The organism is Pseudomonas sp. S2_C11, assembly GCF_054668395.1.
Window position 1 is genome coordinate 3,776,304 of record NZ_CP162765.1, and the last position, 458,805, is coordinate 4,235,108.

Annotated in this window: 425 protein-coding genes, 4 tRNA genes, 5 pseudogenes and 1 riboswitch (2 of these 435 running past the window's edge); of the genes and pseudogenes, 184 read left to right on the forward strand and 250 right to left on the reverse strand. The window is 59.7% G+C overall.

The genetic code is table 11. From position 1 onward, the window contains the following. The 3 genes from AB4N48_RS17085 to AB4N48_RS17095 all read left to right on the forward strand — a co-directional run. Positions 1–345: the 3' portion of a response regulator transcription factor gene (locus AB4N48_RS17085; RefSeq protein WP_016771129.1), read on the forward strand. Its footprint begins 333 nt before the window's first position; the window shows 345 of its 678 coding nt (coding positions 334–678); the start codon falls outside the window, past its left edge; the stop codon is at positions 343–345. A 259-nt stretch (positions 346–604) separates the two neighbouring features. After that, positions 605–1,057 (forward strand): Spy/CpxP family protein refolding chaperone, encoded by a 453-nt coding sequence (locus AB4N48_RS17090; RefSeq protein WP_042607494.1) that lies wholly within the window; start codon positions 605–607, stop codon positions 1,055–1,057. A 176-nt stretch (positions 1,058–1,233) separates the two neighbouring features. Next, positions 1,234–2,574 carry a sensor histidine kinase gene (locus AB4N48_RS17095; protein ID WP_460094025.1) on the forward strand — a complete coding sequence of 447 codons (1,341 nt, stop codon included), beginning with the start codon at positions 1,234–1,236 and terminating at the stop codon, positions 2,572–2,574. Positions 2,575–2,788: 214 nt separating this feature from the next. Here the strand turns inward: AB4N48_RS17095 and AB4N48_RS17100 are convergent, their stop codons facing one another. Beyond that, positions 2,789–3,355 carry a nitroreductase family protein gene (locus AB4N48_RS17100; RefSeq protein WP_056783730.1) on the reverse strand — a complete coding sequence of 189 codons (567 nt, stop codon included), beginning with the start codon at positions 3,353–3,355 and terminating at the stop codon, positions 2,789–2,791. Positions 3,356–3,476: 121 nt separating this feature from the next. Here AB4N48_RS17100 and AB4N48_RS17105 point away from each other — a divergent pair, with 121 nt between their 5' ends. Further along, positions 3,477–4,931: a TrkH family potassium uptake protein gene (locus tag AB4N48_RS17105; protein ID WP_024012066.1), complete on the forward strand. Its 1,455-nt coding sequence runs from the start codon at positions 3,477–3,479 to the stop codon at positions 4,929–4,931. On the opposite strand, the gene AB4N48_RS17110 is transcribed toward AB4N48_RS17105, so the two are convergent. Then, positions 4,888–5,949 carry an AraC family transcriptional regulator gene (locus AB4N48_RS17110; protein ID WP_202947690.1) on the reverse strand — a complete coding sequence of 354 codons (1,062 nt, stop codon included), beginning with the start codon at positions 5,947–5,949 and terminating at the stop codon, positions 4,888–4,890. The genes AB4N48_RS17105 and AB4N48_RS17110 overlap by 44 nt on opposite strands. A 165-nt stretch (positions 5,950–6,114) precedes the next feature. Here AB4N48_RS17110 and AB4N48_RS17115 point away from each other — a divergent pair, with 165 nt between their 5' ends. Both AB4N48_RS17115 and AB4N48_RS17120 read left to right on the forward strand, forming a co-directional pair. After that, the gene (locus tag AB4N48_RS17115; protein ID WP_041478979.1) at positions 6,115–6,426 is read left to right on the forward strand and encodes an Mpo1-like protein; all 312 of its coding nucleotides are present in this window, start codon (positions 6,115–6,117) and stop codon (positions 6,424–6,426) included. A gap of 14 nt (positions 6,427–6,440) precedes the next feature. Next, a complete protein-coding gene (locus AB4N48_RS17120; RefSeq protein WP_056783723.1) occupies positions 6,441–7,031 on the forward strand; it encodes an HD domain-containing protein in 591 nt (196 codons plus the stop codon). A gap of 110 nt (positions 7,032–7,141) precedes the next feature. Here AB4N48_RS17120 and AB4N48_RS17125 read toward each other — a convergent pair whose 3' ends face one another. Then, a complete protein-coding gene (locus AB4N48_RS17125) occupies positions 7,142–7,957 on the reverse strand; it encodes a UDP-2,3-diacylglucosamine diphosphatase (RefSeq protein WP_460094028.1) in 816 nt (271 codons plus the stop codon). Positions 7,958–8,092: 135 nt separating this feature from the next. On the opposite strand from AB4N48_RS17125, the gene AB4N48_RS17130 reads away from it, so the two are divergent. Beyond that, positions 8,093–8,857, forward strand: a complete 765-nt coding sequence (locus AB4N48_RS17130) for an AraC family transcriptional regulator (RefSeq protein WP_076566529.1) — start codon at positions 8,093–8,095, stop codon at positions 8,855–8,857. Between the two features lie 72 nt (positions 8,858–8,929). Continuing rightward, positions 8,930–9,823, forward strand: a complete 894-nt coding sequence (locus AB4N48_RS17135) for a DMT family transporter (RefSeq protein WP_252887485.1) — start codon at positions 8,930–8,932, stop codon at positions 9,821–9,823. Here AB4N48_RS17135 and AB4N48_RS17140 read toward each other — a convergent pair. After that, positions 9,817–10,104 carry an Rdx family protein gene (locus tag AB4N48_RS17140; RefSeq protein ID WP_076566525.1) on the reverse strand — a complete coding sequence of 96 codons (288 nt, stop codon included), beginning with the start codon at positions 10,102–10,104 and terminating at the stop codon, positions 9,817–9,819. The genes AB4N48_RS17135 and AB4N48_RS17140 overlap by 7 nt on opposite strands. 71 nt (positions 10,105–10,175) lie before the next feature. Here AB4N48_RS17140 and AB4N48_RS17145 point away from each other — a divergent pair, with 71 nt between their 5' ends. Then, on the forward strand, positions 10,176–12,365 hold the full coding sequence (locus tag AB4N48_RS17145) for a patatin-like phospholipase family protein (RefSeq protein WP_460094030.1): 2,190 nt from the start codon (positions 10,176–10,178) through the stop codon (positions 12,363–12,365). Between the two features lie 105 nt (positions 12,366–12,470). Here the strand turns inward: AB4N48_RS17145 and AB4N48_RS17150 are convergent, their stop codons facing one another. From AB4N48_RS17150 to recQ, 3 genes are all read right to left on the reverse strand, one after another. After that, positions 12,471–14,273, reverse strand: coding sequence for a FimV/HubP family polar landmark protein (locus tag AB4N48_RS17150; protein ID WP_460094031.1), 1,803 nt, complete (start codon positions 14,271–14,273; stop codon positions 12,471–12,473). 127 nt (positions 14,274–14,400) lie between these two features. Further along, positions 14,401–14,835, reverse strand: coding sequence for a MarR family transcriptional regulator (locus tag AB4N48_RS17155; protein ID WP_016771142.1), 435 nt, complete (start codon positions 14,833–14,835; stop codon positions 14,401–14,403). 307 nt (positions 14,836–15,142) lie between these two features. Further along, positions 15,143–17,272: a DNA helicase RecQ gene (gene recQ / locus AB4N48_RS17160; RefSeq protein ID WP_024012058.1), complete on the reverse strand. Its 2,130-nt coding sequence runs from the start codon at positions 17,270–17,272 to the stop codon at positions 15,143–15,145. A gap of 397 nt (positions 17,273–17,669) precedes the next feature. Here recQ and AB4N48_RS17165 point away from each other — a divergent pair, with 397 nt between their 5' ends. The 3 genes from AB4N48_RS17165 to AB4N48_RS17175 all read left to right on the forward strand — a co-directional run bounded on the left by AB4N48_RS17165 (position 17,670) and on the right by AB4N48_RS17175 (position 21,833). Then, positions 17,670–18,257: a UPF0149 family protein gene (locus AB4N48_RS17165; RefSeq protein ID WP_056783701.1), complete on the forward strand. Its 588-nt coding sequence runs from the start codon at positions 17,670–17,672 to the stop codon at positions 18,255–18,257. A 10-nt stretch (positions 18,258–18,267) separates the two neighbouring features. Further along, the gene (locus tag AB4N48_RS17170; protein ID WP_056783699.1) at positions 18,268–18,663 is read left to right on the forward strand and encodes a YbaN family protein; all 396 of its coding nucleotides are present in this window, start codon (positions 18,268–18,270) and stop codon (positions 18,661–18,663) included. A gap of 149 nt (positions 18,664–18,812) precedes the next feature. After that, positions 18,813–21,833, forward strand: coding sequence for an Ig-like domain-containing protein (locus AB4N48_RS17175; RefSeq protein ID WP_460094035.1), 3,021 nt, complete (start codon positions 18,813–18,815; stop codon positions 21,831–21,833). Between the two features lie 167 nt (positions 21,834–22,000). Here the strand turns inward: AB4N48_RS17175 and AB4N48_RS17180 are convergent, their stop codons facing one another. After that, the gene (locus AB4N48_RS17180; protein ID WP_460094037.1) at positions 22,001–29,848 is read right to left on the reverse strand and encodes a retention module-containing protein; all 7,848 of its coding nucleotides are present in this window, start codon (positions 29,846–29,848) and stop codon (positions 22,001–22,003) included. A 532-nt stretch (positions 29,849–30,380) separates the two neighbouring features. On the opposite strand from AB4N48_RS17180, the gene AB4N48_RS17185 reads away from it, so the two are divergent. From AB4N48_RS17185 to AB4N48_RS17195, 3 genes are all read left to right on the forward strand, one after another. Beyond that, entirely contained in the window at positions 30,381–31,739 is a 1,359-nt protein-coding gene (locus AB4N48_RS17185) for a TolC family outer membrane protein (RefSeq protein WP_016771146.1), read from the forward strand. 169 nt (positions 31,740–31,908) lie between these two features. After that, positions 31,909–34,068, forward strand: a complete 2,160-nt coding sequence (locus AB4N48_RS17190) for a type I secretion system permease/ATPase (protein WP_460094039.1) — start codon at positions 31,909–31,911, stop codon at positions 34,066–34,068. A 10-nt stretch (positions 34,069–34,078) separates the two neighbouring features. After that, positions 34,079–35,440 carry an HlyD family type I secretion periplasmic adaptor subunit gene (locus AB4N48_RS17195; protein WP_039761043.1) on the forward strand — a complete coding sequence of 454 codons (1,362 nt, stop codon included), beginning with the start codon at positions 34,079–34,081 and terminating at the stop codon, positions 35,438–35,440. Positions 35,441–35,558: 118 nt separating this feature from the next. Here AB4N48_RS17195 and AB4N48_RS17200 read toward each other — a convergent pair whose 3' ends face one another. Both AB4N48_RS17200 and AB4N48_RS17205 read right to left on the reverse strand, forming a co-directional pair. Continuing rightward, positions 35,559–36,155, reverse strand: coding sequence for a tRNA-uridine aminocarboxypropyltransferase (locus AB4N48_RS17200; RefSeq protein ID WP_460094041.1), 597 nt, complete (start codon positions 36,153–36,155; stop codon positions 35,559–35,561). A gap of 7 nt (positions 36,156–36,162) precedes the next feature. After that, entirely contained in the window at positions 36,163–37,056 is an 894-nt protein-coding gene (locus AB4N48_RS17205; protein WP_007956593.1) for a LysR family transcriptional regulator, read from the reverse strand. Between the two features lie 293 nt (positions 37,057–37,349). On the opposite strand from AB4N48_RS17205, the gene speB reads away from it, so the two are divergent. From speB to AB4N48_RS17225, 4 genes are all read left to right on the forward strand, one after another. Further along, entirely contained in the window at positions 37,350–38,300 is a 951-nt protein-coding gene (gene speB, locus AB4N48_RS17210) for an agmatinase (protein ID WP_003222717.1), read from the forward strand. A gap of 10 nt (positions 38,301–38,310) precedes the next feature. After that, positions 38,311–38,733, forward strand: a complete 423-nt coding sequence (locus AB4N48_RS17215) for a YybH family protein (RefSeq protein ID WP_460094043.1) — start codon at positions 38,311–38,313, stop codon at positions 38,731–38,733. Positions 38,734–38,784: 51 nt separating this feature from the next. Continuing rightward, entirely contained in the window at positions 38,785–40,296 is a 1,512-nt protein-coding gene (locus tag AB4N48_RS17220) for a purine-cytosine permease family protein (RefSeq protein ID WP_460094045.1), read from the forward strand. 163 nt (positions 40,297–40,459) lie between these two features. Then, on the forward strand, positions 40,460–41,839 hold the full coding sequence (locus tag AB4N48_RS17225; protein ID WP_150636591.1) for a sodium:solute symporter family protein: 1,380 nt from the start codon (positions 40,460–40,462) through the stop codon (positions 41,837–41,839). Between the two features lie 161 nt (positions 41,840–42,000). On the opposite strand, the gene AB4N48_RS17230 is transcribed toward AB4N48_RS17225, so the two are convergent. Both AB4N48_RS17230 and ptrR read right to left on the reverse strand, forming a co-directional pair. Continuing rightward, positions 42,001–42,129, reverse strand: coding sequence for a PA1414 family protein (locus AB4N48_RS17230; RefSeq protein ID WP_003184145.1), 129 nt, complete (start codon positions 42,127–42,129; stop codon positions 42,001–42,003). Positions 42,130–42,271: 142 nt separating this feature from the next. Next, complete coding sequence (ptrR, locus tag AB4N48_RS17235; RefSeq protein ID WP_056783676.1) at positions 42,272–43,165, reverse strand: putrescine utilization regulator PtrR; 894 nt, start codon at positions 43,163–43,165, stop codon at positions 42,272–42,274. Between the two features lie 103 nt (positions 43,166–43,268). On the opposite strand from ptrR, the gene AB4N48_RS17240 reads away from it, so the two are divergent. After that, complete coding sequence (locus tag AB4N48_RS17240) at positions 43,269–44,441, forward strand: MFS transporter (protein ID WP_460094048.1); 1,173 nt, start codon at positions 43,269–43,271, stop codon at positions 44,439–44,441. Here the strand turns inward: AB4N48_RS17240 and AB4N48_RS17245 are convergent. The 3 genes from AB4N48_RS17245 to AB4N48_RS17255 form a co-directional block, all read right to left on the reverse strand. Next, positions 44,389–45,318: a DMT family transporter gene (locus AB4N48_RS17245; protein WP_041478962.1), complete on the reverse strand. Its 930-nt coding sequence runs from the start codon at positions 45,316–45,318 to the stop codon at positions 44,389–44,391. The genes AB4N48_RS17240 and AB4N48_RS17245 overlap by 53 nt on opposite strands. 253 nt (positions 45,319–45,571) lie before the next feature. Then, the gene (locus AB4N48_RS17250; protein WP_056783671.1) at positions 45,572–45,964 is read right to left on the reverse strand and encodes a DUF2177 family protein; all 393 of its coding nucleotides are present in this window, start codon (positions 45,962–45,964) and stop codon (positions 45,572–45,574) included. Positions 45,965–46,058: 94 nt separating this feature from the next. After that, positions 46,059–46,895 (reverse strand): CvfB family protein, encoded by an 837-nt coding sequence (locus AB4N48_RS17255; protein ID WP_016771157.1) that lies wholly within the window; start codon positions 46,893–46,895, stop codon positions 46,059–46,061. A gap of 339 nt (positions 46,896–47,234) precedes the next feature. Here AB4N48_RS17255 and AB4N48_RS17260 point away from each other — a divergent pair, with 339 nt between their 5' ends. From AB4N48_RS17260 to AB4N48_RS17270, 3 genes are all read left to right on the forward strand, one after another. Beyond that, positions 47,235–47,423: a hypothetical protein gene (locus AB4N48_RS17260; RefSeq protein WP_016985943.1), complete on the forward strand. Its 189-nt coding sequence runs from the start codon at positions 47,235–47,237 to the stop codon at positions 47,421–47,423. Between the two features lie 203 nt (positions 47,424–47,626). Beyond that, positions 47,627–48,343, forward strand: coding sequence for a TorF family putative porin (locus AB4N48_RS17265; protein WP_150742422.1), 717 nt, complete (start codon positions 47,627–47,629; stop codon positions 48,341–48,343). Between the two features lie 77 nt (positions 48,344–48,420). After that, the gene (locus AB4N48_RS17270; protein WP_460094049.1) at positions 48,421–49,290 is read left to right on the forward strand and encodes a DUF6279 family lipoprotein; all 870 of its coding nucleotides are present in this window, start codon (positions 48,421–48,423) and stop codon (positions 49,288–49,290) included. Positions 49,291–49,410: 120 nt separating this feature from the next. Here AB4N48_RS17270 and AB4N48_RS17275 read toward each other — a convergent pair whose 3' ends face one another. Continuing rightward, positions 49,411–49,803, reverse strand: coding sequence for a transcriptional regulator (locus tag AB4N48_RS17275; protein ID WP_095180673.1), 393 nt, complete (start codon positions 49,801–49,803; stop codon positions 49,411–49,413). Between the two features lie 174 nt (positions 49,804–49,977). On the opposite strand from AB4N48_RS17275, the gene AB4N48_RS17280 reads away from it, so the two are divergent. The 4 genes from AB4N48_RS17280 to AB4N48_RS17295 all read left to right on the forward strand — a co-directional run bounded on the left by AB4N48_RS17280 (position 49,978) and on the right by AB4N48_RS17295 (position 52,020). Next, positions 49,978–50,721 carry a DUF899 domain-containing protein gene (locus AB4N48_RS17280; protein ID WP_460094050.1) on the forward strand — a complete coding sequence of 248 codons (744 nt, stop codon included), beginning with the start codon at positions 49,978–49,980 and terminating at the stop codon, positions 50,719–50,721. A 154-nt stretch (positions 50,722–50,875) separates the two neighbouring features. Further along, on the forward strand, positions 50,876–51,046 hold the full coding sequence (locus tag AB4N48_RS17285; RefSeq protein WP_143979047.1) for a YhfG family protein: 171 nt from the start codon (positions 50,876–50,878) through the stop codon (positions 51,044–51,046). Further along, the gene (locus AB4N48_RS17290; RefSeq protein WP_460094052.1) at positions 51,043–51,654 is read left to right on the forward strand and encodes a Fic/DOC family protein; all 612 of its coding nucleotides are present in this window, start codon (positions 51,043–51,045) and stop codon (positions 51,652–51,654) included. Before AB4N48_RS17285 ends, AB4N48_RS17290 begins: the two co-directional genes overlap by 4 nt. Positions 51,655–51,744: 90 nt before the next feature. Further along, complete coding sequence (locus AB4N48_RS17295) at positions 51,745–52,020, forward strand: hypothetical protein (protein ID WP_041478956.1); 276 nt, start codon at positions 51,745–51,747, stop codon at positions 52,018–52,020. A 51-nt stretch (positions 52,021–52,071) separates the two neighbouring features. Here the strand turns inward: AB4N48_RS17295 and AB4N48_RS17300 are convergent, their stop codons facing one another. After that, complete coding sequence (locus AB4N48_RS17300) at positions 52,072–53,412, reverse strand: DEAD/DEAH box helicase (protein ID WP_024012040.1); 1,341 nt, start codon at positions 53,410–53,412, stop codon at positions 52,072–52,074. A 191-nt stretch (positions 53,413–53,603) separates the two neighbouring features. Here AB4N48_RS17300 and AB4N48_RS17305 point away from each other — a divergent pair, with 191 nt between their 5' ends. After that, complete coding sequence (locus AB4N48_RS17305; RefSeq protein ID WP_460094054.1) at positions 53,604–54,902, forward strand: mechanosensitive ion channel family protein; 1,299 nt, start codon at positions 53,604–53,606, stop codon at positions 54,900–54,902. Between the two features lie 106 nt (positions 54,903–55,008). On the opposite strand, the gene AB4N48_RS17310 is transcribed toward AB4N48_RS17305, so the two are convergent. From AB4N48_RS17310 to AB4N48_RS17320, 3 genes are all read right to left on the reverse strand, one after another. Further along, entirely contained in the window at positions 55,009–55,875 is an 867-nt protein-coding gene (locus tag AB4N48_RS17310; protein ID WP_460094056.1) for a carboxylate/amino acid/amine transporter, read from the reverse strand. Positions 55,876–56,588: 713 nt separating this feature from the next. Continuing rightward, positions 56,589–57,188, reverse strand: coding sequence for an FMN-dependent NADH-azoreductase (locus tag AB4N48_RS17315; protein ID WP_041478822.1), 600 nt, complete (start codon positions 57,186–57,188; stop codon positions 56,589–56,591). Between the two features lie 232 nt (positions 57,189–57,420). Further along, positions 57,421–57,735, reverse strand: coding sequence for a hypothetical protein (locus AB4N48_RS17320; RefSeq protein WP_016771198.1), 315 nt, complete (start codon positions 57,733–57,735; stop codon positions 57,421–57,423). A gap of 49 nt (positions 57,736–57,784) precedes the next feature. Here AB4N48_RS17320 and AB4N48_RS17325 point away from each other — a divergent pair, with 49 nt between their 5' ends. From AB4N48_RS17325 to AB4N48_RS17340, 4 genes are all read left to right on the forward strand, one after another. Next, positions 57,785–58,708: a LysR family transcriptional regulator gene (locus AB4N48_RS17325; RefSeq protein WP_016771199.1), complete on the forward strand. Its 924-nt coding sequence runs from the start codon at positions 57,785–57,787 to the stop codon at positions 58,706–58,708. 14 nt (positions 58,709–58,722) lie between these two features. After that, positions 58,723–59,526 carry an alpha/beta fold hydrolase gene (locus tag AB4N48_RS17330; RefSeq protein WP_252885531.1) on the forward strand — a complete coding sequence of 268 codons (804 nt, stop codon included), beginning with the start codon at positions 58,723–58,725 and terminating at the stop codon, positions 59,524–59,526. 3 nt (positions 59,527–59,529) lie between these two features. Then, positions 59,530–60,093, forward strand: a complete 564-nt coding sequence (locus AB4N48_RS17335) for a peptidylprolyl isomerase (RefSeq protein WP_460094057.1) — start codon at positions 59,530–59,532, stop codon at positions 60,091–60,093. Between the two features lie 88 nt (positions 60,094–60,181). After that, on the forward strand, positions 60,182–62,014 hold the full coding sequence (locus tag AB4N48_RS17340) for an ABC transporter ATP-binding protein (RefSeq protein ID WP_056783633.1): 1,833 nt from the start codon (positions 60,182–60,184) through the stop codon (positions 62,012–62,014). A gap of 118 nt (positions 62,015–62,132) precedes the next feature. Here AB4N48_RS17340 and AB4N48_RS17345 read toward each other — a convergent pair whose 3' ends face one another. After that, entirely contained in the window at positions 62,133–63,257 is a 1,125-nt protein-coding gene (locus AB4N48_RS17345) for a GNAT family N-acetyltransferase (RefSeq protein ID WP_460094059.1), read from the reverse strand. A 280-nt stretch (positions 63,258–63,537) separates the two neighbouring features. Between AB4N48_RS17345 and AB4N48_RS17350 the strand changes: the two genes are divergently transcribed. Beyond that, entirely contained in the window at positions 63,538–64,860 is a 1,323-nt protein-coding gene (locus AB4N48_RS17350) for a putative porin (protein WP_041478827.1), read from the forward strand. A 286-nt stretch (positions 64,861–65,146) separates the two neighbouring features. Here AB4N48_RS17350 and AB4N48_RS17355 read toward each other — a convergent pair whose 3' ends face one another. From AB4N48_RS17355 to aceK, 5 genes are all read right to left on the reverse strand, one after another. Then, positions 65,147–65,386: an anti-sigma factor family protein gene (locus tag AB4N48_RS17355; protein ID WP_056783624.1), complete on the reverse strand. Its 240-nt coding sequence runs from the start codon at positions 65,384–65,386 to the stop codon at positions 65,147–65,149. Further along, on the reverse strand, positions 65,380–65,991 hold the full coding sequence (locus tag AB4N48_RS17360; RefSeq protein WP_375123257.1) for an RNA polymerase sigma factor: 612 nt from the start codon (positions 65,989–65,991) through the stop codon (positions 65,380–65,382). Before AB4N48_RS17360 ends, AB4N48_RS17355 begins: the two co-directional genes overlap by 7 nt. Positions 65,992–66,126: 135 nt before the next feature. Continuing rightward, positions 66,127–67,248, reverse strand: a complete 1,122-nt coding sequence (locus tag AB4N48_RS17365; RefSeq protein WP_016771207.1) for a beta-ketoacyl-ACP synthase III — start codon at positions 67,246–67,248, stop codon at positions 66,127–66,129. A 400-nt stretch (positions 67,249–67,648) separates the two neighbouring features. Next, positions 67,649–71,560: an ATP-dependent RNA helicase HrpA gene (gene hrpA, locus AB4N48_RS17370; RefSeq protein WP_460094061.1), complete on the reverse strand. Its 3,912-nt coding sequence runs from the start codon at positions 71,558–71,560 to the stop codon at positions 67,649–67,651. A 275-nt stretch (positions 71,561–71,835) separates the two neighbouring features. Beyond that, positions 71,836–73,557: a bifunctional isocitrate dehydrogenase kinase/phosphatase gene (aceK, locus tag AB4N48_RS17375; protein WP_305382410.1), complete on the reverse strand. Its 1,722-nt coding sequence runs from the start codon at positions 73,555–73,557 to the stop codon at positions 71,836–71,838. Positions 73,558–73,771: 214 nt separating this feature from the next. Between aceK and AB4N48_RS17380 the strand changes: the two genes are divergently transcribed. Continuing rightward, on the forward strand, positions 73,772–74,680 hold the full coding sequence (locus AB4N48_RS17380; protein ID WP_236167958.1) for a DMT family transporter: 909 nt from the start codon (positions 73,772–73,774) through the stop codon (positions 74,678–74,680). A 113-nt stretch (positions 74,681–74,793) separates the two neighbouring features. Here the strand turns inward: AB4N48_RS17380 and AB4N48_RS17385 are convergent, their stop codons facing one another. Further along, on the reverse strand, positions 74,794–75,657 hold the full coding sequence (locus AB4N48_RS17385; protein WP_236167959.1) for a DMT family transporter: 864 nt from the start codon (positions 75,655–75,657) through the stop codon (positions 74,794–74,796). A 446-nt stretch (positions 75,658–76,103) separates the two neighbouring features. On the opposite strand from AB4N48_RS17385, the gene AB4N48_RS17390 reads away from it, so the two are divergent. Beyond that, positions 76,104–76,640, forward strand: a complete 537-nt coding sequence (locus AB4N48_RS17390; RefSeq protein ID WP_056783608.1) for a hypothetical protein — start codon at positions 76,104–76,106, stop codon at positions 76,638–76,640. Positions 76,641–76,683: 43 nt separating this feature from the next. After that, positions 76,684–76,860 carry a hypothetical protein gene (locus AB4N48_RS17395; RefSeq protein WP_191622380.1) on the forward strand — a complete coding sequence of 59 codons (177 nt, stop codon included), beginning with the start codon at positions 76,684–76,686 and terminating at the stop codon, positions 76,858–76,860. A gap of 46 nt (positions 76,861–76,906) precedes the next feature. On the opposite strand, the gene AB4N48_RS17400 is transcribed toward AB4N48_RS17395, so the two are convergent. Further along, on the reverse strand, positions 76,907–77,845 hold the full coding sequence (locus AB4N48_RS17400; protein ID WP_041478836.1) for an aspartyl/asparaginyl beta-hydroxylase domain-containing protein: 939 nt from the start codon (positions 77,843–77,845) through the stop codon (positions 76,907–76,909). A gap of 184 nt (positions 77,846–78,029) precedes the next feature. Further along, positions 78,030–79,004, reverse strand: coding sequence for a cysteine synthase A (gene cysK / locus AB4N48_RS17405; protein ID WP_095180659.1), 975 nt, complete (start codon positions 79,002–79,004; stop codon positions 78,030–78,032). Between the two features lie 141 nt (positions 79,005–79,145). On the opposite strand from cysK, the gene AB4N48_RS17410 reads away from it, so the two are divergent. Then, entirely contained in the window at positions 79,146–80,222 is a 1,077-nt protein-coding gene (locus tag AB4N48_RS17410; RefSeq protein ID WP_056783605.1) for a DUF748 domain-containing protein, read from the forward strand. On the opposite strand, the gene AB4N48_RS17415 is transcribed toward AB4N48_RS17410, so the two are convergent. Continuing rightward, the gene (locus AB4N48_RS17415; protein ID WP_056783602.1) at positions 80,219–80,716 is read right to left on the reverse strand and encodes a helix-turn-helix domain-containing protein; all 498 of its coding nucleotides are present in this window, start codon (positions 80,714–80,716) and stop codon (positions 80,219–80,221) included. The two genes, AB4N48_RS17410 and AB4N48_RS17415, sit on opposite strands and share 4 nt — an antisense overlap. A gap of 225 nt (positions 80,717–80,941) precedes the next feature. Here AB4N48_RS17415 and AB4N48_RS17420 point away from each other — a divergent pair, with 225 nt between their 5' ends. Together AB4N48_RS17420 and AB4N48_RS17425 are read left to right on the forward strand one after the other, a co-directional pair. Continuing rightward, on the forward strand, positions 80,942–81,787 hold the full coding sequence (locus AB4N48_RS17420; RefSeq protein WP_007911294.1) for an AAA family ATPase: 846 nt from the start codon (positions 80,942–80,944) through the stop codon (positions 81,785–81,787). 12 nt (positions 81,788–81,799) lie between these two features. Further along, the gene (locus tag AB4N48_RS17425) at positions 81,800–82,978 is read left to right on the forward strand and encodes a vWA domain-containing protein (RefSeq protein ID WP_016771218.1); all 1,179 of its coding nucleotides are present in this window, start codon (positions 81,800–81,802) and stop codon (positions 82,976–82,978) included. 43 nt (positions 82,979–83,021) lie between these two features. Here the strand turns inward: AB4N48_RS17425 and AB4N48_RS17430 are convergent, their stop codons facing one another. The 5 genes from AB4N48_RS17430 to AB4N48_RS17450 all read right to left on the reverse strand — a co-directional run bounded on the left by AB4N48_RS17430 (position 83,022) and on the right by AB4N48_RS17450 (position 87,360). Next, positions 83,022–83,552, reverse strand: coding sequence for a hypothetical protein (locus AB4N48_RS17430; RefSeq protein ID WP_460094063.1), 531 nt, complete (start codon positions 83,550–83,552; stop codon positions 83,022–83,024). A gap of 118 nt (positions 83,553–83,670) precedes the next feature. Further along, a complete protein-coding gene (locus tag AB4N48_RS17435; protein ID WP_056783597.1) occupies positions 83,671–84,588 on the reverse strand; it encodes a 5-oxoprolinase subunit C family protein in 918 nt (305 codons plus the stop codon). Further along, entirely contained in the window at positions 84,585–85,289 is a 705-nt protein-coding gene (locus AB4N48_RS17440) for a 5-oxoprolinase subunit B family protein (protein WP_460094064.1), read from the reverse strand. Before AB4N48_RS17440 ends, AB4N48_RS17435 begins: the two co-directional genes overlap by 4 nt. Continuing rightward, a complete protein-coding gene (locus AB4N48_RS17445; RefSeq protein WP_460094066.1) occupies positions 85,286–86,038 on the reverse strand; it encodes a 5-oxoprolinase subunit PxpA in 753 nt (250 codons plus the stop codon). The genes AB4N48_RS17440 and AB4N48_RS17445 overlap by 4 nt, the downstream gene beginning before the upstream one ends. Positions 86,039–86,100: 62 nt before the next feature. Beyond that, positions 86,101–87,360, reverse strand: coding sequence for an MFS transporter (locus AB4N48_RS17450; protein WP_460143642.1), 1,260 nt, complete (start codon positions 87,358–87,360; stop codon positions 86,101–86,103). Between the two features lie 185 nt (positions 87,361–87,545). Here AB4N48_RS17450 and AB4N48_RS17455 point away from each other — a divergent pair, with 185 nt between their 5' ends. Further along, on the forward strand, positions 87,546–88,460 hold the full coding sequence (locus tag AB4N48_RS17455; RefSeq protein ID WP_460094067.1) for a LysR family transcriptional regulator: 915 nt from the start codon (positions 87,546–87,548) through the stop codon (positions 88,458–88,460). Between the two features lie 253 nt (positions 88,461–88,713). Here the strand turns inward: AB4N48_RS17455 and AB4N48_RS17460 are convergent, their stop codons facing one another. The 3 genes from AB4N48_RS17460 to AB4N48_RS17470 are packed head-to-tail and all read right to left on the reverse strand — an operon-like array spanning position 88,714 to position 90,558. Then, positions 88,714–89,256: a DUF2937 family protein gene (locus AB4N48_RS17460; protein ID WP_016771223.1), complete on the reverse strand. Its 543-nt coding sequence runs from the start codon at positions 89,254–89,256 to the stop codon at positions 88,714–88,716. A gap of 12 nt (positions 89,257–89,268) precedes the next feature. Further along, a complete protein-coding gene (locus tag AB4N48_RS17465; RefSeq protein ID WP_252887460.1) occupies positions 89,269–90,045 on the reverse strand; it encodes a class II glutamine amidotransferase in 777 nt (258 codons plus the stop codon). A gap of 15 nt (positions 90,046–90,060) precedes the next feature. Beyond that, the gene (locus AB4N48_RS17470; protein ID WP_041478845.1) at positions 90,061–90,558 is read right to left on the reverse strand and encodes a hypothetical protein; all 498 of its coding nucleotides are present in this window, start codon (positions 90,556–90,558) and stop codon (positions 90,061–90,063) included. A 236-nt stretch (positions 90,559–90,794) separates the two neighbouring features. On the opposite strand from AB4N48_RS17470, the gene AB4N48_RS17475 reads away from it, so the two are divergent. Together AB4N48_RS17475 and AB4N48_RS17480 are read left to right on the forward strand one after the other, a co-directional pair. Continuing rightward, positions 90,795–92,849: a S9 family peptidase gene (locus AB4N48_RS17475; protein ID WP_460094069.1), complete on the forward strand. Its 2,055-nt coding sequence runs from the start codon at positions 90,795–90,797 to the stop codon at positions 92,847–92,849. Positions 92,850–93,084: 235 nt separating this feature from the next. Continuing rightward, complete coding sequence (locus AB4N48_RS17480) at positions 93,085–93,558, forward strand: cyclic nucleotide-binding domain-containing protein (RefSeq protein ID WP_016771227.1); 474 nt, start codon at positions 93,085–93,087, stop codon at positions 93,556–93,558. On the opposite strand, the gene AB4N48_RS17485 is transcribed toward AB4N48_RS17480, so the two are convergent. After that, entirely contained in the window at positions 93,555–93,839 is a 285-nt protein-coding gene (locus tag AB4N48_RS17485) for a hypothetical protein (protein ID WP_016771228.1), read from the reverse strand. The genes AB4N48_RS17480 and AB4N48_RS17485 overlap by 4 nt on opposite strands. Positions 93,840–93,919: 80 nt before the next feature. Between AB4N48_RS17485 and AB4N48_RS17490 the strand changes: the two genes are divergently transcribed. From AB4N48_RS17490 to AB4N48_RS17505, 4 genes are all read left to right on the forward strand, one after another. After that, entirely contained in the window at positions 93,920–94,606 is a 687-nt protein-coding gene (locus tag AB4N48_RS17490) for a spermidine synthase (protein WP_056783581.1), read from the forward strand. A 47-nt stretch (positions 94,607–94,653) separates the two neighbouring features. Then, positions 94,654–95,079, forward strand: a complete 426-nt coding sequence (locus tag AB4N48_RS17495) for a YajD family HNH nuclease (RefSeq protein WP_460060184.1) — start codon at positions 94,654–94,656, stop codon at positions 95,077–95,079. A gap of 127 nt (positions 95,080–95,206) precedes the next feature. Further along, complete coding sequence (locus AB4N48_RS17500) at positions 95,207–95,677, forward strand: RNA methyltransferase (protein WP_007911337.1); 471 nt, start codon at positions 95,207–95,209, stop codon at positions 95,675–95,677. Positions 95,678–95,758: 81 nt separating this feature from the next. After that, positions 95,759–96,136: a YgaP family membrane protein gene (locus tag AB4N48_RS17505; RefSeq protein WP_110645006.1), complete on the forward strand. Its 378-nt coding sequence runs from the start codon at positions 95,759–95,761 to the stop codon at positions 96,134–96,136. A gap of 121 nt (positions 96,137–96,257) precedes the next feature. Here the strand turns inward: AB4N48_RS17505 and AB4N48_RS17510 are convergent, their stop codons facing one another. The 5 genes from AB4N48_RS17510 to AB4N48_RS17530 form a co-directional block, all read right to left on the reverse strand. Continuing rightward, entirely contained in the window at positions 96,258–96,707 is a 450-nt protein-coding gene (locus AB4N48_RS17510) for a YcgN family cysteine cluster protein (protein ID WP_016771232.1), read from the reverse strand. Positions 96,708–96,961: 254 nt separating this feature from the next. Next, a complete protein-coding gene (locus tag AB4N48_RS17515; protein WP_041478849.1) occupies positions 96,962–97,894 on the reverse strand; it encodes a D-2-hydroxyacid dehydrogenase in 933 nt (310 codons plus the stop codon). A 105-nt stretch (positions 97,895–97,999) separates the two neighbouring features. After that, the gene (locus tag AB4N48_RS17520) at positions 98,000–98,293 is read right to left on the reverse strand and encodes a YcgL domain-containing protein (protein WP_041478850.1); all 294 of its coding nucleotides are present in this window, start codon (positions 98,291–98,293) and stop codon (positions 98,000–98,002) included. Then, entirely contained in the window at positions 98,290–99,423 is a 1,134-nt protein-coding gene (rnd, locus tag AB4N48_RS17525; RefSeq protein WP_056783576.1) for a ribonuclease D, read from the reverse strand. The genes AB4N48_RS17520 and rnd overlap by 4 nt, the downstream gene beginning before the upstream one ends. Positions 99,424–99,586: 163 nt before the next feature. Next, the gene (locus AB4N48_RS17530; RefSeq protein ID WP_460094070.1) at positions 99,587–101,236 is read right to left on the reverse strand and encodes a phosphoethanolamine transferase; all 1,650 of its coding nucleotides are present in this window, start codon (positions 101,234–101,236) and stop codon (positions 99,587–99,589) included. Between the two features lie 403 nt (positions 101,237–101,639). On the opposite strand from AB4N48_RS17530, the gene AB4N48_RS17535 reads away from it, so the two are divergent. Together AB4N48_RS17535 and AB4N48_RS17540 are read left to right on the forward strand one after the other, a co-directional pair. Beyond that, the gene (locus AB4N48_RS17535; RefSeq protein ID WP_460094071.1) at positions 101,640–102,812 is read left to right on the forward strand and encodes a cyanate transporter; all 1,173 of its coding nucleotides are present in this window, start codon (positions 101,640–101,642) and stop codon (positions 102,810–102,812) included. A gap of 176 nt (positions 102,813–102,988) precedes the next feature. Further along, positions 102,989–103,924 carry a LysR family transcriptional regulator gene (locus tag AB4N48_RS17540; protein WP_150742405.1) on the forward strand — a complete coding sequence of 312 codons (936 nt, stop codon included), beginning with the start codon at positions 102,989–102,991 and terminating at the stop codon, positions 103,922–103,924. Positions 103,925–103,927: 3 nt separating this feature from the next. Here AB4N48_RS17540 and AB4N48_RS17545 read toward each other — a convergent pair whose 3' ends face one another. The 6 genes from AB4N48_RS17545 to AB4N48_RS17570 all read right to left on the reverse strand — a co-directional run bounded on the left by AB4N48_RS17545 (position 103,928) and on the right by AB4N48_RS17570 (position 109,634). Further along, a complete protein-coding gene (locus tag AB4N48_RS17545) occupies positions 103,928–104,293 on the reverse strand; it encodes a 5-carboxymethyl-2-hydroxymuconate Delta-isomerase (protein WP_041478855.1) in 366 nt (121 codons plus the stop codon). 166 nt (positions 104,294–104,459) lie between these two features. After that, on the reverse strand, positions 104,460–105,380 hold the full coding sequence (locus AB4N48_RS17550; protein WP_460094072.1) for a LysR substrate-binding domain-containing protein: 921 nt from the start codon (positions 105,378–105,380) through the stop codon (positions 104,460–104,462). Positions 105,381–105,469: 89 nt separating this feature from the next. Continuing rightward, positions 105,470–107,575 (reverse strand): DUF6311 domain-containing protein, encoded by a 2,106-nt coding sequence (locus AB4N48_RS17555; protein ID WP_460094073.1) that lies wholly within the window; start codon positions 107,573–107,575, stop codon positions 105,470–105,472. After that, a complete protein-coding gene (locus tag AB4N48_RS17560) occupies positions 107,572–107,958 on the reverse strand; it encodes a GtrA family protein (protein ID WP_252877648.1) in 387 nt (128 codons plus the stop codon). The genes AB4N48_RS17555 and AB4N48_RS17560 overlap by 4 nt, the downstream gene beginning before the upstream one ends. Further along, a complete protein-coding gene (locus AB4N48_RS17565; protein WP_095180646.1) occupies positions 107,955–108,665 on the reverse strand; it encodes a class I SAM-dependent methyltransferase in 711 nt (236 codons plus the stop codon). Before AB4N48_RS17565 ends, AB4N48_RS17560 begins: the two co-directional genes overlap by 4 nt. A 3-nt stretch (positions 108,666–108,668) precedes the next feature. After that, positions 108,669–109,634, reverse strand: coding sequence for a glycosyltransferase family 2 protein (locus AB4N48_RS17570; RefSeq protein ID WP_256809426.1), 966 nt, complete (start codon positions 109,632–109,634; stop codon positions 108,669–108,671). 275 nt (positions 109,635–109,909) lie between these two features. Between AB4N48_RS17570 and AB4N48_RS17575 the strand changes: the two genes are divergently transcribed. Continuing rightward, complete coding sequence (locus AB4N48_RS17575; RefSeq protein WP_016771242.1) at positions 109,910–110,101, forward strand: YegP family protein; 192 nt, start codon at positions 109,910–109,912, stop codon at positions 110,099–110,101. A 113-nt stretch (positions 110,102–110,214) separates the two neighbouring features. On the opposite strand, the gene AB4N48_RS17580 is transcribed toward AB4N48_RS17575, so the two are convergent. After that, the gene (locus AB4N48_RS17580) at positions 110,215–111,192 is read right to left on the reverse strand and encodes an SDR family oxidoreductase (protein ID WP_460094074.1); all 978 of its coding nucleotides are present in this window, start codon (positions 111,190–111,192) and stop codon (positions 110,215–110,217) included. 152 nt (positions 111,193–111,344) lie between these two features. Then, positions 111,345–112,922 carry a histidine kinase famiy protein gene (locus AB4N48_RS17585; RefSeq protein WP_315434943.1) on the reverse strand — a complete coding sequence of 526 codons (1,578 nt, stop codon included), beginning with the start codon at positions 112,920–112,922 and terminating at the stop codon, positions 111,345–111,347. A 196-nt stretch (positions 112,923–113,118) separates the two neighbouring features. Here AB4N48_RS17585 and AB4N48_RS17590 point away from each other — a divergent pair, with 196 nt between their 5' ends. Then, positions 113,119–114,117 (forward strand): ribonuclease Z, encoded by a 999-nt coding sequence (locus AB4N48_RS17590; RefSeq protein WP_460094075.1) that lies wholly within the window; start codon positions 113,119–113,121, stop codon positions 114,115–114,117. A gap of 23 nt (positions 114,118–114,140) precedes the next feature. On the opposite strand, the pseudogene AB4N48_RS17595 reads toward AB4N48_RS17590, so the two are convergent. Together AB4N48_RS17595 and chrA are read right to left on the reverse strand one after the other, a co-directional pair. Further along, positions 114,141–114,272 (reverse strand): annotated as a pseudogene (locus tag AB4N48_RS17595) (manganese catalase family protein); the annotation flags it as partial. Positions 114,273–114,315: 43 nt separating this feature from the next. Then, the gene (gene chrA, locus AB4N48_RS17600; RefSeq protein ID WP_460094076.1) at positions 114,316–115,671 is read right to left on the reverse strand and encodes a chromate efflux transporter; all 1,356 of its coding nucleotides are present in this window, start codon (positions 115,669–115,671) and stop codon (positions 114,316–114,318) included. Between the two features lie 238 nt (positions 115,672–115,909). On the opposite strand from chrA, the gene AB4N48_RS17605 reads away from it, so the two are divergent. Next, positions 115,910–117,403 (forward strand): tyrosine-type recombinase/integrase, encoded by a 1,494-nt coding sequence (locus AB4N48_RS17605; RefSeq protein ID WP_460094077.1) that lies wholly within the window; start codon positions 115,910–115,912, stop codon positions 117,401–117,403. Between the two features lie 49 nt (positions 117,404–117,452). Here the strand turns inward: AB4N48_RS17605 and AB4N48_RS17610 are convergent, their stop codons facing one another. Next, a complete protein-coding gene (locus AB4N48_RS17610; RefSeq protein ID WP_460094078.1) occupies positions 117,453–118,076 on the reverse strand; it encodes a hypothetical protein in 624 nt (207 codons plus the stop codon). Between the two features lie 132 nt (positions 118,077–118,208). Here AB4N48_RS17610 and AB4N48_RS17615 point away from each other — a divergent pair. Further along, positions 118,209–118,358, forward strand: a pseudogene (locus AB4N48_RS17615) (S-type pyocin domain-containing protein); the annotation flags it as partial. 768 nt (positions 118,359–119,126) lie between these two features. Here the strand turns inward: AB4N48_RS17615 and AB4N48_RS17620 are convergent. The 6 genes from AB4N48_RS17620 to AB4N48_RS17645 all read right to left on the reverse strand — a co-directional run bounded on the left by AB4N48_RS17620 (position 119,127) and on the right by AB4N48_RS17645 (position 123,363). After that, the gene (locus AB4N48_RS17620; RefSeq protein WP_460094079.1) at positions 119,127–119,402 is read right to left on the reverse strand and encodes a Rho-binding antiterminator; all 276 of its coding nucleotides are present in this window, start codon (positions 119,400–119,402) and stop codon (positions 119,127–119,129) included. 1 nt (position 119,403) lies between these two features. After that, complete coding sequence (locus AB4N48_RS17625) at positions 119,404–119,952, reverse strand: YkgB family protein (RefSeq protein ID WP_460094080.1); 549 nt, start codon at positions 119,950–119,952, stop codon at positions 119,404–119,406. Positions 119,953–120,064: 112 nt separating this feature from the next. Then, entirely contained in the window at positions 120,065–120,601 is a 537-nt protein-coding gene (locus AB4N48_RS17630; protein ID WP_460094081.1) for a carboxymuconolactone decarboxylase family protein, read from the reverse strand. Between the two features lie 164 nt (positions 120,602–120,765). Next, the gene (locus AB4N48_RS17635) at positions 120,766–121,707 is read right to left on the reverse strand and encodes an alpha/beta fold hydrolase (protein WP_460094082.1); all 942 of its coding nucleotides are present in this window, start codon (positions 121,705–121,707) and stop codon (positions 120,766–120,768) included. A 101-nt stretch (positions 121,708–121,808) separates the two neighbouring features. Further along, on the reverse strand, positions 121,809–122,324 hold the full coding sequence (locus AB4N48_RS17640) for a RidA family protein (RefSeq protein ID WP_460094083.1): 516 nt from the start codon (positions 122,322–122,324) through the stop codon (positions 121,809–121,811). A gap of 13 nt (positions 122,325–122,337) precedes the next feature. Further along, on the reverse strand, positions 122,338–123,363 hold the full coding sequence (locus AB4N48_RS17645; protein WP_460094084.1) for a quinone oxidoreductase family protein: 1,026 nt from the start codon (positions 123,361–123,363) through the stop codon (positions 122,338–122,340). 141 nt (positions 123,364–123,504) lie between these two features. Between AB4N48_RS17645 and AB4N48_RS17650 the strand changes: the two genes are divergently transcribed. After that, a complete protein-coding gene (locus tag AB4N48_RS17650) occupies positions 123,505–124,443 on the forward strand; it encodes a LysR substrate-binding domain-containing protein (RefSeq protein ID WP_460094086.1) in 939 nt (312 codons plus the stop codon). Between the two features lie 382 nt (positions 124,444–124,825). On the opposite strand, the gene grxC is transcribed toward AB4N48_RS17650, so the two are convergent. The 3 genes from grxC to AB4N48_RS17665 all read right to left on the reverse strand — a co-directional run bounded on the left by grxC (position 124,826) and on the right by AB4N48_RS17665 (position 126,656). Continuing rightward, a complete protein-coding gene (gene grxC / locus AB4N48_RS17655) occupies positions 124,826–125,080 on the reverse strand; it encodes a glutaredoxin 3 (RefSeq protein ID WP_460095568.1) in 255 nt (84 codons plus the stop codon). Between the two features lie 276 nt (positions 125,081–125,356). Continuing rightward, positions 125,357–125,845 (reverse strand): YkgB family protein, encoded by a 489-nt coding sequence (locus AB4N48_RS17660; RefSeq protein WP_460094087.1) that lies wholly within the window; start codon positions 125,843–125,845, stop codon positions 125,357–125,359. Positions 125,846–126,107: 262 nt separating this feature from the next. After that, the gene (locus tag AB4N48_RS17665; RefSeq protein ID WP_460094088.1) at positions 126,108–126,656 is read right to left on the reverse strand and encodes a carboxymuconolactone decarboxylase family protein; all 549 of its coding nucleotides are present in this window, start codon (positions 126,654–126,656) and stop codon (positions 126,108–126,110) included. A 126-nt stretch (positions 126,657–126,782) separates the two neighbouring features. On the opposite strand from AB4N48_RS17665, the gene AB4N48_RS17670 reads away from it, so the two are divergent. The 4 genes and pseudogenes from AB4N48_RS17670 to AB4N48_RS17685 all read left to right on the forward strand — a co-directional run bounded on the left by AB4N48_RS17670 (position 126,783) and on the right by AB4N48_RS17685 (position 129,669). Beyond that, positions 126,783–127,697 carry an AraC family transcriptional regulator gene (locus AB4N48_RS17670; protein WP_460094089.1) on the forward strand — a complete coding sequence of 305 codons (915 nt, stop codon included), beginning with the start codon at positions 126,783–126,785 and terminating at the stop codon, positions 127,695–127,697. A 263-nt stretch (positions 127,698–127,960) separates the two neighbouring features. Beyond that, a pseudogene (locus AB4N48_RS17675) lies at positions 127,961–129,018 on the forward strand (S-type pyocin domain-containing protein); the annotation flags it as partial. A gap of 19 nt (positions 129,019–129,037) precedes the next feature. Further along, positions 129,038–129,391: a DUF6572 domain-containing protein gene (locus tag AB4N48_RS17680; RefSeq protein ID WP_460094090.1), complete on the forward strand. Its 354-nt coding sequence runs from the start codon at positions 129,038–129,040 to the stop codon at positions 129,389–129,391. A 143-nt stretch (positions 129,392–129,534) separates the two neighbouring features. Continuing rightward, positions 129,535–129,669, forward strand: coding sequence for a bacteriocin immunity protein (locus AB4N48_RS17685; RefSeq protein ID WP_460094091.1), 135 nt, complete (start codon positions 129,535–129,537; stop codon positions 129,667–129,669). 182 nt (positions 129,670–129,851) lie between these two features. On the opposite strand, the gene AB4N48_RS17690 is transcribed toward AB4N48_RS17685, so the two are convergent. Next, positions 129,852–130,061 (reverse strand): hypothetical protein, encoded by a 210-nt coding sequence (locus AB4N48_RS17690; protein ID WP_460094092.1) that lies wholly within the window; start codon positions 130,059–130,061, stop codon positions 129,852–129,854. A gap of 28 nt (positions 130,062–130,089) precedes the next feature. Beyond that, the gene (locus AB4N48_RS17695) at positions 130,090–130,341 is read right to left on the reverse strand and encodes a helix-turn-helix domain-containing protein (RefSeq protein WP_460094093.1); all 252 of its coding nucleotides are present in this window, start codon (positions 130,339–130,341) and stop codon (positions 130,090–130,092) included. A 126-nt stretch (positions 130,342–130,467) separates the two neighbouring features. Between AB4N48_RS17695 and AB4N48_RS17700 the strand changes: the two genes are divergently transcribed. Then, a complete protein-coding gene (locus tag AB4N48_RS17700) occupies positions 130,468–130,704 on the forward strand; it encodes a hypothetical protein (RefSeq protein ID WP_460094094.1) in 237 nt (78 codons plus the stop codon). Further along, positions 130,701–131,558: a TonB family protein gene (locus AB4N48_RS17705; RefSeq protein ID WP_460094095.1), complete on the forward strand. Its 858-nt coding sequence runs from the start codon at positions 130,701–130,703 to the stop codon at positions 131,556–131,558. The genes AB4N48_RS17700 and AB4N48_RS17705 overlap by 4 nt, the downstream gene beginning before the upstream one ends. 316 nt (positions 131,559–131,874) lie before the next feature. Here the strand turns inward: AB4N48_RS17705 and AB4N48_RS17710 are convergent, their stop codons facing one another. Continuing rightward, a complete protein-coding gene (locus AB4N48_RS17710; protein ID WP_460094096.1) occupies positions 131,875–133,410 on the reverse strand; it encodes a DEAD/DEAH box helicase family protein in 1,536 nt (511 codons plus the stop codon). A gap of 637 nt (positions 133,411–134,047) precedes the next feature. Between AB4N48_RS17710 and AB4N48_RS17715 the strand changes: the two genes are divergently transcribed. Then, the gene (locus AB4N48_RS17715) at positions 134,048–134,770 is read left to right on the forward strand and encodes a recombinase family protein (protein ID WP_460094097.1); all 723 of its coding nucleotides are present in this window, start codon (positions 134,048–134,050) and stop codon (positions 134,768–134,770) included. Positions 134,771–134,986: 216 nt separating this feature from the next. Here the strand turns inward: AB4N48_RS17715 and AB4N48_RS17720 are convergent, their stop codons facing one another. Next, the gene (locus AB4N48_RS17720; RefSeq protein ID WP_460094098.1) at positions 134,987–137,602 is read right to left on the reverse strand and encodes a DEAD/DEAH box helicase; all 2,616 of its coding nucleotides are present in this window, start codon (positions 137,600–137,602) and stop codon (positions 134,987–134,989) included. Positions 137,603–137,613: 11 nt separating this feature from the next. Beyond that, positions 137,614–139,200 (reverse strand): site-specific DNA-methyltransferase, encoded by a 1,587-nt coding sequence (locus AB4N48_RS17725; RefSeq protein ID WP_460094099.1) that lies wholly within the window; start codon positions 139,198–139,200, stop codon positions 137,614–137,616. Positions 139,201–139,409: 209 nt separating this feature from the next. Here AB4N48_RS17725 and AB4N48_RS17730 point away from each other — a divergent pair, with 209 nt between their 5' ends. The 4 genes from AB4N48_RS17730 (at position 139,410) to AB4N48_RS17745 (ending at position 142,769) form a co-directional block, all read left to right on the forward strand. Beyond that, positions 139,410–140,153 (forward strand): abortive infection family protein, encoded by a 744-nt coding sequence (locus tag AB4N48_RS17730; protein ID WP_460094100.1) that lies wholly within the window; start codon positions 139,410–139,412, stop codon positions 140,151–140,153. 72 nt (positions 140,154–140,225) lie between these two features. Next, entirely contained in the window at positions 140,226–141,065 is an 840-nt protein-coding gene (locus AB4N48_RS17735) for a GIY-YIG nuclease family protein (RefSeq protein ID WP_460094101.1), read from the forward strand. Positions 141,066–141,486: 421 nt separating this feature from the next. Continuing rightward, on the forward strand, positions 141,487–142,002 hold the full coding sequence (locus AB4N48_RS17740) for a hypothetical protein (RefSeq protein WP_460094103.1): 516 nt from the start codon (positions 141,487–141,489) through the stop codon (positions 142,000–142,002). Next, positions 142,002–142,769, forward strand: a complete 768-nt coding sequence (locus tag AB4N48_RS17745) for a hypothetical protein (protein WP_460094104.1) — start codon at positions 142,002–142,004, stop codon at positions 142,767–142,769. The genes AB4N48_RS17740 and AB4N48_RS17745 overlap by 1 nt, the downstream gene beginning before the upstream one ends. A 227-nt stretch (positions 142,770–142,996) precedes the next feature. Here the strand turns inward: AB4N48_RS17745 and AB4N48_RS17750 are convergent. The 5 genes from AB4N48_RS17750 to dapA form a co-directional block, all read right to left on the reverse strand. Then, positions 142,997–143,086: transfer RNA gene (locus AB4N48_RS17750), tRNA-Ser, on the reverse strand. Between the two features lie 85 nt (positions 143,087–143,171). Further along, positions 143,172–143,885 carry a phosphoribosylaminoimidazolesuccinocarboxamide synthase gene (purC, locus tag AB4N48_RS17755; protein WP_016771262.1) on the reverse strand — a complete coding sequence of 238 codons (714 nt, stop codon included), beginning with the start codon at positions 143,883–143,885 and terminating at the stop codon, positions 143,172–143,174. Between the two features lie 28 nt (positions 143,886–143,913). After that, complete coding sequence (locus AB4N48_RS17760; protein ID WP_024012002.1) at positions 143,914–144,675, reverse strand: MBL fold metallo-hydrolase; 762 nt, start codon at positions 144,673–144,675, stop codon at positions 143,914–143,916. A 6-nt stretch (positions 144,676–144,681) separates the two neighbouring features. Then, on the reverse strand, positions 144,682–145,797 hold the full coding sequence (gene bamC, locus AB4N48_RS17765) for an outer membrane protein assembly factor BamC (protein ID WP_016771264.1): 1,116 nt from the start codon (positions 145,795–145,797) through the stop codon (positions 144,682–144,684). Positions 145,798–145,814: 17 nt separating this feature from the next. Then, positions 145,815–146,693: a 4-hydroxy-tetrahydrodipicolinate synthase gene (gene dapA / locus AB4N48_RS17770; protein WP_016771265.1), complete on the reverse strand. Its 879-nt coding sequence runs from the start codon at positions 146,691–146,693 to the stop codon at positions 145,815–145,817. Positions 146,694–147,021: 328 nt separating this feature from the next. On the opposite strand from dapA, the gene AB4N48_RS17775 reads away from it, so the two are divergent. Together AB4N48_RS17775 and AB4N48_RS17780 are read left to right on the forward strand one after the other, a co-directional pair. Continuing rightward, positions 147,022–147,582, forward strand: a complete 561-nt coding sequence (locus AB4N48_RS17775) for a glycine cleavage system transcriptional repressor (protein ID WP_024012001.1) — start codon at positions 147,022–147,024, stop codon at positions 147,580–147,582. Between the two features lie 10 nt (positions 147,583–147,592). Then, on the forward strand, positions 147,593–148,066 hold the full coding sequence (locus tag AB4N48_RS17780; RefSeq protein ID WP_041478861.1) for a peroxiredoxin: 474 nt from the start codon (positions 147,593–147,595) through the stop codon (positions 148,064–148,066). 119 nt (positions 148,067–148,185) lie between these two features. Here the strand turns inward: AB4N48_RS17780 and AB4N48_RS17785 are convergent, their stop codons facing one another. Further along, positions 148,186–149,256 (reverse strand): AI-2E family transporter, encoded by a 1,071-nt coding sequence (locus tag AB4N48_RS17785; protein ID WP_041478862.1) that lies wholly within the window; start codon positions 149,254–149,256, stop codon positions 148,186–148,188. 32 nt (positions 149,257–149,288) lie between these two features. Continuing rightward, positions 149,289–149,528, reverse strand: a complete 240-nt coding sequence (locus AB4N48_RS17790) for a sulfurtransferase TusA family protein (RefSeq protein ID WP_041478863.1) — start codon at positions 149,526–149,528, stop codon at positions 149,289–149,291. 96 nt (positions 149,529–149,624) lie between these two features. Between AB4N48_RS17790 and AB4N48_RS17795 the strand changes: the two genes are divergently transcribed. After that, positions 149,625–151,058: a M48 family metalloprotease gene (locus AB4N48_RS17795; protein WP_460094105.1), complete on the forward strand. Its 1,434-nt coding sequence runs from the start codon at positions 149,625–149,627 to the stop codon at positions 151,056–151,058. Positions 151,059–151,138: 80 nt separating this feature from the next. Here AB4N48_RS17795 and AB4N48_RS17800 read toward each other — a convergent pair whose 3' ends face one another. From AB4N48_RS17800 to rpoE, 4 genes are all read right to left on the reverse strand, one after another. Further along, positions 151,139–152,572 (reverse strand): DegQ family serine endoprotease, encoded by a 1,434-nt coding sequence (locus AB4N48_RS17800; protein ID WP_039760902.1) that lies wholly within the window; start codon positions 152,570–152,572, stop codon positions 151,139–151,141. A 208-nt stretch (positions 152,573–152,780) separates the two neighbouring features. Beyond that, positions 152,781–153,746, reverse strand: coding sequence for a MucB/RseB C-terminal domain-containing protein (locus AB4N48_RS17805; RefSeq protein ID WP_150742397.1), 966 nt, complete (start codon positions 153,744–153,746; stop codon positions 152,781–152,783). Positions 153,747–153,754: 8 nt separating this feature from the next. Further along, entirely contained in the window at positions 153,755–154,342 is a 588-nt protein-coding gene (locus tag AB4N48_RS17810; protein WP_008077804.1) for a sigma-E factor negative regulatory protein, read from the reverse strand. A 30-nt stretch (positions 154,343–154,372) separates the two neighbouring features. Next, a complete protein-coding gene (gene rpoE / locus AB4N48_RS17815) occupies positions 154,373–154,954 on the reverse strand; it encodes an RNA polymerase sigma factor RpoE (RefSeq protein ID WP_003172477.1) in 582 nt (193 codons plus the stop codon). Positions 154,955–155,510: 556 nt separating this feature from the next. On the opposite strand from rpoE, the gene nadB reads away from it, so the two are divergent. After that, positions 155,511–157,127, forward strand: coding sequence for an L-aspartate oxidase (nadB, locus tag AB4N48_RS17820; RefSeq protein ID WP_460094106.1), 1,617 nt, complete (start codon positions 155,511–155,513; stop codon positions 157,125–157,127). Here nadB and AB4N48_RS17825 read toward each other — a convergent pair. Together AB4N48_RS17825 and AB4N48_RS17830 are read right to left on the reverse strand one after the other, a co-directional pair. Continuing rightward, complete coding sequence (locus AB4N48_RS17825) at positions 157,096–157,548, reverse strand: protein YgfX (RefSeq protein WP_460094107.1); 453 nt, start codon at positions 157,546–157,548, stop codon at positions 157,096–157,098. The two genes, nadB and AB4N48_RS17825, sit on opposite strands and share 32 nt — an antisense overlap. Next, positions 157,532–157,786, reverse strand: coding sequence for an FAD assembly factor SdhE (locus tag AB4N48_RS17830; RefSeq protein ID WP_007911418.1), 255 nt, complete (start codon positions 157,784–157,786; stop codon positions 157,532–157,534). The genes AB4N48_RS17825 and AB4N48_RS17830 overlap by 17 nt, the downstream gene beginning before the upstream one ends. A gap of 150 nt (positions 157,787–157,936) precedes the next feature. On the opposite strand from AB4N48_RS17830, the gene ygfZ reads away from it, so the two are divergent. Both ygfZ and AB4N48_RS17840 read left to right on the forward strand, forming a co-directional pair. Further along, positions 157,937–158,878, forward strand: coding sequence for a CAF17-like 4Fe-4S cluster assembly/insertion protein YgfZ (ygfZ, locus tag AB4N48_RS17835; protein ID WP_258707733.1), 942 nt, complete (start codon positions 157,937–157,939; stop codon positions 158,876–158,878). Positions 158,879–158,912: 34 nt separating this feature from the next. Further along, entirely contained in the window at positions 158,913–159,734 is an 822-nt protein-coding gene (locus tag AB4N48_RS17840; protein ID WP_016770675.1) for an HDOD domain-containing protein, read from the forward strand. Between the two features lie 129 nt (positions 159,735–159,863). On the opposite strand, the gene AB4N48_RS17845 is transcribed toward AB4N48_RS17840, so the two are convergent. Both AB4N48_RS17845 and AB4N48_RS17850 read right to left on the reverse strand, forming a co-directional pair. Continuing rightward, complete coding sequence (locus tag AB4N48_RS17845; protein WP_039760888.1) at positions 159,864–161,249, reverse strand: sensor histidine kinase; 1,386 nt, start codon at positions 161,247–161,249, stop codon at positions 159,864–159,866. Next, positions 161,242–161,913, reverse strand: coding sequence for a response regulator (locus AB4N48_RS17850; RefSeq protein ID WP_024011992.1), 672 nt, complete (start codon positions 161,911–161,913; stop codon positions 161,242–161,244). Before AB4N48_RS17850 ends, AB4N48_RS17845 begins: the two co-directional genes overlap by 8 nt. A 445-nt stretch (positions 161,914–162,358) precedes the next feature. Between AB4N48_RS17850 and AB4N48_RS17855 the strand changes: the two genes are divergently transcribed. The 4 genes from AB4N48_RS17855 to AB4N48_RS17870 are packed head-to-tail and all read left to right on the forward strand — an operon-like array spanning position 162,359 to position 166,393. Beyond that, entirely contained in the window at positions 162,359–163,336 is a 978-nt protein-coding gene (locus tag AB4N48_RS17855; RefSeq protein WP_024011991.1) for a Bug family tripartite tricarboxylate transporter substrate binding protein, read from the forward strand. A gap of 55 nt (positions 163,337–163,391) precedes the next feature. After that, a complete protein-coding gene (locus AB4N48_RS17860) occupies positions 163,392–163,850 on the forward strand; it encodes a tripartite tricarboxylate transporter TctB family protein (protein WP_095180598.1) in 459 nt (152 codons plus the stop codon). A gap of 1 nt (position 163,851) precedes the next feature. Beyond that, entirely contained in the window at positions 163,852–165,366 is a 1,515-nt protein-coding gene (locus tag AB4N48_RS17865; protein WP_016771277.1) for a tripartite tricarboxylate transporter permease, read from the forward strand. Further along, positions 165,359–166,393, forward strand: coding sequence for an AbrB family transcriptional regulator (locus AB4N48_RS17870; protein WP_460094108.1), 1,035 nt, complete (start codon positions 165,359–165,361; stop codon positions 166,391–166,393). Before AB4N48_RS17865 ends, AB4N48_RS17870 begins: the two co-directional genes overlap by 8 nt. Positions 166,394–166,512: 119 nt before the next feature. On the opposite strand, the gene ung is transcribed toward AB4N48_RS17870, so the two are convergent. Continuing rightward, positions 166,513–167,205, reverse strand: a complete 693-nt coding sequence (ung, locus tag AB4N48_RS17875) for a uracil-DNA glycosylase (RefSeq protein WP_150636503.1) — start codon at positions 167,203–167,205, stop codon at positions 166,513–166,515. A 132-nt stretch (positions 167,206–167,337) separates the two neighbouring features. Here ung and AB4N48_RS17880 point away from each other — a divergent pair, with 132 nt between their 5' ends. Beyond that, positions 167,338–168,450: an enoyl-CoA hydratase/isomerase family protein gene (locus AB4N48_RS17880; protein WP_460094109.1), complete on the forward strand. Its 1,113-nt coding sequence runs from the start codon at positions 167,338–167,340 to the stop codon at positions 168,448–168,450. Positions 168,451–168,514: 64 nt separating this feature from the next. Here AB4N48_RS17880 and AB4N48_RS17885 read toward each other — a convergent pair whose 3' ends face one another. From AB4N48_RS17885 to AB4N48_RS17900, 4 genes are all read right to left on the reverse strand, one after another. Then, on the reverse strand, positions 168,515–174,046 hold the full coding sequence (locus AB4N48_RS17885) for a calcium-binding protein (RefSeq protein ID WP_460094110.1): 5,532 nt from the start codon (positions 174,044–174,046) through the stop codon (positions 168,515–168,517). Positions 174,047–174,048: 2 nt separating this feature from the next. Beyond that, positions 174,049–174,903 (reverse strand): hypothetical protein, encoded by an 855-nt coding sequence (locus AB4N48_RS17890; RefSeq protein ID WP_460094111.1) that lies wholly within the window; start codon positions 174,901–174,903, stop codon positions 174,049–174,051. Between the two features lies 1 nt (position 174,904). Continuing rightward, positions 174,905–176,149: a glycosyltransferase family 4 protein gene (locus tag AB4N48_RS17895; protein ID WP_460094112.1), complete on the reverse strand. Its 1,245-nt coding sequence runs from the start codon at positions 176,147–176,149 to the stop codon at positions 174,905–174,907. 195 nt (positions 176,150–176,344) lie between these two features. After that, complete coding sequence (locus AB4N48_RS17900) at positions 176,345–176,749, reverse strand: hypothetical protein (RefSeq protein ID WP_039760873.1); 405 nt, start codon at positions 176,747–176,749, stop codon at positions 176,345–176,347. A 350-nt stretch (positions 176,750–177,099) separates the two neighbouring features. Beyond that, a riboswitch (guanidine-I (ykkC/yxkD leader) is annotated at positions 177,100–177,200 on the forward strand. Positions 177,201–177,263: 63 nt separating this feature from the next. On the opposite strand from AB4N48_RS17900, the gene AB4N48_RS17905 reads away from it, so the two are divergent. From AB4N48_RS17905 to AB4N48_RS17975, 15 genes are all read left to right on the forward strand, one after another. Continuing rightward, a complete protein-coding gene (locus tag AB4N48_RS17905; protein ID WP_460094113.1) occupies positions 177,264–178,331 on the forward strand; it encodes a putative urea ABC transporter substrate-binding protein in 1,068 nt (355 codons plus the stop codon). An 18-nt stretch (positions 178,332–178,349) separates the two neighbouring features. Then, a complete protein-coding gene (locus tag AB4N48_RS17910) occupies positions 178,350–179,165 on the forward strand; it encodes an ABC transporter permease (protein WP_024011982.1) in 816 nt (271 codons plus the stop codon). Then, the gene (locus AB4N48_RS17915; RefSeq protein WP_460094114.1) at positions 179,162–179,950 is read left to right on the forward strand and encodes an ABC transporter ATP-binding protein; all 789 of its coding nucleotides are present in this window, start codon (positions 179,162–179,164) and stop codon (positions 179,948–179,950) included. Before AB4N48_RS17910 ends, AB4N48_RS17915 begins: the two co-directional genes overlap by 4 nt. A gap of 13 nt (positions 179,951–179,963) precedes the next feature. Continuing rightward, positions 179,964–180,689, forward strand: coding sequence for an urea amidolyase associated protein UAAP1 (locus tag AB4N48_RS17920; RefSeq protein ID WP_423663900.1), 726 nt, complete (start codon positions 179,964–179,966; stop codon positions 180,687–180,689). 11 nt (positions 180,690–180,700) lie between these two features. Continuing rightward, positions 180,701–181,342, forward strand: coding sequence for an urea amidolyase associated protein UAAP2 (locus tag AB4N48_RS17925; protein ID WP_406228461.1), 642 nt, complete (start codon positions 180,701–180,703; stop codon positions 181,340–181,342). 278 nt (positions 181,343–181,620) lie between these two features. Then, on the forward strand, positions 181,621–185,256 hold the full coding sequence (gene uca / locus AB4N48_RS17930; protein WP_460094115.1) for an urea carboxylase: 3,636 nt from the start codon (positions 181,621–181,623) through the stop codon (positions 185,254–185,256). A 24-nt stretch (positions 185,257–185,280) separates the two neighbouring features. Then, on the forward strand, positions 185,281–187,053 hold the full coding sequence (gene atzF / locus AB4N48_RS17935) for an allophanate hydrolase (RefSeq protein ID WP_460094116.1): 1,773 nt from the start codon (positions 185,281–185,283) through the stop codon (positions 187,051–187,053). 281 nt (positions 187,054–187,334) lie between these two features. Further along, the gene (locus AB4N48_RS17940; RefSeq protein ID WP_236167983.1) at positions 187,335–188,822 is read left to right on the forward strand and encodes a sensor domain-containing diguanylate cyclase; all 1,488 of its coding nucleotides are present in this window, start codon (positions 187,335–187,337) and stop codon (positions 188,820–188,822) included. Continuing rightward, positions 188,815–189,045: a cysteine-rich CWC family protein gene (locus AB4N48_RS17945; RefSeq protein WP_236167984.1), complete on the forward strand. Its 231-nt coding sequence runs from the start codon at positions 188,815–188,817 to the stop codon at positions 189,043–189,045. The genes AB4N48_RS17940 and AB4N48_RS17945 overlap by 8 nt, the downstream gene beginning before the upstream one ends. Positions 189,046–189,078: 33 nt before the next feature. Then, positions 189,079–189,771 carry a pseudouridine synthase gene (locus AB4N48_RS17950; protein WP_252868936.1) on the forward strand — a complete coding sequence of 231 codons (693 nt, stop codon included), beginning with the start codon at positions 189,079–189,081 and terminating at the stop codon, positions 189,769–189,771. A 316-nt stretch (positions 189,772–190,087) separates the two neighbouring features. Then, positions 190,088–190,972, forward strand: a complete 885-nt coding sequence (locus tag AB4N48_RS17955) for an alpha/beta fold hydrolase (protein WP_236167986.1) — start codon at positions 190,088–190,090, stop codon at positions 190,970–190,972. A gap of 157 nt (positions 190,973–191,129) precedes the next feature. Continuing rightward, positions 191,130–191,203, forward strand: a tRNA-Gly gene (locus tag AB4N48_RS17960). A 331-nt stretch (positions 191,204–191,534) separates the two neighbouring features. Continuing rightward, positions 191,535–192,284, forward strand: coding sequence for a zeta toxin family protein (locus tag AB4N48_RS17965; protein ID WP_150742383.1), 750 nt, complete (start codon positions 191,535–191,537; stop codon positions 192,282–192,284). Next, a complete protein-coding gene (locus tag AB4N48_RS17970; protein WP_164488340.1) occupies positions 192,281–192,439 on the forward strand; it encodes a hypothetical protein in 159 nt (52 codons plus the stop codon). The genes AB4N48_RS17965 and AB4N48_RS17970 overlap by 4 nt, the downstream gene beginning before the upstream one ends. A 334-nt stretch (positions 192,440–192,773) precedes the next feature. Next, positions 192,774–193,079 carry a helix-turn-helix domain-containing protein gene (locus tag AB4N48_RS17975; protein WP_224787260.1) on the forward strand — a complete coding sequence of 102 codons (306 nt, stop codon included), beginning with the start codon at positions 192,774–192,776 and terminating at the stop codon, positions 193,077–193,079. A gap of 66 nt (positions 193,080–193,145) precedes the next feature. On the opposite strand, the pseudogene AB4N48_RS17980 reads toward AB4N48_RS17975, so the two are convergent. After that, a pseudogene (locus AB4N48_RS17980) lies at positions 193,146–193,505 on the reverse strand (DUF6124 family protein). A gap of 355 nt (positions 193,506–193,860) precedes the next feature. Continuing rightward, entirely contained in the window at positions 193,861–194,631 is a 771-nt protein-coding gene (gene tam / locus AB4N48_RS17985) for a trans-aconitate 2-methyltransferase (protein WP_375123232.1), read from the reverse strand. Positions 194,632–194,807: 176 nt separating this feature from the next. Here tam and AB4N48_RS17990 point away from each other — a divergent pair, with 176 nt between their 5' ends. Then, entirely contained in the window at positions 194,808–195,218 is a 411-nt protein-coding gene (locus AB4N48_RS17990; protein WP_016771301.1) for a low affinity iron permease family protein, read from the forward strand. A gap of 158 nt (positions 195,219–195,376) precedes the next feature. Here AB4N48_RS17990 and AB4N48_RS17995 read toward each other — a convergent pair whose 3' ends face one another. The 10 genes and pseudogenes from AB4N48_RS17995 to AB4N48_RS18040 all read right to left on the reverse strand — a co-directional run bounded on the left by AB4N48_RS17995 (position 195,377) and on the right by AB4N48_RS18040 (position 205,372). Then, positions 195,377–195,880, reverse strand: a complete 504-nt coding sequence (locus tag AB4N48_RS17995; RefSeq protein WP_375123231.1) for a DUF4142 domain-containing protein — start codon at positions 195,878–195,880, stop codon at positions 195,377–195,379. Between the two features lie 152 nt (positions 195,881–196,032). Beyond that, a complete protein-coding gene (locus tag AB4N48_RS18000) occupies positions 196,033–197,382 on the reverse strand; it encodes a sensor domain-containing protein (RefSeq protein ID WP_460094117.1) in 1,350 nt (449 codons plus the stop codon). A 75-nt stretch (positions 197,383–197,457) separates the two neighbouring features. Continuing rightward, positions 197,458–198,096: a LysE family translocator gene (locus tag AB4N48_RS18005; protein WP_041478891.1), complete on the reverse strand. Its 639-nt coding sequence runs from the start codon at positions 198,094–198,096 to the stop codon at positions 197,458–197,460. Between the two features lie 61 nt (positions 198,097–198,157). After that, positions 198,158–198,289 (reverse strand): annotated as a pseudogene (locus AB4N48_RS18010) (glutathione transferase); the annotation flags it as partial. After that, complete coding sequence (locus AB4N48_RS18015) at positions 198,288–199,019, reverse strand: PA3715 family protein (RefSeq protein ID WP_150636484.1); 732 nt, start codon at positions 199,017–199,019, stop codon at positions 198,288–198,290. The gene AB4N48_RS18015 and the pseudogene AB4N48_RS18010, both read right to left, overlap by 2 nt. Before the next feature lie 192 nt (positions 199,020–199,211). Continuing rightward, positions 199,212–200,543, reverse strand: coding sequence for an MFS transporter (locus AB4N48_RS18020; protein ID WP_150636483.1), 1,332 nt, complete (start codon positions 200,541–200,543; stop codon positions 199,212–199,214). 187 nt (positions 200,544–200,730) lie between these two features. Continuing rightward, complete coding sequence (locus tag AB4N48_RS18025; RefSeq protein WP_056783466.1) at positions 200,731–201,657, reverse strand: hydroxymethylglutaryl-CoA lyase; 927 nt, start codon at positions 201,655–201,657, stop codon at positions 200,731–200,733. After that, positions 201,654–202,847 carry a CaiB/BaiF CoA transferase family protein gene (locus tag AB4N48_RS18030; protein WP_460094118.1) on the reverse strand — a complete coding sequence of 398 codons (1,194 nt, stop codon included), beginning with the start codon at positions 202,845–202,847 and terminating at the stop codon, positions 201,654–201,656. The genes AB4N48_RS18025 and AB4N48_RS18030 overlap by 4 nt, the downstream gene beginning before the upstream one ends. A gap of 252 nt (positions 202,848–203,099) precedes the next feature. Further along, positions 203,100–204,005: a LysR family transcriptional regulator gene (locus AB4N48_RS18035; RefSeq protein WP_056783458.1), complete on the reverse strand. Its 906-nt coding sequence runs from the start codon at positions 204,003–204,005 to the stop codon at positions 203,100–203,102. Between the two features lie 62 nt (positions 204,006–204,067). Next, the gene (locus tag AB4N48_RS18040; protein WP_460094119.1) at positions 204,068–205,372 is read right to left on the reverse strand and encodes an NHL repeat-containing protein; all 1,305 of its coding nucleotides are present in this window, start codon (positions 205,370–205,372) and stop codon (positions 204,068–204,070) included. Between the two features lie 215 nt (positions 205,373–205,587). On the opposite strand from AB4N48_RS18040, the gene AB4N48_RS18045 reads away from it, so the two are divergent. Further along, positions 205,588–206,262 (forward strand): hypothetical protein, encoded by a 675-nt coding sequence (locus AB4N48_RS18045; RefSeq protein WP_460094120.1) that lies wholly within the window; start codon positions 205,588–205,590, stop codon positions 206,260–206,262. On the opposite strand, the gene yiaY is transcribed toward AB4N48_RS18045, so the two are convergent. Continuing rightward, positions 206,223–207,371 (reverse strand): L-threonine dehydrogenase, encoded by a 1,149-nt coding sequence (gene yiaY, locus AB4N48_RS18050; RefSeq protein ID WP_041478894.1) that lies wholly within the window; start codon positions 207,369–207,371, stop codon positions 206,223–206,225. The two genes, AB4N48_RS18045 and yiaY, sit on opposite strands and share 40 nt — an antisense overlap. A gap of 154 nt (positions 207,372–207,525) precedes the next feature. Here yiaY and AB4N48_RS18055 point away from each other — a divergent pair, with 154 nt between their 5' ends. Further along, a complete protein-coding gene (locus tag AB4N48_RS18055) occupies positions 207,526–208,545 on the forward strand; it encodes a DUF4917 family protein (RefSeq protein ID WP_460094121.1) in 1,020 nt (339 codons plus the stop codon). Positions 208,546–208,709: 164 nt separating this feature from the next. Here AB4N48_RS18055 and AB4N48_RS18060 read toward each other — a convergent pair whose 3' ends face one another. The 6 genes from AB4N48_RS18060 to AB4N48_RS18085 all read right to left on the reverse strand — a co-directional run bounded on the left by AB4N48_RS18060 (position 208,710) and on the right by AB4N48_RS18085 (position 213,339). After that, positions 208,710–209,054 carry a YegP family protein gene (locus tag AB4N48_RS18060; RefSeq protein ID WP_056783446.1) on the reverse strand — a complete coding sequence of 115 codons (345 nt, stop codon included), beginning with the start codon at positions 209,052–209,054 and terminating at the stop codon, positions 208,710–208,712. Between the two features lie 80 nt (positions 209,055–209,134). Next, positions 209,135–209,716 carry a DJ-1/PfpI family protein gene (locus tag AB4N48_RS18065; protein ID WP_460094122.1) on the reverse strand — a complete coding sequence of 194 codons (582 nt, stop codon included), beginning with the start codon at positions 209,714–209,716 and terminating at the stop codon, positions 209,135–209,137. A gap of 199 nt (positions 209,717–209,915) precedes the next feature. Then, positions 209,916–211,142, reverse strand: a complete 1,227-nt coding sequence (locus AB4N48_RS18070; protein WP_460094123.1) for a class I SAM-dependent methyltransferase — start codon at positions 211,140–211,142, stop codon at positions 209,916–209,918. A 177-nt stretch (positions 211,143–211,319) separates the two neighbouring features. Further along, entirely contained in the window at positions 211,320–211,937 is a 618-nt protein-coding gene (locus AB4N48_RS18075) for a TPM domain-containing protein (RefSeq protein ID WP_016771315.1), read from the reverse strand. A gap of 33 nt (positions 211,938–211,970) precedes the next feature. Next, positions 211,971–212,717 carry a TPM domain-containing protein gene (locus tag AB4N48_RS18080; RefSeq protein WP_460094124.1) on the reverse strand — a complete coding sequence of 249 codons (747 nt, stop codon included), beginning with the start codon at positions 212,715–212,717 and terminating at the stop codon, positions 211,971–211,973. Between the two features lie 13 nt (positions 212,718–212,730). Next, the gene (locus AB4N48_RS18085) at positions 212,731–213,339 is read right to left on the reverse strand and encodes a LemA family protein (protein WP_024011957.1); all 609 of its coding nucleotides are present in this window, start codon (positions 213,337–213,339) and stop codon (positions 212,731–212,733) included. 258 nt (positions 213,340–213,597) lie between these two features. On the opposite strand from AB4N48_RS18085, the gene bglX reads away from it, so the two are divergent. Beyond that, positions 213,598–215,889, forward strand: a complete 2,292-nt coding sequence (gene bglX, locus AB4N48_RS18090) for a beta-glucosidase BglX (RefSeq protein ID WP_263217843.1) — start codon at positions 213,598–213,600, stop codon at positions 215,887–215,889. Positions 215,890–216,029: 140 nt separating this feature from the next. On the opposite strand, the gene AB4N48_RS18095 is transcribed toward bglX, so the two are convergent. The 5 genes from AB4N48_RS18095 to AB4N48_RS18115 form a co-directional block, all read right to left on the reverse strand. After that, positions 216,030–217,187 (reverse strand): phospholipase D-like domain-containing protein, encoded by a 1,158-nt coding sequence (locus AB4N48_RS18095; RefSeq protein WP_056783426.1) that lies wholly within the window; start codon positions 217,185–217,187, stop codon positions 216,030–216,032. Position 217,188: 1 nt separating this feature from the next. After that, positions 217,189–217,779: a YceI family protein gene (locus AB4N48_RS18100; RefSeq protein ID WP_016771320.1), complete on the reverse strand. Its 591-nt coding sequence runs from the start codon at positions 217,777–217,779 to the stop codon at positions 217,189–217,191. A 170-nt stretch (positions 217,780–217,949) separates the two neighbouring features. Then, positions 217,950–218,246: an amidase gene (locus tag AB4N48_RS18105; protein WP_375123222.1), complete on the reverse strand. Its 297-nt coding sequence runs from the start codon at positions 218,244–218,246 to the stop codon at positions 217,950–217,952. Further along, complete coding sequence (locus tag AB4N48_RS18110) at positions 218,243–219,322, reverse strand: serine hydrolase domain-containing protein (protein ID WP_375123221.1); 1,080 nt, start codon at positions 219,320–219,322, stop codon at positions 218,243–218,245. Before AB4N48_RS18110 ends, AB4N48_RS18105 begins: the two co-directional genes overlap by 4 nt. 164 nt (positions 219,323–219,486) lie before the next feature. Beyond that, the gene (locus AB4N48_RS18115; RefSeq protein ID WP_460094125.1) at positions 219,487–220,365 is read right to left on the reverse strand and encodes an acyl-CoA dehydrogenase middle domain-containing protein; all 879 of its coding nucleotides are present in this window, start codon (positions 220,363–220,365) and stop codon (positions 219,487–219,489) included. A 153-nt stretch (positions 220,366–220,518) separates the two neighbouring features. Here AB4N48_RS18115 and olsB point away from each other — a divergent pair, with 153 nt between their 5' ends. Continuing rightward, positions 220,519–221,274 (forward strand): L-ornithine N(alpha)-acyltransferase, encoded by a 756-nt coding sequence (olsB, locus tag AB4N48_RS18120; RefSeq protein ID WP_016771324.1) that lies wholly within the window; start codon positions 220,519–220,521, stop codon positions 221,272–221,274. After that, positions 221,274–222,068, forward strand: coding sequence for a lysophospholipid acyltransferase family protein (locus tag AB4N48_RS18125; protein WP_423663858.1), 795 nt, complete (start codon positions 221,274–221,276; stop codon positions 222,066–222,068). Before olsB ends, AB4N48_RS18125 begins: the two co-directional genes overlap by 1 nt. Before the next feature lie 105 nt (positions 222,069–222,173). On the opposite strand, the gene AB4N48_RS18130 is transcribed toward AB4N48_RS18125, so the two are convergent. Continuing rightward, positions 222,174–222,758, reverse strand: a complete 585-nt coding sequence (locus AB4N48_RS18130; RefSeq protein WP_150636452.1) for an acyl carrier protein phosphodiesterase — start codon at positions 222,756–222,758, stop codon at positions 222,174–222,176. A 168-nt stretch (positions 222,759–222,926) separates the two neighbouring features. On the opposite strand from AB4N48_RS18130, the gene AB4N48_RS18135 reads away from it, so the two are divergent. From AB4N48_RS18135 to AB4N48_RS18145, 3 genes are read left to right on the forward strand one after another with little or no spacing between them, the layout of a single operon-like run. Further along, positions 222,927–223,229 carry an ArsR/SmtB family transcription factor gene (locus tag AB4N48_RS18135; protein ID WP_016771327.1) on the forward strand — a complete coding sequence of 101 codons (303 nt, stop codon included), beginning with the start codon at positions 222,927–222,929 and terminating at the stop codon, positions 223,227–223,229. A 34-nt stretch (positions 223,230–223,263) separates the two neighbouring features. Continuing rightward, the gene (locus AB4N48_RS18140) at positions 223,264–224,430 is read left to right on the forward strand and encodes an MFS transporter (RefSeq protein WP_460094128.1); all 1,167 of its coding nucleotides are present in this window, start codon (positions 223,264–223,266) and stop codon (positions 224,428–224,430) included. A 33-nt stretch (positions 224,431–224,463) separates the two neighbouring features. Next, entirely contained in the window at positions 224,464–225,513 is a 1,050-nt protein-coding gene (locus AB4N48_RS18145) for an alkene reductase (RefSeq protein ID WP_016771329.1), read from the forward strand. A 211-nt stretch (positions 225,514–225,724) separates the two neighbouring features. On the opposite strand, the gene emhR is transcribed toward AB4N48_RS18145, so the two are convergent. Continuing rightward, positions 225,725–226,357, reverse strand: a complete 633-nt coding sequence (gene emhR / locus AB4N48_RS18150) for an efflux system transcriptional repressor EmhR (protein ID WP_016771330.1) — start codon at positions 226,355–226,357, stop codon at positions 225,725–225,727. Between the two features lie 266 nt (positions 226,358–226,623). On the opposite strand from emhR, the gene emhA reads away from it, so the two are divergent. The 5 genes from emhA to AB4N48_RS18175 all read left to right on the forward strand — a co-directional run bounded on the left by emhA (position 226,624) and on the right by AB4N48_RS18175 (position 235,143). Next, positions 226,624–227,781: an efflux RND transporter periplasmic adaptor subunit EmhA gene (gene emhA / locus AB4N48_RS18155; protein WP_460094129.1), complete on the forward strand. Its 1,158-nt coding sequence runs from the start codon at positions 226,624–226,626 to the stop codon at positions 227,779–227,781. Between the two features lie 3 nt (positions 227,782–227,784). Further along, positions 227,785–230,949 (forward strand): efflux RND transporter permease subunit EmhB, encoded by a 3,165-nt coding sequence (emhB, locus tag AB4N48_RS18160; protein ID WP_460094130.1) that lies wholly within the window; start codon positions 227,785–227,787, stop codon positions 230,947–230,949. Beyond that, on the forward strand, positions 230,946–232,406 hold the full coding sequence (gene emhC / locus AB4N48_RS18165) for an efflux RND transporter outer membrane subunit EmhC (RefSeq protein WP_252885491.1): 1,461 nt from the start codon (positions 230,946–230,948) through the stop codon (positions 232,404–232,406). Before emhB ends, emhC begins: the two co-directional genes overlap by 4 nt. A 378-nt stretch (positions 232,407–232,784) precedes the next feature. Beyond that, positions 232,785–234,044 (forward strand): OprD family porin, encoded by a 1,260-nt coding sequence (locus AB4N48_RS18170; RefSeq protein WP_460094131.1) that lies wholly within the window; start codon positions 232,785–232,787, stop codon positions 234,042–234,044. A 292-nt stretch (positions 234,045–234,336) separates the two neighbouring features. Further along, entirely contained in the window at positions 234,337–235,143 is an 807-nt protein-coding gene (locus tag AB4N48_RS18175; protein WP_460094132.1) for a methyltransferase domain-containing protein, read from the forward strand. Positions 235,144–235,246: 103 nt separating this feature from the next. Here the strand turns inward: AB4N48_RS18175 and pcaC are convergent, their stop codons facing one another. The 11 genes from pcaC to pcaR all read right to left on the reverse strand — a co-directional run bounded on the left by pcaC (position 235,247) and on the right by pcaR (position 246,258). After that, a complete protein-coding gene (pcaC, locus tag AB4N48_RS18180) occupies positions 235,247–235,639 on the reverse strand; it encodes a 4-carboxymuconolactone decarboxylase (RefSeq protein ID WP_007917093.1) in 393 nt (130 codons plus the stop codon). 10 nt (positions 235,640–235,649) lie between these two features. Then, a complete protein-coding gene (gene pcaD, locus AB4N48_RS18185; RefSeq protein ID WP_310214661.1) occupies positions 235,650–236,441 on the reverse strand; it encodes a 3-oxoadipate enol-lactonase in 792 nt (263 codons plus the stop codon). Between the two features lie 11 nt (positions 236,442–236,452). Then, entirely contained in the window at positions 236,453–237,817 is a 1,365-nt protein-coding gene (locus tag AB4N48_RS18190) for a 3-carboxy-cis,cis-muconate cycloisomerase (protein WP_460094133.1), read from the reverse strand. A gap of 45 nt (positions 237,818–237,862) precedes the next feature. After that, positions 237,863–239,158 carry an MFS family transporter gene (locus tag AB4N48_RS18195; protein ID WP_041478914.1) on the reverse strand — a complete coding sequence of 432 codons (1,296 nt, stop codon included), beginning with the start codon at positions 239,156–239,158 and terminating at the stop codon, positions 237,863–237,865. 195 nt (positions 239,159–239,353) lie between these two features. Next, positions 239,354–239,920: a protocatechuate 3,4-dioxygenase subunit alpha gene (gene pcaG / locus AB4N48_RS18200; protein ID WP_076566302.1), complete on the reverse strand. Its 567-nt coding sequence runs from the start codon at positions 239,918–239,920 to the stop codon at positions 239,354–239,356. Between the two features lies 1 nt (position 239,921). Further along, positions 239,922–240,626, reverse strand: a complete 705-nt coding sequence (gene pcaH / locus AB4N48_RS18205; protein ID WP_129998851.1) for a protocatechuate 3,4-dioxygenase subunit beta — start codon at positions 240,624–240,626, stop codon at positions 239,922–239,924. A gap of 36 nt (positions 240,627–240,662) precedes the next feature. Next, on the reverse strand, positions 240,663–241,868 hold the full coding sequence (gene pcaF / locus AB4N48_RS18210; protein ID WP_460094134.1) for a 3-oxoadipyl-CoA thiolase: 1,206 nt from the start codon (positions 241,866–241,868) through the stop codon (positions 240,663–240,665). Next, positions 241,865–242,644, reverse strand: coding sequence for a CoA-transferase subunit beta (locus AB4N48_RS18215; protein ID WP_016771341.1), 780 nt, complete (start codon positions 242,642–242,644; stop codon positions 241,865–241,867). Before AB4N48_RS18215 ends, pcaF begins: the two co-directional genes overlap by 4 nt. After that, positions 242,644–243,501: a CoA transferase subunit A gene (locus tag AB4N48_RS18220; RefSeq protein WP_073475850.1), complete on the reverse strand. Its 858-nt coding sequence runs from the start codon at positions 243,499–243,501 to the stop codon at positions 242,644–242,646. The genes AB4N48_RS18215 and AB4N48_RS18220 overlap by 1 nt, the downstream gene beginning before the upstream one ends. 274 nt (positions 243,502–243,775) lie before the next feature. Then, a complete protein-coding gene (locus AB4N48_RS18225) occupies positions 243,776–245,122 on the reverse strand; it encodes a 4-hydroxybenzoate transporter PcaK (RefSeq protein WP_041478919.1) in 1,347 nt (448 codons plus the stop codon). Positions 245,123–245,415: 293 nt separating this feature from the next. Then, complete coding sequence (gene pcaR / locus AB4N48_RS18230; RefSeq protein WP_016771343.1) at positions 245,416–246,258, reverse strand: pca regulon transcriptional regulator PcaR; 843 nt, start codon at positions 246,256–246,258, stop codon at positions 245,416–245,418. A 630-nt stretch (positions 246,259–246,888) separates the two neighbouring features. Here pcaR and AB4N48_RS18235 point away from each other — a divergent pair. After that, on the forward strand, positions 246,889–247,089 hold the full coding sequence (locus AB4N48_RS18235) for a hypothetical protein (RefSeq protein ID WP_008080067.1): 201 nt from the start codon (positions 246,889–246,891) through the stop codon (positions 247,087–247,089). Positions 247,090–247,459: 370 nt separating this feature from the next. Continuing rightward, on the forward strand, positions 247,460–248,935 hold the full coding sequence (locus AB4N48_RS18240) for an inorganic phosphate transporter (protein ID WP_016771345.1): 1,476 nt from the start codon (positions 247,460–247,462) through the stop codon (positions 248,933–248,935). A 984-nt stretch (positions 248,936–249,919) separates the two neighbouring features. Here AB4N48_RS18240 and ccoM read toward each other — a convergent pair. The 3 genes from ccoM to AB4N48_RS18255 form a co-directional block, all read right to left on the reverse strand. Then, positions 249,920–250,033 (reverse strand): cytochrome c oxidase subunit CcoM, encoded by a 114-nt coding sequence (ccoM, locus tag AB4N48_RS18245; RefSeq protein WP_016771346.1) that lies wholly within the window; start codon positions 250,031–250,033, stop codon positions 249,920–249,922. Positions 250,034–250,182: 149 nt separating this feature from the next. Beyond that, positions 250,183–250,344: a hypothetical protein gene (locus AB4N48_RS18250; RefSeq protein ID WP_016771347.1), complete on the reverse strand. Its 162-nt coding sequence runs from the start codon at positions 250,342–250,344 to the stop codon at positions 250,183–250,185. A gap of 94 nt (positions 250,345–250,438) precedes the next feature. Continuing rightward, positions 250,439–250,780 (reverse strand): hypothetical protein, encoded by a 342-nt coding sequence (locus AB4N48_RS18255; RefSeq protein ID WP_024011931.1) that lies wholly within the window; start codon positions 250,778–250,780, stop codon positions 250,439–250,441. 252 nt (positions 250,781–251,032) lie between these two features. On the opposite strand from AB4N48_RS18255, the gene rapA reads away from it, so the two are divergent. Further along, entirely contained in the window at positions 251,033–253,879 is a 2,847-nt protein-coding gene (gene rapA / locus AB4N48_RS18260; RefSeq protein ID WP_041478023.1) for an RNA polymerase-associated protein RapA, read from the forward strand. A 191-nt stretch (positions 253,880–254,070) separates the two neighbouring features. On the opposite strand, the gene AB4N48_RS18265 is transcribed toward rapA, so the two are convergent. Further along, on the reverse strand, positions 254,071–255,420 hold the full coding sequence (locus tag AB4N48_RS18265) for a spinster family MFS transporter (RefSeq protein WP_460094135.1): 1,350 nt from the start codon (positions 255,418–255,420) through the stop codon (positions 254,071–254,073). A gap of 301 nt (positions 255,421–255,721) precedes the next feature. Here AB4N48_RS18265 and AB4N48_RS18270 point away from each other — a divergent pair, with 301 nt between their 5' ends. Together AB4N48_RS18270 and AB4N48_RS18275 are read left to right on the forward strand one after the other, a co-directional pair. Then, on the forward strand, positions 255,722–256,090 hold the full coding sequence (locus AB4N48_RS18270; RefSeq protein ID WP_252877612.1) for a YkgJ family cysteine cluster protein: 369 nt from the start codon (positions 255,722–255,724) through the stop codon (positions 256,088–256,090). A 150-nt stretch (positions 256,091–256,240) separates the two neighbouring features. After that, positions 256,241–258,523: a putative bifunctional diguanylate cyclase/phosphodiesterase gene (locus AB4N48_RS18275; RefSeq protein ID WP_460094137.1), complete on the forward strand. Its 2,283-nt coding sequence runs from the start codon at positions 256,241–256,243 to the stop codon at positions 258,521–258,523. Here the strand turns inward: AB4N48_RS18275 and AB4N48_RS18280 are convergent. Further along, positions 258,414–259,310, reverse strand: a complete 897-nt coding sequence (locus AB4N48_RS18280) for an NAD(P)-dependent oxidoreductase (RefSeq protein ID WP_252887421.1) — start codon at positions 259,308–259,310, stop codon at positions 258,414–258,416. The genes AB4N48_RS18275 and AB4N48_RS18280 overlap by 110 nt on opposite strands. Positions 259,311–259,506: 196 nt before the next feature. Between AB4N48_RS18280 and AB4N48_RS18285 the strand changes: the two genes are divergently transcribed. Beyond that, positions 259,507–261,705 carry a hypothetical protein gene (locus AB4N48_RS18285; RefSeq protein ID WP_150636431.1) on the forward strand — a complete coding sequence of 733 codons (2,199 nt, stop codon included), beginning with the start codon at positions 259,507–259,509 and terminating at the stop codon, positions 261,703–261,705. A 282-nt stretch (positions 261,706–261,987) separates the two neighbouring features. Here the strand turns inward: AB4N48_RS18285 and AB4N48_RS18290 are convergent, their stop codons facing one another. After that, positions 261,988–262,293: a DUF2288 domain-containing protein gene (locus AB4N48_RS18290; RefSeq protein ID WP_016771353.1), complete on the reverse strand. Its 306-nt coding sequence runs from the start codon at positions 262,291–262,293 to the stop codon at positions 261,988–261,990. Between the two features lie 351 nt (positions 262,294–262,644). On the opposite strand from AB4N48_RS18290, the gene AB4N48_RS18295 reads away from it, so the two are divergent. The 9 genes from AB4N48_RS18295 (at position 262,645) to AB4N48_RS18335 (ending at position 270,382) form a co-directional block, all read left to right on the forward strand. Next, complete coding sequence (locus tag AB4N48_RS18295) at positions 262,645–263,772, forward strand: branched-chain amino acid ABC transporter substrate-binding protein (RefSeq protein WP_016771354.1); 1,128 nt, start codon at positions 262,645–262,647, stop codon at positions 263,770–263,772. Positions 263,773–264,001: 229 nt separating this feature from the next. Continuing rightward, positions 264,002–264,925 (forward strand): high-affinity branched-chain amino acid ABC transporter permease LivH, encoded by a 924-nt coding sequence (gene livH / locus AB4N48_RS18300; protein ID WP_016771355.1) that lies wholly within the window; start codon positions 264,002–264,004, stop codon positions 264,923–264,925. Continuing rightward, a complete protein-coding gene (locus AB4N48_RS18305) occupies positions 264,922–266,178 on the forward strand; it encodes a high-affinity branched-chain amino acid ABC transporter permease LivM (protein ID WP_016771356.1) in 1,257 nt (418 codons plus the stop codon). Before livH ends, AB4N48_RS18305 begins: the two co-directional genes overlap by 4 nt. Then, on the forward strand, positions 266,175–266,942 hold the full coding sequence (gene livG, locus AB4N48_RS18310) for a high-affinity branched-chain amino acid ABC transporter ATP-binding protein LivG (RefSeq protein ID WP_016771357.1): 768 nt from the start codon (positions 266,175–266,177) through the stop codon (positions 266,940–266,942). The genes AB4N48_RS18305 and livG overlap by 4 nt, the downstream gene beginning before the upstream one ends. Then, complete coding sequence (locus AB4N48_RS18315; protein ID WP_003222380.1) at positions 266,943–267,644, forward strand: ABC transporter ATP-binding protein; 702 nt, start codon at positions 266,943–266,945, stop codon at positions 267,642–267,644. A gap of 291 nt (positions 267,645–267,935) precedes the next feature. Then, complete coding sequence (locus tag AB4N48_RS18320) at positions 267,936–268,241, forward strand: BufA1 family periplasmic bufferin-type metallophore (RefSeq protein WP_041478029.1); 306 nt, start codon at positions 267,936–267,938, stop codon at positions 268,239–268,241. Positions 268,242–268,266: 25 nt separating this feature from the next. Continuing rightward, positions 268,267–269,154: an MNIO family bufferin maturase gene (gene bufB / locus AB4N48_RS18325; RefSeq protein WP_460094139.1), complete on the forward strand. Its 888-nt coding sequence runs from the start codon at positions 268,267–268,269 to the stop codon at positions 269,152–269,154. Beyond that, positions 269,151–269,909, forward strand: coding sequence for an HvfC/BufC N-terminal domain-containing protein (locus AB4N48_RS18330; RefSeq protein ID WP_460094140.1), 759 nt, complete (start codon positions 269,151–269,153; stop codon positions 269,907–269,909). Before bufB ends, AB4N48_RS18330 begins: the two co-directional genes overlap by 4 nt. Next, entirely contained in the window at positions 269,906–270,382 is a 477-nt protein-coding gene (locus tag AB4N48_RS18335; protein WP_423663507.1) for a DoxX family protein, read from the forward strand. The genes AB4N48_RS18330 and AB4N48_RS18335 overlap by 4 nt, the downstream gene beginning before the upstream one ends. Positions 270,383–270,480: 98 nt before the next feature. Here the strand turns inward: AB4N48_RS18335 and AB4N48_RS18340 are convergent, their stop codons facing one another. Further along, entirely contained in the window at positions 270,481–271,395 is a 915-nt protein-coding gene (locus tag AB4N48_RS18340; protein ID WP_136492099.1) for a LysR family transcriptional regulator, read from the reverse strand. 104 nt (positions 271,396–271,499) lie between these two features. Between AB4N48_RS18340 and AB4N48_RS18345 the strand changes: the two genes are divergently transcribed. Continuing rightward, positions 271,500–272,099 (forward strand): short chain dehydrogenase, encoded by a 600-nt coding sequence (locus AB4N48_RS18345; RefSeq protein WP_252868912.1) that lies wholly within the window; start codon positions 271,500–271,502, stop codon positions 272,097–272,099. A gap of 4 nt (positions 272,100–272,103) precedes the next feature. On the opposite strand, the gene AB4N48_RS18350 is transcribed toward AB4N48_RS18345, so the two are convergent. Beyond that, the gene (locus tag AB4N48_RS18350) at positions 272,104–272,451 is read right to left on the reverse strand and encodes a hypothetical protein (RefSeq protein ID WP_056783383.1); all 348 of its coding nucleotides are present in this window, start codon (positions 272,449–272,451) and stop codon (positions 272,104–272,106) included. 137 nt (positions 272,452–272,588) lie between these two features. On the opposite strand from AB4N48_RS18350, the gene AB4N48_RS18355 reads away from it, so the two are divergent. Further along, positions 272,589–273,242 (forward strand): COG3650 family protein, encoded by a 654-nt coding sequence (locus AB4N48_RS18355; protein WP_460094141.1) that lies wholly within the window; start codon positions 272,589–272,591, stop codon positions 273,240–273,242. A gap of 96 nt (positions 273,243–273,338) precedes the next feature. Next, positions 273,339–274,952, forward strand: a complete 1,614-nt coding sequence (locus tag AB4N48_RS18360; protein ID WP_095180551.1) for an NAD(P)/FAD-dependent oxidoreductase — start codon at positions 273,339–273,341, stop codon at positions 274,950–274,952. 136 nt (positions 274,953–275,088) lie between these two features. Here the strand turns inward: AB4N48_RS18360 and AB4N48_RS18365 are convergent, their stop codons facing one another. Continuing rightward, positions 275,089–276,183 (reverse strand): PLP-dependent cysteine synthase family protein, encoded by a 1,095-nt coding sequence (locus tag AB4N48_RS18365; RefSeq protein WP_236168019.1) that lies wholly within the window; start codon positions 276,181–276,183, stop codon positions 275,089–275,091. Positions 276,184–276,434: 251 nt separating this feature from the next. Between AB4N48_RS18365 and nhaA the strand changes: the two genes are divergently transcribed. The 5 genes from nhaA (at position 276,435) to AB4N48_RS18390 (ending at position 279,784) form a co-directional block, all read left to right on the forward strand. After that, complete coding sequence (gene nhaA, locus AB4N48_RS18370) at positions 276,435–277,619, forward strand: Na+/H+ antiporter NhaA (protein ID WP_041478038.1); 1,185 nt, start codon at positions 276,435–276,437, stop codon at positions 277,617–277,619. Positions 277,620–277,790: 171 nt separating this feature from the next. Beyond that, entirely contained in the window at positions 277,791–279,005 is a 1,215-nt protein-coding gene (locus AB4N48_RS18375) for an S-type pyocin domain-containing protein (RefSeq protein WP_460094142.1), read from the forward strand. Positions 279,006–279,012: 7 nt separating this feature from the next. Continuing rightward, positions 279,013–279,264, forward strand: a complete 252-nt coding sequence (locus tag AB4N48_RS18380; protein WP_095180548.1) for a colicin E3-like toxin immunity protein — start codon at positions 279,013–279,015, stop codon at positions 279,262–279,264. Continuing rightward, positions 279,265–279,510: a colicin E3-like toxin immunity protein gene (locus AB4N48_RS18385; protein WP_252868908.1), complete on the forward strand. Its 246-nt coding sequence runs from the start codon at positions 279,265–279,267 to the stop codon at positions 279,508–279,510. It begins immediately after the preceding gene. A gap of 22 nt (positions 279,511–279,532) precedes the next feature. Then, a complete protein-coding gene (locus AB4N48_RS18390; protein ID WP_252868907.1) occupies positions 279,533–279,784 on the forward strand; it encodes a pyocin S6 family toxin immunity protein in 252 nt (83 codons plus the stop codon). Between the two features lie 73 nt (positions 279,785–279,857). Here AB4N48_RS18390 and AB4N48_RS18395 read toward each other — a convergent pair whose 3' ends face one another. The 6 genes from AB4N48_RS18395 to dinG form a co-directional block, all read right to left on the reverse strand. Beyond that, positions 279,858–280,322, reverse strand: a complete 465-nt coding sequence (locus AB4N48_RS18395) for an outer membrane lipoprotein (RefSeq protein WP_016771369.1) — start codon at positions 280,320–280,322, stop codon at positions 279,858–279,860. Between the two features lie 180 nt (positions 280,323–280,502). Beyond that, positions 280,503–281,150 carry a pyridoxamine 5'-phosphate oxidase gene (pdxH, locus tag AB4N48_RS18400; protein WP_024011915.1) on the reverse strand — a complete coding sequence of 216 codons (648 nt, stop codon included), beginning with the start codon at positions 281,148–281,150 and terminating at the stop codon, positions 280,503–280,505. A gap of 24 nt (positions 281,151–281,174) precedes the next feature. After that, complete coding sequence (locus tag AB4N48_RS18405; RefSeq protein ID WP_150636406.1) at positions 281,175–282,278, reverse strand: OmpA family protein; 1,104 nt, start codon at positions 282,276–282,278, stop codon at positions 281,175–281,177. A 113-nt stretch (positions 282,279–282,391) separates the two neighbouring features. Beyond that, a complete protein-coding gene (locus tag AB4N48_RS18410) occupies positions 282,392–283,537 on the reverse strand; it encodes a serine hydrolase domain-containing protein (protein WP_150636404.1) in 1,146 nt (381 codons plus the stop codon). Positions 283,538–283,747: 210 nt separating this feature from the next. Next, on the reverse strand, positions 283,748–286,216 hold the full coding sequence (locus AB4N48_RS18415) for a beta-galactosidase (protein WP_460094143.1): 2,469 nt from the start codon (positions 286,214–286,216) through the stop codon (positions 283,748–283,750). A 95-nt stretch (positions 286,217–286,311) separates the two neighbouring features. Beyond that, positions 286,312–288,456, reverse strand: coding sequence for an ATP-dependent DNA helicase DinG (gene dinG, locus AB4N48_RS18420; protein WP_150636400.1), 2,145 nt, complete (start codon positions 288,454–288,456; stop codon positions 286,312–286,314). Between the two features lie 97 nt (positions 288,457–288,553). On the opposite strand from dinG, the gene AB4N48_RS18425 reads away from it, so the two are divergent. Continuing rightward, a complete protein-coding gene (locus AB4N48_RS18425) occupies positions 288,554–289,018 on the forward strand; it encodes a CopD family protein (RefSeq protein ID WP_016771373.1) in 465 nt (154 codons plus the stop codon). 200 nt (positions 289,019–289,218) lie between these two features. On the opposite strand, the gene AB4N48_RS18430 is transcribed toward AB4N48_RS18425, so the two are convergent. From AB4N48_RS18430 to AB4N48_RS18445, 4 genes are all read right to left on the reverse strand, one after another. After that, positions 289,219–289,977, reverse strand: a complete 759-nt coding sequence (locus AB4N48_RS18430) for a collagen-like triple helix repeat-containing protein (RefSeq protein WP_073475903.1) — start codon at positions 289,975–289,977, stop codon at positions 289,219–289,221. Then, a complete protein-coding gene (locus AB4N48_RS18435; RefSeq protein ID WP_016771375.1) occupies positions 289,970–290,251 on the reverse strand; it encodes a DUF1145 domain-containing protein in 282 nt (93 codons plus the stop codon). The genes AB4N48_RS18430 and AB4N48_RS18435 overlap by 8 nt, the downstream gene beginning before the upstream one ends. A gap of 160 nt (positions 290,252–290,411) precedes the next feature. Further along, positions 290,412–291,134, reverse strand: a complete 723-nt coding sequence (locus AB4N48_RS18440; RefSeq protein WP_056783354.1) for an OmpA family protein — start codon at positions 291,132–291,134, stop codon at positions 290,412–290,414. Positions 291,135–291,224: 90 nt separating this feature from the next. After that, entirely contained in the window at positions 291,225–291,920 is a 696-nt protein-coding gene (locus tag AB4N48_RS18445; RefSeq protein ID WP_016770616.1) for an OmpA family protein, read from the reverse strand. Positions 291,921–292,119: 199 nt separating this feature from the next. Between AB4N48_RS18445 and AB4N48_RS18450 the strand changes: the two genes are divergently transcribed. The 4 genes from AB4N48_RS18450 to AB4N48_RS18465 all read left to right on the forward strand — a co-directional run bounded on the left by AB4N48_RS18450 (position 292,120) and on the right by AB4N48_RS18465 (position 293,893). Continuing rightward, positions 292,120–292,617, forward strand: coding sequence for a DUF6231 family protein (locus AB4N48_RS18450; protein WP_252868904.1), 498 nt, complete (start codon positions 292,120–292,122; stop codon positions 292,615–292,617). Between the two features lie 4 nt (positions 292,618–292,621). Further along, a complete protein-coding gene (locus AB4N48_RS18455) occupies positions 292,622–293,098 on the forward strand; it encodes a YchJ family protein (protein ID WP_041478058.1) in 477 nt (158 codons plus the stop codon). Between the two features lie 100 nt (positions 293,099–293,198). Beyond that, on the forward strand, positions 293,199–293,684 hold the full coding sequence (locus AB4N48_RS18460; RefSeq protein WP_024011906.1) for an LEA/WHy family protein: 486 nt from the start codon (positions 293,199–293,201) through the stop codon (positions 293,682–293,684). A 5-nt stretch (positions 293,685–293,689) separates the two neighbouring features. Next, entirely contained in the window at positions 293,690–293,893 is a 204-nt protein-coding gene (locus AB4N48_RS18465) for an SEC-C metal-binding domain-containing protein (protein WP_003198420.1), read from the forward strand. Positions 293,894–294,092: 199 nt separating this feature from the next. Here the strand turns inward: AB4N48_RS18465 and AB4N48_RS18470 are convergent, their stop codons facing one another. Then, complete coding sequence (locus tag AB4N48_RS18470; RefSeq protein ID WP_252868902.1) at positions 294,093–294,650, reverse strand: cysteine hydrolase family protein; 558 nt, start codon at positions 294,648–294,650, stop codon at positions 294,093–294,095. Between the two features lie 201 nt (positions 294,651–294,851). On the opposite strand from AB4N48_RS18470, the gene AB4N48_RS18475 reads away from it, so the two are divergent. The 10 genes from AB4N48_RS18475 to pdeM all read left to right on the forward strand — a co-directional run bounded on the left by AB4N48_RS18475 (position 294,852) and on the right by pdeM (position 308,340). Further along, complete coding sequence (locus tag AB4N48_RS18475) at positions 294,852–297,302, forward strand: penicillin acylase family protein (RefSeq protein WP_460094145.1); 2,451 nt, start codon at positions 294,852–294,854, stop codon at positions 297,300–297,302. Positions 297,303–297,716: 414 nt separating this feature from the next. Beyond that, on the forward strand, positions 297,717–298,751 hold the full coding sequence (locus AB4N48_RS18480) for a ligase-associated DNA damage response exonuclease (RefSeq protein ID WP_041478061.1): 1,035 nt from the start codon (positions 297,717–297,719) through the stop codon (positions 298,749–298,751). Beyond that, a complete protein-coding gene (locus tag AB4N48_RS18485) occupies positions 298,748–300,436 on the forward strand; it encodes an ATP-dependent DNA ligase (protein WP_460094146.1) in 1,689 nt (562 codons plus the stop codon). Before AB4N48_RS18480 ends, AB4N48_RS18485 begins: the two co-directional genes overlap by 4 nt. A gap of 371 nt (positions 300,437–300,807) precedes the next feature. Continuing rightward, a complete protein-coding gene (locus tag AB4N48_RS18490; RefSeq protein WP_041478063.1) occupies positions 300,808–301,590 on the forward strand; it encodes a transporter substrate-binding domain-containing protein in 783 nt (260 codons plus the stop codon). Positions 301,591–301,646: 56 nt separating this feature from the next. After that, entirely contained in the window at positions 301,647–302,375 is a 729-nt protein-coding gene (locus AB4N48_RS18495; protein ID WP_016771383.1) for an ABC transporter permease, read from the forward strand. Beyond that, positions 302,372–303,082: an ABC transporter permease gene (locus AB4N48_RS18500; protein ID WP_150743349.1), complete on the forward strand. Its 711-nt coding sequence runs from the start codon at positions 302,372–302,374 to the stop codon at positions 303,080–303,082. The genes AB4N48_RS18495 and AB4N48_RS18500 overlap by 4 nt, the downstream gene beginning before the upstream one ends. A 27-nt stretch (positions 303,083–303,109) precedes the next feature. Beyond that, positions 303,110–304,228 carry a succinylglutamate desuccinylase/aspartoacylase family protein gene (locus tag AB4N48_RS18505; RefSeq protein WP_457264172.1) on the forward strand — a complete coding sequence of 373 codons (1,119 nt, stop codon included), beginning with the start codon at positions 303,110–303,112 and terminating at the stop codon, positions 304,226–304,228. Positions 304,229–304,240: 12 nt separating this feature from the next. Beyond that, positions 304,241–305,005: an ABC transporter ATP-binding protein gene (locus tag AB4N48_RS18510; protein ID WP_056783337.1), complete on the forward strand. Its 765-nt coding sequence runs from the start codon at positions 304,241–304,243 to the stop codon at positions 305,003–305,005. 195 nt (positions 305,006–305,200) lie between these two features. After that, positions 305,201–307,690 (forward strand): ligase-associated DNA damage response DEXH box helicase, encoded by a 2,490-nt coding sequence (locus tag AB4N48_RS18515; protein ID WP_460094147.1) that lies wholly within the window; start codon positions 305,201–305,203, stop codon positions 307,688–307,690. Next, positions 307,687–308,340 (forward strand): ligase-associated DNA damage response endonuclease PdeM, encoded by a 654-nt coding sequence (gene pdeM / locus AB4N48_RS18520; RefSeq protein WP_412070916.1) that lies wholly within the window; start codon positions 307,687–307,689, stop codon positions 308,338–308,340. The genes AB4N48_RS18515 and pdeM overlap by 4 nt, the downstream gene beginning before the upstream one ends. A 44-nt stretch (positions 308,341–308,384) precedes the next feature. Here the strand turns inward: pdeM and AB4N48_RS18525 are convergent, their stop codons facing one another. Both AB4N48_RS18525 and dcd read right to left on the reverse strand, forming a co-directional pair. Further along, complete coding sequence (locus tag AB4N48_RS18525; RefSeq protein WP_016771389.1) at positions 308,385–308,594, reverse strand: hypothetical protein; 210 nt, start codon at positions 308,592–308,594, stop codon at positions 308,385–308,387. A gap of 107 nt (positions 308,595–308,701) precedes the next feature. Continuing rightward, positions 308,702–309,268: a dCTP deaminase gene (dcd, locus tag AB4N48_RS18530; RefSeq protein WP_007940589.1), complete on the reverse strand. Its 567-nt coding sequence runs from the start codon at positions 309,266–309,268 to the stop codon at positions 308,702–308,704. A gap of 355 nt (positions 309,269–309,623) precedes the next feature. Here dcd and AB4N48_RS18535 point away from each other — a divergent pair, with 355 nt between their 5' ends. Then, positions 309,624–309,833 (forward strand): cold-shock protein, encoded by a 210-nt coding sequence (locus AB4N48_RS18535; protein WP_002554837.1) that lies wholly within the window; start codon positions 309,624–309,626, stop codon positions 309,831–309,833. A gap of 118 nt (positions 309,834–309,951) precedes the next feature. Here the strand turns inward: AB4N48_RS18535 and AB4N48_RS18540 are convergent, their stop codons facing one another. Beyond that, entirely contained in the window at positions 309,952–310,959 is a 1,008-nt protein-coding gene (locus AB4N48_RS18540; RefSeq protein ID WP_460094148.1) for a DUF481 domain-containing protein, read from the reverse strand. Positions 310,960–311,124: 165 nt separating this feature from the next. Between AB4N48_RS18540 and AB4N48_RS18545 the strand changes: the two genes are divergently transcribed. From AB4N48_RS18545 to AB4N48_RS18560, 4 genes are all read left to right on the forward strand, one after another. Then, on the forward strand, positions 311,125–311,478 hold the full coding sequence (locus AB4N48_RS18545; protein ID WP_071174585.1) for an MGMT family protein: 354 nt from the start codon (positions 311,125–311,127) through the stop codon (positions 311,476–311,478). Positions 311,479–311,521: 43 nt separating this feature from the next. Continuing rightward, a complete protein-coding gene (locus AB4N48_RS18550; RefSeq protein WP_024011895.1) occupies positions 311,522–313,081 on the forward strand; it encodes an AmpG family muropeptide MFS transporter in 1,560 nt (519 codons plus the stop codon). A gap of 129 nt (positions 313,082–313,210) precedes the next feature. Further along, positions 313,211–314,926, forward strand: a complete 1,716-nt coding sequence (locus tag AB4N48_RS18555) for a proline--tRNA ligase (RefSeq protein WP_041478071.1) — start codon at positions 313,211–313,213, stop codon at positions 314,924–314,926. 17 nt (positions 314,927–314,943) lie between these two features. Further along, positions 314,944–315,897 carry a hypothetical protein gene (locus AB4N48_RS18560; RefSeq protein WP_056783330.1) on the forward strand — a complete coding sequence of 318 codons (954 nt, stop codon included), beginning with the start codon at positions 314,944–314,946 and terminating at the stop codon, positions 315,895–315,897. 126 nt (positions 315,898–316,023) lie between these two features. Here AB4N48_RS18560 and dinB read toward each other — a convergent pair whose 3' ends face one another. Further along, a complete protein-coding gene (dinB, locus tag AB4N48_RS18565; protein ID WP_150743346.1) occupies positions 316,024–317,085 on the reverse strand; it encodes a DNA polymerase IV in 1,062 nt (353 codons plus the stop codon). Between the two features lie 279 nt (positions 317,086–317,364). Here dinB and AB4N48_RS18570 point away from each other — a divergent pair. The 5 genes from AB4N48_RS18570 (at position 317,365) to AB4N48_RS18590 (ending at position 322,814) form a co-directional block, all read left to right on the forward strand. Continuing rightward, positions 317,365–317,441, forward strand: a tRNA-Met gene (locus tag AB4N48_RS18570). 217 nt (positions 317,442–317,658) lie between these two features. Then, positions 317,659–317,735: transfer RNA gene (locus AB4N48_RS18575), tRNA-Met, on the forward strand. Positions 317,736–318,014: 279 nt separating this feature from the next. Next, positions 318,015–320,654, forward strand: a complete 2,640-nt coding sequence (gene mprF, locus AB4N48_RS18580) for a bifunctional lysylphosphatidylglycerol flippase/synthetase MprF (RefSeq protein ID WP_460094149.1) — start codon at positions 318,015–318,017, stop codon at positions 320,652–320,654. Next, entirely contained in the window at positions 320,654–321,949 is a 1,296-nt protein-coding gene (locus tag AB4N48_RS18585) for a virulence factor family protein (RefSeq protein WP_056783327.1), read from the forward strand. Before mprF ends, AB4N48_RS18585 begins: the two co-directional genes overlap by 1 nt. A 550-nt stretch (positions 321,950–322,499) precedes the next feature. Next, positions 322,500–322,814: a DUF3077 domain-containing protein gene (locus tag AB4N48_RS18590; protein ID WP_460094150.1), complete on the forward strand. Its 315-nt coding sequence runs from the start codon at positions 322,500–322,502 to the stop codon at positions 322,812–322,814. A gap of 198 nt (positions 322,815–323,012) precedes the next feature. Here AB4N48_RS18590 and AB4N48_RS18595 read toward each other — a convergent pair whose 3' ends face one another. Further along, complete coding sequence (locus tag AB4N48_RS18595) at positions 323,013–324,854, reverse strand: potassium transporter Kup (RefSeq protein ID WP_370695135.1); 1,842 nt, start codon at positions 324,852–324,854, stop codon at positions 323,013–323,015. A 349-nt stretch (positions 324,855–325,203) separates the two neighbouring features. Between AB4N48_RS18595 and rimO the strand changes: the two genes are divergently transcribed. The 6 genes from rimO to tsaA all read left to right on the forward strand — a co-directional run bounded on the left by rimO (position 325,204) and on the right by tsaA (position 330,672). After that, the gene (gene rimO / locus AB4N48_RS18600; RefSeq protein WP_460094151.1) at positions 325,204–326,541 is read left to right on the forward strand and encodes a 30S ribosomal protein S12 methylthiotransferase RimO; all 1,338 of its coding nucleotides are present in this window, start codon (positions 325,204–325,206) and stop codon (positions 326,539–326,541) included. 435 nt (positions 326,542–326,976) lie between these two features. After that, the gene (locus AB4N48_RS18605) at positions 326,977–327,450 is read left to right on the forward strand and encodes a GNAT family N-acetyltransferase (RefSeq protein ID WP_095180524.1); all 474 of its coding nucleotides are present in this window, start codon (positions 326,977–326,979) and stop codon (positions 327,448–327,450) included. A 189-nt stretch (positions 327,451–327,639) separates the two neighbouring features. Then, the gene (locus tag AB4N48_RS18610) at positions 327,640–328,350 is read left to right on the forward strand and encodes an rRNA pseudouridine synthase (RefSeq protein ID WP_375123202.1); all 711 of its coding nucleotides are present in this window, start codon (positions 327,640–327,642) and stop codon (positions 328,348–328,350) included. A 70-nt stretch (positions 328,351–328,420) separates the two neighbouring features. Continuing rightward, the gene (locus AB4N48_RS18615) at positions 328,421–328,891 is read left to right on the forward strand and encodes a YehS family protein (RefSeq protein ID WP_056783315.1); all 471 of its coding nucleotides are present in this window, start codon (positions 328,421–328,423) and stop codon (positions 328,889–328,891) included. A gap of 129 nt (positions 328,892–329,020) precedes the next feature. Further along, entirely contained in the window at positions 329,021–329,791 is a 771-nt protein-coding gene (locus tag AB4N48_RS18620) for an SDR family oxidoreductase (RefSeq protein ID WP_236168037.1), read from the forward strand. Between the two features lie 182 nt (positions 329,792–329,973). Further along, the gene (gene tsaA / locus AB4N48_RS18625; protein ID WP_095180522.1) at positions 329,974–330,672 is read left to right on the forward strand and encodes a tRNA (N6-threonylcarbamoyladenosine(37)-N6)-methyltransferase TrmO; all 699 of its coding nucleotides are present in this window, start codon (positions 329,974–329,976) and stop codon (positions 330,670–330,672) included. Between the two features lie 179 nt (positions 330,673–330,851). On the opposite strand, the gene fpr is transcribed toward tsaA, so the two are convergent. Next, positions 330,852–331,631 carry a ferredoxin-NADP reductase gene (gene fpr, locus AB4N48_RS18630; protein WP_007908723.1) on the reverse strand — a complete coding sequence of 260 codons (780 nt, stop codon included), beginning with the start codon at positions 331,629–331,631 and terminating at the stop codon, positions 330,852–330,854. Between the two features lie 132 nt (positions 331,632–331,763). Between fpr and AB4N48_RS18635 the strand changes: the two genes are divergently transcribed. Further along, the gene (locus AB4N48_RS18635; protein ID WP_024011881.1) at positions 331,764–332,690 is read left to right on the forward strand and encodes a LysR family transcriptional regulator; all 927 of its coding nucleotides are present in this window, start codon (positions 331,764–331,766) and stop codon (positions 332,688–332,690) included. On the opposite strand, the gene AB4N48_RS18640 is transcribed toward AB4N48_RS18635, so the two are convergent. From AB4N48_RS18640 to AB4N48_RS18650, 3 genes are all read right to left on the reverse strand, one after another. Next, entirely contained in the window at positions 332,687–333,049 is a 363-nt protein-coding gene (locus AB4N48_RS18640) for a diacylglycerol kinase (protein WP_003222276.1), read from the reverse strand. The genes AB4N48_RS18635 and AB4N48_RS18640 overlap by 4 nt on opposite strands. Before the next feature lie 74 nt (positions 333,050–333,123). Then, complete coding sequence (gene erdR, locus AB4N48_RS18645; protein WP_016771412.1) at positions 333,124–333,774, reverse strand: response regulator transcription factor ErdR; 651 nt, start codon at positions 333,772–333,774, stop codon at positions 333,124–333,126. Positions 333,775–333,997: 223 nt separating this feature from the next. After that, a complete protein-coding gene (locus tag AB4N48_RS18650; protein WP_460060068.1) occupies positions 333,998–334,744 on the reverse strand; it encodes a tRNA-uridine aminocarboxypropyltransferase in 747 nt (248 codons plus the stop codon). Between the two features lie 189 nt (positions 334,745–334,933). On the opposite strand from AB4N48_RS18650, the gene AB4N48_RS18655 reads away from it, so the two are divergent. Beyond that, positions 334,934–335,359 carry a PA3611 family quorum-sensing-regulated virulence factor gene (locus AB4N48_RS18655; RefSeq protein WP_007908738.1) on the forward strand — a complete coding sequence of 142 codons (426 nt, stop codon included), beginning with the start codon at positions 334,934–334,936 and terminating at the stop codon, positions 335,357–335,359. Here AB4N48_RS18655 and AB4N48_RS18660 read toward each other — a convergent pair whose 3' ends face one another. Continuing rightward, positions 335,360–335,557 carry a hypothetical protein gene (locus tag AB4N48_RS18660; RefSeq protein ID WP_016770569.1) on the reverse strand — a complete coding sequence of 66 codons (198 nt, stop codon included), beginning with the start codon at positions 335,555–335,557 and terminating at the stop codon, positions 335,360–335,362. Between the two features lie 341 nt (positions 335,558–335,898). Here AB4N48_RS18660 and AB4N48_RS18665 point away from each other — a divergent pair, with 341 nt between their 5' ends. Beyond that, on the forward strand, positions 335,899–337,014 hold the full coding sequence (locus AB4N48_RS18665; protein ID WP_305382333.1) for an LOG family protein: 1,116 nt from the start codon (positions 335,899–335,901) through the stop codon (positions 337,012–337,014). A 59-nt stretch (positions 337,015–337,073) separates the two neighbouring features. Here the strand turns inward: AB4N48_RS18665 and recX are convergent, their stop codons facing one another. From recX to AB4N48_RS18865, 40 genes are all read right to left on the reverse strand, one after another. Next, complete coding sequence (recX, locus tag AB4N48_RS18670) at positions 337,074–337,544, reverse strand: recombination regulator RecX (protein ID WP_252877589.1); 471 nt, start codon at positions 337,542–337,544, stop codon at positions 337,074–337,076. Between the two features lie 8 nt (positions 337,545–337,552). Further along, the gene (recA, locus tag AB4N48_RS18675; protein ID WP_024011876.1) at positions 337,553–338,611 is read right to left on the reverse strand and encodes a recombinase RecA; all 1,059 of its coding nucleotides are present in this window, start codon (positions 338,609–338,611) and stop codon (positions 337,553–337,555) included. 83 nt (positions 338,612–338,694) lie between these two features. Further along, on the reverse strand, positions 338,695–339,195 hold the full coding sequence (locus tag AB4N48_RS18680; RefSeq protein ID WP_256810425.1) for a CinA family protein: 501 nt from the start codon (positions 339,193–339,195) through the stop codon (positions 338,695–338,697). Positions 339,196–339,262: 67 nt separating this feature from the next. Beyond that, complete coding sequence (locus tag AB4N48_RS18685) at positions 339,263–339,781, reverse strand: lysis system i-spanin subunit Rz (RefSeq protein ID WP_310214541.1); 519 nt, start codon at positions 339,779–339,781, stop codon at positions 339,263–339,265. Continuing rightward, positions 339,760–340,326 carry a glycoside hydrolase family 19 protein gene (locus AB4N48_RS18690; protein ID WP_460094153.1) on the reverse strand — a complete coding sequence of 189 codons (567 nt, stop codon included), beginning with the start codon at positions 340,324–340,326 and terminating at the stop codon, positions 339,760–339,762. The genes AB4N48_RS18685 and AB4N48_RS18690 overlap by 22 nt, the downstream gene beginning before the upstream one ends. Positions 340,327–340,362: 36 nt before the next feature. Then, positions 340,363–340,581, reverse strand: coding sequence for a hypothetical protein (locus tag AB4N48_RS18695; protein WP_095180517.1), 219 nt, complete (start codon positions 340,579–340,581; stop codon positions 340,363–340,365). Between the two features lie 11 nt (positions 340,582–340,592). Next, positions 340,593–341,795 carry a carbohydrate-binding protein CenC gene (locus AB4N48_RS18700; RefSeq protein ID WP_095180516.1) on the reverse strand — a complete coding sequence of 401 codons (1,203 nt, stop codon included), beginning with the start codon at positions 341,793–341,795 and terminating at the stop codon, positions 340,593–340,595. 17 nt (positions 341,796–341,812) lie between these two features. Beyond that, complete coding sequence (locus AB4N48_RS18705) at positions 341,813–342,259, reverse strand: phage tail assembly chaperone (RefSeq protein WP_095180515.1); 447 nt, start codon at positions 342,257–342,259, stop codon at positions 341,813–341,815. Continuing rightward, positions 342,260–343,153 (reverse strand): gp53-like domain-containing protein, encoded by an 894-nt coding sequence (locus AB4N48_RS18710; protein ID WP_460094154.1) that lies wholly within the window; start codon positions 343,151–343,153, stop codon positions 342,260–342,262. Positions 343,154–343,277: 124 nt separating this feature from the next. Next, on the reverse strand, positions 343,278–343,793 hold the full coding sequence (locus tag AB4N48_RS18715) for a phage tail protein (RefSeq protein WP_095180513.1): 516 nt from the start codon (positions 343,791–343,793) through the stop codon (positions 343,278–343,280). After that, on the reverse strand, positions 343,790–344,941 hold the full coding sequence (locus tag AB4N48_RS18720; protein ID WP_460094155.1) for a phage tail protein: 1,152 nt from the start codon (positions 344,939–344,941) through the stop codon (positions 343,790–343,792). The genes AB4N48_RS18715 and AB4N48_RS18720 overlap by 4 nt, the downstream gene beginning before the upstream one ends. Before the next feature lie 13 nt (positions 344,942–344,954). Then, on the reverse strand, positions 344,955–345,554 hold the full coding sequence (locus AB4N48_RS18725) for a YmfQ family protein (RefSeq protein ID WP_041478090.1): 600 nt from the start codon (positions 345,552–345,554) through the stop codon (positions 344,955–344,957). Further along, entirely contained in the window at positions 345,542–346,588 is a 1,047-nt protein-coding gene (locus tag AB4N48_RS18730; RefSeq protein WP_056783281.1) for a baseplate J/gp47 family protein, read from the reverse strand. The genes AB4N48_RS18725 and AB4N48_RS18730 overlap by 13 nt, the downstream gene beginning before the upstream one ends. Continuing rightward, complete coding sequence (locus tag AB4N48_RS18735) at positions 346,578–346,976, reverse strand: phage GP46 family protein (protein ID WP_016771422.1); 399 nt, start codon at positions 346,974–346,976, stop codon at positions 346,578–346,580. The genes AB4N48_RS18730 and AB4N48_RS18735 overlap by 11 nt, the downstream gene beginning before the upstream one ends. Continuing rightward, positions 346,976–347,485, reverse strand: a complete 510-nt coding sequence (locus AB4N48_RS18740) for a phage baseplate assembly protein V (protein ID WP_056783277.1) — start codon at positions 347,483–347,485, stop codon at positions 346,976–346,978. The genes AB4N48_RS18735 and AB4N48_RS18740 overlap by 1 nt, the downstream gene beginning before the upstream one ends. 151 nt (positions 347,486–347,636) lie before the next feature. Further along, on the reverse strand, positions 347,637–348,686 hold the full coding sequence (locus AB4N48_RS18745) for a phage baseplate assembly protein (RefSeq protein ID WP_460094156.1): 1,050 nt from the start codon (positions 348,684–348,686) through the stop codon (positions 347,637–347,639). Between the two features lie 3 nt (positions 348,687–348,689). Continuing rightward, a complete protein-coding gene (locus AB4N48_RS18750; RefSeq protein ID WP_460094157.1) occupies positions 348,690–349,928 on the reverse strand; it encodes a DNA circularization protein in 1,239 nt (412 codons plus the stop codon). After that, positions 349,925–351,691, reverse strand: a complete 1,767-nt coding sequence (locus tag AB4N48_RS18755; protein ID WP_460094158.1) for a phage tail protein — start codon at positions 351,689–351,691, stop codon at positions 349,925–349,927. Before AB4N48_RS18755 ends, AB4N48_RS18750 begins: the two co-directional genes overlap by 4 nt. Positions 351,692–351,821: 130 nt before the next feature. After that, on the reverse strand, positions 351,822–352,118 hold the full coding sequence (locus AB4N48_RS18760) for a phage tail assembly protein (protein ID WP_024011858.1): 297 nt from the start codon (positions 352,116–352,118) through the stop codon (positions 351,822–351,824). Next, positions 352,115–352,462: a phage tail tube protein gene (locus AB4N48_RS18765; RefSeq protein WP_460094159.1), complete on the reverse strand. Its 348-nt coding sequence runs from the start codon at positions 352,460–352,462 to the stop codon at positions 352,115–352,117. Before AB4N48_RS18765 ends, AB4N48_RS18760 begins: the two co-directional genes overlap by 4 nt. A gap of 67 nt (positions 352,463–352,529) precedes the next feature. Continuing rightward, the gene (locus AB4N48_RS18770; RefSeq protein ID WP_460094160.1) at positions 352,530–354,026 is read right to left on the reverse strand and encodes a phage tail sheath subtilisin-like domain-containing protein; all 1,497 of its coding nucleotides are present in this window, start codon (positions 354,024–354,026) and stop codon (positions 352,530–352,532) included. After that, entirely contained in the window at positions 354,026–354,208 is a 183-nt protein-coding gene (locus AB4N48_RS18775) for a DUF2635 domain-containing protein (protein ID WP_024011856.1), read from the reverse strand. Before AB4N48_RS18775 ends, AB4N48_RS18770 begins: the two co-directional genes overlap by 1 nt. Next, entirely contained in the window at positions 354,205–354,789 is a 585-nt protein-coding gene (locus tag AB4N48_RS18780) for a phage tail terminator protein (protein ID WP_041478098.1), read from the reverse strand. The genes AB4N48_RS18775 and AB4N48_RS18780 overlap by 4 nt, the downstream gene beginning before the upstream one ends. Before the next feature lie 157 nt (positions 354,790–354,946). Then, positions 354,947–355,969 carry a phage tail protein gene (locus tag AB4N48_RS18785; RefSeq protein ID WP_095180505.1) on the reverse strand — a complete coding sequence of 341 codons (1,023 nt, stop codon included), beginning with the start codon at positions 355,967–355,969 and terminating at the stop codon, positions 354,947–354,949. 9 nt (positions 355,970–355,978) lie between these two features. Next, positions 355,979–356,191, reverse strand: a complete 213-nt coding sequence (locus AB4N48_RS18790; protein ID WP_095180504.1) for a tail protein X — start codon at positions 356,189–356,191, stop codon at positions 355,979–355,981. Next, entirely contained in the window at positions 356,184–356,567 is a 384-nt protein-coding gene (locus tag AB4N48_RS18795) for a phage tail protein (protein WP_041478101.1), read from the reverse strand. Before AB4N48_RS18795 ends, AB4N48_RS18790 begins: the two co-directional genes overlap by 8 nt. Continuing rightward, positions 356,567–358,540 (reverse strand): phage tail tape measure protein, encoded by a 1,974-nt coding sequence (locus tag AB4N48_RS18800; RefSeq protein WP_460094161.1) that lies wholly within the window; start codon positions 358,538–358,540, stop codon positions 356,567–356,569. The genes AB4N48_RS18795 and AB4N48_RS18800 overlap by 1 nt, the downstream gene beginning before the upstream one ends. Before the next feature lie 128 nt (positions 358,541–358,668). Next, positions 358,669–359,250 (reverse strand): phage tail assembly protein, encoded by a 582-nt coding sequence (locus tag AB4N48_RS18805; RefSeq protein WP_460094162.1) that lies wholly within the window; start codon positions 359,248–359,250, stop codon positions 358,669–358,671. Between the two features lie 152 nt (positions 359,251–359,402). Further along, on the reverse strand, positions 359,403–359,909 hold the full coding sequence (locus AB4N48_RS18810) for a phage major tail tube protein (RefSeq protein WP_039762530.1): 507 nt from the start codon (positions 359,907–359,909) through the stop codon (positions 359,403–359,405). Next, on the reverse strand, positions 359,909–361,075 hold the full coding sequence (locus AB4N48_RS18815) for a phage tail sheath protein (protein ID WP_110645911.1): 1,167 nt from the start codon (positions 361,073–361,075) through the stop codon (positions 359,909–359,911). The genes AB4N48_RS18810 and AB4N48_RS18815 overlap by 1 nt, the downstream gene beginning before the upstream one ends. A 2-nt stretch (positions 361,076–361,077) precedes the next feature. After that, complete coding sequence (locus AB4N48_RS18820) at positions 361,078–361,263, reverse strand: hypothetical protein (protein WP_041478104.1); 186 nt, start codon at positions 361,261–361,263, stop codon at positions 361,078–361,080. A gap of 102 nt (positions 361,264–361,365) precedes the next feature. Continuing rightward, positions 361,366–361,794, reverse strand: a complete 429-nt coding sequence (locus AB4N48_RS18825; RefSeq protein WP_236168054.1) for a phage tail assembly chaperone — start codon at positions 361,792–361,794, stop codon at positions 361,366–361,368. Positions 361,795–361,797: 3 nt separating this feature from the next. Next, positions 361,798–364,236, reverse strand: coding sequence for a phage tail-collar fiber domain-containing protein (locus AB4N48_RS18830; RefSeq protein ID WP_460094164.1), 2,439 nt, complete (start codon positions 364,234–364,236; stop codon positions 361,798–361,800). After that, positions 364,237–364,872 carry a phage tail protein I gene (locus tag AB4N48_RS18835; protein WP_460094165.1) on the reverse strand — a complete coding sequence of 212 codons (636 nt, stop codon included), beginning with the start codon at positions 364,870–364,872 and terminating at the stop codon, positions 364,237–364,239. Continuing rightward, complete coding sequence (locus AB4N48_RS18840; RefSeq protein WP_460094166.1) at positions 364,869–365,864, reverse strand: baseplate J/gp47 family protein; 996 nt, start codon at positions 365,862–365,864, stop codon at positions 364,869–364,871. Before AB4N48_RS18840 ends, AB4N48_RS18835 begins: the two co-directional genes overlap by 4 nt. Then, entirely contained in the window at positions 365,861–366,193 is a 333-nt protein-coding gene (locus AB4N48_RS18845; RefSeq protein ID WP_460094167.1) for a phage baseplate protein, read from the reverse strand. Before AB4N48_RS18845 ends, AB4N48_RS18840 begins: the two co-directional genes overlap by 4 nt. 14 nt (positions 366,194–366,207) lie before the next feature. Next, complete coding sequence (locus AB4N48_RS18850; protein ID WP_460094168.1) at positions 366,208–366,816, reverse strand: phage baseplate assembly protein V; 609 nt, start codon at positions 366,814–366,816, stop codon at positions 366,208–366,210. Between the two features lie 3 nt (positions 366,817–366,819). Then, the gene (locus AB4N48_RS18855; RefSeq protein ID WP_460094169.1) at positions 366,820–367,341 is read right to left on the reverse strand and encodes a hypothetical protein; all 522 of its coding nucleotides are present in this window, start codon (positions 367,339–367,341) and stop codon (positions 366,820–366,822) included. A gap of 71 nt (positions 367,342–367,412) precedes the next feature. Then, positions 367,413–367,751, reverse strand: a complete 339-nt coding sequence (locus AB4N48_RS18860) for a phage holin family protein (protein WP_056783240.1) — start codon at positions 367,749–367,751, stop codon at positions 367,413–367,415. A 526-nt stretch (positions 367,752–368,277) separates the two neighbouring features. Next, positions 368,278–369,021, reverse strand: a complete 744-nt coding sequence (locus AB4N48_RS18865) for a LexA family transcriptional regulator (RefSeq protein ID WP_056783238.1) — start codon at positions 369,019–369,021, stop codon at positions 368,278–368,280. 202 nt (positions 369,022–369,223) lie between these two features. Here AB4N48_RS18865 and mutS point away from each other — a divergent pair, with 202 nt between their 5' ends. Both mutS and fdxA read left to right on the forward strand, forming a co-directional pair. After that, positions 369,224–371,806 (forward strand): DNA mismatch repair protein MutS, encoded by a 2,583-nt coding sequence (gene mutS / locus AB4N48_RS18870; RefSeq protein WP_041478113.1) that lies wholly within the window; start codon positions 369,224–369,226, stop codon positions 371,804–371,806. A 163-nt stretch (positions 371,807–371,969) separates the two neighbouring features. Beyond that, positions 371,970–372,293 carry a ferredoxin FdxA gene (gene fdxA, locus AB4N48_RS18875; protein WP_150636333.1) on the forward strand — a complete coding sequence of 108 codons (324 nt, stop codon included), beginning with the start codon at positions 371,970–371,972 and terminating at the stop codon, positions 372,291–372,293. Positions 372,294–372,820: 527 nt separating this feature from the next. On the opposite strand, the gene rpoS is transcribed toward fdxA, so the two are convergent. From rpoS to AB4N48_RS18915, 8 genes are all read right to left on the reverse strand, one after another. Then, complete coding sequence (rpoS, locus tag AB4N48_RS18880) at positions 372,821–373,828, reverse strand: RNA polymerase sigma factor RpoS (RefSeq protein WP_016771451.1); 1,008 nt, start codon at positions 373,826–373,828, stop codon at positions 372,821–372,823. Positions 373,829–373,934: 106 nt separating this feature from the next. Next, positions 373,935–374,804 carry a peptidoglycan DD-metalloendopeptidase family protein gene (locus AB4N48_RS18885; RefSeq protein ID WP_016771452.1) on the reverse strand — a complete coding sequence of 290 codons (870 nt, stop codon included), beginning with the start codon at positions 374,802–374,804 and terminating at the stop codon, positions 373,935–373,937. 212 nt (positions 374,805–375,016) lie between these two features. Further along, entirely contained in the window at positions 375,017–375,652 is a 636-nt protein-coding gene (locus AB4N48_RS18890) for a protein-L-isoaspartate(D-aspartate) O-methyltransferase (protein WP_160768345.1), read from the reverse strand. A gap of 38 nt (positions 375,653–375,690) precedes the next feature. Continuing rightward, positions 375,691–376,440 carry a 5'/3'-nucleotidase SurE gene (gene surE, locus AB4N48_RS18895; RefSeq protein ID WP_024011837.1) on the reverse strand — a complete coding sequence of 250 codons (750 nt, stop codon included), beginning with the start codon at positions 376,438–376,440 and terminating at the stop codon, positions 375,691–375,693. Next, a complete protein-coding gene (truD, locus tag AB4N48_RS18900; protein WP_460094170.1) occupies positions 376,428–377,486 on the reverse strand; it encodes a tRNA pseudouridine(13) synthase TruD in 1,059 nt (352 codons plus the stop codon). Before truD ends, surE begins: the two co-directional genes overlap by 13 nt. Beyond that, complete coding sequence (ispF, locus tag AB4N48_RS18905; RefSeq protein WP_016771456.1) at positions 377,483–377,956, reverse strand: 2-C-methyl-D-erythritol 2,4-cyclodiphosphate synthase; 474 nt, start codon at positions 377,954–377,956, stop codon at positions 377,483–377,485. The genes truD and ispF overlap by 4 nt, the downstream gene beginning before the upstream one ends. A gap of 43 nt (positions 377,957–377,999) precedes the next feature. Next, a complete protein-coding gene (gene fghA, locus AB4N48_RS18910) occupies positions 378,000–378,845 on the reverse strand; it encodes an S-formylglutathione hydrolase (protein WP_150743274.1) in 846 nt (281 codons plus the stop codon). 88 nt (positions 378,846–378,933) lie between these two features. Continuing rightward, entirely contained in the window at positions 378,934–380,046 is a 1,113-nt protein-coding gene (locus tag AB4N48_RS18915; RefSeq protein WP_007908835.1) for an S-(hydroxymethyl)glutathione dehydrogenase/class III alcohol dehydrogenase, read from the reverse strand. A 116-nt stretch (positions 380,047–380,162) separates the two neighbouring features. On the opposite strand from AB4N48_RS18915, the gene AB4N48_RS18920 reads away from it, so the two are divergent. Then, positions 380,163–381,059, forward strand: a complete 897-nt coding sequence (locus tag AB4N48_RS18920; protein WP_056783227.1) for a LysR family transcriptional regulator — start codon at positions 380,163–380,165, stop codon at positions 381,057–381,059. A gap of 132 nt (positions 381,060–381,191) precedes the next feature. Here AB4N48_RS18920 and ispD read toward each other — a convergent pair whose 3' ends face one another. The 23 genes from ispD to rpsB all read right to left on the reverse strand — a co-directional run bounded on the left by ispD (position 381,192) and on the right by rpsB (position 407,308). Continuing rightward, positions 381,192–381,899, reverse strand: coding sequence for a 2-C-methyl-D-erythritol 4-phosphate cytidylyltransferase (gene ispD / locus AB4N48_RS18925; protein ID WP_150636327.1), 708 nt, complete (start codon positions 381,897–381,899; stop codon positions 381,192–381,194). Continuing rightward, the gene (ftsB, locus tag AB4N48_RS18930) at positions 381,896–382,174 is read right to left on the reverse strand and encodes a cell division protein FtsB (protein ID WP_016771460.1); all 279 of its coding nucleotides are present in this window, start codon (positions 382,172–382,174) and stop codon (positions 381,896–381,898) included. Before ftsB ends, ispD begins: the two co-directional genes overlap by 4 nt. 169 nt (positions 382,175–382,343) lie before the next feature. Next, on the reverse strand, positions 382,344–383,633 hold the full coding sequence (gene eno, locus AB4N48_RS18935) for a phosphopyruvate hydratase (RefSeq protein WP_056783223.1): 1,290 nt from the start codon (positions 383,631–383,633) through the stop codon (positions 382,344–382,346). Positions 383,634–383,788: 155 nt separating this feature from the next. Continuing rightward, positions 383,789–384,634, reverse strand: coding sequence for a 3-deoxy-8-phosphooctulonate synthase (gene kdsA, locus AB4N48_RS18940; protein ID WP_041478122.1), 846 nt, complete (start codon positions 384,632–384,634; stop codon positions 383,789–383,791). 4 nt (positions 384,635–384,638) lie between these two features. Then, entirely contained in the window at positions 384,639–386,270 is a 1,632-nt protein-coding gene (locus AB4N48_RS18945; RefSeq protein WP_076566135.1) for a CTP synthase, read from the reverse strand. Between the two features lie 274 nt (positions 386,271–386,544). Continuing rightward, positions 386,545–387,873 carry a tRNA lysidine(34) synthetase TilS gene (gene tilS / locus AB4N48_RS18950; protein WP_460094171.1) on the reverse strand — a complete coding sequence of 443 codons (1,329 nt, stop codon included), beginning with the start codon at positions 387,871–387,873 and terminating at the stop codon, positions 386,545–386,547. A gap of 131 nt (positions 387,874–388,004) precedes the next feature. Next, positions 388,005–388,952, reverse strand: coding sequence for an acetyl-CoA carboxylase carboxyltransferase subunit alpha (locus AB4N48_RS18955; protein WP_016771465.1), 948 nt, complete (start codon positions 388,950–388,952; stop codon positions 388,005–388,007). A gap of 139 nt (positions 388,953–389,091) precedes the next feature. Next, the gene (gene dnaE, locus AB4N48_RS18960) at positions 389,092–392,613 is read right to left on the reverse strand and encodes a DNA polymerase III subunit alpha (RefSeq protein ID WP_056783220.1); all 3,522 of its coding nucleotides are present in this window, start codon (positions 392,611–392,613) and stop codon (positions 389,092–389,094) included. Between the two features lie 76 nt (positions 392,614–392,689). Beyond that, entirely contained in the window at positions 392,690–393,316 is a 627-nt protein-coding gene (rnhB, locus tag AB4N48_RS18965) for a ribonuclease HII (protein ID WP_016771466.1), read from the reverse strand. A gap of 11 nt (positions 393,317–393,327) precedes the next feature. Continuing rightward, on the reverse strand, positions 393,328–394,458 hold the full coding sequence (gene lpxB / locus AB4N48_RS18970) for a lipid-A-disaccharide synthase (RefSeq protein ID WP_460094172.1): 1,131 nt from the start codon (positions 394,456–394,458) through the stop codon (positions 393,328–393,330). Between the two features lie 2 nt (positions 394,459–394,460). Next, positions 394,461–395,237 (reverse strand): acyl-ACP--UDP-N-acetylglucosamine O-acyltransferase, encoded by a 777-nt coding sequence (gene lpxA, locus AB4N48_RS18975; RefSeq protein WP_460094173.1) that lies wholly within the window; start codon positions 395,235–395,237, stop codon positions 394,461–394,463. After that, positions 395,234–395,674 carry a 3-hydroxyacyl-ACP dehydratase FabZ gene (fabZ, locus tag AB4N48_RS18980; RefSeq protein WP_016771469.1) on the reverse strand — a complete coding sequence of 147 codons (441 nt, stop codon included), beginning with the start codon at positions 395,672–395,674 and terminating at the stop codon, positions 395,234–395,236. The genes lpxA and fabZ overlap by 4 nt, the downstream gene beginning before the upstream one ends. Before the next feature lie 106 nt (positions 395,675–395,780). Next, the gene (gene lpxD, locus AB4N48_RS18985; protein ID WP_056783213.1) at positions 395,781–396,836 is read right to left on the reverse strand and encodes a UDP-3-O-(3-hydroxymyristoyl)glucosamine N-acyltransferase; all 1,056 of its coding nucleotides are present in this window, start codon (positions 396,834–396,836) and stop codon (positions 395,781–395,783) included. A 3-nt stretch (positions 396,837–396,839) separates the two neighbouring features. Then, on the reverse strand, positions 396,840–397,343 hold the full coding sequence (locus AB4N48_RS18990) for an OmpH/Skp family outer membrane protein (RefSeq protein WP_003222140.1): 504 nt from the start codon (positions 397,341–397,343) through the stop codon (positions 396,840–396,842). Positions 397,344–397,388: 45 nt separating this feature from the next. After that, positions 397,389–399,764, reverse strand: a complete 2,376-nt coding sequence (bamA, locus tag AB4N48_RS18995) for an outer membrane protein assembly factor BamA (RefSeq protein WP_041478127.1) — start codon at positions 399,762–399,764, stop codon at positions 397,389–397,391. 74 nt (positions 399,765–399,838) lie between these two features. Further along, on the reverse strand, positions 399,839–401,191 hold the full coding sequence (rseP, locus tag AB4N48_RS19000; protein ID WP_460094174.1) for a sigma E protease regulator RseP: 1,353 nt from the start codon (positions 401,189–401,191) through the stop codon (positions 399,839–399,841). Between the two features lie 54 nt (positions 401,192–401,245). Continuing rightward, positions 401,246–402,436 (reverse strand): 1-deoxy-D-xylulose-5-phosphate reductoisomerase, encoded by a 1,191-nt coding sequence (gene ispC, locus AB4N48_RS19005; protein WP_217852627.1) that lies wholly within the window; start codon positions 402,434–402,436, stop codon positions 401,246–401,248. Beyond that, positions 402,433–403,239 carry a phosphatidate cytidylyltransferase gene (locus AB4N48_RS19010; RefSeq protein WP_016771474.1) on the reverse strand — a complete coding sequence of 269 codons (807 nt, stop codon included), beginning with the start codon at positions 403,237–403,239 and terminating at the stop codon, positions 402,433–402,435. The genes ispC and AB4N48_RS19010 overlap by 4 nt, the downstream gene beginning before the upstream one ends. Then, positions 403,239–403,994, reverse strand: a complete 756-nt coding sequence (uppS, locus tag AB4N48_RS19015) for a polyprenyl diphosphate synthase (protein ID WP_016771475.1) — start codon at positions 403,992–403,994, stop codon at positions 403,239–403,241. Before uppS ends, AB4N48_RS19010 begins: the two co-directional genes overlap by 1 nt. A gap of 14 nt (positions 403,995–404,008) precedes the next feature. Continuing rightward, on the reverse strand, positions 404,009–404,566 hold the full coding sequence (gene frr, locus AB4N48_RS19020; RefSeq protein ID WP_007954771.1) for a ribosome recycling factor: 558 nt from the start codon (positions 404,564–404,566) through the stop codon (positions 404,009–404,011). After that, on the reverse strand, positions 404,563–405,306 hold the full coding sequence (gene pyrH / locus AB4N48_RS19025; RefSeq protein ID WP_003222124.1) for a UMP kinase: 744 nt from the start codon (positions 405,304–405,306) through the stop codon (positions 404,563–404,565). Before pyrH ends, frr begins: the two co-directional genes overlap by 4 nt. 209 nt (positions 405,307–405,515) lie before the next feature. Then, the gene (tsf, locus tag AB4N48_RS19030) at positions 405,516–406,379 is read right to left on the reverse strand and encodes a translation elongation factor Ts (protein WP_095180487.1); all 864 of its coding nucleotides are present in this window, start codon (positions 406,377–406,379) and stop codon (positions 405,516–405,518) included. A 191-nt stretch (positions 406,380–406,570) separates the two neighbouring features. Next, positions 406,571–407,308, reverse strand: coding sequence for a 30S ribosomal protein S2 (gene rpsB, locus AB4N48_RS19035; RefSeq protein WP_003222119.1), 738 nt, complete (start codon positions 407,306–407,308; stop codon positions 406,571–406,573). 373 nt (positions 407,309–407,681) lie between these two features. On the opposite strand from rpsB, the gene map reads away from it, so the two are divergent. From map to dapC, 3 genes are all read left to right on the forward strand, one after another. Next, positions 407,682–408,464, forward strand: coding sequence for a type I methionyl aminopeptidase (gene map / locus AB4N48_RS19040; RefSeq protein WP_056783207.1), 783 nt, complete (start codon positions 407,682–407,684; stop codon positions 408,462–408,464). 40 nt (positions 408,465–408,504) lie between these two features. After that, the gene (locus AB4N48_RS19045) at positions 408,505–411,207 is read left to right on the forward strand and encodes a [protein-PII] uridylyltransferase (RefSeq protein WP_016771478.1); all 2,703 of its coding nucleotides are present in this window, start codon (positions 408,505–408,507) and stop codon (positions 411,205–411,207) included. Between the two features lie 221 nt (positions 411,208–411,428). Next, entirely contained in the window at positions 411,429–412,628 is a 1,200-nt protein-coding gene (gene dapC / locus AB4N48_RS19050) for a succinyldiaminopimelate transaminase (protein WP_056783203.1), read from the forward strand. Between the two features lie 45 nt (positions 412,629–412,673). Here the strand turns inward: dapC and AB4N48_RS19055 are convergent, their stop codons facing one another. Then, positions 412,674–414,305: a Na+/H+ antiporter gene (locus AB4N48_RS19055; RefSeq protein WP_016771480.1), complete on the reverse strand. Its 1,632-nt coding sequence runs from the start codon at positions 414,303–414,305 to the stop codon at positions 412,674–412,676. 346 nt (positions 414,306–414,651) lie between these two features. Between AB4N48_RS19055 and AB4N48_RS19060 the strand changes: the two genes are divergently transcribed. From AB4N48_RS19060 to AB4N48_RS19075, 4 genes are all read left to right on the forward strand, one after another. Then, the gene (locus AB4N48_RS19060) at positions 414,652–414,960 is read left to right on the forward strand and encodes an arsenate reductase (RefSeq protein WP_050977860.1); all 309 of its coding nucleotides are present in this window, start codon (positions 414,652–414,654) and stop codon (positions 414,958–414,960) included. Between the two features lie 31 nt (positions 414,961–414,991). Continuing rightward, positions 414,992–416,026: a 2,3,4,5-tetrahydropyridine-2,6-dicarboxylate N-succinyltransferase gene (dapD, locus tag AB4N48_RS19065; protein ID WP_041478134.1), complete on the forward strand. Its 1,035-nt coding sequence runs from the start codon at positions 414,992–414,994 to the stop codon at positions 416,024–416,026. Positions 416,027–416,157: 131 nt separating this feature from the next. Next, on the forward strand, positions 416,158–417,363 hold the full coding sequence (locus AB4N48_RS19070; protein WP_150743267.1) for an aminotransferase class V-fold PLP-dependent enzyme: 1,206 nt from the start codon (positions 416,158–416,160) through the stop codon (positions 417,361–417,363). After that, positions 417,360–417,764, forward strand: coding sequence for a SufE family protein (locus AB4N48_RS19075; protein WP_252868867.1), 405 nt, complete (start codon positions 417,360–417,362; stop codon positions 417,762–417,764). Before AB4N48_RS19070 ends, AB4N48_RS19075 begins: the two co-directional genes overlap by 4 nt. An 88-nt stretch (positions 417,765–417,852) precedes the next feature. Here the strand turns inward: AB4N48_RS19075 and tcdA are convergent, their stop codons facing one another. Next, on the reverse strand, positions 417,853–418,671 hold the full coding sequence (gene tcdA / locus AB4N48_RS19080) for a tRNA cyclic N6-threonylcarbamoyladenosine(37) synthase TcdA (protein ID WP_039762445.1): 819 nt from the start codon (positions 418,669–418,671) through the stop codon (positions 417,853–417,855). Between the two features lie 214 nt (positions 418,672–418,885). Here tcdA and AB4N48_RS19085 point away from each other — a divergent pair, with 214 nt between their 5' ends. The 4 genes from AB4N48_RS19085 to AB4N48_RS19100 all read left to right on the forward strand — a co-directional run bounded on the left by AB4N48_RS19085 (position 418,886) and on the right by AB4N48_RS19100 (position 424,133). After that, the gene (locus AB4N48_RS19085; protein WP_110645889.1) at positions 418,886–421,477 is read left to right on the forward strand and encodes a glycosyltransferase; all 2,592 of its coding nucleotides are present in this window, start codon (positions 418,886–418,888) and stop codon (positions 421,475–421,477) included. A gap of 242 nt (positions 421,478–421,719) precedes the next feature. Beyond that, positions 421,720–422,871 (forward strand): succinyl-diaminopimelate desuccinylase, encoded by a 1,152-nt coding sequence (gene dapE / locus AB4N48_RS19090; protein ID WP_236168067.1) that lies wholly within the window; start codon positions 421,720–421,722, stop codon positions 422,869–422,871. Next, on the forward strand, positions 422,871–423,680 hold the full coding sequence (locus AB4N48_RS19095) for a putative RNA methyltransferase (protein ID WP_252868866.1): 810 nt from the start codon (positions 422,871–422,873) through the stop codon (positions 423,678–423,680). Before dapE ends, AB4N48_RS19095 begins: the two co-directional genes overlap by 1 nt. A 75-nt stretch (positions 423,681–423,755) precedes the next feature. Continuing rightward, on the forward strand, positions 423,756–424,133 hold the full coding sequence (locus AB4N48_RS19100; RefSeq protein WP_056783189.1) for a hypothetical protein: 378 nt from the start codon (positions 423,756–423,758) through the stop codon (positions 424,131–424,133). A gap of 137 nt (positions 424,134–424,270) precedes the next feature. Here AB4N48_RS19100 and AB4N48_RS19105 read toward each other — a convergent pair whose 3' ends face one another. Next, positions 424,271–424,480, reverse strand: coding sequence for a cold-shock protein (locus AB4N48_RS19105; RefSeq protein ID WP_016771489.1), 210 nt, complete (start codon positions 424,478–424,480; stop codon positions 424,271–424,273). 236 nt (positions 424,481–424,716) lie between these two features. Here AB4N48_RS19105 and plsB point away from each other — a divergent pair, with 236 nt between their 5' ends. The 3 genes from plsB to AB4N48_RS19120 all read left to right on the forward strand — a co-directional run bounded on the left by plsB (position 424,717) and on the right by AB4N48_RS19120 (position 428,449). Then, positions 424,717–427,218, forward strand: coding sequence for a glycerol-3-phosphate 1-O-acyltransferase PlsB (gene plsB / locus AB4N48_RS19110; protein ID WP_122610711.1), 2,502 nt, complete (start codon positions 424,717–424,719; stop codon positions 427,216–427,218). Between the two features lie 119 nt (positions 427,219–427,337). Then, positions 427,338–427,736, forward strand: coding sequence for a YbaY family lipoprotein (locus AB4N48_RS19115; RefSeq protein ID WP_056783186.1), 399 nt, complete (start codon positions 427,338–427,340; stop codon positions 427,734–427,736). A gap of 23 nt (positions 427,737–427,759) precedes the next feature. Then, positions 427,760–428,449: a DUF4197 domain-containing protein gene (locus AB4N48_RS19120; protein WP_122747638.1), complete on the forward strand. Its 690-nt coding sequence runs from the start codon at positions 427,760–427,762 to the stop codon at positions 428,447–428,449. Here the strand turns inward: AB4N48_RS19120 and AB4N48_RS19125 are convergent. From AB4N48_RS19125 to AB4N48_RS19135, 3 genes are all read right to left on the reverse strand, one after another. Further along, complete coding sequence (locus AB4N48_RS19125; RefSeq protein ID WP_460094175.1) at positions 428,446–429,837, reverse strand: Fic family protein; 1,392 nt, start codon at positions 429,835–429,837, stop codon at positions 428,446–428,448. The genes AB4N48_RS19120 and AB4N48_RS19125 overlap by 4 nt on opposite strands. A gap of 567 nt (positions 429,838–430,404) precedes the next feature. Continuing rightward, positions 430,405–433,473: an efflux RND transporter permease subunit gene (locus AB4N48_RS19130; RefSeq protein WP_252879516.1), complete on the reverse strand. Its 3,069-nt coding sequence runs from the start codon at positions 433,471–433,473 to the stop codon at positions 430,405–430,407. Positions 433,474–433,479: 6 nt separating this feature from the next. Continuing rightward, a complete protein-coding gene (locus tag AB4N48_RS19135; protein WP_150636298.1) occupies positions 433,480–434,580 on the reverse strand; it encodes an efflux RND transporter periplasmic adaptor subunit in 1,101 nt (366 codons plus the stop codon). Positions 434,581–434,674: 94 nt separating this feature from the next. Between AB4N48_RS19135 and AB4N48_RS19140 the strand changes: the two genes are divergently transcribed. Next, on the forward strand, positions 434,675–435,310 hold the full coding sequence (locus AB4N48_RS19140; protein WP_056783182.1) for a TetR/AcrR family transcriptional regulator: 636 nt from the start codon (positions 434,675–434,677) through the stop codon (positions 435,308–435,310). A gap of 108 nt (positions 435,311–435,418) precedes the next feature. Here AB4N48_RS19140 and AB4N48_RS19145 read toward each other — a convergent pair whose 3' ends face one another. Then, complete coding sequence (locus tag AB4N48_RS19145; RefSeq protein WP_375123184.1) at positions 435,419–436,201, reverse strand: class I SAM-dependent methyltransferase; 783 nt, start codon at positions 436,199–436,201, stop codon at positions 435,419–435,421. Positions 436,202–436,293: 92 nt separating this feature from the next. Between AB4N48_RS19145 and AB4N48_RS19150 the strand changes: the two genes are divergently transcribed. Beyond that, entirely contained in the window at positions 436,294–436,914 is a 621-nt protein-coding gene (locus tag AB4N48_RS19150) for a hypothetical protein (RefSeq protein ID WP_056783179.1), read from the forward strand. Positions 436,915–436,917: 3 nt separating this feature from the next. Here AB4N48_RS19150 and AB4N48_RS19155 read toward each other — a convergent pair whose 3' ends face one another. From AB4N48_RS19155 to ppc, 7 genes are all read right to left on the reverse strand, one after another. After that, positions 436,918–437,610 carry an extensin-like domain-containing protein gene (locus AB4N48_RS19155; protein ID WP_460094176.1) on the reverse strand — a complete coding sequence of 231 codons (693 nt, stop codon included), beginning with the start codon at positions 437,608–437,610 and terminating at the stop codon, positions 436,918–436,920. Between the two features lie 2 nt (positions 437,611–437,612). Next, positions 437,613–438,449: an isocitrate lyase/PEP mutase family protein gene (locus AB4N48_RS19160; RefSeq protein ID WP_460094177.1), complete on the reverse strand. Its 837-nt coding sequence runs from the start codon at positions 438,447–438,449 to the stop codon at positions 437,613–437,615. 31 nt (positions 438,450–438,480) lie between these two features. Then, positions 438,481–439,341: a DUF72 domain-containing protein gene (locus tag AB4N48_RS19165; protein WP_236168075.1), complete on the reverse strand. Its 861-nt coding sequence runs from the start codon at positions 439,339–439,341 to the stop codon at positions 438,481–438,483. Beyond that, positions 439,341–439,649, reverse strand: coding sequence for a hypothetical protein (locus AB4N48_RS19170; protein ID WP_016771497.1), 309 nt, complete (start codon positions 439,647–439,649; stop codon positions 439,341–439,343). The genes AB4N48_RS19165 and AB4N48_RS19170 overlap by 1 nt, the downstream gene beginning before the upstream one ends. Positions 439,650–439,906: 257 nt before the next feature. Then, positions 439,907–440,581 carry a tRNA (adenosine(37)-N6)-threonylcarbamoyltransferase complex dimerization subunit type 1 TsaB gene (tsaB, locus tag AB4N48_RS19175; RefSeq protein WP_095180471.1) on the reverse strand — a complete coding sequence of 225 codons (675 nt, stop codon included), beginning with the start codon at positions 440,579–440,581 and terminating at the stop codon, positions 439,907–439,909. A gap of 93 nt (positions 440,582–440,674) precedes the next feature. After that, positions 440,675–441,325 carry an adenylate kinase gene (adk, locus tag AB4N48_RS19180; RefSeq protein ID WP_056783171.1) on the reverse strand — a complete coding sequence of 217 codons (651 nt, stop codon included), beginning with the start codon at positions 441,323–441,325 and terminating at the stop codon, positions 440,675–440,677. A 300-nt stretch (positions 441,326–441,625) separates the two neighbouring features. Continuing rightward, complete coding sequence (gene ppc, locus AB4N48_RS19185; protein ID WP_460094178.1) at positions 441,626–444,256, reverse strand: phosphoenolpyruvate carboxylase; 2,631 nt, start codon at positions 444,254–444,256, stop codon at positions 441,626–441,628. 212 nt (positions 444,257–444,468) lie between these two features. Between ppc and AB4N48_RS19190 the strand changes: the two genes are divergently transcribed. The 4 genes from AB4N48_RS19190 (at position 444,469) to AB4N48_RS19205 (ending at position 448,874) form a co-directional block, all read left to right on the forward strand. Next, positions 444,469–444,813 (forward strand): hypothetical protein, encoded by a 345-nt coding sequence (locus AB4N48_RS19190; RefSeq protein WP_016771500.1) that lies wholly within the window; start codon positions 444,469–444,471, stop codon positions 444,811–444,813. A gap of 366 nt (positions 444,814–445,179) precedes the next feature. Further along, complete coding sequence (locus AB4N48_RS19195) at positions 445,180–445,584, forward strand: DUF4398 domain-containing protein (protein WP_024011747.1); 405 nt, start codon at positions 445,180–445,182, stop codon at positions 445,582–445,584. A 55-nt stretch (positions 445,585–445,639) separates the two neighbouring features. After that, complete coding sequence (locus AB4N48_RS19200; protein WP_024011746.1) at positions 445,640–446,428, forward strand: OmpA family protein; 789 nt, start codon at positions 445,640–445,642, stop codon at positions 446,426–446,428. A gap of 202 nt (positions 446,429–446,630) precedes the next feature. Continuing rightward, positions 446,631–448,874, forward strand: coding sequence for a metallopeptidase domain-containing protein (locus AB4N48_RS19205; protein WP_460094179.1), 2,244 nt, complete (start codon positions 446,631–446,633; stop codon positions 448,872–448,874). A 239-nt stretch (positions 448,875–449,113) separates the two neighbouring features. Here the strand turns inward: AB4N48_RS19205 and AB4N48_RS19210 are convergent, their stop codons facing one another. From AB4N48_RS19210 to AB4N48_RS19250, 9 genes are all read right to left on the reverse strand, one after another. Then, the gene (locus tag AB4N48_RS19210) at positions 449,114–449,443 is read right to left on the reverse strand and encodes a hypothetical protein (RefSeq protein WP_041478159.1); all 330 of its coding nucleotides are present in this window, start codon (positions 449,441–449,443) and stop codon (positions 449,114–449,116) included. Beyond that, positions 449,440–450,345, reverse strand: a complete 906-nt coding sequence (locus AB4N48_RS19215; protein WP_460094180.1) for an alpha/beta hydrolase — start codon at positions 450,343–450,345, stop codon at positions 449,440–449,442. Before AB4N48_RS19215 ends, AB4N48_RS19210 begins: the two co-directional genes overlap by 4 nt. A gap of 152 nt (positions 450,346–450,497) precedes the next feature. Continuing rightward, positions 450,498–451,748: a flavohemoglobin expression-modulating QEGLA motif protein gene (locus AB4N48_RS19220; RefSeq protein ID WP_166554750.1), complete on the reverse strand. Its 1,251-nt coding sequence runs from the start codon at positions 451,746–451,748 to the stop codon at positions 450,498–450,500. Positions 451,749–451,933: 185 nt separating this feature from the next. Beyond that, positions 451,934–452,647: a TetR/AcrR family transcriptional regulator gene (locus AB4N48_RS19225; protein ID WP_016771505.1), complete on the reverse strand. Its 714-nt coding sequence runs from the start codon at positions 452,645–452,647 to the stop codon at positions 451,934–451,936. Between the two features lie 105 nt (positions 452,648–452,752). After that, entirely contained in the window at positions 452,753–454,255 is a 1,503-nt protein-coding gene (gene lysS, locus AB4N48_RS19230; RefSeq protein WP_076566067.1) for a lysine--tRNA ligase, read from the reverse strand. A 79-nt stretch (positions 454,256–454,334) separates the two neighbouring features. Beyond that, a protein-coding gene (gene prfB, locus AB4N48_RS19235; protein WP_099758102.1) for a peptide chain release factor 2 occupies positions 454,335–455,430 on the reverse strand; the annotation gives its coding sequence in 2 pieces (ribosomal slippage) (positions 454,335–455,357 and positions 455,359–455,430; 1,095 coding nt in all). Positions 455,431–455,737: 307 nt separating this feature from the next. Continuing rightward, positions 455,738–456,739 carry a response regulator gene (locus AB4N48_RS19240; protein ID WP_024011741.1) on the reverse strand — a complete coding sequence of 334 codons (1,002 nt, stop codon included), beginning with the start codon at positions 456,737–456,739 and terminating at the stop codon, positions 455,738–455,740. Between the two features lie 48 nt (positions 456,740–456,787). Further along, entirely contained in the window at positions 456,788–457,798 is a 1,011-nt protein-coding gene (gene cheB, locus AB4N48_RS19245; protein ID WP_095180462.1) for a chemotaxis response regulator protein-glutamate methylesterase, read from the reverse strand. Beyond that, a protein-coding gene (locus tag AB4N48_RS19250; protein WP_457264244.1) for a hybrid sensor histidine kinase/response regulator crosses the window boundary here: on the reverse strand, positions 457,795–458,805 show its 3' end. It continues 1,260 nt past the right edge of the window; only the last 1,011 of its 2,271 coding nucleotides appear in the window; its start codon lies off the right edge, out of view; it ends in the stop codon at positions 457,795–457,797. Before AB4N48_RS19250 ends, cheB begins: the two co-directional genes overlap by 4 nt.

The window sequence follows — 458,805 nt, forward strand, 5'->3', positions numbered from 1 at the left end:
CGCCTGCGTGCCGTGTTGCGCCGCAGCCACCCGGCAGCCGTTTCGACGCAGCTCGAGCTGGGCGACCTGAGTTTCAGCCCGGTGCGCGGCGTGGTCAGCATCGACGAAAAAGAACTGACCCTGACCGTCTCCGAAAGCCGCCTGCTCGAAGCCCTGCTCAAACAGCCGGGCGAGCCGCTGGACAAACAGGAACTGGCGCAACTGGCCCTCGGCCGCAAGCTGACGCTGTACGACCGCAGCCTCGACATGCACGTCAGCAACCTGCGCAAAAAAATCGGCCCCCACCCCGACGGCCGCCCGCGCATCGTCGCGCTGCGTAGCCGTGGTTACTACTACAGCCTGTAAAACCATCTTGTTCCATGTACGAGCTGCCCAAGGCGGCGATCTTCAGGCTGCAGGACGCAGAGCGTCCTCGGCTGCATTCCTACGCAGAGCGTGGGAACGATCAGATCGCAGCCTTCAGCACCTCCTGCACTGGATATGTGTAAGGCCGGGCACGAAACGTCTTTACCGAAGCTTTACGCTGCGCTGACCGCCGCTGACCTTGATCTGCGTAATCTGAACTCATCCGGAACGTACCGGGAACGAGACAAGGAGATACACCATGCGCAAGACTCTTATCGCTCTGATGTTCGCTGCCGCTCTGCCAACCGTGGCCATGGCCATGCCGCAGGATGGCGGTCCGCTGGGTGGTCCGCTGGATGGCCCGCGCCACGGTGGTCAGATGCACGGCGGCATGCACGGCAAAGGCCCGTACAGCCAGCTCGACCTGACCCGCGAACAGCGCGAGCAGATTCGCAAGATCATGGGCGAGCAGATGCACGAGCGTAAGCAGGTGGTCGACAAGTACCTGGAAAAACTCTCGCCGGCCGACCAGAAAGCCATGAAGGACGAGATCGCGGCCAACCACAAGAAAGCCGAGTCCGATGTCCGCGCACTGCTCAAACCCGAGCAACAGAAGCAGTTCGACGAAATCCAGAAGAAACGCGCCGAACGCCGCGCCGAGTGGGCCGAGTTCAAGGCCTGGAAAGCGCAGCAGGCACAAAAGGCGCAATAATGGCTTGACCCTGGGCCCGACGACTTACCTCGTCGGGCCTGTTCCATTCAAATCGAATGTGGGAGCGAGCCTGCTCGCGAAGGCGGTGTATCAGCCAGCGATGGATTGACTGACACTACGCCTTCGCGAGCAGGCTCGCTCCCACATTTGAACGGTGTGTTTTTTGAGGATTTTCTGTGCGTTCACTGTTCTGGCGGATTCTTGCGAGCTTCTGGCTGGCCATCGCTCTGGTAGCCGGGCTGTCGATTCTGCTCGGGCACATGCTCAATCAGGACGCGTGGATTCTCAGCCGCCATCCCGGCCTCAACACGCTGGCGGCAGAATGGACGCAGACTTACGAAACCCAAGGCGAAGAAGCCGCGCAGGACATTCTCGAACAACGCAAACGTCAGTATCACATCGACGTTCAAGTGCTCAACGAAACCGGCGATCCGGTGGTGCGCGGCACCTTCCCGCGCCGCGCCGCAGCATTCGAAGCGCGGCAGAACAACGACGATCGCCGCCTGCCGTGGCGGCGCCTGACCGACGAAATCACCAGCGAAAAAACCGGTGACACCTACCTGTTCATCTACCGCATCCCGCACCCGGAACTCGACGCCTGGCACCGCGAAAGTCTGCTCTGGCCACTGAGTGCGCTGGGTATTGCGCTGGTGGTGCTGACCCTGTTCAGTTTGCTCGTGACTTTCTCCATCACCCGCCCGCTCAGTCGCTTGCGCGGCGCGGTGCATGATCTGGGGCAGACGACTTATCAGCAGAACAGTCTGGCGAAACTGGCCAACCGCCGCGACGAATTCGGCGTGCTGGCCACCGATTTCAACCGGATGGGCGCGCGCCTGCAAAGCCTGATCGGCAGTCAGCGCCAGTTGCTGCGCGATGTCTCCCATGAACTGCGCTCACCACTGGCGCGCCTGCGCATCGCGTTGGCTTTGGCCGAGCGCGCCAACCCGCAAGAGCGCGAGAAACTGTGGCCACGCCTGACCCGCGAATGCGACCGGCTGGAGGCCTTGATCAGTGAAATTCTGGTGCTGGCGCGAGTCGATGCCGACAACGCCAGCGCTGAAGAAGTGGACCTGAATGCGTTGCTCGCCACGCTGCAAAAGGATGCGCAGCTCAGCTCCCCCGAGCAGACCGTGCGCCTGCAAGCTGAGTCACAACTGAATCTCAAAGGCTGGCCGACGATGATCGAGCGCGCCGTGGATAATCTGCTGCGCAACGCCCAGCGCTTCAACCCGAGCGATCAGCCGATCGACTTGCAGGCTGCGCGGCAGGGAGAGCGGATTGTCATCAGCGTGCGCGACCATGGGCCGGGGGTACAGGCGGAACATCTGAGCCAGTTGGGCGAGCCGTTCTACCGGGCGCCGGGGCAGACCGCTGCCGGGCATGGCCTGGGGCTGGCGATCGCCAAACGCGCGGCAGAACGGCATGGCGGCACGCTGACGCTGGCCAATCATCCGCAGGGCGGCTTTGTGGCGAGTCTGGAATTGCCGCTGGTACCGGGAGTCGTGGTCCAGCCCTGAAAAAGCCCCTCACCCCAACCCTCTCCCGGAGGGAGAGGGGGCCGAGCGAGTTGTCTGCCGTTGTGCATCGACCTTATGGATTCGCAGAAACCAGACGTCCGGTATCCCGACGCTGGATTCAGCGAAGGACGCTCAGGTCGGTGTAATTCCAAAGCATCCCCCAATCAGTCCCCTCTTCCTCTGGGAGAGGGTTAGGGTGAGGGGCTTTTGATCTTCAGACCTTACCTGGCCAGGCGCTGACGAACTCAGCCAGATCAACCTTCTCCGCCACGCGCGGCTCTTTCTGCGGCGTGCCGAGATAGAGGAACGCGATCACCTCCTCGCCTTCCACCAGCCCCAAACCTTCGGCCACATGCTTGGAGTACGCCAGATCCCCGGTGCGCCACACCGCGCCAATCCCCTGCGCATACGCCGCGAGCAAAATCCCGTGGGCCGCACAGCCGGCCGTGAGCAGTTGCTCGGCCTTCGGGTATTTCACGTGTTCCTGCAATTTCGCGATGACCACAACCACCAGCGGCGCGCGCAGTGGGCCGTTGCGCGCCTTGTCGATCATCGCGTCGGTGACTTCACCGCCCTGCTGGCGGGCCGCCTCGGCCAGCAACTCGCCCATTTGCTCACGCGCTGCGCCTTCGACGGTCAAAAAGCGGTACGGCTGCAAGTGCCCGTGATCCGGGGCACGCAAGGCCGCGCCGAACAGGGCTTCGCGCTGCTCGGCAGTAGGGGCCGGTTCGACCAGGCGGGGAACGGAAACACGGTTGAGCAACGCGTCGAGAGCCTGCATCGGCCACCTCCTTTGAAAAATGTGCAGCTATTCTAGCTGCAACTGCGCAGCGCCTGCCGGTTTACATGCCTTGCCCCGCAGGTAGAATGGCGCCCTTGTTCAATCAGCCCGAGCGGATTTCATGGCGTTGCCGACCTTACGGATCATTGGTTTTATCATCGGCATCTTCCTGATAACCCTGGCTGTGGCCATGGTCGTGCCGATGGCCACGCTGGTGATTTTCGAGCGCACCAGCGATCTGCCGTCGTTCCTCTGGGCGAGCATGATCACCTTTGTCGCCGGCCTCGCTCTGGTCATACCCGGCAGACCGGAACACATTCACCTGCGCCCGCGCGACATGTATCTGCTGACGGTCAGCAGCTGGCTGGTAGTGTGCATTTTCGCCGCGCTGCCGTTTCTGCTGACCCAGCACATCAGCTACACCGACTCGTTCTTCGAAAGCATGTCCGGCATCACCGCCACCGGTTCCACGGTGCTCAACGGCCTGGACAACATGTCGCCGGGGATTCTGATGTGGCGGTCGCTGCTGCACTGGATCGGCGGCATCGGCTTTATCGGCATGGCGGTGGCGATTCTGCCGCTGCTGCGCATCGGTGGCATGCGCCTGTTCCAGACCGAATCCTCCGACCGTTCGGAGAAGGTCATGCCGCGTTCGCACATGGTGGCGCGGTTGATTGTGGCGGCCTACGTCGGTATCACCATTCTCGGCAGCCTGGCGTTCTGGTGGGCGGGGATGAGCCCGTTCGATGCGATCAATCATGCGATGTCGGCGATTTCCACCGGCGGCTTTTCGACCTCCGACCAGTCTCTGGCCAAGTGGACGCAACCGGCAGTTCATTGGGTGGCGATTGTCATCATGATCCTCGGCAGCCTGCCGTTCACCCTCTACGTGGCGACGCTGCGCGGCAACCGCCGTGCGTTGATCAGGGATCAACAGGTGCAGGGTTTGCTGGCGATGTTGCTGGTGACCTGGCTGGTGCTCGGCACCTGGTATTGGTGGACGACCAAGCTGCATTGGCTGGAAGCGCTGCGGCATGTGGCGCTGAACGTGACCTCGGTGGTCACCACAACCGGTTTCGCCCTCGGTGACTACAGCCTGTGGGGCAACTTCTCGCTGATGCTGTTTTTCTATCTGGGCTTTGTCGGCGGCTGCTCAGGTTCGACGGCGGGCGGGATCAAGATTTTCCGTTTTCAGGTCGCCTACATCCTGCTCAAGGCCAACCTCAATCAGCTGATCCACCCGCGCGCGGTGATCAAGCAGAAGTACAACGGTCACCGTCTCGACGAAGAGATCGTCCGTTCGATCCTGACTTTCTCGTTCTTCTTCGCCATCACCATCTGCGTGATCGCGCTGCTGCTGTCGCTGCTCGGGGTCGACTGGATGACCGCGCTGACCGGCGCCGCCAGCACCGTGTCCGGCGTCGGCCCGGGTCTGGGCGAAACCATCGGCCCGGCCGGCAACTTCGCGACCCTGCCGGATGCGGCGAAATGGATTCTGTCGTTCGGCATGCTGCTCGGCCGACTGGAGATCATTACGGTGTTTGTGCTGTGTATTCCGGCGTTCTGGCGTCATTGACCGCGTCCGGCACCTGCGTCAGGCGCAAGCGGTACTCGCCGGGCGTGGTGTCGAACCAGCGGCGGAACGCGCGGAAGAAGTTGCTCGGGTCGGCAAAGCCCAACAGGTAGGCGATTTCCAGCAAGGTCATGCTCGGTTGCGCCAGATATTGCTCAGCCAGCTCGCGCCGGGTGTCGTCGAGCAACTGCTGAAAACTGGTGCCCTCCTCCTGCAAGCGCCGCTGCAAAGTGCGCTGCGACAGGTGCAGCGTCTGCGCCACGGTGTCGCGCTTGGGCTCGCCCTGGGGCAGCAAACGGCACAGCACCTGGCGTGCCCGGTGCGTCACGCGACTTTCGGAAAACCGCGCCAGATATTCCCCGGCAAAGCGATCATGCAACAGCGCCATGGCTTCATTGGCGGTCGGCAGCGGCGCCTCCATATCGGCCCGTTCGAAGATCAACGCATCGTAAGGCGCGTTGAACACCAGCGGTGCGTGAAAGGCTTCTTTATAGGGTTGCAGATTTGTCGGCTGATCGCCCTGAACCAACACTTTGACCGGGTGCAGCGGACGCCCGGTCAACCAGCCGCACAGCGCCAGTGCACAGGCCAGTGATGCTTCGGCGCTCTGCCGGGTCGGCGGCAAATGATCGCCGTGCACGGTGAGAATAAGCGCGTAACCTTCGTCGAGCAGGCGAAAACTCAGGTCAGCGCTTTCGGCAATGATGCGTTGATAGCGCACCAGACGCTGGAAGCCTTCAGCCAGGGTATTGCTCGACATCAGCGCGTAGCCGGCGACATGAAACGAGGCCGGGCGCACCACTTTGCCCATGTTCAGGCCGATCGCCGGGTTGCCGGACACCTCGACCGCGCGCTGCCAGAGCCGGGTCATGGAGTCCTGCGGGAAACGCGCATCCGGATCTTCCAGGGCACTGAAATCAAGCCCCAGCTGCCTGAACAGTACCCGGCAATCCAGGCCGTCCATCTCCAGTGCTTTGACAATCCCCATCGCCCAGCTTGCAGAAGTCGTTCGTTCGCTCATGGTTGTTATTCTTTTACATGACGGGCTGCAGATAACCGCCCTATTTGCGAAGGATACTAAAGTGGCGCCGATTGTCACTGGCCCACGCCAATGATCACTCTAGACTCAAATAAGCTCCCCGCCGAACAACTTGTCGCCAGAACAATCACCACAGAGAGCGCGGTCGTGGAAAACATCAAGCAGTTCAACAGCTTCGCCGAGTTCTATCCGTATTACCTGGCCGAACACAGCAACAGCACCTGCCGTCGTTTGCATTTCATCGGCACTTCTCTGGTCATATTCATTCTCGCCCTGAGCATCGCCAAAAGCGCCTGGCTGCTGTTGCTGGCCCTGCCTGTGGCGGGTTACAGCTTTGCCTGGATCGGCCATTTCTTTTTCGAGAAAAACCGCCCGGCGACGTTTCAGCATCCGCTGTACAGCCTGCTCGGCGATTTCGTCATGTACCGCGACATGATTCTCGGTCGCGTGGCGTTCTGAATGAGGGTCTGCCCATGAATGCCCATGCTCGCTTCACCCATATGAAGGATGGCACCGAGGAAGACTGGGCGATCATCGCCGCCGACTTCAGTGCCTATGCCAGACAACTGCCGTCGAGGATCCTCGCGCATCTGAAGCTGCTTGAGGGCGACTTCGGCGGTTTCCCGGTGGATCGCCTGACCCACTCGTTGCAAACTGCGACCCGCGCCTTTCGCGACGGGCGTGACGAGGAATACGTGGTCTGCGCGCTGTTGCACGACATTGGCGACACCCTCGGTTCGTACAACCATCCGGACATCGCCGCAGCGATTCTCAAGCCGTTCGTGAGTGCGGAAAATCTGTGGATGGTGGAGAAGCACGGCATCTTTCAGGGCTATTACTTCTTTCATCACCTGGGCATGGACCGGCACTTGCGCGAGCAATTCAAGGATCATCCGCAGTTCCACGCCACGGCCGAATTCTGCGCCAAATACGACGCGGCGGCGTTTGATCCGGCGTACGACACGCTGCCGCTGAGTTTCTTCGAGCCAATGATGGAAAGGCTGTTTGCGCAGCCGAAGAACTCGATCTACAAAGCCGCGATGCAAGAACACAGCCCGGCCTGAGAACACATGTGGGAGCGAGCCTGCTCGCGAAAGCGCTGTATCAGGCACATAAGCTTTGTCTGACACTACGCCTTCGCGAGCAGGCTCGCTCCCACAGGGTGATCTTTCGCTCAGGCGAGCTCGGCAACTTTGGCAGCTTTCAATTGCGCCTCCCGCGCCTGGGCATCCGCCAGCCGATACAACTCGATCGTGCCGTCCCAATGCTCGATCAGCGCCGTGCACGACTCGACCCAATCGCCGCAGTTGAGATAGTCCACCCCGCAGACCTTACGAATCTCGGCATGGTGTATATGCCCGCAAACCACGCCATGCAGTTCGCGCTTCACGCATTCGTGGGCGATGGCTTCTTCAAAGTCGCTGATGAAACTCACCGCTGTCTTGACCTTGTGTTTCAGGTACGCCGACAGCGACCAGTAACCGTAGCCATAACGGGCACGCCAGTGATTGAGCCAGCGGTTGAGGGTCAGGGTGAATTCGTAGGCGGAGTCGCCGAGAAACGCCAGCCAGCGGTGATAGCGAGTAATCACATCGAACTGATCGCCGTGAATCACCAGCAAATGCCGGCCGTCCGCGGTAACGTGCACCGCTTCGTCGACCAACTGGATATTGCCCAGGATCAGTTTCGAATAGCGCCGCAGGAATTCGTCATGGTTGCCGGTGACGTAGATCACCTCGGTGCCGCGCTTGCTCATGGTCAGCAGGCGGCGGATGACGTTGGTGTGGGCTTGCGGCCAGTACATGCCGCTGCGCAGTTTCCAGCCGTCGATGATGTCGCCGACCAGATAGACCTTGTCGGCGTGGTAGCCCTTGAGAAATTGCGACAAGTGCTCGGCCTGGCAATCCCGGGTGCCCAGGTGCACATCGGAGATCCACAGGGTTCGCACCCGTTGTTTGCGGCTGGGTCGGGCGAGCTCGGCGCTGGTCATGGGCAACCCTCTGCGATGTTTTCGCCAGCTTGCGCGCGCCGGGTTAATCGACCGTGACAGGCGTGAGTCAGTCGTGTGACAACGCATCCGGCGTACGGCGGTGTAGACTGACGGCCACTTCGGAGACAACCTGCCATGCGACCGATCCTCACCCTGCGCCAGTACACCCATGACCTGATTGTGCACAGCCACGAGCACGCGCAGTTGGTGTTCGGGCTGTCCGGTGCGCTGGATTTCGAGGTCGAGGGCTGTGGCAGCCAAGTGCGCCAGCAGAGTGTTGTGGTGGTTCCGTCCGGCGCTCATCATGCCTGCGACAGTCCCCAAGGCAGCAGCTGCCTGGTGCTCGACATCCCTGAAGGGCAATGGGTGCAGGAGTCGCTGGGCGCGCATGCCGAGGCCAGTCGGCGCTTGCTCGATCATCCGGGGCGGCTGTCGCTGGACTCGGGGCAGAGCCAATTGGTCAACTGGCTGGCGAACAGTCCGGTCAGCGATCCGTTGATAGCGCAGCAAGGCGCAGTGTTGCTGCTGGCCAGTCTCAATCACGCGCAACCTGCCGAACTCGGCGCGCGTCGCCTGCCCTACGCCGCGCTGGATGCGCACATCGAGCAATACGCCGGCTATCCGCTGCAAGTGGCCGACCTGGCGCGCGTGGCCGGGTTGTCCAGTGCGCGCCTGCACGCTCGGTTCATGGCCGAATGCGGACAGACGCCGATGGATTACATCCGCAGTCGACGCCTGCATCTCGCGGTGCAACTGCTGCGCGACACTGCATTACCGATTGGCGAAGTAGCCAGTCGCGTCGGTTACAGCTCGCAAAGTGCGTTCTCGGCCGCAGTCCTACGTGAGTTCGGCTCGTCGCCCGGACATCTCCGGCGCGATTCCTACGACAAAAGACGATAGCCTGCCGACAGACTTGCAGGCCGAGACGCGGTTCAATGGCCCCATGAAGTTGAACCTGAAAAAAGGAATGCAATGACTCCGCGTACCGCCCTCGGCGCTCTGCATATCGGCGCTTTGATGTTTGGCCTGACCGGTGTGTTCGGCAAACTCGCTGCCGCATCCCCTGCTGTGATCGTATTTGGACGTGCGGCTTTCGCCGTGCTCGCCCTGGCATTTTTCGCCCGTTTCGCCAGCCAGCACGGTTGGCAGAAACTTCAGGCCGTGGACTGGCGGCGCCTCGCCCTCAGCGGCGTGTTGCTGGCCGGGCACTGGGTGAGTTTTTTCGTATCGGTGAAGATCGCCGGGGTGGCCATCGCCACCTTGGGCTTTGCCAGTTTCCCGGCGTTCACGGTGATTCTCGAAGGACTGATCTTCCGCGAACGCATCCGTGCCAATGAAATCGTCCTGGTGGTATTGGTCAGCATCGGTCTGGTGCTGGTGACGCCCGCATTCGATCTGGGCAGTGGCGCGACCGTCGGCTTGCTATGGGCAGTGTTGTCCGGCCTGCTGTTTTCCCTGCTGTCGCTGACCAACCGCGCCAGTTCCGGGCGCATCCCGGCGGTGCAGGCAGCGTTGTGCCAGAACGTCGTCGTGGCGTTGTGTCTGTTGCCGGTCGCGGCGCCGCAGTTGAGTCAGGTCCGAGCGCTGGACTGGTTGTGGATCGCGCTGCTCGGAGTGTTCTGCACGGGCGTGGCGCACAGCCTGTTCGTCGCCAGTCTGGCGGTGATCAAGGCACGCACGGCGGCAGTGGTGTTCGCCATGGAGCCGGTCTACGGCATCACCCTCGCCTGGCTGCTGTTCAGTGAAACCCCGACCCTGCGGATGCTCATCGGTGGCGCGTTGATCATCGTCGCGATTGTGGTGTCGGCGCGGATGTCAGGCGGCAGCGACAAGACAACCGTCGCCGCCGAGGCCGCCTCTCACTGAGTGCGGTCGTTGTGGCCGAGGTCGCGGTCAGGATCGATCTGATCGCGCACTCGCTGCTTCAATACCTTGGCCTCAGGGAAACCACCGTCGGTCTTGCGCTCCCAGATCTGCACACCCGCACAAGTGATATGAAACACCCCACCGGTGCCCGGCACCAACGACACTTTGCCCAAGTCGTCAGCGAAGGTGCTGAGCAGTTCCTGAGCCAGCCACGCCGCGCGCAGCAGCCACTGGCATTGAGTGCAATAAGTGATGACAACTTCGGCTTTGGCGACGGTCATGATCGCTGAAACTCCTGAGGCAGAGGGCGCCGCTATAATAGCCGGCTTTACCGCTTGCCCCGAGACTCACAATGCGCCGTTTGCTGTTCTGCCTGCTGCTTGGTTTCCTTCCCCTGCTGGTTCACGCCAGTGAAGCGCCACGACCGAAAGTCGGCCTGGTGCTGTCCGGCGGCGCTGCGCGCGGGCTGGCGCACATCGGCGTGCTCAAGGCGCTGGAAGAACAAGGCATCAGAATCGACGCGATTGCCGGCACCAGCATGGGCGCGGTGGTCGGCGGCCTGTACGCCTCGGGCTACAAGATCGACGAACTGGAAAAACTCGCCCTGAGCATCGACTGGCAAGCGGCGCTGTCCGACGCGCCGCCGCGTGAGGACGTGCCATTTCGACGCAAGCAGGACGACCGCGATTTTCTGGTGAAGCAGAAACTCAGCTTCCGCGACGACGGCAGTCTCGGCCTGCCATTGGGGGTAATTCAGGGCCAGAACCTCGCACTGTTGCTGGAAAGCCTGTTGGCGCACACCAGCGACACCCGCGACTTCGACAAACTGCCGATCCCGTTTCGGGCCGTGACCACCGACATCGCCAATGGTGAAAAAGTGGTGTTTCGCAAAGGCCACCTGCCGCAAGTGATCCGCGCGAGCATGTCGATCCCGGCGGTGTTCGCCCCGGTCGAGCTCGATGGGCGCCTGCTGGTGGACGGCGGCATGACCGACAACATCCCGCTGGATGTCGCGCGGGAAATGGGCGTCGACATCGCCATCGTCGTCGACATCGGCACGCCGCTGCGCAATCGCAAGCAACTGACCACGGTGGTCGATGTGCTCAATCAGTCGATCACCCTGATGACCCGGCGCAACTCCGAAGAACAACTGGCGACTCTGCATGCCAATGACGTGTTGATCCAGCCTGCGCTGGCCGCGTTCGGCGTGACCGATTTCGGCAAGGCTCAGGAGATGATCGACGCCGGTTACCGCGCCACGCGGATCCTCGATGCGCGGCTGGCGCAACTCAAGCCGACTCAAACCCAGGACGCGGAACTGAACGCCGCTCGTCAGCCGGGCCAGCGCACGCCGATCATCACCGCGATCCGCGTCGAAAATGACTCGAAGGTCGACGATGACGTGATTCGCTATTACATCCGCCAACCGATCGGCGCGCCGCTGGACCTGGGCCGCCTGCATTCGGACATGGGCACGCTGTACGGCCTGGATTACTTCGATCAAGTGCGTTACCGCGTGGTGCACAAAGGCCAGGATCACACCTTGGTCATCAGTGCCAGCGGCAAGCGCAGCGGCACCGATTACTTGCGGGTAGGCCTCAATCTGTCGGACGACATGCGTGGCGACAGTGCTTTCAACCTTGGTGCCAGTTATCGCGTCAACGGCATCAACCGCCTCGGTGCGGAATGGCTGACCCGCGCGCAGATCGGCGACAAGCAGGAGCTGTACAGCGAGTTCTATCAGCCGCTGGACGTCGGCTCGCGTTACTTCGTCGCGCCCTACGGGTCGTTCGAGGCGCAGAACGTTGACTCGGTGCTGGATAACGATCCGATCGCCCAGTATCGCGTCGAGCGTTACGGCTTCGGCCTCAACCTCGGCCGGCAGATCGGCAACAACGGTGAAGTGCGACTCGGCGTCGGGCAGGCCTGGGGCAAGGCTGACGTACGCATCGGCGATCAGGATCTGCCGAGCGAGAGTTTCAACGAAGGCTTCTATACCGTGAAGTATTCCTACGACTCGCTGGACAACGTCTACTTTCCGCACGCGGGCAAGGACGTCAGCCTGACGTTTGCCCAGTTCGAACCGGGCCTGGGTTCAGACAATCGCTATCGCCAGTGGGAATTGAATTTCGACAAGGCCATGAGCCACGGGCCGGATACGCTGATACTCGGCGGGCGCTACGGCCGGACGCTGGACGATGCCAATGTGGTGACCTCAAGCTTCCTGCTCGGCGGCGCGCGGCAGTTGTCAGGATTCCGTGAGGATGCGCTGTCCGGGCAGAATGTCAGCCTGATGCGCGCCGTGTACTACCGCCGCCTGACGCCGCGCTCGTACCTGCCGCTGGACTTCCCGCTGTACGCCGGCGCCTCGCTGGAGCGCGGTCGGGCGTGGAACAATGACAATGAGTTCGACAGCGGCTACATCAACGCCGCGAGTGTGTTTATCGGCTTCGACACGCCGCTGGGGCCGTTGAACTTCACGTATGGGTTGAATGATGCGGACGAGCAGGCGGTTTACCTGAATCTGGGGCAGACGTTCTGACGCCTTCGCGAGCAGGCTCGCTCCCACAATGGAATGCGCTCTATCCTGTGGGAGCGAGCCTGCTCGCGAAGGCGGTCTCGGGTGAACCCAAAAATCCGTTGGCGCTCAGCGAATCCCCGCCAACAACGTCCTTGCCGTCTGCTTCAACGGCTCATCCCCTTCCTTGAGCAATTCATTGAGCAGCGCGATCGCGCTGTCGATGTCGCCATCGTCGATGCAGGTTTGTGCCTGTTCGAGCTTGCCGGCGGACTCGATGTCGGTGGACTCGGGCGGTTGCAGATCCAAAGGTTCCAGCACCAGCGACGGCTCGGGATCGCCGAACTCATTGAGAAAGTCATCGTCGAGGGGTTGGGCGTCGGGTTCGGGGATCCATTCGAGTTCGGCTTCTTCGGCAGATGCAGCCTGTGGCAGTTCGAAATCGACAGGCAGCACCGACAGGCTGGTGCCCAGCTCCGGATCATCGATCGGCGGTGCGGCGGCATCGGTGCGGCTGTCGTTCAAATCCCAATTTGAATCCATCGACAGTTCGCCCAGATTCAATTCGAAATCATCCTCCGCAGGGCTGAGCGTCGATGCGAGCGGCGCAGCTGCGGTCGCTGCCGTGGCCACGGGCAGCTCAGGCGCGATTGGCGTTGCTGCAAATGCCGCCGGTGCGGCGCCTGCCAGTTTGGGATGGCGAGCGCGGGTTTCAATCAGTTCGCGCTCATCGACGCCAAGCGCACGCAGGCGGTTTTCCTGCTGTTCGTAAGCGGCGCTGTCACCCTGGCGCCCAAGAACCTCCAGCAACTGCAAACCGAGATCGGTGCGTTCAGGCTCCTTGTGCAAGGCATCGCGCAGCAGCCCGGCGGCTTCGCTGAGCCGGCCGTAGGCCAGATAGATGCCCACAGCCTCCAGCACGTCGCCGGCACCGGGTTCGTCGCGATGATCGGCGGCCGCGTGCGCACCGACAGATTGTTGAGGTTCAGGCTCATCAACGTTGTCTTCGGCGCTCACAGGCAATAGCGGCATCGGCGTGCCATCTGCGGTCGAACCTTGCTGACGGCGACGTATGAGCAACGCAGCCAGCACGCCCAGCAGCAATAGAAGTCCGCCGAGCAGCGGCCAGTTCACGCCATCGTCTGCCGCCTCGACCGGGGCTGAAACAGCGGCCGGAACCGGAGCGACCACGGGCGGTGGCGGTGCTTTCTGCACTTCGGCCAAGCGGGTTTGCAAATCTTCAATCTGCTTCTTGCCGTCGGCTATTTGCACTTGCTGCTCTTGCAGCCTGAGGTTCTGTTCGTCGAGGGTCTTTTGCAGTTGCTGGGTGAGCAGCACGCTGGCGGCCAGTTGCTCGGCCTGCGCGTCATTGGCAGGCGGCGCCGGCGTTGGCGGCACAGGCGTCGCAGGGCGTTTGCCTTGGGCCGCCTGGGGCGGTGCGGTAACCGGTTCGACGGTTGGAAATTCGGAGGATTGCGGGCGCGGATCCGGCTCGTCAGTAGCGGGCACGATGCCCGGCGAACCCGGTGGATCGATCAACACCGTGTACTCGCGCAACAGACGTCCGTTGGGTTGATCCAGCTGCACGAGAAAATTCAGGAAAGGTTCGTTGACCGGTTTACCCGAGGTCACCCGGATCATCTGGCGGCTGCCGCGCAGGATCGGAGTGAACTTGAGGTCATTGAGAAAGAACACCCGCTCGACGCCCGCCCGGCCGAATTCATCCGCCGAAGCCAGGCTGGCCGAGAGATCGTTTTGCGTCAACGTACCGACATCGACCAGCGCGATGTCGGCCTTGAACGGCTGATTGAGGGCTGAGTGAACAGTGATTTCGCCCAACCCCAACGCCATCGACCAGGTCGAATAGCTGAAAACGCCAGCGAGCAGCAGCCATTTGGCGCCCCCGCGCAGCACGTGCCGACTTGCGAGCATGAGCATCCCTTAAATAAGCAAAACCGGTTTCTATGCGTTCGCACATCCGGTACGAACACGATATTGCCCAGTAGTTCTTATAGTCGGCTCAGCGCGATCTCTCAAAAAATCGCCACCGGGATGTGCCTCAAGATTTTTCCAGGTTGGCCAGAATGTGCCCGTGCACGCGCATGCACACCTTCAGATCCGCCTCGTCGACACCTTCGAACAGTTCGTGACGCAGTTGCGTGGCAATGGTTTCGATTTGTTCGATCAGGGGCAAGGCAGGTGCGCAGAGCACGATTTTTTTCGCCCGGCGGTCTTCCATCACGGACTGGCGTTGCACCAGTCCCTGGTTCTCCAGACTATCGAGCAAGCGTGCCAGGGTCGGGCCTTCGACGCCGACACTCTGGGCCAGTTCGCGTTGGGTCGGCGCCTCTTCAAAACGCGCCAGATGCAGCAGCACCAGCCAGCGCGCCTGCGACAGGCCCAGCCCGGCGAGGCGACGATCCAGTTCGGCACGCCAGCCACGGGACATCTGGGCCAGTTGCATACCAAAGCGATGTTGATCGGTTAACGGCATAAAACACTCACGGTTAGACTGAAAATACGGAAAATCTAATTATTAGTCAGCTAAGCATGGGCGGCAGTTATAGGCAAGAGTGGCTCTGTACTGAATCGTTACAACTGCGCGAAGATCAAAAGCCCCTCACCCTAGCCCTCTCCCAGAGGGAGAGGGAACTGAGCGGGGGATGCTTTGAAAATTCGCCGACCCGACAGCGCTCGCTGAATCCATAATCGACTCGGTTTTGCAGGTCGAGTCTGCCGCCAGACACCGCGGTCGGCTCCCTCTCCCTGTGGGAGAGGGCTGGGGTTAGGGAACGGCCAGATTACATCTCGAATTCAGACTGCAACGCCGCCCGCACACAATAAAGCACGCCTTCAGGAACACGTCCGGCGAACAACTCGGCGACTTCGGCGACGGACGGCAACTCGCCCTCGCCATCGAGAAACGCGTCCTGCACTTCACCCATCAGCTCTTCTGGCAAATCCAGCGCCTGCTCCAGCGACAACTGTTGCTTGCCGATGGCTTCGGCGAGCATGGCGTAGACGTTCTTCTCCGAACACTGCAACTGCCCGGCGATCTGCAGCGGCGTCATGCCGGCGCGGGCCAGGGTGATCAGCTCGTGACGGACATCGGCGACCACCTTCGGCGCCTCCGCCTCGCCGCCGAGCACTTCCAGGAAGGCTTCGCCATAACGTTCCAGCTTGCGTGCGCCGACGCCGCTGACCCGGGCCATTTCCGCCAGAGACGTCGGCTGGCTGCGGAGCATTTCCAACAACGTCGAGTCGGGGAAGATGACGTACGGCGGCACGCCGTGTTCTTCGGCCAATTTGCGCCGCAGTGCGCGCAAGGCTTCCCACTGTTCGCGTTCCTCGCCGCGCACCAGTTGGCTGGCCTGGCTCTTGCTGCCCGTTTTCGCGGTGACTTGCGGTTTCAGGTCGCGGCGCAGTTCCAGCTTCACTTCGCCTTTGAGCAGCGGCCGGCAACTGTCATTAAGACGCAGACCGCCATAACCCTCGTGATCGACATCGGCCAATCCACGCGCCACCAACTGGCGGAACAGCGAGCGCCACTCGCTCTCGCTCAGCGCCTTGCCAACACCGAACACCGACAAATGCTGATGGCCGAAGCTGCGCACCTTTTCGTTGTCCTTGCCCAGCAACACGTCGACCAGATGACCGACGCCATAGCGCTGGCCGGTGCGGAAAATCGCCGACAAGGCCTGACGAGCAGGCTCGGTGGCGTCCCAGGTCTGCACGCCGTCGACACAGTTGTCGCAGTGCCCGCACGGTTCTGGCATGTCTTCATCGAAATAGGCCAGCAACGCCTGGCGGCGGCAGCGGGTTTCTTCGCACAGCGAGAGCATCGCGTCGAGCTTGTGCTGCTCCAGACGCTTGTGCCGCTCGTCGCCTTCGGAGTTCTGCAGCATCTGCTTGAGCATCACCACGTCTTGCAGACCGTAGGCCATCCACGCATCCGCCGGCAGCCCGTCACGGCCGCCGCGCCCGGTTTCCTGGTAATACGCCTCGAGAGATTTCGGCAGATCGAGGTGCGCGACAAAACGTACGTTGGGCTTGTCGATGCCCATGCCGAACGCCACGGTGGCGACCATGATCAGGCCTTCCTCGTTGAGGAAGCGCTTCTGGTGATAGGCGCGCAGATCGTTGGGCAGACCGGCGTGATACGGCAGCGCCGGGAAGCCCTGCTCGCTGAGGAACGCCGCAACTTCTTCGACCTTCTTGCGCGACAGGCAGTAAACGATGCCGGCATCGCTGCGCCGCTCGGCGAGGAACGCCAGCAACTGTTTGCGCGGCTGCTCCTTGGGCACGATGCGATAGAAGATGTTCGGGCGGTCGAAACTCGACAGAAAGCGCTCGGCGTTCTGCAGGTGCAGGCGATCGACAATTTCTTCGCGGGTGCGCTTGTCGGCGGTCGCGGTGAGGGCAATGCGCGGAACGTTGGGGAACAGCTCGGCCAATTGACCCAGTTGCAGGTATTCGCGACGGAAATCGTGGCCCCATTGCGATACGCAATGCGCTTCGTCGATGGCGAACAGGGCGATTTCCAGGCTTTGCAGGAACGCCAGCATGCGTGGCTGCACCAGACGCTCGGGCGCGAGATAGAGCATTTTCACTTCGCCGCGCTTGATCCGCAGGGCGAGATCACGCTGCTGCTCGGCACTCAGCGTGGAGTTCAGCGCAGCGGCGGCGACGCCCAGTTCTTCAAGGGTGGCGACCTGATCGTCCATCAGCGCGATCAACGGCGAAACGACCACCGCCAGGCCCTCGCGCAACAGTGCCGGCACCTGGAAGCACAACGACTTGCCGCCACCGGTAGGCATCAGCACCAGCGCATCACCGCCGCTGGCCACGCGCTCAATGATCGCACCCTGACGGCCACGGAAACTGTCGTAGCCGAAGATGTCCTTGAGGACGCGTTGAGCCTGTTCGAGCATAAAAACTCCAAAAATCTACCGATACATCCCTGCTCAGGCTGGTTCAGAGCAGCCTCGGCTGCTTAAACAAAACGTAAGAACACATTGCATGACCAGCGCAGCGCCGGCAGGGATCGCAAAACGCGGCAGTATACCCGAGGCCTTCGCCGCACAGGGTGCCGCTGAGAAGACACCGCCCGACCGACACACAAAAAGCCCTTGTGGGAGCGAGCCTGTTCGCGAAAGCAATCGGTCAGTCAATGCAACAGTGCCTGACATGCCGCCTTCGCGAGCAGGCTCGCTCCCACATGGCTTTGTATACCGTCCGGCATTTACGGCAAATCTGCCAAGCGGCTGGCTAGAGCGCGCAAGAAAGCCTAGAATTCCCGCATTGTTTATTCCCCAAGGTAGCCCCGTAATGTCCTTCGCTGAGCAACTGACCCGCCTGCAAGTCTTCCTCGATGCCGACGAGCTGCACGACGAGGCGCTGGATTACGTCGCCGCCCACGGTTACCTGACCGCGCTGTCTATCTGCTCCGAAGACGTTCCGGAGCGCGAGTGGATCGACGCGCTGTTCGCCGAAGAGCCGCATTACGCCGACGAAGCCCAGCGTGCCGAAATCGAAGCCACACTGATCGGCCTCAAAGCACACATCGCTCGCCAACTGGCCTCGGATGAAGAATTCGAATTGCCGTGCGAACTGGATCTGGGCGAAGAGCCGGACGATTCCGAATTGCGCGGCTGGTGCATCGGTTTCATGGAAGGCGTGTTCCTGCGCGAAGCGGCCTGGTTCGAAACCGCCGAAGAAGAAGTCAGCGAAATGCTCCTGCCGATCATGGTCGGTTCCGGCCTGTTCGACGAGCAGCCTGAGTTCGAAGACATCGCCAAGGACGCCAACCTGATGGACGACATGATCGTTCAGATCCCGGAAGCCCTGACCGCGCTGTACCTGCTGTGCCAGGCCCCCGAAGAAAAACCGGCGATCCTCAAGCCTCGTCATCACTAAGAACCGGCCTATGGACAACCCCATAGGCAACCGCCCCCTGATGTTGCGCTACGTCCTGCTGGCCATCGGCTGGCTCAGCGTCGCATTGGGGGTGATCGGCATCTTCCTGCCGGTCCTGCCCACCACCCCCTTCCTCCTGCTCGCCGCGGCCTGCTTCGCGCGCAGCTCTCCGCGGTTCTATCGCTGGCTGGTCGAACACCCACGCCTGGGGCCATGGATTCGCGACTACCTCGAAGGCAACGGCATCCCGCTCAAAGGCAAGGTCTACGCGATAGGCCTGATGTGGGTGAGCATTCTGTTCTCGTGTTATCTGGTGCCGTTGGTTTGGGCGCGTGGGTTCATGCTGACCAGTGCGGTGTTGGTGACGGTTTATATTGTGCGGCAGAAGACCTTGAAAAAACGCTGATTGCTCCACCGTCGGCGGCACAACCGTTCATCCGATATCCGTCCGCACCTGTCAGAGTTGACAGGTGCGCGCTTTAACGTCGCATGCTTAATTCTTCCGTATCGGCGCTGACAGCCCAGGTAAGCGCCCCGTATGGAAGGCGAAAATTCATGACCAGCTCACAATACCTGATATTCCCTCCTGCGCCGCGTTCCGGTATCGGTGTGCTGGCCCTCTATCCGCCGCAACCACTTCTGCACAAGCTGCAAACTGACCAGAGCTACGGTATCAACATCGCCATGATTGCTCAGAACATTAACGGATTGGGCTTCAGTCTCCCGGCGTATCTGTCTCAAGCCCTCGGTGACCGTATCGAAGTCTTCCTCGATAGACCCGATGTCACCACCCCTTCGTCCGTGATTGATTTCGCCCTTACAGAGGACGATTTTGAGGCCGATGGAAAGACCCCTAAAACCGTACTTTTTGACATTACAGCTGAAACCCTCGAGGAGAAATTCCTGCCGTTTACCGACGTCAGGCTGGATTGCTGGATTAAAGTCACGAGACTGAGCGGCAACCCGGGGGAATCGCCACACTCACAACTCTGGTTCAAACATCCCGCTCCGGGCGAAGCGGACATTGACGGCGGCAAGCCTTCCAATCAGGGCCTCAAGCTGCCAATCGCATCGGAAAGTATCGTCGATCAGAACGTCATCAAAGAGGGCATGGAAGTCACGGTCAAGCATTACTTCAATCAGCAGATCGGCGATACGGTCGTGCTGACATTTGGTTCGCTGCGGCTGGACTTCGTCGTGACCGACGACTCGGCCGACATCGTTTTCAAGCTGACGCCTGACTTGCTCGGCAAATTGCAACAAACCAGCAATCTGGTGGTGCGCTGGAGCGTTTATGACATTGTCGAGAACTCCAGTGGTTTTTCGGAACCGCTCATTCTGCCGTTCAAGCCCGTAATAACTCTGCTGACCGCGCCGATTTTCGAGCAGTCCGATGCCGACGACGTAATACACCATGACTGGCTTGCAGGCGGCCCGACGAACATTCTCCTGACGGGCAGTTTTGCGATCAACGATGTGATCGCCCTGACACTGGAAGGATTCACCCGAACCAACGTGCCAGTCACTCATACCTATTCTTTAACGGTGACCGTAGACAGCAAGACACTGAACTTTCCCGTGGAAAATTTCCGTATTCAAAATGTGATAGGTGGAAGTTTACGGGCAACTTATATTCTGACCAGAGCAGGTCAGTCCAAACTTTCCAAACCTGCTGACGTCACCGTTGCGGGTAAATCCTTGCCACTGGGAGCACCGGAGGTCACCCCACTGGTGGAAGGTGAGCTGGCAGTCGACACTGCCAAAGCCTTTATAAATGTCGCCAGTTTCTGGCCCTTGAAACAAGGGGCAGAGGTCAAGCTGCATTGGCAGACCACAGACATCAACGGCAAGTTGGTACGGTTTACTTGGGGACAGCTTGTAACGGATCCTTCGAAGCCCATCGTTTTCGAGGCCGAGAACGAGTACATCAAGCCCTACGCCAGCGCGAGACTGGCCGTGCAGGCCACCATCACCAATCCCGGCGAAAGTGAAGTCTTTTCCGATATCGCGCAGTTGAAGATCGGCGATCCCAAGGAGCTTGTCCTCACGCCGCCCTCACTGGTATCGCCTTTCACTAATCCGCTTGATCCCTTGGCAGCGCTGCCGAGCATGCTGGTGGAATATCTCGATGCCAAGACCGAGAAGGTTCGCCTGGTGTGCACACCACTGCCCTTGGGATTTGATCGCTTCCCGCTGGTAGATCTGGATTCGGCCAAACAAGCCCGCTTTCCGTTCGACAGGCGCCTCATTGTGGCGCTTCACGGTGAAACCGTGCGATTCAAATTCAACCTGAATCAGGACGGCAAGAAAATCGGATCTTCTCCGGAAACTGAGATTTCTTTCAAACTGATCGCTGATCAGGATCCCAGGTTTCCGAGACCGCGAATCATTGGCATTGATAACGCAATCCTGGACGTAAAAAAACTGACCAGCGCAGACAAATTGGCGGTCAACCTCTGGCACGGACAACGGCCGGGCCAGAGCATGACGCTGGTGCTGATCGGCATCGACAGCAAAGACATCCCTGTTCGCCACGTCATCATGAACGCGGAGGCGAGCGTCACCAGCGCCGGGCTGATACGGGAACTGTCAACGCCGACGCTGGAAGTGTTGAAAAATCTCAAAAGCGGCAGTACGGCGACATTGATATTTTCCGTGCGCCTGGGGTTGCGCGGCAATCCAGTGGAATTTCCCCACCAGACCTATCAGATCGAATCTCTGGTTGAGTTGCAGCCGGTCATCACACTGATTAAGGACTCGCAGAACAGGGAGATTCCGCATAGCGACCTGACGGTTGATCCGAATGTCACGGTCGAGGGAACTGCGAGCGTAGAACAGCAGGTTGAAGTTCTGGTGAATGGCAAGTCGATAGAGACATTGACCACAGACAAGGACGGGAAATTTTCAACGCTATTGAAGGGGCTCGTTGTCGATGTACTGACAGTCGTGCAGATTCGAGCACTCTATGGCGACGGTCTTCTCTCTCCTTTACGCTCGTTTACGCTGCGCAAAGCGCTGCAAGTCAACAACAGCGCCATGGCCCTGTCAGGACTGAGAGTTTATGCATGGCGCCACACTCACAGTGCAGATTTTCCAAACAATACCCAAATCCGCGCCGCCGTCCCGTCTACAGGCGTCCACCCGATCACCTACAGAAGCAGTAATCCGAACGTGGCTTATGTCGACGGCAACGGGAAAGTCACGGGCATACGTAACGGCAATACGTACATTACCGTACAGGACCGATTCAGCTCATTTTCCTATTACGTCAGTGTGACGAATGTTTATCAGTTGGCTATCGGCGGCTACGGCATGACACACCAAGAGGCGCTCAACTGGCGATACAGCATTCCGGGCGCAGAACCGATGAGCAGAGCACTGCACGCCATGCAAGTTGTATATGGTCCCGATCCTTATTGGCCAATAGCCGCTGGAGGGATCTACAGGATGTGTGATGAAAGCGGTTGTCCTGGCAACCTGCGAGCGATATATGGACATGCCAACGGCGGAATTTATTGCCATTCGGACCTGAACGCCCGATGGGCTCCATGGTGTATCTATCCCATTTACGGATAAACCGGCCTCTTCGCGAGCAGGCTCGCTCCCACAGTTTCACCGCTCTCCCCTGTGGGAGCGAGCCTGCTCGCGAAGGCTGACTTAAAGACAACACGTCTCTACAGACAGACAAAACCCACCGTCCCGAATCAACCGGGGCGGCGGGTTTTGTCATTTCAGACCTCAGCTCAAACCGTATCCACCTTCAACGAATGATCATTGAGCATGCCGCTGATGATCGTCGCTGTGTCGTGACCGCTGGCAATCATGCCGCCTGCGCCCGGTGTCACGCCGTAGTGGCTAGCGAGGTTGACGCCGGCCAGGTCGATGGTCTGGCTCGGCGCGGCGCCGGCCATGGCGCTGACGTCGATGCTGGTCATCACCGAGGCGCCGCTGCCGCTGACGGTGAAGTGCAGATAGTCGTCCAGCGACGCGGTACTGGCGTTTTCGCCTTGCAGCAGTTGCGACAGATCGAGCCTGTCGGTACCGGGGGTGAAGTCGGTGATCAGGTCGTGGCCGCTGTTGCCCTTGAGCCACTGGAAGGTGTCCGCCCCTGCCCCGCCCGTCAGCGTATTGTTGCCCATGCCACCGATCAGCAAGTCATCGCCAGCGCCGCCATTGAGGAAGTCGTTGCCGAGGCCACCGTTGATCACGTTGTTGTTGCCGTCGCCGGTGAGGCTGTCGTTGAAGTTCGAGCCGAGCAGGTTTTCGATGCCGGTCAACGTGTCAGTACCGGCGCCGAGGGTGTTCTGCGCACCCAGCAGGCCGAGGTCGACGGTGACGGCGGCTGTGGCGTGGGCGTAGCTGGCGGTGTCGCTGCCAGTGCCGCCGTCGAGCAGATCGTTGCCCGCGCCGCTATAGAGCAAGTCGTTGCCAGCGTCGCCGTGCATTTCGTTATTGCCGGAGCCTGCCGTGAGTACGTCGTTGCCGTCGCCGGCATTGATCACGTTGTTGCCGCTGCCCGCCACCAACACATCGTCGCCAGCAGTGCCGGTCAGGGTGTGGCCGTCCTGATAGCTGATGCTGACGTTGGCCGTGTCGCTGCCGCCGTGGTTGTCGTTGGCGGCGTAAGTGCCGTGGTAGTCCGGCGTGATGTCGTGGGCCGCGGCGTAGTTGAGGGTCATGGTCAGTTGGTAGTTTTCCGCCGCGTTCGGGTTGCCGCCACCATTACCAATGTTGGTGATGTGAATCTGGTAGACGCCGTCCGCCGAGGCGCTGAGGGTCTGGCCGTCCGCCAGCGCCATCCAGGCACCGCCATTGAGCGAATACTCCATGCTGATCTTACCGGCACCCAGATTGTGATCCAGATTGAGGGTTTCGCCCTGACGCAGATTGACGGTAATGCGGTCTTCATCGTTGGCATTGCTGTTGCTCACCATGCCCAGATAACCGCTGACCACCAGCACGGCGGTCATGGTCGCGGCATTGGCGCTGAAGGCGCTGCGCACATTGGCCAGATTCTGGTTGGCTGCGTTATTGGTCTGCCCAGTGAAGCCGATCAGGCCGCTGCCGGTGAAGTCCGCCGCTTTCGACACCCAACCGGTATTGAAACTGGTGGGTGTGGCGTTGAGGGTGTCGCCGTTCGGATCGGTGTCATTGGCCAGCAACAGCTCGCCCGGCACCACGATGTTGCCTGACAGCACGTTGGTGATGACGTGGTCGTCCATCGCTACCGGTGGCGCGTTGGGGATCACTTTCACCGTCAGGGTGGAGCTGGCCAGATCGCCGTCGTTGTCGCTGACGGTGAAGCCGATGTTTTCGGTGATCACCACTGCGGTGGTTTTCTGCGAGGTGTAGCTGTATTCGCCGGTATCAAGATTGACCACCAGCGTGCCGCTGTTGTTGGTGGCAATGCTGACGCTGTTGTTGGCGGTATTGAAGGTGCCGTGATTGGCGCCGCCGCTCGCGGTCAACGAACCCTGGCCACTGAGGGCTTTCGGATCGTAGGTGTAGGTGGTGCCGTCGACCACGATCGACTTGATGAAACCGCCATCGGCGCCGAACGAACCGCCCTCGCCCAGCAGCGAACCGGTGACCGGCGCGCCCTGCACGGTGCCGGACAATACCGAGTTGAGCTGATTGAGATCGGTGACCACCACCGCATTGGTATTGGTGTGGTTGATGCCATCGTAGGCCAGCGGATCGAGGTTGGCGTTGCTCACGCCACTGCCCAGACCAATGGCGTAGTTCTTGATGTTGTTGGCGTCGAGGAAGTTTTTCAGCGCGGCTTCGTCAGCCGTGCCGATGTCGCCCTCGTTGGGCTTGCCGTCAGAGAAGAAGTAGCCGACGTTCTGTGCCCCGGTGAGTTTGCCGGAGGTGTTGAACGCGGTCTGCATCGCTGCTACGGCAGCATCGTAGTTGGTGCCGCCGCCAGCGTTGAGACCGGCGAGGAGTGTCTTGGCGGTGGCGACATCCACCCACACGGTGGTGCGGTCGGCGGCATTGCTGCTGAACGTCACCAGCTGCACTTTCACATCGCCCAGATCATCGTACTTGTCGAGCAAGGCACCAATGGCCTGCTTGGCCAGTGCCAGCCGCGACAGGCCCGGCACGCCAGAGGCATCAGCCATACTGCCGGAGATGTCGAGGACGATGAGAATGTTCGAATCGATCTCCACTGCGGTTACCGAGCGATCCGAGGCAACGGCTTTCGGTATGTCGTCGACGATGTTGACCACGAGGGTGCTGGTGGTGCTGTTGCCCAGTGCATCGGTGGCTTTGTAGGTGAACGTTTCGCTGAGGGTGTTCGGCCCGTCGTTGGCGTTCGGCGCGGTTTTCGGCGCCGAGGTCAGCGTGTAGGTGTAGGTGCCGTCAGCGTTGAGCAGCAGTTGCCCGTAGCTACCGGTGGCGTTGCCGACCAGGGTGTAAGTGATCGCGCCGCTGCCGCCACTGACCGAACCGACCAGCGTGCCGCTGGCGGTTTCACCGGTATTGCCCGGTTCGCTGCCGGTGACTGTGCCGGGGGCGAGATCCTGGCCATCCTTGTTCAGGTCGAGGGCTTTTTCATAGACCGTCACATCCTGATCCACCGAGGCGACCAGTTTGCTGTCGGCCACGTTGATGGTCAGCGTTGTGGTGCTTTCGTCGCCATCGCTGTCACGGATGGTGTAGGTGAACGTGTCGGTCGAGCCCGGCGGGCTCACCGAGTTCGGGTTGCTGTGGTAAACCGCGTTGCCCGCCGCGTCGAGGGTCAGATAGCCGTAGTTGCCGTTGATGTTGCTGTTGAGCCCGCCGCTGGCTGACGTCGCGGTGTTGCTGCCGGCCCGCACGCCGACCACCGTGGCGGCGCCGTCGGCACCGCTGAGGTCATTGCCGAGCACACTGACATTGACCGTGCCGCCCTCCGCTACCGAGCCGGTATCGGCGTTGGCAGTCGGCAAATCGTCGACGATGTTGACGTTGATCTGACCGCTGGCGGTACTGCCATCGGTATCAGTGGCGACCACGTCGAAGCTCTCACTGAGGCTGTTGGCGCCGTTGGCGTTCGGATGGGCTTCGTTGTCGACCAGGGTGTAGCTGTAGCTGACCAGTCCGGTGGCCGGGTCGTAACCGGTGATGGTGAACGTACTGCCCAATGGCGAGACCACCGATTGCGGCAAACCGGCGGCGACGCCATTGCTGATCACCGCAATGCCGCCGACCGTGAGGGTTTGCAGGCCATCAAGGGCGGTCACGGTGAAGCTGCCGCTCCGGGTCAGCGCCGAGGTGTCGGGGTTGCTGCCGTCGCTGAGATTTTTCTCGTAAACAGTGATTTCGCCGCCCTTCACGTTGAGGCCGTCGAGGCACACCGGATCGTCATTGTTGTGGATGTTCAGCACCAGGTTGGCGGTGCTGGTGTCGCCGTCGGCATCGGTGATGGTGTAGGCGAAGTTTTCCGTGCCGTTGCCGCCGCCATGGAGGTTTTTGAAGTCGGCGTCGTTGGCGTCAAGCGTGTAGGTATAAGTGCCGTTTGCATTGAGCACCAGGGTGCCGTAAGTGCCGGTGAAAGTACCGGCGGTTACCGGGCCGCTGGCGACGCGGTCGGCGCCCTGCACGTCGTTGTCGAGGACGTTGCCGGTCAGGGTCAACTGGGCTTCGGTCGCGTTGTCGGCATTGCTGTCATTCAGCGCCTTCGGCACGTCATCGACGATGCTCACAACGATCGTGCTGGTGACGACATTGCCCAGCGAATCGGTGGCCTGATAGGTGAATGTTTCGCTCAGGCTGTTGGCGCCATCGTCGGCGTGCGGCGTGGTGGTCGCAGGCGAAGTCAGGGTGTAGGTGTAAGTGCCATTGGCATTGAGGACGATCTGCCCGTAATTACCGGTGGCGCTGCCGACCAGTGCATAGCTGATCGCTCCGACCGCACCAGTGACCGAGCCGACCAGGGTGCCGGAAGCGGTTTCGCCAGTGCTGTTCGGATCGCTGCCGACCACACTGCCCGCCGCCAGATCCTGGCCATCCCTGTTCAGGTCGAGGGCTTTTTCGTAGACGGTGACGTCAGTGTCGCTGACCGCTTTCAGGCAGCTGTTATAGACGTCGATGGTGATCGTCGTGGTGCTTTCATCACCATCGGAATCGCGCACGGTGTAGGTGAACACATCCACCGCACCCGGACCGTTCACCGCGTTGGGATTGCTGTGATAAACGGCGTTACCGTTGGCATCAAGCGTGAGGTAGCCGTAGGTGCCGTTGATCTGCGAATTGAGTCCGCCGATGGCCGAAGTCGAGGTGTCGGCACCGGCACGCACGCCGACGACTGCGCCGGTAATCGCCGGACCATCCGCGCCGCCGATATCGTTATCCAGCACATTGCCGCTGACGGTGCCGCCCTCCGCCACCGAAGCCGCGTCCGCATGCGCGGTCGGCAAATCATCGACGATATTGACGTTGATCTGGCCGCTGGCGGTACTGCCATCGGTGTCAGTCGCCACCACGTCGAAGTTCTCGGTGAGGCTGTTGGCGCCGTTAGCGGTTGGATGAGCTTCGTTGTCGGCCAGGGTGTAGCTGTAGCTGACCACGCCGGTCGCCGGGTCATAACCGCTGATGGTCAAGGTGCTGCCCAGCGGGGTGACGATTGATTGCGGGAAACCTGCGGCCACGCCGTTGGTGATCACCGCGATGCCGCCAACCGTGAGGGTCTGCAGACCATCGAGAGCACTGACGGTGAAAGTGCCGTTCTGGGTCAGCGCTGGGGTGTTGGGGCTGGTGCCGTCGCTGAGATTTTTTTCGTAGACGGTAAGTTCGCCACCGTTGACGTCGAGGCCATTGAGCAGCACCGGATCATCGTTGTTGTGAATCTGCAGAACGAGGTTGGCAGTGCTGGTATCGCCGTCGGCATCGGTGATGGTGTAGGCGAAGGTTTCCGTGCCGTTACCGCCGCCGGTCAAGGCTTTGAAGTCAGCGTCGCTGGTGTTCAGCGTGTAGGTGTAGGTGCCGTCGGCGTTCAGCATCAACGTGCCATAAGTACCGGTGAAAGTACCCGGCGTGACTGGGCCGGTCGGTACGCGATCGGCGCCTTGTATGTCGTTGGTGAGGACATTGCCAGTCAGCGTCAGTTGGCTTTCTGAGGCAGTGCCATTGCTGTCATCGTTGGCTTTCGGCAGGTCGTCGACGATGTTGACGTCGAGGGTGCCGGTGGCCGTCGTGCCGTTGTCGTCGACCACCGTGACTGCGAACTGCTCAGGCAGATTATTCGCGCCGTTGGCGTTCGGATGCGCTTCGTTGTCGGCCAGGGTGTAGCTGTAACTGACTACGCCGGTTGCAGCGTTGAAACCGGTGATGGTCAGCGTGCTGCCCAGTGGTGTGGTGATCGATTGCGGGAAGCCTGCGGCGACGCCATTGGTGACCACGGCGATGCCGCCGACGGTCAGCGTGGTGACGCCGTCCAGTGCAGTGATGGTGAACGTGCCGTTTTGCGTCAGTGCGCCAGCGTCAGGGGCGCTGCCGTCGCTGAGGTTTTTTTCGTAGATCGTCAGCTCGCCACCGGCGACGTTCAGGCCGTCGATGGTGACTGGATCGTCGTTGTTGTGGATCTGCAGAACCAGATTGGCAGTGCTGGAATCGCCGTCGGCATCAGTGATGGTGTAGGCGAAGGTCTCTGTGCCGTTGCCGCCACCGGTCAAGGCTTTGAAATCGGCATCGCTGGTGTTCAGCGTGTAGGTGTAGGTGCCGTCGGCGTTCAGAACCAAGGTGCCGTAAGTACCGGTGAATGTACCGGGCGTGACTGGACCGGTGGGTACGCGGTCAGCGCCTTGGATGTCGTTGGTGAGGACGTTTCCGGTCAGGGTCAGCAAGGTTTCCGAGGCAATGCCGTTGGCGTCGTCAAACGCTTTTGGCACGTCGTCGGTGATGTTCACGTCGAGGGTGCCGGTGGCCGTCGTGCCGTTGTCATCGACCACCGTGACTGCGAACTGCTCAGGCAGATTATTCGCGCCGTTGGCGTTCGGATGCGCTTCGTTGTCGGCCAGGGTGTAGCTGTAACTGACTACACCGGTTGCTGCGTTGAAACCAGTAATCGTCAGCGTGCTGCCCAGTGGCGTGGTGATCGATTGCGGGAAGCCTGCGGCGACGCCGTTGGTCACTACGGCGATGCCGCCGACGGTCAGCGTGGTGACGCCGTCCAGTGCAGTGATGGTGAACGTGCCGTTTTGCGTCAGTGCGCCAGCGTCAGGGGCGCTGCCGTCGCTGAGGTTTTTTTCGTAGATCGTCAGCTCGCCACCGGCGACGTTCAGGCCGTCGATGGTGACTGGATCGTCGTTGTTGTGGATCTGCAGAACCAGATTGGCGCTGCTGCTATCGCCGTCGGCATCGGTGATGGTGTAGGCGAAGGTTTCAGTGCCGTTACCGCCGCCGGTCAAGGCTTTGAAATCGGCATCGCTGGTGTTCAGGGTATAGGTGTAGGTGCCGTCGGCGTTCAGAACCAAGGTGCCGTAAGTACCGGTGAAAGTACCCGGCGTGACCGGTCCGGTGGGTACGCGGTCAGCGCCTTGGATATCGTTGGTGAGGACGTTGCCGGTCAGGGTCAGCAAGGTTTCCGAGGCAATGCCGTTGGCGTCGTCAAACGCTTTGGGCACGTCGTCGGTGATATTCACGTCCAGCGTGCCAGTGGCGCTGTCGCCATTGCTGTCGGTGGCGATCACGGTGAACTGTTCGCTGAGATTGTTCACGCCGTCGCCGGCCGCGTGGGTTTCGTTGCCGTTGAGGGTGTAGCTGTAGCTGACCGTGCCGGTCGCCGCGTTGTAACCGGTGATGGTCAGGGTGTTGCCCAGTTGCGTGGTGATCGACTGGGGAAAGCCGATCGGCACGCCGCCAACAATCACGTTGATGCCGCCGATGCTCAGGCTGTTCAAACCATCCGCTGCCGAGACCGTGAAGCTGCCACTTTGCGTCAGCGCGCCTGGATTGGCCGCTGTACCGTCAGGCAGATTGGCTTCATTGAGGTTCAGCTCGCCGCCCGCCGCGTCGAGGCCGTTGAGGATGACCGGATTGTTCACCGGTGGCGGTGGCACCACGACCGGCGCTGGCGTGTCGTCGCCATTATCGATGTCCGCGTCGCGACGATACTCGGGAAATTCGGGAATGCCATTGAAGCCGGCAGTGGGGAAACCGATGATCGGATCGACCCGGCCACCGACTTCGGTCAGTAGAACGAAACTGTGCCCGCCGCCCAGTTCACCGGTATTGCCGGTGGGTGCGTTGGGGCCGGCCGCGGTGGCTTCGGCGGTTTTGCTTGGGTCTTCACCGGCGGCGATGGCTTGCTGGATCTGCTCGACATCGGTCAGTTGCGCCTGGCTTGGGGTCTGCGCTTCGTCGACGTTCACCGGCACAGCCTGGTCGGCCAGCAATTGCCCGGTCATGGTGATGCTGCTGCCCCGGCCGAGGGTCAATTCCTCGCCGTTTTGCAGTTTCACTGCCACCGCGCCTTCCGCGCCGGTGATCAGTTGATCGCCAGCGTACAAACGATCGCCTTCGAACAACGGACGCTTGATGCCGTCGCTCGCCTGAGCGAACACCTGACCAATGACTTTTGTGACCGTACCGATGAGCGCTGCCATGTGAAATCCTCCGCTGCCGACCACCGTCGGCACAGGTTCGCGAAGCAGCCCATGGCTCAATCGGGTTGCCGGGGGCGACGCTCGCACCCTCGACAGTTCGTTTCGCAGGCCCGGTTTGAGGTGAATTGTCAGCGCTATCAAGCACTTGCCAACCCTGTTCAATCCGCCGACCCACTAGCGCTACGTAACGGTGGTGAATCACCTGAGTGACAAAAATCTGTCGCTCATTCGCCGTTACGCGTCCCTCCCCTTCAGCAGTACTTCGCAGTGTCTCGCAAAGTGAATGGAACTTTCCTCAAGCCTTTTCGAGCTCCCTAAAGCGCATAAAACAAAGGCTTTCGAGCTGAACAATGTGCTGCTTTTGAAAAACCGCATAAGTTTTTTTTGGAATAAACCTTATGAAAATTTTTTCTTAGCTACGCTCTAGGATGTTCTTAGCTCTGTTGTTACAAGAGTGAAACGCTTACACCCTAAAATTACGTCAAATATTTGGCGACGGTAGCACAACATTGAGATCCAGGGAGATGCACCCATGCGCGTTTTAACCCCCCTCTGCAGCGCGGTTTTGCTGGCCATGGCTTGCACTTCCCAAGCCCAGGCGATGAACCTCACCGAGGCGATTCAAAGCACCATCGCCACTCACCCGGAACTGGCGTCGCGCGTGGACGCCCGCCTGTCAGCGGATGAACAAGTGAAAGTGGCCAAGGGCGGGTTTTATCCGTCGGTCGATCTGAACGCTGCCTACGGTCGCGGTTACAGCGACAACACCAATACCCGCGCTTTCGGTAACCACAACACCGAAATCCTCAATTACACCCAGTCGGAGCTGCGCTTGCGGCAGATGATCTTCGACGGCTTCAACACCGCCAACGAGGTCGAGCGCACCAAGGGCGTGTCCAACTCGCGCGCCTACTACGCGCAAGGCACCGCGCAGGATCTGGCCCTGCGCACCATCGAGGTCTACCTCGAAGTGCTCAAGCGTCGGGAACTGGTGACGCTGGCCAAGAACAATTTGCAGGCGCACTTGCGCGTCAACGATCAGATCGGCCTGCGCACCGAGCGCGGCATCGGCAGCACTGCAGACTCGGATCAATCGGTTGCCCGTCGTGCACTGGCGCAGAACAACCTCGACACCGCCGAAGTCGATCTGGCTGACGCCGAATCGAATTTCTACAGCGTGGTCGGACGCATGCCCGATGAGCTGGAAACCCCGGCCTCGACTCGCGGTGAGATGCCACCGGACCTGCGTGAAGCGCAGCAAAGCATGGTCGACAACAACCCGTACCTGAAATCGGCCCAGGCTGACGTGCAGTCCGCCGAGAGCCAGTACGAAGTGGCCAAGTCGCCGTTCTACCCGCGCTTCGACGCGGAAGCGGCAGTGGGCGCGAACAACAACGTGCAGGGCGACGAAGGCCACGACAACGAATGGCGTGTCGGTGTGGTGATGAACTACAACCTGTTCCGTGGCGGCAGCGATAAGGCACGTCTGGCCGCGAATGCCCACGACATCAACCAGGCGATGGACATCCGCAACAACGCCCTGCGTCAGCTCAACGAGAACATTCGCCTGGCCTGGAACGCCATGGAGAACGCCAAGAAGCAGACGCCGACGGCCCGCGAATACGCCGAAACCACCAAACGCGTGCGCGCCGCTTATCAGGACCAGTTCGGCCTCGGCCAACGCACCCTGCTCGACCTGCTCGACAGCGAAAACGAGCTGTACAACGCCAACCGTCGCTACACCGAAATCCGCTACACCGAGGAATACTCGATGTATCGCGTGCTGGCGAACATGGGCCAGTTGCTGAGCAAGCAACGCGTGGTGCTGCCGGCTGATGCGATTGCCACGACCGAAGTGAAAAACCAGGCGCGCCTGCCCGAGTTGAAATAGCCCCTCCGGGACGCGCCGACGGCTGCGATCTCTGATCGTTCCCACGCTCTGCGTGGGAATGCAGCCCGTGACGCTCCGCGTCACTGGACGCAGAGCGTCCCTAGAGGCATTCCCACGCAGAGCGTGGGAACGATCCGATAACCGAGCCCGTTCAACAGAGGCAATCACTATGACCAGCATGGAACCCGGCGCCACCGGGGTCGATCCGCGCCTGAGCTTCGACGACCCGTTACTCGACGGCCTGCTGATCCTCTGCAAACTGCATGGCGCCACGGTCAGTCGTGCCAGCCTGAGCGCCGGGCTGCCCCTGAACAAACAACGCCTGAGCCTCGATCTGCTGCCCCGTGCAGCAGCGCGGGCCGGATTGCAGGCGCGGTTGTTGCGCCGTGAATTGAAAGACATTTCGCCGCTGAACCTGCCGATCCTGCTGCTGCTCAACGACGGCCGCACTGCCGTGCTGCGGCGCTTTGGCGAGGATGGCAAAGCCCTGCTGCTGCCCAGCGAAGCCGACGGCGGCGAGCAATGGGTGAGCCGCGAAGAGCTTGGCGAACACTACAGCGGCCAGGCCTTGTTCGCCCGTCCGCGTCACGAACTCGAAGACCTGCGCGCGCCGCTGGTGCCACGGGTAAATGCGTGGTTTCGCGACACTCTCAAACTGTCGAAATGGCTGTACAGCGATGCGATCCTCGCCAGTTTCCTGATCAATTTGCTCGGCCTGATGGTGCCGCTGTTCGTCATGCAGACCTATGATCGCGTCGTGCCGAATCAGGCGACCTCGACGCTGTGGGTGCTGTCGATCGGCCTGTTGATCGGCACCGGTTTTGAACTGGTGCTGCGCGTGGTCCGTGCGCACCTGCTCGACACCGCCGGCAAGAAAACCGACGTGATCCTCTCGGCGACGTTGTTCGAGCGCATCACCGGGATGTCGATGAAAGCGCGGCCGGCGACCATCGGCGGCTTTGCCCAGAGCATTCACGATTTCCAGGGCCTGCGTGAATTTCTCACTGCCGTGACCCTGACCAGCCTGATCGACTTGCCCTTTGTGGTGTTGATGCTGGTGGTGATCGGCCTGCTCGGCGGCTGGCTGGTGGTGATTCCACTGTTGGCGTTTCCGATCACGATCATTTTCGCCATGGTGATTCAGGTGCGCCTGCGTGACACCGTGCAAAAAAGCCTGAGCCTCGGCGCGGAGCGTCAGGCGGTGCTGATCGAAACCCTCGGAGGCCTGGAAACCCTCAAGGCCTGCGGCGCCGAAAGCGAGCGTCAGCACAAATGGGAAAGCACCCACGGCGCCCTCACCCGCCTCGACAGTCATGCGCGCAACCTGTCGGCGCTGGCCACCAACGGCACGCTGTTCATCCAGCAGTTTTCCGGGATGGCGACGATTGTTGCCGGGGTCTACAGCATCATTGCCGGCAACCTCAGCGTCGGCGCGCTGGTTGCCACTTACATGCTCGGCAGCCGCGTGCTCGCCCCGCTCGGCCAGATCGCCGGGCTGATCACCCGCTACCAGCAAGCGCAACTGACGATGAAAAGCACCGACGCGCTGATGGCCCTGCCGCAGGAGCGCGACGGCAAACAACGACCACTGGAACGTACGCAGCTGCAAGGTGCCCTCGACGTCAGCGGCGTGACATTCCAGTACAACGGCCAGAATGCGCCGGCGCTGAGCGAAGTCAGCTTCAGCCTGAAAGCCGGCGAGCGGGTCGGCATCATCGGCCGCAGCGGTTCGGGCAAAAGCACGTTGGCGCGGCTGGTCATGGGCTTTTATGAAGCGGAGGAAGGCCAACTGCTGCTCGACGGCCTCGACCTGCGCCAACTGGACGTGGCTGACCTGCGCCAGCAGATAGGTTATGTCGCCCACGACCTGCCGCTGCTGGCTGGCAGCCTGCGCGACAACCTGACCCTGGGCGCGCGTTACATCAGCGACTCACGCATGCTCGAAGTCGCCGAACTCACCGGCGTCACTGAACTGGCCCGGCAACACCCGCAAGGTTTCGACCGACCGGTGGGCGAACGCGGGCAATTGCTTTCCGGCGGCCAGCGCCAGGCGGTGTTGCTGGCGCGCGCGTTACTGCTCGATCCACCGATCATGCTGCTCGACGAACCCACCAGCGCCATGGACAACAGCAGCGAAGATGCGCTGCGGCAGAAACTGCATGGCTGGGTGCAAGGCAAAACCCTGCTGCTGGTCACCCACCGCACCTCAATGCTGAGCCTGGTGGACCGGTTGCTGGTGCTGGACAACGGCCGGGTCGTCGCTGACGGCCCGAAAGAAGCAGTCATCGAAGCGCTGCGCAAGGGCCGTGTCGGCTCGGCGGCGGTCTAGGAGTTACGCCATGCCTGCTTCTTCCGATAGCAACAAGCGCGGCTACTTCGACAGCTTCGGCAAAAGCGCCGAAGCCGAGTTCATGCCGGAAACCGCCGGCGCGGCGTTGCAGGATTCGCCGCGCAAATCGCGGATCACCGTGTGGCTGGCGGCAGCGCTGCTGATCGCCGCCTTGGTCTGGGCCAAATTTGCCGTGCTCGAAGAAGTGACCATGGGCGAAGGCAAAGCGATTCCGTCGAGCAAGGTCCAGGTGATCCAGAACCTTGAGGGCGGTATCGTCACCGAGATTTTCGTTCGCGAAGGCCAGATGGTCGGCAAGGGCGACACCCTGCTGCGTCTGGATGACACGCGCTTTCGCTCGAACAAGGGCGAGAGCGAGGCCGACCGTTACGCGCTGACCGCACAGGTTGAACGGCTGTCAGCCGAGGCCGAGGGACGCCCCTTCAAACTCTCCGCTGAAGTCATCGCCAAGGCGCCGCAAGTCGCCGAGGACGAGCGCTCGCTGTACGAGCAACGCCAACGCCGCTTGGCCAGCGAACAGCGCACCCTCAGCGAACAATTGCGGCAGAAAACCCAGGAACTGGCCGAGTTTCGTTCCAAGCAAGGCCAGTTCAGCTCGAGCCTGGCGCTGCTGCAACAAGAGATGAACATGTCCGAACCGCTGGTAAAAACCGGCGCCGTGTCACCAGTGGAAATCCTCCGGCTCAGGCGCAGCGCTGTGGAGATCCGTGGTTCGCTGAACGCCACCACGCTGGCGATTCCCCGGGCCGAATCGGCGATCGCCGAGATCCGCAGCAAGATCGACGAATCCGAGCAGACCTTCCGTTCCGAGGCCGCCAAAGAGCTGAATGAGAAACGCACCGACCTGTCGAAAATCACCGCGTCGAGCATCGCCATCGACGATCGCGTCAGCCGCACTACGGTGACGTCGCCGGTGCGTGGCGTGATCAAGCAGATGAAGGTCAACACCATCGGCGGCGTGGTCCAGCCGGGCAGCGACATGGTCGAAATCGTGCCGCTGGAAGACAACCTGCTGATCGAAGCCAAGGTCCGCCCGCAAGACGTCGCGTTCCTGCATCCGGGCCAGAAAGCCATGGTCAAGTTCAGCGCCTACGACTACACGATTTACGGCGGGCTGAGCGCCAAACTGGAGTTGATCGGCGCCGATACGATCACCGATGATAAGGGCAACAGCTTCTATCTGATTCAGGTGCGCACCGACAAGAATCACCTGGGCGGCGATGTCAAACCGCTGCTGATCATCCCGGGGATGGTGGCGACGGTGGACATCATTACCGGCGAGAAAAGCGTTTTGGATTACCTGCTCAAACCGGTGCTGAAAGCGCGGACCGAGGCGATGCGTGAGCGCTAGTGATCTTTGAATTGCGGTGATTGATCTGGCGCTTTCGCGAGCAGGCTCGCTCCCACAATTGGTATGCATTCCCCTGTGGGAGCGAGCCTGCTCGCGAAGAGGCCCGCACAGACAATGATCATTTGTCGCCATGGTTACGCTGAAAGGTCTCCTCCCCCATCGCCGCAATCTGCCCTTCGATCAGCGCTTCAAACGGTTTCAGTAACGGCGCAAACGTCGTCGGTGCTTCGAGGGTTTCCAGCGCCTGGACGATCGCCTCGATCGTCGATAACGCTCCCGGCCCCGGCGCCTTGCGCAAGCGATAGCGCGACACGCCGCCCTCGGTCAGGGTCACCCGTGGCAGTGCTGCCAGCAGCGGATTGAGGTGCAACATCTTGCGCGCCTTGCGCCATGTTCCATCCGGGACGACCAGCAACATTGGCTGATCATTTGGCGCGTAAACCTGCAACGACTGCGCATCGTCAGCCGGGAACAGCAAGCGCGCCTGATAACCCGGCCGGTTCAACAGTTTCGGCAAATCTTCGAATACCTCGCCGACAATCAGCTCGGCATTGCTCAGTCCCAGCACCGCCAGCCGCGCGGTATTGAGCGCGTGACTGACCTCGCTCGGATGCTGCAGCAGCAATACTCGGGTGCGGCTATCGAGGTGCGGAATCAATGGGCACAGGCAATGGGTCTGGGGGCGCAGGCAGCGCGGGCATTGGGGTCGGGACATTTTTTTCTCAAGCCTGATTGAGCTGCGCTTTGAGCAAATCGCGGAAGGTCTGGATCAGCGGCTCGCGGCTGCGGCCCCTGCGCATGATCATCGAAAACGGCGCCTGATAACCGAAGGTCGCTGGCAGCAGAACGCGCAGGTCGCCCTTGTCGGCCCAGGCCTGCGCGTAGTGCTCCGGCAGATAACCGATGTAGGCGCCGGAGAGCACCAGAATCAGCTGCGCTTCCATACTTTCCACGGTCGCGGCGCTGTGTTTGAAACCGTGGCGGGCAAGTTCCGCCTGACTCCAGTAACCGCGCCCGACCATCCGTTGCTGGGTGATGACCTGCTCGGGGATGCGCCGCTCGTTGAACAACGGGTGACGACTGCTGCAATACAGCCAGTGCTGCTCGCGGTACAGCGGCATGTAGACCAGACCGCTCATGCGCGTGGAAAACGCACCGATGGCCAGATCGAGGCGATTGTCCTGCACGCCGAGCTGCAATTCGTAAGGGCTCATCACCGACAGGTGCAGATGCACCGCCGGGTGTTCCTGACTGTAGGCGCCGATGGCTTCGGCAAACGGCAGGGCCTTGTCGCTGACCGTGGAATCGATCACGCCAAGGTTGAGCGTGCCGCGCAGTTCGCCCTTCAGCGCGGCGGCGTATTGCTCGAAGCCTTCAAGCTCGGCGAGCAGGCGCAGGGTTTCCTGATGGAACAGCTCGCCCTTGCTGGTCAGGCTGAAGCCACCGCGCCCGCGATGGCACAGCACCAGACCGAGCGCGGCTTCGAGCTGGCTCATGTAAGTGCTGATCGCCGAGGTCGACAGGTTGAGTTCCTGCTGCGCATTGGCAAAACCCTGATGGCGCACGACGCTGACGAAGATGCGCAGGAGTTTCAGGTCGGGTAAAGCGTTGGCCATGTCTACTCCGGGCTTTGCAACTGTGTGTATGTGGGAAAAGCCCCTCACCCCAGCCCTCTCCCCGAGGGAGAGGGATGGGGTGAGGGCAACAATCTTCAGCCCTACACTTCATTCGAACCCACCAAAGTCTAATCCCACCTCTCCCATTAGTTTAGAAAAATCTGAACTAAGTTTTTGCCCGTAGCGATTCTTCCCCGTCACTACATTTCGCATGATCGGCCCCACAGCGGCGTCCGAACCTGTGCTCAACGGCGCGCCGGCATAAATAAAACAAAGACGATGAGGCCCTACCCGTGGACAAGATTCTTCACCAACCACTGGGCGGCAATGAAATGCCGCGCTTCGGCGGCATCGCCACCATGCTCCGACTTCCCCATGTACCGACCGCTGCCGGCCTTGACGCTGCCTTCGTTGGCGTGCCGCTGGACATCGGCACTTCGCTGCGCCCCGGCACCCGCTTCGGGCCACGCGACATCCGCACCGAATCGGTGATGATCCGCCCGTACAACATGGCCACCGGCGCCGCGCCGTTCGACTCGCTGTCGGTGGCCGACATCGGTGACGTGGCGATCAACACCTTCAACCTGCTCGACGCCGTGCGCATCATCGAAGAAGCCTACGACAACATCCTCGAGCACAACGTCATCCCGATGACGCTGGGTGGCGACCACACCATCACCCTGCCGATCCTGCGCGCGATTCATAAAAAGCACGGCAAGGTTGGCCTGGTGCACATCGATGCCCACGCTGACGTCAACGATCACATGTTCGGCGAGAAGATCGCCCACGGCACCACGTTCCGTCGTGCCGTCGAAGAAGGTCTGCTCGATTGCGATCGCGTGGTGCAGATAGGTTTGCGTGCCCAGGGTTACACCGCCGACGACTTCAACTGGAGCCGCGATCAGGGCTTCCGCGTCGTTCAAGCCGAAGAGTGCTGGCACAAGTCGCTGGCGCCGTTGATGGCCGAAGTGCGCGAGAAGGTCGGTGGCGGTCCGGTGTATCTGAGTTTCGACATCGACGGCATCGACCCGGCCTGGGCGCCCGGCACCGGCACCCCGGAAATCGGCGGCCTGACCACCATTCAAGCGATTGAAATCGTCCGTGGCTGTCAGGGCCTCGACCTGATCGGCTGCGATCTGGTAGAAGTCTCGCCCGCTTACGACACCACCGGCAACACCTCGCTGCTGGCCGCCAACCTGCTGTACGAAATGCTCTGCGTACTGCCTGGCGTGGTTCATCGCTGAGGGTCGGGTCATGCACGCACGTGATCAGGTTCTGCACGCGGCCGCCAAGTTGGTCGCCGCGTTTGCGCGTAACGATCGCGAAGCTTACTTCGGCGCATTCAGCACCGATGCCAGCTTCGTTTTCTACACCCTCGACCAGCCGTTGCTGTCGCGCGATGCCTATCAGGCGTTGTGGGACCGCTGGCGCGCCGAGGAGGGTCTCGAGGTGCTGTCGTGCACCTCGAGCAACGCCTTTGTCAGCCTGCAGGGTGACGTGGCGGTTTTCATCCATGACGTGGCCACCGAGCTGCGCATGCAAGGGGAGCAACATTTCAGCCAGGAGCGCGAGACGATTGTTTTCAGAAGACAAGCGTCGAGCCTAGAACAACAAGGCCTATGGCTGGCCTGTCACGAACATTTGTCCGCAATGCCGGAAGGGCTGCCACCCCCTTAGCCAATGGTGACGCTCACGCACGATGAGCGCGCCTGATGATCGGAGCAGATCATGAATAACAACAACAACGAAAAAAGCCTTAGCAGCATCGAAACAAACGGGGTCGAACAGATCCCGGATCATGAGCGCGACGCCCGGCCCAGCGACCTGTTTCGCTTGATCTTCGGCGGCGCCAATACGTTTGCCACCGCTGTGCTCGGCAGTTTCCCGGTGCTCTTCGGCCTGTCGTTTCAGGCCGGTGTCTGGGCGATTGTCCTGGGTGTGGTGGTCGGTGCGCTGATCCTCGCGCCGATGGGCCTGTTCGGCCCGCTCAACGGTACCAACAACGCCGTGTCTTCCGGTGCGCACTTCGGCGTGCACGGGCGGATTGTCGGGTCGTTCCTGTCGTTGCTGACGGCGATCGCGTTCTTCTCGCTGTCAGTGTGGAGCTCGGGTGATGCGCTGGTCGGCGGCGCCAAACGCCTCGTCGATTTGCCGGAAACCGACCTGACCCTGGGCCTGGCCTACGGTCTGTTCGCGCTGCTGGTGCTGACCGTGTGCATCTACGGTTTCCGCATCATGCTGTGGGTCAACCGCATCGCCGTGTGGGCCGCGAGCCTGTTGTTCCTGCTCGGCATCTTCGCCTTCGCCCCCGCTTTCGACAGCCAGTACGCCGGCAGCGTGGCGCTGGGTCAGGCCGGGTTCTGGGCGGCATTCATCGGCGCGGCGCTGGTGGCCATGAGCAACCCGATTTCCTTCGGGGCGTTCCTCGGCGACTGGTCGCGCTACATCCCGCGTGAGACGCCGAAGGGCCGGATCATGCTGGCGGTGATCGCCGCACAACTGGCGACGTTGATCCCATTCCTGTTCGGCCTCGCCACCGCCACCATCGTCGCGATCAAAGCGCCGGACTACATCGCCGCGAACAACTATGTCGGCGGCTTGCTGGCCGTGTCGCCGAGCTGGTTCTTCCTGCCGGTGTGCCTGATTGCGGTGATCGGTGGCATGTCCACCGGCACCACGTCGCTGTATGGCACCGGGCTGGACATGTCCAGCGTGTTCCCGCGCGTGCTTTCCCGGGTCAAGGCGACCTTGCTGATCGGCGTGCTGTCGATCGCCTTCATCTTTATCGGCCGTTTTGCGGCGAACCTGGTGCAGAGCGTGTCGACCTTCGCCGTGCTGATCATCACCTGCACCACCCCGTGGATGGTGATCATGATCATCGGTCTGCTGGTGCGGCGCGGCTTCTACTGCCCGGATGACCTGCAAGTGTTCACTCGCGGCGAACAGGGCGGACGCTACTGGTTCAACCACGGCTGGAACTGGCGCGGTCTGGGGGCGTGGATTCCGAGTGCGCTGGTCGGCCTGTGCTTCGTCAACCTGCCGGGGCAGTTCGTCGGCCCGCTGGGCGAACTGGCCGGCGGCATCGACATCAGTTTGCCGGTGACATTGGGCCTGGCGTCGGTGGTGTATCTGACGCTGCTGCGCCTGTTCCCCGAACCTCGGGAGGTGTTTGGGCCGACGGATGTGCGCAGCCAAAGCAACGATGCCCCGGCTAAACCCGCCATGCGCCAGGCCGCCTGAATAAACGCAAAACCCTGTGGGAGCGAGCCTGCTCGCGAAAGCGATCTGTCAGTCACATCTTTATTGAATGTGCGTGCGAATTCGCGAGCAGGCTCGCTCCCACAGGAAGCCTTGCAGACCCCATTTGCTTCACCATAAAAAAGACAATCGGAGACACGCCATCATGGCTTTGGATTTATTCGTCGTCCTCATCTACGCCGCCGGCATGCTCTTGCTCGGCTATTTCGGCATGCGCAAGGCCAAGACCAACGAGGACTTTCTCGTCGCCGGTCGCAACCTCGGCCCGAGCCTGTACATGGGCACCATGGCCGCTACCGTGCTTGGCGGTGCGTCGACCGTCGGCACCGTGCGCCTGGGCTACGTGCATGGCATTTCCGGTTTCTGGCTATGTGCGGCACTGGGTTGCGGCATCGTTGCGCTGAACCTGTTCCTCGCCAAGCCGCTGCTGAAACTGAAGATCTACACCGTTACCCAGGTCCTGGAAAAACGCTACAACCCGATGGCCCGCTCGGCGAGCGCGGCAATCATGCTGGCTTATGCGCTGATGATCGGCGTGACCTCGATCCTCGCCATCGGCACCGTGCTGCAAGTGCTGTTCGGCCTGCCGTTCTGGATTTCGGTATTGCTCGGCGGTGGCGTGGTGGTGATCTATTCGGCGATCGGCGGCATGTGGTCGCTGACCCTGACCGACATCGTCCAGTTCATCATCAAGACCGTCGGCCTGATGTTCATCCTCTTGCCGATCTGCCTGTACCGTGTCGGCGGCTGGGATGAGCTGGTACTGAAACTGCCGGCCACTGCGTTCAACTTCACCACGATCGGCTGGGACACGATCATCACCTACTTCATGATCTACTTTTTCGGCATCCTCATCGGCCAGGACATCTGGCAACGGGTGTTCACCGTCAAGACCGCCAAGGTCGCGCAATACGCCGGCAGCATCGCTGGCATCTACTGCATCGTTTACGGCCTGGCGTGCGCGCTGATCGGCATGGCCGCGCACGTGCTGATTCCGGATCTGGACAACGTCAACAATGCCTTCGCGGCCATCGTCAAACTGTCGCTGCCCGATGGCATCCGTGGTCTGGTGATCGCGGCTGCACTGGCAGCGATGATGTCCACCGCCAGCGCCGGCCTGCTCGCCGCTGCCACCACGCTGACCGAAGACCTGCTGCCGAAGCTGCGTGGCGGCAAGCAGTCGAGCCTGCGCGTGAACCGCCTGTTCACGCTGCTGACCGGTGTCGTGGTGCTGGGTATCGCGCTGGTGGTGAATGACGTGATCAGCGCCCTCACCCTCGCCTACAACTTGTTGGTTGGCGGCATGCTGATTCCGTTGATCGGAGCGATCTTCTGGAAACGCGCAACCACTGCCGGCGCGATCGCCAGCATGGGCCTGGGCTTCGCCACAGCTCTGCTGTTCATGTTCAAGGATGGTCTGGATGCCAACACGCCGATCTACTACAGCCTGGCCGTTGGCCTGGTGAGTTTTGTCGTGGTCAGCCTGTTGTCCCGTCGCCCGGCGACCGTGGCAACGGCGGTATGAATCGGCTGTAACGACTTGATGTTTTCTTCAGCGGGTGTGGCGTCGGTGGCCACACCCGTTTTTTTCACCTGGAGAAAAGCAAAAGATCGCAGCCTTCGGCAGCTCCTACCATTTGTAGAAACTGCCGACGGCTGCGATCCTGAAATCTCTGATCGGAGGTATTAACGGCGACGTGGCTGGCGCCGACGCTGTTCGTCGTCCGTGCGAATCGGTACCGGTTGCAGAGGCGGTTCGATCAAACCGAGGGCAACTCCCAAATCGTGCAGCCAGTTCTGGATTTTCTCTTTCATCGTCATGCCCCCTTCAGGGTGGTGCTGAGCGGCCGGAATTCTGAGGCCGCTTCGCACTGATAATAGTCCGAAGTCCTACGCAATGCTCGGCCAAATCCGCAATGATCTGTTACTGAATTGAACAGAATCTGTTGCGATTGGTTCACGCGGTTTCCCGCACTTCATGCAAAGCCACGGGATAGACCGCTTGCTGCACGTCGATCCAGGCATTCAGGTTGGCCCCGGCCATACCCTTGCGCCACATGAGCCATGTTGTCGCACCCGCGAACGGCTCGGCCAACGGATGCACCGCGACGCTTTCGCGACCCGGCAGGCTGGCCAGCATCGACTCGGCCATCAACGCCACACCACTGCCGGCAATCACACAGGCGAGCATGCCCTGATACGACTCGATCTCCATCGGCCGGCCCATTGCTGCATGGTAGTGAGAGAACCATGCCTCCAGGCGCATGCGATATGAACAACCCTGGCGAAAAGTGAACACCGAGCGCCCTTCCACGTCCCGCGCGGTGCGTACTGGCGGATGGTCGATTTCAGTGATCAGCACCAGCCGTTCCTCGCACAACGGCACGCCATCGAGCCCGGCCAGTTGCAGCGGTCCGTCGACCAATGCCGCGTCAAGGCGACCGGTGAGCAAACCTTCGAGCAGTTCGCCGGTCGGCGCCGATTGCACCTGCAAATTCACTGTCGGGTATTGCTTGTGATAACGCGCCAGCAACGCCGGCAGATGAATCGCCGCCGTGCTGTACATGGTGCCCAGCACGAAGTCGCCGGCCGGTTGCCCGCCCATCACCGCCGCACTGGCCTGATCGCGCAGAGCGAAGAGTTTGCCGGTGTAGTCGAGCAGCACCTTGCCCGCCGGCGACAACTGCAAACGCTGCCGTTCGCGCACGAACAATTCGACACCCAGCTGCTCCTCGAGCTGTTTCAGGCGCGTCGACAGATTCGACGGCACACGATGCAGGCGCTCGGCGGCGCGGGTGATCGAGCCTTCCTCGGCGACCGCCTGAAATATCCGCAGTTGGCTGAATTCCACTGCTTTCTCCTGAACAGAACAAGTTACTCACTATTATTCAATTTTAAAGAAAGTCAATCGATCCTAGCCTGACGGTCATTGCTGCCTTGAAGGAAGCCCGACCATGTCGCCGCTGATACGTTTATCCGCCTGTTTCATTGCCCTGATGATGGCCATGGGCATCGGCCGTTTCGCCCTGACGCCACAGATGCCGCACCTGCTCAGCGAAGGGCAGATCGACCTCACCGCTGCCGGGCTGATCGCGGCGGCCAACTACTTTGGCTATCTGCTTGGTGCTGTGGATGCGATGTTCGCCCAGCGGCCGCAGCAGGTGCAGCGGCGATTGCATGGCGGGCTGTGGCTGTGCGTGCTGCTGACCCTGGCGTCGTTCTGGGCCAACGGTTTCTGGTCGCACTTGCTGTTGCGTTTTGGTACCGGGGTGGCGAGCGCCTGGGTGCTGGTGATGATTACTTCGCTCAGTCAGCCGCTGGCGGCGGCAGCGGGTCGCCCGCGCTGGGGTGCTCTGGTTTTTGCCGGGCCGGGGCTGGGGATTTTTCTCACAGGCTTGCTGGCGCTGGTCTCACATCGCTTGCAGCAGACATCGGCAACCCTTTGGCTGATTTACGCGGCGGCTGCGTTGCTGATGATGCTCGGCGTTTGGCGGTTGTTGCCGGAGCCCACGGCGGTTGCGAGGCCAGCGACAATGCATATGAACACAGCGAATCGAGGCATTGGCCGGCTGGCGCTGGTGTATGCGCTGTACGGCATCGGCTACATCATTCCGGCAACGTTCCTGTCGCAGATGGCCAACGCACAGTTTCATGGCCAGTGGCAGGCGGATCTGTTCTGGCCGTGCTTTGGCCTCGGCGCGGCGATCGGTGTGTGGCTGGTGAGCTTGCGTCGGCATGATCCCGAGACCACGCGGCACTGGCTGATGGCGACGTTGTGGCTGCAAGCGGCCGGAGTGTTCGCCTGTCTGCTGGGCAGCGGCCTCGGCCTGGCGTTGGGGGTGATCCTCTGCGGCACGCCGTTTCTAGCCTGCATGCAATTGGTCATGCAGCGCTCGCGAGAGCTGGCGCCCCACGCCACTCAGCGCAACGCCGGGATGCTCACGGCGTGCTTCGCTGTCGGCCAGCTCAGCGGCCCGCTGCTGGCGGCGCTGAGCAGCCATTTCAGCGGCGGCTTGCAGCCGGCGCTGCTGATCGCCGGTGCCGGCCTGTTGCTGGCCGGCGCGCTGGCGAAGGCTACTGGCCCAGCGCCTTGCGCAAACGCCGACGCAGCCACTGCTCGGCGCTGACGAAAGTGATGCCGAGCAGCACCAGCACGGCGCCGATGACGAAGTTCAGACTCAACTGTTCGCCGAGCAGCAGCACGCCGAAGGTCACGCCGAACAACGGCGTCATGAACGAAAACACCGCAAGGTTGGCCGCCAGATAACGGCGCAGCAGCCAGAACCACACCAGGTAACTGAAGAACGACACCACCAGGCCCTGGAACAGCACACTGGCCACCGCCACGGTGGTCAGGCTGACGTGGGTGATCTGGCCGCTGAACAGCGCGATCAACAGCAGGCCGATGAAACCGACCAGCAACTGATAGAACAGGGTCAATGTCACCGGCGCTTCCGACAGTCGCGAGGCCCGCACCACTACGGTGGTCGCGCCCCAACAAGCGCCGGCCAATACGCCGAAGGCATCGCCCAGCAGCATGCGCCGATCAAGGTTGTCCCACGACACACCGCCAGCGAAGGCAATCGCAATGCCGATGAACGCCAGCAGAATCCCCAGCCATTGCAGCGGGCGCAACCGCTCGCTGGCCAGCAGGAAATGCACGCCGAGTGCGGTGAAGATCGGCGCGGTATAGAGGAACACCGACATGTGCGCGGCGGTGGTCAGTTGCAGGCCTTCGGCGATGAACAGGAATTCCAGACCAAACAGCGCACCGGCCAGCAAACCGCCGCGCCAGGTGCTGCCGACCTGATCCCAGCCGCCCTTCCAGCAGATCAGCAAACCGACCAACAAAGCCGAGATTCCTGAACGCCCTGCCGCTTGCATGACCGGCGCGATGTCAGTCGCCGCCCATTTGATCAGGACTTGCTGCACACCCCAGATCAGGCACAGGCCGATCATCACTTGCAGGGCAAAACCGTCGGCATTGCGCCGCTCGGCACTCACCGCAACACCTCGAACACACACAACATGGCAGGCCATCCAATGGTCAGAAAACAGTGTCGGGGATTATCAATCAGATGCGCGGAAAAAGCCGTCTGGAAAAGACCTTTATTTGGTCAGTGGCGTCAGCGCTGAATGGTTGACGGCTGCGCCGTCATTCGCGGGCAAGCCCGCTCCCACAGAGGGTTCGGTGAACACGTGGGAACGAGCCCGCTCGCGAAGAGGCCAGCATTGCCAACACAACTGCCGGAGCAGCTCAGGCAAACCGCTGCGCCACCAAATAACCCACCGTGCAAGCAACGGCCGTCGCCACTGTCCCCCACGCCCAGTCCATCAAACTCACCTGCACCGACCAGTCGCGCAATGTCGCCCAATTGGTCAGGTCATAAGTGCCGTACGCCACCAGCCCCAACAGCGCACCCAGCTTCGCCGCTCGCTGCCAGCTCAGCGCCGGCAAGACCACGAATACCACGCAGCCAATAACGTACAGGCAATAAAAAACCGCTGCGGGCAACAGCAGCGGTTTATCCAGCATCAGCGAACCGAGCAGTTCGCGATAGGTCGGCGCCATCAGCAGCCCGAGCCAGATCCCATCGAGCAGCAGAAACGTCAGTAGCGTCGAGACGTATGCGATCAGCGCCTTTTTCATTGGCTCACCCCTTTAGATGTGGGAGCCGCCGACTTTCAAGATCAAGATCAAAAGATCGCAGCCTTCGGCAGCTTCTACATGGGCCTGCGGTGAGTCAGGTTAGTTCAATGCGATCGGCGTGAATGACGATCTTGCCTTCCTTGTACAGCGAGCCGATGGCTTTCTTGAAGTTGCCCTTGCTGACGCCGAACAGGCTGCTGATCAACGCCGGATCACTCTTGTCGCTGACCGCCAGGGTGCCGTCGTTTTCGCGCAACTTGCCGAGGATCTTCGAACTCAGGCTGCTCGCCGCTTCCTGGCCAACCGGTTGCAGGCTCAGGCTGATCTTGCCGTCGGCGCGCACTTCCTTGATGAAGCCTTTCTCGCGCATGCCCGAACGCATGAACTTGAAGATTTCGTTCTTGTGGATCAAGCCCCAATGCTTGTTATTGATGATCGCCTTGAAGCCCATGTCAGTGGCTTCGGCCACCAGCAGATCAACTTCCTGGCCCGGGCTGTAGGTGGCCGGGGTTTTGTCGAGGTAACGATCAAGACGCGCGGTGGCGGTGATGCGGCGCGTGTGTTTGTCGAGGTAGACGTGCACCACGCAGTATTCGCCAGCGGTCATCTGGCGCTTTTCTTCCGAGTACGGCAGCAACAGATCTTTCGGCAGGCCCCAGTCGAGGAACACGCCGATGCTGTTGACTTCAACCACTTTCAGGCTGGCAAACTCGCCGACCTGAACTTTGGGTTTTTCCGTGGTGGCGAGAAGTTTGTCTTCGCTGTCCAGATAGATGAATACGTTGAGCCAGTCTTCATCTTCGCTGGGAATATCTTTGGGGATATAACGGTTGGGCAAAAGAATTTCGCCATCGGCACCGCCGTCCAGATATAAACCGAAGTTAGTGTGTTTAACCACTTGCAAACTGTTGTAACGCCCGACTAAAGCCATTTCCGAAACCCTCAATACGTCGGCGGCATTCTACCCGTTTTTGCCGCAGACGTCGGGCGACAGATCCACGCAGCGGAAAATCTGCTTCAACGTGTTGATTTTGCTTGATCACTGCCCGGTGAGGTGCCGCTCGTCAGTCCGGCCGGGCGGCTTGCGGCTGTGCGCAATCGCCTCACACTCGCGCGATGTTCTTATTTAAAACAGGGAGTTAGCGAAACATTAATAGTGTCGAACCGGCAATAATGCAGCGCTGCGGTTGGTTATTCCGGGGGATATTTACCAAGCTATTGTCAAGTTATTCCTGTACGATGCCTGGCCGAGTTACTTTTCTAAAGGTTAATGGCCGCCATGCGTGTAAAAGCATCCACCAGCAAAGCAAAGCCAGCTCCAGCCGTTGAAACCAGCGAATCGATCAACGATCAGATCGCAGCATTCCTCAAGTCCGGCGGCGAGATCCAGCAAATTGCCAAAGGCGTCAGTGGCCAGACATTCGGCCCGTCCAAGCAGATCAGCCTGGGCAAGAAGTAACACCGGTTTTACCCCGTCCAGAGGCGCTTTGAGCTTCGAAGCGCCTGGACTGGCACCGCGCAACACCCCTTCGCTTTAAACAAAAATTCCCGAAAATCGACGAACGGCCATCAATGCCGGGCATTCGCCGGTATCCTTGCACGCGTCTAGATCAAGCGTTTCAGCAGGCCTTCGCCCTGCGCTCGCGGTTCATGGAGTGACGCATGCGCCCATTTCCCTGTTTATTGTTCGTCAGCCTGCTGTCAGGCGCGACCGCGCACGCGCAGGTTTTTCAGGGCGAACTGGGTGACTTCGATCTCAAGCTCGGCACCACGCCCAGCCGCAGCATGGCCCAGGGCCTGGTCAAGCCGGCGGCGGTCGGCTCGTTCCACGGTGGCCTTGATCTGAGCCACGACAGCGGCGTGTATTTCGGCCAGTACGCGCCGAGCATGGGCATCAGCCCGGGCAAGAACCTCGAGATCGATTCCTACGTCGGCTTCAAGCAACCTTTCGATCAGGTGCTCGGCTATGAAGTCGGGATGATCCATTACAGCTATCCCCGCGTGGACACCCTCGACAGCCAGGAGCTGTTCGGCGGTCTGACTCTGCTCGGCAGTCGCTTCGGCATTGCCCTGAGCAACGACCCGGATAAACAGAACAACACCTTGTTTGCCGACCTCACTGGCAATCAGCCGTTCGGCATCGGCGTGAGCATGAAATACACCACGCACCAATTGAACACACCGGTGGCGGTGGACGGTGGTTATGTCAGCAGTTTCACCGATTGGTCGGTGAAGCTGTCGCGACCATTCATGGGTGTCGATCTCGATCTGATCTACAGCAATTCCAGCCTCAGCGGCAGCGATTGCTCGGCCTATTCCGGGCACAACAGCGAGTGCGACGGCCTCGTCACCCTCAAGGCTGTACGCACGTTCTATTGATCGGCTGAACTGCCGCGCGCATCCTGCATCACATAAGAATCAGATTTCCGACGCCAGGCTTTCGCAAGGATTTGCCCATGTCTCGCTGGTTCAAACAGATTGCCGCCCTGCTCATCTTCACCCTCGCCCTCGGCGCTTGCAGCCGCGTGGGCCTTGCCTACCGCAACCTCGACGTGATTATTCCATGGTCGCTGAGTGACTACGTGGACATGAACGGCGAGCAGAAAGACTGGTTCAACGAACGGCTCAAGGAACATCTGAGCTGGCACTGCACCACGCAGTTACCCGGTTACCTCGACTGGCTGGACCGTTTGCAGGCCATGGTCGAGAGCAATCAGGTCAGCGACGCCGCGCTACAGGAGCGCACCGCCGAAGCCAAGCAGGCCATTGCCGAAACCGCCCGGGAAATCACCCCTTCGGCCATCGAGCTGTTGCAAGGCCTGGACGATAAACAGGTCGCAGAAATGAACGACGCGTTTGCCAAGGATTTGCGCAAACGTCAGCAGGAATACGTGAAACCGCCGTTGGCCCAACAGATCAAGGAACGCGGCGAGCGCATGGAAAAACGCCTGAACGATTGGCTAGGACCGCTCAGTGATTCACAGAAACAACGCGTCGTGGCCTGGACCAATGCCTTGGGCGACCAGAACACCCAATGGATCGCCAACCGCGCGCACTGGCAGCAACAGTTCAGTGCCGCCGTTGCGCAACGCCAAAGCCCCGAATTCCCACAACGCATCGAGACGCTTCTGGTCAACCGCGAGCGCTTATGGACAGCAGATTACCGCAAGGCCTACGCCAACACCGAAGCCCAGGCGCGCTCGCTGTTTGTCGATCTGATGGCGCAGAGCACGCCGCAACAGCGTGAGCGGTTGTTGAAGAAAATCGAGAGAGTGCGTAAAGACTTCAATGACCTGAAATGTCTCAAGGCCGCTCAGAAACCTTGAGATTACTGGAATCCAATGTGGGAGCGAGCCTGCTCGCGAAAGCGGTGTATCAGACAGTTCAATGTCACTGACAAACCGTATTCGCGAGCAGGCTCGCTCCCACAGGGGGATTTCGCTGGCTCAGGCGATTTGAGCCTTTGAAGCGACTTCATCAAACGTCACCTCATCCAGCGCATCCTCCTGCTCATCCAGCACCTGACGCGGGTGGTCGTTGCCGGGGATGCTGCTGTCGATCAGGCTCAGCAGGCTGGAACCGCGCTGCGTCAGAATGAAATTGTTGCCGGTACTGCCTTCATGATCCGGACGCGGCTCGATATAACCACGGTCAAGCAGCAGACTTTCATACTCACAGGCCAGCGTTTTCAAATGGTCGAGATTCTCGATCGGCTCGCCGGCGCTGGCTTTCTCGGCCGCGTAGGCTTCGGCATAAGCGCGGGGAGCGAAGCTCTGTCCAGCGCTGTTCTGCACTTCATGCAGCAAACGTTCAATCAAATCCCAGTTATAAGTTGTCATCCTGGTTCAACCTCCGGTGCGGGTGATTTGTGCCGCTTTCAAAGGTTGTGACCCAAGCGCTGCGCAGCCGTTCAGCCGCATATCTTCGCGGCGACCGACCGGCGGTCTGTCGATTCTCTTCCGGGTTAAACGACTAGGCTGAAACAGCCGGTTCAACCCGCAGGAGACATGGTCATGAACGTTGCAAACCATCCGGTGGTATCACGCGAAGAATGGCTCGCTGCCCGTCAACAGCATCTGGCCCACGAAAAAGCCTTCACCCGAGAACGCGATCGCCTCAGCGCCGAGCGCCGCGCCCTGCCGTGGGTGAAAGTCGACAAGGACTATCACTTCCAAAGTCCGAACGGCGAACTGAAGCTCAATGACCTGTTCGGCAACAACAGCCAGTTGGTCATCTATCACTTCATGTTTGCCAAAGACTGGGAGCAAGGCTGCCAGGGCTGCTCGTTCCTCAGTGACCACATTGATGGCGCCAACCAGCACCTGGCCCACCACGACGTCGCGGTGGTTGCAGTTTCCCACGCGCCGTTCAACGAGTTTCAGGCGTTCAAACAACGCATGGGCTGGAAATTCGACTGGGTTTCGTCAGAAGGTTGCGATTTCAATTACGACTTCGGCGTCTGCGCCCGGGCTGAAGATGTCGCCGAGGGCAAGGCTACCTACAATTACGAAAAAACCGACAGCGCCGAGGAAGAAATGCCGGGGCTGAGCGTGTTTTATCGCAATGACGAAGGCGAGATTTTTCACACCTATTCAACGTACGCACGCGGTCTGGACATGCTGGTCGGCGCTTACCACTACCTTGATCTGACGCCCAAGGGCAGGAATGAAGACGAGATCATGGAATGGGTGCGACATCATGATCGGTATGACGGTGTGCCGAAGTCGGGTTGCTGTCATGGTGAGCAGCGATCTTGAGCGCAATCCGTGCATGGACTCGTCCGGTGCACTTCTACCCAGAGAGGCCCGACGAGCGGATTCTACAGCCCTTGCGAATGTGCGATGCTAAGTCATCGGGGCCCTTCGGACATTCCTCCGCTACAATAGGCGCACCTGACATTGAGGGGGCAAGATGGAAAAGCTGAGTTTAGAAACCAAGAAAATCTGGTTCGCCAAGCATCGCAGAGCCAACTTCGCAGCCAGCTTGCGCCTGGAAGGCTTCGCTCCTTCACCTTGCGATGGCGAAATCAAACTCCCTACTCGGGAGGCTGCCCTGAAAGCCGTCAGGCACGTAAAAGTTTGAGTAATGACAAATACGGTGCTGACCAAGCCCCGGATTGCTATCCGGACTCAGACGTACTCATCAATCTGCTCGATTTGCGCACCGCAGAGGATTTGGACGAAGCGGAGCGCTATATCAACGAATTAGCTGCTGCGAAACTGGAGTTCATTCCACCCCCATACAGTCTTGCTACGTTGAAAAACGTTCACCGCACCTTGTTCGACAAAGTCTATTCTTGGGCGGGTGAAATCCGCACGCTGGCAATCAGCAAGGGCAACACCCGTTTTTGCAGCCCGGAATTCATTGAGCGCGAGGTCGCAAAAGAGTTTTCGAAAATGGCCAATGCAGGCTGGTTCGAGGACTACTCACGTGATCACCTCATCCACTCAGTGGCCGAAATGTATGGAAATATCAACGTTGCCCACCCGTTCAGAGAGGGTAACGGACGAACCCAGCGTATTGTCTTTGAATACATCATTTACAACGCAGGTTATTCGATCGATTGGCATTCGGTGGATCGCCAAGGGTGGATTGACGCATGCATTCACTCCTTTTACGGAGTTGAGCAACCTCTTGTCGATATCTTTGATCACTGCATCGGCACGTCGATAGCTGAAGCGAACTTTTGATCCGCATTCCTCCTGCGAAGCTTACTGAACTTTTGCCACGCTTCAGCCCTCAACCGGTTAACCCGCCTTAACCGGAACTGAGGCCTGCCCATGAAAATCCTGATCAAGCTCTCCCTCGCCGCCACTCTCGCCTGCGCCCTGCCCGTCTGGGCTTGCACGCCGGAAGAGGCGACGATCAAACGCGAACAACTGGCCAAGGAAGTCTCAAAGCTCACCGAGCAGAATCCGGAAAAAGCCAAGGAGATTAACGCCGAGTTGCAGAAAATGGATCTGGGCACGGCCAGCGCCGATCTGCCGGACAAGTGCCAGTTGATCGATCAGCGTTTGAAGGAACTGGGATCGGCGGAGAAAAAAGCCGACAGTTGAGGACGAAAAAAAACCGGACATTGTCCGGTTTTTTTATGCGCGTTCTAAAGCTTACTCAGCCGCAGGTTCTGCTGGCTTGCGACGCTTGAGCGGGGCCATGCCGTCGCTGCTGACCAAGGAATCCGGCTTTGGACGGTTGACGCTCTTGCGCTTGGTCGGCGTCTTGGCGGCGGTTTTCTTCTTGTCGCCCTTGGCGTCGGTCTTTTTCTTCTTCACGCCGACGGCTTTGCCCGAGGCCTTGACCTTTTTCGGCCCGCCGTAGGTGCCTTTGACTTCCTTGATGGTGCGGCGCTCGAAGCTTTGCTTCAGGTAGCGCTCGATGCTCGACATCAGGTTCCAGTCGCCGTGGCAGATCAGCGAGATCGCCAGGCCATCGTTGCCGGCGCGGCCGGTACGACCGATGCGGTGCACGTACTCGTCGCCGCTGCGTGGCATGTCGAAGTTGATCACCAGATCCAGACCGTCGACGTCCAGACCACGGGCCGCAACGTCAGTCGCGACGAGGATCTTTACGCCGCCCTGTTTCAGTCGATCGATCGCCAGTTTGCGATCCTTCTGGTCTTTCTCGCCGTGCAGCACGAACGCCTTGTATTCCTGGGCCACGAGGCGGCCGTAGATGCGGTCGGCCATGGCGCGAGTGTTGGTGAAGACGATGGCCTTCTGGTAGGTCTCGTTGGCCAGCAGCCAGTTCACAATCTGCTCTTTGTGCTGATTGTGGTCGGCGGTGATGATTTGCTGACGAGTCGTCGAGTTGAGCTGGCTGACGGCGTTGAGCTGCAGGTGCTCAGGGTTGTTCAGGACCTTGGCGATCATTTCGCGCAGGCCGGAACCGCCGGTGGTCGCGGAGAACAGCATGGTCTGCTGACGGTTCGGGCACTCATCGACCAGACGCTGCACGTCTTCGGCGAAACCCATGTCGAGCATGCGGTCGGCTTCGTCGAGCACCAGCACTTCGACTTCTTTCAGGTCGAGGTTGCCGGCGTTGAGCTGCTCGATCATCCGCCCCGGGGTGCCGATGAGGATGTCCGGCACTTTGCGCAGCATGGCGGCCTGCACCTTGAAGTCTTCGCCGCCAGTGATCAGGCCGGACTTGATGAAGGTGAACTGCGAGAAGCGTTCGACTTCCTTCAAAGTCTGCTGGGCCAGCTCACGGGTTGGCAGCAGGATCAGCGTCTTGATGCTGACGCGGATCTTCGCCGGGCCGATCAGGCGATTGAGGATCGGCAGGACGAAAGCGGCGGTTTTGCCGCTACCGGTTTGCGCCGTCACCCGCAGATCACGCCCCTGGAGCGCCAGCGGGATGGCCGCGGCTTGCACTGGCGTTGGCTCGACAAATTTCAGCTCGGCCACGGCTTTGAGCAGGCGTTCGTGCAGGGCGAATTGGGAAAACACGGGTGCTACCTCGAAGATATGCAAAAAAACAGCTGCATAGGTTACCGGTTTCGAGCGCTCAGGCCGAGTTTCTTTGTGCAAACGGCGACAATCAGTGATTTTTTTGTTGCCCGATTTGTCACTCGCTGCAATACACAGCGTCTTAAATGCTCTAATCGGCCCTCGCGTCTTACAGAAGAAACGTTTCGCTCATGGATATCAAACAGCTCTGGCTCAAAGCCCAAGGCCTCTGGGGCACGCTCGAAGAGCACCCACTTCTGCAATCGGGACTGGCGCTGCTGGTGCTGCTGGTCATCGCGCTGGTGCTCGGGCGAGTGGCGCGTTACCTGATCCTGCACGCCAGTCGCATGCTCGGCCGCCAACCGGCGCTGCACTGGATCAACGACTTTCGCCACAACAAGGTGTATCAACGACTGGCGCAGATGACGCCGTCGCTGGTGATCCAGTTCGGCCTGCACCTAGTGCCGGAGCTGAGCAAAACCGCGATGAATTTCCTCGGCAACGTCGCGCTGGCCTTCACCATTCTGTTCCTGCTGCTGGCGGTCAGCGCCCTGCTCAACGCCCTGCTCGACATCTACGCGCGCACCGAGCATGCGCGTACACGCTCGATCAAAGGCTACGTGCAACTGGCGAAAATGGTTTTGTACGTGTTCGGCGCGATCATCATCGTCGCCACCCTGATCGACCGCTCGCCGCTGTTGCTGTTGTCGGGCCTGGGTGCGATGTCGGCGGTGATTCTGTTGGTCTACAAGGACACGCTGCTGTCGTTCGTCGCCAGCGTGCAGCTGACCAGCAACGACATGCTGCGGGTCGGCGACTGGATCGAGATGCCACAAGTCGGCGCCGATGGCGACGTGGTCGACATCACGTTGCACACGGTCAAAGTGCAGAACTTCGACAAGACGATCGTCTCGATCCCGACCTGGCGGCTGATGTCCGAGTCGTTCAAGAACTGGCGCGGCATGCAGCAGTCCGGCGGTCGGCGGATCAAGCGCAGCCTGTTCATCGATGCCAGCGGCGTGCGCTTCATCCGCGACGACGAGGAAGAAAAGCTTTCGCAGGTGCACCTGCTGACCGACTACATGGGCCGCAAGAAAGCCGAGCTCAAGGCTTGGAACGAAGCGCAGGGCAATGTCGCAGCCATGTCAGCCAACCGCCGCCGCATGACCAATATCGGCACCTTCCGCGCGTATGCGCTGGCGTATCTGAAGAGTCATCCGGAGATTCAGCCGAACATGACCTGCATGGTCCGGCAGATGCAGACCACCGCGCAGGGCATTCCGCTGGAAATCTACTGCTTCACCCGCACCACGGTGTGGGCCGATTACGAGCGGATTCAGGGGGATATTTTCGATTACCTGCTGGCTGTGTTGCCGGAGTTCGGGTTGAGCCTGTATCAACAGCCGAGTGGCGGGGATTTGCGCGCAGGCTTGCTGCCAGCGGTGTTGGGCTCGGCGAGTATTCCCGAGCCGGAAAAACACCTGATGTAACCCAAAGATCAAATGTAGGAGCGAGCCTGCTCGCGAATGCAATGTGTCAGTCGCCCCATACTTATCTGACCCAACGCCTTCGCGAGCAGGCTCGCTCCCACAGGGGTTATGCGGCGGCCGGGGATTTGCGGATGCCCAACCGACTGATCCACACCGCTGCCAGAATCACACCCCCGCCAAGGAACAACCGCCCCAGTTCCTCATGCTGATTCCAGATCAGCAGATTCAACAGCAACCCCACCGGCACGTGCAGGTTGTTCATCACCGCCAGTGTTCCGCCGTTGACCATGCACGCGCCCTTGTTCCACCAGTACAGACCCAACGCAGTCGAGACCAGACCGAGAAACAGCAACACCGCCCATTGCAGCGGCGCTTCCGGTAGAAAGTTCGACTTGCCGAACAACAGGAACGCTGGCAGCACAACCGCCAATGCACCGAGGTAGAAATAACCGAAACGGCGGTAATGCGGCAGGTCACTCGGATGCTTCGCCACCAGATGCTTGTAGAGGACCTGCCCGGCGGCATAAGTGAAGTTGGCCAGTTGCAGCAGCAGAAAGCCCATGAAGAAGTCGGGACTGATGCTGTCGAAGCGAATCACTGCCGCACCCCCGACTGCTACCAGCGCAGCAATCAATGCCCACGGGTTGAAGCGGCGGTTCAGCGCGTCTTCGATCAACGTCACGTGCAGCGGCGTGAGAATCGTGAACAGCAACACCTCCGGCACCGTCAGCACACGGAAGCTCAGGTACAGGCAGACGTAAGTCACCCCGAACTGCAACGCGCCGATCAGCAACATGCCACGCATGAACGCCGGCTCCACCGAACGCCAGCGCGTCAACGGAATAAACACCAGCCCGGCCAGCAACACACGGACCAGCACCGCAAAGTAACTGTCGACATGCCCAGCCAGGTATTCGCCGATCAGACTGAAGGAAAACGCCTGGATCAGCGTGACAAAAAGTAGATAGCCCATGCTCGCCTCGAAAATCGAATGGCGGCGACGATAGCGGTTTTTCGGATGGGCTCCAACAGCAAACGGCGCCGGAATCAAAAGCCCCTCACCCTAGCCCTCTCCCGGAGGGGAGAGGGGACTGACCGAGGTGGTTGGGCAAGCTACGCCGACATGAAATACCGCATCGAATCCAAAGAAGCCAAAAACCGGCCCTCCACCGCTCAACACAATGAGCGCAAGCTCGAGTACCGCTCTTGATCTTGATCCACCCGCCCCGTCGGCAGGCTGAGCGGAGGGATTGATCCGGGCGTGGGAGCGCAGCGACCGTCTGGCGCAGCCAGACACAGCGGAAGGAGGTGCAGCGAAGCAAACCGGAGCCGCTGCGCCCGGATCGATCCCGCAGCGAAGGAACCCCGAGCCCCAGCGAGCGGGCCGAACGTTGGGGCACAGACCTTTGGTTACTTTGGGGCGTTTGCCAAAGTGACCCGCTGTAAGAGCGGAACCGCCAGCCGCAACACCGCAGTAACGGATATTCACCCAAAACCCCAAGAGCCTGGTCGGCCCAAAGGCCGCCAAGAAAACCCAGACAAAAAAAAGCCCGATCTCGCTAAAGCGTTCAATCGGGCTACAGCACTCAGGAGCAAAAGTGCAAAGGGAGGTTCGATGCGCGTGGAACCTTGAAGGGGTTGCGCCAGGTCACTTAAACAATCGGCGATTATCTGGCGATTAACCGATCAAGCGACCTGAGACAATTTGGCGTTGGCCTGATTCAGGCCCTTCTCCTGGAAGTCACCGCCCAGGTTCATGCCCTCGGCATGGATAAAGGTCACGTCGTTGATCCCGATGAAACCCATCACCTGCCGCAAGTACGGTTCCTGATGATCCGCAGGACCACCGGCATACACACCACCGCGAGCAGTCAGAACAAAGGCGCGCTTGCCGCTGAGCAGACCTTGCGGGCCGGTTTCGGTGTACTTGAAGGTCACCCCGGCACGCAGCACATGATCAAGCCAGGCCTTGAGCGTGCTCGGGATCGCAAAGTTGTACATCGGTGCAGCCATCACCAGCACGTCGGCGGCGAGCAGCTCATCAGTCAATTGGTTGGAGCGATCCAACGACGCCTGTTCGCTGTCGTTGCGCTGTTCGGCGGGCTTCATCCAGCCGCCCAGCAAGTTGGCGTCCAGGTGCGGCACCGGGTTGGCGGCGAGGTCACGCACGGTGATCTGATCGGCAGGGTGCGCGGCTTTCCACTGAGCGATGAAGGTCTGGGTCAGTTGACGGGAAACCGAATCTTGCTGGCGGGCACTGCTTTCGATGATCAGAACGCGGGACATGGTGTGTAGCCTCCATCCGAGAATGTTGTAAGTCGATGGAGTGAAGGTTAAACAGAGTCGAATCGATGAAAAAGCGCAAATATCCGCTGTAATCCATCGATAAATTCGTTTATAAGCTAAACCCATATCCCCTGTGGGAGCGAGCCTGCTCGCGAAAGCGGAATGTCAGTCACATCATCTCTGGATGACACTCCGTCTTCGCGAGCAGGCTCGCTCCCACAGGGTAATAGCGTTATTTCGGGGTGCAGGTCAGTTTGATGCGCAGCTTGATGATCTCGCGGGTGAACTTGGCCGTGGCGTTTTTATGCTTGCCGGCCGGGACATCGATGCTGCGGGTGCGCGGTGCTTCCGGGCCGTTGCTGAACACCGCACGGCAGGTCGCATCGACGTCACCGTAATTGGCCACGCGGATCGAGCCGATGTCGTTGTCCGTGTCGTAAGTCTCGTAGTCGATCTTCATGCCGTTGAGATCCTTTTGCACATCGATCGGATAGGCAAACGCGGTCAACGGCAGCAGCGCCAGCACCACACAACAGAATTTTTTCATTCGGCAGTCTCCATGAGGGACGGCCAGCTTAGGACAAGAGGAGCTATTGATGAAAGCGCCCCGCGTGACCCTTGATCAATGGCGAACATTGCAGGCCGTGGTCGACCACGGCGGATTCGCCCAGGCCGCCGAGGCCCTGCACCGTTCGCAATCGTCGGTCAGCTACACCGTCGCCCGCATGCAGGATCAGCTCGGCGTGCCGTTGCTGCGCATCGACGGGCGCAAAGCCGTGCTCACCGAGGCCGGCGGCGTGTTGTTGCGCCGTTCGCGGCAATTGGTCAAACAGGCCAGCCAACTCGAAGACCTCGCCCATCACATGGAGCAAGGCTGGGAAGCGGAAGTGCGGCTGGTGGTGGATGCGGCCTACCCGAGCGCGCGGATCGTCCGCGCGCTGACCGCGTTCATGCCGCAGAGTCGCGGCTGCCGCGTTCGTCTGCGCGAGGAAGTGTTGTCGGGGGTCGAGGAAGTGCTGCTCGAAGGCGTCGCGGATCTGGCGATCACCGGCCTGAGCATTCCGGGCTACCTCGGCGCGGAGTTGAGCGACGTCGAATTCGTCGCCGTCGCCCATCCTGATCATCCGCTGCATCGGCTCAATCGCGAGCTGAGCTTTCAGGATCTGGAAACCCAGATGCAAGTGGTGATCCGCGACTCCGGCCGCCAGCAGCCGCGCGATGTCGGCTGGCTCGGCGCCGAGCAGCGCTGGACCGTCGGCAGCCTTGCCACCGCCGCGACCTTTGTCAGCAGCGGCCTGGGTTTTGCCTGGCTACCGCGACACATGATCGACCGCGAATTGAAGGATGGTTCGCTCAAGCTGCTACCGTTGGATCGAGGCGGCAGCCGCAATTCGAGCTTCTATCTGTATTCGAACAAGGACAAACCCCTGGGCCCGGCCACGCAGATCCTCATCGAACTGCTGCGCACCTTCGACACCTTGCCGCTGGACGCACCGTTCGCCGCACCTGAACAAGCCTGACACGGAGTTCACCGATGGCGTATTTCGAGCACGAAGGTTGCAACCTGCACTACGAGGAATATGGCCACGGTGCGCCGTTGCTGCTGGTTCACGGGCTCGGCTCGAGCACCCTGGACTGGGAAATGCAGATCCCGGCGCTGGCCGCCCACTACCGGGTGATCGTCCCGGACATTCGCGGCCACGGGCGCTCGGACAAACCCCGCGAGCGCTACAGCATTGCCGGGTTCAGCGCCGACCTGCTGGCCTTGATCGAGCACCTGCGCCTCGGCCCGGTGCACTACGTCGGGCTGTCGATGGGCGGGATGATCGGTTTTCAGCTGGCCGTCGATCAGCCGCAGGTGCTCAAGAGCCTGACCATCGTCAACAGCGCGCCACAAGTCAAATTGCGCACCCGCGACGACTACTGGCAGTGGTTCAAACGCTGGAGCCTGATGCGCCTGCTCAGCCTGGAAACCATCGGCAAAGCCCTCGGCAGCAAACTTTTCCCCAAGCCGGAACAGGCCGATCTGCGACGGAAAATGGCCGAACGCTGGGCAAAAAACGACAAACGTGCTTATCTCGCCAGCTTCGATGCGATCGTGGGCTGGGGCGTTCAGGAACGACTTTCCCGGGTGTCCTGTCCAACGCTCGTCATCAGCGCCGACCGTGATTACACACCGGTGGCGTTAAAAGAAACCTATGTAAAACTGCTGCCGGATGCGCGGCTGGTGGTCATTGACGACTCGCGCCATGCCACCCCGCTCGATCAACCCGAACGCTTCAATCACACGCTGCTGGATTTTCTCGCCACAGCCGACCTTCACTCTCAGGATCACTGACCCATGCTGAAAAAACTCGCCCTCGCCGCCGGCTCCGTACTGTTTGCCGCCAACCTGATGGCTGCTACCCCGGCCAAGGCGCCCCACGTGCTGCTGGACACCACCAACGGCCAGATCGAAATCGAACTGGACCCGGTCAAGGCACCGATCAGCACGAAGAACTTCCTTGAATACGTCGACAGCGGTTTCTACAACAACACCATTTTCCACCGCGTGATCCCGGGCTTCATGGCTCAGGGCGGCGGCTTCACCCAGCAGATGCAACAGAAAGACACCAAGGCGCCGATCAAGAACGAAGCCAGCAATGGCCTGCACAACGTTCGTGGCACCCTGTCGATGGCGCGTACTTCCATTCCTGACTCGGCGACCAGCCAGTTCTTTATCAACGTTGCCGACAATGCATTCCTCGATCCGGGCCGTGACGCCGGTTACGCGGTGTTCGCCAAAGTGGTCAAGGGCATGGACGTCGTAGACGTCATCGTCAACTCGCAGACCACCACCAAAAGCGGCATGCAAAACGTGCCTGTCGACCCTGTGATCATCAAGTCGGCCAAGCGCATCGACTGAGTTTCGCCGGGCATATCGAGCGGCGCCGGGCTGAGCCTGCGCCGCTCGCACTGATAAAAGGAGAGCCCGGATTCCGGGCGGTTATCTGATGCTCTATCGCCGTTTCGAACAACTTATCGATATCTTCCGCGACGCCCCGACGGCGTCCCCGCCGGACCGCGTCTGGCCCTTCTACGTCTATTACCTGAAGCAGGTCTGGCCGAGTTTCGCTGCCCTGCTTGTTATCGGCCTGTTTGCCTCATTGATTGAGGTTGCGCTGTTCAGTTACCTGAGCCGCATCATCGATCTGGCGCAAGGCACGCCCAACCCGAATTTCTTCAGCGACCACGCCCTCGAATTGACCTGGATGCTGGTGGTCGCTCTGGTGCTGCGACCGATCTTCTTTGCTCTGCACGACCTGCTGGTGCATCAGACCCTGAGCCCGGGCATGACCAGCATGATCCGCTGGCAGAACCACAGTTACGTGCTCAAGCAGAGCCTGAATTTCTTCCAGAACGACTTCGCCGGGCGCATCGCCCAGCGCATCATGCAGACCGGCAACTCGCTGCGCGATTCCGCCGTGCAAGCGGTGGACGCGCTGTGGCACGTGGTGATCTATGCGATCAGCTCGCTGGTGCTGTTCGCCGAGGCCGACTGGCGCCTGATGATCCCGTTGCTGACCTGGATCGTCGCCTACATCGGCGCGCTGTATTACTTCGTGCCGCGCGTGAAAGAGCGTTCGGTGGAAGCCTCTGACGCGCGCTCGAAATTGATGGGCCGTATCGTCGACGGCTACACCAACATCGCCACGCTGAAACTGTTCGCTCACACCAACTTCGAACAGCACTACGCCAAGGAAGCGATCGAGGAACAGACCGTCAAAGCGCAGATGGCCGGTCGCGTGGTGACCAGCATGGACGTGGCGATTACCACCATGAACGGCCTGCTGATCGTCGGCACCACCGCGCTGGCATTGTGGCTGTGGACGCAGTCGCTGATCACCGTCGGCGCGATTGCCCTGGCCACCGGCCTGGTGATTCGCATCGTCAACATGTCCGGCTGGATCATGTGGGTGGTCACCGGCATTTTCGAAAACATCGGCATGGTCCAGGACGGTCTGCGCACCATTTCGCAACCGGTCAGCGTCACCGACCGCGAGCAGGCCAAACCGCTGGCCGTGGCCTCGGGCGAAGTGCGTTTCGAGCACGTGGATTTTCACTACGGCAAGAAGAAAGGCATCATCGGCGACCTCAATCTGACGATAAAACCGGGGGAGAAAATCGGCTTGATCGGCCCGTCCGGCGCCGGCAAATCAACCTTGGTCAACCTGTTGCTGCGCCTGTACGACGTCGAGGGCGGGCGCATCCTGATCGATGGGCAGAACATTGCCGAAGTCGGCCAGGAAAGCCTGCGTGCGCGGATCGGCATGATCACTCAGGACACCTCGCTGTTGCACCGCTCGATCCGCGACAACTTGCTTTACGGCAAACCCGACGCCACCGACGCTGAACTGTGGGAGGCGGTGCACAAGGCTCGCGCCGATGAGTTCATTCCACTGCTGTCCGACGCTGAAGGCCGCACCGGTTTCGACGCGCATGTCGGTGAGCGCGGGGTGAAACTGTCGGGTGGTCAGCGCCAGCGCATCGCGATTGCGCGGGTACTGCTCAAGGACGCGCCGATCCTGATCATGGACGAAGCCACCTCAGCACTGGATTCGGAAGTCGAAGCAGCGATTCAGGAAAGCCTCGAGACCTTGATGCAGGGCAAAACCGTGATCGCCATCGCCCACCGTCTCTCGACCATCGCGCGCATGGATCGCCTCGTGGTGCTGGAAAACGGCAAGATCGCCGAGAGCGGCACCCACGCCGAACTGCTCGCCCATCGCGGCTTGTATGCGCGCTTGTGGGCGCACCAGACCGGCGGGTTTGTCGGCATCGACTGATGCCTGGCGGTGCGGTGAAAAAACTGTGGGAGCGAGCCTGCTCGCGAATGCGGTGGATCAGCGACAAATTCGTCAACTGACCCGACGCTTTCGCGAGCAGGCTCGCTCCCACAGGGATCTATGCTTGGCGATAGGGCAAGGCGGTTTTCGCTTCTTCGGCATAGGCGAGGATGCCGGCGCGTTCCTGTTGCAGGAAATCTTTTACCGCTGCCTTCAACCCCGGATGGCGCAGGTAATGCCAGGAATGGGTGATCACCGGTTCGAAGCCGCGAATCAACTTGTGCTCGCCCTGCGCCCCGGCATCGAAACGCTGGATGCCATGGGCAATCGCGTAATCCATGCCCTGATAAAAACACGTCTCGAAATGCAGCCGATCAAACTCGGCCAGGCAGCCCCAATAACGCCCGTAGAAACTGTCGCCACCGACCACACTGAACGCCATCGCCACCGGCCGGGAGCCCTGTTTGGCCAAGACCACGCGAATCGCTTCGGGCATACGTTCGGCCAGCAGGCTGAAGAACTCGCGCGTCAGGTACGGCGCCTGACGCCGCACCGCATAAGTGTTGGCATAGCAGGCGTACACGAAATCCCACTGCGCCTCGCCCAGCTCTCGCCCCTCCAGCCACTCGAACTCGAAGCCCTGCCCCGCCACCTGCTCGCGTTCCTTGCGCATCTGCTTGCGCTTGCGCGAACTGAGGGCGTCGAGAAAATCCTGAAAGTCGCGGTAACCACGGTTCTGCCAGTGATATTGACAGCCGATGCGCTGCAGCCAGCCCGGCTGCTCGGCCATCGCCGCATCGGTAAACGGATCGGTGAAATTGATGTGCGCGCTGGACAGTTCTTCGATCTGCAAATAGCCCGGCAGGCTTTTCAGCAGTTCGAAACCGTCCTCGACCTTCGCCGCCAGCAAGCGCGGACCGCTGACCGGGCTGAAGGGCACAGCAGTCAGGAGTTTGGGGTAGTAATCGATGCCGGCACGCGCGCAGGCATCGGCCCAGCCGTGATCGAAGACGTACTCGCCGTAGGAATGCCACTTGCGATAACTGGGCAGTGCGGCGATCAGTCGATCATCTTCGATGTGCAGTAAATGTTCGGGCTGCCAGCCCGAATGCGGGCCGACACTGCCGCTGTCTTCCAGCGCGCTGAGAAAGGCGTGACGCAGGAACGGCTGGTTGTCCGGCACCAGCGCATCCCAGCTTGCCGGGGCGATTTCTGACAGGTCTTGCAGGCGTTGCAACGGCATTCACTGGCACTCCACAGCTTGGCGACAAAGCCCGGCGAGTATCGCTGATCGCGACCCGGTTGCACACGCTCAATCGGCCGACAGCGCTCTAACTCGATAGTTCACGCCTGATACGCATCGTCATCAACCTGCCATCACTGTGCCACCGCTCTGTCATAAACCATCGCGATACTGGCGCCTGTTTTTAGAGCGCCGGGTTCTAACCCGGACACAGTTTTCCGGCCTTCAGCCGGTTGTGCCCAGGATGGTTCAGCCATCCCCTTCATCTTCGGAGATTGCTATGCGTCTTGCTTCCACGAAAACTGCAGCGGCCCTGTGCGGCGGCTTGTTGCTGGCCATGAGCGTTCCGGCCAGTGCTGCAGTCGACGCCAAACTGCTCGACATGCTCAAGGCCAACGGGTCGATTTCCCAGGCGCAGTACATCGAGCTGCAAACAGAACTGGCCAAGGATCAGAAGGCTCAGCAAATCGCCCAACAGGCGCAGCAGGAAACCAACGAACAAGTGGCGGCGGTCGCGAAGAAGACCAACGAACAGAGCCTGTTCGACCAGAAACTGGCTTGGGCGGCGAAGACCCAGTTCAAGGGCGACGTACGTATCCGCCAGGAAACCATCAAGATCGACGGCGAGCCGAACAACGGCGGCCGCGACAAGGATCGCCAGCGCATCCGTGCGCGTCTGGGCGCCTATACCGAGATCAACCCGCAAGTCGACACCGGCATCCGTATCGCCACCGGGGGCGGTGACGACGCGCGTTCGACCAACCAGGATCAGGACAACTACTTCGACAAGAAGCAGATCTGGCTCGACCTCGGCTACATCGACTACCACCCTGATCAGATCAAGAACCTGCACGTGATCGGCGGCAAGATGCTGCAACCGTGGGTGAGCATGGGCGACGTGATCTGGGACAGCGATATCAACCCGGAAGGTCTGGCCGTTACCTACAAGTATCCACTGGGCGGCAGCGCCGAACTGTTCGGCAGCCTGGGTAACTACAACCTCAAGGACAACGTTGACGGCGACGGCGTGCAATTCCGCCACGACCTGCGTCTGACCGCTGGCCAATTGGGCAGCCGCTTCAACATCACCGACAACCTGAAAATGACCGTCGGCGGCAGCGTCTACGCCTACCAGAACGACGAAGACAGCCGCTGCACCGGGACCTCGACGCCGTGCGCCCTGGCGGTCAACGGCAACTCGGCGAACAACGAATTCCGTCTGTATGAAGGGTTCAGCCAGATCGACATCGGCGGCCTGCCAATGCCACTGTCGTTCTACGGCCAGTACGTGAAGAACAACGATGCCGTGACCGATCAGGACACCGCATGGTTGCTCGGCGCCAAGTCGAAAGTGTTCGGCTTCAACCTCGACTACAACTATCGCGACGTGCAGCGCAACGCCGTGGTCGGCGCCTTCACCGACTCCGACTTCGCCAACGGCACCACCGGTTCGCGCGGGCACAAGTTCAAGGTCGGTTACGACATCGACAAGAACTTCGCCGTCGGCGCCACGTACTTCCTGACCAAGGCCGACTTCGCCAGCCGCAGCCAGCGCGATGCAGACGCCAACACCCTGCAGCTGGATGCTGAAGCGAAGTTCTAAAACGGTAGCTGCAAGCTACAAGCTACAAGCTACAAGCTACAAGCTACAAGCTACAAGCTACAAGCCAAGAGCTTCGAGTGAATGCCTTTACTTGCAGCTTGAGGCTTGAAGCTGCCTTACTCCGGTGCGGGCGGGACGATCCCCATCATCCGTTCGTTTCACCCGCACCGGGTTATTTCTGCAGGATGCAAAAACCCCCTGTAGGAGCTGCCGAAGGCTGCGATCTTTTGATCTTGATCCTGAAAACAAGATCAAAAGATCGCAGCCTCGTTTCACTCGACAGCTCCTACAGGGGGTTGTCTTTTCGTCGTTGCTCGGCCAGGCGTTCGGCCAAGGCATCGACGTTCTCGTCCGGTTTGTCCGGCAGCGCCTTCAGGGTTGCCTGCATCACGCGCATCTGCCGCATGAAGCGCCGGCAGTTCGGGCAGAACAACAGGTGATGACGCACCATCAGCGTCTCGCGAAAGCTCAGTTGGCCGTCGAGATAATCGCTGGATCGTGCCACTTGCTCCTTGCAGGTCAACATTCTCCTGTCTCCTCAAAATGTTCCACGGTCGCAAAGACCTTCAAGCGTGCCCGGTGCAGCAGCACGCGGACATTGGAGAGCGAGATCTCCAGAAGATTACAGATCTCTTCCAGCTCCAGGCCCTGGCGTTCGCGCAACAGTAGGACACTGCTCTGCAACTCGGACAGACTCAGCAACGTATGTTCGAGGCATTCGCGCAGTTCGTTTTCGGTGAGTAGCGCTTCGGGGGTGTCCTGGTGCCAGGCGAACGGCGCGACCAGCCAGTGGCCATCGCTGGAAGAGAAGCGATCGTCACCGATGGTGCCGTGGGGCGATGGCAGGTCGTCGAGCAGGACCTCCCGGCGATTGAGCTTGTAGCGACTCTTGGCCGAATTGGCGGTGATGGTCAGCAACCAGGTCTTGAGGCTGGAACGGCCTTCGAAGCTGGCCAGATGGCGCACCACCGACAGCCAGGCATCCTGCACCACTTCCTCGACATGACGCTGGCCGACAATCGCGTAAGCCACAGCGCGCATGGCGCTCTGATGCGTGGTGACCAGTTCCTTGAAAGCCTTTTGCTCCCCCGCCAGCAGGCGCGTGAGCAGTTGGGTGTCGTCAGCCGCCATCCATCAATCCCCTTGTCCGGACTTCGAAAATGAACGCGGCAGGTGTTCACCTGCCGCGACGTCCGAAAAATTACAGCGTTTCAATCGCTTCGGATGTAGGAAAGATCGACGCGATTAAGGGGAAATTAACCTGTTTCAGCGCTTGCGCAGCAACACGCTACCGATCGAATAACCGGCACCGAACGAACTGAGCACCGCCAGCGAACCCGAGGCCAGATCATCCTGATATTTATGGAAAGCAATGACCGAACCGGCCGAGCTGGTGTTGGCGTAGCTGTCGAGAATCACCGGAGCTTCTTCTTCGGTAGCTTCGCGGCCGAGCAGCTTACGCACGATCAAGTGGTTCATGCTCAGGTTGGCCTGGTGCAGCCAGAAACGCTTCACATCGCCAACGTTGAGCTGGTTCTCTTCCAGGTGCTCGCCAATCAGCTCGGCGACCATCGGGCAGACATCCTTGAACACCTTGCGGCCTTCCTGCACGAACAGCTTGTCGCGGGCACCGATGCCCTCTTCCGCCGCGCGGTTGAGGAAGCCGAAGTTGTTGCGGATGTTGTTGGAGAACTTGGTCAGCAATTTGGTGCTGACCACGTCGAACTGGTACGGGGAGGTCGCCAGATCCGCGCGTTCGATGATCACCGCAGTCGCGGCATCGCCGAAGATGAAATGGCTGTCGCGATCACGGAAGTTCAGGTGCCCGGTGCAGACCTCCGGGTTGACCATCAGGATCGCCCGCGCCTGGCCCAGTTGCACGCTGTTGGCGGCGGCCTGGATGCCGAAGGTGGCGGAAGAACACGCCACGTTCATGTCGAAACCGAAACCTTCAATGCCCAGCGCTTCCTGGACTTCGATGGCGATGGCCGGGTAAGCGCGTTGCAGGTTGGAGCAGGCGACGATCACGCCGTCGATGTCGGCTGCGGTTTTGCCGGCTCGTTGCAGGGCTTGTTCAGCCGCGCCGACGGCCATCTGGCAGAGCACCGACCATTCGTCGTTGGAGCGCTCGGGCAAGCGCGGGGCCATGCGTTGCGGATCGAGGATGCCGTCCTTGTCCATGACAAAGCGGCTCTTGATGCCCGAGGCTTTTTCGATGAACGCAGCGCTGGATTCGGTCAGGGCCTGGACTTCACCGCTGGCAATGGCCTCGGCGTTATCGGCGTTGAACTGGGCGACATAGGTATTGAAAGACTGCACCAGCTCTTCGTTGGAGATGCTGTTGGCCGGTGTGTACAGGCCGGTGCCGCTGATGACGACGTTATGCATGGTCGTTTCTCTAATCTGTTCAGGCAGAAAGTGCTGGAACCGTCGTACCAACACGCAAAGGGTCTATTCCCATCCGGGGGACGCAAACCTGGCATCGTTTTATTCCGCAGCGCGACACGGCCGAAGGCTCTGGGTCGCGAAACGGCGGGTTATGGTGGCGAAGTTTGCCATAAACCCGAGGTTTTGGCGCCGTTCTCAAGCACAACTGCCATTCACTCCATGAACTCAACTCTGTGGCGAGGGGATTTATCTCCGTTCGACTGCGAAGCAGTCGCCAACCCACCACGCTCGGTATCTGATGAACCGAGGCGTAGGTCTTGGGGCGGCTTCGCCACCCAACGGGGATAAATCCCCTCGCCACAAAGCCCGCTTCCACAGGGGGATTGTGTATGGCTGCAGGTCAGGGCTCGACCTGGCTCCACTGTTTGCTCAGGCGCTTGTCGGAGATCGGCACTTTCGTCCCCAACTGCTGAGCAAACAACGACACGCGGTATTCCTCCAGCCACCAGCGGTACAACTCCAGCTGCGGATCACGCTTGCCTTCCTGCGCATGCTTGGCCGCGCGGGTCTGGTATTGCGCCCACAGGCCAGCGAGTTCGCCACTCCAGACGCGGTCCTTCTGCACCTGTGCACCGAGCTTCTCGAAACGCTGCTCGACCGCTTTCAGGTAACGCGGCAACTCTTTGAGCCACTGCATCGGCGTTTCGCGGACGAAACCCGGATAGACCAGATTGCCGATCTGCTGCTTGATGTCGTTCAATGCCACCGCTTGCGCCAGATCGATCTTGCCCTTGAAGCGTTTTTGCAGTCCGTGCCAGATCTTGAGGATTTCCAGCGTCAGCCGCGCAACCCGCTCGGCGTGCTCGGTCCAGTTGCCGCGTTTGCGTTCGGCCAGTGCCGCCAATCCGGCGCCATCACGGGGCAACGGGTCTTCACCTTCGAGGATGCAGCTGTCGAGGCTGGCCAGCAGAATGTCTTCGACCAACGCATCGACCCGGCCCAGCTCACGATAAAGCAAGCCCAGTTCAGTCTGCCCCGGCAACTTGCCCCGCAAGAATTTCGCCGGCTCGGCCAGTTGCTGCATCAACAAACGCTGCAAGGCCCGACGATGCTGGAACTCGGCTTCGGCCGGAGTCGAGAAGCGCCCTTCCTTGACCGCGCCGCCCTCTTCCACCAGCGCCGGGTACACCGTCATCGACAGCCCGGCGATCTTCTGCTGGGTCTTTTCCGCCACCGGGGCAAAGACTTTCGCCTCCACCGGCTGCTGACTTTTCGCACTCTGCGGCACCGCCAGCGCGGCCTGGCTGGCTTCGGCGAAGCGTGCGGTCAGCTCAGCCAGATCGCGGCCTTCGCCAAGGAACTTGCCCTCGCCGTCGACGATTTCCAGGTTCATGCGCAGATGGCTTTCAACCTGCTGCGCCGCTTCCCCCCACGCTTCATCGCTGACCCGCGCGCCGGTCATGCGCAGCAGCTCGCGACCGAGCGCTTGCGGCAGCGAACCTTCGGCGAAAGTCATGCGCTGCAACGCGGCCTTGATGAAGTCCGGCACTGGCACGAAGTTCTTGCGCAGGGCTTTCGGCAGGTTGCGCACCAGGGCAATGCACTTGGCCTCGATCAGGCCCGGTACCAGCCATTCCAGACGCTCCGGCGGCAACATCGGCAGCAACGGCGCCGGCACGCGCAAGGTCACGCCGTCGCGCGGGTGATTGGGTTCGAAATGGTAGGTCAGCGCCAGTTCCAGATCGCCGATGTGCAGGGTGTCCGGGTAATCACGGGCGGTGACTTCACTGGCCTCGCGGGCCAGCACGTCTTCTTCGCGCATGATCAGCAGCTGCGGATCTTTCTGGCTGTTGACCTTGTACCAACTGTCGAAGGTCGCGGTCTGGTGGATCTCCGCCGGCAGACGCGCATCGTAGAAGGCGTACAAGGTTTCTTCGTCGGCGAGAATGTCGCGACGGCGAGCCTTGGCTTCCAGTTCGTCGAGCTGTTCGAGCAGTTTCTGATTGGCGCTCAGGCACTTGGCCCGCGACTGAATCTCGCCGCGCACCAGACCTTCGCGGATAAACAGCTCACGCGACACCACCGGATCGACCGGGCCGTAATGCACCGGGCGGCGACCGACCACGATCAGGCCGAACAGGGTGATCTGCTCATAGGCTACGACCTGACCGCGCTTCTTCTCCCAATGCGGCTCGAAATGGTTTTTCTTGATCAGGTGCCCGGCCAGCGGTTCGATCCAGTCGGCATCGATCTTGGCGACCATCCGCGCGTAGAGTTTGGTGGTTTCGACCAGCTCAGCAGTCATCAGCCACTGCGGACGCTTCTTGCCGATGCCCGACGACGGATGAATCCAGAAGCGCCGTTGCCGCGCGCCGAGGTAATCGCCGTCTTCGGTTTTCTGGCCAATCTGGCTGAGCAAGCCGACCAGCACCGCTTTGTGCAGCTTCGGATAATCCGCCGGCTCTTTGTTCAGGCTCAGCTGCATGTCGCGGCAGATCAGGCTCAACTGACGGTGAGAATCACGCCACTCGCGCAAGCGCAGGTAATTGAGGAAATTCTTCCGGCACCAGTTGCGCAGCGGATTGGCGGTCAGCGCCTGACGTTGCTCTTCGAAACCACGCCAAAGATTGACCAGCCCGGCGAAGTCCGAATCCGGGTCCTTCCATTGTGCATGGGCCTGATCCGCCGCTTGCTGACGCTCCGGTGGACGCTCGCGCGGGTCCTGAATCGACATGGCGCTGGCGACGATCAGCACTTCCTGCAGACTGCCAAGCCTGGCCGCTTCCAGGAGCATGCGGCCCATGCGCGGGTCGACCGGCAAGCGCGCCAACTGGCGACCGAGCGGCGTCAGCTGACTGTTGCGATCTACTGCCGAAAGCTCTTGCAGCAGGTTGAAACCGTCGCTGATCGCCTTGCCGTCCGGCGGTTCGATAAACGGGAACGCTGTGATTTCGCCGAGGCGCAGATGGAGCATCTGCAAAATAACGGCGGCGAGGTTGGTGCGCAGAATTTCCGGATCGGTAAATTCCGGGCGGCCGAGGAAATCCTCTTCGCTGTACAAACGCACGCAGATACCCGGCTCGACCCGCCCGCAGCGACCTTTACGTTGATTGGCGCTGGCCTGGGAAATCGCTTCGATCGGCAAACGCTGGACCTTGGCCCGATAGCTGTAGCGGCTGATACGCGCGGTACCGCTGTCGATCACATAGCGAATGCCCGGCACGGTCAGCGAGGTTTCGGCGACGTTGGTCGCCAGCACCACACGGCGGCCCGGGTGCGACTGGAAGATTCGCTGCTGCTCGGCCGGCGACAGACGCGCGTACAGCGGGAGGATTTCGGTGTGCTTGAGCTGGGCCTTGCGCAGCATGTCGGCAGCATCGCGAATCTCCCGCTCGCCGGGCAGGAACACCAGCACATCCCCCGGACTGCGCCGTTCGCTGCGCTCATACGCGGCGATTTCGTCGAGGGTGGCGAGAATCGCCTGATCGACGGTCAGGTCATCCTCGACCCGGTTGCCCTCTTCGTCCTGCTCCAGGGTCAGCGGCCGATACCAGGTTTCCACCGGGAAAGTACGACCCGACACTTCGACGATCGGCGCGTCATCGAAGTGCTTGGAGAAGCGCTCCAGATCGATGGTCGCCGACGTGATGATGACCTTCAGGTCGGGACGGCGTGGCAGCAGGGTTTTCAGGTAACCGAGGAGGAAATCGATGTTGAGGCTGCGTTCGTGGGCTTCGTCGACGATGATCGTGTCGTAGCGTTCGAGGTAGCGGTCGTTCTGGGTTTCCGCCAGCAGAATGCCGTCGGTCATCAGCTTGATCAGGGTGTTGGCATCGCTTTGATCCTCGAAGCGCACCTGATAGCCGACCAGCGCTCCAAGCGGCGTGCCGAGTTCTTCGGCGACGCGACTGGCCACACTGCGCGCGGCGATCCGACGCGGCTGGGTATGGCCGATCAGACCGTGCTGGCCACGACCGATTTCCAGACAGATTTTCGGCAACTGGGTGGTTTTGCCCGAACCGGTTTCGCCGGCGATGATCAGCACCTGATGTTGCTCCAGGGCCTTTTTGATTTCGTCGCGCTTGGCCGCGATCGGCAAACTGTCGTCGTAACGAATCACCGGCAGGCTCGCGCGACGCGCCAGTACCTGATCACAGGACGCCTGCATGCGCGTCACCCACTGGGCCAGTTTGGCCTCGTCGGGTTTCTTGCGCAGCTCAAGCAACTGCCGCCGCAGCCGGTGACGGTCGGCGAGCATAGCGTGATCGAGGTTTTTCAGCAGTTTGTCGATGGAGGGCGATTCGTCGGTCATCGGGTAGGCAATTCGGTCGTCTATTTATGCAGGGGGCGGATTGTCGCAGATTTGGGGGGGTTGTGGCGTGTCAGGGGGATTGCGACCCTCACCCTAGCCCTCTCCCAAAGGGAGAGGGGACCGATTGGGGGATGCTTCAAAGGTACATCGACCTGAAAGAGCTTTGCCGAATCCATAATCGCCGAGTTCTTTCAGGTCGGCGTTTGACCCAAGACACCTCGGTCAGCTCCCTCTCCCTCTGGGAGAGGGCTTGGGGTGAGGGGCTTTTAAAAGAGCTACTCGTTGTCGAGGCCTTTGCGCCGATATGGGAAGACGTCGATCACCTTCCCCGCCCGAATCGCCTCCTGCAAGCCCTTCCAGTAATCGGCGTTGTACAACTCGCCATGCAACTGATCGAACAGCTTGCGCTGTCCGGCATCGGCAAACAGGAACGGCGGAAACTCTTCGGGAAAAACGTCCAGCGGGCCGATGGAGTACCACGGCTCAGAGGCCATTTCATCCTCCGGCGTGCGCGGTGCCGGGATGTGGCGGAAGTTGGCTTCGGTCAGGAAGCAGATTTCGTCGTAGTCGTAGAACACCACCCGGCCGTGTCGAGTGACGCCGAAGTTCTTCAGCAGCATATCCCCGGGAAAAATATTCGCCGCCGCCAGCTGCTTGATCGCCAGGCCGTAATCCTCAAGCGCTTCACGTACCTGGGCGTCGTTGGCATTTTCCAGATACAGGTTGAGCGGGGTCATCCGGCGTTCGGTCCAGCAGTGGCGGATCAGCACGGTTTCGCCTTCGACCGAAACCGTGGACGGCGCGACCTCTAGCAATTCTTCCAGACACGCCGGATCGAACTTGCTCAGGGGAAAACGGAAGTCGGCAAACTCCTGGGTATCGGCCATGCGCCCGACCCGATCGACGCTTTTCACCAGTCGATATTTTTCAATCACCGTGGCGCGGTCGACGTTTTTCGACGGTGAGAAACGGTCCTTGATTATTTTGAATACGGTGTTGAAACCCGGCAGGGTAAACACGCTCATGACCATGCCGCGCACGCCCGGGGCCATGATGAACTGGTCGTCAGTGTTGGCCAGGTGATTGATCAGCGCGCGGTAAAATTCCGACTTACCGTGCTTGTAGAAACCGATCGAGGTGTACAGCTCGGCGATGTGCTTGCCCGGCAGGATGCGCCGCAGAAATCCGATGAACTCCGCCGGCACCGGGACATCGACCATGAAATACGAACGGGTGAAAGAGAAGATGATCGACACATCGGCTTCGTCGGTGATCAACGCGTCGATCTGAATGCCCCGACCTTCGCGGTGCAACAAGGGAATCACCAGCGGCCATTGCTCGTCGCGGGTGTAGATGCGTCCGACCAGATACGCGCCCTTGTTGCGGTAGAGTACCGAGGAAAATAGCTCGACGCTCAGCTCCGGGTCCTTGCACACCCAGTCCGGCAGGTTCTCGCGCAATTGCGCTTCGAGCCGCAGCAAGTCGCCGGGCAAATCAGCGTAATCCTCGCTGAAGCGGTAATCGGCGAAGATGCTGGCGAGCATCCCGGACAACTGGCCCTGCGGCTTGTACGTACGGGTTTGCGCGGCGCGGGCACGGCGCAGGCTAGGACGCGTGGTGTGGATGAACATGCAGCCGTCGCTGATCAGGTCGTGGCTGAACAGCCCGCAGAAAATCGAGTTGTACCAGGTTTCGGACAGCTCATCGTCGAAGCGCAGGTCGATGACACTGATATAGGCGCTTTTCACCAGCGGCCAGCAGTTGACGTTCATCAGGGTCTCTTCGTCGAAATACTCGCGCAGGCGAGCGACGGTTTCGCCGACCTTTTCCTCATACAGACTGATCCGCGCCGCCGACGCGGCCTGCGCCTCCTGCCAGCGCGCCTGTTCGAAGCGCTCCCGCGCGCCATCGGTGATGCGGCGGAAATGCTCGCGGTAATCGTCGAAGCCGGCGAGGATCATCCGGGCGATCTCGGTGGCTGGCCATTGCTGCGACATAAATGAAACCTCGGCGGGAATTCGGTTGGTCTGAGCTTAGTCACGGAAGCGCTCGCAGGAAAAGCGCAATTTCTGCCAAAACCGATACAGCGCTGACCGTTGACGGTGTTTCTCGCGCAGGTTAATCCCAAGGCAGAATTAAAAGCCCGAATAGCGGTTGCCATGATCCGGACGCTCGGCAACACTCTCGTCCCGATCAAGCAAGGAGCCCGCCGTGAGCCCTGTCGATATTTTCCGCATGTTGTCGCTGGCCGCTATCTGGGGCGCGAGTTTTCTGTTCATGCGCATCATTGCCCCGGTGATCGGCACGATCCCGACCGGGTTCTTTCGCGTGTCGATCGCGGCTGCCGGGCTGCTGGTGATCCTTGGGCTGATGCGCATCAGTTGGGACTTCAAGGGCAAGCTGAAGACCGTGATGCTACTGGGCGTGATCAACTCGGGGATTCCGGCGACGCTGTATTCGGTTGCCGCCCAGGTATTGCCGGCCGGCTATTCGGCGATCTTCAACGCCACGACGCCGCTGATGGGCGTGTTGATTGGCGGTTTGTTCTTCAGCGAGAAACTGACGATTGCCAAGCTGGGCGGTGTGTTCCTCGGCCTGTTCGGCGTCGGCGTGCTGACACGCGCCGGTCCCGTGGCCTTCGACCTGCAACTGCTGATGGGCGCGGTCGCGTGCCTGCTGGCGACCACTTGTTATGGCTTTGCCGGTTTCCTCGCGCGGCGCTGGCTGGATCAGGCCGGTGGGCTGGACAGCCGTTTGTCGGCACTGGGCAGCATGCTCGGGGCGACGTTGTTTTTGCTGCCGCTGTTCGCCTACAGCGTGATCACTGCGCCGCCGGTCAGCTGGGGCGGCTGGCAGGTCTGGCTGTCGCTGCTCGGCCTGGGCCTGGGTTGCACGGCGTTTGCCTACATCATCTATTTCCGCCTGCTCAGCTCGATCGGCCCGGTGAAATCGATGACCGTGACCTTCATGATCCCGCCGTTCGGCGTGTTGTGGGGGGCGTTGTTGCTGGATGAGCCGTTGTCGATGGCGCACATTTATGGCGGGGTGCTGATTGCGGCGGCGTTGTGGCTGGTGTTGAAGCCGGCGGTGGTGAGGCCTGCAAAAGTGTCAGTCCGTTAGATTTTCTGCCGCAGATATTCGCGAGCAGGCTCGCTCCCACAGAAAAATACATTCCAATGTGGGAGCGAGCCTGCTCGCGAAAGGCGGCGCAACAAGCGCCACCTGCCTATCGGCTATCCGGTTTTACGGAACACAAATACCAATCCAACAATGATCAGCAGCATCCCCAGCACACTCAACGCCGCCAGACGATTACCGAAAATCAGGTAATCCATCACTGCCGTCACCGCCGGCACCAGATAGAACAGGCTGGTGACATTCACCAGATTGCCCCGCGCGATCAGTCGATACAGCAACAGCGTCGCCAGCGCCGACACCACCAGGCCCATCCATAACACCGGGACAATAAAGCCTGCGCTGTGCTCGAAGTGAAACGGCTGGAACGGTACGAACACCGCGCACAGCAACAGGCCGGCCAGGTACTGCACTGGCAGCGTACCGAGCGGATTGTCGGTGATGCGTTTTTGCATGATCGAGCCGAGCGTCATGCTCGCCAGCGCCAGCAAACCGAACAACATGCCAGCCCAGGACATTCCGGCCAGACCGATGCCCTGATAAACCACCATGATCAGCCCTGTCAGCCCCAGCGTCAGGCCGAACAGGCGGCTCGCCGAACGCTGGCGCTCCATCAGCACCACGGTGAGAATCGGCTGAACGCCCATCAGAGTGGCCATCACCCCCGGCGTGACTTTGCAGTCCAGCGCCAGCAGATAAAAGATCTGATAGGCGCCCAACAGCACCACGCCGGTGGCGATCGCAAACAGCATCGGTTTGCCGCCCTTGGGCAACTTGAGTTTGAGCAGCGGCGCCAGCAACACCAGCCCGCACAGGGCGATGGCGAAGCGAATCAGCAGAAAGGCAAAGGGCGAAGCATGGGCCAGGCCCCATTTAGAGAAAATCGCCCCGCTGCTCCACAGCAGAACGAACAGGCTCGTGGACGTCGCCGCGAGCGCGGACTGTTTCGAAAGGACAAACATGAATACCACCTGTAGTCAGGCAAGAAGCCAACTCAGCCGAAGCTGAAATTCAGTAGGTTTTTCTGGCGGGCGCGGGGTTCAGCAGAAACTGCCGATCAGCCCCGAACACCAACGCCCGGCGGCGAAACGACTGCGCACACCGGCGTGCTACTGACAGGTGGAGGGTAATGACTGATCTGCACAGGCTGCCGATTCCCGCACGGCACGACGCCAGCGTTGACCGCTGAATCGACTACCGCGTTGATGAGGGATGCAGGCATGGATGCTGATCTTTATTGAGGAAATGAAGGCGTGAGCATGGCGCTCAAGCGGGCTGACTATAACCAGCCCGGGACACAGATTGCAATGACTTGGGCAATGGGCCGGTAGCGACAGTGCGGCGCCGGGTGGTTAGGGTTATTGGCGTGGCAACGGATTGTCAGGAGACATGGAATGCAAGAGATCATATGCCAAGGAAACGGACGTATTTGCGGTATCAGGTTTATCGGTCGGAGGCGAGGAAGCGGGCGGCAGTTACATTTGCGAAGCTACACAGCGAACTCGAGGCGCGCGCAATTGTTGACGTTGATTATTCCAAGGTTCGCTTCGAGGCTATTGATGCGTCCGCCATGAAAGCTTATGAGCAATGGCTCGATCCGCATTTCTGCTGGGAGGAAATTGTCCGATGGAAAGCCAAAGAACCAATGAGCTTCGATCTGGCAATCTGGTTTGATCGTGAACTGTGCGGACTTTGTTTCGCCAATCCGAACCAAAGCCGACTGAGAGTCAAGATTGTGCGTCTTGAGGGGCACCCAAACGAACACCCGCTCAAGGGCCGCATAGCGACCTTCGCCCTGACTGCCGTCACTCATTTCGCACGTATCATCGGCAGCCAGCAAATCGAAATTCAGGAGCCTCTTTCGGGAGCTATACCTCTATACCGTCAACTGGGTTTCGAATTCGACTCTGAGGGCCGTCTTGTGAAGCGTATTGACCAAGTCTAGTATCTGAGCACCTGCTCATTTAGTGATCAACGTGGGAGATCCCATGAAAGCTGTCGTTGAAAAGAAAGCATCAAACTTCAAATCCAGAAAGATGGAGAAAAAGCAGCCATCTGTTGAATTATCTGAAACCGAGATGCATCGCATCAGGAATGCACTGGTCAATCCAGCCGTTGAAGAGCCAAGCGGCGCATTAGCCGGGTCGTCCTTTTCCTTCCGCTAATGAAAAACCGCTCCCAAACAGCGGTTTTCTATTGTCTGATCCAGCCTCAACCAAACAACCAGTACCCCAGCAACGTCAGCACCAGCACCGCCAGCACCGGGCGCATTACCCTGTAGGCCTTGGGATGGCGGCGCTTCCACTGCTTGACCACGCCGCTGAAACGGTCGCTGAAGTTCTTGCTCCAGGCATAAGCCTGGTTGATGCCGCCAACGCGTTCGTCATCAAGATTCTGCGGCGCGGTGGCGCGGCCGAGCCAGCCGCTGATGAAGCGGTTGATCCGGGTCATCAGGCGGTTGCTCAGCGGGCGTTCGATGTCACAGAACAGAATCACTCGAGTCTGAGCAGTTTCATTCTTGACCCAGTGCACGTAGGTCTCGTCGAACATCACGTCATCGCCGTCGCGCCAGGCATAGACCTGACCGTCGACGAAGATCCGGCAATCATCGGAGTTGGGCGTCGACAAACCGAGGTGATAGCGCAGCGAGCCGGCGAACGGATCGCGGTGCGGGTTGAGGTGACTGCCGCCCGGCAGCAGCGCAAACATCGCGCCCTTGACGTTGGGAATGGCGCTGACCAGCGCCACGGTTTTCGGGCACAGTGCTTCGGCCGATGGCAACGGTTTGTCGTACCACTTCAGATAGAAACGCTTCCAGCCTTTCTTGAAAAACGAACCGAAACCGGCATCGTTATTCTTTTCGGCAGCGCGAATGTAGCCTTCGTCGAACAGGTGCATGGCTTCGTCGCGGATGGTTTCCCAGTTGTCGCGCAGAACATCCAGTTCCGGAAACTTGCTGCGATCCAGATACGGTCTGGATGGCACTGCGGAAAACAGGTACATCAACGCGTTGTAGGGCGCGAACAGCGCGGAGTGGTTGACGAACTGGCGCAATACCGGCAAACGCGCCTTGCCGCGCAAATGCACATAGAGCGTGCTGCCCAGAAACAGCAACAGCACAAACGCCTTGGCGGCAAACGAAACGGTCATCAACAACTCCTTGAATAAAGACAACGCTGCGCAATGCCCTTTACCCGGCATGGCAGCCGGCCATGATAAACACTACCGGCTCCGGGAAAAACCCGCCTGACGCAAGATTCAGTGTTAAGCATTACGCAACAAAGCCTTTATTAACATGCAGCACCTGAACCTCGGCTGACCTGAATCAACAGGCTTACTGCTGGTTCTCCTGCTCGGTAAACAGGTCACTGAACAGCATGCTCGACAGGTAACGCTCACCCGAATCCGGCAGCACCACGACGATGGTTTTACCCTGCATCTCTGGTTTCTCCGCCAGACGCACCGCCACCGCCATGGCAGCACCGCAGGAAATGCCACACAAAATCCCCTCTTCCTGCATCAGGCGCAGAGCCATGGCCTTGGATTCTTCATCGGTCACCTGTTCGACACGATCGACCATCGACAGATCAAGGTTCTTCGGCACAAAACCGGCACCGATGCCTTGAATCTTGTGCGGGCTCGGCTTGATCTCGGCGCCGGCCAGAGCCTGGGTGATGACGGGCGAAGATGCCGGCTCGACAGCCACGGACAGAATCGGTTTACCGGCGGTGTTCTTGATATACCGCGAGACACCGGTAATGGTTCCGCCGGTGCCGACGCCTGCCACCAGCACATCCACGGCGCCGTCGGTGTCGTTCCAGATTTCCGGGCCGGTGGTCTTTTCATGAATCGCCGGGTTGGCCGGGTTATCGAACTGCGCCGGCATGAAATATTTATCGGTATCGCTGGCGACGATTTCCGCGGCTTTCTCGATGGCGCCCTTCATGCCCTTGGCCGGCTCGGTCAACACCAGTTCCGCGCCCAAGGCTTTAAGAACCTTGCGGCGCTCGATGCTCATCGATGCCGGCATGGTCAGCATCAACTTGTAGCCACGCGCAGCGGCAACGAAGGCCAGACCGATACCGGTGTTACCGGAAGTCGGCTCGACAATGGTCATGCCCGGCTTGAGTCTGCCGCTGCCTTCGGCGTCCCAGATCATGTTGGCGCCGATTCGGCATTTGACCGAGTAACCGGGATTGCGCCCCTCGATCTTGGCCAGAATCGTAACCCCGCGCGGCGCGATGCGGTTGATCTGGACCAGCGGCGTATTACCGATGGAGTGGGCGTTGTCAGCGTAAATACGGCTCATGGCTGGGTCCTTATGCAGCGTTGAATTCAGCCTTCCAAGGTAAGCCCGTTGCCGATCACAGTCCAGTCGGGTCGAACGTCTGCAAACGCGCGGAGTCAATCGCATTGAATCGTCAAGCCACACTCTTGAAGGAACAATGGCATGAAACGTCGTTACAGCTGGCCGCTCTGGACCCTGGCGGGTGTCGTGGTGCTGCTGGTCGCCCTGCATTTCGCCCTGCCCTATCTGGTACGCGACTACCTCAATGACAAGCTCGCGGACATGGGCGATTACCGTGGACAGATCACGGATGTCGATCTCGCGCTATGGCGCGGCGCCTACAAAATCAATGGCCTGAAGATCGTCAAGGTCGATGGTAAGGTCCCGGTGCCGTTCGTCGATGCGCCGTTGATCGACCTGTCGGTGAGCTGGCATTCGCTCTGGTACGACCATGCCGTGGTCGCGCAGGTGCAATTTCTCAACCCCGAAATCAACTTCGTCGACGGCGGCCCCAACAAGCAGAACTCGCAGACCGGTCAGGGCACCGACTGGCGTGAGCAGTTGGGCAAGCTGCTGCCGATCACCCTCGATGAGGTGCAGATCAACGACGGCCGTATCACCTTCCGCAACTTCAATTCCAAGCCGCCGGTGAACATGAACGCCAGCAACGTCAACGCCAGCATCTACAACCTGACCAATGTGGTCGACAAGGAAGGCAAACGCGACGCCCGCTTTGAAGGCAAGGCCTTGCTGCTGGGCCACGCGCCATTGGAAACCACCGCCACCTTCGATCCGCTGAGCAACTTCGAAGACTTTGAATTCCGTCTGCGCGCTCGCGACATCGAGCTCAAACGCATGAACGACTTCGCCGCCGCCTACGGCAAGTTCGACTTCAACGCCGGCCACGGCGACGTGGTTATCGAAGCGAAGGCAGAGAAAGCCCGACTCACCGGCTACATCAAACCCCTGCTGCGCGACGTCGACGTTTTCAACTGGCAGCAAGACGTCGAGAACAAGAACAAAGGCCTGTTCCGCTCAATCTGGGAAGCGCTGGTCGGCGGCACCGAGACCGTGCTGAAAAACCAGAACAAAAACCAGTTCGCCACGCGAGTCGAACTCAGCGGCAATGTTCACCAGCAGAACGTCAACGCCTTCGAAGCGTTTTTGCAGATTTTGCGCAATGGCTTCATCCAGGCATTCAATGCGCGATATGAGCGGCCGAAGCCGGATGAGGGTTAATTTTTGCGGTTGACGACATATCGACCTGTGTCTTCGGCCGCTATCGATGAACGCTGTTGCAGCGAATCCCAGCCCAGGCAGGCCAAGGCCAAAGAACGTGGCACTGCTTCACGCCCATTGCTGTAACGGCTGATGCTGCGAGCGCTCACACCGAGCGCTTCGGCCGCATCATTGAGAGAAAGTCCGGTACGGGCGCGCCAATCGATAAAAATGCGCGTGTTCTCATCCTGGGCATTTTGCGCTAGCGCATCCATATACAAGGTGTCTGCACCGATCTGTACGTCGGGTTCAACCCATTCAACGATCCAACCCTCGTCCCCGACTACGGCAGTCGCAAAGACTTCGCGATCAAGCAGTGGCCGCAGACCTGGATAAGTATGAATATCCATCCCCAAATCAACTGTCAGTTCCTGACCATTGATAAATGTCAGCGCCAACCTGAAATCCGACAGGACGTGCGCAGATCGCAGACGCGGCCGTTTCATGGGTAACATCGATTTTCTGCCCTTTTTACTAACCGAGTAAGAAAGGCTATCGCCAAATCGGCGATACCGGAATACTGGCCATCCGCCGAGACTGAGTCAACATGTGACGCTCCATTCAGAGACTGAATAAGCCGTCTGCGTTCACAGTCGACCGGCGTGCGCGTTATAGTCGGGCATCCGATTATTCGCCCCGCCCTGCCCGCAAGGTCAGCGTTACCGTTCGAGGATTTGCAGATGAAGTTCGAAGGCACCCAGGCCTACGTCGCCACCGATGACCTGAAGCTGGCGGTCAACGCCGCCATCACCCTGGAACGGCCGCTGCTGGTCAAGGGTGAACCGGGCACCGGCAAGACCATGCTCGCCGAGCAACTGGCCGAATCGTTCGGGGCCAAGCTGATCACCTGGCACATCAAGTCCACCACCAAGGCCCATCAGGGTCTGTACGAGTACGACGCGGTCAGCCGTTTGCGCGACTCGCAGCTGGGCAATGAAAAAGTCCACGACGTGCGCAACTACTTGAAGAAAGGCAAGCTCTGGGAAGCCTTCGAGTCCGAAGAGCGGGTGATTCTGCTGATCGACGAAATCGACAAGGCCGACATCGAGTTCCCCAACGACCTGTTGCAAGAACTCGACAAGATGGAGTTCTACGTTTACGAGATCGACGAGACCATCAAGGCCAAGAAGCGCCCGATCATCATCATTACTTCCAACAACGAGAAAGAGCTGCCGGACGCCTTCCTGCGCCGCTGCTTCTTCCACTACATCGCTTTCCCCGACCGCACTACCCTGCAGAAAATCGTCGACGTGCACTACCCGGACATCAAAAAGGACCTGGTCAGCGAAGCGCTCGACGTGTTCTTCGACGTGCGCAAGGTACCGGGCCTGAAGAAAAAGCCTTCGACGTCCGAGCTGGTCGACTGGCTGAAACTGCTGATGGCCGACAATATCGGCGAAGCGGTGCTGCGCGAGCGCGATCCGACCAAAGCCATTCCGCCGCTGGCAGGCGCACTGGTGAAAAACGAACAGGACGTGCAACTGCTTGAGCGCCTGGCGTTCATGAGCCGGCGCGGCACCCGCTAAGAGGCTGCTGCCATGTTGCTCAACCTGTTCAACGAAATGCGTGCAGCCAAGGTACCGGTGTCGGTACGCGAGCTGCTCGACCTGATCAACGCGCTGAAACAGCGCGTGACCTTCGCCGACATGGACGAGTTCTATTATTTGTCGCGGGCGATTCTGGTGAAGGACGAGCGCCATTTCGACAAGTTCGACCGCGCGTTCGGTGCCTACTTCAATGGCCTGGAGAAACTCGACGATCACTTGCAGGCGCTGATTCCCGAAGACTGGCTGCGCAAGGAATTCGAGCGTTCGCTGAGCGACGAAGAACGCGCGCAGATCCAGTCCCTTGGCGGGCTGGACAAGCTCATCGAGGAATTCAAGAAGCGTCTGGAAGAACAGAAGGAACGTCACGCCGGCGGCAACAAATGGATCGGCACCGGCGGCACCAGCCCGTTCGGTTCCGGCGGTTTCAACCCGGAAGGCATCCGCGTTGGCGATGCCGGCAAGCGTCAGGGCAAAGCGGTCAAGGTCTGGGATCAGCGCGAGTACAAGAACCTCGACGATTCGGTGGAACTGGGCACGCGCAACATCAAGGTCGCCCTGCGTCGTCTGCGCAAGTTCGCCCGTCAGGGTGCGGCGGAAGAGCTCGACATCGACGGCACCATCGACCACACCGCCAAGGATGCCGGCCTGCTGAACATCCAGATGCGCCCCGAACGGCGCAACACGGTGAAGCTGCTGCTGTTGTTCGACATCGGCGGTTCGATGGATGCGCACGTGAAGATCTGCGAGGAATTGTTCTCGGCCTGCAAGACCGAGTTCAAGCATCTTGAGTATTTCTACTTCCACAACTTCATTTATGAATCAGTGTGGAAGAACAACATGCGCCGCACTTCCGAACGCACCTCGACCCAGGATCTGCTGCATAAATACGGCGCCGACTACAAAGTGATCTTCATCGGTGACGCCGCCATGGCGCCGTACGAAATCACCCAGGCCGGTGGCAGCGTCGAGCACTGGAACGAAGAGCCGGGTTACGTGTGGATGCAGCGCTTCATGGAGAAATACAAGAAGCTCATCTGGATCAATCCGTATCCGAAAGATACCTGGGGCTATACCTCGTCGACCAACATCGTCCGCGATCTGATCGAGGATCAGATGTATCCGCTGACGCTGCGCGGGCTTGAAGAAGGGATGCGGTTCTTGTCCAAATGACCGCCTGATCATTCCCACGCTGAGCGCGGGAATGATCAAAGAATTACCAGCCCGATTTGATGTAGGCCACGCAAAGTCTGTCCATGAAGGCTCGGTCATCCGTTTCGCAAACAGGCGGAGGAGACACGCCGCGTTGTTTCGCCTGCCGCACGATTTCATTGCGCTGCTGAGCTTCGCGCTGTAAACGGTTGGCCTTTTCCTGCCGGGTTTCCGGCCTTGTCAGCAGTTCCTCTTGCATCTGACCTTGCGCATCAAAGAAGCGAAACCGCACACCGGTAGGCGGACCTTGCGCAACCCTGCCCTCGGCAATCAGCTCCATACAGGCGCCGTTCTGTCCGGTTTGAAGGTGCCTGACAAACATGCGCCGGATATCGGAATTGGCGGTAGACAGAAATTTTTCGATCGGGTCTGTCATTGCTTCGCTATCGGCGTCACCGGCGTCTACCCGTTGCAGACTACCAAAACGATCGACTCTGGCCTTGTAGACCACATCAGCTCTGGCGCGATCATGGAACTCGACGACGCTCACGGCACCTTCCGCGCTGGTTTGGGCACTGACTTTCATATAACGCATCTGTAACTTCCTTGTGAGAGATGAAGCGCAATCGTTTCATATGCTCACAGTCACGACTGTAAGGCGACGTACTTAGCTGCCAGGAAGCGTCTCGGTTTTGTGTACGAAACCATGCACGTTACGCGTAGGACCTCAGGTAGTTCTGATGCGTTTTCCAGGCTTGCTCCTGCATTACCGGAATGAATCGCACCGTTGCCCCTGGCAGACATTGCGCCAGCCTGGCCAGCGCCAGCGGCGTCAACGCGCCCAGGCGCGGGTATCCGCCAATGGTCTGGCGATCGTTGAGCAACACGATCGGTTGGCCATCGGGCGGCACCTGCACCGCGCCCAACGGAATCCCCTCGGAGATCATCGGCGCGCCCTGATATTGCAACGCCGAGCCGAGCAGGCGGATGCCCATGCGGTCGGCGCGACTGTCGATGGTCCAGGCGCTGTTGAAGACATCGAACAGGCTCTGCCCGCTGAACTGGCCGATCTGTGCGCCGAGCACCAAGTCCAAAGGCGCGTGCGTTTTGAAATCCGGCCGCAGCGCCGAAGGCATTTCCCGTACTGCCAACGCTTCGCCGCTGTAACCGAGCACCGCCCCTTTGGCGAGCGGAAGGCCCATGCCATCAAGCCCCCCCAATTCTTCGCGCACCACCGTGGCACTGCTGCCCAGCACCTTAGGCGCAGTAAACCCACCGGGGGCCGCCAGATAAGCTCTAGCGCCAAGCAACGGCTGGGTAAATCGCAATGTCTGGCCTTTCGCCAATTTGAAACTGCGCCACGGCGCCAGCGGCTGGCCGTCGATCTGCGCGCCGAGATCCGCTCCCGCCAGCGCCAGCAGGCAATCCTCTTCAGCCACAACAGCAAACCCGCCGAGGGTGATTTCAACCACTGCTGCATCCAGCTCATTGCCGAGCAGCCAATTGGCCCAGCTCATCGAACACCAATCCGCCGCGCCGCCTTGAGTCACGCCCAGATGCCGCACGCCAAACCGCCCGGCATCCTGCAACAGGCACAGCGGTGTGCTGGCTTCGATCGTCAATCGACTCATGCCAACGCCTCCAGTGGTGTGTCATCGCCGCCCAGACGAATGAATTCGGCGTGGTCGACCGCTTCGAAGCTCACAGTGTCGCCGGGCTGCATCAGGCTGTAGCCGTCGCGATGGCGATCAAACAGTTGCGCCGGGGTGCGCCCGATCAGGTTCCAGCCACCAGGTGAAACTACCGGATAAGCCGCCGTCTGCCGCTCAGCGATGCCCACGCTGCCGGCGGCAACTTTCTTGCGCGGCGTGCTCAAGCGCGGCGCGGCGAGCATCTCTTCGACCAGGCCCATGAAGGCAAAACCCGGCGCAAAGCCAAGGGCGAACACCTGATATTCCCGTGCGCTGTGCCGACGAATCACCTCCTCCACCGCGAGGCCGCTGCGTTCGGCCAACAGGCTCAGCTCCGGGCCGACACTCAAGTCGTACCAGACCGGCAAGACGTGGCACTGCCCGGCACGGCGCGCATTCGGCGCCAGATCGACCAGCGCTTCGGCGATCAATTCGCGCGCCTGCGCCGGACTCAACAGCGTCAGATCGTAATGCACCATCAACGTCGTATAGGACGGCACCAGATCGATCAGCCGGGCGCCAAACACCGTGCGCAAACGCTCGCTGGCGGCGAGCAGCCACGGCATGTTGGCTTCGGCGATTTCATCGAACAGACGCAGCATCAGGCAGTCGAGCGCCACCACTTCAATCCGTGGGTTCATGACGCACTCGACTGCTGCAAGGCTTGGCGAATGCGCTGCACCGCAGCCACGGAACTGGCGTTGTCGCCGTGTACACACAATGTATTGGCGCGCAGGATCAAGGTGCTGCCATCGCTGGCGGTGAGCGCGCCGCCATCGGCGATGGTCAGCGCTTGCTCGATGATTTTTTCGGGATCGTGATGCACGGCGCCCGGCAGTTGCCGGGAGACCAGCCGGCCGGCGCTGTCGTAGGCACGGTCGGCGAACGCTTCAAACCACAGCGTTACGCCGTATTCATCGCCAATTTGCTGCGCCGCAGCGTTGTCTCGGGTCGCCATCAACATCAGCGGCAGATTGCGATCATAAGCGGCCACGGCCTGCACCACCGCACGCAATTGCGCCGGGTTGGCCATCATGTCGTTGTACATCGCGCCGTGGGGTTTGACGTAGCTCACGCGTCCGCCCTGCGCCTTGCAGATGCCGTCGAGGGCACCGATCTGGTAATGCAGGATGTCTTGCAGCTCTTGCGCGGAATAGGCCATGGAACGTCGGCCGAATCCGACCAGATCCTGATAGGCCGGGTGCGCGCCAATCTGCACGCCGTGCTCGAGCGCCAGCGCCACGGTTTTGCGCATGATGCTCGGGTCGCCGGCATGGAAACCACAGGCAACGTTGGCGCAATCGATGAAGGGCATGACTTCGGCGTCCAGACCCATGGTCCAGCTGCCGAAGCTCTCGCCAATGTCGCAATTCAATAGCAGGCGGCTCACGGTGAACACTCCTGTAGCTGCTGGTCTTTTTATCTGTAGGAGACTTCTGCGCAGGGTATCAGTTACTGCGCGTCGAGTTGCTTGCCACGGGTTTCCGGCAGGCTCAGCGCCGCCAGAATCACCACACCATAGGAGACCGCCGCGAAGGCGCCGATGCCCATGCTCAATGGCACTTTCTGGCTGAGCAGGCCGATCAACAGCGGGAACAAAGCCGCCAGTGCGCGGCCGATGTTGTAGCAGAAACCCTGGCCCGAGCCGCGAATCCGCGTAGGAAACAATTCAGTCAGAAACGCGCCCATGCCGCTGAAAATCCCCGAGGCGAAGAAGCCCAGCGGAAAGCCCAGCCAGAGCATCACGCCATTGCTGACCGGCATCTGCGTGTAGAGCAGAACGATGGTGAACGAGCCGACGGCAAACAAAATGAAGTTCTTTTTCCGCCCCAGCAGGTCGGTCAGATAAGCGCTGATCACATAGCCGACGTAAGAACCGACGATCACCATCGCCAGATAACCACCGGTGCCAAGCACGCTCAAACCGCGCTCGTTCTTGAGGAAAGTCGGCAGCCAGGAGGTGATCGCGTAGTAGCCGCCCAGCGCACCGGTGGTCAGCAAGGAAGCGCGAAACGTGGTGAAGAGCATGCCCGGTGCGAAGATCTCGTAGAACTTCGCCGGGTTTTCCGGAGTTTGCGCGGCTTTGGCTTCGCGATATATCTCCGGATCTTTCACCAGGCGACGGACAAAAATCACGAATATCGCCGGCACGATGCCAAGGATGAACAGCGCGCGCCAGGCATCTTCCGCAGGCAACACCGAAAACAGCAGCGCGTACAGAATCGCCGTCAGGCCCCAACCCAGCGCCCAGCCGGATTGCACCATGCCCACCGCTTTGCCGCGATCCTTGGCGCGGATCACTTCACCGATCAACACTGCGCCAGCGGTCCATTCACCGCCGAAACCGAAGCCCATCAGGGTGCGGGCGATCAACAATTGTTCGTAGTTTTGCGCGAAGCCGCAGAGGAAGGTGAAGAAGGCGAACCACAGCACCGTCAGTTGCAGGGTGCGCACACGGCCGATGCGGTCGGAGAGAATCCCGGCGACCCAACCGCCGATGGCCGAGGCGATCAGGGTGCTGGTGTGAATCAGTCCCGCTTCGCCCGTGGTGATGCCCCACATCGCGATCAGCGTCGGCACGACGAAGCTGAGCATCTGTGTGTCCATACCGTCCAGACCGTAGCCGATCTTGCAGCTCCAGAACGTGCGACGCTCCTGCTGGTTGATGTTGCGGTACCAGTCGAAAGGTCCGGGGCGAGCCGCAGGCTGGATAAAGGGAGGGTATCGGGAGCACTCATGGCAAATCTCCGCAGGGCTTTTATTGGTCTTGTTCGAAGCTCCGACGACGCCTATCGTGGGAACCGGATGCGTCGATTTTTCGTCGCCCTGCCCTGCGCCGTCCAACGAATAAAAACCCGCCTTAGGCATAAGAAAAATTTGTCACTCGAGCCTTGTCCATGAATCTGAAGTTTCTCGAGACCTTTGTCTGGGTCGCGCGCCTGAAGAGTTTTCGCCTGACCGCTGACAAGCTGTTCACCACCCAGGCATCGATTTCCAGCCGCATTGCGGTGCTCGAAGGCGAGCTGGGCGTAAAGCTGTTTTTGCGCGACTCACGCGGCGTCAGCCTGACCCCGGAAGGCCTGAAAGTGCTCGACTATGCCGAGCAGATGCTCGACACCATGGCGGCGCTGAAGCAGTCGATCGAGACCCGTTCGAGCAAGGTCGGCCGGGTGCGTATCGGCGTGATGGACACAGTGATCCATACCTGGCTGAGCCCGCTGGTGGCGCAGATGACCGATCTGTACCCACGGGTGGAAATCGAATTGGTCGCGGATACCGCGCTGAACCTCTGCGATCAACTGCAAAAAGGCTTCCTTGATCTGGTTCTGCAAACCGATCTGGTCCGTCACGAAAGCGTGCGCAGCCTCGAGCTGGCGAGCCATCCGCTGGGCTGGATCGTCGCCAGCAATTCGATCTACAACCGCGACTACGCCGACCTCGCCGAACTGGCGCAGGAGCGGATCATCACCTACTCGAAAAACTCACGACCGCATCAGGATATCGTCGCGCTGATGCAGGCCAGCGGCGTCATGGCGCCACGCTTGAATTGCGTGAACTCGGTGTCGGCGATCACCCGGTTGTTGCGCGATGGCTTCGGTATCGGCGCGCTGCCGCCGGTGCTGGTGACCGAGGAGCTGGCACGGGGCGAATTGATCTTGCTCGACATCGAGCAGCGGCCGGCGAATCTGCCGGTGGTGGTGTCGTGGCGGGTCGGGGTTGAGTGGGTCGAAGAGATCGTGACGTTGTGTCAGCAGGTCCTGGCGGGGTATGCGCACAAGGTCGGCAAGGACTGCATCACCCTCACTGAATGATTAGTGGCGAGGGGATTTATCCCCGCTCGGCTGCGCAGCAGTCGTGATTGCGGCCAACGCGGTCTTTCAGTGCAGGTTTTGGGGCTGCTGCGCAGCCCAACGGGGATAAATCCCCTCGCCACAGAACTCATTCACCACAGAACCCACTCGCCACAGAACTCATTCACCACAGAACCCACTCACCCCAGAGCCCACTCACCACAGAATCCCCCATGCCATAAGGCCTCTCTTGCCAGAGGGGATTGTGCAAGTCTTACAAACCGCGCACATCGCGATCTTCGATCGGCCGGCTCTGGCGCAGGCGGCGGCCGCCGAGGACGACCCAGTCGATCAGGCGGAACAGGCATTCGATGCCGAACGACAGCAGCAATGCGCCGCTCATGCCCCAGATCATCGCCTCTGGCGTCAGCAAAATCTGGTAGCTGTAGCCGTTCCAGGTTTCCTTGCGAATATCCGGATCGGCGGCCAGCACCACTTGCAGGAAGCGCACATACCACGGGCCTTGCATCGCCTGGAATTGCTTGTCCAGCGCGACCTGGCGGGTGAGCAAAGTATTCAGGCTGTCGGCATCGCTGCGAAAAATCGGGTCTTCGCTGGCACGGTAATGTGCGACCAGCGCCTGCATATCGCCTTTGAAAAACTGATCCGCCGTGCCCTGGAAACCACGCAGGCCGGTCTGCGCTTCGATCAGGTGCGCTTCGACACGTTGCGCGTAATCGTTGATGAACCCCGGCACCTGGACACCGATCAACAGGCCCGCCGCAAACAACACCAGCCGTAGATAACTGAGCAACATGGGTGCAAATCCTTATTCGGTCTTGCCCTGGCTGACGCATTCGCCGCGTCGCCACAGGCTCCATTGGCCCGGTTCGTAACGGGTCCAGGTTTCGTTTTCGGTCAAAGGCTCGGTGGCAATCACCGTGACCACGTCGTTGGGCGTGGTTTCGGCCTGGAAGTCGACGATCACATCGACATCCTTGAGCCGCGCCGGGCCGAACGGGGCGCGGCGGGTGATCTGGGCGAGTTTGGTCGAGCAGTAACAGAACAGCCAGTCACCGTCGCTGAGCAGGCAATTGAACACGCCTTTGCTGCGATATTCGGCGCACGCTGCGACCAGATCCGGCAGCAGCGTTTCGATATCGACCGGCTCGGGGAAGGCTGCGCGTACCCGGTTGAGCAAATCGCAGAACGCCGCTTCGCTGTCGGTATCGCCGACCGGTCGGTAGAAACTCTTGATCGCAGTGAAGTCGGCGAGCTGGCCGTTGTGCGCGAAACACCAGTTGCGCCCCCACAGTTCGCGGACGAACGGGTGGGTGTTGGACAGGCAGACCTTGCCGACGTTGGCCTGGCGAATATGGCCGATGACCACTTCGCTCTTGATCGGATAACGCTGCACCAGGTTGGCAACTTCCGACTCGCTGCTCGCTGCCGGGTCCTGAAACAGCCGCAGGCCCCGCCCTTCGTAGAAGGCAATGCCCCAGCCGTCGCGGTGCGGGCCGGTACGGCCGCCGCGTTGCATCAGGCCGGTGAAGCTGAACACGATGTCGGTCGGCACGTTGGCACTCATGCCCAGTAATTCACACATGTGCGGACTCTCGGGTTACAGACGCGGCTCGACCCGCATGCGCTGCGGATTGTTCGGTACTGGCGGGCGACCGTAGCGGTCGTCACCGGCGCCGCCGAACGGTTGATCATCGTCGCGCTCTTCGGCACGGGCCGCAGCCTTGGCGGCCTCGGCGCGTTCACGCCGTGCTGCCGAGGCACGCTCGATCGGCAGGCGGATCAAAACGAAAACCAGATACACCCCGAAGGCTATCATGCCGTACATGAACAGATCGGAAACCGCGCGCCAGGCGTTGTTGCCGACCTTGAACAGCATGTCCAGGGCGGTGATGGCGATGGCCGGTGCAACTTTGGCTTTCACCGGATCGACGATGGTCGGGCTGAACAGCAACACCGCCATCAGCACACGCAGCGGCTCGCGCAGCCAGCGCCACATCCAGGTGGTCAGGCGCATCCATACCAGCAGGCAGCCCACGGCGGCAAAGGCGTAAAGGCCCCAGGCGATCAGATAGTCGTTCTCGGTCATGGTGTCCATGGCAAGGCAGGCAAATAGGCGCTTATAGTAACGACTTTTCGCCCATGCGGCTTGTCCCAATACCAGACGGCCAGCAGCCGCCCCTGTGGGAGCGAGCCTGCTCGCGAATACGGACTGTCAGTTGCAACAGCGTTGCCTGACACACCGCTTTCGCGAGCAGGCTCGCTCCCACACGGGCTGCGGCGCTTTCAAGACCTGCGAACAACCCAATTCCGAATATTGTCCGAGAGCCTTCCATGCCCCAATCCGCCAATGTCATGACTGCCCCGATTGCCCAGCGGGCGCCCGGCGCCGACCCGTATGCCTGGCTGCAGGAACGCGATACCGACGCGGTGCTCGACTACCTCAAGGCTGAAAACGCTTATCAGGAAGCGCAAACCGCCGATCAGGCCGAGCTGCGTGAAAGCCTGTTCAACGAGATCAAGGGCCGGATTCTCGAGACTGATCTGTCCCTGCCCTCGCCCTGGGGCCCCTACCTTTATTACACGCGCACCACCGCCGGTGACGAATATGCCCGGCACTACCGCTGCCCGCGCCCGGCGGACGACAGCCTGACCCTCGATGAAAGCCGCGAACAATTGCTGCTCGACCCGAATGCGCTGGCCAATGGCGGCTTCTTCTCCCTCGGAGCTTTCAGCATCAGCCCCGATCACCAGCGCCTGGCCTACAGCGTTGATACCTCGGGCGACGAGATCTACACGCTGTTCGTCAAGGAGCTGTCCAACGACAAGGTCAGCGAACTGGAATTCGAGGACTGCGACGGCAGCATGACCTGGGCCAACGACAGCCTGACCCTGTTCTTCGGCGTGCTCGACGACACCCATCGCCCGCACAAACTGTTCCGCTATCGCCTTGATGGCACTGCCGCCGAAGAGGTTTTTCACGAGCCGGACGGGCGTTTCTTCCTGCATTGCTACCGCGCCAGCTCCGAACAGCAATTGCTGCTGTCGCTGGGCAGCAAGACCACCAGTGAAGTCTGGGCGCTGGACGCCAACCAACCGCACCTGCCGTTCAGCTGCCTGGCGCCACGGGTCGAAGATCACGAATACGACGTCGACCACGGCCTGCTCGATGGCGTCTGGACATGGTTTATCCGTACCAACCGCGACGGCATCAACTTCGCCCTGTATCAGGCCCCGGACACTGGCGTGCCGCCGAGCGAGGCCGACTGGCAGAACCTGATCCCGCACAACGAAGAAGTGATGCTCGACGGTGTCAGCCTCAACACCGAGGCGATGACTTTGAGTCTGCGCGAAGGTGGCCTGCCGATCATCGAGGTTCACCCACAGGGCTCGGCGCCGTATCGCGTGCAATTGCCCGATGCGGCCTACAGCCTCCACGTGCAAAACAGCCTGGAATTCGAGAGCGACCGCATTCGCCTGCGCTACGAAGCGTTGAATCGCCCGGCCCAGGTGCGCCAGTTGATTCTTGCCAGCGGCGAGCAAACGGTGCTCAAGGAAACCCCGGTACTCGGCCAATTTGATGCCGACGCCTATGTCAGCCAACGCCTGTGGGCGACCGCCCCGGACGGTACGCAGGTGCCGATCAGTCTGGTGATGAAGCGCGAGATGGTCGGTAAACCGGTGCCGCTGTATCTGTATGGTTATGGCGCTTACGGCTCCAGCCTCGATCCGTGGTTTTCTCACGCCCGCCTGAGTCTGCTCGATCGCGGCATGGCCTTCGCCATTGCCCACGTACGCGGCGGCGGCGAGCTGGGCGAAGCCTGGTATCGCGCCGGCAAGCAGGAACACAAACACAACACCTTCAGCGACTTCATCGCTTGCGCTGAGTTTCTGATCCTCAACGGCATCACCACGGCGGAAAAACTGGCGATCAGCGGCGGCAGCGCCGGTGGCCTGCTGATCGGCGCGGTGCTCAACCAGCGCCCGGACCTGTTCGGCGTGGCGATTGCCGAAGTGCCGTTCGTCGACGTGCTCAACACCATGCTCGACCCCGATCTGCCGCTGACCGTCACCGAATACGACGAATGGGGCAACCCGCAAGAACCGGACGTCTATGATCGGATCAAGGCTTACGCACCGTACGAAAACGTCACCGCGCAGGCTTATCCGCCACTGCTGGTGATCGCCGGCTACAACGACAGCCGCGTGCAGTACTGGGAAGCGGCCAAGTGGGTAGCAAAATTGCGCGCAACCAAGACCGACGACAATGTGCTACTGCTCAAGACCGAACTGGGCGCCGGGCATGGCGGTATGAGCGGGCGCTATCAGGGATTACGTGACGTAGCGCTCGAATATGCATTTGTGTTCAAGGTTTTGCAGATTGCCTGAGGAACTCTGTGGGTGGCTTGGGTCTTACAGCAGACCCTTGTGGCGAGGGGATTTATCCCCGTTGGGCTGCGAAGCGGCCCCAAAACCTGCAAACTCAGTATTCCTGAAGCACCGAGTTGGCAGGATTTGCGACTGCTGCGCAGCCGAGCGGGGATAAATCCCCTCGCCACAAAAGCCCATTCCTACGGGATCCGTGTATAGCCTTGAAATGTGATAACAAAAAGACCGCATCGACATGTCTGAACCGACCTTTCTGAACAACGAGATCCGCGACTGGCTGATGGACTGTGGCCTGTTCGATCAATTGCAGCTGGCCGACTTCGCGGCCGCTTCCGGCTATTTCAGCATCAGCACCGTGGCTGAAGGCGAGGCGATTTTTCGCGAGGGCGATGCCGGCAGTTTCATGTGCATCATCCACACCGGCCAGGTCGCCGTGCAGAAAACCGGCGCTGACGGCCAGGTCATCACCATGGCCACCCTGCGCAGCGGCCGGGCCTTCGGTGAAATGGCCGTGCTTGATGGCGAACGTCGTTCGGCCACGTGTATCGCGGCGAGCAACTGTCAGTTGCTCAACCTGGGCAAGGATTCGCTGGAAAAAATGCTCAACGACGCACCGAAAATCGCCGCAAAAATCATCCGCGCCCTCGCCGTCTCGCTGTCCAAACGCCTGCGCATGGCCGACGGCCAACTCGCCGCGCAACAGGTTTAACCGCCGGGGGATTTGACCTTGTTGCCGTTCGGCTCGATGCCCGGCACCGGTTGATCCTTGCTCGGCGGGCTGGGCATTTCGATCGGCACCAGTGGCGGGCTGCCGCTACCGGCGCCCGACTTGGGCAGGGTGATCGGGGTGATCTGCGGATACGGTGTCGGCGTCGCGGTGCCGGGCGAGCCGGGCTGCGGCGTCGGGCTGACCGGAACGCTCTGCTGGGCCTGCACTGCAGTAATCGCGAGCGCGGCCAGGGTAATGACCGTTAGAATGGTGCGCTTCATCAAGGGCTCCGTTTGGCCTTTAGTCTGTGCTCAGGCTACTCCCAACGCGCCTGCTTGCCTTCCCCCCTTTAGAGATTTCCATGAAACGTTTCGTTCTGCTCGACACCACCCCGATCCCTGAAAACGGCGGTGCCCTGTGCCTGTTCGAGTATGGCGAGGATTTCGTCATCAAGATCCAGGGCGGCGACGGCGGACAGTTGATGAACACGCGCATGCACGGTTCCGAGGACGCACTGGCAGAAATTCCCTGCCGCAAGGTCGCCGGCCGGTCGAATTCGCGGGTGTTGATCGGTGGCCTGGGTATGGGTTTCACCCTCGCCTCGGCACTCAAGCACCTGGGCAAGTCCGCCGAAGTGGTGGTCGCTGAGCTGGTGCCCGGCGTAGTCGAGTGGAATCGCGGCCCGCTCGGGGAGAAGTCCGGTCGGCCATTGCTCGACCCGCGCACGGTGATCCGTCAGGAAGATGTGGCCAATGTGCTGCAAAGCGAGCCGAACGGTTTCGATGCGATCATGCTCGACGTCGACAACGGCCCTGAAGGCCTGACCCAGAAGGCCAACAGCTGGCTGTACTCCGCCGCAGGTCTGAATGCCTGCGCCAAGGCGCTGCGCCCCAAAGGTGTGCTCGCGGTATGGTCGGCCAGCGCCGACCGACAGTTTTCCGACAAATTGAAGAAGGCCGGTTTCAAGGCCGAAGAAGTCCAGGTCTTCGCCCACGGCAACAAGGGCACCCGTCACACGATCTGGATTGCCGAGAAGCTCAAGGGCTGAGCTAAACTGCGCATAACCGTCATCAGTCTTTCTGCAAAGGTGAACCCATGAGTTCGTCCACCCCCACCAACACGTCGAAGCTGGACCGCATCCTCGCCGACAACCAGCGCGACAAGGAAATGGGCTACCGCGACAAGGCCCTGAAAATGTACCCGCACGTCTGCGGCCGCTGCGCCCGCGAGTTTTCCGGCAAGCGCCTGAGCGAACTGACTGTGCATCACCGCGACCACAACCACGACAACAACCCGCAGGACGGCTCGAACTGGGAGCTGTTGTGCCTGTATTGCCACGACAACGAGCACTCGCGTTACACCGATCAGCAGTATTTCGGCGACGGCTCGCTGAGCACACCGAAGATCGCCAAGGCCACGCATAACCCGTTTGCGGCCCTGGCTGGGCTGATGAAAAAGAAGATTGAAGATCTTCATCGCCTGAGCTGGCCCTTTCGCGAGCAGGCTCGCTCCCACAGTTGAAATGCGTTCCCCTGTGGGAGCGAGCCTGCTCGCGAAGGCGGCCGGCCAGGCACCACAAATCTCGAATCTGCCCGCCCTCCCCCAATCCCCGTATAATCGCCCTCTTTTTCCCGAAGGCACCCCGCTCGTGGCAGACAAACGGTACAGCTGCATTGGTTTGTATAACCCCAAATCACCGGAGAACGTCGGTTCGGTGATGCGCGCCGCAGGCTGTTACGGCGTGGCGTCGGTGTTCTACACCGGCAAGCGTTATGAACGCGCGGCCGATTTCGTCACCGACACCAAGCGCGTGCACTACGACATCCCGTTGATCGGCATCGACGACCTGAAAAAAATCCTTCCGCTCAACTGCGTTCCCGTCGCGGTAGAGCTGGTCGAAGGCGCAAGGCCGCTGCCGGAATACACCCACCCCGACCGCGCCCTGTATATCTTCGGGCCGGAAGACGGCTCGCTGGATAAAGAGATTCGCGACTGGTGCGAAGACGTCGTGTACATCCCGACCACCGGCTGCATGAATCTCGCCGCCACGGTCAACGTCGTGCTCTACGACCGCATGGCCAAGGGCCTGAACACCCGCTCCGGGCCGAAATTCCGCTGAAGCGTCGCACATTCGATGGAACAAGCTGACCGCCCTGGCAGTCAGCTTATCTATCAATCGCACCCTGCCTGGAGATAGATCATGAGCGAGCTCAAACGCGTAGAACGCATCGAATCCACCCCGTTCCAGTCGCCTTCGCACAAGAATGTGCATGGCTGGGAGCGCGTCGGCTCGTTGACCGGCGGCGTGCTGATGGTCGGCAAGGGCCTGCGCCGTGGCGGCGTGTTCGGCCTGATTCAAGTGGCGCTCGGCGGCATGGCCGTGGCCCGTGGCATTACCGGGCACTGCTCGGCGAAAAGCCTGTTGGAAAAAGGCCGTCAGGACATGAGCAACGTGCGGGCGAAGATCGAACGCGCCGGGGAAGAACTGAGCAAGTTGAAGACCAATGCCGAAGTGGCCACGGAAACGGCGACCGTCACCGGCAATGATTCGCTGACCTCGCCGAAGGCCGGCGTCTGAGGCTTTAAAGCAAAAGATCGCAGCCTGCGGCAGCTCCTACACGGAATCACGTTTTCCATTGTAGGAGCTGCCGAAGGCTACGATCTTTTGATTTTTACGGGTTCAACAACTCACCACCTCATCAACCCGCGCGAAAAATCAGATGATCTTCCCAGTCATCCTCCGGCACGCTGCCTTCGGCGAGCATGCGCCCGGACTGGGAAATCCGCTCATGGTGCACCGCGTCGCGGTCGCCACACACCAGGTGATGCCATAACGGCAGATCCTTGCCCTCGCTGACCAGACGATAACCACAGGTCGGCGGCAGCCACTTGAATTCCTCCGCCTGACCCGGCGTGAGCTGAATGCAGTCAGGGACAAACTTGATCCGGTTCGGATAATCGCTGCACTGGCAGGTTTTCAGATCCAGCAGTTTGCAGGCGATGCGCGTGTAATAGACGCTGTTGTCTTCTTCGTCCTCGAGCTTTTGCAGGCAGCACAGACCGCAGCCGTCGCACAGCGATTCCCATTCCTCGTGATCGAGTTGATCGAGGGTTTTGCGTTTCCAGAACGGTTCGACTATGGCGGCCATGGCTCAAGCATCAACATCAAGGTGGTGAAAAGGCCGCCAGTCTAGTGCCAGCGGGCGCGGGGGCCAAGCGCTGGCGACTGCCGGTAAATCCGCTTGTCCGCACCAGCGCCGCCCGCTGAGCAAACTGGTGGCTACACTTTGAAACCAAAGTGGGAGCGAGCCTGCTCGCGAAAGCGCTGTGTCAGACACGCTGTTGTCGACTGACACGCCCTCTTCGCGAGCAGGCTCGCTCCCACAGTGAAATCGGTGGAGAGTCAGTAACCGCGGGTGAAATCCACCTCGCCGCGCAAAGCTTCACCTGCCTCATACGCTTTCAGGTTCTGCACAAACAAATCCACCATCAGCGCCGGCGAGGTCGGTGCCGAGCTGTGCCCGGTCAGGAGCAAGCCCCATGCGGTCCAGAATGGATGGCGTTGCGGCAATGGCTCCTGACGGCAAACGTCGATCACCGCGCCGGCCAGATGCCCTTCCTTCAAGGCTTCTACCAGATCGGCATCGACCACTGCGACACCACGCCCGGCGTTGATGAACAATCCGGTCGGCTTGAATTGCTTGAACAGCGCCGCGTCGTAGATATCGTGGGTGTGTTCGGTGTTCGGCAGCAGATTGACCACGTAATCCACTTCGCCCACCAGACGCGGAAGATCGGCCAGCGCGCCGACCTCGACAAATGGCGCCTGTTCGCGGGCACTGCTGGCGATACCGTACAGCTCGACGCCGAACGGCCGCAGAAACTGCGCAACGCTCTGGCCGATGTCACCGGTGCCGACGATCAGCACCTTGCGCCCTACCAGACTCTGGCCGCTGCGGTTGTCCCACTTGCGCTCGACCTGGCTGACCAGCCGCGCCAGCACTTCGCGTTCGTGGCCGAGGATGTAGGTCAGCACGTATTCAGCCATGACCTGACCGAAAATCCCCACAGCGCGGGTCAGACGATAGTCGCGGCGCAGGCCGTCGGCGAGCAGCGGCGTGATGCCGGCCCAGGTCGATTGCAGCCATTGCGGTTGATGGCCCTGGCGCAGCAAGGTCGCCAGCAGATCCGGCTGGCCCAGCCACACCGGGCAATCGGCGGCCTGACGCGCCAGTTCGGCGGAGTCGCCGCTGGTCAGGATTTCAAGCTCGGGCAGCGCCTGACGCAGCAGGCGGGCGTATATCGCGTAGTCGTGTTCGGCAATCAGAACGCGCATCTTCAAACCTTTCGCAAACCGTGCAGACAGCCGCCGGGGTCGGGCCGGCCATCGCGGTAAAAACAGTTCCAGGGTTAACCGAGGCCCAGAACAGGGCCTCGCGGGTCAGACCGGGTCGTTGCGTCGCAGCAACTCTTCGGGCAAGTGCTCGATGTACTCGTCCTCGGCCGGTGGCATTTGCAGGTGATAGCCCTGCTTGTCGAGGTTTTCCAGAACCACGGTGATGTCTTCGCTGGCCAGCTTGCGCTCGGGCGACAGCACCAGATCGAAGGAATGCTTCGCTTTGCCAAAAGCCGTCATCAGCGCTTCCGGCACGCGCTCGAGCGCATCGCTCTTGAGCACGTAGAGATACATGCCGCTGCGCTTGGAGCTTTGGTAGATGGAGCAAATACGTTTCAAGGCTGTTCTCCGGCGGTGGCCAAGCTGTCGAGCAGCTTCTGGCCGAGCAATTCGCGGCGCCAGCCACGCAGCGAATCGGGCAATTGGTAAGGCCCCTCGGGGAAGCCGCTTTTGACCAGGGCTTCGAGGGTTTTCTTGCGCAGCATCAGTTCCGGGGCAATACCCAAGCGTTCGGCCTCGGCCTGACCCAGCGCGCGCAGTTGTTTGATCAACGCAGCGGCTTCGATCGGCAACGGCTCCGGCACTGCCGGCGGCCATTGATCTGGCCCCACACTGCCAGAGCGCTTGATCAGATCAAGCAGAAACTGACCGTCCTGACGTACGGTACGCGGGTGCATGTCTTCAATCTTGCCCAGCGCCGCGAGGTTATCCGGCTGCGTGCGGGCCAAGGGCCACAGCGAGTGTTCACGGACGATGCGGTTGCGCGGCAGGTCGCGGGCGCGGGCTTCTTTTTCGCGCCAGGCGCACAGCTCACGCAGCACGGCGAGTTGTGCACGGGACAACTTCCACGCCAGTTTCGCCTCGCGATACACCTCGTAAGGATCAGTTTCGCGGCGCAGGTTGGCGACCAGTTCGGCGCCATCCTCCAGCACCCAGGCGAACTTGTCGTCGGACAGCTTGGGCCGCAACTCGACGAACACCTCGGCCAGATGCACGGCATCTTCGGCGGCATAGCTGATCTGGGTTTCGGACAGCGGGCGCTGCAACCAGTCGGAACGGGTTTCGCCCTTTGGCAGGTCGATGCCGAGCACCTCCTGCACCAGACGCGAGTAGCCCATCGAAAAGCCGAGGTTCAGGTAAGCGGCGGCCAGTTGCGTGTCGAACAGAGGCGCCGGCAGGCTGCCGGTCAGGCGCAACAGTACTTCGAGGTCTTCGCTGCAGGCGTGCAGGACTTTCAGCACCGCCGGGTTTTCCAGCAACTCGGCCAGCGGTTGCCAGGCGTTGATGGTCAGCGGGTCGATCAGGTAGGCGCGTTTGCCGTCGCCGATCTGCAACAGGCCGGCAATCGGATAGAAGGTGTCGACCCGCATGAATTCGGTGTCGAGGGCAACGAACGGCAGCTGCTGCCACTCGGCGCAAAACTGCGCGAGGCTTTCGTTGTCGCGAATCCAGTGAATATCGATAGCCACACGGCTCTCCCTTGAAGAATGGCGCGCAGTATATATCGCCACCGACGATTTACGCGCCTTTGAAGGGCAAGAGCTGTAAGGAAATGTCTTGCCTGTCAGCAAGAATAGTCTGACAGCAGAAACAGAAAGGCCCGTCGCATTGGCGCGACGGGCAGGAAACGCTTCACTGCTTTGCCAACACGCCGTCGATCACCGCGCCACGACAGCCGGCAAACATGTCCAAGGCAGGTTGATAGACGCTGCTGCGCACTTCCAGCAGGCCGAGCATCGAGTGGAACAGATTGTCCTGGCTCAGCGGCTTGTCCCGGCTCAGTTGCAGGCAATGGGTGTCGACCGAATAGGCCTTCTGATAGCTGTCAGAGAACCACGCCAGCATCGCTACATGCTTCTGTTGCTCGGGCGCCAGCATATAAGGCGTGCCGTGCAGAAACAGGTTGTACTCGCCCAGCGATTCGCCGTGGTCCGACAGATAGAGCATGGCGGTGTCGACTTTGTCCTGATTGCTGCGCAGCACATCGATCAGGCTCGCCAGCACATGGTCGGTGTAGACCAAGGTGTTGTCGTAACCGTTTACGATACTTTCGCGGCTGCAATTGTTCAGCGCGTTACTTTCACAGACCGGAGTGAAGTGTTCGTACTCCTTGGGATACCGCTTGAAGTAGTCCGGGCCGTGACTGCCCATCTGGTGCAGAACCAGGACGGTGTCCTTATCCAAGTGATCGATAAAACTTTGCAGCCCTTGCAGGAGGATTTCATCGCGACATTCGCTGTTGGCGCACAACGCCGGGTCTTGCAACTTGCTGACATCCTGCACCGTGACGCGGTCGCAAGTGCCTTTGCAGCCGGACTGGTTATCGCGCCAGATCACATCAATGCCGGCGCGCTTGAGTACGTCGAGCAAGCCCTCCTCATTCCTGGCCTTGCTGGCGTTGTAATCCTTGCGGCCCATGTTGGAGAACATGCACGGTACCGAGACAGCCGTTTCCGTGCCGCAGGAATGCACATCAGTGAAAGCGATCAGGCCAGCCTCTTTGTCCAGTTGCGGGGTGGTGTCTCGGTCGTAACCGAGAATGCCGAAGTTCTGCGCCCGCGCACTTTCCCCTACCACCAGCACGGTGAGGGATTTGCGTGGCTGTAGCTGCAAGTCGGGGTTGCGCTGGGCATCTTCGCCGATCTTGATGAACGGCTGCTGCGCCGAGACAACTTGCTCTTGCAGATAACCAATGGATGCGCCGATGTAATTGCTCGGCACCAGCATCAGGCGAATTTCGTGGTGATTGCGAAACAGCGACGACAAACCTTGATAGTTGGCCAATGCCACAACGCCGATCACCGCCGCCGAGGCAACACTGACAATAACTTTGCTGAACAACTCGCGATGCCAGCGCCGATAATTGACCGGTACTTTCCACAACAACAAACACGGCAAAACACCCAGCAAGAGAATATAAGCGAACAACTTCAACGAAAGCAGATCACGCACTTCCGCCGCGTTGGTCTCGGCAAAGTTGCGCAACATGCCCGCATCAATCATGACGCCATATTGGCTCATGAAATAAGCCACGCCGGCGCTGACTAAAAACAAAAGAGTCAAAAGTGGTTTAAGCAGTGGCCGGAACGCGAATATCGTCAGCACGATATTGAACGCGGCAAGGATCATCACGCCGAACGCCACGCGCATGGCGATGCCCTTGCCATCGGCGGCGGTGATCTCGAACAGGTGTTGCCAAAGCACCAGATTGAAACCGAGCAACAAAAAGGCGCTGGCAAACAACGTCACCCATTCCGGGCGCACGGCTTTTAACTTCAGCATGATGAGTGACTGTTCCTGAAAGAAGAGCCTCGTCGATTGTGAAAAATTCATTCACCGAGGCATGCCAAACTTTAGGCAGCCATGGATCAATTTTTCGTGAAAAAGATGCTAATGATTAGTTGCCTCGGAGTACGAACGTGAAAGTTTGCGAGTATTTGAGAATGGTTCAGGTTTTATTCAGTTTCAGGCAATTCGCAATGTCCTCTGTGGGAGCGAGCCTGCTCGCGAAAGCGCAGTGTCAGCAAATAATTGTTTGTCTGGAGGAACGCATTCGCGAGCAGGCTCGCTCCCACATCGGGACAGGGGTGTTATCGAGTTTTTAGGTCTGGCCCGGGGTTTTCTGATTTGCCGACGCCGGCGACGTCGCGCCTAATCATCAGCCTCTGCACTCAAAGGCCCGCTGATGAATCACTCCCGCCCCGCCGCTTGGCTGATACTCGCGATCATTCTTGTCGCACTTAATCTGCGCCCCTCAATGGCAGCCATCGGGCCGCTGCTGTCGGCGATCCGTAGCGATATCCCGTTGAGCTTCACGCTTGCCTCTTTGCTGACGATGCTGCCGGTCATGGCCATGGGGCTGGCGATGTTCTTCGGCCTGCGCATCAACCAGCGTCTGGGCGAACAACGCACGGTGCTGCTGTCGCTGCTTGTCATCGGGCTGGCGAGCGTGTCACGGCTGTTTATCGATTCTGCAGTCGAGCTGATCGTCAGCGCGATACTGGCCGGTATTGGCATAGCCCTGATTCAGGCATTGATGCCGGCGCTGATCAAGACGCGCTTTGCTGACAACGTGGCGTTGTGCATGGGCATCTACGTGACTTCGATCATGGGCGGCGCCGCGATTGCCGCATCGTTCGCGCCGCTGGTGATGGTGCAGACCGGCAGTTGGCGCGTGGGGCTGGCCATCTGGGCGGCGTTGGCATTGGTCGCATTGCTGGTCTGGTGCTTGCAGCCAGCGCAAGCCCTATCAAGGGTGACCCAGCGGGAGCCTTTCATCACGCGCCGTCGCGCCTGGTTGCTGGCGATTTTCTTTGGCCTCGGTACGGCGTCCTACACCTGCGTCCTCGCCTGGCTGGCCCCGTACTACGTAGAAAAAGGCTGGAGTGAACAAACCGCCGGGTTGATGTTGGGTTTTCTTACAGCGATGGAGGTCATTTCCGGGCTGGTAGTGCCGGCGATCGCCAATCGCAGCCGTGACCGGCGTGGGATATTGGCGGTTCTGCTGTTGCTGATCATCGGCGGTTTCTGCGGGCTGATTCTCGCCCCGCCATCTCTGGCCCTGTTATGGCCCTGTCTGTTGGGGCTGGGGATTGGCGGTCTGTTTCCGATGAGCCTGATCGTCGCTCTGGATCACTGCGACGAGCCGCAGCGCGCCGGTGGCCTGACCGCGTTTGTACAGGGGATCGGTTATCTGATCGCAGGACTGTCGCCGCTGTTGGCAGGGATCATTCGTGATCGGCTGGGCAGTTTCGAAGGCGCGTGGTGGGCGCTGACTGCAGTAGTGGTGCTCATGCTGCTGATGGTCGTGCGCTTCAACCCTCGCGACTACACACGTCACTTGCCCTGCCCGGCCTAGAGGCCTCTGGCCATCTTTTGCGCACGAGATTGGCAACGTCGTGTTGCTAAAAGTTTCTGTCCCACATGTGTCCGTGAAATGTCCTACGAGGGTTTCTCCTGGCACCATCGTTCCGTTAGGATCGTACGCACACGTTTGCGCGAATTCTGCGCAAGGGGCACAGCGAGACGGAACTCATGCTGAACAGTAATTTGCTTCGCAAGCTCGATATGCAGGACTTGATGGTATTCGTCGCCGTGTACGAGCAGAGCAGTGTCACCGATGTCTCGGAAACCCTGTTCGTCAGCCAGTCCACCGTCAGTTATTGCCTGAAGAAACTGCGCACCAGTTTCGAAGACGAGTTATTCGTTAACACCCGCACTGGCATGCGTCCGACCTATAAGGCCTGCAGCATGTACGGCCATGTGCAGAAGATTCTCGAAAGCATCAACCTCTGTCATGCCGGCGCCCCGGCCTTCGACCCGAGCCGGCAGGCGGTGACTTTCAACATCTGCGCCCCGGAATACTTCGAGCAATTGATTCTGCCGCGTCTGTTGAAGCGCTTCGACTTCGATGACTTACCGGTGATGGTCAACATGCACAAATTCGAAACCGACGTTCCGGCCGAAGAGTTGCGCGACGGCAGCCTCGATCTGGTGATCAGTTTCGGCCCGCACTTTCACCGCCAGCATGCGGATCTGAAATCACGGATGTTGCTGGAAGATGACCTGGTCTGCGTCTTCGACAAACGCGCCACGCCACTGGAACCGCGCCTGAGCCTGCAAGCATTCACCGAACGTCGGCATGTGTTTCCAACGCCGTGGACTTCAAGCACCAACATGGTCGACGGCTGGCTGGCGCGGCAAGCGCAAAAGCGCCAGATAGTGGCCCGATCGAACAGCTACAGCGCCGCGTTGAAGATGATCACCGGCACCGATTTCATCCTCACCCTGCCCCGGCGTATCCAGCGTCTGCTGACCAACGACGCGGTGTTCAACCACTGCGAAGCGCCCAACGGCCTGCCGGGTTTCACCCTCGACATGCAGTGGAGCCAGAACGCCGATCAGGACAGCGCCAACGTCTGGCTGCGCGAGCAGGTGATTCAGGTGTGCAGCGAGCTGGAAAACGCCTGAACGTCAGATGCCGATGGCGGCTTTGCTGTAGGACTCGCGATCGATGTCGAGCAGTTCCACGCACAGTTGCACTTCGAGCCCGGCCGGCCATTCGCACAGTTCCTGCAACACTGCCAGCAGACTTTGCGAGAGCTGCTTCTTGATCTCCGCCGAGCGCCCGCTGAGCAAGGCCAGTTTCACATGGACGAAGGCACGCTCGCCCTGCGCCGTGCCGACCTTGAAGTTGTCGATCTTGATCGCGCGGCTCTTGATATCGAACTCCGCGCCGAACTGACCGGAACCGACCAGCGTGTTGTTGAGCCGGATCAGGGCGATGTCAGCGTTCAACTGCGTCAGGTTGGCGGTGTATTCCATGTGCAGGTGTGGCATTGCGGATCTCCAGTCGGCGGATGCGGGGGGCGTACATATACCACAATCACACAGCGTCATTTGTGGGAGCGAGCCTGCTCGCGAAAGCGTCCTTTCAGGTTGCACATCTGCGCCTGCCGAACGGCTTCGCGAGCAGGCTCGCTCCCACAGGGTTGTGTGGTGCTTGTCAGGACGAAATAAGCGGCCGTTCACTCATGAATGCTTCCAGCCGCGAGCGCAGCCAGCGTTCGGCAGGGTCGCTGTCGACGTGGCTGAGCCAGACCATCGACAGGTCCAGTGTCGGCGTCTTGAACGGGAACGGTTCCTGGAACAGCGCCCCGGACGCCGCCATCGCCGCTGCGGTGTAATCCGGCAGGCTGGCGATCAGGTCGGTGCCGGCCAGCAAAGCCGGCAGTGCGCTGTATTGCGGCACCGACAACACCACCTGCCGCGTGCGCCCCAGTTCCGCCAGCCACTCATCGGCGTAGCCACTGACATTGGCCGTGTGTGACACCAGCACATGCGGGCGAGCGCAATATTCGTCGAGGGTCAGCGGCGTATCAGAGGCATCGGCGCGCAGGATGCTTGGCTGGATATGCCGCAGCAGTTTGCGTTTGGCGTTGGCCGGCAGGCCACGGGTCTGGCTGATGCCGACGGTGATATCGCCGGCAGCGAGCAGGTCGGGAATGCGCCAGTAATCGACATGTTGCACCACGAACACCACGCTCGGCGCCTCTTGGCGCAACGCGCGCAACAGCGGCGGCAGCAGGCCGAATTCGACGTCGTCGGACAGGCCGATGCGAAAGGTCATGGTGCTCGTCGCGGGATCGAAATCGCGGGTCAGGCTCAGCGCCGCCGAGAGTGAATCCAGTGCCGGTTTGAGATGGCGGTAAATGTCTTCGGCGCGGGCCGTCGGTTCCATGCGATGGCCGACGCGGATGAACAGCGGATCATTGAGCATCGTGCGCAAACGGTTGAGTGCCGAACTGATGGTCGGCTGGCCGAGGAACAGCTTCTCCGCCGCGCGGGTCACGTTGCGTTCGAGCATCAGGGTCTCGAACACCACCATCAGGTTGATGTCGGCCTTGCGTAGTTCAGTGCGGTTCATCCTTTGCCCCTGCTCCCCGGAATAGCGGCAGTGTAGAAAGGCCCAAGAACCGCGTCTATGGGCCGCTGCGCCGAACAGTCACTGAAGGGTCAATGAAGCGTCAACGCCAGAATGCCAATGGCCAGTTTGCGCGGATCGAGTCCCATGCCCAGCGCTCTCGGGCTGACGGCATCGGCGTGCTGGAAACGAATCACCAGCACGCCTTCACGCTCAATGCGCTGCTGGACTTCAGCTGGCAGGTCAACGGCGACAACGTTCGCTTCGGCCTTGAGCAAGCGGGTGGAGAGCACCGGCACATCGTTGACGCTAATCTCCAGCCCCTGTTCGGTATGCGCCGACGCAATCAAAGCGTTGGCTTCCAGCACAAATGATCTCACCGGGGCCTCGGGCCGCAGAATGATTTGCGATTCACTGCCCTCGGACCACGTACCCCACGGTTCGCTTTTCGACCATCCGCTGCCGAGGAAAAACGTCGCCAGGCTGGTAACGTTGAAGGTCACGCGCTCGTTCGACTTCATTGGCGAAATCAGCGTAAGGGGATCCGCGGCCACGATGGGCGGGCAATCGGCGCAACGCTTCCAGCCGGGCGCCAGCACGTTCAAACCGTCGATTCTGGCGAGTACGTCAGTCTCGCGATTGAGAGTCAGCGCGGCCGGCAGCACAGTGCGGCTATCGAGTACATACAACGTATCGGCGGCGTATTGACCAGAGCTGACGATCTGGTCGGCCACAGCCTGGGCCGCCTCGGTGGCCTTGGTACTCATGCGGCCGAGGTAGACCGCATTGGTCGGCAGATGATGGCGTCCCGCATACTCGGCCAGCGTTCGCCACTGCTCCGGATAATTCTCCGGGCGCAGCCAGCGCACCGCCTGATAATGGCGGGCTGCCTGATCCCAGAACGGATCAACCAGTGGCGTCGGCCATTGTGGCGCCGGCGTGGCCATGAATAGGTTGCGCGACTCTCCCCAACCGGAACGCGTATCCGCCACTTGCAGCAACAGGGCAATGCTCAGCAGAATCCGTGCCGTGCGCGAAGTATGGCCGCGAATCACCACGTACAGAATGGCGAAAATCGCCATGTACATGACAGGCCAGATCATCCGCCCCGAACCGCGAAAAATTGTCGCCACCGCAACCACCGCATCCGGCAGCGGGATGTGCAACTCGAATGGGCCGACCCCGATGTTGTTGGAAAACGCAAACAGCGCCAGGCCGGCGAGCGCGAGCAACAGCAACGGGTAGCGACGTGGCTTGAGGTGAACATCCGTGCCGCGTTGCAGCCACGCCGCGAAGGCGCAGATGAACAGGAACACCACACCCAAACCAAGGAAAGCAAAACCGTCACCATCGCCCAACACACCGGGCATGTCGCGCAGGGCAAACGACCAGGTTCCCGGGTCGAAAAAGCTCAGCACATTGGCGCGGAACAGACCGTAGCCCATCAGTGCCAGACCGTCATCGCCGACGCTGAAGTAGCCCGCCTGCCAGCAACACAGACTCACCAGCAAAAACAGACCGATCAGTTCGGCCACAGCTTTGCGCGGCGCCAGATGTCGCCGCAGGGTGTGTGCTGCGAGATCGGCGAGCCAGATCAGCGCAATCATCGCCAGCAAATAGGCGTGAATCAGCGCGGCCGCCGCCAGCAACGTTCCCCAGGCCAGAGAGCGCTTGGGCGTGAAGGGCCGCAGCGCCAGGTACAGCGCGGCCAGCAACATGAAATGCCCGCCCAGGGACAGGTGCACGCTCATGCGGATCAGCATGGCCGGAACGAATAAAAACAGCCCGGTGCCGAGCAACCGCAGAACCGCGTCGCGGGTCACCAGGCCGAGCAGTTTCCAGGCAAACCAGCTCTGCAGAATGAAGCAGGTCAGCAACCACAGTCCGAAATACTGAAACGGCTCCGGCAACAGCGCCGAAAACGGCTTGAACAGAAAGGCAAACAGCGGATTGGAATCGGAAAAGATCAAGCCATTGCTCAATTCAAGTCCATAAGACGGATTGAGCCCCAGCGGAAAGCTCCATGGCGAGTGCCGGAAAAACACCCAACCCTGGTAATGGGTGGCCGGGTCGCCGTCGCCCAGCCAGACAATGTTCATCGGATTCAACGCCCGTGGGCCGACCACGATAAAAAAGGCCAGAATGCCTAGCAGCACAGGCAACAGCGCAGCCGCCCGAGAGGTTGAGCAAAGCTTCATCGATACGTCCAGAAATTATGCAAAACGAATGTGAACGCCGGCACCGTCATGGCCACGGCACCGATCCCGAGCAGATAATGCAACCCCGCCACTTGCGCCGCCCAGGCAACCAGCATCGCCAATAGAAAACCGCCCGCCGAGACCGACACAAAGCGCAGTAACGTGCGCCCGTGCAGGCGAGCTGAAAAGCTCCAGGTGGTATTGATCACATAAGACACAACGGTCGCCACGGCAAAGGCGAAACCATTGGCCAGCGGCGGTTCGGGCGCGATGAAGCGGATGAACATCACGGCCACCAGCGCATGCAGCGCAGTGACGAACAGCCCGGTCAGGGCAAAGCGCAGACCACGGCGAACCAACGCTGAACGATCACTGTCGATCACGGTTTCTGCGCCAGCACGAAGACGCTCAAACCGGCCAGCCGGTTGCTGCCCATCAACGGCAACTCCATTCGGCAAAGAGTCTTGAGCACGCTGTTGACCCACGGGTGATGACGCTTGAGTTGCGACTGCGGCCGTGCGGTTTGCGAACCTTGAGGTATCAGGCGCAACGCTGCGGCGATAGGAAACACCGCACCGAAATAGTAGGCGCCGCGCTGCACGGTCAAACCGGCATCGCCCGCCAGGGTTTCGAATTGCGCGAGGGTGTAGCGGCGCTTGTGCTCAAGAAAATCATCATGACCGCTCCAGAGAAACTGAAACGCCGGCACCGTCATCAGAAAACGACTGCCCGAAGGCACTTTATCGACATAGTTTTTGAGCAGGCCGAGGTCGTCGTCGACATGCTCGAGCACGTCCATCAGTAACACCAGATCGGCATCGATGCTGTCGATGCCGCGGCGGTAATGCACCGGTTTGCCCGCGGTGGTGGCGCTTGAATCGGCGGGGTAACTGATGTCGACGCACCACGCCTCATGCGCGTCGGTGTGGGTCAGCAGATGATGCGAGAAAAACCCCGAGCCGGCACCGACATCGAGTATTCGTCGGATCGGCATGTTACCCAGCAATCGCCGGGTCGCCGCCGCTTTGCAGCAGTAATACCAATGCTCATCGATGCTGTCGCCGAGGATGTCGGTTTCCTTGAGATCCATCTGTCAGTCCATGGGGTCGTAAACGCGACGCACCAGAAAAACCGGCCGGCGTTTGGATTCGATATAGGTGCGGCCAAGGTATTCGCCGAGTACGCCAATGCCGATCAATTGCAGACCGCCAAGGAACGTGACTGCGACCATCAGCGAGGCATAACCGGGCAAGTCGACACCGTGGATCAGTGTGCGCAGGACAATGAACATGGCGAACGCAAACGACACCAGCGAAACCGTTGCCCCCAGGTAAGTCCAGACCCGCAGCGGCTCGGTGCTGAAACTGGTGATGCCTTCGAGGGCGAAGTTCCACAGCCGCCAGCCATTGAATTTGCTTTGCCCGGCCACGCGCTCGGGGCGCTCGTAGTCGACATGAGTGGTGCGGAAACCGACCCAGGCGAACAGACCTTTCATGAAGCGGCGCGACTCGGGCAGGGTCAGCAAGGCATCGACCACGCAGCGGTCCATCAGGCGGAAGTCGCCAACGTTCTCCGGCAACGGCTGTTCGGCGATGCGGTTGTGCAGGCGATAGAACCAGTGGGCCGAGGTCGATTTGGCCCACGTGTCGCTGCGGCGGCTGACACGATGCCCCAGCACCACTTCGTAACCTTCGCGCCAGCGCTCGATCATCTGCAAAATGACTTCCGGCGGGTCCTGCAGATCGGCGTCGATCGGAACCACGATCTGCCCGGTGGCCATTTGCAGACCGGCCGACAACGCCGCTTCCTTGCCGAAGTTGCGGCTTAGATCGACGATGCGCAGACGCGAGTCTTGCCGCTGCCGCTCAAGCAAGCGCTCAAGGGTGGTGTCGGTGCTGCCATCGTTGATGAAGACCAGTTCAAGATCGATCAGTGCCTGCGTCTGAAAGACGTCGTCGATGCGCGAAAGAAAGCTGTCGAGGCTGTCGGCCTCGTTGAAAACGGGGATCACCAGCGACAACGTCACCTGCCCGGCCTGTTGCGTTCCGTGCTCAGTCAAAGGAGTGCTCTTTTTATAGTTTGTCGGTCATCGAAAGTCTTTCGAGGCCATGAGCCGTGCCGTATTAAGCAGCAGCCGGCACGCACGTGCAAGCAGGACACGGCGTCATATCGGCCAATTCGCCGGGCAGTCGCGGCGCTCTGGCCAGCGTCTTTCAGAAACATCCGCGAACGATTGGAAACAAATCCGCGATAGCCAAAAAAACCCGCTGCGCTAGGCTTGCGTCGATGCGCCACACAGGTGGGCGCGCCTATCGATCGCAGGGAGCGAACCGTATGTATTTCGAAATCTACCGACAAACCCGAGGCACCCCCAGCACTGGCAAAGGCCAATGGCGCTGGCGCCTGCGTGCGCGCAACCACGAGACGGTGGCCAGTGGCGAATCGTATGTGAACAAGGCTGATTGCCTGCACGTGATCAACCTGATCAAAGCCGTACAGGGCGAGACGCCGATCAAAGAGATCTGAACGAAACCACAGTCATCAAAGGTGCATGTGCTGCATTTGTTGCTTCCATGCACCCCGGCGCCTCTAGCAGCGGGCGCAGAGATGCGTCGACAGTGGAGCGAACCGGGAAAGCATCAGAGCTGTAACAGAACTACGCCGACCAATATGGCAATCACTGCCGATATCGCCATCACTTGAGTAGACGTCAACGCCAGCGCCGCGTCCCTGGAGCGGCCGACGAAGCGGCCGCGAATCTGATGCCGATCCGGCTGCACTTCGAACAGGTTGTCCGGGTGCTCGTTGTCTTCAGGCTCATTGGTCTGCTGACCGGACCATGCACTTCGCGCCATCAAACGGTCGAGCAGACCGGGCATGACCGACTGCCCAATAATCGCTTTGATCGTCGACCACCCTAGCCACAACTCTCGCGGAGGATGCTTTACCACACTGAAAATCGCCCGTGCCGCTACGTCGGGGTCGTGAATCGGTGGCACCGGTTGGGGACGCTTGGGCAATTTGTTGCGCGCCCAGTCGAACTGCGGGGTATTGATCGCGGGCAATTGCACCATGCACACGCGAATATGGCTGCGCTCATGCAGCAACTCACAGCGCAACGAATCGGTAAAACCGCGCACGGCAAATTTTGCCCCGCAGTAAGCGGCCTGCAACGGAATGGCCCGATAGGCCAGCGCCGAGCCGACCTGAATGATCAGTCCCTTGTTGCGTGGGCGCATCAACGACAGCGCTGCCAACGTGCCATGAACCGTGCCGAGATAGGTCACCTGAGTGACGCGCTCGATCTCGGCGGCGGACAATTGTTCTATCGGCGAGAGCACCGTGACCATCGCTGCATTGACCCACACCGCCAGCGGCCCGAGCGTGGCTTCCAGTTGCTGCGCGGCCTCTTGCACGGCGAGCGCATCGGCGACATCGACGCTAACGGTTTCAACCTGAACGCCATACGCTTGCAGTTCCTCTTGCGTGACGGCCAGGCCCGCCGGATCACGCGCCAACAGTCCGATGCGGTAGCCGCCAGCGGCAAACCGATGGGCCACCGCTCGCCCTACGCCAGCACTGGCGCCGCTAATCACCACCAAAGATTGCTCCTGCATGAACCGTCCTCGTCGACGCTCAGTCGATCGGCCCGTTATTGATCATCAAGTCATCGCTCACTGCCAATATCTCCTCGGGGATCGGGTCCCTCACTGGTTGTTCAATGCAGTCTTTAGGATGGACGCCGAACGTGCGCCGTCAGTTCGTTTTTTCAGCCGAGCATCAAGCGCAGCTTGCGCAAAAGGTCCACCGGCGCGTAGGGCTTGGCGATCAATTCGAACTCATTGTCAGCCAGCTCATTGGGCGTCGACTCGTCCGCGCAGTACCCGGTCGTCAGCAGGATCTTCATGGCCGGATAGCGCTGGCTGATTTCCCGCGCCAGTGCCAGCCCGTTCATCTCGCCCGGCATGACCAAATCGGTGAATACCAGGTCGTATTCGCTACTCTGCAGCACGGCCAGTGCCTCGCTCGCATCTGCAGCGAGGTCGGTGTGGTAACCCTGTTCGGACAATACAAAGCGCGCCAGTTCAGCGACTTCGGCGCGATCCTCGACGATCAGGATGCGCTCCGTGCCCTTGAGATTTTCTGCGGTTTCAGCGGAGCCAGATGCCGATAGCTGACTGTCATCCGCCGGGAAGAACAGGCGCACCGTGGTGCCGAGTCCCGGCGTCGATTCGATTTTGACCACACCGCCGGATTGCTTGACGAAGCCGTAAACCATCGACAAACCGAGGCCGGCACCGTTGCCTTCCTCTTTGGTGGTGAAAAACGGCTCCATCACTTTGTCGAGATCGTCAGCGGCAATGCCCACGCCGTTATCGGCAACCGCGATGCAGACGTAACGCCCCGCCGCCAGTCCGCCCTGGTGCGGATCCGTCGAGTCCGGTACATCGACGTTGCGGGTCTGCACGGTGATCGCAGGTTGCTGCTGGTCAACCAGCGCATCGCAGGCGTTGGAGAGCAAATGGTTCAGCGCCATCTCGGCCTGCGCCGGGTCGAGCCGGCAGTTCCACAAGTCCTCGGCCAGTTCGAATCGCGGTTCCAGATCGGCGGATTCATGCGTCGGCAGCGTAGAGCGCTCAAGCAAGGCATTGAGATTGATCACCCGGCCCTCAAGCCGTTGCCGGCGCGAGAACGCCAGCAGATGCTGAGTCAGCAGACGGGCTTTTTCCGCCGCCGCACGGGCGTGGCCGGCGCCGACCACGATGCGTTGCGGATCGATGCTAGGCCGCTTGGCGGTGTGCTGGATCAGTTCGATGTAGCCGATCATCACTTGCAACAGATTGTTGAAATCATGGGCAATGCCACCGGTCAACTGCCCGAGTGCTTCCATGTTTTCGCTGTAACGCAAACCGTCCTCGGCGTCACGGCGGCGGCTGACGTCCATTTGCGAAGCGAAGAAATACACCAGTTGTCCGCGCTCGTTGAATAGCGGCGCGATGAACAGCTCGTTCCAGAACGACGAGCCGTCCTTGCGATAGTTGAGCACCTCCACGCAGGTTTCGTGTTGATGTTTCAGCGCTTGCTTGACCCGTTGCAACACCGCGCGATCAGTCTGCTCGCCTTGCAGAAACCTGCAGTTACGCCCGAGCACTTCTTCCAGCTCGTAGCCGCTGAGTTCAAGAAACGCATTGTTGGCAAAAATGATGGGATCGTCGGGCTGCGCTGGATCGGTGACAATCATGGCCATGCGGCTGACCTGCACCGCCGCGAAAAACACATCTTTGCGTTCTTGCGAAAGGGTCGCCGCATCGGCGCGGTCGACGATCGGCCTGGATTTTCTGGGCAAGTTGACCTCCGCTAAGTGACTCCGTTTCGCTGTGACCATCATCAGCGAGCGAAGTGCCGAGGCCAGCCGCCGACAGCGCGGGTGTCCGATGAATTGTCGCAGTCCATCGATGGATCCGAATCGCCTCGCTGATTGTCGAAAGCTCACCGAGAACTGCACGCAATATCTGAAATCCGATCCGCCAGGGAGAACCACCGTGGATTTGTTGTTTCTGGGCACGTCTGCCGGCGTGCCGACCCGCCAGCGCAACGTCAGCGCGACGGCACTGATCGCGTCTGCCGGCAAGGGCTGGTACCTGATCGATTGCGGTGAAGGCACTCAGCATCAGGTGCTGCGCACGCCGCTGTCACTGAGTGAATTGCGGGCGATTTTCATCACTCATGTGCACGCCGATCACTGCTTGGGCTTGCCGGGTCTGCTGGCGAGCACCGGCATGTCCGGACGCACGCAGCCACTGGACATTATCCTGCCGACAGCGCTGCATCCGTGGCTGAGAATGAGCCTGGAGGTGACGCAATCGTATCTGCCATTTGAAATCAACCTGCACGCTGTGGAAACGCTTACGGAGTGGCGCAACGTTAACGTTCAGGTGCAGACCGTCGAACTGTCACATCGGGTCCCGTCTCACGGTTATGTGTTCACCGAGTCCGACCCGGAACCGCGTCTGGACGTGCAGCGCCTGGATGCCGAAGGCATCGAACGCGGCCCGCTCTGGGGTCAGTTGGCCCACGGTCAGGACGTGGAGGTTGACGGGCGAATGCTGCACGCTCGCGACTATCTGCTGAGTTCACGACCTGATCGACGCATCATTGTCTGCGGCGATAACGATCGGCCGGCACTGCTGGCCGAAGTGGCGCAATCGGCGGATGTGCTCGTGCATGAAGCGACATTCGTGCAGGCAGCGATCGACCGCGCTCGTGCCAGTTACGGCCACAGCAGCGCCGCCGCTGTCGCCGGTTTCGCCGAATCAGCCGGGGTGCGCAATCTGGTGTTGACGCATTTCAGCGCGCGCTATCAGGCCAATCCGGCGGTGAGCCCGTCGATCGAGGATGTGCGCAACGAAGCGGCAGCGTTGTATCACGGCCAACTGATTCTGGCGCGGGACCTGCAGCGTTATCACCTCGACCGCTTGGGGCATTTGCAGCCCGTAGCGATCGAGCGCAAATCTTTGCAAGTCACCAAGATTTCACAGTGATTAACCGGGGCGCGCCGGCTGATGTCAGGCGCGCGCCCCATCAAGCGCTCATAGACGATCTTCGCCCGTGCTTCAGCTGCGATGTTGGAGCGCATGTCGGCGCCCTTGTTGAGCATGACGATGATCGAGCCAATGATCTCCAGGTGACTGAGTTCTTAAGGCCTCCAGCGCGCGATTCGATTTCCGGCGCCGCGACCACTAACGCAGCAAATGCACCACCAACCCAACCAACGCACAGCCCAGCAACACCTGAATCACTCCGCGTTTGAAGCGAAACAGCGCAACGGCTGCCGCAATGGCGATCAATGCCGAGGGCCAATCCAGGCTGCCGCTGAAACCCTGCGGCCAGAGCACGTGATAGCCGAAGAAACACGCCAGATTGAGAATCACGCCGACCACCGCAGCGGTGATCGCGGTAAGCGGGGCGGTGAATTTGAGTTCGTCGTGCGTCGACTCCACCAGCGGGCCGCCGGCGAGGATGAACAGGAATGAGGGTAGAAAGGTAAACCACGTCACCAGCGCGGCGGCGACCGCTCCGGCGAGGAACACCTGATCGGCGCCGAACACCTGCGTCACATAAGCGCCGACAAAACCGACGAACGCCACCACCATGATCAGCGGCCCTGGCGTGGTTTCGCCCAGCGCCAGGCCGTCGATCATCTGTGTCGGGGTCAGCCAGCCGTAGTGACCGACCGCACCTTGATAGACATATGGCAACACCGCATAAGCCCCGCCAAAGGTGAGCAGCGCAGCTTTGGTGAAGAACCAGCTCATTTGCGTCAACGTGCCCTGCCAGCCGAATAGCGCGGTCAATACACCCATCGGCAATGCCCACAGCGCGGCACCGATCACGGCGATCAAGGTCAGTTTCTTCCAGCTGAAACGGGCATGGGCCGGGGTTGGCGTGTCGTCATCGATCAACGCCGCGCCGAAAGACTTCTTCGCCGCGCTATGCCCGCCGACCCTGAATTTCTCCGGCGCCGTTCGACCGCCGAAATAGCCAATCACCGCCGCGCCCAGCACGATCAGCGGAAACGGCACATTGAACGCAAAAATCGCCGTAAACGATCCCGCCGCAATTGCCCACAGCCAATTGTTCTTCAGCGCCCGCGACCCGATCCGATGGGCCGCCTGCACGACGATGGCCGTCACCGCAGGCTTGATCCCGTAAAACAGCCCGGCCACTACCGGCACCTCACCGAAGGCGATATAGAGCCACGACAGGAAAATCAGGATGAACAGCGAAGGCAACACGAACAACGCCCCGGCCACAATCCCGCCCCAGCTTCGATGCATCAGCCAGCCAATGTAGGTCGCCAGCTGCTGCGCCTCCGGCCCGGGCAGCAACATGCAATAGTTCAAGGCATGCAGAAAACGCCGCTCGGAAATCCAGCGTCGGCGCTCGACCAGTTCCTGGTGCATGATCGAAATCTGCCCGGCCGGCCCGCCGAAACTGATAAAGCCCAGCTTCAACCAGAACCAGAACGCCTCGCGCAAACTCACGCTCTGCGGCCTAACGTCATCATCACCCGCCAACGGCTGAACTTCACTCATCGAGCTGTTCCTTTATGCAGTCGGCAGGTTGTACCCGAAAAGCATTGCGAACAAAACGCCAGAAACGAAAAAGCCCCCGCAATCAGCAATGATTACGGGGGCTTTGTCTTGTTCAATAATGGCGGAGAGATAGGGAGCCTCCATATAAGGATAAAAAACCCAAGAACCATTGATTACAGGGGCATTCGCAGCGTATTTACGTACAATAAATACGTACAATCGATCACAGGCATATCAAATGGCAAACAACTTAGAACTTCAAGGCGGCACTTATCACGTAAGGCTAGCGGTACCCGCAGACGTACAAAAAGCATTCGGCGGACGTCGTGTGCTTTCTCAAACACTCATGACAGGCGTGCACCAAGAAGCGTTGGATCGCAGGCTCCCAATTCTTGCGGCTTGGAAAGCTCAAATCAAAATTGCACGCGAAGGAAAACCACTGCCTGAAGGCTGGCAGGACAATCTAGTTTCAGGACTGCTTGAACTGGAATCCCTGAAGCGGAACCGAAAACTCCACATCATAGGTGAACCTACCCCCCCTTTAGCCGTCAGCGAATCAGAAGTCGAAGCCTTCAAGGCAGAGAATCCAGGGTTTGTCGCACTACTTGAAAGAATCATCGACCATGAATGGGACAACGGTGTGGAAGGCGAACTACGCATCCAAGAAGGATTGCATCGAGCATTCAAAAAAACGATTCAAAACGAATTCGCCTCGACGCATCGTCTGTCCTCGGACGAACACAAAGAATTGGCAGGGCTGATCAATAACCCGAAGTCATACACACCCAAATCCCCCATTACCAAAGCAAGGCTGGCAACGTTCCGAACCTTTCGAGAAAACCGAAACATCGCCGCCAAAACGATTGATCAGCAACAGTCCAAATTAGAAAAGCTGTCGGCATACCTCACGCAAACAGGTAAACCTCTGGACTTCGATGCGGTTTCGTCGTGGTTGGATTCAATCAATTTGGCGAGTAAGACCCTGACGCAATACCTGCTTGCCGGGAATGTCTTCTGGAAATGGGCAATGAAGCATGACGCTCGTTGGCGGATCGACTACAAGGACAGAGCCAACCCATTTGAAGAACACGATCTGCCGAAAGTGAGAGGCAGGGACAAGGTAGATGCGCAACGCAAAGACTTCACTTTGGATGACCTCACAAAGCTACACGCAGCAGCGGTTTCAGAAGGACTGCAGGCCCTCGCGGACCTGATCCTACTTGGAACCTTCACAGGGGCCCGTATCGAAGAACTGTGCCAATTGAAGAAAGACCACGTGATCACCGTGGATAACGTTCTTAGCTTCGATATTACTGACAGCAAGACAAAAGCTGGAATCCGGGTCGTCCCAATCCACCCTGGCATCATCGATCTTGTGAAACGACTGATCAACGATTCGACTGATGAATACCTCATCGTTACCAAAAGCCGTAGCAAGTATGGCATCCGATCAGACCCCATGGTGAAGGCTTTTGGCAGGTTGAAGACAGCACAGGGATTTGGGTCGGATCGTGTTTTTCACTCCATCCGAAAGACCGTTATTACACAGCTTGTTAGAGCGAACGTACAAGGCACTTTGATTGCTGAACTTGTGGGACATGAAACCGGGTTGGTTACATTTGATGTGTATAGTCAAGGCTCATCCATGAGTCAGAAATTCGAGGCCATTTCGAAATTACCAACACTGAAAACATTCCATCTACGTGCCCCTGAAGCGCTCGTCTACGGGTGATATATCCACCTAGTGTTAGTGAGCAAGAGTTTCCTATACATGCTGAACTTCACATGAAGTTCAGCAACAAGCGACCGATGGAGTTGGTCAAGTCACTAGCAAACAGCGCCAGCCAACGCTGTGAATCGTCCCCAAAGTGGGACTCACTAAAGCCATTGCGAGAATTCGCGATGGCTTTAGTTAACGTCGGCATGGCGTTAACAATTTCCACGGGAAACGGCCCAAGAATCTGAACCTTGCGGCTGATGTCTTCCTTCACCGCTTTGCACAATGGAATGAGTTCGGTCAGCCCCGCCTGTGTAGATACATGCTTGCGAACATATGCCTTGTATAGCCCCTCAAGGCACGTATAGGTTAGTGTCGTGGCCCGGTTGTACTGGTGAGCATCAATTGCGCGGTCAATATCTTTAAGGCTGTTGTTCAGCTTTTCCGAGTTCCACAGATCGGTCGGCACCACCGTAGTGGGCACTGCGTAGCCACCTCCAAAGACGATTGCCCTTATCGCGTCCACCTCGTCCTTGGCATTAGGTTGCAGTTCGTCAATGAATACTCGGTACAGCTGGAACCGCTGCTGTTCAGCAAGCTGCTGAATCACATCCCAATAGTAAGACTTACGAGACGTGCATTTGTCTTGTCTCTGCCGCTGTGGAATCAATTGTTCGTAGCTAGGCACCCCAGGATTAACCTGTTGCACGGTTCGCAAAAAGTTGCCGCCGCTGTAGTAGGTTGGCGCATCTTTCTTGTCCAGCAGCGCGAACAAGCGGGCCCCAGCCTCACGCTGAAATCCTCTAAGGACGAAAGGAAGCTGCAGTCTGGCTATGTCCCCAATCCTCCAAAAGGCTACCGCTACAGCGGTGCAGAGCCTGTCGATATCCATGATCAGCGTTGGGCGGAATACAAAGACATTGCACCGAAGCCAGAAAACAAGCCCGATACGATGGGCTGCGCGATTGCGCTCCACTTGACCACCCGTTTGCATTCGATCTGACCAGCGATTGCATTGGATTTGACCAACATGCGTTGTCACCATGATCGACAGAGAAGGGCCCAGAGTGTGTAAAAACGCTTCACCAAAATTGAAGTGTGCGCATCTACGTTAAATCTGAAATTTATCGGCACGTCAGCAGAAGTGGATTTCGCATAAAACCGCGATTTTCAGTCCGGTTGTGAGTGACTGTCGCGTTTAAGAACGTTTTTACACAGCCTCGGCCATAAGCGTTCGTTCATGGCAGGTCAGCTGTCGCACAAAAGCACATCAGGATCTTCTGCTAACCCACCGGAGCCTTTTGATAATGGGTCCCCCGCAGATGCGATGCGACATCGGAGAGTTGCGCCTTAAATTCCTCGATCTGAGCGTGAATACACCCATTTGTTTGTGCGCGGAAATTTGGTCGGTCTGGTGGGCGCCAGCACAAGCCTGTAATTACGTATCACCGTAGGCATCTGGAACGCCGAAGTCTGTCGTGTCTGCTTTCTCATCTGAGTAAGTACGCCAATCAACTCGGATCTGCTGCGTTCGCACAATTCGCGCGCTATCCAGATGAAATCTTAATCTCGAAAATTCCCCAAAAAAAGACTCGCAATGCGAGCCAAATATAAACGAGGAGCAAAGAGTAGATACCACATGAATTTTGAAAATTTCGTGAAAAACATCATCATCGACTGAGAGTTTCAAAGCTGTACGCTTATGTTCAAAAAACTACTAAACCTGAGTGGCAAAGAATTAGATGGTGCAAGTACTACTAGTAAATTCTTTTCGTTGATAACCCGCCCCCTCATCTAACACCGTTATTGCAGATATCATATCCAACCGCACTTCTTGAAGTAGATTCGGCGACTCCAGCTGAAGATACTCTTCCTTTGTAGCTGAGGTTTTTGTAGTTAAAGCTCGTGCTTTTACGCGTTGGCCGTCTAGCATTTCCACATCGAGCACATAATGTTGCATACAGACCATTTCAATAAAATCGTAAAGACCGCAGTCCAGTGGTTGGTATGTCATATCAATTACCTCTTTTATCAAATATTACAAAACCATCCTCTTTGGATTCTAGAGCAGAAAGAGAATGACCGACGATAAATATTGATACTGCAAGAAGTGCCACATCTTTTAGCAAAAACTGCCCAGGAGAAACCGTAATAGCAGGAAATCCGATGCTTACCTCAATAACTCCAGGAGTAGAAAACATAAAGCTTATTGTGGTTACGAACAATCCAACTGACAACACACCACCCAGCAATGAAATCTTTGGTGATACGATACGACCTAGAATAAGGGTCCCAATCATGAGCTCCGTATAACCCAGCATGCTAGAAAAATCATTCGCGCTGAGTAATTCATATACCCAACCCAGCATCGGACTATTGCTAACAAGCGGCACTAAACCTTCCGCTTCGTATTGAGTGAACTTCATACCGCCAAACCAAAAATAGATGACGGCTAAGGCGCAGTAAAAAATATAAATACTGAGCTGCATAATTTTGTCGCCCCAAATGCGCGAACTTTTAATACTGAATAATGAAATTTCATTTTTTAGCTGTTGATTCGTCATTTTAGACACTCAGAAAAAATAGTAACTCACTAGAAAATATACAATACTGCATGGAAGCAGAAAGAACACTTACATCAGTGCCGCACGGCAACCATGCGGCACTGACTGATTTTCAGCTAACAGCTGGAAAATCTAGCGGAGTATCGTTTATACGGTTAATCAAATTAGTAAATGTAATACTTGAAACAGCAAGCACGATATCCACAATCTGCTGATCTGAATAACCGACTTCCTTGACAGTATTAACGGTTTCGATCGCGAGAGTACCCGATGTACTAACGAGCGTTCTAGCGAACTTCGACAAAGCATCAAATTTGGAATTGCCAGAAGGCGTATTGTGGCGCGCCGCGAGTATTTCGTCGTCCTTAAGACCGGCACCTTTCCCGATCACAGTATGTGCTGCAAGGCAATAATCACATCCTGAAGCCTGGCTGACGGCGAGTTTGATTACTTCGATTTCCTTTACGCTTAGACTTCCCTTATGTAGAGCACTATCGAGTGCGAGCGCAGCTTCCAAAGCGAGAGGGCTGTTAGTGCCAGCGACTAGAAAAGCATTGGGCACTCCACCAAAAGCACGCTTAATAGAGGCGAATACTTCTGCAGAGTGACCGGTCGCGTCATCAACGCCAGTTACATTCAAACGATTCATAAAATTACCTTTTATCATGCATGAGTGAACGCTCAGCCGCCTCTTAAAGAGGCTGTTTAATCATGCTGCGGCGTTCATAATTACGCCTGAGATCAGGCGATCTCCAATGTCAGCTTTCAAACCGACATTGGTGGATTCAGAGCGAAGAAAATTTACTGTTACGGTTACAAGTTCTTCGAATTCTTACCAAGAAAATTAAGCATTCTCTCGGCAATTACATCTCCATGAGTTTCAATTGCAAAGTGACCGGTATCGAGAAATACGATTTGTGCATTCGGAATATCCCGTTTGAATGCATCAGCACCAGCGGGTAGGAAGAAAGGGTCATTTTTCCCCCAGATCGCTAATAAGGCAGGCTGCTTGGTTCTAAAGTATTCTTGCACCTCAGCATATTGCTTGAGGTTTTCGCCATAGTTCATAATTAAGTCAAGTTGGATGTCGACACCTAGACGCTCCACAGCTGCTTGCGCCAAGAGATAGCTCTCAGGCGGGATAAGCGCAGGATCAATTACTCCTTCGGTGTACTGCCACTTGGTCATTTCCAGCGTATTCAGCTTTCGCAATGCCTCGCGATTTGCACTAGATGGATCCGCCCACGCTTTACGCATATCTGCCCACCCTGGGCTAAGCCCTTCTTCGTAGGCATTACCATTTTGAGTGATGATGGCTGTGATTTTTTCAGGGTTTTTAACAGCTAGACGCCAACCTACAGGCGCACCGTAATCAAAAACATACATGGCATATTTGTTTAGAGCTTTAGCCTCTGTGAACCCTTGTATTACCGCTGCAAGATTATCAAAATTATAAATAAACTTTTTTTCAGGATCGACTGAAGTTAAACCAAATCCTGGCAAATCAGGTGCGACTACATAATACTTTGTAGCCAATTTTGGAATTAAATCTCGAAACATGTGGGAGGATGCACCAAAACCGTGTAGCAATAGAACTGCCGGCGCACTTTTATCACCCGCCTCGCGATAGAACACTTCTACTCCATCGATATTAATACTCAGGTGGCGGGTTTTATTTGAAATTGGGGCCGCCGAAGCGACGCTTGAAAACAAGCCTAACGTAGCGACCAAGCCAGCAATCAAAACGGATTTCATATTTAGCTTCATATATGCCTCTCTATTTAATTAAAGTCTAGTGCCAATTAAACATTTCCAACTCAACATCTGGCTTAGCAGCGGCATCCAGTAACTTTCGATCAATCATTCGTCACAGCGAAAGTCACTGCTAGTTCTACAGATGCTCCAAGCGGTAACTGCGTTACAGAGAATGCCGTCCGGCTATGGCTACCAAGAGAACCGCCAAAAACAGATACAAACAGTTCTGACGCTCCATCCAGCACATGTGGTTGTTCAAGGAAATCCGGTGCACTCGCAACATATCCATCCAAACGCAGTAACCCGCCAAACCGTTGAAACCCACCTAAGGCTGTTTCAATTTGCGAGATAACATTGAGAGCTGCCGCTCTTGCAGCGGCATAGCCATCAGCTTCACTTAAATGAAGGCCAACTACACCTGGGTGAAAAAGTTTGCCGCCAACCAAAGGAAACTGGCCAGAAACAGCTCCTATGCCATTGCGAATCATCACCGCACTATAGGAGCCGACCGGCTTAGGGGGCTTCGGTAACGTAATGCCGAGCAAGCGCAGTCTTTCAGCAGTTTCGTGGCCACTGAGCGAGTCGGACGATAATTCCAATGTTATAGGTGTCTTCATGATCGACTCCGACTCAAGGTTTCAAAACTAGATTGCCCGACACACGCCCTTCCCCGAGCAGCTCATGGGCACGAGCTGCTTCAGAAAGCGGAATTACTTGATCCAGTACTGGGCGCACAGCGCCTTTCTTTATCAAATCCAATCCGAAACGCAGGTCGTCCAAATCCCCCATAAGCGTCCCAAGCAGCCGGCGCTGACTGAAGAAGAAACTACGAATATCAAGATTTAGCTCAGACCCTGCGACGAAGCCCAAGGTAACCACAGTGCCAGTAGGACGGGTGGCTTCAATACTGCGGACAAGAATTTCACCACCAAGGTTATCGATCGTTACGTCCATACCTTTCCCTCCTGTCCATTCGCGAGAGACTGCTACAAAATCTTCACGCTTGCTGTTGATGACCAGATCGGCACCGAGCTTGCGTGCGACTTCAGCTTTCTCATCGCTACTAACTGTGGTTACGACCCTAGCACCAAGTGCCTTAGCGATTTGGATGCTCATCGAACCTGTGCCCGAACCGCCCGCTTGGACCAAAACGGTGTCTCCCGCTTTCACTCCACCAACGACTCTAACAGCGCGCACAGCTGTGACTACGACCATTGGCAACGTCGCAAGCTCCTCAGGGGACAAGCCTGTATCGTCGCGCAGCAACCAATGTGACGGAACCTCCATGTACTCAGCGTAGGCCCCCCAGCTCATAATGCCTGCAATGGCATAGCTGGGAGCTGCGCTCATTGGGGAAAATGCGTAGTCAGCGGCATCTAGCGGGTAACCTGGCATAGGAACCACACGCTCACCCAGTGCGAAGTCAGTCACTCCAGCACCCAACTCTACTACTTCCCCAACCGCATCCGACCCAAGAACATGAGGCAAAGCGAGATCACGTGTGATGGCACCTTCACGCAGGTAGAGTTCGAGACGGTTGATGCCTGCAGCCAGTACCCGAATGACCACGTGGCCTGGACGTGCGCTTGGCGTAGCAACATCCTCGTAGCGCAAAACATTTGGGGCACCAAACTCACGAAAAATAGACGCTTTCATAGACACTCCGTTAATACGCAAAAATTAGAGAGAGCATGTCGCCGGCATCGTTCATCTTGAACATTTACCCGCTTGGAGTGGCTATTATGTGAGCTGACGAACCAGCCAAATATTGGGATTTTCTTGCCGGAGCAATAAGCTGTGCTTAACGAAGAAGCTCGACGGATTGCGATTTATTTGAATGCGCTGCGGGCGTTCGAGGCAGCCGCAAGGCTGCAAACGTTCTCCGCTGCTGCGGAAGAACTCCACGTAACCCCACCTGCGATCAGCCAGTTGATCAAAACGCTAGAAGATTACGTGGGGCGCTCTCTGTTTGACCGATCTCGCAGTGGCGTCACATTAACCCCAGAAGCCGCTGCGATTTATCCTCAAATCCGCGACGGATTTTCACTGCTGGCGGAGGGCTTGCAACGTTTGCGGGCAGCGCTCCCGGTTAACGTGGTCACGCTATCTGTAACGCCTGCATTTGCTAGCAAATGGCTATTGACCCGGATTTCTGGCTTCAGCGCTCGCTACCCACAATGGGATATTCGGTTGCATACCACTGACCGTCTTGTCGATTTTCGCAGTGAGGGCGTGGATATCGGCGTTCGCTTCGGGATTGGCCGTTACCCCGATTTGACAGCGGAGCGAATGATGGGAGAGTACGTATTCCCGGTTTGCAGTCAGAATTTACTTAAAAAGTTGGGCAAACCTTCATTGAGTCTTGAAGACATAGCCTCTCTGACCTTGATACACGATGCAACCATAAGCTTCGACCCAAATTTCCCAACGTGGTCTTCATGGCTATCATCACGAGGCTACACCCATATTTATGGGCTTCGTGGCATGCATGTGAATGCTTCAGCGCTGGCCATCCAAGCAGCAATTGAAGGGCACGGTCTCGCGCTAGCACGCAGTCAACTGGTAAAAGAAGATTTGGTTACAGGGCGATTGGTGCGTCCTTTCGATGGATATGAAACGTCCCACTCTTCCTATTTCGTGGTGTATCCCCATCACGCAACCCTGCGACCCCAAGTAAAAGCAGTGCGTGATTGGCTGATGTCGGAAGCAGAAGGTGAGCAAACCCTGGCTCACTAATTACTTAACCATGCGTTTCAAATACTGTCTATGCGATAGGAGTGCTCTGTGGAAGCAAGTAGCTATTTTTTGAAGATATGCTTAAATTCGCGCGTAGCGGAACGATTCCCTTCGTGAAACCGATAATGATAGCGGCCTACCTTTTCCCACTTCAGACACAGGCATTGTAAGCCCCTTCATATTTAACATCGCAATGACTATCAGAATCCCAAAAATACCTGCCGCCCGAAAGCACAGAAAAATCTTTAGCAGTTGCATAGCAACTATTCCCGAATGGGATATATACTTAAAATCGTGTTTTCAGGGGCGGCGAAAAATCAATTTAGTGAGTTGAAGTTAGAATAACTTGGTCAGTTCATGATCGCTGCCCAATTCCATATTTTCATTTTCCTAGCAGTGCGTCAAGACTACCATTGCGATCGAGCGCAATCATGTCATCGAAGCCACCAATATGCTGCTCACCGATAAAGATCTGCGGCACGCTGCGTCGCCCACTTTTGACAACCATTTCTCGCATTCGCTCTGAATCGGCCTCCACATTAATTTCTTTCGCCTTAATGTTCTTGCCTGCCAGTAATGCTTTCGCATTACGGCAAAACGGGCAAGCACTCGTAGCATACATAGTCACATTTTTCACAGTCACTTTCTCCAAGTTACAACTCTGCTTTTATTGGCCAACCAATCGATTTGAGTAGTCACGAATTGTTGAGACAATTGATAAGACGCAATGCATACGGCAATGACATCTTCGAACCACAGTGAAGTGCTCTCCGCTGCAAAACCAAGCTAGAATATTGATCTAAAAGATTTAATCGACTTTGGGATTTCACAATAGGCGTTGGCCGAAGTTAGTTGGAAGTTAGACTAAATCGGCCGTCGCTACGCGTGTCCAAAAAGTTACATTATTGAATGCTCAAACCTTAGCCTTGATGAGCCTGCCGAGGTCTTGCTTCAGCAGATAGATAGAAGCCATCAGCAGGACGAGATCTTTCAACAAAAAACCTGAAACGATGGTCATAGCTGGGAACCCACCGGCCTCTGGATGCCAAGCCCCCGGCGCAAACGGGAAAATCGTGAGTGTGCCTATAAACGTTACGATCGAACCAAGAGCGCCAAGCATGCCAATTTTTTTGTTCCAAAATCCGAGAAATAATAACAAACCGAAAGTCCATTCCGCAGTACCCAACAGGATGCTCGTGCCGCTAACACCCAATACTGGAATTGTCCAAGAAAGAAGCGGCGCGTTGGTAAGTAAAGGAATTAAATCTCTAATTTCAACATCGAACCACTTGTCGTAGCCGAACCACAGAAAAATAAGCACCATAGACGCCCGTAGTAAGTGGTAATCGTGGTCGTGCCTCATGAGAAAAGAACGACCCAGCAAATTAATAATGTAATTCATAATTTTTCCCTCTAAAAATAGTCATGCAAACTGTATGTCAAAAACGATTGATAATATCTAGCAATTTCGTGAATCAAGAGCTGTGCAGACACCCAGCTGGTTGCCGTCAATGCCAATTGAGGCACATGAATTGCCAGTGGGATATTGCAAACTACAACTAATTATCGTACGCATAGCGTACAATCGATTCGTATTGATGTTCGGTGATCAATACTCTAAACAGGCTAAAATCTCGGAGCCCAGGTAGGCTGATTCTTTCTCGTTACCTGTTCAGCCTCACCTTCGGAAATTCGATAATGGTGTCGTTCACGCGATTAAAGTAATTAGTGAATATGCTTGACGAGATAGCAAGAAGTATCTCAACAATTTGCGTATCGCTATAGCCGGCGGCTTTTATTGCCTCAAAATCCGCCGCTGGTAGGGTGCCATATGTTTGGTACAAAATTCGTGCAAATGAAGCAAGCGCATCTAGCTTTGCATTACCCGAAGATGCATCGCCATGGCGAGCTGCCAGGATTTGTTCCTTACTAAGCCCCGCGCCTCGACCGATCACCGTGTGCGCAGCGAGGCAATAGTCGCAACCGGTTTGTTGACTGATCGCGAGCTTGATAACTTCGATGTCTTGTGTAGTCAGCGAGCCTTTTGACAAAATGCTATCAACCGCCAAAGCAGCCTCCAGAGCTGCGGGGCTATTTGTACCGATATCTGCGAAGGCGTTGGGTACGGCGCCAAACGCAGTTTTGATATCACTAAACAGTTGGGCAGTGCGGCCGGTTGCCTGAGCGACAGGTTGGGAATGAAGACGGGGCATACGATTTCCTTTTGCTGAAGTTGCCCGGCAGGAGCGCCGGATGTAGCCACTTTAGCGAGGTAATCGATCCTAATGATGATAGATTTGAGCATCTTCTTGCCCTAGCGTCTCAATTTGGAAAATAAAATGGACCTGTTAAGCCGCTTACTGCGCCTTTATCCCGTCGAAGTCGCTCTAGACCATGTTTGCAAGCTCGGGGCGCCCTGGGCTCTTGAGAACCCGCCTACTGATTATGGAGTCGCTCCTTATCATATTGTGACTTCCGGCAGTGTGTGGCTTTACACCCCTGGCGTCGAGCCACAACATCTACACTGTGGTGACGTTATCGTTTTCCCTGCTGGTGCCGCACATACCTTAAAAGCAGACCCTGATAGTTTGCCGAGCTTAGTACGGGTCGAAACCGGTTCAGCGCTACCGGTTGCAGTAAATGATGAGGTGGGCGCACAAAGCGAGATCCTGTGCGGGTATTTTCACTTTGAGCCTGGCATTGCCGGCCCATTGTTCAATTCTCTGCCTGGCTTGATGGTTGTTCGCGAAGCCGGCGGTAAAGACCTGCAGGTTATGCAATCTTTGATAGCTATCCTTGGCTGCGAGCAGCAGGCTCCTGGTCAGGGATCGGAAGTGATCCTGAGCCAGCTTGCCTCAGCCCTGTTCGCAATCATTCTCCGGTCATGGATGTCCCAGGCACAAACTCAACCTAGTATGCTGGCATTACTGTCAGATCCACGCCTCGTTCGCGGCTTGTACGCCATGTTGGAAGACCCAGCTCGACAGTGGTCGGTGGAAGAATTGGCAAATACCTGTCATTTATCGCGCGCTACGTTCGCTCGTCACTTCGTGAAAGTAGCAGGAATGACGCCTGGAGACATGCTCGTGCGTATTAGAATGGCGAAGGCCGCGCATTGGTTAAGTCGTGACACACGCGCCGTGGCCATCATTGCTGAGATTGTTGGTTATCAGTCCGAGGCTGCTTTTAGCCGCGCTTTTAGTCGGTTCTACGGCAAAAGCCCTGGATCATTTAGGCGTGAAAAGGGCAGATAAGAGTATCCGGCCTGTGCTTTTGGCTGACCGCCGAAGGGGGTCATATACCATCGACGGGAAGCCCAATCTACTCAAAGCGGCAGCTAAGCATTTGGTAGCGCTCCGTCCAGCGGCCGAGCATGGCCGATCTTTCTGCCTATGGTCTCAGTCAGCTTTGGGTTGTACGCTGCCTGTCATGTCCACGAATCGTGCTGGTCCAATCCGATACAAATGACTGGTTAGGATCGAATGCAAATGGGTGGGCAAGTCCGTGCAATTACCCAATGGGCTGTGTGTTCGCCAAGAGCTGCAACCTTCCAGACGGTGTAATCGATCACAATAACCAATCCGGGTTTGTGCCTGTAGAGAAACTTACCGAATACGGACTGTGGGCTGTGCTTGGGACTGTGGCAGCAATTAACATCCAAGGCACCCCACTGCAGTTGGTAGGCGGGTCTGCTACTCGCAGTGCAATTGCCCAACGTCTGGGCCGATCGCTTTCACTGGGCCTGCTTAAGGGATCAAGCGTTATTGGCGCTGGCTTTGTAATGGGCACCATTGGGATGCTGATACCAAACACCAGCATTTCGCCCGACAGTGCCTTCTATAAGAACGACCAGTACGCAACGCTCGAAGCTGGCCGCACCCGTGTCCGGGATAACGTCCAGACCTTGCCGGACGTCTCTGTTAACGCTTACGGCTTCTACACGGGCGGTAAGTCGGATTGGGAAAACGTTCGGGCCATCAAGGGTGATAAAGTCGGTGAGACATATGTTGCCGACATCGGCAACGGGATTGGGCTCACTTGGACGCCAGCGGCAAGTGGTGACGGTGTACTGAGTATTCCTGCGCTGGAAGACGCACCAAAGTTGCAACCTGTCTGGGTGTATCCGCCGACAGCAAAGTCTGACACCCTACTGGCAAACCCGTCACATCCTCCTGAGTTCCAAGATGCAATCATCTGGTTCCCTGACTAGGGTATTGAGCCGATCTACATTGTGCTCAGCACACAGCTGGAGAACAACGAGAAGCAGGGCAAGGCCTTCGAAGACACGTCTTACGATAAGTACAGCGAGACCAGACCCGAAGCCGTCCGCGAGGATACAGTTAAAACCGACAGCGGCGTTAAACCCCGAGTTGATATGATGGGCCGGGACACTGACGGCGAGATTTCATGCGTTGAATGCAAGTCATCTGATACCGCACTACTTACCTAGAACCAGAAAGCCGCCTTCCCTGAAATTGAGAAAACTGGTGCAACCGTTGTAGGAAAAGGGAAACCGGCTTTCCCGGCGGCACCAAGATACCGCCAACCAGATTCGAAATTCGTCGACCTGATCCACCCCTCTGTGGGAGCAGACATGTCCATTGTAGAACCGAAAGTCGTCGATATTGTTGCTGTACCAGAGTGGGAACCCAAAAACGTAATTCTGATTATCAGCGACCACCTCAAATGGGGCGACAAGGCCCACCAGGGTGGACACCTACTGCTGCAAGAGAAGATCAATACCTACATTGCCTTCATCGAAAGCGGCGAAATATTGGAAAGCTACCCGTCATCCAAAGGCAAGCTGCCCATCATCCGCATTAACGGCTTGTACAAGCTACCAGAACAAGCGGAGTTCTTCGTAGAACGCGTTGCACAGACACTAAAGGACGTGGGTATCGGGTTTGAGTTCGTGCTTGATGCGAATGAGGAAATTCGCAACATGTGAAATCCGCAGGGAAGACAGGCAGAAATCATGAACAATACATTAAGCGAGTACACAGAAAGCGAATTCGTAGCCATGCTACAACGCATCATTAGCCACGATGGCACGGAGCCGGAAGGAACAAGCTGGGGTTCCTTTTTGAAGAGGTGGGCGAGCACCTTGCTGGGTCTGATTTGATTTTTTACCCGGATAACGGCGCGGATGGCTCAGCGTCTGGCATCACCCAAACCGTAAAGGAATGGCGAGTGGCTCGGGGCATGCCCGGATTCAAAGAGGCCTGATTCAGTTCCTGGCCCAATGTGTGATGACTGGGGTAGTGAGTTCAGAAACTAATCCGTTTACAGATACTGGTAGCTCGCCCATACCAATGGACTGTCATCCTGCACAAACTCTGGCGTGGGCGAGCAATTGCGGATTCTACCAGTTGCAAGGCTGGCTTGAATCGCGGGAAGGTTCATTCTGTCTATTCCTGACGCAGCACCCTTATTGCGCTAGCTATCCCTTCAGCATTCAGATCGAGTGCTTGCAACGCGGTGACAGCGCTATCGGCAACGTCCACAGAGCCTCGTTCGGCAACCCATTTGGCAAGCTCTTCAACTGCAGCACCTATCCCGTTCTGGTTCATCATCAACAGCTCAATGGCGTTGGCTAGAGCTTCGTCACGATCTGACACGTATTTCTCCTTGATGGCCGGTACTCGGTCATTCTGGAGTATGAATGCCAGAAACGAAGTCTTGAACCAGCTCAACAAGATCGCATCCCAGCACCTTACAAAGGTCGTGCATCTGAATGATGTCCAGCCGTCGCGTCCCCCTTTCGACATCACTCATAAACGATTGTGGGCGCCCCATTGACTTCGAACACTCGACTTGCGTCAACCCCGCAGCAGTCCGTCGACTCCGCAACAGAGTCAAAAATACCTCGTATTCACTTCGATAAATGGCCTTTGGCATGAGGGCTGTCCAGTAAGAGCAGCCCAGAAACCTATATCTGATTTTCGGATATCTGAATTTCAGATATCCTATTGATGCACGTCTCAACTCGCCCAGCGGCGGCGCTTATTGACTAAAGGAATAGATATGAAGCTTTACCTTTCAGTGTTTCTCGCAACGCTCTGCATGCCAATCGCCAGTTTGTCTGGAATTTTTGCTATGGAGCTTGGATACGTCTTGAGTTTCCGCCAAGCAATTGGTGTCGGCGTCCTGGTCGGCACCGTGATCCTGATCCTTGCAGTCATCCTCTTCTTGCTCAGCATTCCTTCGACTATGCTCCGCTTGAGCGCTTCGACGCCCACCGTAAACAAGAGCGAAGGATGAAAATGAACAGATCCTCAAAGCTCCTAGTGCTGGTCGCCATTGCAATCGCATCAAATCCGGTGATGGCCGCTCAACCAACTGACGCGGATTCAGTGGCATCCAGCCTTTATAGTGAACGTTTACAAGAAATGCTTGATACCACTGGGTGGCATTTCGAATCCGCTATGGACACCAAGCAGATCGTCAAAGAGTTTCGGGCGAATCAAGCAAGGGCACAGATTCAATTCAGTAAGCCGGGCATTTACCACGGACGAATCAGCAAGGTCGTAGCGGATAATCAGGGCACATATTTTATCCTTGACCAAGGCAAGGACACCGCAGTGACCGTAATACTGGCAAAGAATCAGGCATGGCCATGGAAAACTGCGAATGCCAAAGCTGAAATCGGTGGTGTTCAGTCAGCCATTGAATTCGCGTCAAACCTTAATATAAATCAACAAATGTATTTTCAATGTCGTAGGGTCGAGTTTGGATTGGGGGTATACCTAACTAACTGTTTGGCTTTCCCGTCAGCGATCGCGTTGACCAAGTCCGCCCCACCTCTCAAAAACAGGATTGACGCAGCCGAGAACTTTGAAGACTTGATCAAAGCTAGAGCGTCAGAATCCTGGGTGCGCCCACCATCGACGCAGAACTATATGACCGTTACGTTGAAAATTGGCATGGCTGATGAAGGGACCATTACATCTGTCGACATCGCCCAGTCTAGCGGTGACACAAAATATGATCAGTCAGTTGCCTCAACGGTCAGGAACATTGGAATAATTACAGAGGCACGAGAGTTGAAACCAAGTGACGCAGCCAAATATAGATTATTTGAATTATCCTTTACGCCAGATGATTTGGCACTATAGCAAACTTTTACCTATAAACACCTACTATTATCTTCTATTATTAATATATATAGAGCTATAACACCCAAGATCAGAGTCGAAGCCGTTGATCGACGAGTACCACCCAAATATAAAATACCTAAAACCGGAAACATCATATGTCCGAAAAATTACTAGAACGCAGTTCATGCGAAGCCGGCAGGCGAGCATTAGAGATGCATTTACGAAATTCACTAGAACCTTTCAAACATGAATATCCCTCGCTACGCTACGGGAACACCTTCGGTGTATAACGGTTCTTGTAAATTAATTCCTTAGAAGCTTGTAAGGATTAAGTTTACACATTCGACGATTGTCTGCGATTAGCAATCACTTCTCCGATCGCTTTAACCCGCGAAGGAATACCCAGAACTAAACGCTCTTTGCAAATGATGGTCCGCGAAAGTTTTGTTTCCGCTTCAATTTCTTTGTTACTGCAACCGTCTTTTATCATCCTTACCATTTTCTCCCTATTGGGATGCGATGTTCGCCCCTTTGTTTTTTCCAGTCGGTATGACTTGGCTAACGACTCATCTAGGATAGCTTCTGGAAGATAATTTTTCAGATACTCAACGGTCTGATAGTCAGGCACAAATAAACGAACCTCACTTGTTGGAGTATCAATCAATGCCCCGTCGCTTCGGTACATACATCTCAAGCTTGTACGAAATACATTCTGAAAAATTACTTCATACTTATTTGTAACTTCCCAAGCCTTTAATAGTGTTGTCAGCGATGTACCGTGGGATTGCGCGAGAGACTCAAGTGAGCGACGTTCGGGAGGTGTTGGGTTACCATGAATAGCCGTGAATGCGTTGTTATAGCGTTTGAGCGTGTCGACTCCGCGACTGTCATACTTGCATGGAATCAGGCTTGGTCCGTAGGGTGCATGCGCCCACGAATGCGTAAAAAGTAAAATCTTATCTTCACCCATGTGATTTACAATACGGTTTATCATCACTGTCAAATTCTTCAAATTGGCGTGCGATTCGCTTTCGGAATCAGCAAGAGTTTTCGAAAACACTACACCCGGCAATAACATTGGATAAACCCTGACGAGCGGAAAAACACTTCTACAGGGCGGCGTGAACATTGATTTGCTATATGTGAAACCATTCAATACTCTATAATAATCGAAAAGACCACCCACGATGGTTGCCGTCAACAGATGCGTTTCTCGTGCCGCTTCGAAACGAGTGAAAAACCCCCTTTCGTTAATTATGCGAACCGTTCGTTTATCGTTTTGGCACGCTGCACCTAAGTTAGAGTTTTCATCCACCAACACCATATAACCGTTAATCAATGCATCGTAAATATCATACACATCATCACTTAGGGTACTTGCTATCTTCGTGGACCTATTCGATTTCGAAGATCTGTACGATTGAATCTCGATCAAAATCTTATTCCGCATCCCGCCTTTGATTCGGACCAAGCCATTTACACATTCGATATATTTAACGTGCCCAAACTGGCTAGCTTTGAATGTGTGATGCTTAAGATCAAGTATCGCGGGTGTCTCATCTACGACAACTATCCAGTCCTTCAAGTGATCCTGTGAACACTTGTCGAATGTCGCGTGTTGGCAGATGATAAATTTCTCGCCACTAGTCGGCGCTAGGGCCGCATCTAACATACGGATAACGTTTGCCTTATTCCTGGTGGTCGAATCAATGCGTGTTGCGTTCACGTCTGACGGCATACGCTGCATGATTTCATCGGCCAGCATATTTGTCGGGAGAACAAGAATTATCTTTTTGTCCGCATTTATCAGCTCCCTCGCCGCTTGCAGGAACTTGTGTGTTTTGCCACTGCCCGGCAATGCGAAAGCCAAATGGATTGTTTTTTGTGTCAAACTTACGCCCTGTTTAATGGGCCGATAACATACCGTCCCTTCTGGAGCTATAATGCCTTACACAAGCCTGCAGGATAAACATTCAAGCCACATAAATACTCACTTAATGCAACGTTAATCTTTGTTAATGCAATGACTTTGATACAATCGTCTCAGACCACGCTGTATCTGACTTGGTACATATCTACGGATCAGAAAAAGGATAATTCTAAAAAAATGATACAAATGTTTCAGAACGATACCACCTCCTCGTCGCCTAGCCTGTACGCCTACCGTGGTTTATCAACGATGCGTTTGCGCCACCCGATCCGGCGGGCGGGATAGATATGCATATCAATGAATTGAACATGAGAGTGTCACCGTTTGCTTACGATTACCTGGCGTTCGCAAAATCCTGAGAGGGCAGAAATCGCGGGGGTGGCGTGCTTTAACTGGAAGGACAGAATGCACCACACCAATCTCGTCCAGTACAACGCAGAACGGTTGCCCTGCGACCAGCACCTTCCGATCAACCAACCGTGTACTCAACGCGGAGAGCCTCTACATAATTAACACTCCTAGAACGTTCGTTCAAGATACGTTATACTCAGTACTGCCTAGCAGCCAGGGAGATTTCATGATGAAGGCAATGGTATCCGAGGTAGTCACGTATCTTCGCGTTAGCACTGGCGCTCAAGAAAAATCAGGACTAGGGCTTGATGCACAACGCGATTATGTGCAGGCGGCTGCGCGTCAACAGGGGTGGAAAATCGTAGCGGAGTATATTGAAACTGTAAGCGGTACGATTGCCCCCCATGATCGTCCTCAGTGCAAGGCTGCACTCGCCCTAGGCCTACCAATTTTGGTCGCGAAGGTAGATCGCATAAGCCGGGACGTCGAGCACATTGCTGGACTAATGAAGCGAGCAATCCTGAAAGTCGCTACCATGCCCCACGCTGACAATTTCCAGCTACATCTGTTCGCTGCCCTAGCGCAGCAAGAGCGGGAATTTATTGCGGGCCGTACGAAAGACGCGTTGGCCGCGCTGAAAAGGGACGCAGATAGCGGGAAAACCGAAGCCATGAAAAAGGTCGCCAACCGTGCGGTCACATTGACGCGCGGCCGCAATGATCACAATCGGGCAAAGGCACGACAGGCCGTCCAAGACCGCGTATCAAGTTGGACCGAGACGTTACGCGACCCAATAGATCTATGTATCCGAAAAGGCGCCACCACGCTCACGGCCGTTGCAGAATGTATGAACTCGAAAAATATCACTACCAGCCGTGGCGGCACATGGTCGCCCATGCAAGTCCGCCGCGTCATGCTGTCGTTAGGCCTGAGCTTTGGTCCGCCATGACACCTACTGCAGCATATGCCTGCTACTAGATACCTAACAGCCATCCCTGAGGTAAGCTCTACGAAGCCCCAAGGGAGTGGTTATTGGGATTTGTTGAAGCAGGGAAAGCACCTTCGAGCAACCTCGTTGGGAACGGCATATCATTGTTCAAGGTACGGCCTTGAATAATCAGCACCGGAGCGCGAGCGCGCGATTGCGGCCCCTGTAGTCGGCTGATCATAGGTTTTTTAGCAGCTCGCAGGCTTCTGCCCATGAATACGCGCCTTCTAACGGGCTATGCTCGAAAACCATCAGATAACGATACTCACGTCCGGCACATCTTTCCCAATACTTACCAAGCTCGATTTTGGCGCTGGAGTCGGAGTTGTCCCGGTCACCACCTTTGGTCTCCAAAAGGATGATCAGTCCAGAGCGCAGTTTCAGAACGAAATCAGGGTAGTGGTTGATCGGTCCATTCAGGACGAACCCGCGACCGCTTGAGTTCCTGTGCCACCACCGGACGTTTTCACAATCCGACAGGAATTCCGACATGCGTTCTTCAAGACCATTGCCCTTCTCTTCACGGACGTACAGCGAATTCTCCGCCGCGAGAGGGGCTTTCTGCCGTGGAGCAATCTCCATTGGCAGTTGGTAGGAAGGTCGAGTGTCCACCTTGTTGAGGTCGATCCACTGCTTGAAGCGCCTGCGCGAGAACCCCAGCATTTCGCTACGAACACGCTGCTTGATGCTCTCAACGTAGGCATGCTGCTGTTCAAGCACCTCATCCAGTTGACCGGCACTCAGCCTAGCCAGAATCTTACGGATGTACGCCTGCAAATCTGCCTCAGCCAACGGTGGCATCTTGCCAAGCCAGTTACCAACCAGCCCTGTGAGCTGACGCCGTTTGCCTTCGGAATCCAAGCTGGACAGGTAGTCCTTCAGCTTGCGAATCTCATTGTCCTTCAACTGAATCTTAGTGGGCTCGTAATCACCCTGAGAGCTACCTACACGAAGCAGATCGAGCTTCACCAAATCGCCGCTTACTGGTGCAACCGAGAAGTCGTTCACATCGCAATCTGCCAGACGAAACTCTTGGTCGAGCAACTGAGATTTGTCGAGAAGAACGCCGCCGTCTTCGTCAGCGAAAATCAACCCGGCAGGTGCTTTCCGATAGAACTGGGGTAGCTTGAGATCCTTGATCTCTGCGACGAACTCAGGTCGGAGCGAGAATAGTTCCATTGCGCCTCTCACGTCATTTGGGATGTGCTTGCCACCGTTAGTAGCCGTAGCAGCTACCAGCTCTGCATTGGCCTGACGCGCAGCCTCCAACGTCGACTCAAGGAAGTCTTCCCCTTTAGATTCACTACCGCTGCTCGATGACAGCTCAAAGAGTTCAGAATCACCCTCAGAGGTGTTTGTGACGAACAGTCCCGGTTGAGGGTTTGTCGGCTCAGGCGTGACCGTTTTTGTGGTCTGGTTATCTGGCTTGGAATCGCTCGAAACGAGGTCAGGAGTCCTGAAATCGGCACGGCTGAAACCAGCCCTGTTCAGACCGACAACAATTCTTTCCAACGTCTGACTGAAGACATTGGAAGCCGTCAGCACGTAACTCATGTTCAGTGGTTCGTGTCCATGCGCACGAACGTATGGCTGTCGCAAAATCCGACCTAGAATCTGTTCCACATCCACCGCAGACGACCTGTCAGCCAACGTCGCGAGAATGTAGGCGAACGGGCAGTCCCACCCTTCCTTCAAGGCGTTCACGGTGATGATGAATCGTACCGGGCAGGACGGAGACATGAGATCCAAACCACTCAGCTCATCCTTGTCCGCAGTCTTGATCTTGATCCAGTCTTCGGCAATCCCATGCTCTAGCAGCTCAGCCTTCACCAGCTCGAAGGTTTTGGCATCTGCCTTGGTTTTACTTTCCGCCTGCAGCAGCACGATGGGTCGGATGTACGCACCACCCGTTTGCTCTTCTGCCTTCGCCTCAGCTTCGAGACGCGCCCTCAAATCAATTGCATGAGCAATGACAGAGGTCCGGCTTGGAAGGTTTCTCACGATGACCGGGAGCTTGACCATGTGTTGGTCACGCATCACCAAGGCGTCAACGAAACTGATGATATTCGCCCCGGTTCGTGGAGTAGCCGTCAGCTCAAACACAAAGCTTGGATTGAGATTGCGGAGCATGTCTTGGGACAGGCTGCTGGTCACGTTGTGGCTTTCATCAACGATGATTACTGGATTCAAACCTGCCATCGAGGCGACGAGTGAGTACGGGTCCACGCCCTCACCTACCGCAACAGCCGTCGAAGTCAAGTCATCCAGAGCGCTGTTTTCTTGATAAAGCTTCCGGTCATCCTTGTTGCGAGCTTTCAGGCTGTCATAAGTCAGCACGGCAACCACAAGCCCGTCTTCCACCTCATCCCGAGAAAGAAATCCAGACAGCAAATCGCGCTTATCCATGACGCTTACACGACCTTCAAACAGACGGTTCAGCGCCTGCCGGTAAGGATGTGTTGGATTACGCAGCGCCCGCAGGACCTGATCAAGAATGGAAAGCGATGGAACGAGCCATAGGCACAAACGAGCATCACCTTGACGCTTCTGGAGCGCACCGAAGATGCTCGAAACGGCATGGAGTCCGATGAAGGTTTTCCCACCAGCGGTCGGCACCTTCGCACACACTTGTGGAGCGCCATGCGGGGCTGGCTGATAGCCAGGCATCTTGGTCGCGCCCAGTGCATCCCAGTGAGCGCGATAGGCTAACTGAGGGTCATCACAAGCAGTCCAGCGACGAAGGAACAGCTCAAGGTCCTCAATGACCTGACTCTGGTAGGTGTTCAATTGCATTTTCTAAATCCTCAGAGTCGAGCAATGTCGCGGGGAATTTTCTTGAAGCCTATGCCGTGTCGACGCATGAAATCCTCGCCAAGAGCTAACTGGTCAGCGTAAACCAACACTGGTCCAGCGACTTTCACCAGCTCAGCCAGAAGCTCAAGGTGGAGCGTGGTTACAGAATGCTCTTCATAGGCGAAGAAGACTCGCAGACCATTTGCTTCGCCGAGCCAGTAGCGGTGCTGGCTTTCAGCGGACGATGAACCAGCTCCCTCGACGATTCCTTCCTGCCATGCGACATAGCTACGGATCGCGTCGATTCCGGCAGCAGGGTTCAAATTGCCGTACTCAACGAACAGCGGTTCGCCAAGGGAGTAATAGGTAAAACCACCACCTAGCCCAGCCACAGGCTTGTTCTCTTCGCCATAGCCATTCACAACGCGCTTGATGCGTTCAGCAGTAAGGGATTCGGCGTAATCCATCATCTCAATCAGGATGAACCGTCGATTTCCCTCATCTTGAGCGTTGGCTTTCAAAACGGCGTGTCCGGTCGTTCCAGACCCAGCATAGGAATCGAGGATGATCGAATCGCTATCAGCAGCAATGTCCAAAATTCGACCGATCAAGCTGCTAGGCTTTGGCGTGTCGAAAGACGACGAGCCGGAGAAGATAGCCCGCATTTCGTTTTTCGAGCTACGATTGCTACCCACGTCCTTTTTCCATAGGGTGCGGGGAACCAAGTCACCCACCTCGTTGAGATACCGCTTGATGCTTGGACGTGCATCGCCGGTTGGCCCCCACCAGACACGACCTTCAGCGTCGAGAGCGCGCAACTTTTCCTCAGATACACGCCAGAACCGACCCGGAGGTGGAGAAAACTCACGTCCAGTTGGTCCCAATATGGAGAACAGCCCCTTCGAATAGGGCTTGTTCGCAAAGGGATCGCCTGCAATCCACGGACCATTGGGATCGTCATCTGGATTGTCGTAAATGGAATCAGATTCAGCAGTACGAGCCAGCCGAGCCGGAACCCAATTGGGACGTTTCGAATAGACCAGAATGTAGTCATGGTCTGTAGAGAACTGGCTTGCGGAATTCCGAGGCGAATCCGCTTTTTCCCAAATCACGCAGGTCACGAAATTCCCAACGCCGAATATCTCATCCAGAACCGGACGAAGGATACCTACCGCGTTGTCATCAATCGAAACCCAAATAGATCCGTCTTCAGAAAGCAGTCGGTGCAGAAGCTTCAGACGCGGATACATCATGCAGAGCCATTTGTCTTGACGGCTCATATCCTCGTTTTCTTTACCGACTACCTTCCCAAGCCACTTTTTGATTCGTGGATCGTTAACGTTGTCGTTGTAGACCCAGTTCTCATTGCCGGTATTATAGGGCGGATCGATGTAAACGCATTTCACTTTCCCCTCATATTCAGGCAGCAAGCTTTTGAGAGCTTCCAGATTATCGCCATGGACAATCTTGTTATCTAAGCTGTTCTTCGGCAGGCTCTTATGAGCTGAAAAAGTGAATTGCTCGCGCAGTACGCGATAGGTTACATCCCGATGATGGTTTCGGACTTGATCCTTCCCCACCCAATGCAATGTCGGCATGGTGCTCGCCTTGTCCTCGAAAAATGAAGCAGAAGCCTGCCTCCGAAGGCAGCCGGTGATTTGACACCATGACCCCCTTGCAAGGCAAGCGGCGACTGGCTCTGTAGGCCCAGCCAACCAGCATCGCACGGGGTGCGAAGTGATTGGAGCCGCAGAGTTCAAGCCTTAAGATGGCTGTACGAGATACCCCATCGGTTCAGAGCATTCCTATGCATCCATTGTCAGAAGAAGCAGAAGCTCTCCAGCACATGCTAGTCTCACAAGCTACAGGCGGTAGTGAGGACGACACGGCGTACCTGATGCTTAGGCGCGCCATTCTCGACGATCCTACCCTTGCCACGATGGTCCCCCGCTGCGTGAACACCTGCCGCAGCCTCAGTCAGTTTTGGCAATTCATCAAAAATAAGTACGGCACCTATGCCGAGCGCCGAACCTACCTGTGGAACGAGTTCCGTCCGCTTCTGGACTACGTCGAAAAAGGAGGTTCGTCACCAGCAGACCATGTGGTTACTGGTGCAATCGAGCGGTTCGATTCTGAGCATGTGAGGGTTGCTTGGACGAAATCGCTGGAGCGGCGCACTACGGACCCCGAAGGCGCAATCACAATGGCGCGAACCCTTCTTGAGTCTGTTTGCAAGCACATTATTGAGGAAGCCGGTACTGAGTACGACGAGACGCCGGATCTCAACAAGCTTTACCGCCAGACCGCTGAACTGCTCAACCTTGCCCCTTCCCAACACACAGAAAAAGTCTTCAAGCAGATCCTTGGCGGCTGCACGTCAGTGGTAGAAGGATTGGGCGCTTTGAGGAACCGTCTGAGCGATTCCCACGGCACCGGAAAGGCTGGTGTCAAACCAGCTCCACGTCATGCTGAATTGGCTGTGAATCTAGCTGGCTCACTCGCCCTGTACCTGATCAGCACTTGGGATGCGAAGGCAGCGCGCACGGACTGATTGACGGCACATGGAGCTGTAGAACTTGCACAATGGACTGATCAACATCGAAACCACCAGAGCAACACGCACATGCTAATGCAGCTATTGACAAGCATCCTGCCTGACCTCTCGCCAAAAAAAACCAAGATTCACCTCGCCCAACACAACAGTCATGAGCAACCATTGGACGTGTACCTTGCTGGAAATTTTGACGACTGGCAGTCATGGCAGACACGGCACAATTTCACCCGCGAGTTTCTAATCGGATTTGTGCAGATTCCCGGTACGTCAAAGTGGCTCATGACCGGCGTCTACGACCAGCTCAAAATCAAAGAAACACGACTTTCCACCAAAGCAAGTGGAAAACCTCATACTGATCACATCTACAGCTACAGGAAGCGCCCTGAGTTTTCAGAGCTTGAAGGTCGGCTTGTCATGGAATACGAAAAGCCCCGAGCGAATTACCTTCTGCTGGAAAACTGCCACCAAGCCCTCAAGCTGTCCGCAATCCTCGACTCCAAAATGACTGTTGGCAGATTCCCCGGCTTCAAGGAAGTAGATGTATCCCACGGGGAACTGAAGATCATCGTTAACCAAGGCTTGGAATCATGGCAGACAGCCCTCTCCAGCGTGGCGGGAGTCTACCTAATTTCCGACCGCACCGAAGGCGAGCATCAGCTTTATGTCGGCTCAGCGACTGGCACAGGTGGCTTGTGGGATCGATGGTCGAACTACGCCAATAGTGGGCACGGCGGGAACACACGCATTCGAGATTTACACACCGAGCGTGGCAAGGATTTCGCAGAGAATTTCAGGTTCAGCATTCTCGAAATCGCTGACAAGCACACAGGCAAAGAAGAGATGATGCGGAAAGAAATCCACTGGAAACGCCGGCTTTTAACCCGCGACAGCGGCTTGAACGGCAATTAATGGAGTCCAGACTCTAGGTGTTGCCGTTGGCCATCACCCTCACTCAAAAAAGCACCTACATCGTTCTACCGTCCGGGAAGCGAGTCTAAATCCACAGCCTTTACGCTCATTACGTGCATTCGAGCTGGACGTTCCGTCTTGGCTTTGACGCGATGGATCTGGTCAAAGGCGCTCTTGAGGATTTCAACACGACGGCAATCGACTATACCCCTCACCTCTAACCTAACCACCAAGAGCCGACTGCAATGGTCGGCTTGTGTGGAATTCTCTGAATCGGTTCGTGTAACCGCTTGAGCTTGCCCAATCATAGCGACGCTCCGAGCACCGGACCACAGCAGGAGCGCTGTAGCTGGAGCCATGTGATTCGGCTGGGTATGATTCCCGACACCCCAACTAACAGTCAGCAGACCTAGGATAGACAATGGAAGAGCTTGACTCCCAATCCCACCAATTCAAAGAGCTTTGCGCCTACTACGGCGCGGCGATGCACATGGCGCAAGTGCTGGAGCATGGGATTGTCAACGCTTTATTCTACCTCGATTTCTTGCCTAAAAAGGGAGAATGGACAGACGTTGAATACGAGGATTTTTTTGAGGAAAATTTCTCAAAAACCTTCGGCAAGCTGGTCCATTCCCTCAAGAAAATCACGCCCGTACCAGCCGACCTGGAGTTGCTGATCCATAGGTCGAACAAGCGCAGAAATCACCTTGCGCACACATTCTTCCGCGAGTGTATGGACATGCTGTACGCAGGAGGTTTCGACGAGATTGTCACTACCCTGAACGAGGACATTGAGCTGTTTTCTAAGACTGACAAACAACTCACAGCTCTCCTTGAGCCGCTATGGCTGCAGGCAGGATGGACGATTGAACGTATCGAAGAAGAGGCAGCTCATTACAAAGCTGAATTGAACTATAAACGAAGCGAGAGTCAGTGATGTTCAGTAGCAACGGTGATGATTCGTTCCGCGCCTACCTGACTGCCGGGACTGAGAATCTGGACGAAATCCTAACCACAGGTTCACCATTCCTAACCATGATGGATGACCTCGATTCGTACCTCAGACAGCACGTCAGCGGACCTGCCGTCGCACCTGATGAGGTGGTTGTTCACTCTATGCTAATCAATGCCCGATTCCTCTTGATGACCGCCTTCCGAGTAGGCCTGACCGGTCATGCCGCTGGTGTTCATCCTATCCTCAGAACGGCACTAGAAACAGCCTGCTATGCCCTTCTGATGACCGAGGACGTATCCCTATCTCTTACTGAAAAATGGATCAGCAGAAACAACTCTCCGGAAGACCTGAAAGCCTGCAGAAATGCCTTTCAAGCTCCAATTAAATCGGCTCAAGAAATAGTCAATGGCCGAGGTCCAGGATTGGGCGATTGGATGTACAAGCTATATGAAAGCTCCATCGACTTTGGCGCTCACCCAAATGCCAAGACGGTCACTCTTCACACACGAATGCTCGACGACGAGGCAGGGGTGACCCGGTTCGAAAACGTGGGGCTGTACGCGGTCGGGAATCACGGCTACGAGTGGGGCTTGCTCGCTTGTGTGGAGATGGGATTGGCAACGGCAATCGTCCTTTCCATGACTCACCAAGTCGCGCTATCGGAAGCCATTCATGCGCTTCAAGCTCTGAACGATCAGAAGAATGCGCTGGAGGCGCTAATCCGTCAAAAGCACTCACGGAACGAGTGATATAGCGCTGAGCGTCTTGAATATGTCACGCAGCTCCATAGTGCTGAAGGAACAGCGTTCGTCAGAAGGTTGCCGGCTCGCATAACCGGAGTGGGACAGACATGGCTTTTTTTGCGCACTACCAGGTAGGACAAGAAAAAAATTACGTACAACCACTACGTACAACAAATTTTTTCTGCTAACGAAAAAGCCCCGCAAATCAATGACTTGCGGGGCTTTTATATGTATGGCGGAGAGATAGGGATTCGAACCCTAGGTACCGGTGAAGGTACAACGGATTTCGAATCCGTCCCATTCGGCCACTCTGGCATCTCTCCAACGGCGCGCATCATAACAACACTTTCGTTGGTTGCGAACCCCCCCAAACGAAATTTTTTCCGTGCTATCAGATGCTTGCGTCGATTAAAGCGGTACGCCCAGACGAGCGGCGACTTCTTCGTAGGCTTCGATGACGTCACCAAGGCCCTGGCGGAAGCGGTCCTTGTCCATCTTCTTCTTGGTGTCCTTGTCCCACAGACGGCAGCCGTCCGGGCTGAACTCGTCGCCGAGGACGATGGAGCCGTCGCTGAACACGCCGAATTCAAGCTTGAAGTCGACCAGCAGCAGGCCGGCGTCGTCGAACAGTTTGCTCAGGACTTCGTTGACCTTGAGCGACAGTTCCTTCATGCGCGCCAGTTGCTCGGCGGTGCCCCAACCGAATGCCACAACGTGGGATTCGTTGATGAACGGGTCGCCCTTGGCGTCGTCCTTCAAGAACAGTTCGAAGGTGTACGGGTTGAGCTTCATGCCCTCCTCGACGCCCAGACGCTTGACCAGGCTGCCGGCGGCGTAGTTACGCACGACGCATTCGACCGGGATCATGTCGAGCTTCTTCACCAGGCACTCGTTGTCGCCCAGCAGTTTGTCGAACTGGGTCGGCACGCCGGCCGCTTCGAGTTTCTGCATGATGAAGGCGTTGAACTTGTTGTTCACCATACCTTTGCGATCGAGCTGTTCGATGCGCTTGCCGTCGAACGCCGAAGTGTCGTTGCGAAACAGCAGGATCAAGCGGTCAGCGTCGTCGGTCTTGTAAACCGATTTGGCTTTGCCGCGGTAGAGTTCTTCACGTTTTTCCATGATGGGCTCCGCTTGCTAAGTAGGTGGGCTAGGCGATGTGGCGCCAGTCGAGCCCTGAATCTTGATCGGCCAGTTGCAGCCAGTCCGGGTCGCACCCGAGGGTGTCGACAAAACATTGCCGGGCCAGCTGCGGCAGGTTGTTCTTGCTGCTCAGATGGGCCAGCACCAGGTGTTGCAAACCCTGCCAGCCCAACTCGGCCACCAGGAATGCCGCCTGATGGTTGTTCAGATGTCCGCGTTCGCCGCCCACCCGCTGCTTGAGAAAGTACGGGTAGTGACCACGGGCCAGCATGTCGCGGCAATGGTTGGACTCGATCATCAATGCATCGAGGTCCCGATAGCCATCCAGCACCCGCTCGCAGAACGATCCCAGGTCGGTCAGCAGGCCGAAGCGCCGCTGTTCCTGATCGCTGAAGACGTACTGGGTCGGCTCCTGCGCGTCATGGGCCACGGCAATGACCCCGACGTTCAGTGCGCCGATCTGCAGTTGCTCGCCGCCGGCCAGAAAGCCTGCCGGTTCCAGCGGTTTGCGCATCCCGCGCAGTGTGCCGCGACTGAGGTAGACCGGCAGATTGTAGCGCCGAGACAGCAAACCCACGCCATGCACGTGGTCGGCATGTTCGTGGGTCACGAGTATCGCGCTCAGTTGCGCCGGGTGCACACCCAGGCGCAACAGACGTCTTTCGGTTTCCCGCAGGGAAAAACCACAATCCACCAGCACGTACGTATCAGCACTGGCGATCAGCGTGCCGTTCCCTTGGCTACCGCTGCCGAGAACGGCAAAACGCATATCGGATCAGCCCAGGTTGTCCTGAATCACGCTCAACACTTTACGCGCGACATCGGCCGGCGCGACGGTGTTGATGTTCTTTTCGACGGTGACCTGGATGTTCTCGCCCACCTTGCTCAGGCGAACCTGATAACGCTCGGCGCGGGCTTCGACTTCTTCCTTGCTCGGCGCACTGCCGAACAGGCTGCTGAAGAAGCCAGGCTTGTCGTCTTTCTTCTCGGCTTTTTCGGCCAGGTTGATGTAGTAAAGGCCCAGGCTGCGGTTGATGTCTTCAACGCGCCATTCGCCCTGTTCCAGCGCACGGCCGACGCTCGACCAGGCGCGGTCCAGATCGGTACCGACGTTCAACACCGGGTTGCCGCTGCCGTCTTCGTTCAGGCTGACACGGCTCGGGGCGTCGAAATCACGCGAGGCCAGCATCGACACCGAGCCGCCCTTCTCGGAGGTGCGACTCATGCTCGCGAGCATGTCGTCGACCAGCGCAGCGTCCAGGCCAGTGTTGACCGAACGGTTGGTGAAGGCCACGTCGGCCGTGCTGCCGGCAGGACGCTCGGCGCTGACTACGTAGATTTCACTGGTGTTGCGCTGCACGCCCGGCTCGATACGTACGCGCACACGGGTTTCGCTGTCGCTGGCGATACCGGCCGCACTCAGGCGCTTGGCCATCGAAGCGGACAGCTCGTCGGAGTGCTGCCAGGTGGTGGTGAATTCACCGGTCTGCGGACGTTGTTCATCCAGACGGAAACCGTTGTCCTGGAAGAACTGCAGCGCCACTGGCCAGACTTCGGCCGGTGGGTGCTGGGCCACGACCCAACGCGAATCACCGCTCTTCTGCAGCGAGTAATCAGTGGCATCGGCAACCGCCGACAGCGGCTGAGGACGCGGCACGACGTATTCGCCCGTCGCGGTGTCATCGGCCACGTTGCGCGGGATCGGCAACAGCGGATCGAGGCGCTTGGCAGTGCTCACATCCGGTGGCAATTGCATCGGTGCAGTCTGTTGCGCTTGCAGGTAATCGCTTCCACGGTCGCGGAAATAACCTTCCGGCCCCCAGACCCATCCGCAGCCACTGGTGCTGGAGATAATCAAGGCAAGTGCGGAAAGTCCGGCCATTCGCTTCATGCGTTGTACTTCCTCAATTAAACCAGGACGTTGCACTGGCGCAGGGCCGAGCGCAGCGTTTCATGACAAGGGGTGCTCAGCCAGGTCAGTGGCAGGCGGATGCCTTCGTGCATCAGGCCCATTTCGACCAAAGCCCACTTCACCGGAATCGGGTTGGCTTCGATGAACAGGTCCTTGTGCAGCGGCATCAGTTTTTCGTTGATTGCGCGTGCGGTATCGGCGTCGCCCTTCAGCGCGGCCTCGCACAGGTCAGCCATTTCGCGCGGGGCGACGTTGGCGGTGACCGAGATGTTGCCTTTGCCGCCCAGCAGGATCAGCTCGACAGCGGTCGGATCATCGCCGGACAGCACGATGAAATCCTTGCTCACGCCATCGATGATCGCTTTGGCGCGTTTGAGGTCGCCGGTGGCTTCCTTGATGCCGATGATGTTCGGCACGGTGGACAGGCGAATCACCGTCTCGGCCTGCATGTCGCAGGAGGTGCGGCCGGGAACGTTGTAGAGAATCTGCGGAATGTCGACCGCTTCAGCGATGTGCTTGAAGTGCTGGTACAGACCTTCCTGGGTCGGCTTGTTGTAATAAGGAACCACCAGCAGGCAGGCATCGGCGCCGGCGGCCTTGGCGTTGCGGGTCAGCTCGACGGCTTCGCGGGTCGAATTGGCGCCGGTGCCGGCGATGACCGGAATGCGCCCGGCAACCTGTTTGACCACGGCTTTGATGACGGCGATGTGCTCTTCTACATCAAGGGTGGCCGACTCGCCGGTAGTACCGACGGCGACGATGGCATGGGTGCCGTTCTTGAGGTGGAAGTCCACGAGTTTGCTGAGGCTGTCCCAGTCAAGACGCCCTTGTGCATCCATGGGAGTGACCAGTGCCACCATACTGCCCGCAATCATGAAACCGCTCCTGCCGGAAAAAGAGAGCGGTAATGGTACTGGCGCCAAGATGCTTGCACAAGCGAAGTACTGCGCCGCTGCCATTCCCCTTGGCGCCGCTTTTCGCTACCCTTCAGACTTTGATCGGTACAGATCAGCTTGTACGCCGGGTTTCTGCCTCCCCTTTCGGCCTCCCAGGCCCCGTTCCTGCGTCGCATCGACGCGCTCCCGCACAGTGGAGCGAGCCGCGAACGCTGGCCGGGGCTCTTTATACGGACCGCCAGAACAGGCACGCCCGGCCACCAATGCCCGTCAACCTACCGACCGCTCATCGCTTTAGGAATGCTGCATGTCCACCCCCACAGTTCGCGAACAATTCCTTGTCATCAGTGCCCTCGGCGCCAACCCCATGGAGCTGACCAACGTCCTGTGCCGCGCCAGCCATGAAAACCGCTGCGCCGTCGTCACCTCTCGCCTGACCCGCCACGGCGAGTGCAGCGCTCTGGTGCTGGAAGTTTCCGGTAGCTGGGACGCCCTCGCGCGCCTCGAAGGCAGCCTGCCATTGCTGGCCAAGCGTCACGCTTTCACCGTCAACGTGGTGCGCAGCGCCGCTCTGGAAAATCGTCCGCAAGCGCTGCCTTACGTGGCTTACGTCAGCTCGGCGTATCGCCCGGACATCATCAATGAGCTGTGCCAGTTCTTCATGGACCATAACGTCGAACTGGAAAACCTCACCTGCGACACTTACCAGGCTCCCCAAACCGGCGGCACCATGCTTAACGCCACGTTCACCGTGACCCTGCCGGCCAACACCCAGATCAGCTGGCTGCGCGATCAGTTCCTCGATTTCGCCGACGCGATGAACCTGGATGCCCTGATCGAGCCTTGGCGCCCACAAAACCCAATGTAAGGAAGCTTTCATGGCCGTTGTCATCGACCAACCGGTTGCGGATTTCACCGCGCCTGCGACCAGCGGGCAGACCGTCAGCCTGTCCGAACTCAAGGGCAAGCAAGTGGTGATCTACTTCTACCCAAAGGACAGCACCCCGGGCTGCACCACTCAAGGCCAGGGCTTTCGCGATCAATATGCGGCATTCAAGGCTGCCAACACCGAAGTCTTCGGCATTTCCCGCGACAGCTTGAAGTCGCACGAAAACTTCAAAGGCAAACAGGAATTTCCATTCGAGCTGATCAGCGATAAGGACGAGGCGGTTTGCCAGCTGTTCGACGTGATCAAGCTGAAAAAGCTGTATGGCAAGGAATACCTGGGCGTTGATCGCAGCACTTTCCTGATTGATAAGGACGGTGTGCTGCGTCAGGAATGGCGTGGCGTGAAAGTGCCGGGGCATGTTGATGCCGTGCTGGCGGCGGCTGAGGCTCTGAATAAAGCCTGATGTTTTTGCTGCGTCGTCACCGACGCCATCGCTGGCAAGCCAGCTCCCACAGGGTTCAGCACATACAAAACCTGTGGGAGCTGGCTTGCCAGCGATGAGGCCAAAAGCCTCACCCCGATTTAAAGCAACGGCGCCACCACCGGTTCCTTGCGCGGCCACGCATCGAGCACAGCCTTGAACAGCGTCGCCAGCGGGATCGCAAAGAACACACCCCAGAATCCCCACAATCCGCCAAACAACAACACCGCGCAGATGATCGCCACCGGATGCAGGTTCACTGCTTCCGAAAACAGCAACGGCACCAGCACGTTGCCGTCCAGCGTCTGAATGATTCCGTAGACCGCCATCAGGTAGATGAACTGATCGCTCCAGCCCCACTGGAACAGCGCAATCAGCAGCACCGGCACGGTCACCACTACCGCACCGACATACGGCACCACCACCGACAAGCCGACCAGCAAAGCCAGCAGCGCCGCGTAGTTCAGGCCCAGCGCGATGAAGGCGATGTAGGTCACGCCGCCGCAAATCACGATCTCGATACCTTTGCCGCGGATGTAGTTGGCAATCTGCCGGTTCATTTCCTGCGCGACGCGGGTGATCAGCGCGCGCTCGCGAGGCAGATAGCCACGCACCCACTCGCCGATCATGGCCCGATCCTTGAGGAAGAAAAACACCAGAATCGGCACCAGCACAAGGTAGATCATGATGTTCACCAGCAGCGGCAAACTCGACAACGAGAAAGTCAGTGCCCACTGGCCAAACTTGCCAATCTCGCCCCGCGCCGCTTCGATCGCTTGCAAGACTTGCTCGTCAGACACCAGATGCGGATAGCGCTCTGGCAATAGAAGCAGCAGCGACTGCCACTTGGCGAGCATGCCCGGCAACTCGTTGAACAGCGTGATCAACTGATGCCACAGCAGCGGCAGCACCACGACAATAAACAGCATCAGCGCGCCCATGAACAGCGCAAACACCAGCCCCACCGCCACCCCGCCGGGCACACGCAGCCGCTCAAGCGTCACCACCAGGCCTTGCATCAGATACGCCAGCACCATGCCCGCCAATACGGGCGCGAGCATGCCGCCGAGGGTAAGCACGGCGGTGAAGGCGAGAACCAGCAGCACCGCCAGCACCACGGCTTCTTCATCGGAGAAGTAGCGCTGAATCCAGTCGCGTAACACTTTGAACATCAATAATCCCTTCGATCGTTAACGCGCTCGCGTCAGGCTTTTTTCAACCAGTAACGGTAGACGCCAGCCTCGTCTTCTTCGCGCAACAGCGCATGACCGGCCAGTTTGGCAAAGGTACGGAAGTCGCGTTGCGAGCCGGCATCGGTAGCGATCACCTTGAGCACAGCGCCGCTGTGCAGTTTGTTGAGTTCCATTTTTGCCTTGAGCAACGGCAACGGACAGTTCAGGCCACTGGCGTCCAGTTCCACGTCATGGGCTACAGCGTCAGTCATTGCGTCACTCCGGTTCGTTGTCGAGCTGCCTAGAATATCTGGTCGCGGCTTCGGTGTCCGGCTACAGTAAGGTCTTTGTCCTCCAAGGCTTTGTGCATGACTTTTCTGCGCCCTACCCTGCTGACGCTCGCTTGCCTGCTCGCCTCACCAGGCTTTGCCGACGATCTGCCGTCACTCGGCGACGCCAGCTCTGCCATTGTCTCGCCGCAACAGGAATACCAGCTCGGCCGCGCCTGGCTGGCCATGCTGCGCAGTCAGGTTTCCCAGCTCAACGATCCGCAGCTCAAGGACTACGTCGAATCCAGCGTGTACAAGCTGGTCGAGACCAGCCAGGTTTCCGACCGACGTCTGGAATTCATCCTGATCAACAGCCCACAACTCAACGCCTTTGCAGCGCCGGGCGGCGTGGTCGGGGTCAACGGCGGTCTTTTCCTCAACGCCCAGACCGAGGGTGAGTACGCCTCGGTGCTCGCTCACGAATTGGCGCACTTGTCGCAACGCCACTTTGCTCGCGGGGTGGAAGCTTCACAAAGAATGCAGGTGCCGATGATGGCCGCGTTGCTGGCCGGCATTGTCATTGCGGCGGCCGGCGGCGGTGATGCCGGCATCGCCACCATCGCTGGCACCCAGGCTGCGGCGTTGCAGGAACAACGGCGCTTCTCGCGACAAAACGAACAGGAGGCGGATCGCATCGGCATCCTCAACCTGGAAAAGGCCGGTTACGATCCGCGGTCGATGCCGACCATGTTCGAACGCCTGATGCGCCAGTACCGCTTTGACGCCAAACCGCCGGAATTCCTCCTGACTCACCCGGTCACCGAATCGCGTATCGCCGATACCCGCAACCGCGCCGAGCAGGCGAAACCGGGCGGCATCGAAGACAGCATGCACTACCAGTTGATTCGCGCGCGGGTGCAGTTGATCTACGAGGAAACCCCGGGGCTGGGCGCCAAGCGTTTCCGCGCCCTGCTCGATGAAAACCCGAAAAACGATGTCGCGCGATACGGCCTCGCCATCGCGCAAATCAAGGGTGGCCAGCTGAACGAAGCCCGCGAAAATCTCAAGCAATTGTTGGCCAAGTCGCCCAACGAGATTATCTACAACCTCGCTCAGGTCGATCTGGACATCACCAACAATCGCCTGCCCGATGCACAATCACGGGTCGACCGCATGCTCACGCAGTTCCCGGGCAACTATCCGCTGAATCAGGTGCGTGTCGATCTGCTGTTGAAACAGAATCGCGCCGCCGATGCCGAGAAGGCGCTGGACAGCCTGCTCAAGTCCCGCCCGGATGATCCGGACGTCTGGTATCAGGTTGCTGAAACCCGTGGCTTGTCGGGCAACATCATCGGCCTGCATCAGGCGCGAGCCGAGTATTTTGCGCTGGTCGGCGATTACCGCCAGGCCATTCAGCAGTTGGACTTCGCCAAGCGCAAGGCTGGCAACAACTTCCCGCTGTCCTCGCGCATCGATGCCCGCCAGCGTGAGCTGATGGAGCAGGAACGCATGGTCAAGGACATGATGGGCTGAGTCTTTCCAGGCAAGACAAAAGCTGCAGACACAAAAAAACCGCCTCTTTCGAGGCGGTTTCCTTTTACCTTGTTGCTGGCTTATTCAGCCAGTTTGAAGGTGATGAAGCTGGCACGGCCCTGACGCAGCACGCGCATCGACACCGAACGGTTCTTCGGCAACGCCTTGGCGATGTCGGTGAACTCCTTGGCCGAGCCGATGGCCTGGTTGTTCAGGTGAGTAATCACATCACCCGGCTGCAGACCGATCAGGGCCGCAGGACCGTCCTGCACTTCCTTGATCACCACACCACCTTTGAGGTCGTAGGTTTTCTTCTGCTCGGCGGTCAATTCACCGACCGCAACACCGAGGCGGTTGCTGCTGCTTTCAGCGCCAGATTTCGGCAGCGCGTCCAGCTCTTTGTCTTCGTCCGGAATCGCACCGACAGTCAACTCGACATTCTTGCGCTTGCCTTCACGAATCACTTCCAGATTGGCTTTTGCGCCAGCCTTCAGCGCGCCGACCAGATGCGGCAGATCGGCAGACATGACGATCGGCTGACCGTTCATGCTCAGGATCACGTCGCCAACCTGCAGGCCGCCCTTGGCCGCAGGGCCGTCATCCTGGATCTGCGCTACCAGCGCGCCAGCTGGCTTGTCCAGACCAAATGACTCGGCGAGGTCCTTGTTCACTTCCTGAATGACCACGCCCAGCCAGCCGCGGCTGACTTTGCCACCGCTTTTGAGCTGATTGGAAACGTCCATAGCCACGTCGATCGGGATGGCAAACGAAACGCCCATGAAGCCACCGGAGCGGGTGTAGATCTGCGAGTTGATGCCGACCACTTCACCGTTCAGGTTGAACAGCGGGCCACCGGAGTTGCCCGGGTTGATCGGCACGTCGGTTTGAATGAACGGCACATAGTTTTCGTTTGGCAGGCTACGACCGACGGCGCTGACGATGCCTTGGGTCACGGTGTGGTCAAAGCCGAATGGCGAACCGATCGCGACGACCCACTGGCCAGCCTTCAGATCCTGGGATTTGCCGAGCTTGAGCACCGGCAGATCCTTGCCTTCGATTTTCAGCAACGCCACGTCGGAACGTGGATCGGTGCCGACCAGCTTGGCTTTCATCTCACTGCGGTCAGCCAGACGGACGAGGATTTCGTCAGCATCGGCGATCACGTGGTTGTTGGTGAGGATGTAGCCATCCGGCGAAATGATGAACCCCGAACCCAGCGATTGCGCTTCACGCTGACGCCCGTCGCCACGCGGCGAGCGCTGCTGAGGCGGCATGCCGCGCTCAAAGAATTCGCGCAGCATCGGTGGCAGACCTTCCAGATCCGGCATCTGCTGATTCACGCGACGGTCCGGCAGTTTCTGCGTGGTACTGATATTCACTACCGCTGGCGACGCTTGTTCGACCAACTGGGTGAAATCAGGCAGATCGGCCGCTTGCGCAGCAGGGACCGCCTGACCGAGCAACAGCACGGTGGCGAAGATGGAAAGATAAGACTTCAAACTAGGTATCGACATACAGCTCCCGTTACGACGAGCAGGGTTAAGCGATATGGAGCAAAGGAACACCGGAAACCACAGACCGGTATTTTTGTTCCGGGAACAACAAACAAGGCCAGAGCCGTGAGGCTCTGACCTATAAAAAATTTTCAGGGGTTTTGCAAATGAAAATGCTCAGCAAACATTTCGACGTCTCGACGACGAGGTGGAAATGACTGAAATCAGCTCACTGCTTGCTGGTCGCAGCGCCATCGTTGTTACGCATCGATAGAGCAATTCGTTCGGCGGTGCCAATCGGGATTTCGCCAACCACCGTGACCATCATTTCACCTTGCGGTGTAGTCAAACGACGGGATACCGCGACGGTAGGGCCCAACTGGGTACGAGTATCGGTGACGGTTGCACCGTTCAACGGTTCAAGGAACACGGAGAAACGCGCCAGGCCATCGTCATACATCAGGCTGCTGACCTGGGTCTTGGTCTGCGCATCCTTGTGCGAACTGCTGCTGGTCAACTCGAAGCCTGGCGGCAGCCAGTCCGAACGCCAGTTTTGCACGGTCTTCGCCGCAGAAGCCTTGTCATTACCGATGTTGATCGGCTTGCAATCGGCGTCTGCCATCAAGTCTTTGTCCGACGGGACTTCATCAGTGTCGAGGCTGGTGAACTGAAAGCGCTCGAGCAATTGCCCTTTATCGTTCAACAGCAACGACTTGAGCGGCAGGCCGGTTTTCTTGTCCAGATGCAGCTCGAAACCGTATCGGTGCTGATCACGAGGGGTCAGCGACACGATCACTGCATCACGACCGGCCACGCGCGACTTGCCAATGACGGCAAGGTCATACCAATTCTTCAGCTTTTTGGGGTCCAGCGCACGGGCGGCAGCGTTGGGGGAATCACCCAATCCCGCAATCAGGGTGCCGCTGACGCATTGAGTACGTCCATCAATGCGCACGACTTCCTGAGCCGAACCGTCGAGCTGCAATAACCGCTCGCGGACCTGGCCATTCTGGACACGATGCCAGATGTTGTGCGTGGAAAAACTGCCGTTGCGCTCGTAAACGAAAGTACCGTGAAAGCTTTGCTGCTGCTCGGCCTGGCCCAGACGGGTCAACCAGTCCTGGGCCTCGTCAGCGTGGGCTGGAACGATGAACCAGCCACTGAGCAGAAGCGAAAGTAGAGGGATGGCGCGCATGATCCTCCTTAACGGTTTTCCAGGCTTGCGGCACGTGCGTATGGCAGCGCGCTTTCAGTTCCTTTGAGTGCAGCCTGCTGAGCGTGCTGACGCAGATAGCCTGGCAGACGCTGATCATGCCAGCCTGGCTGTCCTTGCAGAACGCCGTTAGCCATAGGACCAGTTGCTTCCGAGCTTTCGCTGTAACCAGCCAGAACTGCCGGACCTTTGACCTGTGGAGTGGCCAGAGTAGGCTGATTCGACTGCTGGGCCAGTTCAACACCAGCGATTTCGTCCTGGTTGTACAGGCGAACACCGGCCAGAACGGCCACGGTTACCGAAGCGGCAACAGCGAGGCGACCCAGGTTGCGCCATGGGCTGCGGGATACTTTGGCCGGAGCCGTTTCGTCTTCCAGCGCAGCGGACACTGCCGCAGCGATATCCAGACGCGGAAGCAGCAGATCCTTGTGCATGGCTGCCCGAGCGATCTGGTAACGAGCCCAGGTCTCACGGGTATCAACATCATCCAGTGCGCTAAGCACTCGACGCAATTCCAGTTCGTCCGCTTCGTTATCCATCACTGCGGACAGCGATTCCTGCAGGGCTTCACGACTCATGGCGTTCCTCTCTTGGCTGTCGCCGCTGTCTCAGTTTTCCTGCAACAACGGTTGCAGGGCTTTGTCGATGGCCTCCCGAGCGCGGAAAATCCGGGAGCGCACGGTACCCACCGGACACTGCATGACGCTCGCAATGTCCTCGTAACTCAGACCATCGAATTCACGTAAAGTTAAAGCCGTACGCAAATCCTCTGGCAGTTGCTGGATGGTCCGATGGACGGTGCCTTCGATCTCATCCCGCAGCAATGCACGTTCTGGTGATTCGAGATCCTTGAGGCCGTGATCGCCATCGTAGAACTCCGCATCCTCCGAACTTACATCGCTATCCGGCGGCCGACGGCCGCGGGAAACCAGGTAGTTCTTTGCCGTGTTAATGGCAATACGGTACAGCCACGTATAAAACGCACTGTCACCGCGGAAATTTCCAAGTGCCCGATACGCCTTGATAAAGGCTTCCTGAGCAACGTCCTGGGCTTCATGGGTGTCGTGCACAAAACGCACGATCAACCCGAGAATTTTGTGCTGATATTTCAGCACCAGCAGATCGAAAGCTCGCTTGTCGCCACGCTGTACGCGTTCGACCAGCTGCTGATCCTCTTCCTGGGTTAGCATGAACACTCCTCGATAAGCCCGGAGGAGACTTGCATTACTAAACGACCAGACTTGCAAACATAGACTCGGGCTTTTCGCAAAAGTTCTCCCCCTCCAAGCAAGTTTCCTGCGGGCTCTGATTTGGCACGCACGAAAAACGCAGCGCGGGATAAACCGGCTGCGCGAATAATCTTGTTATCGGTTTCGCCGGCAGGAATCCAAACGCAGATTCCGCACTGAAGCCGACACTGTCCCTGGTTTCTGGCACCGTCTATTGATCTTGGGCCTTTGGCAAAAGTTCCAATTATTTATAGCCGTACCCACCTGACATTGCGCAACCCTGCTCGGAAAAGTCTGTTTCAGCGCTGATACAGGTGTCTTTTTCCCAAACCGGCAAAAAAACTTCCGACGAAGCACAGCGCTTTTTACCGCGCAGTAGTCTCACAATGCCATCTGGGCCTGGCTATTGTGCCGCCCAACCCCTCTATATACTAGTGGGCTGTGTGGCTGTCTTGACTCGCCGATCCAGCTGTCTTGCGCCAACCCCGACCCGGGTCGCTTTGAGCGGAATCCTGAAATGAGCCAACAGTTCCAACACGATGTTCTGGTGATTGGCAGCGGTGCTGCCGGTTTGACTCTCGCTTTGACCTTGCCCGGTCATCTGCGCATTGCCGTATTGAGCAAAGGCGATCTCGCCAACGGTTCGACCTTCTGGGCCCAAGGCGGCGTGGCCGCGGTGCTCGACGATACCGATACTGTCGAATCCCACGTCGACGACACCCTCAACGCTGGCGGCGGCTTGTGTCACGAAGACGCGGTGCGTTTCACCGTCGAGCACAGCCGCGAAGCCATCCAATGGCTGATTGACCAGGGTGTACCGTTCACCCGCGACGAACAGTCCGGCACTGAAGATGGTGGTTTCGAATTTCACCTGACCCGCGAAGGCGGCCACAGTCATCGGCGCATCATCCATGCTGCAGACGCCACCGGTGCCGCGATCTTCAAAACCTTGCTGGCCCAGGCCAAAGAGCGCGAGAACATCGAACTGCTGGAACAGCGGGTGGCCGTGGATCTGATCACCGAGCGCCGCCTGGGCATGGAAGGCGATCGCTGCCTCGGCGCTTACGTGCTGAACCGCGCTACGGGCGAAGTCGACACCTACGGCGCACGTTTCGTGATTCTGGCTTCGGGCGGCGCGGCCAAGGTCTACCTTTATACCAGCAACCCCGACGGCGCCTGCGGTGACGGCATCGCCATGGCCTGGCGCTCCGGTTGCCGGGTGGCGAACCTGGAATTCAACCAGTTCCATCCGACCTGTCTGTATCACCCGCAAGCCAAAAGCTTCCTCATCACCGAGGCCCTGCGTGGCGAGGGCGCGCATTTGAAGCTGCCCAACGGCGAGCGCTTCATGTATCGCTTCGACAAACGCGCCGAGCTGGCGCCTCGTGACATCGTCGCGCGGGCCATCGACCATGAGATGAAGCGCCTGGGTGTCGACTGCGTATATCTAGACATCAGCCACAAGCCTGAATCGTTCGTAAAAACTCACTTCCCGACTGTTTATGAACGCTGCCTGGGCTTCGGCATCGACATCACCAGACAACCGATCCCGGTGGTTCCCGCCGCGCACTACACCTGTGGCGGAGTGATGGTCGATCAGCACGGTCGCACCGACGTGCCCGGCCTCTACGCCATCGGCGAAACCAGCTTCACCGGCCTGCACGGCGCCAACCGCATGGCCAGCAATTCGCTTCTGGAATGCTTCGTTTATGCCCGTTCGGCAGCGGCGGACATTCTTGCGCAACTCGATGACGTTGCGGCGCCAAGCGCCCTGCCCGTCTGGGATGCCAGTCAGGTGACCGACTCGGATGAAGACGTGATCATCGCGCACAACTGGGACGAGTTGCGCCGATTCATGTGGGACTACGTCGGCATCGTGCGCACCAACAAGCGCCTGCAACGGGCGCAGCACCGGGTGCGTCTCCTGCTGGATGAGATCGATGAGTTTTACAGCAACTATAAAGTCAGCCGCGACCTGATCGAGCTGCGCAATCTGGCACAGGTTGCCGAATTGATGATCAGCTCAGCCATGGAACGCAAGGAAAGTCGTGGCCTGCATTACACCCTCGACTACCCGGATATGCTGCCCGAAGCGCTCGACACTATTCTGGTGCCGCCCACCTACGCCGGCTGAACTTGAGCCGCACTCGCAGGCGTCGGTGCAGATCCGCCGCCTGCGAGTCACGTGGTACGCAGATCGACCTGACCCGCCACTCTCCGCGAAGGCGAAAGCGCAGCACCACGATCAACGGCAGCGCCAGACTGTCCGGGCGCAGTTGCACCGCTTGCCAGCCATCAGCCTGATTCCAGACCTGCCAGCCATCGCCGTCGCGCCGCAACCCGCAAAATGCTTGCGGATGACTCAGCAGAATCTGCCGTGGCAGCACCCAAAGACCGTGCAGCGCACAGGCGCAAGCGCCGAGCAGACTGGCCCAGAGCGGAATCGACAGCAGACACAGCGAACCCATGGCGAACGCCTGGGCCAACAGATACGCCGCCAGCAACTGCCGTGAGGCATGCCAGCGGCATTCGAACGTATTACTTGGGCTGGACACGATCCAGAATCATCCGGACCATGCGTTGCAGCTCGGGATCTTCCGACTCGCTGCGCTCCATGAACCAGCCGAACATGTCCTGATCCTCACAGGTCAGCAAACGCACGTACAGATCGCGATCCACTTGATTCAACGTCGCGTAAACCTCCTGCACGAACGGCACCAGCAGCACGTCAAGCTCAAGCATGCCGCGACGGCTGTGCCAAAAGAGGCGATTCAGTTCAACTTGTTCGACCATGGAGCCCTCCTCGAATTTGCCGGGCAGTATACAGCCCCGGCGCGAGCCGCACAGTCGGCTTTGGTCGGGCACCCGTGATCCTTTATCAACTACCCATTTCAACCCTGCCCCCTTATGATGTGCCCCAGTCTATTTACCCTGCGATGACCCATGGCCGATTCTGCTTTTTTCTGCACCCTGTCTCATGAAGGCGTACTCGCGGTTCGCGGTGCGGACGCCGGAAAATTCCTGCAAGGCCAGTTGACCTGCAATATCAATTACCTGAGCGACACCCGCGCCAGCCTCGGCGCCCGCTGCACACAGAAAGGCCGGATGCAGTCGAGCTTCCGCATCCTGCTTGAAGGTGACGGCGTGGTGATGGCGATGGCCAGCGAGCTGCTCGAACCGCAACTGGCCGACCTGAAAAAGTACGCGGTGTTCTCCAAATCGAAACTGACCGACGAAAGCGCCGCCTGGGTGCGCTTCGGTCTGGCGCATGGCGACGTAGCCCTGACCAGCCTCGGTCTGGCACTGCCCGCCGAAACCGACAGCGTTGTGCGCCATGAAGGCCTGATCGCAATTCGCGTTTCGCCCGAGCGCGCCGAACTCTGGGTGCCTGCCGCTCAGGCGCCAAACATTCAAAGCCGACTGTCCGCCACGCTGGCTGAGGGCGAACTGAATCAATGGCTGCTGGGCCAGATCCGCGCCGGTATCGGCCAGGTCATGCCTTCCACCCGCGAGCTGTTTATCCCGCAGATGCTCAATTTGCAGGCGGTCGGCGGCGTGAGTTTCAAGAAAGGCTGCTACACCGGCCAGGAAATCGTCGCGCGCATGCAGTACCTGGGCAAGCTCAAGCGGCGCCTGTACCGCCTGCGCCTGGACGCGGCCGAGTTGCCGGAGCCCGGCACTCAGTTGTTCGCCCCCAGCCACAACAGCTCGATCGGCGAAGTGGTGCTGGCGGCCAATGCCGAGGGAAACATTGAACTCCTGGCCGTGTTGCAGGCCGAAGCTGCCGAAGCCGGTGATTTGCGTCTGGGCGCCCTCGAAGGCCCCGCGTTGCACGTGCTCGACCTGCCTTACGAACTGGATCGCGACCGCGAAATCCAGCGTTGATCGCAGCATTGTTGCAACACCCTAGAGAGTCCAAATGAGCGAACTGGCGGAAAAGGTCCAACAGGATTTGGTTGCGGCCATCGATAACGATGACCTGGTTCTGCCAACGTTGCCGGAAGTGGCCCTGCAGATTCGCAAGGCCGCCGAGGATCCGGAAATCAGCGTCAGCGATCTGAGCAAAGTCATCGGCCGCGACACCGCGCTGTCGGCGCGCCTGATCAAAGTGGTCAACAGTCCGCTGCTGCGCGCTGCGCAGGAAGTCACCGACCTGCACACCGCCATCACCCGTTTGGGCATCAACTACAGCAGCAACCTGGCTATCGGTCTGGTGATGGAGCAGATCTTCAATGCCCGCTCCGAGGTGGTCGAACAGAAGATGCGCGAAGTCTGGCGCAGCAGTCTGGAAATCGCTGGCGTCAGCTATGCCCTGTGTCGTCGTCACACTCAGCTCAAACCCGATCAGGCGGCACTCGGCGGGCTGGTGCATCAGATTGGCGTGCTGCCGATTCTGACTTACGCCGAAGACCACAATGAACTGCTCTCCGATGCGGTCAGCCTGACCCATGTGATCGAGCAGATTCACCCATTGCTCGGCGAGAAATTGCTGCGGGTCTGGGAGTTTCCCGAGCGCCTGGTGCATTTGCCATTGCTGTATCAGGACTTCAGCCGCGACTCGACGCGCATCGATTACGTCGATGTCGTGCAGGTGGCCAATTTGTATTGCCGCAAGGACACCGATCATCCGTTTGCGCGGATTGACCCGTTTAGCGTGCCGGCGTTCAGAAAGCTGGGGATTGATCCGGAGAACAAGCAGTTCTGCGCGGATCTGGAAGAATCGCGGTCGATGTTCTACTGACCTGTGGTGAGGGGATTTATCCCCGTTGGGTTGCGCAGCGACCCTAGACTCTGCGATCCGAACCGCGACTGCTGCGCAGCCGAGCGGGGATAAATCCCCTCGCCACAAAAAACCCTCGTCACAAAAGTATTACCCGGCAATAAAGCTGACCCGCACCTTCAACCCTGCCTGCTCGCCATCATGCAAGGTGATCTGCGCCAGATGCGCGCGACAGATCTCGCCGACAATCGCCAAGCCCAGACCTGAACCGGCGACCTGCTGATTACGCCGGTAAAACCGCTCGAACACCCGATCGCGCTCATGCAGCGGGATCCCGGGCCCGTCGTCCTCAACCTCAAGCACCGCCGGCGCCGTCACCCGCAAAATCACATTGCCGCCTGGTGGCGTATGCGCCAGCGCGTTGTCGACCAGATTGCTCAACAGTTCATTGAGCAGCGTCGGCTCACCGCGCAGCCACACCGGTTCATCCGCCTCCAGCGCCAACGCCACACCCCGTTTGTGCGCCAAAGGCGCCATGGCCATGCCCAGCTCTCGGGCCAATTGACTCAGATCGAGCAACTGCGCGCCGCCCTCGGCAATCGCCCGCGCACCGTTTTCGACCCGGGCCAGCGACAACAGCTGATTGGCCAGATGGGTCAGGCGATCGGTGCTTTGTGCGGATGACTCAAGGGTGGTGCGCCAGGTTTCCGGTTCGTTTGAGCGCAGGCCCAATTCCAGGCGTGCCTTGAGTGCCGCCAGCGGCGTGCGCAACTCGTGAGCGGCATCGGCGATGAACTGCGCCTGCCGCTCGAACTGGCCGCGTAGCCTTTCGGTGAAATGATTGAGCGCGCGGACCAAGGGTCCCAGTTCATGCTGCACTTCCACCAACGGCAGTGGCCGCAAGTCGTCGGGCTGGCGTTCCTCAACAGCGGTTCTTAACCGCTCCAGCGGGCGCAACGCCGCACTCACCGCGAACCACACCAGCAGCAATGCACCCACGGCCAGCATGCCCAGGCGCAGCAACGTATCGGCCGCCAGACTGCGCGCCATACTGACTCGCGCTTCGTCGGTTTCAGCCACGCGGATCTCCGCCATGCCGTTCATGTTCGGCTCGCTTACGGCCTTGAGCAGGCTGACCACACGCACGTTCTGGCCGTTGTACTTCGCATTGTAAAAGCGCGCGAGCGCCGGATAGCTGTCGGTGCGCGGCGTGCCGGGCGGTGGCCCGGGAAGATTTTCGTAGCCGGAAATCAGCTTCTGGTGAATGTCGTTGACCTGGTAATAGATGCGCCCGGCGCTGTCGTAGGCGAAGGTGTCCAGCGCCACGTAAGGCACATCGGCGCTGAGGCTGCCATCGCGCTGCGACAACCCGGCAGCGATGGTGCGTGCCGAGGCCAGCAGCGTGCGGTCATACGCGGTGTCGGCGGCTTCGCGACCGTTCCAGTAAGCGCTCAAGCCGCTGGCGAGCATCAGCACCACCAGCAACCATCCAAGGTTCCACAGCAACCGCCAGCGCAGGCTGCTGGGCTTATGCATCGCGGCTTTCCAGCAGATAGCCGAGGCCACGGAAGGTGACGATGGCCACGGGCTGGCCATCGAGTTTCTTGCGCAAGCGGTGCACGTAGATTTCGATGGCGTCGGGGCTGGCTTCTTCGTCGAGGCCGAACACCTGCGCGGCCAGTTGCTCCTTGCTCATCACTCGCCCCGGCCGCGCGATCAACGCTTCGAGAACGGCTTGCTCGCGCGAGGTGAGGGTCAGCAGTTCGTCGCCGAGGGTGAAGCGCCGCGTATCGAGGTCGTAAGCCAGCACACCACAGCGCTGCTGACGCTCGCCGCCCAGCACACTGCGGCGCAGCAAGGCTTTGACCCGCGCTTCCAGTTCCGTCAGTTCGAACGGCTTGGCCAGGTAGTCGTCAGCACCGAGATTGAGGCCATGCACGCGATCCTTGACGTCGCTGCGCGCGGTCAGCATCAACACCGGCAGGTTTTTGCCGCGTGCACGCAGCCGCGCCAGCACCTCGAAACCGTCCATGCGCGGCAGGCCTACGTCGAGGATCGCTACGGCGTATTCCTCGCTGCCCAACGCCAGGTCGGCAGCTACGCCATCGTGCAACACATCCACCGTCAGACCGGTGCTCTTGAGCGCCTGAGCCACGCTTTCGGCCAGTTGCAAATGGTCTTCGACGAGCAGGACACGCATGGATTTTTACCTCGTTCAGGGTTGGCCGACGCCACGCTTTGTCGCGGAGTTTACAGCCGCAACCGCCGCTGTGAAGCCCGAAAAACCGTGAAAGACAATTGAAAGGTTGTTGAAAGGTTAGCCGGTTAGAGTCGGCCCACGGACAGTTTCGACTGTCGCCGCTGCCGCCACACAGCGCAACGCAAAACGCCATGAAGCGTTTTCGACTCATAAGAACAATAACGGAGTACCCCAGCATGCCCTCCATGCGCACCGAGGCTGTAATGCCTGCTCGCCTTGCTCGATTCCACCGTTGCACCGTCGGCTTCTCGCCGCAGTCCTGTTTCCCCTCCGTTGTTTCAGTCGTTGCGCTCGCGCCGCGAGAAAACTGCGCCTGCCGCTAGGTTTTCGCGTTGCCCTTTGGTCATTCGGTCCATCCATAACAACAACTCCTCTGGAGACTCAAATGAACGTATCACTGCGTAAAGTTGCTCTCGCCGCTGGCGCGATGCTGTTTGCCGGCCAACTCATGGCCGAGCCGAAACGTCCGGAATGCATCGCCCCTGCCTCCCCCGGCGGTGGTTTCGACCTGACCTGCAAACTGGTGCAGAGCGCACTGGTCAACCAGAAGTTGCTGAGCAAGCCGATGCGCGTCACCTACATGCCCGGCGGTGTCGGCGCGGTGGCGTACAACGCGGTGGTCGCGCAACGTCCGGCGGATGCCGGCACGCTGGTCGCGTGGTCGAGCGGTTCGCTGTTGAACCTGGCCCAGGGCAAGTTCGGCCGCTTCGATGAAACCAACGTGCGCTGGCTCGCGGCCGTCGGCACCAGCTACGGTGCCATCGCAGTGAAAAGCGATTCGCCCTACAAGACCCTCGACGATCTCGTTCAGGCGTTGAAGAAAGATCCAGGCTCGGTGGTTATCGGCTCCGGCGGCACCGTCGGCAGCCAGGACTGGATGCAGACCGCACTGATCGCCAAGGCCGCCGGCATCAACCCGCGCGAGCTGCGTTATGTGGCACTCGAAGGCGGCGGTGAGATCGCCACGGCCCTGCTCGGCGGCCACATCCAGGTCGGCAGTACCGACATCTCCGACTCCATGCCGCACATCCAGAGCGGTGACATGCGCCTGCTCGCGGTGTTCTCGGACAAGCGTCTCGACGAACCGGAAATGAAGGACATCCCGACCGCTCGCGAGCAAGGCTACGACATCGTCTGGCCGGTGGTGCGCGGCTTCTACCTCGGGCCAAAAGTCAGCGACGAAGACTACGCCTGGTGGAAAGACTCGTTCGACAAACTGCTGGCTTCCGACGAGTTCGCCAAGCTGCGCGATCAGCGTGAGCTGTTCCCGTTCGCCATGACCGGCCCGGAACTGGACACCTACGTGAAGAAGCAGGTCGCCGACTACAAAGTGCTGGCCAAAGAGTTCGGCCTGATCCAGTGATCGTCTCTGTCTAGTGGCTGCGTCTCCTACGCGGGGACGCAGCACAGGAGCTCCCATGCTTATTCAACGCATTTTCGCCTCGGTGTTGCTGCTGGTGTGTGCCGGCCTGGCACTGATGGCGTGGCCGTACCAAGCGGCTTTTTCCTATGAACCGGTCGGCCCACGCGCCTTTCCGCTGCTGATGCTCGGCCTGATGGGCCTGGCGCTGCTGTACATGGTGGTTCGCCCGGCACCCATCAAACACAACCCGGATGAGCCGCCGCTGGATCGCGAAACCCTGACCAAGATAGGTCTGTGCGTGGTGTTGTTGCTGGTGTTTGCCGGCACCTTCGAACCCCTTGGCTTCATCGTGGCCAGCATCATTACCGGCGTACCGATGGCCCGTCTCTATGGCGGCCGCTGGCTGCCTAGCGTGGTGATCATCAGCCTGATGGCGGTTGGTCTCTATCTGCTGTTCGATCGCTTGATGGATGTTCCGCTGCCCCTCGGCCTGCTCAGCGTCCTGGAGAACTGATATGGATACCCTTGGCTATTTGGGTCAGGGCTTCGGCGTCGCGCTGAGCCCGTACAACCTGGTGACCGCCCTGTGCGGCACCCTGATCGGCACCGTCGTCGGCCTGTTGCCGGGCCTTGGTCCGATCAATGGCGTGGCGTTGCTGATTCCGATCGCGTTCGCGCTCGGCCTGCCCCCGGAGTCGGCGTTGATCCTGCTCGCGGCGGTGTATCTGGGCTGCGAATACGGCGGCCGGATCAGCTCGATCCTGCTGAACATTCCGGGTGAAGCCTCGACTGTAATGACCACCCTCGACGGCTACCCGATGGCCCGCAAAGGCATGGCCGGTGTGGCACTGTCGCTGTCGGCGTGGAGTTCGTTCATCGGCGCGTTCATCGCCACCTGCGGCATGGTGCTGTTTGCGCCGCTGCTGGCGAAATGGGCGATTGCCTTTGGACCGGCGGAATACTTCGTGTTGATGGTGTTCGCGATTGTCTGTCTCGGCGGCATGGCTGGTGATCGACCGCTGAAGACCTTTATTGCGGCGCTGATCGGTCTGTTCCTTTCCACCGTCGGCATCGACGCCAACAGTGGCGTGTACCGTTTCACCGGCGACAACATTCACCTGACCGACGGCATCCAGTTCGTCGTGCTGGTGCTGGGTCTGTTCTCGATCAGCGAAATCCTTCTGCTGCTGGAAAAGACCCACCACGGCCAGGAAGCGGTGAAAGCTACCGGCCGGATGATGTTCAACTTCAAGGAAGCGGCGTCGGTTTTCGTCGTCAACGTGCGCTGCGGCGTGCTCGGTTTCATCATGGGCGTGCTGCCCGGTGCCGGCGCAACGCTCGCCAGTGCCGTGGCCTACATGACCGAGAAGCGCATCGCTGGCACCAGCGGCAAATTCGGTGAAGGTGATCCGCGTGGTCTGGCCGCGCCGGAGACCGCGATCGGCGGCGCGGCGTGCGGCGCTCTCGTTCCGATGCTGACCCTCGGCGTTCCGGGTTCGGGCACCACCGCGGTGATGATCGGCGCGCTGTCGCTGTACAACATCACCCCGGGCCCACTGCTGTTCCAACAGCAACCGGACATCGTCTGGGGTCTGATCGCGTCGTTGTTCATCGCCAACGTGATGCTGGTGATCCTCAACATCCCAATGATCCGCGTATTCACTCGCATCCTCGCCGTGCCGAACTGGGCGCTGGTGCCGATCATCGCGATCATCACCGGGATCGGCGTTTACGCGGTGCACGCGACCACCTTCGATCTGTTCCTGATGATCGGTATCGGCATCTTCGGTTACATCCTGCGCAAGCTGGATTTCCCGCTGTCGCCGCTGCTGCTGGGCTTCATCCTCGGTGGCCTGATGGAGCAGAACCTGCGTCGCGCGCTGTCGATCTCCAATGGCGCGCTGGAGATTCTCTGGTCGAGTCCGATCACCTTCGGTTGCTGGATCCTCACCGCGATCATGCTGCTGATGCCGCTGATTCGCATCTGGCGTAAACGTTCGGCGGCACGGCGCGTCATTGCCGATGTTTGATCGCTTGTCCCTGAAAGCCTGGTGGGGCACCCCGCTGGTCGGTCTGCTTGGCGGTTTCATCGCCAGCCAGATCGGCTGGCCGCTACCGTGGATGGTCGGCTCGTTGCTGGCGATCATCCTGGTGCGCTGCCTGACGCCGTGGCAACTGGCGGAAATCCCTGGCGGGCGCAAGTGCGGCCAGTGGATCGTCGGCATCGGTATCGGCCTGCACTTCACCCCGCTGGTGATGGAACAGGTGCTCAGTCATTTCGGTTTGATCTTCTTCGGTGCATTGGTTACCAGCCTGTCGGCGGTGGTCGGCGTGTGGCTGATGCGCCGCACCGGCGAGGATCGCGCCACGGCTTTTTTCTCAAGCATGCCCGGTGGTTCCGGGGAGATGGTCAACCTCGGCGCGCGTAACGGTGCACTGCTCAGCCATGTCGCGGCCGGGCAGAGTCTGCGGGTGTTGGTGGTGGTGTTGTGCGTGCCGGCGGCGTTCAAGTATCTGCTCGTTGACGGCACGCCGATTTCTCACGCCGGCAGTGTCGATTGGCGCTGGCTGGCGATTCTGTTTCCGGCGGGCGCCCTGCTCGCCTGGCTCTGGCAGCGTCTGCGCCAACCCAATCCATGGCTGTTCGGGCCGTTACTGGTCAGTGCGGCGGTGAGCATTACGTGGGATCTGCACATCGGTTTGCCCAATGGCGGCAGTCAGATCGGCCAATGGCTGATTGGCAGCGGTCTGGGCTGTCACTTCAATCGGCAGTTCTTCCGCCGCGCGCCGTCGTTCATGGGCCGGACGTTGATCGGCACGATGCTGACCATGTTGATCGCGTCGCTGGCGGCGCTGGGCTTGAGTGCATTGACCCATCTGGATCTGCGTTCACTCACCCTGGGCATGATGCCGGGCGGGATTGCCGAAATGAGTCTGACGGCGGAGACCCTGCAACTGTCGGTGCCGCTGGTGACGGCGATGCAGGTGATGCGGCTGTTGTTTGTGCTGTTTCTGGCGGAGCCGTTGTTCAAATACTGGAATCGTCATCCCGCCTAAGTCTGCGAGATCGGGTCGCTCTTTTCGCGAGCAGGCTCGCTCCCACAGGGGGTTTGTGGCTTGCACACAATTCCTGTGGGAGCGAGCCTGCTCGCGAAGGGGCCAACCCGGTCGACACATCAAATCGGTGGCAAGCGCCAGTCGATCGGCGTTTCGCCATTCTGTTCGAGAAACTTGTTGGTTCGGCTGAAATGCCCACAGCCCAAAAACCCGCGATAGGCCGACAACGGCGACGGATGCACCGAGGTCAGCACCAGGTGCTTGGTCGCGTCGATCAGCTTCTGCTTGCTCTGCGCATGGGCGCCCCAGAGCATGAACACCAGATGCGGCTGCCGTTCGCTGACCACCTCAATGATGCGATCGGTGAAGTGCTGCCAGCCCTTGTCCTTGTGCGCGTTGGCGTTGGCGCGCTCAACCGTCATGGTGGTGTTGAGCAGCAGCACGCCCTGTTCGGCCCAGCTCTGCAGGTAGCCGTGGTTGGGAATGTCGATATTGAGGTCGCGTTTCAGCTCTTTATAGATGTTGACCAGCGACGGCGGCGCCGGCACGCCCGGTTGCACCGAGAAACACAGACCGTGGGCCTGGCCCGGGCCGTGGTAAGGGTCCTGGCCGAGGATCACCACTTTCACCTTGTCCAGCGGCGTCGAATTCAGCGCATTGAAAATCAGCGGTCCCGGCGGATAGATCTCCTTGCCGGCTGCCCGCTCCTGCTGCAGAAAGTTGCGCAACTCTGCCATGTAAGGCTGGTCGAACTCAGCACGCAGTGCCTCCTTCCAGCTCGGTTCGAGTTTGATACGGTCGTCAGCAGTCATGGTCATTTCCGGCAAAAACAATGGGGCGAACCCTAGGAAAGCCGACCACGCTTGTCAATTGATCTGACGCAGATCCGGCACTTTCCCCCATAGCGATCATACTGATCGCTCAAATTCCCGATCGAGGTCACGATGAATCTGCACTTCGAAGAACTTACCGGCACCGACGGCGCCCGCATCGGCATCGCCAGCCTGGATGCCGAAAAATCGTTGAACGCGCTGTCACTGTCGATGATCAACGCCCTCAGCGACAAATTGAACGCCTGGGCTAATGACCCGCAAATCGTCTGCGTGCTGCTGCGCGGCAACGGCGCCAAAGCCTTCTGCGCCGGCGGTGAGGTGCGCAGCCTGGTCGAAGCCTGCCGCGCTCACCCCGGCGAAGTCCCGCCGTTGGCCGCGCAGTTTTTCAGCGCGGAATATCGCCTCGATTACAGCCTGCATACCTATCCCAAGCCGCTGATCTGCTGGGGTCACGGTTATGTGCTCGGTGGCGGCATGGGCCTGTTGCAGGGCGCGAGCACGCGGATCGTCACGCCGAGCAGCCGTCTGGCGATGCCGGAAATCACTATTGGACTGTATCCGGACATCGGCGCCAGTTGGTTTCTCGCCCGATTGCCGGGCAAGCTCGGCTTGTTTCTCGGCCTGACCGGCGCGCACATCAACGGCCGTGATGCGCTGGATCTGGATCTGGCCGATCGCTTCCTGCTCGACGAACAGCAACCGCAATTGATCGAAGGCCTGCTGCAATTGAACTGGCAGGAACAGACCGCCATGCAGCTCAACAGCCTGCTCAAGGCTCTGCAGCAGGAAGCACTTGAGCAAATGCCCGAAGCGCAGTGGCTGCCGCGTCGTCAGCAGATCGACGAACTGCTCGATGTCAGCGACGTAGCCTGCGCGTGGAAAGCCATCAGCCTGCACCGCGACAGCAGCGATCCATTGATCGCCCGTGCGGCGAAAACCATGACCGAGGGCTCGCCACTGACCGCGCATCTGGTCTGGGAACAGATCAGCCGCGCGCGGCACATGTCGCTGGCCGAAGTTTTCCAGATGGAATACACCCTGAGCCTCAATTGCTGCCGCCATCCGGAATTCAGCGAAGGCGTGCGTGCGCGGTTGATCGACAAGGATCAGAAACCGCACTGGCACTGGCCGGATATCAATAGCGTGCCGGATGCGGTGGTCGAGGCGCACTTTCATAAAGTCTGGGAGGGGCGGCATCCCTTGGCGGATCTGACCCAGTATTGAGGTGACGCGAGGCCCGCGATGGCGACTGGATTGCCATCGCGGGCCGGCTCAATCGGTCATCTTGTCAGACATTCAGTTCGTAGAACTCAATGATTTCCTTTATGGCCCGCTGCGCTTCATCGTCGCCCTTTATCAAAATATCCTCGACATCCCTCAGTGGCGGAAGCGGGTGCAGACGTTCAGCAATTTGCCTTGCGCTGTAGTCTTGAGTCGCTGTTCCTTCGCTGACTCTTATGAAGCCGATAGTACTTTCACCTACGGCAAAGTGCCTGGAAACCCTGATTTTCGGCGCCATGCCGTAATCCACCACGATCACCAGATCATCGCGCTCACGGTGAAACTTCAGGTTGTCGATCGTCAGCATGCGCTCGGAAAAATCGATCCCGTCCAGGCCGCCTCCGTTGTTGATGATCACGTCTCTGCCGAGGCCATCGTATCGGTAGATATCATTTCCAGCGCCGCCGGCCAGCGTGTCATTGCCCGGCCCACCCAGCAGCAGATCATCCCCGGGGCTGCCCGTGAGCACGTCATCCCCCTGCATCCCTCGGATCTCCCCCGCGCCGCTTATCGTGTCATTGCCGCGACCGCCCACGAGTGGCAGCGCTCGTCCGTCTCGCAAGGAAGTTGAACGGGTGGGATGGTTGACGATGACACCCGTATGAAAAGTCTCGGGCGCAGGTCCCAGCTGACTTGATTCCAGGAGCTGCTTCAAACTTGCGACCGACCCATCGGCGAACTTGACGAGTTCAATACCGGCCCCCTCAAGTTCACCGTTGTGGGGCCAGACGATGCGGACTTTCTGTGTCCCGCCCCATTGGATATCGAGCGTCGGATGGAGCATTTTCGCTCTCGGCGGGTTGCGGTAAGCCGCGCGATCCGGGTTGGGTTCCAGCTCGACATGAGTGGTCTCTATCAGCGCAGCACCCCAGCTCAATTGCAGTGCATCGCGCTGCGCATCTGCTGGAAGAACGACCGTGTCCTGATCGATCAATCCGTACTCGTCTTTCCACCCCGCCACGCCAACTTCTGCGCGGTGGAAAACAGGGTTCGGCACATCCGCAATCGTGGTAGTCGCTGCGGCGTGCGCTTGCACGATGTAGGTGTCGGCACCGCCATCGCCGTAAAGCCAGTCATCCCCTGCCCCGCTGACCAGATAGTCGGCGCCCTCGGCGCCCAGCAAGGTATCGTCACCTGCACCTGCGGATAAAAACGCGCCCGGTGTTCTGTCGCCGACAGTGCCGTAGTCAAGTGGGGAGCCTGCATAAGCGACAATCAGATCGTCTCCCGCGCCGCCGTGGAAAACGTTTTCCACTTCGACGTTGACTCGCCCGCCGGCATCGTTGCCATGGACGATTTTGCGTTTGATCGTCGTGCTTTCGACCTCCCAGCGGAATTCCTTGCGCACCGTTCCGGCCGAACTGAAGCTTGCCGCCGGATAGACGTACCAGCCTTCAAGCGCGCCGGATTCCTTTCGGTCCTCAACCAATACGTCGCCCGTATTGAATGAAAACCCGTTGGCCGAACCGGATCGATAATAGCGAGGCGCCTGACTTGAAGAGGCTATCGCTCCCTCGGCTTTCACCTGTTTATGTTCGACACGGGTTGTGGTTGTCGACTGCCTTTCACTGACCACGGCGTGCCCTGCATCAACCTTCATCCATGGAGGCGTTTCAGACAGTGCTCCCGCTCCGACGCTGCCATCGATCAGCTCGGTGTGAGTGGTGTAACCGGTGTCGGTGGTAGTGATATGGCTGCGCACCCAGACGCCTTGCTCATTCAAGGTAAAACCTGTGGCGTGTCTGCGGGCGGAGCGTTTTGACTTGATTTGCGCGAGGAACTCATCGGTCCAGTTCACCGTTTGAACAGATGCCACTGGGCCTTGCGCCGCAGCGGTCACATCATCTGGCTTCACCGGATCCGCAACTTTGCTTTCAGGGGTTGCCGGGGCGGTGACAGGTTCTGGTACGGGTGATTCGGCCGTCTCTATCGGTGGCAATGTTTTGCGCAGGACATCCTCATAACCCAGTACAACACCATCGCTGAAACTGAATGTGGAATCCTTCCACCGCTCGTGATTCTTGATGAGTATCGCGTCGCCCGTGCCATTGGCCAGTCGCAACACCGTGCCGACGGTAACTTCGATAACGTCGGCCTTCAGGCTTTGCGCGGAAAACCCTGCACCGAACCTGATGATGTTGCGGCCGCCGGCATCGGTGAAGATATCCAGACCGTCGCCAGCGCCGAAATAGTAGATGTCAGCGCCATCCATGCCATCCAGCACGTCAGCACCTGGACCGCCATCGAACACGTTGTCGCCAGAATCGCCGCGAAGGTAGTCCGTCCCTTCCCCGCCCAGCAAGGTGTCGTTGCCAGCGCCTCCGAGCAGCGTGTCGTTGCCTGAGCCACCGTGCAGATAATCGGCATTCTGCTCGGCCTCAGCGCTGTTTTCGTAATCGCCGGCAAGGATGTCGTCACCCGCGCCGCCGTACAGCGTGTCGGCACCGAAACCACCCTGTAACGTATCGTTTCCTTCACCGCCCTGAAGCACGTCGTTGTTGCTCCCGCCCGGTTGCAGGTCAGACACATCGCCATCGAGGAAATCAGCCCCTGCGCCACCCACCAGCGTATCCGCGCCACCCATGCCGCGCAGGGTGTCATTCCCCGCGCCGCCATCGAGAAAGTCGTTGCCGTGATAACGAACCGGATGGTCAGGGCTGTCGCCGATCAGATCGTCATGGCCTTCGCCGCCGAAGAGCAAATCATCGCCACCGCCGCCCCAGAGCGTGTCATCGCCGAGGCCACCGTCCAGCAGATCATCGCCAAAAAAATGCGCGGCATCGCCTTCGACGCCGTCCAGTACGCCGTCATCACCCTGCAAAATGTCGTTGCCAGGGCCGCCATACAAAGCGTCGCTGCCACCGTTACCGCCGAGTGAATCATCACCACTGCCGCCGTCCAGCACATCGTTGCCATGGTGTCTGCTGGGCAGGCCACCGCCCCAATCGAGGTTGTCACCAAGCATCACGTCGTTGCCGCTGCCACCGGTCAGGGTGTCGTTACCTTGATCGCCTTTGAGAAAATCGTCGTCAGCTCCGCCGTCAAGCAGGTCCTCCCCCCAGCCGCCGTCGATAAAGTCCTTGCCACCCTGCCCGTACAGCACGTCGTCACCGCCCTCGGAGGCACTGTTTATCGAGGCCTTTGAAAAGACCGTTCGGTGACTGGTCACACCACCAGCTATGGGGACGTCAGCGCGTTTGACCGCCCAACCCTGCTCCAGCGCACCGGTGGTTTCGTCTCCGGATAACACATCGTCGCCAGCACCGCCGATCAAGGTATCCCGGTCATTGCCACCGAGCAGAACATCTCGGGATGCCGTACCGATAAGCAAATCGTCACCTTGCCCGCCGTCGAGCCAGTCTCCGCGACTTGCCTTGCCCTTGGCGTCACCGTCGGCCATAGCATTTTCGAGCGTCGTCTGCTTGTCGCCGAATAACCGATCGTCTCCAGCCTTGCCGAACAATCGATCAGAACCGCCCAGGCCGAGAATGACGTCGTCTGCGGCGGAACCGTAAAGTACGTCGGCCTTGTTGCGCTGTTTGACCTTGGGCAGCAGCACCATGTTGCCCAGCTCATCAAAGGAGGGCTGATCGCCGGGGACAGTGGGATCGGCGTCTTTGGCTTTCCAGTCGCCCTGAAGCGTCAGATCCGCAGCAGTGAGCGGCTGCCCCTCGTATTCAGGGAGGCGGATGCCAAGCATCCCGGGCTGGAAGTTTTTGATCACCACCAGATCGCCCTGGCCGTATTTGATGTTGAGGGTGTTTTCAACAAGCGCCAGGGTGATGGACCGATTCTCGGTAGACCAGATGTTGCTCAGAGGCGCGCGGCGTTTGAGTGCGGGAATCGGTGCGCCATTGATCCACAGCTGCCCATTGGCATTGGCATCAAGAATCTCGTCGAGGCCATCGCCGCTGGCGAATTCATAAAGGTCGTTGCCTTCGCCCCCGATCAAAGAATCGTTCCCCTTTCCTCCGATCAGAACATCATCACCGGCCATCCCGTACAACACATCATTGCCGTCACCTCCGGTTAGCGAGTCATTGCCGCGACCACCTTCAATTACATCGTGACCGGCCATCCCATCGATGGAGTCATTGCCCTCGCCGCCATACAGATGATCGGCATTGGCGCCACCAGCGAAAGATCGCCCGCCGTCATCACCGAACATGGCCAACGAGTTCAGCACTCCGGTGGTCATCGGCGCCTGTTTGCCGGAGGCGAGATCGGAGTAGGAAAACTGCTGCAGCGAGTGTTCTCCAAACGAGCCTTGGGTTCGGGCAATCAAACGGGCGAGCATCTGCGCACGGTCCGCCAGCCACTGCGCGGTGATAAAGCCTTCGCCAGTGTGCGGATCGTAAAGCTCGAGGTTGCGGTCGGGATAACCGTCGGCTCGCTCTATGACGACTTCACTGAGTTGCTGCAAAGAGTTGCGCAACGCCAGACCGAGCGGCGTCGCCTCGCCTGCCAGTTTTGCCCATGCATTGGCATTGCCGAACTCGCCTATTGTCCGGGTGACGATGCTTTGCGACTGCTCTGGGGAGAATGCCGAGAAGAAGGCGTAAGCATTGCTGGCGAAGGTGTCGTTGGTGGTGGGTGTGGCAGCAGAATCGCCGTCGTGAGTGCGCTTGAACATGTCGAGAAATTCGTTCTGGCCGTAGCGCAAGATCAGCTCGACCACGGCGGCAACAGGCGTGCCTTTGACTACATGCTGAATCAGCGGATTCACACTGCCACTGGCCAGCGCGATGTTGATTTGCTCGGGTACGACCGATAGCAGACTTTGCAGTGGATTGACGCCGAAATTACTGATCGCCGCTCGCAGGCCGACGCTGTAGGCGTCGATGGCGAAGAGAATGTTTTTATAGTCGTCGAGCCGGTTGGGTTTTGCCTGAGTGGGTGGGCCGCCATCTTCCGCATCCGGGTCGCCCGCAGAGATCAGTCTCCACGTTTCATAGGGAGGTTTACCGCCCAACAGGCTGAATCCGACTGTTCCAGACCAACCGGAGTTACGTTTCACGGCGGTGTCGTCCTCCCCGCAAACCTCCTTGAACAGGGCCTCGCCAATCGCGCTGGCGTCGATTTCTGCGATCTGGCTGATTGACGGAACGGTCCAGGGTGCCAGTTGACCGGCAAGGGATCCGTTGATCAGGGTATTGATGAAGTTGACGGCAACCTGGTTGGATGAAAGCTGCATCAGGTCTTCACTGAAAATTGTATTCAGTCTCAGTTCACCCTGGCGGGAGGTGTAACCACGAATCAGGGCAGAGTAGGCACCGTTTCCACCGTTGGCATCAATGGCCACGGCAAGCCAGAGTCTGGCGCTTTTCAGCACTTCTCCGGCCTCTTCATCGGCAGTTACAACGTCAGAAACTTTTTCACCAATAATGTCGAATAGCTTTTGGTACAGGGGGGCGCAGCTTGCCCCTGCTAACTCCAATGCAATGTACTCCACATCCTCAGAATCAAACGACATGCCTTTGCAACTATTAGCCGCATTAAAAATTTCCGATTTTTCCATATCGCTGAAAACATAACTCATTGTTACTTCCTTGTAATAACAGAGCGTGAAAGATAATCACTGAGATACTTGAGCATCTCAGGTGCTTCGCGTAATGACGACAGACCAAGACCTACACTACCGTGCCCTCCAGCGAAGTCGAAGTTATCCAGATTGACCATGCAGAAGAAATTCAGCTTGCCGAAATCCAGATTCTCCAATTCAGCCCTACCAAAACTTGCCAGCTTTTTGTCAGTCAGTTGCTCTTCGGAAGCCGGGCGAATCAAGCCGTCACACTTGATCAGCCGAGGGGTTCCGTCTCGCCGCGGCCAACCTGCAATGACAAAATTTCGTACGGATGACACATTTTTGAAGTGCGGTGGCGGAGCGTTAAGCCAAACTTCCAGCCCCGGATAATTCTTTAGTTTCACAATCAACTCATCCGGCCAGTTGACGTGCCGATAACCCCGCTCATGGGGTTCGGTGGTTTCTTTCCTGGTAAAAAGTCCGGCGTTCAATTTATAGAGCCGCCAACTTTTGGGGATCGACTCTGCGCGCTGATCCTGGTACCGGTGCAGCCCCGTCCCGGTCCACCAGAAAAGCCCCTTCAGAGCAATCGCCAGACACGCTTTCTTGTTGACCATTTCAGGCATGCCTACATAAAACTCAGGGACTAGCGTCTTATCTATATAGGCGCCGCCTAATATCGGCACTTGCCGCATGCTCGCCAGCTTGTTCTGGCAAGCTTTCTCGTTTGCCTGGTGAATAGCCGCCGACTCGGCAGTTTGTTCTTTGCGAATATAAAATTCCGCTACGCAGTAACAGACATAAAAGAACAATCCATACTTCAACAACCTTTTAAACCACTTGATCGCCTGCTTACGCGACTTCCTGGACATTTCAAACCTCCCGCTCAAACTGCGGAACGGTTGGTATGTCGCTATGCCCGGATATCGCGCTTGCAAAAACCTCAAAATATTGGCTCACGCCCGATTCCACACTGAACCGACCTGCCGTCAACTTCGCGGCGCTGGCAAGACCACCGTACTCACCTGCCGACTTCAAAACCTTGCTTACACTTCTGGCAATTTCTTGATGGTCAAAGAAATCCACCAATATTCCATTAGCCCCCTCGACAACGACTTCCCTTACCGGAGCCGTATCCGACGCAACAACCACACAACCGGACGCCATCGCCTCCAGTAACGACCAGGACAAGACAAACGGATACGTCAAATAGACATGAACTTTCGAACACTGCAGAACCGCTCGATAAGTCTGGTAAGGAAGTTTCCCTGTGAAATGCACTCTGGAGTGATCGAAACTGACCTCCGCCTCCATCCTGCTGCGCCAATCCGGGTACCCGACCGGCTTACTCCCATAACTGACACCGTCACCGCCAACCACGATGATCTGCGCATCTGGACACTCGGCCTGAATAAGCGGGATCGCTCGCATGAAACTGTGAAAGCCGCGATAAGGCTCAAGGTTTCTGGCGACATAGGTAACGATCGGCTGTCCGGCTTTGAGCTCGATTCCATTGGGCAGTCTGACTGCCCCGACTTTCGCCAGGTCAGTACTTTGAACCACACCTTCGTGAATGACCCGAATCGCCGACCGGTAAGCGGCCGGAAACAGGCTGCGCTGCCACTGCGTGGGCGCGATTGCGATATCGCATTGTTGAATATTCAACAGATGCAGCGAGTTGAGCACCCGCAGCCGTGACGACTCCCTTGCGGCTCGGCGGAATTCAGGGTCGAACCCGCAATCGGCGCCCTGCGCTCGATAGTAATACTCGCAATAGTGAATCAGCGGCGTATCGGCATAGACGTCCTTGGCAAACAGCGTCTCTCCCCACCCGGGATGAGCAAGAATCACGTCTGGCTGATAGCCCGAACGTTTCAGCCTGCCCAGAATTTCAAAAACCTTCTGCCCGTCGATCACCGCTTGTTCGTAGCGGATCAGATACGGGTGAATATTGCCGGGCGCTCGGCTGGTCGCTCGATATCGATGGGTGTTCACACCGGCGACGCCCGGTGCAGTGTCCCGACCTATCGCCATAACCTCATCACCGCGCTCCAGCGCTGCCAGCACCACATGACGGAACTGACCGGGAAAATTTTGGTGAATAACCAGAAGCTTCATAGCGCTGAACGTCCATTTTTCGCCGCTATCGAGCTGAGGATTGCTCGCCTCGTTCGGCATCCACGAACGCTAACAAACGCCACGAAATGAAACTGTAGGACGCTTCCGGGAATCTCCTAGGAGATGGCCAACGGAACAACTTTTCGCCGGGCAAAAAAAGCGGCGCTTGATGCGCCGCTTGTTCATTGCAGAGATTTACCAGCGGTTGCCACGGCCGTTGTAGTCACGGCGACCGCTGTGACGATCATAGTTGCCGCGACCGCGGTGGTCATTATCCCAACCGCCGCGACGGTGGCCGTCCCAGCGTCCGCGATCATTGCCGTGCCAGCGCCGGCTTTCGTAGTAACGCGGGGCCGGTTGGTAGTGCCGTGGCGCCTGGTAATAACGCGGTTGCTGGTAGTAACGCGGCGCTGGCTGGTAGTAGCGCGGCTGGGTGTAATAGGTGCCGCCGCTGCGGTAATAGGAGCCGCCACCGCTGTAATAGGCCGGTGCGGGTGATGTGTAGACCTCTGACCTGTAGTAGCTGTCTCCATAGGAATAAGGAACGCATCCGCCAAGGGAAAAAAGCATCACGGCAAGCAGTACGATTCGGCGATACATGGCGGCCTCCTGGACCGCGGGTTGGCCACACCAGCGACGCTGGCAGGCGACCGTCAGCAATTGCGTGACTGTCGAAGAATCAGACAGCGGTTTCGGAATCTGGTGCGTTCCTGCAACAAGTTGAAACAAGTGATCATGAAATCTTGTTTATCCGCAAAACTAGCGACCCGTGGAGCGTAAACGCGCTGCATGACGGTGCAACCACGCACCACCACGATGCGCCGTCGCTCGCCCCGCTCACCTCGGCAATCCAGCAGATCCCCGCCGCAGAGGCCTCGGCGCGACTTGGCACGTCTCTCGCTTTAGCAAACCCGTGCAGGAGTCATCACAGGTTCGCGGCACCACAATTTGCAATGGCTGACTAGGGTTCCGGCTCGCAATCGCGAGTGGCTGGTCCGAGAGTTGGCGACCTCCAGTTGAGGTTACACGGCGGGACAAAAGCCCGGGAGACAAGCCACCGTTCGCGGTGCCGCGTTGCCTTCCTGTCCGCCCTCGATCAACTGGAGAATCCGCAATGATCCGACTACGTTTCCCCGCCCTGCTCGCCGCCGCTTTCGCCGCGCTCATCAGCACGCAATCTTCCGCCGCCCAGAAAGACCACTTCAGCGTGTGCTGGACGATCTACGCCGGCTGGATGCCATGGGAATACGCCGGCAGCCAGGGCATCGTCGACAAATGGGCGAAGAAATACGGGATCAAGATCGACGTCGTGCAGCTCAACGACTACGTCGAATCAATCAACCAGTACACCGCCGGCCAGTTCGACGGCTGCACCATGACCAACATGGATGCGCTGACCATTCCCGCTGCCGGTGGCGTCGACAGCACCGCGTTGATTGTCGGCGATTTCTCCAATGGCAACGACGGCATCGTGCTCAAAGGCGAAGGTAAAAAAGTCGCTGATCTGAAAGGCATGGACGTCAATCTGGTCGAGCTGTCGGTCTCCCATTACCTGCTGGCTCGCGCGCTGGACTCGGTGGACCTGACCGAGAAAGACCTGAGGGTGGTCAACACCTCCGACGCCGACATTGCCGCCGCATTCAACACCGACGACGTCAACGCCGTGACCACCTGGAACCCGATGCTCTCGGATATCAAAGCCAAACCCGGCGTCACCGAAGTGTTCAATTCCAGCCAGATCCCCGGCGAGATCATGGACATGATGGTGGTCAACAGCGCCACCCTCAAAGACAACCCGGCGCTCGGTAAAGCGCTGACCGGCGCGTGGTTCGAAGTGGTCGCTTTGATGAACGCAAAAAATGCCGCGAGCAAAGCTGCGCTGGAGCACATGGCCAAGGCCTCGGGTACTGATCTCGCCGGCTTCCAGGCGCAACTGGACACCACAAAACTGTTCGCCACGCCGAGCGAAGCGCTGAATTTCGCCACCAGCAAACAACTGCCGGACACCATGCGCAAGGTCGCCGAATTCTCCTTCGAGCATGGTCTGCTCGGCGAAGGCGCGAAGGACCCGAGCGCGGTCGGCATGTCCTTCGCCAACGGCGTGACCAGCGGCGACACCGCCAATCTCAAGCTGCGTTTCGATCCGACTTACATGCAGATGGCCGCCGACGCCAAGCTGTAAGCCACGGAGGATTTGGCCATGCGCCTGATCAATCGCCACCCCGATCGCCCGAGTCGCCTGTTGCTGGTGATCCTGCCGTTCGCGCTGGTGCTGTTCGCCTACTTCACAGGCTCGGCCGAGCGCCTGGCGGACAACCCCAACGACAAACTGCTGCCCAGCGCCGTGCAGATGAGCGACGCGGTAAAACGCCTGGCCTTCAACGCCGACAGCCGCACCGGCGAATACCTGTTGTGGCAAGACACTGCGTCGAGTCTGCGGCGCTTGGCCATCGGCCTCGGCATCGCGGCGCTGGCGGGTCTTTGCCTCGGTATCGCGGCGGGCACCCTGCCGCTGTTCGGCGCGCCGTTGTCGCCGTTGCTGACGGTGCTGTCGATGGTGCCGCCGCTGGCGATCCTGCCGATTCTGTTCATCGTCTTCGGCCTGGGCGAGTTGTCGAAAGTCATGCTGATCGTGATTGGCATCACCCCGGCGCTGGCCCGGGATCTGGAACAGCGTGCCCGCGACATTCCGGTCGAACTGCTGATCAAGGCGCAGACCCTGGGCGCCTCGACCTGGACGCTGATGCTGCGCGTGGTCTTGCCGCAGCTGTTGCCGCGCTTGCTGATCTCGCTGCGTTTGATGCTCGGTTCGGCATGGCTGTTCCTGATTGCCGCCGAAGCGATCGCTTCCACCGATGGCCTCGGCTACCGGATCTTTCTGGTGCGGCGCTACCTCGCCATGGATGTGATCCTGCCCTACGTGGTGTGGATCACCCTGCTCGCCTGGCTGATGGACTGGGGCTTGAAGCAGCTGACCCAGCGCGCTTTCCCTTGGTACGAGGGAGCAGCGAAATGAGCTTCATCACAGTTAAGAACGTCTGGCAGCAGTACGCCGATCAAGTGGTGCTGGAAGGCTTGAACCTGAGCGTCAACGAAGGCGAGTTCTGCACCCTGGTCGGCGCCTCCGGTTGCGGCAAATCGACCTTCCTGCGCCTGCTGCTCGGCCAGGAAAGCGCCAGTCGCGGGGAGATTCTGCTCGACGGCCAGCCCTTGGCCAGCGAACCGGATGCCAGCCGTGGCGTGGTCTTTCAGCGCTACTCGGTGTTCCCGCATCTGAGCGTGCTCGACAACGTCACCCTCGGTCTCGAATTGCCGCGCGCGCCCTTGCTTGGTCGGCTGTTCGGCAACGCCAAACGCGAGGCTCGCGAGCAGGCTGCAGCCCTGCTGACAAAAGTCGGCCTCGGCCATGCGCTGGACAAGTACCCGGCACAGCTGTCCGGCGGCATGCAGCAACGGCTGGCGATTGCCCAGGCGCTGATCATGAAACCGCGCGTGTTGTTGCTCGACGAGCCCTTCGGCGCACTCGACCCGGGCATTCGCAAAGACATGCACGCGCTGCTGCTGGAGCTGTGGCGCGAGACGCAACTGACGGTGTTCATGGTCACCCACGACCTGTCCGAAGGCTTCAGCCTCGGCACGCGTCTGCTGGTGTTCGACAAGGTGCGCCTCGACCCGCACGCCCCCGGCGCCTATGGCGCCCGCATCACCTACGACATCCCGTTGAACAGCGACCGCCGCGCCCAGCGCGCCGCCGTCGAGGCCCTGCCGCTGCCGCTGGCGGGCACCCTTCGCACTGCTTGAGAGGACTGCTGCAATGACTGATTCAATCCAACTCTTCCCACCCTTCGCTGAAGAACTGCTGCCGGGCGGCGGCCACCGTTCGTTCGTGCTCAAGCGCGGCCAATTGCTGCGCCTGACCGACCTGCGCGGCGGCGCCAATGTCAGCCTGACCTTGCTCAATGCCAATGAAAAAACCGAGCGGCTGAACCTGCCCGACAGCCTCAAATGCCAACACACCGCCAAGCTCACCGCCGGCCACTGCCTGTACTCGGACATGGGCCGCGTGCTCGCCGCGATCACCGCCGACACCTGCGGCTGGAGCGACAGCCTCGGCGGCGTGCTGTGCGCGCAAGAGGTCGCAGAAAAATACGGCCAGGGCCGCTACCAGGAACTGCGCAACGGCTTCTTTCGCAACGGCACCGACAACCTGCTGGTGGAACTCGGCAAGTGGGGCCTGGGCCTGTCCGACCTGCTGATGACCCTCAATCTGTTCAGCCGCGTGAACGTCGATGAGGCCGGGCATTTCCACTTCGTCGAGGGCAATTCGAAGGCCGGCGACTACATCGAGCTATACGCGCCGATGGACACCCTGGTGGTGCTCACCGCCCTGCAACATCCGATGGACCCGTCACCCGAATACGCTCCGAAACCTCTGAAGCTGAGCTGGATGAACGCCGATGCCAGCGTCGCCGAACACTGCCGCACTTCGCGCCCGGAAAACGAGCGCGGCTTTATCAACACCGACCGTTTGTTCGCCTGAGGATCGCTGCCATGTCACTCGCAATCGCCACTTCGTACAAGCAAGCCGACAGCGCGATCTACCGCGCCACCATTCCCGCCGGCGAGCCCTGGCTGATGGAGGTCAAGGCCGGGCAGACCCTGCGCATCCTCGATCTGGAAGGCAATCAGGCCGTCGACACCTTGTTCTACAGCCTCGCCAACCCCAAGGAGCGCTACGACGTGCAACGCACCTTGCGCCGGCAGAACAGCGTCTACTTGAGCACCGGCAGCGTGCTGTATTCCAACCTCGGCCAGCCGATGCTGACCATCGTTGCCGACACCTGCGGGCGCCATGACACCCTCGGCGGCGCCTGCGCGCAAGAGAGCAACACCGTGCGCTACGCCCTGGAAAAACGCTACATGCACAGCTGCCGCGACAACTACCTGCGCGCCTGCGCCCACGACGGCCGATTGAGCAAGAGCGACATCGGGCCGAACATCAATTTCTTCATGAACGTGCCAGTGACGGCGGACGGCGGGCTGACTTTCGAGGACGGTATTTCCGCGCCGGGCAAGTACGTCGACTTGCGCGCGGAGATGGACGTCATCGTGCTGATTTCCAACTGCCCGCAGTTGAACAACCCGTGCAATGCCTACAACCCGACCCCGGCGGAGTTGCTCGTATGGAACTGACCATCAGCCGTTTACGCCGTTGGCTTTTTGCCCTGTGCCAGGCGCGTTCCGGGCAGTGCCTGAAACCTTCAAGGCACTGATAGTCCTGTGGGAGCTGGCTTGCCAGCGATTGCGGTGTTTCAGTCACCAACAATGTTGGATGTGCCGACCTCATCGCTGGCAAGCCAGCTCCCACAGGAGTTTGCGGTGAGTTTGAGTGATGTGTTTTCCATCCGGGACGGCCCGGATGTCTGTCGAAAAACAGCGGGACGGCCCGCTCCCCCTTCAGGGGTTATGCCATGTTCGAAAAAATCCTGATCGCCAACCGTGGCGCGATTGCCTGTCGCATCCTGCGCACGATCAACGTGCTGAAGGCCCAAGGCGTCGCCGTGTACTCAGAAGCCGATGCTGCCAGCCTGCATATTTCCCAGGCCGCTGAAGCGTACAGCCTCGGCGAAGGCGCGGCGTCCGCGACGTATCTGGCCGTCGATAAAATCCTCGCTATCGCCAAACAAAGCGGCGCCACGGCGATTCATCCCGGCTACGGATTTCTCTCGGAAAACGCAGCGTTCGCCGAAGCCTGCGAAGCGCAGGGCATCGCCTTCATCGGCCCGACGCCGGAGCAATTGCGGGTGTTCGGCCTCAAGCACACTGCTCGCGCATTGGCCAGACAGCACGGCGTACCCATGCTCGAAGGCACCGACCTGCTCGACAGCCTCGATTGCGCGCTGAGCGCCGCCGAACAGGTCGGCTACCCGGTGATGCTGAAAAGCACCGCTGGCGGCGGTGGCATCGGCATGCGCGTGTGCCGCAGCGCCAGTGAATTGAGCGAATCATTCGAAGCGGTGAAACGCCTCGGTCAGAACAACTTCAGCGACGCCGGGGTGTTCATCGAGAAGTACATCGAACGCGCGCGGCATCTGGAAGTGCAGGTGTTCGGCGACGGCTGCGGTGAAGTCATTGCTCTCGGTGTGCGCGACTGTTCGGTGCAGCGGCGCAACCAGAAAGTGCTCGAAGAAACCCCGGCGCCGAACTTGCCCGAAGGCATGGCCGATGAGCTGTGCGCGGCAGCGATCAAACTGGCGCAAGCGGTGAATTATCGCAGCGCCGGCACCGTCGAATTCGTCTTCGACAGCGCGGCCCAGCGCTTCTATTTTCTCGAAGTGAACACGCGCTTGCAGGTCGAGCACGGCGTCACCGAACAGGTGTGGGACGTGGACCTGGTGCGCTGGATGATCGAGCTGGCCGCTGGTGATCTGCCGCCGCTGAACGAGTTGTATCAAGGCCTGGAACCGCAGGGCCATGCGATTCAGGCACGTCTGTACGCGGAAGATCCGGGGCGTGATTTTCAGCCAAGCCCGGGCCTGCTGACCGCTGTGCAGTTTCCGCCAGCCAACGGCGTTGAGTTGCGCATCGACACCTGGGTCGAGGCCGGCGTGGAAATCCCGCCGTATTTCGACCCGATGATCGCCAAGCTCATCGCGTGGGCGCCGAGCCGCGAACAGGCTCGCGCCGAACTCCATCAGGCACTGGGCGATAGCCTGCTGTATGGCGTGGAAACCAACCGCGATTACCTGCGGCAGATTCTCCTCGATACTCCATTCGCCAGCGGCCAGCCGTGGACCCGTTGCCTGGAAAATCTGCTCTATCACGCCAACACCTTCGAAGTGCTCAGCGCCGGCACGCAGACCAGCGTGCAGGACTATCCCGGACGCCTCGGTTACTGGGCCGTCGGCGTGCCACCCTCGGGGCCGATGGACAGCCGAGCGCTGCGTCTGGGCAATCGCCTGCTCGGCAATGAACAAGGCGCCGCCGCACTGGAAATCACCATGAGCGGGCCGATCCTGCGCTTCAATTGTGACGCGGTGGTCGCGGTGACCGGCGCGCCGATTGCCTTGACCCTTGACGCTGAACCGGTGCCGATGAACACCGCGCTGCTGATCCCGGCCGGCGCGACATTGCAACTGGGCAGCATCAGCGGCGCCGGCGCGCGCAGTTATCTGTGCCTGCGCGGCGGCGTGCAGGTGCCGGATTATCTGGGCAGCAAAAGTACCTTCACTCTCGGCCAGTTCGGCGGGCACGGCGGACGGGCGTTAAGGGCCGGTGACGTGTTGCATGTGCCGGCATTGGCCGACCACAGCGCCGGCCAGCAACTGGCCGAGCAGCACATCACCACGCTGCCGAGCGTGCGCCAGATCCGGGTGATCTACGGTCCGCACGGCGCACCGGAATACTTCAGCGAAAACTACATCGCCACGTTCTTCGCGACCCAGTGGGAAGTGCACTTCAACTCCAGCCGCACCGGCGTGCGCCTGATCGGGCCGAAGCCTGAGTGGGTGCGTGAGGATGGCGGTGAAGCGGGTCTGCACCCGTCGAACATCCATGACAATCCGTATGCGATTGGTGCGGTGGACTTCACTGGCGACATGCCGGTGATTCTCGGCCCGGATGGCCCGAGCCTGGGTGGGTTTGTCTGCCCGGTGACGGTGATTGAGGCAGACCTGTGGCAGCTGGGGCAGCTCAAGGCCGGCGATAAAATTCAGTTCATCCCCGTCGACCTCGGCACCGCCCGCGATCTCGCCCTGAAATGGGATGCACCCTGTGGGAGCTGGCTTGCCAGCGATGGTGCCCGATCTGACACCGCATCAACTTCATCGCTGGCAAGCCAGCTCCCACAAGGGATTGTGTCGCCTGTGGTTCTTGAGTTGGGTCAGGGGGATCGGCGGCTTGTCGGGAGGGTTTCTGGCGACACTCATTTACTGCTGGAAATCGGCGCGCCGGAGCTTGATCTGGTCCTGCGCTTTCGCGCCCACGCGCTGATGCAGGCGCTGGAAAGCCAAGCCCTGCATGGGGTGATCGACCTCACCCCGGGCATTCGCTCGCTGCAAGTGCACTACCAGCCCGAGCAACTGCCGCTGGCCGATCTGCTGGGCATCATCGCTGGCGAATGGGACGCGGTGTGCGCCGCCAAGGACTTGCAGGTGCCTTCGCGCATCGTGCACTTGCCGCTGTCGTGGAACGACCCGGCCTGTCAGTTGGCGATCGAGAAATACATGACCACCGTGCGCAAGGACGCGCCGTGGTGCCCGAGCAATCTGGAGTTCATCCGGCGCATCAACGACCTGCCAAATCTCGACGAAGTGCAGCGCACGGTGTTCGATGCGAGCTATCTGGTGATGGGCCTTGGCGACGTCTATCTCGGCGCGCCGGTGGCCACGCCGCTCGACCCGCGTCATCGTCTGGTGACCACCAAGTACAACCCGGCACGTACCTGGACCGCCGAGAATTCGGTCGGCATCGGCGGCGCCTACATGTGTGTGTACGGCATGGAAGGCCCGGGCGGTTATCAGTTTGTCGGGCGCACCCTGCAGATGTGGAATCGCTATCGCGAAGTCGCCGCGTTCGACGGCAAACCGTGGCTGCTGCGCTTCTTCGATCAGATCCGTTTCTACCCGGTCAGCGCCGAAGAACTGCTGCGCATTCGCCGCGATTTCCCGTTGGGGCGCTTCGATCTGAACATCGAACACAGCCAGCTCAACCTCGCCGACTATCAGGCATTTCTCAGTCAGCAAGCCGCGGGCATCAGCGCCTTCCGCGCGCAGCAACAGGGCGCGTTCAAGGCTGAACGCGAACGCTGGATCGCCAGCGGCCAGGCGCATTTCGACAGCGAAGAAGCCGTGCCTGACGCCAGCGAAGAAGCACCGCTGGAAAGCGGTGAACACAGCGTCGACAGCCACATCGCCGGCAATCTCTGGCAGGTGCAGGTCGAGGCCGGCCAGCGTGTCGCGGCGGGCGATGTGCTGGTGATTCTCGAGTCGATGAAGATGGAAATCCCTGTGCTCGCGCCGCTGGCCGGTGTGGTGCGAGAGATCCGCGTGCAACCCGGTTCGGCGGTGCGCGCCGGACAACGGGTGGTGGTGCTGGAACTCGACTGAAGCCATTTTTATAAGGATCAACCGATGAATCTGCAACTCGATGCACTGCGCCAGGCCTATCGCAATGGCGACATCACACCGCGCCAACTGCTGCTGCAATTGCGCGAAAAAGCCGCTGCGCTGAATCCCGACTATCACCTGTTCATTCACTTGCTCAGCGTCGATGAACTGGAGCCGTACCTCGCCGCCCTCGACGGTCGTGACCTCGACAGTCTGCCGCTGTATGGCGTGCCATTCGCGATCAAGGACAACATCGATCTGGCCGGCATTCCCACCACAGCCGCGTGCCCGGCGTTCGCCTATGTGCCGCAGCAGTCGGCGACCATCGTCGAGCAACTGTTGGCGCTGGGCGCGATCCCGCTGGGCAAGACCAATCTCGATCAGTTCGCCACCGGCCTCAATGGCAGCCGCTCGCCTTATGGTGCGTGCCCGAACAGCGTTTTGTCCGAATATCCGTCTGGCGGCTCCAGCGCCGGCTCGTCACTGGCGGTAGCGCTGGGCCTGGCCAGTTTTGCCTTGGGCACTGACACCGCCGGTTCCGGGCGAGTGCCGGCGGCGCTGAATAATCTGGTGGGTTTGAAGGCGAGCAAAGGCCTGATTTCCACCGCTGGCGTGCTGCCGGCGTGCCGCACGCTGGACTGTGTAACCACCTTCACCGCGACCGCCCGTGAGGCCAGTCAGTTGCTGGCGTTGACGGCCAGACACGATCCTCGCGATGAATACAGCCGAGGCAACCCGGCATGGAACGACGGCTCGGCCTTTGGCGCGCCACAGCCGTTTCGCTTCGGCGTGCCACGGGCGCAGGACCTTGAATTTTTCGGCTGCAACGAGGGGCCACAGTTGTTCGCAGCGGCCATCGAACGGCTCAAGGCCTTGGGTGGCGAAGCCGTCGAGCTGGACCTGTCACCGTTTCTGGAAGCAGCGCGGTTGCTTTACGACGGGCCATGGGTGGCCGAGCGCTACAGCGTCGCCGGTGAGCTGATGGAGCAGAATCCCGAAGCGGTGCTGCCAGTGATCCGAGCGGTACTGGCCAAGGCTCCGGCAGTGACCGGCGTGCAGACCTTCCGCGCACAATATCGATTGCAGGCGCTGAAGGCCCTCTGCGACGAGGCCCTGGAAAATCTCGACTGCGTGCTGACGCCAACCATCGGTCGTCCGGTGACCCTGGCCGAGCTTGCGGCCGAGCCGGTGCTGCGCAATTCCGAACTCGGTTATTACACCAACTTCATGAACCTGCTCGACTACGCCGCCGTCGCCGTGCCGACCGCGTTCATGAGCAACGGTTTGCCGTGGGGCGTGACGTTGTTCGGGCGGGTGTTTACCGATCAGTATCTGTTGAGCGTGGCCGATGCCTTGCAACGCCAGCAGGACAGTGCCCTGCCAGCTCCGGCGAACCCTGCGCGCAATGACCGCGCTCGATTGGTGGTATGCGGCGCGCACCTGCAAGGGCTGGCGTTGAATTGGCAACTGACCCAGCGTGGCGGGCGCTTGCTGGAAACCACGTTCAGTTCGCCGGACTATCGACTGCACGCCCTCGCCGGCGGCCCGCCATTGCGGCCGGGCATGGTGCGGGTCAAGGACGGCGGCGTGGCGATTGCCGTGGAGGTCTGGGAGTTGCCGAGCAGCGAGCTGGGCTCGTTTCTCACCGGAATTCCGGCGCCGCTGGGGCTGGGCAAGGTGCAGCTGGCGGACGGGCGCTGGGAGAGCGGGTTTATCTGCGAGCCGTATGGCCTGGAGGGTGCGGTGGATATCAGTCATTTGGGGGGATGGCGGGCGTATCTGGCATCCCGGGGCTGATCCGAAAGCTCGCCCTCACCCTGGCCCTCTCCCCCAGGAGAGGGAACTGACCGAGGTGACTGTCCATCGGTTGCCATTGGCTGATACCGAGTCGATCACAGATTTTCCATCACCCTCAATCCAGCTCCCTCTCCCCCGGGAGAGGGCTGGGGTGAGGGGCTGCGATTTCCCTGACACACCCCCACGTCATATCCCCCGCCATTTCAGGCACAAATCCCGCAGTGTTTTCCCGACCATCCCACTAGAATGCATCCCATCGGGCCACTGCCAACGGATCTGCCATGCCGCTTCGTTCTCCCTTGTACTCGCAACGTTCACTGGTGCTCACGTTGGTCGCCCTGCTCGGCGCCGGGTTTCTCGCCACCTCGCTGTTGAGCTATTTCGCTTCCCGCGAGTCGATCCGCGACAACATCGTCAACACTGAACTGCCACTGACCTCCGACACGGTCTATTCGGAAATCCAGAAAGATCTGGTCCGGCCGATCCTGATTTCCTCGATGATGTCCCGTGACACGTTCATGCGCGACTGGGTGGTCAACGGCGAGCAGAATCCCGAGCAGATGACCCGCTATCTCGACGAGGTCATGACCCATTACGGCGCCTACACGGCGTTCTTCGTTTCCAATGCCACGCTCACCTACTACCACGCCAAAGGCGTGCTCAAACAGGTCAAAGTCGATGAGCCGCGCGACACCTGGTACTTCCGCGTGCGCGACATGCAGGACCCGTACGAGATCAACGTCGACCCGGATCTCGCCAACAAGGACAACCTGACGTTCTTCATCAACTACAAGGTCTACGACTACCACAACCGCTTCATCGGCGCGGCGGGCGTGGGCCTGACCGTGGACGCGGTGATCAAGCTGATCGACAAGTATCAACAGCGCTATCAACGCAGCGTGTACTTCGTCGACACCTTCGGCCGCCTCGTATTGACCGGTGCCGAGGGTGGTCCGGAAGGCGCGCACATCGGCCAGAGTCTTGGCGAACTGGAGAGCATGAAAAGTCTGGTCAGCCAGTTGCCCAAGCCGCACAGCGGCAGCTACGAATACTCCACCCACGGCCAGGGACATTTTCTCAACGTGCGGTTTATCCCCGAGTTGAACTGGTACCTGTTTGTCGATAAACGCGAAGACGGCGCGCTGAGCGAGATCCGCCAGTCGCTGTATCTCAATCTGCTGATCTGCCTGTTGGTGACGTTGATCGTACTGGCGCTGCTCAATCGGGTGATCAAACGCTTCCAGGCGAAGATCCAGGCGCACGCCACCCTCGACAGTCTCACCGAACTGCCGAACCGACGCGGCTTCGACATCCTCGCTGCGCAAGCGCTGCACGAGGCCCAACGGGAAACCAAGCCGCTGACCGCTCTGTTGCTCGACCTCGACCACTTCAAAGCCTTGAACGACACCTACGGGCACATGGCTGGCGACCAGGTGTTGATCGGTTTCGCCCGCGATCTGCAAAGTTGCCTGCGCCACGCCGATATCGTCTGCCGCTGGGGCGGTGAAGAGTTCATCGTTCTGTTGAAAGACACCGACGGCGAGACCGCGCAGAAAATCGCCGAGAAAATCCGTCAGCACGTCGAGCAACACGAATATGCCTACGATGGCCACAGCCTGCATCTGACCGTGAGCATCGGCGCCACCACCGTGCAACACGATGACACCTTGCACACTCTGCTGTCGCGGGCCGATCATGCGATGTACCGCGCCAAGCAAACCGGGCGCAACCGCACCTGCATGGAAATGCCGCACTCGACCTATGCCTGATAACGACGTCAAACCCGACCAATGCCCGGCCTGCGGTGCGCGCAACGATTGCAGCCTCGCCGACCCGCGCACCGCCGACCGCGAATGCTGGTGCTATGGCGTAACCATCGACCCGGCGGTGCTCGAAGCGCTGCCGGCCGCGCTGCGCAATCAAGCCTGCCTGTGCCCGCGTTGCGCCCAGGTCGAAGCGCAGTTGCGAGCAGACCGGCGGCCGATCCCGTAAGATGCGCGGCCCTTTGTCCGTTGAATCCTGACCATGCGCGTCGACCGCTTCCTCAGCAATCTGCCCCGCTACAACCGTCAGCAGGTTCGCCTGTTGCTGGTGGAAAAGCGCGTGCGGATTGACGGAAAAGTCGTCAGCGACCCGCACAGTGATGTGCTGGAATTCAGCCGGGTCGAAGTTGACGATGAGGTGCTGCAAAGCGGTAAGCCGGCTCGCTATTTCATGCTGCACAAACCGCCGGGCTGCGTCAGCGCCACCCGCGATCCGCAGCATGCGACCGTGCTCGACCTGCTCGATGAACCGCACAAGGACGATCTGCACATCGCCGGGCGTCTGGATTTCAACACCACCGGGCTGATGCTGATCACCAATGACGGCGCCTGGTCGCGGCGCCTGACGCAGCCGCAAACCAAACTGGCGAAGGTCTATTACGTCGAAACCGAACAGGACATCGACCCGAGCTACGCGCTGAAATTTGCCGAGGGCATCTACTTCGCTTTCGAAGATCTGACCACGCAACCGGCACAGCTTGAGCTGCTCGGCCCACGCTCGGCACGGCTGAGCATCGTTGAAGGCCGCTACCATCAGGTCAAGCGCATGTTTGGGTTCTTCAACAACAAAGTCCTGCGCCTGCACCGCGAATCCATGGGCAAACTGACCCTCGATCACGCGCTAAAACCGGGCGAGTACCGCGCTTTGCGCACCGAAGAGATTCATTTGTTCTAAGCCGGCGACCGCTCAGCCGAAGTTGTCGAACAATTCGCCGACGGCACTTGCGTGATCCTGAGTCCCCTGCTTGAATCAGGACGTCGGCCGAAATGTGACCGATGAGTCACCACATACTTCCAAGAAACTTTTTGTCGGTCGTCTGCCCTCAAGGGCTGCGCCTCAGCCGGCAATCTGCCCGCCAATAACAACACCCGTCGACCTGCCGTACCGGATCGACATGGGCCAGCAAATTTCAGGCGTATGCCTACCTGTCACAAAGCTCGTGCAATCTCGATTGCGCGCATACCCGCTTGCTTGCCAGGAGTCTTATGACATGAGGCCAGAAATCGCTGTGCTGGATATACAGGGTCAGTATCGGGTTTACACGGAGTTCTATCGCGCAGACGCCGCAGAAAAGACCATCATTCTGGTCAACGGCTCGATGGCCACGACTGCGTCGTTTGCACAGACCGTGAAAAACCTGCACCCGCAATTCAACGTGGTCTGCTACGACCAGCCCTACGCGGGTCGGTCAAAAGCCCACAACCGGCATGAGAAACATCTGACGAAGGAAGTCGAAGGGCAGATTCTGCTGGAGCTGATCGACCACTTCGCCGCCGAACACGTGCTGTCGTTCTCCTGGGGCGGCGCCGCCACTCTGGTCGCCCTCGCCCAGCGGCCCCGGCGCATCGAAAAAGCCGTGATCAGCTCGTTCTCCCCGGTGATCAATGCGCACATGCTCGATTACCTTGAGCGCGGCGTCGATTACCTCGGCAGCCGCGACGGCGATCGGGTCGGCCATCTGGTCAACAACACCATCGGCAAACACCTGCCGTCGCTGTTCAAGCGTTTCAACTACCGCCACGTCAGCAGTCTCGCCGAGCATGAATACGGACAGATGCATTTTCATATCAACGACGTGCTGCACAGCGATCGCCAGTGCTATCTGAATGCGGCGAAAAAGATCAACGTGCCGGTGCTGTTTCTCAACGGCGAATGGGACGAATACACCGCCGCCGAGGATGCGCGACTGTTCGGCAACCACGTTGCCCACAGCAGCTTCACCACCCTGCAAGCCACCGGACACTTTCTCGACATGGAGCACAAGGCCGCCTGCCGCGACAGCCAGAACGCCCTGCTCGGCTTTCTGAAACCTGCGCCGCAAGCCAGCCGAACGCGCTACTCGTTTGTGCAGGATCAACATGCCCTGGCCATTTGAAACAGCGTCATCGCGGGCAAGGCTGCAAGCTTGAAGTGCCTGTTGCACCGGCGCAGCCCTTGCTCGCGATCGACCGATTTCTGCGTGGCAAAGCCCTCGCAGAGAAAAGAAAACTTCAAATCCGTGGCCGAGTCTGGTACAAAGTCAGCCGCTCTGAGCGGGTATAGTTTAGTGGTAGAACGAAAGCTTCCCAAGCTTTAGATGAGGGTTCGATTCCCTCTACCCGCTCCACCGAATATTGATCTCGCGTTGTGTTGTCTGACGGGGGATGCAGAAATGAAAAACCGGCCTTGATGGCCGGTTTTTTTGTGCGTGGGATTTGAGATCCGGTTACCAGCACAGACCAATTCAGAAACAAACCGTAGATTGCAGATCCGCCAATTCCGCATACGCTTCGCTCATTCCAACAATATCAAGCAGAGCCATCGCCGGGGCGCACACCGGGGTCCCCACCAGCGAAAACGCAGCCGTCACGGCACCCCGAGGGGTGGGAGACACCGCAACGAGGTAGAACCGGAGCAAGAATCTGCACATCATTTTCACTCCAGAAAGGCCCCATTCAATGCAAGAAGACAAACGGCATGGAATGACGGAAGAAGAGCTAGCCATCTGTAATGCCGCAATCCGGTTTGCTCGATCGAATAAGAAGGCTATTGGTAAGCGGCTTACGGACCAGGCAAAATATCCACCTGAAAAGGAGCCTGTTTCGGTTTTTATGGCTGGATCACCTGGCGCTGGTAAAACAGAGGCCTCGTTGGCGCTACTTAGTTTCTTCTCCGACACGCCAATCCTGCGAATTGATCCCGACGAACTCAGGAACGAGTTCGAAGCCTATCAAGGTGGTAATGCCTGGCTATTCCAAGGCGCAGTCTCGATTCTCGTCGGCAAGTTGATAGACCTTGCGTTGGACCGAAAGCAATCCTTCCTGTTGGATGGAACACTGTCCAATATCGAGATCGCAAGGAACAATGTGCAACGTTGCCTTAATAAAGGGAGATTCGTTCAAATTCTCTACGTTTATCAGGATCCAAGACTTGCTTGGTGTTTCGTTCGGAATCGAGAGGAAGCCGAAGGACGGAGAATCCGGCCAGAGCATTTCGTCGACCAGTATTTCGCAGCCCGTGACGTGGTGAACACGCTTAAGCTAGAGTTCGGCAAAGACCTGCATGTCGATCTCCTTGTGAAGCATATTGATAATTCCGGGCGTCTCTACAAGGCTGGAATTGACAAGATCGACTACCATATCCCCGAGAAGCATACGAGACCTGAGTTGATGGCTATGCTTGGGATCACAGACGGAGCAATCACATGAAATTCGGATCCGAAAAGGAATCCACCAGTCCGTTCGCAGACTTCATCCGAAATGCTAAATCGGAGGAGAAAAAGCGTGTTTACAGCGAAGTGCTGACCGAAGCTACCAAAAAGCAGATTGAAGTGATGCTGGCGGCACGTGAGAAGCAAGCGTGACGGTGCTTCAAGAGTAAAATAGAGCCTGGCACGCGCCGGGCTTTTTATTGGGCAGTTGTCACGGCGTGTTGGAATTGCCTTGCTGGTCGCTTTTTAGCGCCTGGGATTTGAAATGTAAGCGTCAACATCTACCAGAACAATGCTGTCCACCCATCTGCAGCTTACTTTTCGAAATCCAGATGCAGCCTCGCCAGTACGTTAAAGATCGGCTCCCCGGCTTTGTGCGGGACATTCAATCGAGTGAATACCTTCTTCCAGTCGGCGAGCGCAGCGAGAGTCTGCTCGATGTATTCCTCGGCCTTGAGGCATTTGTAATCCTATGCTTTGCAATTCAATGTTGAACGCTCGTTCACAAAGCACATTCAAGATTTCAGAGGGCATTGAGTTGGAAATTCTCGCTCTGTTGATTGAAAAGTATGAGGAGCAGCATTTTCCGATGCCGCCCTCTGATCCCATTGAAGCCATCAAATTTCGTATGGATCAGCAAGGCTTGACGCCGCGGGATCTCGAGCCCTTTATTGGCACCAGTGGCCGTGTTTCGGAAGTATTGAACCGTAAGCGCAAGCTGAGTCTGGCAATGATCAAACGTCTGCACGATGGCTTGCGTATTCCTTATGAATGCCTGCTCGCCAGTGTCTGAAGAAAACTATCGCATGCAAAACCGGTCGCAACGACCGGTTTTTTTTTGCCCGGAAATCAGCGCCGGCTAACCCACCGGCACCACATGATCCAGCACCTGATTCACCGCCAGCTCGCCCAGCATGACGACCTGGGCGATGCCGAGCAGGGTTTTGCGCTGGCTGCCGTCGAGCAAGGCGGCGAAGTCGCCGGGCATGACGCTGACCGATCCGAGGGATTAGCTGGCATTGACCGATAGCGACCCGGTGTCGGTGCCTGGATTGACCATGAACATGCTGCTGGCCTGGTATGGCGGTGAGCTGGTTTGCGGCGGGATGAGATAGTGGTCGAGAGCGCGTTCGGCGGCTTCGTGGAGTTTTTTCGAATCGAGGGACTCGCACGGAGAAGCCGGATCGGTTTCCGGCGGATTTGGCGTTACCTTGAACATGGAATCTTCCTGTAGTGGTAACTGCAACCATCCCGCTGCTATACGAAAGGGTGCCAGCTGTACGCAAGTTAGCAGACCGGTAGGAAGTCCAAAACCCGGCGCACCCGAGGGTGCCATGCGCACAGCCACCATCAAGTGCAGGCGAAGCCTGACTGGAAGGCACATGTGCAACCGTTGATCAATCCTGGCCGGGCTGCTAAACCCGATCACTGCCCCAGCAAGCCCCTCACCCTAACCCTCTCCCTAACCCTCTCCCGAGGGAGAGGGGACCGATCGGGTTGTTCTTGCGAGTTACGCCGACCTGAACCAATGCGTCGAACTCACGATAAAAAACGAGCTAGGCGAATGAATATTTTCAGCGGGTTGCAACAATAAACAAGCGTGGAAACGGCAACAGCACCGAGCCGTCAGCCAAGGCCGGATAAGCCTTGGCAACTTCCGCCAGATACCGCTGCAGATACTGCGCCCGCTCCTCCTCGGTCAATGGGCTCAGGAATGGAATCAACCCGCTACCCTTGAACCACTCCACCACCCCTGCCGCCCCGTCCCGAAGTTGGTGGTGATAGGTGGTGCGCCACACATCGACCCGCGCGCAGTGCGGCCGCAGCATTGAAAAATACTCACTGGCACTGGCCATGTCGGTGCGCTGCCCGGCAGCGTCTGCGAGCTTGCTCGCCCACGGCCCATTGGCGGCGACTTCACGCATCAAGCGGTGGGACGGTTCGTTGAGGTTGTCCGGCATCTGGATCGCCAGGCTGCCACCATCTGAAAGCTTGCTCGCGAGGGCTGGCAGCAACGAAGCGTGATCAGGCACCCATTGCAGCACCGCATTGGCGAAGATCACATCAAACGGCCCCTGGTCAGCCCATTTGTCGACCTCGGCCACCTGAAACTGCACGTCAGGCAAGCGCTTGCGCGCGGCGGCAATCATGTCCGCCGAACTGTCGAGGCCACTGACGCTCGCATCGGGAAAACGCTGCACCAGCAATTCGGTGGAATTGCCCGGTCCGCAACCAATGTCCACCACCGCCCGGGCCTGCGCGGTGGGTATCGCCGCCAACAGATCACGGGCCGGGCGGGTGCGTTCATCTTCGAAAGCGACGTATTGCTTGGCAGACCAACTCATTGCGTTCTCCTGTCGGGGCATGGCTTGAAACCGGGAAGTGCAGCTGCCCATACCATACAGCGATAAGGCCGATGAGCTCGCCCCGCCTCCGGCGTCCGGCCCGGTTATTTGTAATTAGAATTTTCAGCACAACACCGATGTCTGAATTTCAAGCTCTCAAAACAAGGACTTCCATCATGAAATTCGCAAAGATTGCCCAGAAACTTGCCCTGTGGGCCGGTAGCCCGAAAACGTTCATGGGGGCGTTGATTCTGATCGGGTTGTGGGGGTTGAGCGGGCCGATTTTTGGTTACAACGACACGTGGCAGCTGATCATCAATACCTCGACGACGATCATCACGTTCCTGATGGTGTTCCTGATTCAGAACACGCAGAACCGCGATACCGACATTCTGCATTTGAAACTCGATGAGCTGTTGCGAGTGAACAAGGAAGCGCAGAACGCGATGCTCGGGCTGGAGGCGCTGGATCTGAAGCAGCTCGAAGCGCTGCGCCGGCATTACCGCGCGCTGGGTGAGAATCAGGTGTTTGATCTTGAGGGGCTTGGCGACAAGAGCAAGCCAAAACAGGATTTGAATGAGTGCTGAGCAAGTAAACACAGCCTGTGGGAGCGAGCCTGCTCGCGAAGACGCAGGGTCAAAACATCATTGACTGACACACCGCTTTCGCGAGCAGGCTCGCTCCCACAGGGTAAGCATCGCATTTCAACTGAAGGTTTCGCTCGCGCTGCAACAACAAGGCGAAGTTAGCGACTGGCCTGCAACGCTCGAGCTTTCTCCAGATGGCTTTGCAGTTTCGGCAAAGTCTCATCGGCAAACGCTTTGATTTCCGGCACGTCGGTGGTCTGTGCCTGTTGCTCGATCTGGGTAATGGCCTCTTCGGTCGCCTTGACCTGACTGGCGGCGTAAGCCTGATCGAATGTGGTGCCGTCCTTCACTTCCGGCATCAGCTCTTTGGCCTTGTCGGCGAGTTCTTCGCGGGGGGCAACCGGCAGGTCGAGTTTCTTGGCGATTTTCGCCAGATGCTGGTTGGCTGTAGTGCGGTCGTTGATCACAACGATGGTGTAATCCTTGACCTCTTTCGATTCGGTCTTGCCGTGGGCCAGACGACTGGCTTCGATGTCGGCCATGCCTTTGGCAGAGGCATCGTTGATGAATTCGGCAGGCGACTGGGCGAACGCAGTGCTGGCGCACAGGCCCAGCAGGGTTGCAAAACTGACGTTACGTAAACGGGTGGCCATCCGGCTCATGGTCGCGCCCTCCTTCGTGGAAAATTCAAACGGGCCGTGATTCGCCCGCTGCTCAAATGTCGCGGCGGACAATTGTCCGCCTCAGTTAGGAATGCTTTAGCGGTCAAAGGTTTAGAAAATCTGCCTGAACCGCGACGAACGGCGCGCTCGCTTCAGCTGCCCAAGGCCCGATGATTCAGGCGTTTGGCCGCATACATGGTTTGATCGGCATGCCGAAACAGTTGCTGTTCTTCTTCGCCGTGTTCAGGAAAGCGCGCCACGCCGATGCTCGATTCGATCCACAAGTCATGCCCGTCGAGGCGCATGGGCTGCGCCAGCACCTGTCGGATTTTTCTGGCGACGCTGTCGGGATCGTCGGCGGTATGCACGCTGTGCAGCAGCACGACGAATTCATCGCCACCGATACGCGCCACCGTGTCGGTTTCACGCACGCAGCCTTTCAGCCGGTTGGCCACGGTTTGCAGGAGCATGTCACCGACGGCATGGCCATGGGTGTCGTTGACCTGTTTGAAGCGATCCAGATCGACATACAGCAGCGCCATGTGGCCGTGCAGGGTTCGCGCATCGGCCAGCGCAGCCCTGAGCCGATCACGGAGCAGTTCGCGATTGGGCAGTTGCGTCAGTTGATCGTATTGCGCCATGCGCTTGAGCCGCGCGTGCAGTTGCTGGCGCTCGATGGCCGTGGCGACTTGTGCACAGACATATTGCAGCAGTTCCTTGTCCTGCTCGGTGTAGCGTTCGCCGCCAGCGAGGCTTTTGACGATCAAGGCGCCGATGGTGCCGTTTTTTGAATTCAGTGGTACGCCGAGCCAGCAAGGCGCGTTTTGTTCCGCCACCAGCTCAGCAAAATCGGGCGTGGCATCGGCGCTGTCCGGCGTCAGCAACATCGGCTGGCCGCTGCGGATCACTTGCGCGCAGAGCCGTCTGATGACGGTGCCGGGCTGCTCGGGCTGCAATTCGTGATCGTCGACGTGATAGGGAAAATTCAGCTGCGCGCAGTGTTCGTCGTACAGCGCCACGGAAAAATTCAGCGCCGGCAGCCACTCGCCAATCAGCAGATGGATGCGTTTGAACAGCGCCAGCAAATCTTCCGCCGCGTGCGCCGCTTCGGAAATCGCGTACAACGCCGCTTGCCGCGACTCGGCCTGCTTGCGCTCGGTGATATCGCGGGCGACGGCGATGCGCAGTTGATCGACTTCCGACCAGCGCGCCGACCAGGAAATGTGCGCGACGCTGCCGTCCTTGCGCAGATAGCGGTTCTCGAAATTGTGCTTCGGGTCGCCGCCCATGATTTCGCCAGCGGCCGCAAGGGTGCGCTGGCGATCGGCCGGGTGCACCAGCTCGATCATCGAGCGGCCGATCAGTTCGTCAGGCGTGTAGCCGAAAATCCGCTCGCAGGCAGCGCTGACGAAAACGAAACGGCCCTGTTTGTCGACCGCGCAAACGGCGTCCAGCAACAGGTCAATGTAGCTCGCCAGCGGCGCAGGGTTGGGGCTTTGCATGGTTCTACGGGGTGTCCGCGCAGTGCAGCGATTTCAATCATCCATGATCGTGATTGCGCGTCCCTGCCCATTCCATCAAGTCTTGTTCGGCAGCAGCCCCGGCAGCGCGTGCATCAACGCGTTGATGGCGAAGCCGATAAACATCACGCCGCATAAACGCGTGATGAGCAGCTCATGCCGCTGATACACCATGCGCACTCGCTGTGCGCCGACCACGCCGATGAGGATAGCGTAGGCCAGGGCGCCGCCGATGAAACTCAGGGCGATCAGTGCAGGTAGCATCGACCAGTTGAGCAGTTCGGCGCGGCTCGACAACAGCGCCGTAAAGGTCGCCACCGCCACCGGATAGGCCTTGGGATTGGTCAGGCCGAAGACGATGCCGTGCCAGAACGGCTGCCGCGCCGCCCCTTGCGCCTCGTCGCCATTGCGGCGTTGGGCACGCACCGCACGCCAGCCGAGCCAGAACAGGTACAACGCGCTGAGCACGCCGAGCACATCGAACGCGGTGCTGCCGATCTCGCGGGCGCCGACGATTGCCACCAGCGCGGTGCTGCACCAGATCACATCGCCGAGCAGATGCCCGCACAGAAACCCCGCCCCGGCCCGCCGGCCATGGGCCGCGCCAATCCCGAACACCGCCAGCACGCCCGGCCCGGGCGTGATCCCGTAGATGAAACCCGAAGCCAGAACGGCCAACAGCAATGATGGAGTCATGAGAAACCTGCAAGCGCCAGAACACGTGGCGCAGAGTCTATATCACCGCGATTGAAGCGGATCAGGGTTCGTCGCAGAAACGCATGCCGGGGTACGGTTTCTGCCGACACGTAGCCAGCCGCGATTGCAAATCGCCGACGTGGACTTCCAGCTTGTGCCCGTCGGGATCGAGGAAGTAGAACGACGCGCCTTCAATAGCCTCTCAGATTTTCGGGAACGAAATATTGCTGTCCGTCATAGCGCAACGTGGTCAGCACCGGCTTTTCGTGGGTAGTTTTCGATTCGCAGGTGTCGGGTGGCCCCTCACCGACCAGGCCCATGGTGACTGAGCGGACAATGATATCGGCGTAACCATGGGAACTGGTTTTGCCCATCTCAAGCGTACGCACCGTCTCCGAGCGCTCTCCGGCGCAATTGCCATCCCATTCGCCACTGAAGCTGTAGGCGACCAAGCGATCCAGCACCGGGCGCAGTTTGTCGCCCTCTTTCACGTAGAGCGACAGCAGGGTTTCATCCAGCGGATTGACGCGTGACGAGCCTTTGAAATGGGCGCGAACGCCGAAGGCACGGAGGTCGGGCGTGAGTTTATAACGCGCCGTATCCAGCTCCAGACTCTCCAGCGCGATGGCATCGGAGAGAAACGCCGACCGCTGATGATAGGTCGCCAGCGGTTTGGGGCTGCCGGCCGTGATGATAGCCAGATCCAGATCGTACGAGCCCACGCTGCCGTCATGGCCATAGACCGGATCGGGCACGAACGTCGATAGCGCGATAATCGTCAGCGACGGATAAGCCGGCCATTCTTTGCACAGCGAGAAATCCGCTTCCGCGCTGACCGCCGGCGGTGTGCAATCGGCCCAGGCCTGCCCAGCCATGAACCACCCGCAGAGCGCTGCGCTGATCCATACTGACTTCACTGTCATTTCCTGCTCCTTGAAGATATTTCCAGGCGCGCACTATCCCTTTCTGCATCGGAGGATTCAACAGATCTGGCCAGCGAATCTTCTCATGTGTCTGAAGTCGGAATTCGCGAGCAGGCACGCTCGCACAGGAAAGCGCATTCCAAAGTGGGAGCGAGCCTGCTCGCGAAGGCGTCATCACAGACGCCGCGAGTCTCAGAACTTATCCAGCGTGCGCAACTTCTGCGGCAAGCCCCACAACAGCAAAGCGGCCGCAATCAGCGCGGCGACGCCGATGACGTACAGCGCCGGGGTGGTGCTGCCGGTGAGGTCCTTGATGCGTCCGACCATGACAGGGCTGACGATCCCGCCGAACTGCCCCAGGGTATTGATCACCGCGATCCCGCCCGCTGCGCCGGCACCGGCGCCCGCCAGCAGTTTCGGTGGCAGGGTCCAGAAGCTCGGAATCGAAGCGATGATGCCCGCGCCGAGCAGGCCGAGCGCGACGATCAGGAAGGTCGTGTGGCTGGCGAAGATTCCCGCGCTGAAGAAGCCGATCGCGCCGACGATCACCAGCCCGGCGACAAACTTGCGCCGTTCACCGGTGGCGTCGGACAAGCGTCCGATCACCACCATGCTGATCGCCCCGCAGATGTACGGAATGGCGGTCAGCAGGCCGATCATCACCGGGCTTTCGGTGCCGGCGCTGCGGATCAATTGCGGTGCCCAGAAATTCAAACCGTAGGACGCGACCTGGATCAGGAAGTAGATCAAACCCAACGTCAGGAACCCGGGAATTTTCAGCGCCGCGAGCAATGAGCCGCCGCTCTTGTGTGGTTCGTGATGAGCGATGCGACTGGAGAGCAATTTCTTCTCGTCAGCCGTCAGCCAGTGCGCATCCTCGATGCGGTCCTTCAGCTGCGTCAGCACCAGAAAACCCAGCGCGATGCACGGCACGCCTCCGAGCAGGAACAACCAATGCCAGCCGCGCATCTGCAATACGCCATCGAGGTGTTGCAACACCAGCCCTGAGAACGGTGCGCCGACCAGCCCGGCAAACGCCGAGGCGAGAAACAGCATCGAGGTGATGCGGCCACGGAAGTGCTGCGGAAACCACAGCGTCAGGTAATACAGCACGCCCGGAGCAAACCCGGCTTCCATCGCACCGATGACGAAGCGCAGCGCATAGAACTGCCATTCGCTGTTGACGAAGACCATCGCCGCCGTCGCCACGCCCCACGACATCATGATCCGCGCGATCCAGCGCCGCGCGCCGACCTTGTACAGCATCATGTTGCTCGGCACTTCGAACAGCACGTAACCGACCACGAACAGCCCGGCGCCCAAGCCATACGCGGTGTCGCTCAGACTCAGGTCGGTCTGCAACTGGAATTTGGCGAAGCTGATGTTGATGCGGTCGAAAAAGGCGAACAGGTAGCAGACCATGATCAGCGGCATCAGGCGCCAGGCAACTTTGCTGACCAGGGCTTTTTCGGCGTCGTGATCGACGGACGGATTCACGCCCGCCTCCATTACATTGAGGCTCATAGATTTTCTCCAGGCGGACTGCCGATGGGCGTCCGATTGTTTTTGTTGTCTGGTGATGACGCTCCCTGTGGAGCGCTTTTGTGTGGGAGCTGGCTTGCCAGCGATGGCGTCAGTTCAGCTAACGCTTTCGTTGAATTTGCTGCCGTCATCGCGGGCAAGCCCGCTCCCACAGGGGTACTGGTGTTTCTCAGGTGGGCATCGGATGCAGATCGCAGTTGCGCCCGGCCTTGGCCAGTTGGCCGGGGACATCGTGGCCCAACAGCGCCGGCAAGCCGCGCGAAAGCTTCAGCAGCAGCGGCAAATCGATCCCCGTGGGAATGCCGACTTCAGCGCACAGGTTCACCAGGTCTTCGGTGCAGATATTGCCCGACGCCCCCGGCGCAAACGGACAGCCACCGAGGCCACCCAGCGCCGCATCGAAGCGCCGCGCGCCGGCCTCGTAAGCGGCCAGCACATTGCACAGGCCGAGGCCGCGGGTGTTGTGGAAATGCAGGGTCAGATCGGCCGGCGAAACCCGCTGCAAAACGCGCCGCACCAAGCGATCGACCTGACGCGGATTGGCCATGCCGGTGGTATCGGCGAGGCTGATGCCCTGAATGCCGAGCTCTTGATAAGCGTCGACGATCTGCAGTACGCGATCCTCATCGATCCGGCCTTCGAACGGACAACCGAACGTGGTGGCGATGCTGCCGTTGAGGCGCACACCTGAGCCGCTGACAAACGCAACAATGTCAGCGAATGCCGCCAGCGACTCTTCGCAACGCATGCGCATATTGGCCAGGTTGTGGGTCTGGCTGGCGGACATCACCAGATTCAACTCATCGGCATTCGCTGCCAATGCACGTTGCGCGCCTTTGAGGTTGGGGATCAACGCCACGTAAATAACACCCGGCTGGCGCTGAATGCCGTTGAACACTTGCTCGCCGTCACGCAGGGCCGGAATGGCTTTGGGCGAGACGAACGAGCCGGCCTCGATGCGGCTGAATCCGGCCTGTGACAATTGATTGATCAGGGCGATCTTGTCAGCGGTTTCCACCCACGTCGGCTCGATCTGCAAACCGTCGCGGGGTGAGACTTCCTGGACGATCAGGGTTTGCGAATAGTCAGTGATCATTGCACCACCCCTTGGTTTTTCAGGCGTTCGATGTCGAGTTCAGTCAGGCCAAGATTGGTGAGAATAGCGTCGGTGTGCTGGCCCAGTTTCGGCCCGGACCAGTTCACTCCGCCGGGGGTCTCCGAGAGTTTGGGGACAATGCCGGGCATCTTCACCGTTGCGCCACCGGGCAACTCGGCATCGAGCAGCATGTCCCGCGCCTGATAGTGCGGATCGGCGACGATATCAGCCACCGAATAGATGCGCCCGGCCGGCACTTCGGCAGCTTCGAGAGCAGCCAGTACCTCGTCGATCGGCAGGCTGCTGGTCCAGTGTGTGATGGCCGCATCGAGCAAACCGCTCTGCGCCGCGCGGCCGTCGTTGTGGGCGAATTCTTCTGCCTCGGCTAGATCAGCGCGGCCGATAGTGTGCATCAGGCGCTTGTAGATCGGGTCGCTGTTGCCGGCAATCACCACATAAGCGCCGTCGGACGTGAGGTAAGTATTGGAAGGCGCGATGCCCGGCAAGGCGCCGCCGCTGCGCTCGCGGACATGGCCGAGCATGTTGTATTCCGGCACCAGACTTTCCATGACGTTGAACACGCTTTCGGCCAGCGACACATCGACGATCTGTCCACCGCCCTGCCCGGTCTTGACCCGCAACAGCGACATCAGCGCGCCGATCACCGCGTGCAGCGAGGCCAGCGAATCGCCGAGGCTGACGCCGACCCGCGCCGGTGGCGAATCGGGATTGCCGGTGGTGTAGCGGATGCCGCCCATGGCCTCGCCAATCGCACCGAAACCGGGCCGGTCACGGTAAGGGCCGGTCTGGCCGTAGCCGGAGATACGCACCAGGGTCAGGTTCGGATTCAGCGCATGTAGCACGTCCCAACCCAGACCGAGTTTTTCCAGCGCACCGGGGCGCAGGTTTTCAATGATCACGTCGGCGTCGCCGGCCAGTTGCTTGACCAGTTCGATGCCTTCAGCGGATTTGAGATTGAGCGCCAGGGATTTCTTGTTGCGCGATTGCAGGTACCACCACAGCGATGTGCCTTCGTGCAGCTTGCGCCATTTGCGCAGCGGGTCGCCCTGACCCATGGCTTCGATCTTGATCACCTCGGCGCCGAACTCGGCAAGCATGCGCGCGGCAAACGGCGCGGCGATCAGGGTGCCGATCTCGATCACTTTGATTGCACTCAAAGGGGCAGTCATCGCGGGTACCTCTTGTTCTTGGAATATGTCGCCAAGGCTAGAGGAACGATCGTCAGCGAATCCAGCCGTCTCTCGGCAATGGGCGTTCGCGAAATGCGAATGCTCCTCTGTGATTGCGTGGTGAATTCAGGGCCGCCTTCGCGAGCAGGCTCGCTCCCACAAGGATCTGTAGTGGTTTCAGATTCTGTGTTCACACAAGTTCAATGTGGGAGCGAGCCTGCTCGCGAAGAGGCCATCAGCCGCAATGAAGATCTACCGCCCGCGCAAATGCTCAAACAACATCCGGCTCACCGGCGACAACCCTGCCTCATCGCGCACCACCACAATCAGCGCGCGATCCGCCCAGGCATCGGTCAGCGGCACCGCACGCAAGCCCAGTGCCTGACCAAACAACTCATAGGCTCGCTGCGGCAGAATGCCGATGCCCATGTTCGCCTGGACCATCCGGCACACCGCATCGAATCCCGGCACATGAATGCGGATGCGCAGGACTTTGCCGGCCTGCCGCGCCGCCGCATGGGTACGCATGTTGATCGAACTGGCTGCGTGCAAGCCGACGTAATCGCTGTCGAGAGTTTCATCGAAAGTCACCGATGCGCGCGTAGCCAACGGATGCTCCGGGAGCATCACCACCACCAGTTTGTCCTGGCGGTACAACACGCTGTGCAGGCCTTTGGTGTCGCTGTCGTCGGAGCAGATGCCGAGGTCGGCGACGCCATCGAGCACGCCCTGAATCACCCCGGCGCTGGGGCGTTCTTCAAGGTCGGTCTTGACCTGCGGCTGCCGCGCGGAGAAGTCGCGCAAGTCTTCGGGCAGGAACTGAATGATCGCCGAAAGATTGGCCAGCATGCGCACGTAACCCCGCACACCGTGGCTGTGCTCGCCCAGTTCCAGGCCCATCTTTTCCACGTTGAAGAGCATCTGCCGCGCATGGTGCAGCAGGGTCTCACCGGCCGGCGTGAGGATCATGCCTTTGGCTTGGCGCACGAACAAAGCGATGCCCAGCGCCTCCTCCAAATCCATCAGGCGCTTGCTCGCCGCCGACACCGCGATGGCTTCGCGCGCAGCCGCACGGGTCAACGTACCTTCCTCGTGGACGGCGACGAACAGTTGCAGAGTGATCAGGTCGAGACGGCGGATCAGGCTTTTTTGCAGCATGGTGGGCTCGAAGGCAGGGTTCATCCGAGCCGGCAGGATAGCCCGGTTTTACCGCTGACTGCTCAGTTGCTCATGCTGGCGCGCTGTTTTGTGACAGGCGCGGTCAGCAAGCGGACCAATTGCGCACCATCGTCCTTGCGTCCCAACACCAGAATTGAAGAGCCTTGCAAGCAGGCATCAATGGCTGACCATGAAATGTCTCTCGCGCCCTCGACATCAAACGAATCATCCACTGCGCCATCGACCAGAAAGCCTGCCGTCAACAAGCCTCGTGCGCTGCCCGAGGTCTGTCCGACCGCCACAATCCGTTTACCGGCGATATCATCCAGCGCAAACCCTGCCTTCCAACCTCTCAGATCCCGTTCCTGCGCCGTCGGGGTGAGGACAGGATTGTTGAACGCGTCATCCATTTGGCCGGCGTAGGTAATGCCACTGATGAACCCGTGTTGCAGTTTCGTGCCTTGCGTTGACTCGACCGCCGAACCGAGCAGAAGCAGGCGCTGCGCCGTTTGCACCGCGATGTCCGTCACGCTGCTTTCGAGCGGCTGGCCATCACGCTGAATGTTCAACAGCAGTACACCCTTGTCGCCGAACGCTTGTGCAACTTTCCCGTTGTGGTCGAACGCCATGACCAGTCCCTGATTGGTTACTTCCGTTTTGCCATGCAGCAGAATCAGCCCATCGTCGAGCTGGATGATCCCGGACAGCGAAATGGCCACCCCTGGCAGCGACAGGGGCAGCCAACCGTTGCTGGCGAACGATAAATCGTCCGAGCCATCGAGATTGAACCGCGTCAACAGGCCACTGCCCTTTTGCGCCGTCACGAACAGCAGCCTGTCCGGCTGCGCAAGCTGCGGATCGGATTTGGCCAGCAGCAGTTGCCCATGCGTGGCCCCAAAGAGTGCCGGAATCCGCATGGGCACAATCCGGTAGCCATTTCTGTCGCCGCCGAACTCGATGTCCGGCGAGCCGTCGAGCAGAAACCGGGCGATGACTTGCTGGTATTCAAGAGTCTGGTCTTTGACGACGCCAATCACACCGCACATCCAGATCCGTCCCAGCGCATCAACAATCAATGGCCCGCCTTGCGTGAGCGAGCCTGTGCCGAACTGGCCGCTGAGATATCCGCCGGTGCCGAAAGCCGGATCCGGATTGCCATCGGCATCCAGGCGCGCAAGGCCGTAGTACGAATGGCCCGATTGCTCGACGGTAGCGCTGACCATGATCTGCTCCGAAGGCGTGATCGCCACGCCTTTGGCAATGGTCTTGCCCGCTCCGGGGAATTTCAGCGTTCGCAGACCAAAGAGCGCATCCAGCTCCCCGGCTGACTGCACGTTTGGGGGCAATGGCGCGGTGGATTCCGGCATGTTTGCATTCTCCTATGGGATCGACATCGATCCCCTCGTAGCGAGCATTCGACCCGAAGCCGCCACGCCGGACAACTGACAGAAATGACAGTTTTTTAGAAGAAAAAGAAATTACCTACTGTGTAAAAAAGACTGAATGACTGGTAGTTCTTACAGGTTCGAATTCAGGCACGTCATGCCAACCTCAGCGTTCAAATCAGCCATGGACGAGAAGCATGATGAGCACTCGCGACGAGCAAACTTCACAACCGGCCCCGACCATCACCTATCCCGAGGAGGCCAGCACGACGGGACCTGCGACATTGTTGCTAGGCAGCGGCATACCCAATGCTCTTGTGCAGGTCTGGAACATTGAAAACACCCATTCGCTTGGCGAAGGGCTGGTCAGCGCAAATGGACGATGGGCGTTCAGCATCACCGGCGTTCAGGCCCAGGGTCAGCAGAGGATTCACGCCCACCAGACCTATGCAGGCATCACGTCCGAATGGAGCGAAGAGCGCGGATATGAGGTGCGACTGCGGCCCGAGATCGACGTCCCGGTCGTTGTCGAACCGATTGAGGGCGCGCAGGTCGATACGCCTCTGATTTTTTCGGGAGATGTCACGCGAGCCGAGGGTTTCGTCAGTATTTTCGATCTGGACACTGGCCTGGAGATTGCCAGAGCAGCGGTCGAAAGCGACCGGAAATGGCAAACCCCGGCAGCACCCTCCCTGGCGGTCGGGCAGTACCGTATCTCCGCCGTCCACAACATCGCCGGCAAGGTTTCAGATTGGGGCCGTGTGCGGACATTTGCCGTGGTCGCAGAAGCAAGCGAAGGACTTTTCGACTTCGCTCGCCTGCGCGCCTTCATTCAAAACGCATTGCGGAAAATCTCTTCGATCTGGCGCTGATCCGCCGCCCGTGGATTGGTCAGTCCACAGGCGTCCTTCAAGGCGTTGGTGGCGAGCACCGGGATATCGCTGAGTTTCGCGCCCAGCTCACGCAGTCCGCCGGGAATCTCGACGTCCTTGGCAAGGTTGCGAATGGCATTGATCGCCGCCTGTGCGCCCTCCTCTGCGCTGAAACCACGAATATCCGCGCCCATGGCGTGGGCGACATCCCTGAGTCGGTCAGCACAGACCAGCGCATTGAAACTCTGCACATGCGGCAACAGCACGGCATTGCAGACGCCGTGGGGCAAGTCGTAGTAGCCGCCGAGCTGATGCGCCATGGCGTGGACAAATCCGAGCGAGGCGTTATTGAACGCCATGCCTGCGAGGAACTGCGCGTAAGCCATGTTCTCCCGCGCCGCCAGGTCGCTGCCGTCGCGCACGGCCAGACGCAGGTTGCTGCTGATCAGGCTCATGGCCTTCAAAGCGCAGGCGTCGGTGATCGGGTTGGCGGCGGTCGAAACGTAGGCTTCGATCGCGTGGGTCAGCGCATCCATGCCGGTGGCGGCGGTCAGCCCTTTGGGCATCGCGACCATCAACTCCGGGTCGTTGACCGACAGCAGTGGCGTGACGTTGCGGTCGACGATGGCCATTTTCACGTGGCGCGATTCGTCGGTGATGATGCAGAAGCGGGTCATTTCGCTGGCAGTGCCGGCGGTGGTATTGATGGCGATCAGCGGCAATTGCGGCTTGCTCGAGCGGTCGACGCCTTCGTAATCGCCGATCTGCCCGCCATTGGTTGCGCACAGGGCGATGCCCTTGGCGCAATCGTGCGGCGAGCCGCCACCCAGCGACACGACGAAATCGCAACGGCTTTCCTTCAGCAGCCCCAACCCGGATTCGACATTGGCCGTGGTCGGGTTCGGTCTGGCGCCATCGAAGATCACCGAATCGATGTCCTGCATCGCCAGTTTCTCGGCGATCATTGCGGCGACGCCAGCCTTGGCCAGCCCGGTGTCGGTGACAATCAGCGCCTTGCGAAAGCCATAATTGCGAATCGCGACCATGGCTTCGTCGAGGCAGCCGCTGCCCATGATGTTGACCGCCGGAATGAAGAAGGTGCTGCTCATCGTGTGTCTCCTGACTGAAGCCGGATCGACTGCCTCGATTCGGCGGGTGCGCACAGAATCGACCGATCGGTCACGAGCGATGTTGATCTGGCTCAATGTCCGCTCGTGATAAAGTCGCCGTCCATCTGCCCTTTGTTTTGAGACCGCCCACGCAATGACCGATTTTCTCGATGTCGACGCCACCCTCGAAGACTGGAATGCCTTGCGCGCCGCGAACGATTTCCAGGGTTTGCTGGTGGGCAATGGCGCCAGCCGTGCGGTTTGGGATGACTTCGGCTACGACTCGCTGTTCGAAAACGCCCGTACGGTCGAAGAGAAACCGCTGAGCCCATCGGAGCTGGCGGTGTTCGACGCGCTGCAAACCCGCAGCTTCGAGCAAGTGCTGGGCGCCCTGAAAACTACCAGCCGGGTCAACAAGGCCCTGGCGGTCAGCTCGGCGGCGCCGCGCAATCGCTATTACGCAATCAAGGAAGCGCTGATCAACACCGTGCACGCGGTGCACATCCCGTGGCGGCTGGTGCAGCCTTCGACACTGACGGTGCTCAATGCAGAACTGGCGCGCTATCGCACGGTGTTCACCACCAACTACGACCTGCTCAATTACTGGGCGCTGCAACACCCTGGCGAGGCCATCGACGACCTGTTCAACGGCGCGGACGCAAGTTTCGATCTGAGCCAGAGCGCCACCGACAAACCGCGCCTGCTGTACCTGCACGGCGGTCTGCATCTGGTGCGCAATCAGGACGGCACCGCACGCAAACTGACCTCGACCGAGGGCACCCTGCTCGGCAGCTTCGCCATCAACAATACGATCAAGACGCTGGACGACGTGCCGCTGTTCGTCACCGAAGGGCCGAGCGCGGACAAGCTCAAGACCATCCGCAGCTCGGATTATCTGTCGTTCTGCTACGAGCAGTTACTGGCTCATGGCGACAGCCTGTGCATCTTCGGCCACGCGCTGGGCGACCAGGATGCGCATCTGGTGCGCGCGTTGCGCCGGGCCCGACCGAAGTGCGTGGCGATCTCGATTTACCCGCGCAGCGCCGCGTTCATCCAGCATCAGAAGCGTCACTACGCCAAGGTGTTTGAAGGTACCGGGGTTGAGTTGCGGTTCTTTGATGCCAAGAGCCATGCGTTGGGTGATCCGAAATTGTCGGTACCGGTTGAGGTTTGATATTGGCCGGGCTGACGCCTTCGCGAGCAGGCTCGCTCCCACAATGGAATGCGGTCACCTGTGGGAGCGAGCCCGCTCGCGAAGACGGCATATCAGCCAACCCAAAAGGTGACTGGAACACCGCTTTCGCGAGCAGGCTCACTCCCACAGGTTGATGTCGGATTTCAGAGCACCGGCTGGGTCTTGTCCTTGATGACTTTGGTCGGGCCGTTGGCCTTCACGCTGGCGATGCCCTTGTCACACGCGCCATCCGATGAATACGACTCGCTGCTGCCGATGATCTGGTGATTGGCCGCCTTCAGGTTGAAGTACGGGTGGCCGTCCTTGGTCGATTTTTTCTCGTAACGTTCGTCCAGCGGGCTGTTGGCCTGCACCGAGGCGATGCCGCCGTCGGCACCGGCGCGGGTGCTGTAGAGCTCGCTGGTCAGGATCGTTTCGGCGTTCGCCGCTTTCAACACGAACCTGAATTGGCCGTTGCTGCTTTTGCTCACTTCGTACCATCCGGACATGTCTGTTTCTCCTGGGGGCGATTGAGAGATTTCGCGCTTCAGAGTAAAGACCAGCGCCTGCGATCTGTCGCCTGCATCGACTACAAGGTGATTTTCGTACCGAGCAGACCGAGGAAACCGGCCAGCCATTGCGGATGCGCCGGCCACGCCGGAGCGGTGGCGAAATTTCCCTGAACATGGCCGTCGGTCACCGGAATGTCGATGTAGGTGCCGCCCGCCAACCGGACTTCCGGGGCGCAGGCCGGGTACGCGCTGCACTCACGCCCTTCGAGCACACCCGCCGCCGCGAGCAGTTGCGCGCCATGGCAGACCGCGGCAATGGGCTTGCCGGCGGTATCGAAGGCGCGCACCAGTTCGAGGACTTTGTCGTTCAGCCGCAGGTACTCCGGAGCGCGACCGCCGGGAATCAGCAGCGCGTCGTAATCGGCTTCGCGGGCCTTGGCGAAGTCGAAATTGAGCGCGAACAGGTGACCGGATTTTTCGCTGTAGGTCTGATCACCTTCAAAATCATGAATCGCCGTGCGCACGGTGCTGCCGGCGGACTTGTCCGGGCACACGGCGTGGACCGTGTGGCCGACCATCTGCAGGGCCTGGAACGGCACCATCACTTCGTAGTCTTCGACGTAATCGCCGACCAGCATCAGGATCTTTTTCGCGGCCATGGGAAAACTCCTCGGGGAAAGGTCTGGGAGTATTCAAGGTAGACCGTATCCAAGGGTTGCGGTAATTCCAGGCTTACTACGCTCGATCACGATAAATGTAGGAGCCGCCGAAGGCTGCGATCTTTTGATCTTGCATTTAAATAATCAGGATCAAAAGATCGCAGCCTTCGGCGGCTCCTACAGGGTGTATTTCAGGCTATCAGGCGAGAAAACCGTCAGCGCGCAGCAGGGTTTCCAGGCAGTGTTCGCTGATGTGATAGAACGCTTTCAGCTCTGCGATCTTCGCCAACAGTTGCGTCGAATCGACCGGCTCGGCGCGTTTCACCGCGAGAATCATCTTGTTCTTGTTGGTATGTTCCAGCGAAATAAATTCGAAGACTTTGGTCTCGTAACCACAGGCTTCGAGGAACAGTGCACGCAAGCTGTCGGTGACCATTTCCGCCTGCTGGCCGAGGTGCAAGCCGTATTGCAGCATCGGCTTGAGCAGCGCCGGGCTCTGGATCTGCAGGCGGATCTGTTTGTGGCAGCACGGCGAGCACATGATGATCGACGCACCCGAGCGGATGCCGGTGTGAATCGCGTAGTCGGTGGCGATGTCGCAGGCATGCAGGGCGATCATCACGTCCAGCTCGCTCGGCGCCACCGTGCGCACGTCACCGCATTTGAACACCAGCCCCGGATGCTCGAGCTTGGCCGCTGCGGCGTTGCACAGGCTGACCATTTCTTCGCGCAGCTCGACGCCAGTGACTTCGCCCTCGGCCTTGAGCGTGTTGCGCAGGTAGTCGTGAATGGCGAACGTCAGGTAGCCCTTGCCCGAACCGAAATCGGCGACCCGCACCGGTTTGTCCAGCGCCAGCGGCGACGAGGTCAGGGCATGGCTGAACACTTCGATGAACTTGTTGATCTGCTTCCACTTGCGCGACATCGCCGGGATCAGCTCGTGTTGCGCATTGGTCACGCCCAGGTCCTTGAGGAACGGACGGCTCAATTCGAGGAAGCGGTTTTTCTCGCGGTTGTGCTCGGCGGACGGCGCTTCACGCAATTGCTGAGGTTTGCTCTTGAACAGCGAACTCTTGCCCTTTTTGCTGTATTCCAGCTGCGCTTCGTCGGTCAGCGCCAGTAAATGAGCATTTTTGAACGAGGCCGGCAGCAGCCCGGCGATCAGCGCCACGCCTTCGCTCAGCGGCAGATTTTTGGTGATGTCGCGGGTCTTGTAGCGATAAACGAATGACAGGCACGGCTGCGCCTTGACCGTCACCGGTTTGATGATGACCCGTTGCAGATCCGCCTCTTCACCGACGTACTTGGCCAGCACCAGTTTGATGAAACCGCTGTCGTCGAGGCTGGTTTGCAGCAGCTCGATGAACTGGGCGTGGTGATCGGCGGCCGCTTTGGCGGACGGCGCGGAAGAAGCGGAAACGGACATGGACAAGCGGCCTCGGACGGGCGGAATCGGGAATGGCGGGTATTTTAGGGGGGATGGGGGTTGGGGACACCCTCTTATTTACCCAACGGCAAAAATCAAAAGATCGCAGCCTTCGGCAGCTCCTACAATTGGAATGCATTCTCCTGTAGGAGCTGCCGAAGGCTGCGAGCTTTTGATCTACCCCAACACCACAAGCCGATTCGGCAATTCATTCCTCACCTGCGTCACCGGCACATGCACCTTCAACAACTCGCCACACGCCTCCACGCACGTGACAAACCCTTCCAGCGTGCGCCCCTGCCTGACCTGTTCGGTAAACGCCGCGACAATCGCGTCCCAGTTGCTGTTGTCCAGCCGTTTGGAAATCCCCTCGTCCACCAGAATTTCCACATAGCGCTCAGCCTCGCAGACAAAAATCAGCATGCCGGTGCTGCCCACGGTGTGGTGCAGGTTCTGTTCGAGAAACTGCCGCCGCGCCAGGTTGGAGGCGCGCCAGTGGCGCACGCGGCGCGGCACCAGATGCGTGGTGATTTTCGGCAGGCGGAACAACAGGCACAGGACGATGAACATGCCCCACTGCACCAACAGCAGGCTGCGCAGGGTCAGCCAGCCCGTGAGATAGTGGACGATGCCCGGCAACACCAGCGCCAGCAGGCTGGCCCAGAGCAGCGGGATGTACGCGTAATCGTCGGCACGGGCAGCGAGCACCGTGACCAGTTCGGCGTCGGTGTCGCGCTCGACCCGGGCGATGGCCTCGGCGACTTTGCGTTGTTCGTGTTCAGTCAGTAATGCCATGTCGAAAATTGCCTGCTCATTATTCTTTTGATCTCACCAGCCGCCGGACGAACCGCCGCCGCCGAAACTGCCCCCGCCACCGCTGAAGCCGCCACCGCCTCCGAATCCGCCGCCTCCGCCAAAGCCGCCCCCTCCTCCGGAGCCGCCCCGGCCGGCAGGCAGGATACCGAGCATCTGGCAGACAAACACCGTCACGATGAACAACATCACCAGAAACATGAACAGCGCCGGGTGCCGCGAGATGAAATCATCCGCCGGGTCGCCGCTGGATTCGTACACGGTCGACGGTTCGTCCAGCGGATTGCCACCAAGCACCACCAGCATCGCCGCAACGCCATCGCTGATGCCTTTGCTGAAGTTGCCGGCCTTGAACGCCGGCGTGATGACCTGATGAATGATCACCGACGTCTGCGCATCGGTCAGGCGATCCTCCAGGCCATAGCCGACTTCGATGCGCAGTTTGCGCTCGTCACGGGCGACGATCAGCAAGGCGCCGTTGTTCTTGTCCTTCTGGCCGATGCCCCAGTGCCGACCAAGCTGAACGCCGAAATCCTCGATGGTGGTGCCCTGCAGATCCGGCAGCGTGACCACCACCAATTGCTCGCCGGTGGCCTGCTCGTGCGCCTGCAATTGCTGGCTCAGTTGCGCGCGAATCGATGGCTCGAGCATTTGCGCCTGATCGACCACGCGCCCGCTCAGCGGCGGAAACGTCAATTCGGCCCGGGCGCTGACGGCGAACAGCCAGAGCATCAGCACCAGGCTTAGTTTCAACACACGCATGGACGACCTCGAATCAGAATTTCACTTCCGGGGCCTTCTCCGCGCCGGGCGTGGTGGCTTCGAAGGTTTCGCGCATCGGCAGATCGCTGTACATCACGCTGTGCCACAGGCGACCGGGGAAAGTGCGGATCTCGGTGTTGTACTTCTGCACCGCCAGAATGAAATCGCGACGCGCCACGGCAATGCGGTTTTCCGTGCCTTCGAGTTGCGATTGCAGGGCGAGGAAGTTCTGGTTGGCCTTCAGATCCGGATAGCGCTCGGAGACCACCATCAAACGGCTCAATGCGCCGGTCAGTTGATCCTGCGCCTGCTGGAACTGCTTGAGCTTCTCGGGATTGTCGAGGGTGCTGGCATCGACCTGAATCGAGGTGGCCTTGGCTCGCGCCTCAATCACTGCGGTCAGGGTTTCCTGTTCGTGGGCCGCGTAGCCCTTCACGGTTTCCACCAGATTGGGGATCAGGTCGGCACGGCGCTGGTACTGGTTCTGCACCTGACCCCAGGCGGCTTTGGCCTGTTCGTCGAGGGTCGGGATATTGTTGATGCCGCACGCGGTCAACAGCGTGGCGAACACCAGCAACGTGGCGATCTGTAGCCGTGAACGGGAGGTTGAGCTGATATTCATTGCAGTGATGCTCCATGACACATTTGATTTAAAAACCGAGCGCTGGGCATTCCCGGCCAGCGGTTGGGGCATAATCGGCGCCGCCACTGGCATGCGACGGGTTAATCGGCTAAAAAGTGCCCTTCACGTTCACGTTGCCGCTGTCGGCTGCGGTTTTCCGGCTCAGGATTTTGCGCCGGCACCCGAACAACAATAGTCGCTCCCTACATTTTGGCTGGCCGGTGTTACATCACCGTTTGGGCTCTAGAGAAAAAATTCATGAAGAAGCTGTGTTTGCTGGGTCTGTTCGTCAGCCTGGCCAGTCATCAGGTACTGGCCGCCACGACCCCGGTACCTTTGGAAAACAAGGACGCTTTCATCAGCAACCTGATGAAACAAATGACCCTCGACGAGAAGATCGGCCAGTTGCGCCTGATCAGCATCGGCCCGGAAATGCCCCGCGAACTGATCCGCAAGGAAATTGCCGGCGGCAACATCGGTGGCACGTTCAACTCGATCACCCGCGCGGAAAACCGTCCGATGCAGGACGCGGCCATGCGCAGTCGCCTGAAGATTCCGATGTTTTTCGCGTACGACGTGATCCACGGTCACCGTACGATTTTCCCGATTCCGCTGGCCCTTGCGTCGAGTTGGGACATGGACGCCATCGGCCAGTCCGGTCGCGTTGCGGCTAAAGAGGCCGCCGCTGACAGCCTCGACATCACCTTCGCGCCGATGGTGGATATCTCCCGCGATCCACGCTGGGGCCGCAGTTCCGAAGGTTTCGGCGAAGACACCTACCTGACCTCGCGCATCGCCAAAGTCATGGTCAAGGCCTATCAGGGCGAGACCCCGAGTGCCGCCGACAGCATCATGGCCAGCGTCAAGCACTTCGCCCTTTACGGCGCGGTCGAGGGCGGTCGCGACTACAACACCGTCGACATGAGCCCGGTGAAGATGTACCAGGATTACCTGCCGCCCTACCGCGCCGCGATCGATGCCGGTGCTGGCGGTGTGATGGTGGCGTTGAACTCGATCAACGGCATTCCGGCCACGGCCAACACCTGGCTGATGAACGACCTGCTGCGCAAGGACTGGGGCTTCAAAGGCCTGGCGGTCAGCGATCACGGCGCGATCTTCGAACTGATCAAGCACGGCGTCGCCCGCGACGGTCGCGAAGCGGCGAAGCTAGCGATCAAGGCCGGCATCGACATGAGCATGAACGACACCCTCTACGGCAAAGAGCTGCCGGGGCTGCTCAAGTCCGGCGAGATCGAACAGAAAGACATCGACAACGCTGTGCGCGAAGTGCTCGCGGCCAAGTACGACATGGGCCTGTTCAAGGACCCGTACCTGCGCATCGGCAAAGCTGAAGATGACCCGGCCGACACCTACGCCGAAAGCCGCCTGCATCGCGCCGAGGCCCGCGAAGTGGCACGTCGCAGTCTGGTGCTGCTGAAGAACCACAACGAAACCCTGCCGCTGAAGAAAGACGCGAAAATCGCGCTGGTCGGCCCATTGGCGAAAGCGCCGATCGACATGATGGGCAGCTGGGCCGCCGCCGGACGTCCGGCGCAATCGGTCACGCTGTTCGATGGCATGAGTTCGGTGATCGGCGACAAGGCCAACCTGATCTACGCCCGTGGCGCCAACATCACGGGCGACAAGAAGGTCCTCGACTACCTGAACTTCCTCAACTTCGATGCCCCGGAAGTGGTCGATGACCCGCGCCCGGCCAGCGTGCTGATCGACGAAGCGGTGAAAGCGGCGAAGGATGCTGACGTGATCGTCGCGGCTGTCGGCGAGTCCCGTGGCATGTCCCATGAATCCTCGAGTCGCACTGACCTGAACATCCCGGAAACCCAGCGCGAATTGATCCGCGCGCTGAAAGCCACTGGCAAACCGCTGGTGCTGGTGTTGATGAACGGCCGCCCGCTGACGATTCTCGAAGAGAACCAGTCGGCCGATGCGATTCTGGAAACCTGGTTCAGCGGCACCGAGGGCGGCAACGCCATCGCCGACGTGCTGTTCGGCGACTACAACCCGTCGGGCAAACTGCCGGTGACCTTCCCGCGTTCCGTGGGCCAGATCCCGACCTACTACAACCACCTGAGCATCGGCCGGCCGTTCACGCCGGGCAAACCGGGCAACTACACCTCGCAGTATTTCGATGACACCACCGGCCCGCTGTTTCCGTTCGGTTATGGCTTGAGCTACACCACCTTCGCCCTGAGCGATATGGCGCTGTCATCGACCACCCTCAACGCCAGCGGCAAACTCGACGCCAGCGTCATGGTCAAGAACACCGGCAAGCGTGACGGCGAAACCGTGGTGCAGTTGTACATCCAGGACGTCACCGGTTCGATGATCCGCCCGGTGAAAGAACTGAAGAACTTCCAGAAAATCATGCTCAAGGCCGGCGAACAGAAGGTCGTGCACTTCACCATTACCGAGGAAGACCTGAAGTTCTACAACGCCCAGCTCAAATACGCAGCCGAGCCTGGCAAGTTCAACGTGCAGATCGGCCTGGACTCCCAGGACGTGACGCAGCAGAGCTTTGAACTGCTGTAACAGCAGCAACACTGCAAAACACTGTGGGAGCGAGCCTGCTCGCGAAAGCGATCATTCAGACAAAAAATTGCTGAATGACACACCGCTTTCGCGAGCAGGCTCGCTTCCACATTGGATTCAAGGTGTATTCAAAATCGTGGTTATCCGCGACGGTCGAGAATATTCACCACCAACCGATCCACCCAGCCCCACACCCGCTGCTTGACCCGCCGCCACAACGGTCGGCGCTGCCATTCCTCCAGGCTCACCAGCTGACTCAAGCCGAAGTCCTTCACAAAGCTCGCCTCCACTGCTGCCGTCAACGCCGGGTCCAGCGCTTCCAGATTCGCCTCCAGATTGAAACGCAGATTCCAGTGATCGAAGTTGCACGAACCGATGCTTACCCATTCGTCGACCAGAACCATTTTCAGGTGCAGGAAGCACGGCTGGTATTCGAAGATCTGCACCCCGGCCTTGAGCAGGCGCGGGTAGTAGCGATGCCCGGCGTAGCGCACTGACGGGTGATCGGTGCGCGGCCCGGTCAGCAGCAAGCGCACATCGACGCCGCGCGCGGCAGCCTTGCGCAGCGAGCGGCGGATTTTCCAGGTCGGCAGGAAGTACGGCGTGGCCATCCAGATGCGTTTTTGCCCGCTGTTCAACGCACGGAACAACGACTGCAAAATGTCGCGATGTTGACGGGCATCGGCATACGCCACGCGGCCCATGCCTTCGCCCTTGTCCGGCACACGCGGCAGGCGCGGCAAGCCGAAATGCGCGGCCGGGCGCCAGGCGCGGCGGTAGCGGTTGGCGATCCACTGGCGATCAAACAGCAATTGCCAATCGATCACCAATGGGCCGCTGATCTCGACCATCACCTCGTGCCACTCGCTGACATCATGGCCCGGCGTCCAGAATTCATCGGTCACGCCGGTGCCGCCGACCACTGCCAGGCATTGGTCGACCAGCAGCAACTTGCGGTGGTCACGATAGAAATTGCCGACCCAGCGCCGCCAGCTCAGGCGATTGTAGAAACGCAGCTCGACCCCGGCCTGGGTCAGGCGCTGGCGCAGATGCAGCGTGAACGCGAGGCTGCCGTAATCATCGAACAGGCAACGCACGCGCACTCCGCGCTCGGCCGCCGCGACCAGCGCCTGGACGATGGCTTCGGCGCAGGCGCCGGCCTCGACCAGGTACAGCTCCAGTTCGATCTGTTCTGTAGCTCCAGCGATGTGCTCGAGCATGCGCGGAAAGAACTGCGGGCCGTCGATCAACAGTTCGAAACGGTTGCCGTCACGCCAAGGGAACACCGCACCGCGCATGTCAGCGCGCCGTGAAAATCAGCACCGCACCCACCGGCACCGACAGACTGATCGCCGACAGATCGGCGAGTTTGCGCAGGTTTTCCAGGCCAGGCGCCAGATCGAAATCCTCGGCATTGATCACCAGCGGCTCCAGCGTGACCACCTGAAAACGCCGGTCATCGAGACGAGTGGCGAGCAACTCGGCCGGGTATTCGTGCTGCTTGCCGTGCAGGCTGACGGTCAGCGGCAGGCGCAACTCCAGCTGCGCGCCGGGGGCCAGATCGTTGATCGGACGCAGGTCGATCTGGGTAGTGATGGTGGCTGCGGGAAACTGCTCGATCTGGAACAGCTCCTTGCGCATGCGCTCATCGCGCAGCGGAATGCCGCTGTTGATCGATTCGAGCTCGACTTCGACCTCGGCGCGACCGTTGGGATCGACCTTGCCGTGCAGCACCAGAAAGCGCTGCACCTCCGACACGCTGGCATTTTTTGTGCTGACGAACGACAGCCGCGACGACTCGCCATCCAGATACCAATTGGCCTGGGCCGGCAGCGCAACGGCGGTCAACAGCAGACTGGCGAAGGTTGTATAGAGGGAGCGGTTGAACATTGAACACTCGTGGGGGCGATAAACCTGCACGAACCTTAACCGCCCGCCAAGTTATTGCAAGCCCTGTGGGAGCGAGCCTGCTCGCGAATGCAATGCTCCCCGCACAGCATGTATTGCGGCTTGCGACGATTTCGCGAGCAGGCTCGCTCCCACAGGGGAGACCAGATAATTCAAGGATTCAGGCGACAGCCCTGGCGTTCGCTCAGCCACTGCGCGCTGTTGCTGCGGCCCATGCCGCTGACGGTGATGGTTTTGCTCGAAGCGTCATCGGTAAAACGGCTGGTTGGCAGCCATTGCTTCACATAGCCACGGCAATACCCGGCATCGTTGTTCATCACATAACGACACGAGCAATATTCCTTGGCGGTGTAGGCGCTGATGATGTCCGGGAAAGCCCAGAGATTCTCGCGTTCATACCATCCCCAGCCGAGCAGCACGATCAGCAGCAACAATAGAAAGCGCTTCATCGCCGCACCGCCTGCAACACGCGTTTGAGCAGTTCGTTGTGCCGGTAGCTGCCATCGCGGTCATCGCCGTAACGCACGATCACCAGCTTCTGGCTGGGCATCACGTACAGCGCCTGGCCCCAGTGGCCGAGGGCGGCGAAGGTGTCGGGTGGGGCGTCGGGCCATGGTGATGTGGCGCCGTCGACAGGACGATTGAGCCACCAATGGCCGCCGGGTATGGCTTCGTCCTGATGCGCCTTGTAGCCGGCAAACGGTGTGAGGTTGAACGCGAGCCAATCCTCGCGCAGCAACTGCCGATCGTTCCAGCGCCCGCCGCGCGCCATCAGCAGACCGACCCGCGCCAGATCCCGCGCGGTGAGATAGGCATAGGACGAGGCGACAAAGGTGCCGCTGGCATCGCTTTCCCACACGGCGTGGCGAATGCCCAACGGCTCGAACAATGCTGTCCACGGATAATCGGCATAACGCTCTGCGCCGACCATGGTTTTCAGGGCAGCGGCGAGCAGATTGCTGTCACCGCTGGAATAACGGAAAGCCTGACCCGGCGCGGCGTAGGCGTCGTGGTCCGCAGTGAACGCGGCCATGTCGCGATGGCCGCGGGTGTAGAGCATCGCCACCACCGAAGATTTCAGCGGGGCGAATTCGTAGTCCTCCTGCCAATTGAGACCGGAGGCCCAGTTCAGCAGATGGCCGAGGGTGATCGCCGGGTGTTTTTCCAGCGCCGGGTAGAACTTCAGCGCTGGATCGTCGAGCTTGAACCGGCCTTCGCCGTAGGCCACGCCGAGGACCGTTGCCAGCAGGCTTTTGCTGATCGACCAGGTCAGATGCGGTGTCTGTGCAGTGGTCGGAGCGGCGTAGCGTTCGTAAATGATCTGGCCGTCGCGGATGATCAGCAAGGCGTCGGTGCGGATGCCGTCGCGGGTGGCGTCGTTACGGGGCGCGAAGGCGTAGTTTTCCAGCGCTTCGACGGCCGGGCCGGTGATCTGCGGGGCGATGGGCCATTGCTCGCCGGGCCATTGTTCGGCGCGGACGGTGAGGCTGATCAGCAGCAGGAACAGGGACAGGCCTTTGAACATGGAGGGCGCTCAGGGAATGAACCTGTCGAGACTAGTCGGGGTTTATGACAGATGTATGGTGATTTTGAGGCCGCCTTCGCGAGCAGGCTCGCTCCCACAGTTGATCGCATTTCAATTGAAGAATACCGTCCCTGTGGGAGCGAGCCTGCTCGCGAAGGGGCCGCTCAGGTCACCGCCAAAGCCTTGGCCAACCGCTTCGCCCTCGCCCCTGCCGCCAACTGCATCACGCCCTTGTCCCGCTGCCACATCTGCGCCCACTCCACCGGGCCATTGCCCAATGCCTGGTCCACCTCCCCCGCCAGCGCTTCAAACTGCGCAAACAACCCGCCCAGCAGCACATGCCCGGGCGGATTGTTCGGCGCTTGCCGGCTGGCCTCGGCGCACCCGGCCAGCAGCGCCAGCAAACGCAATTGCAGGGCCTGCGGCCAGTCGCTGTCCTGGCCGACGCCGTACAACCACGCGGTCATGGCGCTGAGCACGTAGACATCTTCAAGGGTGCGAAACGGTTTGACGTAGGCGTCCCAGCCGTCGCCGGCGAGCAGTTCGCACAGGGCGCCGTCCAGATGCAGGCGACCGTGGCTGATGTCCGGCATCAACGGCAACGCCGGAAGTTTTTCCACCTTCACGCCGGGCTCGCCGGGATACACCACCGCCAGACTCAGGCGCGGTGTTTCGCCAGGCTCCTCACTGCGCGCAGCCACCAGTAACCAATCGGCGGCGTCGCCTGCGGTGACGAAATCCTTGCGCCCACTCAAGCGCAAATCGCGCAGCCGCGTTTGCATATCGGCCGGACGCAGGCTGCGTTGTTCGGTCGCGCACAAGGCGCCGAGGCTCAGCGGCGCGCTCGGCCACAACATGCGCAGCGCCGCCTGATAACCCACCAGAAACGCCAGCCCCGGCGTCGCCATCCGCCGCCCGCCGGCCACCGCCAATTCAAACGGCGTGACGTTGCCCAGCGCCTGCAACAACGTTGCAAAGCCCTCGGCCAGATCAGCAGCGGCGGGCAAGCGTTCACGGCGGTGCAGCAGATCTGTCCAGGGCATGGGCGCCTCCTTGTGGGCTGTCATATAAGCATCACCGAACGTTCATGGCGATGACACCGGGGCTACATAGCCTGACTTTGCACAACACGGCTGCATAAAGAAAGTCGATCGGCTGCAACCCACGACGGGTTAAAGGCCCGTACGGAGATTCACATGACGCAAATCGCCCGCATCAGCGACACCGGCAATGAACGCCGCCTGCAAGCCGAACGCCTGATCGGCGCCGAAGCCTTGCAGCAAGCCCAGGCCCTGCGCTTCGCCGTCTTCAGCGGCGAGTTCAACGCCAAACTGAAAGGCGCCGAACTGGGTCTGGACATGGATGATTATGATGTTCACTGCAGCCACATCGGCGTGCGTGATCTGAACACCGGGCGCCTGGTCGCCACCACGCGTCTGCTCGATCACACCGCCGCCAGCAGCCTCGGCAAGTTCTACAGCGAAGAAGAATTCAGCCTGCACGGCCTCGCCCATCTGCAAGGCCCGATCCTGGAAATCGGCCGCACCTGCGTCGATCCGGCGTACCGCAACGGCGGCACCATCGCCGTGCTCTGGGGCGAATTGGCCGAAGTGCTCAATCAGGGCGGCTACAGCTATCTGATGGGTTGCGCGAGCATCCCGATGCAGGACGGCGGCATTCAGGCCCACGCGATCATGCAGCGTCTGCGCGAACGTTATCTGTGCACCGAACACCTGCGCGCCGAGCCGAAAAATCCGCTGCCGACGCTGGATATTCCATCCAACGTCATCGCCGAAATGCCGCCGCTGCTCAAGGCCTACATGCGCCTCGGTGCGAAGATCTGCGGCGAGCCGTGCTGGGACGAAGACTTCCAGGTAGCCGACGTGTTCATCCTGCTCAAGCGCGACGAACTCTGCCCGCGCTACGCCAAACACTTCAAGGCGGCGGTGTGATGAGCCGGTTGCGGGTGTACGCGCGAATCGCGCGAGTGCTGCTGGTGGTGACGCTGGGGCTGACCATGGCCAGCGTCTTCGGCGTGTTCGAACGCATCGGTCTGGCGCACTCGATGGGGCGGCGTCAGCGCTGGTCGCGCTTCTTCATGGCGCGGCTGAGCAACGCCCTGCCGTTTCGCGTGAGCGTGCATGGCGAGCTGCCAAAACAGCCGATGCTGTGGGTCAGCAATCACGTGTCGTGGACCGACATTCCGCTGCTGGGCATGCTCACGCCGCTGTCGTTTCTGTCCAAGGCCGAAGTGCGCACCTGGCCGGTGGCCGGCTGGCTCGCGGCCAAGGCCGGCAGCCTGTTCATCCGCCGTGGGTCGGGCGACAGCCAGTTGATCCGCAAGCAGATGACCCGCCATCTGCAAACCGAACATGCACTGCTGATGTTCCCCGAAGGCACCACCACCGATGGCCGTTCGCTGCGCACCTTTCATGGTCGCCTGCTGTCGGCGGCGATCGATTCCGAGGTGATGCTGCAACCGGTGGCGATCCGTTATCTGCGTGACGGCGAAATCGACACACTGGCGCCATTCATTGGCGACGATGACCTGCTCTCGCACCTGATGCGCCTGTTCAGCCATGACTGCGGCGATGTCGAGGTGCATCTGCTCAAGCCGATTGCCTGTCAGGGCCGCGAGCGCGCGGCGCTGGCGTTCGAAGCGCAGCAGGCGGTGCAGAAGGTGTTGTTTGGTGAGGTGGCGAAACCTGCCGAACCGCGTCGCGCAGGCGATTTGATCGCCGCCTGAAAATACAAATCCCCTGTGGGAGCGAGCCTGCTCGCGAATGCGACCTGTCAGTCGCCGAATATATTGACTGACAGGACGCCTTCGCGAGCAGGCTCGCTCCCACATTCAGATCTTCAGTGGATCAGAGTTTTGTGCGAAATCCTGCAATTGCGGGTAGAACAAGCTGAAGTCTTCACTCAACGGCTCATACAACCGCCGCAACTCCGCCATTGCCCCCGCCAATTCCTCCGGCCTGGTCAGCCGTCGCGAGATCCCGCGCAGCACCTGTTCCAGCACCTCAAATTCGCGATACGAGCCCAGCCAGTCGTTGGCGACCATGTGCGGGGCGATCTTTGCCAGCCGTTCCGGCAACTGTCGTTCGCGGGACAGCACCTGATAGACGTCTGCGGTGAACTGCTCCAGCGGTCGGTCGGCATACAGCGTCCAGTCCCGCGCAAGACAATGATCGAAAAACACATCGAGGACGATTCCGGCATAACGCCGCCGCGTTTCGTTGAAGCGGCCCAGAGCGATGTCGACCAGTGGATGCCGATCGGTGAACACGTCGATGCGCCGATGCAGCGCAATCGCCGCCTCCACTTCCGGGTCGAACTGGCCTTGCAGCCGACCTTTGACGAAGTCGCCATACAAGCTGCCGAGTAACTGACCGGGGCGCTGGCCGCCGAGATGCAAATGCGCGAGATAGTTCATGGGCGCAGCTTAGCACTGCGCTTGCTGCTCCAGCACCCTCGCATCGTTATAACCCGATATAGCGATTTATGCGCTCGTCAGACCGAATTCATATTGGTATATCGCGATCCAACGATTTAAAGTTCGCTCCATCGCGATATATCGCTACTGCCACTACGAGCCCAAGCCATGAACCTCGACCTCGACGAAATAATAAAAGCCCTGGCGCACCCAGTACGGCGAGACATCCTCAACTGGCTGAAAGACCCGAAAGGCGAATTCCCCGAGCAGTTGCACAACCATGAATACGGTATTTGCGCCGGGCAGATCGATCAGCGTTGCGGCCTGTCGCAATCGACCGTGTCGGCCCACCTGGCGACGTTGCAACGGGCCGGGCTGATCAGCAGCCAGAAGGCCGGGCAGTGGCATTTCTTCAAACGTAACGAGGACGTCATCCAGGCGTTTCTCAGCACTCTCAGTAAAGAGCTCTGACCCTTAACGTCAGTCAGCCGACAAGGAAACCTGCATGCCCCTTTCGCTTCTCATCCTCGCCCTGAGCGCCTTCGCCATCGGCACCACCGAGTTCGTCATCATGGGCCTGCTGCCCGACGTGGCGGCGGACCTCGGTGTGTCGATTCCCGGCGCCGGCTGGCTGGTCACCGGGTACGCCCTGGGCGTGGCCATCGGTGCACCGTTCATGGCGCTGGCCACCGCCAGGTTGCCGCGCAAGGCAGCGCTGGTGGCGTTGATGGGCATCTTCATTGTCGGCAACCTGCTCTGCGCCATCGCCAGCGACTACAACGTGCTGATGTTTGCCCGGGTAGTCACCGCGCTGTGTCACGGCGCGTTCTTCGGCATCGGCTCGGTGGTGGCGGCCAATCTGGTCGCGCCCAACAAACGTGCCTCGGCAGTAGCCTTGATGTTCACCGGCCTGACCCTGGCCAACGTACTTGGCGTACCGCTGGGCACCGCATTGGGTCAGGAAGCCGGCTGGCGTTCGACCTTCTGGGCGGTGACCGTCATCGGTGTGATCGCGCTGATCGGCCTGATCCGCTTTCTGCCGGCCAAGCGTGACGAAGAGAAACTCGACATGCGCGCCGAACTGGCCGCCCTCAAAGGTGCCGGCATCTGGCTGTCGCTGAGCATGACCGCGCTGTTCGCCGCCTCGGTCTTCACCCTGTTCACCTACGTTGCGCCACTGCTCGGTGAAGTCACCGGTGTGTCGCCGCGTGGCGTGACCTGGACGCTGATGCTCATCGGCCTCGGTCTGACGGTCGGCAACATCATCGGCGGCAAACTCGCCGATAAAGGCATGGCCGCCACGCTGATCGGCGTGTTCATCGCCATGGCCGTGGTGTCCACGGTGTTGAGCTGGACCAGCGTTGCGCTGATCCCGACCGAGATCACCCTGTTCCTCTGGGCCACCGCGTGTTTCGCCGCTGTGCCGGCGCTGCAGGTCAACGTGGTGACCTTCGGCAAGGCTGCCCCGAACCTGGTTTCGACCCTGAACATCGGCGCCTTCAACGTTGGCAACGCCCTCGGCGCCTGGGTCGGCGGCAGCGTCATCGCCCACGGCTACGGCCTGACCAGCGTGCCACTGGCCGCCGCCGCGCTGGCCGTACTTGCCCTGCTGGTGACCCTGATTACCTTCCGCCAGAACGGCAGTGCCGAGCTGGCCCCTGCTTCCAACTGATCAACTTCCTTTATTAAAGAGAGGCTTTTAGACATGGCGACTATTTTCGACCCGATCAAACTCGGCGACATCGAGCTGAACAACCGCATTATCATGGCCCCGCTGACCCGCTGCCGCGCCGACGAAGGCCGTGTGCCGAACGCGCTGATGGCCGAATACTACGTACAACGCGCCTCGGCCGGCCTGATCCTCAGCGAAGCCACTTCGGTAACGCCGATGGGCGTCGGCTACCCGGACACCCCGGGCATCTGGTCCAACGATCAAGTGCGTGGCTGGGCCAACGTGACCAAGGCGATTCACGGCGCCGGCGGCAAGATCTTCCTGCAACTGTGGCACGTTGGCCGCATTTCTCACCCTTCGTACCTGAACGGTGAAGCACCGGTCGCGCCAAGCGCCATCCAGCCAAAGGGCCACGTCAGCCTGGTGCGCCCACTGGCCGACTATCCAACCCCGCGCGCTCTGGAAACCGCTGAAATCGCCGACATCGTCGACGCCTACCGCACCGGTGCCGAGAACGCCAAGGCCGCCGGTTTCGACGGCGTGGAAATCCACGGCGCCAACGGCTACCTGCTCGACCAGTTCCTGCAAAGCAGCACCAACCAGCGCACCGACCAGTACGGCGGCTCGCTGGAAAACCGTGCGCGCCTGCTGCTGGAAGTGACCGACGCCGCGATCGAAGTCTGGGGCGCTGGCCGCGTTGGTGTGCACCTGGCACCGCGTGCCGATTCCCATGACATGGGCGATGACAATCTTGCCGAGACCTTCACCTACGTCGCCCGTGAACTGGGCAAGCGTGGCATCGCGTTCATCTGCTCGCGCGAAAAAGAAGGCGCCGACAGCCTCGGCCCGCAACTGAAAGAAGCTTTCGGTGGCCCGTACATCGCCAACGAGAAATTCACCAAGGAAAGCGCCAACGAGTGGCTGGCCAGCGGTAAGGCTGACGCGGTGGCGTTCGGCGTGCCGTTCATTGCCAACCCGGATCTGCCGGCCCGTTTGCAGGCCGATGCGCCGTTGAACGAGCCGCATCCGGAGACTTTCTACGGCAAGGGTCCGGTCGGCTACATCGACTATCCGACCTTGTAATCAGGCTGTAGCGCAGAAATGAAAAAGCCCCTGACTTTTAAGAGTCAGGGGCTTTTTGCTATTGGCGCAGGACAAGCGCAAGCAAACACCGTTTAACAACAGCGACACAATTTCCCTACAAAATCCACGACTCGCTACGTTTAAACTCCCCGCCGCGATGATCAGCCATGGCGGCTGATTGACATCCTGCCGGGCAATTGCGCATTTTGTTTCATTTGCGCAGGCTTGGGCTCAGGCGCAGCATGTCCAGCCCGGTGTCGACCCAGCGTTCAGCCTCGGCGTGCAGTTCGAAGCTGTCCGGGGCCAGCAGCCAGCCGTACAGCAGGCCGTCGATGTAGGCATGAATGCTGATGGCCGCGCGGGCAGTGTCGAGGTCTTCCGGCAACTGGCCGCGATTCACCGCATTACGCAGGGTCAGGCCGATGCGCAGGTTGCAATCGAGACTGGCCGTCCGGCGCTGCTGGCGCAGATCGCACATTTCATCGGTGAACTCGCACTTATGAAACAGAATTTCGTTGATGCGCCGGGTTTTCGGGTCCAGTGCAACTTGATGAAACAAATGAATCAGCAACTGCCGCATGCAGCCCAGCGGGTCCGGTTCGTCTTCGCTTTCGCTGGCCTTGGCCAGTTCATCCAGCGGTTCGTGCAGGCTGTCGAGCATCGCCTGGACCAGATCGGCCTTGTTGCTGAAATGCCAGTAGATGGCGCCACGCGTTACGCCGGCGAGGGTCGCGATGTCCGCCAGGGTGGTGCGGGCAACCCCCCTTTCATAAAAGGCTTTCTCGGCCGCTTCCAGAATCTGGCTGCGGGTTTCCTGAGCTTCCTCTTTGGTACGACGGACCATGGCAGTAAAACCTCAAACAGGATGTTTCAGGGATGGCTGAATATCCGCTGAATAAAGAGGGGGCGATCTCTCGTGAATCGACTCCCCGGCCTACAATTTCAAACCTTGCGACGACTTTTGTATCAGGGTGGGTACGCGGCGCAGGTGTTTACAAACAACCATGAACGTAAGTATATTACTTAGCAAGCTACTTATCCACCCGGTGCCCGACTTTTACTCTTTCACACTTCTTGTGCGCTTCTTGCGCGCCTGACCCGAGGATCTTCATGCAATTCAAGCCAGCTGTTACCGCTCTGGTCACTGCCGTCGCCCTGGCATCGCTGCTCAGCGGATGTAAAAAGGAAGAAGCGGCCCCAGCCGCTCCGCCCCCTCAGGTCGGCGTCGTCACCCTGCAACCACAAGCCTTTACCCTGACCTCGGAACTTCCGGGCCGCACCAGTGCGTTCCGCATCGCTGAAGTTCGCCCGCAGGTCAACGGCATCATTCTCAAGCGCCTGTTCAAGGAAGGCGCCGACGTCAAAGCCGGTCAGCAGCTTTATCAGATCGATCCGTCGGTCTATGAAGCGACGCTGAAAAGTGCCGAAGCCAACCTGCGTTCGACCAAGTCCATCTCCGACCGCTACAAGCAACTGGTCGATGAGCAAGCCGTAAGCCGTCAGGAATACGACACCGCATTGGCCAACCGCCTGCAATCGGAAGCGTCGCTTCAGACTGCGCAGATCAACGTGCGTTACACCAAGGTCTATGCGCCGATCTCCGGCCGTATCGGCCGTTCTTCGGTGACCGAAGGCGCACTGGTCAGCAATGGCCAGGCCGATGCAATGGCAGTGATTCAGCAGCTCGATCCGATCTACGTCGACGTCACCCAGTCGTCGGTGGAACTGCTGGAACTGCGCCGCGAACTGGAAAGTGGCCGTCTGCAGAAGGCTGGCGACAACGCCGCCGCAGTCAAGCTGACCCTGGAAGACGGCAGCCAGTACAAGCTCGACGGCAAGCTGGAATTCTCCGAAGTCTCGGTTGACCAGGCCACCGGCTCGGTGACCCTGCGCGCAGTGTTCCCCAACCCCGATCACACCCTGCTGCCAGGCATGTTCGTCCACGCCCAGTTGCAGGCCGGCGTCAACAGCGCAGCGATCCTCGCGCCACAGCAAGGCGTGACCCGCGACCTCAAAGGCACCCCGACCGCACTGGTGGTCGGCGCCGACAACAAGGTCGAACTGCGTCAGCTCAAGGCCAGCCGCACTGTCGGCAGCCAGTGGTTGATCGAAGACGGCCTGAAAGCCGGCGATCGTCTGATCACCGAAGGGCTGCAGTACGTCAAACCGGGCGTCGAGGTCAAAGCGACCGAGGCGACTAACGTCGGCACCAAGAACCCGGCCCCCGCACAGGCAGCTGACAAAGCCGCCGGCGGCAAAGGGGAGTAACCCATGTCAAAATTCTTCATCGACCGTCCGATTTTCGCCTGGGTAATCGCCCTGGTGATCATGCTGGTCGGGGCACTTTCGATCCTGAAATTGCCGATCAACCAATACCCGAGCATTGCGCCACCGGCCATTGCGATCCAGGTGACCTACCCGGGTGCGTCCGCACAAACCGTGCAGGACACCGTGGTCCAGGTCATCGAGCAACAGCTCAACGGTATCGACAACCTGCGTTATGTGTCGTCGGAAAGTAACTCCGACGGCAGCATGACCATCACCGCGACCTTCGAGCAAGGCACCAACTCCGACACCGCGCAGGTCCAGGTTCAGAACAAGCTGAACCTGGCCACCCCGCTGCTGCCGCAGGAAGTGCAGCAACAGGGTATCCGCGTGACCAAGGCAGTGAAGAACTTCCTGCTGGTGATCGGCGTGGTTTCGCGTGACGGCAGCATGAGCAAGGACGACCTGTCCAACTACATCGTGTCGAACATGCAGGACCCGATCTCGCGCACCGCCGGTGTCGGTGACTTCCAGGTCTTCGGTGCGCAGTACGCGATGCGTATCTGGCTCGACCCGGCCAAGTTGAACAACTTCAACCTGACCCCGGTCGACGTGAAGAACGCCATTGCTGCGCAGAACGTCCAGGTGTCGTCCGGTCAGCTCGGTGGCTTGCCTGCCGTGCAGGGCCAGCAACTGAACGCGACGATCATCGGCAAGACCCGTCTGCAGACCGCCGAGCAGTTCAAGGAAATCCTGCTCAAGGTCAACAAGGACGGCTCGCAGGTTCGCCTCAAAGACGTGGCTGAAGTTGGTCTCGGCGGCGAGAACTACGCGATCAGCGCCCAGTTCAACGGCAGCCCGGCGTCCGGTCTGGCGGTGAAACTGGCCAACGGTGCCAACGCTCTCGATACCGCCAAAGCGTTGCGCAACACCATCGACAGCCTCAAGCCGTTCTTCCCGCAAGGCATGGAAGTGGTGTTCCCGTACGACACCACTCCGGTGGTGACCGAGTCGATCAAAGGCGTGGTGCACACCCTGGTCGAAGCGATCGCGCTGGTGTTCCTGGTGATGTTCCTGTTCCTGCAGAACTTCCGCGCCACCGTCATCACCACGATGACCGTGCCAGTGGTACTGCTCGGTACGTTCGGCATCCTCGCCGCCGCCGGTTTCAGCATCAACACCCTGACCATGTTCGGCATGGTGCTGGCCATCGGTCTGCTGGTGGACGATGCCATCGTCGTGGTGGAAAACGTCGAGCGGGTGATGAGCGAAGAAGGCTTGTCACCGAAGGAAGCGACGAAGAAATCCATGGGCCAGATCCAGGGCGCACTGGTCGGTATCGCCCTCGTACTCTCGGCGGTACTGCTGCCGATGGCATTCTTCAGCGGCTCGACAGGTGTGATCTACAAGCAGTTCTCGATCACCATCGTGTCGGCCATGGCCCTGTCGGTACTGGTTGCCCTGATCTTCACCCCGGCGCTGTGCGCGACCATGCTCAAGCCGATTCCGAAAGGCGAGCACGGCACTCCGAAGAAAGGTTTCTTCGGCTGGTTCAACCGCAACTTCGACCGTGGCGTGCGCAGCTACGAGCGCGGCGTCGGCAACATGCTGACCCGCAAGGCGCCGTACCTGCTGGCGTATCTGCTGATCGTCGTCGGCATGATCTGGCTGTTCACCCGCATCCCGACCGCGTTCCTGCCGGAAGAAGACCAGGGCGTACTGTTCGCACAGGTGCAGACCCCGGCCGGTTCCAGTGCCCATCGCACGCAGGTGGTCGTGGATGAAATGCGTGAGTATCTGCTGCGTCCGAACAAGGACGGCGGTGAAGCGGACGCGGTGGCTTCGGTGTTCACCGTGACCGGCTTCAACTTCGCCGGCCGTGGGCAGAGCTCGGGTATGGCGTTCATCATGCTCAAACCGTGGGGCGAACGTAACGCCGACAACAGCGTGTTCAAGCTCGCCGCGCGTGCCCAGCAACACTTCTTCAGCTTCCGTGACGCGATGGTGTTTGCCTTCGCCCCGCCAGCGGTTCTGGAATTGGGTAACGCCACCGGTTTCGACGTATTCCTGCAGGACCGCGCCGGTATCGGTCACGAAAAGCTGATGGAAGCGCGTAACCAGTTCCTCGGCATGGCGGCGCAAAGCAAGGTGCTGACCCAGGTGCGTCCGAACGGCCTGAACGACGAGCCGCAGTTCCAGCTGGAAATCGACGACGAGAAGGCCAGTGCCCTCGGCATCACCATCAGCGACATCAACAACACCCTGTCGATCGCGCTGGGCAGTAGCTACGTCAACGACTTCATCGACCGTGGTCGGGTGAAGAAAGTCTACGTGCAGGGCCAGCCGGATTCGCGCATGAGCCCCGAAGACCTGAAGAAGTGGTACGTGCGCAACGCCGAAGGCACCATGGTTCCGTTCTCGGCGTTCGCCAAGGGTGAGTGGGTCTACGGTTCGCCGAAACTGGCGCGTTACAACGGTGTGGAAGCGGTCGAAGTCCTCGGGGCTCCGGCGCCTGGCTACTCCACCGGTGAAGCGATGGCTGAAGTCGAAGCGATTGCCAAGAAGCTGCCGGCCGGTGTCGGTATCTCCTGGACCGGTCTGTCCTACGAGGAACGTCTGTCCGGCTCGCAAGCGCCAGCGCTGTACGCCCTGTCGCTGCTGATGGTGTTCCTGTGTCTGGCGGCGCTGTATGAGAGCTGGTCGATTCCGATCGCGGTCATGCTCGTGGTACCGCTGGGGATCATCGGTGCACTGATGGCTACCAGCCTGCGCGGTCTGTCCAACGACGTGTACTTCCAGGTGGGCTTGTTGACGACCATCGGTCTGGCGGCTAAAAACGCCATTCTGATCGTCGAATTCGCCAAGGAACTGCATGAACAGGGACGCAGCCTGCGTGAAGCGGCAATTGAAGCCTGCCGCATGCGTCTGCGCCCGATCATCATGACCTCGCTGGCCTTCGTTCTCGGTGTTGTGCCGCTGGCGATTTCCACCGGCGCCGGCTCAGGCAGTCAGCACGCGATCGGTACCGGCGTGATTGGCGGTATGCTCACGGCCACGATCCTGGCGATCTTCTGGGTCCCACTGTTCTTCGTTACTGTGTCGTCCATCGGTCAGCGTAAAAAGACCGACGCGGATGAGACTACTGAAACTCCTAAAGAGGCTGGCCAATGAGCAAGTCGCTACTCTCCATCGCAGTCGCCGCCTTCGTGCTGAGCGGTTGCTCGCTGATACCTGACTATCAGCAGCCTGAGGCTCCGGTCGCAGGTCAGTACCCGCAGGGGCCGGCATATTCGCCGGCCCAGGCTCCGGCGCAAGCCGCTGCCGAACAGGGCTGGAAGCAGTTTTTCCATGACCCTGCCCTGCAACAGCTGATCCAGGTCGCCCTGGAAAACAACCGCGACCTGCGTGTCGCGGCGCTGAACATCGACGCTTACGCGGCGCAGTACCGCATCCAGCGCGCCGACCTGTTCCCGGCAGTGTCGGCCAATGCCGCCGGCAGCCGCCAGCGTCTGCCGGCCCGTGCCTCGCAGACCGGCGAGTCGATGATCAGCAGCTCCTACTCGGCTACCGTCGGCGTCAGCGCCTATGAACTCGACCTGTTCGGTCGGGTGCGCAGCCTGAGCGAGCAAGCGTTGCAACAGTACTTCGCTACTGAAGAAGCACGCCGCAGTACGCAGATCAGTCTGGTCGCCAGCGTCGCCAATGCTTACCTGACCTGGCAAGCGGACAAGGAACTGCTCAAGCTGACGCAGGACACCCTCGGTGCCTTCGAAGAAAGCTACAAGCTGACCAGCCGCAGCAACGAAGTCGGTGTGGCCTCGGCGCTGGACCTGGCGCAATCGCGCACTTCCGTGGAAAACGCCCGGGCACAATTGGCGCGTTATACCCGCCAGGTCGCGCAGGACGAAAACAGCCTGACCCTGCTGCTCGGCACCGGTATTCCGGCCAATCTGCAAACGGCCAAACCGCTGTCTGATGACCTGCTCAGCGACGTACCGGCCGGTCTGCCTTCGGACCTGCTGCAACGTCGTCCGGACATCCTCCAGGCCGAGTACAACCTGAAGGCGGCCAACGCCAATATCGGCGCGGCCCGTGCAGCGTTCTTCCCGAGCATCAGCCTGACCGCCAACGCGGGCAGCCTGAGCCCGGACCTGTCCGGCCTGTTCAAGGGTGGTTCGGGGACGTGGCTGTTCCAGCCGCAGATCAACCTGCCGATCTTCAACGCCGGCAGCCTGCGCGCCAGCCTCGACTACGCCAAGATCCAGAAGGACATTGGCGTGGCGAACTACGAGAAGTCCATCCAGACCGCCTTCCAGGAAGTCGCCGACGGCCTCGCCGCCCGCCAGACCTACACCGAGCAGTTGCAAGCGCAGCGTGACTTCGTGCAGGCCAACCAGGATTACTACCGCTTGGCCGAACGTCGCTATCGCATCGGCGTCGACAGCAACCTGACCTTCCTCGATGCCCAGCGTCAGTTGTTCAGCGCACAACAAGCGCTGATCACCGACCGCCTCGCGCAGCTGACCAGTGCGGTCAACCTGTACAAGGCCTTGGGCGGTGGCTGGAATGCGCAGACCGCGCAGAACGAAGCGCTGAAAGAAGAAGCGCCGAAGATGAAGCTGTTCTGATCATCATCGGCTGAATACAAGGAGCCCACCGATTGGTGGGCTTTTTGTTGCCTGAGAATCAAAAGATCGCAGCCTTCGGCAGCTCCTACATTTGAAATGCGTTGCCCTGTAGGAGCTGCCGAAGGCTGCGATCTTTTGATCTTCAATGCTGTTCGATAATCGCCCAAAACCCGCTTTTCCCAATTGAATCCAAACATCCGCCCCCCGCACCATTCGCTCCACAAAACCAATAACAACAGGTTCGACACCATGCTCCCGCGCCCTGCCCCGTCCGGCTGATTGCCATCGTTTCACCCCTGAATACTTTCCAGGTCTGCACCCCGAAAACCGGCCGCAGCGCACCCGTTCGCCCTAAAAAAACAAGAGAGACCCAAGTCCATGACAGTTTTCCCTGTGCCCTACGCATTGCCCGCTGTGATCGCCCTGGCCATCGCCGGTCTGGCCCTGCCGGCAAGCGCCGAAGAAGGCGGCTTCGTTGAAGGCGCCAAGGTCAACCTGAACCTGCGCAACTTCTATATCAACCGCAACTTCACCAACCCGACCAAAACCCAGGGCAAGGCTGAAGAATGGACGCAGAGTTTCATCCTCGACGCCAAATCCGGCTTTACCCAAGGCACCGTCGGTTTCGGCATGGACGTACTCGGGCTGTATTCGATCAAGCTCGATGGCGGTAAAGGCACGGGCGGCACGCAGTTGTTGCCGCTGGACCATGACGGCCGCCCGGCGGACAACTTCGGTCGCACCAACGTCGCCTTCAAGGCAAGACTTTCGCAGACCGAGGTCAAGGTCGGCGAGTGGATGCCGGTATTGCCGATTCTGCGTTCGGACGACGGTCGCTCGCTGCCGCAAACCTTCCGTGGCGGCCAGATCACCTCCAAGGAAGTCGCCGGCCTGACCCTCTATGGCGGCCAGTTCCGCGCCAACAGCCCGCGCGACGACAGCAGCATGAGCGACATGTCGATGACCGGCAAAGCCGCGTTCACCTCTGACCGTTTCAACTTCCAGGGCGGCGAATACCTGTTCAACGACAAGCGCACACAGATCGGCTTATGGAATGCGCAACTCAAGGACATCTACAGCCAGCAGTACCTCAATGTGCTGCACAGTCAGCCGCTCGGCGACTGGACGCTGGGCGCCAACCTCGGCTTTTTCTACGGCAAGGAAGATGGCAGCGCGCGTGCCGGCGATCTGGACAACAAGACCTGGTACGGGATGTTTTCGGCCAAGTACGGCGGCAACACGTTCTACCTCGGCCTGCAAAAACTCACCGGCGACAGCGCCTGGATGCGCGTCAACGGCACCAGTGGCGGCACCCTGGCCAACGACAGCTACAACGCCAGTTATGACAACGCTCAGGAACGCTCCTGGCAGTTGCGTCACGACTACAACTTCGCCGCCATGGGCATCCCCGGCCTGACCCTGATGAACCGCTACATCAGCGGCGACAACGTGCACACCGGGACGATCACCGACGGCAAGGAATGGGGTCGCGAATCGGAACTCGGTTACACGGTGCAGAGCGGCACTTTGAAGGATTTGAACGTCAGATGGCGCAACTCGACCATGCGCCGCGACTTCAGCAACAACGAGTTCGACGAGAACCGATTGATCGTCAGCTACCCGATCAGCCTGCTTTAACCAAACATGCTCCACTGTGGGAGCGAGCCTGCTCGCGAAAGCGCTGCTTCAGTCGACATCTGTGTCGAATATGAAATGGCCTTCGCGAGCATGCTCGCTCCCACATTTGATTCCCATCACAGATGCATGTCATTGGTCAGGCCATGTAGCGCTTTTGCGGGCGACAGTTACAGTGAGCAAACCTGAAGGACTCAGGTGCTCCAACCCTTCACGCTTCCGTTTCGTAGTCGGTCTCCAGCTGTGCACCAGGTTGTCATCGGAAGACACCATTTGATCACCGGAGGATCACCTCATGATCACACGCCGCACCACTGCACCCGATTGGGACGCCAAGGCGTACCAGCAGTTTTCCCGTCTCAGACAACGTCCGGTCAACGAATTGCTCGACCGTATCGAACTGCAAAATCCCCAACGTATTTACGATCTGGGCTGCGGCACCGGCATTGCCACGCAGTTGTTGGCCAAACGCTGGCCGCGCGCGCAGTTGCAGGGCGTCGACAGCTCCGCGCAGATGCTCGATGAGGCACGCTGCCTGCCGATCCGGGCGTTGTGGAAACATTGCGACCTGCTTGATTGGCAACCTGAGCAGCCGGCGGATCTGCTGTTCGCGGCCGCCGTGCTGCACTTTATCGAAGGCCATGAAAAACTGCTGCCGCGCCTGCTCGGTTATCTGAATCCCGGCGGCTGTCTGGCGGCGCACATGCCGGACTGGCGCGATGCGCTGTGGTATCGGCTGATGCTCGACACCCTCGAAAACGGCGGCCCCGGTGGCACACCACTGGGCACGCCTGAACTGCGCCAGCGCATGGCGGCGCGGCCGTTATTGGCACTGGAGGATTACTATCGGTTGCTCGCGCCCATGACTACGTCGCTGGATATCTGGGAGACCGAGCAGTTGCAGATGGTTGACGGCAAGTCGCCGGTGTATGACTGGGTGAAGGTCTCGGCGCTGCGGCCGGTGATGCAGGCGTTGAGTTCAGCGGAACAGGCGCGGTTTATCTATCACTACCTGATGCGGGTGCATGAGCATTATCCGCAGGAGGAGGATGGGCATACGTTGTTTGCATTCAAGCGAATATTTATTGTCGCCAGGGTGTGATTCGTTACGGCCGCTACCGCTTTCGCGAGCAGGCTCGCTCCCACAGGGAAATGCATTCCAATGTGGGAGCGAGCCTGCTCGCGAAGGCGTCAGTGCAACAACCTCACTCGCGGGATTCAACCCCGAGTTCATCCCACACCGATTCCGCCAAATGAAACGTCGCGTTCGCCGCCGGTATGCCGCAGTAGATCGCGCTCTGCATGATCACTTCCTTGATCTCGCCACGGCTCACACCATTATTGGCCGCTGCGCGCAGGTGCAGTTTCAGTTCGCCCTCGCGGTTCATGCCGATCAGCATGGCGATGGTGATCAGGCTGCGGGTGTGCCGGGGCAGGCCCGGACGCGTCCAGATGTCGCCCCAGGCGTGGCGGGTGATCATTTCCTGGAACTCCGAGTTGAACTCGGTCAGCGTGGTCAGGCTGCGATCGACGTGGGCATCGCCCAGCACCGCGCGGCGTACTTGCATGCCTTCGTCGTAACGTTGTTTCTCGTCCACAAAATCTTCCTCACTGAGCCTGCAAAAACGCCAGCACACGGTCGCTGAAATCGGCGCCGGCCTGCACGTTGGACAAATGCGCCGCATGGAACTCGGCGTACTCGGCGTCGCGCACATGGTCGCGAATGAAGTGCCCGCCGGACGGCGGCGTCACCGCATCTTCGCTGCCGGCAATCACCAGCAACGGCACGTTGATCGAAGCCAGTTGTTCACGAAAATCGGCATCTCGCACGGCCGCGCAGTTGGCCGCATAACCTTGTGGATTGGTCGCGGCGAGCATGTCGGTAATCTTCTTCGCCGCCTCGGGATGCGCTGCGGAAAAGTCTGGGGTGAACCAGCGCGCAATCGAGGCATCACGCAGTGCGACCATCGCCGCCGGGCCGTCACGCAACACGGTTTCGATGCGTGGATTCCATACCGACGGATCGCCGATTTTCGCCGCCGTGTTGCACACGATCAGTTTGTGCAGACGATGGCCTGCGTTGATCCCCAGCCACTGACCGATCAGCCCGCCCATCGACAGTCCGCAGAAATGCGCGCGCTCGATATGCAGCGCATCGAGCAGACCGAGTACGTCATGGCCCAACTGCTCGATGCTGTACGGCCCTTCGGTGACCAGCGATTGCCCATGGCCGCGCGTGTCGAAACGCAGCACGCGGAAATGCTCGGTGAACGCCGGCATCTGCGCGTCCCACATGTGCAGGTCGGTGCCCAGCGAGTTGGACAGCACCAGCACCGGCGCAGCGGCCGGGCCTTCTATTTGATAGTGCAGTTCGCCATCGGCGAGTTGAACGAAAGCCACAGCCCTCTCCTTCAGACAGTCAAAGCGTTGTGTTCAGCCACCGCGCGCTCGACCCAGGCTTGCGCCTGGCCAAGGTAATGCGCGGGGTTCAGAAGATCATCGAGTTCAGCGCCACTGAGTTCGGCGGTGACTTGCGGCTCGTCAGCCAGCACCGCACGCAGATGGCGCTGCTCGGCCACGGCGCGTTTGCAGCATTGTTCGAGCAGGTGATGCGCGGTGTCGCGGCCGACGCGTTGGGCGAGGACGATGCTCACCGCTTCGGCCAGCACCAGGCCTTGGGTCAATTCGAGGTTGCGGGCCATGCGCGCCGCATCGACTTCCAGACCGTCGGCCAGCAAACGTGCCTGTTGCAGCGAACCGGACACCAGGCAGCAGATCTCCGGCAGGGTTTCCCATTCGGCGTGCCACAAACCGAGGCTGCGTTCGTGTTCCTGCGGCATCGCGCTGAACAGCGTCGACACCAGCCCCGGCACCCGCGTGGCCGCGCCGATCAGCACCGCCGCGCCGACTGGATTGCGTTTGTGCGGCATGGTCGACGAACCACCCTTGCCCGGTGCGGCGGGCTCGAACACTTCCGCCGCTTCGGTCTGCATCAACAGGCTGATGTCGCGGCCGAATTTGCCGAGGCTGCCGGCGATCAGGCCAAGCACCGCGCCGAACTCGACGATGCGGTCACGCTGGGCGTGCCACGGTTGCTCGGGCAGGGTCAGTTGCAGTTCCTCGGCCAAGGCTTCGGCAATCGGCAACGCCTGTTCCCCCAGCGCCGCGAGCGTGCCGGAGGCGCCACCGAATTGCAGCACCAGCAGCCGTGGCTTCAGTTGTTGCAGACGCTGACGGCTGCGCGTCACGGCGCCCAACCAACCGGCGATTTTCATACCGAGGGTCACTGGCGTCGCGTGTTGCAGCCAGGTGCGCCCGGCCAGCGGCGTGGCGGCGAAACGTTGTGCCTGAGCGGCGAGCGAGTCGGCCAGTTGTGCCAGTTGGTTTTCGATCAGCGCCAGCGCCTGGCGCAATTGCAAGACCAGCCCGGAATCCATCACGTCCTGGCTGGTCGCACCCAGATGCACATAGCGCTCGGCCTCGGCATCGCTCGAGGCGATCTGCTTGCCCAAGGCCTTGACCAGTGGAATCGCCGAATTGCCGGCCGTGGCAATCGCCTCGCCCAGCGCCGCGAAGTCATACAGGCCCGCGTCGCACGCTGCGGCAATCGGTGCCACGGCCGATGAAGGAATCAGCCCGACCCGCGCCTCGGCCCGGGCCAGCGCCGCTTCGAAATCAAGCATCGCCTGCACCCGGCCCTGATCGCAGAACACTTCGCGCATATCGCGGGCGGTGAAGTAGGCATCGAACAATTGATTGCCCGGTCGCTGAGTCATAAACAGTCCTTGCCGGCGCGGGCCTCGCAGCCCGCGCACATGGGTTTACAGATCGTGGTGCAAATACTTCGCCTGCTTGGGCAAACGCAGGCTGAACAGGAAAGCCACCGCCATCATCGCCGTGACGTACCAGTAGAAGGCGTTTTCCATGCCGCCAGCCTTGAGGCTCAAGGCAACGAATTCCGCCGAACCGCCGAAGATTGCATTCGCCACCGCGTAAGCCAGGCCGACACCAAGCGCGCGGACTTCCGGCGGGAACATCTCGGCTTTCACCAGCCCGCTGATCGAGGTGTAGAAACTGACGATCGCCAGCGCCAGGGTGATCAGCACGAAGGCGAGGAACGGGCTACTGATGCTTTTCAGGCTGAGCAGAATCGGCACGGTGAACAGCGTGCCGAGGGCGCCGAACCAGAGCATCGAATTACGCCGGCCGATCTTGTCGGCGAGCATGCCGAACAGCGGCTGCATGCACATATACAGGAACAGCGCGCCGGTCATGATGTAGCTGGCGGTCTTGGCGTGCATCCCGGCGGTGTTCACCAGGTATTTCTGCATGTAGGTGGTGAAGGTGTAGAAAATCAGCGAGCCGCCAGCGGTGTAGCCGAGCACGGTGATGAACGCCGCTTTGTGATCGCGAAACAGTGCAGTGATGCTGCCGGCGTCTTTGTGTGCGCGGGTTTCTTTGTTGGTGGTTTCCTTCAGCGAACGACGCAGGAACAGCGAAATCAGCGCCGCCACCGCACCGACCACGAATGGAATCCGCCAGCCGTAGGCACGCAGGTCTTCTTCAGTGAGGAACTGTTGCAGCACCACCACCAGCGACACCGCCAGCAGTTGTCCGCCAATCAGCGTCACGTACTGGAACGAAGCGAAGAATCCGCGCTGGCCCTTGAGCGCGACTTCGCTCATGTAAGTCGCGGTGGTGCCGTACTCGCCGCCGACCGACAGACCTTGCAGCAAACGCGCAAACAGCAACAGCACTGGCGCCCAGACGCCGATGTCCTTGTAGGTCGGCAAACAGGCGATCAGCAACGAGCCGAAGCACATCATCAGAATCGAGATGAGCATCGAGTTCTTGCGCCCGTGCTTGTCAGCGACCCGGCCGAAAATCCAGCCACCAATCGGCCGCATCAGGAACCCGGCGGCGAATACGCCAGCGGTGTTGACCAGTTGCACAGTGGGGTTATCGGAAGGGAAGAACGCCGGGGCAAAATAGATCGCGCAGAAGGCGTAGACGTAGAAGTCGAACCATTCGACGAGGTTGCCGGAGGAAGCGCCGACGATGGCGAAGATGCGCTTGCTGCGCTCTTCGCCGGTGTAGTGAGAGGTGGTGGTTGTCATTGTTTTTTCACTCGATAGGGACAGTCACAGTCTAGACATACTTTGCAACAGTCCCGTTCCACATCGGATCTTCACCCACGTCTGGATCAGCCTTTGTGGCGAGGGGATTTATCCCCGCTCGAGTGCGAAGCACTCGCAAATCAGATACACGCGGTTCATCTGAATACCGCGCCGACTGGTTTTTGGGGTGTTCTCTCAATAATCGAAGAACACCGTCTCGGCATCGGTGCCCTGCAGAACCACATTCCACTGGTAAACACCCGACGCATCCGCCTTGGCCAGCAACGTCTGGCGACGCTCCGCCGGCACGCACTCGAGCAACGGGTCAGCAACGTTTGCCGGTTCGCCCTCGAAATAAATCCGCGTCAGCAAATGCTTGACCAAACCACGGGCAAACACCAGCACCACCAGATGCGGCGCCTGGGTCGAGCCTTTCAACCCCGGCACGGTGCCCGGTTTGATCGTGGTGAAACGGAAGCGCCCTTCGGCGTCCACCGGCACCCGGCCAAAGCCTTCGAAATTCGGGTCGAGCGGTTTGTCCTGCTGATCTTCCGGGTGGTCGTACTTGCCGGCGGCGTTGGCCTGCCAGACTTCGAGCATGGCGTCGTTGACGACATCGCCATTGCCATCCACCACTTGGCCGGTGATTGCCACGCGCTCGCCGAGGGTCAGCTCGTTGGCCAGGGTTTCGCGGTTCAGCCAGGTCAGGCCGATGTGGTAATACGGCCCGACGGTGTGGGACGTGGTCGCATAGAGCGTCATCTTATTTCTCCATCGGCGTGGCTTCACGGCCGCGCAGCACGATGTCCCAGCGGTAACCGAGGGCGTAGGACGGAATGGTTTTTTCCAGATCGAAACTGGCGATCAGGCGTTCCTTGGCCGAAGTGTCCGGCACGCAGTTGTAGATCGGGTCATACGCCAGCAGCGGGTCGCCGGGGAAGTACATCTGCGTGACCAGACGCGTAAGAATGCTCGGCCCAAACAGGGAAAAATGGATGTGCGCCGGGCGCCAGGCGTTGTGGTGGTTGCCCCACGGATAGGCGCCGGGCTTGATGGTCTGGAACTGGTACCAGCCATCGGCATCGGTGACGGTGCGGCCGGTGCCGGTGAAGTTCGGGTCCAGCGGCGCGTCGTGCAGGTCGCGGGCATGGTTGTAACGACCGGCGGCATTGGCCTGCCAGATCTCCACCAGAATTCCCGGCACCGGCAGGCCGTCTTCGTCGAGCACGCGGCCGTGAATGATGATGCGCTCCCCCAACGGCTCGCCGTCGTGCTGCGCGGTCAGGTCATTGTCCTTCTCGGCAACGTGTTCGGCACCGATGGTCGGCCCGGTGATTTCCGAGAGTGAATGGGGCAGGTACACCAAAGGCTTGGACGGCGAGCGCAGGTTGGTGGATTGATACGTCGGGTGCAGGTAGTCAGGCTGAGTGCCTGCCTGTGGGCGACGGTAACCAGGCTTGTCAGTCATTTCGCTTTCCTCAGTTCTTGTAAGTGCCGCAGCGCGTCAGACACGTTCGATGGCCAGGGCCAGACCCTGGCCAACACCGACGCACATGGTCGCCAGACCTTTCTTGCCGCCAGTCTTTTCCAGATGATGCAGGGCCGTCAGCACCAGCCGCGCACCGCTCATACCCAACGGATGACCGAGGGCAATCGCGCCGCCATTCGGGTTGACCTGCGGCGCGTCATCCGCCAGCCCCAGTTCACGCAGTACCGCCAGACCTTGGCTGGCAAACGCTTCGTTGAGTTCGATCACGTCGAAATCGCTGACCACCACGCCGAGGCGCTCGGTCAGTTTGCGCACCGCCGGCACCGGGCCGATGCCCATCACCCGTGGTGCGACGCCGGCGCTGGCCATGCCGAGCACTTTTGCGCGAGCAGTCAGGCCGTGTTTTTTCACCGCTTCGGCTGACGCCAGAATCAGCGCAGCAGCACCATCGTTGACCCCGGAGGCATTGCCGGCGGTGACGGTTTTGTCCGCGCCATTGACTGGCTTCAGTTTGGCCAGCGCTTCAATCGTAGTGTCGGCGCGCGGATGTTCGTCCTGGCTGACCACGGTTTCGCCCTTTTTGTGGGCGATGCGCACTTCGACGATTTCTTCAGCGAAGTAACCGGCGGCTTGAGCGGCGGCGGTACGCTGCTGACTGCGCAAGGCAAAGGCGTCCTGATCTGCGCGCGAGACTTTATAGTCGTCGGCGACGTTATCAGCGGTCTGCGGCATGGCATCGACGCCGTACTGCGCCTTCATCAGCGGATTGATGAAACGCCAGCCGATGGTGGTGTCTTCCAGTTTCATGTTGCGCGAGAACGCCGCGTCGGCCTTGCCCATCACGAATGGCGCGCGGGACATCGACTCGACGCCACCGGCAATCGCCAGCTCCATCTCGCCACTGGCGATGGCGCGGAATGCGGTGCCGATCGCGTCCATGCCCGAAGCGCAGAGGCGATTGAGCGTAACGCCCGGCACGCTGTCCGGCAGACCGGCGAGCAGCAATGCCATGCGCGCAACGTTGCGGTTGTCTTCGCCGGCCTGGTTGGCGCAGCCGAGAAACACCTCATCGACGGCGCTCCAGTCCACCGATGGATTGCGCTCCATCAGGGCCTTGATCGGCACGGCGGCGAGGTCATCGGCGCGCACGGCGGACAGTGCGCCACCGAAACGGCCGATAGGGGTGCGAATCGCGTCGCAGATATACACGTCACGCATCATGCTTCTCCCGGCGCCTGACCGTGGGCGGCAGCGGTGCGCGCTTCAAGATCACGCAGCGCCGTCAGCTCGACTTCGGTCGGCTCAGCGGTGGTTTCAACGGAGTCGGCAAAACGGATCGCCCAGCCGGTGGCGGCGACCACTTGCTCGCGGGTCACGCCCGGATGCAGGGCTGTGACCACAAATTCATGGGTACCCTCCTCCGGTTCCATGATGCACAGGTCGGTGATGATGCCCACCGGCCCGGCGCCCGGCAGGCCCAGACGTTTACGCGAATCGCCGCCCTCGCCGTGACCGACCGAGGTGATGAAGTCGAGTTTGTCGACAAACGAACGCGCCGACTGTTTAAGGATGATCAGCACGCTTTTCGCCGAACCGGCAATCTCCGGCGCGCCACCGGCACCCGGCAGGCGCACTTTCGGCGCGTGGTAGTCGCCGACTACGGTGGTGTTGATGTTGCCGAAACGGTCGACCTGCGCGGCGCCGAGGAAGCCAACGTCGATGCGCCCGCCCTGCAACCAATAGCGAAAAATCTCACCGGTCGGCACCACGGTGTCGGCGGTCTCGGCCAGCTCACCGTCACCGATGGACAGCGGCAGTACGCTCGGCTTAGCGCCAATCGGGCCGGATTCGTAAATCAGCACCACGTCCGGCGATGAAGTCAGGCGCGCGAGGTTGGCGGCTTTCGATGGCAGGCCGATGCCGACGAAGCATACCGAGCCGTTCTTCAGGCGCCGGGCCGCCGCGACGGTCATCATTTCATTGGTGGTGTAAGTCATTACTTGGCCTCCGAAGCAGCGGCCAATTTGGCCTGGAATTCGCTGAAGTCAGCGCAGCCATGGATGTATTCGTTGATCCACGCGGTAAACGTCTCACGGTCGCGAGCGATCGGGTCCCACGCCTGATAGAAACGATTGTCACGCTCGGTGTAACCGTGGGCGTAGGACGGATGCGCGCCGCCCGGCACGTGACAGACCGCACTCAAGGCCCAGGTCGGCAGTACGCAAGCGTTCATCGGTGCGTTGAGGTCGTCGACGATTTCTTCCACGGTGACGATGCAGCGTTTGGCGGCCAGCGCGGCTTCTTTCTGCACACCGAGAATGCCCCAGAGCAACACGTTGCCCTTGCGGTCGGCTTTCTGCGCGTGAATCACGGTGACGTCCGGGCGCACCGATGGCACTGCCGCCAGCACTTCGCCGGTGAACGGGCAGGTCACGGTTTTGATCAGCGGATTGACCTTCGGCAGGTCGGAGCCGGCGTAGGCACGCAGCACCGCGAACGGCAGGCCGGACGCGCCGGCAACGTAGGCGTTGGCGAGGTCGGCGTGGCTGTGCTCTTCGATTTCCAGCGGATGCGGCCATTGTTTCTCGACCGCGTCACGCAGACGGTGCAGCGAACCCACACCCGGGTTGCCGCCCCAGGAGAAAATCAGTTTGCGCGCGCAACCGGCGCCGATCAGTTGGTCGTAGATCAGGTCAGGCGTCATCCGCACCAGCGTCAGATCTTTCTTGCCTTGACGAATGATTTCATGACCCGCTGCCGTAGGGATCAGGTGAGTGAAGCCTTCGAGGGCGACGGTATCGCCGTCGTTGACGAATTGCTTCACCGCGTCGTGCAGCGAAAGGATCTCAGCCATGGAGCGGGCTCCTGTTCTTGTAAGGAATCGCCAGTGATAAAAAGGCGCGAGGTTCAGCGCCGGAGTCACTGAAGATTAAGCTCGGGAAAATCGCCAAACAATCCGATAATCGACTGAGTGTTCGTTTATCGAACGGATTGTTGCTTCCCTAATGATCGTTCCCACGCTCCGCGTGGGAATGCAGCCGGGGTCGCTCCGCGTCCCTGTACAGCCGAACGCAGAGCGTCCGTTGAGGCATTCCCACGCGGAGCGTGGGAACAATCGTGGGTCTGCCTCAGGTGGCATCCGCATGACTGACCATGCCCTTGATCAACACCGCCGCCGTCGCCAAACCGGCCGGGATCACCAGAGCGGTCAGCACTTGCTCGAAATTCCAGCCCAGGCCGAGCAAGGTTGCGCCCATCCACGCGCCAAGAATCGCGCCGAAGCGGCCGATGCCGAGCATCCACGACACCCCGGTCGCGCGGCCTTGCGTCGGGTAGAAGCGTGCTGCCAATGACGGCATCGCCGATTGCGCGCCGTTGACGCACATGCCTGCCACCAGCACCAGCGTCGCCAGCAAGGTGATGTTGCCCAGGCTTTGCCCTACCGCGTAGGCAAACACCCCGGCCAGCAGGTAGAAAATGCCGATGACCTTGTGCGGATTGAAGCGGTCCATCGCCCAGCCCACCCCGACCGCGCTCAACACGCCGCCAAACTGGAACAACGCACCGATGAACGCGGCCTGTTCCATGCTCGCGCCGCTGTCGCGCATCAGCGTCGGCAGCCAACTGGTCAGCAGGTAGACGATCACCAGGCCCATGAAATAGGTCAGCCACAACAGCAGCGTGCCGGTGCTGTAAGTGCCGGAGAAGATCACCGCGAAGACATTGCGCGCCTTGACGGTTTTCTGTTCCGGCACGCTGAAGCTCGCAGCCTGGGCGACGGTAATTGGATCGATCGGTGCCAAGGTCTTGCGAACTTTGTCGGTGCCGCGGTTGCGTACCACCAGGTAGCGCGCCGACTCCGGCAGCCAGAACACCAATACCACGGCGAGGATCAGCGGCAGGATCCCGCCGATCATCAACAGCGCGTGCCAGCCGAACGCCGGGATCAGTTTTGCCGAGATGAAACCGCCGCCGGCCATGCCGAGGTTGAAGCCGCAGAACATGCTGGTCACCAGCAGCGACTTCTTGCGCTCCGGGGTGTATTCCGAGAGCAGCGTCGTGGCGTTGGGCATTCCCGCACCGAGACCGAGGCCGGTCAAAAAGCGCAACACCAGCAGTTGTTCGACGTTGGTGCTGTAAGCCGAGGCCAGGCTGAAGCCGCCGAACAGAATCACCGCACCGACGAGTACGACTTTTCGCCCGAAGCGGTCAGCCAAAGGGCCGGAGCCGAGGGCGCCGAAGACCATGCCGATCAGCGCAGCACTCATCACCGGGCCGAGGCTGGCGCGGTCGATGCCCCAGTCTTGCGACAGCGCCGGGGCGATGAAGCCCATGGCGGCGGTGTCGAGGCCGTCGAGAAATACGATCAGGAAACACAGGATCACCACTCGCCACTGGTAGCGCGAGATCGGTTGGGCGTTGATAAAGGTCTGCACATCGAGGCAGTTACCCACAGCGGACTGAGGCTGGTTCATTATTTTTATTCCACGCAAAAAACGCAGTCGAACGGCGGCCGGCCAAAGGAAGGCACGGTCACAAGAATAGAAGGTTGTTATCAGGCGTTGCGGTGAATCCGGCAACAACGGGTGGGATACGGACAGTCGGGGAGCGAGCGCATGGTGAGTTGCCTCTTGTCATTATTATGGGGTCGACAGTCCGGCGAGCTCATTCACATCAGCGCCGGATGACGCTGCCGCGACATTAATGATCCGAGGGTTTTAGCGTCAATTCGATAAACGCAACACTGTGCGTTTATCGAACAGCTTCCTCAGGCGAACAACTGCGCACTGAGGTCGCGACTGGCGCTGAGCAGGCCGGGCAAGAAGCGCTGCTCCAACTCGGCGCGGCTGACTCGCCCGGCGTGGGTGCTGACATTCAGCGCGGCGACCACTTGCCCGGAGGCGTCGTACACCGGAACGGCGATCGAGCGCAGGCCCTGTTCCAGTTCCTGATCGACAATGCACCAGCCCTGCTGACGCACCTGCTGCAAACATTCGAGCAACGCGTCCGGGGTATGAATGGTGCGGCTGGTCTTGGCCACCAGTTCGGCGTGGTCGAGGTATTCGCCCAGGGAGGTGTCATCCAGTGCCGCTAGCAGAATCCGCCCCATCGACGTGCAATACGCCGGCAACCGCCCACCGACGGAAAGGTCGACCGAGATCAATCGCTGAGTGGTCGCCGAACGCGCGATATAGAGAATGTCATCGCCCTCCAGCGTCGCCATGTTGCAGGCTTCGTGCAATTGCTCGCTCATACGGTCGAGATACGGCTGTGCGGAAACGGCCAGCGGGGTTGAGGACAGATAGGCGTGGCCGAGGGTCAGCACTTTCGGCAGCAGCGAATAGGTGCGCCCGTCGGTGGTGGCGTAGCCGAGTTTGATCAGCGTGTGCAGGCAACGGCGCACGGCGGCGCGGGGAATTTCCGTGCGATGACTGATCTGCGCGATGGTCAGGTGGCGTTTACGTTCCTGAAACGCCTGCACCACCGCCAGACCACGGGCCAGGGACGTCATGAAATCCGGATCACCGGTCAGCGCCTGAATGCGCTTGGCCGGCGAGGCGACGATGGGCGGCGCCACCGACGTAAAGGAGTTGCGCATTTGATCGTTCATTTTTTGTCCTTGTCCGGCACGCATCGATGCCTAGTCAAACGGCTCGCCGCGCGATGCACAAGCATCGCGCCGCCAACATTGGGCGATTATCGAACCGCCGACCGATAATCGCAATCCAGCCCCCCGCCCTCCTCTTCTTCCTTGAGGCAGCTTTAGCGATTCTGCTCGCAACTTAGTTGTTCCAGTTAATGGCGCCAAAAACAGAACGCCTGTTCTATAACGCGGTCTTTACACTTAACTAGCGGCAAAAGTTGCCGGTAACAAAACCCTCACACATTCAGAACCGTTTTTAACTTGGCAAAGATAGTCATTCCCGAATCGGCCGCTATAATGCACCCTAGTCGCGGCGCTTTAATCAAAAGCCCGCGACTTGCTGAAATGAGGTCCTTCGTCTCAGCTCCGGCCAGCGCCCGGCGCCCATCACACATGCAACGCCAGCGCTCGCTGAAACAGGAAACTGATGCTGCGTCAGTTTTTATCTGGTGCCGTAGCCGCCTGTAACACGGAAGTCTTGATCGCCTCTCCAATGCCACCCGGCCTGATCGGGCTGTGGATGACTGGCGGGTTCGCTCAATTGACTCGTTGCAGTGTGTTCACCGGATATTCAATTCAACTCATACAGGTAGCACCGTGACGAAAGACGAACTGCGCGCGGAACTAGAGCGCCAGGAACAACGTTACAAGGAAGTTTACGGCGGGGAAGTCACCACCTACGCCGCTCAGCCGGAACCGGAACGCAAGGCATGGCGCAAGCGCCCTACTGTTCAGGATCAGGTGTTCAAGCAGGAAATCGAAAAGATCGAAAAGGAACTCAAAGCCGAAGAGCCATGAGCCACGGCGGTTGAGCATTCGAAAGTCGGCGTCCGCCTGAGCCACAGCGCGGTGGAAGACGACACCTCGCGCGCCCGCTACCTGCGGGCAGCGGCTGCATCGCTGTTCTGGGGCTTATGAACGAGCGTCCCACAGGTTTCAGAGATATTTCAGACAAGCGTTTGAGCCTTTGCGATGTCTGAAAAAACGGCTCGAAAATATAGTTTATTCAATAAAATCAAGTAGTTGAAAAACCCTGCGTGCTGCTTGGTTTTCACGCCCTGCAACAAATTAAATCGAAGAAGGGTGTGACCAGTGAGCAGACGGGGCATCGATTTCCTGTCTTTTCTGGCATAATCGCGCCCCCTTACGACCGGGTCAGAAAACCTTCATGATCGATTTATTCAGCGGACTGGATGCTTGGGTGCTTGTGAGCCTCTTGCTCGCCCTGACGTTTGTCCTCGCCTTCGAGTTCATCAATGGATTTCATGACACCGCTAACGCGGTAGCCACTGTTATCTACACCAAAGCCATGCCGCCACACCTGGCGGTGTTCTTTTCCGGTGTGTTCAATTTCCTCGGCGTGCTGCTGGGCGGCGTTGGCGTGGCTTATGCCATCGTCCACCTGCTGCCGGTTGAACTGCTGATCAATGTGAACACCGGCCATGGCCTGGCGATGGTGTTCTCGTTGCTCGCCGCGGCAATCGCCTGGAATTTGGGCACCTGGTACTTCGGTATCCCGGCTTCCAGCTCGCACACCCTGATCGGCTCGATCCTCGGCGTCGGTCTGGCCAACGCGCTGATCAACGACATTCCGTTGAGAGATGGCGTGAACTGGCAGAAAGCGATCGACATCGGCGCCTCGCTGGTGTTCTCGCCGATGGCCGGCTTTCTCATCGCCGCGCTGGTGCTGATCGGCCTGAAATGGTGGCGCCCGCTGTCGAAGATGCACAAGACGCCGGAACAGCGCCGCAAGATCGACGACAAAAAGCACCCGCCGTTCTGGAACCGTCTGGTCCTGGTGATCTCGGCCATGGCCGTGAGCTTCGTGCACGGTTCCAACGACGGCCAGAAAGGCATCGGCCTGATCATGCTGGTGCTGATCGGTATCGTCCCGGCGCAGTTCGTACTCGATCTGAACAGCACCACCTACCAGATCGAACGCACCCGCGACGCGACCCTGCACCTGAGCCAGTTCTACCAGCGCAACGCCGATTCGCTGGGTGAGTTCCTGGCCCTGGGCAAGAGCGTGGAAGGCGACCTGCCGGAGAAGTTCCGCTGCAACCCGCAGCAGACCGAACCGACCATCACCGCCCTGCTGCATACCCTCAAAGGTGTAGCGGACTACCATTCGCTGTCGTCGGACAGCCGCATCGAAGTGCGTCGCTACCTGCTCTGCCTGGACGACACGGCCAAGAAAGTCGGCAAGCTGCCAGGCCTGGAAGCCCGTGAAAAGGCTGACCTCGACAAGCTGCGCAAAGACCTGACCACCACCACTGAATACGCCCCGTTCTGGGTGATCCTGGCGGTCGCCCTGGCCCTGGGCCTGGGCACCATGGTCGGCTGGAAGCGCGTAGTGCTGACCATTGGCGAGAAGATCGGCAAGCAGGGCATGACCTATTCCCAGGGCATGTCGGCGCAGATCACCACCGCCAGCCTGATCGGCATGGCCAACATTTTCAGCCTGCCGGTGTCGACCACTCATGTGTTGTCTTCGGGTGTGGCCGGGACCATGGTTGCCAACAAGAGCGGCCTGCAGGGTGGCACGGTCAAGACTATTCTGCTGGCTTGGGTGTTGACCTTGCCAGCGACCGTGGCGCTGTCGGCCGGGTTGTTCTGGTTGGCTTCGAAGGCTTTGGGTAGTTGATCGTTAGCTGCTTTTGAAGGAGGCGCGATTCTTTGGAATCGCGCCTTTTTTGTTTTTTGGATTGGGGGCATATCCGTTGCTGCGGGTGCTGCCGCTGGCGGTTTCGCTCTTACAGCGAGTCACCTTTTTCAGACGCCAAAAAGGTAACCCAAAAGGCTTTGCCCCGGCGTACGGCCCGCTCGCTGGAGCTCGGGGTACCTTCGTTACGGGACCGATCCGGGCGCAGCGGCTCCGGTTGGCTTCGCTGCACCTACACTCGCTGTGTACGACTGCGTCGTACGGTCGCTACGCTCCCACCCCCGGATCGATCCCGTAACGAAGCCTGCCGAAGGGGCAAAAGATCAAAAGCAAAAGCCAAAGCCAGATCAAGAGCCCCTCACCCTAGCCCTCTCCCAGAGGGAGAGGGGACTGACCGAGGTGTTTGGGCGAAACACGCCGACTTGCGATACCGAGTCGAATGCAGGTTTTGAACACCGCAAAAATCGGCTCCCTCTCCCTCGGGAGAGGGCAGGGGTGAGGGGCGAATCCACCGAAAATCTCAAGCCATGCGACGCTTCTAACCACTCAACAATGAGCGCAAGCTCGAGTGCTTTTGATCTACGGGCGACGTCGGAAGGCTGAGTGGAGGGATTGATCCGGGGGTGGGAGCGCAGCGACCGTCTGGCGCAGCCAGACACAGCGGAAGGAGGTGCAGCGAAGCAAACCGGAGCCGCTGCGCCCGGATCAGTCCCGGAGCGAAGGGACCCGAGCCTGCGAGGGCCGAACGCAGGAGCTAGCGTTTTTTGCTTACTTTTTTAGGCGCTTGTAAAAAAGTAAGTCGCCGTCAGGCGAAACCGCCAGCAGCCGCTACCGAAGCAACGGATATTCACCCAACCCCCCAACAGCCTGGTCGGCCCAAAGGCCGCCAAGGCCGCCAAGGCACAAAAAAAAGGGGCAACCGAAGTCGCCCCAAAATGCCTTGCGTGCCCATCAATCCAGAAGAACTCACTTGCGCCGCTTATGCGCATCCTTCCAGATAAAAAATCCAAACCCTGCAAAAAACAGCACCATGAGCCCCACCGTGAGAACCCCGGCAAACACCACGTTATCGAAAAACATGACTGACCTCCCGGCCCTGCTTTGCTTTGCTGCGATGGACTCAAATTAACAAACACACAGGCGCACATATTGATCAGGATCAATATCCGCAACGAAGGGAAATAAAGGAGGGGAAATAACTGATCTGCATCAACCAATGCAGCGGGAGATCAACGCTTTTTCGGTTTGTTCTTCGACTTTTTCTTGGCTTTTCCCAACGGCATCGCCTGCTCGAAAGCCTGGCGCACTTCGTTCAGGCGCTTTTCGTTGAGGTCATGCACTCGCTTGGCGCGTTCAGTGCTGAGGTCGATCAGTTTGTCGTCTTGGCTCATGGCGTCCGGCACATCGCAGAAGAGATCACAGCTGCCGTCACCGACAGGATTGCGCCAATCATGCCGCCTGGCGCAGGCGCTGACCAGTCACTGTTCAAATCTCGATATCGACCCACAAGCCCTGACGCGGCTGATCGTCTATCAGCGGCACCACCGGCACGGTGTTATCGGCATTGAGCTCAGTGCCCGGCACGGCCAGATGCTCTTCCGGATCCTCATCGGCCTCGCGACGTCGGCGGTCACGTTCCTGTTGGCGGCGCTGTTCTTCTCGCGCCAGCAGACGATCCTCTTCCGGATCACGCTTCTGCAGATCGATCGTGCTTTCGTTGGAGCTTTCCTGCACCGGCACCACCGGCGGGATGTCCGGCCGCTGTCGGATCGGATCCTGCTGGGAAGTGATCGGCACGGCGCTCAAGGGGAGCATCGGTGGCAACATATAAAGGTCTCCTGTCTGCAGGCTATCGGCTGGGGTGCAGGCGCCTTGAGCCGCCTGTCGTAATTGTGTGATGCACCTCGCACCCGAAGGAGCTGCCGCAGGCTGCGATCTTTCATGGGACAACGCAAAACCCAAGTGTTCCCACAGATCAAAAGATCGCAGCCTTCGGCAGCTCCTACGCCAGTAATCTTTGGCCCTGAAGCCCTCATTCCGTTAAGATAGCCCGCTTTTTCAAGGTGGGAGTCAGGCAGCATGGCGCAGCAGTATCAACCGGGGCAACGCTGGATCAGTGACAGCGAAGCAGAGCTTGGTTTAGGCACCGTTCTGGCACAGGACGGCCGCTTGCTGACCGTGCTTTACCCGGCCACTGGCGAAACCCGCCAGTACGCGCTACGGAATGCGCCCCTGACCCGCGTGCGGTTTTCGCCGGGCGACTCCATCACCCATTTCGAAGGCTGGAAGATGACCGTGCAGCAGGTCGACGACGTCGACGGGCTGATGGTCTATCACGGCCTCAACGGGCAGAACGAAGTCGTCACCCTGCCGGAAACCCAGCTGTCGAACTTCATTCAGTTCCGTCTGGCCAGCGACCGTCTGTTCGCCGGGCAGATCGACCCGCTGCCGTGGTTCTCCCTGCGCTACAACACCCTTGAACACACCAGCCGCCAGTTGCAGTCCTCGCTGTGGGGCCTGGGTGGCGTGCGTGCGCAACCGATCGCGCACCAGCTGCACATCGCCCGCGAAGTCGCCGACCGTATCGCCCCGCGCGTATTGCTGGCGGACGAAGTAGGTCTGGGTAAAACCATCGAGGCCGGTCTGGTGATCCATCGCCAACTGCTCTCGGGCCGCGCCAATCGCGTGCTGATTCTGGTCCCGGAAAACCTCCAGCATCAGTGGCTGGTGGAGATGCGCCGCCGTTTCAATCTGCAGGTCGCGCTGTTCGACGAAGAACGCTTTATCGAAAGCGATGCCACCAACCCGTTCGAAGACACGCAACTGGCGCTGGTCGCGCTGGAGTGGCTGGTCGACGACGAGAAGGCGCAGGACGCCTTGTTCGCTGCCGGTTGGGACCTGATGGTGGTGGACGAAGCGCATCACCTGGTCTGGCATGAAGACAAGGCCAGCGCGGAATATTCGCTGGTCGAGCAACTGGCCGAAGTGATTCCCGGCGTGCTGCTGCTCACCGCCACCCCGGAACAACTCGGTCAGGACAGCCACTTCGCCCGTCTGCGCCTGCTCGACCCGAATCGTTTCCACGACCTGGCCGCGTTCCGCGCCGAGAGCGACAACTATCGCCCGGTCGCCGAAGCCGTGCAGGAACTGCTCGACAAGGGCCGTCTCTCGGCCGAAGCGCACAAGACCATTCACGGTTTCCTCGGCAACGAAGGTGAAGCCCTGCTCACCGCCGTCAACGATGGCGACACTGAAGCCAGCGCCCGCCTCGTCCGTGAGCTGCTCGATCGCCACGGCACCGGTCGCGTGCTGTTCCGTAATACCCGCGCGGCCGTGCAGGGTTTCCCGGAGCGCAAACTGCATCCGTACCCGTTGCCGTGCCCGGACGAATACCTCGAACTGCCGCTGGGCGAACATGCCGAGCTGTACCCGGAAGTCAGCTTCCAGGCCCAGCCGGAAGCCAGTGAAGAAGAGCGCTGGTGGAAATTCGACCCGCGCGTGGAGTGGCTGATCGATCAGCTGAAAATGCTCAAGCGCACCAAGGTGCTGGTGATCTGCGCCCACGCCGAAACCGCGATGGACCTGGAAGACGCGTTGCGCGTGCGTTCCGGCATCCCGGCCACGGTGTTCCACGAAGGCATGAACATCCTTGAGCGTGACCGCGCCGCCGCCTACTTCGCTGATGAAGAGTTCGGCGCGCAAGTGCTGATCTGCTCGGAAATCGGCAGTGAAGGTCGCAACTTCCAGTTCGCTCACCATCTGGTGCTGTTCGATCTGCCGTCGCACCCGGACCTGCTCGAGCAGCGCATCGGCCGTCTCGACCGGATCGGCCAGAAACACATCATCGAACTGCACGTGCCGTACCTGGAAACCAGCCCGCAAGAGCGCCTGTTCCAGTGGTACCACGAAGCGCTCAACGCCTTCCTCAACACCTGCCCGACCGGCAACGCCTTGCAGCATCAGTTCGGCCCACGCCTGCTGCCGCTGCTTGAAGAAGCCGATGACGGCGAATGGCAAGCGCTGATCGACGAAGCACGCGCCGAGCGTGAGCGTCTCGAAGCCGAGCTGCACACCGGTCGCGACCGTCTGCTGGAACTGAATTCCGGCGGCGCTGGCGAAGGTGAAGCGCTGGTCGAGGCGATTCTCGAGCAGGACGATCAGTTCGCCCTGCCGATCTACATGGAAACCCTGTTCGACGCGTTCGGCATCGACAGCGAAGACCATTCGGAAAACGCCCTGATCCTCAAGCCGAGCGAGAAGATGCTCGACGCCAGTTTCCCGCTGGGCGACGACGAAGGCGTGACCATCACTTACGACCGCAACCAGGCGCTGTCGCGCGAAGACATGCAGTTCATCACCTGGGAACACCCGATGGTGCAGGGCGGCATGGATCTGGTGCTGTCCGGTTCGATGGGCAACACCGCCGTCGCGCTGATCAAGAACAAGGCGCTGAAACCAGGCACCGTGTTGCTGGAATTGCTCTACGTCAGCGAAGTGGTCGCACCGCGCTCGCTGCAACTGGGTCGCTACCTGCCACCGGCGGCGCTGCGTTGCCTGCTCGATGCCAATGGCAACGACTTGTCGCCACGGGTGTCGTTCGAAACCCTCAACGATCAGCTGGAAAGCGTGCCCCGCGCCAGCGCCAACAAGTTCATCCAGGCTCAGCGCGATCAGTTGACGCCACGGATCAACGCCGGCGAAGAAAAGATCGCCCCGCGTCACGCCGAGCGCGTGGCCGAAGCGCGCCGCCGTCTGGCCGCCGACACCGACGAAGAACTGGCGCGCCTGACCGCGTTGCAAGCGGTCAACCCGACCGTGCGCGACAGCGAACTGGAGGCGTTGCGCACTCAGCGTGAGCAGGGTCTGGCGATGCTCGACAAAGCGGCGTTGCGCCTGGAAGCGATTCGGGTGCTGGTGGCGGGCTAACCGCCCCGCTCCACCGCTGAAAACCAAGAGGCCCGCAGTGATGCGGGCCGATCGTTCCCACGCTCTGCGTGGGAATGCAGCCCGGGACGCTCCGCGTCCCTACCAAAGCTTGAACGCAGAGCGTCCCTTGAGGCATTCCCACGCAGAGCGTGGGAACGATCATGTGGGAGCGAGCCTGCTCGCGAAAACGGTCAGGCAGTCGCCGCAGAAATTTCAGGCTCAATCACCGCCACCAACCCCTCCTTCATCCGCTGTGCATCGCGAACAAAACACCGCGATGCCAGGAACAGAAAGACCATGGTCAGGAACAGCGCCACCGGGATCAGGTACATCGCGTCGTGCAGGCCGACAGCCTTGAACGCTTCGGTCATCTGCTCAGCCCCTGCCGCCAGCATCGCCGTGTGCGCGAAGTGATCCGACAGCCCACCCACGACCACCGGCCCCAACCCGCCGCCGAGCAGATACAGACCGGCGAAGAACAACGCCATCGCCGTCGCCCGCAGGCGAGGTTCGACGACGTCCTGAATCGCCGTGTACACGCAGGTATAGAAGTTGTAAGCGAACAGCCAGCCAACGCTGAACACCGCGACGAACACGCCGATCTCAATGCGCCCGGCATGCAGCGCCCAGGCTGTGCACAACGTCGAAATGATCAGACTGAACGCGGCGAACAACAGCCGCCCACTGGCGAAACGCTGATGGATCTTGTCGGCGATCCAGCCGCCAAGGGTCAGCCCGACCAGTCCGGTGACGCCGACGATCACGCCCGTGGCCACCGCTGCCTCCTGCAACGGCATGAGGAAATAGCGTTGCAGCATCGGCACCAGAAACGAGTTGCAGGCATAGGTCGCGAAGTTGAAGCACAGCCCGGCCATCACCAGCCACAGGAAGGTCGGCACAGCGAGAACGCGGCGGATAGGCCTGTCGACTTTCTCTTGCGAGACCTGCACGGTTTCAGCCGCGCCGCGTTTCGGCTCTTTGATGAAGAACATGAACACCGCGAGGATCAGCCCCGGCACGGCGGCGATGAAGAACGGCGCGCGCCAGCTGTCGAAGGCCTTGACCATCGCGCCGATGGTGAAGAACGCCAGCAGCAGCCCCAGCGGCAGGCCAAGCATGAAAATACCCATCGCCCGCGCCCGACGGTGCGCCGGAAACAGATCGCCGATCAGCGAGTTGGCCGCTGGTGCATAACTGGCTTCGCCGATGCCGATACCCATGCGCACGATCAAAAAGCTCCAGAAACTGCCGACCATACCGTTGACCGCAGTCAGCGCACTCCAGGTGGCCAGGCCCCAGCCCATCAGTTTGCTGCGTGAACCGGTATCGGCCATGCGCCCGAGTGGCAGGCCGGCAATGGCGTAAACGATGGTGAACGCGGTGCCGATGATGCCCAGCTGAAAGTCGCTGAGGTGCCATTCCATGCGGATCGGTTCGATGATGATCGCCGGGATGGTGCGGTCGAAGAAATTGAACAGGTTGGCGAGGAACAGCAGGAACAGAATGCGCCAGGCATTCGCCGCTTGGGTCGAGTTCTGCATGGGTCCGTCTCTTTATTGTTATGAGGGCTTCACTGCCAGCGCGTCGAGCCCGGAACCTGCAATCTAGTCAGCCGCACGGGGGCTGTCTGTCATCATTCGTCAGCCTGATATCGACCCATCGCACTGTAACGAAACGTAAGCCCTTGATAAGTCTGGAATCCCCCGCCATACGGGGCTTTCGCGGCAAAATCCGGCGACAAAAAAATAGTTTCGCGCCCCCCTTCCCAACGCCATGTCAAAGTCTAGAATGGCCGCCGGATCCGTCCGGATCTTCCGATCAATCCCTTTGATACCCCCGCCCATGTCCGAAGCCAGTCCGTGTCTGAATTGCGGTGCCTGCTGTTCCCATTTTCGTGTGTCTTTTTTCTGGGGTGAGTGCTCATCCTCTGGCGGGACGGTGCCCGATGAACTGGTCGCGCAGATCACCCCGAGCCGGGTGGCAATGATCGGCACCGATCGCAAACCGGCGCGTTGCATGTCCCTGGCGGGTGAGGTCGGCAGTGCCGTGGCCTGCACGATCTATGACAAGCGCTCGAGTACCTGCCGCGAGTTCGAGGCGTCGTGGGAGAACGGCGAACACAACCCGGACTGCGACAAGGCCCGCGCTGCCCACGGCCTGCCGCCCTTGCCGCCACACTGGAATAATCTGCCGCTGGAGCGCATTGCCTGAGCCTTAGCGCAAATCGCTATGAGGCTAATGGCAAAATCATTACCACCAATGTGCCACTACGCCTTGCAGCGTGAAAACCGCCTCTATACTCCATCCATTCGCCTGCGTTGATTGACGCACGGGCCAGATGAATCCGAGACGGGGCATGCTATGGAGTGGCTTGGTTTGCAGTTTGTTGCCGAGCTGCCGGCGAGCGGGCAGATTCTCCTCGATTGCAGCCACAACCCTTTGTTGGTGATGGTGGCCTATCTGGTCGCCTGCGCGGCGAGTTTCGCCACCCTGGACATGGCAGAGCGCCTGGTACATGCCGAAGATCCGGGGTCGCGGCGCATCTGGCGCTGGATCGGCGCGACCTGCCTGGCCGGCGGCATCTGGGCCATGCACTTCATCGGCATGCTGGCCTTCCAGACCCCCATCGATATTCAGTACGACCTCGGCATCACCCTCTTGTCGTTACTGATCGCTCTGCTCGCCTCGTGGCTGGCCATGCACACTCTCAGTGAGGTGCAGCCGAGCGCGCTGCATTGCCTGAAGACCGCATGTGTCATCGGTTTGGGCATCGCTGGCATGCATTACGTCGGCATGGCCGCGATGAAGTCGAGCGCCACCGCCTACTATCAGCCAGGGCTGTTCGCGCTGTCGGTGCTGATTGCCATCGGCGCCAGTTTCACCGCGCTGTGGGTGGCGCGCTATCTCAGCGAAGGCAGCGGCGTCGCGCATCAATTGCTCAAGTACAGCGCGGCGCTGATTCTTGGCGCCGGCATCATCAGCATGCACTTCACCGGCATGGCTGCGCTGGATCTGGTGCTTCCCGAAGGTGCCCTGGCAGCGAGCGGCAGTGACACCGGGCATTTGCAACTTGGCCTGACCGTGGCGCTGATCATCCTGTTGATTCTCGGCAGTGCGATCAGCGCCGCCCTCGCCGACAAGAAGCTGCAGAACAAGGAAAACGACCTGCGCCGGGTCAACGCCCTTCTCAGCCAGCTCGATCAGGCGCGCATGTCCCTGCAGCAAGCGGCCAATTACGACGCGCTGACCAATCTGATCAACCGCCGTGGTTTCAACCAGATGTTCGCCGAAAAACTCAACCAGAAAGCCAGCGAGGGCGGCATGCTCGCGGTGATGTTTCTCGACATCGACCACTTCAAGCGCATCAACGATAGCCTCGGCCATGATGCCGGTGACGCGCTGCTCAAAGTCATCGCCCAGCACATCAAAAGCTCGGTGCGCAGCCACGAAGACGTGGTCGCGCGGTTCGGCGGCGACGAGTTTTGCATCCTCATCAGCCTGCGCGACCGCGAAGAGGCGCGCGGTATGGCGCAGCGCATCATGCACAAGATGAAAGAGCCGATCGAACTGGCCGGCCGGCGCATGGTGATGACCACCAGCATCGGCATCAGCCTGTTTCCCGAAGACGGCACTACCTGCGAAGAGCTGCTCAAACACGCCGACCTGGCCCTGTACCAATCCAAAGGCGCCGGGCGCAACGGTCTGCACTTCTTCAATTCCAGCCTGAAGACCCGCGCCAGTTTCGAGCTGCAACTGGAAGAAGAACTGCGCAGTGCGCTACGGCAAGACAACGCGCTGATGCTCTACTACCAGCCGATCTTCGAAGTGAAAACCGGACGCGTGACCAAGCTCGAGGCGCTGATTCGCTGGCAGCATCCGGTTCACGGTTTGCTCACACCGGATCGCTTCATAGGTATCGCCGAGAACAACGGTTTGATCGCCGAACTGGACAATTGGGTGCTGCGCCGCGCCTGCAAGGATCTTGGCGAGCTGTCGCGGCATGGTTGTGCCGAATTGAAAATCGCCTGGAACTGCTCGCCGCTGAATCTGGCGCGCGAAGAGCTGGCCGAGGAGATTGAGCACGCCTTGCACACGGCGGGCGTTGCCCCGGAACGCCTGGAACTGGAGGTCACCGAAAACGCCTTGATGGGCAATATCGCCGACACTCTGGTGCTGCTGCGGCAAATCCGCGCCCTCGGTGTGTCGCTGTCGATCGATGATTTCGGCACCGGCTATTCGTCGCTGGCCTACCTCAAGCGCCTGCCGCTGAACACCCTGAAAATCGACCGCTCGTTCATCCTCGACATTCCCACCGCCACGGCGGACATGGAGATCGTGCAGGCGATCATCGTCATGGCCCACACCCTGCATCTGCAGGTGGTCACCGAGGGCGTCGAGAGCCTGGAGCAATATGAGTTTCTCGAACGTTCGGGCTGCGACTTCATTCAGGGTTATCTGCTCAGCCGCCCGGTGCCGCTGGACGAATTGCGCGCGGTGCTCGATGAAATCAACCAGCGCAAACCCGTGCTCGGGGTCAATCCGTTGAGTCTGGCGCGCGATACATTTGCACCAGCGTCGCTGGATCCTTCGCTAAAAAGCCTTGCGCCCCATGCAGGCGCATCAACTGTGCGGCCAATCCGCTGATTGGCGTCGCCGAGCCCTGCTCGCGGGAAAATTTCACTGCTGTGTCGAGATCCTTGAGCAGCGTGCGCACGTGCCACTTGACCGGTTCGAAACGGCTCTCGGCCATTTGCGGGGCAAGTATCTGCAAGGGCTTGGAATCAGCAAAGCCACCGGCCAGCGCCTCGGCGATCAGACTGGCATCGACCCCGGCCTGTTCGGCCAACGCCACCACTTCGGCAATCACCAGCGCATTGCACGCGACGATCATCTGGTTGCAGGCCTTGGTCACCTGGCCGGCGCCAACGCCGCCCATGTGCGTGACGCGCTGACCGAGGCTGAGCAGCACCGGGCGTACGCGCTCAAGATCTGCCGCTGCACCACCAACCATGATCGCCAGACTGCCGGCCTCGGCGCCCACCACGCCGCCGGACACTGGTGAATCGAGCCAGCCCATGGCGGTTTTCTCGGCCAGCGCTGCGGCCATCTCGCGAGTCGCGGTCGGTTCAAGACTGGAGAAATCCACCAATAGCTGGCCGTTTTTCGCACCTTCGGCAACACCGCCAGTGCCAAACACCACTTCACGCACCACGGCGGTATCGGCCAGGCACAGCATAACGATGTCGGCGTGTGCGCACAGTTCGGCGGGGCTCGATACCTGGCGGGCGCCGGCCGCAACCAGCGGTGCGCACTTGTCCGGGTTGCGGTTCCACACCGCCAGCGGGTAACCCGCCGCCAGCAGACGCCGGCACATCGGCAGGCCCATCAGGCCGATTCCGGCAAACCCCAACGAAGGTAGCGTTGACATCATTTCGCCTCTTTTCGATTAAAGATCACCGAATCATGGCCGATTCATCAACGATCAGGAAAGGATTCCGCCCGGCGATCAGACCAGCCAGCACTACGACGCCCGGGCCGTATTCGCGCACACAAGACGCGAGATCTTATTCCGTGAGGTTCGCCGGCACTGTTCGGCGGGCCAACCCAGTCCAGGTAAATGGCGCACCATGACCTCTAAAAACAACCCCGCCAGTGCAACAGCCGATCTGACCCTGAGCCCCGCCGCGAACAGCGCGTCATCATCCAGGCCGACGCCGCCTTCGCGTCCGCTGTCGACCCAGCAATACCTGTACTTCACCGAAACCAACACTGACCGCATCCTCGATAACCTCGACGGCCTGCGCGATTCGGTGTTCCCGCGCCCGGCGCATCAGGAAGGCGACAACGAGCAGCACAACGACCAGGAATTTCCCTCGGTGTGCCTGATCGGCCTCGGTCGCTGCGGCTCCAACATCGCCCTCGACGTGGCGGAGCTGGTGTACAACGCGCGCAAGTTCTACCTCAACGAATTCAACAACGAAGACCGCCCGAGCGACCGACGCCTGGCCGACAAGGGCTACAGCCCAGCGCAGTGGATCAAGAACAATCTGCGCATCGGCACCAGCAAATCGACCAAACCGGTGTTTCTGGTCGAACCGCTGGTGATGCTTGGCGACCTCGACAAGGACATCGCCGGGCGCATCCGTTTCTCGCGCAAGGGCGAGAAAAGCGGCTTCCTGCGCGACTACAGCAAAATGAAGATCATGGACTTGTCCGAAGTCCACGCCGGTGGCGCCGGTAACGCGCCGATCCTCGGCCAGTATCTGGCGAAGATCATCCTCAACAAGGATACCCAGCGCTTCTCCAGCCCCGACTGGAAAATGATCCACTCGTACCTGATCGACAGCTGCGGAATCAAGGCCAACCAGTCGCGCCTGTATTTCTCGATCTTCAGTGCCGGCGGCGGTACCGGTTCGGGCATGGCCTCGGAGTTCGGTCTGGCGCAGCAGCACTCGTACATGAACAAGACCTTCGACACCAAGCCGATGGACGAGCATGACGGCAAGAGCGGTCATTCGTTTGTCTTTGAGCCGATCTTCACCAGCGGCATCTGCGTGCTGCCGAACATTTCCGACCACCGCAGCGAAATGTCCGAGGCGCTGCACATCAACGCCGGGCGCCTGCTGTGCAAATACCTGTCGGAGGAATGGGATTTCTCCTACAACTTCGCCAACGAAGACAGCAGCGAAGCCAGCGTGATGGGGCGTATCCGCCCGTGGAACGCGATGATGCTGATCTCCAACGACATCATGCGTTACGCCGAAGAAAGCGATGACGGCAACATCCAGAACATTGATGTCAATGCCATGGAGAAGCACGCCAACCAGTACATCTCGCAACAGATCTTCAACATTCTGACGGCGCAGGCAGTCACCACCGACTACGACCAGAACTACTTCCGCCGCGCCGGCATCGACATCGGCGAAACCATCCGCCTGGACGCCAACGACCTGTTCATGAGTCTGGCCGGGCCAGTGGCGATTGCCTACGCCGAATCGGTAGTCCCGGAAACTCCGCCGCCGAGCAGCGACAAGTTCAAGGTCTTCGATAAAGAGCCGCAGCGCCTGAACATCGACGACCTGTTCTTCCGTTCGATCGACCTGCCGCACTTCAACAAGGTCACTCAGGCCATCGAAGGCATCAGCCTGCTGCCGATCGAATCCAAGCGTTATCGCGCTTCGCTTGAGCAGTACAAGAATTCCGGCTACGACGCCGCCGCGCTGCACGATTTGCACTTCTTCAAGAATTGCTCGTCGGTGGTCTCGATCGTCTCGCTGCCGAAAGACTACAAACTGTCGTACATGGATCTGAACCGGTTGAAGACCCACCTCAACAGCCTGTTCCCCAACACCACGCTCAAGCGCTATGCGCTGGTGATCGGCGCTTCGGCCAACCTGTCGCTGACCACCCTGATCGCCAAGAGCCCGTGCCTGTCGGACGACTTCCTCACGCTGATCGTGGCGTTCATCAAGCGCTGCTTCGCGAAGAATCCGTACCGTTTCGACGAGACGCTGGATAACTCGATTCTCGACTTCATCATTCAGGAAGACTTCGACGAGGAGCGGATCGACGACCTGCTCAACGAATTCGAAAACCCGGCGAAGATCCTCGATACCAACTGGTACGCGATCAAACCGATGTACGAGAAAAAGTATCGCGAGCTGATCAACGATAAAGACAAGTTCGTCTCGATCAATGACATCCGCCTGTCGCGTGATTGCGTGAAGAAGTCGATCAAGTACCTGCGCGAGATCTACCGCCACCGGATTGGCAAAACCAAGGTCATTTCGCTGAATAACCATACCGGGAAGACGTTCTCGGTCTGATCCAGCAGCGAGTCGCTCCATTCGCGAGCAGGCTCGCTCCCACAGGAAAGTGCATTCCGGTGTGGGAGCGAGCCTGCTCGCGAAGGCGCCCTCAACCTCACCGACAAATTCAGCTTACGAACATCCAGAAACAATTAAGCAACCCTCAGGCCGCTCAATAAACTGTTCCCGTTACGTTTACGTCACCGTGAGGCGTGGCGATTCTCCACGGCAAGGTGCCATCACGCTACTCCGCTACACACTTGCGGCGCGGCAATCGAGGCACCAAAAGAGTGCAGGCAATTAAACGGCCGCCCTTTCCTGGATCAGAATCCACGGCGAAACCACCACGGCCCACAGCTGCGGATCACGTTCGAAAATATCCAGCGCCCGCGTTTCAGACAGCTTGGCGACCTTGTCGTCGGCCAGCCAGGCCGCGACTTTCTCGCCTTCATCCGAGGCCACGGCCTCAGCGGCGGCGATCAAATCCAGGTCAGGGTCGACCCACAATAGGGCACCCTTGGCGAAGAACGGCTCCAGCTCTTTCCAGGTAATAGATGCCGTTTCACCAAGCAGCTTGGCATAGAGGGTGCTAGGTTCTTGATTCATGGGAGCTGTCCGGAAAAGAAATCGACGCGAATGATAACGTCGGTGGTCCGTCAGAAAAACCCGGTTGCAAATCGCTGCACCGAACGAAAAGAGCAGGAACGCCAGGGAATGCTGCCTTTTGGGATATATGCCCCCGATTGCTCCGCCGCAATTCTGTCTCTTTCATTCAAAAATGCGACACCTCCAAGTTTTGCCCCGTGGCGCCCGCTTCCCAGTTGATCAAGCGGCGCTCTACACTGTACCGGTACAGTTGCCGGGGCATTTTCCGGAGGGTATCGCAAAGATATCTGACCCGGTTCTGCTGCTACGGCGCCAGAACTCTAAAAAATACAACAGTAAGAGTGGAGCACTATGACTAAGGCTACTAAGCAGATTTCCAAACTGTTTGCCGCTATGGTTCTGGCCGGGGTTGCCAGCCATTCGTTCGCAGCTGACACCATCAAAATCGGTATCGCCGGTCCTAAAACCGGTCCAGTAGCCCAGTACGGCGACATGCAGTTCAGTGGCGCGAAGATGGCCATCGAGCAGATCAACGCCAAGGGCGGCGTCGACGGCAAGAAACTCGAAGCCGTTGAATACGACGATGCCTGCGATCCGAAACAAGCGGTAGCGGTAGCGAACAAGGTCGTCAACGACGGCGTCAAGTTTGTGGTCGGTCACCTGTGCTCCAGCTCCACTCAGCCCGCTTCGGACATCTACGAAGACGAAGGCGTGATCATGATCACCCCGGCTGCCACCAGCCCGGACATCACCGCCCGTGGCTACAAAATGATCTTCCGCACCATCGGTCTCGACAGCGCCCAAGGCCCTGCCGCCGGCAACTACATCGCCGATCACGTGAAACCGAAAGTGGTTGGCGTGCTGCACGACAAACAGCAGTACGGTGAAGGCATCGCCACCGCCGTCAAATCGACCCTCGAGAAGAAAGGCACCAAGGTTGCCGTCTTCGAAGGCGTCAACGCCGGCGACAAAGACTTCTCCGCCATCATCGCCAAGCTCAAGCAAGCCGGCGTCGACTTCGTCTACTACGGCGGCTACCACCCGGAGCTGGGTCTGATCCTGCGTCAGGCTCAGGAAAAAGGCCTGAAAGCCCGCTTCATGGGTCCGGAAGGCGTGGGTAACGACTCGATCACCCAGATCGCCAAGGATGCGTCCGAAGGCCTGCTGGTGACCCTGCCGAAATCCTTCGACCAGGATCCGGCCAACGTTGCCCTGGCTGACGCGTTCAAGGCCAAGAAGGAAGATCCGAGCGGTCCGTTCGTGTTCCCGTCCTACTCGGCAGTGACCGTGATTGCCGAAGGCATCAAGGCGGCCAAGTCCGAAGACGCTACCAAAGTGGCTGAAGCCATCCACGCCGGTTCGTTCAAGACCCCGACCGGCGACCTGAGCTTCGACGACAAAGGCGACCTGAAGGACTTCAAATTTGTCGTGTACGAGTGGCACAACGGCAAACCTAAAACCGAAGTTTCGCCTCAGTAAGGCCTTGCCCGACTGACTGCCAATAAAGCCCACGGCGTGCCGTGGGCTTTGTTTTGCGAATGTATGGGCCGCGCTGGCGTGATCCGCCAGTCTGCCCACCTGAAAATCTCAAAACCGTCATCAGCGGTTCGCTGGCAAAACCCGGATTCGAAGTGGATAGAGATCCACGGGGCCGGGCGGGAAAATGACTCCACCAGTGAAATGCGTACAGGTTTTTAGGAGCGCTGTAATGCCTGACCTCTATCACTTCTTCCAACAGCTGGTTAACGGCCTCAACGTTGGCAGCATGTATGCCCTGATCGCCATCGGCTACACGATGGTCTACGGCATCATTGGAATGATCAACTTCGCCCACGGCGAGGTGTACATGATCGGTTCCTACGTGGCCTTCATCGCCATCGCCGGGCTGACCATGATGGGACTCGACAGTGTCCCGCTGTTGATGACTGCGGCGTTCATCGCCAGCATCGTCGTCACCAGTTCCTACGGTTACAGCATCGAACGGATCGCCTACCGTCCCCTGCGCGGCAGCAACCGTCTGATCCCGCTGATTTCTGCCATCGGTATGTCGATCTTCCTGCAGAACACCGTTCTGCTGGCGCAAGATTCCAAGGACAAAGCTATCCCCAACCTGATCCCGGGCAACTTCGCCTTCGGTCCGGGTGGCGCACAAGAAGTGCTGATTTCCTACATGCAGATCGTGGTGTTCGTGGTGACCCTGATCGCCATGCTCGGCCTGACCCTGTTCATCTCCCGTTCCCGCCTGGGCCGCGCCTGCCGCGCCTGTGCCGAGGACATCAAGATGGCCAACCTGCTCGGCATCAACACCAACAACATCATCGCCCTGACCTTCGTCATCGGTGCTGCGCTGGCGGCGGTCGCTGCGGTGCTGCTGAGCATGCAATACGGCGTGATCAACCCCAACGCCGGTTTCCTCGTCGGCCTCAAGGCCTTCACCGCTGCGGTACTGGGCGGCATCGGCAGCATCCCCGGGGCAATGCTCGGCGGCTTGGTGCTCGGTGTAGCGGAAGCGTTCGGTGCCGATATCTTCGGTGACCAGTACAAGGACGTCGTTGCGTTCGGCCTGCTGGTTCTGGTGCTGTTGTTCCGTCCGACCGGCATTCTGGGCCGTCCGGAGGTTGAGAAAGTATGACTAGGAATCTTAAACAGGCACTGTTCAGTGCCTTGCTGGTGTGGGCGGTGGCCTACCCGGTACTGGGTCTGAAACTGACCATCGTCGGCATCAATCTGGAAGTGCACAACACCAGCCCTGCGGTACTTGCGACCATCGCGATCTGCTCGGTGCTGATGTTCCTGCGCGTGCTGTTCAACCAGCAGATCAGCAAGGCCTGGCGCTCCTCGCCGGGCATGCCGTTGATCCCGGCCAAGGCCAGCAACTTCCTGACCCTGCCAACCACCCAGCGCTATTTCATCATTGCGCTGATTCTGATCGCCCTGGTCTGGCCGTTCTTCGGCTCCCGTGGCGCGGTGGATATCGCAACGCTGATCCTGATCTACGTGATGCTCGGCCTGGGCCTGAACATCGTCGTCGGTTTGGCCGGTCTGCTTGACCTGGGTTACGTCGGTTTCTACGCCGTCGGCGCCTACAGCTACGCGCTGCTGTCGCATTACTACGGTTTGAGCTTCTGGATCTGCCTGCCGATTGCCGGCCTGATGGCGGCGACGTTCGGCTTCCTGCTGGGCTTCCCGGTGTTGCGTCTGCGCGGCGACTATCTGGCGATCGTGACCTTGGGTTTCGGCGAAATCATCCGTCTGTTCCTGCGTAACCTGACCGACATCACCGGTGGCCCGAACGGCATCAGCAACATCGAAAAACCGACGTTCTTCGGCCTGACCTTCGAGCGCAAAGCCGCCGAAGGCCTGCAGACGTTCCACGAGTATTTCGGCCTGCAATACAACTCGATCAACAAGGTGATCTTCCTTTACCTGGTTGCGCTGTTGCTCGCACTGGCCGCGCTGTTCGTGATCAACCGTCTGCTGCGCATGCCGATCGGCCGTGCGTGGGAAGCACTGCGTGAAGACGAAATCGCCTGCCGCGCGCTGGGCCTGAACCCGACCGTGATCAAGCTCTCCGCCTTCACCCTGGGCGCTGCGTTCGCCGGTTTCGCCGGCAGCTTCTTCGCCGCACGTCAGGGCCTGGTGACGCCCGAGTCGTTCACCTTCATCGAGTCGGCGATCATCCTTGCCATCGTCGTATTGGGTGGCATGGGCTCGCAATTGGGTGTGATTCTGGCGGCGATCGTGATGATCCTGTTGCCGGAAATGATGCGTGAGTTCAGCGAGTACCGCATGTTGATGTTCGGTGCGCTGATGGTGCTGATGATGATCTGGCGTCCACAAGGTCTGCTGCCGATGCAACGCCCACACATGGAGTTGCGCAAATGAGCCGCGAGATCCTTAAAGTCGAAAATCTGAGCATGCGCTTCGGCGGTTTGCTGGCGGTCAACGGCGTGGCGCTGACCGTCAAGGAAAAACAGGTGGTTGCCCTGATCGGCCCGAACGGCGCCGGCAAGACCACCGTGTTCAACTGCCTGACCGGTTTCTATCAGCCTACCGGCGGCAGCATCCTGCTCGACGGCGAGCCGATCCAGGGCCTGCCGGGCCACAAGATCGCCCTCAAAGGCGTGGTGCGTACCTTCCAGAACGTGCGTTTGTTCAAGGACATGACCGCGGTCGAGAACCTGTTGATCGCCCAGCACCGTCACTTGAACACCAACTTCCTGTCCGGCCTGTTCAAGACCCCGGCGTTCCGCAAAAGCGAGCGCGAGGCGATGGAATTTGCCGAGTACTGGCTGGAAAAGGTCAACCTCAAAGAGTTCGCCAACCGCACCGCCGGCACCCTCGCCTACGGCCAGCAACGGCGTCTGGAAATCGCCCGCTGCATGATGACCCGTCCGCGGATTCTCATGCTCGACGAACCGGCCGCCGGCCTGAACCCGAAGGAAACCGAAGACCTCAAGGCGCTGATCGGTGTGTTGCGCGAAGAGCACAACGTCACCGTGCTGCTGATTGAACACGACATGAAACTGGTCATGAGCATTTCCGACCACATCGTCGTGATCAATCAGGGCACGCCGCTGGCCGACGGTACGCCGGAACAGATCCGCGACAATCCTGAAGTGATCAAAGCCTACCTGGGGGAAGCGTAAATGCTGCAGTTCGAAAACGTTTCCACCTTCTACGGCAAGATTCAGGCCCTGCACAGCGTCAACGTCGAAGTCCGTCAGGGCGAGATCGTGACACTGATCGGCGCCAACGGTGCCGGCAAATCCACGCTGCTGATGACACTCTGCGGTTCGCCGCAGGCGCACAGCGGCAGCATCCGCTACATGGGTGAGGAACTGGTCGGCCAGGACTCGTCGCAGATCATGCGCAAGAGCATCGCCGTGGTCCCGGAAGGCCGTCGGGTGTTTGCCCGTCTGACCGTGGAAGAAAACCTGTCGATGGGCGGATTTTTCACCGACAAGGGCGACTATCAGGAACAGATGGACAAGGTCCTCGGACTTTTCCCACGCCTGAAAGAGCGTTTCAACCAGCGCGGCGGCACCATGTCCGGCGGCGAACAGCAGATGCTCGCTATCGGCCGTGCACTGATGAGCAAGCCCAAGCTGCTGCTGCTCGACGAGCCGTCGCTGGGTCTGGCGCCGATCATCATCCAGCAGATCTTCGACATCATCGAACAGCTGCGCAAGGACGGTGTGACGGTGTTCCTGGTCGAGCAGAACGCCAACCAGGCGCTGAAAATCGCTGACCGCGCCTACGTTCTGGAGAACGGCCGCGTGGTCATGCAAGGCACCGGTGAAGCGCTGCTGACCGACCCGAAAGTGCGCGAGGCGTACCTCGGCGGTTGAGTGTTATCGCTGCACAAAAAAACGGCCTTCGGGCCGTTTTTTATGCCCAAACGAAAAACACCGATCCTCTGTGGGAGCGAGCCTGCTCGCGAAAGCGATGTATCACGCACCAATAATGTTGAATGTCACACCGCCTTCGCGAGCAGGCTCGCTCCCACAGGGATACTGCTGAATCCGAAATTTTTTATAAATTTCTCGCCCCACCTGTAACGCATCCCGCCACCCGTTCTCTAGAGGGACAAGCAAGCGCAACAGCACTTGCAGAAACCCTGATAAACCTGGAGAAACATCATGACTGCGACTACCCGTACCCTGTCCGCCACCGCTCTGGTTCTGGCTCTCGGTTCCGCTCTGAGCATCGCCACTGTCTCCACCGCTCAGGCCGCTGATGCCAACATGGAAAAATGCTTCGGCGTAGCCCTCAAAGGCAAGAACGATTGCGCCGCAGGTGCCGGCACCACCTGCGCCGGCACGGCGAAAATGGACTATCAGGCCAACGCCTGGAAGCTCGTTCCGAAGGGCACCTGCGCCACCACCGAGAGCAAAACCTCGCCGACCGGTTTCGGTCAGCTCGAAGCCTTCAAAGCCAAGTCCTGATCCACGGCCTGCCTGAGTGACGCCCATGTTCAGTCATCACGAACCGTCCCTGCCGCGCACTCAGGCAGCTCGCACCGAGCTCCCTGCCCGCGCCGGGCTGGGGCTCAAGACCGGGCACTTCCTTGATGTGCTCGGCTCCGTACCGGACCTCGGTTTCTTCGAGGTCCACGCCGAAAACTACATGGTGGCCGGCGGCCCGTTTCATCATTTTCTCGGTCTGATTCGCGAACAGTACCCGCTGTCACTGCATGGCGTGGGGCTGTCGATCGGTGGCGAAGGCCCGCTGGACGGCCAGCACCTCAAACGCCTCGCCGAGCTGATCGAGCGCTATCAACCGCAAGCCTTTTCCGAACACCTGGCATGGTCGAGCCACGGCCCGGTGTTCCTCAATGACCTGCTGCCACTGGCTTACGACACGCCGACGCTGAACCGCGTCTGTGCGCACATCGACCAGGTGCAGAACACTCTGAAACGACCGATGCTGCTGGAAAACCCGGCGACGTATCTGGCGTTTGAGCATTCGACGATCGACGAGGCCGAGTTCATCGCCGAAGTAATCCGCCGCAGCGGCTGCGGCTTGTTGCTCGACGTCAATAATGTCTACGTGTCGTGCATCAATCATCAGCGCGATCCTTTGGCCTACCTTGATGCGTTACCGCTGCACGCAGTCGGCGAGATTCATCTGGCCGGCTTCGCTGAAGATTGCGACAACCTCGGCGACCGCTTGCTGATTGACGATCACGGCGCGCCGGTTGATCAGGCCGTCTGGGATCTGTACCGGCAAGTGCTGCAACGTATCGGCCCGGTGGCGACGTTGATCGAACGCGATAATCAGGTGCCGGCCTTCGCCGTTTTACTCGCCGAAGCGCAGCAAGCCGAGACGCTGTTGCGTCGCGCGGAGCGTGCGGCATGAGCACGCAAGCGCACTTCGCCGCCGCCCTGCTCAATGCGCAACTGCCGTATCCCAAGGGCCTATGCAGCCGCAATGGCGCTGATCCGTCGCGGCGTTTTGCGGTCTATCGCAACAACGTGCAGAGTTCGCTGATCAATGCCCTGGCCGACAGCTATCCGGTGGTGCAGCAATTGGTCGGCGAGGAATTCTTTCGCGCGATGGCGGCGATTTTCGTCCAGAGTCAGCCGCCACACAGTCCGTTGATGAGCCGCTATGGCGAGAATTTCGCCGACTTCATCGCAGAGTTTGAACCCATCGCCGGCGTGCCTTATGTCGCTGATGTCGCGCGACTCGAGCATTTGCGCACTGTTGCTTACCACGCCGCCGATGCGCAGCCGATCCGGCCTGAACAAGTCAGTGCCGCGCTGGCCGATCCGCAGTCGCTGAGTGAACTGTGTTTCGAACTCCATCCCTCGCTGCACCTGCTCGACTCTGCGTTCGCGGTGGTGGCGATCTGGGCCGCGCATCAGCAGGAGCCAAGTCTGGCGGGCATTGGCCTCCATCAAGGCCAGCATGCCCTGGTGCTGCGCAACGGTCTCGACGTTGAGGTGTTCGCTCTTGAGGCGGGTGCGAGCGTGTTCATTGGTCATCTGCTCCAGGGCTCGCCACTGCTCGCGGCGGCAGAAAACAGCCCGCCGTTCGATCTCGCGCAAACCCTCGCTTTACTGATTGCGCATAACGCGATCACCCAACTGAATTACAAGGAGTTGCCATGAACGCTTTGGTCTTGCGCGTCATTGCGCTGTTGGAAAAAATCCCGCACAGCCTGATTGCCCTCATCGCGCGTTTTTCCATCGCTGCGGTGTTCTGGAAATCCGGGCAAACCAAGGTCGAAGGACTGGCCGTCGATTTGATTGACGGCACTTTTGAACTGGGCTGGCCACGTTTGGCCGATTCGACGATTCCGCTGTTTCAGAGCGAGTACAACCTGCCGCTGCTGTCGCCGGAAATTGCCGCGCATCTGGCGGCGTTTGCCGAGCATGTGTTTCCGCTACTGATCCTGCTCGGCTTCGCCACACGATTTTCGGCGCTGGCATTGCTCGGCATGACGTTGACTATCCAACTGTTCGTCTACCCGGATGCCTACCCGACCCACGGCACCTGGGCGGCGGTGTTGCTGTACCTGATGGCGACCGGGCCCGGCAAATTGTCGATCGATCAGCTGATTGCCCGCCGATGCCAAGGCTGACCTGAAACTGTAGGAGCTGCCGAAGGCTGCGATCTTTTGATCTTGCTTCTAAAAATCCAAAGATCGCAGCCTTCGGCAGCTCCTACACAGGTTCGGTGTCAGCGCTGGAGTCGATCCAGCGCCTCGCCACTGCGCTTGAACCAGCCCATCAAATAATCCGCCAACACCTGCGTGCGCTTGGGCAAACCACCCTGATACGGGTGCACCAGATACATCGGCATCCGTCGGGTCTGGTAATCGCGCAGCAACCAGCGCAAGCGGCCGTCCGCCAGTTCCGCTTGCAGCAGATACGAAGGCAAACGGGCGATGCCGGCGCCGGACAGCGCTGCTTTCTTCAACAGGCTGTAATGATTACTGGCAAATGGACCGGATACCCGCACCCGCAACAACTCGTGCTGCTGGTGATACAGCCATTCTTCGCGACCGCTGTAATGGCTGTTGAGCAGACAACGATGCTCGGCCAAGGCATGGGGCGTCGCCGGCTCGCCGAAGCGCTCGAGGTAGGCCGGGCTGGCGCAGGTCATTTCGTGCCACGCCAACAACGGCTTGGCCACCAGCCGATCGTCATTGGCCACTTCGGCGCGAATCGCCAGATCAAAGCCATCGCGCGACAGATCGCGATAACTGTTGTTCAGCTCCAGCTCGATCTGCACCTCCGGGTATTGCCCGGAAAACTCCAGCAGCAAGCCGTCGAAGAAGGTCTCGCCGAGCGACACCGGAACCGTCATGCGCACGGGGCCGGCCATGTCGTCCTTCAACCGCGCCAAAGCCTGCCGTGCGCGTTCGACCTGGACCACCAGCGCCTGGGCCTGCGGCAGCAGCGCCGCCCCCGCCGCCGTCAGACTCAAGCGCCGGGTGGTGCGTTGCAGCAATACCACACTGAACTGCGCTTCGAGCTGGCTGATGCGCTTGGACAACTGGCCTTTGCTGCAGCCCAACTGCTGCGCCGCAAGGGTGAAACTGCCGGCCTCGATCAGCACAGCGAACGCGGCGAGATCATCCATTTCGCTCATGGATTGTTTCCAATTGAAAACCAAAGGTTGCCTATTAGTGCGCTTATCCGCTGAAAAAACCACCCTAGACTGAAACCTCATTCACACACATGGGGTACAGCTCGATGAAAATTCTGTTGATAGGCGCAGGCGGCACCATCGGCTCAGCGGTGGACAAAGAATTGTCGCAACGCCACGAGGTCATTCGTATCGGTCGTAACAGCGGTGACTTGCAAGTGGATATCAGCGACAGCGCCTCAATCCGCAAGCTGTTCGAACAGACCGGCAAGTTCGATGCGCTGATCTGCGCGGCGGGCAACGTGACTTTTGCAGCGCTGGACGACATGACCGAAGACAGCTTCGCCCTCGGCCTGAAAGACAAACTGATGGGTCAGGTCAATCTGCTGCTGATCGGCCGCGAGTACGCCAACGATGGCGCTTCGTTCACGTTTACCACCGGCGTGCTCAGCCACGATCCGATTCGCAGCGGCGCCTCGGCAGCGCTGGTCAACGGCGCCATCGACAGCTTCGTCCGCGCCGCCGCCATCGAACTGCCGCGTGGCCTGCGGGTGAACTCGGTGAGCCCGACCGTACTCACCGAAGCCTTGGGCAAATACGCGCCCTACTTCCGTGGCTTCAAGCCGGTTCCTGCAGCGGAAGTGGCATTGGCCTACGCGAAAAGTGTCGAAGGCCTGCAAACCGGTCAGACGTTTCACGTGGCCTGAATGATTAATCGATCAGGGTAGGTAAAAGCCGTTTGGCGACAGACCGCGACATAGAGATCCTGAACTCCCCGCCCAGCTCGGATCGCACTGTCGCCGTGGAAATGTGCTGGCCGTTGATCGAAAGACTCAATGGCTGGCCCATCGCCTCATGACTGATTGCCTTAGCCCTCTCAGTGGCTACGGGTGTCAACACCAGGGATAGTTCGACAAGATCCGGATTCGGCCCCTGATCATCCTTGAGCAGCATTACCATCTTTGTAAAATCAACCCCTGAAGAGAAAGCCAGATCGGCTGCCTGGACGCTGACAGCGCTTGCAGATGCCAACAGCAACAGCGCAATTTTCCATCTCATTTAACACTCCCTGATCTATCAAAAAACGTGCAAGAGACTATGCGATGCTCCCACGCCCGACTCAATAGTGGCAGACCAGACCTTGTGATAGGCACTCAGCCTCAGTAACGTGGCAGCACTTGTCTGGAGAGCCAAAGATGCGTGTTGCCCGTTCGATCGTCCTCGTTACCCTGCTGCCGATGTTTGCCGCCTGCCAGTTGTTCGACGGCCAGCGTGAAAGTGTGTCCCATGCCGGGCAAACGCGAATGCAGGGGCAACTGACCGCCGCCGACGGCAAACTGGTGTTCCAGCCGTGCCAGGATCAGCGGCAACTGGTGGTCAACGACATCGGCGGCACCAGCGTCCTGCAAGAGGCCGCCACCTTGGCCGACGAGCAGGGCAAGCTGTTTGCCGATGTGCGCGGCAAGGTCTCCGGCGACCGTCTCGACCTCGGCCAGTTGTATCGCGTCGAGCGCTCGGGCACGGCCTGCGACGACCCAAATTTCAAACTGCTGATCCTGCGCGCTGCCGGCCATGGCCCGGAGTGGAACGTCAAGGTCAGCGGCAAAGGCATGGTCATCGAGCGTGAGGGCCAGGCTCCACTGGCGGTGCCGTATGTGGAAGAGCAACTGGGCGACGGCCGCTTCAATCTCAGCAGCGAAGCCAACAACCAGCGCATCGAATTGTGGGTGGCGCCACAGCGCTGCGTCGACAGCAGCACCGGCAGCGTGCAGCACATGAGCGCCGAGTTGCGCATCGACGGTCAGGTCCAGCGCGGCTGCGGCTATTTCGGCGGCGCGCGTAACGACTGATCGTTTTTCCCCCACGGATCCGCTCGCGGCGGCTTATAATCGCCGCCTTCAAACGCCCTGGCGCAGTTGTGCGCCCCGCGAATCCGGATCCCCGCCATGTTACGAATCACTGAACTCAAGCTGCCAATCGACCATCCCGAAGAAGACCTGCGCGCCGCAATCGTGCAGCGTCTGGGCATCGCCAGCGATGATCTGCTCGATTTCACCTTGTTCAAGCGCAGCTATGACGCGCGCAAAAAGTCCTCCGAACTGTGCTTCATCTACACCATCGACCTCAACGTACGCGACGAGGCCAGAGTGTTGGGCAAGTTCGCCGACGACCGTAACGTCAACGTGGCGCCGGATGTCAGCTACAAATTCGTCGGCCAGGCACCGAACGATCCCGGCCAGCGGCCGATCGTCGTCGGTTTCGGCCCGTGCGGCATCTTCGCCGGTCTGCTGCTGGCACAGATGGGCTTCAAACCGATCATTCTCGAACGCGGCACCGAAGTCCGTCAGCGCACCAAGGACACTTGGGGTCTGTGGCGTAAAAGCGTGCTCAATCCCGAGTCCAACGTACAGTTTGGCGAAGGCGGCGCGGGCACGTTCTCCGACGGCAAGCTGTACAGCCAGATCAAGGACCCGAAATTCCTCGGCCGCAAAGTCCTGCACGAGTTCGTCAAGGCCGGCGCGCCGGAAGAAATCCTCTACGTCAGCAAGCCGCACATCGGTACGTTCCGCCTGACCGGTATGGTCGAAAACATGCGCGAGCAGATCCGCGAACTGGGCGGTGAGGTGCGCTTCCAGGAGCGCGTCAGCGACGTGCTGATCGAAGACGGCCAACTTGTCGGCGTGCAACTGGCCAGCGGCGAAACCCTGCATTCCAAACACGTGGTTCTGGCCCTCGGCCACAGCGCCCGCGACACCTTCCGCATGCTCCACAGCCGTGGCGTGTTCATGGAAGCCAAGCCGTTCTCGGTGGGTTTCCGCATCGAGCACCCGCAATCGCTAATCGACCGCGCGCGCCTGGGCAAGTACGCCGGCCACCCGAAACTTGGTGCTGCCGATTACAAGCTGGTGCACCACGCCAAGAACGGGCGTTCGGTCTACAGCTTCTGCATGTGCCCGGGCGGCACCGTGGTCGCGGCGACGTCCGAGCCCAATCGCGTGGTCACCAACGGCATGAGCCAGTACTCCCGTAACGAGCGCAATGCCAACTCCGGCATCGTCGTCGGCATTACCCCGGAAGTCGATTATCCGGGCGGCCCGCTCGCCGGTATCGAGTTGCAGGAGCGCCTGGAATCCCACGCGTTCATTCTGGGCGGCAGCGACTACAAGGCTCCGGCGCAACTGGTTGGCGACTTTATCAACGACATTCCATCGACCGAGCTGGGCGAAGTCGAGCCGTCGTACAAGCCGGGCGTGGCCTTGGGCGATCTGGCGCTGGCGCTGCCGGACTTTGCCATTGAGGCGATCCGTGAAGCCTTGCCAGCGTTCGAGAAGCAGATTCGCGGTTATTCTCTGCACGACGCCGTGCTGACCGGAATCGAGACGCGCACTTCATCGCCGCTGCGCATCACCCGCAACGAGTCGCTGCAGAGCATGAACGTCAAAGGCCTGTTCCCGGCCGGTGAAGGCGCGGGCTATGCCGGCGGGATTCTCTCGGCGGGTGTTGACGGGATTCGCATTGCCGAGGCAGTGGCTCGCGATATCCTCGGACTGGAAGCCTGATCAGCATCAACTGACCCAACACAAAACCCTGTGGGAGCGAGCCTGCTCGCGAAAGCGGTCTGTCACTCAACGAAGTTGTTGAATGTGATTCCGCCTTCGCGAGCAGGCTCGCTCCCACATTGGTTTTTGCGTTTCTTCAGATGTTGGCGCGCAGCACCGAGGTCGGCAGCGCCTCCCCGCGCTCGGCACTCGCCGCCACCGCTGCAATCAAATCACCCAGTTCATAGCCCTGCGCCTTCAGCCATTGCTGATCGTAATACGTGTCGGCATAACGCTCTCCGCCATCGCACAGGATCGCCACGATCGACCCCGACTGCCCCGCCGCTTTCATCTGCTGCGCCGCCATCAGCGCACCGATCAGATTGGTCCCGCTCGACCCGCCGACATGCCGCCCCAAACGCTGCGCCAGATAATGCATGGCCGCCAGCGACAGGGCGTCCGGCACCTTGACCATCGCATCGATCACCTTGGGCAGGAACGACGCTTCCACCCTAGGTCGACCAATGCCCTCGATGCGCGAGCCGCAGTCCAGACGCAGGCTGGCATCACCGCTCTGATAGAAATCGAAGAACACCGAACGCTCGGCATCGGCACACAACACGCGGGTGCAGTGCTGGCGATAACGCACGTATCGACCAAGGGTCGCTGTAGTCCCGCCAGTGCCGGGGCTGGAAATCAGCCACGTCGGCTCAGGGTGCTTTTCGTAGCGCATCTGCTGGAAGATCGACTCGGCGATGTTGTTGTTCGCTCGCCAGTCGGTGGCACGTTCGGCGTAGGTGAACTGATCGATGAAGTGACCGCCATGCTCGCGGGCCAGGCGCTCGGATTCGGCGTAGATCTGCGTCGGATCCTGCACCAGATGGCTCTGCCCGCCGTAAAAAGCAATCTGGGCAATCTTCTCTTTCGAAGTCGTCGCCGGCATTACTGCGATAAACGGCAAACCGAGCATGCGCGCGAAATACGCTTCGGAAATCGCCGTCGACCCACTGGACGCTTCGATCACCGGCGCGCCGGGTTTCAGCCAGCCGTTGCACAGCGCGTAAAGGAACAGCGAACGGGCCAGGCGATGCTTGAGGCTGCCGGTCGGGTGGCTGGATTCGTCCTTGAAATACAACTCGATGCCGGCAAAACCGGGCAGCGGCAAAGGGATCAGGTGGGTGTCGGCGCTGCGCTGGAAGTCCGCCTCGATGATGCGGATGGCTTCGCGTGCCCACTGTCGGTTGTCGCTCATGGTCTCGGTTCTCATTGAATCAGCCAGGAGATCGGTCTCCTGAAAAAGGTCTGGCGCAAGCTTAGGAAAAATACCGCAGACGGCAAAGATACAGCTGAGTCTCAATGTGTCGGGCAACTGCTAGGCTCAGTGCTGCCCGAGCCAGACAGCCTGTAACGACATATAACAAAAAAGAATATAACTTTTGTTTTAACAACTAACGGTACGGGTTAGGGTGTTTCACCTTTTTCTTGATTCGATGGAGAGCGACCTTGCCTCTGCGTAGCACTTTCACGCGTTTCTTTCAGTTGGAAGCCGCCAGCGGTCTGCTATTGATCGCCGCAGCCGTTCTCGCGCTGATCATCAACAACTCACCGCTGTCGTGGCTGTACACCGGCCTGCTCGACACCCCGGTGGTGGCGCAGATCGGCGCGTTGAAAATCGCCAAACCTCTGCTGCTGTGGATCAATGACGGCCTGATGGCGATGTTCTTCCTGCTGATCGGTCTGGAAGTCAAACGCGAAGTGCTCGACGGCCAATTGTCCAAGCCTTCGCAGATCGTCCTGCCCGGCGCAGCGGCGATCGGCGGCATGCTGGTGCCGGCGCTGATCTACTGGTTCCTCAACCGCGACAACCCCGCCGCCCTGAGCGGCTGGGCCATTCCGACCGCCACCGACATCGCCTTCGCCCTCGGCGTATTGGCCCTGCTCGGCAAACGCGTTCCGGTGTCGCTGAAACTGTTCCTGATGACCCTGGCGATCATCGATGACCTGGGCGCCATCGTCATCATCGCAATCTTCTATTCCGGCGAACTCTCGACCCTGTCCCTTGGCCTGGCGGCTGCGTGCATTGCCGCGCTGGTGGCGATGAACCGGCTCGGCGTGGTCAAGCTCGGGCCGTACATGATCATCGGCCTGATCCTCTGGGTCTGCGTGCTCAAGAGCGGTGTCCACGCGACACTGGCCGGCGTGACCCTGGCTTTCTGCATTCCCCTGCGCACGAAAAACGCCGAGTCGTCGCCGCTGCTGACCCTCGAACACGCGCTGCACCCTTGGGTCGCCTACGGCATCCTGCCGCTGTTCGCCTTCGCCAACGCCGGCCTGTCACTGAGCGGCGTCACCGTCGAAAGCTTCACCCACGACGTACCGATGGGCATCGCCATCGGCCTGCTGCTGGGCAAGACCATCGGCGTGTTCGGCCTGACCTGGCTGGCGGTCAAGATTGGCATCGCCGCCCTGCCCCAAGGCGCCAACTGGGGTCAGGTCCTCGGCGTGGCAATCCTCTGCGGCATCGGCTTCACCATGAGCCTGTTCGTCGGCTCGCTGGCCTTCGAACCGGGCGTGAGTGATTACGCCGGCATGGATCGCATGGGCATCCTCACCGGCTCGATTCTCGCGGCGGTGATTGGTTATGCGGTGACGGCGGCGGCGAGTCGCAAGAATTCACAACTGCAATGACCCCTGTGGCGAGGGAGCTTGGCCCTCGCCACAGATTCCTCGCCTGACAGTTACGCAGCGAACAATCCCCACGTCATTAGCGACCCGTCCTACAGCCACACTTTCTCCGCTTCGATAACGTCCTGCAGCCCCTTTCCGAGGGGCTGTCGATGATGAACGAAGGGATGATCAGTGGCGCGGAACAAGGACATTCCCCGGGTGCAAAACCCACCGCAGGGCGACGGGCATCACGTTACCTGGCGGTATATGACGGCCGCAGAACTGGCCGAGCGCGAAGCCGGGCAAAACGCTTACGACGCGATGCTGGCGCGGCAGGAGGCTTTCGAGCACAGCCGTGAAGTGGCTGCGAAAAAACCTGAAGCCGTGCGTGCCGGCTGTGTATTCGCCAAGTCCTGCAAGTTGCCGGATGCGATTATCGATTACAGCAATCCTTCCGGCATGGTGCCGACCGACAGCCTGAAGGATTACGGCGAGCTGATCCTGCTCGGCGCTCGCGAAGCCGACGCAAGCGGCGGCATTCCTCTCAAGAAAATCAGCGCCAACACCATCCCGGTCGGGTTCGGCAGTCTGGCCTTGGCAGGCTCGGCTTTTGAAGTGCTACCGGCGCTCGCCTCCCCTGCGGCGGCTGCGACTTTGGTGGGGCTGATTGCGCTTTTGATGCCATCCAGCCTGGGCGACAGCGCGCTCTACACCGATGAGCAACTGAGCACACTCAAACAAGCCCGAACCCGCGTGCGCCTGCGCGTCGAGCAACAGGCCGATGGCAGCCTCAAGGGTTACGGTTTCTACACCGGTAAGAACCGCGATTGGGAAATGGTCGATGTCGTGCAGTTCATTGCGCGTGGCGACCGGTTCGTTGCCGATCTGGGTGAAGGCGTCGAACTGCTCTGGACCCCGGCGGTGGATGGCTCGGACATTCTCGGCATTCCAGCACTGGAGGCCGCACCGCAGGCACCGCATATCTGGGTGTATCCACCGACGAAGGCGGCGGACGGGATACTGGTGAATCCGCTTTATCCGCCGGAGTACAAAGATTTCATTCTGGTGTTTCCCACAGACTCGGGTGTAAAACCGATTTACATCGTTGTCAGCTCTGCGAAAGGCACCGCTGAAGCGGGACATACCTATCACCCCGCTCCCGAAACGTCGGATATCACAGCCTTTCCCGATTTAAGAAGAGCAAAAAAGAAAACGCCGTTCAACGGTGGGCTCCGGGATCGCTGGATCAATGCAAAAGGCCGAATAATTTATGAATGGGACTATTTACACGGCGAGCTTGAAGGCTACCGCGCAAGTGATGGCAGCCATTTAGGCTCTTACGACCACAGAACTGGTGAACAGATAGATCCACCCAAAAAAAACCGTAGTATTAAAAAATATTTTTGAGGATTACATGGGACTCAAAGCCAGACTCGAATGGTACGACCAACAAACCGAACTGGGTGAGGGGGAGGAACTGTCGAAAGACTTTGGCGAGGACGGCTCATTAATGGAAGCATTAGGCCTACCGTCGAAAAGCTTCAATAACGGCGGATTTGATGTAAAAGCCGATTGGATCAAGACTCTCCAGCCCCACTTCCAGCATTCCATTCAATTTTCTTCTTACGACTATCAGGTATCGTTCGTTTACCGGGATCAATGGTAGATGGGACTGGAACTGAGATTGGAATGGAACGACACAGCAACCTTGGAGTTTCAGGGGGAAGAGTCGTCAAAAGACCTGGGTGGTGACGAGTCAGTGTTAAACGCCTTGGGGATTCCCGCCGCGGACAACATCAACAATGGCAGTTTCAACGTCGCTCAAAATTGGCTCGCCACCATTCAGCCGTATTTTCAACATCAAATCGATTTGAGAGTTCACGACTATCAAATTTCGTTTGACTACGGCTAACAGCCCCGGAAGTATTAGCTCCATGCACTTTCTTTTAATTACCGGTTTTTTCCCTGACGAAGCCCAAGACGACTCCGTGCAATTCGAGCTGGATATCACAGGCAGCGAGATGAATGAAAAAGTGGCTCAGCTCATTGAATCAAAGCCCTTGGATGAGGTGGAACCCGGCGAGCTGTTGTTGACTCAGGATCAGGTAACCGCATTGGAAAACCTGCTCAACGTCAGTTTTCCAAAGGGCCTCGAATACTTCATGGGCACCTGCGCAACATACTGAATGAGCAATTCACAAACAAAGAAAAACCCCGACCAGTCACCTGATCGGGGTTTTCTTTTACCCGGCTTCCCGCTTAGTGCGAAACGCGGCTGGTTCCGCCAACGGTGGAAATCCGTACCCGCTCGCCAACGCGGAATACTTCATTCTCCTGAACCTGCTGCACATAGGCGCGCATGCTGCCGTCGTCTTCGCGGACGGTGATTTCCACGCCCTGGGTGCGGGTCAGGCCTTCTTCGGTGGCCGAGCCAAGCAGGCCGCCGGCCACTGCGCCGATGACCGCAGCCACAATGCTGCCCTTGCCGCCGCCGATAGCGCTGCCGCCGACGCCGCCGACCACTGCGCCTGCTGCGCCGCCGATCGGGGTCTTGGTGCCTTCGATTTTTACCGGTCGCAGGGATTCGATGGTGCCCATGCGAATCGTCTGCACACGACGCGCTTCGTCACGGGAGTAGGAGTCGCCAGTGAGGCTCGATTGGCAGCCGGTCAGCAACATCGCCATCGTCGAAAAGGAAGCAACCAGCAGAACAGACTTACGCATAGCATCAACTCCAAAAAAACATGTGTTCATTAAACCCCGTGGCCTGGCGCCTGTCACGACACCATCCGGATAAAATTGGCTTCCATTCAGGCCTGGTACAGATGCCCGCAAGCGTCCACTCAAGGTAGCGTCAAATCAGCGATCCTGCGCCATCCGCGTTTATCTCGCTCGGTAGACTGCTCAGGGTGCCAGTCGTTCCAGAATCCACTCGGCGCCCTGGAGGCGGTAGTTGAGGCGATCGTGCAGGCGGCTCGGACGGCCCTGCCAGAACTCGATGCGCTCAGGCAACAAGCGGTAACCGCCCCAATGTTCCGGGCAGTGCGGCTGGCTGTCGCTGAAGCGTTGCTCGGTGGCCTTGAGCAAATCCTCCAGTTCGCCACGACCGTTGATGACCCGGCTCTGCGGCGAGGCCCAGGCGCCGAGGCGGCTACCCAGCGGACGCACCTGATAATACGCGTCGGACTCTTGCGCCGTGACCTTGACCACCCGCCCTTCGATGCGCACCTGGCGCTCCAGGGTGGGCCAGAAGAAGGTCATGGCGGCAAACGGGTTGGCCGCCAGATGCTGGCCCTTGGCGCTGTCGTAGTTGGTGAAGAAGGTGAAGCCCTGCTCGTCCAGGCCCTTGAGCAACAAAATGCGGCAATGCGGACGACCGTCGGCATCGACCGTGGCCAGGGTCATGGCATTGGCTTCCACCGGCGCCTGCTCGGTTTTCACCGCATCGGCGAACCACTGGTGAAACAGCGCAAACGGCTCGGCCGGGGCTTGCGCCTCGGTCAAACCGTCACGGGTGTAGTCGCGACGCATATCGGCCAGAGCCTGGGTCATGGCGGATTCCTTTTCGTTAGCGGATCACTTCTTGGCGGCGTCGGCTGCGGCGACTTTCTTGTCGGTCGCGGCGGCTTTGGCTGGTGCAGTTTTTTTCGCTGGAGCCTTGGCCGGGGCCTTCTTCGCAGGAGCCTTGGCGGCGGTTTTCTTGGCTGGCGCCTTTTTCGCCGCCGGCACAGCGGCTTTTTTCGCCGCAGGCGCCGGGGTAACCGGTTTGGCCACTGGCTTGACGTCTTGCGCAGCGACCATCGTTACAGGCTTCGGTGCTGGCATGTTGTATTTGCTCAGCAGTGCAACCATGGTGTTCTGCGGAGTCACCAGCAGCTCGACACGACGGTTCAAGGCGCGGCCTTCAACGCTGTCGTTGGCCGCACGCGGCGCTTCGGAACCCATACCGCGCAGCATCAGGCGATCACGTTGCAAGCCGCTGAGGCGGAAGATCGCCGCCACCGATTGCGCACGCTCCTGGCTCAGTTTGACGTTGGCCGGCGCAGCACCGCTGGTATCGCTGTGACCGAGCACCAGCACTGCGGTTTTCGGGTCGGCTTCAAGGATTTTCGCTACGCGAGTGAACGGGCCAAGAGTGACCGGCAGCAGCATCGCCGGGCGATCCGGGTTGAACGAGCCTTCGACCGGCGCCGTCACTACCAGCACATTGTCGCGACGTTCGAGTTGCAGATTGCTGTCCTTCACCGCTTCACGCAGACGCGGTTCGTAGTCATCCAGCCAGGCCTGAGTCACCTTCGGATCGGGCATCGGCACGGCTTTGGCGGTTGGCTGATCCTTGCCGCCGAACGGCCACCACCATTTGCCATTGGACTGCGCCTCGGCTTTGGCCACCTCGACCGGTTTGGCTTCAGGTTTGACCTCGGCTTTCAGATCAGCCTTGGCCGCTTCATCGCTGGAACCGAACGGCCAGTACCACGGGTTGCTGCTCTCGGCCTTGGCCACTGGCGCGGTTGCCGCCGGTTTCAACGGGGTCGGGGCCGGGGCCGAATCTTTGGCCGCGACTTTGTCGGGAGAACCGAACGGCCACCAACTGCCGCCGTCTGCATCGTTTTTCGGAGTCTGTGCGCAACCGGTGATCGCTACACACAGGGCCAGGGCGAGGGTCTTTTTAGATGACATTGAAAATCCACAAAATGAGGTAATGAAAAATCAGAGCACTTTCGCCCGGATAAACAGCCGTTTTGAAACGAAAATCCCTTCGAGGTTCCGACCCTGGAACCTCAGTTGAAGACTTACAGACAAGTGGCAAGCACCCGCGCCAGCTTTTGTGCACGCGGATCCATCAAAACGTAAGGCCCCAGGGTATTTGTCACGAAACCGAAAGCCACATCGTGCTCCGGATCAGCAAAACCGATCGAGCCGCCCGCTCCCGGATGACCGAACGCGCGTGGTCCGAGGCCGTAGGTGGCGTTGGGCACGTCCGGTTGATCGAGCATGCAGCCGAGGCCGAAACGGGTGCGGGTGAGCAAGGTCTTGTCATCGCCAAGGCTGTGCTCGCGGGTCAGCTCTTCGAGCATCTCGCTTTCGAGCAGGCTGCCGTCCAGCAGGCCGGCGTAAAACCCGGCGAGGCTGCGCGCATTGCCGTGGCCGTTAGCCGCAGGCTGGTGCATGCGGCGCCATTCCGGCTTGTTGGTGCTGGTCAGCACTGACGGCGGATTGGTGAAGGCGCGGGTAGTCATGGCCGTCGGTTCGCGCATGGTCACTTGCAGCAGGCGCTGAGCCGCAGCGTCGCCGGCGTTGCCCTTGCCACGGGCGATGTGCGCCACGCGATGAAACTCTTCGTCGGCCAGGCCCACATGGAAATCCAGGCCCAACGGTTTGGCGACCCGAGCGACGATCGACTCGCCCGGCCCACGCCCGTCAGCGCGGCGCAGCAATTCGCCGACCAGCCAGCCGTAGGTGATCGCGGCATAACCGTGACCGGTGCCCGGCGTCCACCATGGCGCTTCGGCGGCGAGGGCGTCGACCATGGTTTGCCAGTCGTAAAGGGCTTCAGGGGCGAGCAGTTCGCGCAGCGCCGGCAAGCCGGCCTGATGGCAGAGCAATTGGCGCAGGGTGACGGATTCTTTGCCGGCGGCGGCGAATTCCGGCCAGTAGCGGGCAACCGGGGCATCGAGTTGCAACTTGCCTTCAGCCACCAGTTGCAGCGCGGTAACGGCGGTGAAGGTCTTGGTGCAGGAGAACAGGTTGGCGATGGTGTCGCTGTGCCAGGCTTCGCTGCCGTCCTTGTCGGCGGTACCGGACCAGAGGTCGAGGACGGTTTCTCCACCGACCTGGATGCACAGGGCTGCGCCGCGTTCCTGGGGATCGTCGAACAGTGCGGCGAAAGCCTCGCGCACCGCTTCGAATTGAAGCTCGTAATGTCCCTGAATCTGCACCCGCAACTCCCCCGCGAAAACGCTCTACAAAGTGGCCCGCATTGTTCCAGCCCTTGAGGGATTTGGGAACAGGCGCGGGCCAGACGGTTGATCGGCAATTTGTGGCGATCCCTTCGCGAGCAGGCTCGCTCCCACAGGGGATCTCCGCTGCTGTTGATATCCAGTGTGGGAGCGAGCCTGCTCGCGAAGAACGATAACGCGGTCTGAAACCTAGTGACCATTCCCCGAATGCCCACCCGCCTGTGCAGCCTCCGCAGCTTTGCCAGCCTCGGCCTTGCGCCCGCCTTCAACTTCCGCAGCCGGGGTTTTCTGCGCCTCCTTGCCCAGTTGCTCAAGCGCCTGCAGATTGCTTTTGCGCACTGCCTCGACAAATCCCTGATACGGCAGATCGGTCACACCTACCAGACCGAAATGGCCGTTCTCGCCGTCGAGCAAACGCCCGGTCACCGGTTGGTCCAGATACTGGAACCAGTGCACGCCGACAATCGACGGTTCGCTCAGCGCCTGTTTGAGGAAGTTGGCATAGGCCGGGCCGCGATCTTCCTCCTTGGCCAGCTGCGTCACGCCGCCCCAGAAAGGACCTCGGTCGGCCGAGCCGAAGTTGAATTCGGTGATCAGCACCGGTTTGTCCAGGGCTGCCAGCGCGGCGAAGTCGTAGCCGTCCTGCGGCTTGAGCGTGTACATGTTGAAGCTCAACACATCGCAATACTGTGCGCAGGACGCCACGGCTTCAGGGGTACTGATGGCGAAACGACCGCCAAGGAGCATCTGGTTCGGCGCGTGCCATTTCAGCGAATCGGAAATGGTCTTGAAATAGGTATCGGCGAAGACCTTCTGGAAGTATTTGAAATCCGCTTCGATCTCCGGATGCTCCGGGTTCGGCAGTGGCGGCACGAAGCCAGGGTCTTCCATCAATTCCCACGCCGGCAACTCGATGCCCCAGGCCTTGGACAGTCCGGCCTGATTGCGGTACTTGTCGCGCAATTGCTTGAGAAAGGCGCGTTTGGCCGGCACGTCGGTGGTCATTTTCAACGTGCCGTAGGCCAGTGCGTAGCGAGCCTTTGGATCGTCGCCAGGGCCAGCCCAGGCCAGTTCGTTGTCGGCGTAATAACCGATCAGCCACGGATCGTCACGGTGATCGCGGGCGGCAATGGCCACGGCACGCTCGGTGGCCATGGCGAAACGCGGATCGAACGGATCCGGCATGCCGCCCCACCAATCGCTGCCGGTGCTGATGCTGGTGTAATCGCCGACGATCGACAGCGGCAAGGTGTACGGTACGCGCTCAGCATCCGCCAGCGACGGCGCGCTCCAGTTGCCCACTGTGTTGAAGCCCCAGGCTTGCAGCCGATCGAGGGTATGCCGGGTCCAGCGTTCTTCATCAATTGCGGCTGTGCACGGAGTGGTTTGCGCGCTGGACGCTTGCACCGCATCGGTCTGCGCCGCTTCGGCAATACCGGATTTTGGCTCGGCAGGCACCGCTGCGGTTTCAGCGGCCTGCACCGAACCGGCCTCAGCCGCCCCAGCCTTCGCCGCTTCGGCAATCCCGGCCTTGTTGTCGCTGTCTGCCTTGCACGGTTCGCCGTACAGGCGTTGCAGATTGGCGCCATAGAAGTCGTACCAGCGGCCGTTGCCGTAGCCACGCCCCTGGTCGGCGCCATTGCCGCCACGGTTGTCACCCTCGCCAAAATGCGCGGCCAGCGGGTCGTCGTTCTTCGGCAACGATTCGAACATGTATTCACGGCCGGCGACGTAGGTCTGGTTGACCTGCGGGCTGACTGTATTGACGCCCAGCGAATAGAACGGGTGGCCTTCAGGAGTCACCAGATACCAGCGGCCATCGCGTTTTTCCGTGCGGAAGAATCCGCTGGCCTTGAACGCCGGGCCTTTGTTCCAGCCGCCGAACTTGTCCAGCGAAGCCTTTTCACGCTCGGCCAGCCACGTATTCAGCTGTTGCTGCTCTTTGCTGGCGGCGCTTTTCAGTTGTTCGTCGCTGCTGACTTTTTCCGGCCATTTACTACGGGTTGACTGACCGTAGGCGTCGACCAGATTGCCGTACACCGCCCGCGTCACCGATTCGCCGTCCTGCACGCCGAACCGCTCGAGCAACAGGCTCTGCGCAACTTTCGGCTGATCCAGCGACAGACTCACCGAGACCACTTGGCTGCGGTCGATCTCGCCAGTGCTGCTGGCCAGCAGGATGCGTTGGCCATCGACGGTCATCGGCATCGGCGGCCCGGCTTTCATGCCCTGGCTCAGCGGCGTCGAAGCCACCAGCGGCACCAGCAAGGTCTGCGCGGGGCCGGCCGGCAGATCGACGCGGCTGACCAGAGTGCGGCCATCGTTGCTCTGTATCTGCACATAGACTGTTACCGCCCAGCTCATCGCACTTTGCAGACGCAAAGTCATCATGTCGGACTGCGACCAGTCCCAAGCGCCGGTCTGCGGGGTCAGGCGCAAGGTCGGGCGGGCGACCGGGTTGAACGTCACCCGGCGCAGCACTTCACCTTCCGCGGTCTGTTCGGCATTGGCCTGTGGCAGGTCGGCGTTTTCCGTGGCGACCTTGACCACGTCGGCCGGGCGTACGAAGTTGAACAGCGTCTGCTGACCGGCGGGCGCGGCCGGCAACGGCGCGGCAAAGATCAAGGCGAAAACAGCGGGCAACGAACGGCGGATCATAAGAACGGAGTTCTCCCTAACGACCAGTCAAGGCCAATGGAAAAGCGGTGGTAGAGAGATAGACAACGCGGCGGGCCAATCGGCCCACCCGTGTCTCAGGATATTTCACGACGGAAAGGAGGCAACGCATTGAGGATCGCCTTGCCGTAGCGCTGAGTGACCAGACGCCGGTCGAGCAAGGTGATGGTGCCGCGGTCTTCTTCGGTGCGCAGCAGACGGCCGCAGGCCTGAACCAGTTTCAGCGAGGCATCGGGCACGGAGATTTCCATGAACGGATTGCCACCGCGCGCCTCGATCCACTCCGATAACGCGGCCTCAACCGGATCATCGGGCACCGAGAACGGAATCTTGGCGATCACCACGTGCTCGCAGTAGGCCCCCGGCAAATCGACACCTTCGGCAAAACTGGCCAGCCCGAACAGCACGCTGGAATCACCGCCATCGACCCGCGCCTTGTGCTTGTTCAGGGTTTCCTGTTTCGACAGGTTGCCCTGAATGAACACTTGCTTGCGCCAGTCGCGGTCGAGACCGTCGAATACGTCCTGCATTTGCTTGCGCGAGGAGAACAGCACCAGCGTGCCACGGGAACCGTCGACCAGATCCGGCAGTTCGCGAATGATCGCCGCCGTGTGAGCAGCGGCATCGCGCGGGTCGGCCTTCAGGTCCGGCACACGCAACACGCCGGCATCGGCATGATGGAACGGGCTCGGCACTACGGCGGTGACGGCTTTTTTCGGCAGACCGGCGCGCATGCGGAAACGGTCGAAGGTGCCCAGCGCCGTCAGCGTCGCCGACGTCACCAAGCAGCCGTAAGCGACGTTCCACAAACTGCGACGCAAGGTTTCCGCCGCCAGAATCGGGCTGGCGTTGACCTCGATATCGAACAGCGACCCGCTTTCGGCCAGGGTCAGCCAGCGCGCCATGGGCGGGCTGTCTTCCGGGTCTTCGGCGGTGAACGCGGTCCACAATTCCCAGTTGCCGGAAGCGCGGGACAGCAGGCTGCCGAACAGCGGATACCATTCTTCGGCCTGATTGCTGGCGATACCGATGTTGACCTCGCCGTCCATGCCTTCCTTGAGCAGGTCGGTCAGGCGTTGAAACAGGTCGTTTAGGCGCGAATAGCCTTTTTTCAGCTCGATGCCCATCTCGCGCATATCCTCGGGAATCACCCCGCCGACAAAGCGATGACGCGGGCGCTCGCGGCCTTCGACGTCTTCGCCCGGTTTGAAATCGGCGATCTGCTCGCAGGCGGTGAACATGAACTGCTGCTGCGTCTTGATCTCCCGCGCCAGCTCGGGCACCTGCTCAATCAGCTTGCCGAGATCGCCCGGCAACGGATGCTGGGCCAGCAGCTTGGTCAGGTTCTTGGCGGTGGTTTCCAGCCAGTCGGCGGTGGAACGCAGGCGCGTGTAGTGAGCGAAGTGGCCGATGGCCTTGTCCGGCAAATGGTGACCTTCGTCGAACACGTAAATGGTGTCGCGCGGGTCAGGCAACACGGCGCCGCCGCCCAGTGCCAGGTCAGCCAGGACCATGTCGTGGTTGGTAACGATCACGTCAACCTTGCCCATGCCTTCGCGAGCCTTGTAGAAAGCGCACTGGCCGAAGTTCGGGCAATGACGGTTGGTGCACTGGCTGTGATCGGTGGTCAGGCGCGCCCAGTCGGCGTCTTCCAGCGCGTTCGGCCAGCTGTCGCGGTCGCCGTCCCATTTATTGCCGGCGAGCTTTTCGATCATGCTGGTGAACAGCTTCTGACTGGCCTCGTCGACTTCGATCTTGAAGCCTTCTTCTTCGAACAACTGCGCGGTGGCGGTTTGTGCGTGGCCTTCCTGCAACAGCATGTCGAGCTTGGACAGGCACATGTAGCGGCCACGGCCCTTGGCCAGGGCGAAGCTGAAATTCAGCCCGCTGTTGCGCATCAAGTCAGGCAGATCCTTGTAGACGATCTGCTCTTGCAGGGCGACGGTCGCGGTGGCAATCACCAGACGCTTGCCGGCCAGTTTCGCCGTAGGGATCGCCGCCAGGCTGTAGGCCACGGTCTTGCCGGTACCGGTGCCGGCTTCCACCGCGACAATCGCGGGGTCGCCACTGCGCCGGCCCTCGTCGTCGGTGTCGATATCTCCGAGGACTTTGGCGATTTCAGCGATCATCAGGCGCTGGCCGTAACGCGGCTTGAGGCTCTTGGCCTCTAGAAAACGCGAATAGGCGCCCTGGATCGTGGTTTTGAGTTCAGTGCTGATCATTGAGTGTCGGGCGCAAAACGCTGGATAAATTTTCAGTGGTTTGATTCGGCGGCTATCATACCCCGCTAATCGATCCCGCGCAGAACGGAGTGACCCAATGACACCTTTTAGCCTCGTTTACCCCCTGCATGTCCTCGCCGCTCTGGTGTGGGTCGGCGGTATGTTTTTCGCCTGGATGGTCTTGCGCCCTGCGGCTGTGAAGGCTCTGGACGGCCCCGCTCGCCTGACCCTGTGGGTGGAAGTGTTTCAAGGTTTTTTCCGTTGGGTTTGGGTCGCGGTGATCCTGTTGCCGATCAGCGGCGTGGGCATGTTGCATCTGCAGCAGGTCGGATTTGAAACCGCGCCGAAGTACGTGCAGGTGATGATCGGTTTGTATGTGGTGATGACGGCGCTGTTCATCCGCATTCAGGGGTTGATGTTGCCAGAGTTACGCAAGGCGGTTGAGGCGAAGGATTGGCCGGCGGGTGCGGCAGTGCTGGGGCGGATTCGCCGGGTGGTGGGGCTCAATCTGCTGGTCGGGTTGGTGCTGGTGGCGGTGGCGGCGGCGAGACCGATGCTCTGAATCGCACTATTTTTCTGCTGTGAACACAGTTGTGGCGAGGGGATTTATCCCCGCTGGGTCGCGAAGCGGCCCCGCTCTAAAAATCAAAAACGGGACTGCTACGCAGCCCAGCGGGGATAAATCCCCTCGCCACATAATTTCACTCACCAAAGATCTTCACTCACCAAAGCATTTTATTGATCAGAGAGTGGGTCGCAGTTTTAGAGCCGTTGCACGGTAACCGAACCCGCCGCTCCCACCGGCCCCGGCTGGCCATCCGCACCGGCCTTACCGTTCTTGCCGCCATCAGCGCGATAGACCAGGCAGCCCTTGGACTTGCCACCCTTGCCCGCCTTGCCGCCAACACCCGCCGGGCCGCCGGCACCGCCAGCCACGTTGACCTTGATCAGCTCGGCCGGGAAATCCCGTGGTACGGCGAGGCGCACCAGCGCACCCGGTGCGCCTGGCTGGCCATCGCTGCCGTCACTGCCATCGGCGCCGTGGCCGGCTGATCCATAGGTGCAGCCCGGATCTTCACCGTTGCCGCCGTCGAGGCCGACGAAACCCGGCGCGCCCCTGCCGCCACGGGCATCGACCGTCAGTTGCGGCGCGCTCAGGGCCTGAAATTGCAGATTCAGATTGCGCCCGGCCCGGGCCGCTTTTTCATAAGTGCCGGGGGCGCCGCGCGCGGTGATCTGGCTGCCCTCGCTCAACTCAGCGCGCTTGACCTTCACTTCCAGCGCTTGTTCAGCCGGAACGATAGCAATACGTGCTTCATGGCCCAGGCGCAGTTCATCAATGTTCAATTCAGTCACGTTGGACGGGATCAGCAAGGTGCCGTAATCGGCGACTTCCAGTTTCTCCAGTTGCAGCGTGCTGGTGGTGTTGGGCAAGCGCATCAAAGAATTGCTTTGCACGTTGACCACCTGGGCGCAGGCCAGTGGACTGATGAATGCAGCGAGCAGGCAGAGTTTACGCATGGGAAGAAGCCTCCGGAGCGGCCGGGGCCGGGATGGTTTGCAGGTGGAAAACGCCGAACAACAGGATGCGGCCACGATCACGCCAAGGGTGCGGACGACCCTTGAGGCTGCGATTGCACAGCAGCACTTCGAGTAGATGAATCAGCAACAACAGAGCGCCGGCCAGATTGACCAGCAGATGCAGCGGATGAACAAACGGCACCAGTTGATTGGCCAGTACCACGCAGCAGAACAGCAGGGTCAGCAAACGCCCCAGCCCCCAGAACACCTTCATACGCTCCCCCGTGTTGCGAATTATTCTTTGCACGCACAGTACCGGCTTCTGCGGGGGATAAGCCAGAGGGAAAAATGAAATTTGTGCAAACGCGGATGAAATGGCTGCCGGGGCGACGATCTCGACCCGGCAGCTCTAGCCTGCGTACTACAGACGGTTGCTAACGATTGATGTGCAGCTCGACCCGGCGATTGTCCGCGCGGCCTTCATCGCTGGCGTTATCGGCGACCGGCTCACTCTCGCCTCGGCCCTCGCTGGTGAGCTTGTTCGGCGCCAGCCCCTGACTCAACAGATACGCTGCGACACTGCTCGCGCGCCGCTCGGACAAAGCCTGGTTATAGGCGTCGGAGCCTTTACTGTCGGTGTGCCCGATGACCTTGATGCTGACCACATCGGCATTGCGCAGCTTGTCCATCAAGGTGTCGAGCTGGGCTTTGGCCGCCGGGGTCAGATCGGACTTGTCGAAATCGAACAGCACGTTGCCGGCATCGCTCAAGGTGATCACTTCAGATTGCGGCGCCGGTTCGACCGGTTTGACTGCCACCGGATATTGCGGCAGCGGGCAGCCACGGTGATCGACTTCGGTGTTTTCCGGAGTGTCCGGGCAGCGGTCGCGGCGGTCGAAGACGCCGTCGCTATCTTCGTCGCCATCCTGGGCGTAACAGATCAGCCCGCCGGTGACGATACCCAATGCCGCGCCGCCGCCGGCCCAGCCGGCGCTTTCAATGGCGCCAAGACCGCCGCCGACCAGACCGCCAAGCAGGCTGCAGATCGGCCACGTACGTTGATTGAGGGGGGCGGTGCCATCGCTGTGAGTGGCACAACCGGTGAGCAAGCTGCCAAGCAGCAGCACCGGCAAGACGGACCTTGAGAAAAGACGCATTTGTGAACGCTCCTGTGTACCGGCCCATACCGGTTACACAGGAGTAAAGACCCGCATCCGCGACTGCACAAGCCGCGGATGCGAGAGGGGCTAGCGGACGATTTTGATTTCGGTGCGACGGTTCTGTGCACGACCATCAGCCGACTTGTTGTCAGCCACAGGCTGGCTTTCACCAAGGCCCGACACCGAAACGAAGCTGGCACGTGGCACGCCCTGCTGGATCAGGTATTCCACCACCGAGTGCGCACGACGATCCGACAGTTTCTTGTTGTAGGCATCGCTGCCGACACTGTCGGTGTGACCGGTCACGGTCAGTTGCGCGGTAGAGGATTCCTGTTTCAGGCGATCGGCGACCTTGTCCAGCACTTGCTTGTCAGGGCCGGTCAGCGTGGCTTTGTCGAACTCGAAATGCACATCACGAATGACGATGGTTTCTTCCTTGACCACAACCGCTTCTTCGACCACTGGCGCAGGCGTCGGTGGCGGGCAACCGTCAGCATCGACCTGCACGCCTTTTGGCGTGCCCGGGCACTTGTCGCGACTGTCCGGCACGCCATCGCCGTCTTCATCGCCATCGCCATGCACCCAGCAGTAAGCCGCTGCCGTACCGCCGACGATCAGTGCACCGTAGCCAGCCCACGATGCGCTTTCCGTCGCGCCGAGACCGGCACCGACCACACCGCCGACCGCCGCACAGGTCGGCCAGTCGGTTTTCTGCAAACCTGCACAACCAGTCAACACACTGGTTAGCAGAACCAAGGGTAATGCTGTCCGAACTATGCTCATCTAGTTTTCTCCTGAGGGATCGGCTTAAAACCGATTCAGGGAGTAAAGACCGGAGTTTTAATCTCCGCCAGCAATAGGCCACCGCTGTTTGCGACCGTGTTCACAGGGGTTTGCCTCTTTTGGCGAAAACCACCGCCACCGGGCGCTTTGCCGACGCAGTCTGGCAGGCTAGTCTTGGCGGTCTGACTGAGGAGCTTCGATGAACGTCGCCATTTCTTCGCGCACGCCACAACAGGCGTTGGCCGCTTTGCTGGATCGCTACGCCCCGGCCCGACTGCTGCTGATCGGCGCCAGCGAGTTTCCCGCCTTGAGCGCTTTCAAGGACGCGCATCCAGATACCGTGGTCGCCCATGCCGCACCCGGCGGTCTGCCCGCCGAACTGGCCGCGCAACGCTTCGATCTGGCGCTGGTGGTCGATTGCCTGGAACATTTGCCCAAACGCGATGGCCTGAATCTGTTGGGCGGCATCCGCAATCTCAACACCAGTCGCATCGCAGTGCTGGCGGATCTGGCGGCCAGCGGCTGGCAGGAAACCGACTTCTATTCGCTGGCACTGCAGGCCAGCGAGCGTTTTCAGCGCGACGCGCAGGTGCTGACCCTGTTCACCTACGATCTGCTTGACTACAAACAAGTCCCCGACTGGCTCAATTCACGCTTCTGGGCCAATCCGGAAAACTTCGGGAAATACTGGTGGTAATGCAATGAGTACAGCCATTTGCCCTTGCGGCAGCGGCAATCTGCTGGATGCCTGCTGCGGCCCTTATCATGACGGCCACCCGGCGCCGTGTGCCGAAGCCTTGATGCGTTCGCGGTACAGCGCTTATGTGCTGGGGCTGATCGACTATCTGGTGGCGACCACCCTGCCCGCGCAGCAGGCGGGGCTGAACCGACAATCGATCAGCGACTGGAGTGCGCAAAGTACCTGGCTCGGCCTTGAGGTGGAAAGCTCGGAGGTTTTCGGCGGCCAGCCGGAACACGCTTTTGTGACATTCACCGCGCGCTGGCATGACAGCCAGGGCGAGCACAGCCATCGCGAGCGCTCTTCGTTTGTGCAGAACGGCGGGCGCTGGTACTTCATCGATCCCACGGTGCAGCTGAAGCTGGGGCGCAATGACGGCTGCCCTTGCGGCAGCGGGCAGAAGTTCAAGAAGTGTTGTTCGGGTTATTTCGGCGCTTGAAAGCCAAGATCAAAAGATCGCAGCCTTCGGCAGCTCCACGGGATTAGCCGAAGGCTGAAATCTTTTAAGGTCTAGACTGGGCACAAAGGGAGTCAATTTCATGCTCGGTCGTCGGCGCACATTACATTTCCTGCTGTTGATGCTGATCGTAAACCTCGGCGGCTGTGCCTCGTGGTTCAGCGATGACAGCGTCGAGCCTGCCGTGCATCTGGTGAAAGTCGAGGTGGTGCGGGCCAAACTGCTCGAGCAAAAATTCATCCTGCACTTTCGCGTCGACAATCCCAACGACAGCGATCTGACCGTGCGCGGCCTCGAATACCGGATTCACCTGGCGGACATGCTGCTCACCGAGGGCGAGCATGAGCACTGGTTTACCGTCGGGCCAAAGCGCAGCGCTTACTTCAAAGTGCCGATCCGCACCAACCTGTGGCCGAAGGTCAAACAGGTGGTGAAACTGCTGAAAAATCCGAACCAGCAGATTCCCTATCGATTGCAGGGGGAAATGGAAACCGGTTTATTCATCGCCCACTACGTGCACCTTGAGCGCAATGGCGTGATAATCCCCGCCGATCTAACTCCGGAGTGACCTCGATGACCCAGCAACCCCATGTCCATGGCCCTGACTGCAACCACGATCATGACCACCATCATGATCACGACCATGGCCATGTCCACGGCCCGAACTGCGGCCACGCCCACCAGGAACCGGTGCGCAACGCCCTGAAAGACGTCGGCCGCAACGACCCTTGCCCATGCGGCAACGGCAAGAAATTCAAGAAGTGCCACGGCGCTTGATGTCACGGGCGAAGATCTTCTTCGCCTGACACACCGCTTCGCGAGCAGGCTCGCTCCCACAGTTGATCTGCACTCAACACATTTTTGTGAACCTGCGCAGCCCTGTGGGAGCTGGCTTGCCAGCGATAGGGCGGCACATCCCTGCATTGATGTCGCCTGATTCACCGCAATCGCTGGCAAGCCAGCTCCCACAGGTCTATCAGTTGACTGTCAGAATCAGGGCAGCACTGACCACCGTCGCGTACTCCCCATGCAGATTGCCCAGCGACATCCCGTGCACCTCTTCAGCGGTACGCGGTTTGCCGAAATAATCGGCCTTGTCGAAGGTAAAGCACGCATCCTCTGCCACCCATGTGTCGAAACCCAGGTTGCCCGCAGTGCGCGCCGTCGACTCAACAGAGTTATTGGTCGCCACACCAACGATGATCAGTTGCCCGATCCCGGCCTCACGCAACTGCGCCTCCAGCCCACTGGCACAAAACGCATCGGGCACCTGTTTCTGGATCAGCCATTCAGCGTCCTGCGGCATAAAGCGCGGCTGAAACTCCACTCCGTCCTGCTCCGGCCAGAACACCGAATCAGGTGAGCGCGACAAATGCTGCACGTGAATCACCGGGCGCCCGCGCAGGCGCCACAGCGCCAATAACTCAAGCATTCGCTCTTCGGCCTGAGGATTATTCCGCCGCCCCAGACGCGGATGCAGAATGCCTTTCTGCTGGTCGATGATGATCAGCGCAGCGTTGCTTTGAAGCTCCATAGCGATCTTTCTCCTGACAGGTCTCGGGACTCATTCCGCAGTTCAACATCAGCGCTTTCCCACAAGCAACTGTCACGCCTCTGACCGATCAGCCGACAACTGCATAAATAACCACTCGCCCCGCTTGCGCGGCCCTCGCGCCGTCACTAACGTAGCGGCTTTATTGCGCCCCCAGCCTTATACCCCCGCAGGAGCTTCGCCATGGCCTCGCCAGCCCTTACACATTTTCTTCCCCGGTTCGGCGTTGCCGCAGCAGTGGCCGGTGTCCTCGGCCTGTCCGGTTGCCAGACCTGGAACGCCCAGGACAGCCTGCCGCCGACCTCCGGCGTGCAACCGCTCAAGGGCCTGGCGCAGAACGTGTCGGTGCGGCGCAATGCGATGGGCATGCCGTTGATCGAGAGCAACAGCTTCCATGACGCGCTGTTCAGCCTCGGCTATGTCCACGCCAGCGACCGCATCAACCAGATGGTCACCCTGCGCCTGTTGGCTCAGGGCCGGTTGGCGGAAATGTCTGGCGCGTCGATGCTCGATGCCGACCGCTACATGCGCGCGGTCAATCTGAAGAAGAGCGCCGGCGAGCTGTACAAGGCCTCGTCGCCACGGCTCAAGCGCTTCTTCGAAGTCTATGCACGGGGCGTCAACGCCTACCTGTTCCGCTACGCCGACAAGTTGCCGGGCGACCTCGCCGCCAGCGGTTACAAGCCCGAATACTGGAAACCGGAAGATTCGGCGCTGATTTTCGCCCTGCTGAATTTCAGCCAGTCGGCCAACCTGCCGGAGGAAATCCAGTCACTGGTGCTCGCGCAAACCGTGACCACTGACAAACTCGCCTGGCTGAGCCCGTCGGCGCCTGATGAAAACCTGCCAGTGGCTGAAGCCGACAAACTGCAAGGCCTCAAGCTCAACGGGCAGATTCCGGGGCTGACGGAATTGAGCAACGCCAGCCAGCAACTGTCGTCGCTGAACCTGCTCGCCACACCGACTGCGAACAATTGGGCGATCGCCCCGCAACGCAGCCGCAGCGGCAAGAGCCTGCTGGCCAGCGATGCGCACGGGCCGCTAGCCGCACCGTCTCTGTGGAGTTTCGTGCAGATCCGCGCGCCGAAATATCAGGCCGCCGGCGTCACGGTTGCCGGTCTGCCGATGGTGCTCGGCGGCTTCAACGGCAAAGTGGCGTGGAGCATGACCAGCGTGCTCGGCGACAATCAGGACCTGTTCCTCGAGAAAATCCGCCGTCAGGGCAGCAGCCTCACTTATGAAGTCAACGGCAAATGGCAGCCGTTGGGCGTGCGCAACGAAACCTATTTCGTCAAAGGCCAGCGGCCGATTCGCGAAGCCGTGTACGAAACCCGCCACGGCGCGCTGCTCAACAGTGCCCAGGCAGCGGCGCAAGGCAACGGTTTCGGCCTCGCCTTGCAGACGCCAAGCTTCACTGACGACAAAACCCTGGATGCCTTCTTCGACCTGACCCGCGCGCAGAACGTCGAGCGCGCCTCAGACGCCAGCCGTGAAATCCGCGCCATTACCCTGAATCTGGTCTTTGCCGATGCAAGCAATATCGGCTGGCAAGTCACCGGGCGCTTCCCCAACCGTCGCGAAGGTGAAGGCCTGCTGCCCTCGCCGGGTTGGGACGGTCGCTACGACTGGGACGGTTACGCCGACCCGATGCTGCACCCCTACGATCAGGACCCGGCACAAGGCTGGCTCGGCACCGCCAACCAGCGTGTAATTCCCGACGGCTACGGCATGCAGTTGTCGAAATCCTGGGCGGCACCGGAGCGCGGCGAGCGCCTGGCGGAAATGGCCGGCAGCGGCAAGCACGACAGCCGCAGCGTGATCGCCATGCAGTACGACCAGACCACCACGTTCGCCGCCAAGCTGAAAAAAGTCTTCGAAGCACCGGGGATGAAGCAACCGCTGAAACAGGCGATCGACGCCCTGCCGGAAGCCGAACGCAGCAAGGCCCGCGAAGCCTTCACGCGCTTGATGGCGTTCGACGGCAAGCTCAGCCCGACCTCGGCGGATGCGGCGATTTATGAACTGTTTCTGCAGGAAAGCATGAAGCAGATCTTCCTCGATGAACTGGGTCCTGAGTCGAGCCCGGCGTGGAAGGCCTTTGTCGCCAATGGCGATCTGTCCTACGCGGCGCAGGCCGATCATCTCTTGGGGCGTGAGGACAGTCCGTTCTGGGATGACCTGCGCACGCCGCAGAAGGAAGACAAAGCGGTGATTCTCGCCCGCAGTCTCGCTGCAGCGATTACAGCGGGCGACAGCCAGTTGGGCGGCGATCATCGCGCCTGGCAGTGGGGCAAATTGCACAGCTATGCGTGGAAAAACAGCAACGGCCAGACCGTGCGCGGACCACTGGCAGCCGGTGGCGATCACACCACGCTGAACAACTCGGCGTTTGCCTGGGGCCAGGACTTCGTTACCACGCGCGCGCCGTCGATGCGTTTTATCGTCGACTTCGGCCAGAGCGAGCCACTGATGGCGCAGAACGGTACGGGGCAGTCGGGCAATCCACTGAGTCCGAACTACCTGAACGGGATCGATGCATGGCTGAAAGGTCAGTACATCGGCTTGCCGATGCAGCCGCAGAACTTTGATCGGGTGTATGGCAAGACCCGCTTGACCCTCACCCCCGGGAAATAGAGCAAAGATCAACAGCCCCTCACCCTAGCCCTCTCCCGGAGGGGAGAGGGGACTGATTGGGGGATGCTTGGGTCTTGCGCCGACCTGAAAGAGAGATGGTGAATCCAACATTGGATCAGGCTCAAGGCTGTGCCGGATCCATATTCAACTCGGCCCCCCAGGTCGATGTACCTCACCAGACACCTCGGTCGGCCCCTCTACAAAGCGAGGTGAATCCAACATTGGATCAGGTTCAAGGCTGTGCCGGATCCATATTCAACTCGGTCCCCCAGGTCGATGTACCTCACCAGACACCTCGGTCGGCCCCCTCTCCCTCTGGGAGAGGGCTGGGGTAAGGGTAGCGCTTCAAAGCCGATCGAACTTCCAGCCTCACGCCCGCCTCATAGCTAACAAGCCCCCCATTCCGGTCACGACATGGATCTTGTTATTGCCCGACCTGAAGGTCTCTACTGCCCCGCCGGAGATTTCTATATCGATCCGTGGCGGCCGGTCGAGCGTTCGGTGATCACCCATGCCCATGGCGATCACGCGCGCACCGGTAATCAGCACTACCTGTCGAGCAGCGCCAGCGCCGGGATTCTGCGCGCGCGCCTGGGTCAGGACATCCAGTTGCAAACCCTTGATTACGGCCAACGCCTGACCCATCACGGCGTGACCCTGAGCTTTCACCCAGCCGGGCATGTCCTTGGTTCGGCGCAGGTGCGGCTGGAATACGGCGGCGAAGTCTGGGTCGCGTCAGGCGATTACAAGGTCGAGCCGGATGGCACGTGCGCCCCATTCGAACCGGTGCGCTGCCACACCTTCATCACCGAATCGACCTTCGGCCTGCCTATCTACCGCTGGCAGCCGCAGGCGCAGATCTTCGCCGAGATCAATCAGTGGTGGGCGGCCAATATCGCCGCCGGCAAGGCCAGCGTGCTGTTCTGCTACTCCTTCGGCAAGGCCCAACGCATCCTCCACGGCATCGACGAAACCCTCGGGCCGATCCTCAGCCACGGCGCAGTCGAACCGTTGAACCGCGTCTACCGCGATGCCGGCGTATACCTGCCGCCGACGATTTACGCAGGCGACGTGAAAAAAAGCGATCCGATCATGCGCCAGGCGCTGGTCATTGCTCCGCCATCGGCGGGCGGCAGCACGTGGATGCGCCGTTTTGGCGACTTCAGCGATGCCTTCGCCAGCGGCTGGATGCGCTTGCGCGGGACCCGGCGGCGGCGCGGCGTCGATCGCGGTTTCGTCCTCTCCGATCACGCCGACTGGCCCGGCCTGCTCTGGGCGATCAACCAGACCGGCGCGGAGCGGGTGATGGTCACTCACGGCTCGATCGGCGTGCTCGTACGTCATCTGCGCGAGCAGGGCCTGGATGCACAAGGCTTCACCACTGAATACGGCGATGACGAAGACGACAACATCGCCACCGAACCCACCGTTGCCGAGACGTCCCCATGAAAGCGTTCGCCGAGTTATATGCCGAACTCGACGCCACCACGTCGAGCAACGCCAAGCTGGCGGCGATGCAGGTGTACTTCGCACAGGCCGCGCCAGCAGATGCCGCGTGGGCGGTGTATTTCCTCTCCGGTGGTCGGCCTCGGCAACTGGTACCGGTGCGCATACTCCGAGAGCTGGCGGTCGAAGTTTCGGGACTGGAGCCATGGCTGTTCGAAGAAAGCTACCAAGCCGTCGGCGATCTGGCCGAGACCATTTCTCTGGTGCTGCCGGAAAACTCCCACAGCTCCGAGGTCGGTCTAGCCGAATGGATCGAAGACAAGCTGCTGCCACTTCGCGGTGAAACCCCGGAATATCTGGCGCGCCAACTGCCGATGTTGTGGGCGCAACTGGATCGGCCGAGCCTGATGCTGTGCATCAAGCTGATCACCGGCAGTTTCCGCGTCGGCGTGTCGAAGTTGCTGGTCACTCGCGCCCTCGCCTCGATGGCCGGCCTCGACAGCAAACGCGTGGCTCAGCGTCTGGTCGGTTACACCGATCTGTCGAACCGGCCCAACGCCGCGAGTTACCTGAAACTCATCGCCCCGGAATCCGCCGACGAACATGCCCAGCGCGGCGGCCAGCCCTACCCGTTCTTTCTTGCCCACGCCTTGGCGCAACCGGTCGAGGAATTCGAAGCCCTGCTCGGCCCCGCCAGCGACTGGCAGGTGGAATGGAAGTGGGACGGTATCCGCGCGCAAGTGGTCAAGCGCGACGGCAAGCTGTGGGTGTGGTCGCGCGGCGAGGAATTGGTGACCGAGCGCTTCCCCGAGTTCGATGTGCTGGTCCACCGCTTGCCGGACGGCACGGTGATCGACGGCGAAATCGTCGTGTGGAAGAGCACCCATCCGACCACCGAAGATGCCTTCGATCCGCAATCCGATGAGCCGCCGGCCGTGCAACCGTTCGCCCTGCTGCAACAACGCATCGGTCGCAAGACGCTCGACAAGAAAATTCTCGAAGAAGTACCGGTGGTAGTGCTGGCCTACGACCTGCTGGAATGGCAGGGCGAGGACTGGCGCAACCAGCCGCAGGTCAAGCGACGGGCGCAACTCGAGGAAGTCATCGCGCGCTGCAACAGCCCGGTACTGCTGCCCTCCCCGGTACTGACCGGCGAGGACTGGTTCGACCTTGGCCTCCAGCGCGAAGCGTCACGCAAACTCGGCGTCGAAGGCATGATGCTCAAGGCCCGCGATTCGCTGTATGGCGTCGGCCGGACCAAGGACATGGGCGTGTGGTGGAAGTGGAAGGTCGACCCGTTCAGCGTCGACGCGGTACTGATTTATGCCCAGCGCGGACACGGTCGTCGCGCCAGTCTGTACAGCGATTACACCTTCGCCGTGTGGGACGGCCCGCCGGAATCCAGTCAACGCTCGCTGGTGCCGTTCGCCAAGGCGTATTCGGGGCTGACCGATGAAGAGATGCGTCAGGTCGACAGCATCGTGCGCAAGACCACCGTGGAGAAATTCGGCCCGGTCAGCAGCGTGAAACCGAGCCTGGTGTTCGAACTGGGCTTCGAAGGCATCGCCCTGTCGCGCCGGCACAAGAGCGGCATCGCCGTGCGTTTCCCGCGCATGCTGCGCTGGCGCAAGGACAAGACCGTCGAAGAAGCGGACAGCCTCGCTACCCTTCAGGATCTGTTGGCCTAACCCCTTTTCACTGATCGTTCCCACGCTCTGCGTGGGAACGCAGCCCGGGACGCTCTGCGTCCCCCCAGAGCCGAACGCGGAGCGTCCGTTGATGCATTCCCACGCAGGAGCGTGGGAACGATCAGTCATCGGGGACAATTCCTTTCCACAGTTTTCCCTGCTCTCAGCTACGCGTTTGAACCGAAACAGTGCATGCAAACAGCAATGCCCGTTTCCGTGCATTCAACTACCCTTGCCTCTCTCCGCTCAACCTTTTAAAACACCTGTTCGGCACTCTGGTTCGGAAATTGCTACTTTCTATAGGTCGTAAGCGTTGCAGTAACAATAATTCTGCGCCACAAGCGCTCATATTGGTTCTTAGGGATTGAATAATGAAAAAAGCATTGCTGACCCTTTCTGCACTGGCGTTGTGCATGGCCGCCGGCTCCGCGCTGGCCAAGGAATACAAAGAGCTGCGCTTTGGCGTTGACCCTTCGTACGCACCGTTCGAGTCGAAAGCGGCCGATGGCAGCCTGGTCGGGTTCGATATCGATCTGGGCAACGCGATCTGCGCCGAACTGAAGGTCAAGTGCAAATGGGTCGAAAGCGATTTCGACGGCATGATTCCGGGCCTCAAGGCCAACAAGTTCGACGGTGTGATCTCGTCGATGACCGTGACCCCGGCTCGCGAGAAGGTCATCGACTTCTCCAGCGAACTGTTTTCCGGCCCGACCGCTTACGTGTTCAAGAAAGGCTCCGGCATCACCGCCGACGTCACTTCACTCAAGGGCAAAACCGTCGGTTACGAGCAAGGCACCATTCAGGAAGCCTACGCCAAAGCCGTGCTGGACAAGGCTGGCGTGAAAACCCAGGCCTATCAGAACCAGGATCAGGTGTATTCCGACCTGACCTCCGGTCGTCTCGACGCCGGTATCCAGGACATGCTGCAAGCCGAACTGGGCTTTCTGAAGTCGCCAAAAGGCGCTGATTATGAAATCAGCCAGCCGGTCGACAGCGAATTGCTGCCAGCCAAAACCGCTGTCGGTATCAAGAAAGGTAACACTGAGCTGAAAGCACTTTTGGATAAAGGTATCAAAGCGTTACACGACGACGGCAAATACGCCGAGATTCAAAAGAAACACTTTGGTGACCTGAATCTGTACAGCGGCAAATAATGCCCCGGCGCCCATCCTCGATGGGCGCCTTTTCCATCCGCTCAGGTTGCTGATTTATGTTTGAAACCCTCCTGCAAAATCTGGGGCTGGCCTCGTTCAGTCTGCAGGGCTTCGGCCCGTTGCTGCTGCAAGGCACCTGGATGACCATCAAATTATCGGCGATGTCGCTGCTGGTGGCCGTGTTGCTCGGCCTGCTCGGCGCCAGTGCCAAACTGTCGAAAGTCAAACTGGTGCGCCTGCCCGCGCAGCTCTACACCACGCTGATTCGCGGCGTGCCGGATCTCGTGCTGATGCTGTTGATCTTCTACAGCCTGCAAACCTGGCTGACGTCGCTGACCGACTATATGGAATGGGAATATATTGAAATCGACCCGTTCAGCGCCGGCGTGCTGACGCTGGGCTTCATTTATGGCGCGTATTTCACCGAGACCTTCCGTGGCGCCATCCTCGCGGTGCCGCGTGGTCAGGTCGAAGCCGCCACCGCGTATGGCCTCAAACGTGGCCAGCGTTTTCGCTTCGTGGTGTTTCCGCAAATGATGCGCTTCGCTTTGCCGGGCATCGGCAACAACTGGATGGTCATGCTCAAGGCCACCGCGCTGGTGTCGATCATTGGCCTCGCCGATCTGGTCAAGGCAGCGCAGGACGCCGGTAAAAGCACCTATCAACTGTTCTACTTTCTGGTCCTTGCCGCATTGATCTATCTGCTGATCACCAGTGCTTCGAACTTTATCCTGCGCTGGCTCGAACGCCGCTACGCCGCCGGTGCCCGGGAGGCCGTACGATGATCGAACTTCTCCAGGAATATTGGCGCGCCTTCCTTTATACCGACGGCCAGAACATCACCGGGCTGGCGATGACGATGTGGCTGCTGAGCGCCTCGATCTGCATCGGCTTCGTCGTCTCGATTCCGCTGTCGATTGCCCGCGTCTCGCCGCACTTCTACATTCGCTGGCCGGTGCAGTTCTACACCTACCTGTTCCGGGGCACGCCGCTGTATATCCAGCTGCTGATCTGCTACACGGGCATCTACAGCCTCGCCGCCGTGCGCGAACAGCCGATCCTCGACAGTTTCTTTCGCGACGCGATGAACTGCACGATCCTCGCTTTCGCTCTCAATACCTGCGCGTACACCACGGAAATTTTCGCCGGGGCGATTCGCAGCATGAACCATGGCGAAGTCGAAGCGGCCAAGGCTTATGGCCTGACCGGCTGGAAGTTGTACGCCTACGTGATCATGCCGTCGGCACTGCGCCGCTCGTTGCCTTACTACAGCAACGAAGTGATCCTGATGCTGCACTCGACCACCGTGGCGTTCACCGCGACCATTCCCGATATCCTGAAAGTCGCGCGGGATGCCAACTCGGCGACCTTCCTGACCTTCCAGTCATTCGGCATCGCCGCGCTGATCTATCTGACCATTACGTTTGCGCTGGTCGGCCTGTTCCGCCTCGCCGAACGCCGCTGGCTGGCCTTCCTCGGGCCGACTCACTAGCACCGGTTTGAAAATAAAGAGATAACAATGCGCCACCAGATTCATGACTTGCTGGCCCCGCTGCCGGGGACCGCACGGCAGATTCACAGTTTCCACTTCGGCCCACCGCAGGCCAAGGGCAAGGTTTACATCCAGGCGTCGCTGCACGCTGACGAACTGCCGGGCATGCTGGTCGCCTGGCACCTGAAACAGCGTCTGGCCGAACTGGAAGCTGCCGGCCGCCTGCGCAGCGAAATCGTCCTCGTGCCGGTGGCCAACCCGGTCGGCCTCGAACAAGTGCTGATGGACGTGCCGCTGGGCCGTTACGACCTCGAGAGCGGGCAGAACTTCAACCGCTGGTTCGTCGACCTCAGCGAAGAAATCGGCAACGCCATCGAAGGCCAGTTGAACGACGATGCGCAGCACAACCTCGAACTGATCCGTGCCAGCCTGCGCAACGCCCTCGACCGTCAGAAGCCGACCACACAACTGCAATCCCAGCGTCTGACCCTGCAACGCCTGGCCTGCGATGCCGACATGGTGCTGGACTTGCACTGCGACTTCGAATCGGTGGTGCACCTGTACACCACGCCCGAAGCCTGGCCGCAGGTCGAGCCGCTGGCGCGCTATATCGAAGCCCAGGCCAGTCTGCTCGCTACCGATTCCGGCGGGCAATCGTTCGACGAGTGCTTCACCCTGCTCTGGTGGCAACTGCGCGAGCGCTTCGGTGAGCAGTTCGAGATTCCGCTGGGCAGCTTCTCGGTGACCGTCGAATTGCGCGGCCAGGGCGACGTCAATCACCCGCTGGCCAGCCGCGATTGTCAGGCGCTGATCGACTATCTGATCCAGTTCGATGCCATCGTCGGCGAGACCAAGCCGCAACCGCCACTGCCGTACCCTGCCACGCCGCTGGCCGGGGTCGAACCAGTGACCACACCAGTCGGCGGCCTGCTGGTGTACTGCGCCACGCCCGGCCAATACCTGGAAGCCGGCCAGCAGATCGCCGAAATCATCGACCCGGTCCACGACAAGGTCACCCCCATTCATTGCACCGCCGCCGGCCTGCTGTATGCGCGCTCGCTGCGGCGCATGGCCACTGCCGGCATGGTCATCGCCCACGTCGCGGGCGCCCAGGCCTATCGCAGCGGCTACCTACTTTCGCCTTGAGGATGCTCGTCCATGTACAAACTGACCGTTGAAGGCCTGCACAAAAGCTATGGCGATCATCAGGTGCTCAAAGGCGTTTCGCTCAAGGCCAAAACCGGCGACGTGATCAGCCTGATCGGCGCCAGCGGCTCGGGCAAAAGCACCTTTTTGCGCTGCATCAATTTCCTTGAACAACCCAATGACGGCGCCATGAGCCTTGATGGCCAGGCGATCCGCATGGTCACCGACCGCCACGGCATGCACGTTGCCGACGCCGATGAACTGCAACGCCTGCGCACGCGGCTGGCGATGGTGTTCCAGCATTTCAACCTGTGGAGCCACATGACCGTGCTGGAAAACATCACCATGGCCCCGCGCCGGGTGCTGGGTTGCAGCAAACAGGAAGCCGAGGATCGCGCCCGACGTTATCTGGACAAAGTCGGCTTGCCGGCGCGGGTCGCCGATCAATACCCGGCGTTTCTGTCCGGCGGCCAGCAACAACGCGTGGCGATCGCCCGGGCACTGGCGATGGAACCGGAAGTGATGCTGTTCGACGAACCGACCTCGGCACTCGACCCGGAACTGGTCGGCGAAGTGCTGAAAGTGATTCAGGGCCTGGCCGAGGAAGGCCGGACGATGATCATGGTCACCCACGAAATGAGTTTTGCGCGCAAGGTGTCGAATCAGGTGCTGTTTCTGCATCAGGGTCTGGTGGAAGAAGAAGGTGCGCCCGAAGAAGTGCTGGGCAATCCCAAGAGTGAACGCCTGAAGCAGTTCCTCAGCGGCAATCTTAAATAAGGTTGGCAACCCACCCCTGTGTGGGAGCGAGCCTGCTCGCGAAAGCGGTTTATCAGTCAACATCAATGTTGAATGTGCAATCGCATTCGCGAGCAGGCTCGCTCCCACAGGGGGAATCCATCGACCGACAAAGTTAAACTTGTCCCCCCGCTTCGCTGTCTCTGAAACAACACCTCCAGAGCGCACGCAGCCGGCATGGCGAAATCCCCCGACTTTGCAAAAACCTGGTTCAGCGCCCGCGACTGGAAGCCGTTCGCCTTTCAGAAACAGGTGTGGGCGGCGGTGAAAAACGGCGAATCCGGGTTGCTCCACGCCAGCACCGGCGCCGGTAAAACCTATGCGGTGTGGTTTGCTGCGCTCAACCGCTTCGCCCGCCTGCAACCGCCCGTGGCTACACCGCGCAAACGCAAACCGCCGGCCGAGCCGTTGACAGTGCTGTGGATCACGCCGATGCGCGCCCTCGCCGCCGATACCGCCCGCGCTTTACAAAGCCCGGTCGATGAATTGCAGATTCCGTGGTCCATCGGCCTGCGCACCGGCGACACCAGCAGCAGCGAACGCTCTCGTCAGGGCCGGCGTCTGCCGACCACGCTGATCACCACCCCGGAAAGCCTCACTCTGCTACTAGCTCGCGCCGATGCGCGCACGGCGTTGTCGACCCTGCGCATGATCGTCGTCGATGAATGGCACGAATTGCTCGGCAACAAACGCGGCGTGCAATTGCAACTGGCTCTCGCCCGCCTGCGTCATTGGCAGCCGGAATTGATCGTCTGGGGCGTGTCCGCCACCCTCGGTAATCAATCTCACGCCGAGCAAGTGCTGATCCCACAGGGCGGCGGCGTCAGTGTTCAGGGCAAAAGCGAAAAAACCCTGCAAGTCGACACCCTGCTGCCACCGGCCATCGAGCGTTTTCCCTGGGCCGGCCACATCGGTCTGAAGATGCTGCCGCAGGTGGTGGCCGAACTTGACGCCTGTGCCAGCAGCCTGGTGTTCACCAACACCCGTGCGCAATCGGAGATCTGGTATCAGGCGCTGCTGGAAGCACGGCCGGACTGGGCCGGGTTGATTGCGTTGCACCACAGCTCACTGTCGCGCGACACCCGCGACTGGGTCGAGCAGGCGTTGAAGAATGGCCAATTGAAAGCGGTGGTGTGCACCTCGAGCCTGGATTTGGGCGTAGATTTCCTCCCGGTCGAACGCGTGCTGCAGATCGGCTCGGCCAAAGGCGTTGCGCGCTTGATGCAACGTGCCGGGCGCTCCGGCCACGCACCGGGGCGCACCTCGCGGGTGACGCTGGTGCCGACTCACAGCCTGGAACTGATCGAAGCGGTTGCCGCACGCGATGCCGTCGAGCAACGGCGCATCGAGCCGCGCCTGTCACCGCTCAAGCCGCTGGATGTGCTGGTCCAGCATTTGGTCAGCATGGCCCTTGGCGGTGGCTTTATTCCTGGAGACTTGTACGAAGAAGTCCGAGGCGCCTGGGCCTATCGCGACCTGACAGCGGCAGACTGGGCCTGGGCGCTGGCGTTCGTACGCCATGGCGGGATGTCTCTTACAGCGTATCCGGATTACCGCCGGGTCGAGCCGGACGAACACGGCGTCTGGCGTGTGCCGGATGCGCGTCTGGCGCGGCGCCATCGCATGAGCATTGGCACCATCGTCAGCGACGCGAGCATCAACCTGAAATTCTGGAGCAAGGGCGGCGGCGGCAAACAGCTGGGCAGCGTCGAGGAAGGCTTTATCGCGCGACTGAAACCCGGCGATGGTTTCCTCTTCGCCGGCCGCCTGCTGGAACTGGTGCGGGTGGAAAACATGACAGCCTACGTCAAACGCAGCACCGCGAAAAAGGCTGCCGTGCCGCGCTGGAATGGCGGACGCATGCCGTTATCCAACGAACTGGCCGAAGCGGTGGTCACGCGCTTCAGCGCCGCTGCTCAAGGTCAGTTCAAAGGCCCGGAAATGCACGCGCTGCGTCCGCTGCTGGAGACGCAGATACGCTGGTCCGGCTTGCCCACCACGGAAAATCTGCTCGCCGAGGTGCTGAAATCCCGCGAAGGCTGGCATCTTTTTCTCTATCCGTTCGCCGGGCGACAAGTGCATCTGGGACTGGCGAGCCTGTTGGCATGGCGCGTAAGTCAGCGCCAGCCGGTGACCTTCTCGATTGCCGTGAATGATTACGGCCTGGAACTGCTCAGCGCCACGCCGGTGGATTGGGCCACGCATCTGGACGCGCACCTGTTCAATGCCGATGACTTGTTGCTGGACGTGCTCGCCAGTCTCAATGCCGGTGAACTGGCGTTGCGCCGTTTCCGCGAAATCGCGCGGATCGCCGGGCTGGTGTTCGCCGGGTATCCGGGCGCACCAAAGAGTACCCGCCAGGTGCAGGCGTCGAGTGGCTTGTTTTTCCAGGTGTTCAAACAATACGACGCCGACAATCTGCTCTTGGCCCAGGCCGGGGAAGAAGTCCTACGCGAGGAACTGGATATTCGTCGTCTGGAACAGACACTGGAGCGCATCAATCAGATGAAACTGGACGTGCATCAGGTTAAACGTCCTACACCACTGGGTTTTCCGCTGCTGGTGGAGCGGATGCGCGAGAGCATGAGTTCGGAAAAACTGGCTGACAGGATCAGAAGAATGGTCGGTGACCTGGAAAAAACCGCTGATAACGGGAAATCGTCGTGAGTGCGTACCCGGTGCGTTTGGCCGGTGAGGAGTTGTGGCTGCTGCCGGAGAAAGCGCTGTACTGGCCAGCGCAGGAAGCATTGCTGATCGCCGATGTGCATTTCGGTAAGGCGGCGGCCTATCGCAGCCTCGGCCAGCCGGTGCCGCATGGCACGACGGCGAGCAACATCGAGGTAATCGACGCGTTGCTGGCGCGGTTGCCGTGTCGCCAGTTGATCTTCCTCGGGGATTTTCTGCATGGGCCTGGTTCACATGTCCCGACCACGCTGAATGCGCTGGCAGAGTGGCGCGCACGGCACGCTGACCTGCCGATGACGCTGATTCGCGGCAACCACGACAAACGCGCGGGCGACCCACCGGCATCGCTGAATATCCGCGTGGTGCCAGAGCCGCTGTTATTGGGGCCGTTTGCCTTGCAGCATGAGCCCGATGCGCATCCGGAACGGCACGTGCTCGCCGGCCACGTGCACCCGGTCTATCGGCTGCATGGCAAAGGTCGGCAGAGTCTGCGCCTGGCTTGTTTCAGACTCGGTGAGCGCATCAGCCTGATGCCGGCATTCGGTGCGTTTACCGGCGGCTATCAGGTCGAGCGCGACGACAGCTGCAGAGTCTTCGTGATCGGCGACAACGAAATATGGCCCGTCAGCTAGATCGCAAATCGATCAGACTGACGGGCCATATCCATGCCGGTGGATCAGGCGACAGGCGCCGGAGGCGGCTCGTCCGGCAGCGTGGGTTCGCCTGGTTCGGTCGGTTGTTCGTTGGGAGTATCGGGATCGGGCTGGCCGGGCACGCCGCCGGACAGGCTCAAAGACGGATTCGCCAGTAACGACCAGGCCAGAACGCCTATCTGATTGGGCTCAAGCCTTGCCAGTTCAGCGCTGATTCGCGGGTCGATCTTCATAGGGCACTCCTCAGTGAAGGCCCGAATCTGTGTGTAACAAAAACGGGCAGTACACCCCATAGAGTGTCTGCCCGCCAAAGAATTCCCGACATCCGTCGGATGGTCGATCAGGTACGCGGCAAGGTCACGCCACGCTGGCCCTGATATTTGCCGCCACGATCCTTGTAGGAAACTTCACATTCTTCATCGGATTCGAGGAAGAGCATCTGCGCCACGCCTTCGTTGGCGTAGATTTTCGCCGGCAGGTTGGTGGTGTTGGAAAATTCCAGCGTCACATGACCTTCCCACTCAGGCTCGAGCGGAGTGACGTTGACGATGATGCCGCAGCGCGCGTAGGTGCTTTTACCCAGGCAGATGGTCAGCACGTTGCGCGGAATGCGGAAGTACTCGACGGTGCTGGCCAGGGCGAAGGAGTTCGGCGGAATGATGCAGACGTCGCTGTGGATGTCGACGAAGCTGCCGGCGTCGAAGTTCTTCGGGTCGACAATGGCCGAGTTGATGTTGGTGAACACCTTGAAGTGGTTGGTGCAACGCACGTCGTAGCCGTAGCTCGACACGCCGTAGGAAATCACCCGGCTGTCGTCGCTGCCGCGCATCTGGCGCTCGACGAACGGTTCGATCATGCCGTGTTCCTGCGCCATGCGGCGAATCCACTTGTCCGATTTGATGCTCATGGCGGGTTTGTCCTGAATAGCGAGGTGGAAAAATTCTGTCCGGCATCTTACCGGGCGCATCGCCGCGATCAAAGTGCGCAACGCAATTCTCGGCGAACACCCCGTATTTACGCGATGTGGCGACGAACCGTCGCACCGCCGATCCCTAAAACACAGAATCCTTTGCAAGAAACATTGGCACGTTCCGGAAAAAGGGTTAAGGTGGCGTCACTGTGTTGCTTGTGTCACTGAGAATCTCTACACGATATGTTGAATTTCGATCCAACCATCTACAAGAATTTTTCCTGCTCTTTGCACTCAGTCTCGGCCAGGGTTCTTCCTGAGTCGCAGTTATCTTTGTTCAAGGAGTTACACCATGTCTAATCGCCAAACCGGTACCGTTAAGTGGTTCAACGATGAAAAAGGCTTCGGCTTCATCACTCCACAATCCGGTGACGACCTGTTCGTTCACTTCAAAGCTATCCAATCCGACGGCTTCAAAAGCCTGAAAGAAGGCCAACAGGTTTCTTTCATCGCTACCCGCGGTCAGAAAGGCATGCAAGCTGAAGAAGTACAAGTTATCTAACTTGTAGCTTCTTTAGAAAAGAGCCCCGCCCTTAAAAGCGGGGCTTTTTTGTGGGCGCCTGTTTTGCGCTGGCAAAAAAAATCGCGACCCTTGGGGCCGCGATTTTTTGTTTCTGCCCTTACCAGGCGACGCCAAACCCTGCGGTATAACGGGTCTTGTTCAGATCCGCATCGTTGGTGCCGCTGATGATGTCGCGCTCGGCCTTGAGGTTGAGCGAGGCCCAGTCGGTGACCTTGTAGCGCAGGCCCAGCTCGGCATCCAGTGCGTAATCGGCAACGCTCGACAGCGGCTTGCCGACTTCGCCATTGGTGAAGAACTCGACCTTCTTGCCGATCAGGTAGCGGTTGTAGTCCCACTTCATCGCGACGGAGTAGAAGTTGTCCTTGCTGCCATCGCGGTATTCATAGTCGGTGCGGTTGAGCAACGAGCCCAGCGAGAACGCACCCAGCTCATCGTCCCAGAACTGGTAACCCGGACCGGTACCGACCACACGCTGACGCGCCAGCTCTTCGATGTGATCACGCTTGTAGTTGATGCGCCCCTGCCAGAACCACTGATCGGTGAGGAAGCGGTCGAGGGAATATTCGGCGCGCCAGTTGTTGGTGGTGGTTTCCGTATCCTGCACTTCGCGGTTGTACTCGCCCTCGCCGGTATGGCGCCAGCGACCATGGCGAGCCGAGGTCTTGAAGGCGACGTCGTAATCGTCGGTGTCCTTTTCGGCGCGCTGATAGTCCAGCGCCAGATCGACATTGCCCTTCCATACCAGGTCGGTGACGATCGGCTTGGGCTTGAGAATCTGCTGAATGCTCGCCAGCTCGACCGTCTTCGGCGCCTCGCCGTTGGCCAGGGTGACCTTGCCATCGTCGGCCGCGGTGAGCGACTTCGACACTTCGCCGGCATAGGCGTCCTGCTTCACCAACAGATGCTGATCGCTGTCGAGGGTCTTGACCTCTTTCCAGTCAATCGCCACTGCGCCGGCGTATTTGGTCTGGATCAACAGCTTGCCGCCGTCGAAAACCGTGATAGTGCCACTCAGCTTGTCGCCGTTTTTCAACCAGACGGTGTCGGCAAGCAGGGGCGTGGACGCGCTGAAAACAGCAAGGCACAACAGGGTTCTGGGGAACATAAGCAGATCGGGGGCTCAGAGTTGGCGAAAAGGGTCGGCATTATCCGTAGGATTTTGCCCATGACAAGGACTGACCGGACTATTTCAATTGAGTTCATTTCTCAACTGCGCCACGAGCGATTACCCTTGTCGCCATCATCACGCCAATGCTCAGGAGCCGCGTACGTGAAAGACCCGCTCGACAGCGTCGAAAACGATGCGCAAATCCGACGCACGGCACTCTACTCGACGCTCGCGCAAGTGCCCGAAGGCAAAGTCGTCAGTTATGGCCAGTTGGCCGAACTTGCGGGGCTGGGCCGCGCCGCGCGCTGGGTCGGGCGGACTTTGAGCCAGTTGCCCGGCGACACCAGGCTGCCCTGGCACCGCGTGCTCGGCGCCGGCGGACGCATCAGCCTGCCGGTCGGCAGCCCTTCCGGTGATGAACAACGTGCGCGATTGCGCATGGAAGGCATCACCGTCCAGAACAATCGTGTGGATATTCGGCGCCATGGCTGGCGTCCGGTAGAGCACAGCGGTTAGAGTGCGCGCTTTGTTTTCGCAATTTTGAGGCAGACTTCAGCCCATGCCCCGTAAAACCTGGCGCGCCGCGCTCGCCGCCTATGCCAGTCCTTCGACGCTCGTGCTGTTGTTGCTCGGTTTTGCCGCCGGCCTGCCGTACATGCTGGTGTTCTCGACGCTCTCCGTATGGCTGCGTGAAGCAGGCGTGGCCCGTGAAACCATTGGCTATGCCAGCCTGATCGGCCTGGCGTACGCGTTCAAATGGGTCTGGTCGCCGCTGCTCGATCAATGGCGCCTGCCCTTGCTGGGCAAGCTCGGCCGCCGCCGTTCCTGGCTGGTGCTCTCCCAGGCACTGGTGATTCTCGGCCTGATCGGCATGGGTTTCTGTGATCCGCAGAAGCATTTGTCCTGGCTGATCGCCATTGCTGTCGTGGTTGCCTTCGCCTCCGCCACGCAAGATATCGCGGTCGACGCCTATCGCCTGGAAATCGCCGATGACAGCCGCCAGGCCGCCCTCGCCGCCAGCTACATGTCCGGTTACCGCGTTGCCGCCCTGCTCGCCACCGCCGGTGCGCTGTTCTTCGCCGAAGGTTTCGGCTCCACCGGCTTCAACTATAAGCACGCAGCTTGGACCGGCACCTATGTGCTGTTCGGCGCATTGATGGTGCCTGCGCTGCTGACCACGCTGTTCATGCGTGAACCACCCGTACCGCTGCGCACGCAGTTACAGGCCGGGCGCTATACGTTCATGCATCAACTGATGTCGGTGTTCGTGCTGATCGTTTTGCTGGTCTCCGTGCCGGCGATGTTCACCCAGCTGTACAACACCGATTTCGCTGGCGTGCTGTTCGGCGACATGAGCCCGCTCGATTTGCTGCTCGAAGACCGCGCCTTTCTGCGCGCCATCCTCTACATATTGCTGACGGGGATGTGCCTGTCGGCCATGGGCCGGCGCGGACTGGCGCCGGTACTGACGCCGATCAATGACTTCATCCTGCGTTATCGCTGGCAGGCGCTGTTGCTGCTGGGTCTGATCGCCACTTACCGGATGTCCGACACGGTAATGGGCGTCATGGCCAACGTGTTTTATATTGACCAGGGTTTCACCAAGGATCAGATCGCCAGTGTGAGCAAGATTTTCGGCCTGATCATGACCCTCGTCGGTGCCGGCATGGGTGGCCTGTTGATTGTGCGTTTCGGCATTCTGCCGATCCTGTTTATCGGTGGTGTATCTTCGGCAGCGACCAACCTGCTGTTCGTCATGCTCGCGGACATGGGCCCGAACCTGCAGATGCTGGTGGTGACCATTTCCCTCGACAACTTCAGCTCGGGCCTGGCGACATCGGCGTTCGTTGCCTACCTGTCGAGCCTGACCAACCTGAAGTTTTCCGCTACGCAATATGCCCTGCTCAGCTCGATCATGTTGCTGCTGCCGCGCCTGATGGGCGGCTATTCCGGCGTGCTGGTCGAGAAGTTCGGTTATCACAGCTTCTTCCTCATTACCGCCCTGCTCGGCGTGCCGACGCTGCTACTGATCGCGCTGCACTGGTTTCAGGAGCGCCGCCGCGAAGGACAAACACCGACGCCCGAGCCTGCACCGACGCCCGTCACCGAAGAATCGTAGGACGCTTCGCCAATGGCGGGAGGAATCCCGCCGCTGGCGCCTTCCGCCGGCCACACTTCTGTACGTCAGCAAAACTCGCCGGTACACTGCTCCGTCATTTCCAGTCATAGCAACCGACAACGGCCAACCATGCGCACCAGTCAATTTTTGCTCGCCACACAGAAAGAAACGCCTTCCGACGCGGTCGTGATCAGCCACCAGCTGATGCTGCGCGCCGGCATGATCCGCAAGCTTGCCTCGGGCCTGTACACCTGGCTGCCGATGGGCCTGCGAGTCATGCGCAAGGTCGAAGCCATCGTTCGCGAAGAGATGAACGCTGCCGGTTCTCTGGAAGTGTTGATGCCGAGCACCCAACCGGCCGAGCTGTGGCAGGAATCGGGGCGCTGGGAAGAATACGGCCCTGAGCTGCTGCGCATCAAAGACCGCCACGGTCGTGATTTCTGCGCGGGCCCGACCCACGAAGAAGTGATCACCGATCTGATGCGCAACGAGTTGAGCAGCTACAAACAGCTGCCAATCAACCTGTATCAGATCCAGACCAAATTCCGTGACGAAATCCGCCCACGCTTCGGTTTGATGCGCGGCCGCGAATTCATCATGAAGGACGCCTACTCCTTCCACGCTGATCAGGCGTCGCTGCAGGTCACCTACGACCGCATGCATGAAGCCTACTGCAACATCTTCACGCGTCTGGGCCTGAAATTCCGCCCGGTAGAAGCCGACAACGGTTCGATCGGTGGTGCAGGTTCCCACGAATTCCACGTGCTGGCCGAGTCCGGCGAAGACGATATCGTCTTCAGCAACGGCTCCGACTACGCGGCGAACATCGAAAAAGCCGAAGCGGTGCCACGGGAAACCTCGCGCCCTGCGCCAACCGAAGAACTGCGTCTGGTCGACACGCCGGACACGAAAACCATCGCCGCCCTGGTGGAAAAATTCAATCTGCCGATTGAAAAGACCATCAAGACCCTGATCGTCCATGCCGAAGAAGAAGGCAAGCTGATCGCGCTGGTGATTCGTGGCGACCACGAACTGAACGAGATCAAGGCTGCCAACCAGCCTGGCGTGGCCAGCCCGCTGGTGATGGCCTCCGATGCCGAACTGCGTGACGCGATTGGCGCCGGCGCCGGCTCGCTCGGCCCGCTGAACCTGCCGCTGCCGATCATCATCGACCGCTCGGTCGCGATGATGAGCGACTTCGGCATTGGCGCGAACATCGACGACAAGCACTATTTCGGCGTGAACTGGGAGCGTGATCTGCCGGTTCCGACCGTTGCCGACCTGCGCAACGTCGTCGCCGGCGATCCAAGCCCGGACGGCAAAGGCACGCTGGAAATCAAGCGCGGCATCGAAGTCGGACACATCTTCCAGCTGGGCAACAAGTACAGCAAGGCGATGAAGTGCGAAGTGCTGGGCGAAAACGGCAAGCCGGTGACTCTGGAAATGGGTTGCTACGGCATTGGCGTTTCCCGCGTGGTCGCCGCTGCCATCGAGCAGAACAACGACGCCAACGGCATTATCTGGAGCGACACCCTGGCGCCATTCCAGATCGCGCTGGTACCGCTGCGCTATGAAACCGAACAGGTGCGCGAAGCCACCGACAAGCTCTATGCCGAACTGACGGCGGCCGGCTTCGAAGTGCTGCTGGACGATCGCGACAAGAAAACCAGCCCGGGCATCAAGTTCGCGGACATGGAGCTGATCGGCATTCCACACCGGATCGTGGTCAGCGACCGCGGCCTCGCCGAAGGCAACCTGGAATACAAGAGTCGTTCCGAAGCAGAGGCGCAAGCACTGCCGGTGGCCGATGTTGTGTCCTTCCTTCAGGCCCGTATCCGCCGCTGAAACCAGATAGAGACGTCATGTTCAAGCGAAACACCTTAGGCCTCGGTGGCGCCGCCCTGTGCGGCGCCCTGCTGGTCAGCGGCTGCGCCAATCACATGTCGCAACGCAGCGAGCACGAAGAGCGGGTCGAGCGAAAGTTGCTCGATCACAGCCTGCAGATCGATGTCGGCGAGCCGAAGGTGCTCGAGCTGCCGCAGCGACGCGTGAAGATCAACGAGCAGAAGACTTTCGAAGTCACCGAGTTCGAGGTCACCCGTCGCTACGACCGCTACACCCCTTACCAACCCTGGCGCGAAGTCTACGAGATTCCGCTGGGCGCGGTGGCCGTGGTCGGTGGTGTCGGTGCGAACGTGGTCAACGTGTTCGCACTCGGCAATCTGCCGGATAGCGTCACCCGGGATTGGCTGAGCTACGGTTTCGCCGGGCTCAACCCGTTCATGAACGTGCAGTCCAATGGTCGCGCGCAGCAAAACCTCGCGGGCATCGACGAAGTCCAGCGCGACAAGCGCACGGAGTATTCGAGCCTGCCGTGGAGCGAACGACCGGTGCAGGTCAAGGCCGGCAAGCAGACGTTCGACATGACCACCGACCGCAACGGTGTGCTGCGCTTGAATCTGCTCGACAGTCCGTTCGCCGAACATGACCTCAACCATGTCGGCCGCTTGCAGATCAGTGTCGAAGACGCCAAGGACGATGTGCATTCCGACTCGACCCTGATGCTCAGCGGCCACCTGCGCGGCAAGTTGATTGAGGCGCATGGGCTGATTTATGACGATCTGGAAGATGACGAGGTGAGCCAGTGGGTACACCGGGTCAAACGCCTGTCGGAGCTGGGTCTGGAAGAAGAAGCCAGTGAGCTGGAACAGAGCCTGATCGAACTGACCCGCAATGATCCGGAGTTGCAGGCTGAGTTTCTCAAGTCTCTGGCCAAGGATGCAGGGCGCCTGGTTGCAGATCCGGGACCGAATTAAAAGCTAAAGGCATCGCGGGCAAGCCCGCTCCCACAGGGTTTATGGGTGTTCACACAATATGTGTTTCACCATCGATCAATGTGGGAGCGGGCTTGCCCGCGATGATTATCTGAATACGCCGCAAATCTACCGCTCAAACAACTCCATCTGCTCAAACCCGCCGCGCAAATCCTCCAGTCTCACTCCCACCCCCAACAGCCGCACCGGCTTGCCGCCGCGATTGAACGCCTGCGTCAGCATCAACTGATAACTGCCAAGGTCGCGCCCTGCCCCAGCCTGCTCCAGCGTGGTCTGGGTGAAATCATGAAATTTGACTTTGACGAACGGCTTGCCCGGTCGATAACTGCTGTCGATCCGCGCCATGCGGGTTTTCAGGGTATCGAGCAGCTCGGGCAATTTGTCCAGGCAGCTGCGCAAGTCCGGCAGATCAACGTCGTAGGTGTTTTCCACGCTGATCGACTGACGGCGGCTGTCGTTGTGCACCAGCCGGTCATCGATTCCACGGGCCAGATTCCACAAGCGCTCGCCGAAACTGCCGAATTCGCGCACCAGCGCCAGCCTGCCCCACTCGCGCAGGTGCTGGCAGTCAACGATGCCGAGCTTGCCGAGCTTGTCGGCGGTGACCTTGCCGACGCCGTGCAGCTTGCTCACCGGCAGACCACTGACGAACTCCTCGACCTGATCCGGGGTGATCACGAACAAACCGTTGGGTTTTTTCCAGTCGCTGGCGATCTTCGCCAGAAATTTGTTTGGCGCAACGCCTGCGGAAACGGTGATGTGCAATTGGTTGGAGACCCGGCGGCGAATGTCCTGGGCGATGCGCGTAGCGCTGCCGCCGAAATGCGCGCTGTCGGACACGTCCAGATAGGCCTCGTCGAGCGACAGCGGCTCGATCAGGTCGGTGTAGTCGGCGAAGATGGTATGAATTTCCTTCGACGCTTCCCGATAAGCGTCCATGCGCGGCTTGACGATGGTCAGGTCCGGACACAGCTTTAATGCATGCCCGGAAGCCATGGCCGAGCGCACACCATAGGCGCGCGCTTCATAGTTGCAGGTGGCGATCACCCCGCGTCGATCCGCTGAACCACCCACCGCCAACGGCTTGCCGGCAAGAAGCGGATCATCGCGCATCTCGATGGCGGCATAGAAACAGTCACAGTCGATGTGGATGATTTTTCGCTGGGTCATGTCGGAAAAAGACAACGTGGCAAGCCGGAGCGGCAGTATCTCATTGGTACCTGTATATAGCACCAGTGGTTGAATGTTCTTTTCCGACCGTAGGAGATTTCCGATGAATTTATTTTTTCAATCACAGATCAGCGCGCAATAGAGCTGAAAGCCTTGCGCCACTTGCCCTGCGCGCCGGCCGCCCGCCGTGAAAATACGCTAAGCGCTTGAACCTCAACAGATTTATCCGGATCGACGGTTGACACACTCGCGAACCTCTGTAGAATGCCGCCACACAGACGCGGGATGGAGCAGTCTGGTAGCTCGTCGGGCTCATAACCCGAAGGTCGTCGGTTCAAATCCGGCTCCCGCAACCAAACATCAGAAAAGGCTACTCGAAAGAGTGGCCTTTTTTGTGCGCGTCTGTTTTGCAAACGGGCGCCCTGCTCAATCTCTAGCGAAACGGCAATTTGTTGAATTTCCGAAACTTACGCATTACCTGCGACCGTTCGCCGCGATTTCGCAGTTATTTGGCCCATTCCAGGATTAGCGGTTGACACCTCGCCGTTCGCCTGTAGAATGCCGCCACACAGACGCGGGATGGAGCAGTCTGGTAGCTCGTCGGGCTCATAACCCGAAGGTCGTCGGTTCAAATCCGGCTCCCGCAACCAAACATCAAAAAAGGCTACTCGAAAGAGTGGCCTTTTTTGTATCTGTTGAAAAAGTCCTTTCGCAACAATGATCTGTCACTGTGCAGTGAACCGCTGGGGATCATCAGAACCACTGACATGCGACTATGCTTGAGTCACAGACAGGGTTTCTGCAATCCAGGAACTGCCCTCGCCGATGCCCGACGAGAGGCGTAGTATTTTGTGATTATTTTTTTCTACAGGGATTGGTAACTTGGCTGGATACCTCCATCCTGTCGCGCACAATCCAAGAGGTGATTGATGCGCGCCAACTCGTCTGATCCACAAGACACCGTTACAGCAGATCAACCGATCAAACCCGAGCGTTTGCGCTGGCTGGATCGATTAAGCAAATACCGTCAGCCGATCGGTCTGGCCGTCACGTTGCTGCTGTTTGCCATTGCCCTGATTGCCTGCCGCCATCTGCTCGCCGAGCTCGATCTCTATGCGTTGCATGACTCGATTCTCGACGTGCCGAAACCGGCCCTGCTCGGCGCCATCGGTGCGACCGTGGTCGGTTTCATCATTCTGCTCGGCTATGAATGGTCGGCCAGCCGCTACGCTGGCGTGAAACTGCCGCCGCGCACGCTCGCGCTCGGCGGTTTCACCGCATTTGCGATTGGCAATGCGATCGGCCTGTCGCTGCTGTCCGGCGGCTCGGTTCGTTATCGTTTATATGCGCGATTGGGCGTCGGTGCGTCGGAAGTTGCGCACATGACGCTATTTGCCAGCCTCTCGCTGGGCTGCGCCTTGCCGCCACTGGCAGCGCTGGCCACCCTGAGCAACCTGCCCGCCGCCTCGCAAGCGCTGGGGCTGTCCGAAATCTTGCTGGGCTCGGTCGCCGCTGCCGTATTGATCCTTGGTACGGTGCTGGCGATCGGCATCTATCGTCGTCGCCTGCCGGAACAACCCTACCCCGACAATCTGCTGGTCCGTGCCGGGCGGCGCACCCTGCGCCTGCCGGGTCGGCGTCTGACCTTTCTGCAACTGGTGATCACCGCCCTCGATGTCGCGGCTGCCGCCACCGTTCTCTACTTGTTGCTGCCGGAAGCGCCGCCGTTTGCGCCGTTCCTGCTTGTGTATCTGCTGGCGCTGGCCGCCGGTGTACTCAGTCATGTACCGGGCGGTGTTGGCGTGTTCGAGGCGATTCTGCTCGCCGCGTTTGCCGACAAGCTCGGCGCCGCCCCGCTGGCAGCCGCACTGCTGCTGTATCGCCTGATCTACGTGGTGCTGCCGCTGCTGGTCGCCTGCGTATTACTGCTGATCAACGAAGGCCAGCGCCTGTTTCAATCCCAGACCATGCGCGCGGCGTCCGGTCTGGCCGCGCCGGTTCTGGCGGTGTTGGTGTTCCTGTCTGGCGTGGTGCTGCTGTTTTCCGGCGCGACCCCGGAAATCGACACGCGCCTGGAGCACATCGGTTTTCTGATCCCGCATCGTCTGGTCGACGCCTCGCACTTCGGCGCCAGCCTGATCGGCGTCCTCTGTCTGTTGCTCGCCCAAGGTCTGCGTCGACGCCTGTCGGCGGCGTGGATGCTGACCACCATTCTGCTGCTGGTTGGCGCCCTGCTCTCGCTGCTCAAAGGCTTCGACTGGGAAGAAGCCACGCTGATGACGTTGACGGCCGCGCTGCTCGGCGTGTTCCGCCGCTCTTTCTACCGTCCGAGCCGTTTGACCGAACTGCCGTTTTCGCCGCTGTATCTGGTCGCCAGTCTCTGCGTGCTGGGCGCTTCGGCCTGGTTGCTGCTGTTCGCCTATCAGGACGTACCCTACAGCCATCAATTGTGGTGGCAGTTCACCCTCGATGCTGACGCGCCGCGCGGTCTGCGCTCGCTGCTCGGTGCGGCGGTGTTGCTGGTGATCATCTCGCTGACCTGGCTGCTGCGCACGGCGCGCCCGGTGATTCATTTGCCGACGCCGGACGAACTGGATCGCGCGGCAAAGATTCTCATGGCCTCGTCGCAACCCGACGGCGGCCTCGCGCTGACCGGTGACAAGGCGTTGCTGTTTCACCCCAACGATGAGGCGTTCCTGATGTACGCCCGCCGTGGCCGCAGTCTGGTGGCGCTGTACGACCCGATCGGGCCGAGCCAGCAACGCGCGGAAATGATCTGGCAGTTCCGCGATCTCTGCGACATCCATCACACCCGCCCCGTGTTCTATCAGGTGCGCGCGGAGAACCTGCCGTACTACATGGACATCGGCCTGACAGCGATCAAGCTCGGCGAAGAAGCCCGGGTCGATCTGCTGCGCTTCGATCTGGAAGCCAAGGGCAAGGAGATGAAGGACCTGCGCTACACCTGGAACCGTGGCACCCGCGATGGACTGTCGCTGGAAATCCATGAGCCGGGGCAGGCGCCGATGGACGAGCTGAAAGTGATTTCCGATGCCTGGCTGACCGGCAAGAACGTGCGCGAGAAAGGCTTCTCCCTCGGCCGTTTCAGCGACGATTACCTGAAGCATTTCCGCATTGCGGTGATTCGCTTCGAAGGCCGCCCGGTAGCGTTCGCCAATCTGCTCGAGACCTACAGCCACGATCTGGCCAGTCTCGACCTGATGCGCGCACACCCGGAAGCGCCGAAGCTGACCATGGAATTCATGATGGTCGGCCTGATTCAACACTATAAGAGTCACGGATACGCGCGCTTCAGCCTGGGCATGGTGCCGTTGTCGGGTCTGCAACCCCGGCGCGGCGCACCGCTGACCCAGCGCCTGGGCTCGATGGTCTTCCGCCGTGGTGAGCAGCTGTACAACTTCCAAGGCTTGCGCCGCTTCAAAGACAAGTTCCAGCCCGACTGGGAACCCCGTTATATGGCCGTGCCCGCCGGACTCGATCCGCTCGTGGCGCTGGCCGATACTGCTGCCCTGATCGCGGGCGGCTTGACTGGATTGGTGAAACGCTGATGATTCAACGCTCCCTGAAGTACATCCTGGCCGCCCTGCTGGTATTGGCAGTGATTGCCGGCGGCGGTTACTGGTACCTCAAACGCCCGGCACCGGAACCGACCGTCGAACAACTGAAACCCGCCGATGGCACGGCCATGACCCGCGTGATCCCCGGCAACAAGCCGAAGGCTCAGGTGCTGGTGGCCGTCACCGACGAACAGAAGCTCTCCGAGAAACAACTGACCACCCTCAGCCGCAGCGCCTCGGCGCAGATCGTTCAGGTGATTCTGCCCAAGGACTGCCTGCTGCAAAGCCGCGCCCTGCAATCGGGCCTGCGTGAACTGAATGGCCCGGCCACCCTGGTCAGCGGCATCGGCCCGGGCGCTGTACTGGCGTGGCGCTGGCTGGCGGAACAGAAAGACGACAAGGCCCAGGCCGTCTCCGTCGATCTGGCCCTGGAAAAACCCGGCTGCACTCACCTGCTGCCGAAATCCGCCGCCCACGGCCACTGGCTGGTGGCGTGGAACGACAACCCGGACGACGCCAGCGCAGGCTTCGTGCGCGATCAGCCGAACGCCGAAACCAGCATCAGCGACTACGACATCAACCTGCCGCAAGTGCTGAACAACGAACTGCGCAAAATCCTCGTCGGCGGCGACAAGGCCAACGGCGGCCTGGCGATCCCGGTCGTGGAAGTGCCGGCCGGTCAGGCCAACGACACCGTGACCCTGTTCCTCTCCGGCGACGGCGGCTGGCGCGACCTCGACCGTGACGTGGCGGGCGAAATGGCCAAGATCGGCTACCCGGTGGTCGGCATCGACACCCTGCGCTACTACTGGCAGCACAAGAGCCCGGAGCAAAGCGCACTCGACCTCACCGAACTGATGCAGCACTACCGGCAGAAATGGGGCACCAAACGCTTCATCCTCACCGGCTATTCGTTCGGCGCTGACGTACTCCCGGCGATATACAACCGCCTGCCAGAGAACGAACAGCAACGCGTCGACGCGATCATCCTGCTCGCCTTCGCCCGCACCGGCAGCTTCGAAATCGAAGTCGAAGGCTGGCTGGGCAACGCCGGCAAAGAAGCCGCCACCGGCCCGGAAATGGCCAAGCTGCCAGCGGCCAAGGTTGTGTGCATCTATGGCGAAGAAGAGACGGATGAAAGTGGCTGCACCGACAAGACTGCTGTCGGCGAAGCGGTGAAACTGCCCGGCGGGCATCACTTCGATGAGAACTATCCAGCGCTGGCCAAGCGCTTGGTGGATTTGATCCAGAAGCGTCAGAGCAAGGATTCGGTCGCCGAAGAGTGATCTGAAGCCATCCACAAAAAGCCCCCGCAACTTCACGGTTGCGGGGGCTTTTTACATCCCAACAGCCACCAAAATCCCTGTGGGAGCGAGCCTGCTCGCGAAAGCGGTGGGTCAGTTTACAGATTCGGCGACTGACACTACGCCTTCGCGAGCAGGCTCGCTCCCACAGAGAAAAAAGTGCCAGGTGTTTACTTTCGTTTACTTCCAGTCTCGCAATATCAGATGACGCCCACAGACCTTGTAGGCAAACTCCGAAACTCTTGTTGGGCCGCTGTGCCGCTCTATTGCGCTGTTTTTCGACGGGATACTCTCCGGACGTCGCTGACCCATTCAGCGATCGGGCTTGGTAACCCGGTGGAATAAGGCGCAACAGCGCACCCGACACGACTCAGGCGAAATCCCGTCCGAGCCCCTGTGTTATGGCAGCTGTGTGTGGGACGCTTTCGAGCGTGCCGGTTTCCTTGGTTCCCCGGTTTACCAACCTGCGCACAGCTGCCACCCATTCGCTTGGTATCGGATGCGGCAGCTCTCGAAATCAAGGGAACTGACAATGAGCAATCCATCTGATCTTAAAACCATCGGCTTCACCCCTTTCCTCTACAACGCGGATCAAGCGTTCTTCAACGTCCGCTCCGGCATCCCGATCATCAATGCCTTGTCCCAATCCTCCGACCTGCTATCCCTCGCCAAATCCTTCGCCGAGGACGCTGCCTTCATCAAAGACACCGACCGCCATGCCTGGGCTGCGCATTACCTGACCGTGATGGGCAAAGCCTTGGTTGATGACGTGATCCAAGCGCTGATCCCACGACCTGCGCGGACGAAGACTGAATCTGAAGCTGATCTGTCTGAACGCACCTCTTGATTCAACCCAATACCCTGTGGGAGCGAGCCTGCTCGCGAATGCGGTGGTTCAGCCACCACATGCTTCGACTGACACTACGCCTTCGCGAGCAGGCTCGCTCCCACAGGGAATCAGCGGTGGTTTGAGGGATTGGGCACAGGCACAAAAAAGCCCCCGCCAACCACAAGGCTGACGGGGGCTTTTCAGTTGAGGCCAGGCTTACATCTCCACCTGCGTCCCCAACTCAATCACTCGGTTCAGCGGCAGATTAAAGAACCGCAAATTGCCATTGGCATTCTTCAACATGAACGCAAACAGCGCCTCACGCCAACGGGCCATACCTTCCAGTTTCGAGGCAATCACCGTCTCACGGCTGAGGAAGTAGGTCGTGCGCATCGGGCTGAAGTCCAGATCATCCAGATGACACAGCTTCAACGCTTGCGGCACGTCTGGCTCGTCGGTGAAGCCGAAGTGCAGGATCACCCGGAAGAAGCCTTCACCGTGCGCTTCCACTTCAAAACGCCGTGATGGCGGTACGCGCGGGATGTCTTCGTAGACCACCGTCAGCAACACCACTTGCTCATGCAACACCTGGTTATGCAGCAGGTTGTGCAACAAGGCATGGGGCACGGCGTCGGAGCGGGCGGTGAGAAACACGGCGGTGCCCTGCACGCGATGCGGCGGTTGCACGCGGATGCTGCTGATGAAGATCGGCAGCGGCAGCGCGCCTTCGTCGAGGCGTTCGACCAGCAGCTGTTTGCCGCGCTTCCAGGTGGTCATCAGCACGAACAGCGCGATACCGGCGATCACCGGGAAAGCGCCGCCCTGGACGATCTTCGGTACGTTGGCAGCGAAATACAGACCATCCACCAACAGGAAGCCGATCAACACCGGCACCGCAAGGATCGGTGGCCATTTCCACAGCAGCAGCATGACCGCCGACACCAGAATGGTGGTCATCAGCATAGTGCCGGTCACTGCGACGCCGTAGGCCGAGGCCAGTGCACCGGAGGATTCGAAGCCCAGCACCAACAGGACCACACCGACCATCAGCGCCCAGTTCACCGCACCGATGTAGATCTGGCCTTGTTCGTCGCTGGAGGTGTGCTGGATGTACATGCGCGGGATGTAACCGAGCTGGATCGCCTGACGGGTCAGGGAGAACGCGCCGGAAATCACCGCTTGCGAGGCGATCACCGTGGCCAGGGTCGAAAGGCCGACCAGCGGAATCAGCGCCCAGCTCGGCGCCAGCAGATAGAACGGGTTGCGCGCGGCTTCCGGGTTTTCCAGCAGCAACGCGCCCTGGCCAAAGTAATTCAGCACCAGCGCCGGCAGCACCAGCAGGAACCAGGCACGGGCGATCGGCTTGCGGCCGAAGTGGCCCATGTCAGCGTACAGCGCTTCCGCGCCGGTCAGCGCCAGCACTACCGCGCCGAGGATCGCTACGCCCATGCCCGGGTGCACGACAAAAAAATTCACCGCCCACATCGGGTTCAGCGCGTGCAGCACTTCCGGGGTGTGGCTGATGCCGTACACACCGAGCGCGCCGAGGACGAGGAACCAGGTAACCATGATCGGCCCGAACAGAATACCGATCCGCGCGGTACCGTGGCGCTGAATCAGAAACAAGGCGACCAGCACCACCAGCGACAGCGGCACCACCCAGTGATCAATGCCGTCAAACGCCAGGCCAAGGCCTTCGATCGCCGACAGCACCGAAATGGCCGGGGTGATCATGCTGTCGCCATAGAACAGCGCCGCGCCGATCAGCCCGCACACCACCAACAGCGTGCGCAGGCGCTTGCGCCCCGCCGCTGCCCGCCGAGCCAGTGCGGTCAGGGCCATGATGCCGCCCTCGCCCTGGTTGTCGGCGCGCAGGACGAACATCATGTACTTGATCGATACCACCCAGATCAGCGACCAGAAGATCAACGACAGGATGCCCAGCACGCCGTCGTGATTGACCGGCACGCCGTAACCGCCGGAAAACACTTCCTTGAGGGTGTACAACGGGCTCGTACCGATGTCGCCATAAACCACCCCGACCGCCGCGACCAGCATGCTCAGCGGTCTGCTTGCCGAACCCTCGGCGCCCGCCGCATGACTACTTGCCTGACCCATCCAACACTCCTGATCTCGATACCGGCTTCTTTGAAGGAAGCACTATGCTTTGAGTTGCAGCATGCGCTGTTTTACCTGTTGTTACAGACCAATGATTGACTGCAAGAAATCGGCAAAGCTCAACGGCGCGAAGCATAGCGCAGCACTCGTCGTATTTCCCCGTATAAAGCTGGTCAAGTGCGTTGCCCGCCGCTAGAATTGCGCACTTTTTGATCAGAGGCGCGCCCTAAGCGCCCATCCGTCGGCTTGCGCACCAAGCAAGCGACGTCACAAAACACCGAGGTTAGACATGTCCACCACTCCTGCGCCGGCCAATCCAAAGGTTGGCTTTGTATCTCTGGGTTGCCCGAAAGCACTGGTCGACTCCGAGCGCATCCTGACCCAGCTGCGCATGGAAGGCTATGACGTGGTGTCCACCTATCAGGACGCCGACGTCGTGGTGGTCAACACCTGCGGTTTCATCGATTCGGCCAAGGCTGAGTCGCTGGAAGTGATCGGCGAAGCGATCAAGGAAAACGGCAAGGTCATCGTTACCGGCTGCATGGGCGTGGAAGAAGGCAACATCCGCGACGTACACCCGAGCGTGCTGGCCGTGACCGGCCCGCAGCAGTACGAGCAAGTGGTCAACGCCGTGCACGAAGTGGTGCCGCCGCGTCAGGATCACAACCCGCTGATCGACCTGGTGCCGCCGCAAGGCATCAAACTGACCCCGCGCCACTACGCGTACCTGAAGATTTCCGAAGGCTGCAACCACAGCTGCTCGTTCTGCATCATCCCGTCGATGCGCGGCAAACTGGTCAGCCGTCCGGTCGGTGATGTGCTCGACGAGGCGCAGCGCCTGGTCAAATCCGGCGTCAAAGAGCTGCTGGTGATCTCGCAAGACACCAGCGCCTACGGCGTCGACGTGAAATACCGCACCGGCTTCTGGAACGGCGCGCCGGTGAAAAGCCGCATGACCGAACTGTGCGAAGCGCTGAGCACGCTGGGCGTTTGGGTACGCTTGCACTACGTTTACCCGTACCCGCACGTCGACGAGCTGATCCCGCTGATGGCCGCCGGCAAGATCCTGCCGTACCTGGACATCCCGTTCCAGCACGCCAGCCCGAAAGTCCTTAAGTCGATGAAACGCCCGGCGTTCGAAGACAAGACTCTGGCCCGCATCAAGAACTGGCGCGAAATCTGCCCGGACCTGATCATCCGTTCGACCTTCATCGTCGGCTTCCCGGGCGAAACCGAAGAAGACTTCCAGTACCTGCTCAACTGGCTGACCGAGGCCCAGCTCGACCGCGTCGGCTGCTTCCAGTACTCGCCGGTGGATGGCGCACCGGCCAACGATCTGGATCTGGAAGTGGTCCCGGACGACGTCAAGCAAGACCGTTGGGAACGCTTCATGGCGCACCAGCAGGCGATCAGCTCGGCACGTCTGCAGATGCGCATTGGTCGTGAGATTGAAGTGCTGGTGGATGAGGTGGACGAGCAAGGCGCGGTCGGCCGTTGCTTCTTCGACGCCCCGGAAATCGATGGCAACGTGTTTATTGATAACGGCAGCAATTTGAAGCCGGGTGACAAGGTCTGGTGCAAGGTGACTGACGCTGACGAATATGATCTGTGGGCTGAGCAGATCTGATCTGAAGATCAAAAGCCCCTCACCCCAGCCCTCTCCCAGAGGGAGAGGGGGCTGACCGTGTTGTTCTTTCTAGGTACATCGACCTGAGCTATCCGGTCGAACTCAGGTTTGAAAAGCACGAAGTTCAGCTCCCTTCCCCCTCGCCCTCTCTGGGGGAGAAGGGACTGATCGAGGTGCTCTTCAGAATGACGGCGACTTGAAATATCGAGTCGAACTCAGGCTTTGAACAGCACGAAGATCAGCTCCCTTCCCCCTCGCCCCCTCTGGGGGAGAGGGTTGGGGTGAGGGGGAGAGATCTTGCTGGCGACAGAAATAGCCAGCCAGACACCGCAACAAATCCAAAAAGCCCCGCTCTTTTCCGAGATACGGGGCTTTTTTGCGGCTATCGTTTAGCGGGGGACGGACTCCCTTGAACCGCACAAGAGGCACACGCACATGCGTCAGCATTCGGTCATCCACACACCGAAAATCAGCGATTACGAAGAACTGACCCGGGTCTGGGAGGCCTCGGTCCGTGCAACTCATCGGTTCCTGCCGGACAGCTATATCGAGCTGCTGCGCAATCTGGTGCTCACCCGCTATCTCGACGCGGTAATGCTGATCTGCACCAAGGACCGCCAGCAGCGCATCACCGGGTTTGCCGGTGTGGCGGCGGGCAAGATTGAAATGCTGTTCATCGATCCTGATCATCGTGGTCAAGGCTTGGGCAAGCAGTTGCTGCGCTATGCGATCGAACGGCTCAACGCCGATGAACTCGACGTCAACGAACAAAATCCGCAAGCCTTGGGTTTTTACGAGAAACAGGGCTTCGAGGTGATCGGCCGCTCCGAGGTCGACGGCATGGGCCAGCCGTATCCGTTGCTGCATATGCGCTTGCGGCAGTCCCAACAGCGCGCGAACCATGCCTGACACAACCTGGAACCCTGTGGGAGCTGGCTTGCCAGCGATGCAGACGCCGCGGTGTACGAGAAATACCGAGTTGATACCATCGCAGGCAAGCCAGCTCCCACAGGGAATACCAACACCCTGCAAATGGAACCGGGCTTAACCGCTTCCACACAGGTACAATGCCCACCCCTTTTTTGTTACGGCCCCGTCATGACTGACCCGATCCGCCTCTCCAAACGCCTCATCGAACTGGTCGGTTGCTCCCGCCGGGAGGCCGAGCTGTTCATCGAGGGCGGCTGGGTCACTGTGGACGGCGAAGTCATCGATGAGCCGCAATTCAAGGTCGGCGAGCAAAAGGTCGAGCTCGACGAGGACGCCAAGGCCACCGCGCCGGAGCCGGTGACCATCCTGCTTAACGCGCCCGCCGGCATGGATGTCGACAGCGCCATGCAATCGCTCAGCGCCGAAACCCTCAGCGAAGAGCATCGCTACGGCAAGCGTCCGTTGCGCGGACATTTCCTGCGCCTGACCGCCAGCGCCGACCTGCAGCCCAAGGCCAGCGGCCTGCTGGTGTTCACCCAGGACTGGAAAATCCTGCGCAAACTCACCGCCGACGCGGCGAAGATCGAGCAGGAATACATCGTCGAAGTCGAAGGTGAGATGGCTGCCCACGGCCTCAACCGCCTGCAACATGGCCTGACGCACAAGGGCAAGGAGCTGCCGCCGGTCAAGGCCAGCTGGCAGAACGAAAACCGCCTGCGCTTCGCCATGAAAAACCCGCAGCCGGGAATCATCGCGCAGTTCTGCGAAGCGGTCGGCCTGAAGGTCATCGGCATCCGCCGTATCCGCATCGGCGGCGTGTCGATCGGCAAGGTCCCGGTTGGCCAATGGCGCTACCTGTCCGGCAAAGAGAAGTTCTAGAACTTCCACTGCCGCCACACATTCCGGCAGCGCCCGCGAGCGCTGCCCACAACGCATCAGGAATACCGACATGGTTCATAACGACGTACTGCGCAGCGTGCGCTACATGCTCGACATCAGCGACAAGAAAGTTGTCGAGATCATCAAACTGGGCGGCATGGACGTCACGCTCGCCGATGTCATCACCTGGCTCGACAAGAAAGAAGAAGACGAAGAAGGCTTCGTACGCTGCCCGGACGAAGTCATCGCGCACTTCCTCGACGGCCTGGTGATCTTCAAACGCGGCAAGGACGAAAGCCGTCCGCCGCAGCCGATCGAAGTGCCGGTGACCAACAACATCATCCTGAAAAAACTGCGTGTGGCCTTCGAACTGAAAGAAGACGACATGCACGCGATCCTCAAGGCCGCCGAGTTTCCGGTATCCAAGCCTGAACTGAGCGCGCTGTTCCGCAAGGTCGGCCACACCAACTATCGGCCGTGTGGCGATCAGTTGCTGCGTAACTTCCTCAAGGGTCTGACCCTGCGCGTTCGCCCGGCCTGATGCCCTTCTGCGGTGGCGACTGATGGTCGCCACCGCAGCGCATGACCGTTCATTCCCTTCGAAAATAGTGGCTCCGTTTTTTGCGGCTGGCGACTAGGGTGTATTGACCCCTAGCCCTCAGGATTCGCCATGCACCCGTACTTTTCCCTGCAAGGCCGCACAGCTCTGGTGACCGGCGGCACCCGTGGTATCGGCAAAATGATCGCCAAGGCCTTTGTCGAGGCTGGCGCCCGAGTGTTCGTCTGCTCCCGCGACGCCGAAGCCTGTCATCAAACGGCGCAAGAACTCAGTGCCTTCGGCACTTGCCACGGCGTGGCGGCGAATCTGGCCACTGAAGAAGGCGTGCAGGAACTGGCCGCGCGCCTGGGTGAGCAGATCACTCATCTGGACATTCTGGTGAACAATGCCGGCACCACGTGGGGCGCGCCGCTGGAGAGCTATCCGGTCAAGGGCTGGGAAAAGGTCATGCAGCTCAACGTGACGTCGGTGTTCAGTTGCATCCAGCAGTTTCTGCCGTTACTGCGCAAGGCTGGTTCGGCGGCGAATCCGGCGCGGATCATCAATATCGGTTCGGTGGCGGGGATTTCTTCGTTTGGCGAGCAGGCATATGCCTATGGGCCGAGCAAGGCCGCTCTGCATCAGTTGTCGCGCATTCTGGCGCGAGAACTGGTGAGCCAGCACATCAACGTCAACGTGATTGCGCCGGGTCGCTTTCCGAGCAAGATGACCCAGCATATTGGTAATGATGAACAGGCATTGGCTGAGGATACTGCGCTGATTCCGATGAAGCGCTGGGGGCGTGAGGAAGAGATGGCGGCGCTGGCGATCAGCCTGGCGAGTACGGCGGGGGCTTATATGACCGGGAATATCATTCCTCTTGATGGTGGGTTCAGCCTCTGACATCGGCGGTGTGACTATCGCTGGCAAGCCAGCTCCCACAGGGTTCTTGGGTGTTTGAACAATCCGGGTTCACTCAAAAACCTGTGGGAGCTGGCTTGCCAGCGATGGCGTCCGCCCTGTCACCACCAGACTTGAAGCGAGCCGGGTTATCATGCCCGCCCTACCCGCTTCGATCCCAGACCATGACTTACAGCGTCTCCCCCATCGGCTTCGTGCGCTCCTGCTTCAAGGAGAAGTTCGCCATCCCCCGCCAGCCACAACTGGCCCCGGCCGCCCGTGGCGTGCTGGAACTGGTCGCGCCGTTCGACCAGGGTGACGCCGTGCAGGGGCTGGAGCAGGTCAGCCATGTGTGGCTGTTGTTTCTGTTCCACCAAGCCCTGGAAGACAAACCGCGACTGAAAGTGCGCCCGCCACGCCTGGGCGGCAACAAGTCGATGGGCGTGTTCGCCACCCGCGCCACGCACCGGCCGAACGGCATTGGCCAGTCGGTGGTGAAGCTGGACAGGGTCGAAGGTAATCGGCTGTTTATCTCCGGGATCGATCTGCTCGACGGCACGCCGGTGCTGGATATCAAACCGTATGTGCCGTATGCCGACATCATCCCTGGGGCAACCAATGACATCGCCAGCGCGGCGCCGCAGTTGATCGACGTCCAGTGGGTGGAGTCAGCCTTGAAACAAGCGCACACCCACGCTCAGCGGCTTGAAGAGCCATTGGTTGAGTTGATCGAGCAGTGCCTGGCGCAGGATCCGCGTCCGGCGTATCAGACACCGGCGCCGGAACGTGAATATGGTGCGCAGTTCTGGGATCTGGACGTGCGCTGGCATTACCCGACGCCCGAACAGATCCGCGTGCTGGAAGTCATCCCGGCCACAGCCTGAAAACACGCCCAGTGTAGGAGCTGCCGAAGGCTGCGATCTTTTGATCTTGATTTTAAAAAGCAAGATCAAAAGATCGCAGCCTTCGGCAGCTCCTTGGATCGTGGCAGGCATGAAGGAAATGCTTCGGGCATAAAAAAGCCCCCATTGCCTGCCAAGGCAATGGGGGCTTTTTGTGGCGCTTACTTCTCGACGAATGCACGCTCGATCAGGTAATCACCCGGCTCGCGCATCCGCGCCGAGATCTTCAGGCCGAAGCTGTCGAGCACTTCGCTGGTCTCGTCGAGCATGCTCGGGCTGCCGCAGATCATCGCGCGGTCGTCCTGCGGGTTGATCGGTGGCAGGCCGATGTCGCTGAACAGCTTGCCGCTGCGCATCAGGTCGGTCAGGCGGCCCTGATTCTCGAACGGCTCGCGGGTCACGGTCGGGTAGTAGATCAGCTTGTCACGCAGCGCCTCGCCGAAGAACTCGTTCTGCGGCAAATGCTCGGTGATAAATTCGCGGTAGGCGACTTCGTTGACGTAACGCACACCGTGAACCAGGATCACTTTTTCAAAGCGCTCGTAGGTTTCCGGGTCCTGAATGACGCTCATGAACGGCGCCAGACCGGTGCCGGTGCTCAGCAGGTACAGGTGCTTGCCCGGGTTCAGGTCATCAAGAACCAGCGTGCCGGTAGGCTTCTTCGAGATGATGATCTCGTCGCCTTCCTTCAAGTGCTGCAGCTGGGAGGTCAGCGGACCGTCCTGCACTTTGATGCTGAAGAACTCGAGATGCTCTTCCCAGTTCGGGCTGGCGATCGAGTAAGCGCGCATAAGCGGGCGGCCGTTGGGCTGTTGCAGGCCGATCATCACGAACTGACCGTTCTCGAAGCGCAGGCCCGGATCGCGGGTGCACTTGAAGCTGAACAGAGTGTCGTTCCAGTGATGAACACTGAGGACACGCTCGTGGTTCATGTTGCTCATGTACGTTTGACTCCTGGAGATTGGTCTGCGCGGCTCAATGAGGCTCAACGTGCGCAATTGCATCGCATTCTAATAGCGACGACAATATCTGTTAACTGGATTATTAAGATAAGGGTTATCGGTTATATCGATATGCGATTTACTCTCCGTCAACTGCAAGTCTTCGTTGCCGTCGCCCAGCAGGAAAGCGTATCCCGTGCTGCGGGTCTGCTCAACCTCTCGCAATCGGCGGCCAGCACTTCGATCACCGAGCTCGAGCGCCAGTCCAGCTGCCAGCTGTTCGACCGCGCCGGCAAACGCCTGAGCCTCAACGCCCTCGGCAAACAGCTGTTGCCGCAAGCGGTGGCCCTGCTCGACCAGGCCAAGGAAATCGAAGACCTGCTTAATGGCAAATCCGGTTTCGGCTCGTTATCAGTGGGGGCGACGCTGACCATAGGCAACTATCTGGCCACCCTGCTGATCGGCAGCTTCATGCAGCGCCACCCGGAAAGTCAGGTCAAGCTGCACGTGCAGAACACTGCCAATATCGTGCAACAGGTCGCCCACTACGAAATTGATCTGGGTCTAATCGAAGGCGATTGCAGCCACCCGGACATCGAAGTGCAGAGTTGGGTCGAGGATGAGCTGGTGGTGTTTTGTGCGCCGCAACATCCGCTGGCCAAACGCGGCAGTGCGACAATGGAAGAGCTGACCCATGAGGCATGGATTCTGCGGGAACAGGGTTCCGGCACGCGGCTGACCTTCGACCAGGCCATGCGTCACCATCGCAGCGCGCTGAATATTCGTCTCGAGCTGGAACACACCGAAGCGATCAAACGTGCAGTGGAATCTGGCTTGGGGATTGGCTGCATTTCGCGGCTGGCGCTGCGCGATGCCTTCCGGCGCGGCAGTCTGGTGCCGGTGGAGACGCCGGATCTGGACCTGGCCCGGCAGTTCTATTTCATCTGGCACAAACAGAAGTACCAGACTTCAGCGATGCGCGAGTTTCTCGAGCTGTGCCGAGCATTCACCGCCGGGGTGCAGCGCAGCGACGAGATCGTTTTGCCGACGATTGCTTAAAGCAGAATCACTGCCCACACCAAAGCGATCATGCTCAGTGCGACAAATTGCGCGGCACTGCCCATGTCCTTGGCGTTTTTCGACAGCGGGTGCAATTCCAGCGAGATGCGGTCAATGGCCGCTTCCACCGCCGAATTCAGCAACTCGACAATCAGCGCCAGCAAACACACGGCAATCAACAGCGCCTGCTCGACCCGGCTGACATTGAGGAAGAATGTCAGCGGAATCAGCACCACGTTGAGCAGCACCAGTTGGCGGAATGCCGCTTCGCCAGTGAAGGCGGCGCGCAGGCCATCGAGCGAATAGCCGGACGCGTTGAGGATGCGTTTCAGGCCGGTCTGGCCCTTGAAAGGTGACATAAGAAAGAAACCAGCCAAAAAGGTGTGGGGAAGCTAGATCAACGAAAGTCAAAAAAGCGTGAAACCGCCAGCCATCACTGGCTCGGAATTGACTCAAGTTGTTGCAGCAGTAAAGCCGCTTGCGTGCGAGTGCGCACGTTCAATTTGCGAAAGATCGCCGTGACGTGGGCCTTGATGGTCGCTTCCGACACGCTCAGCTCATAAGCGATCTGCTTGTTCAGCAGACCTTCGCAGACCATGGTCAGCACGCGGAACTGTTGCGGCGTCAGGCTGGCGAGGCCATCACTGGCAGCTTTCGCCTCATCCGACACGCTGACTGCTTCGAACGCTTGCGGCGGCCAGAACACGTCGCCATCGAGCACCTTGCGCACCGCTTCCTGAATCACGCTCAGATCGCTGGATTTGGGAATGAAGCCACTGGCGCCGAACTCGCGGGATTTGACCATCACCGAAGCTTCTTCCTGGGCCGAGACCATCACCACCGGAATCTGCGGATACTGCCCGCGCAGCAGCACCAGCCCGGAAAAACCGTAGGCGCCGGGCATATTCAGATCCAGCAGGACCAGATCCCAGTCAGCCTTTTCAGTCAGGCGAGCTTCCAGTTCGGCAATGCTCGCCACCTCCACCAGTCGCACGTCCGGGCCAAGGCCCAGCGTCACCGCTTGGTGCAGGGCGCTGCGAAACAGGGGGTGATCATCGGCAATCAGGATGTCGTATGTGGCCATTTTTCAAATGATCCTGTTTTTGATGGCAGACGCGGTAGATTCCGGTCTGGCCAAAGCAACTCGAGACAACGCTTGGAAGCGATATCCACAGGGGCACGTTCGACGCCAATCAACAGCAAACACGGCGTCTCAAACCTTGGCCGCACCCTAATCGGCGCCAAGCATGCCCAGCGCAGCCGGGGTGGTCAAGCAAGATGGCCAGCGCTGTCGACAGTATGGGCCACTATCGGGCCAACTCCGGCTGCGGCTTTCGTATATAGGGCAGCAGCTCGGCATGGGCGGGCGTTGATTCATTCATGTCCAGTTGCTGCTTGGCACCGAGGTAATGCTGGCTGAACACATCGAAATAGGCGTCCAGCGCCGAAGCGGCATCGCTGTCACCGGCCAGCTCCAGGCACAACGCCGCAACTTCAGCGGTGCACAGGTGCTCGCTGCGGGTCGAACGGCGCAAGCGATAGCGCGAGAGTTTGTCGGGCAGCAGGCTGAGGATTGGCAAGCGGTCGAAATACGGACTCTTGCGAAAGATCTTGCGCGCCTCCGTCCAGGTCGCATCGAGCAGAATGAACAGCGGGCGCTTGCTGCTATCGACTGCCACCGTGTTGGTCACCCGCGACGGTTCGACATACTCGCCCGGAAACACCAGGTACGGCTGCCATTGCGGATCGTTGAGCAGTGCAAGCATCTGCGGGTCGGGCTCGGTGCGTGACCAGATGAACGCATGGTTGTCGCGCACCACATCGGCAATCAGCCAACCGGTGTTGCTTGGCTTGAACACTTCCTTGCCGGTCATGATCAGGCACACGCCGGAGCGGGTGTCGACGCTTGGCCGCCACGCGCACAGGCAATGACTTATGATCACTCGGCAATCGCGGCAACGCTCGGAGCGAAAGCCGCGCGCCTGAATCGGCTTGATGCCTTCGTCCTCGCGCTGATCGCGCAGGCGGGCCACGGCGTTGGGGGCATGGTTCATCGCAGGCAACACCGGCAGACAGGGAAACTCGACACGAACGACACTCGGCAGGGCAATAAAGGCCGGCAGTTTACCAGAGCGACGGCCACAAGCCTGTACCGTCCAGACCGGCTCCCCTATAATTCGCCGCCACTGAACGCACCGCCCCGTGACGGGTCGAACCACCAGTCACCGAATCAGGAGAGTTTCATGCTGCGCCTTATCGTTCCCACCGCTGCCATTCTGCTGGCGTCGTCCTTTACCGCTCAGGCTGCGTCCCTGAGTGAGCAGAATCTGAACCGAGAGCTGCGCAACGTCGCCGCCCAAAGCAGCGTCGGCACGCCACGGGCGATCAATGAAGACATTCTTGATCAAGGCTACACCGTCGAAGGCACGCAGCTGATCAACCATCTGAGCGTGCAAAAGAGCCACGCCGACAAGATGCGCGCCGATCCCAAGGCTGTGTATTTCCAGTTGGGCGCGTCGGTGTGCAACAACCCGTCGTACCGCAAGCTGATGGCCAAGGGCGCGATCATGCGTTACGACTTCACCGAAGTGAAAACCAACAAAGCGATCGGCTCGGCCAGTTACCAGGAATCCGATTGCCCGAAAGCCGCGCCAGCGAAGAAGAAGTAATCAGCGCGAAGCCTTGGCGCGCCGCTGCTCATCCTCGGCGCGCAATTCCGCCACTAGCGCCTGCAGATAGCGCGAGCGACGCTCGCCGCCGGCCAATCGTCGGCAGCACTCTTCTTCGAGACTCAATTGATGCGTCTCGGCCGACTCCTGCAACATTCGATACAACTGCGTATCGATCTCCAGAACCACTCTGACCATGCATCCCGCCTCCTTGCCACCCACGAATCCTTGAATTGCTTTGCCTTGCGCAAACGCAAGGTTGTCTTGCGACGTCTGTATTTGAGTAAATCAGAGTGATGGCCCTTTGCGATACGTTCAGACGAGCGGCGGGGCTTTGGCGCAAATCAGTAAGCGGTTGCCAGACAAAACGTTACAGCGCACTGTTCAAGTCAGCGCGAATGCGTGCGAGGGTCTAGATTGAGAGTATTCCCGATCATTCGTTAACGGCAGAAATGGAACTGCCGGCCCTGCGTGTTTTTGCAGTGCGACCCGGACGCTGGTTGTCCGGGCTACCCGCCCTGTACAGAAGGAGACGTTGAATGCCTTATCAACCGAACGACCTCTTGAGCCGTCATTTTCAGGAAAGCGGCGACCTCATCAGCCAGGTCGAAGCCCAACTCAGTCATATTTCCACCAACAGCCCGAACATCCCCATCTACCGTGACATGATCCTGACCGTGCTGCGCATGGCTCAGGAAGACCACAACCGCTGGAACGCCAAGATCACCCTGCAAGCCCTGCGTGAACTGGAGCAAGCATTTCGTGTACTCGAGCAATTCAAGGGCCGGCGCAAAGTTACCGTGTTCGGCTCGGCACGTACGCCAGTGGAGCATCCGCTGTATGCAATGGCCCGCGAACTCGGCGCAGCACTGACACGCGCAGAGATGATGGTCATCACCGGCGCCGGCGGCGGCATCATGGCCGCCGCCCACGAAGGAGCCGGTCGAGATCACAGCTTGGGTTTCAATATCACCCTGCCCTTCGAGCAACATGCCAATCCCACCGTCGACGGCACCGACAATCTGTTGCCCTTCCACTTTTTCTTCACCCGAAAACTGTTCTTCGTCAAAGAGGCTGACGCGCTGGTGCTGTGCCCGGGCGGGTTTGGCACCCTTGATGAAGCGCTGGAAGTGCTGACGCTGATTCAGACCGGCAAAAGCCCATTGGTGCCGGTGGTGTTGCTGGATGTTCCGGGCGGGACGTTCTGGCAAGGCGCGCTGGACTTCATCCGCAATCAGCTGGAAGAAAACCGCTACATCCTGCCGACCGATATGAAGCTGATGCGACTGGTCTACAGCGTTGAAGAAGCGGTGGAAGAGATCAATCAGTTCTACAGCAACTTCCACTCCAGCCGCTGGCTCAAGCGGCAATTTGTGATTCGCATGAACCACAAGCTCAGCGACCAGGCACTGGCGCGGATGCAGGAGGAGTTTGCTGATCTGTGCCTGAGCGACCAGTTCCACCAACATGCCTACAGCGGCGAAGAACACGACGATGCGCAGTTCAGCCATCTGGCACGGCTGGCCTTTGCCTTCAATGGCCGTACCCATGGTCGTCTGAGGGAGTTGGTGGACTTTATCAATCTGCCGGAAAACTGGGCCGATTCAAAACCGCCCATTGCACAACGCTCACGCGAGCCTTTCAACGTAATTTGAAGGCAAAAAAAAGGCCCGCTATTTTCTAAAAAATAGCGGGCCTTTTTTGTTGAATCGGTCTAATCGTCTATCCCTCGACCGCTGAACAAGCGGTTGATCATCTCCATCGAGAACCCCCGATACGCCAGAAACCGGCCTTGCCTGGCCCGTTCTTTCGCATCAATCGGTAAATGTCCGGAGAACTTACGTTGCCACGTATCCTGAAGCTGCGCCTGCCAATTGATACCACTTTCGCGCAGGGCGATTTCGATATCGGTACGTTGCAAACCCCGCTGGCTGAGCTCCTCGCGAATTCGCAGAGGGCCATAGCCGGAACGGGCTCGGTAGGAGACAAAGCTTTCAAGGTAACGGGCTTCGGAAAGCAGACCCTCTTCCGTCAAACGGTCGAGGGCTGTTTCGATCAGCTCCGCCTCGGCGCCGCGCTGACGCAGCTTACGCGTCAACTCGACTCGACCATGCTCGCGACGTGCGAGCAGGTCCATGGCGGTTCGCCGCACCGCGACGAGGGTATCCAGTACGGCGGTGGTCATCGCTGATATCAGAGATCAGCGTCGGCCAGGTCGTCTTCGGTCTCTTTGACCGCCGAGGCCTTGGAATCCGCGATCACCGCTGGCGACAGCAGCTTGTCACGCAGCTGCTTCTCGAGCTTCGCGGCGATTTCCGGGTTGTCCGCCAGGAACTTGGCCGAGTTGGCCTTGCCCTGACCGATCTTGGTGCCTTCGTAGGCGTACCAGGCGCCGGACTTCTCGACAAAACCGTGCAGCACACCCAGGTCGATCATCTCGCCGTTGAGGTAGATGCCTTTGCCGTAAAGAATCTGGAACTCGGCCTGACGGAACGGCGAAGCCACCTTGTTCTTCACAACCTTGACGCGGGTTTCGCTGCCGACCACTTCGTCGCCTTCCTTCACCGCGCCGGTACGGCGGATGTCGAGACGAACCGAGGCGTAGAACTTCAGCGCGTTACCACCGGTGGTGGTTTCCGGGCTGCCGAACATCACGCCGATTTTCATACGGATCTGGTTGATGAAAATGACCAGGCAGTTGGCGTTCTTGATGTTACCGGTGATTTTACGCAGCGCCTGAGACATCAGACGTGCTTGCAGGCCGACGTGCATGTCGCCCATTTCACCTTCGATTTCAGCCTTCGGTACCAGTGCCGCCACGGAGTCGACGATGATCACGTCAACGGCATTGGAGCGCACCAGCATGTCGGTGATTTCGAGGGCCTGTTCGCCGGTGTCCGGCTGGGAAACCAGCAGGTCGTCAACGTTGACGCCCAGCTTGCCGGCGTACTCTGGATCGAGGGCGTGCTCGGCGTCGACGAATGCGCAGGTCGCGCCGGCTTTTTGCGCCTGGGCGATCACGGACAACGTCAGCGTGGTTTTACCGGAGGATTCAGGACCGTAGATTTCAACAATACGGCCTTTTGGCAGACCGCCGATGCCGAGTGCGATGTCCAGACCCAGAGAGCCAGTAGAGATGGCCGGGATCGCCTGACGGTCCTGATCGCCCATACGCATTACGGCACCCTTGCCGAATTGACGTTCGATCTGACCCAGGGCCGCAGCCAAGGCTTTCTTCTTGTTGTCGTCCATTAAAGTCCTCACGTAATCAATAAGGCCTGACGGCCAACACCTGTATAAGTAGCCAGTATTATTCCACAGCGTTCGAAGATCGCCTACCCCTGATTTTCGATTTCTCGTGCCGCTAGTCGCACAAGCCCCTCTAGCGCGGCCTTCACCGTTTGTCGGCGGACTTCATCACGACCACCGGGGAAGTGCTGAACCTCGCTATAAACCTCATCGCCCACACCCCAGGCCAGCCACACTGTGCCCACCGGTTTGTTCGGCGTGCCACCGTCGGGGCCGGCGACACCGCTGACCGCCACGGCAAAATGCGCCAGGCTGTGATGCTGCGCACCACGCACCATGGCCTCGACCACTTCACGACTGACCGCCCCTACCGTCTCGAACAAATCGCCTGGCACATCCAGCTGCCGGGTTTTCTGCCGATTGGAGTACGTCACGTACCCCGCTTCAAACCAGGCCGAACTGCCCGGAATCCGCGTAATCGCTTCGGCGATACCGCCACCGGTACAGGACTCGGCGGTAGTGACATGAGCATTGAGCACTTGCAGACGTCGGCCCAGTTCTGCGGCCAGTTGGGTGGTCTCTTTCACGGCGAGCTCCGGATCGTGTGGAATGCCTCCACCGTACACGAGCCGGACGCGCTTTCAATACACAGAATCATTCAAGATGTTCGGGCGCCAGCGCTCTGACATAGGCCTGACAGGCCTGCAACGCAATCAATCCACGGTCGCCGGTGTCGGTGATGGCGATAATTCGTTGAGCATGCGCCGGGTCAAGTCGGGCGCGTACGGTTGCAGAATCCACGCCGCTGGTGCCGGCGGCGGCTGGCATCGCACAGCCGTGGGCAACGTCGCCGGCGTCGAGAAGGACTGACAGCCGCACATCGGCAGTAGCAAGGCGATCGCGCAAGCGATCCTGATCACGTTGGGCATCGCTCAGCGCTCGATAATGGGTTTGCTCACTGGCCGCGAGCCGCTGCTCCAGTGCCAGGCGTCTATCCTGCTCGGCCTGTTGCGCGGTGGCGGCGGTCTGCGTCAGTTGATTGAGGGTTTCGGCGTTTAACCGCGCCTGCTCGGCCAATTGCCGCCCGTAGCGCCAGTCCTGAAACTGCCATGCCGCTGCAAACGCCCCGGTCACCAGCAGCAACAGACCCATCACGCGCCAGGAGCCGGACATAGCACCGCCCTCGCCCGCGCCCAAATCTCGAGGCGATCCTGCAAGCCGTTCAACCCGCCGTTGATCCGGCGGGTGATGGTGTTGAACTGGTCCGCGTCGGCCAGTTCATTCAAGCCCTTCTGCCCCCAGAACCACGCCGCCGATTCGGCCGCCCATTGCGGTTGCTCGAGCAATTCGGGCAACGACAAAAGACGCTCATCGCCAAACAAGCCGAGACTGCACTGACGATAATTTGCCCGGCCGGTGATCTGAATCAGTCCACGCCCGCGATACTTTTGCCCGTCGCCGTCGGCTTCCGGAGTATTGCCCAGACGCAGCGCCAGCGTGCCGGTGTCGTATTTGCTCAGGTACTGGTTGTTGCCCAGTTCGCGCACGTAACGCAATTGGCCCGACTCGTGACCGACCTGTGCCAGAAAAGCCGCGATACGTTTTGGCGTATCGATGCGCTGCTTGGCCATCGCGGTGTTGAGTGGCGAAACAAAAAGGCCCGCTTGGGAGCGGGCGTTGGGCATGATGTCGATAAGGTGTTTTTCAGTTAATTGCATGATGCTTGATCCTCCCTGGATGTTGCCCCGATTGAATCACGGCTGGCGGCTGATGCTTGCCAGCCATTTATTTGCCAGAGTTTTCAGGGTGCCGGTTGCACCAGTTTCAGCGAGTACCCCATCCGCCGGTAGCACCTGCCCGCCCGAGAGCTGCCACTGCTGGAACTCTAGCCAGTCGCGATTGTTGGAGTCCTGTGGAATAAATGCACAGTCAGCCAGGCGCAACACGCCGCAAGCGCTTAGTTGATAAGCCATGAGTGTCGCTCCTAGATTTCAGCGTCCGCTGTCCATTCCAGTTGTAAAGTCTGCCCCGGTGCGCTGCCGACTGGCGTGACAGTGGCAAAAGAAATACTACGATCCGTTACGCCTTGAAGTAGCGTGCCGGTGCAAGCTTTGCTGATCGTTTGATTCCAGACCTGATTACTGCTGTCTGCCGGGCTATAGGCAGTGACAGTCGGTTGAACCCTTTTCTGAACCAGAAAGCCGATCGTCATCCCGTATTGGCCGATATTTCCTGCCGGGACCTGAGTAAACGTCGAGATACACGTATTGGTGCCATTATTGGCTTTGACCGGCAACCCGGAAGCAAATGACTTTTCGTAATAGCGCTGACATAACGCCAGCTCCTGCGCTAAGGGACGAAGCTCAAAGGGAGTGGACACAGGCCCCTCCTCCAATTGGATCTGTGTCAGATCGACCGTTTGCAGAACGTTGAGAGGCAGATCGAACGCCAATGTCAGACAGTCGCCGCTGCCTTGCATTTTCCCCGCAATGGCGGGCACCTGAAACGTTGCGGTGTAGCGCGTCCACACTGTGTTCAGTTGAAACGTATCAATCAGTTTCCCAACGGCTGCCGATCCACCTACCCCGAATTGCTGCGCAATCGTTATTTGCAAAGGCCGCACGGCATCGGATCGAGCCCAGAACGTCAGCGTTGCCGTTTTTCCGGCGAGCGTTCTGACCGACTCTATATTCTGGGAGATTTTGTGAACGGTAGCTCCCGCCCCTGCGGACGTTTGCTGCCAGCGCAGGAAACAGGCCGGTTCATCAGAGACCTCGCCTTGCCCGAGCGCAAAATTTTGCCGCGTGATGCTCACTCCGGCGTTTCCGTTCCAGTCACAACGGAAACGATCAGCCACGTACCCGCCGACATTTGGCGCCTGATTGCTCGCACCACGCTGCCAGATTCTGAAATCGCCATTGATCAACAGATTCTTGCGATAGACCTGCACCGGAAACGCTTGCAGCGGATCAGGTCTGGACAACTCTCGAATGGCTTGAGCCAATTGATGGGTCTGATTTTCATCAGGTGTCAGGCCAGCAGCCGTGATTGCATTGAGTATTTCCTCGGTAACACTGTTCCCCCAACTCGCCGGGATCAGTGACCCCGGCGTCCCTGCAATCGGGTCTTCGTCGACAAACCTGCCGTTTTCCAGACCTGAGCCCGGAATGCTTTTCGGATAATCCATATCACGTCCCTAATGATTTAAAGCGCAGCAGGCAGCCAGCTCGGTGCCACCGGCCTATGCGCGCTGGACGGGAAGAATGAGCCTTGCGGCCACTCGCGCAACGCCCGTCGATAAGTTTGCAGTTCGGCATATTGTTCAGTGGTCAATGTTGTGCCGCCGCCGTCCTCCAGTTCATCACGGTCGCGTGCGACCAGGCCGTCAGTGGCGGCAAGCTGGGCGTTGCGCCAGGTGCGCTCGAAGCCTGCGGCCGCCTCTGCCGAAGGAGGCGGTGGATCGACCAGGACCGGATAACCGCTTTCAGCATGCACGCCAATAACTTTCGCGGTGACCGACAGTTGCTGCAGCAGCGAGATCCAATAGGCTTGGGGAATTTCGATGACATCGTCAGGAATGTCCGACGAATTGATACCCGGTACATACACGCCTCGCGTACCGGCGCTGAAAAGCACGTTGGTAGTATTCATTCAATAACCCTTGGCAAAATAAAACACGGTCCAGCCAGCGCCAGGCTGGTTGACCGCGTTGCGCACTTTCAAGCGAACGCCTTGCTTGGTGGCGGTGCCTCCGACAACAATCACGATGGCCGCTTCGCCACCGGCATGGTTGGCGACACATGAGAAAAAACCATTCGGGAAGGAAACCGGGAAATTGACCCACATTTCACCGTTGGCATCCGTAATGCCGGTCCCCCATTGATCTATGTTCCCACTGGCGTGCTTCTGATACCCGGGGTTAGCCGTCAACCCTGAAAACAGTGCGGCATATTTGAGACTCGCGGTGCCGTGGACTGCCCAGACTCCGTTTTCCCTGACGACGGTGGCGCTCTCACCACTGTTCATGACAATCGAGGTCAGTTCAGCTCCTTGCGGGCTTATTTTCGCAATGCCTGTACAGGCAATAGTGACCGGGGCGTTGCTACGGCAATGCAGCGTGAACGTTGCGCCATTGGGAACTGACTTGATTTCTGGCAAAGACACGGTATAGGCCGAGTTTCCGCCCAGGCCAATCGCCCATCCCACATCCGCAAGAGAAAGTTGCGCCGTGGCTGCGATGTCACGAGACCCTGCGTAATTGCCCAGTGCACGCTGCACGAACTCGGCCGTAGCCACTGAACGGCTGAAATCGAATTGCGCCGGGGTTTTGAAGAGCTGCGAGCTACGTAGCGCGTCGAGCATTTGTGTATTTGAAGTCTCGGTCGGTGTCATTCCTGCGGCCCGCACAACGCCGAGAATTTCCTGCGTCACGCCGTTGCCCCAACTCGCGGGAATCAACGAGCCGGGTGTGCCCGCGAGCGCGTCCTCATCAACAAACATGCCATTGACCAAGCCTGCGCTTGGCACACTGATTGGATAATCCATTGTCTTTTTCCTTAACGATGACTTCGATCCTTGCGGTCGCGCGGGGCGCCACAGGCCAAATGATGTACAAACTAAACAAGCCCATATCGCGTGGCGTCGGTGACGTAGAAGTGGACCTTGTTGCCTAGCTGGATATACCGTTGATCAGGGCACGAATCCCGATCAACGCATCGTCTGCGGCGCCACGCGCCAAATCGACCTTGCCCTTGCCCGCCTGTGCGCGAATCTGCGCCTTGGCCTTCAGGCGCAAAGTGCGCAGAGTGAGCAAATGGTCAGTCAACTGCTCCGCCTTACTCAGAATCTGCTCGGCGGCCTGTTTGGCGCTGCGGCCTTTGACAACCCACGCGGCGACCGACAGCGGCACTTCTTTTTTTGGGTAACCGGCGTCCTGATAAGCCTGCGCGTCGGCGGCGGCCTGGGCGTATTCCATGGCTTTGAGCGGGTCGCCGGCCAGCACCGAGCGGACGTTATCAGCAGCGGCGTCGATCATGCCGCAGAGGCGTTCGGCTTCCAGCAGTTCCAGTTCGGCGACCCTGCCCGTATTGAGCTGCCATGCTTCAGCGACCCACTCATGGGCAGGAGAAGGCTGTGCAGCACGCAAACCGTCCTCGAACTGATGCATTTCTTGAATGATGATCATCGGATCAACTCCCAGGAAAGATTGATATTCACCGCTGCTGTAAAGTTGATCGCAATACCGTTGGAGTAGTCGCTTGGAAGGATATTTTTGATACCCATGCTCAACAGCAATTCGTCACTTGTTCCGTTATCAGCACCGAAGGCGTGTTCGGCTTGATAGGTCTGCCACAGGGAACGCAAAATGCTGTGGTCGAAGCTGGCGGTCAATGTCGAAACGGTTGTGTCATTCACCTCGTTGTTGGTAATAACCCGCACCGTCTCACCCGCATTGGCCCAGCCGTCCCAGTTGCTCGACGTGGCAACCTTCGGGTTGAGAAAACAGTAGTTAGCGCCCAGCCATCCGGGTGTAGCGAAATTCACAGCTGTGACTTGTGTCGGATGCGGCGTCGCGTTGCCCACCACCAGACGAGCGGCACGAGCATGCGGGTCAAGTGGCAGGTACACCACGCCATTACCGCTGATTGTTTGCGTCCACGACAAGCGACTGCGGTTATAAATCGGCCGGACAATTGGTACCGAGCCGGGACCAGCCGTCACCACCCATGCCAGACAAAGATCCAGCGTCGTCGACTGGAAACCGCCTCCCGCCGTTCCATTGATCGTGCCCTTCAAACCCTCCGGTGTAGCGTCATAAATCGTGCCGCGCTGCATGTAGAAGGTCAGCAGGCCCGCAACCACTTGCGCACGCAGAAAGTAACCAGAGTTGGGCAAAAGATCGGCACTGCTCCAGGCTTGTGTCGTAAACGTGCGCGGACGACCCAACTGACCTGCCAGCACTTCTTGGCCCAGGCTGATCAGTACGCCGGGCAGAATAGATAACCGCCCGCCACTGATAGCAAACGCGGTCGGTGTGATTGGCAATCGCCCGTCCGCCGTAGCGACGGTGGCGGTTGGCAAGGCGCCAATCGGCAACGCCGAATCCAAATTCCAGCCCTTGGCCGAAACGCTCTGAATCGCCTGCAACAACTGATCGTATTTCTTCTCGTCAGGCGTCAGGTCCGCCGCCTTGATCACGTTAAGAATTTCCTGCGTAACCCCGTTCCCCCAATCCGCCGGAATCAACGACCCCGGCGTCCCCATCAACGGGTTCTCATCAACAAACTTCCCATTCACCAACCCGGCGCTGGGCACACTCTTCGGATAATCCATCCCTCATCCCTCCCTAGTCATAATTGATGTGCACCTTGGTATGCGCCGGCGCGCTGCGGTGGATCAGGCATTCCAGCGCCGAGCCCGGGTTGACGCCGAAGCGCTCGCCCCAGTAGCTCGCGCCGTAACGGCGGCCGAGCAGCAGGCGGCCGCCGGTGTTGAGCGTCCACATGAACTGCGCTTCCCAAGTGCCCCAATGCGCCGAGCCGAAGCGGGCGCGGCCCATGCGTGGGGCTTCGTGTTCGGTGATGCTGGCGTTGGGGTAACCCTGGCTTTTGGCGATGTCGAGGTAGTAGCCGACAGCCTGGCTGCCGACCGCGAGCAAGCGGCGGCGTACGGCGAGGCGGCGGTCGTCGAACAGTGGCGTGGCGCCCAGGCACGGGTCGGGCAGGTTCATCACCCGCTCCCAGTCCGGCACCAGTTCGCTGACGCCGGCCGGGTCCATTTCGTTGAGCAGGTCGGCGGCGCGGGCGTCGAGGCGGGCCAGTTCGACGGCGACGCCTTGCAACACTTCCTCAAGCTCGGGCACCCGCTCCGGATCCCATGCCGGGCCACTGGGCAGCAAGGCGCGCAACTGCGCCTGGTATTGCGCGGCGGTTCTTATGCCCCCCATACGCAGCCTCCGAAGGTGAGCAGTTCGCTCTGCCCGGCCGGCACGTCAGCGGCCGGAGCAGTGAGCGTGTGATCGTATTCGCCGCCGGCGCTGCTGATGGCTTCGCGGATATGGCTGATCAGCAACGGCACGCCGAGGTCAGCCTCGCGGTTGTGCAGATCGCGCAACTGCGCTTCAACGGCGGCGCGCACGGCGGTAGTGTCCGGATTGACGCTCTTGAAGCGATACACCACCGGCACCTGAACCGGTCGCTGCACGTGCACTTCCGCGGTCACCGGACGCAGCGGTTCGATGTACTCCTGAACCTCCGCCAACTGCTCATCGTTCGGCACCGGTTGCGGGTCTTCATCACGCATGATGAACACCGTCACCGTGCCCGGCCCGAGCAGGCCGCCCCGGCACCACGCCCGCGTCACACCCGGCACTTCCAGCGCCCAGGTTTCGTAGTCGCTGGCCGCGCCACCGTGGGGAATCACGCGGTAGGAACGGATGACCCGCGAGCGCAGCGATTCGAGGCTTTCCCGCGCCACACCGCCGCTGAGGCCCGGCGCCAGCACCACGAAGCTGTTGCCGACAATCCCGGCAATCGGCTGCACCTGGGTCAGCGTCAAACCCGCATCAGCGTTGCCCAGACTGCCGGCCTCCAGCGCCGCAATCGTGGTGCTGTTGCTGCCATTGACCGTGGTGCGCGCCGTGGTGACTTTGTAGGTGCGGCCATCGTTCGCTTGCAGCAGAGTGTCGACGTCGAGCACGGCGCCGGGAGTGGCGGTAAAACTGACGCTGCCGGTAGCCACCTGCGCGGCTTTGCGCGGCTGATTCAGGCGCAGCGCGGCGATGCGTTCCAGGGTTGACTCATCGGCTTTGTCGGGCAGGATCTGCTCGGCAATCCAGTCGAGATAACCGTACAAGCCATAAGCGGCGCCGCCGAGGGTGCGGGCGAGCACTTGCGCATCGGACTGGCGCAGCGAATCGCCGGCCAGGTCGCTTTGGGTGCGCTTGATCAGCACCGGCAGCGAAGGGGTTTCAAACGGCATAGATCACCTGCCAACTGTTATCGGGGTTGATGTCCAGACGCTCACCGTCGGCCAGGGTCAGGACCGTGCGCAGGTTCAGGCGCTGGGCGTCGAGGCGTTCGCTGATGATGTCGATGGCGCTGCAGTGGCCGTCGTCGAGCAGCCATTGCAGGGCTTCGCGGGCATAGAACTCGGCGTCCATCTGCGTCTGCCGGGTCAGCTTGACCCGGCGCAGCAGCCACAGCCGCGAGCCGATGCGATCGTCGGCAACCGTGGGAAAACTGTCGCCCCACCAGCCGAAGCGTTCTTCGTCATCGAGGGCGTCGTCATCAGCGGCGCGACGCCAGGTGAACAGACTGATGAGCACGGCGCGGGTCAGTGCGGCGTGGAGGTTCTGGCTGATGAACATCACTGGCCTCCTGCCGGCGCGCCGGTCTGACCGTTGCCGGCCTGCACGCCTACATGCACGTGTTTGATCTGGCTGATGCCGCCAGCCAGTTGATCACCGGTGGAAACGATCTTGCCGGTCTGGTTTATCACCGGCGTGTCGAAGTTCACCGCGCTGCTGGCGCGGATGTTCAGCGTGGCGGTTTCGATGTCGATGATCCGCCCGCGCTTGAAATGAATTTTGTCGCCCTCGTCGGTGTAGATCGCCACTTCACCGGCAGCGAGCGCTTGCAGGCGATAGCGACGGTCGGCGATGACCAGGGCGATGGCGTGGGAACGGTCGCCGCCGATGAAGGTGACGACCCCTTCAGCGCCAGCCAACGGATGGCTGGTGAAACCGTAGGGTTCGAAGTGTTCGAGGTCGTCGTTGACTTCACCGGCGGTGAGGCGCATTTGCAGCGATTGCAGCTTGGTTGCCGAATTGGCGAGCACGACAGTGCCGCGCGCCAGCAGGCGTGTCAGTAGGCTCATGGGTTTCCTTACACTTTGTCGACACAAACCCTGTGGGAGCGGGCTTGCCCGCGATGGCGGTGTGTCAGGGAAAAAATGTATTTGTTGTCACGACCGCTATCGCGGGCAAGCCCGCTCCCACAGGGGCCATTGTCGCCAGCAGGATCCTGCGTCAGGCCTGGGATTGCTTCGGGGGCGTCGGATCAGGATCAAAGGTATGCGGCGGCGCCACTTGCAGCGTGGTCACCGAACCCTGCGCCGACAACGAATAAGTGACCTTGGAAATCAGCATGTCACCATCGAAATCGAGCACCGGATCCTTGACCTTCACTAGCGTGTTATGGCGCCACAAATCGCCATTGCTCTGCCGCCAGCCCTGCACCTGATAGGTGGTGGTCTGAGCACGGCCCATGCGAGTCGCGCTTTCCCATAGAGCACGCTGCTGCGCCAACTCAAAGGTCAGTTGCGTGCCTTCATTGATCACCGTGGTGCGCCGCCGTTTGAAACTCAGGTCGGCCGCCGTCGACTCGACTTCGCTGACCGCCGCGCCGCTTTTCGCATCCGAGCCTTTCTGCTGGCCGATCACCCGATACTCGGAGAACACCTGGCTGAAATCCATTGGCGCACTGGCCGACAAGATATTCTTGCCCAGCTCCAGCGCATCGCTGGCGCGGCCGCCGCTGCCGGGTTTGGCCAACACCAACTGGCCCAGCTCGTTGTCGGTGGAAAACACCCGCAGCAGCGAGAGCAATCGGTCGATCGACTGGAATGCCGTTTCACCCGGCACGATGGTGTGTTTGGTCAGGCGTGTGGTGTCGCTGATTTCATTGACGACCCACAGTCCATATTCGCTCGCCAGATCGCGGACGATAGTCAGCAAGGGTTGTTGCTGCCATTGGCTGGGCAGGTTACGAGCGGCGCAATCGACCAGATCCTGGGTCTTGGAACTGCCTTCGATGGTCAGGCTGATCTGCCGCCCGTCATAGCGGATCGGCGCCTTGAACACGTAGCCGGTGAGCACCAGGTCCTTGCCGATTTTCACCTCGCAGGGGTCGCCGGGTTTGATCCTTTGATCCACGGTCTGCCCCGGCCATTGCCAGGTAATGTCGAGCTTGAAGGTGCGGAACTGACGCTCGAGATCGGCGGTGATTTCGACGCTTTTCCAGCCGCCGTATTCCATGCCGTTAACCGTCAGTGTGACGTGGTTATCCAACTCGTCCATGGTTCACTCCCTGGAGACTTTCACATCGCTTTGCGGGAGGTACAACGGATTGGTCACGCCGTTGCGCTGCACGACTTCGGTGACTCGCGTGGCGTCGCCAAACTGTTTGTACGCTATGACCAGTGCCGGAAGGCTTTCCTGGAAGGATTTGCTGACCAGTCGCACGCCCGAGGATGCCACGGCCTTGAGGTGCGCAACCAACGCATCCTGCACGTCACTGATCGCTTGATAGTGCTCAGGATCGGCCTTGTTTTTCGCCCCTTGCAGCGCCTCCACCAAATCCTTTTGCAGCGCCTGCAAATCATCCGTGGCCGGGACTTCCGGGCGGGTGACTTGCTGATGGGCCTGCTGAGCAACGGTGGGCGTCGACGGCAGTTGCAGCGCTCGGGTGGCCACTGGCATCGATGCGACCCACTGCGCCACTTTGACGATCAGCGTGTCCTGCACCAGATCGGCCATCGCCTGCGCTGCGGCATTGGTGTCCTTGCCGGTAGTGATCTTCGGCGCATCGGCCTTGCGAATCGCTTCGAGTTGCTGCGACACGTCGGCGATCACGCCCCGGTAGCCTTCCTTGGCGAACGCCTTCAGCTCCTTGATATCGCCGAGCAAACCCTTGAATTCCGCCGCCACTTCCTTGGGCAACTCCTTCACGGCCTTGACCAGTTCAGTGATCTGCCGGTACTGCTCGATCAAAGGTTTCAGTTGCTCCTTGATCACTTCATATACGCCGGTAAGGCTGTTGCGCAGGTTGGTGATGCCGATCCGCGCAGCCTTGATCAAAGTCATCGCCTGTTCGAAACGCGCCACCGCTGAACCCAGTAGACCGTCGGCCTTGGCCAGCAGCACTTTCTGCGTGCTGACCGTGGCTGTCGGAAACGGCAGGGGTTGGTCGGGATAGAACTTCAATGCGAACGTCACCAGCCCACCGTCCTGGCGGGTGTGGGTCATGTCGCATTCGCCGACCTTGACTTGCAGGCGTCCAAGCCACGGATGCACCAGCTCGCCACGCCCCTGCTCCAGCGCCTTGAGCAGCTTGTCGCGCTGCTCAAGGCAATCGGGGCCGATGATGAACGCGGTCAGATCGTGAGTCTTGGCCTGCTGGCCGAGGTCCTCGAAAAACGGCAGGTCGCGTTGCGGGTACTCATGCAACTGTCCTTTGCGCCCGACCGGGGTTTTCGCCTGGTCGATCCAGAAACCGACACCGCGAAAGGATGCCGGCAATAAACGGTCACGCCAGTTCATTGGGAACCTCCCATCGACAGCGAGCGATAGCCGATGCGTGAAGACACGGCCAGGCCACGTTGATTGGTTTGCGGTTGTTCGGTGCGCAGGCCGGCCGGCGCATTTTCGAAGCGCACGGTCAGACCGCCTTCGAGTTGCGTACGGTTGTTGGCGGCGCTTTGCTGGATCAGCGCGCTGGAGGTTTGTGGCAACGAGCCGCTTTGCAGCGTGCCGTTGCCGGCAGTCGCTGCGCTCGCGCCGAAGAACGCCGGCGCCAGCTCACCCTTGCCTTCGGCATTGGTCTCGCGTTGCGCTTGGGTCAGCGTTTCAACCTTGCCGGTGACCTTGGCGATCAGTCCGGCGAAGCCACCGTCGAACAACTCCTTGATCGGCGCAATGACGGTTTGCAGCTTTTGCCACAACTCGCCGAACCACTCGGTGATCGGCCCCCAACTCTCGATGATCTGATCCAGAGGCTTCCATTCGAACAGGCTGTGCAGAAAGTCCGCGACCGGCGCGGACAGCGCCAACACAACGCCCCAGATCGCCGAAAAGACTTCACCGATCGGCTGCCAATATTGGGCAATCTGCTCCAATGGCGACCACTCGAACAGGCTGGTGAAAAAGCCTCTGACCCGCTGCACAGAAGTTTGCAGCGCCATCCAGATCGGTTCGAAAAACCCGACAATCCCACCCCAGGCGCTGGTGAGCATTTGCATCGGGAAAAAATCGAACAGCGTGCGCAGGATATCCCGGGTGCTTTGTACGGCCGATTGCAGCGTGGTGAACATCGGTTCGAAGAACGTCACGACACCACCCCACGCATCGGTAAGCATCTGCATCGGCGAGAAATCGAACAGGTTTCTAAGAAATGCCATCACCGGCACACTCAAGGCCTTGAGCAATTCCCAGATCGCCGAGAACAGGCCGGTCAGCGGCCCCCAGTTTTCAATGATCATCCCCGCAGGCGACCACAAGAAAACCGACTTGAAGAAGTCGATCACTGGCGCCGTCACGACCGTGACCTTGTCCCAGATAGCCGAGAAAAATCCTGTGACCGGTTCCCACAACGCCGCCAGTGCCGCCAGCGGTCGCCAGTCAAGTACCGAGCGCAACGTCGCCATCGCACTCGCCCCGGCGTTTTTCACGCCCTCCCACATCCCGGTGAAGAACGCGCTGATCGGCGTCCAGTTGGCCACGATCAAACCGGCCGCCACGGCAATGCCCAGGGCGATCAGCATGATCGGGTTGGTCTTGAGCACCATGCTCATGACGTCCATCACCTGCGTCATACCGGTGACCGCGGTTTGCATGGCGGAGAAGGCAATCGCCCCCGCAGCCAGGCCTTCGACCAGTTTCGGATTGTCGGCGAGCAGGCTGCCAACCTGCGTCAGCATCGGCTCAAGCCCGACCACCAAGGCCCCCACCGCCGGCACCAGCGCGGCGTCCACCGCCGCCGAAACCTTTTGCATCGACGCGCTGAACACGTTCATGTTCTGTGTCGCTGCTGTCGGCGCGGCGGGCAGGTCGACGGTTTTCGCCGTGTCGCTGACTTCGCTCAATTTGCCCTGGAACGCTGCGGCCGATTTGATGCCGTCTACAAACGGCGTGATCACGCTGCCGCCGTTGAACAGACCACTGATGTCCAGCTTGCCGAGGCCGGTCTGCTCGAGATTGTTTTTAAAACTCTCAACCTTCATGCGCAGGGCGCCCAGTTTGGGCGAGAGTTCATCGATGCCGGTGATCAGCACCGGTTTCGGGGTTTTCTTCTCTTCGTCTGCCATCACTGCACCTGCTGCATCGCATTGATCCGTTGCGCATGCTCCAGCGATTCGCGGAGCACATCCAGTGGCCTGGCCATCATCTGTTCGGGGTCAACCTTCCAGAACCAGGCCAGGTCATAGGCGACGGCGATCAGGTCGGTGATGGCGCCGACGCCGCACTCATGAAAAAACTCGCAACGGCCCAGCTCAGCGCATTGAGGTCAGCCAGATCGAGCTGGTTGACCGACGACGGCGGAATGCCCGCGCACACGGCGATGTATTTGGCCGCCACGTCCATGTCGAGGCTGACTTCTTCGCTCTTGTCGATCTTGTACGGCAGCGCCTTGATCGCTCGCACTTCCTGCACCGTCGGACGACGCAGAACGAGTTCGGTCAGTGGCTCGCCGTGGGCTTCGATTGCTACTTGAAGCTTCACGGCGGCGCTCATTGCCAGGTCCCCTTGATGCCTTCGAATTTCAGTTCGATGGTGGCGTCGTCGCCCTTGGAAACTGGCTCCTCGACCAGATAGGCGCCGGCCAGCACGTAGACTTTGCCGTTGCTGAATTCGCAGGTGACGGTGATATCAGTGCCTTCGATCAGCTTCTTCAGCGGGAAGTCGGCGGTGTGCAGCGCGGTCAGTTTGAACGACGGTGCGATGTCGGTTTCCTTGTAGAAACCGGGCACGACGGTTTCACGTTTGACGGCCATCAGCGGGGCTTCGCAGCCGCCATTGATGGTCAGTTGTGCGCCGTCGACCTTGACGTAGCAGGTGCCTGCAATCAGTTGACCCATGGTGTTTCTCCCTTCAAATAAAAAGCCCACGCGAGGTGGGCTGAATGCTTAGCGCCGACTGCGCGGATCAGGCCGCGTCGTCGTACTGCAGACGGAACTGGTTGAGCAGTGCGAACACGCGCAGGCCGTTGATGTAATCCGGCGGGAACAGCACGTTCACGCGGCTCGGGTCCTGCACGTCGCGTTCGACGATCAGGTGCTCGGCGAACAGCTCGGCGTTTTCCACGTGGCCTTCCAGTTCAAGTTTGGCGTACTGCGCGATCAGCTCGCCGCGAATGGTCGCCGGGGTGACGATAGGCTGGCCGGCACCGAAACGCGTGCCGTCGGAGGCCAGTTTGTGGCGGCCGTATTTGCTGGTGATCACGCTTTGCAGACGACGCACGATGAACGCCGACTGGTGCATGGTTTCGCTGTCCAGATAGGAGTTGTCGGCCTGGCCGTAGGCGTTCTTCTGGTAGGTGGTGATCGAGCGCTGGATGCGCACGTAACCGCCTTCGTAGTACGCAGTAGCGATGCCGTAGTTGAGCAGCGACTGACGCTCGGTCAGGGTGAAGCGCTCGCTGGCCGGCGCCGGGTCAACACCCGGCAGGCTGCCGCTTTGCGTCGGACGGCTGGCATCGGCGGAGATGAACACCGCCGTGCGCGCAGCCAGTGCCGCCGCTTGTACCCAGAACGGTTGTGGTACGCCCGGCTCCAGCGCCTGGATGGTCATGTGCTGATCGTTGCGCGCCTGGCCGGCAGCGACCAGCGTACCGACCGTGCCGCGTTTGGCGCTGTAGACGTGACCGAACAATTGCTTGGCCCACGACCAGCGCCCGGTGCTGTCATCCATCACCGCTTGCCAGGTGTTGAGGGTGGCCAGGTCGGACCACGGCAAGGCGATGAATTCGAATGGCTCATCGCCTAGAGCCGCGACGGCGGCGATCTGATCCGGCACACCGGCGCCGCCGGTCATGGCGGTGATTGCGCTGGTCAGACCGGCCGGAGTTTCTTCGCCGTTGCTCTTGCCCAGGCGATTGAATTGCAGGCTGATGTCGTTGCCGCTGTCGCCGGTCCATTTGGCGGTCAGGGTGACCACGCCTTCGGCAGTGGCTGCGCTGACTGGCAGGTCGGCAGTGGCGTTGATTTTCTGCGCCAGTGCGGTTGCCGCTTGAGCGGCGGTGGCGCCATTGACCACGGTGGCCTGCACGCGCACGCCGCCGACGTACAGATTGAGCATGCCCGCTTGAGTTGCGGTGCCGGTCAGGGTCAACACACCTTTGGCGGTAGCGCCTTCAGTGTTGTGCAGCGGCAGGCACCAGATCTCGCCGATCGGGTCAGCCTTGCGGAAGGTCTCGTACATCGAAGCGAGCATCGAGCCCTGGCCGCCGATGCTTTTCGCCAGCGCCACGCTGGAAACCAGCACCAGTTTGCCGACCTCAGTCGGGGCAATATTGTCGTTGACCTGCGCGACGATCAAACGGCGCATGGCCGAGGTCGCGCTGTTGGCGGCCGAGTTGTCCATTTCGGCATAGAACAGCGGAACACGAATGTCCGCCGGGATGTTGCTGAATCCGATCGCCATTATTTGGCTCCCTGTGGTTTAGCCGCTTTTGCGGTTTTGAGTGTGATATCGCCGTCGGCCAGACGCCGGCGCCACCAGGCGCTGTCCAGCACTTCTCGGCCTGCGGCCGGCAGCAAGTCGCCCGCCTCCGGGTCAGGTACGACACGGCCAGCGGCCGGCACTACGGTGATGCGGTTGCTCATGGGGTTACGTCTCCAGAGAAAGTCATTTCCACCCGGCCATCCGGACCCGGGCGTTGCAGATTGGGGTCGGCCGGATCGATCGCATCGACCCGCACCGTCATCCCGGTAAAGGACGACAAAGCGTCCAGTTCGCGCTCGTGCCAACTCTCCGCAGGCTGACTTGGCAGATTGCGGCCGAGCTGGAACTCGGCATAAAAACGCAGCCGATAGAAGGCGCGGCTGCTGTTGATCGAGACCATCTCGCCGCCGTCGTAGACGATGGCGCTGTAGTCGGAATCGGGTTTGAACCCCACCAGCGCGCGCCACAGTTCGGCGCGCAGGTCGTGCAACCCATCCAGCGCTTTTGTCGCGTCGGTAGCGTCAAGCACCAGAACGATTTCGAAGCGCTCGCGGATCGGTTGGGTGGTGAGGTTTTGGGTGGTGCCAGGACTGGCCAGATCGGCCAGCGGCAGTACGTGAGCCGAGGGCGTCGGTAGATCGGGGTTGCCTTGCAGCAACGCCAGATCGACACCCACCGAAATATGATTGGCAAGGCCAGGGCATTGCCCACGCAGTTGCGTGAGGATCGGGGTGATCTTCATGGGGGTGTTCCGAAGTAAGAGAAATTACAGTGAACGCCGCAGTCCCTGTGGGAGCGAGCCTGCTCGCGAAAGCGGTCGATCAGTCACATCGATGCTGAAGCTGACGTCCCTTTCGCGAGCAGGCTCGCTCCCACAGGAATATGCACTCGGTTCAGGATTACTGTTCCGCCTTGGGATCCAGGCACGACGCATCAATCAGGCAGCGATAGCTGTTCTCGCGACTGCCGCTGGCGGTGACCTTGTCGATCGACCAGCGTCCGCGCATGAAGTCCGGCCAGCTCTCATCGAGCAATACCAGCCCTTCGGCCGCGAGCCGTGGATCCCCCGGGCAGGTGATTTGCACCTTGTACTTCTGCCGCAGCATCTTGCGCACTTCGCCCTCGCCTACTGCGATGGCATCAGCTTCGCTGGGCTGCTTCTGGCGCAGCGTCTTGAACGGCGCAACACCGGTTTCAACCCAGCGCAGCACCCCGGCCGCCGCATCCCAGAAACAGGTCTTGCAGCCCTTGGCCTGCTCGCGGGCAGATTCTTCCAGCGTGGCGCTGATGAAGGCGTGATCGCCGGGGCGATTGTTGTGGGTAACCGACAGCGTCACGTCCGGCAGAATCTGCCCCGACAACGACTTGGTCTGCCCGGGCCGCGCCAGCACATAAACATCGCCGTAAGGCTTGGCGACGACGTTGTATTTTTTCGCCAGACGCGTGACAAACCCCATGTCGGTCTCGTTGGACTGGTCGATGTGCTCGATGCGGATCAACGAAATCTCCGGCGCGACCCGTGGCGAAAAGCCGTGCAGCTCCACCAGCTTGCGAAATAATCCACCCAGCGTCGTTGGCCCATGACTGGCGGTGCGGCGCTGCTTGAAGCCGGTTTCATCATCCTTGCTGAATGGCGCCGCAGTGGCCACCAGGGTGAGGCGAAACGGAAACAGTGTTGGCGTCAGACGCGTCACTTTGAACAGGCCTTTATCGACCATCGCGGTTTCTCGATAGCCGACTTGCATGCCAATCTTGCCGCCCAGATTCGGCAACCCCTCAAGCCCCTCCAGATCGATAGTCAACGTCAGCTGATCGGACTCGAAACCGGCGGCATCGATGTGCTCCCAACTGATCAGGCGTTGATTGAGCAAGGCCGCGTTGGCCCCGTAGATATTCACTGCCGGCGTAAATCCCAGTGCCATTCAACCTCCTTAATCCCACGCCGTCGCTGCTTTGACCACGGCGGGTTTCACATCCAGTTCCGGTAGCACGATCCAGACGCCGGCGGGCAGAATCGGCCCGTGTTCGGCCAGGGTCGGGTTGAGCTTCCACAGCGCTTCTTCGGCAGCGTCATCACTGCGCCCGGTTTCGCGGTAGAGCAGCAGATTCACCGAATCACCGGCCACGCTTCGTGCTTTACGCATTGTTGAACTCCGCTAGTTCGATGACCCAATCGACTACCATCGCCGTACCGTCATCGATGATCTGGGTCTGGGTTTCCTGAACGCTGCTGATCCGCCACAGGCCCCAGTTTCGACCAATCCCGTCGATCAACGGCAGCGGGATACGCAGCGCCTGCAAAGCTCGCAATTCATCGAGCCGATCCATGGCTACGGCGTACATCGACTTGCCGGTAATGGTCAGGGTTTCCGGTTTCTGTCCGGTCTGGCTGGACTTGGGTTTGCTGGTGAGGATCTGTATCTCGGTCCAGCCGCCGTCAGACTTGCGCAGCAACTGGTGGTACGCAAAGTTGCGCGACAGGCCGAAGATGAAACTGCCCAATGCCATTTGCTGTTTCATCAGGCGACTCCATCGGTCAGGGCCGCGTCGCGGCGGGTGGCGAGGGGGTTGTTGGTGAGCAGCGGGGTCATTTGCATGAACTGGTTTTGCAGATGCTGCGCGACCAACATACCGATCTTGTCCGAGCTGCCGGGGTCGCTGCAGTAGACCTGGACCGAAGGTGCGTAGGTCACGTGCTGGTTAGACGCATGGGCGCTCGCCAGATCCTTGCTCACTTGGGCGGGCGCAGAAAGCGTGTCAGGCGCGGTGATAGCAAGTCTTTCACTCAAAGCAGTTTGCGCGTTTCTGCTCGATGCCGGAATCGCCTGCGAAATCGCCTCCAGAGAAACCGTCGATGGCCCGAGGTGCGGCGTATCGACCAATGATGCTCGTTCGCCAATTGCCATTTCCGCACCGGCCGCAGGAGCCAGACTGGCAATCTCTGTCACCGGCTTGTCCGCTGCGAGCCTCGATGCAGAATCTGCTGTTGACGAAAGATCGGGGGGATTCGCCAGGGCGCTTCCAGGTATCCGTTTGCGCAACCGGTCTTTCGCCTCATCGACACCGGCGTCCAACACAAGATCGAATAGCTTTTTCAGGGCTGAACCCAAAACAATGACCCCCGCCGTGATCGTCGGATGGTCCTCAGCGAATTCACTCATCCTGTCGATGCCGGCACCAGCAACGCTCAGCCCTTCAGGAGAAGGCGCCACCGCTTGGGCGCTGGCGATAGCCAAGCGCTCGTTTCGAGCAGTCTGAGCATTCCACTGTCCTTGCGGGGAATTGGAGCGTGCCAGTGCAGACTGGCGCACCGAACTCCGCTCACCGATCACCGAAGTCGCGTACTGACTTTTGTCCTTTACTTGCGAAAAGGCCTCGTTGACATCGCCCGGATTCTGCGCCAACAACTGCACCGCATTGGCGCTGTCAGCAAACAGGGTTCGCGCCAGCGTGGCGCGTTGTTCGACAGGTTTTGCGTGCAGCGCGGCAAGCACCGAGAGCAGCGCACCTTGGGCATTCTGCTTGTCGGGGTCATGCATTGCAGCGGTCACGGCAGCAGGATCAAGTCCCAACTGCTTCCAGGCGCCACGCTCGGCGGCGGAGACGCTGTCACCTTTGCCCAAGGCAGCTGAAAGGCTCTTCAACGCCTGCCCGGCATCGTCTTTGCCCGTTCCGCTGCGGAGCAAGGCTGCCGACAGCGCTGCGGCCTGCTCGGGCTGCAAGCCTGCAGTGAGCGCCGCCTCGCCTGATTGCTTGAGTACGGCGCCGATGTCGGCGGACTTGACGCCACCCGGCATTTTGCCGAGCAGGTGTGTCGCATCCGCGAGGTCAAACGCCTGATCGCGAGTGAGCTTCATCGAGGTGCGCCACACCGTCATCATCTCGGCGACTTCCATCGCTGGGATTTTGAGTGCCGACGCTACGACCGCAGCGTCGCTGGCGAAGTTGAGCAGCTCAAAAGACTTGTCCGACGCGTTGGTCAGCTCATTGCCAATTCCTGAGTCGGCGGCCAGCGTTGCAACCTTGATCAGTTCGATACCGCTGGTGCCTCCCGCCGCCACCATCGGCTTACTGGCCATGATCAAGCTCGACAGTGCGATTTCGTTGGCCTGCACTGGCGTCAATTGTGCCGCGCTACCCAGATCGGCCGCCGCCGAATAAAAGTCAATCGCCGGCCTCACACTTTCTGGTGCCTTGGTCCGCTCGGCGGCCTCATCCGGCGCTGCCGACGCGCTGGTGGCTTCACCGTATGCGGTGGAACTCAACGAGAGCATCCGCAAGTTGGACAATGCCAATCGCAATGAATCGATCGCTGTCGTCAACGCATCGATCCTGATACTTGCGGTGACGAGCGCCTGACTCAGCTGGGGATATTGATCGCCGATGATCGGTCCGGGGCTGGGGTTTGCCGCAGCCATGTTCAAGCGGATATCACCGGTTGCTGCGCCCCCCCGCTCATCGGCATTCATTGGCGCAAATTTGCTTTCTGCCATGCCGCTCTACTCCTGTTTCACGCCAAGGCGAGTGATCGCTATGTCGTAGCGGCGCAACGCCTTTTCGGCGTCCCATTCCAGAATCTCCGCTTCACTTACCGGGTAAATGAGCGGGACGATATCGAGGATTACTTCGATGTCGCGTTCCGAAAGTAGGCCGCCGGCTGGTTTAAAAAATCGTCGATGCGCACCTGCAATTGCGTCCAGTCCGGGACGGTCAGGTGGGCCAGATCGGGGATCATCAGGCCGGTGCAGTGGGCGGTGATGAATTCGGCGCGTTCCTTGGCCGTTTTCAGTTTCTTCATCACTTTGGTGGCGCGCAGCACGGGCATTTCCAGGCTCAGCGAAGTCACGGTGCGACCGGTCACGGCGAGCGTTTGCAGCAATTGCACCTGATCGGGATCGTCGGATTTCTCCGCGTCCTCGACCTGGTCGAGAAAGTACGCACTCGGCCGGGTCGACATCTCATGGACGTACTGAGCGATGCTCACGTAGTCCGGACGTTTGAGTTGATCGAGCTCTTTCACCGACAGGCCGGTGGCGAGCAGCGCCAGCTCGAAGAACTGATCGTCTTCGTCATCGCCGGCGCGTTCCAGCGCATCTTTCTGTGCGGCGTAGAACAGCGGTTTGAGCTGGATCGATTCGATCTGCGAGCCATCGTCGCCGGTGATCGGCGACAGCAGTTCGTGTTGGGGTGGCATCCACGGCATGTATGAATTCCTTGGAGATTCGTTTGGTTCCACTGTGGGAGCGAGCCTGCTCGCAAAGGCTTTGGCACATTCGTCATTGATGTAACTGGACGACCGCTTTCGCGAGCAGGCTCGCTCCCACAAGGTTTTGTGATTTACCGGTAAACCGGTGTTTACGGCATCAACACCGCACGCCGTGCATCACCGAGGATGTCGACGCCGTTGAGCACGAACTTCTGCGTGCGCACGTCGATGTCGATCACCGGCACGCCGTTTTCAAGGCGGTTGTAGGTGCGGCAGGACAGTTCCAGATTGGTCTTGGGCTTCTCGCCCATTTTCACTGCGGTTTCCTCAAGGGATTTCAACTGGCCGCCGACGGTGTGGTAGGTGAACCAGGTATTGCCGTCCTGATCCTGACCAGCTTCACGCACGTTCAGCAGGATGTCGTCGCCGAGCTTCACGCCCAGCGCCAGCAGCACCTCGGCGCCGAGGCCTTGAAGGGTCAGCTTGGCGCCGAGCGCTTTGCCGCCCTTGGCCATTTCTTCGACGATGAAGCGTCCGCCGCGCATCTCTTCCATGTCGAATTCGATTTTCGGCGGGGTGAATTCCTCAACGGTCGCCGACAACGGCAGGCCTTGCAGGGTGGCCGCGATGGCCTGTCTTACGCGGTTGGTAAACATTAGAGAACGTCCTCCAGGAACTGCTCGATGATTTCATCGCGGGCGTTGAGTTGATAAACCATGTGTTCGTTCGGCGCGTAGCGGCCGTAGTCGATGACCACGTACCAGGTGCCGTTCTTGTACTTCTCGACGCTGTTGAGTTCCGGGTGCAGATACACGCTGCCGCCGGGAATGGTTTCATCGGCAACCAGGGTCTGCAGCCAGTCGTTGATGCGCTTGACCTCCTGATCCATGAAGGATTTGGTGAGGTTCTTGGCCATGGCTTTCTGGCCGGCCTTGACCAGCTTGCGGCTGATCGCATCTTCGAGGCCGACGTAGCTGATGAACTTGCCGGTGATCGAGCGGTTACCCAGCAGCGAGAAGCCGCCAAGCACGGTGCGGGCGTAGTAGCTGACGCCGTAACGGTTGAGCAGATCGCCTTCGGTGGACGTATCGAGGATGTTGTACTCGACGACCCGCGAAACGTCTTCGGCGAAGGTCACCTGGTTGCCCGGGCTCTCCCATTGCTTGACCTTGGCCAGCGCGGCAATCGCCAGACTGGACGGCGACAGGAAGACGTTTTTCTTCGCCGCTTTCGAATACACGGCGGGCATGTTGTGCACCACCAGGCAACGGTCGAAACCGAGTTCGGCGCCGCCGAGTTCCTGGCTGTACAGCACCTGATCGGCCACCGACACATCCTTGCCGTCCAGCACCACACGGGCCTTGATGCGCTTGCCGAACGCGGCGAACTCACCGGCCACCGCTTTGCTGCCGGTAAAGCCCGGCGCGCCGATGATGGTCAGGTCTTCCGGGACACTGCCCAGCGCCGCCAGACCCAGCTTGCGACCAGTCGCCGGCTCGACACCGCCGATCACATTGTTGACCGTGTCGGCCGGAGTTGCGCCTGCCTCGACGATGACCACGTATACCGGCACCTTGACCACTTTGAGGATCTGGTAAACCGCGTGATACAGCGTGCCCTCTTCCGACCCAGTCGGATCGAGCAGCGCATGGGTGGTGAAGCTGTTGATGCGAAACGGCGCGTTTCGCGGAATCAGCGGATCGGCTTTCGGCGCGGTGCCGACCAGACCGATGACGTTGTCACCCAGGCCACCCATGGCCTCGGGGGATTCAGTGGCATTGACGGTAATGCCGTTGTGCTCGAAGTTCAGAACCTCAGCCATGTTCAGTCAGCCTTCTTGGCAGCGGCCTTTTTGGCCTGGGTGATAGGGGTTTTCGGCTCAAGTCGACCGGCAAAGTGCAAGGCACTGGCCTCAACGTCGAGCAGATCAAGGTCTTGACCGACGCTCGACCAATGCCCACCGCCGGTGGGGAATGGGACGAGCACGGTGTAGGTTTGGCGGGTTGCCATTTTTCGTTTCTCCATAAACGGGAAAGCCCCTCGGGAGGGAGGGGCTTTGGCGGGTGTTGAATGTTTTAAGCGGACAAGAAAACGCCCCGGTATTCGGGGCGTTTACTTAGGCTGCACAGCGATCCAAGAGGGCACGACCGGACGTGCGTCTGCCGATGGAAAATCTGCCGACTGAGGCCAGTCGCGCAAGTCGCGAATGTAGATCAACAGTTCGCTGAATAGCTCAGTCGTGAGCGATGGTGTCAGGTTCAGATCCAGTTGGTCCCGATGGCGCTCACGCAACCAAAGAACACTATCGATCTGTTGGTCTCGCCAACTGCGTTCCTGCTTTGCTCTTTCTTCCGAAGTCAATTCCGGCGGATCAATCAAGATCGGCAGTCCGCTCTCATCCACACTACGAATTTTTCCGAGCATGGGGCTGGCGAAGACTTCCTGATAGAGCGCGTCACTGATTTGAATCACGTCATCCGGCATCACCGAATGCACACGGTCCAGATAAGTGCAGTCTGTTGACTTGCTGTAATACCGCATTTTTTAGTTACCTATGGCCAGATAGCGGAAGTTCGTTGTCGCTGCATTGCCCCAAGCGGTGAAGCCTGTCGTCACTGGACTTACTCCCAACGAGTGGGCACCACCACCGCCATCTGTAGCTATCATTTGAAAGACGTTGTTGCGGAAGGCAATCGGGAAACTGAAATTTGCGGATGTCCCCGGCATATTCGCCAAGCCCCATTGCAGCATCAGGCCGCCAAGCCACGATGGGAAAATGATGTATCCATTGGCGGCAAGATTGATCTCGAATCCGAGGCGCAGTTTTTTCGGTGAAACAATGACGGTGTCATCGGTTCCTGCATTGGTTTGACTCTGGGTCGCGACTTTCGCTGTGCCTTGATTCACTTCAGACGCTTGTTGGGAAAGTCCCGTCAATGCAGCGATGTCGATGCTTCCCTGGTTAACCGGTGCGTTCCAGGCTTTGATGCACCACATGACGGCTAGGTTGCGGGGGCGGGTTTCCGCCCCACCTGCGTTTACTGTCGTAACAACAGTCACCGTCTGCATGGTAGTTCCGGCATCTACAGCGGAAAGAAAAGCACCTGTCGATATTGCTGCAACAGCACCATTGACTTTGCCACCCTGCCACTCGCCAGCCGGATCCAATGTAGCGCCGGTTTCGTCAAAATAACGGTGATTGTGCGCCTTGAAGGATTCTGCCTGGTTACTTCCCATAGCTCGACCGGCATCCACTCCTCGGCCATGATCCCAGCCACGCAGGAACTCGCCACGTGACTCTGGCAAGCGGAAGTTCCCCGCACCCTCGTTACCCTTGTTGTAAGTGGTACCGAGAAAAGCCGCCAGATCCGGATAAGCCGCAATGCTCTGCACACTGCCGTCGAGCTCCAGATATCCAGGAGCAACGATCCCCACAGGGAATGCCAGAACAGCACCCACCGGAACGGCAGATTTCAGCCGTTCGACCTCCTTCGCCAGCGCGGCGACATCAATGGTTCCCTGATTGACCGGGGCATTCCAGGCTTTGATGCACCACATGACGGCGATGTTGCGAGGACGGGTTTCTGTTGAGGTGCGCGCAACTCTCGAAGCATCGAAGAGCATATTGATGACGCCGGTAGCGGCTCCACCTCCGGGGATTTGCGTCCCACCGGTCGCCGTCGAGCCAAAAACGCCGCCGACCGTGCCCACAGCTGCAAGTTGAACACCATTGTTCGCGGCATATTGTCCCGTGATGTTTTGGAGCGAATCGAGCTGCGCACTGCCGATTTCCCGGCCGACGTCCACCCCACGCCCATGATCCCAACCGCGCAAAAACTCCCCGCGCGCTTCCGGCAGCCGGAAATTACCAACCCCCTCATCGCCCTTGTTGAACTTGCCACCCAAATACGCGCCCAAGTCCGGATAAGTCGCACTGCTCTTGACGCTGTTATCCAGCTCCAGAAAACCCGGCGGTGGCGCATCAACCGGAAACGCCACAATCGATCCAACTGGCAACGCGGAAGCCTTGGCGATCAACGCCTCAACTTCAGCCTTGGTGTACGAATCCTTGATGCCAAACCCAGCCAGCGTTTCCGGATTAGCCCCAGCCGTCGCGCGACCATATTCATCAACAGTCAGGCTCTTGTAAGTTCCCGCAGCAATCCCGGTGCGCCCTGCGAGCATCTTGAATGTCAGCGCGGTCGTGCCAAGCGTGATCGGTGCATTGGTGGTCAGGTGCCACAGCGAATCTCCATTCGCTACGCCCTCCTCCACCATGACCGTCAGGCCCGGCGTAACCTTGGCGCTGCTGTTGGCATCGGTGGCCCGCACCCAGTCACCATTGGCAACGATCCACAAGCCGTTGTCCTTGGCCAGCGTCTGGCTCGGCAACAGCACGCGATCGCCGGCAACCACGGCAACACCATCAATCTGCTGTGCGCTGTTCATCACGACATTGCCAGTCGCCGCAACGCGCACCGACTGCTTGCCATCAAGTTTGCCGAGTTCTTCAGCCAGATAACTCATGACCCAGGCACGGGTCGCCTTGACCACCGTGTCATCAATCAACAAGGTCACCAGCGAGGCATTGCTGGTCTCGAAAATCGAGCGAATGTAAAACTCTTTACCCGAGCCCGACGTCGCCAGCACCGGTTTGAACGACTCCGGATATTTGACGATGGCATAGAGAACACCAGTGTCAGTCCATAGCCCCGCTTCCCGTACATACCAGCCGCCAACATCCGGAGGAATGGTCACTTCGGCGAGCAGCCAGCTCGGGTTTTTCTCATCCTGGAACAGTGCGTTGAGCGGTCCGCGCCAGACTTCGCGTTTCAGAGCGGTCGCGGTGGCAGCCGGGTTGTAGACCGCGCCGCCGCCGTCGCCGACGGAAATCTGCGTCAACTTGATCGGCACACCCGCAGCCTTGCACGCCGTTTCGTGGGCAATCCCTGCGTTGGTGAGCAGGGTGTAATAGTCAGCCATTCAGGCCCCCTGAGGATAAATAGTGGATGTTTCGACGGTGTACATGCCGGCAGCCATGAACGCCTCGCCAGAGGTTTCAAGGCCTTCGATGAACACCGGATAAACCGTGGTCAGTTCGCCGCAGAACGTCGTGGCGCCGATGACGTGTGTGCCGAACGCGCTCAAGCCGACCGAGACCGTCAGCACATCGCGCTCGCTCTTGGCATCAGCCAGGCGGCGGTCGAGACGGGCGTCGATTTCTTCGCTGTAGGGTTGGTCGCTGAAGGCACGCACGGAAAAGCTGTACGGCGCGCCGGGCGGTGTCTGTTCGTACCAGGCGCGGATCTCGGGTCTTAATTGCAAACCCTTGGCGGCGTTTTCCAGCGCCTTGCGTGTGCCGGCCTGGCGCGCGGTGGGCCAGGCGAGTTCGACGGTTACGCGCTTCTCCGCCACCGGCGCATCGGTGCTCCATTCGGCGACACCGCGATCGGCAGCCAGATACGGCAGGAAGGCCACCGGCGTTTCGCTGGGGTTCATCAGTTCCGGGAACGGCGGTGCGATGCGATCGAGCAAGGCGCCGAAACCAAGATCCAGTCCGCGTTCGAGGGCCGAGCTGTTGGCCGGCAGTAAGGTCGGGCGCTGAGTTTTTTCACTCATAGCGTCAGCACCTCGACTTCAACCGCGGTGCAATACGGCGCCTGAAACGCGGTCGTCACAATCGGCGCCAGCGGTTCGAGAATCTGCAGTTGCACGGCGCCGGCGCTGTGCAACGTGTAGTCGATCCAGCTCGGATCGACCCGGCCTTCGAGGCGATGGCAACTGTCGGCATACGCTTGCAATTGTGCTTGCGCCGCGACCTTGGTCAGGCCCGAGTCGGGGCCGGAATTGATCTTGGCGACGACGCGGATTTTGTAGCGCTGGATCTCGGCAGCCTTGACGGTGACGAGGTCGGTTTCCGGGCGCACGTCTGGACGAGCAAAGTGCTGACGGACGCCCTCGAGCAATGCTTCGGAAGGCGTGCCATCGCCGTCTCGAGAAAGCACGGTGACTTGCACTTCGCCCGGCGCAGTGCGACGCCCGTTGCCATCCTTGACCTGCGCGGCGAGGCCGTCGGGATCGAAGGTGTAGGTGACGTTTACCACGCCGGAATCAGTGGACTCAACCTGCACCGTGGGCCGCTCGCCGAGGGTGAACACCTCGCGGCGATACTGCATCCGCGAACCCGCCGCCGGTGCATGAGGTGCCAGGTAATAACGCAACCGAGCGTCGTCATCACTTTCATAAATCGCCGGCACTGGCGGGAATGCCGCCGGGTCGCCGGGATCGAGCAGTTGCCGCTCAAGCCCCATGTCGGCCAGCCGCGCATCGAGATTGCTGCCGGTCGCCCACCACGCCAGCATCTGTTTGATGCGTGCGTTGTATTTGCGCTCATGGGTTTGCAGACGCACGCAGAACGCTTCTAGCGCGAGGGTCAGCAATTCGCTTTCGTTTTCCAGGCTCACCTTGAGTTTCACGGCGCTGGTCGGCGAACGAGCCCCCACGTATTCGACGACGAAGGCTTTGAACTCGTTGAGTAAATCTTCGAACGCTTCAACCGTGATCAGCGCGGGTTCGGCCAGTTGATTCTGGCCGGGGATCAGCATGCTCATGTCACCACCTCGAAGGTTTGTTGGCGGTTTTTCCAGGTGCCGGCAAAACGCAGCAGCAGGCCGTCGCCGTGGCGACTGGCAACAATCACTTGCGGCTGAAAATCATCGATACCGTTTTGCGGGTTATAGAACGCTTGCGCGGCGTGGCTCTGTGCCAGAAGCAGAATGTCGTCACCGAGGTTCTGCCCGAGGAGAGTGGGAATCAGCGAACCGTACAAAGGTCGTTTCTGCCGAGTGCCCAGCGGTGTGGTCAGGGCCCGGGTCGCGCGCTGCACGAATTGCAGCCAGTCGTCGACCGTGGCCCCGCTGTCTCTATCGATTCCGATCATGGGAGGCTCTTGAATCAGGGGCTGATGACGCGGCCCTGGTGATCGACCAAGGGGCCGCTGAAGTGCACGCCCGAGGCGTCGATGCTCAGGCCGACGGCGCCCAGTTGCAGGGTGATCAGTTGTGGCGTCATGGCCAGACGTGCAGGGCCGATGCTCAGTTCGAGCGACTCGCGAGACCCGTTGAATTGCGCGGGTCCGTTCAGCCAGTGCAAGGCGTGGCTACCGTCGTCGTAACCGCTTTCGCTGCCGTCCTGATGTACCCGACGGGTCAGCGTCGGCACAGTCGAGGCCGGGGGGAAACGGTCACTGTTCAAGCCGAACAACGCGACACTCTGCGCACCGCTTTCACCGCTGCCATAGTTGAACAGCAGGCACTGCTCGCCCACCGTCGGGATGCGCGATTCGCTTTGCGCACCGGCGCTGGGGTTGAAGAACTTGATCGCTGGGGTGAGCAATCCACCATGGCTGACTTGGCAGGTATTGCTCGCCGCATCAACTGACTGGCAGATACCAATGCGACAGAAACTCTCGGCGCGGCGGTGCAAGTCTTCGATTTCCGCTTCCATTTCCGCCAGACGCTCAATGATCGGGCCGAGTTGCATGCGCAGTAATGCATCGAACATCGGTCAGCCCTCCAGCGCGGTGTACTGGTCTGGATCGTCGATGTTGCTGACTTCCCAGGTGCGAACGAATTTCGGCATGCCCAGTGGATCGTCGAGCAGGGTCGAGCCGAGGTAGAGCGTCTGCTCGAAGGTCAGGGTCCAGGCTTTGTATTGCTGATCGCCACGGATGAGCAATGACGGCAAGCCATCGATATTCATCGGCAGATCGCATTGATCGCCGGGCAATCCCCAGCGGTTGTCGATGATCAGGTTTTTCAGCACGGCGATCAGATCGCACGCTGCAAATGCACTGGCGGCAAGGGCCGGGATGACTTGCAGAGAGAGCGTCATGACATGAGCAATTCGCCCGTCAGCGGCGCGCACCCCGGGTCCATTGCGGTCGAAGTCGATCAGCACCCAGGCCTGATCGCCCGGTGCAGTGAAATTATCATGGTTGCCGACGGTGAGGTTGAGGCCGGCGGTGTTGCGCAGTGACGTCGCGATGGCTGTAAACAGTTGCGACGGCTGCTGGATCGGTGTGGGCATACATGACCTCCTTTTCAATCGTCCACGCGCAGCCCTGCCGCCAACATGGCGGCAGGGAAAAATATTCAGGGTTAAGGGTGGTCGCGCGGCGGCACTTCGCAGACGCCGATACGCTTGGCCGCCCAGCGTTCGTAAAGGCCGATGGCGACGTCGGCGCCGGCCATGGCGGTCAGGCAGCCAAACGCGCCAGCGGCCCAGATCGACATGCCGGCGGCATACAGCAGCATGATCGCTGACACGCCGCAGATCATGCAGGCGCCGGAACGCAGAGCCAGACGCCGCACAAGTGACCAGCCGCGGGCGCCCTCCTTGTCGGCGCGCCACATTTCGCCGGACACCCCGCCGACGACAGCGAGGAGGATGACCAGCCAGATCGGCATGTCCGCCAACGCTTGTTGCTCGTTTGTCATGTCACGCCTCCGTGGGTGATTGATGAGTGATGGGTTGGGTTCAAACGATTTCTCTTGAGGCAGGCATTCCAAAAAGCCCGGCGCTTGCACACCGGGCTTTTCAGTAATGCGCTCCTTCGCCTTCCTTCAAATCCTGTGTTCGAGAAGGAAGCTGACTTTTCGGCGCTACTGGCGCGGTACGAGTCCATTCAGATTGTTTTTCCGACCGCGGTCCCTGCCCGCCGGATAACTGCTTCTGGTGCTTTACGCTGCACACCCGGGTCAGTTGCCAACCCTCTGAACCGTTGAGGCCGGTTCATCGCTGCCTGTTCTTGTGGAACTAAAGAGCTTGTCTTGCCAGCCGCTTTGTCGAGCGGCTTGGTGGCAAGAATATGCATGGATGCATATACAGTCAATGCGTAAATGCATTTATTTATGCATTAAATTTGCGCATATGCATGAAACCCAAGCGGGCCAAGGGGTAGGGAGATTTCTGCAGGCGAAAAAAAACCTGCCGGGGGGCAGGTTTCAGTTGAATCGAAAGGGGCTAGCGGGCGTACATGCCCCACCAGAAGACGTGACCAAGGATAACGATCTGCTCTTCCTGGATTTCCTGGAAGCTGTAGTCCTCATCCGGATGCTCATCGCGATTGAAGCTGCGCAGACGGATGCCGGTGGGCAGGCGATAGAGTTGCTTCACACGCAGCTGACCGTTGTGATTGATCGCATACAGATCGCCATCAATGATGTCGCCGATGCCGCACTTGCCGGCGTTGACGCCGACGGTGGCGCCATCGCGCAGAACCGGCAACATGCTGTTGCCGCGTACTGTCACACACTTGGCCTGGTCGAACTGCACACCGTTGTGGCGCAGGCTGCGTTTGCCGAAGCGCAGGCTGGAGCGCTCGCTCTCTTCGATGACGAATCTTCCTGATCCAGCAGCCAATTCAACCTCACGTAGAAAGGGCACCGACACCTCGTCGTCATCGACGGGGGTGTCGTCGTCCCACAGGCTTATGTCCTTGAGTTCCGCATGCACGTCAGCGCGCGTGCCGGCCGCCGTTGGTGCGACATCCGCGCGCCCGCGCAACTGATCGGTGCTGACGTTGAAATATTCAGCGATCTTCGAGATGTGTTTATCCGAAGGATCGACAATCTTCCCGCTGAGAATCCGCGAGAGCGTTGATTGAGGCACGCCGGTGCGACGGTGGAGCTCCGTGGGGGAGATCCCGTGCTGGTCGAGCAGTGCTCTTAAGACGGAGGAAACGTTGCGTTTTTGCATAACGCGCATAGTGCTTGAAGTTTTTCGTGAAGACAAATGCTGATTTGCATAAATCGTGCATAGATCAACTTTTCCCTGCCAATAAATGCTCACCCGACCGCAGCGCCTGCGTCGGGCAGACTGGCCATGGTAACCTTGCGCCCATCGCGGAAAAGCCCGGCCACTGCCCGCGCTTTGCCCTACATCTTTTAACGAGTTGCCCGACAATCCGATGAATAAAGCCGTCTCCGACCTGTCCTCCCACACTCCGATGATGCAGCAATACTGGCGCCTGAAGAATCAGCACCCGGACCAGCTGATGTTCTATCGCATGGGCGATTTCTACGAAATCTTCTACGAAGATGCGAAGAAAGCCGCCAAATTGCTGGACATCACCCTGACCGCGCGCGGGCAGTCGGCGGGTCAGGCGATTCCGATGTGTGGGATTCCTTACCACGCGGCGGAAGGGTACCTGGCGAAACTGGTCAAGCTCGGCGAATCGGTAGTGATTTGCGAGCAGGTCGGCGACCCGGCCACCAGCAAAGGCCCGGTGGAGCGCCAGGTCGTACGGATCATCACGCCGGGGACAGTCAGTGACGAGGCGCTGCTGGATGAACGCCGCGATAACCTGATCGCAGCGGTATTGGGCGACGAGCGTCTATTCGGTCTGGCGGTGCTGGACATCACCAGCGGCAACTTCACCGTGCTCGAGATCAAAGGCTGGGAAAACCTGCTGGCGGAACTGGAGCGGGTCAACCCGGTGGAATTGCTGATTCCGGATGACTGGCCAAAAGACCTGCCGGCGGAAAAACGCCGTGGCGTACGCCGTCGCGCGCCGTGGGATTTCGAGCGCGATTCGGCGCTGAAAAGTCTCTGCCAGCAGTTTTCCACCCAAGACCTGAAAGGCTTCGGCTGCGAGAACCTGACCCTGGCCATTGGCGCTGCCGGTTGCCTGTTGGCCTACGCCAAGGAAACCCAGCGCACTGCCCTGCCCCATTTGCGTAGCCTGCGTCACGAACGTCTCGATGACACCGTGGTGCTCGACGGCGCCAGCCGGCGCAATCTGGAACTCGACACCAATCTGGCCGGTGGCCGCGACAACACGCTGCAATCGGTGGTCGATCGCTGCCAGACCGCCATGGGCAGCCGTTTACTGACCCGCTGGCTGAACCGGCCGTTGCGCGACCTCACCGTGCTGCTGGCACGCCAGACTTCGATCCGCTGCCTGCTCGACGGCTATCGCTTCGAAAAGCTGCAACCGCAGCTCAAGGAAATCGGCGACATCGAGCGGATTCTGGCGCGTATCGGTCTGCGCAATGCACGACCACGTGACCTTGCGCGTCTGCGTGATGCTCTCGGCGCACTGCCCGAACTGCAAGTGGCGATGACCGATCTGGAAGCGCCGCACCTGCAGCATCTGGCGGCCACCACCAGCACCTATCCGGAACTGGCGGCGCTGCTGGCAAAAGCCATTATCGACAACCCGCCTGCGGTGATCCGCGACGGCGGTGTGCTGAAAACCGGTTACGACAGTGAGCTCGATGAACTGCAATCACTGAGCGAAAACGCCGGCCAGTTCCTCATCGATCTCGAAGCCCGGGAGAAAGCCCGTACTGGTCTGGCCAACCTCAAAGTCGGCTACAACCGTATCCACGGCTACTTCATCGAATTGCCGAGCAAGCAGGCTGAATCGGCGCCGGCCGACTATATCCGCCGGCAGACGCTCAAAGGCGCCGAGCGCTTCATCACGCCCGAGCTGAAAGAATTCGAAGACAAGGCACTGTCCGCCAAGAGTCGCGCGCTGGCCCGGGAAAAAATGCTTTACGAAGCGCTGCTCGAAGACTTGATCAGCCAGTTACCACCATTGCAGGACACCGCCGGCGCCTTGGCCGAGCTGGATGTACTGAGCAACCTTGCCGAGCGTGCGCTGAATCTCGACCTCAATTGCCCGCGTTTCGTCAGCGAGCCGTGCATGCGCATCACCCAGGGTCGTCACCCTGTGGTCGAGCAAGTGCTGACCACGCCGTTCGTGGCCAACGATCTGAGCCTGGACGACAATACGCGCATGCTGGTCATCACCGGCCCGAACATGGGCGGTAAATCCACTTACATGCGGCAAACCGCGTTGATCGTGTTGCTAGCGCATATTGGCAGTTTCGTGCCGGCCGCCAGTTGCGAGCTGTCGCTGGTCGACCGCATCTTCACCCGTATCGGCTCAAGCGATGATCTGGCCGGCGGTCGCTCGACCTTCATGGTCGAGATGAGCGAAACCGCCAATATCCTGCATAACGCGACCGAGCGCAGTCTGGTGCTGATGGACGAAGTCGGGCGCGGTACCAGCACCTTTGACGGTCTGTCGCTGGCGTGGGCGGCGGCCGAGCGCTTGGCCCATTTGCGCGCCTACACCCTGTTTGCTACTCACTATTTTGAGCTGACCGTGCTGCCGGAAGCCGAACCTCTTGTCGCTAACGTGCATCTCAATGCCACCGAGCACAACGAACGGATCGTGTTCCTGCACCATGTTCTGCCTGGGCCTGCCAGCCAGAGCTATGGCTTGGCAGTCGCGCAACTGGCGGGTGTGCCGAGCGAAGTGATCTTGCGCGCGCGCGAGCATCTGAGTCGCCTGGAAGATACTGCCCTGCCCCACGAGGCGCCGAAACCGGCAGCCAAGGGCAAGCCGTCGACACCGCAGCAAAGCGACATGTTCGCCTCGCTGCCGCATCCGGTGCTGGACGAATTGGCGAAAGTGGATCTGGACGACATGACGCCACGTCGAGCGCTGGAAATGCTCTATGCACTGAAGAACCGGATATAAGCACTGAAGAAGCGGATATAACGCAATTCGCTTCAAGCTGTTAGAATCTCGCGCGGTTCGGGATGCTGCTGGCTCATAGCCTGGTCAGCAGGTATCGCTCCCGAACCTGGCGACCCCAACCGTGAAGGGGCAACGCTGCCGCCGCCTGAGGAGAAAATTAGAAATGACCTTCGTCGTCACCGACAACTGCATCAAGTGCAAGTACACCGACTGCGTAGAAGTCTGTCCGGTGGACTGCTTTTACGAAGGCCCGAACTTCCTGGTGATTCACCCGGACGAGTGCATCGACTGCGCGCTGTGTGAACCAGAATGCCCGGCTGTGGCGATCTTCTCGGAAGACGAGATCCCAAGCGGCATGGAAAACTTCATCGAGCTCAATGCCGAGCTGGCGGATATCTGGCCGAACATCACCGAAAAGAAAGAATCGCTGCCTGATGCTGAAGAGTGGGATGGTGTCAAAGGCAAGATCAAAGACCTCGAACGCTGATCTACCCCGCGCTCGACTGAAAGGCCCCTTGCGGGCCTTTTTGCTTTTGCAGGTTTTACTTTTCTGCAGACGAAAAAAGGGGCGGTATGACCCGCCCACATTTTTTCCCTATTCCCTGTATTCCTTTTCATCGTCCTGATGAATCGCCTCCTGCGATGTCCGTTCCCCTCTTCCGTGAAGGGCGTGTCTGTCCGTCGACACAGTTGAGATATTAGAGAGTTTCTGGAGAGGAGCAATTGGCCTTCGGCGCGCGCTCGCGCTGTCACAAGGACATAACATTTACGAAATAATTAACAAAATCAAAAGGTTGCTCACTGAGAGTGAGCGCGATCGCCTTCCACCGAAGTGTAAAAATAACGAACACTTACGACACAGTAAGCAAAGGCTTACAGCGCGAGACTACAAATTCAGAAATTGACGACCGCTTGTCTGGTGGCTGCCGAAAGCCCGATTTGCTGCACGCGAAAAACAAAAAAGCCCCGACTGATCGAATCAGCCGGGGCTTTTGCGGGCGGAGGAGAAGGCGCTTATTGAAACAGCGACTCGCTCGACAGGCCGTTCTTTTCAAGGATCTCGCGAAGGCGCTTGAGCCCTTCCACCTGAATCTGCCGTACCCGCTCGCGGGTCAGGCCGATCTCCAGGCCGACATCTTCCAGCGTGCTGCTTTCGTGACCACGCAGGCCGAAGCGGCGAATCACCACCTCGCGCTGCTTGTCGGTCAGCTCCGACAGCCATTGATCGATGCTCTGCGACAGATCATCGTCCTGCAACAGTTCGCACGGATCGGTCGGACGATCGTCAGTGAGTGTGTCCAGCAGGGTTTTATCCGAATCCGGACCCAGCGAGACGTCGACCGAAGAAACCCTTTCGTTGAGACCCAGCATGCGCTTGACCTCCCCCACCGGTTTCTCCAGCAGGTTGGCGATTTCTTCGGGTGAAGGTTCGTGGTCGAGTTTTTGCGTCAGCTCACGTGCGGCGCGCAGGTAGACGTTGAGCTCCTTGACCACATGTATCGGCAGCCGGATGGTCCGGGTCTGATTCATGATCGCGCGCTCGATGGTCTGACGGATCCACCAGGTTGCGTAGGTCGAGAAGCGGAAGCCGCGCTCCGGATCGAACTTTTCCACCGCGCGGATCAGGCCGAGGTTGCCCTCTTCGATCAGATCCAGCAGCGACAGCCCCCGATTGACGTAACGCCGGGCGATCTTGACGACCAGCCGCAGGTTACTTTCGATCATGCGCTTGCGCCCGGCAGGATCGCCACTTTGCGACAAGCGCGCAAAATGAACTTCTTCTTCCGGGGAGAGCAGAGGGGAAAAGCCGATTTCGTTGAGATACAGCTGCGTGGCATCAAGTGCCCGAGTGTAGTCGATGTATTTATGTTGTTTGAGTGTGGCGGAGTGTCTGGATTTGGAACGAACGGAAGGTGGAGCAGCCCCTTCATCATTCAACATCGAATCCGAATCGATGCCGGTCTCCATAAGGAGAACCTCATCGTCGATGTCAAACTCCGGCACTTCTTTACTGAGAGCCATTGTTATAGTCCTTTGGTGAGTTCGACCCCAAGCTCAAGCGACGCCTTTATCCTTGGCAACGCTGGAGCCTGTCCCCTCTACGCGACGGAACAGGCTGGCCTTCAAATCAACGTCTTGGCAGGAACTGCAGCGGATCCACAGGTTTACCTTGGCGGCGAATCTCAAAATGCAGTTTCACCCGGTCTGTACCCGTTGACCCCATTTCGGCAATTGTCTGTCCGACCTTGACCTGCTGCCCCTCCCGAACCAACAGCCTGCGGTTATGTCCGTAAGCACTGACGTAGGTTTCGCTGTGTTTGATGATGACCAATTCGCCGTAGCCCCTTAAGCCACTCCCGGCGTATACGACCGTCCCATCAGACGCAGCTAAAACAGGCTGTCCCAAATCTCCGGCGATATCAATTCCTTTATTCAAACTACCGTTTGAAGAGAATTTTCCAATCAGAACGCCATTAGATGGCCATCCCCAGCCGGTCGGGGCCGGGCCTGCCGGAGGCAGTGGAGCGGGTGCAGGTTTGCTCGCGACGGACGGTACAACCCCTTTGGAACCGGTGGTTGTAGTGGTTGTGGTGCCATTCGCCTGGCGCCGGATTACTGTGGTTTTACTCGACGAAGAAGGTGAGGAACTGGAGTTGCTCACCACCGCTGTCGGCGTTGAACCGCTGCGCCCGTCGAAGCGAATTGTCTGACCCGGATGGATCGTATACGGCGTAGGAATATTGTTCCGGGCGGCGAGGGTTTTGTAGTCCCAGCCGTAACGAAAGGCGATCGAAAACAAAGTATCGCCGGGACGGACTACATATTGCCCGGTAGTAACGGTCGGACGTTGCGCGACCGAATTATTGCGATCGACAACCCGTACGTTGCTCGATTTGGTGCTGGAGCAACCGACCAGCAAGGTGCTCAAGACAAGGCCAGTCACCAGGCGCTGAAAGCTCGTGTTACCCATACGCTGCGCAATGACTGTGAGACTCACCCGCCGCTCCCTTTGTGGTGGCTGAAAAATTCTGAATGCCGCATTGCGGCATGAGGTGTCGCAAGTATAACGGGCCGAACCGGCTTTACCTTTAATGAAGCGAAATCACCGGACGCACACGTTTGCCAGGGGCAAGTACGCTGCGTTTAAACTCTGGCTGCCGGTGTAAGACCGGCGCCGTTGAAAGGAATTCAGCGCCTGCTCGCAAATGCTCAGGCCAGTGGCCCGTTGAGCAACGGCACGAAACGCACAGCGCCCAGAACGTGTCGGGAAAAGCCATGTTCTTCGCGCACGATCAGCATCAGTTGTTGCACTTCACCCGAGCCAACCGGAATTACCATGCGCCCACCGGGGGCCAGTTGATCGAGCAAAGCTTGCGGTACATCGGTGGCAACGGCGGTGACGATGATGCCGTTGTATGGGGCGAGCGCCGGCCAGCCCTCCCAGCCATCGCCCCAGCGAAACACCACGTTGCGCAGGTTCAACTCGACCAGACGCTCCTTGGCGCGGTCCTGCAGCACCTTGATGCGTTCGACCGAAAACACCCGTTCGACCAGTTGCGACAACACCGCCGTCTGGTAGCCGGAACCGGTGCCGATCTCCAACACCTTATCCAGCGGGCCAGCCTCCAGCAGCAGCTCGCTCATGCGCGCCACCATATAAGGCTGGGAAATGGTCTGGTTGTTGCCGATCGGCAGCGCGGTGTCTTCATAAGCGCGATGTGCCAGCGCCTCGTCGACAAACAGGTGACGCGGTGTGCGGCGGATCACTTCCAGCACCTTGGCGTTCGACACGCCTTCTTCATATAGACGCTGGATCAGGCGCTCGCGCGTACGTTGGGAGGTCATGCCTATGCCGCTGCGCAGACGGTCGTCATGTTCACGCATCAGCTCAGCCCTCCCAGCCAGCCATCCAGACTTCTGAAGGCATCATTGAAGGTGCGATCGAGCTGCAACGGTGTGATGGACACATAACCCTGCATCACGGCATGAAAATCGGTGCCCGGGCCGCCGTCTTCAGCGTCGCCGGCAGCGGCAATCCAGTAACCGGCCTTGCCGCGCGGATCGACCACTTTCATCGGCGCCGCCGCGCGGGCGCGATGACCGAGGCGGGTCAACTGAATGCCACGGATGTGATCGATAGGCAGATTGGGAATGTTCACGTTGAGTACCGTGCGCGGTGGCAGATCCAGCCCGGCGTGGGCCTCGACCAGTTTGCGCGCAAAGTAGGCCGCTGTCGGCAGGTTGTCCACCTGACGCGAGACCAGGGAGAAGGCAAACGATGGGCGCTCGAGAAATCGTCCTTCCAGCGCTGCCGCCACGGTTCCCGAATACAGCACGTCGTCACCAAGATTGGCGCCCAGATTAATGCCGGATACCACCATGTCCGCTTCGCGCTCAAGCAAGCCGTTAAGGCCCAGGTGAATGCAATCGGTCGGTGTGCCGTTGAGGCTGATAAAGCCGTTGGCCAAGTATTGCGGGTGCAGCGGACGGTCGAGCGTCAGCGAACTGCTGGCGCCGCTTTTGTCCTGCTCCGGGGCGATAACCACGCATTCGGTGTAATCCGCCAGCGCAGCATAAAGCGCGGCGAGACCGGGCGCGGTTACCCCATCGTCGTTAGAAATCAGAATACGCATGGGCTGTCCGTCTGCCCCACCGGCACCAGATCAACGAGCTCGCGCACCAATACGGTGGCAAAGCATCCGGCCGGGAGGACGAATTCCAGTTGCAGAATGTCAGGTTGGGGATAATGCCACGTCAACCCGCCAATGGGCAGCCGCAGGATGCGACGTTCATGGCTCATGCCGGCGTGGATCAACCAGTCGCGCAGATCCGCTTCGCGGGCGGCGATCGCCTGCTCCAGTTCATGGACTGCGCCAGCGGTGGGCGAGTCACCTTCGCCCCACTGCGGACCGGTCGGGTGCAGGTCGAGAATCGCCAGACGCGGGTCGCTGCATTCGGCTTCACCGGCCGGGAAAAAACTGCGGCTGTCGGTGAAGGCCAGCAGATCGCCAACCAGCGCGGTGTTCCAGGTGCTATCGGCGACGCGCGCCGCGAGCACCTGGTTGAACAGAAAGCTACGCGCCGTCGACAGCAACCGCGAACGCACATTGCGCTGTTCCGGCAAAGCCTTGCGCGCCGCCCACGCCCGCGCATCGACAACGTTGCCGCCGTCATGGCCGAAGCGCTGGGCGCCGAAATAATTAGGGATGCCTTGTTTGGCGATCAGTTGCAGCCGCTGTTCAATCGCATCTTTGTCGCCATTGAATTGCGTCAGGCGCAGAGTGAAACCGTTGGCCGAATGCGCACCGCGTTGCAGCTTGCGCTTGTGGCGCGTGGTCTTGAGGATCTTCAGCGTGTCGTTTTCCGCCGCCGACAAATCCGGATCGGCCTTGCCCGGCAACTGCACGCTGAACCACTGTCGGGTCAGGGCCTGACGGTCCTTCAGCCCGGCATAGCTGACGGTACGCAACGGCACGCCGGCTGCCTTGGCGATACGCCGCGCCGCTTCTTCGGTATTGAGGCCGCGCTTTTCCACCCAGATCCACAGGTGTTCGCCGTCACCGCTGAACGGAATATCCAGCACTTCATCGACCTGGAAATCTTCGGCGATGGCTTTCAGTACCGCTGTGCCGAGGGGTTCGCCATAGGCCCGTGGGCCGAGTAATTGCAATTCATTCATGCGCGCAGCAACAAGGCAACGGAGTGCACGGCGATGCCTTCTTCGCGACCGACAAAGCCAAGCTTTTCGGTGGTGGTAGCTTTGACGTTCACTTGATCCAACTCAACTTGAAGATCCGCCGCGATCAGCGCGCGCATCGATTCGATATGCGGCGCCATTTTTGGCGCCTGGGCAACGATGGTGTTGTCGACGTTGCCGACTTTCCAGCCCTTGGCGTGGATCAGACTGACCACATGACGCAACAGCACACGGCTGTCGGCGCCCTTGAATTGCGGATCGGTGTCCGGGAAGTGTTTACCGATATCACCCAGCGCCGCCGCGCCGAGCAAGGCATCGCTCAAGGCGTGCAGCAGGACGTCACCGTCGGAATGAGCGAGCAGACCGAAGCTGTGTGCAATTTGCACGCCGCCCAGAGTAATGAAATCGCCTTCAGCGAAACGGTGCACATCGTAGCCGTGGCCAATACGCATAAAAAAACGCCCCGATTTTTGTCAGGGCGTGATTCTACCTGCATTAACCGCGCAGAGCGCGTGCGTGATGCTGCAAGTGGTCGTCAATGAAGCTTGAGATGAAGAAATAGCTGTGGTCGTAGCCCGGTTGCAGGCGCAGCTCCAGCGGATGCCCCGCTTGTTTTGCGGCGTGTTGCAGGGCCTCGGGTTTCAATTGCGTGGCGAGGAAATCGTCACGATCACCTTGATCGACCAGCAACGGCAACTTCTCCGTCGCCTCCGCGATCAGCACACAGGCGTCCCACTCCTTCCACTTCGAACGGTCTTCGCCCAAATAGTTGGAAAAGGCCTTCTGACCCCACGGGCAATCGATTGGATGGGTAATCGGCGAGAACGCCGACACTGACTGAAAACGCCCGGGATTGCGCAGCGCGCAGACCAATGCGCCGTGGCCGCCCATGGAGTGACCGCTGATACTGCGTTTGTCGGAAGCGGGGAAATGCGCTTCGACCAGAGCAGGCAATTCCTGCACGACATAGTCATGCATCTGATAGTGCCGCGCCCACGGTTCCTGCGTGGCGTTCAGATAAAACCCGGCGCCGAGACCGAAATCCCAAGCCTTGTCGGCATCGTCCGGAACATCCGGACCGCGTGGGCTGGTATCCGGGGCGACGATGATCAACCCGAGCTCGGCAGCCATGCGCATCGCACCGGCCTTCTGCATGAAGTTCTCATCGGTGCAGGTCAGGCCTGACAACCAGTACAACACCGGCAGCTTGCCGCCCTGCTCCGCTTGCGGCGGCAGGTACACGGCAAAGACCATGTCGCAATCAAGCACTTCGGAGCGATGGCGATAGCGCTTGTGCCAGCCACCGAAACTCTTCTGACAGGAAATGTTTTCCAGATTCATAGCACTTCAGCCGCAAGCTGCGAGCTTCAAGCTGCAAGAGGGCGTTGCGCCTGCTTGCAGCTTGTGGCTTGTAGCTTGCCGCTGCTCCTTAGAAATGAATGACGGTGCGGATGCTCTTGCCTTCGTGCATCAGGTCGAACGCCTTGTTGATATCTTCCAGGCCCATGGTGTGGGTGATGAAGGTATCCAGCGGGATCTCGCCGCTCTGGGCCATGTCGACGTAGCTTGGCAATTCAGTACGGCCACGCACGCCGCCGAACGCCGAACCGCGCCAGACGCGACCGGTGACCAACTGGAACGGCCGGGTAGCGATTTCCTGGCCGGCACCGGCGACACCGATGATGACCGACTCGCCCCAGCCTTTGTGGCAGCACTCAAGCGCGGCGCGCATCAGTTGCACATTGCCGATGCACTCGAAGGAGAAGTCGACGCCGCCATCGGTCATGTCGACGATTACTTCCTGGATCGGACGATCAAAGTCTTTCGGATTCACGCAATCGGTGGCACCGAGTTGTTTGGCGATTTCGAACTTGGCTGGATTGATGTCGATGGCGATGATCCGCGCAGCCTTGGCTTTCACCGCGCCGATCACGGCCGACAAGCCAATACCGCCGAGACCGAAGATGGCTACGGTGTCACCCGGTTTGACCTTGGCGGTGTTGAGCACGGCGCCGATACCGGTGGTTACGCCGCAACCGAGCAGGCAAACCTTCTCCAGCGGCGCGTCTTTGGAGATCTTCGCTACGGAAATTTCCGGCAGTACGGTGTACTCCGAAAACGTCGAAGTGCCCATGTAGTGGAAAATCGTTTCGCCCTTGTAGGAAAAGCGCGAAGTGCCATCCGGCATCAGGCCCTTGCCTTGGGTGGCGCGAATCGCCTGGCAGAGGTTGGTCTTGCCCGACTTGCAGAATTTGCACTGGCCGCATTCCGGGGTGTACAGCGGAATGACGTGATCGCCGACGGCGACAGAAGTCACGCCTTCGCCAATCGCTTCAACGATGGCGCCACCTTCGTGGCCGAGGATCGACGGGAAGATGCCTTCCGGGTCAGCACCGGACAACGTGTAGGCATCGGTGTGGCAAACCCCGGAAGCGACGACGCGCAGCAATACTTCACCGGCCTTGGGCATGGCGACATCGACTTCTACGATTTCCAGCGGCTTCTTGGCCTCGAAGGCAACGGCGGCGCGCGACTTGATCATGCTGACTCTCCAATGAATCCAGTAAATAAAAAAGCAGACAGACAGTGTAGTTCAGCGCGTCCTGAGGAATAATCCGGACCAAAGCAAAACATTATTGCCATACAGGGATAATCAAAGTGTCGGAGAACCGCTGGGAAGGCATCGACGAGTTCGTTGCCGTCGCCGAATGCAATCAATTCACCGCCGCTGCCGAGCGTCTTGGGGTTTCTTCCTCGCACATCAGTCGACAAATCGTACGACTCGAAGAGCGTTTGCAGACGCGGCTGCTCTACCGCAGCACCCGGCGAGTTACGTTGACCGAAGCCGGGCAGACTTTTCTGCAGCATTGCCAGCGCCTGCAGGACGGTCGCGAAGAAGCCTTGCGCGCGGTGGGCGATCTGACCAGCGAACCGAAAGGCATGCTGCGCATGACCTGCGCGGTGGCCTATGGCGAACGCTTTATCGTGCCGCTGGTGACTCGTTTCATGGGGCTTTACCCGCAGCTGCGTATCGATATCGAGCTGAGCAATCGCCAGCTGGATCTGGTGCATGAAGGGCTGGACCTGGCGATCCGTCTGGGTCGGTTACAGGATTCGCGCTTGGTCGCGACACGTCTGGCGCCACGGAGAATGTACCTGTGCGCATCGCCGTCCTACCTGGAACGGTACGGACGCCCACACAGTTTGTCGGAGTTGAGTCGACACAATTGCCTGATCGGCAGTTCGGATATATGGCAACTGGAACAGAACGGCCGGGAATTTTCCCAGCGGGTGCAAGGCAACTGGCGTTGCAATAGTGGGCAAGCGGTGCTGGATGCGGCGCTTCAGGGCGTCGGGTTGTGTCAGTTGCCGGACTATTACGTGCTCGAGCATCTGCACAGTGGCGCGCTGATTTCCTTGCTGGAGGCGCATCAGCCGCCGAATACGGCGGTGTGGGCGTTGTATCCGCAGCAGCGGCATCTGTCGCCGAAGGTGCGCAAGTTGGTGGATTATTTGAAGGTGGGACTGGCTGAAAGGCCGGAGTACAAACTTTGAGTTATTGGTTGCCTGTGCGACCGTTTTCGCGAGCAGGCTCGCTCCCACAATTGACCGAGTTCGACAGCTGAATGCATTCCCTCTGTGGGAGCGAGCCTGCTCGCGAAGGCAATGCCACAGCGACCCCAAATCTCAGCGGCGATTCGCCCATCGCTGGCGCAACCACTCCAGATCTTCCGGCCGGGTCACCTTGAGGTTATCCGCCCGCCCTTCGATCAGACGCGGTGCCAGACCGGCCCATTCCATCGCAGAAGCTTCATCGGTAATCACGGCATCCGCAACCAGGCTGTCGGCCAACGCCCGATGCAACGCGCCGAGGCGAAACATCTGCGGCGTATACGCCTGCCAGATCACACTGCGGTCCACCGTTTCAACCACACGACCGTTTTTATCAATGCGTTTGAGCGTGTCGCGAGCGGGCACCGCCAACAGACCACCGACCGGGTCATCCGCCAGTTCGGCAAGCAACTTGTCGAGATCATCGCGACTCAGATTCGGCCGGGCCGCATCATGCACCAGCACCCAATCGTCATCGTCGGCACCTTGCGCATGCAGATGCAGCAAGGCATTGAGCACCGAAGCAGAACGCTCCGCCCCGCCGCCGACCCGCTGAATGCGTGGATCGCTGACGCAAGCCAGATTCGGCCAATAGGGATCGTCAACAGCAAGACTGACCACCAGGCCCTTGAGGCTCGGGTGATCGAGGAAACAGCCGAGGCTGTGTTCGAGAATTGTGCGCCCGCCCAGTTGCAGATATTGCTTGGGACGGTCCGCGGCCATTCGGGCACCGACGCCCGCGGCAGGAATCACGGCCCAGAAGGCCGGCAGGGAATCGATCATTGGGCCAACTGGTAAAGGGTTTCGCCGTCCTTGACCATGCCCAGTTCGTGACGAGCCCGCTCTTCAACGGTCTCCATTCCTTTCTTCAGCTCGCTGACTTCAGCGTCCATCACCCGGTTGCGCTCCAGCAGGCCTTCGTTCTCGGCATGTTGCTCGGCGATCTGCTGTTTCAGTTCGGCGACCTGCGCCAGACTGCCATTGCCCACCCACAGGCGGTACTGCAGACCGGCCAGCAGCAAGAGCAAAACAAGAAACAACCAGTAAGGACTGCGCATCGAATATCAGGTATCCAGTGAAAAAAGACAGCCACGCATAATGTTGCAGCATCTGATAGCACGAAGCCTGGAAAGATCCAGGCTTGTGCTTAAGGCATCAGATTAGTGGCAAATCCATCGCTGTCACGACTTTTCCGACACAATCCGGTGTCCTTTGATCAGGTTGCGCTTAACCGCGGAACTCGGCACGGCCGTTGTACTGGGCCTTGCCGTTCAACTGCTCTTCGATACGCAGCAGTTGGTTGTACTTGGAAACGCGGTCGGAGCGGCACAGCGAACCGGTCTTGATCTGGCCAGCCGAGGTGCCCACAGCCAGGTCGGCAATGGTCGAATCTTCGGTTTCGCCGGAGCGGTGCGAGATCACTGCGGTGTAGCCGGCAGCCTTGGCCATCTGGATGGCTTCCAGGGTTTCGGTCAGGGTGCCGATCTGGTTGAACTTGATCAGGATCGAGTTGGCGATCTTTTTATCGATGCCTTCTTTGAGGATCTTGGTATTGGTCACGAACAGGTCGTCGCCTACCAGTTGGGTCTTCTCGCCGATCTTGTCGGTGAGGATTTTCCAGCCGGCCCAGTCGGACTCGTCCAGACCGTCTTCGATGGAGATGATCGGGTAACGCTCGGTCAGACCTTTGAGGTAGTCGGCGAAACCTTCAGCAGTGAACACCTGGCCTTCGCCGGACAGGTTGTACTTGCCGTCTTCGTAGAACTCGCTCGCGGCGCAGTCCAGCGCCAGGGTCACGTCGGTGCCCAGCTTGTAACCGGCGTTGGCCACGGCTTCGGAGATCACTTTCAGCGCGTCTTCGTTGGAAGCCAGGTTCGGTGCGAAACCGCCTTCGTCACCAACGGCGGTGCTCAGGCCACGGGCCTTCAGCACAGCTTTCAAGTGATGGAAAATCTCGGTGCCCATGCGCAGACCTTCCGAGAACGACTTGGCGCCGACCGGCTGCACCATGAATTCCTGGATGTCGACGTTGTTATCGGCGTGCTCGCCACCGTTGATGATGTTCATCATCGGGACCGGCATCGAGTACACACCCGGGGTGCCGTTGAGGTTGGCGATGTGTGCGTACAGCGGCAGATCCTGATCCTGCGCAGCCGCCTTGGCCGCAGCCAGGGACACGGCGAGGATGGCGTTGGCGCCCAGGGTCGCCTTGTTTTCGGTACCGTCGAGCTTGATCATCGCTTGGTCGAGGGCTTTCTGGTCGCTCGGGTCGGTGCCCAGCAGCAGATCGCGGATCGGACCGTTGATGTTGGCTACCGCCTTGAGCACGCCCTTGCCCAGGTAACGGCTCTTGTCGCCATCACGCAGCTCGAGCGCTTCACGCGAGCCAGTGGATGCACCGGACGGCGCGCAGGCGCTGCCGATGATGCCGTTGTCGAGAAGCACGTCCGCTTCCACGGTGGGATTGCCACGGGAGTCGAGAACTTCACGACCTTTGATGTCGACGATTTTTGCCATTGTTGTAAACACTCCAAAGTTGACGAAAACGACGCAGCTAGAGGAAATCTTTATCGTCGGCAAGCGAAGTACAGCGGGCAGACTTGCAGACGACAACGCTCACGCCCGAGGGCATGAGCGACAAATCGTGCGGTACTTTACCGGAGAATCGAGCGTTACGCGGTTTCTACCGTCGGAAAACTCTTCACCAGTTCGTCCAGAGCCTTGAGCTGGGCCAGGAATGGCTCCAGTTTGTCCAGACGCAAGGCGCAAGGGCCGTCGCATTTGGCGTTGTCCGGATCCGGATGCGCTTCGAGAAACAGACCCGCCAGCGACTGGCTCATGCCGGCCTTGGCCAGATCGGTGACCTGCGCGCGGCGACCGCCGGCGGAGTCGGAACGACCGCCAGGCATTTGCAACGAGTGGGTCACGTCGAAGAACACCGGGTATTCGAACTGCTTCATGATGCCGAAGCCGAGCATGTCGACCACGAGGTTGTTGTAGCCGAAGCTCGAACCACGCTCGCAGAGGATCAACTGATCGTTACCGGCTTCCACGCACTTGTTCAGGATGTGTTTCATTTCCTGAGGCGCGAGGAACTGGGCTTTCTTGATGTTGATCACGGCATTGGTCTTGGCCATCGCGACAACCAGATCGGTCTGGCGCGACAGGAAGGCCGGCAGCTGAATGATGTCGCAGACTTCAGCGACGACCGCGGCCTGATGCGGCTCGTGGACATCGGTGATGATCGGCACGCCGAAGGCTTGCTTGATGTCCTGGAAGATGCGCATGCCCTCTTCCAGGCCAGGACCGCGATACGAGGTCACAGAAGAACGGTTGGCCTTGTCGAAGCTGGCCTTGAACACGTAAGGGATACCGAGTTTTTCGGTGACCTTCACGTACTCTTCGCAAACCTGCATGGCCATGTCACGGCTTTCCAGCACGTTCATGCCGCCGAACAGCACCATGGGTTTGTCGTTGGCAATCTCGATGTCGCCGACGCGGATGATCTTCTGTGCCATCGGGTTACGCCTTCTTCTGGTGTTGAGCCAACGCGGCTTTGACGAAACCGCTGAACAGCGGATGGCCGTCGCGTGGGGTCGAGGTGAACTCAGGGTGGAACTGGCAGGCGACGAACCATGGATGATCCGGCGCTTCAACCACTTCGACCAGCGCAGCATCGGCGGAGCGACCGGAAATCTTCAGGCCGGCTTCGATGATCTGCGGCAGCAGGTTGTTGTTCACTTCGTAACGATGACGGTGACGCTCGACGATCACATCCTTGCCGTAGCAATCGTGCACTTTGGAGCCCGGCTCGAGCAGGCATTCCTGAGCGCCGAGGCGCATGGTGCCGCCCAGATCGGACGCTTCGGTACGCACTTCGACAGCACCGGTGGCGTCTTCCCACTCGGTGATCAGACCGACAACCGGATGGCCGCTGGCACGATCGAACTCGGTGGAGTTGGCGTCTTTCCAGCCCAGTACGTTACGGGCGAATTCGATGACCGCCACTTGCATGCCCAGGCAGATGCCGAGGTACGGAACCTTGTTTTCGCGAGCGTACTGAACAGCGGTGATCTTGCCTTCAACGCCACGCAGACCGAAGCCGCCTGGCACCAGAATCGCATCAACACCTTCGAGCAGCGCAGTGCCCTGGTTCTCGATGTCTTCGGAATCGATGTAGCGCAGGTTGACCTTGGTGCGGTTGCTGATGCCGGCATGGCTCATGGCTTCGATCAGCGACTTGTACGCGTCGAGCAGCTCCATGTACTTGCCGACCATGGCGATGGTCACTTCGTGTTCCGGGTTCAGCTTGGCATCGACCACTGCGTCCCACTCGGACAGATCGGCGCTGCCGCATTGCAGACCGAAACGCTCGACGACGAAATCGTCCAGGCCCTGCGAGTGCAGGATGCCCGGGATCTTGTAGATGGTATCGGCGTCTTCCAGCGCGATTACCGCACGCTCTTCAACGTTGGTGAATTGCGCGATCTTGCGACGCGAGGACACATCGATCGGGTGATCGGAGCGGCACACCAGCACGTCTGGCTGCAGACCGATCGAGCGCAGTTCCTTGACGGAGTGCTGGGTCGGTTTGGTCTTGGTTTCGCCAGCGGTGGCGATGTACGGCACCAGCGTCAGGTGCATCAGCATCGCGCGCTTGGCGCCGACTTCGAAACGCAACTGGCGGATGGCTTCGAGGAATGGTTGCGACTCGATGTCACCGACGGTGCCACCGATCTCGACCATCGCCACGTCAGCGTCACCGGCACCTTTGATGATGCGACGCTTGATTTCGTCGGTGATGTGCGGGATCACCTGGATGGTTGCACCCAGGTAGTCGCCACGGCGCTCTTTGCGCAGCACGTGCTCGTAGACACGGCCGGTGGTGAAGTTGTTGTTCTGGGTCATGGTCGTGCGGATGAACCGCTCGTAGTGCCCCAGATCCAGATCGGTCTCGGCGCCGTCGTGGGTGACGAACACTTCACCGTGCTGGAACGGACTCATGGTGCCTGGATCGACGTTGATGTACGGATCCAGCTTCAGCATGGTGACCTTAAGCCCCCGCGCCTCCAGGATAGCCGCCAATGAAGCCGAGGCAATGCCTTTCCCCAATGAAGAAACAACACCGCCCGTGACGAATATGTAGCGCGTCATGAAAAACCCTAGAAGTCTGCGTTAAAGCGGAACGAGCCGCCGGGGAAAGCGAAGGAAGGCCGAAGCCCCCGATCACCTGCATTAATCACAGTGCACCTTTCGAAAAAACCGCCGCGTTGTGACAGACCGGCAGATGAAACACCGGTACGTTGCTCGCTACACATTTTTTGGAATCGCCCAGCAAAGACTGCTTGGTAATCGGCAACTCCTGCAATTCAGGCGAATCCACAGAAGTTGTATCAAGAAGGGAGCGTAGTCTACCGGAATGCTCCTTTCAGCTCAAACCTTGATCTTCGTCTGTTGGCTGCCAGTGCAATGTCCAGCCTTCGTCCATCTGACCAGCAAGACCCGGCAGGTTCGCCACGGCGAGCAATTCTTCGCCACGAAACAGCAGCGGCAATCTGCCACGCACGAAGGCCGGGACCGCGCGCTCGTTGAGCAGACGCTTGAGATCACGGCTGCCGCGCTCAGCCAATTGCATGACCTCACCGCCCTGCCGATAGGCAATACGCAAAGGCCCGGATGGAGCATGCCCGTGGAGCATGACGCGTCCGTTATCCGGCAAGCGTAGCGCTGAAGTCGGGGTCTGCCAGTCGGCGCCGATCACTGGCGCGCCCAACCAATTGCCGCTCAGCCACCAGACGCGACCGCCGCTGCGGTGCAGCTCTCCGTCGGCCAGACGCCAGATCGGTGAAGCGTCGGCGCCGGCATTGCACAGCGTTGTCCAACCCGACCAATGGTCAGCATCCGGCAGCCGGGTCAACGGTTCGAGCCAGTGGCTGAGGGCATTTCGCTGGCGCGCGTCAGACAACGCCGTCAATGGTGTCAGCTCCAGCGATGGCACACCCAGCCAAGCGAATTCATGGGGCGTTTCGGCTTGTGCGAGATCAATCTGCGCCAGCTCATCGAGCAAGTCCTGCGCCTCACGCAGATGCGCAGCCGTGCGCGCAATGCTCGCCTGCGCTTGCGGCCAGCGCTCGGTGAGAACCGGCATGACTTGATGGCGCAGATAGTTGCGCGAAAACTGCCGGTCCTGGTTCGACGGGTCGTCGATCCAGCGCAACTGATGCGCCTGTGCATAACCTTCCAGCTCAGCACGGCTGACATCCAGCAACGGTCGAACCAGCATGCCCTGCCCCACTGGACGCTGCTGCGGCATCGCCCCGAGCCCGCGTACACCGGCACCGCGCAACAGCCGAAACAGCAGCGTTTCCGCTTGGTCATCGCGGTGCTGGCCAGTCAGCAACACGTCATTGCTCTGCGTCAGCGAACTGAACGCGGCGTAACGCGCATCCCGCGCCGCCCGCTCCAGGCTCGCCCCGCCCTTTACGGTCACCCGCTTCACTTGCAACGGCACGCCCAGCGCATTGCAAACGGCCTGGCAATGTTGCGGCCATGCATCGGCCGCAGCCTGAAGGCCGTGGTGGATATGAATGGCGCTGAGCGCAGGGAGGGATTCGGTGTTCGCCAGAGTGGCGAGCAGATGCAGGAGGACGGTGGAATCGAGGCCACCGGAGAAGGCGATGCGCCAGTGAGCGGCGTGGCGCCAAGGCTCAAGGTTCAGCAGAAGACGGGATGGCAAATCAATCGGGGACTGGCCCATATCTGCACCTTTGCCTGGTCCTCTGTGGGAGCGAGCCTGCTCGCGAAAGCGATTTGACATTCAACAATTTCGTCGACTGTCATACCGGTTTCGCGAGCAGGCTCGCTCCCACAGTGATAGCACGCGTCTGATTAGAGACCGTAGCTCATCAGGCGATCGTAACGGCGCTTGAGCAGCGCTTCGTTATCGAACTGCTTGAGCATCGCCAGTTGCGAGCTCAGTTCGGCGCGGATCGAAGCGGCGGCAGCTGCCGGGTCACGGTGGGCGCCGCCCAGTGGCTCGCTGATCACTTTGTCGACGATACCCAGGCCTTTCAGACGCTCAGCAGTGATGCCCATTGCTTCAGCGGCATCCGGTGCTTTCTCGGCGGTCTTCCACAGGATCGATGCGCAACCTTCCGGCGAGATCACCGCGTAGGTCGAATATTGCAGCATGTTCAATTGATCGCAGACGCCGATGGCCAGTGCGCCGCCGGAACCACCTTCACCAATTACAGTGGCGATGATCGGAGTCTTCAGACGCGCCATCACACGCAGGTTCCAGGCAATCGCTTCGCTCTGGTTGCGCTCTTCAGCGTCGATGCCAGGATAAGCACCCGGGGTATCGATGAAGGTCAGGATAGGCATCTTGAAGCGCTCGGCCATCTCCATCAGACGGCAGGCCTTGCGGTAGCCTTCCGGACGCGGCATACCGAAGTTGCGGCGAACTTTCTCACGCACTTCACGGCCCTTCTGGTGGCCGATGATCATCACCGGCTGGTCTTCCAGACGGGCGATACCGCCAACGATGGCAGCGTCGTCGGAGAAGTGACGGTCGCCGTGCAGTTCGTCGAACTCGGTGAAGATGTGCTCGATGTAATCCAGGGTGTAAGGGCGTTTCGGGTGACGCGCCAGGCGTGCGATCTGCCAGCTGGTCAGCTTGCCGAAGATGTCTTCGGTCAGCGTCTTGCTCTTGTCCTGCAGGCGGGAGATCTCATCGCCGATATTCAGCGAATTGTCATTACCGACCAAGCGCAACTCTTCGATCTTGGCTTGCAGGTCGGCGATCGGCTGTTCGAAATCTAGAAAATTCGGGTTCATAGGCGTCCGTCTTGGGTCGTGTCCCAAGTGAGCTTGGGCCGGCCGGTTGTCTATTCGCGCCCTACCTTAAGGGAGAGGCGCGCTGAGGTCGAGATTAAAAATTCAGGTTGCGGGCAAGCGCCATGATGGCACTTGCCGGTCAACGGTATTGGAGGAAGACGTTGTCTCGCCCGAACTGGTCACGCAGGGCTTGAATCAAGGCATCCGCCGGGTCGATCCGCCAGGTCTCGCCGAACTGCAGCAAGGTCTTCGCATCCGGGCTGGTGTACTCCATGGTCACCGGGCACGCGCCGCGATGACGCTTGAGCAGTTCGCCCAACCAGCGTAGCTGATCGCCTTTCAGATCCTGGGTGTGCAGCTTCAGGCGCAGGCTCTCGGCCAGATTGGTGCGCGCATCTTCCATGCTCATCACCCGCTTGACCCGCAGGCGCAGACCGCCAGAGAAGTCGTCATTGCTGACTTCGCCTTCGACCACCACCATCGCGTCGGTCTGCAGCAGCGACTGCGCCGAATGGAACGCATCGGCAAACAGCGACGCTTCGATCCGTCCGGAGCGGTCGTCGAGGGTGATGAAGCCCATCTTGTCGCCCTTCTTGTTCTTCATCACCCGCAGGGCAATGATCATCCCCGCCACCGTCTGCGTATCGCGCGCCGGTTTCAGGTCGATGATGCGCTGACGGGCGAAGCGGCGGATTTCGCCTTCGTATTCGTCGATCGGGTGACCGGTCAGGTACAGGCCCAGGGTGTCTTTTTCACCCTTGAGGCGTTCCTTGAGGGTCAGTTCCTTGGCTTTGCGATGAGACGCGTAAACGTCGGCGTCTTCTTCGACGAACAAGCCGCCAAACAGGTCGGCGTGGCCACTGTCGTGGGTTCGCGCGGTCTGCTCGGCCGCCTTGATCGCCTCTTCCATCGCCGCCAGCAATACCGCGCGGTTACGGTCGATGTTGGCCTGATAGGCCTTTTGTTCGTCGTGGAAATACGGGCCGAGGCGATCCAGCGCACCGCTGCGGATCAGTCCATCGAGGGTGCGCTTGTTGATGCGCTTGAGGTCGACCCGCGCGCAGAAATCGAACAGATCCTTGAACGGACCGGCCTGTCGCGCTTCGGTGATCGCTTCCACCGGACCTTCACCGACACCCTTGATCGCGCCGAGGCCATAAACGATACGGCCGTCGTCGTTCACCGTGAACTTGAACTCCGAAGTGTTCACGTCCGGCGCGTCGAGACGCAGCTTCATCGTCCGCACTTCCTCGATCAAGGTCACGACCTTGTCGGTGTTGTGCATATCCGCCGAAAGTACCGCGGCCATGAACGGCGCCGGGTAGTGAGCTTTCAGCCAAGCGGTCTGGTATGACACCAGGCCGTAAGCGGCGGAGTGGGACTTGTTGAAGCCGTAACCGGCGAATTTTTCCACCAGGTCGAAAATGTTACCGGCAAGATCCGCGTCGATCCCGTTGGTCGCGCAGCCCTCGATGAAGCCGCCGCGCTGCTTGGCCATTTCTTCGGGCTTTTTCTTACCCATCGCCCGACGCAGCATGTCCGCACCGCCGAGGGTGTAACCGGCCATGACCTGGGCAATCTGCATCACCTGTTCCTGATACAGGATGATGCCGTAAGTCGGCGCCAGTACCGGCTTGAGCCCGTCGTACTGGTAGTCCGAGTGCGGATAGGCCAGTTCGGCGCGACCGTGCTTACGGTTGATGAAGTCGTCCACCATGCCCGATTGCAGCGGACCGGGACGGAACAGTGCAACGAGTGCGATCAAGTCTTCCAGGCAGTCGGGCTTGAGCTTTTTGATCAGCTCTTTCATGCCCCGGGACTCAAGCTGGAACACCGCCGTGGTTTCGGCTTTTTGCAGCAACTGGTAGGTCGGCTTATCGTCGAGCGGGATAAAGGCGATATCCAGCGGCGGCTCGTTGACCTTGGCGCGGTCACGGTTGATGGTCTTGAGCGCCCAGTCGATGATCGTCAGGGTACGCAGGCCGAGGAAGTCGAACTTCACCAGACCGGCGGCCTCAACGTCGTCCTTGTCGAACTGGGTCACCAGACCGTCACCGGCCTCGTCGCAATAGATCGGCGAGAAGTCGGTGAGTTTGGTCGGCGCGATCACCACACCACCGGCGTGCTTACCGACGTTACGCACCACGCCCTCAAGCTTGCGCGCCATCTCCCAGATTTCCGCCGCTTCTTCATCGACCTTGATGAAGTCGCGCAGGATCTCTTCCTGCTCGTAGGCTTTTTCCAGGGTCATGCCGACTTCGAACGGAATCATCTTCGACAGACGATCCGCCAGGCCATAGGACTTGCCCTGCACCCGCGCCACGTCACGGACCACAGCCTTGGCGGCCATGGAACCGAAGGTGATGATCTGGCTCACCGCGTTGCGGCCGTACTTCTCGGCCACGTAATCGATCACCCGGTCACGACCGTCCATGCAGAAGTCGACGTCGAAGTCGGGCATGGAAACCCGTTCCGGGTTGAGGAAACGTTCGAACAGCAGGTCATATTCCAGCGGGTCGAGGTCGGTGATCTTCTGTACGTAAGCCACCAGCGAACCGGCACCCGACCCACGGCCCGGACCTACCGGCACGCCGTTGTTCTTGGCCCACTGGATAAAGTCCATCACGATCAGGAAGTAACCGGGGAAGCCCATCTGGATGATGATATCCAGCTCGAAATTCAAGCGGTCGACGTAGACCTGACGCTTGGCTTCGTAGTCTTCGGTAGTGTCTTTGGGCAGCAGCACAGCCAAGCGTTCTTCGAGACCTTCGAAGGAGACCTTGCGGAAATATTCGTCGATGGTCATGCCATCGGGGATCGGGAAGTTGGGCAGGAAGTGTGTGCCCAGCTTCACTTCGATGTTGCAGCGCTTGGCGATCTCGACGGTGTTTTCGATGGCGTCGGGAATATCGCTGAACAGCTCGAGCATTTCCTCGGCGCTTTTCAGGTACTGCTGATCGCTGTAATTCTTCGAACGACGCGGGTCATCGAGGGCGCGGCCCTCACCGATGCACACGCGGGTTTCGTGGGCGGCGAAGTCTTCCTGCTTGATGAAACGCACATCGTTGGTCGCCACCAGCGGTGCGCCAAGCTTGTCGGCCAGTGCCACGGCGCCGTGCAGCTGTTCTTCATCGTTGGGGCGGTTGGTGCGCTGGATTTCCAGATAGAAGCGATCCGGGAACACCGCCATCCACTCGCGCGCCAGCGCTTCGGCTTCCGCCGGATTGCCGCCGATCATGGCCATGCCGATCTCGCCTTCTTTGGCGGCGGACAGCATGATCAAACCTTCGTTGGCCTCGGCCACCCACTCGCGCTCGACGATGACCATGCCGTTGCGCTGGCCTTCGATGAAGCCACGCGAGATCAATTCGGTGAGATTGCGATAACCCTGAGCGTTCATCACCAGCAGGCTGAGGCGGCTCAGCGGTGCATCCGGGTCCTTGTTCGCCAGCCACAGGTCGGCGCCGCAGATCGGCTTGATGCCGGCGCCCATGGCGTTTTTATAGAACTTGACCAGGGAACACATGTTGTTCTGGTCGGTGACCGCGACCGCCGGCATGTTCATGGCGGTCAGCGCCTTGACCAGCGGCTTGATCCGCACCAGCCCGTCGACCAGGGAGTATTCAGTGTGCAGGCGTAGATGAACGAATGAAGCCGGCATAGTGATCCTGTCCAGTTACATAGAGACAACGAGGCCCGGATTGTACCGGGCCTCGAATAAAACATCAGCCTTGCGCCTAAACCTGCGTCAGGCTTTCCCGCGCCTCGTAAGCCAGGCGTACCGGGGCGAACGAGCGGCGGTGAATCGGCGTCGGGCCGAGCCGCGCCAGTGCTTCCAGATGAACGGGCGTCGGGTAGCCTTTATGGCCGCCGATGCCGTAGCCCGGATAGATCAATTCGAACGCAGCCATTTCGCGGTCACGACTGACCTTGGCCAGAATCGACGCCGCCGCGATCGCCGGCACCTTGCCGTCGCCCTGAATCACCGCCTCGGCACGCATCGGCAGATGCGGGCAGCGGTTACCGTCGATCATCGCCAGTTTCGGCTGAATGTGCAGACCGGCGACCGCGCGCTGCATGGCCAGCATGGTCGCGTGGAGGATATTCAGATCGTCGATTTCCTCGACTTCGGCGCGAGCGATGCACCAGCTCAGCGCCTTTTCGCAGATCTCGTCGTAGAGCTTTTCGCGCTTGGCTTCGGTGAGTTTTTTCGAGTCATCGAGGCCGAGGATCGGCCGGTTCGGATCGAGAATTACCGCAGCTGTCACCACCGCACCGCACAACGGACCACGACCGACTTCATCAACACCAGCGACCAGTTCTTCGACTTCGGCTACCAGAGTGAAATCCAGGCCCATTTGCATGCTTGTCTTGCTCATTGTGTTTTGCCGATCAGGTCAAGGACGGCTTGCGCCGCCTGATTGGAAGCATCGCGCCGCAGCGTGCGGTGGATCTCGTCGAAGCCGCGGGTCTGTTCATCACCGCCATCGATCAATGGCGACAGCGTCTGCGCCAACGCCTCGACAGTCGCATCATCCTGCAACAACTCCGGCACCAGCAAGCGCTGAGCGAGCAAGTTGGGCAGCGACACGTATGGGCTTTTGACCATGCGCTTGAGAATCCAGAATGTCAGCGGCGCCAACCGATACGCCACCACCATCGGCCGCTTGTACAGCAGCGCTTCAAGGGTAGCAGTGCCGGAGGCGATCAACACTGCGTTGCACGCGGCGAGCGCCAGATGAGATTTACCGTCGAGCAAGGTTACCGGCAAATCCCGGCCAGCAAGCAAGGCCTCGAGTTGCACCCGGCGGTCCGGGTTTGCACAAGGCATGACAAAGCGCACGCCCGGACGCATGGCGCGCAGACGTTCGGCGGTGTCGAGGAACAGCGCACCGAGGCGACTGACTTCCCCGCCACGGCTGCCCGGCATCAGCGCTACCAGCGGGCCGTCGGCCAAGCCCAGTTCGGCGCGTGCAGCGGCGCGGTCGGCTTGCAGCGGAATGGTATCGGCCAAGGTGTGACCGACGAAACGCACCGGCACGCCTTTCTCTTCGTAGAATTTCGCCTCGAACGGCAACAGGGTCAGCATCAGATCGCAGCCTTCGCGGATCTTCAGCACCCGCTTCTGCCGCCACGCCCATACCGACGGGCTGACGTAATGCACGGTCTTGATCCCGGCCTGACGCAGCTTGAGTTCGATATTGAGGTTGAAATCCGGCGCATCGATGCCGATGAACACGTCCGGCTTCGCGGCGATCAGTGTGGCAATCAGCTCTTTGCGGCGCTTGAGCAATTCACGCAGCCGACCGAGGACCTCTACCAGCCCCATGACCGACAAGCGCTCCATGGGAAAGTACGAGGTCAGGCCTTCGGCCTGCATCAGCGGACCGCCGACGCCGATGAACTCGACTGCCGGGTGCTGAGCCTTGAGCGCACGCATGAGGCCGGCGCCGAGAATGTCACCGGAAGCCTCACCCGCCACCAGCGCAATACGCAGATTGGCCATGATCAGCGGGTGATGCCGCGAGTCGATGCCTGGATCGAATCGCGGAACACGCCGACTTCAGGGAACTGCGCAGACGACTCGGCCAGTTCGGCCAACGCCTGCTCGACCGTCAGGCCCTGCCGATAGACCGTCTTGTAAGCACGACGCAAGGCGTGGATCGCGTCTTCGCTGAAACCGCGACGGCGCATGCCTTCGAAGTTCATGCTGCGCGCTTCGGCGGGGTTGCCGAATACGGTGACGAACGCCGGAACGTCCTTGCCGATCGCTGTGCCCATGCCGGAAAAGCTGTGGGCGCCGATGTGGCAGTACTGATGCACCAGGGTGAAACCGGAGAGGATCGCCCAGTCGTCAACGTGCACATGCCCGGCCAACGCAGTGTTGTTGACCAGAATGCAGTGATTGCCGATGACGCTGTCATGGCCGATGTGGGCATAGGCCATGATCAGGTTGTGATCACCCAAGGTGGTTTCCGAACGGTCCTGCACGGTGCCACGGTGAATGGTCACGCCTTCACGAATAACGTTGTGGTCGCCGATCACCAGGCGGGTTTCCTCGCCTTTGTACTTCAGATCCGGGGTGTCTTCGCCTACCGAAGAAAACTGGTAGATGCGATTGTGTTTACCAATGCGGGTCGGCCCCTTGAGGATCACATGCGGCCCGATCACGGTACCCTCGCCGATTTCCACACCTGCGCCGATGATCGACCACGGGCCGACCTCGACGCCGTCAGCCAGAACGGCGGACGGATCGATGATTGCGCGAGGGTCAATCAAACTCATACTTTCTGTTCCGCGCAGATGATTTCTGCCGAGCAGACCGGCTTGCCGTCCACCGAAGCCTGGCATTCGAACTTCCAGATCTTGCGCTTGCAGCTGATGAAAGTCGCTTCAAGGATCAACTGATCGCCCGGCTTGACTGGCTGGCGGAAGCGCAGCTTGTCGGAACCGACGAAGTAATACAGGGTGCCGTCGGCCGGTTTGACGTCGAGCATCTTGAAACCGAGGATCCCGGCAGCCTGAGCCATCGCTTCGATGATCAGCACGCCCGGCATGATTGGATGCGCAGGGAAGTGACCATTGAAGAACGGTTCATTGATGCTGACATTCTTGTAGGCGCGAATTCGCTTGCCTTCAGTGTCCAGTTCCACCACCCGGTCCACCAGCAGGAACGGGTAACGGTGAGGCAGGTATTCGCGAATCTCGTTGATGTCCATCATTTCAGGGGAAAGCCTATGTAAAGATTGGGAGCGCGACTGACGCGCACTCCTCTAGCAAATCAAGGAGGCAGTCCAGAGGCTGTGCACACTTGATATGGAAATGGTATCAGCCATCAGATGAAGCATTACCGTCAGGGGTCACTTCCCCAACGCGCTTTTCCAGCTGTTTTAACCGTCGCGCGATGTCATCGAGCTGACGGATGCGGGCCGCGCTTTTGCGCCATTCGGCCGCCGGTTGCATGGCTGTGCCGGAAGAATAGGCGCCCGGCTCGGTAATCGAGTGAGTCACCATGGTCATCCCGGTCAGGAAAACGTTGTCGCAAATATCAATGTGGCCGACCAGACCTACACCGCCAGCGAGCATGCAGTGCTTGCCGATCTTGGTGCTGCCGGAAATGCCGACGCACGCAGCCATGGCGGTGTGATCACCGACCTGGACGTTGTGCGCGATCTGAATCTGGTTGTCGAGCTTCACGCCATTGCCAATCACCGTATCGGCCAGAGCGCCGCGGTCGATGGCGGTGTTCACGCCAATCTCGACATCGTCGCCGATGGTCACGCCACCGATCTGGGCGATTTTCTGCCAGACACCTTTTTCGTTGGCGAAGCCGAAGCCCTCACCGCCGATCACTGCGCCGGACTGAATAACCACACGCTTGCCGATGCGCACATCGTGATAGAGCGTGACGCGCGGAGCCAGCCAGCCGCCTTCACCGATTTCGCTGCGGGCGCCGACTACGCAATGCGCGCCCAGCGTGACCTGAGCAGCGATGCGTGCACCGGCTTCGATCACCACGAACGGACCGATGCTGGCACTTGGATCAACCACTGCGTCCGCCGCGATCACCGCTGTCGGATGAATCCCGCCAGCCGCTTTTGGCTTTGGATCGAACAGATGCGAGATGCGTGCATAGGCCAGGTAAGGGTCCGGCACCACCAAGGCATTACCGGCAAAACCCTCAGCGTCGGCCTCCTTGAGCAGCAGTGCAGCTGCCTGAGAACCGGCCAGGTATTTGCGGTATTGGGGATTTGCCAGAAAGCTCAACTGAGCTGGGCCAGCCTCTTGCAAAGTGGCTAGCCCAGTAATTTGCGTCTCGGGGTCGCCACGCAGGGTGGCGCCGAGGTGCTCGGCCAACTGGCCGAGCCTGATAGTCACGGTCATGGGTTACTTCAGCTGATTCATGCGCTCGATAACCTGGCGCGTGATGTCGTACTGAGGTTTGACATCGATGACTGCGCCACGCTCGAACACGAGGTCAAAACCACCTTTCTTGATGACTTCTTCCACGGCACTGTCCAGTTTCGGCTTCAGCTGCTTGAGCATTTCGCGGTCGGCAACAGCTTTGGCTTCGTTCAGCTCCTTGGACTGGAACTGGAAGTCACGAGCCTTTTGCTTGAATTCCAGCTCCAGACGCTCACGCTCGCCCTGCTGCATTTTGTCGCCACCGGCCATCAGACGGTCCTGAATGCCTTTGGCGCTGCTTTCCAGGGTTTTCAGCTTGGTCAGTTGCGGACCGAACTTCTTCTCTGCATCCACCGCGTACTTCTTCGCCGCGTCGGATTCCAGCAGAGCCATCTGATAGTTCAGCACGGCAATTTTCATGTCGGCGAACGCCGGGCCTGCCACCAGTACGGAGGCCAGGAGAACCAATTGAGTCAACTTACGCACGATGCACTCCTACAAAATCCATTGTCGTTATCTTGGGTCAGACGCTTAGAACGTCTGGCCGAGGGAGAATTGGAACACTTGAGTTTCAGCGTCATCCGGTTTCTTGATCGGCATCGCCAGGGCGAAGCTCAACGGCCCCAGTGCGGTGACCCAGGTCACGCCGACACCGACGGAACTGGCCATGTTGCTCAGACTGATGTCGTTGCACTTGGTGTTGGACGACGAACCATTGGCGTTCGTAGTGTCCTTGCACTGCGAGTCAAACACGTTACCGACATCCCAGAAGACCGAAGTCCGCAGGGAACGCTGATCCTTGACGAATGGCAGCGGGAACAGGACTTCCACGCCACCCTGGATCAGGACGTTACCACCGAACGGCAGCGGATCCTGGTCCGGGTCTGCAATAGTGCCCGGGTTGTTACCACGGCTCGGCGTACTACGCGGGCCGAGGGTGCTGTCCTTGAAGCCACGAACCGAGTTGAAACCACCGGCATAGTAGTTTTCATAGAACGGCAGACCATCGGTCGAACCGTAACCATCGCCATAACCGAGTTCGGAGTGCAGGCGCAGTGTGTAGTTTTCGGTGATCGGCTGGAACAGCTGACCACGGTAGTCAAGTTTGAAGAACGACAGGTCGCTGCCAGGAATGGTGGTTTCCAGGGTCAGGCTCTGGGAACGACCACGGGTCGGCAACACGCCTTTGTTCAGGGTCGACTCGGACCAACCGGCCGAGGCCTTGAAGTTCAGGTAGTTGTCGCCTTCCTTCTCGACGAAATCGAAAATCTCGTCAACGGTATAGCGACCGGTGTTGATCTTGTCCTGCTGGGCAGACAGACCGAACGTCAGACGCGAAGTCTCACTGATCGGGTAGCCAACGTTCACGCCCGCACCGAGGCTGTCTACCGCATAGCTGGAAATATCGGCATCGAGTTCATCGTAGTCGGTGGTGCGATAGAACGCGTTGTAACCCAGGCTCACGCCGTCGGCGGTCCAGTAGGGGTCAACGTAGCCGAAGTTGTAGCGGCTCTGGTATTCGCTGCGGGTCAGGCCGATGCTGACGCGGTTACCGGTACCCAAGAAGTTGTTCTGGGTGATCGAACCACCGAGGATCAGACCGGCGCTCTGGGCGAAACCAACGCTGGCGGTGATCGAACCGGAAGCCTGTTCTTCAACGGCGTAGTTCACATCAACCTGGTCGTCGACGCCAGGCACCGCCGGGGTTTCAACGTTGACTTCCTTGAAGAAGCCCAGGCGCTCAAGACGGGTCTTGGACTGGTCGATCAGGTAGGTCGAAGCCCAGCCACCTTCCATCTGACGCATTTCACGACGCAGCACTTCGTCCTCGGACTTGGTGTTGCCACGGAAATTGATGCGGTTTACGTAGGCACGCTTGCCCGGATCGACAGCGAAGAGGATGTCCACAGTGTGGTCATCATCATGCGGCTGAGGCACGCCGTTGACGTTGGCGAAGGTGTAGCCCTCGTTACCCAGACGACGGGTGATCAGCTCGGAGGTGGTGGTCATCAGCTTGCGCGAGAACACCTGGCCCTTCTGCACGAGCAACAGCGACTTGATCTGGTCTTCAGGGACTTTCAGGTCACCGCTGAGCTTGACGTCACGAACGGTGTACTTCTCGCCTTCGGTGACGTTGACAGTAATGTAGACGTGCTTCTTGTCCGGGGTAATCGATACCTGGGTCGAAGCGATGTCCATGTTGATATAGCCGCGGTCCAGATAGTAGGAACGCAGACGCTCCAGGTCACCGGAAAGTTTTTCACGGGCATATTTGTCATCGTTCTTGAAGAACGACAGCCAGTTGGTGGTTTTCAGTTCGAACAGGTCGGTCAGGTCTTCCTCAGGGAAAACCGTATTGCCTACCACGTTGATGTGCTGAATGGCGGCAACGGTACCTTCGTTGATCTTCACCTTCAGACCCACGCGGTTACGCGGCTGCGAAACCACTTCGGTGTCAACGGTTGCCGAGTAGCGACCCTGGGCGACGTACTGACGTTGCAGTTCGTTACGCACACCCTCGAGGGTGGCGCGCTGGAAGATTTCGCCTTCGGCCAGACCGGATTGCTTGAGGCCTTTCATCAGGTCTTCAGTGGAAATCGCCTTGTTGCCTTCGATTTCGATACTGGCGACCGATGGACGCTCGACCACGGTGATGACCAGAACGTTGCCTTCGCGGCCCAGCTGGATATCTTGAAAGAAACCGGTTTTGAACAACGCACGAGTGGATTCCACCAGGCGACGATCATCCGCCTGCTCGCCGACGTTCAACGGCAAGGCACCAAAGACGCTACCCGCGGAGACCCGCTGGAGGCCATTGACGCGAATATCAGAGATAGTGAAGGACTCGGCGTGAACTTCGGCGATCATCAATACGGTGAGAACCGCAGTTAGCAGCAGACGTTTCATGAAGTCCTTTCTTATTCCAACTGGCAATAAACAAACTGCCGCAAAATGCGGCAGATTCGCAATTCAGCGAAGCGTTACAGTCGACCCAGATCGTTGACCAGAGCAAGCAACATCACCCCGACCACCAAACTGATACCGATCTGTATCCCCCAACCTTGCACCCGATCCGACAAGGGGCGACCACGCACCCACTCGATCAGATAAAACAACAAATGCCCCCCATCCAGTACAGGAATGGGCAGCAAATTCAGAACGCCCAGGCTAATACTCAGATAAGCAAGGAAATTCAGGAAATCAGCGACGCCCGACTGGGCAGAAGCGCCCGCCACTTTAGCAATGGTTATCGGTCCACTCAAGTTTTTTACCGAGAGCTCGCCGAACAGCATTTTCTTCAGTGAATCCAGCGTCAGAATGCTCATGGTCCAAGTGCGACGGGCACCCTCGCCAATCGCGGCCAGCGGGCCATAGCTGACTTCGCGGATCATTTCCGGTGGCCAGTCGATGGCTTTGACGCCAGCGCCCAGATAACCGCTTGGCGATTTGCTTTCACCGCGCGCCGCCAAGGTCACAGGGACGTCGATTTGAGCATTGTCGCGCTCGATGCGCAGCATGATTTTGGTATCAGGACGCGTACGAACGGTATCAACCACCTGCTGCCAGTCACTCAGCGGCTGACCATCAAGAGCCAGCAAGCGATCGCCGGTTTTCAGCCCGGCGGCCTGGGCCGGACCTTTCGGGTCCAGCTCGGCAAGCACCGGCGGCAAGGCCGGACGCCAAGGACGAATGCCCAGCGAGCGGATCGGATCCGGCTCGTCGGCACCTTTTAGCCAGTTATCCAGTGCCAGCGTGCGGGGCGACTCAGCGGTCGAGCCCTGCTCGCGCACCAGCAATTGAATCGCACCGCTTTCACCGAGACGACGCACCAGTTGCAGATTGACCGCAGCCCAACCGGACGTTGGCTCGCCATCGATCGAGACGATCTCCTGACCCGCGTTCAGACCAGCCTTGGCGGCAATGCTGCCAGACTCGACCGCGCCGATGACCGGACGCACCTGCTCGCTGCCGAGCATCGCCAGCACCCAGAAAAACACCAGCGCCAGCAGGAAGTTGGCAATCGGGCCGGCGGCAACAATAGCAATGCGCTGACGTACCGATTTGCGATTGAACGACTGATGAAGCTGATCGACCGGCACTTCGCCTTCGCGCTCGTCGAGCATCTTGACGTAGCCGCCCAGCGGAATCGCGGCGACCACGAACTCAGTGCCTTGCTTGTCATGCCAGCGCAGCAGCGGCATGCCAAAGCCCACGGAGAAACGCAGAACCTTGACGCCACAGCGACGCGCGACCCAGAAGTGGCCGAATTCGTGGAAGGTGACCAGCACACCCAGGGCGATCAGGGTGCCGGCAATCATATAGAGCGCGCTCATCTACTTTCTCCGCAATCCTGTTCAGTGTCGCGTGTCGCCGTTGTGTTGCAAAAACTATCGGCCGTGCCGACTCAACCATTGCTCGGCCAGCAATCGCGCTTTCGCGTCCGCCGTAAATACGGCATCCAGATCGTTCAGCGCCACCACCGGCTCCAGATTCAAGACTTCCTCGATGATACTCGCGATTTCCAGGTAGCGAACCCGTCCGTCGAGAAACGCTGCAACCGCCACTTCATTGGCCGCGTTAAGCATCGCCGGCGCGCTGTCGCCAGCTTCGGCCGCCTGACGGGCCAAACGCAGGCAGGGGAAACGGCTTTCATCGGGCGCTTCGAAATCCAGTCGTGCAATGGCGAACAGATCCAGTGGCGCTACGCCGGAATCGATACGCTCCGGCCAGGCCAGGGCATTGGCGATCGGGGTGCGCATGTCGGGGTTGCCCAATTGCGCCAGCACCGAGCCATCGACGTAATCCACCAGAGAATGGATCACGCTCTGCGGATGGATCACTACTTCGACCTGAGCCGGCCTGGCATCGAACAACCAGCAGGCTTCGATCAGTTCCAGGCCCTTGTTCATCATGCTCGCTGAATCCACGGAGATCTTGCGCCCCATGGACCAGTTCGGATGTGCACACGCCTGCTCAGGCGAAACATTCGCCAGCTCGGACATCGGTGTCTGCCGGAAAGGCCCGCCAGAGGCTGTCAGCAAAATCCGCCGCACACCCACCGAGCTCAAGCCGCGGGCGAAATCCGCTGGCATGCATTGAAAAATCGCATTGTGTTCGCTGTCGATCGGCAGCAGTACCGAACCGCTTTTGCGCACGGCCTGCATGAACAGAGCGCCGGACATCACCAGCGCTTCTTTATTGGCCAGCAGAATCTTCTTGCCCGCCTCGACCGCCGCCAGTGTCGGACGCAGCCCGGCCGCACCGACGATGGCCGCCATTACTGCATCGACTTCGGGCGCGGAGGCAACCTGACACAGGCCCTCCTCGCCTACCAGGACGCGAGTCGGCAAACCGGCTGCACGCAAGTCATCCTGCAAACCGCGCGCTGCGGCCACTTCAGGCACCACGGCAAACTGCGGCACATGACGCACGCACAACGCGAACAACTCAGTGAGGCGCGTGAAACCACTCAATGCGAAAACCTGATAACGCTCAGGATGACGCGCAATCACATCAAGGGTGCTCAGACCGATCGAACCGGTCGCACCCAACACCGTAATCTGCTGGGGACGACTCACGGTGCGGCCATCCAGAGCAATACGGCGAACACCGGAATGGCCGCGGTCAGGCTGTCGATGCGATCCAGCACGCCACCATGCCCGGGCAGCAGATTACTGCTGTCCTTGATGCCGGATTGGCGCTTGAACATGCTTTCGGTAAGGTCACCGACCACGGAAATAAAGACGATCACTGCAGCGCCGATCAGGCCTTTGAGCAGCTCGGCCACGGTCCAGTCGCGCACCAGCCCGACAATCGCGGTAATCACCAGACTCAGCGCCAGACCACCGTACACGCCTTCCCAGCTCTTGCCCGGGCTGACCTGCGGCGCGAGCTTGCGCTTGCCGAACTTGCGCCCGGAAAAGTAAGCGCCGATGTCCGCGCCCCAGACCAACACCATCACCGCCATGATCAACCAGTTACCCAGCGGGTACTGCTTGATCTGCACCAGACCCTGCCACGCAGGTAGCAGGATCAGCAGACCAATCAGCAGTTTGGTCGCCGCTGTGGACCAGTGCGCGCTCGAGCGTGGATACGTCAGCACCAGATAAGTCGCAATCGCCCACCAGATTACCGATGCACCGAGCACCCAAGGCGCAAGCCCGGGCAGCACGTACATGACAAACAGCATCAAGGCGACCACGGCGGCAAAGCCGACGCGGAACGATTGTGCGGTGAAGCCGGCCAGACGCGCCCATTCCCACGCACCGAGACTGACTACCAGACCGATGAACAGCGCGAAGCCGGCACCTTTGAGCAGGAAAAACCCGCACAAGGCGATCGGCAGCAGGATCAGTGCAGTGATGATTCGTTGTTTAAGCATTAAACCCGGGCTCCAGCTTCGACCTGTTCGCTCGTTTTACCGAAACGACGCTGGCGCGAAGCGAAATCGGCCAGCGCAGTGCGCATGGCGTCGTGTTTGAAGTCCGGCCAGAACAGGTCGGAGAAGTACAGCTCGGCGTAGGCCAGCTGCCACAGCAGGAAGTTGCTGATGCGATGCTCGCCACCGGTGCGGATGCATAGGTCAGGCAACGGCAGATCGCCGGTGGCCAGACAAGTCTGCAGCAGATCCGGGGTAATGTCCTCCGGGCGCAAATGCCCGGCCTGGACTTCACGCGCCAGACGCTGCGCGGCCTGAGCGATATCCCACTGGCCGCCATAGTTGGCGGCGATCTGCAGGACAAAGCGGTTGGCACCGACCGTCATGGCCTCGGCCTCGCGCATCGCCGCCTGAAGCTCAGGGTGGAAGCGCGAGCGATCGCCAATGATGCGCAGGCTGATGTTGTTGTCGTTGAGACGCTTGGCCTCACGACGCAGAGCCTTGAAGAATAGATCCATCAAGGCACTGACTTCATCGGCCGGGCGCTGCCAGTTTTCACTGGAGAAGGCGAACAGGGTCAGGACTTCGACCTTGGCCTCAGCGCACACCTCGATCACCGCCCGCACAGCATCCACGCCCGCTTTATGCCCGGCGACACCCGGCATAAAGCGTTTTTTCGCCCAGCGATTATTGCCATCCATGATGATCGCGACATGGCGCGGCACCGCGGACGGCGCAGTCTGCTTGGTCTTGTCCATTTAAAGCTCGACCCTTATACGGCCATCAGGTCTTTTTCTTTCTCGTCCGTGGCCTTGGTGATCTGGGCCTCGGATTCTTTGGTCAGCTTATCGATATCAGCGATGGCACGACGTTCTTCGTCTTCGCTGATTTCCTTGTCCTTGACCAGTTTCTTCAGCTCGCCCAAGGCATCACGACGGATGTTGCGCACAGCAACGCGCGCGTCTTCCGCTGCGCTGCGCGCCTGCTTGGTGAAACCTTTGCGCGTTTCCTCGGTGAGGGCCGGCATCGGGATCAGCAGCAACTCGCCCAGGTTGGTCGGGTTGAGGTTCAGCCCAGCGCTCTGGATCGCCTTGTCGACGGCAGCGAGCATGTTGCGCTCGAAGGCCACGACCTGCAGGGTGCGCGAATCTTTCACGGTGACGTTGGCAACGCCGCTCAGCGGAGTGTCAGTGCCGTAGTAAGGCACCATGACGCTGCCGAGGATGCTCGGGTGAGCCTTGCCGGTACGAATCTGGCCGAACGCGTGGTTCAGAGATTCCAGGGATTTCTGCATACGCGCTTGGGCGTCTTTCTTGATTTCGTTGATCATTGTTGGCCTTCCTCGATCAAAGTCCCTTCAGCGCCGCCGTGCACGATGTTCAGCAGGGCGCCGGGCTTGTTCATGTTGAATACGCGCAGCGGCATCTTGTGATCGCGGCACAGGCAGATGGCAGTCAGATCCATTACGCCCAGCTTGCGATCCAGTACTTCATCATAAGTCAGATGATCGAACTTCTCGGCATGCGGGTCTTTGAACGGGTCTGCGGTGTACACGCCATCAACCTTGGTGGCCTTGAGCACAACGTCGGCGTCGATTTCGATTGCACGCAGGCAGGCTGCCGAATCCGTGGTGAAGAACGGATTGCCGGTACCGGCCGCGAAGATCACGACGTCTTTGGAGTTCAGGTGGCGCATGGCTTTGCGGCGATCGTAATGATCGGTCACACCGACCATGGAGATGGCGGACATGACGATGGCCGAGATATTGGCACGTTCCAGCGCATCGCGCATGGCCAAGGCGTTCATCACAGTGGCCAGCATGCCCATGTGGTCGCCCGTGACCCGATCCATCCCGGCCTTGCTCAGGGCTTCGCCACGGAACAGGTTGCCACCGCCGATGACCAGACCGACCTGGACGCCGATGCCGACCAGCTGGCCGACTTCCAGCGCCATGCGATCCAGTACCTTCGGATCGATCCCGAACTCTTCCGAGCCCATCAGGGCCTCGCCGCTAAGCTTGAGTAGAATGCGTTTATAGCGAGCCTGATAACCACTGCCCTGCTGAGCCATTGCGAATCTCTCCTGCGGCGTATTTAAAATTCTTTGCGAGCTGTTTACAGCTGGCGTTCACTCTAGCTTGGCGCTGCTGCAGCGCCATCGGAACATGGCTTTGTAAGTCAGTTCCGGGTGGAAACCAAATAAAAAATTGGTACCCCATCTGAAAAGAGGCTGCGCGCGTTAGCGGGCAGCCTCTTTCGGGCGACAGTTGAAAAACCGTCTTATTGCTTGGCGGCAGCCAGCTGGGCAGCAACTTCTTCAGCGAAGTTGTCGACCGGCTTCTCGATGCCTTCGCCTACTTTGAAGTAAGTGAAGGAAACGATTTCAGCGCCGGCTTTCTTGGCCAGCTCGCCAACCTTGACTTCAGGGTTCTTGACGAACGCCTGCTCGACCAGGCTCGCTTCTGCCAGGAACTTGCTGATACGGCCTTTGACCATGTTCTCAACAATGTTTTCTGGCTTGCCTTTGATCTTTTCTTCGTTCAGCTGCAGGAACACAGCTTTCTCACGCTCGATCGCTTCGTCGGAGACTTGCGAAGGCAGCAGGAACTCAGGGTTGCTTGCAGCAACGTGCATAGCGATGTCTTTGGCCAGCTCGACGTCACCGCCTTTCAGGACAACAGCAACACCGATCTTGTTACCGTGCAGGTAGGTGCCGACAACGTCACCTTCTACGCGTACCAGACGACGGATGTTGACGTTCTCGCCGACTTTGGCAACCAGCGCTTCACGAGCCGTTTCCTGAGCGGCGATCAGCGGAGCTGCGTCGGTCAGTTTTTCGTCGAAAGCTTTTTCTACGCTGGCAGCAACGAAGTTCTTGAAATCGTCTTGCAGGGCCAGGAAGTCGGTCTGCGAGTTGACTTCCAGCAGCACGGCTGCCTTGTCATTCGATTTGATGGCGATTGCGCCTTCAGCGGCAACGTTGCCAGCTTTTTTCGCAGCCTTGATGGCCCCCGAAGCACGCATGTCATCAATGGCTTTTTCGATGTCGCCGTCAGCCTTTTCCAGGGCTTTCTTGCAATCCATCATGCCTTCGCCGGTACGCTCGCGCAGTTCTTTGACCAACGCTGCAGTAATTGCTGCCATTTTCAAATTCCTCTTGGATAGGTTTTCAACCATTCCACCCGATCGAACGGGCGTTCAATTCTTCCCGAACCACCCATGTTGGCTGCCGCACATGACAAATACAGACGTGGGCGCCGACAAATGGTTTTCGAGGTGGCAAAAAGGGGGCCAAGCCCCCTTTTTGCTTACTGAGTCAACGCCAGGGGCGTCGATTACTCAGCTGCAGCCTGAGTTTCTTCAGCTGCGAATTCAACAGTACCGCCAGCAACGTTGTTGCGACCGCGGATAACTGCGTCAGCCATCGAACCCATGTACAGCTGGATAGCGCGGATGGCGTCATCGTTGCCTGGGATGATGTAGTCAACGCCTTCCGGGCTGCTGTTGGTATCGACAACACCGATGACCGGGATGCCCAGCTTGTTGGCTTCGGTGATCGCGATGCGCTCGTGGTCAACGTCGATCACGAACAGTGCGTCTGGCAGACCGCCCATGTCCTTGATGCCGCCCAGCGAACGATCCAGCTTCTCAAGATCACGGGAGCGCATCAGCGCTTCTTTCTTGGTCAGCTTGGCGAAAGTACCGTCTTCGGCTTGAACTTCAAGGTCACGCAGACGCTTGATGGAAGCACGAATGGTCTTGAAGTTGGTCAGCATGCCGCCCAACCAGCGGTGATCGACGTACGGCGAACCGCAACGTGCTGCTTCTTCAGCAACGATCTTGCCAGCGGAACGCTTGGTGCCGACGAACAGAATCTTGTTTTTGCCCTGGGCCAGACGCTCTACGAAAGTCAGAGCTTCGTTGAACATTGGCAGGGTTTTTTCAAGGTTGATGATGTGAATCTTGTTACGCGCGCCGAAAATGTACTTGCCCATTTTCGGATTCCAGTAACGGGTTTGGTGACCGAAGTGCACACCGGCCTTCAGCATATCGCGCATGTTGACTTGGGACATGATAGTTCCTTGATAAGTCGGGTTTGGCCTCCACGTATCCCAATGACCAACCAGAGGCATAAAGCCCAAGGCACCCAGGTCATCGTGTCGACACGTGTGTGGATTTAAGCTTTTCGGGGCATCCCCGGAAAGCGGCGCATTTTATACCACAGGGTGCGCAGAAACGGAACCCGGAATCTGTATTCGCACCAGTGACATGGGCGCAGCCCCCTTGGAATCGGCTCGATGGGCACCATTGTATAGACACAAGCCAGACATGCAGGCGCGGATTTGCGCCTCCCGTCTGGTAGAATCGCGTTTTTCAGGGTCGCAAAATGTACGCTTGCCACCCAATTCGTATCCGTAAGCGCCGCCGAGCGCAGAGAGAGCCTGTATGACCGTCAACCTCAAAACCCCCGAGGACATCGCTGGCATGCGTGTCGCCGGCAAACTGGCCGCCGATGTGCTGGAAATGATTGCCGAACATGTCAAACCGGGCGTGACCACTGATCAGCTCAACCAGATTTGCCACGACTACATCGTCAATGTGCAGCAGGCCATCCCCGCCCCGCTCAACTACAAGGGCTACCCGAAGTCGATCTGCACTTCGATCAACCATGTGGTCTGCCACGGCATCCCGAACGACAAACCGCTGAAAAACGGCGACACCCTGAACATCGACGTCACGGTGATCAAAGACGGCTACCACGGCGATACCAGCCGCATGTTCCACGTCGGCGAAGTGCCGGTCTGGGCCGAGCGCCTGTCGCAGGTCACTCAGGAATGCATGTACAAGGCCATCGAGATCGTCAAACCCGGCTGCCGCCTCGGCGACATCGGTGAAGTGATCCAGAAGCACGCGGAAAAGAACGGTTTCTCGGTGGTGCGCGAGTTCTGCGGCCACGGCATCGGCAAGGTCTTCCACGAAGAGCCGCAGATCCTGCACTACGGTCGCGCCGGCACTGGCATGGAACTGAAGGCAGGCATGACCTTCACCATCGAGCCGATGATCAACCAGGGCAAGGCCGACACCAAGGTTCTCGGCGACGGCTGGACCGCGATTACCAAGGACCGCAAGCTCTCGGCACAGTGGGAACACACCCTGCTGGTCACCGACACCGGCTACGAGATCTTCACCTTGCGCAGCGATGACACCATCGCGCGCATCTCGGCCTGACACCCAGAACGCTCCCAGCCTATAGAAGGAAAGCCAATCGATGCCGCAGGTGGATCCCGAACTCTTCGACCGCGGCCAGTTCCAGGCTGAACTGGCCCTTAAAGCGAGTCCGATCGCGGCGTTCAAGAAGGCGATCCGCCAGGCTCGCGAGGTCCTTGACACGCGTTTTCGCAATGGCCGCGACATCCGCCGGCTGATCGAAGACCGCGCCTGGTTTGTCGACAATATCCTGCAAAAGGCCTGGGAGCAGTTCAACTGGAGCGAAGACGCCGACATCGCCCTTGTGGCAGTGGGCGGCTACGGTCGCGGCGAGCTGCATCCCTATTCCGACATTGATCTGCTGATCCTGCTCGACAGTGCCGACCACGAAGTTTTCCGCGATTCCATCGAGCGTTTTCTGACGCTGTTGTGGGACATCGGTCTGGAAGTCGGCCAGAGCGTGCGCTCGGTCGACGAATGCGCAGAAGAGGCCCGCGCCGATCTGACCGTCGTCACCAACCTGATGGAAAGCCGCACCATCTGCGGCCCCGAGCGTTTGCGCCAGCGCATGCTCGACGTCACCAGCACCGCGCACATGTGGCCGGCCAAGGAGTTCTTCCTGGCCAAGCGAGCCGAGCAGAAGGCTCGTCATCACAAATACAACGACACCGAATACAACCTCGAACCGAACGTCAAAGGCTCGCCCGGCGGCCTGCGCGATATTCAGACAATCCTCTGGGTCGCCCGCAGACAGTACGGCACCCTGAACCTGCGCGCCCTCGCCGGCGAAGGTTTTCTGGTCGAAAGCGAAAATGCCCTGCTCGCCTCCTCCCAGGAGTTTCTGTGGAAAGTGCGCTACGCGCTGCACATGCTCGCCGGCCGTTCCGAAGACCGCTTGCTGTTCGATCATCAACGCACCATTGCCGGCCTGCTCGGCTTTGAAGGAGACGACGCCAAACAGGCAGTCGAAAACTTCATGCAGCAGTATTTCCGCACCGTGATGAGCATCGCCCAACTGAGCGATCTGATCATCCAGCACTTCGAGGAAGTCATCCTCGCCCCGGAAGACGAAGCGCCGCCGCAACCGATCAATTCGCGCTTCCAGTTGCATGACGGTTACATCGAAGCGCGCAATGACAACGTGTTCCGCCGCACGCCGTTCGCCATGCTGGAGATTTTCGTGCTGATGGCCCAGCAGCCGGAAATCAAAGGCGTGCGCGCCGACACCATTCGTCTGCTGCGCGAACATCGTCATCTGATCGATGACAACTTCCGTAACGATATCCGCAACACCAGCCTGTTCATCGAGCTGTTCAAGTGCAAGATCGGCATCCATCGCAATCTGCGGCGAATGAACCGCTACGGCATTCTCGGCCGTTATCTGCCAGAGTTCGGCTTTATCGTCGGGCAGATGCAGCACGACCTGTTCCACATCTATACGGTCGATGCGCACACGCTGAACCTGATCAAGCACCTGCGCAAACTGCAGTACACCCAGGTCTCGGAGAAATTTCCGCTGGCCGCCAAGCTCATGGCCAAGCTGCCCAAACCTGAGCTGATCTACATGGCCGGTCTGTATCACGACATCGGCAAGGGCCGGCATGGCGATCACTCGGAGATTGGCGCGGTCGATGCCGAGGCGTTCTGCCAGCGCCATCAGTTGCCGGTGTGGGACAGCCGCCTGATCGTCTGGCTGGTGCAGAACCACCTGGTGATGTCCACCACTGCGCAGCGCAAGGATCTGTCCGACCCGCAGGTGATCCACGATTTCGCCCAGGCGGTCGGCGACGAAACGCGCCTCGACTACCTCTACGTGCTGACCGTGGCCGACATCAACGCGACCAACCCGACGCTGTGGAACTCATGGCGCGCCAGCCTGCTGCGCCAGCTCTATACCGAGACCAAGCGCGCCCTGCGCCGGGGCCTGGAAAACCCGGTGGATCGCGAAGAGCAGATTCGCCAGACGCAAAGCGCGGCACTGGACATTTTGGTGCGCGGCGGCACTGACCCGGACGACGTCGAGCAACTGTGGGCGCAATTGGGCGATGACTATTTCCTGCGCCACACCGCCGGCGACGTCGCCTGGCACAGCGATGCGATCCTGCAGCAACCGGTCGATGGCGGGCCTCTGGTGCTGATCAAGGAAACCACCCAGCGCGAGTTCGAGGGCGGCACGCAGATCTTCATTTATGCACCGGACCAGCACGACTTCTTCGCCGTGACCGTGGCGGCGATGGACCAGCTCAACCTGAACATTCACGATGCCCGGGTCATCACCTCGAGCAGCCAGTTCACCCTCGACACCTACATCGTGCTCGACAACGAAGGCGAATCGATCGGCGACAACCCGGCGCGGATCAAGCAGATCCGCGAAGGCCTGACCGAAGCGCTGCGCAACCCGGACGACTACCCAACGATCATCCAGCGCCGTGTGCCGCGCCAGCTCAAACACTTCGCCTTTGCGCCGCAAGTGACCATTCACAACGACGCCCAGCGTCCGGTGACCGTGCTGGAACTGACGGCGCCTGACCGGCCGGGCCTGCTGGCGCGGGTCGGGGGGATCTTCCTCGAGTTCGACCTGTCGCTGCAGAACGCCAAGATTGCGACCCTGGGCGAGCGCGTGGAAGACGTGTTCTTCATCACCGACGCGCATAACCAGCCGCTGTCCGATCCGCTGCTGTGCAGCCGTCTGCAAGATGCGATCGTCGAACAACTGAGCGTCAATCAGGAACCGGATATCAAACTTTCGCGGATCAGTATCTGAATCACCCATTTATCCCTGTGAATGCAGCCCATGCTTTCCTCCGGTACATACAATCCCCTGTGGCGAGGGGATTTATCCCCGTTCGGCTGCGAAGCAGTCGTAAAACCTGTGTATGCGGACATTCAGTTGAACCGCAGTGATGGTTTTGGGGCCGCTGCGCAGCCCAACGGGGATAAAGCCCCTCGCCACAGAAAGCTCTTGAGCATTTAAAAGAGGCCCCAATGAACAACGCTCTGAACCAGCTCCAGCCGTACCCGTTCGAAAAGCTCCGCGCCCTGCTTGGCACCGTGACCCCGAACCCGGACAAACGCCCGATCGCCCTGTCGATCGGCGAGCCGAAACACCGTTCGCCGAGCTTTGTCGCCGAAGCGCTGGCGAACAATCTGGATCAGATGGCGGTGTACCCGACCACCCTCGGTATCCCGGCCCTGCGCGAAGCCATCGCTGGCTGGTGCGAGCGTCGTTTTGGTGTGCCGAACGGCTGGATCGATCCGGCGCGCAACGTGCTGCCGGTCAACGGCACCCGTGAAGCGCTGTTCGCCTTTACCCAGACCGTGGTCAATCGTGGTGACGATGCGCTGGTGGTCAGCCCCAACCCGTTCTATCAGATCTACGAAGGCGCGGCGTTCCTCGCCGGGGCCAAGCCGCATTACCTGCCATGCCTGGATGAAAACGGCTTCAACCCGGACTTCGACGCCGTTTCGCCAGACATCTGGCAGCGCTGCCAGATCCTGTTCCTGTGCTCGCCGGGCAATCCGACCGGCGCGCTGATTCCGGTCGATACCTTGAAGAAGTTGATCGCCCTCGCCGATCAGTACGACTTCGTGATTGCCGCCGACGAGTGCTACAGCGAACTGTACTTCGACGAGCAAACCCCGCCGCCGGGCCTGCTGAGTGCTTGCGTCGAACTCGGCCGCAATGACTTCAAGCGCTGCGTGGTCTTTCATAGCCTGTCCAAGCGCTCCAACCTGCCGGGCCTGCGTTCAGGCTTCGTTGCCGGCGATGCCGACATCCTCAAAGGCTTCCTGCTCTATCGCACTTACCACGGCTGCGCGATGCCGGTGCAGACTCAACTGGCCAGCGTTGCCGCGTGGAATGACGAAGTGCATGTGCGCGCCAACCGTGCGCTGTATCGCGAGAAGTTCGATGCGGTGCTGAACATCCTCAGCCCGGTGCTGGACGTACAGCGCCCGGACGGCAGCTTCTATCTGTGGCCGAATGTGCAGGGCGATGATGCGGCGTTCTGCCGCGATCTGTTCGAACAGGAACACGTGACCGTGGTGCCGGGCTCGTATCTGTCTCGCGATGTCGATGGCGTCAATCCTGGCGCCGGCCGTGTGCGTATGGCACTGGTTGCGCCACTGGCAGAATGCGTCGAAGCCGCCGAACGGATTCGTGACTTCATCACCCGCCAGAAGTGATCACGGAGCGCTTGCGGCAGTCCCCTGCTGCAAGCGCTCAACCGGCTATTTGACCTGGCCCAGATTGGCCTCGCTCAAATCCAGTTCGCCGAGCACTTCTCGCAACACGTCATCACCGATCTGGTGCTGACGGCTCAGACTGTAAAGCTCAAGACGCTGCGCGCGCAGCGCTTTCAAACGCAGGCGACGCTCAAGCAGATCCATCTGAAACGCCAGCGCCTGGGCTTCGGCGGAATCGTTGAACACATCAAGTTGATGGCGATATTCGGACATGATCCGCGCCTTGAGCTCCGCTGCCAGCGCTGCTTGAGCGGCATCCTGTGGGACCACTTCTTCGCTTTCCAGCGAGTGAATCGCCGCTTCGGCCGTCTTGCGCCAGGCGTCGCGCACTTCCTGACGACGCTTGTCGTCGGGACTTTTGTCGATGCCGCGCAGCAGCAAGGGCAGCGCGATACAGGCCGAGACCAGCGACAGCAGAATCACCCCGGCTGCAATGAAGATCAGTAAGTCGCGTTCAGGAAAAGCCTCGGCGCCGATCAGCATCGGCACCGACATCACGCCTGCCAGCGTCACCGCCCCGCGCACACCGCCCACCGTCAGCAACCAGCATGAACGCGCCGTCGGCACTTGCGTCAGCTCGCCCTTGCCGCGCAGTCGGCGCAGCAACACCGACAAGCGCCAGATGCTCTGCACCCAGATGAAGCGCAGCAGCACCAGCGCGACGAAAATCGCCAGCACATCGAGGCAGCGATAGAACAGCGTTGGCCACAGCGTCGGCTCATGGCTGACCACGGCCTTGATGATGTCTGGCAATTGCAGGCCAAGCAGCAGGAAGATCAAGCCATTGAACGCAAATTCGAGCAGCGCCCAAACGCTGCGGTTGAGCAGCCGCGTGCTGGTCTGGCGCGGCAGCAGGTCGAGCCAGCTTTGCATCATCCCCGCCGCCACCGCCGAAAGAATGCCCGAAGCGCCCAGACGTTCAGCCAGTACGTAAGCGGCGAACGGCAGCAGCAACATGAACACCACATGAGTGGCCGGATCGTCCCAGCCACGGGCGATCATCCACGCGCGCAGGCGTCCGACCAGCCAGCTCAACGCCACGCCGACCGCCAGACCACCGAGCGCCACCGCGACGAAGGTCAGACTGGCATTGGTCAACGAGAACACGCCCGTGACCGCTGCAGCGAGGGCGAATTTGAAGGTCACCAGGCCTGAGGCGTCATTCATCAGCGCCTCGCCCTGGAGGATGTGCATCAGCGGCGTGGGGAGACGGTTCTGCGAAATCGCTGAAACCGCTACGGCGTCCGTCGGTGACAAAACCGCTGCAAGGGCGAAGGCCACCGGCAGCGGAATCGTCGGCAACAGCCAATGAATGAAATAGCCGGCACCGACCACGGTGAACAGAACAAGGCCGACGGCCAGGGTCAGGATCGGTCCGCGCAATTGCCAGAAGGCGCGTTTGGGCATGCGCCAGCCATCGGAAAACAGCAGCGGCGGCAGGAACAGAAACAGGAACAATTCCGGGTCGAGGGCGACGTGCAGCCCCAGGGTCGGCCAGGCGAGCAAGGCACCGGCGGCGATTTGCACCAGCGGCAATGGCAGCGGGATAACCCGCCCGACCAGGCGCGAGACGCTGACCAGCATCAGCAGGATCAGGACGGTGTAAGCAGTTTGCATAAAACGGAAATCTCAGGCGATCGACAGCGTTGAACTGCCATATTAGCGCCTTAGGCTGTGGCTGACCGTTGCACCTATGTCGCACGACCGGAACGCGACCCCCTTGTGGGAGCGAGCCTGCTCGCGAAAGCGGTCGTTCAGCACACAGAGATATTGATTGATGTGGCCTCTTCGCGAGCAGGCTCGCTCCCACAGGTTTTACAGCGTTACGACAACCGTGGCCGACGAAACCGTCCGGTCATGGCATAATCCGTCACCATTTTTTTCCAGCACCTGTAAAGGGGGCGATTCCTTGGCCGTTTCAAGTAAAACGTTGCACCTTTTCGGCATCAAAGCCTGCGACACCATGAAAAAGGCGCGCACCTGGCTCGATGAACACGCTGTCAGTTATGACTTTCACGATTACAAGACCGCCGGCATTGACCGTGAGCACCTGACCCAATGGTGCGACGAGCACGGCTGGCAAACCGTGCTGAACCGCGCCGGCACGACCTTTCGCAAACTCGACGACGAACGCAAAGCCGATCTCGACCAAGCGAAAGCCATCGAACTGATGCTCGCACAACCCTCGATGATCAAGCGCCCGGTGCTCGATCTCGGTGACCGAACCCTGATTGGCTTCAAGCCAGATATCTACGCGGCCGCTCTGAAGTAAGCAGCCCGTCACTCTTTGTAGAGGTATTCACATGTCCAATTCCCTGTTCAGCATCGCCTTTGGTGTCGGCACCCAGAACCGTCAAGGCGCATGGCTGGAAGTGTTCTACGCACAACCACTGCTCAATCCTTCGGCCGAACTGGTCGCAGCGGTCGCGCCGATCCTCGGTTACACCGAAGGCAACCAGGCCATCACCTTCACCACCGCCCAGGCCGCGCAACTGGCTGAAGCCGTGAAAGGCATCGACGCTGTGCAAGGCAAGCTGCTGACTCGCCTGGCTGAAAGCCACAAGCCGTTGGTTGCCACGCTGCTGGCCGAAGACGCGCAACTGACCTCCACGCCTGAGGCCTACCTCAAGCTGCATCTGCTCTCGCACCGTCTGGTCAAGCCGCACGGCGTCAGCCTCGCCGGTATCTTCCCGCTGCTGCCGAACGTGGCGTGGACCAGCCAGGGCGCGATCGACCTGAGCGAACTGGCGGAAATGCAACTCGAAGCGCGTCTGCGCGGCGAACTGCTGGAAGTGTTCTCCGTGGACAAGTTCCCGAAGATGACCGACTACGTGGTACCGGCCGGCGTGCGTATCGCTGATGCCGCACGTCTGCGTCTGGGCGCCTACGTCGGCGAAGGCACCACCGTCATGCACGAAGGTTTCATCAACTTCAACGCCGGCACCGAAGGCCCGGGCATGATCGAAGGCCGCGTTTCCGCTGGCGTATTCGTCGGCAAGGGTTCGGACCTGGGCGGCGGTTGCTCGACCATGGGTACCCTGTCGGGCGGCGGCAACATCGTGATCAAGGTCGGTGAAGGCTGCCTGATCGGCGCCAACGCCGGTATCGGTATTCCGTTGGGCGACCGCAACACTGTGGAGTCGGGCCTGTACGTGACCGCTGGCACCAAGGTTGCGCTGCTCGACGAAAACAACAATCTGGTCAAGGTTGTGAAGGCGCGCGAGCTGGCTGGTCAGACTGATCTGCTGTTCCGTCGTAATTCGGAAACCGGTGCTGTGGAATGCAAGACCCACAAATCGGCGATCGAACTGAACGAAGCGCTGCACGCTCACAACTAAGCAGCACATCGACCTCCTGTGGGAGCGAGCCTGCTCGCGAAGCTTCTGGCGTCCTCAAGGACGCTGTCGCGAGCAGGCTCGCTCCCACAAGGTTTGGCGTACACCCCGCCCAATTTCACAGGGCTGAACCCATGATGATCCCCTCCCCGTGGCGCGCCGATTTCCCGGCCATCGCCGCGCTGCAACGGCAAGACCAGACCTATCTGGACAACGCCGCCACCACGCAAAAACCCCAGGCCCTGCTCGACGCACTGACGCATTACTACGCCAACGGCGCGGCCAATGTGCATCGTGCGCAACACCTGCCCGGTGCTCACGCGACACAAGCGTTCGAAGACAGCCGGCGCAAGGTTGGCCAGTGGCTGAATGCCGGTGACAGCGGGCAGATAATTTTCACGCACGGCGCCACCAGTGCCTTGAATCTGCTGGCTTACGGTCTTGAACATTTGTTCGAGCCGGGCGATGAGATTGTCATCAGCGCTCTGGAGCATCACGCCAACCTGTTGCCGTGGCAGCAACTGGCGCAACGCCGCAACCTGAAACTGGTGATCCTGCCGCTGGATGCCGACGGCCTGATCGACCTCGCCGCTGCCGTGCATCTGATCGGCCCGCGCACGCGTTTGCTGGCAGTCAGTCAGCTGTCCAACGTCCTTGGTGCCTGGCAACCGCTGACCGCTTTGCTCGGCATGGCCAAGGCGCAGAACGCGCTGACGGTAGTCGATGGCGCGCAAGGCGTGGTGCACGGCCGGCATGATGTGCAGGCGCTGGGTTGCGACTTCTATGTGTTTTCCAGCCACAAACTCTACGGCCCTGAGGGACTGGGCGTGCTGTTCGGACGCAACGCTGCGCTGGAGCAATTGCAGCCATGGCAGTTCGGCGGCGAGATGGTGCTGGACGCCAACTATCAGGATTCGCGCTTCCGCCCGGCGCCGTTGGGGTTCGAGGCGGGCACACCGCCAATCGCCAGTGTCATCGGCCTCGGAGCGACCCTCGACTACTTGGCCGGTTTGGATCAGGACGCCGTATCTGCCCATGAAGCGGCGCTGCACGACTACCTGTTGCGCGGCCTCGCCGCCCGCAACGGCATTCGCCTGCTGGGCAAGCCGCAACTGGCGCTGGCCAGTTTTGTCGTCGAAGGCGTGCACAACGCTGATCTGGCGCATCTGCTTACCGAACAAGGCATCGCCGTGCGTGCGGGGCATCACTGCGCCATGCCGCTGATGAAAAGCTTCGAACTGGCTGGCGCGATTCGCGTGTCGCTGGCGCTGTATAACGACTCGGAAGATCTGGAGCGCTTTTTCGAGGCGCTGGACCAGGCGCTGGAGATGTTGCGATGAGCCTGCCGGTGGAAGCGGCCGAAGCCCTGCAGACGTTTCAGAATGCGGCGGGCTGGGAACAGCGCGCGCGGCTGCTGATGCAGTTTGGCGATCGCTTGCCGGCGCTGGATGACGCGCAAAAGTGCGAGGCCAACCGAGTGCATGGCTGTGAGAGTCAGGTGTGGCTGGTCGGGGATTTGCGCGACGGGCACTGGCAGTTCAAGGCAAGCAGCGATGCGCGGATGATTCGCGGGTTGGTGGCGTTGCTGCTGTTGCGGGTCAATGGCTTGTCGGCGGTGGAGTTGCAGCAGGTGGATCTGCCGCAGTGGTTCAATCAGCTGGGACTGTCGCGGCAGTTGTCGCCTTCGCGCAGTAATGGCCTGAATGCCGTGCTCCAGCGGATGAATGAGTTGGCGCGCTAATCGCCTTCGCGAGCAGGCTCGCTCCCACAGTGGAAATGCATTTCCTGTGGGAGCGAGCCTGCTCGCGAAGAGGCCCTCATTAATACCTTCAGGCTTGAGGCTTGACCCGGTCCGCCGGGCGCCGAACACCAGCGACAATCTTGTCCACAGCCTTGGTCGCCGCGACCATGCCAAATGTCGCAGTAACCATCATCACCGCGCCAAACCCGCCAGCGCAGTCGAGCTTCACGCCGTCGCCGACAAAACTTTTCTGCAGACAAATGCTGCCATCCGGTTTCGGGTAGCGCAGCTGTTCGGTGGAAAACACACACGGCACGCTGTAGTGACGGGTCACGGTGCGGGAGAAGCCGTAGTCCCGGCGCAACGTCGAACGGACTTTCGAGGCCAGCGGATCGTTGAAGGTGCGGTTCAAGTCGCAAACCTGAATCAGCGTCGGGTCGATCTGCCCGCCCGCGCCGCCGGTGGTAATGATCTGGATCTTGCGGCGTTTGCACCAGGCGATCAGCGCCGCTTTGGCGTTCACCGCATCGATGCAGTCGATCACGCAGTCGATGTTCGGCGTGATGTATTCGGCCATGGTGTCGCGGGTGACGAAATCGGCCACGGCGTGCACCGTGCAATCGGGGTTGATCCCGCGCAGGCGCTCGGCCATCACCTCGACCTTGGGTTTGCCGACAGTGCTGTCCAAGGCGTGCAACTGACGGTTGGCATTACTGACGCAGACGTCATCAAGGTCGAACAGCGAGATCTCGCCCACCCCGCAACGGGCCATGGCTTCCGCCGCCCAGGAACCGACGCCACCAACGCCGACGATCGCCACATGGGCGGCGCGCAAGCGTTCCAGGCCCTCGATGCCATACAACCGGGCGATGCCTGCAAACCGCGGATCTTCTGTACTCATGACCATTACCCCAAAAACCGGCGCGCATTATAGGGCTACGCAGCGACAAGTTTTAAGCTGCAAGCGACAAGTGTAAGAACTTAAGTCAGAGACGGCTGCCCAATGTCAGGCATTTTCCCGTCAGTTGTACGACTGGTTAACCGCCGGTGTAGGATGCGCGCCCCTCGGGCGTCTACCCGACCGATCCTTCGTTCCACAGCCTTTGGAACCCGAAACAGCTATGTCATCGCGTAAATTTGGACTCAACCTGGTGGTGGTGCTGGCCATCGCTGCCTTGTTCACCGGTTTCTGGGCGCTGGTCAATCGCCCGGTCACGGCGCCGAACTGGCCGCAGCAAATCTCCGGCTTCTCGTATTCGCCATTCCAGCAAGGCCAATTCCCACAGAAGGATCAGTATCCGTCTGACGATGAAATGCGCCGTGATCTGGAAATCATGAGCAAGCTGACCGACAACATTCGTATCTATTCGGTCGACGGTTCGCTGGGAGACATCCCGAAACTGGCGGAGGAATTCGGCCTGCGTGTCACCCTCGGCATCTGGATCAGCCCGGACCAGGAACGCAACGAACGGGAAATCACCAAAGCCATCGAACTGGCCAACACCTCGCGCAGCGTCGTGCGCGTGGTGGTCGGCAACGAAGCGCTGTTTCGTGAAGAAATCACCCCGGAAGCCCTGATCGTTCTGCTGGATCGAGTGCGCGCTGCGGTCAAAGTACCGGTGACCACTTCCGAGCAATGGCACATCTGGGAGAAATACCCTCAACTGGCCAAACATGTCGATTTGATCGCCGCCCACGTCTTGCCCTACTGGGAATTCATTCCGGTGGACAAGGCCGGCCAGTTCGTCTTCGACCGCGCCCGCGATCTGAAAAAACTCTTTCCGAAAAAACCGCTGCTGCTGTCCGAGGTAGGCTGGCCGAGCAACGGTCGCATGCGCGGTGGCGCCGATGCCTCGCCGGCAGATCAGGCGATTTACCTGCGCACACTGGTCAACAAGCTCAATCGCCAAGGCTTCAACTACTTCGTGATCGAAGCGTTTGACCAACCGTGGAAGGCCAGCGACGAAGGTTCGGTCGGCGCCTACTGGGGCGTGTTCAACGCCGCGCGCCAGCAGAAATTCAATTTCGAAGGCCCGGTGGTGGCGATTCCGCAATGGCGCGTGCTGGCCATCGGTTCGGTGGTGCTGGCGCTGCTGTCGCTGACCCTGCTGATGATCGACGGCTCAGCCCTGCGCCAACGCGGTCGTACGTTCCTGACGTTTATCGCGTTCCTCTGCGGCTCGGTGCTGGTGTACATCGGTTACGACTATAGCCAGCAATACAGCACGTGGTTCAGCCTCACGGTCGGATTCCTCCTGGCGCTCGGTGCGCTCGGGGTATTCATCGTCCTGCTCACCGAGGCCCATGAACTGGCCGAAGCGGTGTGGATTCACAAGCGCCGTCGGGAATTCCTGCCGGTGCTGGGCGATTCCGACTACCGGCCGAAAGTGTCGATCCACGTGCCCTGCTACAACGAGCCGCCAGAGATGGTCAAACAGACCCTCGATGCCCTGGCCGCGCTCGATTATCCGGACTTCGAAGTCCTGATCATCGACAACAACACCAAGGATCCGGCGGTGTGGGAACCGGTGCGCGATTACTGCGCAACCCTCGGCCCGCGCTTCAAGTTCTTCCACGTTTCGCCGCTGGCCGGTTTCAAGGGGGGCGCGCTGAATTATCTGATCCCGCACACCGCCAAGGATGCCGAGGTCATTGCGGTGATCGACTCCGATTACTGCGTGCACCCGAACTGGCTCAAGCACATGGTGCCGCACTTCGCCGACCCGAAAATCGCCGTAGTGCAGTCGCCGCAGGATTATCGCGACCAGAACGAAAGCACCTTCAAGAAGCTGTGCTACGCCGAATACAAGGGCTTCTTCCATATCGGCATGGTCACTCGCAACGACCGTGACGCGATCATTCAGCACGGCACCATGACCATGACCCGCCGTTCCGTGCTGGAAGAATTGGGCTGGGCTGACTGGTGCATATGTGAAGACGCCGAGCTCGGTCTGCGCGTGTTCGAGAAGGGCCTGTCGGCGGCGTATTACCACGACAGCTACGGCAAGGGCCTGATGCCGGATACCTTCATCGACTTCAAGAAACAGCGTTTCCGCTGGGCCTATGGCGCGATCCAGATCATCAAGCGCCACACCCGCAGCCTGCTGCGCGGCAAGGACACCGAACTGACTCGCGGTCAGCGTTATCACTTCCTCGCCGGCTGGCTGCCGTGGGTTGCCGATGGCATGAACATCTTCTTCACCGTTGGCGCGCTGTTGTGGTCGGCGGCGATGATCATCGTGCCGCAACGGGTCGATCCACCGTTGCTGATTTTCGCAATCCCGCCGCTGGCGCTGTTCGTGTTCAAGGTCGGCAAGATCATTTTCCTCTACCGTCGCGCCGTCGGCGTGAATCTGAAAGATGCGTTCTGCGCGGCACTGGCCGGGCTGGCGTTGTCGCACACCATCGCCAAAGCGGTGCTGTACGGTTTCTTCACCAGCAGCATTCCGTTCTTCCGCACGCCGAAAAACGCCGACAACCACGGCTTCTGGGTGGCGATCAGCGAGGCTCGCGAGGAGCTGTTCATCATGCTGTTGCTGTGGGGCGCGGCGCTGGGGATTTTCCTGGTGCAGGGCATTCCGAGCAATGACATGCGCTTCTGGGTAACCATGCTACTGGTGCAGTCGCTGCCGTACCTGGCGGCGCTGATCATGGCGTTCCTGTCGTCGCTGCCCAAACCAGCGGCCAAGGCTGAGCCGGCACCGGTCGTCTAAATCCGCAACGCAGCACTAAACGGCGGCCAATGGTCGCCGTTTTGCTTTAAGATAACCGCCATTTTGCGGGGCTTGGCGTGATAACCGGTCTGACTGACCACCCCTGTCCCTTGTGGGAGCGAGCCTGCTCGCGAAGGCGTTGTAACATTCAACCTTTAAGGTGCCTGGTAGACCGCTTTCGCGAGCAGGCTCGCTCCCACATTAGAAGCCCAAGCTCATACCCCATGATCCCGGAGTTTTCCATGACGGCCCACGCCGACCTATCGCCGACCCTTCAACTGGCCATCGACCTGATCCGCCGTCCTTCCGTGACCCCGGTCGATGCCGACTGCCAGAAGCAGATGATGCAGCGCCTGGGCGATGCCGGTTTCACCCTGGAGCCGATGCGCATCGAAGATGTGGATAACTTCTGGGCGACTCACGGCAACAACGACGGCCCGGTGCTGTGCTTCGCCGGCCACACCGACGTGGTACCGACCGGTCCGGTTACCGCATGGCAGATCGATCCGTTCAATGCCGTGATCGACGAACATGGCATGCTCTGCGGCCGTGGCGCGGCAGACATGAAAGGCAGTCTGGCGTCGATGACCGTCGCCGCTGAACGCTTTGTCGCCGATTACCCGAACCATAAAGGCAAGGTTGCGTTCCTGATCACCAGCGACGAAGAAGGCCCGGCGCATCACGGCACCAAGGCTGTGGTCGAACGTCTGGTCGCGCGCAAGGAGCGTCTGGACTGGTGCATCGTTGGCGAGCCGTCGAGCACCACCCTGGTCGGCGACGTGGTGAAAAACGGCCGTCGCGGCTCCCTCGGTGCCAAGCTCACGGTCAAAGGCGTGCAGGGCCACGTGGCCTACCCGCATCTGGCGAAAAACCCGATTCACCTCGCCGCTCCGGCGCTGGCCGAGCTGGCCGCCGAGCACTGGGACCACGGTAACGACTTCTTCCCGCCGACCAGTTTCCAGATTTCCAACGTCAATTCCGGCACCGGCGCGACCAACGTGATTCCCGGTGATCTGGTGGCGGTGTTCAACTTCCGTTTTTCCACCGAATCAACCGTCGAAGGCCTGCAGAAACGCGTTGCCGATATTCTCGACAAGCACGATCTGGACTGGCACATCGACTGGGCGCTGTCCGGCCTGCCGTTCCTCACCGAACCGGGCGCGCTGCTCGATGCGGTATCGTCGAGCATCAAGGACATCACCGGTCGCGAGACCAAGGCGTCGACCAGCGGCGGCACCTCCGATGGCCGCTTCATCGCGACCATGGGCACGCAAGTGGTTGAACTGGGCCCGGTCAACGCGACCATCCACCAGGTCAACGAGCGCGTGCTGGCGGCGGATCTCGATGTGCTGACCGAAATTTATTACCAGACCCTGATCAAGTTGCTCGCCTGATGCTCGCGTGCCCGATCTGCAGTGAACCGCTCAACGCGGTCGACAACGGCGTGGTCTGCCCCGCCGGGCATCGGTTTGACCGTGCGCGTCAGGGTTATCTGAACCTGTTGCCGGTGCAGCACAAGAACAGCCGCGACCCGGGCGACAATCAAGCGATGGTCGAGGCGCGCCGTGATTTCCTCAACGCCGGGCATTACGCGCCAGTGGCAAAGCGTCTGGCTGAATTGGCGGCGAGTTATGCGCCGGAGCGCTGGGTCGATATCGGTTGTGGCGAGGGTTACTACACCGCGCAAATCGCCGAAGCGTTGCCCAATGCGGATGGCTATGCACTGGACATTTCCCGTGAAGCCGTCAAACGCGCCTGCAAGCGCAACCCGGCAATTACCTGGTTGATTGCCAGCATGGCCCGCGTGCCATTGGCTTCAGGCAGTTGCCAGTTTCTCGCCAGCGTCTTCAGTCCGTTGGATTGGGAGGAAGCCAAGCGTCTGCTCAGCGTCGGCGGTGGGCTGATGAAAGTCGGCCCGACACGTGGCCATCTGATGGAGTTGCGCGAACGCCTGTACGACGAAGTGCGCGAGTACACCGACGACAAGCACATGGCCCTGGTGCCGGAAGGCATGGCGCTGGCGCACAGCGAAACCCTGGAATTCAAGCTGACCCTGGACAAGCCCGAGGACCGCGCCAACCTGTTGGCGATGACGCCTCACGGCTGGCGTGCCAGTGCCGAGCGTCGTGCGGCGGTGATCGAACAGGCCGAGCCGTTCGAGACCACCGTGTCGATGCGCTACGATTATTTCGTTCTTCAATAACTTTTGGTCTCGGGCACAGGCCCGGGGCCGGCTAAATCCGCGAATGGATTTTTCAGACCCGCAGTGAGGACATCCATGCGCCAACCGGACATCGAGATTTACCTGAAAGACGCCGACGTCGACCACAAGGCCATCGCCGCCTGGCTCGGCCAAGCGCTTGGCCCGTGCAGCGACTGGGTGCAGAAAGGCCAGACGTACAAGTGCAAGGCCGGCAACGTGCCGGTGACCTGGCTGCCGAAAGCCGTGGGCAAGTGGAACAGCCTGTTCCTGGAAAGCGACCAGACCCCCTGGGACGACGACATCGCCTGCGCCCGCGCAGCGTTTGCTGCGCTGAACGTCGAGGTGCGTTGTGCACCGGGGACGTGGGTCGAAGAAGAAGGTGAAGAAACCGCCGATCGCTGGATTCGCATCAGCGAAGACGGAGAAGAAGAGATCACCTGGAAGACCGTGTAATCAGGGCAACGTAGAGCCCATGTGGGAGCGAGCCTGCTCGCGAATGCGCAGTGTCAGTCGATATGAATGGTGACTGATACACCGCATTCGCGAGCAGGCTCGCTCCCACAGTGGTTTTGGCGTTCTGGAGGTTTGTGTTACAGGCCTACAACATCCTCAGCCTGCAACCCCTTCTCGCCGGTGATCACCGCATACTCGACCTGTTGACCTTCGGTCAGCGAGCGGTGCCCTTCGCCGCGTATCGCGCGGTAGTGCACGAACACGTCCACGCCGTCGTCGCGCTGGATAAAGCCGTAGCCTTTGGCGTCGTTGAACCACTTCACGTTGCCGGTTTCGCGTGTTGCCATCTGTTCATACTCCTTTTTTATTATTGAACGGGCTTTTCGCAGGAAAGCCTTAGAGGAACGTCAGCCTGCGTCCGACGTCCATGACAGGGCACCGGCAACAGAGCGCCGAGTATATGACAGGTGCGGAAACTCTCAACAGGAGATTACTTCGGCGCTTTTTTGCCGATTTTCGCCTAATACGGCAAACTGTCCGCCCCGAGCGCCTGCTCGGTTTTATCCACTCACGCAGAAGCCGTATGACCCGTTCCCCGTTCCGCCGTCTTGTGTTTGGCACCCTGCGCCGCCTGTTGTATCTCTGGGTTCGCTCCGAGACCATCAATCAGTCGTCGTTCACTCTTAACCTCGACCGCAGTCGTCCGGTGTTCTACGTCCTGCAAAACCCTTCGCTGACCGATCTGGCGGTGGTTGACACCGAGTGCACCAAGGCCGGTCTGCCACGCCCGGTGCTGGCGGTATCGGTGGGTTCACTCATCGAACCAGCGGCGTTTTTCTATTTGACGCCGGACCCGGACTGGCTCGGGCGCCAGGACAAGCGCGGCGCGCCGCCGACTCTCACCCGCCTGGTCAGCGCGCTGACGCAGAACGCTGCCGAAGACGCGCAGATCATTCCGGTCAGCGTGTTCTGGGGCCAGTCGCCAGACAGCGAAAACAGCCCGTGGAAACTGTTGTTCGCCGACAGCTGGGCAGTCACCGGACGCCTGCGCCGGCTGCTGAGCATCATCGTCCTCGGGCGTAAAACCCGCGTGCAGTTTTCCGCGCCGATCCACCTGCGCGAACTGATCGATCACAACAAGGGTCATGAGCGCACCGTGCGCATGGCCCAGCGCATCCTGCGCGTGCACTTCCGCAACCTCAAAGCTGCGGTGATCGGCCCGGACATTTCCCACCGGCGCAATCTGGTCAAAGGCCTGCTCAATCAGCCGCTGGTCAAACAGGCGATCCTCGACGAAGCCGAGCGCGAAAAAATCTCGCCGGAAAAAGCCAAGGCCCAGGCCCTGCGCTATGGCAACGAGATTGCTTCGGACTACACCTACACCGCGATCCGTTTTCTCGAAGTGGTGCTGAGCTGGTTCTGGAACAAGATCTACGACGGTATCAAGGTCAATCACATCGAAGGTGTGCAGAACGTCGCGCAGGGTCACGAAGTGATCTACGTGCCGTGCCATCGCAGCCACATCGATTACCTGCTGCTTTCCTATCTGCTGTTCCGCAACGGTCTCACCCCGCCGCACATTGCTGCCGGGATCAACCTGAACATGCCGGTGATAGGCAGCCTGCTGCGTCGCGGCGGTGCGTTCTTCATGCGCCGCACCTTCAAGGGCAATCCGTTGTACACCTCGGTGTTCAACGAATACCTGCACACGCTGTTCACCAAAGGTTTCCCGGTGGAGTATTTCGTCGAGGGCGGGCGCTCGCGCACCGGGCGCATGCTGCAACCGAAAACCGGCATGCTCGCGATCACTCTGCGCAGTTTCCTGCGTTCGTCGCGGATGCCGATCGTGTTCGTGCCGGTGTACATCGGATACGAGCGCGTGCTCGAAGGCCGCACCTACCTCGGTGAGCTGCGCGGCGCGAGCAAAAAGAAAGAGTCGATCTTCGATATTTTCAAAGTGATCGGCGCGCTCAAGCAGCGCTTCGGTCAGGTCGCGGTCAACTTCGGCGAGCCGATCAAACTGGCGGAATTCCTTGACGCCGAGCAACCGGACTGGCGCCAGCAGGAACTCGGCCCGCAATTCAAACCGGCGTGGCTCAACGAAACCACCAACCGCCTCGGCGAGAAAGTCGCCCGACATCTCAATGAAGCGGCGGCGATCAACCCGGTCAATCTGGTAGCGCTGGCACTGCTGTCGACCACGCGCCTGGCCCTGGATGATCGGGCCATGGCGCGGGTGCTGGACCTGTATCTGGCGCTGCTGCGCAAGGTCCCGTATTCGCCACACACCACCTTGCCGGAAGGCGATGGCCGTGCGCTGATCGAGCATGTGAAAGACATGGATCTGCTCGCCGAGCAGAACGATGCGCTGGGCAAGATTCTGTATCTGGACGAGCAGAACGCGGTCCTGATGACTTACTACCGCAACAACGTCCTGCACATTTTCGCTCTGCCGTCGTTGCTGGCGAGTTTCTTCCAGAGCACCTCGCGCATGAGCCGCGAGCAGATCCTGCGCTACACCCGCGCGCTGTATCCGTACCTGCAATCGGAGCTGTTCATCCGCTGGAGCCTGGACGAACTCGACGCGGTGATCGATCAATGGCTGGAAGCGTTCGTCGAGCAGGGCCTGCTGCGTTTCGAGAAGGACGTTTACCTGCGCCCGGCGCCGAGTTCGCGGCATTTCGTGCTGCTGACACTGCTGTCGAAAAGCATCGCGCAGACCCTGCAGCGCTTCTACATGACCGTGTCCCTGCTACTCAACAGCGGCCAGAACAGCATCAGCGCCGAAGAGCTGGAAGACCTCTGCACGGTCATGGCCCAGCGTCTGTCGATCCTCCATGGCCTGAATGCGCCGGAATTCTTCGACAAGAGCCTGTTCCGCCACTTCATCCAGACCTTGCTCGACCTCGACGTCCTGCGCCGCGACGAAGCCGGCAAGCTCAGCTACCACGAACTGCTCGGCGAGCTGGCCGAAGGCGCGGCCAAACGCGTGCTGCCGGCGGAGATTCGCCTGTCGATCCGCCAGGTCGCGCTGCACCGCAGTGAAGATGCGGCGGATCAGATCACGCCACAGCCTGAGGCTTGAAGCCTTACCCCTGTGGGAGCGAGCCTGCTCGCGAAGACGGAGTGTCAGTCGCCATTTATTTTGACTGATCCACCGCTTTCGCGAGCAGGCTCGCTCCCACATTGAAAGGAGATTCACCCATGAAAAAACTGCTGACCCTCGCCGCCGCCACGCTGCTCAGCGCCTGCCAATCAACCACACCCGCCGGCAAGGCCAGCCTCGACGGCGAAGTTTTCTACCTGCAACGCATCGCCCTGCCCCCGAGCGCGACCCTGAGCGTGAGCCTGCAAGATGTGTCGCTGGCCGATGCACCGGCCGTCGTCCTCGACCAACAGAAAGGCCCGATCAAAGGCCAAGTGCCGCTGCCGTTTCATTTGAGCTACGATCCGGCGCAGGTCAAACCCGGCCATCGTTATTCGATCAGCGCGCGCATTGAAGTCAACGGCGAGCTGATGTTCATCACCACCGAAAACCACGCCGTGCAACTCGACGGCAACGACCCGCAGCCGCTGAAAATCCGCGTCGACGCCGTTCGTTAATCCACTCGCCAAAGGAAGACGCCATGCGCCGCCCTACCCTTCGCTTCGCCGCCGCCTGCGCCGGCTTGCTGATCTCCGCCAACGCCCTGGCCCTGTCGCTCAGCGACCTGTCCCAGCAAGACGCCACCGGCGGCCTCAAGGACGCCCTGACCCAAGGCGCCCAGATCGCCGTGAAACAACTCGGCACCCCGGGCGGCTTCAGCAATAACCCCGAAGTGAAAATCGAACTGCCGGGCAAACTCGGCAAAGCCGCGAGCAAGATGAAAGCCTTCGGCATGGGGGCCCAGGTCGAAGAACTGGAAAACGCGATGAACAAAGCCGCCGAATCCGCCGTGACCCAGGCCCAGCCAATCCTCGTCGATGCAGTGAAGAAAATGAGCGTGGCCGACGCCAAAGGCATCCTCAGCGGCGGCAATGATTCGGCCACCCAATACCTGAACAAATCCAGCCGCGAACAGATCCGCGCGAAATTCCTGCCCATCGTCAAGCAAGCCACCGACAAGGTCGGCGTCGCGCAGAAGTACAACTCGTTTGCGGGCCAGGCCGCTGCGTTTGGCGTGGTGGACGCGAAGAGCGCGAACGTTGAGAGCTACGTTACTGAACAGGCACTCAATGGTTTGTTCGAGATGATCGGCAAGCAGGAAGAGACGATACGTCAGAACCCGGCCGCTGCGGCGACGAGTCTGGCGAAGAAGGTGTTTGGTACGCTTTAAGTCGTTACAACATGGGGGCGATTCAATTCGCTCCCATGCTTGCCTCCACGTAAAGAACTACGTAAAAAAAACACCCACTCCCGCCCCATCTTCCTTCTCTCAAAAAGCTGCAATTGGTCCAGCTCTTCCAGAATCGACGCCGCCTCGCTACCCGAGCAGGAAAAATTTTCCGCGACATTGCTCGCCGTAAACTCCTTCGCCTCCCCGCTTTTAGCCACCTGATAAACCGCGCGCTGCCGTTCCGTCAGTTGAGCAATTACGCCAGAGCTCATCAGCCAGCGCTCAAAGTCCTGAGTGTCTGCCAGACTCTTGCGGTACACAGTTGTAAAACCGACCACGGCTCGCAAAACAACCGCGCATTGAAACTCGATGAAATAAGTCAGATCCAGCTCATCCGCCTCGGTGTGCAGGTAGGAGCGTCCGTATTTCACCGGTGCATTGCGCAGCAGCAGACTGATCGCAATGTAGCGAAACGCCGCGAACTCATGTTTGAACATGAACCAGTAAAACAAGGCTCTCGCGACCCGTCCGTTACCGTCGCGAAATGGATGTTCATAACCCATGGCGAAATGCAGCGTCACGGCCTTGATCAGTGGATGCAGATAATTTTTGTCCAGAATCGAGGCAGCGGGCCGGTTGATCCAGGCGGACAGCCTCGCCAACCGCGCAACCAATCCTGCAGCAGGAGGTGGTCGGTGCACGGTGTTGCCTGAACCATCCTGAACAACCACCTCATCATTGGTCCGGAACAATCCGGGGGAATACTGCCCGTCATCGATCCCCTCCACACCCACTCGATGGATCTCTGCAATCAGCTCAATGCTCAGAGGTTCATAACGCTTTTCCCAAGCGAAATTCATCATTCGATAATTCCCCATGACCATGCGCTCATCTGGCGTCCGCGGCTGGCGCTGATGCTTGAGCATGTCCTTGGCTACGCGCGTGGTAGTCGCCGCGCCCTCCAACTGGCTACTGGCGATGGCTTCGTCTTCGATCAGGTCATTGAGCAGACAGGAGAAATGCGCCCGCTCGCCGATCTGACTGGTCATGTAATCCAGCGCAGCCGTACTGGCGTAACGATCCACCACAGCCAAGGTTTTCTGCGCCAACGGCGTTGGCACGTATTTGCCCCACTGCACCGGCTCGCCCAACGGCAACAAATGAATGTACTGGGCCGCCCGCGCCTTCTTCACCAACGCCCAACAAAGGTTCGCGTCCAACCCTGCCGCCCAGCGAAAGCGCAACGCCTCGAATGGCAAGTAGCGCCCATGATCATCGAGCGGCTTGAGCAGCGCCAGATAATCCGCAAGTCGTTGCTTGTGTGGCGAGCGGGCCAACAGGTCGAAAACAGGATCCGTTCTGCCGGCTAATGTCGGTGGTTTCTTCATCAGACAGACTCAAGGACTCGGAAAAGCAGAACCCGGAGTACAGCATTGGACGGCCAGCGCCTCAAGATCGGAGGATTCTGAAAAAGCTGTAGGAAGGCAGCGTGAATTGGCGATTCGAAATGAATTGGCTGTCAGACCGCCTTCGCGAGTAGGCTCGCTCCCACAGAAAAGCAAGCAGCGCAGCTGCCCGCGGCGAAGCCGCCCCACTCAACAATGAGCGCAAGCTCGAGTGCTCTTGATCTTGATCCACCGGCGACGTCGGAAGGCTGAGTGGAGGGATTGATCCGGGCGTGGGAGCGCAGCGACCGTCTGGCGCAGCCAGACACAGCGGAAGGAGGTGCAGCGAAGCAAACCGGAGCCGCTGCGCCCGGATCGATCCCGCAGCGAAGGAACCCGAGCCTGCGAGGGCCGAACGCAGGAGCAAGCCTTTTTGGGTACTTTTTCGGCGTCTGGAAAAAGTGCCTCGCCGTAAGGGCGAAACCGCCAGCCGCAACACCCACAGCAACGGATATACACCCAAAACCCCCAAATCATGGTCGGCCCGAAGGCCGCCACGACACAAAAACCTCAAGCCTCCTTACGCACCCGAAACCACGCCGCATACAACGCCGGCAAAAACAACAGCGTCAGCGCAGTCGCAACAATCAACCCACCCATGATCGCCACCGCCATCGGCCCGAAAAACACACTGCGCGACAGCGGAATCATCGCCAGCACCGCCGCCAGCGCCGTCAACACAATCGGCCTGAAGCGCCGCACCGTCGCCTCGATAATCGCCTGCCAGGGCTTGAGCCCCGAAGCAATATCCTGCTCGATCTGATCGACCAGAATCACCGAATTGCGCATGATCATCCCGGACAACGCGATGGTCCCGAGCATCGCCACAAACCCGAACGGTTGCCTGAACACCATGAGAAACAACGTCACCCCGATCAGGCCCAGTGGCGCGGTGAGAAACACCATCGCCGTGCGCGAGAAACTGCGCAACTGCACCATCAGCAAGGTCAGCACCACGACAATGAACATCGGCACCCCGGCATTCACCGACTTCTGCCCGCGCTCGGAATCCTCCACAGTGCCGCCGACATCCAGCAGATAACCATCGGGCAATTCGGCGCGAATCGGGTCCAGCGTCGGCATGATCTGCTTGACCAGCGTCGCCGGCTGCTCCTTGCCGTAAATGTCGGCGCGCACCGTCACGTTCGGCAGCCGATTGCGGTGCCAGATGATGCCTTCCTCAAACCCGTATTCCAGCGTGGCAATCTGCGACAACGCCACACTGCGACCGTTATCCGTCGGCACCGCCAGGCTCGGCAACAACGACAATTCAGTGCGTTCGTGCACGGTGCCGCGCAGCAGAATCTCGATCAATTCGTTGTCTTCGCGGTACTGGCTGACCGTCGAGCCGACCAGCGAACTCTGCAGGAATTTCGCCAGATTGGCCGTGCTCACACCGAGGGCGCGGGCGCGATCCTGGTCGATGTTCAGGTAGACAACTTTGCTCGGCTCCTCCCAGTCCAGATGCACGTTGACCACATGCGGATTCTCGCGAACCTTTGCCGCCACTTTGCGCGCCAACGCACGGACTTCTTCGATGTGTTCACCGGTAACGCGGAACTGCACCGGATAGCCAACCGGCGGGCCGTTTTCCAAACGGGTGACCCGCGAACGCAGGGCCGGGAACTGTTCGTTGAGGGTTTCGATCAACCAGCTGCGCAGCGCTTCACGCTCTTCGATGGTTTTTGCCAACACCACGAACTGGGCAAAACTCGCCGCCGGCAGTTGCTGATCCAGCGGCAGGTAGAAGCGTGGCGAACCGGTGCCGACGTAGGCCACGTAATTGTCGATGCCGGCGTGCTCCTTGAGCAGCGCTTCGAGGCGTTTGACTTCGCTGGTGGTATTGGCCAGCGAAACACCTTCGGCCAGTTTCAGATCGACCATCAACTCCAGCCGGTTCGAAGCCGGGAAGAACTGCTGCGGGACGAAACGGAACAACATTACCGAGGCGATAAACAGGCCCACGGTGAGCACGATCACCGTCTTGCGATGGGCCACGCACCACTCCACCAGACGCCGGACGCGCTGATAAAACGGCGTCGCATAGGGGTCCGGCTGACCATCGCCTGTGCCGTGTTTCGCCGCGTGAATTTTCGCCAGATCCGGCAGGAGTTTTTCCCCCAGATACGGCACGAACATGACCGCCGCGACCCATGAGGCGAGCAAGGCAATGGTCACCACCTGGAAAATCGAACGGGTGTATTCGCCGGTGCCGGACTGCGCAGTGGCAATCGGCAGGAAGCCGGCGGCGGTGATCAACGTGCCGGTGAGCATCGGGAATGCGGTGCTGGTCCAGGCATAACTCGCCGCGCGAATGCGGTCGAAACCCTGCTCCATTTTGATCGCCATCATTTCCACGGCGATGATCGCATCGTCCACCAGCAGACCCAGCGCCAGCACCAGCGCACCGAGGGAAATCTTGTGCAGGCCGATGCCGAGGTAATACATGCAGGCGAAGGTCATCGCCAGCACCAGCGGAATGGTCAGCGCGACGACCATGCCGGTGCGCACACCGAGAGAGAAGAAGCTCACCAGCAAGACGATCGCCAGTGCCTCGACCAACACCTGGACGAACTCGCCGACGCCGGTTTTTACCGCTGCCGGCTGATCGGACACCTTGCGCAACTGCATGCCGGCCGGGAGGTTTTTCTGGATCCGCGAGAACTCGCCCTCCAGCGCCTTGCCCAGCACCAGAATGTCGCCGCCGTCCTTCATCGCCACGGCCAGACCGATCGCATCGTCGCCCATGAAACGCATGCGCGGCGCCGGTGGGTCGCTGAAACCGCGACGCACATCGGCGATATCGGAGATACGGAACGTACGATCGGCGACGCGGATCGGAAAGTTCTTTATCTCTTCGACTGTCTGAAAATTCCCCGAGACGCGTAGCTGCAAGCGCTCGCTGCCGGTTTCAAAGAACCCCGCCGTGGACACCGCGTTCTGCTCTTCCAGCGCCTGCTGCACTGCCGCCAGCGGCAAGCCAAGGGTGGCGAGTTTGACGTTGGACAGCTCGACCCAGATTTTCTCGTCCTGCAACCCAAGCAGTTCGACCTTGCCGACGTCCTTGACCCGTTGCAACTGAATCTGGATGCGGTCGGCGTAATCCTTGAGCACGGCGTAGTCGAAGCCATCGCCGGTCAGCGCGTAGATATTGCCGAAGGTGGTGCCGAACTCATCGTTGAAAAACGGCCCCTGAATTCCCGGCGGCAAGGTCTGGCGGATATCGCCGACCTTCTTGCGCAACTGATACCAGAGATCGGGGATTTGCTTGGAGTGCATCGAGTCGCGGGCGATGAAGGTCACCTGGGACTCACCGGGGCGGGAGAACGACATGATGCGTTCGTACTCGCCGGTTTCCATCAGCTTCTTTTCGATGCGTTCGGTGACCTGGCGCGAGACCTCCTGCGCTGTCGCGCCGGGCCAGCGGGTCTGGATGACCATGGCCTTGAAAGTGAACGGCGGGTCTTCGCTCTGGCCGAGTTTGGTGTAGGACAACGCGCCGACAACGGCGAGCAAAAGCATCAGGAACAGTACGATCTGGCGATTACGCAACGCCCATTCTGAGAGGTTGAAGCGCATTGGGGCTTACTCCTTGTTCGCCAGATTGACCACACGGTTGGAGCGATCCACCGGCCGCACCTGCTGGCCGTCGAGCAGCACATGAACGCCGGCAGCCACTACCCAGTCGCTGGCATTCAAGCCTTCGAGCACCGCCACGCTTTTCTCGCCGAACGGACCGACCCGCACCGGGGTTTTCTTCAACGTGTTGTTGCCGTTGACCACCCAGACGTAGGTCGCGCCGTTTTCAGCGCTCAGCGCGGAAAGCGGTATCGACAGCGAGACACTGTCAGCCGATTGCACAAACACCCGGGCGCTCTGCCCCAGTTCAGCCGGCACTTTGCCGCTGGTGAACGAGATACGCGCGGCAAAAGTGCGCGAGCGCGGATCGGCGGACGGCGACAACTCGCGGATCTGCCCGGCAAACCGCTGATTCTGCTGTGCCCACAATTCCACGGTAACCGGCTGACCAACCTTGAAGCGGCCGAAGCTTTGCTCCGGCAGGCTGATCAACACTTCGCGCTCACCATCGGTGGCGAGGGTGAACACGGTCTGCCCGGCAGCGACCACCTGCCCGACTTCCACCGAACGCTTGGCCACCACGCCATCCTGTGGCGCACGCAGTACCGCGTAACTGGCCTGGTTGGTCGAAACGTTGAATTCAGCTTTGATTTGTTTAAGGCGGGCTTCGCCGGAGCGATATAGATTTTCGGCATTGTCGTAGGCCGAGCGGCTGACCATCTGCCGATCCATCAGGGTTTTATAGCGATCTCGTTCGGCGCGGACCAGGTTCAGATTGGCCTCGGCGGCGGCGACCTGCGCGCGGGTGGCTTCCAGTTGCAGGCGCACATCCTGCGGATCAAGTTCGGCCAAGGGCTGATCGGCTTTGACGCGCTGGCCTTCGTCGACCAGTCGTCGGCTGACTTTGCCGCCAATGCGGAACGCCAGATCAGGCTCATAACGGGCACGCACCTCGCCCGGATAACTTTCCATCGCCTGCGCCGAAGGCTCGGGCTGTACCACCATGGCCGGGCGTACGGTGACCTTGGTCACCTCTTCCTGACCGCACGCCGATAACAGGAACGCCAGACTGACTGGCACGGCAAAGGACAACGCATGGCGGAACATGGTGACGGACCTTTCGCGAATGAGGCTTGGAATATTTATACTGGCGGGTATGGTATTAATAGCAAACTCACCAGTCCAGTATTAAAAGCGAAGAATGTCGAACAATCTTTCAGCTCCAAACGGCCCGGGCCGCCCCAAGGATCTGGCCAAACGCCAGGCGATCCTGGATGCGGCGAAAACCCTGTTTCTTTGCCATGGCTACGCCAACACCAGCATGGACGCGGTGGCCAGCGAGGCGGGCGTGTCGAAGCTGACGGTCTACAGCCATTTCAACGACAAGGAGACGCTGTTCTCCGCCGCCGTCGTCGCGAAATGCGAGGAACAATTGCCGCCGCTGTTCTTCGAATTGCCGGACGGCATCGCGGTGGAAAATGTATTGCTGAACATTGCCCGGGGCTTTCACCAACTGATCAACAGCGATGAATCGGTGAACCTGCACCGTCTGATCATGGCGCTGGGCAGTCAGGACCCGAAGCTGTCGCTGATCTTCTTCGAGGCCGGCCCAGAGCGCGTGGTCAACGGCATGGAAGGTCTGCTGGCGAAAATCCATGCAACCGGCGCGCTGAGCATCGACCAGCCACGCAACGCCGCCGAGCACTTCTTCTGCCTGATCAAAGGGGCGGGAAATTTTCGTTTGTTGTACGGCTGCGGCGAGCCGCTGACCGGAGAGGAAGCGGAGCGGCATGTGCGGGAGGTGGTGGGGTTGTTTATGCGGGCTTACAAACCCTGACAGTTTTGCGGTGCTTGTGCAGACCGCTTCGCGAGCAGGCTCGCTCCCACACTGGAATGCATTTCCTACTGTGGGAGCGAGCCTGCTCGCGAATGGGGCGACGCGGTCTCAGGGCTTCAGCGCTTTCTTCGGATAAATGTCATACCGGCTCGATTTGCCATCCAGCGCATGGCTCGGTTTCGGCCCTTCGATGCACGGCGCCTTGCGCGGGCGTTTGACTACCACCCGATGCGTGGCCAGGGCCAGCGCCGCTTCAAGCAGGGCCGGTGCATCCGGATCATCACCGACCAGCGGGCGGAACAGGCGCATTTCCTTTTTCACCAAGGCGGTTTTCTCGCGATGCGGGAACATCGGGTCGAGATAGATCACCTGCGGCGGCTCCCCTTCCCAACTGCGCATCACTTCGATGGAGTTGCCCTTGAGCAATTTCATCCGCGCCACGATCGGCGACACGTCGAAATCTTCTGCCGCCCGCGCCAAGCCGTCCTCAAGCAGTGCGCCGATCAGCGGCTGACGCTCGATCAGGCTCATTTCACAACCGAGACTGGCCAGCACAAATGCATCCTTGCCCAAGCCCGCCGTGGCATCCAGCACGCGCGGGCGCACGCCTTGGGCGATGCCGACAGCCTTGGCAATCATCTGGCCGCTGCCGCCGCCATACAAACGACGATGCGCCGCGCCGCCTTCGACGAAGTCGACCCGCACCGGTCCAGGCGCATCCGGGCCAAGCTGCTGCAACTGCAAACCCTGCTCGCCGACCTGCAAGGCGAACTCGCCGTCGGCCTCGCCGAGCGGCAGGCCGAGACGTTCGGCCCAGTGTTCGGCTTGCGCTTGAAACGTCGGGGCGAGGGCCTGGACATGGATGCGGCAGGCCGCGGGTGACTCGATCATGAAAAAACGCTCAAAAAAGTTAAGGATCGACAAAAACCGCCGATAAACCATTCAACGCGCATTTTGCCAGAGCTGAGCGTCAACCGAAAAAAATGTCAGGCATTCTTCCCACATCGATTGGCTACGTTTCGCCCCATGGCGACTTCAGCCGTCATAACACTCAAGCACTGAGCGGCGTCAGTCACCTGTGGCAGGATTTCTTTGCCCAGGCTCTGGCCGAACAGACGAGTGAAGTGGTGCCTGCCTGTGGCACGTTTCCACCGGTTGACCTGAACAGCCCGGAAGAACCAACCGTTGGCAGCGAGTTGCACGCGCACATCGTCAGCCAGCGCGAATGCGATGTGGTCGAAACCCAGGTTCGACCGCCAGAGCCACTGTTCCTGCCGATCGCCGAGTTCGAAATGGAGCTGCTGGACAAGCCGTTCCCACCGTTCCCGCCAGAAGAGCTCAAAGCCCAGCAAGAGCAACAGGATTTCGACAGCAGCTGGGTACGCCCGATTGTGATCAACAATGGCCAGCCAGTGCCGGAGCCAGGCCCTGCGCCGCAGAAACGTCCGCTGTACCTGCCGATTGCCGAGTTCGATCTGGACTTGCTGCAGAAGCCTTACCCGCCGTTCCCGCCGGAAGAAATCGTCGAGCAGCAGAAAGCTCTGGACTTCGATAATGGCTGGGCTCGCCCGATCGTCCTGCAGAACCTGCGCCTCGCCGCCTGATCCTCAGCGACACACGTTCCAGCGCCCGACATCGACATGAAAGTGATTGCGATGGGCGGCGTTGTAATCCGGGCTCAACACCACACTGAATGACTCGCAGGCGCCGTCGCGCACTTGGCGGAGAAACTCTGCGTCCTGGTTTTGCTTGGGCCAATCCCTGAGCACGCTGATCGTGCGTCCGCCAGCCAGACGGAAACCGGCAATGTCCAGCGCGTCGGCACTGGCATGTCGACTGAGGGCACCGCTCTCACGGTTGTAGACATTGCGACAGGCAAAGCTGCCGAGGTGATCGACCCGCGCAATCTTCTGGCCATAAGCCGATTGCGCGGCCGGTTGCAGGGTGTGGTGTTCGAACATCGCGTAGGCCACCGCCAGCGGGCAACTGGCAATGAAACTGCTGCTCAGCGCCACTCCACCGCCCTGCACCCGCAGAGCACCGACCAGCGGACACTTGGCGCCGGGGCTGTCGGCCTGGGGGCTGACGCGCAGATCCGAGCTGCTCAATGCCTGTGCGCAAAGCTCGGGATCACTGCGCAGGCGCATGAGTTTGTAACCGGTGAGCCAGTTGGGCGCGGCTTTTATGTCCAATGGCGCCCACGGGTTCCACTGCGGCGGCACGTCCAGCCAGCCACGCCAGACACTCACCGCGCCACCAGCGATCGCGAGCAACACCCCCCAGAACAGCCAACGTCCCATGCTCAGCCCTTGAAGAATTGGTTGGCCCTGGCGTACGGCATCGACTGCGACGTAAAGCCAAACGTGCCGCACTGGTGGATTTCTTCAGCCGCGCGGAAGAACTCGCCGAACGCCGCCAGCGCCAGTGCCGACCCGGTGCTGATCCGCCGGACGCCCAGTTCCTCGAGCTGTTGCACGGTCAGTTTCAAACCGCCAGACATCAACACATTGACCGGTTTCGGCGCCACCGCTTGCACCACTGCGCGCACTTCTTCGGCGCTGCGCAAACCCGGCGCATAGAGCACGTCGGCTCCGGCTTCGGCAAATGCCTGCAAACGGCGAATGGTGTCGTCAAGATCGGGGTTGCCGTGCAGGTAATTTTCCGCGCGAGCGGTGAGGACGAAAGGAAACGACAGGGTGCGCACCGCCGCGACAGCGGCTTCAATCCGTGCAACGGCGTGTTCGAAGCAATAGATCGGCGCGTCCGGACGTCCCGAAGCGTCCTCGATCGACCCGCCCACCGCGCCCGCTTCTGCGGCGCGCAGAAGACTCTGCGCTGCCTCGACCGGGTCATCGGCAAAGCCGTTTTCCAGATCCACCGCCACCGGCAGATCCGTCGCCGCGACAATCGCGCGGACATTGGCCAAGGTCTCGTCGAGACTCAACGCGCCATCAGGCTTGCCTTGGGAAAACGCGTAACCGGCGCTGGTGGTGGCCAAGGCCTGATAGCCGAGACTGGCGAGCATCTTCGCCGAGCCGGCATCCCACGGATTGGGGATGACGAAGATCCCCTGGCGATCATGCAGGGCTTTGAAGGCTTGGGCTTTGAGGCGTTGCTGTTGACTGACTTGGACGTTCATCGACGGCCTCCCGGGCAGAAAAAAACCCGCCTCAGAGCAAGCCAAGCTGCTCGGCGGCGGGTTCTCTGTATAGCTCAGGCAGCGCGGGCAAGCCAGGCAAACGTTGCATCAGTTGGGAGTGAAAACGCTGCGCCAGTTTCGCTGCCAACAGGTTATCGGCGGTATGCAGAAAGACGTACGGCGTGCGCCCCTCTTCGATCCATTCAGCAATCTTCGCCACCCACGGCACGAGAAACGCATCGTTGGCCTCAAGCTCGGGATGGCCGATGAAGCGCACCTGCGGAAACTGCGTGAACGCCGCCGGACGGGTCGGCACTCGCGGCTTTTTCGACTGCGCGTGGATCACCGAGGACTCGGTCGACAAGCAGCTGAACAGCGCGCGCGGGTCGAGACAGATGCGCTCGACACCGCGATCCAGCAACAGACGATTGAGCAGACGCTCGCTCTCGCCCTTGGCGAAGAACTGTTCATTGCGCACCTCGACCGCAAGCGGGCAATCCAGCGCATCTATAAACGCCGCGAGCTCCGGCAGACGCTGCGGCGTGAAGCTTTTCGACAGTTGCAGCCATAGTGGCGAAACACGTTCGCCTAACGGCTTGAGTAATTGCAGGAAGGTTTCGGCAGCGGTCAGTTGCTCGCGCAAGTCGCCGCTGTGGCTGATGTCGCCGGGGAATTTGGCAGTGAAGCGAAAGTGCGCCGGCATGATCTCGGCCCAGCGCTGCACAGTGGCTGGCGACGGGCTGGCGTAGAAGGTGGTGTTGCCTTCGACGGCGTTGAACACCTGGCAGTAGAGAGCGAGAAAGTCGGAGGTTTTTGCGTCTACCGGATACAGATACTCGCGCCAGGCATTTTCGCTCCAGGACGGGCAACCGAGGTAGTAAGGCAGATCCATCAGATATACAGATCGAGGCCCAGCACGTCTGCGTCCCAATCGACAAAACCGGCGGTGCTCAGGTAGCTGGCCAGGGCCATGGCTACGCTTTTCTTCATCGCGCGGTGGTAGATCATGTCTTGCTGACGGGCAGGCAGGTTGCTCAGGCGTTGCGCGGTAGCTTGGGCAGCACGAGCGGCCAACTGCTCTTCGCTCGGGAATTCCAGCTCGCCGTCGATGATCTCGACGGACTCATCCAGCGCCGCATTGCCTTTACGCGGCTTGCGCTTGATGGGGTAGGACTGAGTGGAAACGCCGTCTATACGCATAATGTCATGCTCGGTATCAATGATGGCAATTTAGCGGCACTTGACCGACTTAGCAAACCGCCGAGTGATAACTAGAACACATAAAGCGCAAAAGGTTTTAAGCGAGGGGGCAGAAACTGACGATTGGCGATATTTGTATGTGACCGCGAACCTGTGGGAACGAGCCTGCTCGCGAAGGGTTCAGCACATTCAACACATGCATTGACTGACCAGAAGCCTTCGCGAGCAGGCTCGCTCCCACAGGAGAAAGTGTCGTATCAGCGGGCTTTGGGGGTGGCAACTTTATCGCGCAAGTAAACCGGCTGCGCGTCATCTGCCGGGATCGCCTCACCGCGCTCCCAGGCGAAACGCGCCAGGGTCAGCAGGTCTTCGGCGTGGGGCAGCATGCCGGCGTCGGAGCCGCTCAGATTGACTGCGATGCGCTCGCCGTAACCCCAACCGGTACCGGCACCGAACCAATCGCCACTGGCATCAGCGGGCAACGCGGCGACTTCCGGTGGTAACACGGCTTCGGCGCCAACCAGACGCATCTCCCCCGCCGTCTCGCGGTAGCAGCCCCAATACACCTCATCCATCCGCGCATCGATCGCAGCCGCGACCTGGCTTACACCATGCTCACGAAAGGCACGCTGGGCCAGCACGGCAAGGTTGGATACCGGCAACACCGGACGATCCAGAGCAAAGGCCAAACCCTGCACCACACCAATGGCAATGCGCACACCGGTAAACGCGCCCGGGCCACGGCCGAAAGCAATCGCGTCGACCGCTTGCAGCGTGGTGCCGGCATCCGCGAGCAATTGCTGAATCATCGGCAGCAGCTTCTGCGCATGCAGGCGCGGGATCACCTCGTAATGGCTCGTGACCTTGCCGTCATGCAGCAAGGCAACGGAGCAAGCTTCAGTCGCGGTGTCCAGGGCCAGCAAGGTGCTCATCGATGTTTCCAAAACAGGGGTGGGAAAAAGTGCGTCAGTATAAACAACAACGGCCCGCAAGCGGGCCGTGGATGATGCAGCCGATCAGACTTTTCAGCTCAGCGCGGCCAGCACCTTGGTGGTGATTGCATCAACCGAACCAACGCCTTCGATGTGGCTGTACTTTGGCTTGCCGCCGTTCTTGGCGGAAAGGTTCTGGTAGAACTCCACCAGCGGTTTGGTCTGCGAGTGGTAGACCGACAGGCGATGACGCACGGTTTCTTCAGTGTCGTCCTTGCGCTGTACCAGCTCTTCGCCGGTGATGTCGTCCTTGCCAGCCAGTTTCGGCGGGTTGTAGACGATGTGGTAAACGCGGCCGCTGGCTTCGTGGACACGGCGACCGGCGATGCGCTGAACGATTTCTTCGTCTTCTACAGCGATCTCGACCACGGCATCCAGCTCGACACCGGCAGTGACCAGCGCTTCAGCCTGCGGAATGGTGCGCGGGAAGCCATCGAACAGGAAACCGTTGGCGCAATCAGGTTGAGCGATGCGGTCCTTGACCAGCGCGATGATCAGGTCATCCGACACCAGGCCGCCGGCATCCATGATGCTCTTGGCTTGCACGCCCAGTGGAGTGCCAGCCTTGACCGCAGCACGCAGCATGTCGCCGGTGGAGATTTGCGGAATGCCGAATTTCTCGGTGATGAACTTTGCCTGAGTACCTTTACCGGCCCCGGGAGCTCCCAGCAGAATGACGCGCATCGATGTGCTCCTCAATTTTTTATATAAAAGCTTTACAAAACAAAGGATTCGCTCGTAACCGACGGATCCTGAAAATACGGGTCGTGGCCGCACAAACGGCCAAAGGCTGATCAAGATACACAGCAGGCTGCGCCCACACAAGACGCCAAAAGTCGGAGAAACCGACGCCCGCCGTGACCTCGCGACGCGGTAACCCAAGTCGCAACCCCTACATTAACTGTCGCCTCGCGGCACTTTCCTACAGCAGGAGAAGCGGCATCCGACCCTTGTCGCGAATGCCGCCAGAGGTGCTCAGCAACCTTAGCCGGTATTGCGCAATCCGGCGGCAATCCCCGCCACAGACACCAGCAGCGCCTGTTCCACCGGGCTGCCCTGCTCGACATCCTGCTGCCGCGAACGCGCCAACAGTTCCGCCTGCAATAGATGCAGCGGGTCGAGGTAGGTGTTGCGCAAGCGGATGAATTCGAGGGTGTCCGGACTGTGCGCCAGCAGCTGCGACTGCCCGGTCAGACCGAGCACGACGGTGCATGCCTGCGACAATAGGTCGCGTAACTGCGCGCCCAACGGCAGCAGATCAGCTTCAACCAGACGCTCGTCGTAGGACTGCGCAATATCCGCATCAGCCTTGGCCAGAACCATTTCCAGCATATCGATACGGGTGCGGAAGAACGGCCATTGTTCGCGCATCTGCCCCAGCAACTCACCTTCGCCGCGCTCCAGCGCCTTGCTCAGCGCCGTCTCCCAGCCCAGCCAGGCCGGCAGCATCAATCGGGTTTGGGTCCAGCCGAAGATCCACGGGATCGCCCGCAGGCTTTCGATACCGCCGGCGCGACGCTTGGCCGGGCGACTGCCCAGAGGCAAACGTCCCAATTCCTGCTCCGGGGTCGACTGCCGGAAGTACTCGACGAATTGCGGATTTTCCCGCACCACCTGACGGTAAGCGCTGACACCGTCCGCCGCCAATTCGTCCATCAGATGGCGCCATTCAGGCGTCGGCGGCGGCGGTGGCAGCAAGGTCGCTTCGAGCACGGCGGCCAGATACAGATTGAGGTTTTGCTCGGCGATGTCCGGCAGGCCGAATTTGAAACGAATCATTTCGCCCTGTTCGGTAGTACGGAAACGACCCGCCACTGAGCCCGGCGGCTGCGACAGAATCGCCGCGTGCGCCGGACCGCCACCACGCCCCACGGTGCCGCCGCGACCGTGGAACAGCAGCAGTTCGACTTGCTGTTCGCGGCAGATTTCCACCAGACGCTCCTGCGCGCGATATTGCGCCCACGCCGCAGCGGTGGTGCCGGCATCCTTGGCCGAGTCGGAATAGCCGATCATCACTTCCTGCGGGCCATGCAAACGCGCGCGATAGCCCGGCAACAACAGCAGACGCTCCATCACCGGCCCGGCGTTGTCGAGGTCGGCGAGGGTTTCGAACAGCGGCACCACGCGCATCGGCCGCAGTACGCCGGATTCCTTGAGCAGCAGTTGCACCGCGAGCACATCGGAAGCCGCGCCAGCCATGGAGATCACGTAGGAGCCCAGCGACGCAGCGGGTGCGGCGGCGATTTCCTTGCAGGTGTTGAGCACTTCAGCGGTGTCCGCCGACGGTTTGAAATGCGCGGGCAGCAAAGGGCGACGGTTGCTCAATTCTTCGGTGAGGAAGTTGATGCGCTGTTCTTCGTCCCATTCCTCATAGCGGCCGAGGCCGAGGTAATCGGTGATTTCCGTCATCGCCGAGCTGTGCCGGGTCGAATCCTGACGCACATCGAGGCGCACCAGAAACAGGCCGAACGTCACCGCCCGACGCAGGCAATCGAGCAACGGCCCGTCGGCGATGACGCCCATGCCGCACTCGTGCAGCGAGTTGAAACACAACTGCAAAGGCTCGAGCAGATCGCGATTGTCGTGCAGCACATCGGCGGTTGCCGGGGTCGGCGCGGCCAACGCGGCATGCGCCCAGTTGCGTGTGGCGCGCAGGCGTTCGCGCAATTGCTTGAGCACCGCGCGATAGGGTTCGGCGCTGTCGCCGGCCCTGGCCTTCAGCGCATCGCTGGCCTGCTGCATCGACAGTTCGGCAGCGAGATGATCGACATCGCGCAGGTACAAATCAGCGGCCATCCAGCGCGCCAGCAGCAAGACTTCGCGAGTGACAGCGGCGGTGACATTGGGGTTGCCGTCACGGTCGCCGCCCATCCACGAAGCGAAGCGGATCGGCGCGGCTTCCAGCGGCAAGCGCAGACCCGTCGCGGCGAACAGCGCCTGATCGGCCTTGCGCATATGGTTGGGGATCGCCTGCCACAACGAATGCTCGATCACCGCGAAGCCCCACTTGGCTTCATCGACCGGGGTTGGTCGGGTGCGGCGGATTTCTTCGGTGTGCCAGGCTTCGGCGATCAGCCGTTGCAGTTTGCTCTGGATCTGCTCGCGCTCGGCGCTGGTCAGGTCGCGATGATCCTGCGCGGCCAGTTGCGCGGCGATCGCGTCGTACTTCTGGATCAACGTGCGTCGCGCCACTTCTGTCGGATGCGCGGTCAGCACCAGTTCGATTTCCAGCCGCGCCAGTTGCCGGGCCAGAGATTCGGCGCTGTGCCCTTCGCTGCGCAGGCGCGCGAGCAGTTCCGGCAACACCCGCGACTCGAACGGCGCCGGTTGCGACTCCTCGCGGCGATGGATCAGCTGGTACTGCTCGGCAATGTTCGCCAGGTTGAGAAACTGATTGAAGGCCCGCGCGACCGGAAGCAATTCGTCTTCACTCAATTGATTGAGGCTGGCGCTCAGTTCAGCGTCCATCGAGCCGCGCCGGTCGGCCTTGGCGCCTTTGCGAATCTGCTCGATCTTGTCGAGGAACGCCTCGCCGTACTGGTCTCGAATGGTGTTGCCCAACAGCTCTCCGAGCAGGTGAACATCTTCGCGCAAGCGTGCATCAATATCGGTCATCAGCAGTTCTCCAGCGGTAATCGGGGACAGCGCAGAAACGAATGCTTTGCCAGAGAGTGCCGCTCTGCGCCGCTTCTTACAAGCAGGCGACGAATCGACTTAAACCTTGCGCGCGAAAGCCAGTCTCAACAGTAAGCCGTACGACGGCCCGCCGCCGGCGCTGCCGGACACTCACCCAGGCCTGCCATCAGCAGGCGCTAAATGAGGTCATCATGAAAATTCGTGAACTCGCCCAGCATTGGGAAGAAAACGCCAAAGGTCGCCTGACCGACACCGGCTACACGATTCATCTGGACGTCGAAGCCGCCGCAAGGCTGGCGGCGATTGCCGAAATGTACCCCAAGCGTCACCCCGAGGAACTGCTCGGCGAGCTGATCGGCGCCGCGCTTGAGGAGTTCGAAGCGAGCCTACCGTATGTGAAGGGTTCAACAGTGGTGGCGACCGATGAGGAAGGCGATCCGTTGTATGAAGATGTCGGCCCGACGCCGCGTTTTCTGGCGTTGTCGCGACGGCATTTGCATGATCTGTCCTCGGCTGAAAACAAGCAGAAGCACTGATTCCTGACACCGAGAAAAATGTGGGAGCGGGCTTGCCCGCGATGGCGGCAGTTCAGTCAAAGATGTGCTGAGCACGATGGCCTCATCGCTGGCAAGCCAGCTCCCACAGGGTACTGATCATCCCTGATATCACCTTAAAATTCACCCGCGCATACCGCTCCAAAGCCCCAAAGTTCCCGCCCCAGAGCCTTGTCCAAACGGTCAATTAAATTTTTGGCGATAGGCCATCTTTTCTGAACTTTTCAAAAATGCCGCCGGTCGGAACAGGTAACCACGCCTGGAACGAGCGTTTCAATTCGCGTCTACAAGCGATGCTTTCGGCTCCTCTGCCAGGATGGATTCAGTTGTATTTTCAGGAGATGCCTAATGGAGTTGAAGACCATGAAAACCCAAACCTCGTTTTCCCACCTGCGCGGTCTGAAACTGGCCGCTCTGGCCATCGGCACCAGCTTCGTACTGGCCGGTTGCGCCGGTAACCCGCCGACCGAGCAGTACGCCGTGACCCAATCGGCTGTGAACAGCGCCGTCAGCGCTGGCGGTACCGAATTCGCTGCGGTGGAAATGAAGCAGGCTCAGGACAAACTGAAACAAGCTGAAATCGCCATGCACGACAAGAAGTATGACGAAGCCCGTCGCCTGTCCGAACAGGCTGAATGGGACGCTCGCGTCGCTGAACGCAAGGCTCAGGCCGCCAAGGCCGAACAGGCTGTGAAGGATTCCCAGAAAGGTGTTCAGGAACTGCGTCAGGAAAGCCAGCGCACTGTGCAGTAAGCGCGCATCCCGACCGCAAAGCTGAAACTCTTACCGATAGAAAGGACGAAAAATTATGCGTAAGCAACTGATGATTCCCGCTCTTCTGGCCGCAAGCGTTGCACTGGCAGCCTGCTCCACCCCGCCTAACCCGAACCTGGAACAGGCGCGCACCAACTACGCCGGCCTGCAGGCCAACCCACAGGCGAGCAAAGTCGCGGCACTGGAAACCAAAGACGCCAGCGATTACCTGGACAAGGCCGACAAGGCTTATCTGGACAAGGAAGACGCAGCCAAGGTTGACCAACTGGCTTACCTGACCAACCAGCGCGTCGAAGTGGCCAAGCAGACCATCGCTCTGCGCACCGCTGAAAACAACCTGAAAAACGCCGCAGCCCAACGTGCCCAGGCCCGTCTGGATGCCCGTGACCAGCAGATCAAACAGCTGCAGGACAGCCTCAACGCCAAGCAGACCGATCGCGGTACGCTGGTGACTTTCGGTGACGTGCTGTTCGCCACCAACAAGGCTGATCTGAAATCCAGCGGCCTGGTGAACATCAACAAACTGGCGCAATTCCTCCAGGAAAACCCGGATCGCAAAGTGATCGTCGAGGGTTACACCGACAGCACCGGCACCGCGAGCTACAACCAGTCGCTGTCCGAGCGACGCGCGACTTCCGTGCAGATGGCCCTGATCAAGATGGGCGTCGACCCTTCTCGCATCGTCGCTCAGGGTTATGGCAAGGAATACCCGGTAGCGGATAACGGCAGCGTTTCGGGTCGTGCGATGAACCGTCGTGTGGAAGTGACCATTTCCAACGACAACCAGCCAGTAGCACCGCGTTCTTCGGTGAGCTCGAACTAAGCTCCACCCGGTAACGCAAAAAGCCCCGCCTGAGTTGATCAGGCGGGGCTTTTTTTGTGGAAGTGTGAAAGTCGGTTGACTCAATTCCCATGACCGTTTCGTCTTCCGAAAGCGAAGTCCACTGTCAACTATGACAGTGGACGAGGATCGGTACTTGGAAGAGGCTGTTACCTGTCAGCCTGATCCTCACAAGGATTCCCCGATGAAACGATCAATCATCGCAGTCGGATTTTTGTCGACACTACTCCATGCAGCGATGAGCTGGAGCAACGCGGCAATCCCACCAGAGCCTTTGTATGATCCCGATGACATGGTCATCAGCACCGATCCCGAACTACTGACTCCCTCGATAAAACGCCCCATCACAGGCGTTCAAAAGGTATTGCTGGTGGCCGGGCACTGGTCAGGCGAACCGGGCCTGGACTCCGGAAAAATTGCTGAGCAAACTTTCTCAACGCACTGGAATTCATTGCGCTCCTACATCCTCGCTGCCTCCGGCAATAAACTGAAACTGGAAGGCACACAGATCGAGGCAGATTTCGGTCCAAAACCTGCTACATGCTCCGCTTCAGGCAGTCTCGACGCAGGACGCAAAGCGGCCCGTGCACAAAACATTGATCCCGCAGGTTTTCCATTCCTCTTTGTGGCGGTCCCCTGTGGCGGCGGCGCAATCGCTACGGTGCCGGGAAACTGGATTTGGGTTAAAGGTATGCCGGGCTCACCGCATACATGGAAGCACGAATTCGGCCACAATCTGGGATACCCACATGGCGGCACTTATACCAAATGTCCGGTGAGTAACGACGTTGTTCAGGCTCCTGAAGAGTGCAGCCCGGTCGGGTATGGTGATACTGGAGACTCGGTATCGGGTGGCGGAACACTCTATCCGGCAATCAACCGGTGGTTCTCCGGCTGGCTAGATGACTCGCAAGCCGCCGTGATCAGTAAGACAGGTCTGTACCGCCTGGGGGTATTGGGTAAGGAAGGGCCTCAACTTTACATGATCAATCGGCCCACAGAACCTCAGTTGATAGCGCTTGAGTACCGCCAGCCCACACCATTCGACGAATTTTCTCCCACCGATAATCGCGTGACCGGCGTCTGGATCAGGTACTCGTCACTGAACGGGACGGTGCGCAATGTGCAATTGGATGCCTCGCCAGAAACTGCCACAACGAACGATCCTACCCTGCAGCCAGGACGGACGCTGGAAGACGCGACGGCAAAAATCAAAATCAAAGTCTGTGCGACGGATAAGGCTGGTGCATCGCTCGCAATTGCAATAAACGGACAAGGCCTCCCATATTGCACAACGACAGTCGTGCCACCGCTGGTCATGACACCCGAGCAGAACGCTACAACAACGCTGAAACCTTTGATCACTGGAACGGCGCGACCGGGAGCAACGATCAAGGTAGCAGAAGCCGCAACCCCGGAGACTTTCTTCGCAACAGCTATCGCGGATGTACAAGGCAGGTGGTCAATAACCCCTCCTACCGATAGGCCATCAGGCCCCAATGCACTTGTGCTTCGGCAGTACTTTGGCGACAGAGTCTCGGGGCCGTCCGAGCAGCGTTTATTCAACGTTGTTGATATCGTGGATGTGCCTCCCCCGGTTATCTCCAGGCCAGTGGAAAACGCTGACTCCGGTTACAACCCTTTGCTTTCAGGCACAGCATTGCCTGGCGCCCATATTCGCGTAACCCGCGTTTACGGCCCTTACGAAATACTGGCGGAAACAGACGCTGATGCCTATGGCAAATGGTCAGTGCGAAGTGTCTGGACATTACCCTCAGGGCCTTTTTCCATGACAGCCTGGCAAAGCATTGATGGTAAGCGCTCGCCGTGGAGTGCCAATAGAACAATCAAGGTAATTGATACGCTCGAGGCGCCAGTCATAGAAACCCCACTAGAGGGTAGTGACAGTGGTCAAAACCCTCTGCTCTCCGGCAAAGCTCTTCCGGGCGCACATATCCGTGTGTCCAAGGTCTACGGCCCTTACGAGGTACTGGCGGAAACAGACGTCGATGCCTATGGCAACTGGTCGGTGCAAAGTGTCTGGACTTTACCCGTCGGCCCGTTTTCCATGACTGCATGGCAAAGTATCGATGGCCATCGCTCACCTTGGAGCGCCAATCGAAAAATCACGGTAACTGACGCACCCGCAGCGCCTGTTATCGACACACCGGTGGAGGGCAGTGAAAGCGGCCAAAATCCGCTGCTCTCGGGAAAAGCGCTGCCGGGTGCCCATATCCGGGTCACCAAGGTTAACGGCCCTTACAACATACTGGCGGAAACAGATGCCGATGCTTACGGCAACTGGTCGGTGCAAAGTGTCTGGAGCTTACCCGTCGGCCCGTTTTCCATGACTGCATGGCAAAGCATTGACGGTAAGCGCTCGCCGTGGAGTGCCAATCGAAAAATCACGGTGACACCCAGCCCTTAGCTGTAAAAGCTCCTTCGTTCAAATGGAGGGGCTCTTTGTTTAGTTTCATACTGTAGCCCCTCACCCCAACCCTCCCCCGAGGGAGAGGGAGCCGATTGGGGGATGCTCTAGAGATACATCGATCTGAAAGTGCTTTATTGAATCCATAATCGACACGGTCTCTCAGGTCGATGTATGGCGGAATACACCTCGGTCAGTCCCCTCTCCCAATGGGAGAGGGGGAAAGTGATCCAGCAGAATCACTGCTCCAGCTTCTGCGGCGTCTCCTCCCCCATGCAGCGCACAGCCTTTTTCTGGCCATTGATCAACACACCGGTCAACCCTTTCTGCTCGGTATCAAACAACACCAGCACACCATCAATGCACTGCGCCACTTGCGGCGCGGGGGTCAGCGAGACTTTGTAGTCCTCGCCCGGCACCGTCTTGAGCATGGTGAATTCGCTGAGCAGCAATGCATCCTCCGGCTTGGCAAAGTGCAGGTAGCCGTAGTACCACAGCGCCCCGACGGTGCCGAGGATGCTGCAGATACCGGTGATGATCAGCGGGATGGCATTACGTTCTTCAGTCATTGCGGGGTCTCATCTTCGGAATTCGGGGGCGGCGGATAGTTGGGGATTTCGCCGAGGCGGCGCAGGCCGTCGAAGTGTTCGGGATCATCAAGGTAGCGCAGCATGACCTGACGCCACACCGGGTCGCCGAAGGTTTGCACATGACCGCCACGGGTCAGCTGCAACACCCGCGGCGGCGGCGCCGCTTGATACAGGCGAATGCCGTTGGCCATCGGCACCAGCGGATCGTCGATGCTGTGGAAGATCAGCTTGGGCACGCCGGTCAGCTGCGCCATCGAGTTGATCGCGCTGTCGCCATCCGGCACCAGCCACGACAGCGGCACCTGCAACGGCCAGGTCAGCCACGAAGTGCTGAGGGCGAATTGGCCGACACTGCGATAACTGGCCGGCACGCCATCCAGCACCAGGGCCTTGAGTTGTTTTTGCCGTTCCGGGTGCTGCGCCAGCCAATGCACCGACATCGCGCCGCCGAGGCTCTGCCCGAGCAGCACCAGCGGTTTGCCTTTGACCTCGGGCGCTTTGTCGAGCCAGGCGAACGCGGCGTCGATGTCCTGATAGATCGCCGGCAGGCTCGGCTTGCCCTCGGACAAACCGTAACCGCGATAGTCGACCAGCAGTACCTGATAGCCATTCTTCGGCAACCACCAGCTGCCGCCCAGATGCATCGGCAGATTGCCGCCGTTGCCGTGCAGATGCAGGACCGTGCCTTTGACCTCGACGCCAGGTTTGGCCGGCAGCCACCAGGCGTTGAGTTTCAAGCCATCAGCGGTGAGCAGGGTGACGGTGCGGTATTCGAGTTTGGCTTTGTCCGGGGTGAAGATCTGGCCCGGTTCAGGGTAGAACAGCAGCGAACTGCAACCGCCGAGGGTCAAGAGCAGGCAAAGGATGCCGAGGATTCTCATCCGGTGAAACCTCGCAAAGAAGAGAACTGAACACAAATCAAACCTGTGGGAGCGAGCCTGCTCGCGAAAGCGGTGTATCAGCCGACATCAATGTTGAAGGTGAAATCGCATTCGCGAGCAGGCTCGCTCCCACAAGGGGTTCGGTGCTGGGTCTAGAGGATATTGGAGTAATCCGCCTCAATCCGGTCCAGACTCAAATGGTTGAGGAAGTTGGAGAAACACATCCACGCCGACAACGCATTCAAGTCACGGAACTGATCCGGTAGATATTTCGGCGGCACCACCAGCCCTTCATCCACCAGTTGCCGCAAGGTTCGCATGTCTTCCAGTGTGGTCTTGCCACAGAACAACAGCGGAATCTGCTCGAGCTTGCCCTTGCGCACGGCCAACTGAATGTAGTTGTAAACCATGATGAAGCCCTTGAGGTAGGACAAGTCTTTGGTGAATGGCAGACCGGTCGGCGTCGAGCCACGGAAAACCCGGCTGGCGTTGCCGTAGCTTTCGGCCATCTCGAAACCTTGCTCGCGGAAGAATTCGTAAATCTGCAAAAAGTCGGCGCCCTCCTCGACCATATGAATCGCACGGGTGCGGTTGGTCAGTTTGCGCAGGCGACTCGGGTAAGAAGCGAAGGTGATGATTTCCATCAGGATCGCCAGCCCTTCCTGGGTCACCGTTGACGAGGGCGGGCCTTTGGACAGGAAAGTGCAGATAGGCTGGTTCAAGCCATTGAGCGTAGTGCCGACGTGCACCAGACCTTCGTGGACTTCCAGTGCGCGCACGTCGCGGTCGTTGAACAGCGCATCCGTGCGGATCTTGATGTAGTCGGCGCCCGCCGCGGCGTCGGCGACGATGCCGTCGGACTCGAACACGCGAATGGTTTCTTCGGCCTCACCGAATACCTTGTTCAGTCGGGTTTGCAGCAGGTGCACCGCGTCTTTGGCGGTAAGGATCTTCGGCTCGTCCTTCAGATCGCCGCGCCCGTCGATGTTATTCAGGTAGTCGGACATCATCAGGCCGAGGTCGGCCAATGTCGGGTCACCGGCGTGGAAGGCATCGGACGCCGCGCCGTACAGCTCCTGCGAGATCAGCCCGAAGTCCTCGGTGCCGCGCGCTTCGAGCATGCGCACCACCATGCGGTATTCCTTGCACATGCGCCGCATGATCTGCCCGACCGGGTTGAACTGGCCGAGCTGGCGGGTGATGTCGCGCTCGATGTTCTGGAATTCCAGTTTGACCTGGCTCGAATCGAACGACAGCGGGCGGTTGAGGTAGTAGTCGCGATCCACCGCCGGCATTTCCTTGCCCTTGGCCTTGAGAAAGCCCTTGCGCACGTTGTCGTCCCACTTGACCGCATCGAGCACGCGGATCGGCGTCTGCGCCAGCACAATGCGATCGGACAACATGCGTATCGTCTGCTGGTAATCGTCCACCCGAAACTCCTGTAGAAAACGTGACGTGCTGAAACTCAGACTTTAAGCCTTTGCGGGAGCGGGCCTGCTCGCGAATGCACTGTGTCAGACAACGCAGATGTTGAATATCAGAGTGCTTTCGCGAGCAGGCTCGCTCCCACGGGGTGTAGCGTGAAACGCTAGACCGACGCTAGCACCAGGTGCATATACCGCGTCAGAATCCCGAGCATGTCCTCTTCGGCCAATGGCTCGGCGTCATTGAGCAGGCCCTGATATTCCATCCGCCCGATAATCGCCGTCAACACCTTGGCATCCTGTTGCGGTTCGCGCGAGCCCAGTACCTGGAACAACTGGCAGGTGCCCTGCAACAGAATCTGCTGATGCGAGCGCACCAGAATGGCCAGACGCGGATTGAGCAGCGCTTCCTGACGGAACGCCTGTTCGGCCATCAGATGCTCGCGGCGGTTGATCAGTTGCCGGTGCACGTAATCGGCCATCAGCCGCGCGATGTCATCGGCCAGTTGTGAGCGCGACTCCGGGCTGCCGTCGGCGCTGACCACCATTTCGCGCAGCAGACCTTCGTTATTGATCCACAACTTGGCCATGTACGCCGCGCTGCGTTCAACGTATTGGGCGAAGGTATCGGTGAGCAGGTCATCGATGTCCTTGAAGTAATACGTGGTCGCCGACAGCGGCACGCCGGCCTCCGCCGCGACCGCACGATGGCGCACGGCACGCACGCCGTCGCGCACGACAATGCGCATCGCGGCGTCGAGAATGTCCTGGCGACGCTGCTCACTGCCCTGTCGGCTGGCCTTGCGGCCCTGGTACTGAACACTTTCAGCGACCGCAGTGGCGATACCCGCTGCACCTTCTTGAGCTAATGCACCCATCACGACAGCACTTCCTCTACTAATGCCAAATTAACCAATTGATACATTTGTACCAGACAGGCAATAAAAAGCCGCCTGTTTTAGGCGGCTTTTTAACTGAAACGTTTACGCTTGCGGTCGCATGTGCGGGAAAAGGATCACATCGCGGATCGACGGCGAGTTGGTCAGCAACATCACCAGACGATCGATGCCGATACCTTCACCGGCGGTTGGCGGCATGCCGTACTCCAGCGCACGGACGAAGTCGGCATCGTAGTGCATGGCTTCGTCGTCGCCGGCGTCCTTGTCGGCCACCTGCGCCATGAAACGCTCGGCCTGGTCTTCGGCGTCGTTCAACTCGGAGTAGGCGTTGGCGATTTCACGACCACCGATGAACAGCTCGAAGCGGTCGGTGACGTTCGGGTTCTCGTCGTTACGACGGGCCAGCGGCGACACTTCGAACGGGTACTGAGTGATGAAGTGCGGCTGCTCCAGCTTGTGCTCGACCAGTTCTTCGAAAATCATCACCTGCAATTTGCCCAGACCTTCGAAGCCCAGCACCTTGGCGCCGGCCTTCTTGGCGATGGCGCGAGCCTTGTCGATGTCATTCAGATCATCGGCAGTCAGCTCAGGGTTGTACTTGAGGATCGAGTCGAACACCGACAGACGCACGAACGGCTCGCCGAAGTGGAACACCTTATCGCCGTACGGCACGTCGGTGCTGCCCAGCACCAGCTGCGCCAGCTCGCGGAACAGTTCTTCGGTGAGGTCCATGTTGTCTTCGTAATCGGCGTACGCCTGATAGAACTCCAACATGGTGAATTCAGGGTTGTGACGAGTCGAAACGCCTTCGTTACGGAAGTTGCGGTTGATCTCGAAGACCTTTTCAAAACCGCCAACCACCAGACGCTTCAGATACAGCTCTGGCGCGATACGCAGGAACATTTCCATGTCCAGCGCGTTGTGGTGAGTTTCGAACGGCTTGGCTGCGGCGCCGCCGGGAATGGTCTGCAGCATCGGTGTTTCGACTTCGAGGAAGTCGCGCTTCATCAGGAAGCTGCGGATGTGCGCGATCACTTGCGAACGCACGCGGAACGTCTGGCGCACGTCTTCGTTGACGATCAGGTCGACGTAGCGCTGGCGGTAGCGCTGTTCGGTGTCGGTCAGGCCGTGGTGCTTGTCCGGCAGCGGGCGCAGCGACTTGGTCAGCAGGCGCACGTTGGTCATTTCAACGTACAGGTCGCCTTTGCCGGAACGCGCCAGGGTGCCTTCAGCGGCAATGATGTCGCCCATGTCCCAGGTTTTCACTGCGGCCAGGGTTTCTTCCGACAGCGTCTTGCGGTTGACGTAGACCTGGATGCGTCCGGTCATGTCCTGGATCACCATGAACGAGCCACGGTTGAGCATGATGCGACCGGCAACCTTGACCGGGATTGCAGCCTCTGCCAGCTCTTCCTTGGTCTTGTCCGCGTACTGTTTCTGCAAGGCATCGCAGTAGTTTTCGCGGCGGAAGTCGTTCGGGAAGGCATTGCCCTTGGCGCGCTCGGCAGCAAGCTTTTCCTTGCGCAGGGCGATCAGGGAGTTTTCTTCCTGTTGCAGGGCTTGCGGGTCGAGTTGTAGGTCGCTCATGTCTTTAAGTATTCCATCAGGTTCGTTGCCCCCAGCCTTCGGCTGGGGATCGCGGGCGAGCCCGCTCCCACAGAGGGTGTTACAGGCCGGATTTCAGGCTCGCTTCCAGGTACTCATCGATGTCGCCATCGAGCACCTTGTCGCAATCGCTGCGTTCGATGTTGGTACGCAGATCCTTGATCCGCGAGGCATCGAGCACATAAGAGCGGATCTGGTGACCCCAGCCGATATCGGACTTGGTGTCTTCCAGCGCCTGCGAAGCGGCGTTGCGCTTCTGCATTTCCTGCTCGTACAACTTGGCCCGCAGCATTTTCATCGCGGTGTCCTTGTTGGCGTGCTGGGAACGCTCGTTCTGGCAGCTGACCACGGTGTTGGTCGGTACGTGGGTGATACGTACGGCCGAGTCGGTGGTGTTTACGTGCTGACCACCGGCACCAGAGGAACGATAGGTGTCGATCCGCAGGTCTGCCGGGTTGATTTCGATTTCCACCTTGTCATCGATCTCTGGCGAGACGAAAACAGCGGAGAACGAGGTGTGGCGACGGTTGCCGGAGTCGAACGGGCTTTTGCGCACCAGACGGTGCACGCCGATCTCGGTACGCAGCCAGCCAAAGGCGTATTCGCCCTTGATGTGCACGGTCGCGCCCTTGATCCCGGCGACTTCACCGGCGGACAGTTCCATGATGGTCGCGTCGAAACCGCGTTTGTCAGCCCAGCGCAGGTACATGCGCAGCAGGATGTTGGCCCAGTCCTGCGCTTCGGTACCGCCGGAACCGGCCTGGATGTCCAGGTAGGCGTTGTTCGGGTCCATTTCATGGCTGAACATGCGGCGGAATTCCAGCTTGGCCAGATTTTCCTCGAGACGGGCCAGCTCGGCGACGACATCGCCCACTGCGCCTTCGTCGTTCTCTTCGACGGCCATGTCCAGCAGGTCGCGGCAATCGGCCAGACCGCCGTTCAGTTCGTCGAGAGTGTCGACGATCTGCGCCAGCGCGGCACGCTCGCGGCCCAGCTCCTGGGCGTATTCAGGTTTGTTCCAGACACTCGGATCTTCAAGCTCGCGATTGACCTCGGTCAGACGCTCATGCTTTTGATCGTAGTCAAAGATACCCCCGAATAGTTTCGGAGCGCTCGGACAGGTCCTTGATGGTGTTCAGGATCGGGTTGATTTCCATGACGGGCAGCACTCGTTGGCGAACTTTTGAAAGCCGGCGAGTATAACGTAAACAGCCTGTCGCGGCAGCCCGTCTGGCGGTGAATGGGCCGAGATTGCTGCCCTCACCCTAGCCCTCTCCCGGAGGGAGAGGGGACCGATCGGGGGATATTTGAAACATACGCCGAATAGAATGGCTTCACCGAATCCGTGATCGCCAAGCCTGAAGATCCATAATCGCTGCGATCTCTCAGGTCGATGTCTGGCCCGAGACACCTCGGTCGGCCCCCTCTCCCTCCGGGAGAGGGCTGGGGTGAGGGCAACGGCCGTTACTCGATCCCGACCTGATTGCGCCCATTGTTCTTGGCCAGATACAACCCGCGATCTGCCGCCGAAATCAGCAGCCGGCAATCACTGCCCGCCTGGGGCACCATGGTCGCCAGACCGATGCTGATGGTCAGACTGGAACCCTCGGCCGGCGTGTTATGCGGAATTTTCAGCGCCGCCACGGTCTGGCGCAGTTTTTCGGCCAACAGCCGCGCGCCGCCCGGCGAAGTGTTCGGCAGCACCAGCACAAACTCCTCGCCGCCGTAACGCGCCGGCAGATCCGATGGCCGCGAGCTGGCGTCACGGATGGCTGCGGCAACCTTGCGCAAGGCTTCGTCGCCTTCAACGTGGCCAAAACTGTCGTTGTACGACTTGAAGTAATCGACGTCGATCATCAGCAATGACAGCTGCGTCTGATCACGCAGCGAACGGCGCCACTCCAGTTCCAGGTACTCGTCGAAGTGCCGTCGGTTGGACAGCCCGGTCAGGCCATCGGAGTTCATCAGCCGTTGCAGCACCAGATTGGTGTCGAGCAATTGCTGCTGGCTGACCCGCAACGCTCGGTACGCGGCGTCGCGTTGCAGCAATGTCATGTAGGACCGCGAGTGGTAGCGAATGCGCGCGACCAGTTCGATGGTGTCCGGCAGTTTCACCAGATAGTCGTTGGCGCCAGCGGAGAACGCCGCGCTTTTGATCAGCGGGTCTTCCTTGGTCGAGAGAACGATGATCGGGATGTCCTTGGTCGCCGGATGATTGCGGTATTCGCGCACCAGGCTCAGGCCATCGAGGCCGGGCATCACCAGGTCCTGGAGAATCACCGTCGGTTTGATCCGCACCGCCTGGGCGATGGCCTGCTGCGGGTCGGAGCAGAAGTGGAAGTCGATGTTTTCCTGATTCGACAGCCCACGGCGCACCGCTTCGCCGATCATCGCCTGATCATCCACCAACAACACCATGGCGGCGTTCTCGTCGGTTTTAATGTCGTCGATCTGTAAATCATTCATGAGCGGTCACCTGAGTACTGCGGGGGCCTGGATTGCCGATCAACCTGTTCATTTGGGGAAAATCTCCAGCAATCGTGGCGCTATCTTTTCCAGCGGGCGGATTTCCACCGCGGCATCGATTGCCGCGGCAGCCTTGGGCATGCCGTACACCGCACTGCTGTGCTGATCCTGGGCGATGGTCAAATAGCCCTGCTGGCGCATGAGCTTAAGCCCTTGCGCGCCATCGCGCCCCATCCCGGTCAATAAAACCCCGACCGCGTCACCGTTCCAGTAACTGGCAACGCTCTCGAAAAACACGTCGATCGAGGGGCGATAGATCTCGTTGACCGGTTCGGCGGTGTAGGCCAGCGTGCCGTTTTTCAACAGGCGAATATGGTGATTGGTCCCGGCCAGCAGCACCGCGCCACTTTGCGGCGGCTCGCCTTCACGGGCCAGACGCACATCGAGGCCGCTGGCGCTGGCCAGCCATTCGGCCATGCCGGCGGCGAACACCTGATCGACATGCTGCACCAGCACGATCGCGGCGGAAAAATCCTTCGGCAGGCCTTTGAGCAACACTTCCAGCGCCGCCGGCCCACCCGCAGACGAACCGATCGCCACCAGCCGCTGACGTGACGGCGAACTGCGCGGTGAACTCGGCGCCGGGCGCGAGCGCGGCGCCTTGTCGCCGATCAGCCAGCCGATGTTGAGGATCTTGCGCAACAACGGCGCCGCCGCTTCCTGGGCATTGCCGGCGCCGATCGCCGGCGTGTCGACCACGTCCAGCGCGCCGTGGCCCATGGCCTCGAACACGCGGTGCACGTTCTGCTGGCGGTCGACGGTGACGATGACGATCGCGCATGGGGTCTCGGCCATGATCCGCCGCGTGGCTTCGACACCGTCCATGATCGGCATGATCAGGTCCATCAGAATCAGGTCTGGCGTGCACTCGGCGCAGCGTTGCACCGCCTCGGCGCCGTTGCTGGCGACCCAGATCACCTGATGCGCCGGCTCGAAGGCCAGCGCTCGGCGCAGGGCCTCCACCGCCAGGGGCATGTCGTTGACGATTGCGATCCTCATGCCCGCGCTCCCCCGATGAGCTCGACCACTGCATCGAGCAGGGCGTCGTCATGAAAACTGGCTTTGGCCAGATAATAGTCGGCGCCGGCGTCCAGTCCACGGCGGCGGTCTTCTTCGCGATCCTTGTACGACACGACCATCACCGGCAACGATTGCAAACGGTTGTCGCGGCGCAGCAGCGTGACCAGCTCGATGCCGTCCATGCGCGGCATGTCGATGTCGGTGATCAGCAGATCGAAGTTCTCCGAACGCAGCGCATTCCAGCCATCCATGCCGTCCACAGCCACCGCGACGTCATAGCCGCGATTGAGCAGCAGTTTGCGTTGCAGCTCGCGCACGGTCAGCGAATCGTCGACCACCAGCACCCGTTTGCGCGCCGCTTCGGCAGTTTGATTGCCGTGGCGGGCAATGCGCTCCAGACGCCCGGTGTTGAGCAGTTTGTCTACCGAACGCAGCATGTCTTCGACATCGACGATCAGCACCACCGAACCATCATCGAGCAAGGCCCCGGCGGAAATATCCTGAACCTTGCCCAGACGCTCGTCCAGCGGCAACACCACCAGCGTGCGCTCACCCACGAAGCGCTCGACAGCCACCCCATAAATCGCCTCGCGCTCGCGGATCACCACGACTTTCAGGGTAGCGCCATCGTTCTGACTGGCCGGGCGATTGAGCAACTGGCTGGCCGCAACCAGCCCGACATGCTGGCCTTCGTGCCAGAAATGCTGGCGTCCTTCGACCTGCACGATGTCTTCGGGGGCCAGATCGCACATGCGTTCGATGTGCGCCAAGGGGAATGCGTAAGCCTCTTCGCCGACTTCCACCACGAGGCTGCGTACCACCGAAAGCGTCAACGGCACCTCCAGATGGAAACGGCTGCCCTCGCCCGCCGTCTGCTCCAGCACCACGGCCCCACGCAATTGGCGGACCATATGCTGAACAGCGTCGAGGCCGACCCCGCGCCCGGACACTTCGGTAACCTTGTCGCGCAGGCTGAACCCCGGCAG

Bases quoted from the DNA above. Each gene is read 5' to 3' on its own strand.
- dapC (WP_056783203.1), top strand. From the start codon at position 411,429: ATGAACAACGCTCTGAACCAGCTCCAGCCGTACCCGTTCGAAAAGCTC.
- AB4N48_RS17885 (WP_460094110.1), bottom strand. From the start codon at position 174,046: ATGAGTTATGTTTTCAGCGATATGGAAAAATCGGAAATTTTTAATGCG.
- AB4N48_RS17900 (WP_039760873.1), bottom strand. From the start codon at position 176,749: ATGTATCGCCGAATCGTACTGCTTGCCGTGATGCTTTTTTCCCTTGGC.
- AB4N48_RS19155 (WP_460094176.1), bottom strand. From the start codon at position 437,610: ATGGGACGTTGGCTGTTCTGGGGGGTGTTGCTCGCGATCGCTGGTGGC.
- AB4N48_RS17700 (WP_460094094.1), top strand. From the start codon at position 130,468: ATGAAGCTTTACCTTTCAGTGTTTCTCGCAACGCTCTGCATGCCAATC.
- AB4N48_RS18650 (WP_460060068.1), bottom strand. From the start codon at position 334,744: ATGAACCATGCCCCCAACGCCGTGGCCCGCCTGCGCGATCAGCGCGAG.
- AB4N48_RS17430 (WP_460094063.1), bottom strand. From the start codon at position 83,552: ATGCGTTATATGAAAGTCAGTGCCCAAACCAGCGCGGAAGGTGCCGTG.
- hrpA (WP_460094061.1), bottom strand. From the start codon at position 71,560: ATGACCGACGAATCGCCCTCCATCGACAAACTGCTGAAAAACCTCGAT.
- cheB (WP_095180462.1), bottom strand. From the start codon at position 457,798: ATGAGGATCGCAATCGTCAACGACATGCCCCTGGCGGTGGAGGCCCTG.
- ppc (WP_460094178.1), bottom strand. From the start codon at position 444,256: ATGACCGATATTGATGCACGCTTGCGCGAAGATGTTCACCTGCTCGGA.
- AB4N48_RS18320 (WP_041478029.1), top strand. From the start codon at position 267,936: ATGACTGCGACTACCCGTACCCTGTCCGCCACCGCTCTGGTTCTGGCT.
- AB4N48_RS18295 (WP_016771354.1), top strand. From the start codon at position 262,645: ATGACTAAGGCTACTAAGCAGATTTCCAAACTGTTTGCCGCTATGGTT.
- AB4N48_RS18740 (WP_056783277.1), bottom strand. From the start codon at position 347,485: ATGAGCCTACTGACACGCCTGCTGGCGCGCGGCACTGTCGTGCTCGCC.
- AB4N48_RS18440 (WP_056783354.1), bottom strand. From the start codon at position 291,134: ATGCGTCTTTTCTCAAGGTCCGTCTTGCCGGTGCTGCTGCTTGGCAGC.
- AB4N48_RS18695 (WP_095180517.1), bottom strand. From the start codon at position 340,581: ATGGCTTATCAACTAAGCGCTTGCGGCGTGTTGCGCCTGGCTGACTGT.
- AB4N48_RS18750 (WP_460094157.1), bottom strand. From the start codon at position 349,928: ATGAACTGGCGTGACCGTTTATTGCCGGCATCCTTTCGCGGTGTCGGT.
- tam (WP_375123232.1), bottom strand. From the start codon at position 194,631: ATGAGTTGGTCTGCCAAGCAATACGTCGCTTTCGAAGATGAACGCACC.
- AB4N48_RS18475 (WP_460094145.1), top strand. From the start codon at position 294,852: ATGGCCTCGCCAGCCCTTACACATTTTCTTCCCCGGTTCGGCGTTGCC.
- AB4N48_RS17745 (WP_460094104.1), top strand. From the start codon at position 142,002: ATGTTCAGTAGCAACGGTGATGATTCGTTCCGCGCCTACCTGACTGCC.
- AB4N48_RS19220 (WP_166554750.1), bottom strand. From the start codon at position 451,748: ATGTTGTCCGATCGCATTGTGCTGGCGCAGACGCCGATCCGCGTGCTC.
- AB4N48_RS19135 (WP_150636298.1), bottom strand. From the start codon at position 434,580: ATGTTCCGCCATGCGTTGTCCTTTGCCGTGCCAGTCAGTCTGGCGTTC.
- AB4N48_RS17870 (WP_460094108.1), top strand. From the start codon at position 165,359: ATGTTTGATCGCTTGTCCCTGAAAGCCTGGTGGGGCACCCCGCTGGTC.
- AB4N48_RS17170 (WP_056783699.1), top strand. From the start codon at position 18,268: ATGGACAACCCCATAGGCAACCGCCCCCTGATGTTGCGCTACGTCCTG.
- AB4N48_RS18380 (WP_095180548.1), top strand. From the start codon at position 279,013: ATGGGACTCAAAGCCAGACTCGAATGGTACGACCAACAAACCGAACTG.
- AB4N48_RS17360 (WP_375123257.1), bottom strand. From the start codon at position 65,991: ATGGCGGCTGACGACACCCAACTGCTCACGCGCCTGCTGGCGGGGGAG.
- AB4N48_RS18430 (WP_073475903.1), bottom strand. From the start codon at position 289,977: ATGCGTAAACTCTGCCTGCTCGCTGCATTCATCAGTCCACTGGCCTGC.
- AB4N48_RS18505 (WP_457264172.1), top strand. From the start codon at position 303,110: ATGCGCCACCAGATTCATGACTTGCTGGCCCCGCTGCCGGGGACCGCA.
- AB4N48_RS18330 (WP_460094140.1), top strand. From the start codon at position 269,151: ATGAGCACGCAAGCGCACTTCGCCGCCGCCCTGCTCAATGCGCAACTG.
- kdsA (WP_041478122.1), bottom strand. From the start codon at position 384,634: ATGGCACAGAAGATCATCCGCGTCGGCGACATCGAGATTGCCAACGAC.
- AB4N48_RS17550 (WP_460094072.1), bottom strand. From the start codon at position 105,380: ATGAACCGCACTGAACTACGCAAGGCCGACATCAACCTGATGGTGGTG.
- AB4N48_RS17640 (WP_460094083.1), bottom strand. From the start codon at position 122,324: ATGAAGACACCTATAACATTGGAATTATCGTCCGACTCGCTCAGTGGC.
- AB4N48_RS17705 (WP_460094095.1), top strand. From the start codon at position 130,701: ATGAAAATGAACAGATCCTCAAAGCTCCTAGTGCTGGTCGCCATTGCA.
- AB4N48_RS18775 (WP_024011856.1), bottom strand. From the start codon at position 354,208: ATGAGCAACCGCATCACCGTAGTGCCGGCCGCTGGCCGTGTCGTACCT.
- AB4N48_RS18415 (WP_460094143.1), bottom strand. From the start codon at position 286,216: ATGATCCGCCGTTCGTTGCCCGCTGTTTTCGCCTTGATCTTTGCCGCG.
- AB4N48_RS17205 (WP_007956593.1), bottom strand. From the start codon at position 37,056: ATGGCCAACGCTTTACCCGACCTGAAACTCCTGCGCATCTTCGTCAGC.
- AB4N48_RS18745 (WP_460094156.1), bottom strand. From the start codon at position 348,686: ATGGACGAGTTGGATAACCACGTCACACTGACGGTTAACGGCATGGAA.
- AB4N48_RS17555 (WP_460094073.1), bottom strand. From the start codon at position 107,575: ATGAAGCTTTGCTCAACCTCTCGGGCGGCTGCGCTGTTGCCTGTGCTG.
- rpoE (WP_003172477.1), bottom strand. From the start codon at position 154,954: ATGCTAACCCAGGAAGAGGATCAGCAGCTGGTCGAACGCGTACAGCGT.
- AB4N48_RS17220 (WP_460094045.1), top strand. From the start codon at position 38,785: ATGAATAACAACAACAACGAAAAAAGCCTTAGCAGCATCGAAACAAAC.
- AB4N48_RS18840 (WP_460094166.1), bottom strand. From the start codon at position 365,864: ATGAGCATGCTGATCCCCGGCCAGAATCAACTGGCCGAACCCGCGCTG.
- AB4N48_RS17395 (WP_191622380.1), top strand. From the start codon at position 76,684: ATGAAAGCTGTCGTTGAAAAGAAAGCATCAAACTTCAAATCCAGAAAG.
- livG (WP_016771357.1), top strand. From the start codon at position 266,175: ATGAGCCGCGAGATCCTTAAAGTCGAAAATCTGAGCATGCGCTTCGGC.
- AB4N48_RS18075 (WP_016771315.1), bottom strand. From the start codon at position 211,937: ATGGCATTACTGACTGAACACGAACAACGCAAAGTCGCCGAGGCCATC.
- AB4N48_RS18130 (WP_150636452.1), bottom strand. From the start codon at position 222,758: ATGAACTATCTCGCGCATTTGCATCTCGGCGGCCAGCGCCCCGGTCAG.
- AB4N48_RS17140 (WP_076566525.1), bottom strand. From the start codon at position 10,104: ATGACCGTCGCCAAAGCCGAAGTTGTCATCACTTATTGCACTCAATGC.
- AB4N48_RS17365 (WP_016771207.1), bottom strand. From the start codon at position 67,248: ATGCATAACGTCGTCATCAGCGGCACCGGCCTGTACACACCGGCCAAC.
- AB4N48_RS18735 (WP_016771422.1), bottom strand. From the start codon at position 346,976: ATGTTCATCAGCCAGAACCTCCACGCCGCACTGACCCGCGCCGTGCTC.
- AB4N48_RS17740 (WP_460094103.1), top strand. From the start codon at position 141,487: ATGGAAGAGCTTGACTCCCAATCCCACCAATTCAAAGAGCTTTGCGCC.
- mutS (WP_041478113.1), top strand. From the start codon at position 369,224: ATGAATAAAGCCGTCTCCGACCTGTCCTCCCACACTCCGATGATGCAG.
- livH (WP_016771355.1), top strand. From the start codon at position 264,002: ATGCCTGACCTCTATCACTTCTTCCAACAGCTGGTTAACGGCCTCAAC.
- emhC (WP_252885491.1), top strand. From the start codon at position 230,946: ATGAGCAAGTCGCTACTCTCCATCGCAGTCGCCGCCTTCGTGCTGAGC.
- AB4N48_RS17605 (WP_460094077.1), top strand. From the start codon at position 115,910: ATGGCAAACAACTTAGAACTTCAAGGCGGCACTTATCACGTAAGGCTA.
- AB4N48_RS17180 (WP_460094037.1), bottom strand. From the start codon at position 29,848: ATGGCAGCGCTCATCGGTACGGTCACAAAAGTCATTGGTCAGGTGTTC.
- erdR (WP_016771412.1), bottom strand. From the start codon at position 333,774: ATGGCCACATACGACATCCTGATTGCCGATGATCACCCCCTGTTTCGC.
- AB4N48_RS18685 (WP_310214541.1), bottom strand. From the start codon at position 339,781: ATGTCCGGCTCCTGGCGCGTGATGGGTCTGTTGCTGCTGGTGACCGGG.
- AB4N48_RS18810 (WP_039762530.1), bottom strand. From the start codon at position 359,909: ATGTTTACCAACCGCGTAAGACAGGCCATCGCGGCCACCCTGCAAGGC.
- fpr (WP_007908723.1), bottom strand. From the start codon at position 331,631: ATGAGCAACATGAACCACGAGCGTGTCCTCAGTGTTCATCACTGGAAC.
- AB4N48_RS17580 (WP_460094074.1), bottom strand. From the start codon at position 111,192: ATGCAGGAGCAATCTTTGGTGGTGATTAGCGGCGCCAGTGCTGGCGTA.
- mprF (WP_460094149.1), top strand. From the start codon at position 318,015: ATGCGCGCCAACTCGTCTGATCCACAAGACACCGTTACAGCAGATCAA.
- AB4N48_RS17905 (WP_460094113.1), top strand. From the start codon at position 177,264: ATGATCCGACTACGTTTCCCCGCCCTGCTCGCCGCCGCTTTCGCCGCG.
- AB4N48_RS17325 (WP_016771199.1), top strand. From the start codon at position 57,785: ATGAAAGCGCCCCGCGTGACCCTTGATCAATGGCGAACATTGCAGGCC.
- AB4N48_RS19010 (WP_016771474.1), bottom strand. From the start codon at position 403,239: ATGCTTAAACAACGAATCATCACTGCACTGATCCTGCTGCCGATCGCC.
- AB4N48_RS18025 (WP_056783466.1), bottom strand. From the start codon at position 201,657: ATGATCACTGACTATTCGCAAACCCTGATCGTCCAGGAAGTCTCACCC.
- uca (WP_460094115.1), top strand. From the start codon at position 181,621: ATGTTCGAAAAAATCCTGATCGCCAACCGTGGCGCGATTGCCTGTCGC.
- AB4N48_RS17305 (WP_460094054.1), top strand. From the start codon at position 53,604: ATGGATATCAAACAGCTCTGGCTCAAAGCCCAAGGCCTCTGGGGCACG.
- AB4N48_RS19070 (WP_150743267.1), top strand. From the start codon at position 416,158: ATGATGATCCCCTCCCCGTGGCGCGCCGATTTCCCGGCCATCGCCGCG.
- truD (WP_460094170.1), bottom strand. From the start codon at position 377,486: ATGAATGAATTGCAATTACTCGGCCCACGGGCCTATGGCGAACCCCTC.
- AB4N48_RS18480 (WP_041478061.1), top strand. From the start codon at position 297,717: ATGGATCTTGTTATTGCCCGACCTGAAGGTCTCTACTGCCCCGCCGGA.
- AB4N48_RS18355 (WP_460094141.1), top strand. From the start codon at position 272,589: ATGCGTGTTGCCCGTTCGATCGTCCTCGTTACCCTGCTGCCGATGTTT.
- AB4N48_RS17465 (WP_252887460.1), bottom strand. From the start codon at position 90,045: ATGTGTGAATTACTGGGCATGAGTGCCAACGTGCCGACCGACATCGTG.
- AB4N48_RS18215 (WP_016771341.1), bottom strand. From the start codon at position 242,644: ATGACTTACACCACCAATGAAATGATGACCGTCGCGGCGGCCCGGCGC.
- AB4N48_RS19160 (WP_460094177.1), bottom strand. From the start codon at position 438,449: ATGAACGTCCAAGTCAGTCAACAGCAACGCCTCAAAGCCCAAGCCTTC.
- frr (WP_007954771.1), bottom strand. From the start codon at position 404,566: ATGATCAACGAAATCAAGAAAGACGCCCAAGCGCGTATGCAGAAATCC.
- olsB (WP_016771324.1), top strand. From the start codon at position 220,519: ATGACGCAAATCGCCCGCATCAGCGACACCGGCAATGAACGCCGCCTG.
- rseP (WP_460094174.1), bottom strand. From the start codon at position 401,191: ATGAGCGCGCTCTATATGATTGCCGGCACCCTGATCGCCCTGGGTGTG.
- AB4N48_RS19085 (WP_110645889.1), top strand. From the start codon at position 418,886: ATGTCATCGCGTAAATTTGGACTCAACCTGGTGGTGGTGCTGGCCATC.
- AB4N48_RS17410 (WP_056783605.1), top strand. From the start codon at position 79,146: ATGAAACGTCGTTACAGCTGGCCGCTCTGGACCCTGGCGGGTGTCGTG.
- AB4N48_RS17625 (WP_460094080.1), bottom strand. From the start codon at position 119,952: ATGACGAATCAACAGCTAAAAAATGAAATTTCATTATTCAGTATTAAA.
- AB4N48_RS17255 (WP_016771157.1), bottom strand. From the start codon at position 46,895: ATGGCTTTAGTCGGGCGTTACAACAGTTTGCAAGTGGTTAAACACACT.
- AB4N48_RS19125 (WP_460094175.1), bottom strand. From the start codon at position 429,837: ATGAAGAAACCACCGACATTAGCCGGCAGAACGGATCCTGTTTTCGAC.
- AB4N48_RS18665 (WP_305382333.1), top strand. From the start codon at position 335,899: ATGCCTTATCAACCGAACGACCTCTTGAGCCGTCATTTTCAGGAAAGC.
- AB4N48_RS17310 (WP_460094056.1), bottom strand. From the start codon at position 55,875: ATGGGCTATCTACTTTTTGTCACGCTGATCCAGGCGTTTTCCTTCAGT.
- AB4N48_RS19205 (WP_460094179.1), top strand. From the start codon at position 446,631: ATGAAACGATCAATCATCGCAGTCGGATTTTTGTCGACACTACTCCAT.
- AB4N48_RS18065 (WP_460094122.1), bottom strand. From the start codon at position 209,716: ATGGCCGCGAAAAAGATCCTGATGCTGGTCGGCGATTACGTCGAAGAC.
- AB4N48_RS17200 (WP_460094041.1), bottom strand. From the start codon at position 36,155: ATGTCCCGACCCCAATGCCCGCGCTGCCTGCGCCCCCAGACCCATTGC.
- AB4N48_RS19120 (WP_122747638.1), top strand. From the start codon at position 427,760: ATGCGCCGCCCTACCCTTCGCTTCGCCGCCGCCTGCGCCGGCTTGCTG.
- AB4N48_RS18085 (WP_024011957.1), bottom strand. From the start codon at position 213,339: ATGAATATCAGCTCAACCTCCCGTTCACGGCTACAGATCGCCACGTTG.
- AB4N48_RS17730 (WP_460094100.1), top strand. From the start codon at position 139,410: ATGCATCCATTGTCAGAAGAAGCAGAAGCTCTCCAGCACATGCTAGTC.
- AB4N48_RS19060 (WP_050977860.1), top strand. From the start codon at position 414,652: ATGAAAAAGGCGCGCACCTGGCTCGATGAACACGCTGTCAGTTATGAC.
- AB4N48_RS18845 (WP_460094167.1), bottom strand. From the start codon at position 366,193: ATGATCGGAATCGATAGAGACAGCGGGGCCACGGTCGACGACTGGCTG.
- AB4N48_RS18890 (WP_160768345.1), bottom strand. From the start codon at position 375,652: ATGACCTCCCAACGTACGCGCGAGCGCCTGATCCAGCGTCTATATGAA.
- AB4N48_RS18605 (WP_095180524.1), top strand. From the start codon at position 326,977: ATGCGTCAGCATTCGGTCATCCACACACCGAAAATCAGCGATTACGAA.
- adk (WP_056783171.1), bottom strand. From the start codon at position 441,325: ATGCGCGTCATTCTGCTGGGAGCTCCCGGGGCCGGTAAAGGTACTCAG.
- AB4N48_RS19210 (WP_041478159.1), bottom strand. From the start codon at position 449,443: ATGACTGAAGAACGTAATGCCATCCCGCTGATCATCACCGGTATCTGC.
- AB4N48_RS17915 (WP_460094114.1), top strand. From the start codon at position 179,162: ATGAGCTTCATCACAGTTAAGAACGTCTGGCAGCAGTACGCCGATCAA.
- AB4N48_RS17780 (WP_041478861.1), top strand. From the start codon at position 147,593: ATGGCCGTTGTCATCGACCAACCGGTTGCGGATTTCACCGCGCCTGCG.
- AB4N48_RS18195 (WP_041478914.1), bottom strand. From the start codon at position 239,158: ATGACAACCACCACCTCTCACTACACCGGCGAAGAGCGCAGCAAGCGC.
- AB4N48_RS17660 (WP_460094087.1), bottom strand. From the start codon at position 125,845: ATGAATTACATTATTAATTTGCTGGGTCGTTCTTTTCTCATGAGGCAC.
- AB4N48_RS18850 (WP_460094168.1), bottom strand. From the start codon at position 366,816: ATGTTCGATGCATTACTGCGCATGCAACTCGGCCCGATCATTGAGCGT.
- uppS (WP_016771475.1), bottom strand. From the start codon at position 403,994: ATGGACAAGACCAAGCAGACTGCGCCGTCCGCGGTGCCGCGCCATGTC.
- AB4N48_RS17195 (WP_039761043.1), top strand. From the start codon at position 34,079: ATGCCTGCTTCTTCCGATAGCAACAAGCGCGGCTACTTCGACAGCTTC.
- bglX (WP_263217843.1), top strand. From the start codon at position 213,598: ATGAAGAAGCTGTGTTTGCTGGGTCTGTTCGTCAGCCTGGCCAGTCAT.
- AB4N48_RS17150 (WP_460094031.1), bottom strand. From the start codon at position 14,273: ATGCTCGCAAGTCGGCACGTGCTGCGCGGGGGCGCCAAATGGCTGCTG.
- dinG (WP_150636400.1), bottom strand. From the start codon at position 288,456: ATGATCAGCACTGAACTCAAAACCACGATCCAGGGCGCCTATTCGCGT.
- AB4N48_RS17895 (WP_460094112.1), bottom strand. From the start codon at position 176,149: ATGAAGCTTCTGGTTATTCACCAAAATTTTCCCGGTCAGTTCCGTCAT.
- AB4N48_RS17230 (WP_003184145.1), bottom strand. From the start codon at position 42,129: ATGAAAGAGAAAATCCAGAACTGGCTGCACGATTTGGGAGTTGCCCTC.
- AB4N48_RS18345 (WP_252868912.1), top strand. From the start codon at position 271,500: ATGAAAATTCTGTTGATAGGCGCAGGCGGCACCATCGGCTCAGCGGTG.
- AB4N48_RS18000 (WP_460094117.1), bottom strand. From the start codon at position 197,382: ATGCAAAGCCCCAACCCTGCGCCGCTGGCGAGCTACATTGACCTGTTG.
- tsf (WP_095180487.1), bottom strand. From the start codon at position 406,379: ATGGCAGCAATTACTGCAGCGTTGGTCAAAGAACTGCGCGAGCGTACC.
- AB4N48_RS18635 (WP_024011881.1), top strand. From the start codon at position 331,764: ATGCGATTTACTCTCCGTCAACTGCAAGTCTTCGTTGCCGTCGCCCAG.
- AB4N48_RS19225 (WP_016771505.1), bottom strand. From the start codon at position 452,647: ATGGGTGCATTAGCTCAAGAAGGTGCAGCGGGTATCGCCACTGCGGTC.
- AB4N48_RS18785 (WP_095180505.1), bottom strand. From the start codon at position 355,969: ATGGCACTGGGATTTACGCCGGCAGTGAATATCTACGGGGCCAACGCG.
- AB4N48_RS18405 (WP_150636406.1), bottom strand. From the start codon at position 282,278: ATGTCATCTAAAAAGACCCTCGCCCTGGCCCTGTGTGTAGCGATCACC.
- AB4N48_RS17620 (WP_460094079.1), bottom strand. From the start codon at position 119,402: ATGACATACCAACCACTGGACTGCGGTCTTTACGATTTTATTGAAATG.
- AB4N48_RS18105 (WP_375123222.1), bottom strand. From the start codon at position 218,246: ATGAAGCGCTTTCTATTGTTGCTGCTGATCGTGCTGCTCGGCTGGGGA.
- AB4N48_RS17510 (WP_016771232.1), bottom strand. From the start codon at position 96,707: ATGGCCGCCATAGTCGAACCGTTCTGGAAACGCAAAACCCTCGATCAA.
- AB4N48_RS17845 (WP_039760888.1), bottom strand. From the start codon at position 161,249: ATGCATAAGCCCAGCAGCCTGCGCTGGCGGTTGCTGTGGAACCTTGGA.
- AB4N48_RS18700 (WP_095180516.1), bottom strand. From the start codon at position 341,795: ATGGATTATCCGAAAAGCATTCCGGGCTCAGGTCTGGAAAACGGCAGG.
- AB4N48_RS17190 (WP_460094039.1), top strand. From the start codon at position 31,909: ATGACCAGCATGGAACCCGGCGCCACCGGGGTCGATCCGCGCCTGAGC.
- AB4N48_RS18005 (WP_041478891.1), bottom strand. From the start codon at position 198,096: ATGACTCCATCATTGCTGTTGGCCGTTCTGGCTTCGGGTTTCATCTAC.
- ung (WP_150636503.1), bottom strand. From the start codon at position 167,205: ATGACTGCTGACGACCGTATCAAACTCGAACCGAGCTGGAAGGAGGCA.
- dapA (WP_016771265.1), bottom strand. From the start codon at position 146,693: ATGATTGCGGGCAGTATGGTGGCACTGGTCACTCCCATGGATGCACAA.
- AB4N48_RS17185 (WP_016771146.1), top strand. From the start codon at position 30,381: ATGCGCGTTTTAACCCCCCTCTGCAGCGCGGTTTTGCTGGCCATGGCT.
- AB4N48_RS17250 (WP_056783671.1), bottom strand. From the start codon at position 45,964: ATGAAAAAGGCGCTGATCGCATACGTCTCGACGCTACTGACGTTTCTG.
- AB4N48_RS18060 (WP_056783446.1), bottom strand. From the start codon at position 209,054: ATGTCCGGATGGTACGAAGTGAGCAAAAGCAGCAACGGCCAATTCAGG.
- AB4N48_RS18495 (WP_016771383.1), top strand. From the start codon at position 301,647: ATGTTTGAAACCCTCCTGCAAAATCTGGGGCTGGCCTCGTTCAGTCTG.
- AB4N48_RS17490 (WP_056783581.1), top strand. From the start codon at position 93,920: ATGAAACGTTTCGTTCTGCTCGACACCACCCCGATCCCTGAAAACGGC.
- AB4N48_RS17470 (WP_041478845.1), bottom strand. From the start codon at position 90,558: ATGGACACCATGACCGAGAACGACTATCTGATCGCCTGGGGCCTTTAC.
- lysS (WP_076566067.1), bottom strand. From the start codon at position 454,255: ATGAGCGACCTACAACTCGACCCGCAAGCCCTGCAACAGGAAGAAAAC.
- purC (WP_016771262.1), bottom strand. From the start codon at position 143,885: ATGGAAAAACGTGAAGAACTCTACCGCGGCAAAGCCAAATCGGTTTAC.
- AB4N48_RS18170 (WP_460094131.1), top strand. From the start codon at position 232,785: ATGACAGTTTTCCCTGTGCCCTACGCATTGCCCGCTGTGATCGCCCTG.
- AB4N48_RS19115 (WP_056783186.1), top strand. From the start codon at position 427,338: ATGAAAAAACTGCTGACCCTCGCCGCCGCCACGCTGCTCAGCGCCTGC.
- AB4N48_RS18560 (WP_056783330.1), top strand. From the start codon at position 314,944: ATGTTCAAGCGAAACACCTTAGGCCTCGGTGGCGCCGCCCTGTGCGGC.
- AB4N48_RS18660 (WP_016770569.1), bottom strand. From the start codon at position 335,557: ATGGTCAGAGTGGTTCTGGAGATCGATACGCAGTTGTATCGAATGTTG.
- AB4N48_RS17910 (WP_024011982.1), top strand. From the start codon at position 178,350: ATGCGCCTGATCAATCGCCACCCCGATCGCCCGAGTCGCCTGTTGCTG.
- AB4N48_RS19100 (WP_056783189.1), top strand. From the start codon at position 423,756: ATGCGCCAACCGGACATCGAGATTTACCTGAAAGACGCCGACGTCGAC.
- AB4N48_RS18515 (WP_460094147.1), top strand. From the start codon at position 305,201: ATGGCGAAATCCCCCGACTTTGCAAAAACCTGGTTCAGCGCCCGCGAC.
- ispF (WP_016771456.1), bottom strand. From the start codon at position 377,956: ATGCGTATTGGCCACGGCTACGATGTGCACCGTTTCGCTGAAGGCGAT.
- AB4N48_RS19140 (WP_056783182.1), top strand. From the start codon at position 434,675: ATGTCGAACAATCTTTCAGCTCCAAACGGCCCGGGCCGCCCCAAGGAT.
- recA (WP_024011876.1), bottom strand. From the start codon at position 338,611: ATGGACGACAACAAGAAGAAAGCCTTGGCTGCGGCCCTGGGTCAGATC.
- AB4N48_RS18335 (WP_423663507.1), top strand. From the start codon at position 269,906: ATGAACGCTTTGGTCTTGCGCGTCATTGCGCTGTTGGAAAAAATCCCG.
- AB4N48_RS17135 (WP_252887485.1), top strand. From the start codon at position 8,930: ATGACTCCGCGTACCGCCCTCGGCGCTCTGCATATCGGCGCTTTGATG.
- tcdA (WP_039762445.1), bottom strand. From the start codon at position 418,671: ATGGTCATGAGTACAGAAGATCCGCGGTTTGCAGGCATCGCCCGGTTG.
- AB4N48_RS18500 (WP_150743349.1), top strand. From the start codon at position 302,372: ATGATCGAACTTCTCCAGGAATATTGGCGCGCCTTCCTTTATACCGAC.
- AB4N48_RS18470 (WP_252868902.1), bottom strand. From the start codon at position 294,650: ATGGAGCTTCAAAGCAACGCTGCGCTGATCATCATCGACCAGCAGAAA.
- AB4N48_RS17955 (WP_236167986.1), top strand. From the start codon at position 190,088: ATGAGGCCAGAAATCGCTGTGCTGGATATACAGGGTCAGTATCGGGTT.
- AB4N48_RS18620 (WP_236168037.1), top strand. From the start codon at position 329,021: ATGCACCCGTACTTTTCCCTGCAAGGCCGCACAGCTCTGGTGACCGGC.
- AB4N48_RS19075 (WP_252868867.1), top strand. From the start codon at position 417,360: ATGAGCCTGCCGGTGGAAGCGGCCGAAGCCCTGCAGACGTTTCAGAAT.
- emhA (WP_460094129.1), top strand. From the start codon at position 226,624: ATGCAATTCAAGCCAGCTGTTACCGCTCTGGTCACTGCCGTCGCCCTG.
- tsaB (WP_095180471.1), bottom strand. From the start codon at position 440,581: ATGAGCACCTTGCTGGCCCTGGACACCGCGACTGAAGCTTGCTCCGTT.
- AB4N48_RS17830 (WP_007911418.1), bottom strand. From the start codon at position 157,786: ATGGTCGAACAAGTTGAACTGAATCGCCTCTTTTGGCACAGCCGTCGC.
- pcaH (WP_129998851.1), bottom strand. From the start codon at position 240,626: ATGACTGACAAGCCTGGTTACCGTCGCCCACAGGCAGGCACTCAGCCT.
- AB4N48_RS17440 (WP_460094064.1), bottom strand. From the start codon at position 85,289: ATGAACCCACGGATTGAAGTGGTGGCGCTCGACTGCCTGATGCTGCGT.
- AB4N48_RS17665 (WP_460094088.1), bottom strand. From the start codon at position 126,656: ATGCCCCGTCTTCATTCCCAACCTGTCGCTCAGGCAACCGGCCGCACT.
- AB4N48_RS18755 (WP_460094158.1), bottom strand. From the start codon at position 351,691: ATGGCAGACGAAGAGAAGAAAACCCCGAAACCGGTGCTGATCACCGGC.
- AB4N48_RS18435 (WP_016771375.1), bottom strand. From the start codon at position 290,251: ATGAAGGTGTTCTGGGGGCTGGGGCGTTTGCTGACCCTGCTGTTCTGC.
- AB4N48_RS18240 (WP_016771345.1), top strand. From the start codon at position 247,460: ATGATCGATTTATTCAGCGGACTGGATGCTTGGGTGCTTGTGAGCCTC.
- AB4N48_RS17100 (WP_056783730.1), bottom strand. From the start codon at position 3,355: ATGCAGGCTCTCGACGCGTTGCTCAACCGTGTTTCCGTTCCCCGCCTG.
- AB4N48_RS19130 (WP_252879516.1), bottom strand. From the start codon at position 433,473: ATGCGCTTCAACCTCTCAGAATGGGCGTTGCGTAATCGCCAGATCGTA.
- dcd (WP_007940589.1), bottom strand. From the start codon at position 309,268: ATGAGCATCAAATCGGACAAGTGGATTCGCCGCATGGCGCAGGAACAC.
- AB4N48_RS18270 (WP_252877612.1), top strand. From the start codon at position 255,722: ATGTCCGAAGCCAGTCCGTGTCTGAATTGCGGTGCCTGCTGTTCCCAT.
- AB4N48_RS18395 (WP_016771369.1), bottom strand. From the start codon at position 280,322: ATGCGTAAGTCTGTTCTGCTGGTTGCTTCCTTTTCGACGATGGCGATG.
- dapD (WP_041478134.1), top strand. From the start codon at position 414,992: ATGTCCAATTCCCTGTTCAGCATCGCCTTTGGTGTCGGCACCCAGAAC.
- AB4N48_RS17355 (WP_056783624.1), bottom strand. From the start codon at position 65,386: ATGTTGACCTGCAAGGAGCAAGTGGCACGATCCAGCGATTATCTCGAC.
- surE (WP_024011837.1), bottom strand. From the start codon at position 376,440: ATGCGTATTCTGATTTCTAACGACGATGGGGTAACCGCGCCCGGTCTC.
- aceK (WP_305382410.1), bottom strand. From the start codon at position 73,557: ATGTCGCAGCAATGGCCAGCCACCGAGATCGCCCGGATGATCCTCGCC.
- AB4N48_RS18725 (WP_041478090.1), bottom strand. From the start codon at position 345,554: ATGGGGGGCATAAGAACCGCCGCGCAATACCAGGCGCAGTTGCGCGCC.
- AB4N48_RS19240 (WP_024011741.1), bottom strand. From the start codon at position 456,739: ATGAATGATTTACAGATCGACGACATTAAAACCGACGAGAACGCCGCC.
- bamC (WP_016771264.1), bottom strand. From the start codon at position 145,797: ATGAAGCGAATGGCCGGACTTTCCGCACTTGCCTTGATTATCTCCAGC.
- AB4N48_RS18610 (WP_375123202.1), top strand. From the start codon at position 327,640: ATGACTGACCCGATCCGCCTCTCCAAACGCCTCATCGAACTGGTCGGT.
- AB4N48_RS17280 (WP_460094050.1), top strand. From the start codon at position 49,978: ATGAACGTTGCAAACCATCCGGTGGTATCACGCGAAGAATGGCTCGCT.
- AB4N48_RS17965 (WP_150742383.1), top strand. From the start codon at position 191,535: ATGCAAGAAGACAAACGGCATGGAATGACGGAAGAAGAGCTAGCCATC.
- AB4N48_RS17530 (WP_460094070.1), bottom strand. From the start codon at position 101,236: ATGCTGAAGTTAAAAGCCGTGCGCCCGGAATGGGTGACGTTGTTTGCC.
- ftsB (WP_016771460.1), bottom strand. From the start codon at position 382,174: ATGCGCAGTCCTTACTGGTTGTTTCTTGTTTTGCTCTTGCTGCTGGCC.
- AB4N48_RS18865 (WP_056783238.1), bottom strand. From the start codon at position 369,021: ATGCGCGTTATGCAAAAACGCAACGTTTCCTCCGTCTTAAGAGCACTG.
- AB4N48_RS17090 (WP_042607494.1), top strand. From the start codon at position 605: ATGCGCAAGACTCTTATCGCTCTGATGTTCGCTGCCGCTCTGCCAACC.
- AB4N48_RS17515 (WP_041478849.1), bottom strand. From the start codon at position 97,894: ATGCGCGTTCTGATTGCCGAACACGACTACGCGATATACGCCCGCCTG.
- AB4N48_RS18555 (WP_041478071.1), top strand. From the start codon at position 313,211: ATGCGCACCAGTCAATTTTTGCTCGCCACACAGAAAGAAACGCCTTCC.
- AB4N48_RS17315 (WP_041478822.1), bottom strand. From the start codon at position 57,188: ATGTCCCGCGTTCTGATCATCGAAAGCAGTGCCCGCCAGCAAGATTCG.
- lpxD (WP_056783213.1), bottom strand. From the start codon at position 396,836: ATGACCGTGACTATCAGGCTCGGCCAGTTGGCCGAGCACCTCGGCGCC.
- AB4N48_RS17240 (WP_460094048.1), top strand. From the start codon at position 43,269: ATGTCGCCGCTGATACGTTTATCCGCCTGTTTCATTGCCCTGATGATG.
- AB4N48_RS17275 (WP_095180673.1), bottom strand. From the start codon at position 49,803: ATGACAACTTATAACTGGGATTTGATTGAACGTTTGCTGCATGAAGTG.
- bamA (WP_041478127.1), bottom strand. From the start codon at position 399,764: ATGAAACGTCTGCTGCTAACTGCGGTTCTCACCGTATTGATGATCGCC.
- cysK (WP_095180659.1), bottom strand. From the start codon at position 79,004: ATGAGCCGTATTTACGCTGACAACGCCCACTCCATCGGTAATACGCCG.
- pyrH (WP_003222124.1), bottom strand. From the start codon at position 405,306: ATGGCTCAGCAGGGCAGTGGTTATCAGGCTCGCTATAAACGCATTCTA.
- AB4N48_RS17805 (WP_150742397.1), bottom strand. From the start codon at position 153,746: ATGCGCGCCATCCCTCTACTTTCGCTTCTGCTCAGTGGCTGGTTCATC.
- pcaF (WP_460094134.1), bottom strand. From the start codon at position 241,868: ATGATGCGTGACGTGTATATCTGCGACGCGATTCGCACCCCTATCGGC.
- AB4N48_RS19165 (WP_236168075.1), bottom strand. From the start codon at position 439,341: ATGGATCTGCCTTACTACCTCGGTTGCCCGTCCTGGAGCGAAAATGCC.
- AB4N48_RS17795 (WP_460094105.1), top strand. From the start codon at position 149,625: ATGACTTTTCTGCGCCCTACCCTGCTGACGCTCGCTTGCCTGCTCGCC.
- AB4N48_RS17840 (WP_016770675.1), top strand. From the start codon at position 158,913: ATGAGCGAACTGGCGGAAAAGGTCCAACAGGATTTGGTTGCGGCCATC.
- AB4N48_RS17110 (WP_202947690.1), bottom strand. From the start codon at position 5,949: ATGAGCGAACGAACGACTTCTGCAAGCTGGGCGATGGGGATTGTCAAA.
- AB4N48_RS18450 (WP_252868904.1), top strand. From the start codon at position 292,120: ATGAACGTCGCCATTTCTTCGCGCACGCCACAACAGGCGTTGGCCGCT.
- AB4N48_RS18045 (WP_460094120.1), top strand. From the start codon at position 205,588: ATGATGAGCACTCGCGACGAGCAAACTTCACAACCGGCCCCGACCATC.
- AB4N48_RS18710 (WP_460094154.1), bottom strand. From the start codon at position 343,153: ATGGATTATCCAATCAGTGTGCCAAGCGCAGGCTTGGTCAATGGCATG.
- AB4N48_RS18305 (WP_016771356.1), top strand. From the start codon at position 264,922: ATGACTAGGAATCTTAAACAGGCACTGTTCAGTGCCTTGCTGGTGTGG.
- AB4N48_RS17400 (WP_041478836.1), bottom strand. From the start codon at position 77,845: ATGACCGTTTCGTTTGCCGCCAAGGCGTTTGTGCTGTTGCTGTTTCTG.
- AB4N48_RS17715 (WP_460094097.1), top strand. From the start codon at position 134,048: ATGATGAAGGCAATGGTATCCGAGGTAGTCACGTATCTTCGCGTTAGC.
- AB4N48_RS17635 (WP_460094082.1), bottom strand. From the start codon at position 121,707: ATGAAATCCGTTTTGATTGCTGGCTTGGTCGCTACGTTAGGCTTGTTT.
- AB4N48_RS18080 (WP_460094124.1), bottom strand. From the start codon at position 212,717: ATGCGTGTGTTGAAACTAAGCCTGGTGCTGATGCTCTGGCTGTTCGCC.
- AB4N48_RS18350 (WP_056783383.1), bottom strand. From the start codon at position 272,451: ATGAGATGGAAAATTGCGCTGTTGCTGTTGGCATCTGCAAGCGCTGTC.
- pcaR (WP_016771343.1), bottom strand. From the start codon at position 246,258: ATGAACGATCAAATGCGCAACTCCTTTACGTCGGTGGCGCCGCCCATC.
- AB4N48_RS18030 (WP_460094118.1), bottom strand. From the start codon at position 202,847: ATGACTGCCCCTTTGAGTGCAATCAAAGTGATCGAGATCGGCACCCTG.
- AB4N48_RS17950 (WP_252868936.1), top strand. From the start codon at position 189,079: ATGCGCGTCGACCGCTTCCTCAGCAATCTGCCCCGCTACAACCGTCAG.
- fabZ (WP_016771469.1), bottom strand. From the start codon at position 395,674: ATGATGGACATCAACGAGATTCGCGAATACCTGCCTCACCGTTACCCG.
- AB4N48_RS17285 (WP_143979047.1), top strand. From the start codon at position 50,876: ATGGAAAAGCTGAGTTTAGAAACCAAGAAAATCTGGTTCGCCAAGCAT.
- AB4N48_RS17385 (WP_236167959.1), bottom strand. From the start codon at position 75,657: ATGTTTGTCCTTTCGAAACAGTCCGCGCTCGCGGCGACGTCCACGAGC.
- AB4N48_RS18115 (WP_460094125.1), bottom strand. From the start codon at position 220,365: ATGCCCTGGACAGATCTGCTGCACCGCCGTGAACGCTTGCCCGCCGCT.
- AB4N48_RS18830 (WP_460094164.1), bottom strand. From the start codon at position 364,236: ATGGCTGACTATTACACCCTGCTCACCAACGCAGGGATTGCCCACGAA.
- AB4N48_RS18655 (WP_007908738.1), top strand. From the start codon at position 334,934: ATGCTGCGCCTTATCGTTCCCACCGCTGCCATTCTGCTGGCGTCGTCC.
- AB4N48_RS17145 (WP_460094030.1), top strand. From the start codon at position 10,176: ATGCGCCGTTTGCTGTTCTGCCTGCTGCTTGGTTTCCTTCCCCTGCTG.
- AB4N48_RS17860 (WP_095180598.1), top strand. From the start codon at position 163,392: ATGCTTATTCAACGCATTTTCGCCTCGGTGTTGCTGCTGGTGTGTGCC.
- AB4N48_RS19095 (WP_252868866.1), top strand. From the start codon at position 422,871: ATGCTCGCGTGCCCGATCTGCAGTGAACCGCTCAACGCGGTCGACAAC.
- AB4N48_RS18275 (WP_460094137.1), top strand. From the start codon at position 256,241: ATGGAGTGGCTTGGTTTGCAGTTTGTTGCCGAGCTGCCGGCGAGCGGG.
- AB4N48_RS18770 (WP_460094160.1), bottom strand. From the start codon at position 354,026: ATGGCGATCGGATTCAGCAACATCCCGGCGGACATTCGTGTTCCGCTG.
- AB4N48_RS17105 (WP_024012066.1), top strand. From the start codon at position 3,477: ATGGCGTTGCCGACCTTACGGATCATTGGTTTTATCATCGGCATCTTC.
- AB4N48_RS17810 (WP_008077804.1), bottom strand. From the start codon at position 154,342: ATGAGTCGTGAAGCCCTGCAGGAATCGCTGTCCGCAGTGATGGATAAC.
- AB4N48_RS18835 (WP_460094165.1), bottom strand. From the start codon at position 364,872: ATGAGTGAAAAAACTCAGCGCCCGACCTTACTGCCGGCCAACAGCTCG.
- AB4N48_RS17720 (WP_460094098.1), bottom strand. From the start codon at position 137,602: ATGCAATTGAACACCTACCAGAGTCAGGTCATTGAGGACCTTGAGCTG.
- AB4N48_RS19170 (WP_016771497.1), bottom strand. From the start codon at position 439,649: ATGCGTATAGACGGCGTTTCCACTCAGTCCTACCCCATCAAGCGCAAG.
- fdxA (WP_150636333.1), top strand. From the start codon at position 371,970: ATGACCTTCGTCGTCACCGACAACTGCATCAAGTGCAAGTACACCGAC.
- eno (WP_056783223.1), bottom strand. From the start codon at position 383,633: ATGGCAAAAATCGTCGACATCAAAGGTCGTGAAGTTCTCGACTCCCGT.
- AB4N48_RS18705 (WP_095180515.1), bottom strand. From the start codon at position 342,259: ATGAATACTACCAACGTGCTTTTCAGCGCCGGTACGCGAGGCGTGTAT.
- AB4N48_RS18800 (WP_460094161.1), bottom strand. From the start codon at position 358,540: ATGGCAGAAAGCAAATTTGCGCCAATGAATGCCGATGAGCGGGGGGGC.
- AB4N48_RS18860 (WP_056783240.1), bottom strand. From the start codon at position 367,751: ATGACAAACGAGCAACAAGCGTTGGCGGACATGCCGATCTGGCTGGTC.
- AB4N48_RS18385 (WP_252868908.1), top strand. From the start codon at position 279,265: ATGGGACTGGAACTGAGATTGGAATGGAACGACACAGCAACCTTGGAG.
- ccoM (WP_016771346.1), bottom strand. From the start codon at position 250,033: ATGTTTTTCGATAACGTGGTGTTTGCCGGGGTTCTCACGGTGGGGCTC.
- AB4N48_RS19045 (WP_016771478.1), top strand. From the start codon at position 408,505: ATGCCGCAGGTGGATCCCGAACTCTTCGACCGCGGCCAGTTCCAGGCT.
- AB4N48_RS17260 (WP_016985943.1), top strand. From the start codon at position 47,235: ATGGCCGCCATGCGTGTAAAAGCATCCACCAGCAAAGCAAAGCCAGCT.
- AB4N48_RS19055 (WP_016771480.1), bottom strand. From the start codon at position 414,305: ATGCAAACTGCTTACACCGTCCTGATCCTGCTGATGCTGGTCAGCGTC.
- AB4N48_RS17335 (WP_460094057.1), top strand. From the start codon at position 59,530: ATGCTGAAAAAACTCGCCCTCGCCGCCGGCTCCGTACTGTTTGCCGCC.
- AB4N48_RS18535 (WP_002554837.1), top strand. From the start codon at position 309,624: ATGTCTAATCGCCAAACCGGTACCGTTAAGTGGTTCAACGATGAAAAA.
- AB4N48_RS17345 (WP_460094059.1), bottom strand. From the start codon at position 63,257: ATGCCGTTGCAACGCCTGCAAGACCTGTCAGAAATCGCCCCGGCAAGC.
- dapE (WP_236168067.1), top strand. From the start codon at position 421,720: ATGACGGCCCACGCCGACCTATCGCCGACCCTTCAACTGGCCATCGAC.
- nadB (WP_460094106.1), top strand. From the start codon at position 155,511: ATGAGCCAACAGTTCCAACACGATGTTCTGGTGATTGGCAGCGGTGCT.
- pdxH (WP_024011915.1), bottom strand. From the start codon at position 281,150: ATGACCCAGGCTCTGGCCGATATGCGTCGCGACTACACCCGTGACGGT.
- AB4N48_RS17760 (WP_024012002.1), bottom strand. From the start codon at position 144,675: ATGCGTTTTGCCGTTCTCGGCAGCGGTAGCCAAGGGAACGGCACGCTG.
- AB4N48_RS18220 (WP_073475850.1), bottom strand. From the start codon at position 243,501: ATGGCTGAGATCCTTTCGCTGCACGACGCGGTGAAGCAATTCGTCAAC.
- AB4N48_RS18040 (WP_460094119.1), bottom strand. From the start codon at position 205,372: ATGCCGGAATCCACCGCGCCATTGCCCCCAAACGTGCAGTCAGCCGGG.
- AB4N48_RS18525 (WP_016771389.1), bottom strand. From the start codon at position 308,594: ATGAAGATCGACCCGCGAATCAGCGCTGAACTGGCAAGGCTTGAGCCC.
- AB4N48_RS17945 (WP_236167984.1), top strand. From the start codon at position 188,815: ATGCCTGATAACGACGTCAAACCCGACCAATGCCCGGCCTGCGGTGCG.
- AB4N48_RS18280 (WP_252887421.1), bottom strand. From the start codon at position 259,310: ATGATGTCAACGCTACCTTCGTTGGGGTTTGCCGGAATCGGCCTGATG.
- yiaY (WP_041478894.1), bottom strand. From the start codon at position 207,371: ATGAGCAGCACCTTCTTCATTCCGGCGGTCAACATCATGGGCAGCGGC.
- AB4N48_RS17475 (WP_460094069.1), top strand. From the start codon at position 90,795: ATGCCCCAATCCGCCAATGTCATGACTGCCCCGATTGCCCAGCGGGCG.
- AB4N48_RS18690 (WP_460094153.1), bottom strand. From the start codon at position 340,326: ATGCAATTAACTGAAAAACACCTTATCGACATCATGCCCAACGCCCGC.
- AB4N48_RS17995 (WP_375123231.1), bottom strand. From the start codon at position 195,880: ATGAGCCGGATGGCCACCCGTTTACGTAACGTCAGTTTTGCAACCCTG.
- AB4N48_RS17125 (WP_460094028.1), bottom strand. From the start codon at position 7,957: ATGACCAGCGCCGAGCTCGCCCGACCCAGCCGCAAACAACGGGTGCGA.
- AB4N48_RS18250 (WP_016771347.1), bottom strand. From the start codon at position 250,344: ATGAGCCAAGACGACAAACTGATCGACCTCAGCACTGAACGCGCCAAG.
- AB4N48_RS18290 (WP_016771353.1), bottom strand. From the start codon at position 262,293: ATGAATCAAGAACCTAGCACCCTCTATGCCAAGCTGCTTGGTGAAACG.
- AB4N48_RS17630 (WP_460094081.1), bottom strand. From the start codon at position 120,601: ATGAATCGTTTGAATGTAACTGGCGTTGATGACGCGACCGGTCACTCT.
- AB4N48_RS18100 (WP_016771320.1), bottom strand. From the start codon at position 217,779: ATGTTCAACCGCTCCCTCTATACAACCTTCGCCAGTCTGCTGTTGACC.
- ygfZ (WP_258707733.1), top strand. From the start codon at position 157,937: ATGGCCGATTCTGCTTTTTTCTGCACCCTGTCTCATGAAGGCGTACTC.
- AB4N48_RS18225 (WP_041478919.1), bottom strand. From the start codon at position 245,122: ATGAACCAGCCTCAGTCCGCTGTGGGTAACTGCCTCGATGTGCAGACC.
- AB4N48_RS17420 (WP_007911294.1), top strand. From the start codon at position 80,942: ATGAAGTTCGAAGGCACCCAGGCCTACGTCGCCACCGATGACCTGAAG.
- rnhB (WP_016771466.1), bottom strand. From the start codon at position 393,316: ATGCAAATGGGCCTGGATTTCACTCTGGTAGCCGAAGTCGAAGAACTG.
- AB4N48_RS18055 (WP_460094121.1), top strand. From the start codon at position 207,526: ATGACCGATTTTCTCGATGTCGACGCCACCCTCGAAGACTGGAATGCC.
- AB4N48_RS18445 (WP_016770616.1), bottom strand. From the start codon at position 291,920: ATGAGCATAGTTCGGACAGCATTACCCTTGGTTCTGCTAACCAGTGTG.
- AB4N48_RS17645 (WP_460094084.1), bottom strand. From the start codon at position 123,363: ATGAAAGCGTCTATTTTTCGTGAGTTTGGTGCCCCAAATGTTTTGCGC.
- AB4N48_RS17670 (WP_460094089.1), top strand. From the start codon at position 126,783: ATGGACCTGTTAAGCCGCTTACTGCGCCTTTATCCCGTCGAAGTCGCT.
- AB4N48_RS18070 (WP_460094123.1), bottom strand. From the start codon at position 211,142: ATGTCCGTTTCCGCTTCTTCCGCGCCGTCCGCCAAAGCGGCCGCCGAT.
- AB4N48_RS18510 (WP_056783337.1), top strand. From the start codon at position 304,241: ATGTACAAACTGACCGTTGAAGGCCTGCACAAAAGCTATGGCGATCAT.
- AB4N48_RS18035 (WP_056783458.1), bottom strand. From the start codon at position 204,005: ATGCTGCAAAAAAGCCTGATCCGCCGTCTCGACCTGATCACTCTGCAA.
- AB4N48_RS18945 (WP_076566135.1), bottom strand. From the start codon at position 386,270: ATGACGCGCTACATATTCGTCACGGGCGGTGTTGTTTCTTCATTGGGG.
- recX (WP_252877589.1), bottom strand. From the start codon at position 337,544: ATGACCACCGCCGTACTGGATACCCTCGTCGCGGTGCGGCGAACCGCC.
- AB4N48_RS17800 (WP_039760902.1), bottom strand. From the start codon at position 152,572: ATGTCGATACCTAGTTTGAAGTCTTATCTTTCCATCTTCGCCACCGTG.
- AB4N48_RS18760 (WP_024011858.1), bottom strand. From the start codon at position 352,118: ATGAGCGCCGCCGTGAAGCTTCAAGTAGCAATCGAAGCCCACGGCGAG.
- AB4N48_RS18095 (WP_056783426.1), bottom strand. From the start codon at position 217,187: ATGCGCGGTGCGGTGTTCCCTTGGCGTGACGGCAACCGTTTCGAACTG.
- AB4N48_RS17350 (WP_041478827.1), top strand. From the start codon at position 63,538: ATGCGTCTTGCTTCCACGAAAACTGCAGCGGCCCTGTGCGGCGGCTTG.
- AB4N48_RS18425 (WP_016771373.1), top strand. From the start codon at position 288,554: ATGACACCTTTTAGCCTCGTTTACCCCCTGCATGTCCTCGCCGCTCTG.
- AB4N48_RS17265 (WP_150742422.1), top strand. From the start codon at position 47,627: ATGCGCCCATTTCCCTGTTTATTGTTCGTCAGCCTGCTGTCAGGCGCG.
- AB4N48_RS17785 (WP_041478862.1), bottom strand. From the start codon at position 149,256: ATGTTCAAAGTGTTACGCGACTGGATTCAGCGCTACTTCTCCGATGAA.
- AB4N48_RS18595 (WP_370695135.1), bottom strand. From the start codon at position 324,854: ATGCTGGTCGCGGCGGTCGGGGTGGTTTATGGCGACATCGGTACGAGC.
- AB4N48_RS17155 (WP_016771142.1), bottom strand. From the start codon at position 14,835: ATGCCGTTAACCGATCAACATCGCTTTGGTATGCAACTGGCCCAGATG.
- AB4N48_RS17880 (WP_460094109.1), top strand. From the start codon at position 167,338: ATGAATCTGCACTTCGAAGAACTTACCGGCACCGACGGCGCCCGCATC.
- AB4N48_RS19190 (WP_016771500.1), top strand. From the start codon at position 444,469: ATGAAAATTCGTGAACTCGCCCAGCATTGGGAAGAAAACGCCAAAGGT.
- ispD (WP_150636327.1), bottom strand. From the start codon at position 381,899: ATGATCGATTCCCTGCCGGCCTTCTGGGCCGTGATTCCTGCCGCGGGC.
- AB4N48_RS18780 (WP_041478098.1), bottom strand. From the start codon at position 354,789: ATGAAGATCACCCCGATCCTCACGCAACTGCGTGGGCAATGCCCTGGC.
- AB4N48_RS18365 (WP_236168019.1), bottom strand. From the start codon at position 276,183: ATGAGCGACAACCGACAGTGGGCACGCGAAGCCATCCGCATCATCGAG.
- tilS (WP_460094171.1), bottom strand. From the start codon at position 387,873: ATGGGCCAGTCCCCGATTGATTTGCCATCCCGTCTTCTGCTGAACCTT.
- AB4N48_RS18460 (WP_024011906.1), top strand. From the start codon at position 293,199: ATGCTCGGTCGTCGGCGCACATTACATTTCCTGCTGTTGATGCTGATC.
- AB4N48_RS18390 (WP_252868907.1), top strand. From the start codon at position 279,533: ATGCACTTTCTTTTAATTACCGGTTTTTTCCCTGACGAAGCCCAAGAC.
- AB4N48_RS18550 (WP_024011895.1), top strand. From the start codon at position 311,522: ATGCCCCGTAAAACCTGGCGCGCCGCGCTCGCCGCCTATGCCAGTCCT.
- AB4N48_RS18540 (WP_460094148.1), bottom strand. From the start codon at position 310,959: ATGTTCCCCAGAACCCTGTTGTGCCTTGCTGTTTTCAGCGCGTCCACG.
- AB4N48_RS18590 (WP_460094150.1), top strand. From the start codon at position 322,500: ATGAGCAATCCATCTGATCTTAAAACCATCGGCTTCACCCCTTTCCTC.
- AB4N48_RS18805 (WP_460094162.1), bottom strand. From the start codon at position 359,250: ATGCCGTGGATGCCACCCCAACACGAACTGCTGTCGCCGATCACCGGC.
- emhB (WP_460094130.1), top strand. From the start codon at position 227,785: ATGTCAAAATTCTTCATCGACCGTCCGATTTTCGCCTGGGTAATCGCC.
- AB4N48_RS18955 (WP_016771465.1), bottom strand. From the start codon at position 388,952: ATGAACCCGAATTTTCTAGATTTCGAACAGCCGATCGCCGACCTGCAA.
- AB4N48_RS18360 (WP_095180551.1), top strand. From the start codon at position 273,339: ATGTTACGAATCACTGAACTCAAGCTGCCAATCGACCATCCCGAAGAA.
- AB4N48_RS17270 (WP_460094049.1), top strand. From the start codon at position 48,421: ATGTCTCGCTGGTTCAAACAGATTGCCGCCCTGCTCATCTTCACCCTC.
- AB4N48_RS17775 (WP_024012001.1), top strand. From the start codon at position 147,022: ATGTCCACCCCCACAGTTCGCGAACAATTCCTTGTCATCAGTGCCCTC.
- bufB (WP_460094139.1), top strand. From the start codon at position 268,267: ATGTTCAGTCATCACGAACCGTCCCTGCCGCGCACTCAGGCAGCTCGC.
- AB4N48_RS18585 (WP_056783327.1), top strand. From the start codon at position 320,654: ATGATTCAACGCTCCCTGAAGTACATCCTGGCCGCCCTGCTGGTATTG.
- AB4N48_RS17925 (WP_406228461.1), top strand. From the start codon at position 180,701: ATGTCACTCGCAATCGCCACTTCGTACAAGCAAGCCGACAGCGCGATC.
- AB4N48_RS17390 (WP_056783608.1), top strand. From the start codon at position 76,104: ATGCCAAGGAAACGGACGTATTTGCGGTATCAGGTTTATCGGTCGGAG.
- AB4N48_RS17545 (WP_041478855.1), bottom strand. From the start codon at position 104,293: ATGCCACACCTGCACATGGAATACACCGCCAACCTGACGCAGTTGAAC.
- AB4N48_RS18340 (WP_136492099.1), bottom strand. From the start codon at position 271,395: ATGAGCGAAATGGATGATCTCGCCGCGTTCGCTGTGCTGATCGAGGCC.
- AB4N48_RS17940 (WP_236167983.1), top strand. From the start codon at position 187,335: ATGCCGCTTCGTTCTCCCTTGTACTCGCAACGTTCACTGGTGCTCACG.
- AB4N48_RS18485 (WP_460094146.1), top strand. From the start codon at position 298,748: ATGAAAGCGTTCGCCGAGTTATATGCCGAACTCGACGCCACCACGTCG.
- AB4N48_RS17225 (WP_150636591.1), top strand. From the start codon at position 40,460: ATGGCTTTGGATTTATTCGTCGTCCTCATCTACGCCGCCGGCATGCTC.
- rpsB (WP_003222119.1), bottom strand. From the start codon at position 407,308: ATGTCCCAAGTCAACATGCGCGATATGCTGAAGGCCGGTGTGCACTTC.
- AB4N48_RS17790 (WP_041478863.1), bottom strand. From the start codon at position 149,528: ATGACTGACGCTGTAGCCCATGACGTGGAACTGGACGCCAGTGGCCTG.
- AB4N48_RS17340 (WP_056783633.1), top strand. From the start codon at position 60,182: ATGCTCTATCGCCGTTTCGAACAACTTATCGATATCTTCCGCGACGCC.
- rapA (WP_041478023.1), top strand. From the start codon at position 251,033: ATGGCGCAGCAGTATCAACCGGGGCAACGCTGGATCAGTGACAGCGAA.
- AB4N48_RS17850 (WP_024011992.1), bottom strand. From the start codon at position 161,913: ATGCGTGTCCTGCTCGTCGAAGACCATTTGCAACTGGCCGAAAGCGTG.
- AB4N48_RS17435 (WP_056783597.1), bottom strand. From the start codon at position 84,588: ATGAGTCGATTGACGATCGAAGCCAGCACACCGCTGTGCCTGTTGCAG.
- recQ (WP_024012058.1), bottom strand. From the start codon at position 17,272: ATGCTCGAACAGGCTCAACGCGTCCTCAAGGACATCTTCGGCTACGAC.
- tsaA (WP_095180522.1), top strand. From the start codon at position 329,974: ATGACTTACAGCGTCTCCCCCATCGGCTTCGTGCGCTCCTGCTTCAAG.
- plsB (WP_122610711.1), top strand. From the start codon at position 424,717: ATGACCCGTTCCCCGTTCCGCCGTCTTGTGTTTGGCACCCTGCGCCGC.
- AB4N48_RS18125 (WP_423663858.1), top strand. From the start codon at position 221,274: ATGAGCCGGTTGCGGGTGTACGCGCGAATCGCGCGAGTGCTGCTGGTG.
- AB4N48_RS17535 (WP_460094071.1), top strand. From the start codon at position 101,640: ATGAATCACTCCCGCCCCGCCGCTTGGCTGATACTCGCGATCATTCTT.
- AB4N48_RS19150 (WP_056783179.1), top strand. From the start codon at position 436,294: ATGTCAGGCATTCTTCCCACATCGATTGGCTACGTTTCGCCCCATGGC.
- AB4N48_RS18815 (WP_110645911.1), bottom strand. From the start codon at position 361,075: ATGGCTGAGGTTCTGAACTTCGAGCACAACGGCATTACCGTCAATGCC.
- AB4N48_RS18190 (WP_460094133.1), bottom strand. From the start codon at position 237,817: ATGACTCAGCGACCGGGCAATCAATTGTTCGATGCCTACTTCACCGCC.
- AB4N48_RS18135 (WP_016771327.1), top strand. From the start codon at position 222,927: ATGAACCTCGACCTCGACGAAATAATAAAAGCCCTGGCGCACCCAGTA.
- pcaG (WP_076566302.1), bottom strand. From the start codon at position 239,920: ATGACGCTCTATGCGACCACGTCCCACACCGTCGGGCCGTATTACCAC.
- AB4N48_RS17120 (WP_056783723.1), top strand. From the start codon at position 6,441: ATGAATGCCCATGCTCGCTTCACCCATATGAAGGATGGCACCGAGGAA.
- dinB (WP_150743346.1), bottom strand. From the start codon at position 317,085: ATGACCCAGCGAAAAATCATCCACATCGACTGTGACTGTTTCTATGCC.
- AB4N48_RS17565 (WP_095180646.1), bottom strand. From the start codon at position 108,665: ATGGATCTCAAGGAAACCGACATCCTCGGCGACAGCATCGATGAGCAT.
- AB4N48_RS18790 (WP_095180504.1), bottom strand. From the start codon at position 356,191: ATGCGTAAAGCACGAAGCGTGGCCGGTGATTCGGTGAATCTGCTGCTC.
- atzF (WP_460094116.1), top strand. From the start codon at position 185,281: ATGAATCTGCAACTCGATGCACTGCGCCAGGCCTATCGCAATGGCGAC.
- AB4N48_RS18020 (WP_150636483.1), bottom strand. From the start codon at position 200,543: ATGAGCCTCAATGTAATGGAGGCGGGCGTGAATCCGTCCGTCGATCAC.
- rpoS (WP_016771451.1), bottom strand. From the start codon at position 373,828: ATGGCTCTCAGTAAAGAAGTGCCGGAGTTTGACATCGACGATGAGGTT.
- AB4N48_RS17485 (WP_016771228.1), bottom strand. From the start codon at position 93,839: ATGAAGCGCACCATTCTAACGGTCATTACCCTGGCCGCGCTCGCGATT.
- AB4N48_RS17460 (WP_016771223.1), bottom strand. From the start codon at position 89,256: ATGTTGCTCAGTTATCTACGGCTGGTGTTGTTTGCGGCGGGCCTGTTG.
- AB4N48_RS18730 (WP_056783281.1), bottom strand. From the start codon at position 346,588: ATGCCGTTTGAAACCCCTTCGCTGCCGGTGCTGATCAAGCGCACCCAA.
- AB4N48_RS17695 (WP_460094093.1), bottom strand. From the start codon at position 130,341: ATGCCAAAGGCCATTTATCGAAGTGAATACGAGGTATTTTTGACTCTG.
- AB4N48_RS18765 (WP_460094159.1), bottom strand. From the start codon at position 352,462: ATGGGTCAACTGATTGCAGGCACCTGCTACGTCAAGGTCGACGGCGCA.
- AB4N48_RS18015 (WP_150636484.1), bottom strand. From the start codon at position 199,019: ATGACAGTGAAGTCAGTATGGATCAGCGCAGCGCTCTGCGGGTGGTTC.
- AB4N48_RS17920 (WP_423663900.1), top strand. From the start codon at position 179,964: ATGACTGATTCAATCCAACTCTTCCCACCCTTCGCTGAAGAACTGCTG.
- lpxB (WP_460094172.1), bottom strand. From the start codon at position 394,458: ATGGCCAATCTGCGTATTGCGCTGGTGGCGGGTGAGGCTTCCGGTGAC.
- AB4N48_RS17890 (WP_460094111.1), bottom strand. From the start codon at position 174,903: ATGTCCAGGAAGTCGCGTAAGCAGGCGATCAAGTGGTTTAAAAGGTTG.
- AB4N48_RS18110 (WP_375123221.1), bottom strand. From the start codon at position 219,322: ATGTTCAAAGGCCTGTCCCTGTTCCTGCTGCTGATCAGCCTCACCGTC.
- AB4N48_RS18825 (WP_236168054.1), bottom strand. From the start codon at position 361,794: ATGCGGTATTACAGCAAGTCAACAGACTGCACTTATCTGGACCGTGTG.
- AB4N48_RS18315 (WP_003222380.1), top strand. From the start codon at position 266,943: ATGCTGCAGTTCGAAAACGTTTCCACCTTCTACGGCAAGATTCAGGCC.
- AB4N48_RS17495 (WP_460060184.1), top strand. From the start codon at position 94,654: ATGAGTTCGTCCACCCCCACCAACACGTCGAAGCTGGACCGCATCCTC.
- AB4N48_RS17425 (WP_016771218.1), top strand. From the start codon at position 81,800: ATGTTGCTCAACCTGTTCAACGAAATGCGTGCAGCCAAGGTACCGGTG.
- AB4N48_RS18715 (WP_095180513.1), bottom strand. From the start codon at position 343,793: ATGATCATCATTCAAGAAATGCATCAGTTCGAGGACGGTTTGCGTGCT.
- AB4N48_RS18855 (WP_460094169.1), bottom strand. From the start codon at position 367,341: ATGCCCACACCGATCCAGCAGCCGTCGCAACTGTTTACAGCCATCGCG.
- AB4N48_RS18465 (WP_003198420.1), top strand. From the start codon at position 293,690: ATGACCCAGCAACCCCATGTCCATGGCCCTGACTGCAACCACGATCAT.
- AB4N48_RS17480 (WP_016771227.1), top strand. From the start codon at position 93,085: ATGTCTGAACCGACCTTTCTGAACAACGAGATCCGCGACTGGCTGATG.
- AB4N48_RS17680 (WP_460094090.1), top strand. From the start codon at position 129,038: ATGTCCATTGTAGAACCGAAAGTCGTCGATATTGTTGCTGTACCAGAG.
- AB4N48_RS17540 (WP_150742405.1), top strand. From the start codon at position 102,989: ATGCTGAACAGTAATTTGCTTCGCAAGCTCGATATGCAGGACTTGATG.
- lpxA (WP_460094173.1), bottom strand. From the start codon at position 395,237: ATGAGTTTGATTGACCCTCGCGCAATCATCGATCCGTCCGCCGTTCTG.
- emhR (WP_016771330.1), bottom strand. From the start codon at position 226,357: ATGGTCCGTCGTACCAAAGAGGAAGCTCAGGAAACCCGCAGCCAGATT.
- AB4N48_RS19200 (WP_024011746.1), top strand. From the start codon at position 445,640: ATGCGTAAGCAACTGATGATTCCCGCTCTTCTGGCCGCAAGCGTTGCA.
- AB4N48_RS17865 (WP_016771277.1), top strand. From the start codon at position 163,852: ATGGATACCCTTGGCTATTTGGGTCAGGGCTTCGGCGTCGCGCTGAGC.
- AB4N48_RS17320 (WP_016771198.1), bottom strand. From the start codon at position 57,735: ATGAAAAAATTCTGTTGTGTGGTGCTGGCGCTGCTGCCGTTGACCGCG.
- AB4N48_RS18285 (WP_150636431.1), top strand. From the start codon at position 259,507: ATGACCTCTAAAAACAACCCCGCCAGTGCAACAGCCGATCTGACCCTG.
- AB4N48_RS18145 (WP_016771329.1), top strand. From the start codon at position 224,464: ATGGCGACTATTTTCGACCCGATCAAACTCGGCGACATCGAGCTGAAC.
- AB4N48_RS19145 (WP_375123184.1), bottom strand. From the start codon at position 436,201: ATGATCGAGTCACCCGCGGCCTGCCGCATCCATGTCCAGGCCCTCGCC.
- AB4N48_RS17855 (WP_024011991.1), top strand. From the start codon at position 162,359: ATGAACGTATCACTGCGTAAAGTTGCTCTCGCCGCTGGCGCGATGCTG.
- AB4N48_RS18140 (WP_460094128.1), top strand. From the start codon at position 223,264: ATGCCCCTTTCGCTTCTCATCCTCGCCCTGAGCGCCTTCGCCATCGGC.
- dnaE (WP_056783220.1), bottom strand. From the start codon at position 392,613: ATGCCGGCTTCATTCGTTCATCTACGCCTGCACACTGAATACTCCCTG.
- AB4N48_RS17455 (WP_460094067.1), top strand. From the start codon at position 87,546: ATGAATCTGAAGTTTCTCGAGACCTTTGTCTGGGTCGCGCGCCTGAAG.
- AB4N48_RS17295 (WP_041478956.1), top strand. From the start codon at position 51,745: ATGAAAATCCTGATCAAGCTCTCCCTCGCCGCCACTCTCGCCTGCGCC.
- AB4N48_RS19105 (WP_016771489.1), bottom strand. From the start codon at position 424,480: ATGGCAACACGCGAAACCGGCAACGTGAAGTGGTTCAACGACGCCAAA.
- AB4N48_RS19215 (WP_460094180.1), bottom strand. From the start codon at position 450,345: ATGAGAATCCTCGGCATCCTTTGCCTGCTCTTGACCCTCGGCGGTTGC.
- AB4N48_RS17975 (WP_224787260.1), top strand. From the start codon at position 192,774: ATGTTGAACGCTCGTTCACAAAGCACATTCAAGATTTCAGAGGGCATT.
- AB4N48_RS18640 (WP_003222276.1), bottom strand. From the start codon at position 333,049: ATGTCACCTTTCAAGGGCCAGACCGGCCTGAAACGCATCCTCAACGCG.
- AB4N48_RS18795 (WP_041478101.1), bottom strand. From the start codon at position 356,567: ATGAAACAGCAAATGGCATTGGGCAGTTTCATCTTCGGCCTGTCGCGC.
- AB4N48_RS18255 (WP_024011931.1), bottom strand. From the start codon at position 250,780: ATGTTGCCACCGATGCTCCCCTTGAGCGCCGTGCCGATCACTTCCCAG.
- AB4N48_RS17575 (WP_016771242.1), top strand. From the start codon at position 109,910: ATGTATTTCGAAATCTACCGACAAACCCGAGGCACCCCCAGCACTGGC.
- AB4N48_RS17735 (WP_460094101.1), top strand. From the start codon at position 140,226: ATGCTAATGCAGCTATTGACAAGCATCCTGCCTGACCTCTCGCCAAAA.
- AB4N48_RS18265 (WP_460094135.1), bottom strand. From the start codon at position 255,420: ATGCAGAACTCGACCCAAGCGGCGAATGCCTGGCGCATTCTGTTCCTG.
- AB4N48_RS18455 (WP_041478058.1), top strand. From the start codon at position 292,622: ATGAGTACAGCCATTTGCCCTTGCGGCAGCGGCAATCTGCTGGATGCC.
- AB4N48_RS17175 (WP_460094035.1), top strand. From the start codon at position 18,813: ATGACCAGCTCACAATACCTGATATTCCCTCCTGCGCCGCGTTCCGGT.
- AB4N48_RS18820 (WP_041478104.1), bottom strand. From the start codon at position 361,263: ATGGCAACCCGCCAAACCTACACCGTGCTCGTCCCATTCCCCACCGGC.
- AB4N48_RS17725 (WP_460094099.1), bottom strand. From the start codon at position 139,200: ATGCCGACATTGCATTGGGTGGGGAAGGATCAAGTCCGAAACCATCAT.
- AB4N48_RS19195 (WP_024011747.1), top strand. From the start codon at position 445,180: ATGGAGTTGAAGACCATGAAAACCCAAACCTCGTTTTCCCACCTGCGC.
- fghA (WP_150743274.1), bottom strand. From the start codon at position 378,845: ATGAATCTGGAAAACATTTCCTGTCAGAAGAGTTTCGGTGGCTGGCAC.
- AB4N48_RS17330 (WP_252885531.1), top strand. From the start codon at position 58,723: ATGGCGTATTTCGAGCACGAAGGTTGCAACCTGCACTACGAGGAATAT.
- AB4N48_RS17990 (WP_016771301.1), top strand. From the start codon at position 194,808: ATGAAATTCGCAAAGATTGCCCAGAAACTTGCCCTGTGGGCCGGTAGC.
- AB4N48_RS17165 (WP_056783701.1), top strand. From the start codon at position 17,670: ATGTCCTTCGCTGAGCAACTGACCCGCCTGCAAGTCTTCCTCGATGCC.
- AB4N48_RS17505 (WP_110645006.1), top strand. From the start codon at position 95,759: ATGAGCGAGCTCAAACGCGTAGAACGCATCGAATCCACCCCGTTCCAG.
- chrA (WP_460094076.1), bottom strand. From the start codon at position 115,671: ATGAGTGAAGTTCAGCCGTTGGCGGGTGATGATGACGTTAGGCCGCAG.
- AB4N48_RS18915 (WP_007908835.1), bottom strand. From the start codon at position 380,046: ATGATCAAGTCGCGCGCCGCCGTTGCCTTCGAGGCCAAGAAGCCGCTG.
- AB4N48_RS17970 (WP_164488340.1), top strand. From the start codon at position 192,281: ATGAAATTCGGATCCGAAAAGGAATCCACCAGTCCGTTCGCAGACTTC.
- AB4N48_RS17215 (WP_460094043.1), top strand. From the start codon at position 38,311: ATGCACGCACGTGATCAGGTTCTGCACGCGGCCGCCAAGTTGGTCGCC.
- map (WP_056783207.1), top strand. From the start codon at position 407,682: ATGACCGTCAACCTCAAAACCCCCGAGGACATCGCTGGCATGCGTGTC.
- AB4N48_RS17415 (WP_056783602.1), bottom strand. From the start codon at position 80,716: ATGTTACCCATGAAACGGCCGCGTCTGCGATCTGCGCACGTCCTGTCG.
- rimO (WP_460094151.1), top strand. From the start codon at position 325,204: ATGTCCACCACTCCTGCGCCGGCCAATCCAAAGGTTGGCTTTGTATCT.
- AB4N48_RS18720 (WP_460094155.1), bottom strand. From the start codon at position 344,941: ATGGATTATCCGAAGAGTGTGCCCAGCGCCGGGTTGGTGAATGGGAAG.
- AB4N48_RS18615 (WP_056783315.1), top strand. From the start codon at position 328,421: ATGGTTCATAACGACGTACTGCGCAGCGTGCGCTACATGCTCGACATC.
- AB4N48_RS18490 (WP_041478063.1), top strand. From the start codon at position 300,808: ATGAAAAAAGCATTGCTGACCCTTTCTGCACTGGCGTTGTGCATGGCC.
- AB4N48_RS18175 (WP_460094132.1), top strand. From the start codon at position 234,337: ATGATCACACGCCGCACCACTGCACCCGATTGGGACGCCAAGGCGTAC.
- AB4N48_RS17130 (WP_076566529.1), top strand. From the start codon at position 8,093: ATGCGACCGATCCTCACCCTGCGCCAGTACACCCATGACCTGATTGTG.